General features: G+C 53.4%; 391 protein-coding genes, 10 tRNA genes, 3 other RNA genes, 5 pseudogenes, 1 riboswitch and 1 other annotated feature (2 of these 411 cut by a window edge). Of the genes and pseudogenes, 227 read left to right on the plus strand and 182 right to left on the minus strand.

Going from position 1 to position 461,373, the window contains the following annotated elements; translation table 11 throughout:
• From C1N58_RS03115 to C1N58_RS03125, 3 genes are all read left to right on the plus strand, one after another.
• A protein-coding gene (locus C1N58_RS03115) for an ABC transporter ATP-binding protein (protein ID WP_033740849.1) crosses the window boundary here: on the plus strand, positions 1 to 509 show its 3' portion. 478 nt of this gene lie to the left of the window's left edge; only the last 509 of its 987 coding nucleotides appear in the window; its start codon lies off the left edge, out of view; its stop codon occupies positions 507 to 509.
• A gap of 11 nt (positions 510 to 520) precedes the next feature.
• On the plus strand, positions 521 to 1,351 hold the full coding sequence (locus C1N58_RS03120; RefSeq protein ID WP_054687314.1) for a phosphodiesterase: 831 nt from the start codon (positions 521 to 523) through the stop codon (positions 1,349 to 1,351).
• Positions 1,352 to 1,505: 154 nt separating this feature from the next.
• Positions 1,506 to 3,071, plus strand: a complete 1,566-nt coding sequence (locus tag C1N58_RS03125) for a sensor domain-containing diguanylate cyclase (protein ID WP_394564570.1) — start codon at positions 1,506 to 1,508, stop codon at positions 3,069 to 3,071.
• Between the two features lie 67 nt (positions 3,072 to 3,138).
• Here C1N58_RS03125 and C1N58_RS03130 read toward each other — a convergent pair whose 3' ends face one another.
• Positions 3,139 to 3,960 (minus strand): helix-turn-helix domain-containing protein, encoded by an 822-nt coding sequence (locus C1N58_RS03130; protein WP_394550787.1) that lies wholly within the window; start codon positions 3,958 to 3,960, stop codon positions 3,139 to 3,141.
• A 248-nt stretch (positions 3,961 to 4,208) separates the two neighbouring features.
• Between C1N58_RS03130 and C1N58_RS03135 the strand changes: the two genes are divergently transcribed.
• From C1N58_RS03135 to C1N58_RS03145, 3 genes are all read left to right on the plus strand, one after another.
• The gene (locus tag C1N58_RS03135) at positions 4,209 to 5,609 is read left to right on the plus strand and encodes an MFS transporter (RefSeq protein WP_394550417.1); all 1,401 of its coding nucleotides are present in this window, start codon (positions 4,209 to 4,211) and stop codon (positions 5,607 to 5,609) included.
• A gap of 10 nt (positions 5,610 to 5,619) precedes the next feature.
• Positions 5,620 to 7,575, plus strand: coding sequence for a glycoside hydrolase family 127 protein (locus C1N58_RS03140; protein ID WP_054687318.1), 1,956 nt, complete (start codon positions 5,620 to 5,622; stop codon positions 7,573 to 7,575).
• 197 nt (positions 7,576 to 7,772) lie between these two features.
• Positions 7,773 to 8,843: an AI-2E family transporter gene (locus tag C1N58_RS03145; protein WP_006120437.1), complete on the plus strand. Its 1,071-nt coding sequence runs from the start codon at positions 7,773 to 7,775 to the stop codon at positions 8,841 to 8,843.
• Between the two features lie 37 nt (positions 8,844 to 8,880).
• Here C1N58_RS03145 and bcp read toward each other — a convergent pair whose 3' ends face one another.
• Both bcp and C1N58_RS03155 read right to left on the minus strand, forming a co-directional pair.
• Positions 8,881 to 9,348: a thioredoxin-dependent thiol peroxidase gene (gene bcp, locus C1N58_RS03150; RefSeq protein ID WP_006120436.1), complete on the minus strand. Its 468-nt coding sequence runs from the start codon at positions 9,346 to 9,348 to the stop codon at positions 8,881 to 8,883.
• Between the two features lie 144 nt (positions 9,349 to 9,492).
• Positions 9,493 to 10,107 (minus strand): glycine cleavage system transcriptional repressor, encoded by a 615-nt coding sequence (locus tag C1N58_RS03155; protein WP_369974380.1) that lies wholly within the window; start codon positions 10,105 to 10,107, stop codon positions 9,493 to 9,495.
• Positions 10,108 to 10,217: 110 nt separating this feature from the next.
• Here C1N58_RS03155 and dapA point away from each other — a divergent pair, with 110 nt between their 5' ends.
• The 6 genes from dapA (at position 10,218) to ypfH (ending at position 16,713) form a co-directional block, all read left to right on the plus strand.
• Positions 10,218 to 11,096: a 4-hydroxy-tetrahydrodipicolinate synthase gene (gene dapA / locus C1N58_RS03160; RefSeq protein ID WP_033740842.1), complete on the plus strand. Its 879-nt coding sequence runs from the start codon at positions 10,218 to 10,220 to the stop codon at positions 11,094 to 11,096.
• A gap of 14 nt (positions 11,097 to 11,110) precedes the next feature.
• A complete protein-coding gene (gene bamC / locus C1N58_RS03165) occupies positions 11,111 to 12,142 on the plus strand; it encodes an outer membrane protein assembly factor BamC (RefSeq protein WP_033740841.1) in 1,032 nt (343 codons plus the stop codon).
• Positions 12,143 to 12,285: 143 nt separating this feature from the next.
• Complete coding sequence (gene purC, locus C1N58_RS03170; protein ID WP_033740988.1) at positions 12,286 to 12,999, plus strand: phosphoribosylaminoimidazolesuccinocarboxamide synthase; 714 nt, start codon at positions 12,286 to 12,288, stop codon at positions 12,997 to 12,999.
• A gap of 129 nt (positions 13,000 to 13,128) precedes the next feature.
• Positions 13,129 to 13,995, plus strand: coding sequence for a KPN_02809 family neutral zinc metallopeptidase (locus C1N58_RS03175; RefSeq protein ID WP_394550419.1), 867 nt, complete (start codon positions 13,129 to 13,131; stop codon positions 13,993 to 13,995).
• On the plus strand, positions 13,992 to 15,959 hold the full coding sequence (locus C1N58_RS03180) for a tRNA(Met) cytidine acetyltransferase TmcA (RefSeq protein WP_394564571.1): 1,968 nt from the start codon (positions 13,992 to 13,994) through the stop codon (positions 15,957 to 15,959). Before C1N58_RS03175 ends, C1N58_RS03180 begins: the two co-directional genes overlap by 4 nt.
• Positions 15,960 to 16,032: 73 nt before the next feature.
• Complete coding sequence (ypfH, locus tag C1N58_RS03185) at positions 16,033 to 16,713, plus strand: esterase (protein ID WP_006120422.1); 681 nt, start codon at positions 16,033 to 16,035, stop codon at positions 16,711 to 16,713.
• Between the two features lie 37 nt (positions 16,714 to 16,750).
• Here ypfH and C1N58_RS03190 read toward each other — a convergent pair whose 3' ends face one another.
• Genes C1N58_RS03190 through C1N58_RS03200 form a run of 3 tightly spaced genes read right to left on the minus strand, consistent with a single transcriptional unit; the run spans position 16,751 to position 18,459 of the window.
• On the minus strand, positions 16,751 to 16,939 hold the full coding sequence (locus C1N58_RS03190) for a YpfN family protein (RefSeq protein ID WP_006120420.1): 189 nt from the start codon (positions 16,937 to 16,939) through the stop codon (positions 16,751 to 16,753).
• Positions 16,940 to 16,961: 22 nt separating this feature from the next.
• Positions 16,962 to 18,089 (minus strand): succinyl-diaminopimelate desuccinylase, encoded by a 1,128-nt coding sequence (dapE, locus tag C1N58_RS03195; protein ID WP_006120418.1) that lies wholly within the window; start codon positions 18,087 to 18,089, stop codon positions 16,962 to 16,964.
• Position 18,090: 1 nt separating this feature from the next.
• The gene (locus C1N58_RS03200; RefSeq protein WP_006120416.1) at positions 18,091 to 18,459 is read right to left on the minus strand and encodes an ArsC family reductase; all 369 of its coding nucleotides are present in this window, start codon (positions 18,457 to 18,459) and stop codon (positions 18,091 to 18,093) included.
• Between the two features lie 386 nt (positions 18,460 to 18,845).
• On the opposite strand from C1N58_RS03200, the gene ypfM reads away from it, so the two are divergent.
• Positions 18,846 to 18,908 (plus strand): protein YpfM, encoded by a 63-nt coding sequence (ypfM, locus tag C1N58_RS03205; RefSeq protein WP_139015967.1) that lies wholly within the window; start codon positions 18,846 to 18,848, stop codon positions 18,906 to 18,908.
• Positions 18,909 to 19,034: 126 nt separating this feature from the next.
• On the opposite strand, the gene acrD is transcribed toward ypfM, so the two are convergent.
• From acrD to narQ, 3 genes are all read right to left on the minus strand, one after another.
• Complete coding sequence (gene acrD / locus C1N58_RS03210) at positions 19,035 to 22,151, minus strand: multidrug efflux RND transporter permease AcrD (RefSeq protein WP_172912867.1); 3,117 nt, start codon at positions 22,149 to 22,151, stop codon at positions 19,035 to 19,037.
• Between the two features lie 165 nt (positions 22,152 to 22,316).
• Positions 22,317 to 22,949: a response regulator gene (locus C1N58_RS03215; RefSeq protein ID WP_054633359.1), complete on the minus strand. Its 633-nt coding sequence runs from the start codon at positions 22,947 to 22,949 to the stop codon at positions 22,317 to 22,319.
• A gap of 180 nt (positions 22,950 to 23,129) precedes the next feature.
• Positions 23,130 to 24,818, minus strand: a complete 1,689-nt coding sequence (gene narQ, locus C1N58_RS03220; protein WP_394564572.1) for a nitrate/nitrite two-component system sensor histidine kinase NarQ — start codon at positions 24,816 to 24,818, stop codon at positions 23,130 to 23,132.
• Between the two features lie 250 nt (positions 24,819 to 25,068).
• Here narQ and C1N58_RS03225 point away from each other — a divergent pair, with 250 nt between their 5' ends.
• The 3 genes and pseudogenes from C1N58_RS03225 to nudK all read left to right on the plus strand — a co-directional run bounded on the left by C1N58_RS03225 (position 25,069) and on the right by nudK (position 27,832).
• Positions 25,069 to 25,341 (plus strand): YdgH/BhsA/McbA family protein, encoded by a 273-nt coding sequence (locus C1N58_RS03225; protein ID WP_006118378.1) that lies wholly within the window; start codon positions 25,069 to 25,071, stop codon positions 25,339 to 25,341.
• Positions 25,342 to 25,613: 272 nt separating this feature from the next.
• A pseudogene (ansP, locus tag C1N58_RS03230) lies at positions 25,614 to 27,087 on the plus strand (L-asparagine permease).
• Positions 27,088 to 27,220: 133 nt separating this feature from the next.
• Positions 27,221 to 27,832: a GDP-mannose pyrophosphatase NudK gene (gene nudK, locus C1N58_RS03235; RefSeq protein WP_394564573.1), complete on the plus strand. Its 612-nt coding sequence runs from the start codon at positions 27,221 to 27,223 to the stop codon at positions 27,830 to 27,832.
• 45 nt (positions 27,833 to 27,877) lie between these two features.
• On the opposite strand, the gene C1N58_RS03240 is transcribed toward nudK, so the two are convergent.
• Genes C1N58_RS03240 through C1N58_RS03275 form a run of 8 tightly spaced genes read right to left on the minus strand, consistent with a single transcriptional unit; the run spans position 27,878 to position 35,798 of the window.
• Positions 27,878 to 28,837, minus strand: a complete 960-nt coding sequence (locus tag C1N58_RS03240) for a ribokinase (RefSeq protein ID WP_033740832.1) — start codon at positions 28,835 to 28,837, stop codon at positions 27,878 to 27,880.
• On the minus strand, positions 28,834 to 29,730 hold the full coding sequence (gene alsK, locus C1N58_RS03245; RefSeq protein WP_054633362.1) for an allose kinase: 897 nt from the start codon (positions 29,728 to 29,730) through the stop codon (positions 28,834 to 28,836). The genes C1N58_RS03240 and alsK overlap by 4 nt, the downstream gene beginning before the upstream one ends.
• Positions 29,727 to 30,419, minus strand: a complete 693-nt coding sequence (alsE, locus tag C1N58_RS03250; protein WP_006118382.1) for a D-allulose 6-phosphate 3-epimerase — start codon at positions 30,417 to 30,419, stop codon at positions 29,727 to 29,729. Before alsE ends, alsK begins: the two co-directional genes overlap by 4 nt.
• Positions 30,419 to 31,471 carry an ABC transporter permease gene (locus C1N58_RS03255; protein WP_394564574.1) on the minus strand — a complete coding sequence of 351 codons (1,053 nt, stop codon included), beginning with the start codon at positions 31,469 to 31,471 and terminating at the stop codon, positions 30,419 to 30,421. Before C1N58_RS03255 ends, alsE begins: the two co-directional genes overlap by 1 nt.
• A 14-nt stretch (positions 31,472 to 31,485) precedes the next feature.
• Positions 31,486 to 32,475 carry an ABC transporter permease gene (locus tag C1N58_RS03260; RefSeq protein ID WP_033740829.1) on the minus strand — a complete coding sequence of 330 codons (990 nt, stop codon included), beginning with the start codon at positions 32,473 to 32,475 and terminating at the stop codon, positions 31,486 to 31,488.
• Positions 32,468 to 33,973: a sugar ABC transporter ATP-binding protein gene (locus C1N58_RS03265; RefSeq protein WP_006118385.1), complete on the minus strand. Its 1,506-nt coding sequence runs from the start codon at positions 33,971 to 33,973 to the stop codon at positions 32,468 to 32,470. The genes C1N58_RS03260 and C1N58_RS03265 overlap by 8 nt, the downstream gene beginning before the upstream one ends.
• Positions 33,974 to 33,975: 2 nt before the next feature.
• Complete coding sequence (locus tag C1N58_RS03270) at positions 33,976 to 34,956, minus strand: substrate-binding domain-containing protein (RefSeq protein WP_054633363.1); 981 nt, start codon at positions 34,954 to 34,956, stop codon at positions 33,976 to 33,978.
• An 11-nt stretch (positions 34,957 to 34,967) separates the two neighbouring features.
• A complete protein-coding gene (locus C1N58_RS03275; RefSeq protein ID WP_054633364.1) occupies positions 34,968 to 35,798 on the minus strand; it encodes a DeoR/GlpR family DNA-binding transcription regulator in 831 nt (276 codons plus the stop codon).
• Positions 35,799 to 36,286: 488 nt separating this feature from the next.
• On the opposite strand from C1N58_RS03275, the gene C1N58_RS03280 reads away from it, so the two are divergent.
• Positions 36,287 to 37,354, plus strand: a complete 1,068-nt coding sequence (locus tag C1N58_RS03280) for a DUF1176 domain-containing protein (RefSeq protein WP_006118388.1) — start codon at positions 36,287 to 36,289, stop codon at positions 37,352 to 37,354.
• Here the strand turns inward: C1N58_RS03280 and ampH are convergent.
• The 3 genes from ampH to C1N58_RS03295 form a co-directional block, all read right to left on the minus strand.
• Positions 37,351 to 38,514 (minus strand): D-alanyl-D-alanine-carboxypeptidase/endopeptidase AmpH, encoded by a 1,164-nt coding sequence (gene ampH / locus C1N58_RS03285; protein ID WP_172677644.1) that lies wholly within the window; start codon positions 38,512 to 38,514, stop codon positions 37,351 to 37,353. The two genes, C1N58_RS03280 and ampH, sit on opposite strands and share 4 nt — an antisense overlap.
• 211 nt (positions 38,515 to 38,725) lie before the next feature.
• On the minus strand, positions 38,726 to 39,412 hold the full coding sequence (locus C1N58_RS03290; protein ID WP_054633367.1) for a response regulator: 687 nt from the start codon (positions 39,410 to 39,412) through the stop codon (positions 38,726 to 38,728).
• Positions 39,402 to 41,039 carry an ATP-binding protein gene (locus C1N58_RS03295; protein WP_394564575.1) on the minus strand — a complete coding sequence of 546 codons (1,638 nt, stop codon included), beginning with the start codon at positions 41,037 to 41,039 and terminating at the stop codon, positions 39,402 to 39,404. Before C1N58_RS03295 ends, C1N58_RS03290 begins: the two co-directional genes overlap by 11 nt.
• A gap of 305 nt (positions 41,040 to 41,344) precedes the next feature.
• Between C1N58_RS03295 and C1N58_RS03300 the strand changes: the two genes are divergently transcribed.
• Positions 41,345 to 42,706, plus strand: coding sequence for a 2-hydroxycarboxylate transporter family protein (locus C1N58_RS03300; protein ID WP_033740821.1), 1,362 nt, complete (start codon positions 41,345 to 41,347; stop codon positions 42,704 to 42,706).
• Positions 42,707 to 42,880: 174 nt separating this feature from the next.
• On the opposite strand, the gene tkt is transcribed toward C1N58_RS03300, so the two are convergent.
• Positions 42,881 to 44,881 (minus strand): transketolase, encoded by a 2,001-nt coding sequence (gene tkt, locus C1N58_RS03305; protein ID WP_394564576.1) that lies wholly within the window; start codon positions 44,879 to 44,881, stop codon positions 42,881 to 42,883.
• A gap of 63 nt (positions 44,882 to 44,944) precedes the next feature.
• The gene (gene tal / locus C1N58_RS03310; protein ID WP_033740815.1) at positions 44,945 to 45,895 is read right to left on the minus strand and encodes a transaldolase; all 951 of its coding nucleotides are present in this window, start codon (positions 45,893 to 45,895) and stop codon (positions 44,945 to 44,947) included.
• Positions 45,896 to 46,255: 360 nt separating this feature from the next.
• Here tal and maeB point away from each other — a divergent pair, with 360 nt between their 5' ends.
• Entirely contained in the window at positions 46,256 to 48,535 is a 2,280-nt protein-coding gene (maeB, locus tag C1N58_RS03315) for an NADP-dependent oxaloacetate-decarboxylating malate dehydrogenase (protein WP_033740813.1), read from the plus strand.
• 59 nt (positions 48,536 to 48,594) lie between these two features.
• On the opposite strand, the gene hemF is transcribed toward maeB, so the two are convergent.
• Both hemF and amiA read right to left on the minus strand, forming a co-directional pair.
• Positions 48,595 to 49,509 (minus strand): oxygen-dependent coproporphyrinogen oxidase, encoded by a 915-nt coding sequence (gene hemF, locus C1N58_RS03320; RefSeq protein ID WP_033740812.1) that lies wholly within the window; start codon positions 49,507 to 49,509, stop codon positions 48,595 to 48,597.
• A gap of 48 nt (positions 49,510 to 49,557) precedes the next feature.
• On the minus strand, positions 49,558 to 50,403 hold the full coding sequence (gene amiA / locus C1N58_RS03325) for an N-acetylmuramoyl-L-alanine amidase AmiA (protein WP_033740810.1): 846 nt from the start codon (positions 50,401 to 50,403) through the stop codon (positions 49,558 to 49,560).
• 209 nt (positions 50,404 to 50,612) lie between these two features.
• Here amiA and C1N58_RS03330 point away from each other — a divergent pair, with 209 nt between their 5' ends.
• The 10 genes from C1N58_RS03330 (at position 50,613) to C1N58_RS03375 (ending at position 59,372) form a co-directional block, all read left to right on the plus strand.
• A complete protein-coding gene (locus C1N58_RS03330) occupies positions 50,613 to 51,038 on the plus strand; it encodes a GNAT family acetyltransferase (RefSeq protein ID WP_006117810.1) in 426 nt (141 codons plus the stop codon).
• The gene (locus C1N58_RS03335) at positions 51,028 to 51,489 is read left to right on the plus strand and encodes a DUF2919 domain-containing protein (protein ID WP_033740808.1); all 462 of its coding nucleotides are present in this window, start codon (positions 51,028 to 51,030) and stop codon (positions 51,487 to 51,489) included. Before C1N58_RS03330 ends, C1N58_RS03335 begins: the two co-directional genes overlap by 11 nt.
• 63 nt (positions 51,490 to 51,552) lie before the next feature.
• Complete coding sequence (locus C1N58_RS03340) at positions 51,553 to 52,173, plus strand: RpoE-regulated lipoprotein (RefSeq protein ID WP_033740806.1); 621 nt, start codon at positions 51,553 to 51,555, stop codon at positions 52,171 to 52,173.
• Positions 52,174 to 52,380: 207 nt separating this feature from the next.
• Entirely contained in the window at positions 52,381 to 53,397 is a 1,017-nt protein-coding gene (locus tag C1N58_RS03345) for a sulfate ABC transporter substrate-binding protein (protein WP_164482389.1), read from the plus strand.
• Entirely contained in the window at positions 53,397 to 54,230 is an 834-nt protein-coding gene (gene cysT, locus C1N58_RS03350; RefSeq protein ID WP_006117806.1) for a sulfate/thiosulfate ABC transporter permease CysT, read from the plus strand. The genes C1N58_RS03345 and cysT overlap by 1 nt, the downstream gene beginning before the upstream one ends.
• A complete protein-coding gene (cysW, locus tag C1N58_RS03355; protein WP_006117805.1) occupies positions 54,230 to 55,105 on the plus strand; it encodes a sulfate/thiosulfate ABC transporter permease CysW in 876 nt (291 codons plus the stop codon). The genes cysT and cysW overlap by 1 nt, the downstream gene beginning before the upstream one ends.
• Positions 55,095 to 56,183 carry a sulfate/thiosulfate ABC transporter ATP-binding protein CysA gene (gene cysA / locus C1N58_RS03360; protein WP_006117804.1) on the plus strand — a complete coding sequence of 363 codons (1,089 nt, stop codon included), beginning with the start codon at positions 55,095 to 55,097 and terminating at the stop codon, positions 56,181 to 56,183. Before cysW ends, cysA begins: the two co-directional genes overlap by 11 nt.
• Before the next feature lie 115 nt (positions 56,184 to 56,298).
• The gene (gene cysM / locus C1N58_RS03365; RefSeq protein WP_006117803.1) at positions 56,299 to 57,180 is read left to right on the plus strand and encodes a cysteine synthase CysM; all 882 of its coding nucleotides are present in this window, start codon (positions 56,299 to 56,301) and stop codon (positions 57,178 to 57,180) included.
• A gap of 165 nt (positions 57,181 to 57,345) precedes the next feature.
• Positions 57,346 to 58,026: a response regulator transcription factor gene (locus tag C1N58_RS03370; RefSeq protein WP_006117802.1), complete on the plus strand. Its 681-nt coding sequence runs from the start codon at positions 57,346 to 57,348 to the stop codon at positions 58,024 to 58,026.
• Entirely contained in the window at positions 58,023 to 59,372 is a 1,350-nt protein-coding gene (locus C1N58_RS03375) for an ATP-binding protein (protein ID WP_006117801.1), read from the plus strand. The genes C1N58_RS03370 and C1N58_RS03375 overlap by 4 nt, the downstream gene beginning before the upstream one ends.
• 58 nt (positions 59,373 to 59,430) lie before the next feature.
• Here C1N58_RS03375 and crr read toward each other — a convergent pair whose 3' ends face one another.
• The 5 genes from crr to cysZ form a co-directional block, all read right to left on the minus strand.
• The gene (gene crr, locus C1N58_RS03380; RefSeq protein WP_006117800.1) at positions 59,431 to 59,931 is read right to left on the minus strand and encodes a PTS glucose transporter subunit IIA; all 501 of its coding nucleotides are present in this window, start codon (positions 59,929 to 59,931) and stop codon (positions 59,431 to 59,433) included.
• A 42-nt stretch (positions 59,932 to 59,973) separates the two neighbouring features.
• The gene (ptsI, locus tag C1N58_RS03385; protein ID WP_394564577.1) at positions 59,974 to 61,701 is read right to left on the minus strand and encodes a phosphoenolpyruvate-protein phosphotransferase PtsI; all 1,728 of its coding nucleotides are present in this window, start codon (positions 61,699 to 61,701) and stop codon (positions 59,974 to 59,976) included.
• Between the two features lie 159 nt (positions 61,702 to 61,860).
• Positions 61,861 to 62,118 (minus strand): phosphocarrier protein Hpr, encoded by a 258-nt coding sequence (gene ptsH, locus C1N58_RS03390; RefSeq protein ID WP_003848868.1) that lies wholly within the window; start codon positions 62,116 to 62,118, stop codon positions 61,861 to 61,863.
• Positions 62,119 to 62,508: 390 nt separating this feature from the next.
• On the minus strand, positions 62,509 to 63,477 hold the full coding sequence (gene cysK / locus C1N58_RS03395) for a cysteine synthase A (RefSeq protein WP_033740801.1): 969 nt from the start codon (positions 63,475 to 63,477) through the stop codon (positions 62,509 to 62,511).
• 141 nt (positions 63,478 to 63,618) lie between these two features.
• Positions 63,619 to 64,386 carry a sulfate transporter CysZ gene (gene cysZ / locus C1N58_RS03400; protein ID WP_054687328.1) on the minus strand — a complete coding sequence of 256 codons (768 nt, stop codon included), beginning with the start codon at positions 64,384 to 64,386 and terminating at the stop codon, positions 63,619 to 63,621.
• 218 nt (positions 64,387 to 64,604) lie between these two features.
• Between cysZ and zipA the strand changes: the two genes are divergently transcribed.
• The 3 genes from zipA (at position 64,605) to C1N58_RS03415 (ending at position 67,909) form a co-directional block, all read left to right on the plus strand.
• The gene (gene zipA / locus C1N58_RS03405; protein ID WP_394564578.1) at positions 64,605 to 65,603 is read left to right on the plus strand and encodes a cell division protein ZipA; all 999 of its coding nucleotides are present in this window, start codon (positions 64,605 to 64,607) and stop codon (positions 65,601 to 65,603) included.
• A gap of 67 nt (positions 65,604 to 65,670) precedes the next feature.
• Positions 65,671 to 67,689: an NAD-dependent DNA ligase LigA gene (gene ligA / locus C1N58_RS03410; RefSeq protein WP_394564579.1), complete on the plus strand. Its 2,019-nt coding sequence runs from the start codon at positions 65,671 to 65,673 to the stop codon at positions 67,687 to 67,689.
• 1 nt (position 67,690) lies between these two features.
• A complete protein-coding gene (locus tag C1N58_RS03415) occupies positions 67,691 to 67,909 on the plus strand; it encodes a DUF3820 family protein (RefSeq protein ID WP_039339860.1) in 219 nt (72 codons plus the stop codon).
• A 43-nt stretch (positions 67,910 to 67,952) separates the two neighbouring features.
• Here the strand turns inward: C1N58_RS03415 and C1N58_RS03420 are convergent, their stop codons facing one another.
• A complete protein-coding gene (locus tag C1N58_RS03420; RefSeq protein WP_006117793.1) occupies positions 67,953 to 68,960 on the minus strand; it encodes a bile acid:sodium symporter family protein in 1,008 nt (335 codons plus the stop codon).
• A gap of 95 nt (positions 68,961 to 69,055) precedes the next feature.
• On the opposite strand from C1N58_RS03420, the gene C1N58_RS03425 reads away from it, so the two are divergent.
• Complete coding sequence (locus C1N58_RS03425) at positions 69,056 to 69,976, plus strand: LysR family transcriptional regulator (RefSeq protein WP_033740794.1); 921 nt, start codon at positions 69,056 to 69,058, stop codon at positions 69,974 to 69,976.
• Here C1N58_RS03425 and C1N58_RS03430 read toward each other — a convergent pair.
• The 8 genes from C1N58_RS03430 to C1N58_RS03465 all read right to left on the minus strand — a co-directional run bounded on the left by C1N58_RS03430 (position 69,973) and on the right by C1N58_RS03465 (position 71,499).
• Positions 69,973 to 70,326: a FlxA-like family protein gene (locus C1N58_RS03430; protein ID WP_006117791.1), complete on the minus strand. Its 354-nt coding sequence runs from the start codon at positions 70,324 to 70,326 to the stop codon at positions 69,973 to 69,975. The two genes, C1N58_RS03425 and C1N58_RS03430, sit on opposite strands and share 4 nt — an antisense overlap.
• A gap of 285 nt (positions 70,327 to 70,611) precedes the next feature.
• Positions 70,612 to 70,744: non-coding RNA, RtT sRNA (locus C1N58_RS03435), on the minus strand.
• A gap of 31 nt (positions 70,745 to 70,775) precedes the next feature.
• A non-coding RNA gene (locus C1N58_RS03440) (RtT sRNA) lies at positions 70,776 to 70,908 on the minus strand.
• A gap of 31 nt (positions 70,909 to 70,939) precedes the next feature.
• A non-coding RNA gene (locus C1N58_RS03445) (RtT sRNA) lies at positions 70,940 to 71,072 on the minus strand.
• Positions 71,073 to 71,103: 31 nt separating this feature from the next.
• A tRNA-Lys gene (locus C1N58_RS03450) sits at positions 71,104 to 71,179 on the minus strand.
• 4 nt (positions 71,180 to 71,183) lie between these two features.
• Positions 71,184 to 71,259, minus strand: a tRNA-Val gene (locus C1N58_RS03455).
• A 41-nt stretch (positions 71,260 to 71,300) separates the two neighbouring features.
• Positions 71,301 to 71,376, minus strand: a tRNA-Val gene (locus C1N58_RS03460).
• Positions 71,377 to 71,423: 47 nt separating this feature from the next.
• Positions 71,424 to 71,499 (minus strand) — tRNA-Val (locus C1N58_RS03465).
• Between the two features lie 269 nt (positions 71,500 to 71,768).
• On the opposite strand from C1N58_RS03465, the gene gltX reads away from it, so the two are divergent.
• Positions 71,769 to 73,187: a glutamate--tRNA ligase gene (gene gltX / locus C1N58_RS03470; protein ID WP_033740793.1), complete on the plus strand. Its 1,419-nt coding sequence runs from the start codon at positions 71,769 to 71,771 to the stop codon at positions 73,185 to 73,187.
• A gap of 128 nt (positions 73,188 to 73,315) precedes the next feature.
• Here the strand turns inward: gltX and C1N58_RS03475 are convergent, their stop codons facing one another.
• Both C1N58_RS03475 and C1N58_RS03480 read right to left on the minus strand, forming a co-directional pair.
• Positions 73,316 to 73,669: a YfeC-like transcriptional regulator gene (locus tag C1N58_RS03475; RefSeq protein ID WP_033740792.1), complete on the minus strand. Its 354-nt coding sequence runs from the start codon at positions 73,667 to 73,669 to the stop codon at positions 73,316 to 73,318.
• A gap of 111 nt (positions 73,670 to 73,780) precedes the next feature.
• Entirely contained in the window at positions 73,781 to 74,569 is a 789-nt protein-coding gene (locus tag C1N58_RS03480; protein WP_006120379.1) for a formate/nitrite transporter family protein, read from the minus strand.
• A 361-nt stretch (positions 74,570 to 74,930) separates the two neighbouring features.
• Here C1N58_RS03480 and C1N58_RS03485 point away from each other — a divergent pair.
• The 5 genes from C1N58_RS03485 (at position 74,931) to C1N58_RS03505 (ending at position 76,916) form a co-directional block, all read left to right on the plus strand.
• Positions 74,931 to 75,006: transfer RNA gene (locus C1N58_RS03485), tRNA-Ala, on the plus strand.
• A gap of 45 nt (positions 75,007 to 75,051) precedes the next feature.
• Positions 75,052 to 75,127: transfer RNA gene (locus tag C1N58_RS03490), tRNA-Ala, on the plus strand.
• Positions 75,128 to 75,543: 416 nt separating this feature from the next.
• Positions 75,544 to 75,879 carry a hypothetical protein gene (locus C1N58_RS03495; RefSeq protein WP_054687333.1) on the plus strand — a complete coding sequence of 112 codons (336 nt, stop codon included), beginning with the start codon at positions 75,544 to 75,546 and terminating at the stop codon, positions 75,877 to 75,879.
• Positions 75,880 to 76,156: 277 nt separating this feature from the next.
• Positions 76,157 to 76,663, plus strand: a complete 507-nt coding sequence (locus C1N58_RS03500) for a DUF2778 domain-containing protein (RefSeq protein ID WP_226375727.1) — start codon at positions 76,157 to 76,159, stop codon at positions 76,661 to 76,663.
• On the plus strand, positions 76,641 to 76,916 hold the full coding sequence (locus C1N58_RS03505; RefSeq protein WP_054687335.1) for a hypothetical protein: 276 nt from the start codon (positions 76,641 to 76,643) through the stop codon (positions 76,914 to 76,916). Before C1N58_RS03500 ends, C1N58_RS03505 begins: the two co-directional genes overlap by 23 nt.
• A 220-nt stretch (positions 76,917 to 77,136) precedes the next feature.
• Here the strand turns inward: C1N58_RS03505 and C1N58_RS03510 are convergent, their stop codons facing one another.
• Positions 77,137 to 77,898: a nucleotidyltransferase domain-containing protein gene (locus tag C1N58_RS03510; RefSeq protein ID WP_054687337.1), complete on the minus strand. Its 762-nt coding sequence runs from the start codon at positions 77,896 to 77,898 to the stop codon at positions 77,137 to 77,139.
• Between the two features lie 175 nt (positions 77,899 to 78,073).
• A complete protein-coding gene (locus C1N58_RS03515; RefSeq protein WP_006120376.1) occupies positions 78,074 to 79,264 on the minus strand; it encodes a NupC/NupG family nucleoside CNT transporter in 1,191 nt (396 codons plus the stop codon).
• A gap of 357 nt (positions 79,265 to 79,621) precedes the next feature.
• On the opposite strand from C1N58_RS03515, the pseudogene C1N58_RS03520 reads away from it, so the two are divergent.
• Together C1N58_RS03520 and C1N58_RS03525 are read left to right on the plus strand one after the other, a co-directional pair.
• Positions 79,622 to 80,866: pseudogene (locus tag C1N58_RS03520) on the plus strand (Nramp family divalent metal transporter); the annotation flags it as partial.
• 87 nt (positions 80,867 to 80,953) lie between these two features.
• Positions 80,954 to 81,643, plus strand: coding sequence for an O-methyltransferase (locus C1N58_RS03525; RefSeq protein ID WP_054633382.1), 690 nt, complete (start codon positions 80,954 to 80,956; stop codon positions 81,641 to 81,643).
• Positions 81,644 to 81,683: 40 nt separating this feature from the next.
• On the opposite strand, the gene C1N58_RS03530 is transcribed toward C1N58_RS03525, so the two are convergent.
• Both C1N58_RS03530 and mgrA read right to left on the minus strand, forming a co-directional pair.
• A complete protein-coding gene (locus C1N58_RS03530; protein ID WP_394564580.1) occupies positions 81,684 to 82,037 on the minus strand; it encodes a DUF2502 domain-containing protein in 354 nt (117 codons plus the stop codon).
• 151 nt (positions 82,038 to 82,188) lie between these two features.
• Complete coding sequence (gene mgrA, locus C1N58_RS03535; protein ID WP_006120370.1) at positions 82,189 to 83,178, minus strand: L-glyceraldehyde 3-phosphate reductase; 990 nt, start codon at positions 83,176 to 83,178, stop codon at positions 82,189 to 82,191.
• Between the two features lie 217 nt (positions 83,179 to 83,395).
• On the opposite strand from mgrA, the gene C1N58_RS03540 reads away from it, so the two are divergent.
• Entirely contained in the window at positions 83,396 to 85,048 is a 1,653-nt protein-coding gene (locus tag C1N58_RS03540; RefSeq protein WP_394564581.1) for a thiamine pyrophosphate-binding protein, read from the plus strand.
• A 162-nt stretch (positions 85,049 to 85,210) separates the two neighbouring features.
• Positions 85,211 to 86,176 (plus strand): glucokinase, encoded by a 966-nt coding sequence (gene glk / locus C1N58_RS03545; RefSeq protein WP_039339845.1) that lies wholly within the window; start codon positions 85,211 to 85,213, stop codon positions 86,174 to 86,176.
• Positions 86,177 to 86,225: 49 nt separating this feature from the next.
• On the opposite strand, the gene C1N58_RS03550 is transcribed toward glk, so the two are convergent.
• Together C1N58_RS03550 and C1N58_RS03555 are read right to left on the minus strand one after the other, a co-directional pair.
• Positions 86,226 to 86,954 carry a LytR/AlgR family response regulator transcription factor gene (locus C1N58_RS03550; protein ID WP_033740780.1) on the minus strand — a complete coding sequence of 243 codons (729 nt, stop codon included), beginning with the start codon at positions 86,952 to 86,954 and terminating at the stop codon, positions 86,226 to 86,228.
• Entirely contained in the window at positions 86,951 to 88,621 is a 1,671-nt protein-coding gene (locus C1N58_RS03555) for a sensor histidine kinase (RefSeq protein WP_039340149.1), read from the minus strand. Before C1N58_RS03555 ends, C1N58_RS03550 begins: the two co-directional genes overlap by 4 nt.
• 250 nt (positions 88,622 to 88,871) lie before the next feature.
• Between C1N58_RS03555 and C1N58_RS03560 the strand changes: the two genes are divergently transcribed.
• Both C1N58_RS03560 and alaC read left to right on the plus strand, forming a co-directional pair.
• On the plus strand, positions 88,872 to 89,396 hold the full coding sequence (locus tag C1N58_RS03560; protein WP_039339839.1) for a GNAT family N-acetyltransferase: 525 nt from the start codon (positions 88,872 to 88,874) through the stop codon (positions 89,394 to 89,396).
• Positions 89,397 to 89,512: 116 nt separating this feature from the next.
• Complete coding sequence (alaC, locus tag C1N58_RS03565) at positions 89,513 to 90,748, plus strand: alanine transaminase (protein ID WP_006120363.1); 1,236 nt, start codon at positions 89,513 to 89,515, stop codon at positions 90,746 to 90,748.
• A 49-nt stretch (positions 90,749 to 90,797) separates the two neighbouring features.
• Here alaC and ypdK read toward each other — a convergent pair whose 3' ends face one another.
• The 3 genes from ypdK to C1N58_RS03580 form a co-directional block, all read right to left on the minus strand.
• Entirely contained in the window at positions 90,798 to 90,869 is a 72-nt protein-coding gene (ypdK, locus tag C1N58_RS03570) for a membrane protein YpdK (protein ID WP_006120362.1), read from the minus strand.
• 196 nt (positions 90,870 to 91,065) lie between these two features.
• The gene (locus C1N58_RS03575; RefSeq protein WP_394564582.1) at positions 91,066 to 92,094 is read right to left on the minus strand and encodes an HlyD family secretion protein; all 1,029 of its coding nucleotides are present in this window, start codon (positions 92,092 to 92,094) and stop codon (positions 91,066 to 91,068) included.
• 6 nt (positions 92,095 to 92,100) lie between these two features.
• Positions 92,101 to 93,702: an MFS transporter gene (locus tag C1N58_RS03580; RefSeq protein ID WP_394564583.1), complete on the minus strand. Its 1,602-nt coding sequence runs from the start codon at positions 93,700 to 93,702 to the stop codon at positions 92,101 to 92,103.
• A gap of 154 nt (positions 93,703 to 93,856) precedes the next feature.
• Here C1N58_RS03580 and C1N58_RS03585 point away from each other — a divergent pair, with 154 nt between their 5' ends.
• From C1N58_RS03585 to C1N58_RS03600, 4 genes are all read left to right on the plus strand, one after another.
• The gene (locus C1N58_RS03585; RefSeq protein ID WP_006120359.1) at positions 93,857 to 94,642 is read left to right on the plus strand and encodes an IclR family transcriptional regulator; all 786 of its coding nucleotides are present in this window, start codon (positions 93,857 to 93,859) and stop codon (positions 94,640 to 94,642) included.
• 7 nt (positions 94,643 to 94,649) lie between these two features.
• Positions 94,650 to 95,102, plus strand: a complete 453-nt coding sequence (locus tag C1N58_RS03590; protein ID WP_006120358.1) for a universal stress protein — start codon at positions 94,650 to 94,652, stop codon at positions 95,100 to 95,102.
• A 9-nt stretch (positions 95,103 to 95,111) separates the two neighbouring features.
• Positions 95,112 to 95,921, plus strand: coding sequence for a hypothetical protein (locus C1N58_RS03595; RefSeq protein ID WP_394564584.1), 810 nt, complete (start codon positions 95,112 to 95,114; stop codon positions 95,919 to 95,921).
• Between the two features lie 244 nt (positions 95,922 to 96,165).
• Positions 96,166 to 96,447, plus strand: a complete 282-nt coding sequence (locus C1N58_RS03600) for a hypothetical protein (RefSeq protein ID WP_006120355.1) — start codon at positions 96,166 to 96,168, stop codon at positions 96,445 to 96,447.
• Between the two features lie 36 nt (positions 96,448 to 96,483).
• On the opposite strand, the gene C1N58_RS03605 is transcribed toward C1N58_RS03600, so the two are convergent.
• Positions 96,484 to 96,642 carry a hypothetical protein gene (locus C1N58_RS03605; protein ID WP_394564585.1) on the minus strand — a complete coding sequence of 53 codons (159 nt, stop codon included), beginning with the start codon at positions 96,640 to 96,642 and terminating at the stop codon, positions 96,484 to 96,486.
• A 263-nt stretch (positions 96,643 to 96,905) separates the two neighbouring features.
• On the opposite strand from C1N58_RS03605, the gene C1N58_RS03610 reads away from it, so the two are divergent.
• Entirely contained in the window at positions 96,906 to 97,781 is an 876-nt protein-coding gene (locus tag C1N58_RS03610; protein WP_110268161.1) for an SMP-30/gluconolactonase/LRE family protein, read from the plus strand.
• Positions 97,782 to 97,814: 33 nt separating this feature from the next.
• Here C1N58_RS03610 and C1N58_RS03615 read toward each other — a convergent pair whose 3' ends face one another.
• Positions 97,815 to 99,035: an L-lactate MFS transporter gene (locus C1N58_RS03615; RefSeq protein ID WP_394564586.1), complete on the minus strand. Its 1,221-nt coding sequence runs from the start codon at positions 99,033 to 99,035 to the stop codon at positions 97,815 to 97,817.
• Positions 99,036 to 99,301: 266 nt separating this feature from the next.
• Here C1N58_RS03615 and C1N58_RS03620 point away from each other — a divergent pair, with 266 nt between their 5' ends.
• The 3 genes from C1N58_RS03620 to C1N58_RS03630 all read left to right on the plus strand — a co-directional run bounded on the left by C1N58_RS03620 (position 99,302) and on the right by C1N58_RS03630 (position 101,206).
• Positions 99,302 to 99,541, plus strand: coding sequence for a hypothetical protein (locus tag C1N58_RS03620; protein ID WP_006120349.1), 240 nt, complete (start codon positions 99,302 to 99,304; stop codon positions 99,539 to 99,541).
• 307 nt (positions 99,542 to 99,848) lie between these two features.
• Positions 99,849 to 100,178: an STN domain-containing protein gene (locus C1N58_RS03625; RefSeq protein ID WP_394564587.1), complete on the plus strand. Its 330-nt coding sequence runs from the start codon at positions 99,849 to 99,851 to the stop codon at positions 100,176 to 100,178.
• A gap of 497 nt (positions 100,179 to 100,675) precedes the next feature.
• Entirely contained in the window at positions 100,676 to 101,206 is a 531-nt protein-coding gene (locus C1N58_RS03630) for an RES family NAD+ phosphorylase (RefSeq protein ID WP_205953395.1), read from the plus strand.
• A gap of 170 nt (positions 101,207 to 101,376) precedes the next feature.
• Here the strand turns inward: C1N58_RS03630 and C1N58_RS03635 are convergent, their stop codons facing one another.
• Positions 101,377 to 102,534: an ROK family transcriptional regulator gene (locus tag C1N58_RS03635; protein WP_033740755.1), complete on the minus strand. Its 1,158-nt coding sequence runs from the start codon at positions 102,532 to 102,534 to the stop codon at positions 101,377 to 101,379.
• A gap of 93 nt (positions 102,535 to 102,627) precedes the next feature.
• Here C1N58_RS03635 and C1N58_RS03640 point away from each other — a divergent pair, with 93 nt between their 5' ends.
• From C1N58_RS03640 to C1N58_RS03675, 8 genes are all read left to right on the plus strand, one after another.
• A complete protein-coding gene (locus tag C1N58_RS03640) occupies positions 102,628 to 104,004 on the plus strand; it encodes an ABC transporter substrate-binding protein (protein ID WP_394564588.1) in 1,377 nt (458 codons plus the stop codon).
• 45 nt (positions 104,005 to 104,049) lie between these two features.
• Entirely contained in the window at positions 104,050 to 104,961 is a 912-nt protein-coding gene (locus C1N58_RS03645) for a carbohydrate ABC transporter permease (RefSeq protein WP_033740753.1), read from the plus strand.
• A complete protein-coding gene (locus C1N58_RS03650; protein WP_054633394.1) occupies positions 104,961 to 106,025 on the plus strand; it encodes a carbohydrate ABC transporter permease in 1,065 nt (354 codons plus the stop codon). Before C1N58_RS03645 ends, C1N58_RS03650 begins: the two co-directional genes overlap by 1 nt.
• Before the next feature lie 5 nt (positions 106,026 to 106,030).
• Positions 106,031 to 107,137, plus strand: coding sequence for an ABC transporter ATP-binding protein (locus C1N58_RS03655; RefSeq protein ID WP_054633395.1), 1,107 nt, complete (start codon positions 106,031 to 106,033; stop codon positions 107,135 to 107,137).
• Positions 107,138 to 107,156: 19 nt separating this feature from the next.
• Complete coding sequence (gene ugpQ / locus C1N58_RS03660) at positions 107,157 to 107,858, plus strand: glycerophosphodiester phosphodiesterase (RefSeq protein ID WP_006120339.1); 702 nt, start codon at positions 107,157 to 107,159, stop codon at positions 107,856 to 107,858.
• Positions 107,859 to 108,861: 1,003 nt separating this feature from the next.
• Positions 108,862 to 109,329: a type VI secretion system contractile sheath small subunit gene (gene tssB, locus C1N58_RS03665; protein WP_394564589.1), complete on the plus strand. Its 468-nt coding sequence runs from the start codon at positions 108,862 to 108,864 to the stop codon at positions 109,327 to 109,329.
• 29 nt (positions 109,330 to 109,358) lie between these two features.
• The gene (locus C1N58_RS03670; protein ID WP_375096628.1) at positions 109,359 to 110,714 is read left to right on the plus strand and encodes a VasL domain-containing protein; all 1,356 of its coding nucleotides are present in this window, start codon (positions 109,359 to 109,361) and stop codon (positions 110,712 to 110,714) included.
• 692 nt (positions 110,715 to 111,406) lie between these two features.
• Complete coding sequence (locus C1N58_RS03675) at positions 111,407 to 112,219, plus strand: DUF6387 family protein (protein ID WP_078829266.1); 813 nt, start codon at positions 111,407 to 111,409, stop codon at positions 112,217 to 112,219.
• 164 nt (positions 112,220 to 112,383) lie between these two features.
• On the opposite strand, the gene C1N58_RS03680 is transcribed toward C1N58_RS03675, so the two are convergent.
• Entirely contained in the window at positions 112,384 to 113,331 is a 948-nt protein-coding gene (locus C1N58_RS03680; RefSeq protein ID WP_394564590.1) for a toll/interleukin-1 receptor domain-containing protein, read from the minus strand.
• A gap of 357 nt (positions 113,332 to 113,688) precedes the next feature.
• On the opposite strand from C1N58_RS03680, the gene C1N58_RS03685 reads away from it, so the two are divergent.
• The 8 genes from C1N58_RS03685 (at position 113,689) to C1N58_RS03720 (ending at position 120,414) form a co-directional block, all read left to right on the plus strand.
• Positions 113,689 to 113,901: a helix-turn-helix transcriptional regulator gene (locus C1N58_RS03685; RefSeq protein ID WP_078829268.1), complete on the plus strand. Its 213-nt coding sequence runs from the start codon at positions 113,689 to 113,691 to the stop codon at positions 113,899 to 113,901.
• A 40-nt stretch (positions 113,902 to 113,941) separates the two neighbouring features.
• The gene (locus tag C1N58_RS03690; protein WP_349886258.1) at positions 113,942 to 114,553 is read left to right on the plus strand and encodes a hypothetical protein; all 612 of its coding nucleotides are present in this window, start codon (positions 113,942 to 113,944) and stop codon (positions 114,551 to 114,553) included.
• Positions 114,554 to 114,880: 327 nt separating this feature from the next.
• Positions 114,881 to 116,101: a tyrosine-type recombinase/integrase gene (locus tag C1N58_RS03695; RefSeq protein ID WP_394564591.1), complete on the plus strand. Its 1,221-nt coding sequence runs from the start codon at positions 114,881 to 114,883 to the stop codon at positions 116,099 to 116,101.
• Positions 116,088 to 117,398 (plus strand): tyrosine-type recombinase/integrase, encoded by a 1,311-nt coding sequence (locus C1N58_RS03700; RefSeq protein WP_394564592.1) that lies wholly within the window; start codon positions 116,088 to 116,090, stop codon positions 117,396 to 117,398. The genes C1N58_RS03695 and C1N58_RS03700 overlap by 14 nt, the downstream gene beginning before the upstream one ends.
• Entirely contained in the window at positions 117,398 to 119,029 is a 1,632-nt protein-coding gene (locus C1N58_RS03705) for a DNA-binding protein (protein WP_394564593.1), read from the plus strand. Before C1N58_RS03700 ends, C1N58_RS03705 begins: the two co-directional genes overlap by 1 nt.
• Entirely contained in the window at positions 119,030 to 119,455 is a 426-nt protein-coding gene (locus C1N58_RS03710; protein ID WP_210451991.1) for a hypothetical protein, read from the plus strand. It begins immediately after the preceding gene.
• A 73-nt stretch (positions 119,456 to 119,528) separates the two neighbouring features.
• On the plus strand, positions 119,529 to 119,936 hold the full coding sequence (locus tag C1N58_RS03715) for a hypothetical protein (RefSeq protein ID WP_394564594.1): 408 nt from the start codon (positions 119,529 to 119,531) through the stop codon (positions 119,934 to 119,936).
• A gap of 154 nt (positions 119,937 to 120,090) precedes the next feature.
• Entirely contained in the window at positions 120,091 to 120,414 is a 324-nt protein-coding gene (locus C1N58_RS03720) for a hypothetical protein (protein WP_041455851.1), read from the plus strand.
• Here the strand turns inward: C1N58_RS03720 and C1N58_RS03725 are convergent.
• Positions 120,411 to 121,229 carry a DUF4225 domain-containing protein gene (locus C1N58_RS03725; RefSeq protein ID WP_394564595.1) on the minus strand — a complete coding sequence of 273 codons (819 nt, stop codon included), beginning with the start codon at positions 121,227 to 121,229 and terminating at the stop codon, positions 120,411 to 120,413. The genes C1N58_RS03720 and C1N58_RS03725 overlap by 4 nt on opposite strands.
• A gap of 145 nt (positions 121,230 to 121,374) precedes the next feature.
• Here C1N58_RS03725 and C1N58_RS03730 point away from each other — a divergent pair, with 145 nt between their 5' ends.
• A complete protein-coding gene (locus C1N58_RS03730; protein WP_394564596.1) occupies positions 121,375 to 123,702 on the plus strand; it encodes a tetratricopeptide repeat protein in 2,328 nt (775 codons plus the stop codon).
• Positions 123,703 to 123,771: 69 nt separating this feature from the next.
• Here C1N58_RS03730 and C1N58_RS03735 read toward each other — a convergent pair whose 3' ends face one another.
• The 4 genes from C1N58_RS03735 to C1N58_RS03750 all read right to left on the minus strand — a co-directional run bounded on the left by C1N58_RS03735 (position 123,772) and on the right by C1N58_RS03750 (position 127,279).
• Complete coding sequence (locus tag C1N58_RS03735; RefSeq protein ID WP_394564597.1) at positions 123,772 to 124,353, minus strand: DUF4755 domain-containing protein; 582 nt, start codon at positions 124,351 to 124,353, stop codon at positions 123,772 to 123,774.
• 296 nt (positions 124,354 to 124,649) lie between these two features.
• On the minus strand, positions 124,650 to 125,750 hold the full coding sequence (locus tag C1N58_RS03740; protein WP_394564598.1) for a relaxase/mobilization nuclease domain-containing protein: 1,101 nt from the start codon (positions 125,748 to 125,750) through the stop codon (positions 124,650 to 124,652).
• A 9-nt stretch (positions 125,751 to 125,759) separates the two neighbouring features.
• On the minus strand, positions 125,760 to 126,152 hold the full coding sequence (locus C1N58_RS03745) for a hypothetical protein (protein ID WP_394564599.1): 393 nt from the start codon (positions 126,150 to 126,152) through the stop codon (positions 125,760 to 125,762).
• 380 nt (positions 126,153 to 126,532) lie between these two features.
• Positions 126,533 to 127,279 (minus strand): hypothetical protein, encoded by a 747-nt coding sequence (locus tag C1N58_RS03750; RefSeq protein WP_394564600.1) that lies wholly within the window; start codon positions 127,277 to 127,279, stop codon positions 126,533 to 126,535.
• A 464-nt stretch (positions 127,280 to 127,743) separates the two neighbouring features.
• Between C1N58_RS03750 and hxsD the strand changes: the two genes are divergently transcribed.
• From hxsD to C1N58_RS03775, 5 genes and pseudogenes are all read left to right on the plus strand, one after another.
• Entirely contained in the window at positions 127,744 to 128,016 is a 273-nt protein-coding gene (hxsD, locus tag C1N58_RS03755; RefSeq protein WP_394564601.1) for a His-Xaa-Ser system protein HxsD, read from the plus strand.
• Positions 128,013 to 129,407: a His-Xaa-Ser system radical SAM maturase HxsB gene (hxsB, locus tag C1N58_RS03760; RefSeq protein ID WP_394564602.1), complete on the plus strand. Its 1,395-nt coding sequence runs from the start codon at positions 128,013 to 128,015 to the stop codon at positions 129,405 to 129,407. The genes hxsD and hxsB overlap by 4 nt, the downstream gene beginning before the upstream one ends.
• The gene (gene hxsC / locus C1N58_RS03765) at positions 129,400 to 130,512 is read left to right on the plus strand and encodes a His-Xaa-Ser system radical SAM maturase HxsC (protein ID WP_394564603.1); all 1,113 of its coding nucleotides are present in this window, start codon (positions 129,400 to 129,402) and stop codon (positions 130,510 to 130,512) included. Before hxsB ends, hxsC begins: the two co-directional genes overlap by 8 nt.
• A complete protein-coding gene (hxsA, locus tag C1N58_RS03770; RefSeq protein WP_285088211.1) occupies positions 130,509 to 131,147 on the plus strand; it encodes a His-Xaa-Ser repeat protein HxsA in 639 nt (212 codons plus the stop codon). Before hxsC ends, hxsA begins: the two co-directional genes overlap by 4 nt.
• A gap of 19 nt (positions 131,148 to 131,166) precedes the next feature.
• Positions 131,167 to 132,776, plus strand: a pseudogene (locus tag C1N58_RS03775) (TIGR04141 family sporadically distributed protein).
• Here C1N58_RS03775 and C1N58_RS03780 read toward each other — a convergent pair.
• The 3 genes from C1N58_RS03780 to C1N58_RS03790 are packed head-to-tail and all read right to left on the minus strand — an operon-like array spanning position 132,773 to position 136,058.
• On the minus strand, positions 132,773 to 133,645 hold the full coding sequence (locus C1N58_RS03780; RefSeq protein WP_394564604.1) for a plasmid partitioning protein RepB C-terminal domain-containing protein: 873 nt from the start codon (positions 133,643 to 133,645) through the stop codon (positions 132,773 to 132,775). The pseudogene C1N58_RS03775 and the gene C1N58_RS03780 overlap by 4 nt on opposite strands.
• Positions 133,638 to 134,525: a plasmid partitioning protein RepB C-terminal domain-containing protein gene (locus C1N58_RS03785; protein ID WP_210522562.1), complete on the minus strand. Its 888-nt coding sequence runs from the start codon at positions 134,523 to 134,525 to the stop codon at positions 133,638 to 133,640. The genes C1N58_RS03780 and C1N58_RS03785 overlap by 8 nt, the downstream gene beginning before the upstream one ends.
• A complete protein-coding gene (locus tag C1N58_RS03790; protein ID WP_210522564.1) occupies positions 134,526 to 136,058 on the minus strand; it encodes a recombinase family protein in 1,533 nt (510 codons plus the stop codon).
• A 491-nt stretch (positions 136,059 to 136,549) separates the two neighbouring features.
• Here C1N58_RS03790 and C1N58_RS03795 point away from each other — a divergent pair, with 491 nt between their 5' ends.
• Entirely contained in the window at positions 136,550 to 136,945 is a 396-nt protein-coding gene (locus tag C1N58_RS03795) for a hypothetical protein (RefSeq protein WP_187509824.1), read from the plus strand.
• A 244-nt stretch (positions 136,946 to 137,189) separates the two neighbouring features.
• On the opposite strand, the gene C1N58_RS03800 is transcribed toward C1N58_RS03795, so the two are convergent.
• The 3 genes from C1N58_RS03800 to C1N58_RS03810 form a co-directional block, all read right to left on the minus strand.
• Complete coding sequence (locus C1N58_RS03800) at positions 137,190 to 138,449, minus strand: tyrosine-type recombinase/integrase (protein WP_394564605.1); 1,260 nt, start codon at positions 138,447 to 138,449, stop codon at positions 137,190 to 137,192.
• A gap of 179 nt (positions 138,450 to 138,628) precedes the next feature.
• Positions 138,629 to 138,703: transfer RNA gene (locus C1N58_RS03805), tRNA-Arg, on the minus strand.
• Between the two features lie 73 nt (positions 138,704 to 138,776).
• Positions 138,777 to 139,709, minus strand: coding sequence for a formate/nitrite transporter family protein (locus tag C1N58_RS03810; RefSeq protein ID WP_039339756.1), 933 nt, complete (start codon positions 139,707 to 139,709; stop codon positions 138,777 to 138,779).
• 243 nt (positions 139,710 to 139,952) lie between these two features.
• Between C1N58_RS03810 and ccmA the strand changes: the two genes are divergently transcribed.
• The 10 genes from ccmA to mlaA all read left to right on the plus strand — a co-directional run bounded on the left by ccmA (position 139,953) and on the right by mlaA (position 147,799).
• Positions 139,953 to 140,570, plus strand: a complete 618-nt coding sequence (ccmA, locus tag C1N58_RS03815; RefSeq protein WP_394564606.1) for a cytochrome c biogenesis heme-transporting ATPase CcmA — start codon at positions 139,953 to 139,955, stop codon at positions 140,568 to 140,570.
• Positions 140,570 to 141,229 (plus strand): heme exporter protein CcmB, encoded by a 660-nt coding sequence (gene ccmB / locus C1N58_RS03820; protein WP_054633398.1) that lies wholly within the window; start codon positions 140,570 to 140,572, stop codon positions 141,227 to 141,229. Before ccmA ends, ccmB begins: the two co-directional genes overlap by 1 nt.
• A 54-nt stretch (positions 141,230 to 141,283) precedes the next feature.
• Positions 141,284 to 142,024 (plus strand): heme ABC transporter permease, encoded by a 741-nt coding sequence (locus C1N58_RS03825; protein ID WP_205950595.1) that lies wholly within the window; start codon positions 141,284 to 141,286, stop codon positions 142,022 to 142,024.
• The gene (gene ccmD, locus C1N58_RS03830) at positions 142,021 to 142,254 is read left to right on the plus strand and encodes a heme exporter protein CcmD (RefSeq protein WP_006120099.1); all 234 of its coding nucleotides are present in this window, start codon (positions 142,021 to 142,023) and stop codon (positions 142,252 to 142,254) included. The genes C1N58_RS03825 and ccmD overlap by 4 nt, the downstream gene beginning before the upstream one ends.
• A complete protein-coding gene (gene ccmE, locus C1N58_RS03835; protein WP_394564607.1) occupies positions 142,251 to 142,736 on the plus strand; it encodes a cytochrome c maturation protein CcmE in 486 nt (161 codons plus the stop codon). The genes ccmD and ccmE overlap by 4 nt, the downstream gene beginning before the upstream one ends.
• Positions 142,733 to 144,691 (plus strand): heme lyase CcmF/NrfE family subunit, encoded by a 1,959-nt coding sequence (locus C1N58_RS03840; protein ID WP_394564608.1) that lies wholly within the window; start codon positions 142,733 to 142,735, stop codon positions 144,689 to 144,691. The genes ccmE and C1N58_RS03840 overlap by 4 nt, the downstream gene beginning before the upstream one ends.
• The gene (locus tag C1N58_RS03845) at positions 144,688 to 145,242 is read left to right on the plus strand and encodes a DsbE family thiol:disulfide interchange protein (RefSeq protein ID WP_006120096.1); all 555 of its coding nucleotides are present in this window, start codon (positions 144,688 to 144,690) and stop codon (positions 145,240 to 145,242) included. Before C1N58_RS03840 ends, C1N58_RS03845 begins: the two co-directional genes overlap by 4 nt.
• On the plus strand, positions 145,239 to 145,694 hold the full coding sequence (locus C1N58_RS03850; protein WP_054687405.1) for a cytochrome c-type biogenesis protein: 456 nt from the start codon (positions 145,239 to 145,241) through the stop codon (positions 145,692 to 145,694). Before C1N58_RS03845 ends, C1N58_RS03850 begins: the two co-directional genes overlap by 4 nt.
• A complete protein-coding gene (gene ccmI, locus C1N58_RS03855) occupies positions 145,694 to 146,905 on the plus strand; it encodes a c-type cytochrome biogenesis protein CcmI (RefSeq protein ID WP_054687407.1) in 1,212 nt (403 codons plus the stop codon). Before C1N58_RS03850 ends, ccmI begins: the two co-directional genes overlap by 1 nt.
• Positions 146,906 to 147,034: 129 nt before the next feature.
• On the plus strand, positions 147,035 to 147,799 hold the full coding sequence (gene mlaA / locus C1N58_RS03860) for a phospholipid-binding lipoprotein MlaA (protein ID WP_033740717.1): 765 nt from the start codon (positions 147,035 to 147,037) through the stop codon (positions 147,797 to 147,799).
• Positions 147,800 to 147,924: 125 nt separating this feature from the next.
• On the opposite strand, the gene fadL is transcribed toward mlaA, so the two are convergent.
• Entirely contained in the window at positions 147,925 to 149,199 is a 1,275-nt protein-coding gene (gene fadL, locus C1N58_RS03865; protein WP_054687408.1) for a long-chain fatty acid transporter FadL, read from the minus strand.
• Between the two features lie 358 nt (positions 149,200 to 149,557).
• On the opposite strand from fadL, the gene C1N58_RS03870 reads away from it, so the two are divergent.
• The 4 genes from C1N58_RS03870 to sixA all read left to right on the plus strand — a co-directional run bounded on the left by C1N58_RS03870 (position 149,558) and on the right by sixA (position 154,131).
• Positions 149,558 to 149,854 (plus strand): YfcZ/YiiS family protein, encoded by a 297-nt coding sequence (locus tag C1N58_RS03870; protein WP_006120091.1) that lies wholly within the window; start codon positions 149,558 to 149,560, stop codon positions 149,852 to 149,854.
• Between the two features lie 162 nt (positions 149,855 to 150,016).
• The gene (fadI, locus tag C1N58_RS03875) at positions 150,017 to 151,327 is read left to right on the plus strand and encodes an acetyl-CoA C-acyltransferase FadI (protein ID WP_033740711.1); all 1,311 of its coding nucleotides are present in this window, start codon (positions 150,017 to 150,019) and stop codon (positions 151,325 to 151,327) included.
• Positions 151,327 to 153,447 (plus strand): fatty acid oxidation complex subunit alpha FadJ, encoded by a 2,121-nt coding sequence (gene fadJ / locus C1N58_RS03880; protein ID WP_054687414.1) that lies wholly within the window; start codon positions 151,327 to 151,329, stop codon positions 153,445 to 153,447. The genes fadI and fadJ overlap by 1 nt, the downstream gene beginning before the upstream one ends.
• A 201-nt stretch (positions 153,448 to 153,648) precedes the next feature.
• Positions 153,649 to 154,131, plus strand: coding sequence for a phosphohistidine phosphatase SixA (gene sixA, locus C1N58_RS03885; RefSeq protein ID WP_006120087.1), 483 nt, complete (start codon positions 153,649 to 153,651; stop codon positions 154,129 to 154,131).
• 71 nt (positions 154,132 to 154,202) lie between these two features.
• Here the strand turns inward: sixA and C1N58_RS03890 are convergent, their stop codons facing one another.
• The gene (locus C1N58_RS03890; protein WP_054687416.1) at positions 154,203 to 156,023 is read right to left on the minus strand and encodes a methyl-accepting chemotaxis protein; all 1,821 of its coding nucleotides are present in this window, start codon (positions 156,021 to 156,023) and stop codon (positions 154,203 to 154,205) included.
• 274 nt (positions 156,024 to 156,297) lie between these two features.
• A complete protein-coding gene (smrB, locus tag C1N58_RS03895) occupies positions 156,298 to 156,846 on the minus strand; it encodes an endonuclease SmrB (RefSeq protein ID WP_039339724.1) in 549 nt (182 codons plus the stop codon).
• Between the two features lie 160 nt (positions 156,847 to 157,006).
• On the opposite strand from smrB, the gene prmB reads away from it, so the two are divergent.
• Genes prmB through C1N58_RS03925 form a run of 6 tightly spaced genes read left to right on the plus strand, consistent with a single transcriptional unit; the run spans position 157,007 to position 161,585 of the window.
• Positions 157,007 to 157,939, plus strand: a complete 933-nt coding sequence (prmB, locus tag C1N58_RS03900; RefSeq protein ID WP_006120083.1) for a 50S ribosomal protein L3 N(5)-glutamine methyltransferase — start codon at positions 157,007 to 157,009, stop codon at positions 157,937 to 157,939.
• A gap of 46 nt (positions 157,940 to 157,985) precedes the next feature.
• A complete protein-coding gene (gene aroC / locus C1N58_RS03905) occupies positions 157,986 to 159,071 on the plus strand; it encodes a chorismate synthase (RefSeq protein WP_033740703.1) in 1,086 nt (361 codons plus the stop codon).
• A gap of 4 nt (positions 159,072 to 159,075) precedes the next feature.
• Positions 159,076 to 159,894 carry a penicillin-insensitive murein endopeptidase gene (mepA, locus tag C1N58_RS03910; RefSeq protein ID WP_172677645.1) on the plus strand — a complete coding sequence of 273 codons (819 nt, stop codon included), beginning with the start codon at positions 159,076 to 159,078 and terminating at the stop codon, positions 159,892 to 159,894.
• Positions 159,895 to 159,902: 8 nt separating this feature from the next.
• Entirely contained in the window at positions 159,903 to 160,706 is an 804-nt protein-coding gene (locus tag C1N58_RS03915) for a sulfite exporter TauE/SafE family protein (protein WP_054687418.1), read from the plus strand.
• Between the two features lie 19 nt (positions 160,707 to 160,725).
• Positions 160,726 to 161,268, plus strand: a complete 543-nt coding sequence (locus tag C1N58_RS03920; RefSeq protein WP_039339723.1) for an elongation factor P hydroxylase — start codon at positions 160,726 to 160,728, stop codon at positions 161,266 to 161,268.
• Between the two features lie 32 nt (positions 161,269 to 161,300).
• Entirely contained in the window at positions 161,301 to 161,585 is a 285-nt protein-coding gene (locus C1N58_RS03925; protein ID WP_006120077.1) for a YfcL family protein, read from the plus strand.
• A 28-nt stretch (positions 161,586 to 161,613) separates the two neighbouring features.
• Here the strand turns inward: C1N58_RS03925 and mnmC are convergent, their stop codons facing one another.
• Positions 161,614 to 163,626 carry a bifunctional tRNA (5-methylaminomethyl-2-thiouridine)(34)-methyltransferase MnmD/FAD-dependent 5-carboxymethylaminomethyl-2-thiouridine(34) oxidoreductase MnmC gene (gene mnmC / locus C1N58_RS03930; protein WP_394564609.1) on the minus strand — a complete coding sequence of 671 codons (2,013 nt, stop codon included), beginning with the start codon at positions 163,624 to 163,626 and terminating at the stop codon, positions 161,614 to 161,616.
• Between the two features lie 151 nt (positions 163,627 to 163,777).
• On the opposite strand from mnmC, the gene fabB reads away from it, so the two are divergent.
• Positions 163,778 to 164,998, plus strand: a complete 1,221-nt coding sequence (gene fabB / locus C1N58_RS03935; RefSeq protein ID WP_394564610.1) for a beta-ketoacyl-ACP synthase I — start codon at positions 163,778 to 163,780, stop codon at positions 164,996 to 164,998.
• A gap of 85 nt (positions 164,999 to 165,083) precedes the next feature.
• Here the strand turns inward: fabB and C1N58_RS03940 are convergent, their stop codons facing one another.
• Complete coding sequence (locus C1N58_RS03940) at positions 165,084 to 166,523, minus strand: MocR-like pyridoxine biosynthesis transcription factor PdxR (protein WP_394564611.1); 1,440 nt, start codon at positions 166,521 to 166,523, stop codon at positions 165,084 to 165,086.
• 88 nt (positions 166,524 to 166,611) lie between these two features.
• Here C1N58_RS03940 and C1N58_RS03945 point away from each other — a divergent pair, with 88 nt between their 5' ends.
• Positions 166,612 to 167,055: a rhodanese-like domain-containing protein gene (locus C1N58_RS03945; RefSeq protein WP_006120072.1), complete on the plus strand. Its 444-nt coding sequence runs from the start codon at positions 166,612 to 166,614 to the stop codon at positions 167,053 to 167,055.
• Position 167,056: 1 nt separating this feature from the next.
• Here C1N58_RS03945 and flk read toward each other — a convergent pair whose 3' ends face one another.
• The 4 genes from flk to C1N58_RS03965 all read right to left on the minus strand — a co-directional run bounded on the left by flk (position 167,057) and on the right by C1N58_RS03965 (position 171,149).
• A complete protein-coding gene (gene flk, locus C1N58_RS03950; RefSeq protein WP_033740689.1) occupies positions 167,057 to 168,097 on the minus strand; it encodes a flagella biosynthesis regulator Flk in 1,041 nt (346 codons plus the stop codon).
• Positions 168,098 to 168,211: 114 nt separating this feature from the next.
• Positions 168,212 to 169,714: a tripartite tricarboxylate transporter permease gene (locus C1N58_RS03955; protein WP_033740688.1), complete on the minus strand. Its 1,503-nt coding sequence runs from the start codon at positions 169,712 to 169,714 to the stop codon at positions 168,212 to 168,214.
• A gap of 10 nt (positions 169,715 to 169,724) precedes the next feature.
• Positions 169,725 to 170,156, minus strand: coding sequence for a tripartite tricarboxylate transporter TctB family protein (locus C1N58_RS03960; RefSeq protein ID WP_054687426.1), 432 nt, complete (start codon positions 170,154 to 170,156; stop codon positions 169,725 to 169,727).
• 12 nt (positions 170,157 to 170,168) lie between these two features.
• The gene (locus C1N58_RS03965; protein ID WP_394550443.1) at positions 170,169 to 171,149 is read right to left on the minus strand and encodes a Bug family tripartite tricarboxylate transporter substrate binding protein; all 981 of its coding nucleotides are present in this window, start codon (positions 171,147 to 171,149) and stop codon (positions 170,169 to 170,171) included.
• A gap of 119 nt (positions 171,150 to 171,268) precedes the next feature.
• Here C1N58_RS03965 and tctD point away from each other — a divergent pair, with 119 nt between their 5' ends.
• A complete protein-coding gene (tctD, locus tag C1N58_RS03970) occupies positions 171,269 to 171,940 on the plus strand; it encodes a transcriptional regulator TctD (protein ID WP_033740685.1) in 672 nt (223 codons plus the stop codon).
• Positions 171,931 to 173,319, plus strand: a complete 1,389-nt coding sequence (locus C1N58_RS03975) for a sensor histidine kinase (RefSeq protein WP_394564612.1) — start codon at positions 171,931 to 171,933, stop codon at positions 173,317 to 173,319. Before tctD ends, C1N58_RS03975 begins: the two co-directional genes overlap by 10 nt.
• Here the strand turns inward: C1N58_RS03975 and C1N58_RS03980 are convergent.
• Positions 173,300 to 174,199 (minus strand): DMT family transporter, encoded by a 900-nt coding sequence (locus C1N58_RS03980; protein WP_033740681.1) that lies wholly within the window; start codon positions 174,197 to 174,199, stop codon positions 173,300 to 173,302. The genes C1N58_RS03975 and C1N58_RS03980 overlap by 20 nt on opposite strands.
• Positions 174,200 to 174,347: 148 nt before the next feature.
• On the opposite strand from C1N58_RS03980, the gene pdxB reads away from it, so the two are divergent.
• From pdxB to hisP, 14 genes are all read left to right on the plus strand, one after another.
• A complete protein-coding gene (pdxB, locus tag C1N58_RS03985) occupies positions 174,348 to 175,481 on the plus strand; it encodes a 4-phosphoerythronate dehydrogenase PdxB (RefSeq protein WP_394564613.1) in 1,134 nt (377 codons plus the stop codon).
• 107 nt (positions 175,482 to 175,588) lie between these two features.
• A complete protein-coding gene (locus C1N58_RS03990) occupies positions 175,589 to 176,599 on the plus strand; it encodes an aspartate-semialdehyde dehydrogenase (protein ID WP_039339710.1) in 1,011 nt (336 codons plus the stop codon).
• The gene (truA, locus tag C1N58_RS03995; protein WP_006120062.1) at positions 176,599 to 177,402 is read left to right on the plus strand and encodes a tRNA pseudouridine(38-40) synthase TruA; all 804 of its coding nucleotides are present in this window, start codon (positions 176,599 to 176,601) and stop codon (positions 177,400 to 177,402) included. Before C1N58_RS03990 ends, truA begins: the two co-directional genes overlap by 1 nt.
• Before the next feature lie 24 nt (positions 177,403 to 177,426).
• Entirely contained in the window at positions 177,427 to 178,083 is a 657-nt protein-coding gene (locus C1N58_RS04000; RefSeq protein ID WP_033740676.1) for a DedA family protein, read from the plus strand.
• 155 nt (positions 178,084 to 178,238) lie between these two features.
• Entirely contained in the window at positions 178,239 to 179,153 is a 915-nt protein-coding gene (gene accD, locus C1N58_RS04005; protein ID WP_033740674.1) for an acetyl-CoA carboxylase, carboxyltransferase subunit beta, read from the plus strand.
• Between the two features lie 91 nt (positions 179,154 to 179,244).
• Positions 179,245 to 180,513: a bifunctional tetrahydrofolate synthase/dihydrofolate synthase gene (gene folC / locus C1N58_RS04010; RefSeq protein WP_394564614.1), complete on the plus strand. Its 1,269-nt coding sequence runs from the start codon at positions 179,245 to 179,247 to the stop codon at positions 180,511 to 180,513.
• A complete protein-coding gene (gene dedD, locus C1N58_RS04015) occupies positions 180,503 to 181,282 on the plus strand; it encodes a cell division protein DedD (protein ID WP_033740672.1) in 780 nt (259 codons plus the stop codon). The genes folC and dedD overlap by 11 nt, the downstream gene beginning before the upstream one ends.
• Before the next feature lie 252 nt (positions 181,283 to 181,534).
• Positions 181,535 to 182,020 carry a colicin V production protein gene (gene cvpA / locus C1N58_RS04020; RefSeq protein WP_026021019.1) on the plus strand — a complete coding sequence of 162 codons (486 nt, stop codon included), beginning with the start codon at positions 181,535 to 181,537 and terminating at the stop codon, positions 182,018 to 182,020.
• Between the two features lie 37 nt (positions 182,021 to 182,057).
• The gene (purF, locus tag C1N58_RS04025; protein ID WP_033740671.1) at positions 182,058 to 183,575 is read left to right on the plus strand and encodes an amidophosphoribosyltransferase; all 1,518 of its coding nucleotides are present in this window, start codon (positions 182,058 to 182,060) and stop codon (positions 183,573 to 183,575) included.
• Positions 183,576 to 183,676: 101 nt separating this feature from the next.
• Complete coding sequence (locus C1N58_RS04030; protein WP_006120055.1) at positions 183,677 to 184,246, plus strand: UbiX family flavin prenyltransferase; 570 nt, start codon at positions 183,677 to 183,679, stop codon at positions 184,244 to 184,246.
• Positions 184,247 to 184,513: 267 nt separating this feature from the next.
• On the plus strand, positions 184,514 to 185,296 hold the full coding sequence (gene argT, locus C1N58_RS04035) for a lysine/arginine/ornithine ABC transporter substrate-binding protein ArgT (protein WP_006120054.1): 783 nt from the start codon (positions 184,514 to 184,516) through the stop codon (positions 185,294 to 185,296).
• Positions 185,297 to 185,463: 167 nt separating this feature from the next.
• Positions 185,464 to 186,150, plus strand: a complete 687-nt coding sequence (locus C1N58_RS04040; protein WP_394564615.1) for a histidine ABC transporter permease HisQ — start codon at positions 185,464 to 185,466, stop codon at positions 186,148 to 186,150.
• Positions 186,147 to 186,863 carry an ABC transporter permease gene (locus C1N58_RS04045; RefSeq protein ID WP_394564616.1) on the plus strand — a complete coding sequence of 239 codons (717 nt, stop codon included), beginning with the start codon at positions 186,147 to 186,149 and terminating at the stop codon, positions 186,861 to 186,863. Before C1N58_RS04040 ends, C1N58_RS04045 begins: the two co-directional genes overlap by 4 nt.
• Before the next feature lie 8 nt (positions 186,864 to 186,871).
• Positions 186,872 to 187,645, plus strand: a complete 774-nt coding sequence (hisP, locus tag C1N58_RS04050) for a histidine ABC transporter ATP-binding protein HisP (protein WP_033740666.1) — start codon at positions 186,872 to 186,874, stop codon at positions 187,643 to 187,645.
• Here hisP and C1N58_RS04055 read toward each other — a convergent pair.
• Positions 187,638 to 188,612 carry a sugar-binding transcriptional regulator gene (locus tag C1N58_RS04055; RefSeq protein WP_394564866.1) on the minus strand — a complete coding sequence of 325 codons (975 nt, stop codon included), beginning with the start codon at positions 188,610 to 188,612 and terminating at the stop codon, positions 187,638 to 187,640. The genes hisP and C1N58_RS04055 overlap by 8 nt on opposite strands.
• A gap of 192 nt (positions 188,613 to 188,804) precedes the next feature.
• Here C1N58_RS04055 and dalD point away from each other — a divergent pair, with 192 nt between their 5' ends.
• Genes dalD through C1N58_RS04070 form a run of 3 tightly spaced genes read left to right on the plus strand, consistent with a single transcriptional unit; the run spans position 188,805 to position 192,984 of the window.
• The gene (dalD, locus tag C1N58_RS04060; protein ID WP_394564617.1) at positions 188,805 to 190,196 is read left to right on the plus strand and encodes a D-arabinitol 4-dehydrogenase; all 1,392 of its coding nucleotides are present in this window, start codon (positions 188,805 to 188,807) and stop codon (positions 190,194 to 190,196) included.
• Positions 190,197 to 190,205: 9 nt separating this feature from the next.
• Complete coding sequence (xylB, locus tag C1N58_RS04065; RefSeq protein ID WP_394564618.1) at positions 190,206 to 191,669, plus strand: xylulokinase; 1,464 nt, start codon at positions 190,206 to 190,208, stop codon at positions 191,667 to 191,669.
• Positions 191,670 to 191,703: 34 nt separating this feature from the next.
• Entirely contained in the window at positions 191,704 to 192,984 is a 1,281-nt protein-coding gene (locus C1N58_RS04070) for an MFS transporter (RefSeq protein WP_039339700.1), read from the plus strand.
• Positions 192,985 to 193,013: 29 nt separating this feature from the next.
• On the opposite strand, the gene C1N58_RS04075 is transcribed toward C1N58_RS04070, so the two are convergent.
• Positions 193,014 to 193,913 carry a TIGR01777 family oxidoreductase gene (locus tag C1N58_RS04075; protein ID WP_033740657.1) on the minus strand — a complete coding sequence of 300 codons (900 nt, stop codon included), beginning with the start codon at positions 193,911 to 193,913 and terminating at the stop codon, positions 193,014 to 193,016.
• A 183-nt stretch (positions 193,914 to 194,096) separates the two neighbouring features.
• On the opposite strand from C1N58_RS04075, the gene yfcF reads away from it, so the two are divergent.
• Together yfcF and yfcD are read left to right on the plus strand one after the other, a co-directional pair.
• A complete protein-coding gene (gene yfcF / locus C1N58_RS04080) occupies positions 194,097 to 194,738 on the plus strand; it encodes a glutathione transferase (RefSeq protein WP_033740655.1) in 642 nt (213 codons plus the stop codon).
• Positions 194,739 to 194,848: 110 nt separating this feature from the next.
• Complete coding sequence (gene yfcD, locus C1N58_RS04085) at positions 194,849 to 195,373, plus strand: NUDIX hydrolase YfcD (protein WP_033740653.1); 525 nt, start codon at positions 194,849 to 194,851, stop codon at positions 195,371 to 195,373.
• 317 nt (positions 195,374 to 195,690) lie between these two features.
• Here yfcD and C1N58_RS04090 read toward each other — a convergent pair whose 3' ends face one another.
• The 4 genes from C1N58_RS04090 to C1N58_RS04105 form a co-directional block, all read right to left on the minus strand.
• Positions 195,691 to 196,515 carry an ABC transporter permease gene (locus tag C1N58_RS04090; RefSeq protein ID WP_033740651.1) on the minus strand — a complete coding sequence of 275 codons (825 nt, stop codon included), beginning with the start codon at positions 196,513 to 196,515 and terminating at the stop codon, positions 195,691 to 195,693.
• 10 nt (positions 196,516 to 196,525) lie between these two features.
• Positions 196,526 to 197,791 carry an ABC transporter permease gene (locus C1N58_RS04095; protein WP_205956787.1) on the minus strand — a complete coding sequence of 422 codons (1,266 nt, stop codon included), beginning with the start codon at positions 197,789 to 197,791 and terminating at the stop codon, positions 196,526 to 196,528.
• Between the two features lie 45 nt (positions 197,792 to 197,836).
• Positions 197,837 to 198,862, minus strand: a complete 1,026-nt coding sequence (locus C1N58_RS04100) for an ABC transporter substrate-binding protein (protein WP_394564619.1) — start codon at positions 198,860 to 198,862, stop codon at positions 197,837 to 197,839.
• 113 nt (positions 198,863 to 198,975) lie between these two features.
• Positions 198,976 to 200,238 carry a 4-aminobutyrate--2-oxoglutarate transaminase gene (locus C1N58_RS04105; protein ID WP_164482320.1) on the minus strand — a complete coding sequence of 421 codons (1,263 nt, stop codon included), beginning with the start codon at positions 200,236 to 200,238 and terminating at the stop codon, positions 198,976 to 198,978.
• A gap of 117 nt (positions 200,239 to 200,355) precedes the next feature.
• Here C1N58_RS04105 and C1N58_RS04110 point away from each other — a divergent pair, with 117 nt between their 5' ends.
• Positions 200,356 to 201,849, plus strand: coding sequence for a MocR-like pyridoxine biosynthesis transcription factor PdxR (locus C1N58_RS04110; RefSeq protein WP_110268195.1), 1,494 nt, complete (start codon positions 200,356 to 200,358; stop codon positions 201,847 to 201,849).
• A 265-nt stretch (positions 201,850 to 202,114) separates the two neighbouring features.
• On the plus strand, positions 202,115 to 203,200 hold the full coding sequence (locus C1N58_RS04115; protein WP_394564620.1) for an ABC transporter ATP-binding protein: 1,086 nt from the start codon (positions 202,115 to 202,117) through the stop codon (positions 203,198 to 203,200).
• Between the two features lie 55 nt (positions 203,201 to 203,255).
• Here C1N58_RS04115 and pta read toward each other — a convergent pair whose 3' ends face one another.
• Positions 203,256 to 205,403, minus strand: a complete 2,148-nt coding sequence (pta, locus tag C1N58_RS04120) for a phosphate acetyltransferase (RefSeq protein ID WP_006120035.1) — start codon at positions 205,401 to 205,403, stop codon at positions 203,256 to 203,258.
• 69 nt (positions 205,404 to 205,472) lie between these two features.
• A complete protein-coding gene (gene ackA / locus C1N58_RS04125) occupies positions 205,473 to 206,675 on the minus strand; it encodes an acetate kinase (protein WP_033740641.1) in 1,203 nt (400 codons plus the stop codon).
• Positions 206,676 to 207,008: 333 nt separating this feature from the next.
• On the opposite strand from ackA, the gene yfbV reads away from it, so the two are divergent.
• The 3 genes from yfbV (at position 207,009) to C1N58_RS04140 (ending at position 208,768) form a co-directional block, all read left to right on the plus strand.
• Positions 207,009 to 207,458: a terminus macrodomain insulation protein YfbV gene (gene yfbV, locus C1N58_RS04130; RefSeq protein WP_006120033.1), complete on the plus strand. Its 450-nt coding sequence runs from the start codon at positions 207,009 to 207,011 to the stop codon at positions 207,456 to 207,458.
• A gap of 142 nt (positions 207,459 to 207,600) precedes the next feature.
• Entirely contained in the window at positions 207,601 to 208,095 is a 495-nt protein-coding gene (locus C1N58_RS04135) for a YfbU family protein (RefSeq protein ID WP_006120032.1), read from the plus strand.
• A 13-nt stretch (positions 208,096 to 208,108) separates the two neighbouring features.
• Complete coding sequence (locus C1N58_RS04140; RefSeq protein ID WP_058701322.1) at positions 208,109 to 208,768, plus strand: sugar phosphatase; 660 nt, start codon at positions 208,109 to 208,111, stop codon at positions 208,766 to 208,768.
• A 30-nt stretch (positions 208,769 to 208,798) separates the two neighbouring features.
• On the opposite strand, the gene yfbR is transcribed toward C1N58_RS04140, so the two are convergent.
• A complete protein-coding gene (gene yfbR, locus C1N58_RS04145) occupies positions 208,799 to 209,398 on the minus strand; it encodes a 5'-deoxynucleotidase (protein WP_006120030.1) in 600 nt (199 codons plus the stop codon).
• A 70-nt stretch (positions 209,399 to 209,468) separates the two neighbouring features.
• Positions 209,469 to 210,686: a pyridoxal phosphate-dependent aminotransferase gene (locus C1N58_RS04150; RefSeq protein WP_033740636.1), complete on the minus strand. Its 1,218-nt coding sequence runs from the start codon at positions 210,684 to 210,686 to the stop codon at positions 209,469 to 209,471.
• A 961-nt stretch (positions 210,687 to 211,647) separates the two neighbouring features.
• Here C1N58_RS04150 and lrhA point away from each other — a divergent pair.
• The 16 genes from lrhA (at position 211,648) to C1N58_RS04230 (ending at position 229,972) form a co-directional block, all read left to right on the plus strand.
• A complete protein-coding gene (gene lrhA / locus C1N58_RS04155; protein ID WP_033740635.1) occupies positions 211,648 to 212,571 on the plus strand; it encodes a transcriptional regulator LrhA in 924 nt (307 codons plus the stop codon).
• Between the two features lie 638 nt (positions 212,572 to 213,209).
• On the plus strand, positions 213,210 to 213,653 hold the full coding sequence (locus C1N58_RS04160) for an NADH-quinone oxidoreductase subunit A (protein WP_006120027.1): 444 nt from the start codon (positions 213,210 to 213,212) through the stop codon (positions 213,651 to 213,653).
• 15 nt (positions 213,654 to 213,668) lie between these two features.
• The gene (locus C1N58_RS04165; protein WP_006120026.1) at positions 213,669 to 214,346 is read left to right on the plus strand and encodes a NuoB/complex I 20 kDa subunit family protein; all 678 of its coding nucleotides are present in this window, start codon (positions 213,669 to 213,671) and stop codon (positions 214,344 to 214,346) included.
• A gap of 115 nt (positions 214,347 to 214,461) precedes the next feature.
• The gene (gene nuoC, locus C1N58_RS04170; RefSeq protein ID WP_006120025.1) at positions 214,462 to 216,261 is read left to right on the plus strand and encodes an NADH-quinone oxidoreductase subunit C/D; all 1,800 of its coding nucleotides are present in this window, start codon (positions 214,462 to 214,464) and stop codon (positions 216,259 to 216,261) included.
• 2 nt (positions 216,262 to 216,263) lie between these two features.
• Entirely contained in the window at positions 216,264 to 216,779 is a 516-nt protein-coding gene (gene nuoE, locus C1N58_RS04175) for an NADH-quinone oxidoreductase subunit NuoE (protein ID WP_006120024.1), read from the plus strand.
• Positions 216,780 to 216,781: 2 nt separating this feature from the next.
• Entirely contained in the window at positions 216,782 to 218,122 is a 1,341-nt protein-coding gene (gene nuoF / locus C1N58_RS04180) for an NADH-quinone oxidoreductase subunit NuoF (RefSeq protein WP_170317973.1), read from the plus strand.
• A 111-nt stretch (positions 218,123 to 218,233) separates the two neighbouring features.
• Positions 218,234 to 220,957, plus strand: a complete 2,724-nt coding sequence (gene nuoG / locus C1N58_RS04185; RefSeq protein ID WP_054633420.1) for an NADH-quinone oxidoreductase subunit NuoG — start codon at positions 218,234 to 218,236, stop codon at positions 220,955 to 220,957.
• Positions 220,954 to 221,931, plus strand: coding sequence for an NADH-quinone oxidoreductase subunit NuoH (gene nuoH, locus C1N58_RS04190; RefSeq protein ID WP_033740629.1), 978 nt, complete (start codon positions 220,954 to 220,956; stop codon positions 221,929 to 221,931). The genes nuoG and nuoH overlap by 4 nt, the downstream gene beginning before the upstream one ends.
• Positions 221,932 to 221,941: 10 nt before the next feature.
• A complete protein-coding gene (gene nuoI / locus C1N58_RS04195) occupies positions 221,942 to 222,484 on the plus strand; it encodes an NADH-quinone oxidoreductase subunit NuoI (RefSeq protein WP_006120020.1) in 543 nt (180 codons plus the stop codon).
• Positions 222,485 to 222,494: 10 nt separating this feature from the next.
• Entirely contained in the window at positions 222,495 to 223,046 is a 552-nt protein-coding gene (nuoJ, locus tag C1N58_RS04200; protein ID WP_006120019.1) for an NADH-quinone oxidoreductase subunit J, read from the plus strand.
• Positions 223,043 to 223,345 (plus strand): NADH-quinone oxidoreductase subunit NuoK, encoded by a 303-nt coding sequence (gene nuoK / locus C1N58_RS04205; protein WP_028724970.1) that lies wholly within the window; start codon positions 223,043 to 223,045, stop codon positions 223,343 to 223,345. The genes nuoJ and nuoK overlap by 4 nt, the downstream gene beginning before the upstream one ends.
• Complete coding sequence (gene nuoL / locus C1N58_RS04210; protein WP_394564621.1) at positions 223,342 to 225,177, plus strand: NADH-quinone oxidoreductase subunit L; 1,836 nt, start codon at positions 223,342 to 223,344, stop codon at positions 225,175 to 225,177. Before nuoK ends, nuoL begins: the two co-directional genes overlap by 4 nt.
• Positions 225,178 to 225,386: 209 nt before the next feature.
• Positions 225,387 to 226,907, plus strand: a complete 1,521-nt coding sequence (gene nuoM / locus C1N58_RS04215) for an NADH-quinone oxidoreductase subunit M (protein ID WP_394564622.1) — start codon at positions 225,387 to 225,389, stop codon at positions 226,905 to 226,907.
• A gap of 6 nt (positions 226,908 to 226,913) precedes the next feature.
• Entirely contained in the window at positions 226,914 to 228,371 is a 1,458-nt protein-coding gene (nuoN, locus tag C1N58_RS04220) for an NADH-quinone oxidoreductase subunit NuoN (RefSeq protein WP_006120015.1), read from the plus strand.
• Between the two features lie 192 nt (positions 228,372 to 228,563).
• Positions 228,564 to 229,469 (plus strand): alpha/beta hydrolase, encoded by a 906-nt coding sequence (locus tag C1N58_RS04225; protein WP_394564623.1) that lies wholly within the window; start codon positions 228,564 to 228,566, stop codon positions 229,467 to 229,469.
• Between the two features lie 41 nt (positions 229,470 to 229,510).
• Positions 229,511 to 229,972 (plus strand): GNAT family N-acetyltransferase, encoded by a 462-nt coding sequence (locus C1N58_RS04230; protein WP_054633423.1) that lies wholly within the window; start codon positions 229,511 to 229,513, stop codon positions 229,970 to 229,972.
• Between the two features lie 122 nt (positions 229,973 to 230,094).
• Here C1N58_RS04230 and C1N58_RS04235 read toward each other — a convergent pair whose 3' ends face one another.
• Complete coding sequence (locus C1N58_RS04235) at positions 230,095 to 231,753, minus strand: glucan biosynthesis protein D (RefSeq protein ID WP_006120012.1); 1,659 nt, start codon at positions 231,751 to 231,753, stop codon at positions 230,095 to 230,097.
• Positions 231,754 to 232,085: 332 nt separating this feature from the next.
• Between C1N58_RS04235 and elaB the strand changes: the two genes are divergently transcribed.
• Positions 232,086 to 232,397, plus strand: a complete 312-nt coding sequence (gene elaB, locus C1N58_RS04240; RefSeq protein ID WP_033740963.1) for a stress response protein ElaB — start codon at positions 232,086 to 232,088, stop codon at positions 232,395 to 232,397.
• A gap of 170 nt (positions 232,398 to 232,567) precedes the next feature.
• Entirely contained in the window at positions 232,568 to 233,764 is a 1,197-nt protein-coding gene (locus C1N58_RS04245; protein WP_054687646.1) for a nicotinamide mononucleotide deamidase-related protein YfaY, read from the plus strand.
• Between the two features lie 74 nt (positions 233,765 to 233,838).
• On the opposite strand, the gene C1N58_RS04250 is transcribed toward C1N58_RS04245, so the two are convergent.
• Complete coding sequence (locus tag C1N58_RS04250; RefSeq protein ID WP_006120009.1) at positions 233,839 to 234,426, minus strand: TetR/AcrR family transcriptional regulator; 588 nt, start codon at positions 234,424 to 234,426, stop codon at positions 233,839 to 233,841.
• A gap of 145 nt (positions 234,427 to 234,571) precedes the next feature.
• Here C1N58_RS04250 and C1N58_RS04255 point away from each other — a divergent pair, with 145 nt between their 5' ends.
• On the plus strand, positions 234,572 to 234,961 hold the full coding sequence (locus C1N58_RS04255) for a RidA family protein (protein WP_039339659.1): 390 nt from the start codon (positions 234,572 to 234,574) through the stop codon (positions 234,959 to 234,961).
• A 71-nt stretch (positions 234,962 to 235,032) separates the two neighbouring features.
• On the opposite strand, the gene yfaE is transcribed toward C1N58_RS04255, so the two are convergent.
• The 4 genes from yfaE to ubiG form a co-directional block, all read right to left on the minus strand.
• Positions 235,033 to 235,293 carry a class I ribonucleotide reductase maintenance protein YfaE gene (gene yfaE / locus C1N58_RS04260; protein WP_006120007.1) on the minus strand — a complete coding sequence of 87 codons (261 nt, stop codon included), beginning with the start codon at positions 235,291 to 235,293 and terminating at the stop codon, positions 235,033 to 235,035.
• A gap of 2 nt (positions 235,294 to 235,295) precedes the next feature.
• Positions 235,296 to 236,426 (minus strand): class Ia ribonucleoside-diphosphate reductase subunit beta, encoded by a 1,131-nt coding sequence (nrdB, locus tag C1N58_RS04265; protein WP_006120006.1) that lies wholly within the window; start codon positions 236,424 to 236,426, stop codon positions 235,296 to 235,298.
• 78 nt (positions 236,427 to 236,504) lie between these two features.
• Positions 236,505 to 238,790: a class 1a ribonucleoside-diphosphate reductase subunit alpha gene (gene nrdA / locus C1N58_RS04270; protein ID WP_033740614.1), complete on the minus strand. Its 2,286-nt coding sequence runs from the start codon at positions 238,788 to 238,790 to the stop codon at positions 236,505 to 236,507.
• 456 nt (positions 238,791 to 239,246) lie between these two features.
• Positions 239,247 to 239,975: a bifunctional 2-polyprenyl-6-hydroxyphenol methylase/3-demethylubiquinol 3-O-methyltransferase UbiG gene (gene ubiG / locus C1N58_RS04275; protein ID WP_033740611.1), complete on the minus strand. Its 729-nt coding sequence runs from the start codon at positions 239,973 to 239,975 to the stop codon at positions 239,247 to 239,249.
• 176 nt (positions 239,976 to 240,151) lie between these two features.
• On the opposite strand from ubiG, the gene gyrA reads away from it, so the two are divergent.
• Both gyrA and rcsC read left to right on the plus strand, forming a co-directional pair.
• Positions 240,152 to 242,794 carry a DNA topoisomerase (ATP-hydrolyzing) subunit A gene (gyrA, locus tag C1N58_RS04280; protein ID WP_033740609.1) on the plus strand — a complete coding sequence of 881 codons (2,643 nt, stop codon included), beginning with the start codon at positions 240,152 to 240,154 and terminating at the stop codon, positions 242,792 to 242,794.
• A gap of 221 nt (positions 242,795 to 243,015) precedes the next feature.
• A complete protein-coding gene (rcsC, locus tag C1N58_RS04285) occupies positions 243,016 to 245,862 on the plus strand; it encodes a two-component system sensor histidine kinase RcsC (protein WP_367143834.1) in 2,847 nt (948 codons plus the stop codon).
• A gap of 43 nt (positions 245,863 to 245,905) precedes the next feature.
• On the opposite strand, the gene rcsB is transcribed toward rcsC, so the two are convergent.
• Genes rcsB through C1N58_RS04300 form a run of 3 tightly spaced genes read right to left on the minus strand, consistent with a single transcriptional unit; the run spans position 245,906 to position 250,395 of the window.
• On the minus strand, positions 245,906 to 246,556 hold the full coding sequence (gene rcsB, locus C1N58_RS04290; RefSeq protein ID WP_006120001.1) for a response regulator transcription factor RcsB: 651 nt from the start codon (positions 246,554 to 246,556) through the stop codon (positions 245,906 to 245,908).
• Position 246,557: 1 nt separating this feature from the next.
• Positions 246,558 to 249,221 carry a phosphotransferase RcsD gene (gene rcsD / locus C1N58_RS04295; RefSeq protein ID WP_394564624.1) on the minus strand — a complete coding sequence of 888 codons (2,664 nt, stop codon included), beginning with the start codon at positions 249,219 to 249,221 and terminating at the stop codon, positions 246,558 to 246,560.
• Between the two features lie 19 nt (positions 249,222 to 249,240).
• Complete coding sequence (locus C1N58_RS04300; RefSeq protein WP_033740605.1) at positions 249,241 to 250,395, minus strand: MFS transporter; 1,155 nt, start codon at positions 250,393 to 250,395, stop codon at positions 249,241 to 249,243.
• 680 nt (positions 250,396 to 251,075) lie between these two features.
• On the opposite strand from C1N58_RS04300, the gene C1N58_RS04305 reads away from it, so the two are divergent.
• From C1N58_RS04305 to ompC, 5 genes are all read left to right on the plus strand, one after another.
• Positions 251,076 to 265,475, plus strand: a complete 14,400-nt coding sequence (locus tag C1N58_RS04305) for an Ig-like domain-containing protein (RefSeq protein WP_394564625.1) — start codon at positions 251,076 to 251,078, stop codon at positions 265,473 to 265,475.
• A 502-nt stretch (positions 265,476 to 265,977) separates the two neighbouring features.
• Positions 265,978 to 267,333 (plus strand): TolC family outer membrane protein, encoded by a 1,356-nt coding sequence (locus C1N58_RS04310; protein ID WP_039338185.1) that lies wholly within the window; start codon positions 265,978 to 265,980, stop codon positions 267,331 to 267,333.
• Between the two features lie 26 nt (positions 267,334 to 267,359).
• The gene (locus C1N58_RS04315) at positions 267,360 to 269,498 is read left to right on the plus strand and encodes a type I secretion system permease/ATPase (RefSeq protein WP_039338184.1); all 2,139 of its coding nucleotides are present in this window, start codon (positions 267,360 to 267,362) and stop codon (positions 269,496 to 269,498) included.
• Positions 269,495 to 270,664: an HlyD family efflux transporter periplasmic adaptor subunit gene (locus tag C1N58_RS04320; RefSeq protein ID WP_033740600.1), complete on the plus strand. Its 1,170-nt coding sequence runs from the start codon at positions 269,495 to 269,497 to the stop codon at positions 270,662 to 270,664. The genes C1N58_RS04315 and C1N58_RS04320 overlap by 4 nt, the downstream gene beginning before the upstream one ends.
• Before the next feature lie 583 nt (positions 270,665 to 271,247).
• Positions 271,248 to 272,375 (plus strand): porin OmpC, encoded by a 1,128-nt coding sequence (ompC, locus tag C1N58_RS04325; RefSeq protein WP_006119981.1) that lies wholly within the window; start codon positions 271,248 to 271,250, stop codon positions 272,373 to 272,375.
• A 31-nt stretch (positions 272,376 to 272,406) separates the two neighbouring features.
• Here ompC and C1N58_RS04330 read toward each other — a convergent pair whose 3' ends face one another.
• Positions 272,407 to 272,562: a hypothetical protein gene (locus C1N58_RS04330; protein WP_394564626.1), complete on the minus strand. Its 156-nt coding sequence runs from the start codon at positions 272,560 to 272,562 to the stop codon at positions 272,407 to 272,409.
• A gap of 147 nt (positions 272,563 to 272,709) precedes the next feature.
• On the minus strand, positions 272,710 to 272,823 hold the full coding sequence (locus C1N58_RS04335; protein WP_006119983.1) for a hypothetical protein: 114 nt from the start codon (positions 272,821 to 272,823) through the stop codon (positions 272,710 to 272,712).
• A gap of 145 nt (positions 272,824 to 272,968) precedes the next feature.
• On the opposite strand from C1N58_RS04335, the gene apbE reads away from it, so the two are divergent.
• The 3 genes from apbE to C1N58_RS04350 all read left to right on the plus strand — a co-directional run bounded on the left by apbE (position 272,969) and on the right by C1N58_RS04350 (position 276,402).
• The gene (apbE, locus tag C1N58_RS04340; protein WP_033740598.1) at positions 272,969 to 274,009 is read left to right on the plus strand and encodes an FAD:protein FMN transferase ApbE; all 1,041 of its coding nucleotides are present in this window, start codon (positions 272,969 to 272,971) and stop codon (positions 274,007 to 274,009) included.
• A gap of 13 nt (positions 274,010 to 274,022) precedes the next feature.
• The gene (gene alkB, locus C1N58_RS04345) at positions 274,023 to 274,664 is read left to right on the plus strand and encodes a DNA oxidative demethylase AlkB (RefSeq protein WP_039338180.1); all 642 of its coding nucleotides are present in this window, start codon (positions 274,023 to 274,025) and stop codon (positions 274,662 to 274,664) included.
• Positions 274,665 to 274,749: 85 nt separating this feature from the next.
• On the plus strand, positions 274,750 to 276,402 hold the full coding sequence (locus C1N58_RS04350; protein ID WP_394564627.1) for a multidrug ABC transporter permease/ATP-binding protein: 1,653 nt from the start codon (positions 274,750 to 274,752) through the stop codon (positions 276,400 to 276,402).
• 162 nt (positions 276,403 to 276,564) lie between these two features.
• Here the strand turns inward: C1N58_RS04350 and C1N58_RS04355 are convergent, their stop codons facing one another.
• The gene (locus tag C1N58_RS04355; protein WP_006119987.1) at positions 276,565 to 276,768 is read right to left on the minus strand and encodes a hypothetical protein; all 204 of its coding nucleotides are present in this window, start codon (positions 276,766 to 276,768) and stop codon (positions 276,565 to 276,567) included.
• A 253-nt stretch (positions 276,769 to 277,021) separates the two neighbouring features.
• Complete coding sequence (locus tag C1N58_RS04360) at positions 277,022 to 278,275, minus strand: mechanosensitive ion channel family protein (RefSeq protein WP_262959300.1); 1,254 nt, start codon at positions 278,273 to 278,275, stop codon at positions 277,022 to 277,024.
• Between the two features lie 606 nt (positions 278,276 to 278,881).
• Here C1N58_RS04360 and C1N58_RS04365 point away from each other — a divergent pair.
• Positions 278,882 to 280,285, plus strand: coding sequence for a glycoside-pentoside-hexuronide (GPH):cation symporter (locus C1N58_RS04365; RefSeq protein WP_394564628.1), 1,404 nt, complete (start codon positions 278,882 to 278,884; stop codon positions 280,283 to 280,285).
• A 41-nt stretch (positions 280,286 to 280,326) separates the two neighbouring features.
• Positions 280,327 to 281,841 (plus strand): arabinosylfuranosidase ArfA, encoded by a 1,515-nt coding sequence (locus C1N58_RS04370; RefSeq protein WP_110268205.1) that lies wholly within the window; start codon positions 280,327 to 280,329, stop codon positions 281,839 to 281,841.
• An 84-nt stretch (positions 281,842 to 281,925) separates the two neighbouring features.
• On the opposite strand, the gene C1N58_RS04375 is transcribed toward C1N58_RS04370, so the two are convergent.
• The 3 genes from C1N58_RS04375 to C1N58_RS04385 all read right to left on the minus strand — a co-directional run bounded on the left by C1N58_RS04375 (position 281,926) and on the right by C1N58_RS04385 (position 284,077).
• A tRNA-Pro gene (locus C1N58_RS04375) sits at positions 281,926 to 282,002 on the minus strand.
• 73 nt (positions 282,003 to 282,075) lie between these two features.
• A complete protein-coding gene (yejM, locus tag C1N58_RS04380) occupies positions 282,076 to 283,830 on the minus strand; it encodes an LPS biosynthesis-modulating metalloenzyme YejM (protein WP_394564629.1) in 1,755 nt (584 codons plus the stop codon).
• Positions 283,831 to 283,852: 22 nt separating this feature from the next.
• The gene (locus tag C1N58_RS04385) at positions 283,853 to 284,077 is read right to left on the minus strand and encodes a YejL family protein (protein ID WP_006119976.1); all 225 of its coding nucleotides are present in this window, start codon (positions 284,075 to 284,077) and stop codon (positions 283,853 to 283,855) included.
• 159 nt (positions 284,078 to 284,236) lie between these two features.
• Between C1N58_RS04385 and yejK the strand changes: the two genes are divergently transcribed.
• Positions 284,237 to 285,241 (plus strand): nucleoid-associated protein YejK, encoded by a 1,005-nt coding sequence (gene yejK, locus C1N58_RS04390; protein ID WP_033740589.1) that lies wholly within the window; start codon positions 284,237 to 284,239, stop codon positions 285,239 to 285,241.
• Positions 285,242 to 285,333: 92 nt separating this feature from the next.
• On the opposite strand, the gene rplY is transcribed toward yejK, so the two are convergent.
• On the minus strand, positions 285,334 to 285,618 hold the full coding sequence (gene rplY / locus C1N58_RS04395) for a 50S ribosomal protein L25 (RefSeq protein ID WP_006119974.1): 285 nt from the start codon (positions 285,616 to 285,618) through the stop codon (positions 285,334 to 285,336).
• 131 nt (positions 285,619 to 285,749) lie between these two features.
• Positions 285,750 to 287,504, minus strand: coding sequence for a DEAD/DEAH box helicase (locus C1N58_RS04400; protein ID WP_205950537.1), 1,755 nt, complete (start codon positions 287,502 to 287,504; stop codon positions 285,750 to 285,752).
• Positions 287,505 to 287,659: 155 nt separating this feature from the next.
• On the opposite strand from C1N58_RS04400, the gene rsuA reads away from it, so the two are divergent.
• The 3 genes from rsuA (at position 287,660) to C1N58_RS04415 (ending at position 290,161) form a co-directional block, all read left to right on the plus strand.
• Positions 287,660 to 288,379, plus strand: coding sequence for a 16S rRNA pseudouridine(516) synthase RsuA (gene rsuA / locus C1N58_RS04405; protein WP_033740587.1), 720 nt, complete (start codon positions 287,660 to 287,662; stop codon positions 288,377 to 288,379).
• 11 nt (positions 288,380 to 288,390) lie between these two features.
• The gene (locus C1N58_RS04410; protein WP_006119971.1) at positions 288,391 to 289,587 is read left to right on the plus strand and encodes a Bcr/CflA family multidrug efflux MFS transporter; all 1,197 of its coding nucleotides are present in this window, start codon (positions 288,391 to 288,393) and stop codon (positions 289,585 to 289,587) included.
• A gap of 253 nt (positions 289,588 to 289,840) precedes the next feature.
• Entirely contained in the window at positions 289,841 to 290,161 is a 321-nt protein-coding gene (locus C1N58_RS04415) for a YejG family protein (protein ID WP_054633572.1), read from the plus strand.
• Here the strand turns inward: C1N58_RS04415 and yejF are convergent.
• The 9 genes from yejF to yeiP form a co-directional block, all read right to left on the minus strand.
• The gene (gene yejF / locus C1N58_RS04420; RefSeq protein WP_054633437.1) at positions 290,148 to 291,752 is read right to left on the minus strand and encodes a microcin C ABC transporter ATP-binding protein YejF; all 1,605 of its coding nucleotides are present in this window, start codon (positions 291,750 to 291,752) and stop codon (positions 290,148 to 290,150) included. The two genes, C1N58_RS04415 and yejF, sit on opposite strands and share 14 nt — an antisense overlap.
• Complete coding sequence (locus C1N58_RS04425; protein ID WP_039338172.1) at positions 291,753 to 292,775, minus strand: ABC transporter permease; 1,023 nt, start codon at positions 292,773 to 292,775, stop codon at positions 291,753 to 291,755.
• Positions 292,775 to 293,869, minus strand: coding sequence for a microcin C ABC transporter permease YejB (locus C1N58_RS04430; protein ID WP_033740582.1), 1,095 nt, complete (start codon positions 293,867 to 293,869; stop codon positions 292,775 to 292,777). The genes C1N58_RS04425 and C1N58_RS04430 overlap by 1 nt, the downstream gene beginning before the upstream one ends.
• Positions 293,870 to 293,878: 9 nt before the next feature.
• On the minus strand, positions 293,879 to 295,687 hold the full coding sequence (locus tag C1N58_RS04435; RefSeq protein WP_394564630.1) for an extracellular solute-binding protein: 1,809 nt from the start codon (positions 295,685 to 295,687) through the stop codon (positions 293,879 to 293,881).
• A gap of 41 nt (positions 295,688 to 295,728) precedes the next feature.
• Entirely contained in the window at positions 295,729 to 297,306 is a 1,578-nt protein-coding gene (locus C1N58_RS04440) for a cyclic di-GMP phosphodiesterase (protein ID WP_394564631.1), read from the minus strand.
• 207 nt (positions 297,307 to 297,513) lie between these two features.
• Positions 297,514 to 298,080 (minus strand): bifunctional murein DD-endopeptidase/murein LD-carboxypeptidase, encoded by a 567-nt coding sequence (gene mepS / locus C1N58_RS04445; RefSeq protein ID WP_006119961.1) that lies wholly within the window; start codon positions 298,078 to 298,080, stop codon positions 297,514 to 297,516.
• A gap of 509 nt (positions 298,081 to 298,589) precedes the next feature.
• Positions 298,590 to 299,297: a phosphatase PAP2 family protein gene (locus C1N58_RS04450; protein WP_006119960.1), complete on the minus strand. Its 708-nt coding sequence runs from the start codon at positions 299,295 to 299,297 to the stop codon at positions 298,590 to 298,592.
• 42 nt (positions 299,298 to 299,339) lie between these two features.
• Positions 299,340 to 300,317, minus strand: a complete 978-nt coding sequence (locus C1N58_RS04455; protein ID WP_375093291.1) for a CobW family GTP-binding protein — start codon at positions 300,315 to 300,317, stop codon at positions 299,340 to 299,342.
• Between the two features lie 78 nt (positions 300,318 to 300,395).
• Positions 300,396 to 300,968: an elongation factor P-like protein YeiP gene (gene yeiP / locus C1N58_RS04460; RefSeq protein ID WP_006119958.1), complete on the minus strand. Its 573-nt coding sequence runs from the start codon at positions 300,966 to 300,968 to the stop codon at positions 300,396 to 300,398.
• 271 nt (positions 300,969 to 301,239) lie between these two features.
• Here yeiP and C1N58_RS04465 point away from each other — a divergent pair, with 271 nt between their 5' ends.
• The gene (locus C1N58_RS04465; protein ID WP_072193592.1) at positions 301,240 to 301,494 is read left to right on the plus strand and encodes a YkgJ family cysteine cluster protein; all 255 of its coding nucleotides are present in this window, start codon (positions 301,240 to 301,242) and stop codon (positions 301,492 to 301,494) included.
• Positions 301,495 to 301,662: 168 nt separating this feature from the next.
• Here C1N58_RS04465 and C1N58_RS04470 read toward each other — a convergent pair whose 3' ends face one another.
• Entirely contained in the window at positions 301,663 to 303,060 is a 1,398-nt protein-coding gene (locus C1N58_RS04470; protein WP_394564632.1) for an MFS transporter, read from the minus strand.
• 472 nt (positions 303,061 to 303,532) lie between these two features.
• Between C1N58_RS04470 and C1N58_RS04475 the strand changes: the two genes are divergently transcribed.
• The 6 genes from C1N58_RS04475 (at position 303,533) to fruA (ending at position 311,500) form a co-directional block, all read left to right on the plus strand.
• Positions 303,533 to 304,564, plus strand: coding sequence for a LacI family DNA-binding transcriptional regulator (locus C1N58_RS04475; RefSeq protein WP_054633573.1), 1,032 nt, complete (start codon positions 303,533 to 303,535; stop codon positions 304,562 to 304,564).
• 245 nt (positions 304,565 to 304,809) lie between these two features.
• Positions 304,810 to 305,742, plus strand: a complete 933-nt coding sequence (locus C1N58_RS04480) for a dihydrodipicolinate synthase family protein (protein WP_367143843.1) — start codon at positions 304,810 to 304,812, stop codon at positions 305,740 to 305,742.
• A 303-nt stretch (positions 305,743 to 306,045) separates the two neighbouring features.
• Complete coding sequence (locus C1N58_RS04485; RefSeq protein WP_394550461.1) at positions 306,046 to 307,338, plus strand: anaerobic C4-dicarboxylate transporter family protein; 1,293 nt, start codon at positions 306,046 to 306,048, stop codon at positions 307,336 to 307,338.
• Between the two features lie 382 nt (positions 307,339 to 307,720).
• Positions 307,721 to 308,851 carry a fused PTS fructose transporter subunit IIA/HPr protein gene (gene fruB / locus C1N58_RS04490; protein ID WP_394564633.1) on the plus strand — a complete coding sequence of 377 codons (1,131 nt, stop codon included), beginning with the start codon at positions 307,721 to 307,723 and terminating at the stop codon, positions 308,849 to 308,851.
• Positions 308,848 to 309,786, plus strand: a complete 939-nt coding sequence (fruK, locus tag C1N58_RS04495; RefSeq protein ID WP_006119955.1) for a 1-phosphofructokinase — start codon at positions 308,848 to 308,850, stop codon at positions 309,784 to 309,786. The genes fruB and fruK overlap by 4 nt, the downstream gene beginning before the upstream one ends.
• 16 nt (positions 309,787 to 309,802) lie before the next feature.
• Positions 309,803 to 311,500, plus strand: a complete 1,698-nt coding sequence (fruA, locus tag C1N58_RS04500) for a PTS fructose transporter subunit IIBC (RefSeq protein ID WP_006119954.1) — start codon at positions 309,803 to 309,805, stop codon at positions 311,498 to 311,500.
• Positions 311,501 to 311,536: 36 nt separating this feature from the next.
• Here the strand turns inward: fruA and nfo are convergent, their stop codons facing one another.
• From nfo to C1N58_RS04515, 3 genes are all read right to left on the minus strand, one after another.
• Positions 311,537 to 312,379, minus strand: coding sequence for a deoxyribonuclease IV (gene nfo / locus C1N58_RS04505; protein ID WP_033740573.1), 843 nt, complete (start codon positions 312,377 to 312,379; stop codon positions 311,537 to 311,539).
• Between the two features lie 240 nt (positions 312,380 to 312,619).
• Positions 312,620 to 313,549 (minus strand): Rpn family recombination-promoting nuclease/putative transposase, encoded by a 930-nt coding sequence (locus tag C1N58_RS04510; RefSeq protein ID WP_394550465.1) that lies wholly within the window; start codon positions 313,547 to 313,549, stop codon positions 312,620 to 312,622.
• A 179-nt stretch (positions 313,550 to 313,728) separates the two neighbouring features.
• Positions 313,729 to 314,781 carry a YeiH family protein gene (locus C1N58_RS04515; RefSeq protein ID WP_394550466.1) on the minus strand — a complete coding sequence of 351 codons (1,053 nt, stop codon included), beginning with the start codon at positions 314,779 to 314,781 and terminating at the stop codon, positions 313,729 to 313,731.
• A gap of 102 nt (positions 314,782 to 314,883) precedes the next feature.
• On the opposite strand from C1N58_RS04515, the gene C1N58_RS04520 reads away from it, so the two are divergent.
• The 5 genes from C1N58_RS04520 (at position 314,884) to C1N58_RS04540 (ending at position 319,780) form a co-directional block, all read left to right on the plus strand.
• Complete coding sequence (locus C1N58_RS04520; protein ID WP_006119946.1) at positions 314,884 to 315,249, plus strand: YkvA family protein; 366 nt, start codon at positions 314,884 to 314,886, stop codon at positions 315,247 to 315,249.
• A gap of 17 nt (positions 315,250 to 315,266) precedes the next feature.
• Positions 315,267 to 316,136 carry a DNA-binding transcriptional regulator YeiE gene (gene yieE / locus C1N58_RS04525; protein ID WP_033740566.1) on the plus strand — a complete coding sequence of 290 codons (870 nt, stop codon included), beginning with the start codon at positions 315,267 to 315,269 and terminating at the stop codon, positions 316,134 to 316,136.
• A 181-nt stretch (positions 316,137 to 316,317) separates the two neighbouring features.
• Positions 316,318 to 317,778, plus strand: coding sequence for an amino acid permease (locus C1N58_RS04530; protein ID WP_033740564.1), 1,461 nt, complete (start codon positions 316,318 to 316,320; stop codon positions 317,776 to 317,778).
• A gap of 137 nt (positions 317,779 to 317,915) precedes the next feature.
• A complete protein-coding gene (locus tag C1N58_RS04535; protein ID WP_054633448.1) occupies positions 317,916 to 318,992 on the plus strand; it encodes a FecCD family ABC transporter permease in 1,077 nt (358 codons plus the stop codon).
• Entirely contained in the window at positions 318,992 to 319,780 is a 789-nt protein-coding gene (locus C1N58_RS04540) for an ABC transporter ATP-binding protein (RefSeq protein WP_006119940.1), read from the plus strand. Before C1N58_RS04535 ends, C1N58_RS04540 begins: the two co-directional genes overlap by 1 nt.
• A 35-nt stretch (positions 319,781 to 319,815) precedes the next feature.
• On the opposite strand, the gene fghA is transcribed toward C1N58_RS04540, so the two are convergent.
• The 3 genes from fghA to C1N58_RS04555 all read right to left on the minus strand — a co-directional run bounded on the left by fghA (position 319,816) and on the right by C1N58_RS04555 (position 322,787).
• Positions 319,816 to 320,661, minus strand: coding sequence for an S-formylglutathione hydrolase (fghA, locus tag C1N58_RS04545; RefSeq protein ID WP_394550468.1), 846 nt, complete (start codon positions 320,659 to 320,661; stop codon positions 319,816 to 319,818).
• Between the two features lie 11 nt (positions 320,662 to 320,672).
• Positions 320,673 to 321,797, minus strand: coding sequence for an S-(hydroxymethyl)glutathione dehydrogenase/class III alcohol dehydrogenase (locus C1N58_RS04550; RefSeq protein WP_033740561.1), 1,125 nt, complete (start codon positions 321,795 to 321,797; stop codon positions 320,673 to 320,675).
• Between the two features lie 78 nt (positions 321,798 to 321,875).
• Entirely contained in the window at positions 321,876 to 322,787 is a 912-nt protein-coding gene (locus C1N58_RS04555; protein ID WP_033740559.1) for a putrescine utilization regulator PtrR, read from the minus strand.
• 106 nt (positions 322,788 to 322,893) lie between these two features.
• Between C1N58_RS04555 and C1N58_RS04560 the strand changes: the two genes are divergently transcribed.
• The 7 genes from C1N58_RS04560 (at position 322,894) to mglC (ending at position 331,132) form a co-directional block, all read left to right on the plus strand.
• Positions 322,894 to 324,021: a YbfB/YjiJ family MFS transporter gene (locus C1N58_RS04560; RefSeq protein ID WP_394564634.1), complete on the plus strand. Its 1,128-nt coding sequence runs from the start codon at positions 322,894 to 322,896 to the stop codon at positions 324,019 to 324,021.
• Between the two features lie 125 nt (positions 324,022 to 324,146).
• Positions 324,147 to 324,812 carry a GTP cyclohydrolase I FolE gene (folE, locus tag C1N58_RS04565; protein WP_006119934.1) on the plus strand — a complete coding sequence of 222 codons (666 nt, stop codon included), beginning with the start codon at positions 324,147 to 324,149 and terminating at the stop codon, positions 324,810 to 324,812.
• Positions 324,813 to 324,861: 49 nt separating this feature from the next.
• Positions 324,862 to 326,022, plus strand: a complete 1,161-nt coding sequence (gene yeiB, locus C1N58_RS04570; protein ID WP_394550470.1) for a DUF418 domain-containing protein YeiB — start codon at positions 324,862 to 324,864, stop codon at positions 326,020 to 326,022.
• 140 nt (positions 326,023 to 326,162) lie between these two features.
• On the plus strand, positions 326,163 to 327,203 hold the full coding sequence (gene galS, locus C1N58_RS04575; protein ID WP_054633452.1) for an HTH-type transcriptional regulator GalS: 1,041 nt from the start codon (positions 326,163 to 326,165) through the stop codon (positions 327,201 to 327,203).
• A gap of 312 nt (positions 327,204 to 327,515) precedes the next feature.
• Positions 327,516 to 328,511, plus strand: a complete 996-nt coding sequence (gene mglB, locus C1N58_RS04580; protein WP_033740552.1) for a galactose/glucose ABC transporter substrate-binding protein MglB — start codon at positions 327,516 to 327,518, stop codon at positions 328,509 to 328,511.
• Positions 328,512 to 328,581: 70 nt separating this feature from the next.
• Positions 328,582 to 330,102: a galactose/methyl galactoside ABC transporter ATP-binding protein MglA gene (gene mglA / locus C1N58_RS04585; protein ID WP_006119927.1), complete on the plus strand. Its 1,521-nt coding sequence runs from the start codon at positions 328,582 to 328,584 to the stop codon at positions 330,100 to 330,102.
• A 19-nt stretch (positions 330,103 to 330,121) separates the two neighbouring features.
• Positions 330,122 to 331,132, plus strand: a complete 1,011-nt coding sequence (mglC, locus tag C1N58_RS04590) for a galactose/methyl galactoside ABC transporter permease MglC (protein WP_006119926.1) — start codon at positions 330,122 to 330,124, stop codon at positions 331,130 to 331,132.
• A gap of 493 nt (positions 331,133 to 331,625) precedes the next feature.
• Here mglC and sanA read toward each other — a convergent pair whose 3' ends face one another.
• The 6 genes from sanA to metG form a co-directional block, all read right to left on the minus strand.
• Entirely contained in the window at positions 331,626 to 332,345 is a 720-nt protein-coding gene (gene sanA, locus C1N58_RS04595; protein WP_006119925.1) for an outer membrane permeability protein SanA, read from the minus strand.
• Positions 332,346 to 332,480: 135 nt separating this feature from the next.
• On the minus strand, positions 332,481 to 334,178 hold the full coding sequence (locus tag C1N58_RS04600; protein ID WP_006119924.1) for an NAD-dependent malic enzyme: 1,698 nt from the start codon (positions 334,176 to 334,178) through the stop codon (positions 332,481 to 332,483).
• 170 nt (positions 334,179 to 334,348) lie between these two features.
• Positions 334,349 to 335,233, minus strand: a complete 885-nt coding sequence (gene cdd / locus C1N58_RS04605; RefSeq protein WP_394564635.1) for a cytidine deaminase — start codon at positions 335,231 to 335,233, stop codon at positions 334,349 to 334,351.
• 118 nt (positions 335,234 to 335,351) lie between these two features.
• Positions 335,352 to 336,044 (minus strand): CidB/LrgB family autolysis modulator, encoded by a 693-nt coding sequence (locus tag C1N58_RS04610; protein WP_006119921.1) that lies wholly within the window; start codon positions 336,042 to 336,044, stop codon positions 335,352 to 335,354.
• Positions 336,037 to 336,429 (minus strand): CidA/LrgA family protein, encoded by a 393-nt coding sequence (locus tag C1N58_RS04615; protein ID WP_394564636.1) that lies wholly within the window; start codon positions 336,427 to 336,429, stop codon positions 336,037 to 336,039. The genes C1N58_RS04610 and C1N58_RS04615 overlap by 8 nt, the downstream gene beginning before the upstream one ends.
• A 115-nt stretch (positions 336,430 to 336,544) precedes the next feature.
• Entirely contained in the window at positions 336,545 to 338,578 is a 2,034-nt protein-coding gene (gene metG / locus C1N58_RS04620; protein ID WP_394564637.1) for a methionine--tRNA ligase, read from the minus strand.
• A 173-nt stretch (positions 338,579 to 338,751) separates the two neighbouring features.
• Between metG and apbC the strand changes: the two genes are divergently transcribed.
• Positions 338,752 to 339,864 (plus strand): iron-sulfur cluster carrier protein ApbC, encoded by a 1,113-nt coding sequence (gene apbC, locus C1N58_RS04625; protein WP_033740543.1) that lies wholly within the window; start codon positions 338,752 to 338,754, stop codon positions 339,862 to 339,864.
• Here apbC and C1N58_RS04630 read toward each other — a convergent pair.
• Positions 339,861 to 340,316: a GNAT family N-acetyltransferase gene (locus C1N58_RS04630; protein ID WP_054633457.1), complete on the minus strand. Its 456-nt coding sequence runs from the start codon at positions 340,314 to 340,316 to the stop codon at positions 339,861 to 339,863. The genes apbC and C1N58_RS04630 overlap by 4 nt on opposite strands.
• A gap of 335 nt (positions 340,317 to 340,651) precedes the next feature.
• Between C1N58_RS04630 and ahpC the strand changes: the two genes are divergently transcribed.
• Together ahpC and ahpF are read left to right on the plus strand one after the other, a co-directional pair.
• Positions 340,652 to 341,215, plus strand: coding sequence for an alkyl hydroperoxide reductase subunit C (ahpC, locus tag C1N58_RS04635; protein WP_033740540.1), 564 nt, complete (start codon positions 340,652 to 340,654; stop codon positions 341,213 to 341,215).
• 72 nt (positions 341,216 to 341,287) lie between these two features.
• The gene (gene ahpF / locus C1N58_RS04640; protein ID WP_039338149.1) at positions 341,288 to 342,856 is read left to right on the plus strand and encodes an alkyl hydroperoxide reductase subunit F; all 1,569 of its coding nucleotides are present in this window, start codon (positions 341,288 to 341,290) and stop codon (positions 342,854 to 342,856) included.
• Positions 342,857 to 342,903: 47 nt separating this feature from the next.
• Here the strand turns inward: ahpF and C1N58_RS04645 are convergent, their stop codons facing one another.
• Together C1N58_RS04645 and C1N58_RS04650 are read right to left on the minus strand one after the other, a co-directional pair.
• Positions 342,904 to 343,863, minus strand: coding sequence for an AEC family transporter (locus C1N58_RS04645; RefSeq protein ID WP_033740536.1), 960 nt, complete (start codon positions 343,861 to 343,863; stop codon positions 342,904 to 342,906).
• A gap of 91 nt (positions 343,864 to 343,954) precedes the next feature.
• On the minus strand, positions 343,955 to 344,152 hold the full coding sequence (locus C1N58_RS04650; RefSeq protein WP_006119907.1) for a hypothetical protein: 198 nt from the start codon (positions 344,150 to 344,152) through the stop codon (positions 343,955 to 343,957).
• Between the two features lie 300 nt (positions 344,153 to 344,452).
• Positions 344,453 to 344,549: riboswitch (TPP riboswitch) on the plus strand.
• Between the two features lie 34 nt (positions 344,550 to 344,583).
• Between C1N58_RS04650 and thiM the strand changes: the two genes are divergently transcribed.
• Positions 344,584 to 345,372 (plus strand): hydroxyethylthiazole kinase, encoded by a 789-nt coding sequence (thiM, locus tag C1N58_RS04655; RefSeq protein WP_155489639.1) that lies wholly within the window; start codon positions 344,584 to 344,586, stop codon positions 345,370 to 345,372.
• Entirely contained in the window at positions 345,369 to 346,169 is an 801-nt protein-coding gene (gene thiD, locus C1N58_RS04660) for a bifunctional hydroxymethylpyrimidine kinase/phosphomethylpyrimidine kinase (protein ID WP_054633460.1), read from the plus strand. The genes thiM and thiD overlap by 4 nt, the downstream gene beginning before the upstream one ends.
• Positions 346,170 to 346,197: 28 nt before the next feature.
• Here thiD and C1N58_RS04665 read toward each other — a convergent pair whose 3' ends face one another.
• The 13 genes from C1N58_RS04665 to C1N58_RS04725 form a co-directional block, all read right to left on the minus strand.
• A complete protein-coding gene (locus tag C1N58_RS04665; RefSeq protein WP_039338144.1) occupies positions 346,198 to 346,884 on the minus strand; it encodes a GntR family transcriptional regulator in 687 nt (228 codons plus the stop codon).
• 50 nt (positions 346,885 to 346,934) lie between these two features.
• Positions 346,935 to 348,395, minus strand: a complete 1,461-nt coding sequence (locus C1N58_RS04670) for a mannitol dehydrogenase family protein (RefSeq protein ID WP_054633461.1) — start codon at positions 348,393 to 348,395, stop codon at positions 346,935 to 346,937.
• Between the two features lie 155 nt (positions 348,396 to 348,550).
• Complete coding sequence (yegS, locus tag C1N58_RS04675; protein ID WP_054633462.1) at positions 348,551 to 349,450, minus strand: lipid kinase YegS; 900 nt, start codon at positions 349,448 to 349,450, stop codon at positions 348,551 to 348,553.
• A 230-nt stretch (positions 349,451 to 349,680) separates the two neighbouring features.
• Positions 349,681 to 351,057: a prephenate-dependent tRNA uridine(34) hydroxylase TrhP gene (gene yegQ / locus C1N58_RS04680; RefSeq protein WP_033740520.1), complete on the minus strand. Its 1,377-nt coding sequence runs from the start codon at positions 351,055 to 351,057 to the stop codon at positions 349,681 to 349,683.
• A gap of 116 nt (positions 351,058 to 351,173) precedes the next feature.
• Complete coding sequence (baeR, locus tag C1N58_RS04685) at positions 351,174 to 351,881, minus strand: envelope stress response regulator BaeR (protein ID WP_033740518.1); 708 nt, start codon at positions 351,879 to 351,881, stop codon at positions 351,174 to 351,176.
• Between the two features lie 6 nt (positions 351,882 to 351,887).
• On the minus strand, positions 351,888 to 353,276 hold the full coding sequence (gene baeS / locus C1N58_RS04690; RefSeq protein ID WP_283786124.1) for an envelope stress sensor histidine kinase BaeS: 1,389 nt from the start codon (positions 353,274 to 353,276) through the stop codon (positions 351,888 to 351,890).
• Positions 353,273 to 354,673 (minus strand): multidrug transporter subunit MdtD, encoded by a 1,401-nt coding sequence (mdtD, locus tag C1N58_RS04695; protein WP_054633464.1) that lies wholly within the window; start codon positions 354,671 to 354,673, stop codon positions 353,273 to 353,275. The genes baeS and mdtD overlap by 4 nt, the downstream gene beginning before the upstream one ends.
• A 12-nt stretch (positions 354,674 to 354,685) precedes the next feature.
• Complete coding sequence (gene mdtC / locus C1N58_RS04700) at positions 354,686 to 357,763, minus strand: multidrug efflux RND transporter permease subunit MdtC (RefSeq protein ID WP_054633465.1); 3,078 nt, start codon at positions 357,761 to 357,763, stop codon at positions 354,686 to 354,688.
• Positions 357,760 to 360,882 (minus strand): MdtB/MuxB family multidrug efflux RND transporter permease subunit, encoded by a 3,123-nt coding sequence (locus C1N58_RS04705; RefSeq protein ID WP_110268221.1) that lies wholly within the window; start codon positions 360,880 to 360,882, stop codon positions 357,760 to 357,762. The genes mdtC and C1N58_RS04705 overlap by 4 nt, the downstream gene beginning before the upstream one ends.
• Complete coding sequence (locus C1N58_RS04710; protein WP_039338138.1) at positions 360,882 to 362,111, minus strand: MdtA/MuxA family multidrug efflux RND transporter periplasmic adaptor subunit; 1,230 nt, start codon at positions 362,109 to 362,111, stop codon at positions 360,882 to 360,884. The genes C1N58_RS04705 and C1N58_RS04710 overlap by 1 nt, the downstream gene beginning before the upstream one ends.
• 898 nt (positions 362,112 to 363,009) lie before the next feature.
• On the minus strand, positions 363,010 to 364,362 hold the full coding sequence (gene yegD, locus C1N58_RS04715) for a molecular chaperone (RefSeq protein WP_054633467.1): 1,353 nt from the start codon (positions 364,360 to 364,362) through the stop codon (positions 363,010 to 363,012).
• A gap of 75 nt (positions 364,363 to 364,437) precedes the next feature.
• Positions 364,438 to 367,773, minus strand: coding sequence for a diguanylate cyclase (locus C1N58_RS04720; protein WP_054633468.1), 3,336 nt, complete (start codon positions 367,771 to 367,773; stop codon positions 364,438 to 364,440).
• A gap of 167 nt (positions 367,774 to 367,940) precedes the next feature.
• Entirely contained in the window at positions 367,941 to 368,552 is a 612-nt protein-coding gene (locus C1N58_RS04725) for a phosphatase PAP2 family protein (protein ID WP_006119881.1), read from the minus strand.
• Between the two features lie 278 nt (positions 368,553 to 368,830).
• Here C1N58_RS04725 and udk point away from each other — a divergent pair, with 278 nt between their 5' ends.
• The 3 genes from udk (at position 368,831) to asmA (ending at position 371,961) form a co-directional block, all read left to right on the plus strand.
• Complete coding sequence (gene udk / locus C1N58_RS04730) at positions 368,831 to 369,472, plus strand: uridine kinase (protein ID WP_006119880.1); 642 nt, start codon at positions 368,831 to 368,833, stop codon at positions 369,470 to 369,472.
• A gap of 84 nt (positions 369,473 to 369,556) precedes the next feature.
• The gene (gene dcd / locus C1N58_RS04735; RefSeq protein ID WP_006119878.1) at positions 369,557 to 370,138 is read left to right on the plus strand and encodes a dCTP deaminase; all 582 of its coding nucleotides are present in this window, start codon (positions 369,557 to 369,559) and stop codon (positions 370,136 to 370,138) included.
• A gap of 14 nt (positions 370,139 to 370,152) precedes the next feature.
• Entirely contained in the window at positions 370,153 to 371,961 is a 1,809-nt protein-coding gene (asmA, locus tag C1N58_RS04740; protein WP_394564638.1) for an outer membrane assembly protein AsmA, read from the plus strand.
• A 24-nt stretch (positions 371,962 to 371,985) separates the two neighbouring features.
• Here asmA and C1N58_RS04745 read toward each other — a convergent pair whose 3' ends face one another.
• Entirely contained in the window at positions 371,986 to 373,557 is a 1,572-nt protein-coding gene (locus tag C1N58_RS04745) for a TerC family protein (protein ID WP_058708407.1), read from the minus strand.
• Positions 373,558 to 374,334: 777 nt separating this feature from the next.
• Here C1N58_RS04745 and wbaP point away from each other — a divergent pair.
• The 14 genes from wbaP (at position 374,335) to galE (ending at position 392,665) form a co-directional block, all read left to right on the plus strand.
• Positions 374,335 to 375,768, plus strand: a complete 1,434-nt coding sequence (wbaP, locus tag C1N58_RS04750) for an undecaprenyl-phosphate galactose phosphotransferase WbaP (protein WP_039338133.1) — start codon at positions 374,335 to 374,337, stop codon at positions 375,766 to 375,768.
• A gap of 274 nt (positions 375,769 to 376,042) precedes the next feature.
• Entirely contained in the window at positions 376,043 to 377,182 is a 1,140-nt protein-coding gene (locus tag C1N58_RS04755) for a polysaccharide export protein (protein WP_033740498.1), read from the plus strand.
• 9 nt (positions 377,183 to 377,191) lie between these two features.
• Positions 377,192 to 377,626 (plus strand): arsenate reductase/protein-tyrosine-phosphatase family protein, encoded by a 435-nt coding sequence (locus C1N58_RS04760; protein WP_054633472.1) that lies wholly within the window; start codon positions 377,192 to 377,194, stop codon positions 377,624 to 377,626.
• Positions 377,627 to 377,638: 12 nt separating this feature from the next.
• Positions 377,639 to 379,816 (plus strand): tyrosine-protein kinase Wzc, encoded by a 2,178-nt coding sequence (gene wzc / locus C1N58_RS04765; RefSeq protein WP_033740496.1) that lies wholly within the window; start codon positions 377,639 to 377,641, stop codon positions 379,814 to 379,816.
• 246 nt (positions 379,817 to 380,062) lie between these two features.
• Complete coding sequence (locus C1N58_RS04770) at positions 380,063 to 381,199, plus strand: EpsG family protein (RefSeq protein WP_006119869.1); 1,137 nt, start codon at positions 380,063 to 380,065, stop codon at positions 381,197 to 381,199.
• Between the two features lie 128 nt (positions 381,200 to 381,327).
• Positions 381,328 to 382,245 carry a glycosyltransferase family 2 protein gene (locus tag C1N58_RS04775; protein ID WP_033740494.1) on the plus strand — a complete coding sequence of 306 codons (918 nt, stop codon included), beginning with the start codon at positions 381,328 to 381,330 and terminating at the stop codon, positions 382,243 to 382,245.
• An 81-nt stretch (positions 382,246 to 382,326) separates the two neighbouring features.
• A complete protein-coding gene (locus tag C1N58_RS04780) occupies positions 382,327 to 383,079 on the plus strand; it encodes a glycosyltransferase family 2 protein (RefSeq protein ID WP_006119867.1) in 753 nt (250 codons plus the stop codon).
• A 46-nt stretch (positions 383,080 to 383,125) separates the two neighbouring features.
• On the plus strand, positions 383,126 to 384,160 hold the full coding sequence (locus C1N58_RS04785) for a glycosyltransferase family 4 protein (RefSeq protein WP_394564639.1): 1,035 nt from the start codon (positions 383,126 to 383,128) through the stop codon (positions 384,158 to 384,160).
• Positions 384,161 to 384,248: 88 nt separating this feature from the next.
• A complete protein-coding gene (locus C1N58_RS04790) occupies positions 384,249 to 386,459 on the plus strand; it encodes a phage tailspike protein (protein ID WP_394564640.1) in 2,211 nt (736 codons plus the stop codon).
• 150 nt (positions 386,460 to 386,609) lie between these two features.
• Entirely contained in the window at positions 386,610 to 387,872 is a 1,263-nt protein-coding gene (wcaK, locus tag C1N58_RS04795; RefSeq protein WP_039338130.1) for a colanic acid biosynthesis pyruvyl transferase WcaK, read from the plus strand.
• Between the two features lie 4 nt (positions 387,873 to 387,876).
• Positions 387,877 to 389,100 carry a glycosyltransferase gene (locus tag C1N58_RS04800; RefSeq protein WP_006119862.1) on the plus strand — a complete coding sequence of 408 codons (1,224 nt, stop codon included), beginning with the start codon at positions 387,877 to 387,879 and terminating at the stop codon, positions 389,098 to 389,100.
• A complete protein-coding gene (locus tag C1N58_RS04805; protein ID WP_033740483.1) occupies positions 389,097 to 390,437 on the plus strand; it encodes a lipopolysaccharide biosynthesis protein in 1,341 nt (446 codons plus the stop codon). The genes C1N58_RS04800 and C1N58_RS04805 overlap by 4 nt, the downstream gene beginning before the upstream one ends.
• 268 nt (positions 390,438 to 390,705) lie before the next feature.
• Positions 390,706 to 391,602 (plus strand): UTP--glucose-1-phosphate uridylyltransferase GalF, encoded by an 897-nt coding sequence (galF, locus tag C1N58_RS04810; RefSeq protein WP_006119858.1) that lies wholly within the window; start codon positions 390,706 to 390,708, stop codon positions 391,600 to 391,602.
• 49 nt (positions 391,603 to 391,651) lie between these two features.
• Positions 391,652 to 392,665: a UDP-glucose 4-epimerase GalE gene (gene galE, locus C1N58_RS04815; protein WP_205953342.1), complete on the plus strand. Its 1,014-nt coding sequence runs from the start codon at positions 391,652 to 391,654 to the stop codon at positions 392,663 to 392,665.
• A 201-nt stretch (positions 392,666 to 392,866) separates the two neighbouring features.
• Here the strand turns inward: galE and C1N58_RS04820 are convergent, their stop codons facing one another.
• Complete coding sequence (locus C1N58_RS04820) at positions 392,867 to 393,859, minus strand: hypothetical protein (protein WP_394564641.1); 993 nt, start codon at positions 393,857 to 393,859, stop codon at positions 392,867 to 392,869.
• A 319-nt stretch (positions 393,860 to 394,178) separates the two neighbouring features.
• Between C1N58_RS04820 and C1N58_RS04825 the strand changes: the two genes are divergently transcribed.
• Positions 394,179 to 395,207, plus strand: coding sequence for a WavE lipopolysaccharide synthesis family protein (locus tag C1N58_RS04825; RefSeq protein ID WP_394550492.1), 1,029 nt, complete (start codon positions 394,179 to 394,181; stop codon positions 395,205 to 395,207).
• Here the strand turns inward: C1N58_RS04825 and C1N58_RS04830 are convergent.
• From C1N58_RS04830 to C1N58_RS04860, 7 genes are read right to left on the minus strand one after another with little or no spacing between them, the layout of a single operon-like run.
• A complete protein-coding gene (locus C1N58_RS04830; RefSeq protein ID WP_394564642.1) occupies positions 395,204 to 396,040 on the minus strand; it encodes a glycosyltransferase in 837 nt (278 codons plus the stop codon). The two genes, C1N58_RS04825 and C1N58_RS04830, sit on opposite strands and share 4 nt — an antisense overlap.
• Positions 396,041 to 396,059: 19 nt before the next feature.
• Entirely contained in the window at positions 396,060 to 396,815 is a 756-nt protein-coding gene (locus C1N58_RS04835; protein ID WP_394550494.1) for an ABC transporter ATP-binding protein, read from the minus strand.
• A 2-nt stretch (positions 396,816 to 396,817) separates the two neighbouring features.
• The gene (locus C1N58_RS04840; protein WP_205952050.1) at positions 396,818 to 397,618 is read right to left on the minus strand and encodes an ABC transporter permease; all 801 of its coding nucleotides are present in this window, start codon (positions 397,616 to 397,618) and stop codon (positions 396,818 to 396,820) included.
• Positions 397,611 to 398,315: a glycosyltransferase family 2 protein gene (locus C1N58_RS04845; protein WP_394550495.1), complete on the minus strand. Its 705-nt coding sequence runs from the start codon at positions 398,313 to 398,315 to the stop codon at positions 397,611 to 397,613. Before C1N58_RS04845 ends, C1N58_RS04840 begins: the two co-directional genes overlap by 8 nt.
• Positions 398,312 to 399,853: a protein kinase family protein gene (locus C1N58_RS04850; protein WP_394550496.1), complete on the minus strand. Its 1,542-nt coding sequence runs from the start codon at positions 399,851 to 399,853 to the stop codon at positions 398,312 to 398,314. The genes C1N58_RS04845 and C1N58_RS04850 overlap by 4 nt, the downstream gene beginning before the upstream one ends.
• Positions 399,850 to 400,224, minus strand: a complete 375-nt coding sequence (locus C1N58_RS04855) for an HAD family hydrolase (RefSeq protein WP_205950509.1) — start codon at positions 400,222 to 400,224, stop codon at positions 399,850 to 399,852. Before C1N58_RS04855 ends, C1N58_RS04850 begins: the two co-directional genes overlap by 4 nt.
• Complete coding sequence (locus tag C1N58_RS04860; RefSeq protein ID WP_205952047.1) at positions 400,221 to 401,009, minus strand: hypothetical protein; 789 nt, start codon at positions 401,007 to 401,009, stop codon at positions 400,221 to 400,223. The genes C1N58_RS04855 and C1N58_RS04860 overlap by 4 nt, the downstream gene beginning before the upstream one ends.
• 672 nt (positions 401,010 to 401,681) lie before the next feature.
• Here C1N58_RS04860 and gndA point away from each other — a divergent pair.
• A complete protein-coding gene (gndA, locus tag C1N58_RS04865; protein WP_162286462.1) occupies positions 401,682 to 403,091 on the plus strand; it encodes an NADP-dependent phosphogluconate dehydrogenase in 1,410 nt (469 codons plus the stop codon).
• Positions 403,092 to 403,138: 47 nt separating this feature from the next.
• Here gndA and C1N58_RS04870 read toward each other — a convergent pair whose 3' ends face one another.
• From C1N58_RS04870 to hisL, 12 genes are all read right to left on the minus strand, one after another.
• Positions 403,139 to 404,437 (minus strand): succinylglutamate desuccinylase/aspartoacylase family protein, encoded by a 1,299-nt coding sequence (locus tag C1N58_RS04870; protein WP_394564643.1) that lies wholly within the window; start codon positions 404,435 to 404,437, stop codon positions 403,139 to 403,141.
• Between the two features lie 106 nt (positions 404,438 to 404,543).
• On the minus strand, positions 404,544 to 405,341 hold the full coding sequence (locus C1N58_RS04875) for an ABC transporter substrate-binding protein (RefSeq protein ID WP_033740450.1): 798 nt from the start codon (positions 405,339 to 405,341) through the stop codon (positions 404,544 to 404,546).
• 67 nt (positions 405,342 to 405,408) lie between these two features.
• Positions 405,409 to 405,885, minus strand: coding sequence for a YbaK/prolyl-tRNA synthetase associated domain-containing protein (locus C1N58_RS04880; protein WP_394564644.1), 477 nt, complete (start codon positions 405,883 to 405,885; stop codon positions 405,409 to 405,411).
• 73 nt (positions 405,886 to 405,958) lie between these two features.
• Positions 405,959 to 406,570 (minus strand): bifunctional phosphoribosyl-AMP cyclohydrolase/phosphoribosyl-ATP diphosphatase HisIE, encoded by a 612-nt coding sequence (gene hisIE, locus C1N58_RS04885; protein ID WP_006119834.1) that lies wholly within the window; start codon positions 406,568 to 406,570, stop codon positions 405,959 to 405,961.
• On the minus strand, positions 406,564 to 407,340 hold the full coding sequence (gene hisF, locus C1N58_RS04890; RefSeq protein WP_006119833.1) for an imidazole glycerol phosphate synthase subunit HisF: 777 nt from the start codon (positions 407,338 to 407,340) through the stop codon (positions 406,564 to 406,566). Before hisF ends, hisIE begins: the two co-directional genes overlap by 7 nt.
• Complete coding sequence (gene hisA, locus C1N58_RS04895; protein ID WP_033740446.1) at positions 407,322 to 408,059, minus strand: 1-(5-phosphoribosyl)-5-[(5-phosphoribosylamino)methylideneamino]imidazole-4-carboxamide isomerase; 738 nt, start codon at positions 408,057 to 408,059, stop codon at positions 407,322 to 407,324. Before hisA ends, hisF begins: the two co-directional genes overlap by 19 nt.
• A complete protein-coding gene (hisH, locus tag C1N58_RS04900) occupies positions 408,059 to 408,649 on the minus strand; it encodes an imidazole glycerol phosphate synthase subunit HisH (RefSeq protein WP_006119831.1) in 591 nt (196 codons plus the stop codon). Before hisH ends, hisA begins: the two co-directional genes overlap by 1 nt.
• Complete coding sequence (gene hisB / locus C1N58_RS04905) at positions 408,649 to 409,716, minus strand: bifunctional histidinol-phosphatase/imidazoleglycerol-phosphate dehydratase HisB (protein ID WP_033740444.1); 1,068 nt, start codon at positions 409,714 to 409,716, stop codon at positions 408,649 to 408,651. The genes hisH and hisB overlap by 1 nt, the downstream gene beginning before the upstream one ends.
• A 2-nt stretch (positions 409,717 to 409,718) precedes the next feature.
• Positions 409,719 to 410,789 (minus strand): histidinol-phosphate transaminase, encoded by a 1,071-nt coding sequence (gene hisC, locus C1N58_RS04910; RefSeq protein WP_039338110.1) that lies wholly within the window; start codon positions 410,787 to 410,789, stop codon positions 409,719 to 409,721.
• Positions 410,786 to 412,093 (minus strand): histidinol dehydrogenase, encoded by a 1,308-nt coding sequence (hisD, locus tag C1N58_RS04915; RefSeq protein ID WP_133745356.1) that lies wholly within the window; start codon positions 412,091 to 412,093, stop codon positions 410,786 to 410,788. Before hisD ends, hisC begins: the two co-directional genes overlap by 4 nt.
• 3 nt (positions 412,094 to 412,096) lie before the next feature.
• Entirely contained in the window at positions 412,097 to 412,996 is a 900-nt protein-coding gene (gene hisG, locus C1N58_RS04920; RefSeq protein ID WP_006119827.1) for an ATP phosphoribosyltransferase, read from the minus strand.
• 52 nt (positions 412,997 to 413,048) lie between these two features.
• Positions 413,049 to 413,169, minus strand: a sequence feature (His leader region).
• Positions 413,145 to 413,192: a his operon leader peptide gene (gene hisL, locus C1N58_RS04925; protein ID WP_100396937.1), complete on the minus strand. Its 48-nt coding sequence runs from the start codon at positions 413,190 to 413,192 to the stop codon at positions 413,145 to 413,147. (Overlaps the previous feature by 25 nt.)
• A gap of 178 nt (positions 413,193 to 413,370) precedes the next feature.
• Here hisL and C1N58_RS04930 point away from each other — a divergent pair, with 178 nt between their 5' ends.
• Positions 413,371 to 414,198, plus strand: coding sequence for an SDR family oxidoreductase (locus C1N58_RS04930; RefSeq protein WP_006119826.1), 828 nt, complete (start codon positions 413,371 to 413,373; stop codon positions 414,196 to 414,198).
• Positions 414,199 to 414,244: 46 nt separating this feature from the next.
• Here C1N58_RS04930 and C1N58_RS04935 read toward each other — a convergent pair whose 3' ends face one another.
• Genes C1N58_RS04935 through puuD form a run of 3 tightly spaced genes read right to left on the minus strand, consistent with a single transcriptional unit; the run spans position 414,245 to position 416,865 of the window.
• Positions 414,245 to 415,522: an NAD(P)/FAD-dependent oxidoreductase gene (locus C1N58_RS04935; RefSeq protein WP_039338107.1), complete on the minus strand. Its 1,278-nt coding sequence runs from the start codon at positions 415,520 to 415,522 to the stop codon at positions 414,245 to 414,247.
• A 27-nt stretch (positions 415,523 to 415,549) separates the two neighbouring features.
• Complete coding sequence (gene puuR / locus C1N58_RS04940) at positions 415,550 to 416,107, minus strand: HTH-type transcriptional regulator PuuR (protein WP_054633493.1); 558 nt, start codon at positions 416,105 to 416,107, stop codon at positions 415,550 to 415,552.
• Complete coding sequence (gene puuD, locus C1N58_RS04945; protein WP_394564645.1) at positions 416,104 to 416,865, minus strand: gamma-glutamyl-gamma-aminobutyrate hydrolase; 762 nt, start codon at positions 416,863 to 416,865, stop codon at positions 416,104 to 416,106. The genes puuR and puuD overlap by 4 nt, the downstream gene beginning before the upstream one ends.
• 213 nt (positions 416,866 to 417,078) lie before the next feature.
• Here puuD and C1N58_RS04950 point away from each other — a divergent pair, with 213 nt between their 5' ends.
• The 3 genes from C1N58_RS04950 (at position 417,079) to C1N58_RS04960 (ending at position 420,231) form a co-directional block, all read left to right on the plus strand.
• On the plus strand, positions 417,079 to 418,494 hold the full coding sequence (locus tag C1N58_RS04950) for a glutamine synthetase family protein (protein ID WP_033740953.1): 1,416 nt from the start codon (positions 417,079 to 417,081) through the stop codon (positions 418,492 to 418,494).
• Between the two features lie 224 nt (positions 418,495 to 418,718).
• Positions 418,719 to 418,883, plus strand: a complete 165-nt coding sequence (locus tag C1N58_RS04955) for a hypothetical protein (protein WP_006119821.1) — start codon at positions 418,719 to 418,721, stop codon at positions 418,881 to 418,883.
• The gene (locus C1N58_RS04960) at positions 418,873 to 420,231 is read left to right on the plus strand and encodes an APC family permease (protein ID WP_039338101.1); all 1,359 of its coding nucleotides are present in this window, start codon (positions 418,873 to 418,875) and stop codon (positions 420,229 to 420,231) included. The genes C1N58_RS04955 and C1N58_RS04960 overlap by 11 nt, the downstream gene beginning before the upstream one ends.
• 41 nt (positions 420,232 to 420,272) lie before the next feature.
• Here the strand turns inward: C1N58_RS04960 and ygbI are convergent, their stop codons facing one another.
• Positions 420,273 to 421,040: a DNA-binding transcriptional repressor YgbI gene (ygbI, locus tag C1N58_RS04965; RefSeq protein ID WP_054633496.1), complete on the minus strand. Its 768-nt coding sequence runs from the start codon at positions 421,038 to 421,040 to the stop codon at positions 420,273 to 420,275.
• 264 nt (positions 421,041 to 421,304) lie between these two features.
• On the opposite strand from ygbI, the gene ltnD reads away from it, so the two are divergent.
• The 5 genes from ltnD to C1N58_RS04990 all read left to right on the plus strand — a co-directional run bounded on the left by ltnD (position 421,305) and on the right by C1N58_RS04990 (position 426,360).
• Positions 421,305 to 422,210, plus strand: a complete 906-nt coding sequence (gene ltnD / locus C1N58_RS04970) for an L-threonate dehydrogenase (protein WP_033740433.1) — start codon at positions 421,305 to 421,307, stop codon at positions 422,208 to 422,210.
• The gene (otnK, locus tag C1N58_RS04975) at positions 422,210 to 423,472 is read left to right on the plus strand and encodes a 3-oxo-tetronate kinase (protein WP_054633497.1); all 1,263 of its coding nucleotides are present in this window, start codon (positions 422,210 to 422,212) and stop codon (positions 423,470 to 423,472) included. The genes ltnD and otnK overlap by 1 nt, the downstream gene beginning before the upstream one ends.
• Positions 423,465 to 424,091: a 3-oxo-tetronate 4-phosphate decarboxylase gene (locus C1N58_RS04980; RefSeq protein WP_006119816.1), complete on the plus strand. Its 627-nt coding sequence runs from the start codon at positions 423,465 to 423,467 to the stop codon at positions 424,089 to 424,091. Before otnK ends, C1N58_RS04980 begins: the two co-directional genes overlap by 8 nt.
• Positions 424,091 to 424,876 (plus strand): HPr family phosphocarrier protein, encoded by a 786-nt coding sequence (locus C1N58_RS04985; protein ID WP_054633498.1) that lies wholly within the window; start codon positions 424,091 to 424,093, stop codon positions 424,874 to 424,876. The genes C1N58_RS04980 and C1N58_RS04985 overlap by 1 nt, the downstream gene beginning before the upstream one ends.
• 128 nt (positions 424,877 to 425,004) lie before the next feature.
• Entirely contained in the window at positions 425,005 to 426,360 is a 1,356-nt protein-coding gene (locus C1N58_RS04990) for a GntP family transporter (protein ID WP_054633499.1), read from the plus strand.
• Between the two features lie 45 nt (positions 426,361 to 426,405).
• Here C1N58_RS04990 and sbcB read toward each other — a convergent pair whose 3' ends face one another.
• Positions 426,406 to 427,827: an exodeoxyribonuclease I gene (sbcB, locus tag C1N58_RS04995; RefSeq protein WP_039338093.1), complete on the minus strand. Its 1,422-nt coding sequence runs from the start codon at positions 427,825 to 427,827 to the stop codon at positions 426,406 to 426,408.
• Between the two features lie 197 nt (positions 427,828 to 428,024).
• Between sbcB and dacD the strand changes: the two genes are divergently transcribed.
• The 3 genes from dacD (at position 428,025) to tmaR (ending at position 430,934) form a co-directional block, all read left to right on the plus strand.
• On the plus strand, positions 428,025 to 429,182 hold the full coding sequence (gene dacD / locus C1N58_RS05000) for a serine-type D-Ala-D-Ala carboxypeptidase DacD (RefSeq protein ID WP_172913000.1): 1,158 nt from the start codon (positions 428,025 to 428,027) through the stop codon (positions 429,180 to 429,182).
• 209 nt (positions 429,183 to 429,391) lie between these two features.
• Positions 429,392 to 430,447: an FUSC family protein gene (locus tag C1N58_RS05005; protein WP_033740425.1), complete on the plus strand. Its 1,056-nt coding sequence runs from the start codon at positions 429,392 to 429,394 to the stop codon at positions 430,445 to 430,447.
• A gap of 160 nt (positions 430,448 to 430,607) precedes the next feature.
• Complete coding sequence (tmaR, locus tag C1N58_RS05010) at positions 430,608 to 430,934, plus strand: PTS system regulator TmaR (protein ID WP_033740422.1); 327 nt, start codon at positions 430,608 to 430,610, stop codon at positions 430,932 to 430,934.
• 72 nt (positions 430,935 to 431,006) lie between these two features.
• Here tmaR and C1N58_RS05015 read toward each other — a convergent pair whose 3' ends face one another.
• Together C1N58_RS05015 and C1N58_RS05020 are read right to left on the minus strand one after the other, a co-directional pair.
• The gene (locus C1N58_RS05015; protein WP_033740416.1) at positions 431,007 to 432,065 is read right to left on the minus strand and encodes a LacI family DNA-binding transcriptional regulator; all 1,059 of its coding nucleotides are present in this window, start codon (positions 432,063 to 432,065) and stop codon (positions 431,007 to 431,009) included.
• A 92-nt stretch (positions 432,066 to 432,157) separates the two neighbouring features.
• The gene (locus C1N58_RS05020; protein ID WP_162286472.1) at positions 432,158 to 433,072 is read right to left on the minus strand and encodes a ketopantoate reductase family protein; all 915 of its coding nucleotides are present in this window, start codon (positions 433,070 to 433,072) and stop codon (positions 432,158 to 432,160) included.
• A gap of 269 nt (positions 433,073 to 433,341) precedes the next feature.
• Between C1N58_RS05020 and C1N58_RS05025 the strand changes: the two genes are divergently transcribed.
• The 6 genes from C1N58_RS05025 (at position 433,342) to C1N58_RS05050 (ending at position 437,949) form a co-directional block, all read left to right on the plus strand.
• Entirely contained in the window at positions 433,342 to 434,364 is a 1,023-nt protein-coding gene (locus C1N58_RS05025; RefSeq protein ID WP_054633503.1) for an LLM class flavin-dependent oxidoreductase, read from the plus strand.
• A gap of 462 nt (positions 434,365 to 434,826) precedes the next feature.
• Positions 434,827 to 435,309, plus strand: a complete 483-nt coding sequence (locus C1N58_RS05030; protein ID WP_039338087.1) for an Hcp family type VI secretion system effector — start codon at positions 434,827 to 434,829, stop codon at positions 435,307 to 435,309.
• A gap of 31 nt (positions 435,310 to 435,340) precedes the next feature.
• Entirely contained in the window at positions 435,341 to 435,823 is a 483-nt protein-coding gene (locus C1N58_RS05035) for an Hcp family type VI secretion system effector (RefSeq protein ID WP_394550507.1), read from the plus strand.
• Between the two features lie 36 nt (positions 435,824 to 435,859).
• Positions 435,860 to 436,696 carry a hypothetical protein gene (locus C1N58_RS05040; RefSeq protein WP_033740411.1) on the plus strand — a complete coding sequence of 279 codons (837 nt, stop codon included), beginning with the start codon at positions 435,860 to 435,862 and terminating at the stop codon, positions 436,694 to 436,696.
• Positions 436,697 to 437,362: 666 nt separating this feature from the next.
• On the plus strand, positions 437,363 to 437,614 hold the full coding sequence (locus C1N58_RS05045) for a SymE family type I addiction module toxin (protein ID WP_033740409.1): 252 nt from the start codon (positions 437,363 to 437,365) through the stop codon (positions 437,612 to 437,614).
• A 65-nt stretch (positions 437,615 to 437,679) separates the two neighbouring features.
• Positions 437,680 to 437,949 carry a hypothetical protein gene (locus tag C1N58_RS05050; RefSeq protein WP_394564646.1) on the plus strand — a complete coding sequence of 90 codons (270 nt, stop codon included), beginning with the start codon at positions 437,680 to 437,682 and terminating at the stop codon, positions 437,947 to 437,949.
• A gap of 125 nt (positions 437,950 to 438,074) precedes the next feature.
• Here the strand turns inward: C1N58_RS05050 and C1N58_RS05055 are convergent.
• Positions 438,075 to 438,150, minus strand: a tRNA-Asn gene (locus C1N58_RS05055).
• 306 nt (positions 438,151 to 438,456) lie between these two features.
• Between C1N58_RS05055 and C1N58_RS05060 the strand changes: the two genes are divergently transcribed.
• The gene (locus C1N58_RS05060; protein WP_054687570.1) at positions 438,457 to 439,578 is read left to right on the plus strand and encodes a Gfo/Idh/MocA family protein; all 1,122 of its coding nucleotides are present in this window, start codon (positions 438,457 to 438,459) and stop codon (positions 439,576 to 439,578) included.
• A gap of 72 nt (positions 439,579 to 439,650) precedes the next feature.
• Here the strand turns inward: C1N58_RS05060 and C1N58_RS05065 are convergent.
• From C1N58_RS05065 to C1N58_RS05080, 4 genes and pseudogenes are all read right to left on the minus strand, one after another.
• Positions 439,651 to 440,481: pseudogene (locus C1N58_RS05065) on the minus strand (glycosyltransferase family 8 protein).
• 17 nt (positions 440,482 to 440,498) lie between these two features.
• Positions 440,499 to 441,881, minus strand: coding sequence for a D-arabinono-1,4-lactone oxidase (locus C1N58_RS05070; RefSeq protein ID WP_039338081.1), 1,383 nt, complete (start codon positions 441,879 to 441,881; stop codon positions 440,499 to 440,501).
• A 64-nt stretch (positions 441,882 to 441,945) separates the two neighbouring features.
• Positions 441,946 to 442,593 carry a TetR family transcriptional regulator gene (locus C1N58_RS05075; RefSeq protein WP_039338080.1) on the minus strand — a complete coding sequence of 216 codons (648 nt, stop codon included), beginning with the start codon at positions 442,591 to 442,593 and terminating at the stop codon, positions 441,946 to 441,948.
• Between the two features lie 147 nt (positions 442,594 to 442,740).
• The gene (locus tag C1N58_RS05080) at positions 442,741 to 443,367 is read right to left on the minus strand and encodes a LysE family translocator (protein ID WP_205958617.1); all 627 of its coding nucleotides are present in this window, start codon (positions 443,365 to 443,367) and stop codon (positions 442,741 to 442,743) included.
• Between the two features lie 261 nt (positions 443,368 to 443,628).
• On the opposite strand from C1N58_RS05080, the gene C1N58_RS05085 reads away from it, so the two are divergent.
• Positions 443,629 to 444,099 (plus strand): Lrp/AsnC family transcriptional regulator, encoded by a 471-nt coding sequence (locus C1N58_RS05085; RefSeq protein ID WP_039338077.1) that lies wholly within the window; start codon positions 443,629 to 443,631, stop codon positions 444,097 to 444,099.
• A gap of 270 nt (positions 444,100 to 444,369) precedes the next feature.
• Here the strand turns inward: C1N58_RS05085 and C1N58_RS05090 are convergent, their stop codons facing one another.
• Positions 444,370 to 444,819, minus strand: coding sequence for a hypothetical protein (locus C1N58_RS05090; protein ID WP_325990648.1), 450 nt, complete (start codon positions 444,817 to 444,819; stop codon positions 444,370 to 444,372).
• A 27-nt stretch (positions 444,820 to 444,846) separates the two neighbouring features.
• On the opposite strand from C1N58_RS05090, the pseudogene C1N58_RS05095 reads away from it, so the two are divergent.
• Positions 444,847 to 445,180, plus strand: a pseudogene (locus C1N58_RS05095) (replication protein); the annotation flags it as partial.
• Between the two features lie 89 nt (positions 445,181 to 445,269).
• Here C1N58_RS05095 and C1N58_RS05100 read toward each other — a convergent pair.
• From C1N58_RS05100 to C1N58_RS05115, 4 genes are all read right to left on the minus strand, one after another.
• Positions 445,270 to 445,659, minus strand: a complete 390-nt coding sequence (locus C1N58_RS05100; protein WP_394564647.1) for a hypothetical protein — start codon at positions 445,657 to 445,659, stop codon at positions 445,270 to 445,272.
• A gap of 11 nt (positions 445,660 to 445,670) precedes the next feature.
• The gene (locus tag C1N58_RS05105; RefSeq protein WP_394564648.1) at positions 445,671 to 449,882 is read right to left on the minus strand and encodes an RHS repeat-associated core domain-containing protein; all 4,212 of its coding nucleotides are present in this window, start codon (positions 449,880 to 449,882) and stop codon (positions 445,671 to 445,673) included.
• An 11-nt stretch (positions 449,883 to 449,893) separates the two neighbouring features.
• The gene (locus C1N58_RS05110) at positions 449,894 to 450,337 is read right to left on the minus strand and encodes a DcrB-related protein (protein WP_039338190.1); all 444 of its coding nucleotides are present in this window, start codon (positions 450,335 to 450,337) and stop codon (positions 449,894 to 449,896) included.
• 406 nt (positions 450,338 to 450,743) lie between these two features.
• Positions 450,744 to 450,819: transfer RNA gene (locus tag C1N58_RS05115), tRNA-Asn, on the minus strand.
• Positions 450,820 to 451,022: 203 nt separating this feature from the next.
• Between C1N58_RS05115 and C1N58_RS05120 the strand changes: the two genes are divergently transcribed.
• The 3 genes from C1N58_RS05120 (at position 451,023) to C1N58_RS05130 (ending at position 453,728) form a co-directional block, all read left to right on the plus strand.
• Positions 451,023 to 451,271, plus strand: coding sequence for a hypothetical protein (locus C1N58_RS05120; protein WP_282498003.1), 249 nt, complete (start codon positions 451,023 to 451,025; stop codon positions 451,269 to 451,271).
• Between the two features lie 37 nt (positions 451,272 to 451,308).
• Positions 451,309 to 451,656, plus strand: coding sequence for an HNH nuclease YajD (gene yajD / locus C1N58_RS05125; protein WP_033740398.1), 348 nt, complete (start codon positions 451,309 to 451,311; stop codon positions 451,654 to 451,656).
• Between the two features lie 272 nt (positions 451,657 to 451,928).
• Positions 451,929 to 453,728, plus strand: a complete 1,800-nt coding sequence (locus C1N58_RS05130; RefSeq protein ID WP_394564649.1) for a DNA/RNA non-specific endonuclease — start codon at positions 451,929 to 451,931, stop codon at positions 453,726 to 453,728.
• Positions 453,729 to 454,015: 287 nt separating this feature from the next.
• Here C1N58_RS05130 and fdhA read toward each other — a convergent pair whose 3' ends face one another.
• Complete coding sequence (fdhA, locus tag C1N58_RS05135; protein ID WP_058708382.1) at positions 454,016 to 455,203, minus strand: formaldehyde dehydrogenase, glutathione-independent; 1,188 nt, start codon at positions 455,201 to 455,203, stop codon at positions 454,016 to 454,018.
• A gap of 583 nt (positions 455,204 to 455,786) precedes the next feature.
• Here fdhA and C1N58_RS05140 point away from each other — a divergent pair.
• Positions 455,787 to 457,151 (plus strand): MFS transporter, encoded by a 1,365-nt coding sequence (locus C1N58_RS05140; protein WP_172912963.1) that lies wholly within the window; start codon positions 455,787 to 455,789, stop codon positions 457,149 to 457,151.
• Between the two features lie 205 nt (positions 457,152 to 457,356).
• Here the strand turns inward: C1N58_RS05140 and C1N58_RS05145 are convergent, their stop codons facing one another.
• The 3 genes in view from C1N58_RS05145 to C1N58_RS05155 are tightly spaced (at most 60 nt apart) and all read right to left on the minus strand, a layout consistent with a single transcriptional unit that may run on beyond the window.
• On the minus strand, positions 457,357 to 458,115 hold the full coding sequence (locus C1N58_RS05145; protein WP_394564650.1) for a 3'-5' exonuclease: 759 nt from the start codon (positions 458,113 to 458,115) through the stop codon (positions 457,357 to 457,359).
• Positions 458,115 to 459,998, minus strand: coding sequence for a DUF294 nucleotidyltransferase-like domain-containing protein (locus tag C1N58_RS05150; RefSeq protein ID WP_033740948.1), 1,884 nt, complete (start codon positions 459,996 to 459,998; stop codon positions 458,115 to 458,117). Before C1N58_RS05150 ends, C1N58_RS05145 begins: the two co-directional genes overlap by 1 nt.
• A gap of 60 nt (positions 459,999 to 460,058) precedes the next feature.
• Positions 460,059 to 461,373: the 3' portion of a BCCT family transporter gene (locus tag C1N58_RS05155; RefSeq protein ID WP_039338067.1), read on the minus strand. It continues 344 nt past the right edge of the window; only the last 1,315 of its 1,659 coding nucleotides appear in the window; its start codon lies off the right edge, out of view; it ends in the stop codon at positions 460,059 to 460,061.

Genomic DNA, 461,373 nt, shown 5'->3' on the forward strand with positions numbered 1-461,373 from the left:
TGCTCTTTGATGAGCCGCTGGCGGCGCTGGACGCCAAACTGCGCGAACGCCTGCGCGCAGACATCGGCGATCTGCTGAAAAAGCTGGCGATTACCGCCGTCTATGTGACGCACGATCAGCAGGAAGCCATGGCACTGGGCGACCGCATTGCGGTCATGGAGCAGGGCCGCCTGGTCCAGATTGCGACGCCGCAGGCCATTTATCAGCGTCCGGCTTCGCGCTTTGTGGCGGACTTCGTGGGCGCGATTAACTGCATTGAAACCGATGAGCAGGGGCAGCCGGTGAGATTCTGTCGTCCAGAGGATGTCCTGCTGGCAGAAGCGGGGCGCTATGCCCGACACGGCTGTATCGTCGCCAGCACCTTTCTCGGTGCCTCTCAACGCCTGCAGATCGATATTGGCCTGGATAAGCCCATCCAGGTCGAGCGTCACGCGCGCGAAAACTGGCATGCCGGGCAGCGTATCAGCTGGTCACTGGCCGGGCAGGCCGCGCTGGAATTTACCGCTTAAGGAGTGAAAGAGTGTCCGCTAATCCTACGCTGATCGCACAGATCAGTGACTTACATATTAAAGCGCAGGGGCGTTTGTCTTATAAGAAAGTCGATACGCACACGGCGTTACTGCGGGCCATCGCCACGCTGAATGCACTGCAACCGCGTCCTGACGTGGTCGTGATTACCGGTGACCTGGTGGATTTCGGCACCGCCGCAGAGTACCAGACGCTGCGCCAGGCGCTGGAGGGGCTGGAACGGCCCTTTTACCTGATGGCAGGTAATCATGACGACCGCCAGGCCCTGCGGGCCGCGTTTCCCGATCACACTTATCTGCAACAGGGCCCGACGCTCAACTGGCGGCTTATCGTCAGGGACGTCCAGCTACTGGCGCTGGATTCCAGCGTGCCGCACCAGCCATGGGGTGAACTTGATGATCGGCAGCTTCGCTGGCTGGATGACGCACTCACTGCGTCACCAGACATGCCCACATTGGTGATGCTGCACCATCCGCCGTTTGTCTGCGGTATTGATCATATGGACCGTCAGCGATTACGTCAGCCCGAAGCACTGGCGGCGATTATTGCCCGCCATCCCCAGGTTGAACGGGTGCTGTGTGGGCATGTACATCGGGCTGTTCAGACGCGGTTTGCCGGCACGCTGGCCTGTATTGCGCCCGGCGTTTCTCACCAGGTTGCGCTGGATCTACAACCGGATGGCCCGGCCAATTTTGTGCTGGAACCGGCGGGGTTTTTGCTGCATCGCTGGCAACGGGAGCAGGGCATGACCACCCACCAGTGCGCAATCGGCGACTACGACGGCCCCTGGCCCTTCTATGACGAAAACGGTTTAATCGATTAAATGCGCGTCAGGGCGATTTTTTGAACTGTACTGTGCTTAAGCCTGCTCAAAATGTCCTACAGCGTGTAGACTTACAGGCTGTAGAACCGCGATATGATAAAAACAACAGAGCCAGGCACAGCACAATGAATTTTCGCACTGTGGCGTCAACGCCATGTTAATGAATTTCCGTCCAAGAGCTGACTTACGCACGCTTATTGCGCTGCTGGTCATCATCAGCATCGTTATCACCCTGGCCAATAATTTATATGCCACATGGCGCGTGCAGCGCATGGTGCTGATCGACAGTACGCTGGAAGCCAATCGCGCCTACGCGGCTAAGCTGGCCTCGACCAGTGAGGTTTTTTTTCGTCTGGCGCAGTCACAGTTGCACTTTAGTGCCAATGTACTGGGAAAGGATTTCGATAACGAAGAACTGTTAAAAACGGAAGTGAATCGCCTGCGCGAGCAGACGGACAGTTTTAACTCGGTGGCCGTCGTGGATGAAAACGGTACGGTGCGGGCCATCTCGCCGGAGTCGCTGACCCTGACCGGCATGCATCTGACCAGTGATGCGTCACGTGAAGCGCTGCAAACCCGGCAGCCCATGATCAGCAAGCCCACGGTTTCCGCCGCCAATAACCTGCTTATCTTTGTCTCATGGCCCATCTGGAACAGTCAGGGACACTATCTCGGTTATGTCGGCGGCACCATTTACCTGAAAAAGAAAAGCATTCTGAATGCCCTGCTGGGTGAACAGTTTTACCGGGACGGCACCAGCGTCTTTGTGCTCGACAGCAATAATCAGGTGCTCTATCACCAGAACCGGCAACTGGTTGGCAAAATCATACCGCCGCTGTTGAGCGACCGCGAACGGCAGGAAAAAGACAACGGTTCACTGGTGTTAACGGAAACCGACAAACCCACCCGGCTGGCGGGCTATGCCATCGTTCCGACCACGGGCTGGATGGTCGTGGCGCTAAAACCGGTAGACGCGACGTTGCAACCGCTGTCGGGTCTGATACTTAAAGTCCTGAAACACTCGGTTCCCTTCGCGCTTCTGACCTTGCTGGTGGCGGTGATTCTGGCCCGGATGATCGCTATGCCGCTCTGGCAACTGGCCCGCAAAGCCAGCAAGATTGATGGTCAGAGCGCCACCAACGATATCGGCGGCATTCATGCCTGGTATTTTGAGGCGGCGCAGGTGAAACGTGCCCTGCTGACCGGTATCGGGCTGGTGCAGGATAAGATTGGCCGTCTGAGTTCTGAGGCACAAACCGATCCGCTGACTCAGCTCCTCAACCGACGTGGCCTGAATGCCGTGCTCGATTATTTCCAGACGCTGCAACAGCCTTTTGCCGTGCTGGCACTGGATATCGATCATTTCAAAAACGTTAACGATAACTGGGGCCATGACGTCGGCGACCGGGTGATCCAGCAGGTGGCCAAAACGCTCCAGCAAAGCGCCAGAAAGCAGGATATTGTCAGCCGTAACGGCGGGGAAGAGTTCCTGATGCTGTTACCGGATACCAGTCTGGCCGACGCCGAGGCCATCGCTGAGCGCATACGTCTGAGCATCGCAGGCGAGGCGGTGGAAAATGTCGGCAATATCACGCTCTCAATTGGCGTGGCCGAATGGAGTGCACGCCGCGTGCCGCTGGAAACCAGTCTGAAGCGTGCCGACGATGCGCTCTATCAGGCCAAAAACGCAGGACGTAACTGCACTGTCGTCGCGAAATAGCGCGAAAGCGGCGCACCCTTTTCATCGTCTGAAGGCAGAAACGATGCCCGATGCAGCAGGGCTGCGCTCAGGAATTGATATGTTCCCGGCAGTAGCGTCGCTTCCAGCTGGCGGGCGTTAAGCCCGTTAGCTTGCGAAAAATCTGGCGAAAGTATCCGACATCATTAAAGCCACACTGACGCGCCACATCGGTTAACGAGAGGGAATCCCCAGTCAGCAATTTTTCTGCCATGACGATACGCTGGCGGTGAATGGCTTCCGTCAGCGTTAAGCGGAAAACGCGCCGGTAAACCCGCCCAAGGTAATCTGCATTACAGTGCAGCGTTTTCGCCAGACCCGAGGTGGACAGGGGCAAATGATACTGCGTGCGAATCAGCTGATTCGCCTTCCAGGCCAGATCGGCACCGGGGCTGTCAACAGTGTTCTCTTGCATGGCCGGGACGGTAAGCTGCTGCAGGATAAGCAGTAAAATACACTCCAGCGCCACGCTACGGTGAATATTCTGCTGTTCACTGAGAAACTGCCGGAACAGGGCAATGACATAAGCCGGATCGCCTACGCGCGTATGTTGAGGAAGGTGCAGCAGGCTCTGGTGTAACGTTGTCTGCAGTACAGGATGTTTCAACCAGTCGAAATGCAGCCAGTAAAATTTCAGATCAGGCGGAAATACGCCTTCTCCCACATGCCAGTGCCCGGGCCTGAGCAGTAAACTTTCTCCCGCCGTCACGCGAAACAGCACGTCGTCCTCACGGATAGTGAGTTGCCCACGCTCAACGAAAATAATTTCCCAGGAGGTCAGTCTGCGCGCCGGATGTGACCCTGTCCCGCGCGAAATAAACAGACCGCCGTTTTGCACCCGAACCGGAAACGCGATGGATAAGTCGAACATCATGATGCTTTTTCCCGCTGCTGATAGCGTTTTTTAGACTCTTCTCCCTGATTATTAACTAAAAATAGCCGCCGTATCTGATCAAGCTCACAGTTTAATGCTCAGGTCGGAATCCTCCCTTTTTTATACTTTTTCGTTCTCTTGTGGGTTAGCCGATTCCTGACAGAATACATCGGGTAAGGCGCCAAAACACCGATAAGCCCGTTATAAAGCGGGCAACCCTCTCTGTCCTGCATGAGGAAGACTTTATGACGTCTACGACACTTGAACAGAACACACTGGCGCAGTCGAACACACAGCAGATACTGTCCCTGCGTGAAAAAATCGGCTACGGACTGGGTGACGCCGGTGGCACCGTCATTACCTGCCTGATAACGAATTTTCTAACCTTTTTCTATACCGATGTGTTTGGCTTGACGCCAGCGCTGGTCGGTACGCTGTTTATGGTGCTGCGCATTTTTGATGCGATATCAGATCCGGTGATGGGCGTGATAGCGGACCGCACGCACAGCCGGTGGGGCCGCTTTCGTCCATGGCAACTGTGGATAGCCCTGCCTGTCGGGATTATTGGCACGCTGACTTTCACCGCGCCCGCGCTTAGCATGGACATGAAACTGGTCTGGGCCTTTGCGACCTATCTGCTGCTCTCACTCAGCTATACCGCCATCAATGTGCCCTATTGCGCGCTGATTAACACCATGACGACGCGCCACTCGGAAGTGTTGTCCTGTCAGTCCTGGCGCTTTGTATTGTGTGGTGTGGCTGGCTTTCTGGTCTCAGTAGGGCTGCCGTGGCTGGTCGCTGAACTGGGAAAAGGAAACGCGGTGCTCGGCTATCGCGCAGGGGTCGGGATCCTGTGCGGACTGGCGGTGGTGATGTTTCTGTGCTGTTTCTTTTGGGTGCGGGAGCGCGTACCGCTGGATACGTTGGGCAAGTTCACCCTGCGGGAACATCTGGCCGGGTTACGCAAAAACGATCAGTTGTTACTGATGCTGCTGATGTCCTTTTTGCTGATTAACGTCTTCAACATCCGCGGCGGCGGCTATATGTACTTCATTACCTATGTCCTTCAGGGAAGCACGGCCTATACCTCCCTGTTTTTTACCATGGTGACCTTAGCCTCTATTTTGGGCTCGTTCATCGTGAATCCGCTTTCCAGACGCATTGATACCGTCCGGCTTTACTTCTGGACCAATATCGTGCTGGCGGCGGTGGCGCTGTGCATGTGGTTTCTGCCGGTTGGGTCGGCGTGGCAGAGTCTCTGGCTGGTGGTCATTCTGAGTAATGGTGTCATTCTTGGGTTTACCCTGCCGCTGCACTTCGCCCTGATGGCCTTTGCCGATGACTATGGCGAGTGGAAAAACGGCGTCCGGTCATCGGGGATGAATTTCGCTTTTAACCTGTTCTTTATCAAGCTGGCATGGGCATCCAGTGCCGTCATCATCAGCCTGCTGTTTATTGCGGTGGCCTATAAACCGGGCACAGGCAATCAAACCCCGGCTTCGCTGCATGCGATTACCGCCATGGAAACGCTGTTACCGGCCCTCTTTCACCTGCTGCTGGCCTTTGCCGTCCGTGCCTGCAAGCTGACTAACCCGATGATGGCGCAGATTTCGCATGACCTGCGTATTCGCCATGTCCAGTCTTAAGGAGAGCATGATGTCTGTAAATGAAGTCGATCTGCATAAGCTCCAGATTCACGATCCGTTTCTTGGTCAGTATCAGCACCTGGTGCGGGACGTGGTGATCCCTTATCAATGGGCCGCGCTCAACGATCGTATTGACGACGCCGAACCGAGCCATGCCATAGCTAATTTCCGCATTGCAGCGGGCCAGCAGACGGGCGAATTCTATGGAATGGTGTTCCAGGACAGCGACGTGGCAAAGTGGCTGGAAGCCGTGGCCTGGTCACTGTGCCAGAAGCCGGATGCTGAGCTGGAGAAGACCGCCGATGAGGTCATAGAGCTGGTCGCGGCGGCGCAATGTGAGGATGGCTATCTCAACACCTATTTTACGGTAAAAGCCCCGCAGGATCGCTGGACGAATCTGGCCGAGTGTCATGAGCTCTACTGCGCCGGACATATGATTGAGGCGGGCGTAGCGTTTTTTCAGGCCACCGGCAAACGACGACTGCTGGCGGTGGTGTGCAAACTCGCCGATCACATCGACAGCGTGTTTGGCCCCGGCGAGCAGCAGCTGCACGGTTATCCTGGCCACCCGGAGATCGAACTGGCGCTGATGCGGCTGTATGACGTGACCCAGGAGCCGCGCTACATGGCGCTGGCCGACTATTTTGTCACGCAGCGGGGAACGCAGCCGCACTTCTATGATGATGAGTACCAGAAGCGTGGTCAGACGTCGTACTGGCACACCTATGGGCCCGCGTGGATGATCAAGGACAAGGCTTACAGCCAGGCGCACCAACCTCTTGCGGAACAGCAGCAGGCGGTGGGGCACGCCGTGCGCTTTGTCTATCTGATGACCGGTGTCGCGCACCTCGCACGGCTGAGCCAGGATGAATCGAAACGACAGGACTGTCTGCGTCTGTGGCACAACATGGCGCAGCGACAGCTCTATATTACCGGCGGCATCGGTTCGCAGAGCAGCGGTGAAGCGTTCAGTAGCGATTACGACTTACCGAACGATACGGTTTATGCCGAAAGCTGTGCCTCGATTGGGCTGATGATGTTTGCCCGTCGCATGCTGGAAATGGAGGCGGACAGCCAGTACGCCGATGTCATGGAGCGCGCCCTGTATAACACAGTACTGGGTGGTATGGCGCTGGACGGAAAACATTTCTTTTACGTCAATCCGCTGGAAGTCCATCCGAAAAGCCTGCCTTTTAATCATATTTACGATCATGTGAAACCGGTTCGTCAGCGCTGGTTCGGTTGTGCCTGCTGCCCACCCAATATCGCCCGTTTGCTGACCTCTCTCGGCCACTATATTTATACGCCGCGCGAGGATGCGCTGTTTATCAATCTCTATATTGGTAACCGGGTCGAGATCCCGGTTGGCAATCAAACGTTGGGCCTGCGGATCAGCGGTAATCTTCCCTGGCAGGAAACCGTCACAATCACCATCGATTCCACCCAACCTGTGAACCATGCGCTGGCCTTGCGCCTGCCCGACTGGTGTGCGTCGCCGCAGATTACCTGTAACGGGACGGAAGTGAATGAGGCGGCGCGCAAAGGTTACCTGTATCTGACCCGTCACTGGCAGGAAGGCGATACGGTAACGTTAACCCTGCCCATGCCGGTGCGCCGGGTTTACGGCAATCCGCTGGTGCGCCATGTGGCGGGCAAAGTGGCCGTTCAGCGCGGGCCCTTGATCTATTGCCTGGAACAGGCGGATAACGGCGAGCAGTTACATAATCTGTGGCTGCCTGCGTCGGCGACATTCCGTACCTTTGAAGGGAAGGGGGTTTTTGCGCACAAGGTGCTGATTCAGGCGGAAGGGATCAGAAAAGCGGCGCGTGAACCTGAGCAACAGCTGCTATGGCATTACGATCAGGCACCTGCGCTGGCGCAACCCCAGACCTTAACCTTTATTCCCTGGTTCTGTTGGGCCAATCGCGGAGAAGGGGAGATGCGTATCTGGGTGAATGAGGCCTAACGGCGTCATCTCTGCCAGCAGCTGGGCCCGGTGCCCGGTCTGAATTGCCGCAGGCGCGATCTGATTTGTAGCGTCTGCGGTGTACAACGGTCTGCCGCCAGCGGCGAGGATTTTTCGTCAGCGCGGTTTTCGCGCCTTTTCAGCCCCCAAATATCCGGTACAATCGTGGCCCCTTATGACGTCATGGACCCAACGGCATGCTGGCTTTATTGATTCAATGGTACAAACGCCGTTTTAGCGACCCACAGGCGATTGGCCTGCTGGTGATTCTGCTGGCGGGATTTTGCATTCTGTTCTTCCTGAGTGGCCTGCTGGCACCGTTGCTGGTGGCCGTGGTTCTTGCTTATCTGCTTGAGTGGCCAACCGTGCGCCTGCAACGTATTGGCTGCACGCGCAGCTGGGCCACCAGCATTGTGTTGGTGCTGTTTGCCGGCATCCTGCTGGTGTTAGTGCTGATCGTCGCGCCTGTGGCGTGGCAGCAGGGCATTAACCTGACGCGGGATCTGCCTAACATGCTCAACAAGCTCTATCTCTACGCGGCCGGTTTGCCCCGACGTTTCCCGGCGCTGGTCGATGCCGGCATTATTGATGTGATTGTCGAGAACCTGCGTGGTCGTCTGAGCGGCGTGGGTGACTCACTGGTGAAATACTCACTGGCCTCTCTGGTCGGGTTGATGACGCTGATGATTTATCTGGTGCTAGTGCCCCTGATGGTGTTCTTTCTGCTGAAAGACAAAGACCAGATGCTGAACGCCGTGCGGCGTGTTCTGCCGCGAAACCGTGGTCTGGCCGCCGAGGTGTGGCAGGAAATGAATCAGCAAATCACCAACTATATTCGTGGCAAGGTGCTGGAGATGATCGTCGTCGGCATCGCCAGCTGGCTGGCGTTTCTGTATCTCGGTCTCAACTACTCTCTGCTGCTGGCGGTGCTGGTGGGCATATCGGTCCTGATTCCCTATATTGGGGCCATGCTGGTAACGATACCGGTCATTGGCGTCGCCCTGTTTCAGTGGGGGCTGGGCACGGAATTCTGGACATTGCTGACCGTCTACCTGGTCATCCAGGCGCTGGACGGCAATGTGTTAGTTCCGGTGTTGTTCTCCGAAGCGGTTAATTTGCATCCGCTGGTGATTATATTATCCGTGGTGATCTTTGGTGGGTTATGGGGCTTCTGGGGCGTATTTTTTGCGATTCCGCTCGCCACGCTGGTGAAGGCGGTGGTGCACGCCTGGCCGGATGCCACGCTTGACGAAACGCTGAGTCGGTAAACAATCAGGGCGCGGTTTTCACCGCGCCCTGAGAGGCTCATGCAGACTTAAGATAGTCCATCACGATGTCGTGGTGATTGGACGTTTTGAAATCGTCGAACACTTTTTCAATCTTGCCGTTGGCATCGACCAGGAAACTGATGCGGTGGATGCCGTCGTAGGTTTTACCCATAAAGGTTTTTTCACCCCAGACGCCAAACTGCTGGCATACCTGGTGATCTTCGTCCGACAGCAGCGTGAAGTTAAGCAGCTCTTTTTCTGCAAAACGTGACAGCTTTTCCGGTTTATCCGTACTGATTCCCAGGACTTCAACGCCCGCCTTTTTTAGTTCATCCATGTTGTCACGCAGACCACATGCCTGAACAGTACAGCCTGGCGTCATGGCTTTAGGGTAAAAGTAGACCAGAACGCGCTGACCCTGGAAGTCGGCTAAATTCACTTGTTCGCCATCCTGATCGGGCAAGCTAAATTTCGGTGCGGTATCACCGGCTTTCAGTGGATTCATCACATCTCTCCATTTTTTCGGTTCATGCTGTGGTTAATACACCATGAGGCGAGAAACAGCCAAATGGAAAATTATCAATTTCAGACGGTTTCCTCACCTGACCGTACTTTTAACGTAGCAGAACAGTCTGCGAGGCGCTCGTCTTTACCTGCCGGGTACAACCAGTTCGTGGGTGTCCGCATCGCTCAGACTGTAAAGCCGTAACGAACCCTGTGCATTCAGTTCCTGACATAACGCATTAAACGCCAGTTCAAATGCCGGGCCGTCGCTGCGCGTCGGGCTGTGTGCCGTCATCTGAATATAGAGTGTGGCGGGTTTGCCGTGTTGAGCAGGCTGAATACGTGAAACCAGTTCCGCAATGTTCATCTGGTGCTTATCGGTGAGATCCGTAAAGCGCTCAATGATATGCGGTGAGTCAGCTACCTCGACCTGGATAAAGGCCGTGTCGGGCATCGGAGGGCGTGCGGTAGCGTGCGTACGCTTCATCACGATCAGCAGTTCCAGCTCTGCGCCTTTGAGCGGGAGCGTAGACTCAATCAGCGTGATCGCGTTCCAGCTGCCGGACAGCAGCATAATGAACGTGAATTCATCCCCAAGCATGGCAAGGCGACTGTCTTCGATGTTGCAACCGCAACTGCTGACGTGGCGAGTAATCGTATTAACGATACCCGGACGGTCAACACCCAGAGCGGTGATCACCAAGTGATGGGGTTGAGATTGCGACAAAATAGGATTCCCTGTGCATTTGCTAATAACCATAAGGTAAACATAAAAAAAACTGCTGACAAGCGCGGGAATAGCGGAGCTTGCTTGCTTTTCCCTAAGTGTAAACCGTACCATGAAGCACTTGTTTGTCGAGGGGATCGCCAATGTTTACGGGAAGTATTGTTGCACTCGTTACGCCGATGGATGACAAAGGTAATGTCTGCCGTGCGAGTTTGAAAAAACTGATTGATTACCATGTCGCCAGCGGTACTGCGGCGATCGTTTCCGTCGGCACCACCGGCGAATCAGCCACCCTGAGCCATGAAGAACATGGTGATGTGGTGCTGCAAACCCTGGATCTGGCGGATGGGCGTATTCCCGTGATTGCCGGCACCGGCGCCAATGCCACAGCGGAAGGCATCTCGCTGACCAAACGATTTGAAAATTCAGGCGTTGTTGGCTGCCTGACGGTCACACCTTACTATAATCGTCCTACCCAGGAAGGCTTATACCAGCACTTTAAAGCGATTGCCGAGAGCACCAGCCTGCCGCAGATGCTGTATAACGTCCCTTCCCGTACCGGTTGTGATATGTTGCCGGAAACTGTTGCCCGTCTCGCTGAAATCAAAAATATTATCGGAATCAAAGAGGCAACCGGGAACTTATCGCGTGTCAGCCAGATCCAAGAGCTGGTTGATGATGCGTTCATCCTGGTGAGTGGCGACGACGCCAGCGCACTGGACTTTATGCAACTGGGCGGTAACGGCGTCATTTCGGTGACGGCAAACGTAGCAGCACGCGAAATGGCCGAACTGTGCAAACTGGCACAGCAGGGCAATTTCGTTGAAGCTCGCCGTCTGAATCAGCGTCTGATGCACCTGCATCAGACGCTTTTCTGTGAACCTAATCCAATCCCGGTTAAATGGGCGGCAAAACAGCTAGGATTAATCGCTAATGACACGCTGCGTCTGCCAATGACGCCACTGACGGCGGTTGCACAGCCAAAAGTGGAGCAGGCGCTGGTGAAAGCGGGTTTGCGATAATTTAGGGAGTGTGAATGAATTACTCAGTAAAGCGGTCAACGATTGCAACGGTGGTGGGGCTTTCCACCCTGATGCTGTTGTCGGCCTGTTCGAACGATCAGCGTTATAAGCGCCAGGTCAGCGGTGATGAATCTTACCTGCAGGCCAGCGGGCTGCGTGAGTTAAAAGCGCCGCCGGGCATGATTCTGCCTGTTCAGAACGGCGAATACGATATCCCACCGTCAACCAGTCAGGCACCGGTTGGCAAGCAGCTGGATATCCGTCCACCGGCGCAGCCGCTGGCCTTGATGAACGGCTCACGCGCGCAGTTCAGCAATAACACCGGCGCACTGATTTTCGACAACAACCGTGGATCAATTTGGTCGCAGGTTGTGGGCGTTGTGCAGGCGAAAAACTTCCCGATTGCGTCGCGCAATGACGCCGGACAGCAGCTGACCACCGACTGGGTGCAGTGGAACCGCGCAGATGAAGACAAGCAATATCGCGGGCGTTACCAGATCAGCGTGAAATCACAGAGCTATCAGCAGGTGCTGACCGTGCGTCTGCTGGAACTGCAGCAGGAAGGCACTAACATCACCTCGCCAGAGCAGATCCAACGCTATACCGCGCAGATGCTGAATGAGATTGCGGCGGGCATGGACAAGGTTGCCACGGCGAATGAAAACGCCGCAGCGGGCCGCGTGAACGGTGCGATTGATGTGCAGAGTGCAGCGGATGATACCGGCCTGCCTATGCTGGTATTACGTACGCCGTTCAACGTCGCCTGGCAGCGCCTGCCTGCGGCAATGAAACGCGTCGGCATGGACGTCACGGACACGACCCGTTCAACCGGCAGCATGAAAGTGACCTACAAAGCGCCGGGCAGCAGCACCTGGGACAGCCTTGGCGCCAAAGATCCTGAACTGCCAAACGGCGATTACAAGGTTCAGGTTGGCGATCTCGATAACCGAACCAGTCTGCAATTCATTGATCCTAAAGGCCATGTGCTGACGCAGGCGCAAAATGATGCGCTGGTGTCGGTGTTCCAGGCCGCAATGAACAAATAAAATTACCCCAGGCCGGAGATTCTCCGGCCTTTTTATTTTGTTTTTTGGCATAATAGCGCACGTCGAGGTAATCGATTGCGTCACGGCAATCGACCTGAATATGTTGCCTCAGAACCGGATCTTTCATGTTTGGAGTTAATAAGATGCAAAAGCGAGCTGAGTTGTATCGCGGTAAAGCGAAAACCGTATACAGCACCGATAACCCGGATCTGCTGATACTTGAGTTCCGCAACGATACATCAGCAGGCGATGGTGCCCGCATCGAGCAGTTTGATCGCAAAGGCATGGTCAATAATAAGTTCAACCATTTCATCATGACGAAGCTGCAGGAAGCGGGCATTCCGACGCAGATGGAAGCCCTGCTGTCGGATAACGAAGCGCTGGTGAAAAAGCTTGAGATGGTACCGGTAGAATGCGTCGTTCGTAACCGCGCAGCGGGTTCGCTGGTTAAGCGCCTGGGCGTTGAAGAGGGCATGGTACTGAATCCTCCGCTGTTCGACCTGTTCCTGAAGGATGACGAGAAGCATGACCCGATGGTCAACGAATCCTACTGCGAAACCTTTGGCTGGGTCAGTAAAGAAAACCTGGCGCGGATGCGAGAGCTGACGTACAAGGCGAACGACGTACTGAGCAAACTGTTTGATGATGCCGGGCTGATCCTGGTGGACTTCAAGCTGGAGTTTGGCCTGTTTAAAGGCGAGGTCGTGCTGGGTGATGAATTCTCCCCGGACGGTGCGCGCCTGTGGGACAAAGAAACGCTGGATAAAATGGACAAAGACCGCTTCCGTCAGAGCCTGGGTGGCCTGATTGAAGCTTACGAAGCGGTGGCCCGTCGCCTGGGCGTGAAGCTGGACTGAGTCTGCCCTTCGTCTGCCGGCAAAAGGAGAGCGCGGGCTCTCCTTTTTCATTTTGGTGGAAAGCTGGTGATTGCGGCCTCACACAACTAAAATCATGCCATCTGCATAACAGGCCACAGGGAGCAAAACATGCGCTGGCAAGGACGTCGCGAAAGCGACAATGTTGAAGACCGCCGTAATCAGTCATCAGGCATGGGAGGAGGACGCATTCCTCTGCCACGCGGTAAAGCGGGCATTATCATGCTGATTCTGGTCGCCGTCGCGGGTTATTACGGTTATGACCTGACGCCGTTGCTGACGGGCGGCGAGGCGACGCCGGGCAACCAACAGCAGCAACAGCGCAGCGCCGATCCCCATCAGGATGAAGCGGCCAAATTTACCTCGGTCATTCTGGCGACGACCGAAGATACCTGGGACAAGCTGTTCAGACAAATGCATAAGCAGTACACGCCACCCAAACTGGTAATGTATCGCGGTGCCACGCGCACTGGCTGCGGGACCGGGCAGTCGGTTATGGGACCGTTTTATTGCCCGGCAGACCAGACCGTCTACATCGATCTTTCGTTCTATGACGAAATGAAACACAAACTGGGCGCAGGCGGTGATTTTGCGCAGGGTTATGTGATTGCACACGAAGTCGGCCACCATGTGCAGAAGCTGCTGGGCATTGAGCCCCGTGTACGCCAGATGCAGCAGGGCGCCAGTCAAAGCCAGATCAATCAGCTGTCCGTTAAAATGGAACTTCAGGCCGACTGCTTTGCCGGCGTCTGGGGCCACTATATGGAACAGGAGAAGATCCTTGAGGTGGGCGATTTGCAGGAAGCCCTGAATGCCGCCGAGGCTATTGGCGACGATCGCCTGCAGCAGAAAAGTCAGGGGCGCGTGGTGCCCGACAGCTTTACCCATGGTACATCGCAACAGCGCTATACCTGGTTTAAGCGTGGCTTTGACACCGGCAATCCTGGCCAGTGCGATACCTTCGCCGGTAAAGGATGACGCTGGCGGCCGCCAGCCGCGCGATGGCGTCGGCGGGCATACGGCGCGTAGCCGTTATCAGTGGTGATGCTGACTACAGCCTGACGATGGCTGCGCGCTGGTTCGACGCACTGGCGGGCGACTGGCTGTGTCTGAGTGACGTCCCTCTCGGCCCCGGCCCGCATTGTGTGCCAGCGGCGTTCCGTACCCTACTGGGGCGTGAGTTTCATCATGCCGTTTTCGATGCCCGATCGGGCTTTCATGCCGAGGCATTCGCCGCGCTGGCGGGCACGCTGACGGCTGGCAGTTGGCTGCTGCTGTTAGTGCCGCCGTGGCGACAGTGGCCACAGCAACCCGACGCGGACAGCCTGCGTTGGGCCGACGTCAGCGAACCCATTGCCACACCTCACTTTATCCGCCATCTGCAACGCCTGATCGAACAGGATGCACAGGGACTCTTACTGCGGCAGCCGTCGCCACTTAACGTGCCCGACTGGCCAGCCTTACCGGAATGGCACAGCCAGGCAACCGTCCAGCAGCAGACAATCTTATGTCAGCTGAACGGCCTTTCTGCAGGCGTGGCGGTCCTGACCGCTGCACGCGGCAGAGGCAAATCGGCTCTGGCCGGGATGCTCGCCCGCCAGAACACACGTTGCCTTATTACCGCCCCGGCAAAAGTGGCTACGGGCGTCCTGTCTGCCTTCGCGGGTGAGCACTACCGCTTTATGGCGCCCGATGCCATTCTGGCTCTGGAAACCGTGCCAGACGTTGACTGGCTTATTGTCGATGAGGCGGCGGCGATTCCCGCACCGCTGCTGCATGCGCTGGTAGCGCGTTTTCGTCGCGTGTTGCTGGTAACGACCATTCAGGGTTATGAAGGCAGCGGACGTGGCTTCATGCTGAAGTTTTGTACGGAGCTGGAGCAGGTGCGCCATTTTACGCTGGATGAACCGCTGCGCTGGGCGCGCAACGATCCGCTGGAAAACTGGCTGAATCAGGCGCTACTGTTTGAAGAAACGCCCGATATGCCCCCTGCGAGAGTGGGCGGTCCGCGTCGGGCGGAACGCACGGATATGCCCGCCTTACGGGCGGCTTATCAGCTGCTTACCAGCGCTCATTATCGCACCTCGCCGCTGGATTTACGCCGCCTGCTGGATGCGCCAGGTATGCACCTGTGGCTGGCGGGCACTGTCCCGGCATTGCAGGGCGCGCTCTGGCTGGTGGAAGAGGGCGGATTGAGCGAGGCGTTAGCTCAGGCAGTATGGGCGGGCCACAGACGGCCGCGCGGCAATCTGGTGGCGCAGTCACTGGCGGCCCATGCCGGTTTCACCGACGCCGCCACGCTGCGGGCTTTACGTATCAGCCGGATTGCCGTGGCACCCCGCGGACGCCGTCAGGGAACCGGCAGGCAACTGGTCACGGCGGCCTGCGCGGCGGCGACCGGATACGACTATATCTCGGTGAGTTTCGGCTACACTGAAGCGTTATGGGCGTTTTGGCGCGCCTGTGGCTTTACGTTAGCGCGCATTGGCAGCCAGCGCGAAGCCAGCAGTGGTTGCTATGCCGCGATGGCGCTGCTGGGACTGACGTCGTCCGGCAGGCAGTTGCAGCAGAAAGCGGCGCAGCAGCTGGCGCGGGACTGGTCATTTCTCAGCGCACATATACCACTGGCATTGCCCTTGTCCGCAGCCGATGACTGCGCGTTTACCCCGTTTGATGCCCGGCTCGCAGCCGGGTTCGCCTGGGCACAACGCCCGTTTGAAGCAAGCCTGGCGGTGCTCCAGCGTCTGGTCATTGTCAGCCAGGCTCCGTTACGCCTTCTCAGGCAGGCCGTCAGGGCCGACACCAATCTGTCCCGGCTGGCGCAGACCGCGCAGCTAAACGGACGCAAGGCATTGATCACCGCACTGCGCGCGGAAGCCGCAGAAGCACTTCTGGCGTTGCAAAGCATTGATGGCGAAGGGTTTCGTCAGCAATTGCAATAAATCCACCAACTCGTTCAAATATTCCCAATATGATCCTGCGCCAGGGCGCGTAGAGTAGTAGCAGGAGGTCGATATGACACTGAGATATGTAATTGTTCAGCAACCCCCAAAAGTTGCCCAGCTGTTTTTGCTTTACCATGCCGTGGGTGATAACCCTGACGCCATGGGGGAAATTGGCAGCTGGTTTGCGAAAACCTTCCCTGCGGCGCTGGTCGTGTCGGTGGGATCGCCAGGGCCTGGCGGTCAATGGTTTAGTGAGGCCGGACTTCATGATAAAAGCGAGCAGCAGTGCGTTAACGCCAGTATGCCGCAGTTTGTTGAGTCCGTTCGTCACTGGCAGCAGCAGAGCGGCATAAGTCCGGAAGCCACGGCGCTGGTCGGGTTTTCACAGGGCGGAAGCATGGTGCTGGAGGGCATCAAAGCGCACAACGATCTGGCGGGACGCGCAGTGGTGTTCAGCGGACGTTTTATTACCCTGCCGGAGAGCGCCAGCACCCGCACGACGGTGCATCTGATTCATGGCGATTATGATGACCGCGTGCCACTGGCACATGCTCATCAGGCCGAACAGCGTTTAACCGCACTCGGCGGTGACGTCACGCTGAATGTTGTGGACGATCTGGCCCACGCCATCGACCACCGCAGCATGAATTTTGCCCTGCATCATCTGCAGTACACGGTGCCGAAACGCTACTTTGACGAGGCGTTGGGCGGGGCTAAACCCGGCGATGATGATGTGATTATGACAATGTAACCGGGCACGCCCTCGCGACCGCGAGGGCGCAAACGCGTTATTTCTTCTTCGGCCAGTCTTCGTCGTCATCCCATTTGTCGTTGAAATCACGATGAGGCGGGAGATCGGGCTTGTTATCCATAAACTTTTTGTGATCGATGCGTTTCAAATCCTTATACACATTCATCAGCACACCGACCATCAGCAGGACCACCAGGATCCACCAGTAATCTTTAATAAACTCCACAGGCCCGCTCCTTTCCTCGCTGTCAGGCGATCAATTGTTCCATGATGCGTTGATACATCCGGCTCAGCATCTGCAAATCGGATGCTTTCACGCACTCGTTGATTTTGTGAATCGTGGCATTCACAGGCCCCAGTTCGACCACCTGCGACCCCATGCGGGCAATAAAACGCCCATCAGAGGTGCCACCAGACGTCTGCAACTGCGGCTTAATTTCATTATAGTGCGTAACGGCGTTGACTACGGCATCCACCAGTTTACCGCGTGACGTCAGGAAGGGCTGACCGGACAGCTTCCATTCAATGGTGTAGCGCAACTGATGGCGATCCAGCAGTTCTGCCACACGTTGCTGGATCAGGCTGTCGGTGAGTTCGGTACTGAAGCGGAAATTGAACTGCACGAACAGTTCACCGGGGATCACGTTATTGCTGCCGGTGCCTGCCTGGATATTGGCGATCTGCATACTGGTGGCCGGGAAGAACGCGTTGCCCTGATCCCATTCGGTTGCCACCAGTTCATTCAGCGCGGGCATCGCGCGGTGTACCGGATTATCGGCCAGCTGTGGGTAGGCCACATGGCCCTGTACCCCATGTACCGTCAGGTTAGCCGTAATCGAGCCACGGCGGCCGTTTTTCACGACGTCGCCCACGATTTCGCTGCTGGAGGGTTCGCCGACCAGGCAATAATCCAGACGTTCGTTACGCGCCATCAGCCGCTCGACCACTTTGACCGTGCCGTTGGTGCCGCTGGCTTCTTCGTCAGAAGTAATCAGAAACGCCAGTCGCCCTTTATGGTGAGGATTGACTGCGACAAAACGTTCTGCGGCAACCACCATGGCGGCCAGCGAGCCTTTCATGTCGGCAGCACCACGACCAAACAACATGCCGTCGCGAATGGTCGGCTCAAATGGCGGATTGATCCAGCGGCTGGCGTCACCCGGTGGCACCACATCGGTATGACCAGCAAAGGCCAGGGTTTCCCCTTCACCGCGCGTAGCCCAGAAGTTCAGCGTGTCGTCGATGTTCATGGTTTCGATGTGAAAGCCGATTGCCTGCAGGCGGGCAATCAGCAGCGCCTGGCATCCGGCGTCATCGGGGCTGAGAGAGGGACGACGAATAAGCTGCTGCGTCAGCTCAATGACCGGACAAAACATATTATGACTTCTCCTGAAGAAGATTCTGGTAAAGGGTTTCACTGAAACCCAGCAGCAAGGTGCCATCGGCGGTGCGCAGCACAGGGCGCTTAATGATCGCGGGCTGCGCCAGCATCAACGCTTTGGCGCTGGCGGCATCCGTAATGCTGTCACGCTCGGATTCGGGCAGCTTGCGCCAGGTGGTACCGCGCGTATTCAGCAGGTCCTGATAACCGAGGGCATCGATAAACTGCTGGAGCTGTTCGTCGGTCAGGCCGTCAGCCCGGTAATCATGAAAGCGATAATCCACGCCGGCCGCCTCTAAAAAACGCCGTGCTTTTTTGATTGTGTCGCAATTTTTAATGCCAAACATGACCCATTGCCCGCTCATCGCCTACTCCTGTCCCGTAAAAATGCGCTGAGCAGTTTACCATAGTGTGATCTTATGCAGCATCCGCCAGCGGCGCTCCGCATCGAATAAAATAGGTAAACAGACAGCCCTGAGGTGTACGTAAACGGTTTCAGTTTGAGCGCTAATGATTTCCTGGTTTATCACTTCTCCTTTAAGAATTTCCTTAAATGCCATTTTTAGGCTACGTCCTGGTTAAGCACCCCGCGAAACCTGTCAGGCTAAGGCTTTGCTGAAATGTGCGTCAGCCAGCAAATCAGAAAAGACTCAGCTTTTTTGCGTCTTTGCCGATAGTACTAACAGGTGTAAACGTATTCACCAGGCGAAAAAAAAGGCGTAATATTGCCACTACAATAAGAGAGGGTTCTATGATTGACACCGAAATGGGGAACTGGAAAGAATTTATCGAAGCGATGTTACGTAACAAGTAACACGTGACGAGAAAAGCAGGGCACTTTCCCCTCTGCTGTAGTTCTTACCACACACAGAAATAAAACGGCCGCTGTTTCCAGAGGCCGTTTTTTTTGCCTGTCTGGTTCGCCAGACAGGCGGGCAGGTTAGTCGGGATGTTTCTCTTTCAGCGGGAAACGACGACGCACCAGCACAAAGAACAGCGGCACAAACAGGATGGCTAACAGCGTGGCGGAAATCATTCCCCCCATCACGCCGGTGCCCACGGAGTGCTGACTGCCTGACCCTGCGCCGCTACTGATCGCCATTGGCAGGACGCCGAAGATAAAGGCCAGTGAAGTCATCAGGATCGGGCGCAGACGCTGGCGTGAAGCCGCAAGCGTGGATTCAATCAGCTCGCCGCCCTTGCTGTTAAGCTCGTTGGCGAACTCGACAATCAGGATGGCGTTCTTCGCCGAAAGCCCGACAACGGTCAGCAGGCCTACCTGGAAATAGACGTCGTTTTCCAGCCCGCGCGTCCAGGTGGCGATCAGGGCGCCGACCACACCGAGCGGCACAACCAGCATCACAGAGAACGGAATCGACCAGCTCTCATACAGGGCCGCCAGACAGAGGAACACGACCAGCAGCGAAACGGCGTACAGCGCCGGAGCCTGAGAGCCGGACAACCGCTCCTGATACGACGCACCCGTCCACTGGAAGCCCACACCGAGCGGTAGGGATTCAACCAGCTTCTCCATTTCGTTCATCGCGGTACCGCTACTCACGCCCTCTGCGGCTTCTCCCACGATCTCCAGTGAGGCGTAGCCGTTATAGCGTTCCAGACGCGGCGAGCCCGTTTCCCAGCGGCTGGTGGCAAAGGCCGAGAAGGGCACCATGGTGCCACTGCTGTTACGCACGTACCATTTGTCGATATCATCGGGCAGCATGCGATAGGGCGCATCAGCCTGCACATACACTTTTTTTACCCGCCCCCGATCCAGAAAGTCGTTCACGTAGCTCGAGCCCCAGGCGGTGGCGAGCGTGTCGTTAATGGTATCCAGCGACACGCCCAGCGCCTGCGCTTTACGCTCATCAATATCAATTTGCAACTGTGGGCTGTCATCAAGGCCGTTATGACGGACACGGGACAGAAGCGTATCTTTGCTGGCTTTGTCCAGTAGCATGTCGCGCATGGCCATGAGCTTGTCATGCCCGATGCCGCCATGATCCTGTATCTCCAGGTCGAAGCCCGATGAGCTACCCAACCCGGTAATGGCCGGCGGGCTGCTCGCAATGACCATGGCCTCATTGATGTGTTTAAAGGCTTTACCCGCGCGCTTAATGATGGCGAACGAGGTACGATCGGCACCTGGTCTGTCACCCCAGTCTTTCAAACGGATAAACAGACGCGCGACGTTTTGTCCATTCCCGCCGGGGCCTGAACCGATCGTTGAGAAGACCGACAGCACGTTATCTTTCTCTTTCGTCAGGTAGTATTTTTCCACTTTGGCCACCACCGCCGAGGTCTGATCCATGCTGGAACCGGCGGGCAACTGGACCTGCGTCAAAATCATACCGCGATCTTCCTGTGGCAAAAACGACGAAGGCAGGTGAAGAAACAGAAACGCCATGACGCCAATTATCCCCACATAAAGCAGCAGCCAGCGGCCGCCTGTGTGCAGAATGCGGGCAACGCCACGCTCATAGCGATCGGCATTGCGGTTGAAATGATAGTTAAACCAGCGGAAGAAGCCGCGCTCGCCGTGGTGTTCACCTTTGGCGATGGGTTTGAGCAGCGTGGCACACAGGGCTGGCGTCAGGATCATTGCGACCAGCACGGACAGGATCATGGCGGAGACAATCGTCACCGAAAACTGGCGGTAGATGGCGCCGACGGTGCCGCCAAAAAAGGCCATGGGAATAAAGACGGCGGACAGCACCAGCGCAATCCCCACCAGCGCGCCCTGAATTTGCCCCATTGATTTTCGGGTGGCTGCGCGCGGCGAGATCCCTTCCTCGCTCATGATACGTTCGACGTTCTCGACGACCACAATGGCATCGTCCACCAGCAGGCCTATCGCCAGCACCATGGCGAACATGGTCAGGGTGTTGATACTGTAGCCGAAGGCAAAGATCACACAGAAAGTGCCAAGCAGCACCACCGGCACGGCGATGGTAGGGATTAACGTGGCCCGGAAGTTCTGCATAAACAGATACATCACGCCAAATACCAGCAGAATGGCTTCCAGCAGGGTTTTGACCACATCGGTGATTGAGGCTTTGACAAACGGCGTGGTTTCATAAGCGATCTTCGCTTCCAGCCCATGCGGAAAATAGTGTGATAACTCATCCAGACGTGCCCGCACCAGCTTATCCGTGTTCATCTCGTTGGCACCGGAGGCCAGTTTGATACCCAGTCCGGAGGCGGCCTGGCCATTGTAGCGGCTGAGGGAATCGTATTTTTCAGCGCCGAGTGCCACCGTTGCGACATCGCCCAGCGTGACGACGGAGCCATCGGGATTATTCTTCAGGGTAATCGCTTTAAACTGGTCGGGCGTTTGCAGCATCGACTGCGCGTTCACCGTGGCGTTCAGCGCCTGATTATTGACTGCCGGCAAACCGCCCACCTGGCCGACGGCCACCTGAGTGTTCTGGGATTTGATGGCATTCACCACATCATCGGTGGTCAGGGCATAGGCGGTCAGCTTGTAGGGATCGAGCCAGATGCGCATGGCATATTGGGTGCCGTAGGCATCCACTTCACCGACACCATCAATTCGGCTTATGGGATCCTGAATATTACTGGCGACATAATCAGCAATATCTTGTTTGTTCATGCTGCCGTCAGTGGAGACAAATGCCACCATCAAAATATTGCTGTCACCGGTTTTATTGACGGTCACACCTTGTGACTGCACCGGTTGAGGTAACTGACGCAGGGCTGCCTGTAACTGATTCTGGACCTGCTGACGGGCTTCGTCGGGATTGGTGCCGGCAGTAAAGGTGAGGGTGATTTGCGCCTGGCCGGTATTGCTGCTGTTCGAGGACATATACATCAGATTATCGATACCGGTCATATTCTGTTCGATAACCTGGGTAACGGTATTTTCCAGCGTTTGCGCCGAGGCACCAGGATAGGTCGCGGTTATACGCACGTTGGGCGGCGCTAAGTCGGGATATTGCTCAACGGGAAGCGAAATAATGGCGAGCGTGCCGCAAAGACACAATAAAATTGCCAAAACCCAGGCAAAAATAGGGCGGTCGATAAAGAAATTCGACATGGAATCGGCACTCCTCACTGCTTTTATTATTAATATGACCGATGCAGCGCGTAACGTACGAAAGTATTCCATGACATCACGCACGACCAGGCGACTACTTTACGTGCGGGCAAGGTTTGAAAAGTGGAGAAATTATAAAGAATGTGTAAATTGGCGCGCTTTTTCTCAACGATGTCGACGTTCAAGCCACAGGATGGTCGCCGCAACGCGTGAGCGAACCTCAAGTTTGCGCAGAATATTACGAAGATGTACCTTCACCGTCTCTTCTGAAATCTGCAAGGTATCAGCAACGGCTTTGTTGGACAGGCCTCGCGCCACTTCCTGAAGCACGTCGCGTTCGCGTTCGGTCAGCAAACGGAACGGATCGTCGCTGTTGTGACGCGTCGCGAGCGAATGCCGGACCGCCTCGCTAAAGACATTTTCGCCCTGTGTGGCCTGTACGATCTGGTTTAGCAGGATTTCCGGTTCACTGTCTTTCAGCAAATACCCATCGGCTCCCGCATCCACCATGGCGAAGATATCACTGCGCGCATCCGACACCGTCAGCACCAGAATCCGCGAGTGGACGCCTTCATGACGAAGCGCTTTCAGCGTGTCCAGGCCCGACATCCCTTTCATATTCAGGTCGAGCAGGATGACGTCCGGTGTCAGGCGACGGGCCTCAGCCAGTGCTTCGGTGCCGTTGCTGGCTTCCGCGACGACCTGAAGCGTCGGGTCAAGCGCCAGTAACTGCCGAATACCGCGACGCATAAGCGGATGGTCGTCCACAATCATGATTGTTAAAGTCGGTTGTTCCATGTTTTCTCCCTGTCACCTGACGCTGCAGGTTGTCGCATGGGCAATGCGGTTCGTCAAGCGGCGGCTGCAGCGACCCTCTGTGGTGCTGTCATTGTAATGATTAACCCGATGGCCTGCCGTTGATCTGCCACATGCCCTGTGATGCGAGATGCAATAAAAGTAAAGCCGTGTTACGTGCGGCTAGTCAATCTCTGATGCCGGACGCGGTGGAAAGCGCAACACAATCTGTGTTCCACACGGCTGCGAACGAATGTCTAACTGGCCAGACAAGCATGCTGCGCGCTCGGTCATGGTGATGAAACCATAATGCCCCGGGGGTTCTTCTGTGCTGATCATGCCCGTGCCGTCATCAGTGATTGTCAGTGAATGCTCACCTGTATCCGTGATCCGGTAGTCGACGGTAATCAAACGGGCATTCGCATGGCGAATGGCATTCAGGACGGCTTCCCGGGCAATTTGCATGACGTGGACCTGTTGCCGGGCATCCAGTTGCTGCAGGCCTGGCTGGCAGGTCAACCGGATATCAGCGACAGTCTGAGACTGAAGCGGCGCAATTATCACGTGCAGAGCAGCCTCCAGATCGGCCTTTTCGATCGTCAGACGAAAGGTCGCCAGCAGTTCGCGTAGCTGGCGGTAAGCCTCTGCCAGTTCGCGATCAAAATCTGCAATGATTGCCTGTGCCGACTGATCGGAGGCGGACAGGCTGCGCCGAAGCTGCATCAGCTGTATCCGCAGGTAAGTCAGTGACTGCGCCAGCGAGTCGTGCAGTTCACGTGCAATCGTGGCGCGCTCCTCAATCAGCAGCATTTGCTGGTACTGCTTCTGGGTTTGCCAGATCCAGATCGACCGTCCCAGCATCGCGGCCAGGCTGCCCATTAACGCGGCGGAAGGGGCCGTGCCGTCGGTTTGCCAGCGCAGCGTGCCAACACGTTGATCGTCCTGTTTCAGCGGTAAATGCTGCCAGGCCAGCGCGGGATCGTGCTGGCCCGCCTCACAGGTAAACTGCCCGCCCCGAAGCTGAATGAAGGCAATATTCTCTTTGCCGACGATGCGGTTCAGCACATCATCGAAAAGCGCCGGTTGCAGCGAACGGCTGGTCAGAATTTGTGAGCTTTCATAGAGTAAGGAGAGCGTATGATTCGCCTGGGTTAAGTCCCGGGTTTTGTCGCGGACCCGTTGTTCCAGTTGCTGATAATGGCACTGTAATTGTGCAGCCATGCTGCTGAAAGTCTGTGACAGGACTTTCAGCTCGTTCTGCTGCTGCACATGCAGGGGCGGAAAGGCAAAATTGCCGCTTTCCACATAGCGGCTGGCTCTGACCAGTGCATTGAGGGGTTTAACGACCTGCTGGCGGGTAAAGCGGATCGTCATCAGAGCGAGCGCAACAATGGCGATCACGCCCGTCAGGCTGCTGATGGCCACGACGCGCATTTTCAGTTCGGCGTAGCGCTGTAGCGCCAGTACGAAGCGGTTAATTTCGTCAACGTAGTTGGGCATTTGTTGCCGCCAGGCATCTGACGCGTTCGCCTGCAGATGCTGTGCCAGACCGGGCCAGCCTTCGCGTAAACGCTGATAGTGATTATTAACCTTGCGCGGCACCCAGGGGCGATCGAGTTCCTGTAACACGGCGGCATCAAGCGTTTGTTGATACTGCGCCAGGTGCGCCGTCAGCAGCTGCGGATCTGCTCTGGCATCCCAGGCCAGGCGGTAACTTTGCATCCGCAGCGATCCGGCCAGATTAATGGCTTCCGCATCGCGCAGGCTACTGGAAAGCGTCAGCAGCGCCAGGCCGGTCGTCAGTAACGCCAGCAAGACAATCCACGTTAACGACAGCGCGATACTTCTGGTAACAGAGCGTTTAACAATCACGACAATAACACCTTTACTGACAGGGAATCATAAGAGCGGTGCCAGAGACACCCGACGACTTATTACAAAATGCCCGAAAACAGCGGCGCTGTGTACGCAAACTCACCCCCGTTGACGTTTCCCAGGAATGTCCACTTACGAATGAACATTGCTGCCATAGCTTTACACCTTGCCCATGTTGGCTTTCATTGCCTCGCTAATACTCAACACCATGTTTTACTCAGTGACCCACGCAAGTTCAGGAGGAAGTATGAAACGATTACCTGTGTACCTTAGCGCTGCTCTGTTGGCCACTGCTTCATTCTCTACTCTTGCTGCCACGGCAGTGGACCGGCAGGAAGCCCAGGGGCTGCAACGTATCGGCAGCGTCTCGGTGACAAATGTGAACGGCTCTCTGGATGATGTCACCCGCCAGCTTTCGCAGGAGGCCAAATCAGAAGGTGCCCGCCATTTCCGTGTCATCGGGGTTGATAACCCCGGCGACTCCAGCCTGTGGACCGGCACTGCCGAAATTTACCGCTAAATCCCTCTGTTACCTTCCCTGTAGCCCTTACCGGTCGCCTGTCGGCCGGTTTTTTTGTGATCTCAGAAAAGTTTTTTACAAATCGTCCGGCTTATCTCCTCGGTATATTTTGCTTCGATGTTGCATAACGGTTAGGATTCATCGCCGTAAATTCCCGCGCTGCTTTTCGTTAACTCACAGGCAAACGCACAGAGGAAGAAAACCCATTTCGCACTGCTAAACGCAATCGTTTGGATGCGCGATGACTTATGGTCAGGACAAACAGGAAGGCTATGAAATCTACGAAGAAAACCGCAGCAGACATGCGCGCTGCGAAACGACGCTGGCTCAATTCCCACGACTCCGGCTATAAGAAAGCCATGGGTAATCGTCACGTACAGATGATCGCTATCGGTGGCGCAATTGGTACAGGTCTGTTCCTGGGCGCAGGTGCCCGCTTACAGGCTGCGGGTCCCGCTCTGGCGGTAATCTATCTGGTCTGTGGCATTTTCTCCTTCTTCATTCTGCGCGCGCTGGGCGAACTGGTTTTACACCGTCCCAGCAGTGGAAGCTTTGTTTCCTATGCACGCGAGTTTATGGGTGAAAAAGCCTCCTATGTGGCAGGCTGGATGTATTTTGTTAACTGGGCCATGACCGGGATTGTCGATATCACCGCCGTGGCACTGTATATGCACTACTGGGGCGCGTTTGGCGATGTCCCACAATGGGTGTTTGCCCTGGGCGCGCTGGCGATTGTCGGTACCATGAACATGATCGGCGTAAAGTGGTTTGCCGAAATGGAGTTCTGGTTCGCGTTAGTCAAGGTGCTGGCGATAGTCATATTTCTGGTGGTCGGCGTGGTGTTCCTGGGCAGCGGTAAACCGCTGGACGGCAATGCAACAGGTTTCCACCTGGTCACGGATAACGGCGGCCTGTTCCCGCACGGCCTGTTACCGGCGCTGGTGCTGGTGCAGGGGGTGGTCTTTGCCTTCGCTTCGATCGAACTGGTGGGCACGGCCGCAGGTGAGTGTAAAGATCCGGAAACCATGCTGCCGAAAGCGATCAACAGCGTAATCTGGCGTATCGGTTTGTTCTATGTCGGTTCCGTGGTGCTGCTGGTGCTGTTACTGCCGTGGAATGCCTATCAGGCCGGGCAAAGTCCGTTTGTGACCTTCTTCTCTAAACTGGGCGTGCCGTATATCGGCAGCATCATGAATATCGTGGTCCTCAGCGCCGCGCTGTCCAGTCTGAACTCCGGTCTGTACTCGACAGGCCGTATTCTGCGCTCCATGTCGATGGGCGGCTCAGCACCGAAATTCATGTCAAAAATGAGCAGCCAGCAGGTGCCTTATGCCGGGATTCTGGTTACCGTTTGCGTCTATGTTGTCGGCGTAATACTCAACTACTATGTGCCGTCACAGGTGTTCGAGATTGTCCTGAACGTCGCGTCACTGGGGGATCATTTCGTCCTGGGGCTTTATCGTGCTGTGCCAGCTGCGTCTGCGCAAAGCTATTAAAGAAGGCAAGGCCGACGACGTCAGCTTTAAGCTGCCGGGCGCGCCTTTCACTTCCTGGCTGACGCTGCTGTTCCTGTTCAGCGTGCTGGTCTTAATGGCGTTTGACTATCCAAACGGCACGTACACTATTGCCTCTATTCCGCTGATTGCGGTGATTCTGGTTCTGGGCTGGTTTGGTGTGCGTAAGCGCGTTAACGAAATTGCCGCCACGGAGCACGAGCATCACGAGCACGATGGCAAATCATCCTGACGGTGATCTTGCCTGAGATATCAATGCCAGCCTGCGTGCTGGCATTTTTTTTCGGTGTTTCGGGCGGTCTTGATAATTGCGTGCGCAGACACGTAATTCAGATAGTTTTCTTGCATCCCACGACCTATCATCATTGGCTCCCTTCTCACTTGCGGAGCGCCTATGTCGTCCAGAATCACTATCATCAAACAAAGATAAGCTGCTGTCTGAGAACTGGTTTGTGTTGCGTAACATCACCTATGAGCTAACCGACAGCCATGGCGACGTCGTGCGTCACAAACGCGAGGTGTACGATCGCGGCAACGGGGCGACAATTCTGCTCTATAACCGTGAAAAAAACAGTGTGGTGCTGACGCGCCAGTTTCGCGTGGCGACCTACGTGAACGGTAATGAAGACGGAATGTTAATTGAGGCCTGCGCGGGCTTACTGGATGACGACTCGCCAGAGGATTGCATCCGTAAAGAGGCCATTGAAGAGACCGGCTATGCGGTAGGCGAGGTCGAAAAACTGTATTCGGTCTATATGTCACCGGGCGGCGTCACTGAACTGATTCACTTCTTTGCGGCGGAATATCATGAATCACTGCGCGAGAACGCTGGTGGCGGTGTTGAAGATGAGGCCATTGATGTGCTGGAAATGCCTTTTCCTCAGGCCATGGCGTGGGTGAAAGACGGACGCATTCGTGATGGTAAAACCATCATGTTATTGCAGCACGCCCTGATCGCAGGCTGGCTAACGCTGTAATCCTGCACGAAGCCGATGCGCAAACCATCGCATCGGCTTTCCGCTTTATACGCACGTCATCACGCTGTCGGCGACGCACTCCGGGTGCGCCTGCAGACGCGCCAGTGCCTCGGCATACGAAGGCATCGAATGGGCCGCACCCGGTCGCTCCACACATAATGAGGCAAACGCGGCCGCATACAGCGCCGCCTGATCCAGCGCAACGCCCGCCGCGAGCCTGGCCGCCAGCGCGCCGTTAAACGCATCGCCCGCGCCGGTCGTATCCAGCGGGGTGGCAGGAAACACGGGAATATGCCGTTGCTGCTGGCCGTCAGACAGTAACGCACCCGCCGTCCCCAGTGTAATAATGATCTGGCGCGCCCCTTTGCGATGCAGAATTTCTGCCGCCTGCCGGGCACTGCGGATATCGTTGACGTTGATGCCGGTCAGCAGCCTCGCTTCCGTACTGTTCGGGGTCAGCAGATCGACTTTTGCCAGCAACGTATCGCTGATTTTTTGAAACGGCGCGGGATTAAGAATCACAAAGGTATTGGCGGCCCGCGCATTATCAATCATGCGCTGTATCGCGCTCAGGTTGTTCTCGAGCTGGACCAGCAGAATGTCCGCCGCCGCGACGGTGGGTTTGCAGCGCGTGACTTCCGCCGCCGTCACGGTAAGGTTGGCGCCCGGATAGACGGAAATCATGTTTTCGGCGTCGTTTCCGGCAACGTAGATCAACGCATTGCCGGTGGGTTTCTCCTTACAGGTGAACAGTGTAATCGCATCAAACCCGGTTTTTTCCAGATGGCGGCGGGCAAACACACCAAAGTCGTCCTTGCCCACTTTGCCAATATAGTGCACCCGGGCGCCCGCGCGCAGTGCGGCGGTGGCCTGATTCGCACCTTTACCGCCCGGTCCCATCATGCTGTGCTGAGCAATCAGCGATTCGCCCGGCAGGGGAAAGCGGCGCATACCGGCGACAATATCCAGATTGAATGAACCAAACACACAGACTTTGCCTTTCATTTTCGCTCTCCAAAGTGGCGTTCGGCAGCCAGGCAGGCACCACGGCAGCCTGTGTAATCGGTGGCATGACTGAACACGATCCGTAAACCGTGGCGCGTGACGGGCGGCCGCAAACTGCGCTGAATGTGGTGTTGTAACTGCGCCAGCGGAAAACCGGCCATCGCCAGCACGCCACCGCCCAGAATCAGGTATTCCGGATCGAGGATGTTCATTTCACTGGCGATCAGGTGCGCCAGCCGCTGGACGAAGGCCTGCAGATCGGGATGATCCCCGTGTCGCGTAAACAGTTGTGACAGGGCGGTGTCCGGCTGATGCGTCGCCGCCCACTGGCTCAGCCAGTGACCGGAGATCAGCGTTTCCGCACAGCCGCGATTGCCGCACGGGCAGGGCAGGTCATTGCCGGGCAGGGGAATATGCCCCAGTTCACCCGCGCCGCCATGATGACCATGATAAAAGCGGCCTTCCAGCCACAGGCTATTGCCTAAACCGGTGCCGGGATACAATCCCACCGCGTTGTCGGGCAGGGCATCAAGCTGTAACAGGTCCCATAACATCAGGTGGTTGACGTCTTTATCCATGGCGACCGGCACGCCCAGTCGCTTGCTCAACTGGGCTGCCACAGGTTGCCCATCCAGTGCCTGAATAAAGGGTAACGAGATAACCTGCTGACGATCGCGGCTGAGTATACCGGGGAGCCCGAGCATTACGCCGCTAATCGCTTGTGACGCCAGCGTGTCAATAATCACATCGCCCAGGGCGTGAAGCGCATCCGTTTGCTGTGCCCAACTGGCGGTCGCTATTTTACGGAATCCGCACCAGTGCTGGCCGTCTTCCATCAGTTGCAGTCGGGTGCTGGTGCCACCGATATCCATTCCAAGCCAGCGTTGTTTCATGCAGACTCCTGTGCCAGTCCCTGTGCGGCATCAATGCTGCTGCGCATCATGTCCCAGGCGGTGCTGAGATCGTCATGCACGTTGAACAGGCCCGAGGTGCCGACAATCAGCACGTCTGCGCCCGCCTCCAGTAGCGTGCGGTAGGTTCGTTGATTACAGGAGCCGTCAATTTCGATGAGGAAGTCATAGCCCTGTGCCTGTTTCAGGGCCTTAAGCTGCTGGATCTTCTGCACCATCTCGGGAATAAATGGCTGCCCGGCATAACCCGGATCGACCGTCATTACGGTGATCTTCTCCAGCAGATGAATATAGTGATGAATAAACGACACGGGCGTAGCGGGATTTAAAACCACGCCCGGCTTTTTCCCCAGACTGCGGATCAGGTTGATCACCCGGAAGGCATCGCGGTTGATGGTCTCCGCATGCGGACAGATATAGTCTGCTCCCGCTTTCGCGACGGCCTCGATAAAATCGGTCGGCTGTTCCACCATCAGGTGAACGTCTATCGCTACGGGCGTATGCGGACGAATTTGCTCAATAAAGAACGGCGACAGCGTGATGTTTTTGACGTAATGCCCGTCCATGATATCAACGTGCAGGAAATCAGCGCGGGTGTTCAGGACCGCCAGCTGCTGTTTAATCTCCATCAGATTCATGCACATTAATGACGGCGAGATTTGAATACGCATTATACTTCCTTTTTCTCAGTCAAGGGATTCAGGGCCGCGCTTAAACGTTTGCTGCGCGTTACGGCCCGGCTTTCATTTAGTCGGGCTTTGCCCTGTTTAACGGCCAGCACCACAATCAATACCGCGCCCCACATTGCCAGGCTGACGTGCGGACTGATGTTTATCAGACTGAACCCGGTGGAAAGAATTTGTAGCGCGATCAGCGCCAGCACGACGCCGGTAACCCGGCCAAAGCCGCCATTGGGATCGGTGCCGCCAAGGATGATGGCCAGCACGGTGAGTAAGAGATAGGCATCGCCATAACCCATGCGGGCGGAGTTAAAGCGCGCCATCATCACCAGCCCCGCCAGTACGCACAACAGGCTGGAAAGGATATATACCAGCATCACCATGCGGTGCGTGTTGATGCCGCTAAACCAGGTCGCGTTGATGTTGCTGCCGCCCATATAGATGCACTTACCGGCGCGGGTTTTGCCCAGAAACAGGGCCAGCAGGGCGGCCGCCAGCAGAAAGAGCCACAGCGGCAACGGCACACCCAGTAAGGTATCGGCACCCAGAGCCCTTACAACGGGAGGCATACCGCTTACCGCCGCGCCTTTGGTCAGCCAGATACCGATGCCGTTAATCGTGATCATGGTTGCCAGCGTCACCAGGATGGGATGTGCGCCAATGCGCGTTACCATGACGCCGGTAATCAGGCCAATGAGTGCAGCAATCAGCATCGCACCCAGTACTGCCAGCAGTAACCACACGAGTTGCTGAGCGGTTCCGGCACCGTCCGGCACCCTGTTTAGTAAGACCCAGGCGATAAACAGGCTGGTCAGATTGGCTGTGGTGATAATCGCCAGATTGAGTCCGCCACTCAGGATGGCAATAAACATTGCCAGGGTGAGTAAGCCCAGTTCCGGCAGTTGGAACGCCATGCTGAGGAAAGTGGCGTCGGTAAAAAAGCGGCCGGGTAACAGAATGCCGAACAGCGCCAGCGAGAAGGCAATCAAAAGCAGCAGGCCAACATTGGTGCCATCCGGTTTTAACGCAGCGAATCTTTTCATCTCTGTTTCTCTCCTCAGACAAAGCTGACGTCAGTTTCTTTGCGCTTCTTAAAGTGGGTGACAGCAATGGCGGCCATAATGACGGTACCGACCACGATGTTCATGAAGTAGTTGGATACGCCGATCAGGTTGAGTCCGTTCTTCAGAACCGCGATCAGGAAAACCCCCATCAAGGTGCCACTGACGGTGCCCTTGCCGCCCATCAGACTGGCTCCGCCCAGTACGGTTGCCGCCAGCACATCCAGCTCACCGCCCACCAGGGCGTTGGGGACGACTTCACCCATGCGGTAGACCTGAACCAGTCCGCCAATCGCGGCCATGGCCCCCAGCCAGCCATAGGCAAAGAGGGAGATCAGGCCAACGCGAATCCCGATACGCCGTGCGGATTCCGCATCGCCGCCCACGGCATAGAGTTGACGACCTAAATGTGTTTTGTTGAGGAGCACCGCTGTCAGCGCCGCAATGAGCAACAGGATGAGCAGCGGCAGGCCGAGCTGAAAGGCTTGTCCCTGCCATTCGAACGGCAGCACGTTACGCAGCGTGATCCACCAGTCCGGAAGCTGATACAGGCTGCGTCCACCGGTCACCCACATCAGCAGGCCAAACAGCAGCGACTGCATACTAATGGTGATGATGATGGAGACGACCCGGAGCCAGGTGATCAGCCAGGCGTTAATGACACCAAACAGCGTGCCGCAGGCTATCGCCAGTGCAATACTCAGCGGCGCGTTAGCAAACTGGTAATGCACAAACAGCGAGGCGATCAGGTACTGCACCACAGAGGCGACGGCCGCAAAGGAAATATCAATGCCGCCGGTCACCAGCACGACAAACAGTCCGAGGGCGAAAATGCCGGTAACCGCGTAACTCTCGGCCAGATCCAGCAGGTTTTGCACGGTCAGAAACTGGTCGCTGGCGAAGGAGAAAATCACAATGAACAGCAACAATACCCACGTCAGCCAGCCCTGGCTGGAATGAGGACGTAAACGGGAAAAATCAGGCATTGATCACCTCCGCCAGTTGCTGTTGCGCTATGCGGTCTGGTTGATATTCGGCCTGGATGGTGCCCTCGCGGAAATGCAAAATGCGGTCGCAGTTGTACCAGACCTCGGGGACTTCATCGGAAATCAAAATGATCGACAGGCCTTCGCGTGCCAGTTCGTGAATAAGTTGATAGATACTCGCTTTTGCCCCCACATCCACGCCGACGGTGGGCGAATCGAGGATGAGCAGGCGCGGCTGCGTCAGGACCCATTTCGCCAGCACAATCTTTTGCTGATTGCCGCCGGACAGCGTTGAGATGGCTAACTGTGGATCGGCAACGCGCACGCCCAGTTGCTGAATCCACTGAAGAATCAGCTTGTTCTTGCGGTATTCATCAATCAGGTGGAAGCGGTTTTGCAGCTGGTTAAGAATGGGCAGCACCATATTGTCGGCCACCGATTGTTGCTGAATCAGCCCCAGCGTCAGGCGATCCTCAGATACATAACCAATCCCGGCTTTGATGGCATCTTCATGACTGCGAAAGCGCACGGGTTTACTGTCCAGCCAGATCCTGCCGCGGTCTGGCCGGGTCATGCCGAACAGGGAAAGAGCCAGCTCAGTACGTCCCGATCCCAGCAGACCACACAGCCCCAGCACCTCACCTTCGTACAGCCGAAAATTAACATCGTGGTACTGACCTGCACGGTGCAGGTTTTCCACTTCCAGAATGACCCGATCACCGTTGCGCGTAGGGGTTTTTAACTGATAATCAAGTTTTTGCCCGGTCATCAGCTCGGTGAGATGGTGCGGCGTCATAGCCTGCGCCGGCCAGCAGCCAACCTTGCGGCCGTCGCGAATGACGGTTACGCGATCTGATATTTCCAGCACCTCGTCCAGGCGATGGCTGACAAATACCACACAAATCTTTTTCTGTTTGAGATAGCGTACCGTGCGCAGCAGTTGATTGACTTCGGTACGGGTGAGGGAAGCGGTGGGCTCATCCATGATCACCAGCCGCGCATCCGCCACCAGCGCGCGACAAATGGCGACCTGTTGTCGCTGAGCGATGGAAAGGTGCGCGACACTCTCGTCAAGATTGAGGTCAAACTGCAGTTCCTCAACAATACGCCGGGCACTGTCAACCAGGGTTTTGCGCTGATGCCAGCCAAATAACCCGCGCAGATTGTGTTCAAATGCGATGTTTTCGGCCACGCTCAGGTTCGGGAACAGGGACAGATCCTGATAGATGACCTGAATACCAAAGTCTCTGGCCTGCTGAGTCGAGAGACGGGGCAAGCAGTCTCCGTCACCTAAACGAATTTCGCTGCCACGATCCGGCGCATGTACGCCGGATATCACTTTAATGAGCGTACTTTTGCCACAACCATTGGTACCGGCAAGGCAGTGCACTTCGCCCGCCAGCAAGGTCAGCGAGATATCGCTCAGAGCACGATTCCCCCCAAAGGTTTTCGACAGTTTTTCCAGGGTGATAAGCCTTTGCGGCGCGACCGATTGCATCATTACAGCCCCAGCTTGATCAGGTTAGGCAGGTTAGCTTTATCCAGACTTTCCGTGTTGTTGCCCAGAATGGTGTGCGTTGTCTGATCCACTTTCACCTTGCCCAGGCCGTCAATCGTCATACCGTCCGTAATCGGTTCGTTCTTCTCCACCTTCTCGGCAATACGGATAAACACTTCACCGGCGGTATGTGGATTCCAGATATAGCCGCCCTTGATCGCCCCGCGGTTAACCAGTTGCGCGCCCTGACCCGGACTGAACGCCCCAATGACACAGACCTGATTGGTTTTATTGCGGTTCATAACGGCGCGACCGGCACCAATAGGGCCCTGCGAACCGAAGGCTAAAATGCCTTTCAGGTCGGGATACTTAGACATCAGTTCATTGGTGGTACGGATGGACTCGTCCAGGGATTCGCCTACGCCAAATTTGTCCGTAACCAACTGCATGTTGGGATAGTGCTGCTTTTGATAATCCAGCGCGGCATCGGTCCACTGCTGATGAAGCGGCACCGTCAGGCTCCCCACGTATATGGCGTATTTCCCTTCGTCATGCATACATTGCGCCAGCGCTTTCATATGATTGATGCCGTGCGTTGCGGCATCCACTAATTCAAAGTCCCAGTTTGCAAACTTCTGGCCTGGCGATTCGTGGGTAATGACTTTGATGCCGGCTTCACGGGCGCGCTGCAAGACGGGCTCAAGCACTTTGGGATCGTTGGGGACGACGCCGATAATGTCCACTTTCTGGGCAATCAAATCTTCAATGGCACGCACCTGCAGGGCAGGATCGGCTGCGGTCGGCCCCACCATCCAGGCGTCAATGCCGCGTTTGGCCGCTTCGCTTTTAATTCCGGCTTCCATAGCGTTGAACCACGGAATACCACCGATTTTCACCACGATGCCCATGCGTATTTTGTCCGCCGCATGGGACTGAAAAGCCAGTAATGCGAACAACGAACAGGCGATAAGCTGTTTTTTCATAAAGGCTCCATTTAATTATTTATAAGCTGCACAGACTGGGGGCGCTGCGAGCAGTCAATAATATTGACGCCGTTCCAGGCCAGTTCCTGTTCCAGCTCTTTATCTTTCAACTGGTCAGTAATGAGAAAATCCACATCACGGTAATGGCAAATACGCGCGAATGAGGGCCGAAGAAACTTAGAGCTATCCATTAATAAATGTTTTCGTTCTGCTGCCAGAATCAGCTGTTGTTTTAAATGTGCATGACGTTCATTTCCTTCGCGTAAATAACCGTCATTGCCCAGACTGCTGCATGAAAAAAAGATCTTATTTATTTGAAACTCTTTTAACGGCTGCTCGGTAACAATGCCGTGAAAATCTTCATAACGATCTGAATATTCTCCGCCCAGACAAATGGTGCGAATACTGCCGCGCGCTGCCAGCGTCTGGACAATGCGTAACGAATTGGTTAATACCGTTAATTCAATATCCGGTAATTGCCGTGCCAGATAAAAACACGTGGTACTACTGTCGAGTAATAAGCAGTCGCCCACACTAATAAAATCCAGCGCGCGTTTCGCGATTGCCATTTTGGCGTCAACATGTTCGTTTACGCGTTGACGAAAAGACGATTCAGATTCATTAATCTCGCGATTATTAACCTGTAGCGTTGCACTGTGTCGTTTAGCCGGAACCGCACCACCATGGCTTCGCTGTAAAATACCTTTCTTTTCCAGTTGTGCTAAATCGCGGCGAATCGTTTCCTGAGAAACCCGACATAACGCGGTGAGTTCAGCGACAATAACCCGTCCGTTACACATTAATTCATCGATAATTCTCTGCTGGCGTTCAATCGGCAACATAATGGCCTCCGATGGCTATAAAGTACTGGAAGGCACGCGGCAAAAATGTGGCCTGAGCGTGGGTACGCAGGACCTGTTTTTACAACGCGCATAAAGAGATCAGTGTTGGGTTTTAATGAAACGAAATGAAAGCAATAATATTGTTTAGTGATTTGTCTCACTAAATAAGGGTTATTTAGCGGTCTCAGGATCCGCTGTGAACATTTTATCCTGCATTCTGCAGCGACTCTATCATGCCCGCTTTTGCCCGTTTATGTGTATTTGACCGCTTTGCCTGTCCGGATAGTCCGACGAATCCGATTGAGAGAACGCTGACGAATACGCATGATGACCGCATTGCGCACGACAGGGCGCTACGGCTGTTGCAAAATGGATGTTTTTTAGGCAGTTAGTTGCGCTTGCTGGGCACTTCACAGAATGCGAACGTCGTGACGTGCGCGATTGCGCTATCATCTTCCACTCAGAGAAGTTGGGGCTCGATTTTCTTAATGTGGTACAGGATGAAATCGCTGTTTGCGTTGCCTTTATTCATGGTCGCCGCCGTCCAGGCTGATCCGGTGCAGAAACTGTTTTCTGACTGGCAGTTAACCTGCAATAACGCGGCCTTTTGCGTTGCGCGCAGCACGCAGGGTGACCGTGGTTTGGTGATGACCCTGTCGCGACATGCCGGGGCGGATGACCAGCCCCTGTTACGTATTGATTACGGCAGTGCCTATAGTGGTGCGCTGCCGGGGCCGGCGCTCAAAGATAATCTGCTGGTGGATCAGCGTCGTCTTCGTCCTGATTTCAAGCACTGGGACGTTGAGCCGCATCATCTTGCGACCCGTAACCCGATTGCCATTAACGAATTTCTTGAACTCACCATGGATGCAAAAAATCTGCAGCTGACGTTCAGCGCCAGCCCACAGGTTTCATTGCGTGGTATGAAAGCGGCCCTGTTGTACATGGACGACGTGCAGGGGCGGGTGAATAGCATGAGCGCCTGGGTTCGACGGGGCGAACGCAACGGCGTGCCTGCTGCTCCGGCGATTCCGCAACTGCCACCTCCCATGGCCGCGCCTGTACCGCTGACGCGGGAAGAAACCAGTGGCCTGATCGATTACGGCACCTGGCGGGTTAATTCAGACACCTGTTCGCTCGATCCACTGCGACGCGAAGTCAGCGTCTCGCCGCTGACGGACAAAAAAGCCTTGCTGCTGGTGAGCTGTGAGATGGGGGCGTATAACGTGATCGATCGGGCGTTTGAAGTGACGCGTGCGCCGCCCTATGTGGCACGCGGTGTCAGCCTGACGTTACCCTTTACGCCGCCCGAGGGAGGAGAGCGCCAGCTGGAGCTGATTAATGCGGATTACGATGCGGCAACTGGCCAGCTTTACACCTTTGGTAAAGGGCGGGGACTGGGCGACTGCGGTACAGCGTCCCGCTGGCAGTTTAACGGTGAGCACTTTGTGTTAGCGGAATATGCCGAAGAATCAACCTGCGATGCCTGGCACAGCAGCGATGACTGGCCCACGCTCTGGGTAAGCCAGTCAGCCTCTGCGGATGGCAGCCGTTAAGGAATCGCCTGCACCATCATGGGGGAACCGGTCTGATTGCCCACCAACTCCGCCAGCAGGTTATTTACACCGTCACTCATTGGCGTGAAGCGGGTCAGGGGAGATCGGGTCACCACCACAAAAACGCCCACATTATTCTGCGGCACCATCGCTATATAGGTGATGAACCCCCCGCCACCGCCGGTTTTCTGAATGATCCCCGGACGCCCCTTTGACGGTCCCATATAAACCCAACCCATGCCGAGAGCGTCGGCTTTACCTGGCACGTCCATTCCATCCACCTTGTGAAGCTGATCGCGACGGTAGATTAATGTCTGCAGGCGATCGATCTGTGGCGTGCGGCGATTCACAGAGGAGTTCAGAAACTGCTGCATCCAGCGTCCCATATCATCCGGCGTTGAATAGACGCCACCGCTGCCGATAGCCGCCAGCGTGTTATTACACGGACTGGCTCCTTTTTCCGCCACCATTAAACGGGCGCACTGTTCGGGTGACGGGGTAAACGTGGTGTCCTTCATGCCCAGCGGGCGGGTGATCAGCTGCTGAAACAGGGCCGGATAGGGTTTACCCGCCGCACGTGACAGCGCATCACCCAACAGATCGTAACCCAGGTTGGAATAGGCCGCATTGGTGCCGGGGGCCGCTTTCAGGCTGGCGGTGTTCAGCCAGTTCCAGCGCTCACTTTGCGTAGGCCAGACAAAAACCGGACGATGCGGCTTACCGCCGGGCTGCTCGCGCGGCAGGCCACTGGTGTGAGTGGCGAGGTTAATCAACCGAATCGGTTGACCGTCGAAACCAGGGACCCGTTTTCCCGGAGGCGCATACTTACTCAGCGGATCGTCCAGACGAATCTCGCCGCGCTCGGCCATTTTTACCATCACCTCACTGGTCATTAATTTACTGAGCGAGGCAATACGAATTAACGAATCCTTTTGCGGACGAATATTGTTGCCGGGCCGGGTATCACCAAAGCTGGTAAAGACGCGCTGATTACCGTCTATTGCCACCAGGGCCATGCCGGTGGCACCACTGGCATAAAAGATATGCTCTGCATAGCGATCGACAATCTGGGAGGCCAGTAAGGGATCGGGCGCAACCTGCGCCATGCTTTTAAGGGGAAGCAAAGAAACCAGTAAAGCCAGTAAATAAGGAGTGCGCATTTTCAACGGAGAGGGCTTCGCTATAGGAGTCGGGTGAAAACCTATAGTAATCAGTTTAAGGATGACGGGAAGAGCAAAGCACAGTTTTTTTTATTTCAGATTACAGTCAGCTGGCGATGGCGGCCATGGACATCAGCGGACGGGGGATATGTTTTGCCCCGCAGAGGCCGCCGGACCGAGCCGCTGCACTGGCGGCGTGGCGCGCCGCAGTTCATGGCCGTTTGTACATGCGCCTGGGATGGCCCACTTTGCCATACAGCATTTCTACCGTCAGAAAGCCGGTTTCCACGCAGTGCTCCAGATAGCGACGGGCGGTTGTTTTACTGAGCCCGGTTTCGGCCATCACCTCATCAACCGAAAAAAGCCGCGTGGTGGCTGGCGTAAAAAGTGTCTGGACCCGTGCGAGGGTCGTTTCCTCAATACCTTTGCTGCCGTTATCGTGCGGGTAGTTCTTCGCCTGTAGCTGATAAAGGACATCGACATTTTTCTGATCGACAATCTTCCATGTGCGCTGCTGGTCTGCGAAAGCGATAAAGTTGGCAAGCGAGCGGTTAAGCCGTTTCCAGGACACAGGTTTAAGGACGTAATCGAAGGCACCGTTGCGGATGGCCTGGCTACAGGTATCCATATCACTGGCCGCCGTAATAAAAATAATGGAACAGTTTGCGTGGGCCAGCAACGGATCGCCAATCAGGGTGATGCCTTTGCCATCGGGCAGATAATTATCCAGCAATAGCAGCTGTGGCGCACTGATGGCAAGCTGCTGTCTGGCTTCTGCCAGTGACCCGGCGATACCGATCAGCCTGAGTTCAGGGTGTTTACCAATCAGTTCGGCATGAAGCTGAGCCAGTTCAGGCTCATCTTCCACAATCAGGACAGTCACAGGCTCATGTTGCATCGCGGACCTTCTCCGTTTCCGTTACGGGACAGCGGTGGGTTTGCGCGCAGGGGATAAACAGCGAGAAAATGGCGCCACGTGGCGCATTGTCGCTGACCTCAATGGTGCCCCCTGTGCGGGTAATATAGCTTTCTGTTAAATACAGCCCGATGCCGTGATCGCCCCGGGTTTTCGTGGTGACGCCACGTTCAAACATGTGTTCGCGGATGGCAGGTGCAATGCCCACGCCGTGATCCGCCACTTCGATGATCAGCTCACGGGCGCTGAGCTTAATCAGCACTTCAACAGGTTCATGAGGCATCGGGGCGCGTTGCGTGGCTTCAATCGCGTTGTCCAGCAAATTGCCAATGACCGAGATCAGTTCAGCCTCTGACAGTGGGGGAAAGGGCTTGTCCATCAGGCATGCGGGATCAAAGTGGAGGATAACGCCTTTTTCTCTGGCGCGTGCCGCTTTGCCCAGTAACAAGCCGCACAGCAGTGGCGAGCTGAAGCGTGCGGAGACAAAGTCCAGCCACTCCTGCTCGTGTTCTGACTGCGCCTCAATGTAGTCAATCGCGTCTTCAAAACGCCCCATGTGCAACAGCCCGGAAAGCGTGTTCATACGATTAAGCTGCTCATGCCGCATAATGCGCAGATTATCGACATAACGTTTCACCTGGCTGAGCTGGGCGCTAAGGGAGTCGATGTCGTTAAAATCGCGGAAGGAGATGACCCAGCCCATCAGCGCGTCCTCCAGCATGATACGTACCCGGCTGGCGATGACGGTAAGCGCATTAAACTGACTAATCTCATCGTGGGTATCTTTCTCCAGCATCACGGGCTGCGATAAAAAGGGGACGGGCGAAATGATCTGGCTGACAGACTGCCCTCGCAGCGCCTCGGCGGACTGTGACAGGCCTAACAGCGTTCGGGCGGCCTGGTTGATCACTTCGATCTGCAGGTGTTCATTGATGACAATCACGCCTTCATAGATCGATTCCATCATGGCCTTTTGCTGACGGACCATCAGGCCGATCTCGCGCGGTTCCAGCGAGAAAATCTGTTTTTTAATATTGCAGGTGAAAAACCAGGAGAAAATAAACAGGGCGATAAGCACCAGGGCCGCCACGATCAGCAGGTTGATCATGTTGCTGAACGTGATGGCATCCAGATAGCGGGCGAGATAACCAACGGACACGATACCGACCACCTGCCCGCGATCGTTCAGGATAGGCGATTTGCTGCGCAGGGAGATTCCCAGGCCGCCTGTCCGAATGGTGGTGATACTTTTCCCTGCCAGCACAGCCGCGTTGTCTCCGCCGACCAGGGGTTTGCCAACCCGGTCCGCCGTCACCGAGTGAAAAAGGTGCAGGCCACGGTTATCGCCAATCACCATAAAACTGGCATCGCTTTTCCGGGCAATAGCCCGCATCAGCACGTTAATGGCCGGGATATCCCGATCCGCCACCGCTTTTCTCAGTTCCGGAATCAGCGCGATTTCATCAGCCTGAACTTTGGCGCGCATGCTCATCGCCTGATAAAGCTGCCGGGTGATGCTGACGTAGTAATAGCTTCCCAGTAACACGAACAGGACAGACGAAAAAACAACGAGCGAAAGAAACAGCTTCGTTTGAAATGACAATTTCATGACTGTCACGCGCATTTTGGAATAATAACTTCAATGTATCATCTTTTTGACAACAGACACTACATGCGTTTATCTGTTTGATATTAATGGGGTTAAATCGTTTTCAGAGGGCAGGGAAGCGTCAGCAAAGGACAAACAACGGCTGCGGGGAATAAAAACCATAAACACCACGACGATTACCAGGATGCGGATCACGCTCTGGAAATAACACCATTAAAACTTTATGCCAGATACCTTCTCCTTCACTTAATTCCGCTTTTTTTCACGGCATTCTGAAAAAAAACGATGATGCAAAGAGGTTAATAATGCGCTCACCTGATAATTCTTTTCTGTCTGATACGCTGGCCCGTTCACCGCGCAGGAAAACCCTGAAGGAGCAGTGGTGGCATATTATGGATAACTGGAAAGTCGGGATTATCCCTCTTCCCCTGTTTGTGCTGGCCGGTGTGCTCATTGCACTGGACTGCCTGAGCGGGAAACTGGCCAGCGATATCGTCGTCATGGTCGCCACGCTGGCCTTTTTTGGTTTTGCCTGCGGTGAATTTGGTAAACGTCTGCCGGTGGTGGGCCGTCTGGGCGCCGCAGCTATCTGCGCAACCTTTATTCCCTCTGCGCTGGTCTATTACGGGTTACTTCCCGATATCGTGGTGACCTCAACAACGCAATTCTATAAATCGACCAATATTCTCTATCTGTACATTTGCTGCATCATCGTCGGCAGCATCATGAGCATGAACCGTACGGTGCTGATTCAGGGCTTTCTGCGCATCTTTTTCCCCATGCTGTGCGGTGAAATCGTGGGCATGATTGTCGGCATGGGCGTCGGATTAGCGTTGGGGCTGGAGCCGTTCCAGATTTTCTTTTTTATCATTCTGCCCATTATGGCGGGTGGCGTCGGCGAAGGGGCCATTCCGCTCTCCATCGGCTATGCGGCGTTGCTCCATATGGATCAGGGCGTGGCGCTGGGCCGCATCCTGCCGATGGTGATGCTGGGGGGCGTGACCGCCATTATTATTTCCGGCTGCCTGAACCAACTGGGTAAACGTTATCCGCACCTCACCGGGGAAGGCCAGCTGATGCCGAATGTCACGAACGTTGAGCCCGAGCCGCTGCAGTCCGTTTTTTCCGGTAAAGTTGACGTAACGGCCATTGCCTCCGGGGCGCTGCTTGCGGTGCTGCTCTATATGGTAGGGATGCTGGGGCAGAAGCTGACAGGGTTGCCTGCGCCGGTAGGGATGCTGTTCCTGGCCGTGCTGGTGAAACTGGTCAATGGCGTTTCGCCCCGTATTCTGGCCGGTTCTCAGGTGGTCTATCGCTTTTTCCGCACCGCAGTGACCTATCCCGTCCTGTTCGCTGTCGGTGTGGCCATTACGCCGTGGCATGTGCTGGTCACCGCGTTTACGCTCACCAATCTGCTGGTCATTATCAGCACGGTCAGTGCGCTGGTCGCAACGGGCTTTTTTGTCGGGAAAAAGATTGGCATGCATCCCATTGATGTCGCCATTGTTTCCTGCTGCCAGAGTGGGCAGGGCGGGACGGGCGATGTAGCCATTCTCACCGCCGGTAACCGCATGGGCCTGATGCCGTTTGCTCAGATCGCGACGCGTATCGGTGGAGCCATCAACGTTTCGCTCTCTTTGCTGCTGCTGAGCCACTTTTTAAAGTAACGGTTGTTAAGGTCAGCAAGGCGGCAGGATTAACCACAGCATGCAGGGGCACGGCGAAAAACGTGGTTACCGAAGAAGGTGGGTTTTCAGAAAGCAGCACGCCAGCGTCAGGCTGGCGTGCTGAGAGCAAAACCGCGATCCGGCTGAGGAAGCCGGATCGCGTGAGTGCGAGGATTATGCCGGTTTCAGCAGGGCTTCGGCATGGCTGACGATGTTTTCGATCGTGAAGCCAAACTCCGCGAACAGCTTTTCTGCTGGCGCAGATTCACCGAACGTAGTCATCCCGACAATGGCACCGTCCAGCCCGACATATTTATACCAGTAATCCGTGATGCCTGCTTCCACGGCCACGCGTGCTTTCACAGCGGAAGGCAGCACGGATTCGCGATAAGCCGCATCCTGCGCGTCGAACAGATCCGTTGAAGGCAGTGAAACGACCCGCACCTTATGGCCGCCGGTCGTCAGCTTCGTTGCTGCACCCAGCGTGATCTCCACTTCAGAGCCGGTGGCAATCAGAATGACGTCTGGCGTGCCCTCACAGTCTTTCAGGACGTAACCGCCGCGTTTGATATTCGCCACCTGTTCCGCCGTACGCTCCGGCTGTGCCAGATTCTGACGCGACAGGATCAGGGCGGTAGGCCCATGATGACGCTCAATCGCAGCCTGCCAGGCCACAGCGGTTTCCACCTGGTCGCACGGACGCCAGACGCTCATATTCGGCGTAACGCGCAGGCTGGCAATCTGCTCTACCGGCTGGTGGGTTGGACCATCTTCACCCAGACCGATTGAGTCATGGGTATAAACCAGAATCTGGCGGGCCTTCATCAGGGCCGCCATGCGCGCGGCATTACGGGCGTACTCGACGAACATCAGGAAGGTCGCGGTATAGGGCACAAAACCGCCGTGGTGGGCAATACCGTTACCAATGGCCGTCATACCAAATTCACGCACACCGTAGTGGATATAGTTCCCGGCCGGATCCTCTTTAATGGATTTCGAACCTGACCAGATGGTGAGGTTACTGGGGGCGAGGTCGGCAGAGCCGCCCAGGAATTCAGGCAGCATTTTCCCGTAGGCTTCCAGTGAATTTTGCGAGGCCTTGCGGCTGGCGATTTTTTGCGGATTCGCCTGCAGATCGGCAATGAATCGGGCAGTTTCCGCTTCCCAGTTTGCGGGCATTTCGCCGTTCATACGCCGCGTATATTCTGCGGCCAGTTCAGGATAAGCCTGCTGATACGCGGCAAACTTATCGTTCCAGGCTTTTTCGCGCACCGCGCCAGCTTCTTTGGCATCCCACTGCTGGTAAATCTCTTGCGGAATCTCAAACGCCGGATAATTCCAGCCCAGTTGCTTGCGCGTCAGGGCGACTTCTTCTTCACCCAGCGCGGCCCCGTGTGCCTCTTCTTTACCGGCTTTATTCGGTGAACCAAAGCCAATAACCGTGCGGCAGATAATCAGTGACGGCTTATCGGTGACGCTTTGCGCTTCTTTAATTGCGGCTTTCACGGCCTCGGCATCGTGACCATCAATTTCACCGACCACGTGCCAGTTGTAGGCTTCGAAACGTTTGTGCGTGTCATCCGTAAACCAGCCTTCGGTCTCTCCGTCGATGGAAATGCCGTTGTGGTCATAGAAGCCGATCAGTTTGCCCAGACCAAGCGTTCCGGCCAGTGAGCAGACTTCGTGGGAAATCCCCTCCATCAGACAGCCGTCGCCCATAAACACATAGGTGAAGTGGTCAACGATATCGTGTTGTGGACGGTTAAACTGCGCAGCCAGCGTCCGTTCCGCAATGGCCAGACCCACGGCGTTTGCCAGACCCTGACCCAGCGGACCGGTCGTGGTTTCCACGCCCGGCGTGTAGCCAATTTCCGGGTGGCCCGGTGTTTTGGAGTGCAGCTGGCGGAAGTTTTTCAGCTCTTCAATCGGTAAATCGTACCCGGTCAGGTGCAGCAAACTGTAAAGCAGCATTGAGCCGTGACCGTTAGACAGGATAAAGCGGTCACGATCCAGCCAGGCGGGGTTGGTCGGATTATGCTTGAGGAAATCGCGCCACAGCACTTCGGCGATATCTGCCATGCCCATTGGCGCACCAGGATGACCGGATTTTGCTTTTTGTACCGCATCCATACTTAATGCGCGAATCGCATTCGCCAACTCTCTGCGTGAGGACATAAAGGGTCTCCCTTGTTAAGCATCAGGGCGGGAGTGAGCCCGCCCGGTAAAAGAGGGGAAAAACTACAGGCGCGCCGCCAGCACATCTTCCAGTTTTTGCTGGTCAACGGCGAACTGGCGAATACCGTCTGCCAGTTTTTCGACCGCCATAGGGTCCTGATTATGTTCCCAGCGGAACTCCGCTTCGGACAGCGGCGACGGCTGATGGAAACATTCAGTGGAAGGCTCAAGCTTACGCTCTACGGGCGCCTCGCTGTTCTGTAACTCTTCCAGCAGGTTAGGTGACAGCGTCAGCCGATCACACCCGGCCAGCGCCAGTACCTGTTCGACCTTACGGAAGCTGGCACCCATGATGATGGTGTCATAGCGATGCTTCTTATAATAATCGTAAATACGGCGCACCGATTTCACGCCCGGATCTTCGTCGACGTTATACGGGTCCATGGGCTTGCGGCTGTTGTACCAGTCATAGATACGGCCGACAAACGGCGAAATCAGATAAACCCCGGCTTCGGCGCAGGCGCGCGCCTGGGCAAAGGAGAACAGCAGCGTCAGGTTGCACTGGATACCATTCTTTTCCAGCTCTTCTGCGGCTTTAATGCCTTCCCATGTGGAGGCCAGTTTGATCAGGATGCGAGAGCGATCAATGCCGTGCTCTTCATACATGCGGACCAGCTTTTCTGCTTTCGTGACGCACATGCCACGATCGAAGGAGAGGCGCGCATCCACTTCGGTCGAAACACGGCCTGGTATGCTTTTCAGAATTTCCATACCGAGGTTAATGGCCACTTTATCGCTGGCGTTAATAATCTGCGTTTCTTTGCTGCCACCCTGTTTTTTCGCGTAGTCGATGGCGTCATCAATCAGATGTTTGTAAGGCTGGAGAGCAGATGCTTTCAGAATAAGCGAAGGGTTAGTCGTCGCATCTTGTGGGTGATAATTACGGATGGACTCAATATCGCCACTGTCAGCCACCACGGTCGTGAACTGTTTAAGGGCTTCAAGCTGGTTCATTTCTACACTCCTTGAAAAATACGTTGTAACAAAAGGGAACACCTCTGGCCTCGTGCCCTAATCAGTGCAGACATTACCCGTCGTAGTAACGCCGACTCACCACATTGCAACAGACCGGGTGCAGTGAAAATGCGTTTTCTCTGAATGTTGTGCGATGAGGGTTGCGCGCAACCACCCGAGATGACATTTCTGCGGATAACGACTGTCCAGCCATTAAGGATAGCAGCCATGAAAAATGACGCAGGGTAGACTGTGGCAATCTGTGCGTTAAGAAAGAAGGTTCTTTGAACCGCCTCACCGCTTTGTGATGGTGTGCTTTCTATACTGAACATCCACTTACCTGGCGAAGAAGGATGTCAAATGGATGACCAACTGAAGCAAAGTGCGCTTGATTTTCATCAGTATCCCACACCCGGAAAAATTCAGGTTTCCCCCACCAAACCCCTTGCCACCCAGCGGGATTTGGCGCTGGCCTATTCTCCTGGCGTGGCGGCGCCCTGTTTAGAAATCGCCGCCGATCCGCTGGCGGCGCACAAGTACACCGCGCGCGGCAATCTGGTGGCGGTGATTTCAAACGGCACGGCGGTACTGGGGCTGGGGAACATCGGCGCACTGGCCGGGAAACCGGTGATGGAAGGCAAGGGCGTTCTGTTTAAGAAATTCGCGGGCATTGACGTTTTTGATATTGAGGTCGACGAACAGGATCCCGATAAGCTGATCGAGGTGATTGCCGCGCTGGAACCCACGTTTGGCGGAATCAATCTTGAAGATATTAAAGCGCCCGAGTGTTTTTATATCGAACAGCAACTGCGGCAGCGCATGAAAATTCCGGTGTTTCATGATGACCAGCATGGCACGGCCATCATCTGTACGGCGGCGGTGCTGAACGGACTACGCATCGTCAACAAGGCTATCGCTGATGTACGGCTGGTGGTGTCAGGCGCGGGCGCATCGGCCATTGCCTGTATGAATCTGCTGGTCGCGCTGGGCTTGCAGAAAGACCATATTCAGGTGTGCGATTCGAAAGGGCTGATTTACCGTGACCGCGAACCCAATATGGCGGCCACCAAAGCCGATTATGCCGTGGAGGATCACGGCAAGCGCACGCTGGCCGACGTGATCGAGGGAGCAGATATTTTCCTGGGCTGTTCCGGACCGGATGTCCTGACGCAGGATATGGTGAAAAGCATGGCGAAAGATCCGCTGATTCTGGCGCTGGCAAATCCCCATCCCGAAATTCTGCCGCCGTTGGCGAAAGCCGTACGGCCGGATGCGATTATCTGCACCGGACGTTCTGATTTTCCTAATCAGGTGAACAACGTGCTCTGCTTCCCGTTTATCTTTCGTGGCGCGCTGGATGTGGGGGCCACCGCCATCAATGAAGAGATGAAGCTGGCGGCCGTACACGCCATTGCCGAACTGGCACAGGCGGAACAAAGCGACGTAGTGGCTTCGGCCTATAGCGATCAGGACCTGCGCTTCGGACCGGACTATCTGATTCCCAAACCCTTTGATCCACGTTTAATCGTGCAGATAGCCCCTGCCGTGGCGAAAGCGGCGATGGCGTCCGGCGTGGCAACCCGGCCTGTGGCTGACTTTGATGCCTACCGGGAGCAACTTACGGAGTTTGTGTATAAGACCAACCTGTTTATGAAGCCGATCTTTTCCCAGGCGCGTAAAGCCCCGAAACGGGTGGTGATGGCGGAGGGCGAAGAGGTGCGGGTGCTGCATGCTACGCAGGAGCTGGTCTCGCTGGGGCTGGCGAAACCCATCCTGATAGGTCGCCCCAACGTGATCGCCATGCGGTTAGAAAAACAGGGGCTCAAAATTGAGGCCGGAAAGGATTTTGAAATCGTGAATAACGAATCCGATCCCCGCTTTAAAGCGTACTGGAATGAGTATTACCAGATGATGAAGCGGCGCGGTGTCACCCCCGAGCAGGCGCAGCGCGCCGTTATTGGCAATCCGACCCTCATCGGTGCCATCATGGTCTACCGTGGTGAGGCCGATGCGCTGATCTGCGGCACCATCGGCGATTATAACGAGCACTACGAGATTGTGGAGCGCGTGCTGGGCCTGCGGAGTGATGTGAAGGTGGCCGGGGCCATGAATGCGCTGTTACTGCCGAATGGCAACACGTTTATTGCGGATACTTACGTCAACGCCGATCCCACACCGGAACAGCTGGCGGATATTACGTTGATGGCGGCGGAAACCGTCCGTCGCTTTGGGATTGAGCCGCGCGTGGCGTTGCTGTCGCACTCCAGCTTTGGCACCTCCAGTGCGCCTGGTGCGCAGAAAATGCGCGATGTGCTGGCGCTGGTGCAACAGCGCGCGCCTGAGCTGGAAATCGACGGGGAGATGCACGGCGATGCGGCGCTGGTGGAAAGCATCCGGCGGGAAATCATGCCCGACAGCCCGCTGAAAGGCAGCGCAAACCTGCTGATCATGCCCAACGTGGAAGCGGCGCGCATCAGCTACAATCTGCTGCGCGTGTCCTGTTCGGAAGGCGTAACGGTCGGGCCGGTGCTGATGGGCATGACCCGGCCGGTGCACGTGCTGACGCGCATCGCGTCCGTGCGCCGGATCGTCAATATGGTGGCGCTGGCGGTGGTGGAAGCGCAGACGCAGCCGCTGTAGTCAACCGGGGCGGCGACCCGGATTGCCGCCCCGGCACGTTCCTGAGCCGGCAGCGTGGATTACTCAGGCAGGTTGAGCCAGTTTTTCACCGGCAGGAAGTCACGGTAGAGCGCGGCCTCGGGTGAGTCAGGTTCAGGATGATAGTTATATTCCCAGCGCACCATGGGCGGCAGGGACATCAAAATGGATTCCGTTCTGCCTCCGGTTTGCAGGCCAAACAGCGTGCCCCGATCCCACACCAGATTGAACTCTACATAGCGACCCCGGCGGTAAAGCTGGAACTGCCGTTCGCGGTCGCCATAAGGCATGTGCTTGCGGCGCGCCACAATCGGCTGGTAAGCGTCCAGAAAGCCCCGGCCGACGGCCTGAATAAGGGCAAAACTTTGTTCAAAGCCCGGCTCGTGGATATCGTCAAAAAACAGCCCACCAATACCGCGTTGCTCGTCGCGGTGTTTCAGATAGAAATAGTCGTCGCACCACTTTTTAAACCGGGGATAGACATCCTCGCCAAAAGGCTGGCAGATATCGAAGGCGGTCTGATGCCAGTGCAGCGCATCTTCTTCAAACCCGTAAAACGGCGTCATATCAAAGCCGCCGCCAAACCACCAGATCGGCTCGGCACCGGGTTTTTCGGCAATGAAAAAGCGCACATTCGCATGACTGGTCGGTACATACGGGTTGTTGGGATGGATAACCAGCGAAACGCCCATGGCTTCGAAACTGCATCCGGCCAGTTCAGGACGATGTGCCGTCGCGGAAGCTGGCATCTGGTCGCCATGAACGTGGGAGAAATTCACGCCAGCCTGTTCAAACACGGCACCATTACGCAGCACACGGCTTCGTCCACCGCCACCGCCGGGGCGTTCCCAGCGGTCTTCAGTGAACTGCGCGCCACCGTCTTCGGCAGTCAGCTTGCGACAAATCTCATCCTGCAAATCCAGCAGGAACGTTTTTACGCGGGAGATATCAGGCATGGGATAGGCTTCTCTTAGTAAAAATTGGCCGTGATTATAGCTGATCTACTATGACATTCGACGATCATACTCATCAAAGTAGTTAATGATACCTGTGGCGATAGCCGAGGCAATCTTCTGCCGAAAGGCGGTCGTGCCCAGCAACTGCTCTTCGCGCGGATTGGTAATAAAAGACGTTTCCACCAGCACCGAGGGAATGGACGGCGACTTCAGCACGGCAAAGGCGGCCTGTTCGGTATGCTGACTGTGAAGGTGATGCACCGGGCGAATCTGGTCCAGAACGTGTTTGCCCAGGGTCAGGCTGTTTCTGATGGTGTCCGTTTGCACCAGATCGAACAGAATCTGCTGTAAATACTGGTCCTGCTGTTCCACGTTGGCTCCGCCGACCTTGTCCGCGTCATTTTCACGTTTCGACAGGTAACGCGCCATGCTGCTGCTGGCACCCCGATTAGATAACGCGAACACAGAGGCACCGCTGGCATCCGGGCTGGTATAGCCATCCGCATGGATTGACATAAACAGGTTCGCACCGTGCTGATGCGCAATCTCCACCCGCTGGTAGAGCGGAATGAAATGGTCGCTGTCACGCGTCAGGCGGACCTCGATACGCGGATGTGACTGCAGCAGACTGCGCACATTACTGGCGATGTCTAAAACAATGTGTTTTTCTTCGGAACCCTCTTCGCCGACCGCACCCGAATCGATACCGCCGTGGCCCGGATCGAGCATCACGATGCGCTTGCCGTTGTTAACCCGCGGCCTGGGCGACGAGGGTCGGGTGGAGAGCGAAGCCTGCTGTTCCTTCGCCTGCACCGCGCGCGGGGACAATATGGCGAGCGCCAGCCCGGACAGCAGCAGCTGGCGACGATGAATTAAACGTTTGAGTAAGTGCATGTGCATGTCCCTGAGCAGTCATAATGCACCGTGTTATAGCGTAACATCATGCCCGGTGCGATCTTTCAACCATTTCAGGTTATTACTTTGTTTTTCAGCCTGGTAACAGGCAATTTCTTTTTTTTTAACGTTGCCGTCAGCAGCCAGGGTTGCACCCGCCGAAGAAAGCGTGATAATCAGCAAATTGAGGTGAACTGCAGGTACAGAAGATGGAAATCCGCACCTTCCGCCAGGAAGATTTTGAAGAAGTGATCACGCTCTGGGAACGCTGCGATTTGTTACGGCCATGGAACGATCCGGAGCTGGACATCGAACGCAAAATGCATCATGACGCCGACCTGTTTCTGGTGGCGGAAGTCGGGGGCGAAGTCGTCGGTACCGTAATGGGCGGTTACGATGGTCACCGTGGCGCGGCTTACTATCTGGCGGTGCATCCGGATTATCAGGGCCGCGGCTTTGCCAATGCCCTGATGAATCGCCTGGAGAAAAAACTCATTGCGCGCGGTTGCCCTAAAATTCACCTGATGGTGCGGGAAGAGAACGACCAGGTCGTTGCCTTCTATGAAAAGCTGGATTATGAAACGGTCGATGTGGTGTTGCTGGGCAAACGTTTAATCGAAGATCGTGAATATTAATTCGGTCTGGCCGCCTGAGGAGTACGACGACAAAGGGCAACTGCGCCTGCCGTTTCTTTTCTGGCTGATTCTGCTATTGCAGTCGCGCACCTGGTGGCTCCTGGTGATGGCCGGCGCGTCACGCCAGCAGGGAAACGATCTTCTGGCTCTTTTCTATCCGGATCGCCAGGCGTTCTGGTCAGGACTGGTGCTGGGTCTGCCAGCGCTGTCGGGGCTGTTGCTCACGGGCTACCGGTCGCGTTTACCCCGAGTGTGGCGCAGCTGGCGCCTGGTGCTGGTGGTCTCGTTAGGGGCGAATTTGCTCTGGCAGAGCGTACAACTCGTCCAGACCGATCTGCTCAGCTCACCGTTGCCGCTGCTGTTTACGCTGTTTGATCTGCTGGCACTGCTGTGGTTACTGATCAGTGTCCGGCTTCGCGCCTGCTTTTTGCCGCCACACGATCCCGAATAAACTTTTTGCCGCTTTGCGACTCCAATCCGTTTTGCCCAGGTCTATTTATTAACAGGAGTTTTCATGAAAGCTGTTCGTTACACGATACTGACGGTGGCCATGCTGGTCAGTGGGTGTGCCAGTTCCTCCGGCCCTGACGCCAACAGCAGCCAGCAGGTACGCTGGTGGAATCCATTGAGTTACCACTGGTCTTCTGCGCTGCCATGGAACTGGTTTGGTCCTTCACTGACGATCAGCGATCAGGGCGTTGGTGGGATCAACAGTGCCACGGCGATGAACGAATCGGCCATCAAAGACGGGCTTAAGGGCAACTACGATCTGCGTCAGGGCATGCGTGGCCAGAACGGTCAGGTGGTGTCCTTCTGGCAGGCGATGAAGGACGGTCAGGTTAAGCTGGTCATTTATGGTCAGTCACAGGTTGACCGCATTGAGGTGACGGACAACGACATTGCCAGTGCCGACGGCAGCAAAATTGGCGATGCGTTTAGCGCCAGATATGACAAAGCCTTTAATAACTGCATTGTGGCTGCCGGGTTAGACAATCATGACGTCGAATGCCGTGTGCCTGGCAGCCCGCATCTGCGCTACGTTTACAGCGGGACCTGGCACGGTCCGGAAGGATTACTGCCCGCCGATGACACGCTGAAAAGCTGGAAACTCAGCAAGTTCGTCTGGCAGCGTTAAGCCCCGTAATTTTTGCCTCCCGCAGGGCGTTCAGTGCGCCCTGCCAACCCAATTCTGTTTTTGCGCATTCTTTTCCCGCCGCCTTATGCCTTTTTCGACTTTTAAATCAACAAACGATATATAAAACCGTTACGGGTTTACGCTGAGTTATAAATAAACTGCTGTATCTGCGGATGAGATCTGCATCAAATTTCTTCAGGGTGAACCATGACCTTCAAAGCGATGAAAAAAATCGTGAGCGGAATCGCGCTGTCGCTGGGCCTTGCTGGCGCCGCGCACGCCACAGAGCTGTTAAACAGTTCTTATGACGTGGCACGTGAACTGTTCGTCGCCCTGAACGCGCCTTTTGTCAGCCAGTGGGATGCGCAACATCCGGACGATAAACTCACCATCAAAATGTCGCATGCGGGTTCTTCTAAACAGGCGCTGGCCATCCTGCAAGGGCTGCGTGCCGATGTGGTGACCTATAATCAGGTGACGGATGTACAGGTGCTGCATGACAAAGGCAAACTGATCCCGGCCGACTGGCAAACGCGCCTGCCGAATCACAGTTCACCGTTTTATTCCACCATGGCGTTTCTGGTTCGCAAGGGTAACCCTAAGCAGATTCATGACTGGTCCGATTTAACCCGTGACGACGTGAAGCTGATTTTCCCGAATCCGAAGACCTCGGGTAACGGGCGTTATACCTATCTTGCCGCCTGGGGTGCCGCAGAGAAAGCGGACGGCGGCGACCAGGCAAAAACGCGCGCCTGGATGACACAGTTTCTGAAAAACGTCGAGGTTTTCGACACAGGCGGACGCGGCGCCACCACCACCTTTGCTGAACGCGGTTTAGGGGATGTGCTGATCAGCTTCGAATCGGAGGTCAACACCATTCGTAATCAGTACGGCAAAGAGGATTACGAAGTCGTGGTGCCAAAAACCGATATCCTGGCGGAGTTCCCCGTCGCCTGGGTCGATAAAAACGTTGAACACAATAAAACAGCCGACGCGGCGAAGGCTTATCTGACCTGGCTGTATTCGCCCGAGGCACAGAAAATCATTACGGACTTTTATTATCGCGTGAACAATCCGCAGCTGATGGAGCAGCAAAAAGATCGCTTTCCAGCCACACAGCTGTTTCGGGTTGAAGACGTATTTGGTAGCTGGAATAACGTTATGAAAACCCATTTCGAAAGTGGCGGTGAACTGGACCAACTGTTAGCGGCGGGGCGTGGATAATGTTTGCAGCCAGCCAAAAACGTGTTTTGCCCGGTTTCGGCCTGAGCCTGGGCACCAGTCTGCTGTTTACCTGCCTGATTCTGCTGCTGCCCATCAGCGCCCTCATCATGCAGTTGTCGCAGATGACATTGCAGCAATACTGGGACGTGGTGACCAATCCCCAGCTGATTGCAGCCTATAAAGTGACGCTGCTGTCGGCCGGCGTTGCCTCATTGTTCAATGCCCTGTTTGGCATGCTGATGGCCTGGGTTTTAACGCGTTATCGCTTCCCGGGTCGCACGCTGCTGGATGGTTTAATGGATTTGCCCTTTGCATTGCCAACCGCCGTCGCAGGGTTAACCCTGGCCGGTCTGTTTTCGGTAAACGGCTGGTACGGTCAATGGTTTGCTCATTTCGACATTAAGATTTCCTACACCTGGATTGGTATCGCGCTGGCGATGGCCTTCACCAGTATCCCGTTTGTTGTCCGGACGGTGCAGCCGGTGCTGGAAGAGTTAGGTCCGGAATACGAAGAGGCGGCGCAGACACTGGGCGCAACGCCCTGGCAAAGTTTCCGTCGCGTTGTGCTGCCGGAAGTGGCTCCGGCGTTGCTGGCGGGCACTGCGCTGTCGTTTACCCGCAGCCTGGGCGAGTTTGGCGCGGTGATCTTTATCGCGGGCAATATTGCCTGGAAAACAGAAGTGACCTCACTGATGATTTTCGTCCGTCTGCAGGAGTTTGATTATCCGGCCGCCAGCGCCATCGCGTCGGTCATTCTGGCGGCGTCGTTGCTGCTGCTGTTTGCCATTAATACCTTACAGAGCCGCTTTGGCCGTCGTCTGGGAGGTCACTGATGGCCGATATTTCGCAACTCAATCATGCCGATCGCCAGCCCGTAAACTGGGGTAAATGGCTGCTTATCGGCACGGGTGTGCTGATCTCGGTGCTGCTGCTGGTGGTGCCGATGGTCTCCATCTTCTGGGAAGCGCTGCACAGCGGGCTTGGCCTGACTCTGCGTAACCTGACCGACAGCGATATGCTGCACGCGATTTGGCTGACCGTACTGGTGGCGCTGATTACCGTGCCGGTTAATCTGGTCTTCGGCACCTTGCTGGCCTGGCTGGTCACCCGCTTTACGTTTCCTGGTCGCCAGCTGTTGTTAACCCTGTTTGATATTCCGTTCGCGGTCTCGCCGGTTGTGGCTGGCCTGATGTACCTGCTGTTCTGGGGCATTAACGGTCCGGCAGGTGGCTGGCTGGATGCCCACAATATTCAGGTGATGTTCACCTGGCCGGGCATGGTGCTGGTTACCGTCTTCGTGACCTGTCCGTTCGTGGTTCGCGAACTGGTGCCGGTCATGCTGAGCCAGGGCAGTCATGAAGATGAGGCTGCGGTGCTGTTGGGCGCGTCGGGCTGGCAGATGTTTCGCCGTGTGACGTTACCGAATATTCGCTGGGCAATGCTGTACGGCGTGGTGCTGACCAATGCCCGCGCCATTGGCGAGTTCGGTGCGGTATCTGTGGTATCCGGCTCCATTCGTGGCGAAACCTACACTTTGCCGCTTCAGGTCGAATTGCTGCATCAGGATTACAACACGGTGGGTGCCTTCACTGCCGCCGCGTTGCTGACCGTCATGGCCATCCTGACCCTGTTTTTGAAAAGCATTGTGCAGTGGCGCTTAGAGCAGCAGCACAAACGCCTGCAACTGGAGGAAAATCATGAGCATTGAGATTAAACAAATCAACAAATCCTTTGGTCGCACAGCGGTGCTGAACGATATTTCACTGGATATCCCGTCGGGCCAGATGGTGGCGTTGCTGGGGCCGTCCGGTTCCGGTAAAACGACCCTGCTGCGAATTATCGCCGGGCTGGAGCATCAGAACAGCGGTCAGATTCGTTTTCATGAGCATGACGTCAGTCGCCTGCATGCCCGCGATCGTAAAGTCGGGTTTGTTTTTCAACACTATGCGCTGTTCCGCCATATGACCGTGTTTGACAACATTGCCTTTGGCCTGACCGTGCTGCCGCGTCGTGAGCGGCCATCCAGTGCCGAAATCAAAAATCGTGTAACACGTCTGCTGGAGATGGTGCAGCTGTCGCATCTGGCAAACCGCTTTCCGGCTCAGCTCTCGGGTGGTCAGAAGCAGCGCGTGGCGCTGGCAAGAGCACTGGCCGTCGAGCCGCAAATTCTGCTGCTGGATGAGCCTTTTGGTGCGCTGGATGCCCAGGTGCGTAAAGAGCTGCGCCGCTGGTTACGCCAGCTTCATGAAGAATTAAAATTCACCAGCGTGTTTGTCACGCACGATCAGGAAGAGGCAATGGAAGTTGCCGACCGCGTCGTGGTGATGAGTCAGGGCAGCATCGAGCAGGTGGGCACGCCGGATGAGGTCTGGCGCGATCCGGCGACGCGCTTCGTGCTGGAATTCCTGGGCGAAGTTAACCGCTTTGACGGTGAGGTTCATGGTTCCCAGTTCCATGTCGGGGCGCATCACTGGCCGTTAGGCTATACCTCCGCCCATCAGGGCGCGGTTGATCTGTTTCTGCGTCCCTGGGAGATTGATGTTTCGCGTAAAAGCAGTCTGGAAACCCCTTTACCGGTACAGGTCCTTGAGGTGAGTCCGCGTGGCCATTTCTGGCAGTTGGTCGTGCAGCCTGCGGGCTGGCAGAGCGAACCTTTCTCGCTGGTGTTCGATGGTGATCAGACCGCGCCACTGCGCGGCGAGCGCCTGTTTGTCGGGCTGCAACAGGCCCGGCTCTATCAGGGCGCCACGCCATTGCGGGCAGTTGCCTTTGCGCACAGCGCCTGATATTTTCTTTTTCACGCAGGGCGGGACAATGTCCCGCCCTTTTTTAATGTTTATACCGCCATACCTCAGGCTCTGGCCTGATTCGTAACGGTATCGTTTCGCCAGGATATGCACCGTGACCACTCTGGAACACACAATCGGTAATACACCGCTTATCAGGTTACAGCGCCTGACGCCTGACAATGGCAGTGAGATCTGGCTGAAACTGGAGGGCAACAACCCCGCCGGTTCCGTCAAAGATCGCGCAGCCTGGTCAATGATTCATCAGGCGGAACGGCGAGGCGAGATAACACCGGGCGATCAGCTGATTGAGGCCACCAGTGGCAACACCGGTATCGCGCTGGCGATGATCGCGGCGATGAAAGGCTACCGGTTGCGCTTACTGATGCCGGATAATATGAGCCAGGAGCGGCAGGATGCGATGCGTGCCTATGGGGCCGAGTTAGTCCTGATAGGTCGGGAGCAGGGCATGGAGGGCGCGCGTGATTTAGCCCAGGCGATGGCGGCGCGCGGTGAGGGAACGGTGCTGGACCAGTTTAATAACCCAGACAATCCACTGGGCCACTACCAGACCACGGGACCGGAGCTGTGGGCCCAGTCGAATCAGCGCATGACGCATTTTGTCTCCAGTATGGGCACCACCGGCACGATTACCGGCGTAGGGCGGTTTTTAAAAGAACATAAGACGGGCGTGAAAGTGATTGGGCTGCAGCCTAAAGAAGGCAGTAGCATTCCTGGGATTCGCCGCTGGCCTCAGGCGTATTTGCCCGGCATTTACCGGCCCGAGTTGGTGGATGAGGTAATTGATATGGGGCAGCAGGAAGCCGAAGAGACCATGCGGGCGCTGGCCCGGCGTGAAGGTATTTTCTGCGGCGTCAGCTCAGGCGGATCGGTCGCGGGCGCGCTGCGTATTGCCAGCGCCCATCCTGGAAGCGTCGTGGTGGCCATTGTTTGTGACCGTGGCGATCGCTATCTCTCTACCGGCGTTTATCAGTAACGTCACGCAGCCATTACGCCCGCTGAAGGCTTATGCTGCGCCGTCGGCTGCCTGAGTCTTGTTTATTTGGCTAAGCTTACTGGCATCTGTAAGGATCGCGTAAAACTGGCTGCGCGTTTCGCTGGCCCGGTTCAAAATAGCGCCAGTGACGTAAGAGAGATAACAATGAAAATCCTGCTGGTAGATGACGACGTAGAATTAGGCACGATGCTGAGCCAGTATCTGATCACGGAAGGCTTTGATACGCAACTGGTGTTAACCGGCACTGCCGGTGTGCAGGGGGCGCTGTCCGGTGAATACAGCGCCATGATTCTGGATATTATGCTGCCGGATATGAGCGGCACCGATGTCCTGCGCCAGGTGCGCCAGCAAAGCCGTCTGCCGGTAATTATGCTGACGGCCAAGGGCGACAATATTGATCGGGTTATCGGCCTGGAAATGGGGGCCGATGACTATATGCCCAAGCCGTGTTATCCCCGTGAGTTGGTGGCGCGCTTGCGTGCCGTACTGCGTCGGATTGAAGAGCATGCGCCTTTGCAGGATAAAAAAGAGACGCTGCAATGGGGAGAGTTAACACTCAATGCGGCCAACCGCGTGACGGAATGGCAGGGGAAAGCCTTTGATCTGACCGCCTCTGAATTTAATCTGCTGGATTTGCTGCTGCGTTCACCGGACCGGGTGGTGACGAAAGACGAGCTGTCTGAGAAAGGCCTGGGACGACCGCGTGAAGCGTACGATCGCAGCGTGGATGTGCATATCAGTAATATCCGTCAGAAGCTCAGCGCGCTCACCGCCGACAGCATCACCATCGAAACCGTTCGCAGCATTGGTTATCGCATTCGATGAATCAAACTTACCGTGGGCGCATGTTCTGGAAGATCCTGCTGGGGTTCTGGCTGGTTTTCCTGATTATCAGTCAGCTGATCTGGCTGGGTTTCTCACTTTCCGGTACGCGGCATCATCCCCCTGAATATTTGGTCACCCAGCGGCTGGCTGACGCGCTGATGGCGTCAGCCGTGTCGGTGCTGGAGCGGGGCGGCCCGTCAGCGCTGGATGCGATGATGGCGGAGTGGGCCCCGGAAGATCGGGCGTTTTTGCATGTACGCGCACTGGATAATCTCCGCAACGCAGAGGCACCGCCGCTTGCGCCCGAAACGCCCGAAAAATCCTTTTTTCCCGACCATCTTGTGCGCCAGGCACAGAGCCCGGACGGCAAGAGCTATGAACTGCTGTACGATCTGAAAGGCATACGCACAATGAGCCGGGAGGGGCGGCCACATAATTTCCTGAATATTCCTGAGCCCATGTTCATTTTCGCCGGGTCTGTGGGGTTGCTGTTTAGCCTGCTGCTGGCATGGAACCTGACGCGCCCTATGCGACAACTGCGTGAAGGTTTTTCGCGGGTAGCCAATGGCGACTTAAGCATCAGGCTCTATCCTGCGCTGCGTAAGCGTCATGACGAGCTCTCCAGCGTGGCGCAGGCGTTCGATGCCATGGTTGAACGCCTGGACACGTTGGTGCGTGCCCGTGAAGCCCTGCTTCATGACATCTCTCATGAACTGCGCTCGCCGCTTGCCCGTCTGCAGCTGGCAACGGGCCTGGCGCGACAGCGGCCAGAAAACGTGAATGACTCGCTGGATCGCATCGACGAAGAGGCACAGCGGCTGGATAAGATGATTGGTGAACTGTTAACCCTGGCGCGTGCCGAGCATGAAAGTGTGCCGGGCGAACACTATTTTGATTTGGCCGGCTTATTAGAGGCGGTGGTTACCGATCTCCGTTATGAAGCGCAGATCCCCGGTGTCGAGGTCGTGTTTAACGTTGATGAGCAGGCCGATCATACCGTACGCGGGAATGCTGAGTTATGCCGGCGAGGCATTGAGAACGTGCTGCGTAATGCTTTACGCTTTTCGCTGCCGGGTCAGCGCATTGAGGTCAGCCTGCAGGTTGAGCAACAGTGGCTGGCGATTCAGGTGCGGGATCAGGGGCCAGGCGTCGATGAGAATAAGCTGTCCAGCATCTTTGATCCCTTTGTCCGGGTCAATTCGCCGTTATTGGGTAAAGGCTACGGGCTGGGGCTGGCAATTGTGCGCAAAGTGGTACTGGCGCATCATGGCGAGGTCAGGGCGGTTAACCGGCCTGAAGGCGGACTGGAGCTGACACTGCGTTTGCCCCGCTGGCAGCCGCATTAAGCAGAGACGTGAAGCATAGAAGCATAAGAGAACGGCACCCTGAGGTGCCGTTTGTGTATTACTTTTTGATGCGAATCACCGGGGTTTCACCCACGACGACCTGACCAGACAGTTTTGTCAAATCCTTGATTTCATCCATATTGGAAATGACAACAGGGGTCAGTGTGGATTTTGCTTTCTCTTCCAGCAGCGGCAGATCGAATTCGATCACCACGTCGCCTTTTTTAACCTTCTGACCTTCTTCGGCGATGCGTTTGAAGCCTTCGCCTTTCAGTTCGACGGTATCGATGCCGAAATGCACGAACAGCTCAATGCCATTATCGGATTCGATTGAAAAGGCATGGTTGGTTTCGAAAATCTTGCCGATAGTCCCATCAACCGGCGCAACCATTTTGTTGCCGCTTGGTTTGATCGCAATACCGTCACCCACGATTTTTTCTGCAAACACCACATCTGGTACGTCTTCAATATTCACGATTTCGCCAGACAGAGGCGCTACGATATCAATTGTCCCAGCGCTATCTGTTTTTTCGCCAAAAAGTTTAGAAAACAAACCCATGATCTTCTCCTAAGCAGTAATTTGGGGCCAGCATCTCGTGGATCAGCAGAGCGTTTTTTCTTTAATGAACTTGTTCACCAGGTTCATCAAGTCTTCCGCCGTAGGTTGAGCCAGTGCCTGCTCTGCCAACGCCTTCGCATCTTCGAAATGTGTATTACGAATAATTTTCTTGATGCCAGGGATAGAAATGGCACTCATGCTGAATTCGTCCAGCCCCATTCCCAGTAACAGTAGTGTAGCACGTTCGTCACCTGCCAGCTCACCACACATGCCAGTCCATTTACCTTCAGCATGAGACGCATCAATGACTTGCTTGATGAGGTTCAGTACCGAAGGCGTCATCGGGTTATACAGGTGCGAAATCAAATCATTACCACGATCTACTGCAAGAGTATACTGCGTCAAATCGTTTGTCCCAATGCTAAAGAAGTCGACTTCTTTCGCCAGGTGACGTGCAATCACGGCAGACGCAGGCGTTTCCACCATAATGCCCACTTCGATTGACTCGTCAAACGCTTTACCTTCTTCGCGTAACTGCGCTTTCAGCAGCTCCAGTTCCGCTTTCAGCGTACGCACTTCTTCAACCGAAATGATCATCGGGAACATGATGCGCAGCTTACCGAAAGAAGAGGCACGTAAGATAGCACGCAGCTGTGCATGCAGAATTTCCTTACGATCCATCGCAATACGGATGGCGCGCCAGCCCAGGAACGGGTTTTCTTCTTTAGGCAGGTTCATGTAAGGCAGGTCTTTATCACCGCCAATATCCATGGTACGGACGATCACGGCCTGCGATCCCATGGCTTCTGCGACCGCTTTATACGCCTGGAACTGCTCTTCTTCAGTCGGCAGTGAGTCGCGATCCATAAACAGGAACTCAGTGCGGTACAGGCCAACACCTTCTGCGCCGTTGCGCTCGGCACCGGCGATATCGCGTACCGTACCGATGTTGGCGCAGACTTCAACCTGATGGCCATCCAGCGTAACAGCCGGCAGATCTTTCAGCTTCGCCAGCTCGTGTTTTTCAGACAGATACTGGTTCTGAACCGCTTTAAGCTCTTCCTGAACTGCCTCAGACGGATTAATGTGAATCGCATTGTTCACCCCGTCCAGGATGATGAAATCGCCGTTTTTGATGGTGGCGGTCACGTTACCGGTGCCGACAATCGCCGGGATTTCTAATGAGCGTGCCATGATTGAGGTGTGCGAGGTACGGCCACCCAAATCGGTAATAAAGCCCAGCACCTTTTTCAGATTCAGCTGTGCGGTTTCGGATGGCGTTAAATCTTTCGCCACCAGAATAGATTCTTCCTGGATTGCGCTCAGGTCGACAATGTGCAGACCTAAAATGTTTTGCAGCAGACGCTTACCGATGTCACGCACGTCTGCCGCACGCTCTTTCAGGTATTCGTCGTCCAGCTCTTCCAGGGCTTTTGCCTGGGCGTCGATGACGGAGTTCACAGCAGCATCAGCAGTGGCGTGATCTTTTTTGATCAGGTCTATGATTTCCTGCTCCAGCTCTTCGTCTTCCAGCAACATAATGTGGCCTTCGAAGATGGCTGCTTTTTCTTCACCCAGGGATTCGCTGGCTTTGATACGAATAGCTTCAAGTTGCTCAGCCGCTTTGCTACGCCCTTGCAGAAAGCGCTGAACCTCCTGCTCAACCTGGTCATCTGAAATTTTTTTACGGTTGATGACGATCTCGTCTTCTTTCAGCAGCAGAGCTTTGCCGAAAGCGATACCTGGTGATGCTAAAATGCCTGAAATCATAACCCTACCTTTTTATCACGATGGCTGACTGGACTCGTTGCGTTGCCATAGTCGTGTGACACGTACTCTACGAAAGCAATAACGCGGACAGGTTGTCCGCGATCAAGATGTTGCACACAATGGCGCAGAAGAGTCGTTTTAAGCGGAGCAGAAAGGAGATTACTCCAGTTCCGCCATCAGCTTAACCAGATGCTCTACGGCTTTTTGCTCATCTTCACCTTCCGCAGAAAGTGTGACAACGGTGCCCTGAGTCAGACCCAGAGTCTGCAGCTTAAACAGGCTTTTGGCGCTGGCCGATTTGCCGTTGGAGGTCACGGTGATTTCTGACTGGAAGGCTTTAGCTTCTTTGACAAATTGCGCAGCAGGGCGAGTATGCAGTCCGTTTGGTGCGGTAATGGTAACTTCTTGCTGGAACATTCTATTTCCCCAACGTTTTCAGGATGAGTGTTATGGATCTAAAGTCTAGCCTGGAGCCGTAACTTTAGCCTGTGTAGGTGCGCGGGTATACAACTTACAATCGAACAAATGCGCTTGAATGAGTGTTTCATTCCCGCTGCGTGTCAAAACACGAGTTGAGCACGTCACCGGGTAATTATGCCGTGATTCGCCCTTTCACTAAATCTGAAACTTGATTCAGCTTGATCCACTTCAAAGGAGGATTAATTTCAGGCATCGAAATAATTGGCAGTCTAAATACCAGAGCCACACGACTGAAATCAATTGGCTGCATGGTAAAAGTGAGATCTGCGCCACAAAAAAGCACCCGTCAGGGTGCTTTTTAAGCGTTTGTCCAGGGCGAACTACGGGCTATTGCAGCTCTTTTTCCGTGAAAAGATCGGCGAACAGCGCGGTGCTGAGATAGCGCTCACCGGAAGAAGGAAGAATGACAACGATGTTTTTGTTGGCGTAGGCTTCATCTTCCTGCAACTTCAGCGCGGCGGCAACGGCGGCACCCGAAGAGATACCTGCCAGAATGCCTTCTTCTTCCATCAGGCGACGGGCCGTGGCGATCGCTTCATCATTAGTGATGCCGACAGCTAAATCGATCAGCGCCAAATCCAGGTTACCCGGAATAAAGCCCGCGCCAATCCCCTGAATCTTATGTGGGCCGGGTTTCAGCTCTTCGCCCGCCATCGCCTGCGCAATCACCGGTGAGTCAGTGGGTTCTACGGCCACGGTGATCAAGGATTTCTTACCCTGGGTGTTTTTGATGTAACGGCTTACGCCTGTCAGCGTGCCGCCGGTCCCCACACCGGCAATGAACACATCCACTTCACCATCCGTGTCTTCCCAAATTTCGGGACCGGTGGTTTTCTCGTGAATTTCCGGGTTGGCCGGGTTACTGAACTGCTGCAGCAGCAAATACTTGTCGGGATCGCTGGCCACGATCTCTTCGGCTTTGGCGATCGCGCCTTTCATGCCTTTTGCGCCTTCGGTCAGGACCAGATTTGCGCCCAAGGCTTTAAGCAACTTACGGCGCTCAACAGACATGGTGTCCGGCATGGTCAGCGTCAGTTTGTAACCGCGCGCGGCGGCCACGTAGGCTAATGCAATACCGGTGTTACCGCTGGTCGGTTCAACCAGTTCAATACCTTGCTTAAGAATACCGCGTTTTTCTGCGTCCCAAATCATGTTGGCACCGATACGGCATTTCACACTGAAGCTCGGGTTACGGGACTCAACCTTCGCAAGGATGCGGCCGTTACCGATGCGGTTCAGTCGAACCAGCGGCGTATGACCAATTGTCAAAGAGTTGTCTTCATAGATCTTACTCATAGCCTGTCCTTAACTGTATGAATTATTGGGAACCCTCTGAGCATACCTGTTCTGCCCCGTGGCGGAAGGAAAGAAATCATATATCTATATGTCTCATGGCGATAAGACCTGCCGAAAATTGCATAAGGATAGTTGATATGTTCAGCGCAGGCTTTCACGAGCCAGGTTCGCCCGGTAGCGATCAACCCACATCGCGGTGGCCCCGCACACGGCGACCGGCATAATGGCCAGGTTCACCACGGGAATCATTGTAAAGAGGCTCACCAGCGCGCCAAACTGCATATTGGCTGTCTTGTGCTGGCGTAAGGCATGACGCATCTGCTGAAAACTGACTTTATGGTTATCGAAAGGATAGTCGCAATACTGAACAGACAACATCCAGGCGCTGAACATAAACCACAGCACGGGTGCCACCGTCTGCCCAAAACCCGGAACTAAATAAAGTAATAACAGGCCCAGTGCGCGGGGCAGGTAGTAGCCCAGCTTTTGTAATTCGCGTTTCATGATGCGTGGCACGTCTTTAACCATGCCCAGCCAGCCGCTGTCAGGCAGTGGTTTACCCGTCAGCCGCCCCTCAAGTTGTTCCGCCAGCAGGCCGCAAAACGGCGCGGCAATCAGGTTGGCTATCGTTGAAAAGAAATAGCTAAACACCAGCACCACCGAAATCACCGACAGCGGCCACAGCACATAGCTGAGCCATTGCAGCCAGTCCGGCACATGCGACATCAGTTTGGGGATCCACTCGTCAAGACGGAAAAATAACCAGACAAAGGCGCCGCCTAGCAGCAGGATGTTGACCAGCAAGGGGATGATGACGAAGCGCCGTATGCCCGGTAACCTGATTAGCTTCCAGCCCTGGCTAAAATAGTGCACGCCATTAAAAGAGGAAACGGAATTATTCACAGCCATCGAGCCAGTTCTCCTGAAGATGTTAAGGCGCGCCTACTATAACCTGGCTTTTTCTGCTGACCAGGTGCCGTTTGGGTAAAAAAACAACGAAAAAGTGGCGGTGAGCTATCTTATTTGTGAGAAAATACTGCACAGACTTGCACTTATCTGGCAGGGCAAATACAGTTAGAGAATAAAGTTTGCCGCGGTGGCAAGGTATTGGAACAACAGAGAATACAATGATGCAGGATTTGCGTCTGATATTAATCGTTGTTGGCGCGATCGCCATTATAGCGCTTCTTATTCACGGACTGTGGACCAGCCGTAAAGAACGCTCTTCAGTCTTCCGCGATCGCCCGCACAAACGTTTGAAACAACGTGATGAACATGATGATGAGACGCTGACCGACGACGTTGATGACGGCGTCGGTGAAGTGCGTGTGCGTAATACGCGCGGGCACCAGGAGCCTCATTTTGACGACATCCACGAGCCACAGCCTGAAGTGCGGCGTGAGCCTGTTAAGGAGCGCCCGCGTCAGCCTTCTGCGCCGCAGCCTGAAAGCGATCCTCTTTTTGACCCGGCACCGCAACCGGAACGTGCGCCACAACGGCCTGCACCGACTCGCCAGCCACCAGCCTTCACCGCACCGCCGGTTCAGGCCGATCCGTTGCTGGATAGCGATCCGCTGGACAGCGTTCAGCCTAATCCTGTTTATCAGGCCGAACCTGAGCCTGACTATGAGCCTGAACCTGTGGTGGTCAGTCCGCCGCCGCAGCCGAAACAACCTGAACCTCGTCCGCAGACCAGCAGTAAGCCCAAAGAAGCGGTGCTTGTGCTGCATGTCGCGGCGCACTCAGGCGGTCAGCTGAATGGTGAAGCCTTGCTACAGGGCATTTTGCAGGCCGGTTTTCAGTTTGGTGAAATGAACATTTTCCATCGTCATCTCAGTCCGGCAGGCAGCGGTCCTGTGCTGTTTAGTCTGGCTAACATGGTGAAACCCGGTTCCTTCAATCCTGACGAAATGACCGACTTCACCACGCCTGGCGTCTCCATTTTCATGATGGTGCCGTCGTATGGCGATGCGAATCAGAACTTTAAGCTGATGCTACAGTCCGCGCAGCGTATCGCGGACGATGTGGGCGGTGTGGTACTGGATGACGAACGCCGGATGATGACGCCGCAAAAGCTGGAAACTTACAAAGCGCGTATCCGCGATGTGGTCGAATCCCGCGAGTAATCCACACTTTTTCAAATTATTATGATGAACCCCCGCCTGTCGGGGGTTTTTTATCTGATGGGGTTATATGAAATCCGTCCAGGAACACATCACTGAACTGCGCACCACGTTGCGCCATCACGAATATCTGTATCACGTTATGGACGCGCCGGAAGTGCCGGATGCGGAATACGATCGCCTCATGCGGGAACTGCGGGATCTGGAAGCACAGCATCCTGATCTGATCACGCCTGATTCTCCCACGCAGCGCGTAGGGGCCGCCCCGTTGATGGTATTTGAGCAGGTACGCCATGAAGTGCCGATGCTGTCACTGGATAACGCGTTCGATGAAGCCAGTTTCAGGGCCTTCAATAAGCGCGTCCAGGATCGTCTGAAAAGCACCGACGATCTCACCTATTGCTGTGAACTCAAACTGGATGGCCTGGCGGTCAGCCTGTTGTATGAAGATGGCTTATTAACGCGCGCGGCGACGCGCGGCGATGGCACAACAGGCGAAAATATCACGACGAATGTGCGGACGATTCGTGCCATTCCGCTGCGCCTCAAAGGGGACAATATTCCCGCCAGAGTAGAAGTGCGTGGAGAAGTGTTTATGACGCAAAGCGGCTTTGAAAAACTCAATGCCGAGGCGCGCCGTACAGAGGGCAAAGTCTTTGCCAATCCACGCAATGCGGCAGCGGGCTCGTTGCGCCAGCTGGATCCCCGTATCACCGCGAAACGACCGCTAACGTTCTTCTGCTATGGACTGGGCCTGCTGGAAGGGGGCGAGATGCCCCGCAGCCACATGGCGCGACTACAACAGTTCAAAGCCTGGGGCCTACCGGTCAGCGACCGTATTCGTCTGGTGCAGAACGCCGGTGAAGCGCTGGCGTTTTATCACGAGGTTGAATCAGAGCGGGCCACGCTGGGTTTTGATATCGACGGCGTGGTGATTAAAGTCGATTCGCAGGAATTGCAGGAAAAGCTGGGCTTTGTCGCGCGCGCGCCGCGCTGGGCCGTGGCGTTCAAGTTTCCTGCGCAGGAGCAGATGACGATTGTGCGTGACGTCGAGTTCCAGGTGGGGCGGACGGGCGCTATTACACCTGTTGCCCGGCTGGAACCCGTTCAGGTGGCAGGCGTGATGGTCAGCAATGCCACATTGCATAATGCCGATGAAATTGAACGCCTTGGCCTGCGCATTGGCGACAAAGTCGTGATTCGTCGTGCCGGCGATGTGATTCCTCAGGTGGTCAACGTTGTAACCACCGAACGGCCTGACAATGCCCGTGAGATCGTGTTTCCCTCTCAGTGCCCGGTATGCGGTTCCGATGTTGAACGCGTTGAGGGCGAGGCGGTCACGCGGTGTACCGGTGGCTTAATCTGTGGCGCACAGCGCAAAGAAGCGCTGAAGCATTTTGTGTCGCGGCGCGCCATGGACGTTGACGGCATGGGTGACAAGATTATCGATCAACTGGTCGAGAAAGAGTACGTCAAAACCCCGGCCGATCTGTTCCGGCTCAGCCGTGAAACCCTGACCGGGTTAGATCGTATGGGCGCGAAGTCGGCGCAGAATGTGGTCGACGCGCTGGAAAAAGCCAAATCCACTACGCTGGCGCGTTTCCTCTATGCGCTGGGTATTCGCGAAGTCGGCGAAGCCACGGCGGCAAACCTGGCCAGTCATTTTGGCGATCTGCAAAAGGTCATGGATGCCGATCTGGACGCGCTGATTGCGGTTCAGGATGTGGGCACGGTCGTCGCGAAGCACGTACGTCACTTCATGGAAGAAGAGAGCAACCGCGAGGTGATCCGGCAGCTGGTTGAAGATATTGGTATCCACTGGCCCCAGGTGGTGGCGGTGAACCCCGGCGAGATCGACAGTCCGTTTGCAGGCAAGACCGTAGTGTTAACGGGCTCACTCTCGCAGATGAACCGGGACGATGCCAAAGCGCGACTCATCGAACTCGGTGCCAAAGTCAGCGGCAGCGTATCGAAGAAAACCGATTTGCTGATCGCAGGAGAAGCTGCGGGTTCGAAGCTGGCAAAAGCGCAGGAGCTGGGCATCGAGATCATTGATGAAGCCGAAATGATCCGGCGACTCGGTACCTGAGATGGATAAGCAGGCGCTGATCGAGATTGCGAATACGGCCATGCCGTTTGGCAAATATAAAGGCCGGATGCTGATTGATTTGCCAGAGCCCTATCTGCTGTGGTTCGCCCGTAGCGGCGAGTTTCCGGCTGGTCGTTTGGGGGAGCTGATGCAGCTTACCCTGGCGATAAAAATTGAAGGGCTGGAAGGGTTAGTTAAACCTTTAAAGCGTGGTGACTGAGTTCGCGGCCTCGCATGAGGCCGCTTGTCTGAACGTGTTTCCGTTATTTCTGCGATTCCACGACAGCCGCTTTGCTTTTCTCCGCCTGCAACGCATTGGTTCGCTTGTAACGTCCGGCAATAAACGAGCACACCATCAACTGAACCTGGTGAAAAATCATCAGTGGCAAGACGATGATACCCACCGCGCTGGCGGGGAACAGGATATTGGCCATCGGCACGCCGTTCGCCAGGCTCTTTTTCGAGCCACAGAACAACACCACGATTTCATCGGGACGACTGAAGCCAAACAGGCGCGCAGCTAGATAGTTAATAATCAGCACCAGCGTCAGGAGCAGGATGCAGCCCGCCAGAATCCACAGCAGCGTATCAATCCCGACGCGTTTCCAGATGCCGTTCACCACCGCTTCGCTGAACGCGGAATAAACCACCAACAGAATGGACGTCTGATCGGTGATGCCAATCAGGCTACGGTTCCTTTCCACCCAACCGCTAATCCAGCGGCGTGACAGATGACCTAAAACAAACGGCACCAACAGTTGCAGCATGATTTTACCCACCTGCTCAAGGCCATCGCCTGGTCCGTTACTGTTGACGTCCATCACCAGATTAACCAGCAGCGGGGAGACGAAAACACCTAACAGGCTGGATGCCGATGCGCTGCACACCGCCGCAGCCACATTGCCGCCAGCCATTGAGGTGAACGCGATGGCCGACTGGACGGTGGCAGGCAAAATGCAGAGGTAAAGGAAGCCGGTATAAATTTCTGCGCCGACGTTAACCGGATGCCACCAGACAATCAGCAGCCCCAGCGCCGGGAACATAACAAACGTACTGCACATGATCCAAAGGTGAAGCCGCCAGTGGCTGCTGCCTGCGATGATTTTTTCGCGTGACAGTTTGGCACCGTGCATGAAGAACAGCAGGGCGATGGCGGCGGTGGTCAGGTACGTGAAAAAGTCCACGAAGCCGCCTCTCGCCGGAATGAAAGAGGCCAGAAGTACAGTGATGATCAGCTTGATCATCATCGGGTCAATACGGAGAAATCCCATCGTTAAAATCCGGTTAAATTAAGTCTGGAGTGATTGTGCGCGATGAGGGTTTAGAAATAAAATTGATTTATTAAATGAATCTATGCGAGAAATTAATGAATTACTCCCTACGTCAGTTACGCACCTTTGTGGCCGTTGCGCATTACGGTGGCTTTAGCCAGGCAGGGCAGGCGATTGGGCTGAGTCAGTCTGCGGTCAGCCACAGCATTAAAGAGCTGGAAGCGGAAACGGGCGTCCGCTTGCTGGATCGCACGACGCGCGAGGTGGTGCTGACCGAAGCCGGGCAGCAGCTGGCTTCGCGTATGGAAAGGTTGCTGGAAGAGATAAACACCACGCTGCTGGATATTCGTAGCTATGGCGAACAACGCAGTGGTACGGTACGCATCGCAGCGAGTCAGACGATCTCAGCCCACCTGATGCCGCAATGCCTTGCCGCCAGTCAGCAGAGCTACCCGGAAATAAAGATCATCCTGCACGATCGGGTGCAGCAGGCCGTGCTTCAGAGCGTACGTCACGCCGAAGTCGATTTTGGCATTGTGATTGGCCCGCTGAATGACAGTGAATTCGATTGCTGCGCCATACTGGATGAACCCTTTTTACTGCTGTGCCGGGAGGATGATCCGCTTGCTGAGGTCGGGCAGGCAAGGTGGCCGATGTTGGAGGGACGTACGATGGTGCTTCAGGATTATGCGTCGGGCAGCCGGATATTAATTGACGCGGCGTTACGTCAGCAGAATATCAGTATCAATGTGGTTCAGGAAATCGGTCATCCGGCCACGCTGTTTCCTATGGTTGATGCAGGTATCGGGATCAGCATTTTACCCGCGCTGGCGTTACCGCTTCCTGCGGGGCGCGCGTTAACGGTAAGACGTCTCTATCCTGAGATCAATCGCAGCCTGACATTAATTAAGCGCAAGAATCGCTCGTTAACGCCTGCGGGCGAGGCCATATGGCAGGAGGTGCGTCAGCAGGGAGCTCTGCTGACGCAACAACGTGCTTCCAGTCCTGCGTTTTAAATATAGACGTCGAGCTGATTATTTTGGGTAGGGCGATTGACGCCGTCGGCTGACACGGTTTTACCTTCTTTTTCCGCCTGTTTCGCTTCGGCTTTTTGTTGCTCTTTGCGTTGCAGCTGCTGGATTTGCGCTTCTAAAACCTGAATCTGCGCTTTGATTGTATCCTGCTGCTTCTTCTTTTCTTCGGTGGTCAGTGTTTTATCATCGCCCAGACTTTTTAACTGGTCGTTCAGGCGCGAAATCTGCTTATTCAGACTGGCAATTTGTGCTGCCGTGTCTGATGAGGCGCTTGTCGTATCTGACGTTGAGCCACTGCCGATGCTCGGTGTGCTGGTTGAAATAGTTGTCATGATGATCTCCTTGCAATTAGACGTTTTAGGTTATCGGATGCGCGCGGCAAAAGCTTAATGCCTCAAAATGTTAAATTTACGAAAAGATTTTTACAGATTAACGTTAGTCCTTACCATTCAGTTGAGTAGACGGGTAACGGTGGCGGATACGGCTGTTGGTTTCATTATTTCGGCAGTGGGAAAAAGCAGGGCGGGTAACTGAACCTGCGGCAGACTCTCATTCCGCACATCAGACATCGGAGCGCAGAAACGAAAAAAGCGCCTGAAGGCGCTTTTTCCTGAATTTGGTGGGTCGTGCAGGATTGCCTTCGGCCCTGCGGGCCTCGCCCTTCGGGTGATGCTGGCGCATCAGCCTGAATCGCTGCGCGATTCAGTCGAACCTGCAGCAGGTTCTCATCCTGCACTTTTTGTGCATAGCAAAAAGGCGCCTTTAGGGCGCCTTTCTACATTGGTGGGTCGTGCAGGATTGCCTTCGGCCCTGCGGGCCTCACCCTTCGGGTGATGCTGGCGCATCAGCCTGAATCGCTGCGCGATTCAGTCGAACCTGCAGCAGGTTCTCATCCTGCACTTTTTGTGCATAGCAAAAAGGCGCCTTTAGGGCGCCTTTCTACATTGGTGGGTCGTGCAGGATTGCCTTCGGCCCTGCGGGCCTCACCCTTCGGGTGATGCTGGCGCATCAGCCTGAATCGCTGCGCGATTCAGTCGAACCTGCAGCAGGTTCTCATCCTGCACTTTTTGCGCATAGCAAAAAGGCGCCTTTAGGGCGCCTTTCTACATTGGTGGGTCGTGCAGGATTCGAACCTGCGACCAATTGATTAAAAGTCAACTGCTCTACCAACTGAGCTAACGACCCGAAGTGGTGGGTGATGACGGGTTCGAACCGCCGACCCCCTCCTTGTAAGGGAGATGCTCTACCAACTGAGCTAATCACCCACTTCGGTACTGCTTCACAAGAGTGTCATCTGACTAAGATATGGTGGGTGATGACGGGTTCGAACCGCCGACCCCCTCCTTGTAAGGGAGATGCTCTACCAACTGAGCTAATCACCCATATCTTATCTCTTGTCACTGCGGGCCATCTTAAACCTTCTTAAGAGTGGTGGGTGATGACGGGTTCGAACCGCCGACCCCCTCCTTGTAAGGGAGATGCTCTACCAACTGAGCTAATCACCCCCGCTGTGTGGAGTCGCATTATAGGGATAGTTGATTTTGAGTCAACGCTTTTTAAAACTTAATTGTGCGTTCGGTTTAATTTTAAACATCTCGCAGGGATTTTATCCAATATGCTGGTTTTCTTAGCAGAAATGCGGGCTTTGCTGCCGCTCTGCTACGTTGCATGCATTGAGGATTCATCATCAGGTGCTAGAATATGCGCACTGTTTTCGCGTCTAACCTGTTTTTTGTCATCCAGACAAGAACCCGCGCATTTAAGGCAATACTGAATGAAAATCAAAACTCGCTTCGCGCCAAGCCCTACTGGCTTTTTACATGTAGGCGGTGCTCGTACCGCACTCTATTCATGGCTCTTTGCTCGTCATCATCAGGGCGAGTTTGTGCTGCGCATCGAAGATACCGATCTGGAGCGTTCAACACCGGAAGCCATTGAAGCCATTATGGACGGTATGAACTGGCTGAGTCTGGACTGGGATGAAGGCCCGTATTATCAGACCAAACGCTTTGATCGCTACAACGCCGTCATTGATGAAATGCTGGAAGCAGGCACGGCTTATAAATGCTACTGCTCTAAAGAGCGTCTCGAAACGCTGCGTGAAACCCAAATGGCGAACGGTGAAAAACCGCGTTACGACGGCCGTTGCCGCGACAGCCATGAGCACCATGCCGCAGACGAGCCTCATGTGGTGCGCTTCCGTAACCCGCAGGAAGGCTCGGTCATTTTTGATGACCAGATTCGCGGCCCGATTGAATTCAGTAATCAGGAACTGGACGACCTGATTATTCGCCGTACCGACGGCTCGCCAACCTACAACTTCTGTGTCGTGGTTGATGACTGGGATATGGGCATTACGCATGTTGTGCGCGGTGAAGACCATATCAATAACACACCACGTCAGATCAACATTTTGAAAGCCATCGGGGCTCAGGTACCGGTTTATGCGCATGTTTCCATGATCCTGGGCGATGACGGTAAAAAACTGTCTAAGCGCCATGGTGCAGTCGGTGTTATGCAGTATCGTGATGATGGTTACCTGCCGGAAGCGCTGCTCAACTATCTGGTGCGTCTGGGCTGGTCCCATGGCGATCAGGAAGTGTTCTCCGTTAAAGAAATGACAGAGCTGTTTAGCCTGGACGCGGTGAGCAAATCCGCCAGCGCCTTTAATACGGAAAAACTGCAGTGGTTAAATCATCATTATATTAATGCGCTGCCACCGGAGTACGTTGCCACGCATCTGCAATGGCATATCGAGCAGCAAAACATTGATACGCGTACCGGCCCGGAGCTGGCGAAACTGGTTACGCTGTTGGGGGAACGTTGCAAAACGCTGAAAGAGATGGCGGCATCCTGCCACTATTTCTACCAGGACTTCACAGAGTTCGATGCGGATGCCGCGAAAAAGCATTTACGTCCGGTCGCCCGCCAGCCACTGGAAGTGGTTCGCGATAAACTGGCTGCATTGACTGACTGGAATGCCGAAACGGTGCATGCCGCTATCCAGCAGGCTGCCGATGAGTTAGGCGTCGGTATGGGTAAAGTCGGTATGCCATTGCGTGTAGCCGTTACCGGAGCAGGGCAGTCACCGGGACTGGATGTGACGGTCGAAGCGATTGGCCGCAGCCGTAGCGTTGAGCGTATTGAGAAAGCGCTGGCCTTTATTGCTGAGCGCGAAGCGCAGAGCGAATAATCTTTCTCTTTGACGGCTGGCGGTGATGTTATCAGGACACTTACTGACAACACCCGACTAAAGTCTGAGCCGCGGGACGTGATTGTCAGCGGCGCAAAAAAACCGGAAGCCTCGCGCTTCCGGTTTTCTTATTCTTCACGAATGCCCAGACGCTCAAGCACACCTTTTATCCCTTCCCGCAAAATCAGGGCCATAAGTTGATCCTGTTCATTCTGGCTCATTTGCTGGACAGAACTTATTAATAACGCAGGTAATGAATTAGGTGGAGGAGTATAATTGCCTGTAGGTTCATTGAGATTACGTGTCGACTGAATAAAGCTTTTTACGCGCTCATCAATGTGGATCAGTCTCGCTTTTCCGCCCTGAACGCCGGGTTTTGGCGTCGTCGTCCAGTTCTCGCGTTTGATCCATTTGTTCACCGTCTGCCGACTGTAGCCCGTTTCGATTGCCAGTTCTTCCGGAGTAAGCCATTCCTTTTTCACGATGCTGTCCCTGTTCAATACATTAGCTATACATATTACAGGAAATCGTAACGGGTGAAAGTAACGGAAAACGAAATTGCCTTTTGTCTCTCAACAAAAGGCAATGAGGAATTATTGCGCAGTGTGTGCCTGTTCGGCAGCGGGGCGGAACGCCAGGAAGTAAGCCAGACCCACGAAGACGGCACCGCCTACAGCATTACCTAAAAATACCGCCACAAAATTCGGGAAGTATTCAGCCCAGGTCATCTGACCGGCGAAAATCGCCGCAGGAATAATGAACATGTTGGCGACAACGTGCTGGAAACCAATCGCCACGAACGCCATCACCGGGAACCACATGCCAAAAATTTTACCGACGACATCTTTACTGGCGAATGCCAGCCAGACGGCCAGGCACACCAGCCAGTTACAGCCAATGCCGGAGATAAAGGCATGCAGGAAATCGGCATGCACCTTCGCATTCGCAATCGCCAGCGTTTTTTTCAGGTAATCACCTTCGGTCATGGCCAGCATGTGACCAAAGAACCAGGCAATCGCGATGCTGCCGAGGAAGTTCGCAATCGTTACCCAGAACCAGTTACGTAATACGCTGTAACCGCTAACACGGCGGGCAAACCAGGCAATGGGCAGCGTCATCATGTTACCCGTTAGCAGCTCGCCCCCGGCCAGAATGGTCAGGATCAATCCCACCGGGAACACGGCAGCCCCTAAAAAGCCACCAAATGACCCCCAGTCTGCGGGTAAAGAGTTAATGACGTGAACATCCAGCAGGAACCCTGTAGCAATAAAGGCACCGGCCATGAAACCAAGAATGATAAGGGAGCTAATGGAGGCATGGCTTTTGGCCACCCCTGCCTGAATCGCCAGTTGGGCGATCTCTTTAGGTGTATGCAGCGACATATATTCTCTATTGATTTTAGTGGTGGAGCGAAAACGCCTGGTTGAAGAACGGTGCGCTGGAGAAAACCATGCAGCCGTATTAAATAGCGGGCTAAGTTTTACACGACATTACAGGGAAGACAAGATAATTCCTATAACATATTTAACGATGCATTAACTTAACGCCGATCAAAAAGGTTTAACCCCGACCAGACACCTTACATCATATTAACAAGCTCTTTTTCTGCGCAAACGGACGTCATCGCGTTAAGTTTGCCGTCTTTTTCAGCGATCAAACACAGAATGTGATTTTGCCGTTGACACTCCCTGGGGGGTTTCATATTATGCCGTCCGTCGCGTAACACGACGGTTTTTTCGGTTCGGGGCTATAGCTCAGCTGGGAGAGCGCTTGCATGGCATGCAAGAGGTCAGCGGTTCGATCCCGCTTAGCTCCACCAAACTTCTCCCAAAAGTTTGGCACTGAAAAAACGATTTCCAGATGTGGGGGTATAGCTCAGCTGGGAGAGCGCTTGCATGGCATGCAAGAGGTCAGCGGTTCGATCCCGCTTATCTCCACCAACTTTCTGCTTGTTCATCAAATCAATAAGTCATCAGAACGCAATGTGCTGGTTTTTCTCATCTTATTTCCAATCTTGTTCGTGCTGTCATGTGAAAATCGCCTCTCTTTAGCTTTTGACTTTGCCACTCGACTCAGCAGCGATTAAAGACGTCAGCGAGATTGACGCACATCCACCTTCAACATCTCTTCCAGCACCGTCTGACCGCATTATTCAGGCGCGATGCGTTACCCTGTTTTGCTTCGAGAACATAATCCTAAGCTCTTTGCTCACGCCTCAGATGCACCAGTAGCACGAGAACACGTGTCTCCCTGGACAGCCGCTCACGTCGCTATATTTGTGACTGCTTCAAGGATTGGGGTTTGAAGGAAGGGGGACTGCCCTTTCATTCTGCAAGGATTCAACTCAGGAGAAAGTATGAACCTCAGACCCGTGATTGATTACTTTGAGCAAACAGTTCGGCCAACTGTGGACGAGTTTTATGCAGATGAGATGAACATGCGTCGAGGACGTATAGCAGCAATCGTCCTCTACCATGTTTATGATTACGCAAAATCCAATGGTTTTGGAAAACCAGGTGATAGCTTGCAGGGTAAAAATAAGATGTTATATGAAGTGGTTCATGCTGTGGCGAATGCATCAAAACATTTTCAGTTACATCAGCACGCAATCGCACGGCACGTTGAACAGATTGCATCTGATCATAACGAAGGACTTTTTAGTGCGCCTTTTGGTGACGGTGTATTCACTTAAGCTAATGGCATCTATTTAATTTTGGATGAACCACAGTCGCATGATGGACGAGATTTTGAACGCGTCGAACTCAAATCAGCGATTAAATTTGTTTTTACTTTCTGGGAGAGTGAGATAATGCGATTCAAAGAGGATTATAAACATAATCCATATTAGTCTTTATCTTATGGATTTTAATGAGGGTTTCGGTTCCCCTCCAAACTCGCTTGATTGGAAAATTCAATCTAAGTATGATTTTTTCATCGAAAGGTAGGGGGCACGAATGATCGAGTGCGAGATGGATTACAGCAAGGTAAGTGCTGACGGTAGAACTGTTAAATTACTTTGTTATGGAGTAGGAACCTTTGATGTCTTCTCGGGCGAAAACCCGACGACTAACATTGCCGAATGCGCATATAAGAATAAAGCTGCGCTTCCTCCGGGCACATACTGGATTGTTCCCCGCCCGACAGGCAGTATGAGTAACCGTGTCCTTAGTGCAATTAAAGACTGGCGTAACGGCACCGATCACAGTGAGTGGTTTGGTCTTTATAATGACGCTACTATGAGTGACCATCTCTATGTACATGGCTCTGAGCGTGGTGGTTTCAGGCTGCATCCTTTGAGACCGAATGGAAGTGGGGAGTCATGGGGATGTATAACATTCTATAAAATCCCACAGTTCAACATTCTTCGTAATGCATTACTTAAGACAGAAATGATGCAGGTGAAAGCCGGTGTTAAAGCATATGGACGTGTGACTGTTAAAGGGAGAACAGATTATGACAATTGCAAAATCAACTAATCGCAGGAATTCTGTTTTACTTTTCATTTTGATATACGTGGCTTGCCTTGCCATTGTCTTTTTTGTCCGCCCCGTTTGGCAGTTCACAGAGAAACTGTCCTACTACATTGATGACATATTGAATGCAACAGGTGTTGCGATGGCCGATGGTGAATTTGACCCGGCCGGGTTATGGGTTATTTTTGGTATTCCTCTAATATTATCTATAGCGATTTTTTTTATAATTAGGATAGTGAAAAAAAGATATAAATAAATCGCTAAATGAGTGTGGATGACCACACTCTGTATAAATGCTGTTGAGAACAAGGTCTAATAAGAGTCCGTAACTTCAAAGGTGGTGTAATCTCTCAGTTTCACCTGTAAATTAACTATTCATTTTAAAACACCGCCTGGCTCACACGGACGGGTGAGTTGAGCCTGCATCGCCTTCTCGTTCTATCGGGCGCTTTTCATATTTCCCTCGTACGTTCTCGTTACGATTGTTCTAACTGCTGAACCAGCCATCCCCTGAACGCGTCAAGCTGCGAGATAAATTCCCTGCCCGATGTACTGGGCTGATAACTTTCGGCGAGAAAGAAGGCGATGGCAGCTTCCTGGTCGGGATAACGCAGAACAAAGCGCGATACATGCTCGGCAAGCGTTGCAGGCCAGTCCGCGTCGCTATCCTGACGCAGCATATTCGTTGAGCGAATGACTTTTCTGGCGGCGGCGCGTTGCCACTGCTGGCGGCCGGGCAAGGCGCAGGACAGTTTCGCGACATACTCGTCTAAAACCTTTGTGAAATCGCCATTTAGTGCCCTCGCCAGCGCTTTCGAGGGTCTGAACCGGTTAAAACGCACCGATAAATCTTCACCGTAAAGGCAGCGGCAGTGATGCTTTAGCCAGTATCCCCATGTATTAAGGTTGTTCGGATCCATCACCTCACTTAGCGTGCCTTTATCAACGTCAATTTTACTGACGACAGGATGCCTTGCCGTAAGCCTCTCTTTTACGGCCGCCAGGCTGTCGCGCGTAGCGGGCGCGAGCGGATGACGAAAGACAAGGCAGACATCCAGATCAGACTGCCCTTCGACGGCTGTGCCAAACGCAACGCTGCCATAGAGCCACAGGCTGTGAAGATCATCGCCGACGGTCAGACGGAGTTGATGAAGGGTATCGTCAACGATTGCCTGAAACGCCGGTTGAAAGGCGGTCACAGGTGGAACGGCGATGTAACCCTCGGCATCCAACGCCATAAACGCTCCTTTAAGAAGAGAGAGGACTGTGTGGCAAGGGGCAGACTGCAAACTGCTGTCAATGCAAAGTAGCAGGGTGACTCAGGAAGGGTAAAGCGTAAGCGTCAAACCGTTTCTGGTTAAAAGCAACAAGGCGAGCCAGTTGGCTCGCCTTGTCTGTTGCGTAATCCCGGAATCAGAATGCCAGCACCAGGCCTGCAATGGCTGCGGACAGCACGCTGACCAGCGTTGAACCATACAGCAGTTTCAGACCGAAGCGCGAAACAACGTTGCCTTGCTCTTCATTCAGGCCTTTAATCGCGCCCGCGACGATGCCGATAGACGAGAAGTTAGCAAAAGACACCAGGAAAACCGACAGAATACCTTCGGCATTTGGCGACAGCTGGCTGGCGATTTTCTGCAGATCCATCATCGCCACAAACTCATTGGAAACCAGTTTCGTTGCCATGATGCTGCCAACCTGCAGCGCTTCGCCTGATGGCACGCCCATCACCCAGGCAAAAGGATAGAAGACGTAACCCAGCACGCCCTGGAACGTGATACCGAAAATGAAGTCAAACAGCGCATTCAGGCCAGAAATCAGGGCGATAAAACCAATCAGCATTGCTGCGACGATGATGGCTACACGGAAACCAGCCAGGATATATTCGCCCAGCATTTCAAAGAAGCTCTGACCCTGGTGCAGATCCTGCAACTGCAGGTCTTCTTCGTTATCGACGCGGTAAGGGTTGATCAGCGACAGTACAATAAAGGTACTGAACATGTTCAGCACCAGCGCAGCAACCACATACTTAGGCTGCAGCATGGTCATGTAGGCACCCACAATCGACATGGACACGGTGGACATCGCGGTCGCCGCCATCGTGTACATACGACGCTGTGACATTTTGCCCAGAATGTCTTTATACGCGATAAAGTTCTCAGACTGTCCCAAAATCAGAGAGCTTACGGCGTTAAACGATTCCAGTTTACCCATGCCGTTAATCTTAGACAGCACCGTACCGATGCCGCGAATCACCCATGGCAGAATACGGAAGTGCTGAAGAATCCCGATCAGCGCCGAAATGAACACAATCGGACACAGGACGTTCAGGAAGAAGAAGGCCAGACCTTTATCGTTCATGTTGCCAAAGACAAAGTTGGTGCCCTGAGCCGCATATTTCAGAAGATGGTCGAAGAAACCAGCGAAGCCTTTGACGAATCCCAGACCGGCTTCTGAGTTCAGGAAGAACCAGGCCAGAATGATTTCGATAACCAGAAGCTGAATAATGTAGCGAACCCGAATACTTTTTCTGTCGTGGCTGACCAGCAAGGCCAGCACACTGACTACCACTAGTGCTAAAAGAAACTGCAAAATATGGGACATGTTTGCTCCAAATTTGAGGAGGATTGTATTTTGCTGCGTATTCTATGTAACGGCTTACCGAAAAACGAGATCTCATCCACAATATAAGTATTCACTATCGCCAAATTTCTCAGAAAACTCTCAGCGATCACGTCCTGTAACCAAAATATTCACATGGATTTCACTTAAATCTATTGTCTGTAATTTGCACAACACGTAGAGTGACTAAAATACGTTGTATAAGTAGAGCTTTCTTAGCCCTGATTTATAGCAATGGCTATACTTTATAGCATTATCTATCATAGCGATTAGCGAAACCGAATTTCACTCGTACCTGTGTCGCCTTAAGCTACACAGGTTAACTCAGACAGGGTACCCGATATGCTAGAAAGCCGTGCCGCAGAACGCGCAGCGCGTGGCGCCAGAAAAATCAAACTCGCTTTACTGGGGCCTGCCTTTATCGCCGCGATCGGCTATATCGATCCGGGCAACTTCGCGACCAATATTCAGGCCGGTGCCGCGTATGGCTACCAGTTGCTGTGGGTGGTGGTGTGGGCCAACATTATGGCCATGCTTATCCAGCTGATGTCAGCAAAGCTCGGTATTGCCACGGGCAAGAATCTGGCGGAACACATTCGCGATCGGTTCCCGCGTCCGGCCGTGTGGTTTTACTGGGTGCAGGCAGAGATCATCGCGATGGCGACCGATCTGGCGGAGTTTATTGGCGCGGCTCTGGGATTCAAACTGCTGCTGGGCGTCTCACTGATGCAGGGCGCGGTCCTTACCGGTGTGGCCACCGTTCTGATTTTGATGCTGCAAAACCGCGGGCAAAAGCCGCTGGAGCTGGTGATCGGCGGATTACTCCTGTTTGTTGCGGCCGCTTATATTGTTGAACTGTTTTTTTCCCAGCCAAAAGTCAGCGAACTGGTGACAGGCATGGCGCTGCCTTCACTGCCCAATGCCGATGCGGTTTTCCTGGCGGCCGGTGTGCTGGGTGCAACCATTATGCCGCACGTCATCTACCTGCATTCTGCCTTAACGCAGGGAAAAAGCCGCGACAGCCAGGCGCAACGTTACTCTTCCACTAAGCTGGATGTGGCGATCGCGATGACCATCGCCGGTTTTGTTAATCTGGCGATGATGGCCACGGCCGCTGCGGCTTTTCACTTTAGCGGCCACAGCGGTATTGCGGAACTCGATCAGGCTTACACCACCTTGCAGCCCTTGCTCGGTCATGCTGCCGCGACGGTATTCGGCCTGAGCCTGGTCGCGGCGGGGTTATCCTCCACCGTGGTGGGTACGCTGGCGGGCCAGGTGGTAATGCAGGGCTTTATCAATTTCCATATCCCTCTCTGGGTCCGTCGTGCCGTCACCATGGTGCCGTCATTTATCGTGATCTGGGCGGGCTGGGATCCCACGCGTGTGCTGGTGATGAGCCAGGTCCTGCTGAGCTTTGGTATTGCACTGGCGCTGATCCCTTTGCTGGTCTTTACGGGGAACCGTGAGCTGATGGGCGAAGCCCTGGTAAACAGTCGTCTGATGCAGAACACCGGTCGAATCATTGTGGTGCTGGTGGTCAGCCTGAATATTTACCTGCTCGTCGGACAGGCCATGGGCATGTAGCCTTACCCGGCAGCGATCGGGCACGGCTTTAAGCGCTGAATGCCACAGTTTATAATGTCACTCTCTTCCCGAGTCAGGAGTGACATCATGCGCACGCCAGATTACCCTTCAGACGACCATGTGAAATGGGCCGCCGTTGACGATTATTTTTCACAGTTGTTAGCGCCGCCCGATAACCACCTCAGCGCGGCCCTCCAGGCAAACAGTCAGGCCGGGCTGCCAGCTCATGATGTTTCGGCGATGCAAGGTAAAATGCTGGCGCTGTTAATCAGCATTCAGAATGCCTCACGTGTGCTCGAAATCGGCACACTCGGCGGCTACAGCACGATCTGGATGGCGCAGGCGCTGGGCGAGGGGGGAACTATCACCACGATAGAAGCCGATCCCCGCCATGCGCAGGTTGCCCGCGAAAATATTCATCAGGCTGGCCTGTCCGAACGGGTTACGCTGCATGTGGGGGCGGCGCTGGATGTCCTGCCGCATCTGCAGGCTCCCTTTGATCTCATTTTTATTGATGCGGACAAAAAAAATAATCCCGGCTATCTTCGCTGGGCCATTCAGCTCTCCCGGCCCGGCAGTCTCATTATCGTCGATAACATTGTTCGCGGCGGTGCCGTGATTGATGCCGGTTCTACCGACGGCAACGTGCAGGGCGTACGTGAGTGTCTGCGGCTGCTGGCCAGCGATCCCCGACTGGAGGCGACCGCGATTCAGACCGTGGGCGAAAAAGGCTGGGATGGCTTTGCGCTCGCCCGGGTGAAAAGCCGCGAGGAGTAACCGCAGGTTGTCTGCCGGCACGCAGGCCGGCAGACGACGGTTAGCGGTAGTGATGCGGCGGCTCAGGGGGCGCATGACGCCAGTGGCGTCGTTCATGTTTCCACTGGCGTTGCCGTTCACGCGCGTGCCAGCGACGTTCCCGTTCCGCTTCCTGATGACGTCGCCAGGCATCATGCCGCCACCAGCGTCTTTCCTTATAAGCGTAGCGATCGTTAAACCAGCGCGGTTCACGCCAGCGGTCGCCATCCCAGTAATAACCCCGGCGGTCCCGGTCGCCCAGATGCAGCGTGACGCCTGGAGCCAGGCGTATCTCATTTCCCGAGGCTTGTGCTGTGTGCATCGCCAGCGGCGTTAACACTGCTATGAAAGCAGCAAAGCATACTCCACGTATCATTATCTTCTCCTGCAGCAGCTTATGATTACTGCTGTCACGTCATTCTGACGGTATTGCACAAAGAAGCCTGCACATGTTGTCTGAAAATACGCGAAAAACAGGGCTTTGAGAGTTTTCTGGCACAGCCGCCCGCGTGCGCGGGCAACCCGTATCAGGCCAGTATCGCCTCAATGGCGGCGAGTTCGTCTGTCGAGAGCGGTGACTGGGTCAGCATCTGCACCGCGTCGTCAATTTGTGCCGTTTTACTGGCCCCGATCAGCACGGAGGTAATGCGCGGATCGCGCAGCACCCACGTTAACGCCATTTGCGCCAGTTTCTGCCCACGCTGTTCTGCCAGATCGTTCAGCTTACGCACCCTGGCCATTTTCTCTTCCGTCAGCTGATTTTCATTCAGGAACTTACTGCCGCTGGCGACGCGGGAATCGGAGGGAATACCCTGCAGATAGCGATCGGTCAGCACACCACCCGCGAGGGGCGAAAATGCGATACAGCCTGTGCCATGCTCATCCAGCGTCTGCAATAAGCCCTGTTCCGGTGTGCGTTCAAACAGGGAGTAGCGGGGCTGATGAATCAGGCAGGGTGTCCCCAGATCGCGCAGAATCGTCATCGCTTCAGCAGCCCGCTCTGCCGGATAGTTGGAAATGGCGGCATACAGCGCCTTACCCTGACGGACAACGTGATCCAGCGCCCGCATGGTTTCTTCCAGCGGCGTTTCCGGATCGGGACGGTGATGGTAAAAGATGTCAACGTAATCCAGGCCCATTCGACGCAGGCTCTGGTCCAGACTCGCGACCAGATACTTGCGCGAACCCCAGTCGCCGTAAGGGCCTTCCCACATGGTATAACCGGCCTTGGTCGAAATAATCAGCTCGTCGCGATGCGCCTGAAAATCGTCGCGCATAATGCGACCAAAATTGCTTTCTGCGGAACCGGGCGGCGGACCGTAGTTATTCGCCAGGTCAAAATGGGTGATGCCGCAGTCAAACGCATGGCGCAGCAACTGCCGGCTGGTTGCTAATTGGGTGCTGTCACCAAAGTTATGCCACAGGCCCAGTGAAATCGCAGGAAGCTTCAGTCCACTGCGTCCACTTCGACGCCATTGCATATGCTGATACCTGTCGGGGCGAGGAAAAGCTGTCATAGAAAAGTCCTGAGTGAAAACGATTAAATGTGCCAAAACAGTGGGAGTGTATACGGTTACACTCAGGATTAATCCGTGTCAGATCGCATATCTGCCGAATAATCCACGGTCGTAACGCTTACTTGCCATGTAATCCGTTGGCGAAATGACAGGCACTGTTCGCTAAATTAACGCCATGTCAGATACTTATCAAAACACTCCCCTAAAGGAATTCGCTATGTCCTCTTATACGGTTGGTGATTATCTGTTGGCGCGTTTGCAGGCGTGCGGTATTCGACATCTGTTCGGCGTACCGGGTGACTTTAATCTACAGTTTCTGGATCGGGTGATTGCGCATCCGACAATAAGTTGGGTGGGATGTGCCAATGAGCTGAATGCCGCTTACGCTGCGGATGGCTATGGACGCTGTTCGGGTATGGCGGCGTTGCTCACCACCTTTGGCGTAGGGGAGCTCAGCGCAATCAACGGTCTGGCAGGCAGCTTCGCAGAGTACGTGCCCGTGATTCATATCGTGGGCGCGCCGTCGAGCCAGGCGATGCAGCAGGGAGACTGCGTGCACCACACCTTAGGGGATGGCGATTTTGGCCATTTCATCCGCATGGCAAAAGAGGTTAACGTCGCCACCGCGCAACTGACCGCTGAGAATGCCACCGCCGAAACTGACCGGGTTTTGAGCAGCGTTATCCAGCAACATCGTCCGGGCTATCTGCTGTTGCCTGTCGATGTTGCCCAGGCCGAAACCGCTGCGCCCGTTCATCCCCTGGTATCGTCGGCTTCGTCACCTGAATCCCTGCGCAGCGCGTTTCGCCAGGCCGCCGAGCGGTTACTGGCACCGGCGCAACGCGTCTCACTCCTGGCCGATTTCCTGGCGCAGCGCTGGCAACAGCAACCGGCGCTGGCTGCGTTACGTGCCGGGCGTGCTTTTCCGTGCGCCACACTGCTGATGGGCAAAGGTGTGCTGGATGAGCAGCAGCCGGGGTTTGTGGGCACTTACGCAGGTGAGGGCAGTGAAGGCCGGGTACGCCAGCAAATTGAAGAGGCAGACGTCACGCTCTGCGTCGGCGTGCGCTTTACGGATACGATTACCGCTGGATTCACTCAGCAATTTCGCCCCGATCGGCTGATCGACGTGCACCCACACAGCGCCAGCGTCGCGGGACAGACGTTTGCCCCGTTGTCGATGGCCGATGCGTTGCAGACATTACTGCCGTTGTTCGAACGCTATGGCGCAGGCTGGCAGTCCGCCGGGCCAGTAAAACCGGCGGTGCCTGTCCCTGACGCGGCCATCATCAGCCAGTCTGCCTTTTGGCAGGCCATGCAGTCTTTTATCCAGCCCGGCGATATTATTCTGGCGGATCAAGGCACCGCGGCGTTTGGCGCGGCGGCGCTGCGCCTGCCTGCCGGGGCGCAGCTGCTGGTACAGCCGTTATGGGGATCCATCGGTTATACTCTGCCAGCCGCGTTTGGTGCCCAGACGGCACGCCCGTCACAGCGCGTCATCCTGATCATTGGCGATGGTTCGGCACAGTTGACCATTCAGGAACTCGGCTCGATGCTGCGGGATGATCAGCATCCAATCATTTTTCTGCTCAATAATGAAGGCTATACTGTGGAGCGGGCCATTCATGGCGCAGACCAGCGTTATAATGATATTGCCCAGTGGAACTGGACAGCGCTGCCGCAGGCATTCAGTTTACACTGTCAGGCACAAAGCTGGCGCATCAGTGAAACCGTGCAACTGACCGCACTGATGGCGCAACTGACACAACAACACAGACTGTCGTTTATTGAAGTCGTGATGCAAAAAGATGACCTGCCGCCCCTGTTACGTAAAGTCTCAGCCTGTCTGAGCCAGCGCAACGGCGGATGAGATTCGGAAAGTTGCCTCTGTGCAGGCCAGACTAACGCGGTTAGGCTGTTGCACACACGAGTCAGACGCTCACCTCAAGCTTCGGTGGGCGTTGTTGTTTTATCGGCAGGATTTTATAGTGTCCTCCAACTCTTTAAGACCCCCAAGCGGAGCACCAGAAGAATGACAACTTATGCCTTGGTCGGCGATGTCGGCGGCACCAATGCCCGCCTCGCTTTGTGTGAGGTGGAAAGCGGCAGCATCTCCCAGACCAAAACATTCGCAACATCAGACTACGACAGCCTCGAAGCCGTCATCCGCCATTATCTTGATGAACAAAAGCAGGATATTAAAGACGGCTGTATCGCCATTGCCTGCCCGATTACCGATGACTGGGTTGAAATGACCAACCACGACTGGGCCTTCTCGACTAAAAAGTTGAAGGCGAACATCGGTTTTGAACACCTGGAAATTATTAACGATTTCACCGCCGTCTCCATGGCGATTCCTATGCTCGGCGAAGAGCATGTCATCCAGTTTGGCGGTAAATCGGCGGTGAAGGATAAACCGATCGCGATTTACGGTGCGGGAACCGGCCTCGGCGTCAGCCATCTGGTACACGTCGACCAGCGCTGGGTCAGTTTACCCGGTGAAGGGGGACATGTTGATTTTGCCGCTAACAGCGAAGAAGAAGATCAAATTCTGGAAGTCTTACGGGAAGAATTAGGTCATGTTTCAGCAGAACGTGTGTTGTCAGGCGCTGGTCTGGTCAATCTCTACCGTGCGATTGTAAAAGTCGATAACCGTGAGCCGGAGAATCTGAAGCCACGCGAAGTCAGTGAGCGCGCCCTGGCGGACAGCTGCACCGACTGCCGTCGTGCCTTATCGCTGTTCTGCGTCATCATGGGCCGTTTTGGCGGTAATCTGGCGCTGAACCTCGGGACCTTCGGTGGCGTTTACATCGCGGGCGGGATCGTGCCGCGTTTCCTGGAGTTCTTCAAAGCCTCGGGTTTTCGTGCCGCTTTTGAAGACAAAGGGCGCTTCCGTGACTATGTTGCCGATATCCCGGTTTATATGATCACGCATGACCAACCCGGGCTGTTGGGTGCCGGTGCGCACCTGCGCCAGACGCTGGGTCGTATTCTCTAGTTTGCAGGCTCTGTCCTGCCCGACGCAAGGGCAGAGCCGCCTTTCCCTCTCACAACCGCATCAGTAGCCGAAACGCTTTTACTTTGCTGCGGCTGACCGGTACCTGTACTTCCATATCCCGCAACTTCAGCAGATAGGTATTGTTAAACCAGGGTTCGATTTCCCGGATTTTGTTGAGGTTGACGCAGTAGGACCGGTGGCAGCGAAAGAACAGATGTTCGGGCAGGCGTGAGCAGAATTCCGTCATTGTCATCGACATCACATAGGCTTCACGGCGGGTATAGACGAAGGTTAACTTCTCGTGCGCCTCAACGTAGTAAATGTCATTCACGTCGGTCACGATAATGCGTTCATCTTTGGTCAGATTCACGGTCAGTACGCTCTGCGCCATTGGCGTCTGAGTGGGCGCGTGCTGTTGCTGCCAGGTGGCTTCCAGCTTGTTCAGCATCGTGACGATACGGGATTCATGATACGGTTTCAGAATATAGTCAAACGCTTCCAGTTCAAAGGCTTCCACGGCATGCTCTTTCCAGGCCGTGATAAACACAATCAGGGGCTTATGAACAAACTGATGAATACTCTTTGCCAGTAACATGCCATCCAGAGAGGGAATATTGATGTCGAGAAAGATCACATCAACCCGATGCTGCTGCAGATATTTGAGGACATCCAGACCGTCATCAAAGCAGGCCGCTATCTCAATCTTACTGTGTTGCTGAATCATCCAGCTCAGCTCTTGCTGGGCCAGGAATTCGTCCTCGACGATGATGGCTTTCATGCAAGGTTCCCCACCAGTAACTGCCCGGTTTTGCTCAGTGTGAATGCGATTTCGGTGCCGGGCTGATGACGCGCAATGTGCAGCCCTTCGCCCGAGAGCAACTTCACCCGGTGATGGACATTTAACAGGCCAATTTTATTGCCGGGCATTTCGTTGCGAGCCACACGATCAATCACCTCGTCACTGATCCCTTTACCGGTATCACGCACGGCGATGCGCACGCGGTCGCCCAGATCTCGCACACTTAACGTCACCACACCTTTACCTTTACAGGGCTGAATGCCATGAACAATAGCATTCTCCACCAACGGCTGAATCAGCAGGCTGGGCAGGGAAAAATGCAAATCCTCGTCAATGTCATAAATCATGGTTAACTTATCGCCAAAGCGCGCCTGCTCAATCGCTATATAATCTTTTACCTGCCAGAGTTCTTTCTTGATATCGATAAGCTCATCGTCATTCAGTTCGAGGTTGTAGCGCAGATAGCGCGATAAGTTGATGACCAACTGGCGCGCCGTATCGGGATTGAGCCGGATAGATGACGAAATGGCATTCAGCGCATTGAACAGGAAATGCGGATTAATTTTGCTCTGCAGGGCACGCAGTTCCGCTTTATTGGCCATTTCGCGCAGTTGCTCCGTACGCGAGACTTCCAGCTGCGTCGAAATAATCTGGGACAGGCCTACCGCCATCTCTTTCAGCGAGCCGGTGATGCGGTGCGCACGACGGTAATAAATCTTCAGCGTGCCGGTCACCTTGCCTTTTTCCCACAAGGGGATGACGATCATGGAGTGAATATCTTTCGTCCGGTGGGCTTCGTCATTGTTTTTGATGATGATCTTCCCACTGTGCATCGCCTGCGCCGTCGTCGGGCTGATCCCGTCGTCACCATGCTGGTAATTGTGTTCACCGTAGCCAACATAGGCCAAAATCTTCTGCTTATTGGTCATCGCGACGGCATCGGCCTTGATTTCCCGTCGAATGATGTCACAGACACGGCGCAGGGAATCGCTGTTGACCTGACGGAACAGCGGCAGGGTCTGGTTAGCGATATCCAGCGCCAGTTTTGCCTGACGTGCCGCAATAGCCTCTTTTTCACCTTCCACGCTCTGCACCAGCAACACGATTAAGCCAATGCTGGCGGCGCCCAGAATCATCGGCAGGGCAATTTCAGAAACAATGGTCAGCCCGAGCGCGGTGGGCGTGGCCCACAACACGATAAGCAGCATGGTCAGACTTTCGCAAAACATGCCGCCCAGAATCCCTACCAGCCAGCGCCGTTCGCGCTGCACCCGGCGATGAATGGCACCGGCGACAATGCCGGCGATGATGCTGGTCATCAGGCAGGGCACTGACGTCACACCATGAATATCTATCAGGAAGCGGTGCAGACCGGCAATCACACCGGTGGTAATGCCAACCCAGGGACCAAACAAAATACCGCCAGCCATCACGGCGATCACCCGTACGTTGAGCAATGAACCGTCGACATTGACCCCTGACCAGGTACTGAAAAGTGCAAACAGTGAAAAAATGGCAATCACGGCCGCTTTTTCCAGCGCCGTATGCTCATCTTTCTGCAGGATCTGACGAAAAGGTGGGGTTCGCGTCAGAAAAAACAGGCAAATCAGCATCAGCGCCGCACGGTCAAAGACGGCCAGAAGCATAGTAAAGTGTGAAGTCACAGGCGACTCTTCAGCGAGGTCAAAGAAGGTTATGATAAAAAATGTGATGATGTTGTGCCAGCGTGCCTGACAGCCAGCCGGGCAGTTCATGTTTTAGATCAATTTATTCAAAAGCTGAAAAAGAGGAAATGTTGAGCTCATTTAAGAGGAACGTTTTTCCGCTGCCAGTGCGGCCCGGTCCACTGTGGTCAGGCCCGGTGACTTTATTACGTGTTATCGCCCGGAGTGATGTATGCATCTGACTACCTCGCGTTTGACGTTAACCTCTTTGCAGCCTGAAGACTGGCAGCTGTTTCGTGCGGTACATGAAGATCGCGATACTATGCGCTGGGTAAGTGACATTCCCGATGAAGATGATATCCGTGAGCGGTTTCGTCAGCGTCTGGCACCCTGGCAACCCGGCAGTTTTCACATGTTATGCCTGGTCATCAGGCGGCGCGACAGCGGGGAAGCCATCGGGTTATTGGGTTGTACGCCGGAATGGCAGCCCGCCCGTCAGGCGGAGGTGGGATATATGCTGCTGCATCGCCACTGTGGTCAGGGGTTTGGCAGTGAAGCGCTGGAAGCGCTGTGTGCGTGTTTGTTCGACGCCGATTTTCTCAAACTCCGGGCGCTGGTGGTGGAAGGAAACTGGGCTTCCCGGCGAATTCTGGAAAAAAACGGCTTTCTGCTGAAACGGACGCTGCAAAATAATTATCTGCTGAATGACCGCTGGGTGAATGACTGGCTGCTCGAGCGGCTCAATCCGGGAAAATAAAAAATTTTCTGCTCATCTCGACAAAGTTGTTATTAGCGCGTTATGTTCTTGTTGAGGTCACCGCAGTGACCAGCGTCGCTCGGACGGTCCGGGCGCTAACGTTTCCAGAGGATACCATGGCTGATAACAGCACCACTCGTCGTTTCTCGCGTATTGAACGCCTGCCCCCTTACGTCTTTAACATTACCGCTGAACTGAAGATGGCTGCGCGTCGGCGCGGCGAAGATATCATCGACCTTTCAATGGGTAATCCCGATGGCGCGACGCCGCCGCACATTGTCGAAAAACTGTGCCAGGTGGCTCAACGTGAAGATACGCACGGCTATTCCACATCGCGCGGTATTCCTCGCCTGCGGCGTGCTATTTCACGCTGGTATCAGGAGCGTTATCAGGTAGATATTGATCCCGAATCGGAAGCGATAGTCACCATTGGTTCCAAAGAAGGTCTGGCTCACCTGATGCTGGCCACGCTTGACCATGGCGACACGGTGCTGGTGCCGAATCCCAGCTATCCCATTCATATCTATGGGGCCGTTATCGCAGGCGCTCAGGTGCGCTCCGTCCCGCTGGTGGAGGGCATTGATTTCTTCAATGAGCTGGAGCGTGCTATTCGCGAGAGCTATCCCAAACCTAAAATGATGGTGCTGGGTTTCCCGTCGAATCCCACTTCTCAGTGCGTAGAGCTGGACTTTTTTGAGCGCGTCATCGCGCTGGCCAAACAGTACAACGTGCTGGTCATTCACGATTTGGCCTATGCCGATATCGTCTATGATGGCTGGAAAGCGCCGTCCATTATGCAGGTGCCTGGCGCACGGGATGTGGCCGTCGAATTTTTCACCCTGTCAAAAAGCTATAACATGGCCGGCTGGCGCATAGGTTTTATGGTGGGCAACAAAGAGCTGGTCGCCGCCTTAGCCCGAATCAAGAGCTATCACGATTACGGCACCTTTACGCCCTTACAGGTCGCGGCGATTGCGGCCCTGGAAGGGGATCAGCAGTGCGTGCGCGATATTGCCGAACAGTATAAACGTCGCCGCGACGTGCTGGTGAAAGGGCTGCATGAAGCGGGCTGGATGGTGGATATTCCCAAAGCATCGATGTACGTCTGGGCAAAGATTCCGGATCATTATGCGCATCTGGGCTCGCTGGAATTTGCCAAGCACATGCTGCAGGAAGCGAAAGTATGCGTTTCACCCGGCGTGGGCTTCGGTGATTATGGCGATACGCACGTCCGTTTTGCACTGATTGAAAACAGCGATCGTATCCGACAGGCGGTAAGAGGCATTAAGGCGATGTTTCGCGCCGACGGCATTTTGCCGGGCAGCGTGAAAAGTATGGAAGAACAGATTTAACATCCCATTGGGGCGACCACCTGTCGCCCCTGTGGAATGCCTGCAGAGACTACAGCATCAGCACAAAGGTGCCGACCCAAAGTAGTACAAAGAAAGAAATTCCCATCAGCGCATATTTCACAAGCGAACTCCTCTGAGCGGTTACGATATTGGCGATCCCATCCAGCGCAACGCGGACAGAAAGGATAAGGTCGCCGTTCAGATTTACGGTCAACGATCTCCCGTACGAACTGAATAACTCAGAACAGGATCGGGGCTAATCTACGCGTATTCAGACCGAAAATAAATAGTTTGGTTCTGAGAGTTTGTTCACATTTTTATCGAACGTCAATGTCCGGCACTGCCGACATGCCTACGCGGAGTTGCGCCAGGTTTTTCTGGTCCTGGTCCAGAACAATTTTAACCGGTAATCGCTGAACCACTTTCGTGTAGTTGCCGGTCGCATTATCGGGAGCAATCGCCGCAAATGTCGCGCCTGTCGCGGGGGCAAGACTGTCGACGTGACCGGTAAAAATCTGGTCAGGCAAAGCATCTACCCTGATGCGGACGGGTTGACCCGGACGCACATCCTGCAACTGCGTTTCCAGATAATTCGCGGTGATATAGGTTTGTTGTAACGGCACCACCGCCAGCAAACGGGTACCGGCAGAAACATAGGCGCCCAGGCGCACTGCGCGCTGTCCCACCATGCCGGCCACCGGGGCCACAATGCGGGTGTAAGACAGATTAAGACGTGCCTGATCGACGCTGGCCCTGGCGGCAGTAACATCCGCTTCGGCGGATCGTACGGCTGCCTGCAGCACGCCAACCTGCTTAATCGCAGAAGCGAGCGCGGCTTCACTCTGACGCACCGCGGCGCTGGCAGAGCGCTGCGCCGAGCTGGCTTTTTGCTGCTCGTCAGCGGCAACGGTGCCGCGCTGATAGAGACGGTTATAGCGTTCGGCACTCTGTCCGGCATACTGCGCCGAAGCCTGACTGGCGGAAACGCTGGCCTTCTGTTCATCAATGACCGACTGCTGCTGCTCCAGCTGTGCTTTGCTGCTCAACAGTTTGGCTTCACTGACCTGCAATGCGGCCTCCGCGCTTTCCAGTGCCACTTTGTAATCGCGATCGTCCAGCGTCGCCAGGAGTTCACCGGCGGCAACCTGCTGGTTATCTTTCACCCTGACGCTGGCGATGTACCCCGACACTTTGGGCGCAACAAGGGTGTAATCGGCATTGACCCAGGCATCATTGGTACGGTGATCGTTACGGGTCATCACGGACCAAACAATCAGCGCCATCGCCAGCAAAACCAGCAGCAGCAGGGAAAGCAGCACGGTTTTTCTCATTACTAAAGCACGCATATACAGTTATCTCGACGTGGAGGTTGCAGGTTGAATCAAGGTTTGGGGCGGCCAGACGCGTTTGGGCAGCCAGGCGGTGACGACCAGCAGCAGCAGCGCAAAACCGATCAGCAGCAGCCAGGTATCACTCAGGCCGAGCACCAGCGCCTGGTGCTTTATCTGGGTAGCAAAGCCGCGCAGATTCTCGACGGAACTCACGCTGCCATCGGGCAACAGCGGAAACTGACTGCTGGCCTGACTGCTGTTGGGGGCGGTCATCAGCCACGGCCTGCTGCCCGCCTGGTTGACGAGGATACTGGAGTGAAACTGTTCACGATGGCTGACAAACCATGACACCAGGGTAGAGGCCGCAATGCTGGAAAACCCGCGTACCGTGTTGAACATCGCCGAGGCAAAAGGTCCTTCAGGCGGTGCTACCACGCTGGTCGCGCTCATCAGCACGGGCAGAATCACCATCGGCTGGCCTACGGCCTGCAACGCCTGAATCAGCCAGAAGTTATCCCGCGCCCAGTCCGTTGTGATCTGCATACCGAGCAGGCAGGAGGCAATCAGGAAGCACAAGCCCACTGCAAGCATCCAGCGACAGTCAATCCAGCGGATATTCAGCAGGGCGGCAAGCAACGGCGCCACAATGAGCTGGGGCAACCCAATGGTCAACGCCAGCGGCGCGAACTGGGCGATGCGAAAGCCATCGACCTGGGCAAAATAGCTGGAAGGCAGGGTAGAGCCGGACAGCGACACGATCAGGACGCCGGCCAGTACCAGCAGGCCGTGCAGCAGGTTAGGTCGCCGCAGCATCTGCAACTTAAACAGCGGCAGGGGATGGAACCACTCATTGATTAAAAAGACGATGAGTAACGGCACGGCGGCCAGCAGCATAGCGGCAATCAGCGGAGAATCCAGCCAGTCAAGCCGTTCGCCCTGGCTGAGTACCAGAATGATTAACGCCATCCCGCTACAGCCTGTGATCATCCCGAACAGATCGATCTGCTGAAAACGTTCTGTGCGCAACGGATCCTGAGGCAATCCCCAGCCGGTTAATACGAGGGCTATCAGCATACCGGGCACAACCTGCCAGAAGACAAACATCCAGCTGACCTGATCGGTCCAGAAGGCGGCCAGCGACGCGGCCATATTCGGCCCGAAGGTGGCAGTAAGGGCATAGGCGCCTAATCCATAGAGCTTGAACGGCGGTGGCAGAAAACGCAGGGCGACGGTCATCAGCATCGGCGGCAGCGCGCCGCCAAAGAGCCCCTGGATCACGCGTAATACCATAAAGAGCACAGGATCGGTCATCAGCGGTAACAGTATTCCGGACAGCATAAAGCCGACCGAAACAAATAACGTAAAGCGGCGCAGGGAAAACGTCACCGCGAACCACGGCGCAATCATCATGGCGGCCACTTCGGCAGCCTGATAAGCCGAAACAATCCAGCTTCCGTCGTCGTAGCCCATACCGAGGGCAGCACGAATATCGGCCAGCGCAATATCACTGACGCGATCGTTGAGCCCGGAGGTCAGCGCCGCGATCCAGACGCCAAGCAGGCCCAGGGCGAGACGTAAGGTAAAGGGATGCAGCGGCGGCGCAGTGCCAGGCTGGGTCGTCATATCAGGTGTCTCATTGTTTTTTTTGGTTCGATGTATTGCGATGCGATACAGGCGGGGCGATATTACATGGCAATATGCTGTATTGCAATGTGGTACACGCTGTAAAACGTGCGCTTTTCGGGTTACAGTAAGCCAGCTCAAAAAGGACGACGCTATGACTCAACAATCATCCAGCCGCGAAGATGAAAAAACGGGCGGTATTCAGGTTATTGCGCGCGCGGCTAAAATTCTTAATGCTCTGGGCGAGCATCCCGGTGGCATGAGTCTGGGCGAAATTGCGCATGCGGTCGATCTGCCGCGTTCTACCGTACAGCGCATTGTGGCCGCGCTGGACAGCGCCGAACTGGTTCGAAGCAGTGGGGCGGGCGGATTGCGTCTCGGGCCAGCTTTACTGAAGCTGCTCGCCAGCGTGAACACGGATGTGGTCGATTTGGTCAAGCCACTGCTGGAAAAACTGTCGGCGGATACCAATGAAACGGTCTCCCTGTCCCGCGCCAGTGGTGCGCAGCTTGCCGTCATTCATTATGTTGTGGCGTCGCGCGAGCTGCGGGTGGTTCCCCGTATCGGACTGGAGCTGCCGCTCTACAGCACCTCGGGTGGCCGCGCCTTGCTGGCGCTGGAAAGCGATGAAGACGTCCGGACGCTGGTGGGGGATGCCTGGCGCGAACTGACGGACAAGACGGTTAAGACGCAGGCAGCACTGTTAGAGATGCTTCGGGAAGTGCGTGAAACCAGCATTTCCTACGACCGTGGTGAAACTCTTGAAGGCGTTTCAACCATGGCCTTTGCGCTCGATACGCTGTTTGGCCGCTTTGCGGTCTCCTTACTGGTGCCCACGGCGCGGTTTAAGAAGCATGAATCACGCTATCGTGAAGAAATGTTGCTGTGCAAACAGGCTCTGATTCGTGAAATTGGCAAAATTGCCGCTGTTGAAGGATGAGTGCTCAATGAAAACAGTATTAATGGCTATCGATAATTCACCGGTCGCGAAGAAAGTGGTGTCGTTAACGATCGAAGAAGCACAGGCGCATGATGCACAAGTGATTGTGCTGTGTTGTATCGATCCCGCCTATTCATCCTGTAGCCAGCCCATTGATATTGATGCCGGTGAAGATCCGGCAGATTTTGTGGCCGCGCAGGATGAGCAAAATACCGCTGAAATGGTGGTACGTCATGCCCTGGCACCCTTGCTCCAGGCCGGCATTAAGGCGCGAGGTATGATTCTGGCCGGCGAAGCGGCGGAGACAATCGTGGCCCAGTCCCAGCAGCTCAATGCCAGCATGATTATTATGGGGCGACGTCATTTATCGCCCTTTAACCGGTTATTAAAAGGATCTGTGAGTGCCGCTGTGGTTGAACGCGCGCATTGCCCGGTACTGATCGATGTGCGTAAGGATTAACAACGTAGTATGACTCTCCTGCTTTTTCTTACGCTGGCCGCCTTTGTGCTGCTGGCGATTATCATCGTTATGTTAGTCAGAACCACCCGGCTTAAAGCGTGGCAGGGCGTGGTTCTTTTTATCCTGCCGCTGTTGTTGTCGAATGTTTTATGGTTCAGCTGGATCCAGCCTCAGCAGCAGCAGGAGAAACGCTACGAGCGCGCGGCAGATTATATGGCACAGGCTACGGTGTATCGGGTGCTACGCACTCAGGAACCCGCGCTGTGGCAAATACTGACGCGCGATCTGGCGCGCAAACTGCGTGAAGGCGAACCCATGTTGCAGGCAACGGGCGAACTGCGCGGGTTGTTGACGGATGTGATCAATCAGCGCCTTATGCGGGGTACTGACGCGGCCGTATTGAAATATATTGGCGTCTCGGTGGAAGAAATGCAGACGCTCAATAAAATTGACCCGGGCCTCTGTTTTCAGTTCCTTTATCCGCAGGTAAAGGGCGGTATCAATCTGGTTGAAACTCTGCCCGCCAGCCTGAACCAAAAAGATGCCGATGCCACCGAGTATTTGCTGCTTAACAGTCTGGGGGACGAACAACCGCTGGACCGCAAGCAGGCGCAGCACGATCTCAAAACCATCGTCGACCATCTCTACCTGAAGTGGGGCAATAAGCTGCAACAGCTGAATATGCCTGCCGATGCCGCCGTTGATCGGTCTTCCATGTGTGCCATGTCTGTCGATCTTTATAGTGCCATCCTCGCACTCCCGAACAAGCAAGCCGCCAATCTGCTTCGTAGAATGATTGCGCTTTCAGGCGAAGGTTAAAAAGAAAAAAGCCCGCCAGTGGCGGGCTAAATGCTGAGAGAGGCTTTTTTTAGAGTAATTCCTGGTGTTGTTCGTGAGGCTTTTCACTGGAATCAGTGTCGCAGTTTATTGGCATAACCTGCCAGTTGTTTAACCGTATTGAATCAATTGGTAAAACTTCGTAAATACGCAGTTGTTCGCGTACTAATCCTATAGATGCGCATTTTGCAGCGCCTTACACTGCGTCAAAATGTGAGGAAATAAAATGAAAATGGCAATCATGGGTGCATTTGCACTTATTTTTCTGAGCGGTTGTACCGCCAGTAAACCCGGGGCGTTTGAACGTGTTGATGAAGATCCCAGTTCAAATACCGTACAATATCGTTTCGACCCGCTGAAAGTGAATCGTGATGCAATGGAAATTGATATCGCGAATTACTGCAGCAATAAAGGTTTTGATAAAGTAGAGTCACTCCCTGTTCAGGACAGCACAATACCAGGTTTAAAGAAAACCTGGTATCAGTGTAATTACGCAGTGAAAAGTTAATGAATAAATGAGGTGGGATTATATCCCACCTTCTTTTTATATTATGCTGTGTGAAATCTTTGCCCTTCTGAGAATATCATTTTGTTTTATGTCTCCTTTCTGCTGCGCTGGAACGTCTGCGGATAACGCCTCCTGTCCAGGAGAAATAAAGGCTACCGACTGAGGGAACAGCGCGGCGGTAACGATGTCTGGCATACGGCACCTCCTCTTTTTCAATACTCAGGATAATACGCCGAAAAAGTGCAGCAAAAATGCAGCCTGTGTAGAGTTATTTCGATAAATATGTCGCGATATTTCAAAAAAGAACGCGAAAAAGAGGGTGAGCGCATATTCCAATCGGAATAGACCGAATAGGTATTAATATGCGTGAGACCTGTCTTAAAAACAAGGCTGACGTGAATGTGTGAAGATGGAAATTAGCGCTACAGTAATATCAGGACAATTAAAGGGAGACAAACATGACGCATAGGGTAAAAAACGTTCTGCCGCTTCAGGCAGAGCTAGCAGAATGTCCGCTCTGGGCTGTGCAGGAACAGGTGCTGTGGTGTGTGGATATTCTGGCACCGGCCATCCATCGTTTCGATCCGGCGAGTGGTGAGCTCTCTACATTTCCTCAGGCAGAAGAAGTCGGATGCATCGGCCTGCGGGAACAGGGCGGTATCATTGCCGCACTGCGTAGCGGCGTCTGGCTGCTGGACGAGCAGGGGAAACCGCAAAAAAAAGTGGCGGATAATCCCGGTATCGCCGGGAAAAGCCGCTTCAATGATGGCCGCGTGGATCCCTGGGGTAATTTCTGGTGCGGCAGTTTATGGGAGCCACAGGATAAAAACGGCGGCTTGCTTTGTCGCGTAACGCCTGATTTGACGCTTGAGGTGAAGGCACGCGACATCAAAATTTCCAATGGCGTTGCCTTTTCTCCTGACCGTCAGTGGATGTATCACAGCGATACGCCGAATGAAGTGCTCTATCGCTATCCGCTTGATGCTCAGGGCGAGCCGGGGCAGCGTGAAATCTTCCGGCGGTTTGATGCCCGTGGTGGCTTGCCCGATGGGGCGGCTGTCGACAGTGAGGGCTATTATTGGTCAGCCCTGTTTGACGGCGGACGCGTCGTGCGTATTGATCCGCACGACGGTGAAATCGTCGATGAGATTACACTGCCGGTGAAATGGCCCACCATGGTGACGTTTGGCGGCAGCGATCTCAAGACGCTGTTCATCACCAGCTCACGCGAAAACCTCAGCGAAGAGGATCTCGCCCGCTATCCGCAGTCGGGCGATATTTTTGCGGTGGATGTCGACGTGGCCGGTATGGAAGAGCCGCGTTTTCGCGGCTGATGATGAGGGCCAGGCTTATCTGGCCCTGTAACATTACTGACGCTGCAACAGCGGTTCATGGGCTGGCTGGCTCTGCGGCAGGCGGATTGTCAGTGACAGCACCAGTGATATAACCAGCAGGGTCATAATGAGGCTGAAAGTGACCGTAAAGCCGCCAAACATTGAGGCCACCAGCGAACCCATTACGCTGCCAATGCCAAAGCCGAGATAAATCAGGCCATAATTTTTGGTCAGATTATTCAAGCCGAAAAAGTCACTGACCAGCGAAGGGAAGACGGTAATGGTGCCGCCGAAGCTAAACGCAATGCAGGCCAGGGACAGGAAAAACGTGGTTTGATTCATCTGTGTAAACAGCATCAGGCTCATACCGATCAGTGAAACCAGTTGGGCCAGTGAGATCACGCGAATACGCACCATTTTATCGGACAGCACGCCCAGTACTAACCGACCACTCAGGTTTGCTACCGCGATGACCGTGACGGCGTTAGCGGCGGTCTGGGTGCTGAGGTGAACCAAACCTTCCCCGATGTCTTTTGCAACGCCAATCACATACAGCCCGCTCATACAGGCAGTCAGAAACATCAACGCCAGCATCCAGTACTGTGGCAGACGCACCGATTCGGCCAACGTATACTGACGCGTCGCTTCTGCCTGAGTAGCTGACGCAGATTGCAGCTGCGCATCGCGCATCATCAGTCCGCCAGCAATAATCATCGCCATTGCCAGCAGGCCCCAGAGCACAAAGGTCTGTTCAAGCCCAAATCGTGCCAACAGTGCCCCGCAAATGAATTTAAATCCCAGACTACCCAGACCGTAAGCGCCAATGGCGCAGGCCGATATCATGCCTTTACGTTCAGGAAACCATTTCACACAGTTGGATAGCGTCATCAGATACCCTGCGCCATCGGCCAGACCTAACAACACGCCCGCGCTCAGGTACAGCATGATCAGATTATCTGCATGGGCGGTCAGCCCTAATCCCAGCGCCATCAATATACCTGCGCCGATAGTGACCTTACGGACGCCAAAACGCTCCTGCAGCTTGCCAGCCAGTGAAGAAGAGATGGCCAGCCCCAGGCTCAGTAAACCAAATGAAAATGCGATCTGGCTTACGGGCGCATCCAGTTTTTGCGCGAGCTGACCATTGAATAAGCTCCAGGTATAAACGGACCCCAGCGCTAACTGGGTTATCACCGTACCGATAAGTGTGAGCCAGCGTGTACGCTGGTGGGCAGTCTGTTGAGTCGCGTTCATTATGTTACTCCCAGGGGGAAACTGAATACTGGCGTCAGAATAACCAAAACCCCTACGCGCGAGGGCGGAAAGCGCATGAACGGAATGCAACGCGGAATGAAATGCTGTCAGGGCGGAATGAATGGCCGCGTGGGGTAAGTGTAACGAGGTGAGTCAAGGTAATGAAGGCAGGTAAACAGCAGTAAGGGAATATTACGGCCAACCTCTTTTCCCGGCAGGCTTAGCATTTTTTTGCCAGGCTTAAAGTCCATTCAACAGGAGGAAATATGAAAGACCGGACATATGAATCCATCACCAGTGAGGATGAAGTTTGCTGCATTATCGGTCAGGCAGTGATCGAACTGAGCGCAGAACAGCAGCCTGTCACGAAATCTACCCTGGCACTGAAATTATTGTCAATGGCGGACCGCGACAGTGACGACGAGCGGGTTCTGCTCTACTGGATTGCGCGCAAAGCGATCAATCAACCCCAGCATCTTGTCAATGCGCAGCAAAAACGGGCATGACGCCCAGACAGGAAAGGGCGCCATGCCCGCTACGGTTCCGTTTTGTTTACACAGGACACATCACCGTAAAATCATGGTAGCGCCAGGGACGGCGAAGACGCGTTCCGTCGCGCCCGGTGAGCACGACACCGTAAAACGTGACTTTCTCTGCTAAGAGAGGTCATTACCGCCAGTGCGAAGCGGCACGATAGCGAACCGAACATTTCCCACCTCCTCGCCTGCGATCACACTCAGACATACTCTGCACGCTGACAGAAACAGTTGACTATGGGACAAAGACACAAGTTTTCCTGTGCCCGGAGGCGTTATGCATTTCACATCCTTCAACTCAGCCTGCTTGCTGCTGGCGCTGACGTGTACGTCGTGCAGCCAGTCATCTTCTGGTCACATCCCTGCGGGTAAATGTTATGCGGAAGCGACCTACAATCTTCATTTGTCGCGCTTTGACGAAACGGCGCAACAGTTGGCGCACGGTACCGGGTGTTTTATCCAGACGGATTTGTCGCGCACTGGGGCTGTTCAGGTGAATCCTGTAGATGGCACCATGACGCTTCGTGAAGCGCTCGGGCAGGCTATAAAAGGCACGCCGTTGAAGATTGTGGCGCAAACGCCGGATGTCATTACTGTCGAAAAATAATCGCGAATCACGGAGGTCACACCATGCGCAGAGGCGCTGCTTTGCTTATTTTGTTGTTAACCGCATCAGTCTGCTATGCCGCGCCAGGGGGGAACGGTGGGGAAGGTGGAAATGGCGGAGCGGGCGGTAACGGCGGAAGTATGGACAATCAACCTGGCGGTGCTGGGCTGCCTGGCCACAATGGTCAGCGCGGCATGAATGGTTGTCCCGGCGGTACTGCGCCCTCTCAGGACGGCAGATTTTATCTGCCCGGCACACATGAGCAATGTAATCCGGCGCATCCAAAGTCGCATCCTAAACGGCATCACATCGTGTCGTCCGGGCAGATGGAACGAATCTGATGATCGGCTGGCCCCGCGCCTGTGTATCACCGGCTTGTGCGCAGGCAAGGCAGACATGCGCCGACAGCTCGGGCTGGTTCGTGGCTACGCACTAAGCGATTAACTGGCGCGTTCAGCAATCGCAGGGATGGGGTTGTTGCGGGAGAAAAGACAAACATGCATCACGCACTATTGCCCGTGGGCGGCCTTTTTTATCGCGCTGTGTTAACCGCGAAGGCGCAGGCGGTGCTTGCCGCACCCGGCCCGCAAAGCGCGGGGCGTTATCATCGCCACGGGCAACCGGCCTTGTATATGAGTCCGCTGCCGGAATGGTCCATCATGGCGGTATCGGGCTATATGCGTGAGGATGGCCTTTCACGCGTCCTGATTCCACTACGCCTGTCAGGGGCCTGGCTGGTAGATCAGCGCGATAAGGCAAAATGTGAGCAACTGGGAATCCTGCCAGAAGCCGCTGACGGCAGTTGGCGAACGGCGCTGCAGCAGGGGCGAATCCCGGATTCATGGCACAACGCAGATAAAGCCAGAGTAACAGGCGCGGATGGGATTATTGACCGTTCGCGTCTTATTCCCGGCGGCTGGCATATCTGTCTTTTTCAGTGGAACACGCCTTCTGCACCACGCGTGGCGGTATGCGGCAAGCCCATCCCGATCACGCTTTCACCGGCTGGCTCCAAATGGGGATTATAGTGTGGGCAAATTAAGCCAAACCTGTCCCACGCTGCGGCCGCAAATAAACCGACGCTCGCTGCGGACTGGCTCTCATTTCACAGAGACCTGTTTATCCGCGGCCAACTCAGAGAACCGTCGCCGATGTTTGCCGCGTCGGTTTCCTTCATTCCGTCACCGCCGCTGAGCGGTCAGTTGACCCCGTCGCGATGCCCGTTATCCTGCTGAGCAACATTATGCAGGACCATGGCGGCGGCTCCGAATGCGACCGTATCCGTGGCCGCGACGTCCGGCAGACAGATTTCAGGCTGCACGACAGGTGTGCCGTTTAACGTATCCACAGTGGAAAAGTCGAGCCAGGCCGCAAGCCGTTCACGCACCATCTGCGGAAGTGTCCCACCCAGATAGATCGCCGCTGGCGCGAGGACCGCATTCAGCATAAAGCCCAGCCGGGCGATCTCCGGGCCAGTACGTGCGATCCATTCGTCGAGAACCGCTGTGTTTTCGCTAAGAAAATGGTGCCAGACAGCCTCAGCGCGGCCTTCAGGTATCTGGCCAAGGCGATGCTTACACCACGCCGCAAGGTCAGTAAAAGAGGGGCGGGGCCTGTCGAGTGGCAGCAGCAGCCCAATTTCGCCCGCATTGCCCAGATGACCGCGATAACGTTGTTTGCCCAGGATAAGGCCACTGCCGACGCCCTCTGACAGATAGAGATAGATAAAATCGTCATGATTAGCCGCATTACCCAGCGTCATTTCGCCCATGGCGGCAGCATTGGCATCATTTTCGATTAACACCGGACAGCCCAGCGCCTGCTGAATGGCTTCGAACAGCCCGGGTTCATCCCAGGAAAGCACTTCGGGAGCCAGATGAAGCGGAGCCTGACCGCGCTGGAAGCGCGTCGGCATGGCAATGCCTGCGCCAATCAGTAAATGATCCGGTATGTGGTTTCTCTCAAGCAACGTTTTGTGGCCCTTCTGTATCTCTGAGCGGGCGCGGGCAAAGGTATCATAGTGGCCGGTCAGTTCAATTTCGTCGACCCGTTTCCCTTTGAAATCAAGCAGCATCAGCGTAACAGAGAAGCGGCTGGCATGAATCCCAACGGCATAGCCGATGGAGGAATTAAGCATCAGATCAATGTGGGGCGCGCCCCGGCCAGATGAACGCCGGGCTCCTTCGATGATGATACCTCGCTTGATGAGATCGCGGGTCATCATGCTGACGGCCGCCGCTGTCACCCCGCAACAATCGGCGATCTCAGCACGTGATGCGGCGTCGTTGCGACGCAGATAACGTAGTACGGCCGACTGGGTCGAACCGATTCCTTCCCAATGTTTTGATGAAGTCAACGCACCTTCTCCCTGTCGTTTTCACATGGTCATGAACCTGTCATTTAAATAAATTAACTTACTTAAATAATAGGCACAACGGGAATAAACACCATGTCAAAAAAACTCACAGTCCTCGCCACCCTCGTGATGTCCGCGTTGTGTGTTGGCATGACTCACGCAGAAGAGATAACGATTAAACTCGCCACGCTCGCCGAGCGTAGCGCACCGAACCGCATTACCAACATTGAAGATGCAGCCGACATCATGAACAAGCAATTTAAGGCTGCGGGCGTCGACAAACATATTGTGATTCAGGCCAATAGCAGTGCTGTCAAAGGCTGGGACGACTTCGCCATGGATATGCTGAAGGCGATGTCCGTCGGACAAGGGCCGGATATTTATGTGCTGCCCCATGAATGGATTGGTCAGTTTGCGAAGGACGGCTATGCCATGCAAATGAACGATAAGATCGCGGCGGCACCGTGGGTCTATGGCGACATCCTGCCCGTCCTGTGGGCGTCGGCAAAGGCAAACGATGGAAAGATCTATGGCATACCGCAGGATGCTGAAATACGCATGTTTTTTTACAACAAAGATATGTTGAGAAAAATCGGCAAGGATGAAGCCTTTATCAACGCCATACCGGCCAGGGGGGAGTCCGGTGATTTTACACTGGACGATCTGACGGCCCTTGCCAAAGAGGTCGTGGACGGTAAAGCGGCTCAGTACGGCATGTTGCACCGGCCGAATGTCGGTATTGATTATCTGATGGTTTTTCAGTCTTACGGCGTGAAATTTATGGATGACAAGACCGGCAAGCTCATCTTCCCTAAAGCAGAAATGGCGGATGCGCTTGGCTGGTATGAGCGCAATGCGAAGCAGGGAGTGACGCCGGTCGATAACACGGCGATGAGCTGGGATGCCATTCAGAACGCGTTCAAGCAGGAGAAGGCCTTTATCTTTCACCAGGGCGTCTGGGCGGTTGCCTGGCAACTGGGCGACAAAAATGGCGCGGTCTGGCCGACAGACAAAGAAGGGTATTTTCATAAGATAGGCTGGATCCCGGCGCCTGCGGCCAAAAAGGGCGGTCAGCCCTCAAACCTGTCGCATCCGCTTCTCTATACGGTGAACGCCAAAAGCAAAAATGCTGACATTGCTGCCGAACTGGTGGCACTGGCGACGTTGCCTTATTTCAACAACGAACATGCTGTGACGTCCTATCACACGGCCATCAGCAACGCGCAAACGGCGATGCCGAAATACCGCGATAACTGGGTGCTGTCAGCCGCTTCGCCCATGATGGTACATGCGAAGTTCGTGCCTAATCATATCCAGTTTGGCAGCTATAACAAGGTGCTGTTCAGCGGTCTCCAGGCGGTTGAAACAGGAAAAATGACGGCAAAACAGGCCGTTGATTTTATCGCCGAAGAGCTCGAACTGCAGTTTGGCGACGATATAGAAATCCGGTCGTCTGTCGCCAAAAAATAGTGCTTAGCCTGTAAAGCGTCGCTTACTCTCCAGGGAGATGTGGTCATGTCTCAGTTTCAGCCTCGGGCGCACCGGCCGGCCCGACCTGTGTTCTATCTCGCGCCTGCTATCGCGCTGTTGGCCGTCTTTTTCCTGGCGCCCATTATCGTCAATACCGTCATCGCCTTTACCGATATGGGCGCTGATCTGCGGGTCGGTCACTTCACGCTGCAAAACGTCGAGCGGATTGTCTTACGCGATGCGCGCATGCCTGCGGTGCTGCTGACGACGCTGATTTATGTCACGGCGACGCTGTTTATTTTTAACGTCGGGCTGGGTGTCCTGTTGGCGATAACAACGACGGCCATTCCCGACAGGCTGGGTAATCTTTTTCGCGGTCTCTGGCTTTTGCCACGCATGTCGCCGGCCGTCCTCTACAGTATTCTGTGGATATGGGTTGCCGATCCCACGCCGTCTGGTTTGCTCAATCAGGTAACCGGATCCTTCGGTCTGCCGCTCATGAATCTGCGTAATGATTTCCCCTTGTTTCTCATCATTGTGGCAAATGGCCTGGTCGGGGCATCGTTTGCCATGGTCATTCTGACTTCATCCATTCGTTCCATCCCTGCACATCTTGCCAATGCGGCGCGAGTGGATGGGGCGAGCGAATGGGGCGTGCTGCGCTATGTAGTGGCCCCCGCACTGTCTCAGCCCATTCGGTTTATCACCATCTATCAGGGGCTCTCCTTGCTGACGACCTACGAGTACATTCTGCTCATCACCGGTGGCGGTCCCGTCTACGATTCGACGCCTTATGCGCTCTATATCTACCGTCGCGCCTTTGAAAATGGGGCTTACGCCTATGGCGCGGCGCTGGCGCTTGGCCTGATGGTGATCGGCGTAGGCGTGACCTTAATGCAATGGCGGGTCAGTAATATGCGCGCGACGTTTGCCGCGCCGAAAATCGAGGTATTGTGATGTCACTCGTTCCAAACCCGGCAGTGGCCAAATCGAAATGGGCGCGTCTTGAACGCAGAGGCACAATCAACCGTGTCGGCTTCCTTTCTGCGCTCATTCTCTTCCTGACGGTGATGTCAGTGCCGATTCTGCTGCCTTACCTCTGGCTTCTGGCCAAATCGCTGACCACGTCTGATGCGTCCGTCAGCCGGCTTGTTCTGTGGCGCACCAGCGCAATTGCGGGTGTCGCATATATCGGGGCGATCGCACTTGCTTTCCTGGCAGAGCGTTTACGCAGACCGGTATTGTCCTGGGCTGCGCTGGGGATCGTTGTGCTGCTGCTTGTGATGATTTTTCTGATGCCACACATGACGTTGCACAACTACCGTTTTCTCTGGATGCGCGACATCGCGAATACGGGCACCACGCGCGTGGACCTGATGCCATCGGCCTGGACGGCACTTGGAAGCTCGCTGATCTTTGGCGTTTCACAAACGCTGATTGTCACGATCGTCGCTACCCCAGCCGCCTACGCGTTATCGCGCTTTGCCTTTGCCGGGCGGCAAAATTTTCTGCGTGGCTTGCTGCTGTTACATGCTTTCCCCGCGCTGGCGCTCACCATCGCCATCTTTATCCAGCTTCACTTTATGGGCCTGCTCAACCATCTTTTCGGTGTGGTGATGGTGATGAGTGCGCTGGAGCTGCCTTATGCGATCTTCGTCCTGAAGGGCTTTTTCGACGCAGTGCCCTGGGATATTGAAATGAGCGCGGTGACCGACGGTGCGACCCGTTTTCAGGCTTTTCGTATGGTGGTATTGCCCCAGGTGCGTAGCGGACTGATTGCGATTGCCACCTTCACCTTTTTACGTGGTTGGGAGGAGTACGTTTTTGTCCAGACGCTACTTATCGACAAAAGCCAGATGACGATGAGCCTCTACCTGTTCTTTGTCGCACAGGATAATACGGGTGCGGATTACGGCATGATCGCCGCTGTGGGCATCATTTATTTACTCCCTGTGCTCGTTCTCTACACCTTTACGCAGAAATACATCACTCAAATGAGTTTTGGCGGTATCAAGGGATAATTGTCATGGCCTCGATCACTCTTAACAATGTCAGCAAAAACTGGGGCGAGACTCAGGTCCTGAAACCGATGAATCTTACCATTGAGAACGGCGAATTCGTCGCCATTCTCGGCCCCTCAGGATGCGGTAAATCGACAACGCTGTTTCTGCTGGCAGGGCTTTATGCGCCGACCAGCGGTGAGATCGCGTTTGACGGGCACAACGTCAATCGCATCGATGCCCGCGATCGCAACGTCGGTATCGTCTTCCAGTCTTATGCGCTTTACCCAAACCTGACGGTACGCGAAAACATCGCTTTTCCGTTACGTTTTAAAAAAACAGGTAAGGAGCACATTGCCAGGCGCGTGGAAGAGGCGGCTAATCTGGTGCAAATAAGCGCACTGCTTGATCGACGCCCGTCGCAGCTTTCAGGGGGGCAGCAACAGCGCGTGGCGCTGGCGCGGGCACTGGTCAAGGAACCGAATATTCTGTTACTCGACGAACCGCTTTCTAACCTCGACGCGACGCTCCGTATCACCATGCGGACGGAACTCAAGAATCTCCAGAAACGTCTCGGCTTCACCACCTTGATCGTCACCCATGACCAGCTGGAAGCCATTACCATGGCCGATCGGATCATCTGTATGAATCATGGCGAGATAGTGCAGATTGGGACACCTGATGACCTGTACAGACGTCCGGTCGATCGCTTTGTTGCAGGGTTTATCGGCTCGCCGCCGATGAATCTTGTGGAAGGACAGGCCGTCGGCGGGTTTCTGCACCTGGGGCAAACGACACTCGAACTGAACCACGAATACGACGGCCCCGTTTGTTTTGGTCTGCGTCCGGAAGATATCAACCTTATTGCCGCTGACGAGGCTCCCTTGTGTGGGGAGATCATGACCGTTGAGCCGATGGGACGTGAAGTTTTCTACACGATTGACACGCCGGCCGGCACGCTTCGCGCGCTGGAATATGGTGAAGCGGTGCGTCATGCGCTTGGTTCCCGGGTAGGAATAGCGTGCCAACCCGAACTGACTCTGATCTTCAATGCTGTCGGTAAACGCATCGTCGATCTTCATGCCAACCTCGCCGTAACCGGCCACCCCAGCAGACAGGTTCACGCTGGCTAGCTTACAGGACAAGATTTCCATGACCCGAATCGTATCACACCGTGGCGCCAACCATTTTGCGCCAGAGAACACCTTCTTTGCCGCCGATCTGGCGCTTGAACAGGGGGCTGATTACATTGAGCTGGATGTACGGGAGAGCGCCGATGGTGTGCTCTACGTTATCCATGACGAGACGCTGGATCGCACCACGAACGGGACGGGCCCTGTTGGGCATGCTCTGTCGCGCGATATTGATGCACTGGATGCGGGAAGCTGGTTCGATGAGCGTTTTAAAGACGCCAGGGTGCCGCGACTTGATGCCTATCTCGAACATCTGCGCGGCCGCGCGGGCGTTTATATTGAGCTGAAATACTGCGATCCGGTCAAAGTGGCTGCACTGGTACGCGATCTCGGTATGGTCCGTGATACGTTTTTCTTTTCGTTTTCCGAAACGATGCGCGCTGGCCTTCAGGCCGTTGCGCCGGACTTTCGCAAAATGATGACCCTCAATATCGCGATGTCTCCCTCTCTCGTTGCCACCGTGCATCATGCATCGATCATTGAGGTAAACGTAGAGCAGATGCGTCATCCCGGTATTCTTGAAGCAAGCCGTAAGACCGGGCTTGAGATTATGGTTTATTACGGTGATGACGATATAGCGATTCATCAGGAAATTGCGGCGGCGGGCGTCGATTATATTAACCTCAATCGCCCGGATCTCTTTAGCCACACACGGCGATAGGTTTACAGAACGACTGAACGATAAGGTTCTGCGTCGCTACCCGTGTTTACGGGTATGACGGGTAAACAGAGAAGGGCAGCTGCGGTACTGCCCTTCGACATTATCTGGCAGGCCCCGGCCCTGGAGGGCGCCTGACAATGATGTTATATCGACGCGTTTTGATCGCGTAAATATGCCCTGCACCGTTCCCTTCCGTTTAATTGTAAACCTCTCGTTCCCAACGCAAACAACATCGTGACACCAGCTGATTTCATCATCTTCGATAGCTGCAGGTGAGTGCATCGGCCGGATTTATTCTGGCTGACGTAAGTGATGGCATCGCATAACTCGCGGTCAGATGCGGTGACAGGTGACAGGTGACAAGCACGCAGATAACGATAATCTTTCCTCTCTCCGATGTCTGAAATACGTTTATACAGACAGGTGACATACATTGATTTCAGTTTTTTTTAAGCGAAAATAACCAGAATTGATTTACGTCAATAAAAGAAATTATGCTGACATGACGGTCTCGTCATATTCCCCCCTTTTCACACTCGCTTCCTGAAAGTTATTTTTTTAACAATGAAAAATTAACGTTCTCATGTGACTGGTGGGATTTTGCACATGTCATACTCTGAAATACATTGATCACTTACTGAATATCCTTATTCCATAAGCTCTGAAGTGTTTTTAAATAAAAATCATATAAATCATAAAGATGATAAAATATTGTTAAAGCATATCTCTGTAACTTTTAGTTACATATTTTTATTTAATGTCATGCATGAAACGTTCATAAACTCCGTCTCCAGGTGCTTGCTGGACGTTTTTTTATTTCTGAAAAGTACCTGAAAAATACCGTGTCGACGTGCTGGTGAATGGAATGCGCCCGCTTTACATCCCGGGGTTTTGATTCCTGTCAGATGACGGGAACCGGGATAGTGCTAATAAAGGGTTTGCTTTTCTTTTAATTTCTCGCTGGCAGTGACCGCTTCTATAACTTCATAGAACAGGGACAGCTATGTCTAATTCTTCCTTTCAGTCCGAAATACCCAAAGCACGTATTAATCTGAAACTTGATCTGCATACCGGCGGCGCGAGCAAGAAAACCGAGCTCCCTCTGAAATTGCTGGTTGCGGGCGATTTCAGCCATGGGCAGGAGACAGCACCGTTATCTGAGCGAAAAAAAGTTAATCTGAACAAAAATAATTTCGACGCTGTGCTTTCCGAATATTCCCCGAAAGTCAGTCTTACCGTTAAAAACACGCTTGCTGGTGACGGTAGCGAAGAAAATATCCGTCTGACCTTTCAGAGCATGAAGGATTTCTCGCCGGAGCAGGTCTCCCGACAAATACCTCAGCTCAAAGCCATGCTTTCCATGCGCAATTTACTTCGTGATTTAAAGGCCAGCCTGCTGGATGGCGCTACAGTATCTGCAGAGTCTCGAATGTGCAGAAAACGAAGCCGCATAAGCAATAACTTTCAATAGCTCCTTATTCGTCAAATGGACAACTGGTCATGAATGACATCACCCCGCGTAAAATCAAAACCGGCGGCGACCCGCGCACGCTACCGGATTATGCCGCTCTGCGCGATGAGCTAAGTAAGCTGAAGCATCCTGCGCGCCCGGATGTGAACTGGCCGTATGTCGAAAAACGCTGTCTCTCACTGTTTGAGCAGAATGGTGTGGAACTGCAGACGGCGGCCTGGTATACGCTTGCCCGAACGCAGCTGGCCGGCTTGTTCGGCCTCAATGAAGGTCTGGCGATACTGGATGCGCTGATAAGCCATCAGTGGGGCACGCTCTGGCCGCAGCCGGTACATGCCCGCATGGAAATCCTCAGCAGTCTGAGCCAGCGTCTGCAGCAACGGATGCGCGCGCTCCCGCTGAATTACAGCGACCTTGGTCAGCTGTACAAGGCAGAGCAACGTCTTGCCGCTATGGGCGAGGTGCTGCAGCGCCTGGAGCTTAAACATCTGAGCCAGCTCGATACGTTACGTATACTGATGCATAACAGCGCTGTCCGGCTGGAAAACAGTGACGACACAACCCGGGCAGGGGCAGCTGTGCTGCCAGCTAGTGTGATCAACGATGCAGCCGCCTTCGCAGCCGACGGTGCAGAAGAAACCGCCAGCGCGATGAAATGGGTGTATGTTGCCCGCCCTGAATATCAGGCGAATGTGGAAGTACTGGCGACTCTTCCCGCGCCGGTAAAAAAGTGGAAATCTTTCGTTGCCGGTATGGGTGCCATGCTGGCGATAAGCGTGGCCGCAGCGGGAAGCTGGCAATATGTAAACCGGCCAAATCCGCTGCAGGCTCAGTTGGCGGCATCTCTGGCACCTTTACCTGCAACGCTCACGCCAGAACAGGTGGATCTATTGCGTCAGCAGACTGCTTTGCCGCAGAACGTGATCGCCCAGACACAGCAACAGCTGAACCGTCTGGATAAGCTTCCGCCGGGCTGGAGCATTGACTACAGTCGACAACTTGTAGAGCAGGCTCAGGCGCTCTGGCCGGAGCAGGCAAAGTCTCTGGCACAGCAATGGCAACAACAACGCAGTGCTGCCGCATTACCGGCAGAGCAGCTTAATGGCTGGTCTCAGGGAATGATGACACTACAAAAACTGAGCGACAGATTAAATGGCCTCGATGAACAGAAGGGTAAATACATAACGGTCAGTGAGCTGAAATCAGTGGTTTTTGCCACGATGCAGTTCTTTAATCAGTCCATACCGGCTGAAGAACAGCTGCGCGTACTGTCGCAACATCCAGCGGGCAAACCGTTACCTGCAGCTGCCCAATCTCAGCTGGAAATGCACCTGAAACAACTGACAGCCCGCTATGCCGAACTGAAACAGCAGGCAGAAAAATAAAACCTCTCGTCTGGCAAAGCGAGCACGCCGTTTTCTGTCGGGTTTTCTGATTTACGCAGGGCGCTTAAGAAGCGAGTGGGTAGCGATCCACATAAAGGCGCTTCATTTTCTTTCTGATTCTGAGAATGTCCCCGACTTGATTATTTAGGAAGATTGCGTGTTATCGGCCAGGCGTTACACTTTTCTTCAGTCTGTCGACAGGGGCAAGCTGGTCGCAAAAAACACGATGAGATGTTGACCGCTTGCCTAAAAGTGCCGGCCGTTCTGAGCCTTAATAAAGCGTGAATGCTTAAACAGGAAATGTGTATGTGTAATCGTTCATGTTGAAATGCGCAGAAACTGGCCGTCGTCACCCAGGCAGAGCAGAGGCGGTATTAAAGATAAGAAGGATGAGTGAATTTGGTGAATGTCAGAAGGCTGTACGTGGTGTCCCCTGCAGAAATCGAACTGGTGTTTAAGATGCTGATTTGAAAGGTTTTTACTGGAGTTAAGGTTTTTATACCATCATAGATACCAACACTCAAAAATAACCTTAAAAACTATTGTGAGACACTGAAAAAAGCGTCTTAATTATACTCAATTTTATCAGCCGTTGTTACTGTTTCACAGCTTGTTGATTGAAGAGCTGGTTCAAGGTGATGATGAGCTGACTTCTACATTGAGCTATAAAAACACAAATGTAAGGCCTCGGTATGGATACTGTTCAGATCTACAAAGAGCTACAAGCTTGGTTTGACTACGACAACTATGTTGATGTTGAGTCTTGCACTTTGAAAGGTTTGCATAAAGAGTTACTGGTAAGAAAAAACATCCTCGATTCAATTGAGTTTTTTGGGGAAGGAAATGATTATTTTAACCAAATACTTGCGGGTAACCCCTTAATAAGTAAAACAATTGACCTCGACACTCATCTGGCAGAAAGCCAAACGCACATACGACAAGTCACTTTTGGTCATATTGAAAGCCTCAGAAGATCTCTTGAAATGTTCTCTCAAGAATCATTTGTCAAAGGTAGTGATCAACTTAAGAAAGAGGTCAGGGAGAAGCCACTTACTCAAAGTATGAAAGCCGTTGTTCTGGGAACAAACGAAAGCCGTGTGTATACCTACTTTGACCTCGAAAGCTCATCGGATGACGAAATCATAGGCTCGCTTCGTGCACTACTTCCTATGTGGAGGAAAGAGTATGGAATCAAGGGCAGGAAGCAAGAGGCTTTCGGGCTGGGAAAGATTCTAAAGTTGGCAGACTACCGTATCCTTCCAATGATGGATCTGCTTATGTGGGCTAAGTTGAAAGATATTTCTCTGTCAAACACCATCCTTTCCAGAGTGCTTTATCCTAAGCTCACAGATGAGGTTCGAGGAGATGAGCAACTCAAAGACACTGATCGTCCAATAGCTGAGAAAGCTATGTCAGGTGAGACCAGTAAAAACATTGAGAGTTTTATTAACAAGAATCGCCATCTGATGGATATGAGCGTGTCAGAGTTAAGGAAAATTAGCTGATCAATTTTTAAAATTTTCAAAATAGCAAAGCTGTGAATATGATAGTTAAAATTGATTTTTCAGAGCTGAGCAGTTAAAGCTGGAAGGGAGTTAAGGTAATGTTAACTCCTGTATCCAACCAGCTTCCAAAAGCTATCTTATATTAAATATTATAAATAATATATTCACGAATAATGCTTCAATAGATGTTTCAAAGCCCGGCTTCCATGTTCATCATTGATTATATACATTATGATTTCTTTGGCTTCAAGTATAAAAGGTTCATCTTTACGAACCATAGAAATGAATTTGACTGCCAAAACTACTCCAATTGATTCCAAAGCCCACTGTACTTCTTCACAAGCGTTCTCTGGAAAAAACTGGGAGATCATGACTGTTCCAAGAGTTTTCATGGCAGTCCCTGGTGAGAAATGATCCCAGTGCCATCGTCCTTTTGTCGGACAAAATATGTCATTATCATCATTCAACATATAATTCCAGTTAGGACTATCCCACATCCATTTAGGCGCAAGCAATATCTGAGTATAATTCATACAAATTTGATGTGTAATAGCATTACCAGAAAAACGTAAAGGTTTACGGTAAAAATAATCTAAAGCCGCTCTATGTAAATCATCTTTTTCAATAGTTAATTTTATCCACGTAAGCATTCTGGCTTGAGTTATGTTTTCAGCCAGATGCCATATCGCATTACCAAGGTAAAGTCCACGCTCATGTAAATTAGTTAAATCTAAATAAGCTCTCCCTGCAAGAGGAGGGGGGAGTTCTGTAATACATTTTCTATCAAGAATGATGGGGATGATTTTAACTTCATTGTCGGAACCGAGATTAGCTAACATTTGCAACTCTCGATGCAGACCTGAGCCTACTTTTTTTGCAGAAACAATATAATCTTCATCACAGATACAGAAAACTTTTAGAGGGAAGGAAGAAAGAGCATTTTTTATCATCGAATCTATTGACTCGCCAAATCCAATGCTATCTCTATCCCAGAAAACATTGTATTTAAAATCGATGCTGTTGACTACATGATCTCTTATCCATTCTTTTTTCTCTGCTGAACCACCCCAAGCATATGAAATGAAAATTGTAGTATCACTTTTGCTATCCATAACGGATCACCATCTGATTTGAATACATTTGCTAAACATTAGAGGATCATTCTAATGATTGTATATTAGAATGTTAAGCATATTAATTTGTTTCGGAGAGAGATTTTATCAAAATGGTTAAATCAACTTTGAACTCAATCAGGATTCAATAAAAAGTTAAAGGTCTGCATGGTGCTGCGCAAAAGAGACTGCCCTTACCATTTTTTCCGTATTCATTCAAGGTGCGTAAGAAAATTTATTTTATACCAAAGAAAATTTTGACTGCTTTCTAGACTAAGAAGCAATTTCCATACAATCCCTTCAAAGCCCACTCCCGTCTCTTTAGTATCACCTCATCAACAACGAGGAGATATAGCAATGACTACAGTAACTACAAACACCACACGTCTTATCCGTTTACCCGAAGTGCTCCACAAAACAGGCTATAAAAAGTCATGGATTTATCGATTGATTTCTGAAAATAGATTCCCTAAACCTATCAAACTGGGAGCAAGGTCTGTAGCTTTCATTGAGATTGAAGTCGATAAGTGGATTTCTGACACCATTAGCAATTCGAGAACAGCTTCATAGTTAGGCTCCAGACCAACAACATCGACAATGTGAGGACAATGTGGAAATCAAAGAATTCCTAGATATTGGGAATCTTTCAAGGCTGGTGAGTCAAAAAAGCTTTGATAAGATTTTTAATGCTGAAGCTATCAGGTTATTACCTGTTGATACATTGAGTAAAAAATCCGTGGCCTGTTTAAGCTATTACCTCAAAGATAGCGAATACAATCCATTCCAATTTTTACCTGAGTTAAATGAAGATAGTCGAAACTATATCTATGAAACCATAATGTCAGTGGTCAAATGTAATGAACTACTCAGAGGGTTATCAAAGAAAATCACGCAGAATGAAATTAATATCGCTGTAGAAAAAACTGAAAAAGGCGAAGATCATGTATTGCTCTGTAGCTTAAGTGTGCCAAAAGGGATGCTGGACCATTATGTGAAAACAATGCCGTGTCTTCTCCCAGATGAAGATTCATTTATGACAGATGACATTAATCTTCTCAAGCTAAGCACTGTAGATATAAGTAAAATTTTACTACGTGACATGTTGGAAAGAGGAGCATTGGTAATTCATATGGGAGATGAACTCCGAAGTAAAGCTAAATTTTTTCAAGAGGAATACTGGAATCAGGTGGAAGATATTTACTATGGGAGAGCGGCAAGATGAATATTTATTTGAAGTCTCATTATTTAAAAAATGTAAAGTTTTAAGATAAAAAAATATAAAAAATTAACAGAATACTTTCCAGATTAGTTTTTGGCGGCGCTGTATTACTTATCCAATAAGGCTTTATTAGTTTTTCTTCTTAAATCGGGTATGACTACAAAACACTAGCCGTACTGGTTTCTTTCACGTGAAAGAAATTTTTTTAAGTATCTAAATGGATTATAAATAAATCCAAAAATAACAAAATAAAATTGCAAAGTTTAAATCGATAAAATAATGATAAGCCGTAGTGATTACTAAATGTAAAGTTTTCGGAGGGTTATTATAATGTCATTCAAAATAAAAAAATTTGTTATGAGCAATGGAGAACGCGGTTGCTTAATTCTCAACAAAGAAACACTGCTACCAGTTTACTATCAGAACCTATATCTCACAACTAATGTCAGGAACAGAAGTGCGACTGCATCTACGATGGAGATAGTCGCAACGAATCTACTTATCCTTAGCAATTTTATGGAAAGTAGGAAAATCAACATCATTGATAGGATTGAAACCAAGCGGTTCCTAAGTGTAGCCGAAGTCGATGACCTGATACGGTATGCAAAGCAAAGATTCGATCAACAAAAAATTACGAATGTAAGATTACTAAAAGGAAAGCAGATTGCTACAAGAACTTTTAGTTACAGGATACACGTTTTTTCAAGCTATCTAAATTGGTTGTGCGGATTGATCCGTTCTATGAAGGGAATCCATGCCAGATATGAAGTCGAAAGTTTTATTGAAAGCATAAAGGCGCACATCCCGCGAAATCGCTCACTCAGCATCAATGACAGAACTGACAAATCGATAAGTGAAGAACAAATAAAAACTCTGTTTAAGCTGTTGGAAGTCGGAGGGAGTCAAAACCCTTTTCAGAAGGAGGTTCAAGTCAGGAACCGGCTCATTTTTACCTTGCTACTGAATTGTGGGTTGAGAGCAGGTGAATTACTAAACCTTAAAGTAAATGATCTAAATCTTAGAAAAAACACACTGAGTATCTTCAGAAGACATGACTGCATTGAAGACCGGAGGCTGAATCAGCCATTAGTTAAAACTGGCGAAAGGATAATCCCATTATCAGATGAGTTAGCGATGGAAATTTTCGATTACATACAAACTTGTAGAAGTAAAACCACTAAAAAGAAAAAACATGACTTCCTGTTTGTAACTCACAGCGCAGGTAAAACGGCAGGAGAACCATTATCTGTTTCAGCATATGAGAAAATAATTTCAACTATTAAAAAAGCAGGCCCGGAATTAAAGAGTTTATCGGGGCATAGATTGAGGCATTCATGGAACTATTTCTATTCAAATGAAATTGATAGTTCAAATTTGGATATCAGTCGAAAATCAGGATTGAGATGCTATCTCATGGGGTGGTCAAAAGATTCTAAAATGTCAGAAAACTATAATTCCAAACATATATCAGAAAAAGAAAAGGAAATTATTGGAAGAGTTTATGAATCTTTGAAAAAGATAACTGAGGGTCAATATAATGGAAACATGTAATCTAAGAAAAGAGAATCTGATTTTTGCAACGATGCAAGGGTATAGCTTCAAGCTTTCTGATATCAAATGGCAATTAGATAAAGAGACTTGTATTTTTCCACATAAGATTGCCGACAAAATGCCAGAGTCGATGCGTATTGGTTACCTTACTACCTTGGCATACTTTTCGGCTGAATACAGTGCAGGTTACACAAAAAACATAAACCAGATTTTTAGTCAATGGTTAGGGATGATAGACCTTAAGACGATAGATGCTAATGCGGTTTATCAATTTAATGTTAGTTTAGGCCCTGAGAAAAACTACAAGCTAAATTCTATAAAGAAATTTCTAACGAAGTGGAAAAAGCTCGGTTATGTAGGAGTTGAAGCTTCAGCTTTAACAATGCTGGGAAAAATAAAAATCAAAACTAATTTGACAGGAGAAGCCGTCAAACGAAGAGATCCAAATAGTGGACCGCTAACTGGAGAAGAACTGGAAGTCGTTCTTAAGAGTATCAGCAATTTGTTAAAAGAAGATAAAATTCCCATGTATCTTTATTGCTATGTCATTCTTTTAGCAACAACGGGAAGGAGGCCTTTACAGTTAACCTCATTAAAAGCAAAAGATCTCATCAGAACGGGAGAAGGTTGCTTTCTAAATATACCGAAAGTTAAACAAAGAAAGGACTTTAGAAGTGAGTTTAGCTTGGTAAGTATCGATGACTGCCTTTATGAAAAACTAACAACCTTGGTTGATGTGAATCAAAAACATATCGAAGATAGTATTAATCAGGGCATTGGTTATATAAGAAATGAATTACCTATATTCATGGACTCCAAAAAATCCATATCAATTCAGTCTGGTCAAAGTTTGGCCACCATTATGGCAACTGATTTTTTACATATGAAGAATTCATTTATCTCTAAAGAATTAGATAAAATTACCACTAAATTTAATATCCAGTCATCAAGAACCCATAATCCTATAAGGCTGAATGCCAGACGATTCAGGTATACCCTTGGTTCTCGTTTAGCAAAGGAAGGAGCCTCAGTTGAAGTGATCGCTAAAGCATTAGACCATAAATCTATTAACTCATCAGGGATATACGTAAAAAATAGCCCAGATAATGTTCACTATATTGATATGAAACTTCATTCATTTTTTGAACCTCTATCGAAGATATTTCAGGGTGTCGATAGCATACAGAACAAGAAGCTCTTTACAGAATATGTTTTAAATTCTTTTGGATTCACTGATTGTAAACACGAACACATAGAGTGTTTTACCTGCAAAAACTTTAGAGCCTGGAGTTCTTAATGACCAATGTGATTTTATTCGAGCCAATCAATGCTAACAACCCAAATTTAAATGTTGAGGATTTTATTAAATTTTGCAAGGGTAATATTTTCAACTCTAACTTAGCCAGTTCATGGGAAAGCAATATATGGAAGGGATGTTACAGATTCAATAAATTTGATATCAACAATAATCGAAATAGCAAAGATAGATTAGATGATGGTTTTATTGATTTTGCTAAGGCTTATATGTTTCATATTCACTCGTTTAACAAGGCAAAGTTAAACCAGAATGCTTTGGCAATGTTGAAGATCGTTGAGTTTATTTTATTGAAATCATACGGTGAAGCTAATGTAGCCAAATGTAATAATAACATTTTTGATGAGTGTGTAAGAGTAGCATCCGCTAAATATACGAAATCAACAGCAGTTGGAATTGGTAAGGAACTTGAAAAACTACGTTTGTTTTTGAGTGAAAACAGAATGACAAGCTCATCATATTTTTTTTGGGTAAATCCGTTAAGGCATAAAATAACTCAAAGTTGGCAAGGTTATGAACCTTCTCTGGAAGGGCACTCAAAATTACCAGATATAAAGTCCGTCATAGCCATTGCGGAGATTTTCTCAAAAGATGAAAGCCAACTGTCTGTGAGGGATATTTTCACAACGTCTGTTCTTGCACTGCTGATGTGTGCACCAGGACGAATCTCGGAAATATTAAGCCTTCCTGCGGATTGTGAGATTACAGAGCATGATGAGAACGGCATTGAACGATATGGTCTAAGGTTTTTTTCAGCGAAGGGGTATGCTGGAGACATCAAATGGATTCCTTCAGTAATGGTCCCTGTAGCTAAAAAGGCCATAGCCCGGTTGAGAAAGTTGTCCACCCATCCAAGGTTTGTTGCAAAAACGATGGAAGGGAAGGTCCCTGAGTCATACAGACATGAACTCTTTACTAAAAAGCCTCAAAATTTTCCCTGGTATGATGAAGAGAAGAAAATCAAATATTCAAATGCTTTGTGTCTGTTATTTGAGGGACAATTATGTAAGAAAACGAGCAATCATTTGGCACCTTTGTTCAGACCCACTGCTCAGTTTTTTAGATCGGATATTGATGCCTTTGCAAGTATCAAAGGCACTACAAACTTGTTTAAAAGACACGGTTATATTAACGAAGATGGTAGCCCGTATTCGCTTAGGACCCATCAATTAAGACATCTACTTAATACGTTTTCTCAAATCAATGGCATGGACGAGTTTAGCATCGCCAGATGGTCTGGAAGGAAGTTGGTCTCACAAAATGTTTCCTACGATCACCGATCACACTTACAAATGATCAATCTCATGAAAGATAAAACTTCAATCGGAGCTGGTAATAGCCATAGGAAAAAAGAAATAGCTGTTATGGACATAACTGATTTCGATTTATTGAATGATGGAGCTGTGCTCGTCACTAAGCATGGCTACTGCAAGCACTCATATGTTTTTGAGCCTTGCAGTTATTATCCCTTACAAGACTCTGGAACGGATGATGGCCAACTAATGATGATACACACTAAAATTCTTGAAAAAACCAATTATGATAAAAATGATGGGAATGTTCATGCTGATAAATGGTATAAATTTCAAACTAAAATAATAAAAGGAGAATAAATGGCTAAACACATTACTGGTTATGATGAAAAATTGATAATGAAAGTTATTAATACCTGGAATGACGATGAGAAGCTGACATGGGAGGCTTTATGTGACGAGTTGATAAACATTATTGGGAAGAGACCTTCAAGGCAATCTTTAAGTTGTCATGTTAAAATTGCGGATTGTTTTAATTCAAAAAAGAAGCTTCTCAAGTCTGGTGTGAAAGAAACATGTGCGGTTAAACCTGCTAATTTGAAGATTGCTTGTCAGAGAATAAAAAGGCTCGAAACTGAAAACGAAGCTTTGATAGCATTGAATAACAAATATTTAGAGCAGTTTAAAATATGGCTGTATAACTCTCATTTAAAACAAATAACAATCGATGAGCTTAATCGTCCTTTACCTAAAAAAGATATTCAAATAGAAATTGATAGGTTTTAACTATTGACATGATTAAATATTGTGATATTTCTTTAAATGTCAGGATGACATTCACAACAGCAAGGATGCTACTATGAATAAATTAAACAGATATTTGCCAGATCAGAAATTTTTGATACTTCTCAATCGCTTCATTCTTAGATACGATGAATCAGACTGCAATAAAGAAAAAATCGTAAAAGATGCCTACCTGTTCTGCGTAGGATACTTCTTGAAGTATCAGCAAGACTATCAGAATCCCTATCTGAAGGGACCAAGCAACATTATTGCAGTTTTGAGTTCGGCTTTGCTAAGTCCAAACTTCTATACAATACCTTCAACTGTCAGTCTCGAACGAGTGCTGTATTTCTACAAGTTTATTATCGAATACATTATCTGGAATGAGTATGAAGTAGAAAGAATATTTGCTACTCAAAAACAGAGCGTTACGCCTTCACCAGAGCTTAAATCAGATGGTTTCAAAATGAAGAAAAGGGTTTAGGATATACTTTTTATTCAGTATGGCGATACAATAACTATGCCATATGATCTTTACACTTAACTTAGGGCGAGTGTTCTGCAAATGGATCATATGGCATCTCAGCTTCAATGTATGATATATTTTCTTTTATCTTATGATTTTTCAGGATGATGAAATGAACGATTTTGAGCAAAAGCTCCTTCAGAACGGATTTTCGGCAAAGGATATCCGCAAGCTTAATGAAATTCTTACCCGAGATGAGAACAAATCAGATACACTTCAGTCTCTCATTCAGGAGCTGAGCAAGCGCTTTTGGGCTGGTATAATTTCCATGCTCATTATTTTATCAGTTTTCATTTATGGTATAGCGAAAGGGCATAAAGAAAGCCTGATTTCATATGCTATCGTCCTTATTATCGGTGCCATAATCGTTTACTTTGTCATACCAATGAATCTGGCCTGGAAAGCACACAGGTTTGCTAGTAATAGCAAAAGTTAGTTTCCATTTTGGTTGTGATTCATCTGATAGAGGTTCACACCTATAGCGCTACCTTTCCAGACTGCTGTTGCACCTTTTAGAGCCAAGTCTTGTTTGCTCATCATCTGCACCTGGCGATAGTAATCAGTAGGGAGATACTTGAATATTCTCCAAGCCTCGGGTTTCAAAGTCAGTTTGAAAATTCCGTAGTAAGATGTAGTGAGATCAACTACTTGGTAAGCAAGCAGACCCAGGCGTTTATCAAATCCAAAAAATTCAGCTACATCCTGATAAGCTTCAATCACCGGATTGGAAGGATTCGAAGCTCCTCTTAACTTGTCTATGCTTTCCGCCATTGAACCTGCACCATTAGCAATCAATGCAGAACCAGCAACAACACCGATAACATTTCCACTGAACAGTGATCCAGCAAACAAGCCTACCCCAGCCAACAACTGAACAGTCCCAAGAACAACGCCGATGCCGTCGATGACATAGCCAATGATCTTTTCATTGTCATGGTAAAACTTCACAGAAGACGAAACTACGGCTTCTCCTGTTCTGAGCATCCTGTCCTGAATCTTTAGGTTTTGGGCTTCTTGCTTGAGATTTTGGATACACTCCTGGCACTTATCATCCGTGGTAGAAGTTCGGATAGTCTGAATCTGCAAGCGGGTGAACTCCCTTATTTCATCCTGGAACCTTACACGGACGAGCGCATCCTTGAGATGGAACTGTGAGAGGGAAGTGGCAACATTGACCAAGTGATTAGCCTCAAGAATTGCCATACTTAAAAAGTAGTTTGATTGTCTGTTCCTGTCCCAGTAGTTGTCCATTTTTCAGCCTCTGAAATTGACGTGATCTGCGTATTATATAAATAAAATTGAAGTAATGGTTATAAAATCTTCAAAAATGTTATTAGTAAAACTCACTAAATTGTCATAGTGTTTTCTTAATATTTCAAAATGTAAGGAAAGACTTATGGCGTTTAACCTAACTCGAATGTCCGTTTATGCGCTTTTATGTGCTTTAGAGGAGGACCTGAGGCTAATAGTTAAAAACTATATCTTAGACTTAGAAGGCAGTGAAAGTAAGTTGCCTATAGATCTTTTAGATAAAGCAAAAAGAAGGTTGGATAAGGATTTTGGAACAGTTACAGATGATATGGATGTTTCTGATTTAATTGAATATTTTGATCTTGGAGATACTTACCAAGTCATAAATTCTAATGGGAGTAGTATACCTGAACATATATTCAAATTCATTAAATCCATAACAAAAGATTTAGACGCATTGGTTTTAATAAGAAATAGAGTTATGCATATCCGGCCATTAGATGTTGAGGATTATCCAAAACTTATCGCGATTTGTGATAAAATAATTAAATCAAATACAAATGTTTGGGAAAATCTTAAAGAAGTTAACGACAAGATTAATAACAACCCAAGCTTCTTACTCTCAATGGAAATAAAGAATTTCGATGAGGAGAACATAAACCATAACTTACCATTACCTGATTTTGATGAAACAGGTCTTATAGGAAGACAGGAAATTGTCAATAAAGTAAAACAACTATGCTATGGTGCTTTCCCTGTAATTTCAATTGTAGGAGAAGGGGGGGTAGGTAAAACTGCCTTAGCTTTGAAAGTTGCTTACGAAATAATTGAAGATAGTAAAAACCCATTCGATGCAATCGTTTGGGTGTCATCCAAAACTACTCAGATTACAGTTAATGAAATTAAAGAGATAAAAGATGCTATCACTGATTCAATTGGTGTTATCCAAGAAATTTCAAATCAAATAATAGGTGTCGATAGTAACCAATCAAATTTTGACGAAATAATAGATTATTTAACTACATTCAAAATTGCACTTTTTATAGATAACCTTGAAACAATTTTAGATGATAATATCAGAGAATTTGTCGGTGCTTTACCTCAAGGAAGTAAGATAATTATAACTTCAAGAATTGGCTTGGGGGCATTTGAATACCCTGTAAAATTGCAGGGTATTGATGAGTCTTATGCATCACAATTGATGCGTATATTGGCTAAAATTAGAGGCGTTGAGTCTCTGCAAAAAATTGAAGAAAAGGTAATGAGAACATATGTAAACCGTATGTCTCGTAATCCAAGTTACATAAAGTGGTTTGTAAGTTCTGTTCAAACTGGTCTCAGTCCTGAAGCTGTATTACAAAACTCACATATGTTCCTTGATTTTTGCATGTCCAATGTTTATGAGTATTTATCAGCAGATGCGAGAACTTTGACCGCGGCCTTACAATGCGCTCCTGGTTTAAAAGATGTTCCTGAATTATCCTATCTAACGGGCTTCGATTCATTACAAACACATCAATCTATTCAGGAGCTTATGTCTACAAATATGCTTTCTCAGTCTTCTAAAACTAAGGGAGCCAGTGTAAAAACTACATATCAATTATCTGAACTTGCAAGGTTATATTTAGGAAAAAATCATAAACCTTCTCAGACATACCAAAAAAGCATTCACGATAAAAGAAATAAATTAAATGCCCTTTTTGAAAAGCAGCTAATGTCAAGAAGTGAGGATAAATATAATCCATTAAATATAAAATTTAGAGATAAATCAGATAGGGTTATTGTAAAAATGCTACGAGATGCCCAATCATTTATAAGAAATGGTCATCATGATAAAGCTTTTGAATTGCTAACAGAAGCACATAAACTCTCCCCGGATTATTTTGAGGTAGCAAGGGTAATGGCCTACCTCCATCAGCAGAATGGAGCAGTTAGCGATGCTCGTGAACAGTATGAATTGTCGATAGTGTTATCTCCTAACACCCCTCAGTTGCATTATTGGTTTGCTAAGTTTTTACTTCATGAAGAAGATAACGTTGATGATGCTTTGACTCAAGTTCAACTTGCTTATGACTTAGATCCAACTTCTATTGAGGTTTCATTAACTCTGTCGAGAGTTCTAATGTTTCAGCATAGGTTTGATGAGGCAGAAGTTATCCTTAATTCAATCGAGCCTATAATTAACGATTCAAATGAGCATAATATTAAAGTTTATAAAGATACTGAAATACAAATTTCTTACAGAAGAGCCGATGATTTTTCTCAAAAAAGTGAATATGCAGATGCTATGTTTTTTTTAGAGAAAATGTCAAACCAGTTTGATAACCTTCCCGATTTCTTTAAAGATGCATATTTAAGGAAAAAACTATCAAAATGTGATTTTTTAATAAAAGTTATATCTCGTAGTGCCGATCAATCAATTCAAAGAAGGGTTGAGGATTTTAGAGATTGGTTTCAGCGAGAATGTGCTTAAATAGCATATTTGAAAATGATAAAGCCAGCTTAATCGCTGGCTTTGAATGTTAAACTGGATTTGAATTTTTTATCGATTAATTATTTTATCAAAGATATGCATCCAGCGCTTAAGTTGCAGTTCCGTATCCCGGATGCCTTCTTGTGAGTTAAAGTCACCCTTTTGGGGAAAGAACATTACTCTCCATTCTGGAAACTGAACATCATCCACTGCGATGTAAAAGCCCGATTCTCTGAAATCATGAGTGCGGTCGAGTTCTTTGTTGATACCAGCCCGTTCTCTCGTAGTAGACAAATTGTATCGCCACTCTTTGATTGCTGAGAACGGATAGGTCTTTTGTTTGTTCTCTTCCTTGAGATGGATAAGTCCTCTTTGCTGGTCGAGCTTCATAAAAGTGGAACCAAACTCATGACTCCACATACCGTCTTGCTCGCCAAAATGGTCTCTGGTGCTGGCATTCCACTTTTTGATGCGGAATTTTTTATAAGCAAACATCATGAGCATGATGCTTGCGAAAACCCATACGATTGCAAGTTGGACCAACCCCTGAATTCCAGAGAAATAGAAAATGACAATCGGCAGTGCAATAGCAATCCACACCCTTTTCATCATAAGGAAGTTGGGCTGTTTTACTTCAGTTGTTGCTGTCATAGATTCTTCCAAGGTTAGTTTCACTGAATCGAAGGCGCACGTATACATCAGCTTATTCTGCTGATAAATCAGTGTGCTATGTGGTTTCGTTTGAAGTTACATTACGGCTTGGAAATGGGGTCTAGCAAATCATTTGTACCGATCGATCGCTTTCTTTTGATAGTTTTTATCTATCATGTGTATTTAATTGATCAGTAATAACGATCGATCGTTTTTACCTATCGATTTGAAAAAGAATAAAAATATTTATGAAGTTTGACTTAGTGAGTGGTTTTAACTGACTGAAAACTAGCTCTTTAAGGTCGTTTGAAAACGTTTTTAAACGCTGAACTTTGAAAACTTACTTCAGAAATCTCTGATGCTTCGGGGTTGCCGGTTCGTATTGAGTCATAGATGACATTTCTTTTGAGAGGATTGAGAATCGTTGAGCCAACAGCTTTTAAACTGGCAACAAACTCCTCAAGGTAAGGTATCCACTGCAACCAGCGAGACCGGATATGTTCTCTGGGATTTGCCGTTAGGGGAGGAACTGTGGGATGAACTTCAATGGGATTCAAAACGTTTTCTTTGTCGGAAAGTGATTCAGGAGCAACAGCCTCTATAGGTTGAGTCACGATGATTTGCTTACTCATGTTTGACCAACTGTATGCTTTACCGAGCTGTGATGCCTTAAAAGCGACTCCTTGATGCTCAAATGAAAAACCGTTTATCTTGCCAGTAGATGTGATGTTTGCTGTGGCTGATATATTTTGCTTTTGCATTTCATGTATGAAGTCTTCGATGGTGATGGTATTGAAGAAGGTAAGGATCGCATCTATAGCTTCTTGTATCACTTTTTTAGAAGCTTTCTCTCCGGTCCTTTCCTGCATCATCTTTTCGTTACGAGTGAGCTTCCTTTGCTCTTTGGGCTTTTTAGCAGGAGAGGGACCTTTCGTTTGAGTGAGTTTGTGGTCTCGCTCAAGATCTTGGATTACACGGGTGCTTATCAGGTTTTCGTTCTTACCTAAGTAAAGCTGGCCATCTACTATAACGTTTATGCGAGAAGCAATAATATGTATGTGTTTTCCAGCTTCATCGTCGTGGAGGACATAACAACGAAGGTGAGTGTCACAGAAGCCCATCCGTTTCATGTAGTCGTCAGCAATGTTCCTCCATTGTTCATTTGTAAGGGATTCACCGACAGGGAGACGAAGAGAGTTATGCCAAACTGGTTTCGTAACATCCTCTCTTAGCTTCTGAGTCTTTACGAACTCGGCGGTCAGCTCTTCTACAGTAAAGCCTACAAGATTGCCACCAATCACCACTGGTGTAGTCATGTGATGAGGAGCAGGGGCAAGCGCATACGAGATGACTCCTCGGAAGTTTTTACCCCTTTTTATTTTATTCATACCCTTCATCTTGGATGATCACTTTTCAAGAGTCAGCAGAGCATCTCTTACATGCAACAGTTTCAATTTTAAAGCGCTTACTTCCTGCGATAGTGGCTGAGCATCTTCGCCTCTGCGAAGCAGGAATGAAGTAAGATCATTCAGTTTCTGTAGGGAACCAGTAAGCTCCTGCCAGGCTTCTTTGTTGATTTCGGGAACAGAAGGGGGAAGTTGCTTGAGAGCTGAGGATCTCAGCCAACAGCTTTTGCTGAGCTGGCCTCTGGACTGGTTTACTTTGCTCAGCTCAACCTCATTCAATCTGACTGTCACTGAATATCTGCGAAGACGGTTAGGGGGTAATTTTTTGATAGAAGGATTATTGGTAAATGAAGAAGGGAACTCATCGTCGAATATAGCATTGTTTTTTTTCATATCAACTCCTTTTGATATTTTTATTAATAGCATATCCATATGCTAACTATAACAAATACCATAAAGATCAATTGCGTCAATGGGTGGGGTTGTTGTTTTTTGCTTTGATCTTTCTTTTTCAACCGAAGGGCGGAAAAAGCAAGGCAACTGAGCATCGCTCAGTTAGCCCTTGCTAAATACTAAAGAGTTGACAAGTTAAAAATTAGTGTTATTAATGATCTAGAATTTTCTTATTTATAGGTGATTTATGTCAAAGATATTTTTATTAGTAGTGGTTTTATCATTAAATATGTTCACATTTTATTTTGCACCAAGTATGAAGGAGCCATTGGTGTTAATCGATTTATGTTTTTTTATAGTGATATTTTCTATGATTTTAGTTAGTGGTGAAAAAAATGATTTATGAAGATAGGAAAGTAATAATAAATAAAAGGGAAGCAAGTTAACAATGAGCATGCAATTATCGTGATTATGACTGTCAATCGATGGTTATTATTATTTTCCTTTTTAGGAACATCAACTTTCATGTCCTTGTTTACTTCAGCAACTTCAGCAACTTCAGCAACTTCAGGTATAGTTTTGATATCTCTACTATCATCTGAAGGTTTTTTGTCATGAACTTCCTGATTATCTAATTTGTTTATTACTGATTGTTTTTCCAGAACAATTTCCCGCCAGAACTCTATGAATGTAATCATCGTTTTAGCTAGGGAACTTACCAATAAAACAACTCTTATAACAAGGTGTGTTTTATTTTCTGCAATGTATTCTATTTTATTAAGTTCTTGACTGGTTTGATAGTCATATATGAAGAGGTAAATGGCATAGCTAGCAAAAAAAAACAATATGAAATCATTTAGATTTTTGATGGATTTACCACGAATAACAAACCATAAAGCTATTAACAAACCACCTGCAAGCGCAGGCGAAGCACTAACCAGGTTAGGTAGGTCAATATATTTTTCACTGAGGCTAAAAAAATAGCTTGCTGGAAAAAAATAAAAGCTACAGTAAGCAATTATACCTAAGATACCGATAATGAACCAAGCGTCACTTGTTTTAAATGTTTTTCTAAATATATTATTACGAACGGTTTTTATTCCATCAACCAATTTTTTATCAGTCATTTTATTTCCTTGTCAGCAATGAACGCCTTTTAGTTAAAATTTATCTAATAATTTACTAGTATTTGAAAGATTGATCTGACAAATTTAAATTTATAAATTCAATTTACCAATGGGTTTAATTTAGATACTGCTACCTTTATATACTGAAGAACTTTATATTAAATTTAATTTCGCATATATAAAAATTTGCAAGCTCCAACATCGGATATACTTATAAAAATATAAGTAAAGATTATGTTTTTTTTCTTCCTGGTGAAGAAAGATAAACCAGTTTAACTTTAAGTGCAATAGACACTACGATGAAAAATAAGAACAATCTGTTAACATTAAAATTTAATTCATTAAAAAACAGTCGCTTATGCTGTATCTCTCAATTTTGTTAACTTTGGCAATAGTTTTCATTGCCGCTAAAAGGTAATTTATTTTTGTTAATTTTCAATTCCCATATCAGGGTGGGTAATGTTATGAAAGGAACTTTAAGAAAAACAGAAGCTTCTGAGTGGGTGTTGAGAAACAGCCTTTATTGGATGAGCACTTTCACTCGCTGGAAGCTTGATGAAGACGAAGAGCATTGGCTTGTTTCATTCGAACATTGGAGCGACGATATTGAGTTCGAGTTCGAACGACTGCTGAATGACTACAAGCTCAGGGAGAAGCTTCAGGCTCATACCGGACAGGTCAGGACTTCTATCATCGACAATGTTCTGAGGAGTATTGATTCGAGACTCTCTCAATGAATACGATGCCATTCAACTTTGACCGCCTTAGCAATGGCAAAGTCTTTATCAGCAACCTTGCTGGCTTTCACAGCTTTGTCGATAGCGAAGAACTCAACCTTCTTGCCGATAACGACTTTCCTCCAGAGCAAACCACCTCTCGACTGCTTGAAAGCCGATTGTTCATTGCTGACGATGCAACTCAGGCAGTTTCAAAAGCCTCCCTAAGTTCTGCCTTTGCCAAACGACTGATGAACGAGCTGGCCGTAAGACCCATCTTTATGATTGTGCCGACTCTCAGGTGCGATCACACATGCAAGTATTGTCAGGTTAGCAGAGCATCGGTTACCGCTGACGGTTATGACCTGAATCCAGAACTGATACCGCAAATCGTTAGCACCATTAAAAAGCTTGGCACTCCCCCCTACAAAATAGAAGTGCAGGGCGGAGAACCGCTTCTCAGGTTCGATCTCGTCCAGTCAATTTATGAAGAGTGTGTGAGTTCGTTAGGTAGCGATGCTTTCGAAATGGTTATTGCCACGAGTCTCTCCATACTCGATGAAAGCATCCTCTCTTGGGTTAAAGAACGGAATATCACCTTTTCTGTCTCTCTTGATGGTAACGAAGCCGTCCACAATAAAAACCGTATCCTCACCGACTCTCAGGCTCACAACAAAGCCGTTACAGGCATTCAGAAAATCACAGAAGAGCTGGGAGCAAACCGTGTAGCAACGGTCACCACAGTTACTAAGGAGCTGACAAAAGAACCAGCCTCCATAGTGGATGCTCATCTGTCTCTTGGCCTCACTGACATGTTTATCCGGCCTGTAAGTCCCTATGGGTTTGCTCAGAAGCAAAGCTTCACTTTTTCTATGCCGGAATATTTTGATTTTTATAAAGAGCTGATGCAGGAAGTGTTGCTTCAAAATCAGAAAGGCATACCTGTCGTTGAGCACTCAGCCTCTATTCACTTAAAGCGGATTTTCAATCCGGGCTTTAGTGGTTATGCAGATCTGAAATCACCAAGCGGAGTCGTGCTGAACTGCATCCTGTTTAACTATGACGGCAAGGTCTACGGTAGCGACGAAAGCCGTATGCTTCAGAAAGTAAATCCCGAAGCAGATTTCAGTGCAGGAGAGTTTGCTTCACTATCATTCAGTAGCAACGAATACTACCGTTCCGCTCTCTCATCTTCATTTAATTTTGCCATGCCTGGTTGTGATACCTGTGCTTACCAACCTTTCTGTGGAGCAGATCCTTGTCAGAACATCAGTGTTCATGGCGAGCCTGTTGGTGACAAGAGTCGGTCAACCTTCTGCCAGTATCATAAAGGGATGTTCCGCTTCTTGCTGAATGAAATCTCTCAGGATGGACCAATGGCTGAGATGCTCAAAAGGTGGGCTTATGTCTGAGGTGCTGAGAAACGATATTTTCCGGTTTTCATCAGACCTACCAGTTCAGCAAGGCTTCTATTGCCTGTGTAAAACCAAGCCCGAGAATCCTCAATTCTATCTGCCAAATTTGCTTGTCACTGCAACACAACTCGATTCCAGACTGCCTGCATATTTTGCAGACTCGATTGTGAGCCGGGAACTTTTCGATTCCATTGAAGATGGTGACATTGGGATCGTCAACAACGGCAACATGCTCCGGGTAATTCTGTCCCGTAGAGCAAACCATAACACTGTCCTGGTCACTGAAAGGTGCAACAACAGTTGCCTGTTTTGTTCTCAGCCTCCCAAGACAGGTAATGATGACTGGCTTCTTAACCAGTCAGCTTTGGCTATAGCTTCTTTCTCTCTGAATGGAGTAGTGGGAGTGAGCGGGGGAGAGCCTTTGCTCTATGGCGAAGACTTCCTGCATTTTCTGGACTTCATAATCGAAAATTCCCCTGACACAGCACTGCATGTTCTAACCAATGGACGGAAGTTTGCGGATGTCAGCTTTACCCAGCAGATGAAGGAAAGAAGCGATAAGCTCAAAATCACGTTTGGGATACCGCTTTATTCTTCAAGAGCATCAGTGCACGACTATCTGGTCGGAAGCGAGGGAGCTTTTGATGAAACAGTCAGGGGACTGATAAATGCTGGTAACTCAGGGATCAACATAGAACTGAGAGTCATCCCTACTCAGGTTAACTATAAAGAGCTTGATGACATTGTAGAGTTTGCTGGCCGTGTGTTCTCGAACATTAACCAGATCTCCCTTATGGGACTTGAGTCGATTGGGTGGGCCCGTAAGAACTGGTCATCAATCTTCATAGAGCACGACAACTACAGCGAACAAATCCTTTCGGCTGTAGATACTGCACACAGGTCAGGTATCCCTCTTACCATCTTCAATTACCCACTGTGTCACCTTCCTGAAAAGGCATGGGATTTTGCCACACAGTCCATCTCAGACTGGAAAAATTACTATCCCAAAGAATGTGATGAATGCACTCAGAAGTCTTCCTGTGCTGGTTATTTCAGTTCATCAAAAGGCCGTTTTCATCAACCTCCGAGACCAATAATATGAAAAAGTTTAATTTCGCGGCTCTGCTTCCTGGATTTTTGGTTCTTAATAACTCTGTATGGGCAAGTGATTCATCTACCGGTGCCAGTGACTTACCTGGTATGACTCTGAACGAACATGATTTAGTGATAGCACCGCTCAACACCGAAGTGCCGTTCTACATTGCAGGGCACAGGAGTCACAGTTCTCACCGTAGTCACAGCTCACATCGTTCCTCATCAGGCGGTGGCTACTATGGTGGAAGCACTCCTTACTATCCTAAAACATACAGCTCCCCTGGCACCTCAGACTCATCCAGTTCAGGAACTCGTTCGTCGTCGTCGTCCTCCTCCTCTGTCCGTTCACTTCGCTCTAATGACACAGACAGCACAACCACAACAAACTCAGCAGGGACCACAGGTGCCAATCGAGCGAGTAGCGGGCTAACTTCGGATACTGAAAAACGTAAGCGGTTAATCATGCGAGTGCAGTTTGCCTTACTCGATAAAGGTTTCTATAACGGCAACATTGACGGAAGTATGGGGCCTGCGACACGAACTGCCATCAAGAATTATAGAGTTGCAAATGGATTGCCGACTCCAGTAAGAGAAACATTAGACACTCAGTTATTGAACTCTTTAAATATACTGGCTCGATAAGACATTGGGAGTAAATATAATGAAGATAAAACTTTCAATTTATAAAACAAAAAGAATTACTGATGACATTGATCAGGTTTTGAATTTGGAAAAAGTCCAAAAACCTATTGAATTTGATATGGATGATGCAAGAGCATACCTTTATGCAAAGCAGATTTCTGACCCAGTGCTACCTGAATGGACAAGTTTATTTACAAGCCAAAAGAAAGACATAAAACCCGATTTTTTTGGTATGAATAGTAGCACTGGAGCAGTACTGGTAGTTGAGGTTGATAACTCAAGGTATCTTATTCCGTTTGGAACTGGTCATCACTTAATTAATGATAGTGGCATTGTCAAAGGTTTTGGACTGAAAATAACCCTTAAATGTATTGAGCATAAAAAAATCCGTAGCCTGGATAAAGGTAGTCATAACGAAACCAATCTTCTAACTCGTAGTCAGAGTAGTAAAGAAGTCGATATATATAATCTTAAAATTGATTCTGAGATGGATATTCTCACGACCCTCACGGGCACTTCCACTGAAGATGTTTTGGGGAATAAAATAACAGGGAAAGATTCTTTTGTAATTGTGCCAGACATTGACTTGAAAACCATTCCTGAATTATTAATAAAAATAGACTCTATTTATAAATTACCTCTTCCTGAAGAATTCGAATGGGTTAACAATATCAAAGAAGCTGATGAAGCTGAAGTTGAAATATTGGATTCGCTTTTGATCGATTTGATAAAGCAAAGAGACTTCAGTGACATATGGATAGGTGAGCCAGAAATTGTGGATTGGGAAAATCAAATAGGATATTGTTTCGAGAGAAAGCAAAGAAGCATTATTTATGAAAGCTTGTCAATCGATCACATATGTGAATATTTTGATGGCAAAAATGCGGATGTTACTGTTGATGAACTTAAAAGAAGTTGCTTGCATGTTTTAAATGCCGATTATGAAACGATAAAGAAATGGTCTTTGTATAGATGCATTTATGCTGAAATAAAAGAAGGCGATCAAAACTACATTCTGCGAGACTCCATATGGTATGTGGCCGATAGAAAATTCGTAACAACCATTGATGATGAGATGAAAAAGATTCTACATTATGAGGAGTCTGATAAGTTTCCGGTATACTCCTATAAAAGAGAAGAAGATTACAATAAAAATGTTTGTCTTGGTGACAAATCATTTACACACATGGACAAAAATTTATTCATCATGGTGGTGGGAAAAGTAAAATTGAATTTTGCGACCTTATAAAAGGTGCATCAGATTTTATTCATGTGAAGTATTATAGTGGCTCACAAAGTATGAGCCATCTTTTCTCACAAGGATTTGTCGGTTCTGAACTTTTCATAAGCGATTCAGAGTTTCGAGGAAAACTTAATGAGAAACTTCCCGTTCATATAAAATTAGCTGATCATATAATACGGCCTGATGCTAAAAACTATAAATTAGTATTCGCTATAGCTACGAACAAAAAAATCCCTGAAGATCTGCCTCTGTTTTCAAAAATAAATTTAAAAAACTTTCATAAGAGCATTAGCAACTTTGGATACGAAGTTAGGATTTGCAAAATAGCAGTAGATCCCAATATTTACAAAAAAAAGTTATGTAAGCCACAAAAGAACAAGACCTAAGATAATTTATCAATGTCAGATATCTTGGTAAGTTCACTAAGATAATCTTGTTTATTCCTAAGAAGCCAATGGAAAACCTTGGGGTTTTCGAGTATTTTTTTAATGTGAGATATAACAATCGTTAGCTTCAAACTATTGGAACCGTAGTTTTCTTTTATCTTTTGTGTATCGAAATGGACCTGAGCCATCTCTTTTTCAAGTCTTTCAATTGCTTTTCTATTACCAGATTTCTCATCAATGTTAGGTTTACCTTTGTCGTTTAAAAGTTCAGGTGATGAACTGTGATAAAGCGATTGAGCAAAAATCTTTGAATAATTATCAAATTTTATCATTAGGTTTGCACATTCAATTTGCCTAAAAGGGATCATTCTTTTTAAGATCATAAATGTGTTTTTAGGTATATCTCTATCATTAAATAATTCTATAACCTCAGGGCATATGCCTTTAAGAACGGATAGATTACTTTTTAATGAATCGGAGCTTATATTCAAGGCTGAACACAGCATGTCTTCAGGAACCCCTACTCGAACAGCTTCTTTTAACATTTTCTGAATTTGAATGATTGTTATTCTATTAACTTTTTTATTCGGAGTATAAGTGTCGTAAACAGTTGAAACGAGACAAGCAACTCTTTCTTCTCCAATATCATTTAATGCCTCAACTCTCAGATGACCATCAAGGATTTTTGCAGTGCCATCAGCCCCATCAATGTAAATAAGTATAGGTTCGACTAATCCAAGTGCAGATATCGTGCTCTTTATTTGTATGTATTTTTGGCTGCTTTTGTAGTTGGTAGGAAGTTTCTTAGTATAAATAAGATCACATAATCTAAAGCTGATTGTTTTTTCACTAAAGCAGTATTTAATCATTTTGACCTCCGTAAGAAGTATTTTTCATTATAACTTTTACTACTTCATTTAAATGCTCTTCGTCTAAGATTTTACTGAACTCTTCGTTATCAGATAACTCTTTGAATATTTGACTGGCTATAAGTAAGTTTCTCTCGACATATTCAGCTTTGTTTTTAATTTTTCTATGCTGCGAAATATTATCTTGATATATCTGTTTTAGCTCATCAGTAGTGAGTTTTTTCTTTTTCTTTGCAACTCCGAAACTATTGTTCAGAAATCCTTTCAAACCTTCATCTCTGGAGTCCAATATATCTCTGATTTTACCAACATCTTTATGTTTTATTAAACCTTCATCAAAAGCTTTAATTAGTAATTCTTGCCCACCTTCGAAGTCTACTCTGGCAATTTCAACTGCAAGCGAGATTGGAATGCTTCCTGATTCTACAGCAGATAATAGTTTGTTTTCTCCTTTGTTAATTAGCATAGTCAGGCTGGTAATCCAGTGCAATGATAGGCCAGTAGAATAGGATATTTCTTTGTTAGATAAACCTTGCTCATTCATTTCTTTTATTCGTTGGAACTGCTCGCCCGCTCTTGGTATTACGCGAGCCATATTTTCAACTAAACTCATTATGTATGCTTTGTTTTCATCAATGTCCAGTATGAAAGCAGGTATTAGCTTTTCTCCCAAAGCTGTGAGTGATTCAAGTCTACCCTGACCACAAATTAAGGCGAATTCATATTTTCTATCCGAAATTCTTCTTACTGTTATTGGCTTTCTTAATCCACTGGTGTCGATACTATCTGTTATCTCAGCATGTTTGAATTTGTTCCGAGAACGAGGGATTACAACTTTTATTTTTGATATTTCAAGCATATGAATTTGATCGTCGTTCATTTAGGCTACCTCTATTTCCGCAGTTGAAAGCATATCAAAGAATGTCCTGATGTTATCAAATCTATACATTTCGAATAGAAGGTTATTATTCTCTTTTAGACACAGCTCATTTTCAAAACTTTCAATTGAAGGTAGGATGTAATAATCTACAGGTTCGGTATTAAGGCTGTTCATTCTTGCAATTACACTAACTTCGGGATTTAAGCTCCTGTCTAATCTAACTATCCATCTACATTTTCCAGAACCCATTTTTCGACATCGAGACAGTATTATGGAAAAGGTTAAACTTTTGTTTATGGTGATTAGTTTGTTATCTAATATAGATACATCGCTATTATTAATTTCTTGGTGTATTTTATTCACAATGTTGTCATGTTTAATTCGTAAGTCTGAGTTTATTTCTAAATAGCGGTAATCCCGTTCGGGTGTGTAATTTATCAGCTTATATGCTGGAAGAAGTCCTCCAAAGCGGCTTGCTACTACACTGCTTGATGGACCATAATCCTCTTCATCAATGATAAAGCCTGATATTTTTCCATGAGTCGAAAGGATCTTTTTTAAAAAATCAAGAATCTCTTCATTGCTCATTTTTATTGAGCGGTTATCGATAATATCTTTCGCTAACCTGAATTTTTCTTCTGAAATTATTGGTTTGAAAAAGGAATTATACTCAATCCAATCCTCTTCAGGATTGTGAACTCTTTTAGTTTTAAGTTTCTGAGATGTTCGATTATATGTATACTTACCAGTATAGCGATTATTTATAAGCACAGAATGTATCCGGCTTCGTGTCCAATCCGACCTGTCGCTGTATTTATATCCTTCTTGGTTTAATTTTGAAGCGATGAGATACTCATTTAATCCTTCAAAGATGAACATGTTAAATATTTTCTTTACTAAGTCTGTTTCCTTTTTACTGCCTGGCACTAAAACTATCCTATCTGTTTGCAGACTCTTTCTCTCACCATTGTTGAGTATCATTTTTGCTTTGTTATTATTATCAAGTAGTTTTCTTTTAAGTCCGTATCCAGGCACTCCACCTTGATAGTATCCTCGCTTAACAAGATTTACATGTCCGGCAAATACTTTTATTGAAAGGTTTTTACTAAATGCTCCCGCAGCATACATAAGTGATGAGAGTATGAATGTCTCAGTATCACTATTCGCAGGAAGATTTTCAGCACAGTAGATAACATCTACCTTATTCATTTTTAATAGATATTTATAGTAAATGCCTTCTTGTGGATCTTTAAAGCGACCAAAACGACTAACATCATATACAAGTACAGCTTCGATATTAATTTCCTTGGTGAGTATGTCATTGATTAACTTGTTAAAATCATGCCTCCCTGACGTTGATACACCGCTTTTTCCTGCATCATCGTAAGTATGCAAGATTTCCATATTGTGGTCGTCAGCATACTTTTTTATGAACTGAGCTTGGTTATCTAACGAAAACTCCTGAAGATTTGTAGACATCCGTAGATACTGTGCTACTTTAACTTTCTGTTTTTGCTCTATTTTATTATCCATTGCAGTGCCTTGGTGCAACTGTGGAATACAGATTTGTATAAAAATTGATCAATTTTTTGTCAGTTGCAACTCTTTTTTCTTTTCTCATGGCATAATTTCAAATGGTCCATCTATCAACTTGTCTGTGAGAGTAAGCGCTTAAGTTTGCGGGGATTTAGGACAGTATGAAACAAGAGGAATTCATAGAAATTCACCTCTAAAGTGTGAATTAATGCTAGGGCGATTTAAAAATGAGAGAGCCATATTGTGAAAGAGTCTGGAGAAACATATTTTTTGGATAATATTGCCTGGTTGATATTGAGGGTAAAACTTATTGAATAAATCAAAAACAAATACATCAATCTTTTTCTTCAATGATTTTGTCTATAAGAATTAAGCAAAAATATCAGAAATTGATTTCTCTTTGGTTATAAATTAATTGATTTGGTTTGACTTTTATAAAAAATAAGATTAATAGTTTATATGATTTTCGATTAAAGAGGAAATTTACTATGGATAAGGAAGAAATAACAGATGATGATATAAAAGAAGTCGTGGTTAGGCTTGGAGAGACTACATCACAATTACTTATTGAAAGAGGAGTATATGACCACTTCACAAAATTCCCAGGGGGGAATATAGTATTCGATATTTTTTGGAAATATTTTGAACTTGAGTTTGCTGAAAAAGCACTGTTCATAATAAATAACTTTGATTTATCAGGTCATTATACCGAAGAAAATGGTGAGGTTGAGCATTGGATCGTAGAAGAATTGTTTGATAATAATTTTGAGAACAGCCTTGAGGACATGCTGGTCAGAAGAAGGGTTAAAGAAGAAAAAGTTAAGGTAAATAGTATATTAAGTCCTGATAATGATGAGTATGATGACTTTAGAAAAAGATTATAAACTATATGTAAATTTTTTTTCTTTAAAATATAAAAGCCAGGTATTGATTGCTGGCTTTTATTCGGTTTGAATTTATTGGTCTAAATCGCTAAGTTACTTACCACAAACATCACATTTATTTCGATATGCTCATGATTAACCTCTTTGAATTAACTTACAAAGGGAAGCTTTAAATTCTTAATAGATATTCGCAGCCCACATTGAGTTATCAATTATAAATTATTAAATACGTATCGTTTGCTATTCACTGTTCTGAATGCTGAATAGAGAAGGAAAAAGGTGTCTGTGCTTCTTCTTTACAAGCTTCCACGTAGTCAGCCCACCATTGCAACATGAGTCTCCGTTCTTCCAAATGCTCAGCTTTATGTATGTAAGCAGCCCGGACACTGTTGCGTTCCTGGTGGCTCATTTGTCTTTCCACAGCATCTCTCGACCATAATCCCGATTCGATTAATGCACTACATGCCATAGTCCTGAAACCATGCCCGCAGACTTCAGCTTTAGTATCGTAGCCCATCGCCCTAAGTGCTTTGTTGACAGTGTTTTCACTGATAGGTTTGTCGTCCCCGGTAAAACCAATGAACATAAGTTCTTTGTTACCACTGATCGTATGAAGCTCTTCCATAAGTGCTTTGGCTTGCGAGCTTAATGGAACCAGATGTGGGGTTTTCATCTTTGCCCCTCTTGCAGAATATTTTACCCCTTTCATCGGTTGTCGCTTTCCAGGGATAGTCCACAGTGAATTTTTGAGATCGACTTCTGACCAGCGAGCAAATCGCAGTTCACTCGAACGGACAAAGGTCAGGAGTGTTAATTGCACTGCAATTTGGGTAATGCCTCTTCCTTTATATGCTTCCAAACGGTTCATAAGCTCTGGCAATCGTTCCAGAGAAAGGGCAGGGCGATGAACACTTTTAGTGGAAACAACAGCACCAGCGAGGTCGTTTGCAGGATTCTGTTCAATCAAAGCATTGTGAACGGCATACCTCATTACCGCCGTAATGCGCTGTTGTAAGCGGGAAGCCAGTTCATTGTGTCCTGAAGCTTCTGCTTTTTTCAAAGGAACCAATAAATCACGAGTTTTTAGCTCGCTGATATTACGTTTTCCGATGACAGGGAACACATGGGAAACAAGGCTGTTCAAAACAGTTGTTCTATGACTGTCTGACCAGGTTCTGTTACTGGTATGCCATTGTCGTGCAACTTGCTCAAATGTTAGCAAGCCCTTGCTCTCAATCTTTTGCGTTTTTCGCTTCTCACTTGGGTCTACATGGTTTGCAACAAGCTGACGGGCTTCATCTCTTCTTCGTCTGGCTTCTGACAATGAAACCTCTGGATAAACACCCAGTGCGAGAATTTTCTGTTTGCCAGCGAAGCGATACTGGAAACGCCAGTATTTGGAACCACTTGTGGTGATCAAAAGATGCATACCATTACCGTCTGTCAATTTGACAGGTTTATCAGAAGGCTTTGTATTTCTTACTGTTAACTCAGTGAGCGCCATACTAAAAACCCTCTTCTGATGGTATCTGCATTATCGAACTTAAAATACCAACATATGTACCAACAAAACAGCGTGGATATTGAAATATGACGGTGTACGTTAGTGGGCTAAGAAAAGAAGGTAAGCGTTTGAAATTGAAGAGTTGACTAGACTTTAAGATACTTAGATGGGCTAACATATGGTGTCCCCTGCAGGAATCGAACCTGCAACTAGCCCTTAGGAGGGGCTCGTTATATCCATTTAACTAAGGAGACGCCAGCGCAGTATACCGCAGTTAAGCGGCAGGATTCACTACACTGCCGCGCGTTTGCTCATTCTGTCAGCAATTTAGCGTTCTTCTTGCTGCTGCTGACGTTTTTTCTCCGCTTTGCGCCGTTCTGCCTTCGCCTTTGCCTGAGCAGCTTCGCCCATATCATTGCGAATCTGGGCGTGACTTATCAGGGCGAAAATCAGCGTACCGCCCGTCAGGTTACCCAACAGGGTTGGAACAGCAAAAGGCCAGAGAAACGCGGTCCAGGGCACGCTGCCGTTAAACACCAGGTAAAGCACCTCAACGGAACCCACCACGATATGTGCCAGATCGCCCAGTGCGACCAGCCAGGTCATCATCACAATGACAAACAGTTTGGCCGCTCCCGCATAAGGGAACATCCAGACCATTGTGGCAATGATCCAGCCGGAGATCACCGCGTTAGCAAACATCTCGCCCGGCGTATGTTCCATCACCTTCATGCTGATATCCGTAAAGGCCTGGCGAGTGGCTTCATCAAAAATGGGCATTTCGTTAAACGCTAAGGCGGCGAACGCGGTACCAATAAGGTTGCCCAGTAGCACAATGCCCCACAGGCGAAGCAATAAACCAAGATTGCTTGTGGTGGGTTTGTGCATAACGGGCAGAACGGCCGTCACGGTGTTTTCAGTGAAAAGCTGCTGCCGTGCCATAATCACAATCACAAAGCCAAAGGTGTAGCCAAGATTTTCCAGTAAATAGGCGCCGGGGACGCCGTCCAGATGAACCTGAAAAATGCCCTTGGCCATCAGTGAAGCCCCCATTGACAGCCCGGCCGCAATCGCTGACCACAGCAGCGCCATGCCATCCCGCTCCAGCTCTTTTTCCCCGTCCTGTCGAATCTCTTCGTGGATAGCGGCGGCACGCGAGGGCAGGGCGTCTTCATCTACTTCAATATCCTCCTTTCCCTGTTCTTTTTCTTCGCTGTCTACATCGTTAGGTCCCTGACTTATGCTTGATGAAGGCTTCATGTTTTCTCCTGGTAACAGTACAAATGCGTTATAAGCGTAGTCGTTTTTTGGCTAACGAAACTGTTTCTGCGACAGCGAACAAACGTGATAACCTTCTGCCGTGGTGCGCTTTTTATCCACCAGACGCGCTGAAAAGCACGAATATCTAAGCCCTGCGCAAAAGGGGAGCGCGCACAGCCTTCGGCACGCTGTAACATTGTGCTATCATTTGCGCCTTATTTGGCTGGCGCGATTTACCCCTCCATGTTGGAAATCATTAATCTGCTTTGTGTGCGTGATGAGCGCGCGCTCTTTGAGGCGCTTACGTTTCGCGTGTCGCCAGGTGACATCGTACAAATTGAAGGGCCAAACGGGGCCGGGAAAACGTCGCTGCTGCGTATCCTGGCCGGACTGAGCACGCCTGAACATGGTGAGGTGCGCTGGCAGTCGCAGCCGATTCACCGGCAACGCGACACCTGGCATCAGGCCATGCTTTACCTGGGGCATCTGCCGGGGATCTCATCGGCGTTATCGGCGCTGGAAAATCTGCGCTTTTATCATCCAGACTGCCGTGATGAACACCTTTTTACTGCACTGGCCAGCGTCGGCCTGGCAGGTTATGAAGAGGTCGCGGCCGCGCAGCTCTCTGCCGGACAACAGCGGCGCATCGCCCTGGCCCGGCTGTGGCTGACCCGGGCAACCTTATGGATCCTGGACGAACCTTTAACCGCCCTCGATCACACGGGGGTGGAGACGTTAATGAGCCGCTTTGTGGCGCACACGCAGCAGGGGGGGGCTGTCATCGTGACCAGCCATCAGGCGCTGTCAGGGCTGACGGGGCAGATCAATACTATCCGCCTGCATGCCGTGGAGTGGCAGTAATGTTGTGTCGTCTTATTCAGCGCGAATTACGTATCGCCTGTCGTCGCGGCGCCGAAGTGATGAATCCACTGTGGTTTTTCCTGATTGTCATCACGCTCTTCCCGTTGGGTATCGGTCCCGATCCTCATCAGCTGGCACGGATCGCACCCGGCATTGTCTGGGTTGCGGCATTGCTCTCTTCGCTGCTCGCGCTGGAAAGGCTGTTTCGTGATGACCTTAACGACGGCACGCTGGAGCAACTTTTATTGTCGCCTGTACCGCTGCCGGTCACGGTGCTGGGGAAAGTCATCGCCCACTGGCTGGTCACGGGCTTGCCGTTAATTCTGCTTTCGCCCCTGGCGGCCCTGTTGCTGTCCCTGGATATGCCGGGCTGGCGGGCGGTGGCACTGACGCTGCTGTTAGGAACACCGACGCTGAGTTTTCTCGGCGCGATTGGCGTGGGGCTGACCGTTGGGTTGCGTCGCGGCGGCGTGCTGCTCAGCCTGTTGGTTCTGCCACTGGCTATTCCGGTACTGATTTTTGCCAGCGCGGCCATCGACGCCGCAGGTCAGGGGTTAGCCATTGGCGGTTACCTGGCGTTGCTGGGGGCGATGCTGGTCGCGAGTGCGACGCTGGCCCCGTTTGCCACCGCCGCGGCGTTGCGGATTACGCTGCACTAAATCAGCACGCATCAGACGTGTTATTCGCGTTTATTTAAAAGTGAGCAAGTAAACATGTGGAAAGGATTACATCAGCTGGCGAAGCCCGAACGGCTGTATCAGTTGTGCGGTCGGCTGGTGCCGGGGTTCGCCCTGGCCAGTGCGGCGGTACTGCTGCTGGCCTGGATATGGGGATTTGGCTATGCACCGGCAGACTACCAGCAGGGTGACAGTTTTCGCATTATGTATATTCATGTTCCGGCGGCCATGTGGTCGATGGGGATATACAGCGCGATGGCCGTTGCGGCGTTTACTGGTCTGGTCTGGCAGATGAAAATGGCCGATTTAGTCTCAGCGGCGATGGCACCGATCGGTGCGGTGTTTACCTTTATTGCGCTGGTTACCGGTTCTGCCTGGGGCAAGCCGATGTGGGGAACCTGGTGGATATGGGACGCCAGACTCACATCAGAACTGGTGCTGCTGTTTTTATATCTGGGCGTCATTGCGCTGTATCAGGCGTTCGACGACCGTCGCATGGCCGGGCGCGCCGCAGGCGTGCTCATTCTGGTCGGCGTGATCAATCTGCCCATCATTCATTTCTCTGTGCAGTGGTGGAATACCTTGCATCAGGGATCGTCCGGCTTACTGCAACAGGCTATCGCGCCGCCGATGCGCACGCCGCTGCGCTGGGCCATCCTGGGTGACCTGCTGTTGTTTATCACGTTAACGCTGATGCGCTTACGCAACCTGATTCTGCTGACGGAACGTAAACGTCCCTGGGCGATTGCCCTGGCAAAGACAAGGAGCAAAGAATGACGCCCGCTTTTGCCTCATGGCATGACTTCATTGCCATGGGCGGTTACGCTTTTTACGTCTGGCTGGCGGTGGCAGGGGCGCTGGTGCCTCTTTGTGGCCTGATTGTACACAGCTGGTGGTCACACAGACGTTTGCTGGCGGACATTCGCCAGCGTGATGCCCGGGAGCGCCGTCTGCGCGCGGCCAGTGTTAAACGTGCCGGGACTAAAACGGCAGGAGAAGCGAAGTGAATACCCGCCGTCGTAATCGCCTGTATGTCGTCGTGGCGATACTTACCGGACTTGGACTGGCTACCGCGCTGGTAATGTATGCGCTGCGGTCCAATATCGATCTGTTTTATACGCCAGGTGAAATCCTGGAGGGGAAAGGTGATTCACACATCAGGCCGGAACCCGGACAGCGTCTGCGCGTGGGCGGCGTGGTGATGCCCGGCAGCGTCACGCGAGATCCCCGAACGCTGGCCGTCTCTTTTCAGCTTTACGATGGCCGTGGTGTGGTCAGTGTAAACTTTGTGGGCATTTTGCCCGATCTGTTTCGCGAGGGACAGGGCGTCGTTGCACAGGGCGTCCTTGAACCCGGCAACCTGATCAACGCCAAAGAAGTGCTGGCGAAACATGATGAAAACTACACGCCACCTGAAATCACCGCCGCGATGAAGCCCGCACCACCCGTACAACAGGCCGCGACTCACCCGGCAGGACAGACAACATGATGCCAGAACTGGGCAGTTTTTTACTCTGTCTCGGCGTCGCGTTGGCGCTGCTGCTCAGCGTGTATCCGCTCTGGGGGGCCTGGCGCCAGGATGCGCGCCTGATGGGCTTAGCGCGTCCCCTGGCCGTTGGCCTGTTCGGCTGTGTGGCGGGGGCTTTCGGGTTGCTGGTCTGGGCGTTTATCGTTAACGACTTTACCGTAAGCTATGTCGTTAACAACTCGAATTCCCTGCTGCCGGTCTATTACCGCATTGCGGCCACCTGGGGGGCGCACGAAGGCTCCCTGCTGCTGTGGGTGCTGCTGCTGAGTGGCTGGACGCTGGCCGTGGCGATCTTCAGCCGCGGCATGCCGCAGGACGCACTGGCGCGTGTGCTGGCGGTGATGGGCATGATTACGCTGGGCTTTTTGTTATTTATCATCCTCACCTCTAATCCGTTCAGCCGTACCCTGCCGGACTTTCCCGTCGATGGCCGCGACCTCAATCCCATGCTGCAGGATATTGGCCTGATCTTCCATCCGCCTTTGTTATACATGGGCTATGTCGGTTTCTCGGTGGCCTTTGCTTTTGCCATTGCCTCCCTGATGGCCGGAAGACTGGATACCGCCTGGGCGCGCTGGTCGCGTCCCTGGACCACCGCAGCCTGGCTGTTCCTGACCATAGGTATTGTGTTGGGCTCTGCGTGGGCCTATTACGAGCTGGGCTGGGGCGGCTGGTGGTTCTGGGATCCGGTTGAAAATGCGTCCTTTATGCCCTGGCTGGCTGGCACGGCGTTAATGCACTCACTAGCGGTGACCGAAAAGCGCGGCACCTTTAAAGCCTGGACCGTATTGCTGGCGATTACCGCGTTCTCCCTGAGTCTGCTCGGGACCTTCCTGGTGCGATCCGGCGTGCTGGTCTCGGTGCACGCGTTTGCCTCCGATCCGGCGCGGGGCATGTTTATTCTGGCCTTTTTGGTGATTGTTATTGGCAGCTCGCTGCTGCTCTATGCCCTCAAAGGAGGGCAGGTCCGCAGCCGGGTACAAAACGCCTTGTGGTCGCGCGAATCCTTTCTGCTGGGCAATAACGTCCTGTTGATTGCGGCCATGCTGGTGGTGCTGCTCGGTACGCTGTTACCGCTGGTCCATAAACAACTCGGTCTGGGCAGCATCTCCGTGGGCCAGCCCTTTTTTAATACGCTGTTCAGCTGGCTGATGGCACCGCTGGCCTTAATGTTGGGGATTGGGCCGTTAGTGCGCTGGCGCCGTGATGAACCCCAGAAGCTGGTACGGCGTTTGCTGTTAGCACTGGTCGTCACGCTGCTGGCCTCCGTGCTGTTGCCCTGGTGGCTACAGGATCGGGTAGAGGCAATGACGGTAGTGGGCCTGCTGATGGCGGTATGGATCATCGTGTTAACCCTGATGGAACTGCATGAACGTGCGACGCATCGTCATTCTTTTTTCACCGGACTGCGCCACTTGTCACGCAGCCACTGGGGCATGGTGCTCGGCCATTTAGGTGTCGGCGTCACCGTGATTGGGATAGCGTTTAGCACGCAATACAGCGTTGAACGGGATGTGCGCATGAAAGCGGGCGACAGTGTTGATATCCATCACTACCACTTTGTCTTCCGCGATGTTCAGGATCTGCAAGGGCCCAACTACAGCGGCGGCGTGGCGGTGATTGATGTGACGCGGGACGGGCAGCCTGAAGCGATGTTGTATGCGGAAAAACGCTTTTATTCAGCGGCGCGCACCATGATGACCGAGGCGGCAATTGATGGTGGCTTTACCCGCGATCTCTATGCGGCGCTGGGTGAGGAACTCGATGACGGCAGTTGGGCGGTGCGCATTTACTATAAACCCTTTGTGCGCTGGATTTGGTTCGGTGGACTGTTTATGGCTGCGGGCGGTCTGCTCTGTTTACTGGATCCGCGTTATCGTGCGCGTAAAAAAGGCGAGCGCGAGGTGCGGGCATGAAAAAGATTCTGTTTATTCCCCTGATCCTGTTTTTACTGCTGGCCGCCGCGCTGCTTTGGCAACTGTCACGCAATGCGGCGGGCGACGATCCTACGCGGCTGGAGTCGGCGTTAATTGGTAAACCGTTGCCGGTGTTCCGGCTCGAAGCCCTGGAAACGCCAGGTAAAACCTACAACCAGCAAACGCTTATCACCGGCAAACCGCTTTTACTCAACGTCTGGGCAACATGGTGCCCGACCTGTCGGGCAGAACATCACTATCTGAATACGCTGGCAGAGCAGGGCGTGCGGGTAGTCGGGCTCAATTATAAAGACGATCGGCAAAAGGCGGTGACCTGGTTAAACACGCTGGGTAATCCTTATGCGCTCAGCCTGTATGATGGCGACGGTATGCTGGGCCTGGATCTTGGCGTATATGGCGCACCGGAAACCTTTCTGATCGATGGCAACGGCATTATTCGCTATCGCCATGCCGGAGATCTGAATCCACGTGTCTGGCAGCAGGAAGTAAAGCCTTTATGGGATAAATACAACACGGAGAGCGGCTCATGAAAGCGCTGGTGATGATGCTTTGCGGCTTGCTGTTTAGCGCCAGCCTGTGGGCGGCCATTGATACCTATGCATTTGACTCCGTCGCGCAGGAAGAACAGTACCGTGATATCACCGCCTCCCTGCGATGCCCCAAATGTCAGAACAACAGCATTGCGGATTCCAACGCCATGATTGCGGCGGATATGCGGTTGAAAGTTTATCAGCTGATGAAACAGGGACAAACGCGTCAGCAGATCCTCGACTATATGGTGGCGCGCTACGGCAATTTCGTCAGCTACCAACCGCCCGTAACGCCGCCCACCGTGATTCTGTGGCTGGGACCTGCGCTGTTTGTCGCAGGCGGCGCGGGCGTAATCGTCTGGCGCAGTCGCCAGCGTAAGACCTGTAGCGAACTGAGTGATGAAGAGCAACAGCGGCTTGAAGCCATTTTGAAATCGGACAGGGAAGCATAATGGCAGCCTTTTTAATCGCGATATTGGTACTGCTGTTCGCGGCCTGTGTGCTGTTCCTGGCCGCAGGCTGGCGTCCGCGCGCGTCCCACATAGTCACGCGTGACAGCCTTAATAAAGATTTTTATCACCAACGGCTGGCCGAACTGACGCAGGATGAGGATCAGGGCGTGATCGCCGAGCGGGACGTGATGGCGCGCGAGCTACAGCAGTCACTGTTGAGTGATATTCCGCCCGCACCGGATGCACAGTCGCGCAGCAGTCGCCGTTGGGTATTGTTACCGGGCATTATTGTCTTACTGGTCGTGCCGCTGGTGTGCTATCTCAACACCGGCGGTTTTGTGCCGTTCAGCGGCTGGCTGCAGGTGCAGAAAGCGTATCCTGCGCTGCGTGCGCAGGTGCTGGATCCTCACGCGAAGCCGCTGACGCCGGAACAGCTTTCACGCTTACAGCTCGGTTTGCGCAGCCATCTGCAAACCGAGCCTGATAACCTTAGCGACTGGGCAATGCTTGGCCGTCTTGGTATGGTGCTGAATAACGCGACGACCGCCCGTCAGGCGTTCGAGCACGCGCTGCAGTTGGCACCGAATAATCAGGTATTAAAACAGGATTACGCCGAGGTTCTGGCCCGGTCGGGCGATCCACAGGAAAACCGTCAGGCAGAACTTGTGTTGCAGGATCTGCGTAAACAGGATCCGCACAATGCCCGGACGCTGAGCCTGCTGGCTTACGCTGCCTTTGAACAGCAACACTATGCTCAGGCGATTGCGGCCTGGCAAACCTTACTGAACGCGCTGCCGGCGGACGATCCCCGGCGCGACAACATTGCGCGCAGTATTGAGCAAGCCAGAACGGACGCCGGACAACAAGCGAGCCAGTTGACGGTAGATGTGACGCTTTCTTCCCAGGCAGAAAACATGTTACCGCCGGGCGGAGTCATGTATATTTCGGTTACTGACGGTATGTCACCCGTGCCGGTGGCCGTGAAGCGTCTTGCTGCCGGGCATTTTCCCGTGTCGCTGACGCTGGATGACAGTAATGCCATGATGCAGGGGCGCCGTCTTTCGGCGCAGAAACAGATTCAGGTTCGCGTCAGGATTTCACGTAATGGCCGCGCGAACCCTGAGCCGGGTGACTGGTTCGGTGTCAGCGCCGTCGTGCCCTGGGACGGTCATCAGCATGTGACCGTTGAGATTAATGCGCAGCAGCCTTAGACCGATATTCTCTGGCTCTGTCTGAATCTGTAAACCGCACCGTGGATATCAGCTATGCTTGCTTAACGCGCTGATCTACCCGAGAAAGGCGGCAGGGTATACATCACTTATATGCACAGGGAGAAAAAAATGGATCACCGCCTGACCAGCCTGGCCTTGGCCAGTGTGCTTCTGGTGGGTTGTGCCAGTTCAAAGCCGGAGACCGATGCGCCAGCCGGGCGTAGCGATCCGTTTGAAGGCTTTAACCGCACAATGTTTAACTTTAACTACAATGTGCTGGACCCGTATGTGGTGCGTCCGGTGGCTGTGGCCTGGCGCGACTATGTGCCCGTCCCGGCACGTGCTGGCCTGAGCAACTTCCTGGGCAACCTGAGCGAACCCGCCAGTATGGTGAACGCTATTCTGGTCGGTGAGCCGCGCAATGCCGGTATTCACTTCACGCGTTTCTTCCTGAATACCGTGCTGGGCCTGGGCGGCTTTATCGACGTTGCAGGCAAAGCGAACCCTGAGCTGGCGCGCCAGGGGCCGCAACGCTTCGGTACCACGCTGGGGCACTATGGCGTGGGCTACGGTCCTTACGTGCAGTTGCCTGGCTATGGCAGCTTTACGGTGCGTCAGGACGGCGGCGATTATGTGGATACGCTTTATCCGGTGCTGGGCTGGTTGACCTGGCCGATGTCCGTGGGTAAATGGGCACTTGAAGGGGTGGAAACGCGTGCGCAACTACTGGACTCCGATGCCATCCTGAAACAGCAGCGCGATCCTTACGCCTTTATGCGTAACGCCTATTTTGAGCGCTATGACTTCCTGGCGCGTGGTGGCAAGCTGAAGCCCGAAGATAATCCGAACGCAGCGGCAATTCAGGACGATCTCAAAGATATCGATTCTCAGTAATGTGAGGTCGCCCGGAAAAGGGCGGCTTCAGGCTGAAGTGATTTATACGAATGTTCTGTCAGAGCTCGCCAGGCGGAGCAAAAAAAAGCGACACAGTGTGTCGCTTTTTTTATGCGGTCAACATATCAGAATTTGTAGTTGAAGCTCGCGCCGTACAGCCAGGCTTTACCACTGGAATTAAAGGTATAAGGGCCTTCCTGAATGGTAACTTTCTGACCATGCATATAAGAGACGCCGACATCGACGGAAGCATCGTCATTGAATGCATAGGAGGCACCCGCACTCAGCCACAAGCGATCCTGATCCGGGATGGAGATGGAACGCTTGTCAGCCGGAACCGGGCTGTCATCAAAGGCGATACCGCTGCGGAAGGTCCAGTTTTTATCGTACTGGTAAGTGGTACCCAGGGCGATACGGTAGGCATCATGGAAGCCTTCATCTTTATAGAACAGCGTCTGACCATTCGAACCGGTCGCTTTCAGCTCCTGGAACTGGCTCCAGCTGGTATAGGCCAGGCTATAGTGAACGGCCCATTGTGGCGCGACTTTATGCCAGCCTGAAACTTCCCACATTTCTGGCAGATTCAGGGTTAATGAACCCGGAATCGTGTTTCCGCTTGTGCCAAAAGGTGCGCCGGGAATGTTAAATGCGTTGATGGCCGCAGGAAGATTACTTTTGTAATCCCCATCAAAGTCAACTTTCACCTCAGAGCGGTAGGTGAAACCAAAACGGTTATTATCATCAACCTCATAAAGTACACCGGCGTTCCAGCCATAACCCCATTCGTTCCCCTTTAGTCGGGTAATTTGGGTATCCGCAGGAATGCCCAGCGCGGAGAACGCCTCTCCGGCATAACGCTCAATTTTCGCTTTAGCATAAACGGCATCAAAACCCACACCAAAGCTGAAGTGTTCATTCAGGCGGTAGGCGGTGCTGAGGTTAAGATTAACGGTCGTCAGGTCTGTTTTACCGCCGAATCCGCCTGCGGTATAACCGTTATTAAATTCTGTCGCCAGACCGTAGTTTGAGGTGGCAGAGGCACCTACCCACCATTGGTCATTAATCGGCTGGACATAGTGCAGATCAGGGATCCACTGATTAGGCGCGATGTTTTTCGCATCCAGGCTCCGTCCTGTTGGACTCTGGCCGCTGATATCCACTTGAGGATCGATATAAACCGCACCGAGTGAAAATTCAGGGCGATCCATCAGCGCCATGGTCGCCGGGTTACGGCTGGCTGAGGCCGCCGTATCACCCATTGCGCCTTCGCCTGAATAAGCACGACCTAAACCAATGGAAGAAAATTCATTTAACTGAAATCCGGCTGCGTAAACGTTAGAGGAAATAAGCGCTACCGCAGCTGCCACGGCTGACTTTGCGAACAGGTTTTTATGGTTCATGACCACAACCTCATGTGAATTATTATTTAACGTTGTGACGTCGTGTAACAAGGAACGGCGGATTGTATGGACTGATGACGGTCGGACATATCAGACCAGTGCGGAGAGTATAGGTCCGACCTGTACACATGTTGCAATATTGTTTTTAAATTATTTCCAATTTGATAGATGAAAATTCGATCTGCTTAACACTTCTCTGCGGGAAACGAGGCAGGCAGCAGGCGCAAAACTGATTCAGATCAGATTATATTGTGATATTCGTCACTTAGCGTCGCGTGCATAGCGGGGGAGAAATCCAAAGCGTAGAATTTTTCGCAGCGAAGGCTTTTCCCTTTAGTTGTGAAACCAGGAGATTACCATGACGGATGCTCTGAAAAAATGTCGCGCGACCGAAACGGCGGCATGCTGTTGTGTGGATGTCGGTACCGTAATGGACAACACCGATTGTACCGCCAGTTGGTCAGCGTGGTTTGGCCAGCGCGCGGAAGCCGACAGCAAACTGGCTGAACTGAGCGAAAGGGCGCGTCAGGTCGAGTCCGATCCCTGTGTCATAGATGCGCGATTCACAGAAGAGACGGGCGGCGTGCGGCTTGATGTTGCTTTTACTTTTAGCTGTCAGGCAGAAACCCTGATTTTTCAGTTAGGTTTACGCTGAACCGCTTAACGCCGCTGCCCGGCGGCGTTTGTCATTTTCGTGTTTCTCATCTCACTTTTCTCTTCCTGATGTTGGCGGCGTAGCCGCTTGTGGTTAACACTGTGGATCAGGTCAGACCTCTTTTGGCAATGATGCCCCGGTCACGATGCACAGGTGGATACAATGAGCAAAGCGCAGTCACTGTTGACGCGTACGGGCGAGCGCATCGCTATCACTCACGGATTACGTACGCCTTTTCTCCGTCAGGCGACAGGATTTCATGGCATTCCCGCCGTAGAGCTGGGCCGGATGGTGGTCAGCGAAATGGTGGCCCGGAGTGAGTTACCGGTCGGGATGATTGAGCAACTGGTGTTTGGTCAGGTGGTGCAGATGCCAGAGGCTCCCAACATCGCGCGGGAAATTGTGCTGAGCAGTGGTCTCAGCGTCAGTACCGATGCGTACAGCGTCAGCCGAGCCTGTGCGACCAGCTTCCAGGCGGTGGCTAACGTCACGGAAAGCCTGCTGGCAGGCACGATTTCGGTCGGTATTGCGGGCGGCGCGGATTCCTCTTCCGTCCTGCCGATTGGCGTCAGTAAAACGCTGGCTCGTGCGCTAGTGGATATGAACAAAGCAAAAAGCCTTTCCCAAAAGTTTCAGATTCTGCGCCGCCTGCGTCCCGGCGATCTGTTACCGGTGCCGCCTGCCGTGGCCGAATACTCCACAGGATTACGCATGGGCGATACCGCAGAACAGATGGCGAAAACGCACGGCATCAGCCGGGAAGAACAGGATGCGCTGGCTCTGCGTTCGCATCAGCGCGCAGCGCAGGCCTGGCAGTCGGGCGTGCTGAATCAGGAAGTCATGGCCGCCTTCGTCCCGCCCTTTAAGGCCCCCATAGACCAGGATAATAACGTACGAATGGATGCGAAAGCGGCTGACTATGCCCGTTTACGTCCGGCGTTTGATCGCCAGCACGGCACGGTAACGGCAGCCAACAGCACGCCGTTAACGGACGGGGCGGCGGCGGTGATATTGATGCGTGAAGGCCAGGCCAAAGCGCTGGGATTACAGCCGCTGGGCTATCTGCGCAGCTACGCCTTTACCGCCATTGATGTCTGGCAGGACATGCTGCTCGGGCCCGCTTACGCCTCGCCGCTGGCGCTTGATCGTGCTGGCATCACGCTGGCTGATCTGACGCTTATTGATATGCATGAAGCGTTCGCGGCGCAGACCTTGAGTAATATCAAGCTGTTTCGTGACGAACGTTTTGCCCGCGAGGTATTAAACCGCTCGCACGCGCTGGGTGAAATCGACGATGCACGTTTTAACGTCCTGGGCGGCTCCATCGCCTATGGTCATCCTTTTGCGGCGACCGGCGCGCGCATGATCACGCAGACCTTAAATGAATTGCGTCGGCGCGGAGGCGGGCTGGGACTGGTCACGGCCTGTGCCGCCGGAGGATTAGGTGCAGCCATGGTTCTGGAGGCCGAATAATGGAACAGCGCGCGTTTACGTTGCAGATGCGGGACGATCATGTTGGCGTGATCACCATTGATGTGCCCAATGAAAAAATGAATACGCTGAAGGCGGAATTTGCGGTCCAGATTGCCAGCCTGATTAGCGAGGCACGCCAGCATCCGCAACTGCTCGGGCTGGTACTGATTTCCGGCAAGCCTGACAACTTTGTAGCAGGTGCCGATATCAGCATGATTGATCGCTGTCAGCGTGCGGATGAAGCCGAAGCTCTGGCAAGGCAAGGGCAGGAGGTAATGGCCGCGATTGCCACCTTACCGTTTCCCGTGGTGGCCGCCATTCACGGGGCCTGCTTAGGCGGCGGTCTTGAGCTGGCGCTGGCCTGTCATTCACGCATCTGTACGCTGGATGATAAAACCCGTCTGGGACTGCCGGAAGTGCAACTGGGATTACTGCCCGGTTCGGGTGGCACGCAGCGTCTGCCGCATCTGATTGGCGTGCAAAAGGCTTTACCTATCATCCTGACGGGGAAAAGCCTGCGCGCGAAACAGGCGAAGAAGCTGGGGATTGTCGATGACGCGGTGCCGCAGGCGATCCTGCTGGATACCGCTATCGAAAGCGTTAAAAAAGGCAAACGCCGCCGCGCACCGCTTCCGCTACGCGACCGTCTGCTGCAGGGGCCGATCGCCCGCCAGGCCTTATTTGCGCTGGTCAGGCGGGAAACGGAACGCAAAACCCAGGGGAACTATCCGGCCGCGCAACGTATCATCGATGTGGTGCGCATTGGGCTTGAGCAAAGCAGTCAGGCAGGTTATGCCGCCGAGGCGCGCGCCTTTGGCGAGCTGGCCATGACGCCGGAATCGGCGGCGCTACGCAGCCTGTTTTTTGCCTCCACCGCGCTGAAAAAAGAGAACGGAACTGAGGCGCAGCCCCGGCCAGTCGAACGTGTTGGTGTGCTGGGCGGCGGGTTGATGGGCGGCGGCATTGCCTGCGTCAGCGCAATTCATGCCGGTCTGCCCGTGCGCATCAAAGACATCAGCCTGAACGGCATTAATCATGCGCTGCAGACCAGTTGGGCGCTGCTGAGTAAAAAAGTGCAGCGTCGTCAGCTCACCCCGGCGCAGCGCCAGCAGCAGATGGCGCGCATCAGCGGCGGTACCTACTATCAGGGGTTTACCCAACGTGACATCGTCATCGAGGCGGTGTTTGAAGATCTGGCGCTGAAACAGCAAATGGTGGCAGAGGTGGAAACGCACTGTCAGCCCCAGACGATTTTTGCGTCCAATACCTCTTCCCTCCCGATTGCCGACATTGCGGCGAAGGCCGCGCGTCCTGAGAATATTATTGGCCTGCACTACTTCAGTCCGGTGGAGAAAATGCCGCTGGTTGAAGTTATCCCGCATGCGGCGACCTCGCCTGAAACGCTCGCCAGCACCGTCACGCTGGCACGTAAACAGGGCAAAACGCCGATTGTGGTCGCTGACAGACCGGGCTTTTACGTCAACCGTATTCTGACGCCCTACATCAACGAAGCGATGCGCTGTCTGCTGGAGGGCGAACCTGTTGAACATATTGACCGCGCACTGGTGACGTTTGGCTTTCCGGTTGGGCCGGTTCAACTGCTGGATGAGGTGGGCATCGATGTCGGCAGTAAAATCTCGCCCGGGTTGCAGCAGGCTTACGGCGAACGGTTTGCGGCACCGCCTGCTCTGGCGGCCGTGATCAACGACGGACGCAAAGGGCGAAAAAATCATAAAGGGTTCTATCTGTATGAATCGTCACGTTTGCAACGTAAAAAGCCGGATCCCACCGTGTACGACGTATTGCAGATTAAACCCGCAAGCGTGCAGAGTGGGGCACACATCGCAGAGCGCTGCGTGATGATGATGTTAAATGAGGCGGTGCGCTGTCTGGATGAGCAGGTTATCCGCTCGCCCCGTGACGGTGATATTGGTGCGGTGTTTGGTATTGGCTTTCCCCCGTTTCTGGGTGGGCCATTTTACTATATTGATCGCCTTGGTGCTGGGGAAATCGTCAACAGATTAACGCGGCTTGAGCAGCAATATGGTGACCGCTTTGCACCCTGTGAAAGACTGCAGCGGGCAGCGCAACAGCAGACAAAGTTTTACACTTCTTCATAAATATGAATATCCATCCTGATTCAGGGGGTTAGTCGTGTGTCGCACCATCATGATGCGACGCCGTAATCGGGCAGGTGCTTATTTAATAAACAACCGGTTGACTATACTGAAGCCATTAGGGTAAAACACGACGTTCATTCGCAGAATGAAGCGCCTGACGCGAAGGTGTCAGGCGATGTCGACAAACAACAGCGGTGCTTTATGCAAGTTTTTATCATGCGTCACGGCGATGCGGCGCTCGACGCTGCCAGTGATTCAGTCCGGCCCTTAACGCTTTGTGGATGTGATGAATCACGCCAGATGGCGAACTGGTTAAAAGATCAGGCTGTTGACATTGAACGTGTCCTGGTCAGCCCTTATCTGCGTGCGCAACAAACGCTCGCGACAGTTCGTGAGGCGCTGCCCTTACCAGACGGGGCGGATATCCTGCCGGAGTTAACGCCTGGCGGCGATCCGGGGCTGGTGGGCTGCTATTTGCAGACGCTGGCAAACGAAGGGGTGAAATCGGTGCTGGTGATCTCTCACCTGCCGCTGGTCGGTTATCTGGTGTCGGAGCTGTGCCCTCAGGAAACGCCACCGATGTTCGCTACTTCGGCCATTGCCTGCGTGGATTTTGACCCGGCGGAAAGCCAGGGCAAGCTGCTCTGGCAGGTCAGTCCTAAAAAACTGGCAAAAGCGATGTAAACGCTGTCGGGCCATCCTCTGGCCCGACACTGAAAACGTTTGACTCACTTCACCCGTTTTCTTTCCACACGTTACGCAATCACAAAACGCGACACCGATCCTGCCAGCGTTTGCGCCTGATCGTGCAGCGCACTGGCGGCAGCGGACGACTGCTCCACCAGCGCGGCGTTCTGCTGCGTCACGTTATCCATCTCAACAATCGCGACGCCTACCTGCGCAATGCCGCGATTCTGCTCTTCCGACGCATGAGAAATTTCGTTCAACAGATCCGTCACGTTACTGACCGAGTTGACGATCTCCCCCATGGTGTTCCCCGTCTGACTCACCAGTTGCGAACCGGCATTAATACGCGCCACAGAATCATGAATCAGCGCTTCAATCTCCTTCGCCGCCTGCGCACTGCGTTGTGCCAGATTACGCACTTCGCTGGCTACCACGGCAAAGCCCCGACCTTGTTCTCCGGCCCGTGCCGCTTCTACGGCGGCATTGAGTGCCAGGATGTTGGTCTGAAACGCGATACTGTTTATCACGGAGGTGATTTCTGAGATTTTGCCAGAGCTGGTGGTGATCTCATTCATGGTGCTGACCACATCCGTAACCAGCTGCCCACCGCGGCTGGCGGTGTCGAAGGTTTGCTGCGCCAGTCGACTGGAATGATGAATGTTGTCTGCGTTCTGCTTAACCGTTGCGGTCAGTTGCTCCATGCTGGCTGCGGTCTGCGCAAGGGCGGCGGCCTGGCTTTCTGTGCGGGCTGACAGATCATTATTGCCGGAGGCAATCTCCGCTGAAGCCTGACTGACGCTGGTCACGCCACTGCGGATACCGCTGATAATGCGACGCAGCTCATCGCTCATTTCACCGACTGCATGCATCAGTTCGCCCAGCTCATCCCGACGGGACGATTTCAGCACGGTGCTGAGGTTGCCACGCGCCATCTGATTAGCGACGTGCAGCAGTTCAGCGAGAGGACGCGTCAACTGGCGGGTAATAAACAGGGCGATAAGAATGCCTGCTACGATAGCGGCGATGATAATCACCGTCATCAGCCAGACGGCCTGATTCGCGTCGTGATTGGTCGCATCTAACTGCTGGGTAAACAAGGCGTTGCTCATGTCGGTCAGGATTTTGCCCGCAGCCGCCAGTTGCACAGTGGCTGCGTCACCAGCCGCCACCGACGCCATTAGCGCATTGATATCGCCCTGTTTGGTCTCAAGCTGTGCGCTGACTTTTTCAAGCGCAGCACTGTCTGCGGCGTTAAGGCGCGGTTTGGCCTGAGCCATCAGCTGCACGGTTTCCGACAGGAAGTTGCTCAGGGCGTTGCGATCTTCTTCTTTGTGCTCAAGGCCAAAGAGTTTGACACGTACCGCCACGCCGCCCAGGTGTTTATTGATTTCCTGTAACGCCGCGCTCGTCTGCGGGTCACTGCTGTTGCTTGCGGCCAGTTGGCTGATAGCCCGCATCTCATCCGCCACGGACAGGTTCTGAAGCGCCTGTGCCCCGTTACGGACAGCCTGTACCGTATCGGCGCGTTTCTGCCGGTAAGTGGCAATAGCGGACGGCATCGCCGTAATCATCGCCTGCTGACTGTCATCCCAGTGAAAAACGCCCAGGTTTTTCAGATTCTGATCCACCTCTTTCAGCAGATTTTCGTTAACGTCGATGAATTTTTCATCATGCGTTTTCACGAACTGCAGTCGGGCATCTTTGGCCTGTGAAAACCGGTCATTAACGCTTTTCAGCTCCCTGAGCTTTTCGGCCCGGACGCTGATGTCGTTCAGATTTTTAATCCCGCATATCGCTACGGCCAGACTCAAAAGTAAAATCAGTCCAAAACCGAGCATCAGCTTTTTGCCCACTTTCAAATTCTCAAAAAAATGACTTAACCCGCTCATTCAAAAAGTTCCCTTGGTCAATGTGCCGAAATAATCAAACGTAATGTGCCTAAATGCTTAGACGTTATCGGCAGCGAGTAAATTGTATTCAGTATAAATAATTACATAAGCAAATAGTCTGCGTCAGTCTGAACAAAAACGGGCAGAACAGAGGACCAAAAACAGGCGCAAAAGTGAAAGAAAGCGGGCGTCGGTTAAACCGGTTTCCCCCGGCAAAGGGGGGAAGAAACGGGGCGAAACGGCGGGGTGGAAAAGACGTTTCAGGGCAGGAATATCAAGGCAGCTCTGGCGGTTGCCACTCTTCGACTTCAATCAGGACCAGCAGCGCGGCGTCGCCACCAAACATTTTGGGTGCCTGATGAAACGCCATTACCCAGGGATGCTGAGCCAGCCACAGCGGCGTTTGTTGCTTTAAAATATGTTTACCATGTCCGGTCATCACGCTGGCACAAAAAAGGTGTTCGCGACGGCAGGCGGCAATCAACGCGCCCAGTTCCTGTTTGGCCTGCATCTGTGTGAGTCCATGCAGATCGAGAAAAATTTCTGGCGTGTAATCGCCCCGACGCAGCTTTTTCAGCTCGAAATGGCTCACGTCCGCACGGACATAGCGCGTCGCCCCTTCTGTGGACAGCAGCGGCTGGAACTCATCGGAAAAATAATGGCTGTTATCCGCTTGCTCAGACAGCAGGCGTTTAACCGGCACGTCGCGGGTTTTGACCACCGGCTTATGCACGATAGTATCTTGTTTCAGTTCTCGCGTGCCGGTCATTAACTGACGGAACAGCGCTTGATCATCCTGGCTCAGGGTCGGTTTTTTACGCATGGGTCGTGAATCATGTCTGAGGTGGCTGATTAACAGCAGAAGCCATTACCTTACCGTTTACTGTCATTAATTGTCAGCTTTTTCACCTTGCTGCGCTGAATTCTGCTCGGCTTCGTGGCAAACTATCGGCCGATTTAGTTAAAGGCCTGCGGAGGGCTATGTGGACAAAATTTTCGTCGATGAGGCAGTGAACGAACTGCACACCATTCAGGATATGCTGCGCTGGTCGGTCAGCCGCTTTACCGCGGCTGGCATCTGGTACGGACACGGCACAGATAATCCCTGGGACGAAGCCGTCCAGCTGGTTCTGCCCACGCTTTGGTTACCGCTTGATATTCCGGAAGACATGCGCAATGCCCGCCTGACCGCCAGTGAACGTCATCGCATTGTCGAACGCGTCATTCGTCGCGTTAACGAACGCATCCCGGTTGCCTATCTGACTAATAAAGCCTGGTTCTGCGGCCATGAATTCTATGTCGATGAACGCGTTCTGGTTCCCCGTTCGCCGATTGGGGAGCTGATTGAAAACCGTTTTGCCGGCTTAATTCCTGAAAAGCCGCGTCATATTCTGGACATGTGCACCGGAAGCGGCTGTATTGCCATCGCCTGTGCTTACGCCTTCCCGGACGCCGAAGTTGACGCGGTGGATATCTCCCACGATGCGCTGGCAGTGGCGGAACAAAATATCGAAGAGCATGGTTTGATCCACCATGTCACGCCGATTCGCGCCGATCTGTTCCGCGAATTGCCGCCTGTGCAATACGATCTGATCGTGACCAATCCGCCCTATGTGGATGCCGAAGATATGGACGATCTGCCGGGCGAATACCACCATGAGCCTGAGCTGGGTCTGGCGGCCGGAAGCGATGGCCTGAAGCTGGTCCGCCGTATTCTGGCCTGTGCGCCGGGTTACCTGAGCGAAAACGGCGTGCTGATTTGCGAAGTCGGCAACAGTATGGTGCACATGATGGAGCAGTATCCCGATGTGCCTTTCACCTGGCTGGAATTTAACAACGGTGGTGACGGTGTCTTTATGCTCACCCGTCAGCAAATCGTTGATGCACAGCACCATTTCTCATTCTATAAAGACTAAAAAGAGGGGCGAGCGTTCGCCCGTCAAACCGTAACAAGGAATCTCAATGGCCGGAAACAGCATCGGACAGTTCTTTCGCGTCACCACCTTTGGCGAATCTCACGGCATTGCTCTGGGATGTATTGTTGATGGCGTGCCGCCCGGCATTCCGTTGACCGAAGCCGATATCCAGCACGATCTGGACCGCCGCCGTCCGGGCACTTCGCGTTATACGACGCAGCGCCGTGAACCGGATCAGGTCAAAATTCTGTCAGGTGTGTTTGAAGGTGTCACCACAGGGACCTCGATTGGCTTGCTGATTGAGAACACCGATCAACGTTCGCAGGATTACGGCGCCATTAAAGATCTGTTCCGACCCGGCCATGCGGATTACACCTACGAACAAAAATACGGTACGCGCGACTATCGCGGCGGTGGCCGTTCATCGGCACGTGAGACGGCGATGCGCGTGGCGGCGGGCGCCATCGCCAAAAAATACCTGCACATGCAGCACGGGATCGTGGTGCGGGGCTATCTGGCGCAGATCGGCGACGTGGCCTGTGAACTTAAAGACTGGACCATCGTTGAAGAGAATCCGTTCTTCTGCCCGGACGCCGATAAGCTTGAGGCGCTGGATGAACTGATGCGCGCGCTGAAAAAAGAGGGCGATTCTGTCGGTGCCAAAGTCACGGTCATGGCGGAAAATGTTCCGCCGGGCCTGGGCGAACCGGTCTTTGATCGCCTGGATGCGGATCTCGCGCATGCGCTGATGAGCATTAACGCCGTGAAGGGCGTTGAAATTGGCGACGGCTTTGCCGTGGTGAATCAGCGCGGCAGTCAGCATCGCGATGAAATTCGGGCTAACGGTTTTCAGAGTAACCACGCAGGCGGCATTCTCGGCGGTATCAGCAGCGGTCAGACTATCAGCGCCAATCTGGCGATGAAGCCGACCTCCAGCATTACCGTGCCAGGCAAAACCATCACCCGCGACGGGGAAGAAGTGGAGATGATCACGAAAGGCCGTCACGATCCCTGCGTGGGCATTCGTGCGGTGCCGATTGCCGAAGCCATGATGGCAATTGTGCTGATGGACCATCTGCTGCGCCAGCGTGCGCAGTGTGGCGATGTCAATTCCACCGTCCCACGTTGGTAACCTGATGAAAGTGATGCTGATGCTCAGCGCGCTGTTACTCAGCGCGGCAAGCCTGGCGGCGACGCCGTGGCAGCGTATTCAGCACCCTGTCGCGGGTGCACCGAATGCGATTGGCGGCTTTGCCAACGGCTGTATTGTCGGCGCGCAGGCTCTGCCGCTTAACTCACCGGATTATCAGGTCATGCGTCAGGATCAGCGCCGCTATTTCGGTCATCCCGACCTGATTCTGTTTATCCAGCGCCTGGCCATGCAGGCGCACAATCTGCAACTGGGCAATGTGCTGATTGGCGATATGGGCATGGCTGCCGGCGGACGCTTCAGCAGCGGCCATGCCAGCCACCAGACCGGACTCGACGTGGATATCTGGCTACAACTGCCGAAAACCCGCTGGAGCGCACAGCAGTTACTGAAACCTCAGCCGCTGGATCTGGTGGCCGCCGATGGCAGGAACGTCGTTGCGCGTCACTGGCAGCCTGAAATCGCCAGTCTGATTAAACTGGCGGCGAAAGATGAAGATGTCACGCGCATCTTCGTCAATCCGGCGATTAAAAAGCAGCTTTGCGCGGAAGCGGGTACAGATCGAAGCTGGTTACATAAAGTACGGCCCTGGTTCGCGCACCGCGCCCATATGCACGTCCGTTTGCGCTGTCCACAGGGCAGCCCGGATTGTGAGGAGCAGGCTCCCCCGCCTCCCGGGGATGGCTGCGGGGCAGAGTTGCAGAGCTGGTTCCTGCCAAAGCAGCCGGGTTCTGCGCCTGTGAAGCGTGAACCCCCGCCGCTGCCGCCTGCCTGTCAGGCGCTGCTGGATAAACATTTACTGTAAGGGTTCCCATGGAGTGGTTCATTGCCAGCCCGCTGGCGGTTGTCCTGCTGTTTTTTATTGCGCTACTGGCTGGATTTATTGATTCGATTGCGGGCGGCGGTGGCCTGCTCACGCTTCCTTCTCTTCTGGCGGCAGGGCTGTCGCCGGCGCAGGCGCTGGCGACCAACAAACTCCAGTCGGTCGGCGGCTCTTTCTCTGCCAGCCTGTATTTTGTACGGCGGGGAGCCATTACGTTGCGTGAGCAACGGCTGAATATCGCCATGACCTTTCTGGGCGCGGTAGGCGGCGCGGTGCTGATTCAGCATCTTCAGGCCGATTTCCTGCGGCAAATCCTGCCGCTGCTGCTGATCGCCATCGGTATGTGGTTTTTGTTAATGCCGCGCATTGGCGAGGAAGACCGGGTGCATCGTCTCAGGGGGCTGCCTTTTGCCCTTATCGGCGGTGGCTGTATCGGTTTTTATGATGGTTTTTTTGGCCCGGGAGCTGGCTCGTTTTATGCGCTGGGCTTTGTGACGCTGTGTGGCTTTAACCTGGCGAAAGCGACTGCGCATGCCAAACTGCTTAACTTCACCTCAAATTTTGGTAGCCTGCTGTTCTTTATCTTTGGCGGGAAAGTGGTGTGGGGCACCGGCCTGATCATGATGCTGGGCGCGGTCTGTGGCGCACGACTGGGCGCAAGGCTGGTTCTGGCGCGTGGGCAAAAGCTGATTCGTCCGATGGTGGTGATCGTTTCGGCGGTCATGAGCATGAAATTGCTCTGGGATAGCCACGGCAGTGAGGTTCTGGCCTGGCTGACGGCGCTGAATCTGTAATACTTTACGTGAACATTGAATGACAACACATGACTACCCGCAGCTCATTACGCTGTTTGACCGCTGCTTTAGCGAAGACTTTCAGACCCGTCTAATTAAAGGCGATGATGAACCGATTTATCTTCCTGCAGACAGCGAATCACCATGGAACCGGGTGGTGTTCGCCCATGGTTTTTACGCGAGTGCGCTGCATGAAATTTCGCACTGGTGCATTGCCGGTGAAGCCCGGCGCAAGTTAGTCGATTTTGGCTACTGGTATTGCCCGGACGGGCGGGATGCGCAAACGCAAAGCCAGTTTGAATCGGTTGAGGTGAAGCCGCAGGCCCTGGAGTGGATGTTTTGCGTTGCCGCAGGCTTTCCCTTCAATGTCAGTTGTGACAATCTCGATGGCGATTGTGAGCCCGATCGCATTGCTTTTCAGCGTAAAGTTCATGCCCAGGTCATGAGCTACCTGGCGTCGGGCATTCCTGCCCGACCCGCACGCTTTATTTCAGCCCTGGCTGAATTTTATGGCAGGCCTTCTCTGACCGCATCACAGTTTCCATGGCCGGAAGATGTGTAATGCAGAAGGGATTATTTAACAGAGGAATTGAGATGATCGCAGAATTTGAAGCGCGTATTCTGGCCCTGATTGACGATATGGTTGAGCACGCCAGTGACGATGAGCTGTTTGCCAGCGGTTATCTGCGTGGCCATTTAACCCTTGCAGTCGCGGAAGTGGAGCAACTGGATGACCACACGCCGCAGGCGCTGCAGATTCAGGTCACCCGCAGCCTGCAAAATGCCATTGCCGCCGGAGAGTTATCGCCACGGGATCAGGCGCTGGTCATTGGCATGTGGGATAATCTGTTTTTACAGGCGCGTCAGCAGACTGCCTGAGTGAGCAGGGCGGCATGCCGCCCTGGTGCTATTTCCCCGCTTTTTTGCCCTTCAGCAGCTTTCTGACCCAGTAACGATTAGGATTCAGCGCCGCCAGCGTGCTGGCATCCAACGGCTGAGGTTCGCCGCTCAGCTGTGCCGCCAGGACTTCTGCCGCCAGCGGTGCACTGCACAGCCCGCGCGAGCCAAGTGCGCCGAACAGATAAAGGCCGGGAAAGTACGGCGCCGCTGGGATCGCCGCTCCGCGGGCATTCTGCTGCGCCAGATCGGCATAAAGCGCAAGCGTCGCTGCGTAATCCGGCGCACAGCCCACCATAGGTAAGTGATCCCGCGTGGCACAACGTACGCCGCTGCGCGCTGCGTTCTGACTGACATCCACCGCATTAACCCAGTCGCTGTGCGGCAGGCAATGCTGCAGGCGGCGGTGATTCTCCTGCTGATCCGCTTCACGAAAGGCGGTGGAGGTCTCGCCCCGGTGATAGCTGGCCCCGATACAGTGCGTCGCAAACTGGGGACTGGCGGGCGTGAGATAGCCATCGTAGCAGAGCACCGTCCTGAGCGCCGACAGCGCAGGCGATACGGGAACATGGCTGACCTGACCGGCCACCGGATACACGGGCAGCGCGTCGGTCTGGGGCAGGTCGGTGAGGTGATGGCCGTTCGCCAGCACCACGGCAGCGTGATGCACATCGGGCTGTTCGCTAAAGGTTAACGTCCAGCCCTGCGCATTCTGACTGAGCGCGGTGACGCGATGCAGCCAGTGTACACGCAATCCCAGTTGCTCGCCCCTGGACAGCAGGGAAGAGGTCAGTTCGGCCGGGGCTAACCAGCCGCCCATCGGGTAATAGATGCCGCCGCAGTGCAGCGCAACCTTCGCCAGCGCCTCGGCTTCCTGTTGCGTCACGCCATGGGCAATCTCTTCAGGTAATCCCATCGCCAGCATCTGTTCAATCTTGCTGGCACTTTTATCGTCCCAGCCGATCTGCAGGACGCCGCTCCAGTCGTGTTCGAACGGCAGATCCAGCGCGTCATACAGGCGATGGGCAAACGTGAAGGCGGCGGGGAAAAAGGTGGCAAGCGCCGGATCGTGCTGATTAAGCAAAGGGTACAGTGCGCCCTGACGATTGCTGGATGCGCCCAGCGCGGGGGCTTCGTCGGCGCAATACAGCGTAACGCGCCAGCCGCGGCGCAGTAAAGCCAGGGCCAGCGTCGCACTGGCGATACCGCCGCCCACCAGAGCAACCTCTTTTTCAGACGGCGCAGGCCGGGCATACCAGGGTTGGCGCGGGTACTGTGCTGGTGCCTGTTCAAGCGAGCCGCACAGCATTTCCCGTTTTGGACCAAATCCTTTACGGCGCGTGACCGCAAAGCCCGCTTCCTGCAAGCCACGACGTACGAAACCGGCGGCCGTAAAGGTGGCAAATGTGCCCCCTGGCCGGGCCAGCGCCGCCATCGACTGAAACAGTTCCGGCGTCCACATATCGGGATTTTTCGACGGCGCAAAGCCATCTAAAAACCACGCGTCGACCTGACGATGCAGACTGTCATCAAAATTATTAATTAGCGCATTAATATCGCCTAACCACAGATCCAGCGTGATGCGACCGGCATCGAATAACAGCCGCTGGCAGCCGGGCAAGGCCTGTGGCCACTGACGCTGAAGTTGGTCGGCCCAGGGCGCAAGTTCAGGCCAGTGCTGATGGGCCGCCATCAGATCGGCCTGGGTCAACGGAAATTTTTCAAAGCTGATGAAATGCAGTCGCTTCAGCGCCGCATCGGGATGATGACGCTGGAACTGGTCAAACGCCTGCCAGAGCGTAAGAAAGTTAAGGCCGGTGCCGAAGCCGCTCTCGGCCACAATCAGCAGGTCGCGTGGGTGGTGGTGAAATCGTTGGGGGAAATCATTGCCACCCAGAAACACGTAGCGCGTCTCTTCCAGACCATTGTCGTTGGAAAAGTAGACGTCGCCGAAGGCTCGGGAAACAGGTGTACCCTGTTCATTCCAGCTCAGTTGGGCATGTTCAACCGGAGACAGTTTCACAGTAAAGGCTCATTTTTCAGGGAATGGCAGGAGTTTATCGGCCGGGGGAAGATGACGCAAATTTACAAAGGAATTGGCTGATCGGACTTGTTCGGCGTACAAGTGTAAGCTAGAGTGCTCGTCAAATAACAGAAGTGTTGAGGAAGATTGAATGAAACGTGCTGTGATTACTGGCTTAGGGATCGTTTCCAGTATTGGTAATAACCAGCAAGAGGTGCTGGCATCTCTGCGTGAAGGCCGCTCAGGCATCACTTTTTCCCAGGAGATGAAAGATTCCGGCATGCGTAGTCACGTCTGGGGTAACGTTAAACTCGATACCACCGGCCTCATTGATCGCAAAATTGTGCGGTTCATGAGTGATGCGTCCATCTATGCTTACCTGTCAATGGAAGAAGCTATCAAAGATTCTGGCCTGAGCAACGAAGCCTACCAGAACAACCCTCGCGTAGGTTTGATTGCAGGTTCCGGCGGCGGTTCTCCACGTTTTCAGGTTTTTGGCGCGGATGCGATGCGCAGCCCACGCGGCCTGAAAGCCGTTGGCCCTTATGTGGTGACCAAGGCGATGGCATCCGGTGTTTCTGCCTGCCTGGCCACACCGTTTAAAATCCACGGCGTAAACTACTCTATCAGTTCAGCCTGTGCGACCTCTGCACACTGTATTGGTAACGCGGTTGAGCAGATTCAACTGGGCAAGCAGGATATCGTTTTTGCCGGCGGCGGCGAAGAGCTGTGCTGGGAAATGGCCTGTGAGTTCGATGCGATGGGCGCCCTGTCGACCCGTTACAACGACACGCCAGAAAAAGCGTCACGTACCTATGACAACGAGCGCGACGGCTTCGTTATCGCAGGCGGCGGCGGTATGGTCGTGGTGGAAGAGCTGGAACATGCGCTGGCTCGTGGCGCGCACATCTATGCTGAAATCGTGGGCTACGGTGCCACCTCTGATGGTGCTGATATGGTCGCACCGTCAGGTGAAGGCGCTGTACGCTGCATGAAGATGGCGATGCAGGGCGTGGACACGCCAATCGACTATCTGAACAGCCATGGTACCTCTACGCCAGTGGGCGATGTCAAAGAGCTGGGTGCTATTCGTGAAGTGTTTGGCGAAAACACACCGTACATCTCTGCGACCAAAGCCATGACCGGCCACTCCTTAGGAGCGGCGGGTGTGCAGGAAGCGATTTACTCACTGCTGATGCTGGAGCACGGCTTTATCGCCCCAAGCATTAACATCAGCTCGCTGGACGCCGCGGCAGAAGGCATGAACATCGTGACAGAGCCGATGGAAAAAGCCCTTACCACCGTGATGTCTAACAGCTTTGGTTTCGGCGGCACCAACGCCACCCTGACCCTGCGTAAATACCAGGCATAAGTGTGGCGAAGCGTCATGTTGCGCGCAGCATGACGCACACACATCCAAAAGGTCGGCTATTGCCGGCCTTTTTTGTTTCGGTCCATTAGTCACGTTGACGGGATGCGCTGCGTGACAGCAGCCTGACCAGACTGTCACATCCCGCCACAATTTCATCCGGCGTGAGCGCCGCAAAACCTAATAGCCAGCCTTGCCGGTTTGTTTTTTCGCTATACAGCGGGCTGAGCCGGGGTAACAGTAAGCCCGCGTTTGCCGCCTGTACGGTCAAAGCGCCTTCATCCCCCTGTAACAGGTTAACAGCCAGCTGCAGTCCTCCCGGACAGGGAAAGGGGGTGAGCCACGGCGTCAGACGCTGTTCAATCTGTTCCAGTAAGCGATCGCGACGGCTCTGGTAAAGCTGACGCATCAGGCGCAGATGACTGGCGAAGTGCCCCTGCTGCATAAACGCGGCGGTCACCGCCTGGGGAAGCAGGGCGCTGTGACCATCCAGAATGCTGCGTAAGCGACCCGAGGGTTCCACCAGCGCCTCGGGCACGACCATCCATGCCAGGCGCAGGGACGGGTACAGGGATTTTGAAAACGTGCCTAAGGTTATCACCCGCTGATCCCTGTCGAGTGCGTGCAGCGCGGGAGCGGGGCGCTCATCATAGTGAAACTCACTGTCATAATCGTCTTCGATGAGCCAGCTACCGTTGCGGCGAGCCCAGTCGAGCCAGGCGAGACGACGTGGCAGACTCAAAGCAACACCTGTCGGATACTGATGGGAGGGCGTCAGGTACATCAGCTTTGCCGCGCCAGGCTGAGGGACGGCGCCCTGGCCATCCACACTTATTCCGCTCACGCGGGCACCCGCAGCCAGAAAGGCGTTGCGTGCGCCCGCATAACCCGGCTCCTCCATCCACACGTTATCGCCAGGGTCGACCAGCATCAGCGCCAGTAGCTGAAGGGCCTGCTGCGAGCTGGTCAGAATCACGACCTGCTCAGGCTGGCAGTGAATGCCGCGCGACAACGCAAGGTAATCAGCCAGCGCGTGGCGCAGTGGCATATAGCCTGACGGATCGCCATAGCCCATCACGCTCTGGCCTTCGCTGTGCTGGATACGTGCGGTTAACCGCCGCCAGACCGCATGAGGAAACGCCCGCAACTCCGGAGAACCCGCTGCAAACGCACAGGGATACGGCGCGTCCTGGCAGCCGCCTGTCGCCAGGACCTGCTGGCCGCGTCGTGACAACCGGGCCATGCGGCTGGCGCGAATGCGGGGAGCTTTGTCAGGGAGAGTGATGGCAACAAAACTGCCCCGGCCTGTTTCCCGCCGCAGATAACCCTCGCTTTCGAGCTGGGCGTAAGCCGCTTCCACCGTCACGCGTGACAGCGTTAAATCCGTGGCCAGCTGACGTGTAGAGGGCAGTTTCTGTCCGGCCTGAAGGTGCGCGGTTTCTATCCACTGACGCAGCGTGGCGCACAGGCGGTCACGCAGACCGCCCGTGGTCTGATGATGAAACAGTTGCAGAAGCGGTGACGACATAATGGTCTTATCAACAGGTTCAGATGGGTCTTAGTCAGGCATCCACTTTGCCGTACACTGCCGTCATCACACAACAGGAGAAATGCCGATGTCATCCGTTTTACGTTTCCCTCCCGCCTCACCGTCGCAAAGCGTGGCGTATCTGCAGGCTAAACTGGCGTATTACACCGATGCCTGGGATCTGGCTGAGGATCTTTCCCGTCAGGTTCAGGGGATTGTGGTCGTGGATGCGCGCCAGGCAGAGGCATATCGCGGTGGTCATATCTGTGGCGCGATCTCTTTCCCACACCGGGAAATGAACGAAGCCAGCACGGCCCGCCTGGATCGCAATAAAGTGTACGTCACCTACTGCGATGGGATTGGCTGCAATGGCTCAACCAAAGCGGCGCATCAGTTAGCCTTGTTGGGCTTTCAGGTGAAAGAGCTGACTGGGGGGCTGGATTTCTGGAAGCGGGATGGTCACCCCATGGCATGGGGCGATGAGGCGGGCGAATGGCCGCAGACAACGGCTGCGGCATCCTGTGGTTGCTGACTTACAGCACCAGCCAGAGCAGAAAGGCCAGTACGATCAGCCCGACGACCGCGGCCAGTAAGGGGCGCTCAGCCAGCGGTTTCAGCGCGGGCGGCAGCGAGGCGGAAATCGGTGCCCAGATGGGGTGCGGATTCAACTCACTGTCGGCCAGCGCCTGCTCATGGGCTCGCTCTGCGCGCCGTGAAAACAGGAAGTTAAGCAGGTCCTGCGTCTGGGTCGGCGTCAACACCGTTTGCGGGGTAGCCTGGAACCGTTGCTGGCTGTAATCCTCCAGCATCTGCTGCTCACGCTTGTCCAGAGGATGTTTCAGTGAGCTTTCAATCAGCTGCAGCGTTGGCGCGCTGTGCTGGCTCAGCGTCTGACGCACCTGGAGATACTGAGTCAGTAACGGGTAATGGCGTGAAGGAATCGGATCGCCACTGGTCAGGTTCACCAGCTTCAGCGCCGCCGTCCAGATTTTGCCGCTGGATTCGCCGGTGGCGGCCGCCAGGCGGACGATCTGCTGATTCAGCGCCTGGTGTTCGGCGGGCAGCAGAGAGCGATCGCTGGTGCGACTCTGTTGCGGCTGGGGGATTGCCATCTGACCATTTTGCAGCATGGTTAACACCTGACGCAGCTGGTCCTGCGTCAGGGCACTCAGCACCGTCTGACCAAACTGCTGACGGATAAAATCACTGACAGCCTGACGATTGTTTCCTTTCGGCAGCAATTCGGTCAGTTGCGTCATCAGCTGACGTGTGGCATGGCCATTTTGCACCTGCGCCAGGCGGGCGTTGAGAAACTGCTCGGCAGCCGGGAAGTGGCGCGACTGCAGTTCCGCTTCACTCTTCACACCCACTTCATGGCGCAGCCCAGCCCAGAGCTCCGGCGCTTTTAACGTGCTGAGAGACATGATGCGCACAATCAAACGCTCAAGCGTCGTACGCTGGGCAGGCGACAGCGGTTGTTCACCGGCAACGCTGCCCGGACGTGAAGTGTCAGTTTGGGGATTAACAGATGAACGATCGCCGACCGGCACACCGGGGCCGCTGACAGGTTGCATGGCGGATTCCTTGGAAAACAGACTAGCGTGGGGTGCGCCGGAAACAGAATACGCTATGATAACAAAAGCCCCCTGGAAATCCACGGGGCTGATGTGTTTCAACCAAAGATTTACTTACTGATGCGCAGGCGTCGCTTTACGGCGCAGACGTTTCCATACAAACGGAACAATCAATACCGCCACGGCCAGGATCAGCAGCACTTTGGCAATCGGGCTCTCCCACAAAATCGCCATTTCACCATTGCTGATAGACAGCGCACGGCGCAGGTTCTGCTCCAGCATTTCGCCCAACACGAAACCTAAGATCAGCGGTGACATCGGGAAGTCCATTTTTCGCAGGATATAGCCAAAAACACCAAGCCCGACCATCAACAGCAGGTCAAAGGTGGTGCTGTGTACGGCGTAAACGCCAACCGCAGAAATGGCGGCAATGGCCGGTACCAGAAACCACAGCGGAATGGTCAGCATACGCGCGAACACGTTGATCATCGGGATGTTCATAATCAGCAGCATCACGTTGCCAATTAACAGCGCCGCAATGAGCCCCCAGACGATATCCGGCTGTTCGGTAAACATCGCCGGACCGGGCGTGATGTTATATAGCGTCAACGCGCCGACCATCACCGCGGTGGTGCCAGAGCCCGGAATGCCCAGCGTCAGCATCGGAATAAACGATCCGCACGCCGAAGCGTTGTTGGCGGCTTCCGGCGCAGCAACACCACGAATATCGCCCTTACCAAACTGGTCGCTGCCGCTGATTTTTTTCTCTGTCATGTAGGCGATTGCGCTGGCGATGGTGGCACCGGCTCCGGGCAAGACACCGACAAAGAAACCAATAAACGATGATCGCAGCGTCGCCCCGGTCGACTGGGCGGCTTCTTTCATGTTGAACATCATGCGGCCACTGGCGCGCACCACCTTTTGTCCCGTATGGGTGGATTCCAGCATCAGCAAAATTTCGCTCACCGAGAACAGGCCAATGACCACCACGACAAACTGAATGCCGTCGGAGAGGTGAACGCTGTCAAAGGTAAAGCGGTAAACGCCGGTGTTGGCATCCACGCCAACGGTCGCCATGCTTAAGCCAATCAGGGCGGACAGAAATGACTTGAGCGGATTCTGGCTCATCATGCTGCCCAGGCAGGCAATGGCAAACACCATCAGCGCAAAATACTCCGCCGGGCCAAACGCCAGCGACCAGCGCGCCAGCAGCGGGGCGAACAGGATGATGCCGATAATCGCAATGGTGGAGCCGACAAACGAACTCACGGCAGAGACAGACAGCGCTACGCCCGCTTTTCCCTGCTGTGCCATGGGGTAGCCATCCAGCGCGGTCATAATCGCGCCAGCGTCGCCCGGCACATTGAGCAGTATCGACGAGATGCGTCCGCCGTATTCACAGCCCAGATACACCGTTGCCAGTAAAATCAGGGCAGACTCCGCAGGCAGGTGCAGCGCAAAGGCCAGCGGCATCAGAATGGCCACGCCGTTGATCGGACCCAAACCGGGCAGCAGGCCAACAATCGTTCCGATAAAGCAGCCAGTTAAGGCAATCAGCAGGTTTTGCGGTGTCATGGCAACGGCAAAACCCTGCATGAGAAAAGACCAGATATCCATTTTTCTCTCCTTAGCTCATCAGGCTGCCAGCCGGCAGGGTGACATCCAGCAGATGGTCAAAGGCGTAAAACAGCGCCCACCCCATAACCGCGCCGGACAGGACGGCGGCCCACCAGCGCGCGCCAAACAGCATGCCGATGCCGAAGGTCAGGAGCGCGGTGGATAACGGGAACCCCAGACGTTCAAACAGCCAGCCATACACGAACAGCATGACGGCCAGCGCCACCAGACGTTTCATCGTCTGCGGTGCGGGCCACTGGATAGCATCGGGCTTTCTCAGCAGCAGCATGACGGCACACAGCGCCATCAGGGTGAGTAGCACCAGCGGAAAAGGCCGCGGGCCGACGGGTTCATAACTGTATTCACTCTGGATTTGCCAGGCGACGACTAACCCTGCCAGACATAACACCAGCCACAGCATGGCAAAAATACGATCGCTCATGATGCGCTCCGGTTACTTAGCCAGACCAAATGATTTCGCCTGCTCACGGTAAGCGGCCACCTGATTCTTCACGTATTTATCCAGTTCTGCGCCAAAGAGATTGAACTCAAACAGGCCACGCAGTTCGCGCTGTTGCCTGAATTCGGGCGTTTGCACCATTTTTTCGAACGCGTTCTGCCACCACTGGTAATCCGCGTCGCTGACCTTCGGCCCCAGATAGAAGCCACGAATAATGGGCCATTCCACGTTAAACCCTTGCTCTTTCGCCGTCGGAATCGTCGCCAGCTGATTGGGCAGACGCTTGTCGGCCATCACCGCCAGGACGCGCAGTTTACCGCCTTGCAGGTGCGGCACCATTTCGCTGAGATCGCCCGACATCACCTGAATATGATTGCCCAACAACGCGGTGACGACTTCGCCCCCGCCTTCAAAGGCGACATAGCGCATCTTACGCGGATCGATACCGGCTTCTTTCGCCACCAGCGCGGTTTTCATCCAGTCCTGACTGCCGATGGAGGCACCCGCACCGACCACCACCTTGGTCGGATCTGCCTTCATGGCCGCCATTAATTCGCCCAGATTTTTCCACGGCGCGTCTTCCCGCACGGCGATCATGCCGTAATCTGTGCCGATGGCCGCTAACCACTTCACATCATCGACCGAGTAACGACCAAATTTTCCCTGCGACAGATTCAGCAGTGAGCCGCCCGAAAAGGCGACCACAGTGCCTGCTTCAGCCGGGCGCTGAGCCACAATAGCGTTATAGGCCACAGCACCCACGCCGCCAGGCATGTAGGTAATGCGCATCGGTTTTTCGATCTGTTTGGTTTCCATGAGTGAAACCTGAATCAGCTTACAGGTCAGGTCGAAACCGCCACCCGGTTTGGCGGGGGCAATGCATTCGGTCCTGTCGGGGGCAGCGGCATTACCTGGCGACGGCAACATGAGAGCCAACAGGGCAGAGGCGAGGGCGGTGTGGATTATTTTTTTCATCGTGCGCTCCATCTTTCTTTCAGAGTGTGATTACTACCGACAATTCGGCGTTATTGAATTGTTAAATCGGTAACCTTTCATTTACCTTTCAGCCATCAGGTTTAGTGAAAGGATGTGATATGCGTCTCTTACTGGTGGAAGACACGGCCGAGCTGGCGCGATGGTTACAGAAGGCGTTAACGCAAAAAGGGTTTGCTGTGGACTGGGTCGCGGACGGCGTTTCGGCGGATCACAGCCTGCAAAGTGAAGATTATGCGCTGGTCGTACTGGATGTTTCCCTGCCGCGTCTGGACGGCATTGAGGTGTTAACCCGGTTACGTCGGCGTGGACAAAATGTCCCGGTGTTGCTGCTGACCGCACGCACAACGCTGGACGACCGCGTGCGCGGCCTGAATACCGGCGCGGATGACTATCTGACCAAACCCTTCGAACTGGATGAGCTGGATGCGCGCCTGCGTGCGTTGCTGCGTCGTGCGCAGGGACACTCGGCCCGGCACCAGACCCTGGGCCAGTTGGTGCTGAACGGCGAAGGCTACTTTTTGCTGGCAGAGAAACCGCTGGCGCTGACACCGCGTGAATCCAGCGTACTGACCACGCTGATGCAGCGTCGGGGCCGCCCGGTCTCGCGGCAGCATTTGTATGAACAAACCTTCACCCTGGCGGATGACGCCAGCCCGGAAAGCATCGAGCTGTATGTACACCGGGTACGCAAAAAGCTGGCGGGCAGTAACGTGGGCATTGTGACGCTGCGCGGACTGGGCTACAGCCTGGAAACCCTGGCATGCGACTGATCACCTCGCTACGGGGCGAGTTACTGGCCTGGCTGGGGCTGCCGCTTTCCCTGCTGTGGGTGCTTTCTGTTTACACGCACTATCAGAGCGGACTTGCGGCGGCGAATCAGGCCTACGATCGCTCTCTGCTGGCCTCTGCGCGCACAGTCGCTGAACGGCTGGTGGTGCGTAACCAACACCTGGAGGTCGACGTGCCCTGGGTGGTGCTCGACAGCTTTGAGCGCAACATGAATGATCGCCTGTTTTATCAGGTGATTTCGCCGCAGGGGAAAACGCTGTCCGGCTATGACGGGCTTCCCCCGATCCCCGTCACCAGCGCGATGTCAGAGACCTATCCCGCGCTGGTCCATTTCTATGACGGCTATTATCAAAAGCAGCGCATCCGGGTAGCGGCCTTGTGGCAGCCCGTCAGCGAGACGGGCGCGGAAGGTATGGCGCTGGTGCTGGTCGCGGAAACCATCCATTCCCGTGAGGCTTTCGCGAAAGGGCTGATGCGCACGGCTTTGCTCAGCCAGAGCGCGCTGGTGTTAATTGCCGTGTTGCTGGCAAGCCTGATGCTACGCCGGGTGTTGCGGCCTTTACGCCGTCTGTCCCGCATTGTGCTGCGTCGCGATGGTGCTGAACTGACGCCGCTGCCGTCCCTGCCGTGGTCGGAGCTACAGCCGCTTATCGTGGCATTTAACCGCTATCTGGAACGGCTGCGGGGATTGCTGGCGCGTCAGGATCGGTTCAGCGCCGACGCCGCTCATCAGCTTCGCACGCCGCTCACCATTCTGAAAACCCAGATCGGCACGGCGCTGGACAGCCATCAACCCGAACAGTGGCGGGAAAGCCTGCAGAGCATGCGCTACACGCTGGATGACACCATCCTGCTTACCGACCGGCTGCTGCAACTGGCGCGTATCAAAGCCCGACACGGCGAAGATAAACCCATGGTGAAAGTGGATCTGGCGACGGTGGTGCGCGAGGCGTGCCTGAGCCGCTATGCGGCTGCGCGTGCGAAACAGATTGACCTGGGTTACGAAGGTGATGCGCACGGCGACGTCAAAGGCGATGCGCTGCTGCTGGGCGAGCTGTGCGCCAACCTGCTGGATAACGCTCTTACCTATACGCCGGTGCAGGGTACGGTGACGGCGCGCCTGGAGAGCGGCAGATTATACATTGAGGATTCAGGGCCGGGCATTCGCCCGGAAGAGCAGCAAAGCGCGTTACGGCCATTTATCCGGCTGGATAACGCCGCGATGCTGACGGGAGCAGGTATCGGGCTGGCGCTGGTGCACGATATTTGCGCCTGGCATGGCGCAACCGTCACGCTGGATAGCAGCCCGTCACTCGGTGGGCTGCGTGTCACTATCCGGTTTAATGCGGATCGGCCTTAAGCGATTCCCGTCGCGTTAACGGCCTGCGCAGACGCTGTGCCAGCAGAACGCCTGCCAGCGTCAGACCGCCGCCAATCCAGTGATAGCTGTGCAGATGTTCATGCAAAAACAGCACCGCAATCAGGGCGGTAAAGAGCGGTGTCAGATTCATAAAAATACTGGTGATGCTGGCCCCCAACTTTTGTACGCCATGAATCCACAGCCACGGGGCCAGAATGGAGGCGAACAGGCCGGCAAAGGCCACCAGGGGAAGATTCCGTGGCGTGAGCGAGACATCCGGTGTCATCAGAAAACCGGGCAGCAACAGCATCACGCCAGCGGCAATTTGCACATACAGACTCTGCCAGACGGGCAGGGGAATCGACCAGCGTTTTGTCATCACGCCGTAAAGCGCATAGCAGGCTGAGGCCGCCAGCATCAGAGCTTCGCCCGTACCGATGCCGTGATGCAGCAGCTGGTCAGGATTGCCTTCACTGACCAGCCAGATTAAGCCACAGAAGGAGATCAGACTGCCGGCCAGAATCCCCACGGTCGGGGCAATCCGCAGAATAAGGACACTGAGCAGCACGGTGAGTAGCGGGATCAGCGCGGCGATAATACCCATAAACAGGGCGCTCACGCTATGGGCGGCGTAATAGGCCAGACTCTGATACAGCGCCATGCCCAGTAGGCCCAGAATCATCAGTCGTCCCAGATGCGGCCGGATCGTCTGCCATTGCCGCAGCACGCCCGGCAGGACAAAAGGCGTCAGCACCAGCAACGCCAGCAGCCAGCGATAGAACGAAATTGCGGCAGGCTCAATGGCACCTGCCGATAATTTATTCACGATAGCGTTAACCGACCAAATCAACACCGCAAACAGCGGAAATAAAAAGACCATAACAAGGCTCCCGTCTCAGACCCGCGGCAGTGTACGCCTGTGATGCCCCTTTCTGCCAGCCTTACCCGCCCCTGCACTGCGTGGTTAGGCGAATGTCAGGCTTTTGTGCCAGAATAGCGGCCTTCAATACACAGACAGGAAAGCCGTGGTGAAAATTCTCGTCGATGAAAATATGCCGTATGCCCGTGAACTCTTTAGTCGTACGGGCGATGTGGTCGCCGTACCTGGCCGACCGCTTCCTGAAGCCGAGCTGGCGGATGCCGATGGTCTGATGGTGCGTTCCGTCACCCAGGTCAACGCCGCGTTGTTGCAGGACAAACCCGTTAAGTTTGTCGGCACTGCCACGGCGGGCACGGATCATATTGACGAAGCGTGGCTGCAGCAGGCGGGCATCGCCTTCTCTGCGGCCCCCGGCTGTAACGCGATTGCGGTGGTTGAATACGTGTTTTCTGCCTTGCTGCTGCTGGCAGAGCGGGACGGTTTCCAGTTGCGCGATCGTACTGTTGGCATCGTGGGCGTGGGAAATGTGGGCGGACGCCTGCAGAAGCGGCTGGAAGCCTGGGGCGTAAAAACCCTGTTATGCGATCCCCCGCGCGCCGATCGGGGTGATGACGGCGAGTTTCTCTCGCTTGATGCGCTGGTGCAGCAGGCCGATATTCTGACCTTTCACACGCCGCTGTTTAAATCGGGCCCCTTTAAAAGCTGGCATCTGGCCGATGCCGCGCTGCTGATGGCTCTGAAACCGAAGACGATTTTGATTAACGCCTGCCGTGGCCCGGTGGTCGACAATGCCGCACTGCTTGAGGTGCTGAACCTGCGTCACGATCTGAGCGTGGTGCTGGACGTCTGGGAACCGGAGCCGGATCTCTCCCTCGCGTTGCTGGATCGGGTTGATATTGCCACGGCGCACATTGCCGGTTACACCCTTGAGGGCAAGGCGCGCGGCACCACCCAGGTGTTCGAAGCCTGGTGCGACTTTATTGGTCAGCCGCAGCAGGTGCCCCTGAGCAGCCTGTTGCCTACGCCAGAGTTCAGCCAGATCAGCCTGAATGGGCCGCTCGATCAGCCAACGCTGAAACGTCTGGTGCATCTGGTGTATGATGTGCGCCGCGATGATGCGCCCCTGCGAAAAGTGGCGGCAAAACCGGGTGAATTTGACCGCCTGCGCAAGCAGTATGAAGAGCGTCGCGAGTGGTCATCATTGCAGGTGAACTGCGATGAGGCCGCGACCGCAGAATTGCTCACTCAGTTGGGCTTTAACGCCGTATTATCCTCCACCTGATTGTCAGCCTGCGTAAAACGCGGGCACAGGTGCAGGGATAAATCTGAATCCCTGGGCGGTGACATCACCGCCTTCTGTTTTTATGTCATTGTCTGAGGTAAACCAACATGTCTGACGGCTGGAATATTGCGCTTCTTGGCGCAACAGGCGCAGTAGGGAACGCTGTACTGGAACTGCTGGCTCAACGCCAGTTCCCGGTTGGTGAATTGTATTTGCTGGCAAGCGATAACAGCGCCGGTGAAAGTAAACGTTTTGAAGGCCGCTCTTTACGGGTTGAAAACGCCGCGGAGTTTGACTGGTCACAGGCGCAGCTGGCCTTCTTTGTTGCCGGTCGTGACGCCTCGGCCCGTTATGCGGAAGAGGCGGCGAGTGCGGGTTGCCTGGTTATCGACAGCAGTGAGCTGTTTGCCCTGTCGCCGGATGTGCCACTGGTGGTGCCGGATGTGAATCCGCAGGTGCTGGCCGATTACCGTAATCGCAATATCATCAGCGTGGCCGATAATCTGGTGAGCCAACTGCTGACGGCTATCAAACCGTTGGTCGATGCCGCCGGTTTAGGCCGTTTACAGGTCACCAATCTGATCTCCGTCTCCACGCACGGCAAAGTGGCTGTGGATGCGCTGGCCGGGGAGAGCGCCCGCCTGCTGAACGGCGTACCGGCGGATGACCACCATTTTGGTCGTCAACTGGCCTTTAACCTGCTGCCACAACAGGCCGATGCAGAGGGCAGTGTGGAGAGTGAGCGTCGCCTGGTTGATCAGGTGCGTAAAGTGTTGCAGGACGACGGTTTGCCCGTGGCGGTCAGCAGCGTTCAGGCACCAGTGTTTTATGGCAATGCCCAGATCGTCCACATTGAAAATCTGCGCCCGCTGTCGGCAGACGAAGCCAGAGCAGAGCTGGCCCTGGCCGCCGATATTCGCCTGAGCGACGAAGAGGACGTTCCCACGCCGGTAACGGATGCCTCAGGTAGCGATGCGCTGAGTATCGGCAGTGTACGTAATGACTACGGTATTCCGGAGCTGTTGCAGTTCTGGTCCGTGGCGGACAACGTTCGTTTCGGTGGCGCGCTGATGGCGGTGAAAACCGCAGAGAAGCTGGTGCAGGAGTATATGTACTGATGTCGGAAGGTCAGACAAGAAAGCTGGCACTGGGCATTGAGTACGACGGCAGCCGATACTACGGCTGGCAACGGCAGCAGGAAGTGCGCAGCGTGCAGGAAAAGCTGGAGCGGGCGCTGTCGAAGGTCGCGGACCATCCGGTGAGCGTATTTTGCGCCGGGCGTACCGATGCTGGCGTGCACGGCACCGGACAGGTGGTGCATTTTGAGACCGTGGCGCAGCGAGCGGATGCCGCCTGGACATTGGGTGTCAATGCCAATCTGCCGGACGATATCGCTGTACGTTGGGTGAAAGCCGTGCCGGACGAGTTTCATGCACGTTTCAGCGCCACAGCCCGGCGTTACCGTTACCTGATTTACAACCAGCGCTTACGTCCGGCTATCCTGGGCAAGGGCGTGACGCACTTTTACTATCCGCTGGATGTGGAAAAGATGCAGCGCGCCGGGCAGAGCCTGCTGGGCGAGAACGATTTCACCTCGTTTCGCGCCGTACAGTGCCAGTCGCGTACGCCATGGCGCAACGTGATGCACCTGAACGTCAGTCGTCACGGGCCCTATGTCATTGTGGACATTAAAGCCAACGCTTTTGTGCACCATATGGTGCGCAACATTGTCGGTAGTCTGATGGAAATTGGCTGTGGTAATCAGCCAGAATCCTGGATGGCAGAACTGCTGGCCGCCAAAGATCGCACGCTGGCGGCGGCCACGGCAAAAGCCGAAGGGCTTTACCTGGTGGCGGTGGATTATCCCGCGCACTTTGCTTTACCTCAGCCGCCGATGGGGCCGTTGTTCCTCGCGGATTAATCAACCTTAGCTAAAGGGATCGTTATGGAGTTCATCCATTTTGTGGTCGATTTTATTTTGCACATTGATGTGCATCTGGCCGAATTAGTCGCGCAGTATGGCATCTGGATTTACGCCATTTTGTTCCTGATTTTATTCTGCGAAACCGGCTTAGTGGTCACGCCGTTTTTGCCAGGCGACTCGCTGCTGTTTGTCGCGGGGGCACTGGCGGCATTGCCCGGTAACGATCTGAACGTCCACCTGATGGTCGCGCTGCTGGTTATCGCGGCGATCCTGGGTGATGCGGTGAACTACACCATCGGTAAACTGTTCGGTGAACGCCTGTTCAGCAACCCGAATTCGAAAATTTTCCGCCGCAGCTATCTGGATAAAACCCATGCGTTTTATGCCCGTCATGGTGGAAAAACCATTATTCTTGCCCGTTTCGTGCCGATTGTGCGTACCTTTGCCCCTTTTGTCGCCGGCATGGGCCACATGTCCTATCGGCATTTTGCCCTGTTTAACGTTACCGGTGCGCTGGCATGGGTGCTGCTGTTTTCCTATGCAGGCTATCTGTTTGGCGATTTGCCAGTGGTGCAGGAAAATCTTAAGCTGCTCATCCTGGGCATTATCGTGGTATCGGTTCTGCCGGGCATTATCGAAATCTGGCGTCATCGCCGCCAGGCTAAGCAGCAAAATTAACCCTGAGCAGGCTTACCGCTCAGGGGTAAGACCAGATTTTTATCCACAGTCTTAACTGGTTGTGGTTTAATGAGCGACATTTACCGTCTGCTGAAGCGGTTTTCAGCAGCATCAAGACGACTGGACCAGGTCAGTTTTTAACAGAAAGGTCATCAATGAGCTGGATTGAACGCATTCTTAATAAAAGCAATATTACGCCTGCACGTCGCGCCAACATTCCGGAAGGAGTGTGGACGAAATGCGACAGCTGTGGCCAGGTACTTTACCGTGCCGAGCTGGAGCGTAATCTTGAGGTCTGCCCGAAGTGCGACCACCACATGCGCATGCACGCCCGTGAGCGTCTGGCGAGCCTGCTCGATCAGGGCACGCTGGTTGAACTGGGCAGTGAGCTGGAACCCAAAGATCTGCTGAAGTTCAGGGATTCCAAAAAGTACAAAGATCGTCTGGTTGCGGCACAAAAAGCGACAGATGAAAAAGATGCGCTGATCGTCATGAAAGGCCAACTGCACGGTATGCCGGTTGTCGCGGCAGCCTTTGAGTTCGCGTTTATGGGCGGTTCAATGGGCTCTGTTGTCGGGGCGCGTTTTGTTCGCGCGGTCGAGCAGGCGCTGGAAGACAACTGTCCGCTTATCTGCTTCTCCGCCAGCGGCGGTGCCCGTATGCAGGAAGCGTTAATGTCACTGATGCAGATGGCGAAAACTTCTGCGGCGCTGGCGAAAATGCAGGAACGCGGTCTGCCGTATATTTCGGTGCTGACTGACCCAACCATGGGCGGTGTTTCCGCCAGCTTCGCGATGCTGGGCGATCTGAACGTGGCCGAACCGAAAGCGCTGATTGGCTTTGCGGGTCCACGCGTTATTGAGCAGACCGTGCGTGAAAAACTGCCACCGGGCTTCCAGCGAAGTGAATTTCTGATTGAAAAAGGCGCGATTGACATGATCATTCGTCGTCCGGAAATGCGCTTTAAACTGGCAAGTCTGCTGGCAAAAATGATGAACCTGCCGGCACCGTTGCACGATGGTGAAGAGTTCGCACCTGCGACGTCCCACCCGGAGAGTAACGAGGCCTGACAGGAGACAGAAGGCGCGCCGGTCGCGCCTTCCACCCATGCACCCTATACCTTGTTGCTTTCACCAGGTATAAATTTGCAAAACGGGACATATGGACAATCTTCACCTCCCTCAAGCCACGTCGCCTTTGGCCACGTGGCTTTATTATCTTGAGCACCTCCACACTCAGGCAATTGAACTGGGCCTGGACCGTATTCGCCAGGTGGCGCAACGTCTGGACCTGCTGAAGCCTGCCCCTTTTGTTTTCACCGTTGCCGGTACCAATGGTAAAGGCACTACCTGTCGGACGCTTGAAACGCTGTTGATGGCCGCGGGCTATCGCGTGGGCGTTTACAGCTCGCCGCATCTCGTGCGTTATACGGAGCGTGTCCGGGTGCAGGGACAGGAGCTGAGTGAAGCGCAACACAGCGCCAGTTTCGCTGATATTGAAGCGGGACGCGGTACTATCTCCCTGACCTATTTTGAATTCGGCACGCTGTCGGCGCTTAACCTGTTCCAGCAGGCGAAGCTTGACGTGGTCATTCTGGAAGTCGGGCTGGGTGGGCGGCTGGACGCAACGAATATTGTGGATGCCGATGTCGCGGTGGTGACCAGTATTGCGCTGGACCATACCGACTGGCTTGGCCCGGATCGCGACAGCATTGGTCGGGAAAAAGCGGGCGTATTCCGTCAGGGTAAACCTGCGGTGGTGGGTGAGCCTGCTATGCCGGTGACGATTGCCGATGTCGCCAGGGAAAAGGGCGCTCAGCTCATTCAGCTTGGCCGTAACTGGCACTATCATGCGCAGGCAGAAAGCTGGTCTCTGCGCGATGCGCACGGTGAACTGAGCGATCTACCGCTGCCGCAGGTGCCCCTGCCGAATGCGGCAACGGCGCTGGTGGCGCTGCGTGCCTCGGGCCTCAACGTCAGCGACGCACATATCCGAGCCAGCCTGCCGCTGGCGGTGCTACCCGGGCGCTTTCAGACCGTCAGTGAGTCGCCTCGCGTGATTCTGGATGTGGCGCATAACCCGCATGCAGCAGGCTACCTGGCATCGCGCCTGGCTGCCTTGCCGACGCGGGGGCACGTTCACGCCGTGGTCGGGATGCTGCATGATAAAGATATCGCCGGGACGCTGTCCGCGCTGGCTCCGCAGGTCGACTTCTGGTACTGCGCGCCGCTGTCCGGCCCGCGCGGTGCCAGTGCAGAACAACTCATGGCACACGTAACGTCTGCCCGGGCATTCGCAGATGTCGAACAGGCCTGGCAACAGGCGCGGCAGCAGGCTGAACCGCAGGACATCATCCTGGTATGCGGCTCTTTCCTGACCGTCGCGCAGGTGATGGAATCGATTGAAACGGAGAGAGGACGTGGCGAGTAAGTTTCAAAACCGTTTAGTCGGTACCGTTATTCTGGTGGCCATCGGCGTGATTGTGTTGCCGGGGCTGCTGGATGGTAAGAAAAAACACTATAAAGAAGAGTTTGCGGCGATTCCACTGGTCCCGAAACCGGACGACCAGCAGGACAGCGAAATGGTGCCGCCGGTCACCCAGTCGCTGCCAGCCCATCCGCCTGCCGGCGCGGGCAGTGCGGTAAGTCATCCTGACGGGGGTAACTCACAGGCGCAAGAGGGCAGCACGCAGCCCGAGCAAAACAGTGCGCCGAGTGTCGTATCACCGCCGCCTGTACATTCGACGACAGCGAAAGAAAAACCAGCTGAGACGACAAAACCGAAACATACTGAGCAGGCTAAACCGAAGCCGGTAGAACAGACGCAGAGCAAACCGGTCGAGAAAACCAAACCGGTTGAGCAAGCGAAGCCCGTTGAAAAAACCAGGCCGGCCGAGCAGGCAGCGCGCACCGAGGAAGCGGCCCCGGCAGAGCAACCGAAAGAGACGCAACCCTCGGGACAGGCGTATGTTGTCCAGTTGGGCGCATTGAAGAACGCCAGCAAGGTCAACGAGATTGTCGCGAAGCTGCGCCTGTCGGGTTACCGGGCCTATACGGTGCCGTCAACGCCGGTGCAGGGACAAATCACCCGCATTTATGTGGGACCGGATGCGTCTAAAGCGAAAATGCAGGCGGCAGTGGGCGAGCTGAAAAACGTCTCGGGCTTAAGCGGCGTGGTTAAGCCCTACAGCGCGCGTTAAACCCGCGATTGGCGCTGCCGATAAGAATAACAGGCAGCGACAATCAGCTCTGGCTAAACGGGGCGGGCAACGGTTAGCCTGGCTTTTCAAGGGGTTAACCGGATAACAATCTCACAGGCGAAGTTCGTTTTTTTCTTCGCCTTTTTTATGGATGCAGAACCTGAAAACCCCTACGCAAACGTTTTCTTTTTCTGTTAGAATGCGCCCCGAACTGGATGCAGGGGTGCAATGGCACTGGCGCTGGAAGAGTTCATGATCTGGATTGATTACGTCATTATTGCGGTAGTTGGTTTTTCGGCTTTGGTCAGCCTGGTTCGAGGGTTTGTCCGCGAAGCCTTATCTCTTGTTACCTGGGGATGCGCGTTTTTTGTCGCCAGTCATTACTATGCCTACCTTGCTGTCTGGTTTACAGGTTTTGACGACGAACTGGTTCGGAACGGAATCGCCATTGCGGTGCTGTTCATTGCGACCCTGATTGTGGGGGCGATAGTGAACTACGTTATCGGCTCGCTGGTAGAAAAAACCGGCCTGTCGGGAACCGATCGGGTATTAGGCGTTTGTTTCGGGGCCTTGCGTGGTGTGCTTATTGTAGCCGCTTTGCTGTTCTTCCTGGATACATTCACGGGTTTTTCAAAAAGCCCGGACTGGCAGCAGTCTCAACTTATTCCCGAGTTCAGTTCTATAATCAGGTGGTTTTTTGACTACCTGAAAAGCACGTCGAGTTTTTTGCCCCGGTGAGACCATCGGGCGTACGGCTTAATGAGGAAATGACAACATGTGCGGTATTGTCGGTATCACCGGTTTCATGCCGGTAAACCAGTCGATCTATGACGCGTTAACGGTGCTCCAGCATCGTGGGCAGGATGCCGCAGGCATTTGTACGATTGATGCGCTCAACTGCTTTCGCCTGCGCAAGGCCAACGGCCTGGTCAGCGATGTTTTCGAAGCCCGTCATATGCAGCGTTTACAAGGCAACATGGGGATTGGTCATGCACGCTATCCTACAGCGGGCAGCTCCAGCGCTTCTGAAGCGCAACCGTTCTACGTCAACTCGCCGTACGGGATTTCTCTTGCACACAACGGTAACCTGACCAACGCACATGAACTGCGTAAGCAGCTGTTCGAAAAAGGCCGCCGTCATGTGAACACCACGTCAGACTCAGAGATCCTGCTGAATATCTTCGCGCAGGAACTGGATCGTTTTCAGCACTATCCGCTGGAAGCCGACAACATTTTTGCCGCTATCGCCGCCGTGCATCAGCAGGTTCGCGGCGCGTATGCGGTGGTCTCGATGATTATCGGTCACGGCATGGTCGCCTTCCGCGATCCTAACGGTATTCGTCCGCTGGTGCTGGGCAAACGCGTCATTGCGGATGGCCGTACCGAGTATATGGTGGCCTCAGAGAGCGTCGCGCTGGATACACTGGGTTTTGAATTCATCCGTGACGTCGCGCCGGGTGAAGCGGTGTACATCACGGAGCAGGGCCAGCTTTCGACCCGCCAGTGTGCCGAGAACCCCAAGAACAATCCGTGCCTGTTCGAATACGTCTATTTTGCCCGACCGGACTCCTTCCTGGACAAAATTTCGGTCTACAGCGCGCGCGTCCGCATGGGCACTAAGCTGGGCCAGAAGATTGCCCGTGAATGGGAAGATCTGGATATCGATGTGGTGATCCCCATTCCGGAAACTTCCATGGATACGGCACTGGAAATCGCCCGCATCCTTGATAAGCCTTACCGCCAGGGATTTGTGAAAAACCGCTATGTCGGTCGTACCTTTATCATGCCGGGTCAGCAGCTGCGCCGCAGCGCCGTGCGCCGCAAACTCAATGCTAACCGCGCCGAATTCCGCGATAAAAACGTCTTGCTGATCGATGACTCTATCGTGCGTGGCACCACGTCTGAGCAGATTATTGAAATGGCACGCGAAGCAGGGGCTAAAAAGGTTTATCTCGCCTCTGCGGCTCCGGAAGTGCGCTTCCCTAACGTCTACGGCATTGATATGCCGAGCGCCACTGAGCTGATTGCCCATGGCCGCGAAGTCGAAGAGATTCGTCAGATTATCAAAGCAGATGCGCTGATTTTCCAGGATCTCAATGACCTCATCGAAGCCGTACGCGAAGAGAATCCCGATATCGTTCAGTTCGAGTGCTCCGTTTTTAACGGGGTTTACGTTACTAAAGATGTGGATCAGGGCTACCTTGAATATCTGGAATCCCTGCGTAACGACGACGCGAAAGCCATTGCGCGGCAGAACGAAGTCGAAAATCTTGAACTGCATAACGAAGGCTAATCAGGCCTGATGCAAAAAAAGAGGGCGGGACTTATCCCGCCCTCTGTGTTTTTTGTCGCGCTGCGCTATTATGGTGCACTTTGCCACTGCAAGGTTGAACGATGAAACGACTCATTATTGGTATTTCCGGCGCAAGCGGTGTGATTTACGGCGTGCGGTTACTGCAGGTCTTGCAGCAGGTCAGCGACGTGGAAACCCATCTGGTCATCAGTCACGCGGCGCGTCAGACGCTGAGCCTGGAAAGTGACTACAGTCTGCGCGATGTTCAGGCGCTGGCCGATGTGGTTCATGATGTGCGCGACATTGCCGCCAGCATTTCCTCCGGGTCGTTTAAAACCCTGGGCATGGTGATTTTACCGTGTTCAATGAAAACCCTGTCGGGCATTGTGCACAGCTACAGCGATTCCCTGCTGACGCGCGCGGCGGACGTGGTGCTTAAAGAGCAGCGCAAGCTGGTACTCTGCGTACGTGAAACGCCGCTGCATATTGGCCACCTGCGGATGATGACGACTGCCGCTGAATTAGGGGCGATTATCATGCCGCCGGTACCGGCGTTTTATCATCGTCCGACAACCATTGACGAACTGGTCGATCAAACAATTAACCGGGTTATCGATCAGTTCGACATTGAACTGCCTCAAGATTTGTTTGTGCGCTGGCAAGGTGCATAAGGTTCAGCTTGTGCACTTATTTAGTGCAAAAGCGCGGGAGCGATCACTGTTCCTGCATTTGGTGAACTAAAAGTTCACAACATCGCTTTTTCTCTGTGACTTCACTGATATATTCCTTTCACAAACCCAGCCTTTATGTGGCAAAAACGGCGGGCTGGGTGCGCGGCAGACCTGCATAACTGGCACGAAACGTGCACAGGTTACTGGCAGTGTTCGTTGCAAACACACATCATGCATCACATAACAATAATTTGCTGAGGGTAATCTATGAAGAAGCGTGTTCTGGCTCTTTCTTTAATGTTGGGCCTGTCCAGTGTGGCCAGCGTATTTGCAGCCGTACCGGCCTCGATTCGTGTCGGCACTGACCCAACATACCCGCCGTTTGAGTCAAAAAACGCGCAAGGACAGTTAGTCGGTTTTGATATCGATCTGGCTAACGAAATCTGTAAACGTATTCAGACCAAATGTACCTATGTGGAAAGCGACTTTGACGCGCTGATTCCGTCGCTTAAAGCTAAAAAAATCGACGCTATCATCTCCTCGCTCTCTATCACCGCGAAACGTCAGGAAGAGATTGCTTTCTCTGACAAACTCTATGCGGCCAATGCCCGTTTAGTCGCGCCTAAAGGTTCGAAAATTCTGCCGACGGTTGAATCGCTGAAAGGCAAAAACGTCGGTGTGCTGCAAGGCACCACGCAGGAAACCTATGCTAACCAGTACTGGCGTCCAAAAGGTGTGACCGTCACGCCTTATGCGAACCAGGATCTGGTGTACCAGGATCTGACTGCGGGCCGTATTGATGCCGCATTCCAGGATGAAGTGCAGGCGGCTGAAGGCTTCCTGAAGCAGCCTGTCGGTAAAGACTACGCTTTTGCCGGTCCGGCCGTGAAAGATGACAAGATTTTTGGCGTCGGTACCGGTATAGGATTACGTAAAGATGACACCGAGCTGAAAGCGGCCATTGATAAAGCGTTTGAATCCATGCGCAAAGACGGTACGTACGACAAAATTGCGAAGAAATACTTTAATTTCAACGTGTACGGTGACTAACCTGTCGACTTTGCCTCTGGTAATCGCCTGACCGGATAACGCCTGGTTGCCCTGGCCGCACTGGCCCCGGCAACCTCTGCGTTGTGGTTGATGCCTTACCAGAAGCAACGCTGCCCGCCCACGTGGCGGGTTCAGCGCCGTTTCCACCCCACGACAGGATCTTTTCCATGTTGTATGGCTATTCTGATGTCATTTTAAAAGGCACGTTGGTCACGCTGGAGCTGGCACTGAGTTCCGTGCTGCTGGCGGTGATTCTCGGGCTGATTGGCGCAGGCGCGAAGCTGTCACGTCATCGCCTGCTGTCGATTATTTTTGAGGGCTACACGACGCTGATTCGTGGCGTGCCCGATCTCGTCCTGATGCTCCTGATCTTCTACGGTCTGCAGATAGTGCTGAACCACATCACCGATGCGCTGGGTCTGGCGCAGTTCGATATCGATCCTATGGTCGCGGGCATTATCACCCTGGGCTTCATCTACGGGGCCTATTTTACCGAGACGTTTCGCGGGGCCTTCATGGCCGTGCCCAAAGGGCAAATCGAAGCCGCGACCGCGTTTGGTTTTACCGGTTCCCAGGTTTTCCGTCGCATCCTCTTTCCGGCGATGATGCGTTATGCGCTGCCCGGGATTGGTAATAACTGGCAGGTGATCCTGAAAGCGACCGCGCTGGTCTCGCTGCTGGGGCTGGAAGATGTGGTTAAAGCCACGCAGCTGGCGGGCAAGAGCACCTGGCAGCCGTTTTATTTCGCCATCGTCGCGGGTGTGATCTATCTGGTGTTTACCACGCTGTCTAACGGCGTGCTGTGGTGGCTCAATCGCCGCTACACGGTTGGCGTGAAGAGGGCAGAGCTATGATTGAGATTATCCACGAGTGCTGGAAATCACTGCTCTGGACTGACGGTTACCGCTTCACCGGCGTGGCGATTACGCTATGGCTGCTGATTGTTTCGGTGGTGCTGGGCGGCTGTATGGCGGTACTGCTGGCGATTGCACGCGTGTCGCCGAATCGCTTTATCAGCCTGCCGGTCTGGCTCTTTACCTATGTTTTTCGCGGTACGCCGCTGTATGTTCAACTGCTGGTATTCTATTCCGGCATGTATACGCTGGAGATCGTGAAAGGCACCGAGTTGCTGAATGCGTTTTTCCGCAGCGGACTGAACTGTACCTTACTGGCGTTTACCCTGAATACCTGCGCCTATACGACGGAGATTTTCGCCGGTGCGATTCGTGCTGTGCCTCACGGGGAAATTGAAGCCGCGCGCGCGTATGGTTTCTCAACGTTTAAACTGTATCGCTGTATTATTTTGCCTTCTGCGCTGCGCACCGCCTTGCCGGTTTACAGCAATGAGGTGATATTGATGCTGCACTCGACCGCGCTGGCCTTTACGGCAACCGTGCCTGATTTGCTCAAAATCGCCCGGGACATCAACGCGGCAACGTATCAGCCCTTTACCGCGTTTGGCATTGCGGCCGTCCTGTACCTGATTATTTCCTACACACTGATTAGCCTGTTCCGCCTGGCGGAGCGTCGCTGGCTGGCCCATGTGAAACCTTCTTCATCGCATTGAGTAAGACTATGGCTGATAACAAATTAAGCGTCACCGAACTGCATAAACGTTACGGTGAACATGAAGTATTAAAAGGCGTGTCTTTACATGCTAATGCGGGCGATGTCATCAGTATTATTGGATCGTCCGGCTCAGGGAAAAGTACCTTTTTGCGCTGTATTAACTTCCTCGAAAAACCGAGCGAAGGCACCATTACGGTCAATAACACCGCCATTTCGCTGGTCCGTGATACCGACGGTCAGCTAAAGGTGGCCGACAAAGAGCAGTTGCGCCTGCTGCGCACCCGCCTGACGATGGTGTTTCAGCACTTTAATTTATGGAGCCACATGACGGTGCTGGAAAATGTCATGGAAGCACCGATTCAGGTGCTGGGCCTGAGCAAAGCCCAGGCGCGCGAACGCGCTGTCACCTATCTGAATAAAGTCGGCATTGATGAGCGGGCGCAATCAAAGTATCCGGTGCACCTGTCAGGCGGCCAGCAGCAACGTGTGTCGATTGCCCGCGCGCTGGCGATGGAGCCCGAGGTGCTGTTGTTTGATGAGCCAACTTCTGCCCTTGACCCGGAACTGGTCGGGGAAGTGCTGCGCATCATGCAGAAGCTGGCCGAAGAGGGTAAAACCATGGTGGTGGTGACGCATGAAATGGAGTTTGCCCGTCACGTTTCCAGCCATGTGATTTTCCTGCATCAGGGTAAGATTGAAGAGCAGGGGCCGCCGACAGAGTTGTTCGGCAATCCCAAAAGCCCGCGCCTTCAGCAGTTCCTGAAAGGTTCTCTTAAGTAAGCCGATCCGCGCCTGTTGAGCCATTGCTTAACAGGCGCGTGGCGGTAGATTCGTCCGTGACCAGACCCGAGATCCAGCCGCCTGTTAATGCCGCCCGAATGGCGGCAAATTTGCGCTCGCCGCCTGCAAAACCGATGATCGGACGCGTTGTCCGGCTTTCCAGCGTGACGCTGGTGAGCAGCGCATCGGTCTCGCCCATCACACGTTCACCCTGTTGATTGAAAAAGTGGCCAAGCATTTCGCCAACGACGCCGCGCGCGTTGAGTGCCTGAACCTGGCTGTCGGTGATAAACCCTTCAGCATGGAGCGGACAGCCGGGTGTGACTTCGCCGATGCCGAGAAAGGTCATACTGGCCTGTAAGGCCCGACTGACCACGCGTTGATAGACCTGATGCTGGCACCACATCTGTTTATCTTCCGGGCTGTCGGCATACAGCGGCGCAGGAATAAAGAAATACTTGCCCTGCATTTTTTCAGACAGCTTGAGCGGCACGTCATAGCGGGTGCCGGAGTCGTCTCGCGCAATAGCACCAATCATGGAAACACACTGGTGCTGGGGCCGCTCCACCCAGGGCAGGGCATCAATAATCGCCCGCAGAGTTTTACCCGAACCGATACCAAACACCTGCGGCTGGTCATCGTTGATAAACTGCGACATAACCTCTGCGCCTTCGACCGCCAGCATTTGCTGAATAGCGTGGTCATCCAGCCCGGCAGAAGGGACGACACGACAGTGCTGCAGGCCAAAGGCTTCCTGCACCGCGTGTGCCAGGCGCAGGCAGTGCGTGACAGGATGGTCAATCTTGACGCTGACCATACCCATTTCGCGTGCGCCTGAAATCAGGCGCTGGGCAACCTGCCTGGAGAGTCCCAGCGCCCGGGCAATCTCTTGCTGTGTTAACCCGGCCACGTAATACATCCAGGCGGCGCGTGCAGCCAGTTCCTGCTTTTTCTCTTCTTTGTTCATCACGGCATTCCCTTCTCAGCGAATCGCTAGTTTATCGCGTATAGCCGGCAAAAACCTATCAGGGCAAAAGCTCATGTGTTGGGCAATTGCTTTTATCGTGAGATCTGTCACAGATAATACTCGTAACCTCTGATTAACATACAGCGTTCGGGCAATTGCCCTCTGTTATGACAAATGCTTATTGAGGTGACTATGACAACATCCGTGTGGATGCATATTGGGGCAGGCTCTTTTCATCGCGCTCATCAGGCATGGTATCTGCACCGGCTGATGCAGCAAGGGGACAGTCGGTGGCACATTGCGCTGGGGAACATCCGTGAGGATGCGTCACCGCTGTTGACCCAGTTGGCTGCGCAGCACGGCGAGTATGTGCTGGAAACGGTCACGCCGCAGGGCGAACGCGACTATGAAACGATTACCTCGATTCGCAAGATTCTGCCCTGGGATAACGCGCTTCGCGCCCTGGTGCATCAGGGTGCCGATCCTGCCACCCGGATCCTTTCTTTTACCGTGACGGAAGCCGGTTACTACCTGACGACGGAACATGCGCTGGATCTACAGCAGCCCGATATTCGCGCGGATCTGCAGGGCGAGGCGCGCACCCTTTACGGTGCGCTGGCGCGGATACTGGCGGCGCGCGTCGCGAACGGCGGCGGCCCCGTTACCTTGCTGAACTGCGATAATCTGCGCCATAACGGTGAGCGTTTCCGCCAGGGCTTTTTGGCGTTTCTTAACGCACAAGGGAACGAGGCGCTGGCTGACTGGGTGCGGACTTACACCACCTCGCCGAATACCATGGTGGACAGGATCACACCGCGTCCTACGGCGGATATCGCCGGACGTGTGCTGGCGGCCACGGGTAAAGATGACGCGGTGCCGGTGATGGCGGAATCCTTTATCCAGTGGGTGATTGAGGATGACTTTATTGCCGGGCGTCCGGCGCTGGAGCAGGTCGGCGTTGAGCTGGTGGCGTCGGTGTTGCCCTGGGAAGAAGCCAAGATCCGCATCCTCAACGCCACCCATAGCGCGATTGCCTGGGCGGGCACGCTGATCGGCTTGCGCTACATCGACGAAAGTACCCGGCAGAAAGCGATTCATCAGATGGCCCGGGAGTATGTCTCGCAGGATGTCATCCCGTCGTTGTCTCCCAGTCCCTTAAATCTGGCTGAATACCGCGATGTCGTACTGTCGCGCTTCAGTAACCCCTGGATCAAAGACACCAACCAGCGTGTGGCGGCGGATGGTCTGTCGAAAATCCCGGCGATGGTCACGCCCACTTTGCAGGCGTGCTATCAGCGCGGAACGCCACCCGCGGCCAGCGTGGTGTTACCGGCCCTGTTTTATCTGTTTTTGCAGCGCTGGGCGCAGGGCGAACTGCCTTACGACTATCAGGATGGTGTTCTGCAACCCGACGTGATTCAGCAGTGGTTCACCCAGCCCGATCCGTTGCGGACCTATATGACGCAGCCTTCCCTGTTTGGGGCGCTGGCGACTTCCGCCGATTTTCATGCACGCCTCACCGCTACCGTAGCCGGGCTCACCACATGGCTGGCCCAGCCGGAACAGAAACTGGCTGTGGCATAGGGGAACGACATGTACCTGGGTATCGATATTGGCACATCCGAGCTGAAAGCGCTGATTCTGAATGCGCAGGGCGACATTGTGGCATCTGAACATGTCATCTTGCAGGTGCAGCGGCCGCATCCGCACTGGGCAGAGCAGCATCCGCATGACTGGTGGCACGCCTGCCAACAGGTGATGGCGCGTCTGCGTCAGCAGGCGCCTCAGGCCTGGTCGGCTGTCACGGCGATAGGCCTGTCCGGCCAGATGCACGGTGCGGTGCTGCTGGATGAACAGGGCGACATTTTGCGGCCCTGTATTTTGTGGAACGACACGCGCAGCGCGGCGGAATGTAACTGGCTACATCAGCACCATCCCGAGATGATGCAAATCAGCGGCAACATGATCATGCCGGGCTTTACGGCACCCAAACTGCGCTGGGTTGCGCAGCACGAGCCCGCCTGCTTTAGCCGCATCAGCAAAGTGTTGTTGCCGAAAGATTACCTGCGCTGGCGGTTAACCGGACGGTGGGTGACGGATCCCTCCGATGCCGCCGGGACATTATGGCTGGACGTGGCGACGCGCGACTGGTCAGACGCGCTACTGGCCGCGACAGGGCTGCGTCGCGAGCAACTGCCTGAAATCGTGGAGGGCAATGCGGTCAGCGGCACGTTGCGACCTGACCTTGCCCGCGAATGGGGCCTGTCGACAGCGGTGATCGTTGCCGGCGGCGGTGGCGATAACGCTACGTCAGCGGTCGGCGTCGGTGCCATCCACCCTGGCGATGCGTTTATTTCCCTTGGGACCTCCGGCGTGATTTTTGTGGTCAACGATCGGCTACGGGCCGATCCGCAGTCCGGTGTGCATGCGTTCTGCCATGCGCTGCCTGGTCGCTGGCACCAGATGAGCGTCATGCTCAGTGCTGCAAGCTGCCTGCGCTGGGTATGTCAGCTGCTGTCGGTCAGTGAAAATCAACTGCTTGAGGACGTGGCTGAGCTGAGCCCAACACAGAAACAGCGGGCCCCACTTTTCCTGCCCTATCTCTCTGGCGAGCGCACGCCGCATAACGACCCTGATGCCACGGGCGCGTTTTATGACCTGCGCCACGAAACTCAGCGCGCCCTCTTGGGGTACGCGGTGCTGGAAGGTGTCGCGTTTGGCCTGGCCGACGGTCTGGCCGTTCTGGGCGACGGACGGCAGGACATCACGCAGTTCAGCCTGACCGGTGGTGGCGCGCGCAGCAGCCTGTGGGCGCAACTGATTGCCGATGTGCTGGACTCTCCTGTGGTGACGCATCCGGCCAGCGCGTCCGGCGCGCTGGGCGCGGCGCGACTGGCCTGGCTGGCGACGGGCGGGGATGAAGCGATCGTGTGCCGCAAACCCTCCGTGCAGGCGCGCTATCTGCCGGACCCCGAAGTTCGAGCGGTGCTGCAACAACGTCTGGCACGATTCCGCGCGCTATATCACCAACAAGTTCAGACCCGTTCACTGGCCTGATTAACCTGTAACCGAACAGAGAAGGACCATCGTTATGCATGCAACTGCGTACTGGTTTGGCTTGCCCAAACAGCTGATCTGGGGATTCGTCGCCATTGCGATTTTTATGGCAGGAGACGGTTTCGAAATGGCATTTCTGTCACGCCATATCACCGATATGGGCTTCACGCCGGGCCAGTCGGCGCTGGTGTTTACCTGTTACGGTTTAGCGGTCGCGCTGGCCGCCTGGGCCTCCGGCGTGGTGGCGGAACTGATTACGCCTCAGCGCGCCATGTTAATCGGTTTTGTCTTGTGGATTGTCATGCATGCCCTGTTCATGAGCCTGGGGCTGGGACTGCGTAATTATCCCCTTATGCTGCTGTTCTACGGCATTCGCGGCCTGGCTTATCCGCTGTTTATCTATTCTTTTATGATGCTGCTGGTCCAGGTGTTACCGCGTGAACGCCTCGCGGCGGCGACGGGCTGGTTCTGGGCAATGTATTCGGTAGGGATTGGTGTGGTAGGGAGCTATCTGCCCAGCCTGATTATTCCCTCTCTTGGTGAAACCGGGACATTATGGCTGGCGATTGCCTGGGTGGCCTGCGGTGGCGTACTGGCGTTTTTTAGCCTGCGCCATGTGCCGGTCGACCGCTCACGCGTGCACTTACCGATGCGCGAGAAAATGACGGAAATGTCCCGGGCGGTGACCATCCTGTTTACTAATCAGCATGTGTTTTACGCCTGCCTGATCCGCATTATTAATACGCTGTCGCTGTTTGGTTTTGCCATCATCATGCCGCTGCTGTTTGTGGATCGGCTGGGTTTCACCTTGTCGGAGTGGTTACAAATCTGGGCGGTGTTTTTCTTTGTCACCATCTTCACCAATATCTTCTGGGGCATCATGGGCGAGCGGATTGGCTGGATCCGTCAGGTGCGCTGGTTTGGCTGTCTGGGCATGGCGCTCTCCAGTCTGGCATTCTACTATCTGCCCGTTTATGCCGGTCATAACTTCATGGTCGCCCTTATTCCGGCCGTCATGTTGGGGATTTTCGTCGCGGCGTTTGTGCCGATGACGGCCGTCTTTCCCACGCTGGAGCCGCATCATCAGGGCGCGGCGGTCTCGGTTTATAACCTGTCAGCGGGGATGAGCAATTTTGTCGCGCCGGCCATCGCCTCTATGCTGTTGCCGTTTTTTGATATCGTCGGGGTGGTGTGGGCTTATACCGGCTTGTATCTGTTTGCCGGGGTGCTGACGTTTATTATCCGTGTGCCGCAGCCTCATCATGGCGCGCAACGTACAGCGCGCAAGTCAGGGTCCGCAGTAACATCGCAATAGAAGAAGGGGAGCCACAGGCTCCCCCGGCATTACCCCTTAACCACGTCCTTTAAGGCATCATGCAGGTCATACCAGCGGAAGCGAAACCCTGCGGCCTCCAGCCGTTTAGGCAGCACATGTTGTCCACCGAGCACCAGCACTGAGGATTCGCCCATCATCAGCTTAATGGCGCTGGCGGGCGTGCGCATGAAAGCCGGGCGGTGCATGACCTCGCCCAGCGTGGCGGCAAACTGCTCGTTGCGCACCGCATAGGGCGCGACCATGTTATACGGACCCTGGCAGTCGTCATGATCCAGAAGCCACAGGATGCCGTTGACCATGTCATCGATGTGGATCCACGGCATATACTGTTTACCGCTGCCGAGCGGGCCACCGACGCCGAGCCTGAACGGCAGTTTCATTTTGCTCAGGGCGCCGCCCTCACGCGCCAGCACCACGCCGGTGCGCAGCAGGCAGACGCGCGTCCGGTCACTTTGTGCCGTCAGTGCCAGCTGTTCCCAACGGGCACAGAGCGTATGCGTAAATTCATTCTGGCCGGGATCCTCTTCGGTCAGGACCACTTCACCACTGTTGCCGTAAAAGCCGGTCGCCGACCCCGAAATCAACACGCGCGGCGGCGTGGTGCTGGCATTGATGAGTGAGGCAATACGTTCTGTGATTTGCCAGCGGCTCTCGCACAGTTGCTGCTTATGCGGCTCGGTCCAGCGTTTATCGGCAATCGGTTCACCGGCCAGGTTGATCACGGCATCCACCCCATCCAGCGAATGCTGCTGTGCGAGGCCAGACCAGAAGGCGATATTTTCGCCCAGCGTTTCCCGTGCGGCTACGACATCGCGGGTCACCACGCTGATCGTGTGACCACGCGCCTGTAACTGCGGAATAAGATGGCGGCCAATAAGCCCGGTTCCACCGGTCATTAAGATATGCATAGTGCGGCTCCGTCTGATTTTTTATTTTTTGCTTACTTCATCATAGAAGAGTCGTTACCGGCTGGCGTGAGCCGCTTCGTAATTTCGTGCGGTGGCGGCAAACATCGGACCAGCACCGGGTTGTTTTCAGAAATAAAAATCGGTAAACATGATGCACCCCTGTCAGCGATATCGAGGTAGCAGATGAATTACCCCTCCATTACCCTGTGGTCAGATTCATCGTTTTTCAGTCCTTATGTGATGTCGGTTTACGTTGCGCTGACGGAAAAGGGGATCCCTTTTAGCGTCAGGCGCATTGATTTATCCCAAAACCAGCAGCTTGACGACACCTACCGTAGCCTGTCACTGACCTGCCGTGTGCCAACGTTACAGGTTGATGAGTTTATGCTGAGTGAGTCCTCAGCCATTTGTGAATACCTTGAAGAGCGCTTTGCCGCGCCAGAATTTGAACGGCTCTATCCTAAAGATCGCGAGAAACGCGCGCGCGCGCGGGAGATTCAGGCCTGGCTACGCAGTGATTTGCTGCCGATCAGACAGGAGCGTCCCACAGAAGTGCTGTTCGCCGCAGAGCGCTTTGCGCCGCTTTCGCCCGCTGCGCTTCAGGCGGCCGATAAGCTGATAAGTGCCGTACAGCGGCTGTTACCGGAAGGGCAGCAAAACCTTTTTGGTGAGTGGTCGATTGCAGATACCGATTTGGCTGTCATGCTTAATCGACTGGCGCTTCACGGTGATCCCCTGCCAACCCGTTTACAGCATTATGCTGAGTTTCAGTGGCAGCGTGCATCGGTGCAGTTGTGGTTGACGGAGAGCGGTAAACATCGCTAGCGATCGGCGCTTGCTCAAGTTGTCATAAGTGATTACCTTACGACACACTATGATATAGATGTGGCAAACAGCGCGTGCATGAAGACACGCTAAACAGGAAAGGGTTACGGATGGTGGATCAAACTGCTGGTGGCGAGATCGAGTGGGTCGATATCGTAAGCGAAGAGAATGAAGTCGTTGCGCAGGCTACGCGCGCGCAGATGCGTGCACAATGCTTACGTCACCGCGCGACCTATATCGTGGTTCACGATGGTATGGGGAAAATACTGGTTCAGCGCCGTACTGAAATCAAAGATTTTATGCCGGGTAAACTGGATGCGACGGCAGGCGGCGTGGTGCAGAGCGGTGAGGATATGCTGGAATCTGCCCGACGTGAAGCGGAAGAAGAGCTGGGTATTGCCGACGTGCCCTTTGCGGAGCATGGCAAGTTCTATTTCGAAGATGAGCACTGCCGCGTCTGGGGCGGATTGTTCAGTTGCGTCTCTCACGGCCCGTTTGCGATGCAGGAAGAAGAGGTCGATGAAATCTTCTGGATGACGCCGGATGAAATCACTGCCCGTTGCGACGAGTTTACCGATGATTCACTCAAAGCGCTGTCGTTGTGGCTGAGCCGCAATAACGAAAACAGCAACTGAGTTTTCTGCTTTGCGAACGCCTTGCCGTTCGCAAAGCATCCTTCCTTCTTTTGCGGCAACGCGCTCCACAATACGATTGACGGCAGCCTTTTCCTGGCGGGCAGCGTCATTCTTCCTCGGGCGTCGGCTTTCGCTTTTCCGCCACCGCGCCAGTCTGTCTTGACGATGTCTCAGCCGGGTATTGCATTAAGGCGTTTGATCGTTAACCCATTGTGAGGATCGTGGCTGACATCACGCGCCTGTGCCCGGGATCAATAAAAAATCGCCCTCTCAGCAGAAAGGGCGGTGTGGTGCGTACGCAAAGCAAGTCACGAGGATCAGACCGGCTGCGGCTGACGCATTTTTTCGCCACGGCGGCGCAGTACTTCCATCACGATCAGGAGCAACAGAGAGGCCGCAATCATAATGGTGGCTGCCGCTGCAATGGTGGGATCGAGGTTCTCGCGGATACCGGCAAACATCTGAATCGGTAGCGTCCGCTGCGTAGGGCTGGCAAGAAACAGCGTGACGACTACTTCATCAAAGGAGGTCGCGAAGGCAAATAACGCCCCGGAAAACACGCCCGGTGCAATCAGCGGCAGGGTGACTTTACAAAACGCCAGCAGTGGTGAGGCGCCGAGACTGACGGCGGCGCGCGTCAGGTTGGTGTCATAACTTTTCAGGACGGCCACGACCGTGATCACCACAAACGGGACGCCCAGCAGCGCATGAGCCAGAACCAGCCCGAGATAGCTGTTTAGCAGGGACAGTTTGGCAAAGAAGAAAAACATGCCCACCGCGATGATCACCACCGGTGCCACCATCGGTGAAATGATGACTGCCATCACCAGCGCTTTACCGCGAAAGTCACCCCGTACCAGGCCCATCGCGGCCAGTACGCCCAGCACGGTGGCCAGCAGGGTGGCCAGCGGAGCCACCAGCAGGCTGTTCATCAGCGCGCCCAGCCATTCGTTAGAATGGAAAAACGCGTCGTACCAGCGCAATGAAAAGCCACTGAGGGGATAGCTTAAAAACGAACTGGCGTTAAACGACAACGGCACGATCACCAGCACCGGCACTATTAAAAACAGCAGGGCGGCGGCACCGTAAAAATTAAACAGGTAACGCCAGACCCGCAGCAGCGTGGAACCTTGTTGTCTCATCATTTGCTCCTTAACGCACCGCAGCTTCAGAAGAAGTGCGGGTAACGCGCGAATAGACCACATACAGTAACGTGACAATGATCAGTAACTGGCTGCCCAGGGCGGCGGCCATGCCCCAGTTCATCGTGCTGTTAGTAAAGAAGGCGACAAAGTAGCTGACCATCTGGTCGTCCGGGCCGCCCAGCAGGGCTGGCGTCACGTAGTAGCCAATCGCCATCATAAACACCAGCAACGCACCTGCGGTGATCCCGGCAAAGGTCTGCGGCACATAGACGCGCCAGAAGGCGACAAACGGATGCGCGCCCAGCGACACCGCTGCGCGGACGTAGCTGGGGGATATGCCTTTCATTACGGCATACAGCGGCAGCACGATAAAAGGCAGCAATATATGTGTCATGGAGATGTAAACCCCCACCCGGTTAAACACCAGGGTGAGCGGGCTGTCGATAAGCCCGGTGCCCATCAGCGTGCGGTTGATTAATCCGCCGGACTGTAACAGCACAATCCAGCTGGCCGTCCGCACAATCAGTGAGGTCCAGAAGGGCAGCAGCACCATAATCATCAACAGATTGGCCCGGTTAGAAGGCTGTTTCGCCAGCCAGTAGGCCAGCGGATAACCCAGCCCCACGCACAATAACGTCACGACGGTGGCCATCCATAAGGTGCGCAGCAGGACGTTGACATACAGCGCCTGATCCGGCGACTGTGCGGTGATTTCACCCGTTCTGGCATCGACTTTATGGTCAAACACCGACAGCAGGTAATAGCTGGTATAAGGCTTTGCTACGCGCTTCAGGGTTTGCCAGGTGGATAACTCGCCCCACAGGGGCTGTTTGTCGATAAGGGTGGCTTTGACGTTAAGGCCATCCTCGGGCGCCTGGCGCGGTACGGCCAGGATCAGGCGGCGAAACGCGTTATCTTCATAACTTAACCGCTTCGCAATCCCCGAAATCTGGCCCTGTTCGCGTGCCGCGCTGACTTCTTTTGCAAGCAGTGCATACAGGCTCTCATCCGGTAGCGCTTTACCGTCCCATTTCGCCAGGGCCTGGCTGGTTTGGGGTAAGGCGTCATTAAGCTCAGGATTGCTCACGCTCATGCTGAGGATAGAGCCGATAGGGAATAAAAAGCACACCACGACGAAAATCAGTAACGGGGCCACTAAAAACAGAGAGCGTTGTGTTTTTAACCAACCTGCCCGGTTGAACGAGTGGCGCAGGCTGAACGCGCGTTCTCTACGTCTGACGGGCGCTGAATCCATCACGGGGTTTTGACTCATGCCGACCTCCTGAAAAGGGGCTGCCGGATCGCGTCCGGCAGCAGGTTATTTCGCGGCCCAGGCGTTAAAACGCTGTTCCAGTTCTTCACCATGCTCCAGCCAGAACGTGGCGTTAACCTGTACGGCTTTGGCCATGTTTTCGGGCGCTGTTGGCAGTTGAGCCAGACGGTCCGCCGCCAGCAGTTTGCCTGCTTTGATATTGGCGGGGCCATAAGGAATATTTTCGGCATAGACCTTTTGGTTCTCAGGCTGCAGCGAGAAGGCGATGAATTTCTCTGCCAGCGCTTTATGTTTTGAGCCTTTCACAATCGCCCAGTTATCGAAGTCATACAGGTTGCCATCCCAGACGATTTTAAAGTTATGGCCTTCTGCCTGGGCGGTGCCGATACGGCCGTTATAGGCCGAGGCCAGCGTCACGTCGCCTGATACCAGCCACTGCAGCGGCTGTGCCCCGGATTCCCACCACTGAATATGGGGCTTGAGTACATCAAGCTTCTTAAAGGCGCGATCCACGCCCGCAGGTGTGGCCAGCACCTTATAGACATCTTCACGCTTCACGCCATCCGCCATCAGCGCGATTTCCAGGGTATATTTTGCGCTCTTACGCAGCGCACGTTTGCCCGGGAATTTTTCTACATCCCAAAAATCGGCCCAACTCGTGGGGGCGGTTTTCAGTTTGTTGCCATCGTAGGTCAGTACCGTTGACCAGACGAAGAAACCGGCCCCACATTCGCTGACGCTGCCTTTGGCAAAGTCCGCTTTATTGCCAATTTTGCTCCAGTCCAGGGTTTCAAACAGACCTTCTTCACAACCGCGCTCCAGTTCCGGAGTTTCCAGTTCGACGACATCCCAGCCGATCTGTTTGGTTTCGACCATGGCGCGGATGCGGGCCATCTCACCGTTGTATTCGCCTGCTTCGATGCTGTCTTTTCCCACGGCCATGAACGGCTTATAGAACGCTTTATCCTGTGCGTCTTTATTCGTCCCGCCGAAGGACACTACCGTGAGGGTTTCCGCTTGTGCCTGCAGCGCCACGGCTGCCAGCACCATTGCCGCTATTTTTTTCATCATCCCCGAACTCCTGAATTATTCTTGTCAGGCAGAACTCACTGCCTGGTGTTTGCGTTGCAATCCTGATGCCATCAGCTCAGCTGACTGCGGAACGGGCAGCCAGCCAGCTCAACTTAGTGTTGACCGAGAATGCGGTTCAGCAGATTTAATGCCGTGCGGAACTGTGCATCCGGGATGGTCAGCGGATAAAGGAAGCGAATCACGTTACCGTGGACACCGCAGGTGAGCAGAAGTAAGCCTTCGTCCAGTGCCGCCTGCTGGATGGCTTTGGCGATGTCCGCGCGCGGTTTTCCTGTGCTGTCGCAGAACTCAGCCGCAATCATCGAACCCCGCCCACGCACGTCCGCCAGCGCGTTACAACCCGCGCCTTTCAGCGTTTCGGCCAGCTGCCCGCCCAGTTGCAGGGCGCGCTCGCACAGGTTCTCCTCACGAATCACCTCCAGTACGGCCAGTGCGGCTGCAATGGCAGGAGGACTTCCCGCATAGGTGCCACCCAGCCCGCCGGGTAACGGGGCATCCATAATCTCAGCCCGTCCGGACACGGCCGACAACGGCATCCCGCCGGCCAGGCTTTTCGCCATGGTGATCAGGTCAGGCTGTACATCGGAATAGTACTCACTGGCAAACAGTTTCCCTGTGCGGGCAAAACCACTTTGAATCTCATCGGCAATCAGCAGGATGCCGTGTTCATCGCACAGCTTACGCAGCGCGGTGACGAAGGCCGCCGGTGCGACATTGAAACCGCCTTCACCCTGAATCGGCTCATAAATGATCGCTGCGACCTGCTGCGGGCTGATATCGCAGCGAAAAATCGTTTGTACACTCTCCAGCGCGTCCTCGACGCTACAGCCATGCAGTGCATTCGGGTAGCGGGCATGAAATACTGAGCCAGCAAAAGGGCCGAAACCGGTTTTGTACGGGGTCACTTTGCCGGTCAGCGACATCGTCATGTTGGTGCGCCCGTGAAACGCGCCGGTAAACGCGATGATGCCGGGACGGCCGGTCGCCGCGCGGGCAATTTTTACCGCGTTCTCAACCGCTTCCGCGCCGGTGGAGAAAAAGGTGGTTTTAGCAGGGCCGTTGACGGGCACCCGCGCATTCAGTTTTTCCGCAAGTGCGATGTAATTTTCATAGGGCACGATCTGAAATGCAGTATGGGTAAAACAGTCGAGCTGTTCCTTGATGGCGGCGATGACCTTAGGATGACGGTGTCCGGTGTTCAGTACGGCAATGCCGGCACTGAAATCGATGATTTCGCGGCCCTGGTGATCCCACAGCGTGGCGTTTTCAGCTTTCACCGCATAGAAATCGCACATGACGCCCACGCCGCGTGGCGTGGCATTGAGACGACGGACCTGCACTTCACTGTTACTCATAACGCGACCTCGTGGTGTTTGTTTCCATATTGTTACAGTGGAATTTGCCTTCTTGGTTTTAGCGTTTTCAGGGTTTTATAATCCAGAGCCAGTTTTTTTTATTTTGAGGTACCAATTTTGCGAAGCTTACTCGGTGACCTGCTTGCACAACGGCTGGCCGCGCTGTCCGGCGGTACGCTGAATAAGCGACTGTATGACGCGCTGCAGGCGGCGATTCAGGATGGATCCATTGCCACCGCAACACGGCTGCCCGCCAGCCGCGACCTTGCTCGCGAACTCGCGGTCTCACGCAATACCGTACTGGCCGTGTATGAACAGTTGCAGTCAGAGGGGTACTTACAAACCCGCACAGGCAGCGGCACGTTTGTCAGTGCGGTGCTGCCTGAAGAGGTGCCAGGCGGGCCGCTGGTCAGGCCGGTTTCGGCGCCAATGAAGCCCGTCAGGCTGTCCCGTCGGGGATCGCGATTACTGGCAAACAGCGGTGCCGGAAGTCATCAGTGGGGGGCGTTTATGCCCGGCGTACCGGATGTCAGTCACATGCCGCACGACATCTGGCGCAAAATCCAGCTTCGTCTGAGCCGACGCCTGCCCGTTGAGAACCTGAGCTATGCCAGCCACGGCGGCTGCACCGAGCTGCAACAGGCGCTGGCCGATTACCTGCGGGTGATTCGTTCCGTCAACTGCAGCCCCGAGCAGGTACTGGTGACCGCAGGCACGCATCAGTCGCTGGATCTGCTGGCAAAGATGCTGTGCGATCCGGGTGACCGGGCGCTGGTAGAGGAACCTGGCTACTGGGGCATTCGTAACGTGCTGGCGGTGAACGGCGTTACGCTTATCCCTACGCCGGTTGACGAGCAGGGGCTGGTGCTGCCCCCGGAGCAGCCTGACAGCCCTGCGCCGCGTTTAATCTGCGTGACGCCTTCCCATCAGTATCCACTGGGTGCGGTGATGAGCCTGCAACGGCGGCATGAGTTACTGGAGCGTGCGAAGCGCAGCGGCAGTTGGGTGGTGGAAGATGACTACGATGGCGAGTTCCGTTTTTCCGGCAGCCCGATACCCGCGCTGCAAGGGCTGGCGGCGGATGCGCCTGTCATATACCTGGGGACGTTCAGCAAAACGTTGTATCCCGGCATTCGACTCAGTTACATGGTGGTGCCTAAATCCATGGCTACGCGTATGAAAATGGCGCACTCCGAGCTCTATCGCGGCGGTTATGGGCTGGTGCAGCTCACGCTGGCCGCGTTTATCCGCGAAGGGCACTATGCGGCTCATGTACGGCGGATGCGGCAGATCTACAGTCGTCGCCGCGCGGCGCTGGTCGCCGTGATCAGCCAGTCGCTGGGGGCCGACTGGATTGTGCATCACAGCAATGCGGGGCTGCATCTGGTGCTCAGACTGCCCGACAGCATCGACGATGTGGCGTTCAGCGCTGAGCTTGAACAGTGCGGTGTGCTGACGCGCCCGCTGTCTTCCTACTACCTGCAAGGCACGCCGCAGCGTGGGTTACTTTTGGGCTATGCCTGCGTTGACGAAGCGGATATCCCCAATGCGTTCGCGCCTGTCCTTGCCCGTCTGGAACATCACCTGCAAATCGCCTCAGTTTCTCCCTGAGGCACCACAAGTGTGCAACCTCTTATCTTGCCTGATTCTGTGATCTCATTCACGTTAAGGTAATGTTAAATTTAAAAAGACAATAGAATACAATGGCCTGCAAGAAGGCTTTGCAAGCCCGTTCGTTTTATTTTGTCAAATTCTGCTTGTGCGAATCAGCGGCGTTATGGTAGTGCTAAAAAAAGGCCCGCCAGGATTCGCATGTCAAACGGATGATGCATGAATCGTGCCGAAACCCTTTCCATCCTGTTTTCGAGAGTACGCCATGAGAAATTTTGTCAGTTTCAGGAATATCAAAAAGAGCTACGACGGCGACAAGCTGGTGGTGCGCAACCTTAATCTGGACGTGGCAGAAGGGGAGTTTTTGACGCTGTTAGGGCCCTCAGGATCGGGGAAAACCACCAGCCTGATGATGCTGGCGGGCTTTGAAACGCCCACCGATGGCGAGATTCTGCTGCGTGATAAACCCCTGCACACGCTGCCGCCCCATCAGCGTGATATCGGCATGGTGTTTCAGAATTATGCGCTGTTTCCCCATATGACCGTGGCGGAGAATCTGGCATTTCCCCTATCCATACGTCGCCTGAGCAAAGCGGATATCAAAGTGCGGGTTAAGCGCGTGCTGGATATGATTAAACTGACCTCGCTGGCCGATCGCTATCCTGCCCAGATGTCGGGTGGCCAGCAGCAACGTGTAGCGCTGGCGCGGGCACTGGTTTTTGAACCCAGGCTGATCCTGATGGATGAACCGTTAGGGGCACTGGATAAACAGCTGCGTGAGCATATGCAGATGGAAATCAAGCAACTGCACAACCTGCTTGGGCTGACCATCGTTTACGTCACGCATGACCAGAGCGAAGCAATGACCATGTCAGACCGGGTCGCGGTGTTTAATGATGGCATGATTCAGCAGATGGACAGCCCGAGTAAGCTTTATGAGCAGCCAGATAATGCCTTTGTTGCACAGTTTATCGGCGAAAATAACTGCCTGTTAGCCACACAATCGGGTCAAAAGGGCGAGTATTATCAGGTGGCACTGGATAATGGCGTTCATCTGGACGCGCTGAAAGTCCGACCCAGTTCGCCTGGCAAACGTATCCAGCTCAGCATCCGGCCCGAACGCATCAACGTGAACGCACCAAAACCGGGCGACCAGTCTGTGCAGGCTACCATTCAACAGTTTATCTATCTGGGTGATCATGTCCGCATGCTGACCGACGTGGCCGGGCAGGGGAATTTTATGGTGAAACTGGTCTCATCCGATGTCGCGCCTGAGTGGAAACCGGGGAGCGAGGTTATGCTTTCCTGGCAGCCACAGCATTTACGTGCGCTGGATGTGACATTGCAATAAAAAAAGAGCATGCGGGCTGCATGCTCTTTGTTCTCACTACCGGTCAGGCGGTTTGTTACTGGCCTTCCGCCTGGAGTGACTGAATTGCTGTCAGGGCAATGGTATAGACGATGTCGTCCACCAGCGCACCGCGCGACAAGTCGTTAACGGGTTTACGCATCCCTTGCAGCATCGGCCCGATAGAAATCAGATCGGCTGAGCGCTGCACCGCTTTATAGGTGGTGTTACCGGTATTCAGATCCGGGAAGATAAATACCGTTGCGCGACCCGCGACCTGCGAGTTTGGCGCTTTCGATTTCGCGACGTCTTCCATAATCGCCGCGTCATACTGCAGCGGACCGTCAATGACCAAATCCGGGCGTTTTTCCTGTGCCAGACGGGTAGCTTCGCGCACTTTTTCGACGTCGCTTCCTGCCCCGGAGTTACCGGTCGAGTAGGAGATCATCGCCACGCGCGGATCAATACCGAAGGCTTTGGCGGAATCGGCAGACTGGATAGCAATTTCAGCCAGCTGTTCAGCGGTAGGATCCGGGTTAATCGCGCAGTCGCCATAGACCAGCACCTGCTCCGGCAGCAGCATAAAGAATACCGACGAGACCAGAGAGCTGTTCGGGGCGGTTTTAATCAGCTGTAACGGCGGACGAATGGTATTGGCCGTGGTATGCACCGCACCTGAAACCAGGCCGTCTACCTCGCCACGCTCCAGCATCATGGTACCGAGCACCACGTTGTCTTCCAGCTGTTCCTGCGCCACCACTTCGGTCATACCTTTGTTTTTACGCAGTTCAACCAGACGCGGAACGTAGTTCTGGCGAACCACTTCAGGGTCAACAATCTCAATGCCTTTACCCAGCTCAACGCCCTGTACTGCGGCCACGCGCTGAATTTCATCCGGGTTACCTAACAGCACGCAGGTCGCAATGCCGCGATCGGCACAGATCGCGGCCGCTTTCACGGTGCGAGGCTCATCACCTTCTGGCAGGACGATGCGTTTACCGGCTTTACGTGCCAGCTCGGTCAACTGATAACGGAATGCCGGCGGGGACAGACGACGGCTGCGTTCAGAGGTGGCGGTCAGCGACTCAATCCAGTCTGCATTGATGTAGCCTGCGACATATTCCTGCACTTTCTCAATGCGCTGTGTGTCGTCTACCGGCACTTCCAGATTGAAGCTTTGCAGACTCAGTGATGTCTGCCAGGTATTGGTTTTGACCATAAAGACCGGCAGACCGGTCTGGAACGCGCGTTCGCACAGTTTGGCGATCCGCTCGTCGATCTCGTAGTTACCGGTTAACAGAATAGCCCCAATCTCTACGCCGTTCATGGCGGCCAGACAGGCGGCAACCAGTACATCCGGACGGTCTGCGGAGGTGACCAGCAGCGAGCCTGGACGGAAGTGCTCAAGCATATGAGGAATGCTGCGGGCACAGAAGGTTACCGACTTCACGCGGCGCGTCTGAATTTCACCTTCATTAATGATGCGCGCGTTCAGGTGGCGGCACATATCAATCGCGCGGGTCGCGATCAGATCAAAGCTCCACGGCACGCAACCCAGGATGGGCAACGGGCTGTTGGCAAACAATTGGTCGGGATTGATATTGGCAATGCTGGCCTTCGTGGAATCATCGAAGATTTCAGACAGGTCGGGACGCGTCCGGCCCTGTTCGTCGACCGGCGCGTTCAGCTTGTTAATAATGACGCCGGTGATGTTTTTATTCTTCGCACCGCCAAAGCTGCTTTGCGTCAGTTCGATACGTTCTTTAAGCTGGGCCGGCGAGTCATTACCCAGCGCGGTCACAAACACAATTTCAGCGTTCAGCGTTTTAGCAATTTCGTAGTTAAGGGCGCTGGCAAACTGATGTTTGCGCGTGGGCACCAGGCCCTCCACCAGCACCACTTCTGCATCCTGCGTATTTGCATGATAGCGGGCAATGATTTCTTCCATCAGCACGTCCTGCTGATTGGATCCCAGCAAGGATTCAACGCGTGACATGGGCAGCGGTTCTGCCGCAGGAATACCGGAATTTTTGCGTACGATGCTGGTGGTTTGGTCGGGCGCATTGCCACCGGCGCGTGGTTGAGCAATGGGTTTGAAAACGCTCAGTCGAACGCCTTTACGTTCCATGGCGCGAATAACGCCAAGGCTAACGCTGGTCAAGCCGACGCTGGTGCCGGTCGGAATGAGCATAATTGTACGTGACACGATTGCACCTCTCAGAGTTCACTGGGTGTCAAAATAACACCGTCAGCCTGAGCTGACGGAGAAAGGATATCAGGCGGTAAGACGCGCGGCGTCCCTGGCGATGACTAACTCTTCATTCGTTGGGATAACCAGTGCCGGACGCGTGCCCTCTTTGTTGATGAAGCCCGCTTTACCAAAACGCGCGGCCAGGTTGCGGTCATGATCGAGTTCAAAGCCCAGCAGAGCCAGTTTCTTCAGCGTTAACTCGCGGACCATCGCCGCATTTTCACCGATACCACCGGTGAAGATCACGCCATCAAGACGGCCGTCCATCAGCGCAGTATAGCTGCCGATGTATTTGGCGAGGCGATGGCAGAATACGTCCATTGCGCGTTTGGCATCGTCTTTCGTGGCGTAATTATCTTCAACGTAGCGGCAGTCGCTGGTGACTTCGGTCAGCCCTAACAGACCGGACTCTTTGGTCAGCATCTTGTTGATAGCATCCACGTTCATGCCCAATGTATCGTGCAGGAAGAAGATGATGGCCGGATCAATATCACCGCTGCGGGTGCCCATCACCAGGCCTTCCAGCGGCGTCAGCCCCATGGAGGTATCCACACATTCGCCGTTACGGATGGCAGAAACCGATCCACCGTTACCGAGGTGACAGGTGATGATATTCAGGGTTTCCAGCGGCTTATTCAGCATTTTTGCCGCTTCGTGGGTCACATAGTAGTGGCTGGTACCGTGCGCACCGTAGCGACGCACGCCGTGATCTTTGTAGAGCGCATAGGGCAGCGCATAGAGATAGGATTCTTCCGGCATTGTCTGATGGAAAGCGGTGTCAAAAACCGCCACATTCTTGTCAGACAAATGGGGGAAGTTTTTCATCGCTTCATCAATGCCGATCAGGCCAGCAGGATTATGCAGCGGTGCAAAAGAAGCGGCATCTTTGATACCCTGAACGACAGCGTCAGAGATCACGACCGATTGCGTCAATTTTTCACCGCCGTGGACGATGCGATGACCTATTGCAGCGATTTGTGCCGAAAGCTCTGGTTTTTGTGCCAGAATTGTTTTAACAATGAAATTCAGTGCTTCGCTGTGGGCAGCGCCAGCACCTAAAGGTGCTTCCTGTTTTTGGCCGTCAAGCTTCCACTTGATCCGCGCTTCGGGCAGGTGAAAACATTCAGCCAGACCTGACAGAAATTCGTCTCCGGTGGTGGGATTCAGAATGGCAAACTTAAGGGATGAGCTGCCGCAGTTCAGGACCAGTACTAACTTACTCGACATGGAAGTACCTATTTGTTAAAAGTGGCTAAAAAAAACGCAATCAGACATACAGCGTAGCCTATTGAAGCTGCCAGATTAATGACAAAAGTCATACCCGGGTCAAAATAATGCGTTATACGCAAAAAAAGTTGAGTTTTTACGCATAAATTTTAAATCACGCTTAAAACGGGTCTTATCGCCTCTGTGACAAAGAAGGTTGCGACACTGACGCGACTAAAACGGCGTCAGAATAGCCGGAGTCACCTTTAAAGACAAAAAGATTTGAAGGATGTTGCGTAAAGTTGTGTCGTTATAGTTATTTTTCAAAAAATACAGCATTAGTTGAGGCGAGCCATGGCGAATCAATCTAACACGGGCTGGTTCCGGATGTTTCAGCGCGGACAGCATTATATGAAGACGTGGCCCAATGATAAACGTCTGGCACCGGTCTTTCCCGAAAACCGGGTATCAACGGCCACGCGCTTTGCCATTCGCTTTATGCCCCCGCTGGCGGTGTTTACACTGACCTGGCAGATCGCGATGGGTGGGCAACTGGGCCCTGCCGTCGCGACAGCGCTTTTCGCCTGCAGTTTACCGATGCAGGGATTGTGGTGGCTGGGCAAACGTTCGGTCACGCCGCTGCCGCCGACGCTTCTGCGCTGGTTTCATGACGTGCGCACCAAACTGGAAGCCGCAGGGCAGGCGATTGCGCCGGTTGAAGGCACGCCAACCTATCAGGCGCTTGCCGATCTGCTGAAGCGCGCCTTTAAGCAACTGGACCGGACTTTTCTGGACGATCTCTAACCTGCAGCGTGCCGAAATATTGCATGTGAATCTGTGGTTAAATCAATGAAAAGCGATGTGGCAACCTCCGCATCGCTCCCCCTGTGTCATCATCCTTCCATCGTATAAAACCTGAACAGCCTCTGGGCTGAGGGAGAGAAAGATGGAAATGACCCACGCACAACGCTTAATTCTGGCGAACCAGTACAAAATGATGGCGATGCTGGAGCCTGAGAATGCGGAGCGCTTTCGGCGTTATCAGACCATTATTGAGCGCGGCTACAGCCTGCAGATGCGTGAACTGGATAAAGAGTTCGGCGAACTCTCTGAAGCCACCTGCCGTACGCTCATCGACATCATGGAAATGCACCATGCGCTACAGATTTCCTGGTCTAATCTGAAAACCGAAGGAGAGATCGATACCCGGCGCCTGGCGTTTCTGGGATTTGATGCGGCTACGGAATCCCGCTACCTTGGCTATGTGCGCTTTATGGTGAATACGGAAGGGCGCTACACGCATTTTGATTCCGGCACGCACGGCTTCAATGCACAAACACCGATGTGGGAAAAGTATCAACGCATGCTGGCTTTATGGCAGACTTGTCCCCGCCAGTACCATTTAAGCGTAAACGAGATTGCGCAAATCATTAACGCCTGATGAGGAGTGACGTGTGGAGTACAGTGGTTTTTTGTTTGATTTAGACGGCACCTTAGTGGATTCATTACCGGCGGTTGAACGTGCCTGGTCTAACTGGGGCGCACGTCATGGCATTGCGGCTGATGAAATTCTGGACTTCATTCACGGTAAACAGGCAATCACCTCACTGCGTCATTTTATGGCCGGTCAGTCAGAGGCCGCGATTCAGGCCGAGTTCCTGGCACTGGAAAAAACGGAAGCGGAAGATACGGACGGTGTGAAGGCGTTACCAGGTGCCCTGGCGCTGCTCACTCAGCTTAATGAACTGCAGATCCCCTGGGCGATTGTTACTTCAGGTTCTGTGCCAGTGGCTCATGCCCGCCACAAAGCGGCGGGCCTGCCTCTGCCTGCGGTCTTCATTACGGCTGAGCAGGTAGCAAAGGGTAAGCCTGAACCCGATCCCTACCTGCTGGGTGCCGAAAGGCTGAAACTGTCTCCAGCCGACTGTGTTGTGGTTGAAGATGCGCCTGCTGGCGTGATCGCCGGGCTGTCGGCGGGCTGTGCCGTCATTGCTGTCAATGCGCCAGACGAGACACCGCGACTGGATGACGTGGCGCTGCGCCTGACTTCACTGACGTCACTAATCATTACCAGACAGCCAGCGGGTAAGTTTGCCTTTCACAGCCAGCCTTAAGTGCAGAGTGGCGGCATCGGGCCGCCCGAATCAGAGCGGTGTATCTTGCGAGATTTCGTCCAGAGACAGGCTAAAGCTTGGGATAAACACCTCAACAAAATAGCTCATTTCAGGCGAGCGACGCTGAGTCAGGGTTTTTTCCAGCCGCGCCTTGGCGAGTAAGAATTCATTGTTGCCTGCCGACAACTCTTCCAGGCATTTAACGTAGGCGCAGAGTGCGTCGGCCTGCTTCACTACCGCTTTCTCATCTTCACTGTGCAGATGTTCATCAATCAGCGGGCGATAAACGTCCTGCAACTCGTCGGGCAGCATCTCAATCAACTTCTGCTGCGCGATTTTCTCAATCTTTTTGTATTCATGGGCAATTTGCGCGTTGTAATACTTCACCGGGGTAGGCAAATCGCCCGTGAGCACTTCACTGGCATCATGGTACAGCGCCATCATCGCGATGCGCTCGGCATTCAGGTTACCGTTAAACTTTTTGTTCTTGATGATGGCCAGCGCATGGGCGACCATCGCCACCTGTAAACTGTGTTCAGAGACGTTTTCGGTCCGCACGTTACGCATCAGTGGCCAGCGGTTAATCAGTTTGAGGCGTGAGAGGTGGGCGAAGAAATGGCTTTGAGTCATGGTCATTCCTGTTTACGACAGGGGAGAGGTTAACTCTCCCCAAAATGACATCAGTATAGATGCAACAGGACTACTGGCGGTAGCCTTGCAGGAAACGGCCAAACTTATTGATGGCCATTTCCAGGTCATCGACGCGCGGCAGGGTTACGATACGCAGATGATCGGGCCACGGCCAGTTAAACGCGGTGCCCTGCACCAGCAGCACTTTTTCCTGTAACAGGAAGTCCAGCACCATCTTCTGGTCGTCCTGAATATTGAATTTTTTGGCATCAATTTTCGGGAACATGTACAGCGCTCCCTCCGGCTTCACACAGCTGACGCCGGGAATATCGTTGATCAGTTCCCAGGCACGCTGACGCTGTTCGTAGAGACGACCACCCGGTGCGATGAACTCACTGATGCTCTGATATCCCCCCAGGGCGGTCTGAATTGCGTGCTGCGCCGGAACGTTGGCGCACAGGCGCATGGAAGCCAGCATTTCCAGCCCTTCTATATAGCCTTTTGCGTGCTTTTTCGGACCATTCAGCACCATCCAGCCCTGACGGAAGCCCGCCACGCGGTAGGTTTTTGACAGGCCGTTAAACGTGACCGTTAACAAGTCCGGTGCCAGTGCGGCAATAGAGTGGTGCTGTGCGGCATCGTAGAGGATCTTATCGTAGATCTCGTCAGCAAATATAATCAGGTTATGCTGACGGGCTATCTCAACCACGTCCATCAGCAGCTCTTTGCTGTAAACCGCGCCGGTGGGGTTATTGGGGTTGATGATAACAATGCCGCGAGTGCGTGGCGTAATTTTGCTACGAATATCATCCAGATCCGGGAACCAGCCGGCGGACTCATCACATAAATAGTGCACGGCTTTTCCGCTCGACAGCGACACGGCTGCCGTCCAGAGCGGATAGTCCGGTGCCGGAACCAGCATTTCATCCCCGCTGTTCAGCAGCGCCTGCATCGCCTGAACGATCAGTTCTGAGACACCGTTTCCAATGTAGATATCTTCTACTGTGACATCGCGCATATCCCGCGCCTGATAATGCTGCATGATGGCCTTTCGGGCGGAATAGAGCCCTTTGGAATCGCAATAACCTTGTGCACTGGGCAGGTTACGGATCACATCCACCAGAATTTCATCGGGCGCTTCAAAGCCAAACGGCGCGGGGTTACCGATGTTCAACTTGAGAACTTTATTACCTTCTTCTTCCAGGCGCTTGGCCTCTTTTAAAACCGGCCCACGAATGTCATAACACACATTGTCCAGTTTGCCGGATTTATCAATTTGAAAAGTCATTTTTGGCCGCCTTAATATGCAGAATCCTTTTGCCTGCCGCTGAAAACAAACCTGCACAATGTACTCTCCTCACGAACACAAAAGAAGGGCGCGAGGTGGTTTTGGCGTCTTCAGCATCTTTGTCTCCGTCCAGACGACGTAATGCATATTGCTTATGACCCTGTATGGTTTAAAAGTCTGCTTTAGTCATCATTAATGGTTTTTTATGCTGCCTGATAAAAAGGCTTTGTTTGGCGCGTTGCTGTTTTTTTTATGCCGACAGGGAACGTAATCGACATAGTGAAATCAGAACAGGCCTAATGCGTCATAAATGAAATAGTTTAATTATGCTTTATTGATGCATAAATTTTGCACGATAGTGCATAGCGTAAGTAGGGTGTGACAGCCGTGCATTAATCGTTAATACGGTTAACTATTTTATCTCTAAGGACTTTTTTTCGTTTTTTGAAGCCAGTCTAAAAAACAGAGAGCATCTTTAGTACAGGTTTACCTGTCTAAAAGTCTTATTCACTGTTTTTGGGCGGGTTGAATGCGCACAGGACGTGCGGGATGTGTTGGAAAATGCGATCCGATCAAAATTTGCAATGCTTTTCATAAAAACATTTCCATTTTGCGGTCAAAAATGATTAAGTATAATTTACTATTTGATGTGATTAAACGCGATACAGCGTGTGTGTATGACAGACCCATTTACCCCGGCGTAATGACTTTTTTGGGGTTGAAAAAGACAACTACACAGCTTCCCGCAATTTTGCATCCAGTGCCTTCGGTACAGAAGTTGTCTCTGTCTTCAGGTCACGGCTTCCGTGTTTTACAGGAACGTGCCGTGCGCCTTCGTAAGTAAATTTTATGTCGGCCCTGTGTTGGGACGGCATGAAGCATCATTACCGCTTATCGCTTTGATAAGCTTGTAATAACACCAGGATAGTAGTTCTTAAAACTCTAATAAGTGAAGAAAAACATGACTAATGCAAATCGTCCGATACTTAATCTCGATCTCGATCTGCTTCGAACTTTTGTTGCTGTTGCGGATTTAAACACCTTTGCAGCCGCGGCTGCTGCGGTATGCAGAACGCAATCGGCAGTAAGTCAGCAGATGCAGCGTCTGGAACAACTGGTCGGTAAAGAGTTGTTTGCCAGGCATGGCCGCAACAAATTATTAACAGAACATGGCATTCAGCTTCTGGGTTATGCCAGAAAAATTCTGCGTTTTAACGATGAAGCCTGCACATCGCTGATGTACAGCAATATTCAGGGCGTTCTGACAATCGGGGCGTCAGACGATACGTCCGATACCATTCTGCCGTTCCTGTTAAACCGCGTTACCTCTGTTTATCCCAAACTGGCCATTGACGTTCGTGTGAAACGCAATCCATTTATGATGGAAATGCTGAATCAGGGCGAAGTCGATCTGGTTGTTACCACCTCCAGTCCGGGTAACTTTACACATCAGGTACTGCGGACATCGCCAACCCTGTGGTATTGCGCAGCGGACTATGTGTTCCAGCGTGGGGAAGCGATCCCACTGGTATTGCTGGATGAACCCAGCCCTTACCGTGATATGGCGATTGACCATCTGAACGAAGCAGGCATTCCCTGGCGCATCTCTTACGTCGCTTCAACGCTGGCAGCGGTGCGTGCTGCCGTTAAAGCTGGTTTAGGCGTGACCGCGCGTCCGGTGGAGATGATGAGCCCGGAACTGCGCGTAATGGGTGCAGCAGAAGGATTACCGGTGCTGCCAGATACTCAGTATCTGCTGTGCCGCAACGCGGACAACGACAACGAACTGGCGCTGGCCATTTTCAATGCCATGCAGTCTACCCACGATCCCTACAACATGATCGGCAATGCCGATGGTGCCTTACTGCTGGACGACGAAGAGTAAATCCCGTCTTCTTTCGCAAAAAATGCGAAATCTGCTGGCACGTTAATCTGAGTAAATGCGCCTTTTGTTCTGTAACCGGAACAAGAGGCTTTTTTTTGCTGCTTTTCTGACCCGTGGTTTTCTTTTTCAGTCCTGTTCTGTCAATTACCTGTTCATACTCTGGTCAACAGGGCGAGTGGGGAAGGGAAAGCACGAAGTGGAGATTTGTTGATGCGAATCAGGCTGATAACTGATTAAATTTAACACAAAAATGATAATTCTGTGTTCTGGATCAACAAAATAGCCCTTCTAAAAGCAAGGCAATCCCGCCGAATCCTGTCAAACTATGCGCGTTGATAACGCGATCCACACATTGAAATACCCGCTACACTGAAATTACCCCTACAGACTGAAGCGATTTAGCTGGAAACACGCGCGTCATATGTTAATAATATGATGCAGGTGTAAAATAATGTTTGGATACTTTTGTCAAAGTTGACAAAAGGTTATAGAAAGGAGTAAAAAACCACATAAAATTGCTGCTTATTGCACAGTAACAGCAAAATTTGTAAGGTTTTTATCCTTCCCTTTGAATCGATGTGGTGAGTTTGCTGCCAGAACCAGAGCAGGATGCCAGCGCCACTTTTGATGAGTAAGCAATGAGTATGTCAACTACCACCGAAATCATCGCTCAGCATTGGGCATTCATCGTTTTTATCGTCATCGCATTTGGCCTCTGTGCGTTTATGTTGACCGGAGGATGGCTGTTAGGCGGCAGAGCACGTGCCCGTCATAAAGACACGCCTTTCGAATCCGGTATTGAATCCGTGGGTGATACTCACATCCGCTTATCCGCCAAATTCTACCTGGTGGCGATGTTCTTCGTTATCTTCGACGTCGAAGCTCTCTTTTTATACGCATGGGCGACTTCAATCCGTGAAAGTGGATGGGTCGGCTTTGTGGAAGCCGCAATTTTCATTTTGGTGCTCCTGGCGGGCCTGGTTTATCTGGTGCGCATTGGCGCGTTGGACTGGACTCCTGCACGCCGCCGAATCGTGGTTAAAACTCCCACGGTAAGTCACACCAATCCTCACAAGCAGTAAAAGAGAGGCAATAAGATGGACTATACGCTCACCCGCATAGACCCGAACGGTGGTGAGAACGACCGTTACCCTCTGCAAAAGCAGGAAATCGTCAGCGATCCGCTGGAGCAGCACGTTCATCGCAGCGTTTACATGGGCAAGCTCGAACATGCCCTGCACGACATGGTGAACTGGGGACGTAAGAATTCCCTGTGGCCCTACAACTTTGGTCTTTCCTGCTGCTACGTTGAGATGACCACCTCCTTCACCGCCGTGCACGATGTGGCGCGTTTTGGTGCTGAGGTTATGCGTGCCTCACCGCGTCAGGCCGACTTCATGGTTATTGCCGGTACGCCGTTTACTAAAATGGCCCCGGTGATTCAGCGTTTGTACGATCAGATGCTGGAGCCGAAATGGGTCATTTCCATGGGGGCCTGTGCTAACTCAGGCGGCATGTACGATATCTATTCTGTCGTGCAGGGCGTGGATAAATTCCTGCCGGTTGACGTTTACATTCCAGGTTGCCCACCGCGTCCTGAAGCCTACATGCAGGCTCTGCTGTTACTGCAGGAGTCGATTGGTAAAGAGCGTCGTCCTCTGTCCTGGGTGGTCGGCGATCAGGGCGTTTACCGTGCCAATATGCAGTCTGAGCGTGAACGTAAGCGTGGCGAGCGTATTGCAGTAACCAACCTGCGTACACCAGACGAAGTTTAAGTTAACCGTATGGATGGAATCAGTGCCTGCAGCGACAATACACAAATTAATGCATGGCACCATCCTGACGCCTTCATTTGAGCGCCTGTTAGCAGGCCGGAATGGTGAGTAACGTATGACAGATTTGACCACGCAAGATCTCGCTCAGCCGCTATGGCAAACCCGGGATCATCTGGATGACCCGGTAATTGGCGAATTGCGTAATCGTTTTGGGCCGGATGCCTTTACTGTTCAGGCAACACGTACCGGGATTCCGGTGGTATGGGTTAAGCGTGAACAGCTACTGGAAATCATCACTTTCCTGCGTAAATTACCCAAGCCTTACGTCATGCTCTATGACCTGCATGGTATGGACGAACGTTTACGCACCCACCGCGCCGGATTACCTGCCGCGGATTTTTCCGTTTTCTACCACCTGCTTTCGATTGAACGCAATCGCGACATCATGCTCAAGGTGGCATTGTCTGAAAACGATATGCACGTGCCGACCATCACGAAAATTTTCGCCAATGCGAACTGGTATGAGCGCGAAACCTGGGAGATGTTCGGCATCACTTTTGACGGTCACCCGCACCTGACCCGCATCATGATGCCGCAGACGTGGGAAGGGCACCCGCTGCGTAAGGATTACCCTGCGCGCGCCACCGAATTCGATCCTTTCACGCTGACCAAACAGAAAGAAGATCTGGAAATGGAAGCGCTGACGTTCAAGCCAGAAGACTGGGGCATGAAACGCAGTACTGCCAGTGAAGACTTCATGTTCCTTAACCTGGGTCCTAACCACCCCTCCGCGCACGGTGCGTTCCGCATCATTTTGCAGCTGGATGGTGAAGAGATTGTCGACTGCGTTCCGGATATTGGTTATCACCACCGTGGTGCCGAGAAGATGGGCGAGCGTCAGTCCTGGCACAGCTATATTCCCTACACTGACCGCATCGAATACCTCGGTGGCTGCGTCAACGAAATGCCTTATGTGCTGGCGGTAGAGAAACTGGCCGGCATCGTGGTGCCCGATCGCGTTAACGTAATCCGCGTGATGCTTTCAGAGCTGTTCCGCATCAACAGTCACCTGCTGTACATCTCCACCTTTATTCAGGACGTCGGGGCCATGACGCCGGTGTTCTTTGCCTTTACCGACCGTCAGAAAATTTATGACGTGGTGGAGGCGATTACTGGTTTCCGTATGCATCCGGCCTGGTTCCGTATTGGCGGCGTCGCACATGACCTGCCGAAAGGCTGGGAACGCCTGCTGCGTGACTTCCTGGACTGGATGCCAAAACGTCTGAAAGAGTATGACAAAGCGGCGCTGCGCAACACCGTACTGATGGGCCGTTCGCAGGGCGTAGCTGCCTATAACATGGAAGAAGCGCTGGCCTGGGGCACAACCGGTGCCGCACTACGTGCAACGGGTCTCGATTTTGACGTGCGTAAATGGCGCCCCTACTCAGGCTATGAAAACTTCGATTTTGAGGTTCCTGTGGGCGCGGGCATCAGTGATGCCTATACGCGCGTACAACTGAAAATGGAAGAGATGTGGCAGTCGCTGCGTATCCTGGAGCAGTGCCTGAACAACATGCCGGAAGGGCCGTTTAAGGCGGATCATCCGTTAACCACGCCGCCACCGAAAGAGCGTACGCTGCAGCACATTGAAACCCTGATCACCCACTTCCTGCAGGTTTCCTGGGGCCCGGTCATGCCGGCCAACGAATCTTTCCAGATGATTGAGGCGACCAAAGGGATCAACAGTTACTACCTGACCAGCGACGGCAGCACGATGAGTTACCGCACGCGTGTGCGTACACCGAGCTTCCCGCACCTGCAGCAGATTCCATCGGTAATCCGTGGCAGCCTGGTATCCGACCTGATCGTATACCTCGGTAGTATCGACTTTGTTATGTCAGACGTGGACCGCTAATTATGCACGATCAACACATTGCTATTAAAACGATCGACCCTAACGAGGTCTTCGTGCTGAGTGCGGAAGAGCACCATGCGATTGAGCACGAAAAACACCATTACGAAGATGCGCGCGCTGCCTCCATTGAAGCACTGAAAATTGTGCAGAAGCAGCGCGGCTGGGTGCCTGACGGTGCGATCCATGCGATTGCAGAAGTGTTAGGAATTCCTGCCAGCGACGTAGAAGGCGTGGCAACGTTCTATAGTCAGATTTTCCGTCAGCCTGTTGGCCGTCACGTGATTCGCTACTGCGACAGCGTGGTGTGCCACATCACCGGTTTTCAGGGGATTCAGGCGGCACTGGAAGAAAACCTGAATATTAAGCCTGGCCAGACGACAACCGACGGTCGCTTTACCTTACTGCCGACCTGTTGCCTGGGTAACTGTGATAAAGGTCCAACCATGATGGTGGATGAAGATACCCACGTTCATCTGACGCCGGAAGGCATCGCCTCTTTGCTGGAGCAGTATCAATGACAATCAAACAGATCATTCGTACTGCTGAAACCCATCCCCTGACCTGGCGCATGCGCGAGGATCAGCAGCCGGTATGGCTTGATGAGTATCGCAGCAAAAACGGCTATGCCGGTGCGGAAAAAGCTCTGAAAGGGATGGCACCTGACGAAATCGTCTCACTGGTAAAAGATTCCGGCCTGAAAGGGCGCGGCGGTGCCGGGTTCTCGACGGGCCTGAAGTGGAGCCTGATGCCGAAAGATGAATCCATGAACATCCGTTACCTGCTGTGTAACGCCGATGAAATGGAGCCTGGCACGTATAAAGACCGCCTGCTGATGGAACAGATGCCGCATCAGCTGGTGGAAGGCATGCTAATCAGTGCGTTTGCCCTGAAAGCTTACCGGGGCTACATCTTTCTGCGCGGCGAATACATTGAAGCCGCAGTGCATCTGCGTCGTGCGATTGCGGAAGCCACTGAAGCAGGCCTGTTGGGCAAAAACATTCTGGGTACCGGTTTTGATTTTGAACTGTTCGTCCACACCGGTGCGGGACGTTATATCTGCGGTGAAGAAACGGCACTGATTAACTCCCTGGAAGGTCGCCGTGCCAACCCACGTTCCAAGCCACCTTTCCCGGCAAGCGCGGGCGTGTGGGGCAAGCCGACCTGCGTGAACAACGTTGAAACGCTGTCGAACGTGCCGGCTATTCTGGCCAACGGCGTCGAGTGGTACAAAGGTCTGTCAAAAAGCGACGACGCCGGTACGAAACTGATGGGCTTCTCCGGCCGGGTGAAAAACCCTGGCGTGTGGGAACTGCCATTTGGTATCACCGCACGCGAAATCCTTGAGGATTATGCCGGCGGTATGCGCGACGGCCTGCGTTTTAAAGCCTGGCAGCCGGGTGGCGCGGGGACCGACTTTTTAACGGAGCAGCACCTCGATCTGCCCATGGAATTTGCCAGCATTGGTAAAGCCGGCAGCCGTCTGGGTACCGCTCTGGCAATGGCCGTGGACCATGAAATCAACATGGTTTCACTGGTGCGTAACCTGGAAGAGTTCTTTGCCCGCGAATCCTGCGGTTGGTGTACGCCATGCCGTGATGGCCTGCCGTGGAGCGTGAAGATTCTGCGCGCGCTGGAGCAGAAAAAAGGCCAGCCGGGGGACATTGAGACCCTGGAGCAGCTTTGCCGCCAGCTTGGCCCGGGCAAAACCTTCTGTGCCCACGCGCCGGGTGCGGTCGAGCCGCTGCAGAGCGCCATTAAATATTTCCGTGAAGAGTTTGAAGCCGGCATTGCGCCGCAGGTGTTTGGCAATACCCGATCTATCGGCGGTATTCAGCCAAACCTGCTGAAAGCGCGCTGGTAATTCGCCGTTATCCACGGGAGCTGGCCCTGTGCCGCCGTCCCTGTTGCAGTGTGCAGGGGCAAGAATTTGATTAACGCTCGTTTCTGACGAGCCTGACGGAAGCATGTCACTATGGCTACAATCCATGTAGACGGTAAAGAATATGATGTGAACGGAGCGGACAACCTGCTACAGGCATGTCTGTCTCTGGGCCTTGATATTCCTTATTTTTGCTGGCATCCGGCGCTGGGAAGCGTGGGTGCCTGCCGCCAGTGTGCGGTGAAGCAATTCCAGAACGCTGAAGACACCCGCGGCCGCCTTGTCATGTCCTGTATGACACCGGCGTCCGATGGCACCTTCATCTCAATTGATGATGGCGAAGCGAAAGAGTTCCGTGAAAGCGTGGTGGAGTGGTTAATGACTAACCACCCGCATGACTGTCCGGTATGTGAAGAGGGCGGTAACTGTCATCTTCAGGATATGACGGTCATGACAGGCCACAGCTTCCGCCGCTATCGCTTCACCAAACGTACTCACCGCAATCAGGATCTCGGTCCGTTCATCTCGCACGAAATGAACCGCTGTATCGCCTGCTACCGCTGCGTGCGTTACTACAAAGATTATGCCGACGGAAAAGATCTGGGCGTGTATGGTGCGCACGACAACGTGTATTTTGGTCGTCCGGAAGACGGCACGCTGGAAAGCGAGTTTTCCGGTAACCTGGTCGAAATCTGCCCGACCGGCGTGTTCACCGATAAAACCCACTCCGAACGCTATAACCGTAAATGGGATATGCAGTTCGCGCCAAGCATCTGTCAGCAGTGCAGCGTAGGCTGTAACACCAGCCCCGGTGAGCGCTACGGCGAACTGCGTCGTATCGAAAACCGCTATAACGGCAGCGTTAACCACTACTTCCTGTGCGATCGTGGTCGCTTTGGCTACGGTTATGTCAATCTGAAAGATCGTCCTCGCCATCCGGTCCAGTTGCGTGGCAACGACAGCGTGAAGCTGAATGCCGAGCAGGCCGTTAACGCCGGAGCCGATGTCCTGCGTCAGGCGAAGCGCGTCATTGGTATTGGTTCGCCGCGTGCCAGCATCGAAAGTAACTTTGCTCTGCGCGAACTGGTCGGTGCGGAAAACTTCTCTACCGGTATGCCCGCGGGCGAACAGGCGCGTCTTGAACTGCTGCTGAAAGTGCTGCGTGAAGGCGGCATTTATACGCCTTCACTGCGCGAGATCGAGAGCTACGACGCGGTGCTGGTGTTAGGCGAAGACCTGACACAGGTTGGCGCACGCGTGGCCCTGTCAGTGCGTCAGGCAGTAAAAGGCAAAGCCCGCGAAATGGCCGCTGCGCAGAAAGTCGCAGACTGGCAGATCGCCGCGATCCTCAATATCGGTCAGCACGCTAAGCATCCGTTATTTGTCACCAACGTCGATGAAACCCGTCTGGACGACATCGCGGCGTGGAGCTACCGTGCCCCGGTTGAAGAACAGGCGCGTCTTGGCTTTGCGATTGCCCACGCGCTGGACGACAGTGCGCCAGCCGTCAGCGATTTCGACAGTGCGCTGAACGGTAAGCTGGATGTGGTGGTACAGGCGCTGGCCGGTGCCAAAAAACCGCTAATCATTTCCGGTGTGCATTCAGGCAGTAGTGCCATGATCGAAGCGGCCGCGAACGTGGCCAAAGCCCTGAAAGCGCGCGGTGCAGACGTCGGTATCACCCTGCTGGCTGGTCATGCTAACAGCATGGGCCTGGGCCTGATGGGTGGCAATACGCTGGATCAGGCACTGGAACAACTGCAGAACGGCGAAGCCGATGCGGTCGTGGTGCTGGAAAACGATTTGTATCGCCATGCGCCAAAAGCGCAGGTCGATGCGGCGCTGAACCATGCGGCTAACGTGATTGTGGTCGATCATCAGCGCACCGCCACGGTGGAAAAAGCCGGACTGGTGCTTTCCGCCGCCAGTTTTGCCGAAAGCGACGGTACGTCAATTAACCATGAGGGCCGCGCACAGCGCTTCTTCCAGGTGTACGATCCTGCCTACTACGATAACAGCATTGTGATGCTGGAAAGCTGGCGCTGGTTGCACTCGCTGCACAGCGCGCTGGAAAGCCGTCACGTTGACTGGACGCAACTGGACCATGTCATTGATGCCGTTGTGGCAAGTCTGCCACAGCTGAAAGGGATCAAGGATGCGGCGCCGGATGCCAGCTTCCGTATTCGTGGTCAGAAGCTGGCGCGTTCTCCGCACCGTGCCAGTGGGCGTACTGCTGCGCGCGCGAATATCAGCGTGCACGAGCCGCGTCAGCCGCAGGATCAGGACACCATGTTTGCCTTCTCGATGGAAGGAAACAACCAGCCGAGCGCCCCGCGTTCGCAAATTCCGTTTGCGTGGGCACCAGGCTGGAACTCACCGCAGGCGTGGAACAAATTCCAGGATGAAGTGGGCGGGAAACTGCGTCATGGCGATCCCGGTGTGCGTTTGTTCGAAGCCAGCGATGCGCAGCTTGCCTGGTTTAGTAGCGTACCAGAAGCCTATGCCACGCAAGGTCAGTTCCGCGTCGCGCCTTACTACCAGTTATTCGGAAGTGAAGAAATGACGCAGCGTGCGCCGGTTATCCAGCAGCGCATGTCGGCACCAACCCTGGTTCTGAACCCGGAAGATGCCGCGAAGCTGGGCGTGAATAACGGTGCAGCGGTGGAATTAACCTGTGCAGGTGAAACCGTACGTTTGCCAGTGCGTTTCTCGGCTTCTTTGCAGGCAGGGCAGGTTGGGCTTCCACTCGGTATGCCGGGTGTCCCGCCCTTCCTGGCGAATGCAAAAATTGATTCTCTGCAGGAGGCGGCGCAATGAGCTGGTTAACACCGGATGTTATCGACATTCTGATCGCCATTGGTAAAGCGTTGGTGATTTTGCTGGTCGTGGTGGCCTGCGGTGCGTTTATGAGCTTCGCCGAGCGTCGTTTGCTCGGCCTGTTTCAGAACCGCTATGGGCCAAACCGTGTGGGCTGGGGCGGATCGTTGCAGCTGGTTGCTGACATGATCAAGATGTTCTTTAAAGAGGACTGGGTTCCCCCGTTCACCGATCGCTTTATCTTTACGCTGGCGCCGGTCATCGCGTTTGTTTCCCTGCTGCTGGCCTTTGCTATCGTCCCGGTTTCACCGACCTGGGTGGTGACCGATCTCAATATCGGGTTGCTGTTCTTCCTGATGATGGCGGGCCTGGCTGTGTATGCCGTGCTGTTTGCGGGCTGGTCGAGTAATAACAAATACTCGCTGTTAGGTGCGATGCGTGCCTCTGCGCAGACCTTGAGTTACGAAGTGTTCCTGGGTCTGTCACTGATGGGCGTGGTAGCGCAGGCGGGTTCGTTCAACATGACCGATATCGTCAACAGTCAGACGCATCTATGGAACATCATCCCGCAGTTCTTTGGGTTTGTGACCTTCTGTATCGCGGGCGTGGCCGTTTGTCACCGCCATCCGTTTGACCAGCCCGAAGCCGAGCAGGAACTGGCTGACGGTTACCACATTGAATATGCCGGTATGAAATTTGGTCTGTTCTTTGTCGGCGAATATGTCGCGATTACCACCGTTTCAGCGCTGATTGTGACGCTGTTCTTTGGTGGCTGGCACGGGCCTTTCCTGCCGCCGTTCATCTGGTTCGCCCTGAAAACGGCGTTCTTTATGATGATGTTCATCCTGATTCGTGCTGCGCTTCCGCGTCCACGCTATGACCAGGTGCTGTCGTTCGGCTGGAAAGTGTGTCTGCCGTTGACGCTGTTGAACCTGCTGGCGACCGCCGCAGTGATTCTTTATACAGCGCAGTAAGGGGTAACAAATGACGTTAAAAGATATTGTCGTAGGCTTCGGCACGACAGTGCGCAGTATCTGGATGATTGGCATGCACGCCTTCGCGAAACGCGAAACCCAGATGTATCCAGAAGAGCCGGTCTACCTGCCACCGCGTTACCGTGGCCGTATTGTGTTGACCCGCGATCCTGATGGTGCAGAGCGTTGTGTTGCCTGTAACCTGTGTGCGGTAGCCTGTCCGGTAGGCTGTATTTCGCTGCAAAAAGCGGAAACCAAAGACGGCCGCTGGTATCCAGAGTTCTTCCGTATCAACTTCTCACGCTGCATTTTCTGCGGCCTGTGCGAAGAGGCCTGCCCAACTACCGCTATCCAGCTGACGCCGGATTTCGAACTGGGCGAGTTCAAGCGTCAGGATCTGGTATACGAAAAAGAAGACCTGTTGATCTCGGGGCCGGGTAAATATCCGGAGTACAACTTCTACCGTATGGCAGGTATGGCAATTGACGGTAAAGATAAGGGTGACGCAGAGAACGAAGCGAAACCTATCGACGTCAAAGGCTTACTACCTTAAGGAGCAGGGCATGGAATTTGCGTTTTATCTTTGCGGACTGGTGGCGGTGGTGACGACGTTGCGCGTGATCACCCACACTAATCCGGTACATGCGTTGCTGTACCTGATCGTTTCGCTGTTATCGGTGGCTGGCGTCTTCTTCTCTCTGGGTGCCTACTTTGCAGGTGCGCTGGAAATTATTGTGTATGCCGGCGCCATCATGGTGCTGTTCGTGTTCGTTGTGATGATGCTTAACCTGGGCAAAGCCACACAGAAACAGGAGCGTGAATGGTTAAGTCCGTCGTTGTGGATTGGTCCGGGCCTGGTTTCGTTGCTGCTGCTGGCAGTGATGATCTACGCCATCATGACGGCACATGACCAGGGCATTGACGGCAAAATTATCGATGCGAAAGCGGTGGGCATCAGTCTGTTTGGCCCGTATGTGCTGGCGGTTGAACTGGCATCAATGCTGCTGCTGGCCGGCCTGGTTGTGGCTTTCCACCTGGGCCGCGAAGAGCGCCAGGGCGAAGTCCTGAGCAACCGTTCAAACGATGCCGCGCAGGCGAATAAGGAGCAAGCATGATTCCCTTACAACATGGATTGATTCTGGCGGCAGTGCTGTTTGTGCTGGGACTGACCTCGCTGGTGTTGCGCCGTAATCTGCTGTTTATGCTGATAAGCCTGGAAATCATGATTAATGCCGCGGCGCTGGCGCTGGTTGTTGCAGGCAGCTACTGGGGACAGGCTGACGGTCAGGTGATGTATATTCTGGCTATCAGTCTCGCCGCAGCGGAAGCCAGTATTGGGCTGGCCCTGCTGCTTCAGCTCTATCGTCGTCGTCAGACGCTGAACATTGATACTGTGAGCGAGATGCGCGGATGAACCTTCTCTATTTAACTGTCTTATTTCCGCTAATCGGCTTTCTGCTGTTAGCGTTCTCCCGTGGCCGCTGGTCAGAAAACCTGTCCGCGACCGTGGGCATGGGATCGGTCGGGCTGGCTGCGCTCACCACGGTGTTTGTGGGTTTCGACTTCTTTGCTCACGGGCAGCAGGTCTTCACTCATGCGCTGTGGACCTGGATTCATGTCGGCAATTTTAATATTCAGGTCAATCTGACGCTGGATGGCCTGTCGCTCACCATGCTGTCGGTGGTGACCGGTGTCGGCTTCCTGATCCATATGTTCGCCTCGTGGTATATGCGTGGAGAAGAGGGATATTCACGCTTCTTCGCTTATACCAACCTGTTTATCGCCAGCATGGTTGTTCTGGTCCTGGCGGATAACCTGATGCTGATGTATCTGGGTTGGGAAGGGGTAGGGCTGTGCTCCTATCTTCTGATCGGCTTCTATTACAGCAATCCGGAAAACGGCAAGGCGGCGATGAAGGCATTCATCATCACGCGCGTCGGTGATGTCTTCCTGGCATTTGCGTTGTTCATCCTTTACAACGAACTGGGTACGCTCAACTTCCGCGAAATGGCGGAACTGGCTCCGGCACACTTTGCGGCGGACAACCATATGCTGCAATGGGCCACGCTGATGCTGTTGGGTGGCGCAGTAGGTAAGTCTGCGCAGCTGCCGCTTCAGACCTGGCTGGCCGATGCGATGGCAGGTCCAACGCCGGTTTCCGCGCTGATTCACGCCGCCACCATGGTGACGGCAGGGGTTTACCTGATTGCCCGCACCCACGGCCTGTTCCTGTTGACGCCTGAAGTGCTGCATCTGGTCGGCATTATCGGTGCGATTACGCTGGTACTGGCGGGTTTTGCTGCTCTGGTCCAGACGGATATCAAACGTGTACTGGCTTACTCCACCATGAGTCAGATCGGCTACATGTTCCTGGCGCTGGGCGTGCAGGCGTGGGATGCCGCCATTTTCCACCTGATGACCCATGCCTTCTTTAAAGCCTTGCTGTTCCTGTCCTCAGGTTCGGTTATCCTGGCCTGCCACCACGAGCAGAACATCTTTAAGATGGGCGGACTGCGTAAAAGCATCCCACTGGTGTACACCTGCTTCCTGGTCGGCGGTGCTGCCCTGGCCGCATTGCCGCTGATTACCGCCGGTTTCTACAGTAAAGATGAAATCCTGTTTGGTGCACTGGCGAACGGCCATCTGAACCTGATGGTCGCGGGTCTGGTAGGGGCGTTCCTGACCTCAATCTACACCTTCCGCATGATCTTTATCGTCTTCCACGGCGAAGAGAAAATCCATGCACACGCGGGCAAAGGCATTACCCATCATCTGCCACTGATTGTGTTGCTGGTGCTCTCAACGTTTGTGGGTGCATTAATTACCCCACCGCTGGCGGGCGTTTTACCGGCCAATGAGTTTGGTGAGAACGGTAAAGTCACGCTGGAGATCGCGTCCGGCCTGGTCGCGGTTGCGGGCATCGTTATCGCCGCTGCCCTCTGGCTGGGCAAGCGTCAGCTGGTCAGCAGCGTGGCCAACAGTGCGCCGGGCCGTTTCTTCGGCACCTGGTGGTTCGCCGCCTGGGGCTTTGACTGGCTCTACGACAAAGTCTTTGTCAAACCGTATCTGGGCATTGCGTGGTTGTTAAAACGCGATCCTTTTAACGGCCTGATGAACCTGCCTGCGTTGATTTCACGTATCGCCAATAAAGGTCTGGTGGTCAGTGAAAACGGGTATTTGCGCTGGTATGTCGCGTCGATGAGCGTTGGTGCCGTCGTTGTGCTGGCGCTGCTGCTGGTAATTTAAAGATTGATGAGCGGGTAGGTGTGAAAACTTACCCATTAAGAATGTCAAAGATTGTCTGATGTAAGGGCGTAATCGGCGCAGTCCGTTTTGCCACCGCCAGCGCACAGCAACCGGAGCGTACTGAAGTACGTGAGGATTGCGAGCACTGCCGGGGGCGAAACGGGTAAGTGAGATAGCCCGAGCCAGGACAAAAAAAAGGGAAGTATGCCGTGTTATTACCTTGGCTAATTTTCATACCCTTCTTCGGTGGTTTCGTCTGCTGGCTCACCGAGCGCTTCGGCGCGAAGGTGCCTCGCTGGATCGCACTGATCACCATGGGGCTGACGTTGGCGCTCTCGCTGCAACTCTGGTTGCAGGGGGGCTATTCACTGACGCAGGCAGCGGGTATTCCGCAGTGGCAATCGAGCTTCTCAGTACCCTGGATTCCCCGTTTCGGCATTAATTTCCATTTAGCGCTTGATGGCCTTTCGCTGTTAATGGTGGTGCTGACCGGACTGCTCGGCCTGATGGCAGTGCTGTGTTCCTGGAACGAAATTGAAAAGTATCAGGGCTTCTTTCATCTGAACCTGATGTGGATCCTGGGCGGCGTTATCGGCGTGTTCCTCGCCATTGACATGTTCCTGTTCTTCTTCTTCTGGGAAATGATGCTGGTGCCGATGTACTTCCTCATCGCGCTGTGGGGACATAAAGCATCGGACGGTAAAACCCGTATTACCGCCGCGACCAAATTCTTTATTTATACTCAGGCATCCGGTCTGGTGATGTTGATTGCTATTCTGGCGCTGGTGTTTGTTCACTACAACGCCACGGGCGTCTGGACGTTCAACTACGAGCAGTTGCTGAAGACGCCAATGTCGCACACCGTGGAGTACCTGCTGATGCTGGGCTTCTTCATCGCGTTTGCGGTGAAAATGCCGGTTGTCCCGCTTCATGGCTGGCTGCCTGATGCGCACAGTCAGGCTCCGACCGCAGGTTCAGTTGACCTGGCGGGTATCCTGCTGAAAACCGCCGCCTACGGCTTACTGCGCTTCAGCCTGCCGCTGTTTCCAAACGCCTCGGCAGAGTTTGCACCGATCGCGATGTGGTTAGGGATTATCGGGATTTTCTACGGTGCCTGGATGGCGTTCTCGCAGACGGATATCAAACGCCTGATTGCTTACACCTCGATTTCGCACATGGGCTTTGTCCTGATTGCGATTTACACCGGTAGCCAGTTGGCCTTCCAGGGCGCGGTTGTACAGATGATCGCGCACGGCCTGTCAGCAGCGGCGCTGTTTATCCTGTGCGGACAGCTTTACGAACGTCTGCATACCCGTGATATGCGTCAGATGGGCGGTTTGTGGTCGCGCATCAAATGGATTCCAGGGTTATCCCTGTTCTTTGCTGTCGCCAATCTGGGTATGCCAGGTACGGGTAACTTCGTCGGGGAATTCATGATCCTGACCGGCAGTTTCCAGATCGTTCCGGTCATTATCGTGATTGCGACCTTTGGCCTGGTTTTCGCCTCGGTCTATTCGCTGGTGATGATGCAACGTGCCTACTACGGTGAAGCGAAATCGAAAGATCTGCTGCCGGGCATGTCGGCGCGTGAATTCCTGACCATTGGGGTGCTCGTGGTCCTGCTGGTGCTGCTGGGTGTTTATCCTCAGCCGATTCTGGATACCTCACATGCTGCAATGAGCAATATTCAGCAGTGGTTTACCGCTTCAATTTCAACTACAAGGCCGTAATTCGCCATGACAATAACTCCTCAACAATTGATCGCGTTGCTGCCGCTGTTAATCGTCGGATTGACGGTGGTGGTTGTGATGCTGTCCATTGCCTGGCGACGCAACCACTTTGTTAACGCCACGCTAACAGTGGTTGGCCTGAACCTGGCGCTGCTGTCACTGTATTTTGTCGGTCAGGTTGGCGCGATGGATGTCACGCCGCTGCTGCGTGTAGACGCGTATTCGATGTTCTATACCGCCCTGGTGATGCTCGCCAGCCTGGCAACCTGTACTTTTGCCTATCCGTGGCTGGCCACGTTCCCGGACAACAAGGACGAGTTTTATCTGCTGGTTCTGATTGCTGCACTGGGCGGTATCGTGTTGTCAGCGTCTAACCACCTTGCATCACTGTTTATCGGGATTGAACTGCTGTCACTGCCGTTGTTTGGTTTGATTGGTTACGCCTTCCGTCAGAAACGTTCGCTGGAAGCGGCCCTGAAATACACCATCCTGTCGGCGGCGGCATCGTCTTTCCTGCTGTTTGGTATCGCGCTGATTTACGCTGACTCGGGCAACCTGGGCTTCGTCAGCCTGGGTAAAAGTCTGACGGACAGCATGATTCAGGAGCCGCTGCTGCTGGTCGGTCTGGGCATGTTGATTATCGGTCTGGGCTTTAAACTGTCACTGGTGCCATTCCATCTGTGGACGCCGGACGTTTATCAGGGCGCACCCGCACCGGTTTCTACTTTCCTTGCTACCGCCAGCAAAATTGCGATCTTCGGTGTTATCATGCGCCTGTTTATGTACGCGCCGGTGACCGACAGCGAAGCCGTACGGACGGTACTGGCCGTGATTGCCTTTGTCTCCATCCTGTTCGGTAACCTGATGGCGATTTCGCAAAGCAATATCAAGCGCCTGCTGGGTTACTCTTCCATTGCGCATCTGGGGTATCTGCTGGTCGCGCTGATTGCGGTGAAAGATCATCAGCTGTCGCTGGAAACCGCAGGGGTTTACCTGGCCGGTTACCTGTTCAGCAGCCTCGGCGCGTTTGGTGTGGTAAGCCTGATGTCCAGTCCTTATCGTGGCCCGGATGCCGATTCGCTTTACTCCTATCGCGGGCTGTTCTGGCACCGTCCGATTCTGTCGGCCGTAATGACCGTGATGATGCTGTCGCTGGCGGGTATCCCCATGACGCTGGGCTTTATCGGTAAATTCTACGTGATTGCCTCTGGCGTGAGCGCCAACCTGTGGTGGTTGACCGGTGCGGTGGTGGTCGGCAGTGCGATTGGTCTTTACTACTATCTGCGCGTTACCGTCAGTCTTTATCTCAGCCCGCCTGAATTGCTGAGCCGCGATACGCCAGCCAACTGGGCCTTCACCGCCGGTGGCGTGGTTGTCTTGATCTCCGCGATTCTGGTGTTGGTGCTGGGCGTTTATCCGCAGCCGTTAATCAGACTGGTGCAGATGGCCCAGCCGCTGATGTAATGTCACGCTGTTGCGATCAATCAGGCCTTCGGGCCTGATTTTTTTGTCTGAAAATCGACACAGGTGATTTTTGCATAGCCTTCGCAATATCACGTCGCGTCCGCTTTTCTCTTCGTTTTCATTCTGCATCTTCATTCTGTTTCCACAGTTTCGTGCTGAAATGGGGCGAACAGATAAGGGGGAGCATTGCTTATGGATCGCCGACATTTTCTGCTGGGGTGTACCGCAACGCTGCTGACGGCAAAAAGCACACTGTCATTCGCCGCGCAGGCCGCTGTCGCCCAAACCGTTATTCCCCTCTGGCCCGGCACGCCACCCGGCGGTGGCGGGCCAGAGGGGCCGGTTGAGACATCGCCTTCAGGCGCAGAGCGTCATATCGCCGTACCCACCTTAACCGTCTTACGACCGGGCATGGGGAACGGTCATGTTGTCCTGATCGCCGGCGGTGGCGGCTATAAACGGATAGAAATGGCAAAAGAAGCCTGGCCCGCGGCTCGCTGGTTAACGGCGCGCGGCTACACTGCGGCGATATTACGTTATCGTCTGCCGTCCGAACACTGGGGCGATGGTAACCGGGTTGCCCTGCAGGATGCGCTGCGTGCCCTGCAACTGGTCAAAGCACAGGCAACAGGGTTAACGGTGCTGGGGTTTTCGGCCGGTGCGCATTTGCTCGGGATGGCCATCAGCCCGATGGGTGCGCGCATGGGGGCGGTGACAGAGGCACAGGACAGCGCACCTGTTCAGGTTGACGGTGCCGCGCTGATTTATCCCGTCATTACGCTGGAAGCGCCTTATACGCACACATCCACTCACCGCGTTTTGCTGGGGGCGCATCCTACGGCGGCAGAAGAAGCCGCCTGGTCGGTGCAGAATACGGTGACAGCAGCATCACCGCCTTTTTTTCTGGTGCAGGCCGAAGATGACCCGATATCCGATCCCCACAACACGCTGATCATGGCGCGAGCCTGTCAGCAACATCACGTAAATGTGGAGATGATCCGCTACCCAACCGGCGGGCACGGTTTTGGTATGGGGAAACCCGGCACACCCACCATGGCCTGGCCTGCGCGTTATCAACACTGGCTGCAAAGCCGCTAGCAGGCTACAGTGAGGGGTCGGTTATTGAATGAGGATGAGACATGCATATCAGTTGGCTGGATCTGCACCAGCAGGCATTAAGCGTCCCGCAGCTTTATGCAGTACTGGCGTTGCGCTGTGAAGTCTTCGTAGTGGAGCAGCAGTGCGCCTATCTGGATGTGGATGGTCAGGATTTGCAGGGCGAGAATCGTCACCTCCTCGGCATGGCGCAGGATGACCTGCTGGCCTATGCGCGCATCCTGTCGCCCCGGCGCGCCGAGACAGAGGTAAAAATTGGGCGCGTCATCATCTCCAGCAAAGCCCGTGGCCTGAATTTAGGTAACCAGTTGATGATGCAGGCGATAGCCAGCTGTGAACAGCACTGGCCAGGGCATGCACAGTTTCTTTCTGCCCAGGCGCATCTTGCGGGGTTTTATCAGCGTCACGGTTTTGTCGCGGTCAGCGACAGCTACCTTGAGGACGGTATTCCCCATATTGATATGCGCAGAGCAGGGGGGAAATAAACCGCGCTAACGGCCTGACGGTTTTATTCCTCCCTCAGCCTGTCGCGTGTTCTTTTCACGTACGCAAAAAAAATGCATCCCGGCGCCAGGCATGAGATGCATTATGCCGTGAGATGGCCGTGTTAGCTGACGGTCATCTGGCGATCGTCAACGTATTTACGCTGGTCTGGCGGGGGCGGCACATACTGATAGAGCCACGTTTCGCTCAGCGTTTCGTCTTTGGTGCGCAGGAACAGACGCATCTCAACGGGTTGTACGCTGTCGCTGTCAGGATACCAGTCAAAGAGGATACGGTACCCTTTGATCGGCTCAACATACAGAATCTCAACCTGCTTAAAGGTGCCGGAGGACACGGTAATCACCGGTTCAATGCCCTTTGGTGCGGCGGCCTGCAAATCGCCGCCGATAAAGTCGACAGCAAAACGGCGGCACCACACATCCGGGAAGTGCTCGCCTGGCGCCCAGCCTTCGGGGAAGCCGCCGATGCCGGTGCGGGTTGCATCCACACGCGCCAGTTGGCTCTGTACGGGCGGCAGTGCGCTCCAGTAGAGTTTGTACGAAAAGCTGAACGCGTTGCCCGCTTTGATCGGTTCGGCGGGCTGCCAGAAGCAGACGATGTTATCGAGCGTTTCACCGGTCGTGGGGATTTCCATCAGGTTGATGGCACCTTTACCCCACTTACCAACCGGTTCCACCCACAGGCTTGGCCGTTTGTTATACCAGCCAATCACGTCCTGATAATTCTCAAAGTCATGATCAAGCTGAAGCAGACCAAAACCACGCGGGTTTTCATCTTCGTAGGCGTTGAACTGCAGACGCTGAGGGTTATTCAGCGGACGGGCAATCCATTCCCCTTTCCCGCTCCACATTGCCAGACGATCGGAGTCGTGAATCTGGGGATGGTAGGTGTTACACATCCGACGCTCGTTGGTGCCGCAGCTGAACATACTGGTCATCGGCGAAATGCCTAACTGACGAATATCCTTGCGGGCAAAGAGATGATTCTCAATGTCCATCACCACGCGTTCGGCTTCGCAGTGAATCACAAACTTGTATGCGCCGGTGATGCTGGCCCCATCCAGTAAGGCATAGCAGGTGAAGGTTGTGTCTTCGGCTTTCGGCGTTTCAAACCAGAACGCTGTAAAGTCCGGAAACTCTTCCTGGCCATTACTGAAAGTGTTAATGGCGACGCCACGCGCGGACAGGCCGTACTGGTAAGTATCATCGACAGCACGGAAGTAGCTGGCACCGAGAAAGGAGACGATATCGCGGCGGGCCAGTTCAGGTTTTTTAAAGGCACGGAAGCCCGCAAACCCCAGATCGGTTTTGCCTTCCAGCTGCTTAGTGTCGACTTTCGCATCGTTGTAGTTAAACAGCTCGGTGCGGAAGTGGATTTCGCGTGCCTCACGGCTGGCACTGTCGACGGAAAACATGCGGATGCGGCGTTTAAAGCCCATGCCGACGTGGAAAAACTGCACATCAAGCTCGCGATTCGGAATGTTGTTCCACAGCGAGTGATTAGCATCGTACTGAATATCGTTGTAAGCCTGCGGCGTCAGGTTAGCCAGCGTTTGCGGCAGCGGGCCCGGTGGACCACCCCACGGCTTTTTGGCCAGTGCGGCCGCGTTCTTTTTTAACTCGTCGAAATCGAAGCGCACTGCGATTCCGTCAGCAATGCCATCATCTGCCCAGGCGGATTGCGCGAATAGCGTTGATAAGCCTGTCATACCGCTCACCGCGGAGAAGGCCATTGACGCTTTCATAAACATTCTTCGATTCATGCCGGAGATCATTCCTTAGCTTTTCGAGTTTGTTGTGACTGTCGTGTCGAAGCACAGAGCCTGATTATTACAGGCAACAGCAGGGTACGACAGACGGCTTAGAGAAAAATTCAGTTCGCTGAAAATTTATCAGATAAATCAAATAAACGAAGCGAAATTGCTTTAAGCAAGTTATCTCTTACACTTCTTTGCGTAATCACAGCCTGCCATAAGTTGACGCGCGTGCGCTTTCCTTGCGCCGATTTTCAGGTGATTCCTGGTAAGGGGCCGCGCAAAGCCCTCATTTATGGCTATAGTTAACCAGGTGCATTGCAATTCACATGGAGGAAATGATGGTAAAACAGACTGAATCTTTCGACACGGGCTATGACGACGATATCGCACTGCTGACTGAAACGCTGGAAGAAGTGCTGAAGTCATCAGGTGATCCGGCCGATCAGAAATATATCGAACTGAAAACCAAAGCTGAACGCGCGCTGGAAGATGTTAAATCACGTGTCAGCCAGGCCTCGGATAGCTATTACTACCGTGCCAAACAGGCCGCGTACCGTGCTGATGATTACGTCCATGAAAAACCGTGGCAGGGCATTGGCATCGGTGCTACTGCAGGGCTGGTATTAGGCCTGCTGCTGGCGCGTCGCTAATCTCAATCGCCTAAAACGGGCAGGCGCTGTCCTGTCCGTTCTCCCTTTCTGGTTCTTCCGCACTTCTGTCACCTGCCTGAAAATGCCGTTACCCGGTTAATTCCTGCCCGCAGATTGTGTTTTGTTCAGGGGCTTTCTAAAGTAAAGCGACAGGCACAAGGAGAATGAATGTGATAAGAGTTGAAATGCTGTCCACGGGCGATGAAGTGTTACATGGACAAATCGTCGATACCAACGCCGCCTGGCTGGCTGATGTGTTATTTCAACACGGGCTGCCGATGACCAGCCGGACTACGGTGGGTGACGCAATGTCGTCGCTGGTGGAAACGCTAAAGGCCCGCAGTCTTGAGGCGGACGTGCTCATCGTGAATGGTGGACTGGGGCCAACCACTGACGACCTTAGCGCCCAGGCCGCGGCCAAAGCGAGCGGGGTAGGGCTGGTGATGCAGGAAGCCTGGCTGGAAACGATGGAAGCCTGGTTCGCCAGCCGCGGACGGGTTATGGCTGAGAGCAACCGTAAACAGGCAGAAATTCCCGCTAACGCCGAAATGCTGGATAACCCGGTCGGCACCGCCTGTGGCTTTGCACTGCAACTCAATCGCTGCTGGATGTTCTTTACGCCAGGCGTTCCCTCTGAATTCAAGGTGATGGTCGAACAACAAATCATTCCGCGTCTGAAAGCGAAGTTCGACCTGCCTGAACCGCCCGTTTGCCTGCGGCTGACCACCTTTGGCCGGGGAGAAAGCGACATTGCGAATGAACTTGAACCCTTGCCGCTGCCGGAGAACGTGCTGATGGGCTACCGTTCTTCCATGCCGATTATCGAAATCAAACTTACGGGGCCAGCCGAACAGCGCGTCGCGATGGAGCAGGTCTGGCAGCAGGTACGTTTGTTGCTGGCCGAGTGTACGATATTTGAAGGCACTGAGGGGCTGCCTGCACTGCTGGCGCGGGAACTGCATCAACGTCACTGGCGGCTGGCGATCAGCGAACAGTACACCGCAGGGTTACTTTACTGGCAACTGGCTTCGGCTGACGTGCCCCTGAGCGCCAGCGAAATTCTGCCGCAGCAGGACGAGAGTCTGGATGTTCAGGTCATGCGCACCCAGGCACTGGCGACGCGCTTGCAGACTCAGCTTGCCCTGTCCGTCGGCAGCCTGAGCGAAGACGCGATCTCTGTGGCGCTCCATACACCGGAAGCGACCTGGGGACAACGTGTTAAATTCAATAGTGGTCGTCACAACCTGGAAACCCGTCAGAAAGTGGTGGCGATGATGGCAATGAACATGCTGCGGCGCTGGTTACACGGCAGCGAGGTCAGCACAGGGCACGGCTGGATTGATGTGCTTGAAACTATTAAGCATTAAAAATACGGACCGGTGCCAAACGGCACCGACCGCCTTCTTTTCTGTTCCCCGCCTTTCCTCAACTAACACGCTGTTTAGCGCCGTAGCCCCGTCGCCAGCACGGTAAAGGTCGCCGTGACTTTAGCCAGCGTGGCCTGGGGCTCGGCGCTGGCGGCCACCCACAAGGCGGCAGTAAACGCCGCACCATTCAGCAAGCGGGCAGCGGCTTCAACATCCACGGGCTTCAGCACGCCGCTCGTGACCATCTCCTCCAGTGCATGCTGGGTTGCGGTCAGGCAGGCGTTCTGGCTGGGCCACAGGGAGGGATCGCCAAGAAAGGCCGGGCCATCCAGTAATACAATACGCTGCACTTCGGGGTCCAGCGCCATCTCGATATAGGCGATACCTTCCGCCAGCAACTGGTTCCAGCTGTCGCCCGCACTGGCCGCGCGCGCTTTTGCACGCTGGGCGATTTCACTGTCGACTTCCGCGACCACAGCGGCGAGAAGGCCACGTTTATCACCAAAATTGTGATAAAGCGCACCGCGCGTTAGACCAACGCTCGCCGTCAGCTCATCCATGGACGCGGCAGCAAACCCCTTTTCGGCAAAGGCTTTACGTGCGGCGGCAATCAGTTTAAGGCGATTTTCTTCCATTGTGACCGCACGAGGTCGTCCTGCCATGGTTCTCTCCTTTTCGTATACGTTGCGTATCTGAAATTGACATACGGGGCGTATGTGTGTTTTATTTCACATACGGGAAGTATATTAAATCATGTCGTCATGAGGCGCATGATTTCCTGATAACAACTCACCAGAGGGTAAAACAATGAGCAATCGTGAAGCAATTTTCCCGGCGGGCCGTCATGCGCTGTATGAAAGGCATGGCTATTCCGCTGCGATCCGCTCGGGCGACCTGCTGTTCGTCTCGGGTCAGGTTGGCAGTCGCACGGACGGATCGCCTGAACCGGATTTTGCTGCTCAGGTGCAACTGGCCTTTGAGAATCTGCGCCAGACACTGGCGGCGGCAGGCTGTTCGTTCGATGATCTTATTGATGTCACCACGTTTCATACCGACCCTGAAACGCAGTTCGCTACCATTATGGAAGTGAAAAAAGCGATATTTCCGCAGCCACCTTATCCTAACTGGACGGCGGTCGGCGTTAACTGGCTGGCAGGATTCGATTTTGAAATCAAAGTCATTGCCCGTATCCCCTGAGTCAGCACCCGGCGAAAAAAAACCGTCATTCGGTTGGGATGACGGTTTTTTTAAACGCTTTGGCTCAGCCACTAGAGTTCAAGCTCGATTTCACCTTTCGCCTTACAGCAGCAGGGCAGGATCTCCCCCTGTTCAATAAAGGCCAGCGGGGTTTCCGCGTAGTCGACCTCGCCGCGCAGTAACCGCATACGGCAGGAGCCGCAGTAACCTTCCCGGCACTGAAACTCCACGCACAGGTTGTTGGCTTCCAGCATGGTCAACAGATTAGGATGATCGTCTGCGCACTCCAGTCGGGTGCCGGAACTGCGCAGAATAACAACAGAACGGCTCATCGTTATAACTGGAAGTCGTCGAAGTCGTTTTCGCCCACTTCTGAATCAATCTGACCCACCAGGTAAGAACTGACTTCCACTTCCTGCGGGGCAACCTGAACGTTATCGGACACCAGCCAGGCGTTGATCCAGGGTATCGGGTTCGAGCGCGTTTCGAACGGCAGATCGAGGCCAACCGCCTGCATACGAATGTTGGTGATGTATTCGATATACTGGCACAGGATATCTTTGTTCAGACCGATCATGGAGCCGCCGCTGAACAGGTAATCTGCCCACTCTTTCTCCTGTAAGGCCGCTTTCTTAAACAGCTCGAAGCACTCTTCACGGCATTCGGCGGCAATTTCTTTCATTTCAGGATCGTCTTCACCGGTGCGCAGCAGATTCAGCATGTGCTGGGTGCCGGTCAGATGCAGAGCTTCGTCGCGTGCAATCAGCTTGATGATTTTGGCGTTGCCTTCCATCAGTTCTCGCTCAGCAAACGCAAAAGAGCAGGCAAAGCTGACGTAGAAGCGGATCGCTTCCAGCGCATTGACGCTCATCAGGCAAATATACAGCTGCTTTTTCAGCGCGCGCACATTAACCGTAATGGACTTACCATTGACCTGATGCGTACCTTCACCCAGCAAATGCCAGTAGTTAGTCATCTCAATCAGGTCATCGTAGTATTTAGAGATGTCCTGCGCACGCGCCAGAATCTGCTGGTTGGTGACGATATCGTCAAATACCACAGACGGATCGTTCACGATGTTGCGAATGATGTGGGTGTACGAGCGAGAGTGGATCGTTTCGGAGAACGCCCAGGTTTCGATCCAGGTTTCCAGTTCCGGAATCGAGATCAGCGGCAGCAGTGCCACGTTCGGGCTGCGTCCCTGAATCGAGTCCAGCAACGTCTGGTATTTCAGGTTGCTGATGAAGATATGCTTTTCATGATCGGGCAGGGCCTGGTAGTCGATGCGATCGCGTGAGACATCGACTTCTTCAGGACGCCAGAAGAACGAAAGCTGCTTTTCGATCAGTTTTTCAAAGATATCGTATTTCTGCTGGTCAAAGCGCGCCACGTTAACGGACTGACCGAAAAACATAGGCTCTTTCAGCTGGTCATTTTTGTTTTGTGAAAAAGTGGAGTAAGCCATAAAAAACTGTCCATGGTAGACGAGGCTCAGCACCGGCCTCGCGGAAAAATGTGGGCGGGAAAGGCTCCCGCCCGACCGTCAGATCTTACAGGCGCCGCTTTCGCAGCCATCATCCTGAATAGAAGGTGCCAGATCGTCCTGCGCATCTTCTGCACCATCACGGGTGTTTTGGTAGTAGAGCGTTTTCACGCCGAACTTGTAGGCGGTCAGCAGATCTTTCAGCAGTTGCTTCATCGGCACTTTGCCATTCGGGAAGCGCGACGGATCGTAGTTTGTATTTGACGAAATCGCCTGATCGATGAATTTCTGCATTACGCCAACCAGTTGCAGGTAGCCATCATTGGACGGCATATCCCACAGCAGTTCGTACTGATCTTTAAGACGCTCATATTCCGGCACCACCTGACGCAGGATACCGTCTTTAGATGCTTTAATACTGATATGGCCGCGCGGCGGTTCGATACCGTTGGTGGCGTTTGAAATCTGCGACGAGGTTTCAGACGGCATCAGGGCAGAAAGCGTCGAGTTGCGCAGGCCGTGGGTTTTAATCTGCTCGCGCAGGGTTTCCCAGTCCAGGTGCAGCGGCTCGTTGCAAATCGCATCCAGATCTTTCTTGTAGGTATCAATCGGCAGCACGCCCTGTGCATAGGTGGTTTCATTGAACCACGGGCAGGCGCCTTGCTCTTTAGCCAGCTCATTTGAGGCTTTCAGCAGGTAGTACTGAATGGCTTCAAAGGTTTTGTGCGTCAGGCCATTCGCGCTGCCGTCGGAGTAGCGCACGCCGTGCTTCGCCAGGTAGTAAGCAAAGTTAATGACGCCAATGCCCAGCGTACGACGACCCATCGCACCCCGTTGCGCGGCCGGAATCGGGTAATCCTGATAATCCAGCAGTGCATCCAGCGCGCGTACAGCCAGCGTGGCCAGCTCTTCCAGATCGTCCAGGCTGTCAATCGCACCAAGGTTAAATGCTGACAGCGTACAGAGCGCAATCTCACCGTTTTCGTCGTTGACGTCATTGAGCGGTTTAGTTGGCAGCGCAATTTCCAGACACAGGTTCGACTGGCGCACTGGCGCAATACTGGCGTCAAACGGGCTGTGTGTGTTGCAGTGGTCAACGTTCTGGATGTAGATACGGCCGGTAGAGGCGCGTTCCTGCATCATCAGCGAGAACAGATCCACCGCTTTCACACGCTGCTTACGAATGCTGCTGTCTTGTTCGTATTTGGTGTAAAGACGTTCAAATTCGTCCTGATCGGCAAAGAACGCATCGTACAGGCCAGGTACGTCTGACGGGCTAAACAGCGTGATGTCCTCGCCCTTCAGCAGGCGCTGGTACATCATTTTGTTGAGCTGCACACCGTAGTCCATGTGACGCACGCGGTTACCTTCCACACCACGGTTGTTTTTCAGGACTAACAGGCTTTCCACTTCCAGATGCCACATCGGATAGAACAGCGTTGCTGCGCCGCCACGGACGCCGCCCTGCGAACAGGATTTCACCGCCGTCTGGAAGTGCTTGTAGAACGGGATACAACCGGTATGGAAAGCTTCACCGCCGCGAATCGGGCTGCCCAGCGCGCGGATACGACCCGCGTTAATACCAATACCTGCGCGTTGTGAAACGTATTTCACAATAGCGCTGGAGGTCGCGTTGATGGAATCCAGGCTGTCGCCACATTCAATCAGGACACAGGAGCTGAACTGACGGGTTGGCGTTCGCACTCCCGACATGATTGGCGTCGGCAGGGAGATTTTAAACGTGGAAATCGCATCGTAGAAACGCTTGATGTAATCCATCCGGGTCGCACGCGGATAGCCTGAGAACAGGCAGGCCGCCACCAGAATGTACAGGAACTGGGCGCTTTCGTAGATCTCACCGGAGACGCGGTTCTGAACCAGATATTTGCCTTCCAGCTGTTTCACGGCCGCGTAGGAGAAATTCATGTCGCGCCAGTGGTCGATGAAGCCGTCCATCTGCTCGAACTCTTCACGGCTGTAGTCTTCCAGCAGATGGCGATCGTATTTACCCAGGTCAACCATCTTAACGACCTGATCGTACAGCGCGGGCGGCTCAAACTGGCCGTACGCTTTTTTACGCAGGTGGAAGATCGCCAGACGGGCGGCAAGGTACTGATAGTCAGGAGCATCGCGAGAAATAAGGTCTGCAGCGGCCTTGATGATCGTTTCATGGATGTCAGAGGTTTTGATGCCATCATAAAACTGAATGTGGGAACGCAGCTCTACCTGTGAAACCGACACATTGTTCAGCCCTTCAGCTGCCCAGTCGAGGACACGGTGAATTTTGTCGAGATCAATGCGCTCCTGGCGGCCATCGCGTTTAGTAACGAGCAGACTTTGGTTCATGTCGCGTTTTTACCTTTGCGTGAGTATCCAATAATTAAAAGAAATCCCGATTTATACACAGCATATTCATTGTGAATAATGTTGTGGATAAACACTACATCTTGGGGTTGTCGAAGATAAGTATAACAATATGGAGGCTTATTCTAGTATTTTGCTGGCGCTTAACAAGAGGAAAAAATGATGTCTGCGGGGGTTGTATTTTCTGCGGGTTTTCTTAGGCCGCGTCTCGTAAGGCCGCAGGTCTTGTCAACCAGTCTGAGAAAATATTGCGATTTATGATCGACCGCTGATTTTTCAAACATTGCGCGACTTTTTCCAGCATTGGTCTATGCGAAAGCCTGTTTTGAGCCATAGCCGTCGTGCCACAGGGCTTAATGCGTAGCGGCAGGGAGGATAGCGTTTTGTGATGACAGTGGGATGACAGCAGCGTGGGCAAAGCCGCACGCTGCACAGGAATTACGCCTCGCCGTGATGCGTGTGGATCATGTAGTTCACGTCCACACCTTTGCCCAGACGGAACCGATCGGTAAGCGGGTTGTAGTGCAGGCCCGTCATGTTGCGTTCACGCAGTGGGGTTTCATCCACCCAACCCAGCAGCTCAGAGGGACGGATAAATTTCTTCACATCATGCGTCCCACGCGGCACCATGCGCAGGACATATTCCGCACCGAAAATCGCCATCAGCCAGGCTTTGGGATTACGGTTAATGGTCGAGAAGAACACCTCGCCACCGGGTTTAACCAGCTGCGCGCAGGCGTGCACCACTGAACGTGGATCCGGCACGTGCTCAAGCATCTCCATGCAGGTCACCACATCGTACTGGCCTGCATGCTGGCTGGCATGCTCCTCGACCGTTTGTTGCACATAGTCGAGCGTCACGCCGCTCTCCAGCGCATGCAGTCGTGCCACCTCAAGTGGCTCCGCGCCCATATCCAGCCCGGTGACGATTGCACCTTCCCGGGCCATGCTTTCCGCCAGGATACCGCCACCACAGCCGACATCGAGCACTTTTTTACCGAACAGCCCGTGACTGTGTTGCGCAATGTAGCCCAGCCGCAGGGGATTAATACGGTGCAGCGGTTTAAATTCGCCCTCCAGATCCCACCAGCGCGAGGCAACGGCCTCGAACTTGGCAATTTCCTGTGCATCGACATTGTGCTGAGGGTTCTGTGGTTGTGCATTCATTGAATCGTGACTCCTGACAAAATGTGACATCAGTATAAACGCTTAACTTATCATGGCGCACCTTATCAACATGAGTAAAAGCACCTTAATAAGGTGGTTAACGTTCACCAGTGAATTGCGGTGTGATATACTTTCGCACCTTTAAAATCCGGGATTAGTAGAGGGATAGCGGCTCCATGAGCGACCTTGCGAGAGAAATTACACCGGTTAATATCGAAGAAGAGTTAAAAAATTCTTACCTCGATTACGCCATGTCGGTCATTGTTGGCCGAGCTTTACCCGATGTGCGTGATGGCCTGAAGCCAGTACATCGCCGCGTACTCTACGCGATGAGCGAACTGGGTAATGACTGGAACAAACCCTATAAAAAATCTGCCCGCGTCGTCGGTGACGTTATCGGTAAATATCACCCGCATGGTGATTCTGCCGTTTACGACACCATCGTACGTATGGCCCAGCCTTTCTCCCTGCGTTACATGCTGGTGGACGGTCAAGGCAACTTCGGATCCATCGACGGCGACTCCGCTGCGGCGATGCGTTATACCGAAGTGCGCATGTCTAAAATCGCCCACGACCTGTTAGCTGATCTGGAAAAAGAGACCGTTGACTTCGTACCGAACTACGACGGTACCGAGCAGATCCCTGAAGTTCTGCCCACCAAAATCCCTAACCTGCTGGTCAACGGATCGTCCGGTATTGCCGTCGGTATGGCCACCAACATTCCGCCGCATAACCTGCGCGAAGTGATTAACGGCTGCCTGGCTTATATTGAAGATGAAAACATCAGCGTTGAAGGGCTGATGGAACACATTCCGGGGCCTGATTTCCCGACGGCGGCCATTATCAACGGGCGTCGCGGCATTGAAGAAGCCTATCGCACCGGTCGCGGTAAAGTTTACATCCGTGCCCGTGGTGAAGTGGAAGTGGATGCCAAAACCGGACGTGAAACCATCGTCATTCACGAGCTGCCCTATCAGGTGAACAAAGCGCGCCTGATAGAGAAGATTGCCGAGCTGGTGAAAGAAAAGCGCGTCGAAGGAATCAGTGCGCTGCGCGATGAGTCTGATAAAGACGGCATGCGTATCGTCATTGAAATCAAGCGTGACGCCGTTGGTGAAGTGGTTCTCAATAACCTCTATTCCCTGACTCAGTTGCAGACCTCTTTCGGTATCAACATGGTCGCTCTCCATCAGGGCCAGCCGAAGATTATGGCGCTGAAGGAGATTCTCGAAGCCTTCGTTCGCCATCGCCGTGAAGTGGTGACACGCCGTACTATTTTCGAACTGCGCAAGGCGCGCGATCGGGCACATATCCTTGAAGGTCTGGCGATTGCGCTGGCTAACATCGATCCGATTATCGAACTGATTCGCCGCGCACCAACGCCAGCGGAAGCAAAAGCGGGTCTGATCTCGCAATCGTGGGCGCTGGGCAATGTGGCCGCGATGCTGGAACGTGCAGGCGACGATGCGGCCCGTCCAGAGTGGCTGGAAGCGCAGTTCGGTATCCGTGATGGTCAGTATTACCTGACAGAACAACAGGCGCAGGCCATTCTGGACTTACGTCTGCAGAAGCTGACCGGCCTTGAGCATGAGAAGCTGCTGGACGAGTACAAACAGCTGCTGGATCAGATTGCAGAATTACTGCACATCCTGTCCAGCTCAGAACGTCTGATGGAAGTCATTCGCGAAGAGCTTGAGCTGATGCGCGATCAGTTCGGCGACGACCGCCGCACTGAAATTACGGCTAACAGCGCCGACATCAACATCGAAGACCTGATCAATCAGGAAGATGTTGTGGTGACATTGTCGCATCAGGGCTATGTGAAATATCAGCCGCTGAGCGACTATGAAGCCCAGCGCCGTGGCGGTAAAGGCAAGTCTGCCGCCCGAATCAAAGAAGAAGACTTTATCGATCGTCTGCTGGTGGCGAATACCCACGACACGATCCTGTGCTTCTCCAGCCGTGGCCGGCTCTACTGGATGAAAGTCTACCAGTTGCCTGAAGCCAGCCGTGGTGCACGCGGGCGTCCTATCGTTAACCTGTTGCCGCTGGAAGCCAACGAACGTATTACGGCGATTCTGCCGGTACGTGAATACACCGAAGGCTTTAACATCTTCATGGCTACCGCCAGCGGGACCGTGAAGAAAACGGGTCTGCAGGAGTTTAGCCGCCCACGTAGCGCAGGCATTATCGCGATTAACCTGCGTGATGACGATGAGCTGATCGGTGTGGCGCTGACGAACGGTAACGATGAGGCGATGTTGTTCTCTGCGGCCGGTAAGGTGGTGCGCTTTGCAGAATCCGCGGTACGTGCCATGGGCCGAACGGCTTCGGGCGTACGGGGCATTAAGCTGGCGCAAAACGATCGCGTAGTTTCGCTGATCGTGCCGCGTGAAGAGGGCGCTATTCTTACGGTTACGCAGAACGGCTACGGTAAGCGTACCGCGAACAGTGAGTACCCGACCAAATCCCGTGCAACGCAGGGCGTGATTTCCATCAAAGTAACTGAGCGTAATGGCCCGGTTATTGGTGCGGTACAGGTTGTCGACAGCGATCAGATCATGATGATCACCGATGCCGGCACACTGGTAAGAACCCGTGTCTCCGAAGTCAGCATCGTGGGCCGTAATACTCAGGGTGTGATCCTGATTCGTACAGCCGAAGACGAGAATGTTGTCGGTCTGCAGCGCGTAGCGGAACCGGTGGAAGAAGAAGAGCTGGATGCTATCGATGGCAGCGTGGCGGAAGGGGACGATGATATCGTACCTGAAGTCGACAATGACGACGATGATGAACCGGCAGTGGACGACGACGAGTAAGTTACCCGTCGTACGTTAAACCGCAACGGCAGGTCAGGGGTAACCCGGCCTGCCGTTTTTTTTGGCTGTAAAGACAGCGAGAGGAGAGGTGGGCGGCAGGTCAAACATTCTCAAACTGCGCCCTGAGCCCGGAGTCGACTGGCTTTTTCGCTGCGATAAAGCTAGTGTATGAACATCAAAAATCCAACAATGCGACTAACCTTGCCACCTGCGAGTCACCTTTGAAATATCTAGTTTCTTTCCGCACGACGCTGCGCATTTCGCGCTATCTGTTTCGCGCGCTGGCACTGCTCATCTGGTTGCTGGGCGCTGTTCTGACGACGTTCTATATTATCAGCGTCCTGCATGACAAAGAGAACAAGGTACGTCAGGAGTTTGCCAGTAACTACGGCACCATTGACTGGTACGTCCGTCATTCTGCGGGCATGATGCGTGAACTCAAATATATTGCTGAAAACCGGCTCGCCAGACCTGCACCCATCGGTCAGTCCCAGGCGGACAATCTGATTCAGCCGCAGTTTATGCCGTTATATTCCGGTGACGACTGTGCCTCCATGAGCACCACCTGGCGCAACTCGCTTGATTCCTTAGGCAACTACATTAACTACTGGAAAAGCAATTTCGCCTCCTCCTACGAGCTGAACCGGGTCTTCCTGATTGGCGGCGATAACAGGTGCCTGGCTGACTTTACCGTCAGCAATAACAATAATAATGTCAGTCGCGATCGCAGTCTGAAGCTTCTGCGGGAAAACCTGCAGCGTTACCGTAACAGCCCGGAAGAGGACCAGCGTAATCCGGCTTACTGGGTGAGCAGCTCCGCTCAGCCTGGTGTAGGCAGCTTCTCTGTGGTGATGCCGGTCTATGTGGCCGATAAACTGCAGGCTTTGCTGGGCGTAGAGCAAAATATCCGCCTTGATGAATTTATCCAGCCCGGCAGCCTGCCGGTGACCGCGACCATAACCGACGAAAATTATACGCCGTTGCTGACGTCACGCCGGGGAGGCGTAGGTTTCTCGCTAAACGAATTACCCGACGATAAAACCTGGTTTGGTTATCTGGACGGTTATCGCCAGCTGGTGCTCAAGAAACCCTTACCGCCATCAGAACTCAATGTGATCTGGTCGGTGTCAACTGATGTCCTGGTCGATCAGCTCAGGCTCATGATGATTAACGCGGTGCTGCTCAATATCATGAGTGCGGTACTGCTGTTTACGCTGGCCTGGTTATTTGAGCGGCGCATGTTTTTGCCTGCGGAAGAGAATGCACACAGGCTGGAAGAGCATGAGCAGTTTAACCGTAAGATCGTGGCGTCAGCACCGGTCGGGATCTGTATTCTGCGCACCAGCGATGGCACCAACATTCTGAGCAATGAGCTGGCGCATAACTATCTTACGTTGCTGACGCAGGAAGACCGCAAGCGGTTAAATGAAATTATCGGCGGCCAACAGGTCAACTTTGTGGATGTCCTGACGGGCAGCAACACCAATCTGCAAATCAGCTTTGTGCATTCCCGATATCGCAATGAAAACGTCGCCATCTGCGTGCTGGTTGACGTGTCCGCGCGCGTTCGTATGGAGCAGTCATTGCAGGAGATGGCGCATGCCGCTGAACAGGCCAGCCAGTCGAAATCGATGTTTCTGGCCACGGTCAGCCATGAACTGCGCACGCCGTTATACGGCATTATTGGTAATCTGGATTTATTACAGACACGACAGTTGCCCAGCGGTATCGACTCGCTGGTCACCGCCATGAACAACTCCTCCAGTCTGCTGTTAAAAATCATCAGCGATATTCTCGATTTCTCGAAAATCGAGTCGGAACAGTTAAAGATTGAACCGCGTCCTTTCTCCCCGCGTGAAGTGATTACCCATATTGTCGGTAACTATCTGTCGCTGGTGGTGAAAAAACGCCTGACACTGTACTGCTATATTGAACACGATGTTCCGCAGTTCCTCGATGGCGATCCCCTGCGTCTGCAACAGGTGATTTCTAACCTGCTCAATAATGCGATCAAATTTACGCATACCGGCTGCATTATCCTGCATGCATACGTCACCCAGGGCTATCTGGCCTTTCGTATGCGTGATACCGGCGTCGGGATTCCCGCAAAAGAGCTCACCCGGTTATTCGATCCGTTCTTCCAGGTCGGAAATGGCGTCCAGCGCAATTTCCAGGGCACCGGGCTGGGCCTGGCGATTTGTGAAAAGCTGATCAACATGATGGACGGTGATATTGAGGTGGAGTCAGAGCCGGGAATGGGAAGCCAGTTTATCGTGCGTATTCCCATCTACAATGGTAAGCAGCCGTCCATTCCACTGCTTGACGGGCTTCAGGATAAGAAAATCTGGCTGGCAATGCGCAATGAGTACCTGGCCCAGTATCTGGACAGGCTGTTGAAGCAACATGGCTTCCAGGTCGCCGATATGCTGGCAAACCCTGGCAGTGATGATGTGGTGTTAACCGACTATGCAATGGAGACATTCCCCCAGGTGCGTGCGGTTATCTCGTTTGACGGCGCGCATGTGGATATGCCGCGTGAGCCGCAGGCAGGGCGCTGGATCCACAGCACGGCAACCCTGCATGAACTGCCGACTTTACTGGCGCGTATTTACCGCATTGCCGTGGAAACCGAGAGCACGGACGCGCTTTCTCTGAGCGGGCCGGTCGAAGAGAAAATCCATAATGACGACATTATGGTGCTGATCGTTGACGATCATCCTATCAACCGCATGCTGCTGTCAGAGCAGCTTGGCACGCTGGGTTATCAGGTGAAAACCGCCCAGGACGGTGTTGACGCCTTAAATGTCTTAAGCCGTAATACAATTGATATTGTGCTGACCGACGTGAACATGCCCAATATGGACGGTTACCGTCTGACTCAGCGCCTGCGTCAGTTAGGGCATGTGTTCCCGGTGATAGGCGTCACGGCGAACGCGCTGGCCGAAGAAAAGCAGCGTTGTATGGACGCAGGGATGGACAACTGCTTGTCGAAGCCCGTGACGCTGGATGTGCTGAAATCAACGCTGGGTCTCTATGCGGAGCGGGTACGTAAAGCCCGGCAGGGATAAAAGAGAAGCGGAAGGAGGCGGTGCGAGTGCACCGCCTGAAAACTTACTCTTTGTCGATCTGGGTTGCGCTGACCGATGAAAGATAGTTGAGCAGGGCAATATCGTTATCCACACCCAACTTCATCATGGCCGATTTTTTCTGGCTACTGATGGTCTTAATACTGCGGTTCAGCTTCTTCGCAATTTCCGTTACCAGGAAGCCTTCAGCGAAGAGACGTAATACTTCGCTCTCTTTAGGCGAAAGACGCTTATCGCCATAACCGCCGGCACTGATTTTCTCCAGCAGTTTCGCCACGCTTTCCGGCGTATATTTCTTGCCTTTCTGCAGCGCAGCCAGCGCTTTAGGCAGATCGGTTGGCGCACCTTGCTTCAGAACGATACCTTCGATATCCAGATCCAGCACGGAGCTGAGGATGGCCGGGTTGTTGTTCATGGTCAGAACAATGATCGACAGATCAGGATAATGGCGTTTGATATATTTGATCAGCGTAATACCGTCACCATACTTTTCACCCGGCATAGAGAGGTCGGTGATCAGCACATTGGCATCAAGCTTGGACAGGTTGTTAATCAGTGCTGTTGAGTCTTCAAACTCACCCACAACGTTAACCCACTCAATTTGTTCCAGAGATTTTCGGATACCGAAAAGAACAATTGGGTGATCATCGGCAATAATTACATTCAGGTTATTCATCTTATTGGTTACCTTGCTGCAGCAGTTGATTGACATAAGCGTCAATATTACTGGTGGTATTTTTAATGTTTGAATCGTCACACACTTTGATGTGGTGTTCTAATTCTTCACAAAGCTGTTTGCCCGGTGTCAAATTAAGCATAGCAAACACGCCTTTAAGGCGATGGGCAGTCTGAGCAAGCGAGGCATAATCGTTTATCGCTGACTCAGTATACAATCTCTTTACATCATCCGGTACTGTCTCAGTAAACAGCTGGAAATAGCCTCCACTTAGCAGTGGCGTGCTGGCGTCATCTTCTTCAGTGTTATCCTCCATTACATCGTGGGACAATTGCTTCTCAATCAGTGCCAGTAATGCATCCAGTAGTGCATTACTGAGATTGAAATTGACGCGATACTGTTGATCGTTCAGCGCATGATGGCCCGGTTCGTCTTCTGCCAGTAACAATGCCCAGCCACTCAGTTTGCCCGGATCGTCGGTGATCTGTACGTCGTGATCCTGACCCGAAATACGTTCATCAGGCGTCAGGCAGCGCGCGCCCCAGTTTTCCAGATGGCGACAAACAATTTTGTGGACATCTTCAACGGCGATCTCCACCAGCGCGGTTACGCCTTCCAGGATTTTCTCTTCCTCCTCATCACGCTGTTCCTCTAGCGTGAGGGGCAGTTGAATGTTATAGCGTGTGCCGATATCGGCTTTCGCCACAATCTCCAGGCTACCGCCCATTTGTTTACACAACTGCTTGCACAGGAAAAACGCCATACCGGACGCCTGACCATAACGATCCTGACTGGTATCGCCCAGGAACGGGAAGTCCACGTTGGCCAGTTCATCCACGGTCAGTCCGGCACCGGTATCCACCAGTTCAATATAGACCCGGTCAGGCTGGTTCTCTGCCGTCTTCACCGCCAGGGTAATCTTGCCCCAGCGGGTGGTAATCAGCGCATAATGCATCAGCGTGGTGAGGATTTTGCGCAATGCACGTCGATCGCCAAAGCGCATCTCGTCATTTGCCAGATGATTATTCACCACCAGGGACAGGCCTTTGCGGCGCAGCAGCGGCAGGCTCTCCAGCGTAATTTCGTCCAGTAACTCTTGCAGGTTAAATACCGACGCATCAGGTGACCAGTCATGCGCTTCAAGACGATTGAGCAGCACGATATCGTCCACCAGACGAGCCAGTGACTGGCTCTCGTCCAGAATATCCAGCACGCTTTCGTCGTTATCACGCTGACTCAACTGCACCAACTGCGAGACGATTTTTTCCAGCGGCTGGTTTAACGCATGGCCAAGGTGATGCAGCAACTGCTGACGCATCTGGTGGTTGCGATCCAGCACCTGCTGTGCTTTTTGCAGTTTCTTGTTGACCAGTAATTCCCGATCCTGATCGCGCATCATAAACAGCTGTGTATGCGGCGATAAAACGCTACGCGCATGGCGTATTTCGTACACTTCGTTGTTGATCGTAGCCTGTAATACACCCTGATGCTGATCGGACATATTGATGATCTTTTGCAGGTTCAGGTGAGGCAAAAGATGCTCGGCGATCTTATTACTTAACAAGGTACGGTTACTCGCAAAGTCGTACACCAACAGGCCCACAGGTAAGCTGGCCACAATCTCCTGATTAAGTACGCGAAGGGAGTCCAGTTCAGCACTCTGGTTTTCACTGGGACGAAGCGATTGTTTGCGGAGCAACAATACGCCACTCAGGGAGAGTAAAAACAGCACCAGGTTAATCAGTAGTGGCCACATCAGGTTATGCGCACTGTCGAGCAGCAGGCGAACAAGGGGAACCCGGTAAACCAGCTGCAGCGAGGTGCTGGGCAGGGCTGCGGCTATCTCAATGTCGTGGCTGACCAGCGAAACCTGGGTTGTCTCAAGGCCTTCCTGGTTTGTACTGGTGTTATTGGTAAAGCTGGCATCCTGACGCAACTGGAAGTTCTCTACCGGCATATTAAGCGGGATTAAGTCATTCACAGGTAAATCAAACGCGACGACAGTAGCCAGATGGCCGGGCTGATTAAACGTCGTACGCAGGGTAAAGTAGTGATCGTTCTGGAAAGCAAGATGACGCAGAGGCGAAAAGCTTTCGCGCTCATCCAGCGCATTCGCCTGCTGCAGCATTTCAGCACGGCGCGCATCCACTAATGAACTTAACGCATTCTCTTTATAGCGAGTGGCCAAATCTTTCAGCGGCAGGGTCGATATCATAATCAGGCTGTTGTCCTGACCATTTAAGAAATACATCGACCAGGTCGGCGATTCGGCACCCCACAGCGTATCAAGATAACTGGACATCCGCATCGTCATATCCAGCGTGCTGCTGTCATGCGAACCAAAGATCAGCGCTTCGGTTTTACGTCGGGTTTTTTCGAGGTAATAGACATCAGGACGCAGACGCGTCTCTTGTAAATTGCTGGCAGGGACGGAACCTGCCGCACTGGCCGAGAGGTTTTCATAAATTTGCCAGGTCACAAAACGATAGGTATCAATACGTTTTTGTACGTCGTGCGCCACATCGGCCATGGCATAGCGTTTATCGGTTAGCCAGGCATTAATTGAATTTTGCACCATACAACCCAGCGCCAGTAACAGTACCAGGTTAAATACGATAAAAAAGCGGGTGACATTGCTGGATGTCAGAGGAAACTTATACAACATAGCGTCTCAGATACCTGATTTATCGCGCAACGTTGCGCGCACTGACAGCCACAGCCAACAAGAGCAGTGCAATCAGTAAAAATGCACCGCTAAGGCTAATCCATTGAGAGATGAACCCGATCAACGCCGGACCAGAAAGAATACCTGCATATCCCAACGTTGTCATGGCTGAAATCGCCAGGTTAGCGGGCATTGCATGCTGATTACCCGCCGCGTTAAATAACATAGGCACGGTATTGGATAAACCAAATCCCACCAGTAAGAAAGCCAGTAATGACGCTTCCGGCCAGGGCAGCAGGACGGCGAGCGCCAGGCCCGACGCCGCGGCCAGCGCGCCCATGACCATCACCGGATAGCGGCCAAAACGTTGAATAATCTTATCGCCAGTAAAGCGTCCTGCCGTCATCGCTACAGAGAATACGGCATAGCCCAGGCCCGCATGTGCCGTCGACATTGACGGATTTTGCAGCAGCAACAGGGCACCCCAGTCCAGTACTGCGCCTTCTGCCAGAAACAGGATAAAGCACAGTACGCCCAGAAAGGCGACACGCCCGCGCGGAATCACCAGCCAGGGCTGATCAGGCTGATGTAAGCGCTGGTTCATATAGCCGGACAGCCGCCACAGCAGCAATGCGACCATCACCGCCATAACGATCAGAACCGATAAGAGAGGGGTCAATGTCAGACCTAACAGCAGACTTACCGCACCGGCACCTAAAATGCCTCCCAGGCTGAAAAACGCGTGAAAGCCTGACATCATGGGGCGTCCTGCGGCTTTTTCTACTTCCACCGCCTGATAATTCATTGCAACGTCCAGCATCCCCAACCCGGCACCAAACAGCATGAGTGCTGCGGCCATCACCAGATGGGAAGGCGCGGTTGCCAGCACGGGTAGCATCAACAGGACCAGCAGCGTCGAACTCATCATCACCCGCCGGCAGCCAAAGCGGGCGACCAGCGTGCCTGTGACTGGCATCGCAAGCAGTGAACCAATCCCCAGGCAGAGCAGCAGGGCACCGAGGGATGCTCCTTCTAACTGCAAGCGATCGCGCGCATAAGGTACCAGTGGTGCCCAGGCTGACATGCCCAGTCCATTAATTAAAAAAATGGTACGCGTACCGGCGCTAAGGCGGCGTTCAGAACAGGTTGATTTTGCGGCATCCAGTGCTGTCATGGCTCTTATTTCATCTGTATCGAAGCAAAAAAGTGTAGCATCAAATTGCTGCAAAATGCTGTTAGAACACAGGCTTAACAGTTCATCATTTTACGTAGATGATTTTCGCGCAGCGCCAGTGTACCGACTTTTAGCGGTGCCAATGATTTTTCCAGAACTTTCCTGGCTTACTTTCCCTCCTGCCGCGACGTTGTATGACCGTGGTCACATTTTCGCTACGTGTATTGCTTAGTTAAATTTGAGTATGCCTTCAGCCTGTCAAGGCCAAAAAAAAACAGGTTAATCCGTAACTTTGCGCATTTTTTAGAAACATTTAGCAACATCTGAAAGCGATGCGCGGCACATTTTTGCCACTTTTTTACTGACAAAACCAAAATTTGGCTAATGTTATCTTGGTTAAATCATAAATAAAACTGCATATTGCGATTGATTTTTGCCCTGACTGTGATGAATATTATTTTCATGATGTTGCCAAAAGTAAGTTCGGATTAATTAAAATTTAAACAATTATTACGCTTCGCTTAGATTTTTTGCCATCGCTCTTGATTTTTTTACCTATTGTCGTGCCAGGTTGAAACGTTTTCAGATTCGCAGCAAGTAAAACGTGGAAAGGTTACCCATAAATTATTTTTATGGTTTTCATTTCAGTTAATTAGCTTCTCTGGTGGAGTAAGGTCAAGATGGCAGAAATCACTCAAACTCGGGTGGATATCATTTCCCGTGCAAATGGTACGCTCATTTCACAGGTCGATGGCGTCTCAGCACAAACGATTACCCTCAGTGAACCCAGCGTTGTCCGTATTAACGGCACACGTGAAGTGGTGACGCAATTTCAACGGCAGGGTGATGACCTTATCGTTCAGATGCGTGACGGCAGCACGGTTCGCTATAAAAACTTCTTTCTGGATGATGCTGCCGGCGATCACAGTGAACTGGTGTTTGACGATGGTGTGAATCCCCCAGAGCATGCGCTTTTCCCCACGGCGGTTGACGCAACAGATTACGCCGCCACAACCATGACGCCCACCTATGAATCTCTCGACAGTGTCGATCCCCTTCTCCTGGCTGATAACAGCAATATTTCTACCGGACTAATGACCGCCAGCGGTGTGGGCCTGCTTGGTCTGGCGGGCGTTGCACTGGGTACCAGTCGGGGCGGAGGAGGAGGTGGTGGTGGTGACAATCCGGCCGCACCGGGAACGCCCGGTGCGCCAACGCTCACCGTCAACCCTTTCGCCGGGGATAACGTGCTGGACAACACCGAGAAGGCGTCAGATCAAACGCTTTCGGGCACCACAACCAATGTGGAGGCAGGCCAGACCGTCACCGTGACGCTGGGTGGACAGACCTACACCACCACGGTAGGAACAGACGGCAGCTGGAGCGTGACGGTGCCTGCGGCGGCGCTGCAGGCGCTGGCGGCGGGCACGGCGACCATCGCGGTCACGGTGAGCAACGCGGCGGGCACCGCAGCCACGACTACCGAAACCATCACCGTGGAGGCGCCGGTGACCTCGCCGGGCGATCCGACGGTAACCCTTGCGCCCTTTGCCGGGGACAACATTCTGGACAACGCGGAGAAGGCCACGGATCAGACCGTCTCGGGCATCACCGCCAACGTGGAGCCGGGCCAGACCGTGACCGTGACCCTGGGCGGACAGACCTACACCGCCACGGTGGGCCAGGACGGCAGCTGGAGCGTGACGGTGCCGGCGGCGGCGCTGCAGGCGCTGGCGGCGGGCACGGCGACCATTGAGGCGACGGTGAGCAACGCGGCGGGCACCGCAGCCACCCAGACCCAGGCCATCACCGTGGAAGCGCCGGTGACCTCGCCGGGCGATCCGACGGTGACCCTCGCGCCCTTTGCCGGGGACAACATTCTGGACAACGCGGAGAAGGCCACGGATCAGACCGTCTCGGGCATCACCGCCAACGTGGAGCCGGGCCAGACCGTGACCGTGACCCTGGGCGGACAGACCTACACCGCCACGGTGGGCCAGGACGGCAGCTGGAGCGTGACGGTGCCGGCGGCGGCGCTGCAGGCGCTGGCGGCAGGCACAACGACCATTGAGGCGACGGTGAGCAACGCGGCGGGCACCGCGACCACCCAGACCCAGGCCATCACCGTGGAAGCGCCGGTGACCTCGCCGGGCGATCCGACGGTGACCCTCGCGCCCTTTGCCGGGGACAACATTCTGGACAACGCGGAGAAGGCCACGGATCAGACCGTTTCGGGCATCACCGCCAACGTGGAGCCGGGCCAGACCGTGACCGTGACGCTGGGCGGACAGACCTACACCGCCACGGTGGGCCAGGACGGCAGCTGGAGCGTGACGGTGCCGGCGGCGGCGCTGCAGGCGCTGGCGGCGGGCACAACGACCATCGCGGTCACGGTGAGCAACGCGGCGGGCACCGCGACCACCCAGACCCAGGCCATCACCGTGGAAGCGCCGGTGACCTCGCCGGGCGATCCGACGGTGACCCTCGCGCCCTTTGCCGGGGACAACATTCTGGACAACGCGGAGAAGGCCACGGATCAGACCGTCTCGGGCATCACCGCCAACGTCGAGCCGGGCCAGACCGTGACCGTGACGCTGGGCGGACAGACCTACACCGCCACGGTGGGCCAGGACGGCAGCTGGAGCGTGACGGTGCCGGCGGCGGCGCTGCAGGCACTGGCGGCGGGCACAACGACCATTGAGGCGACGGTGAGCAACGCGGCGGGCACCGCGGCCACCCAGACCCAGGCCATCACCGTGGAGGCGCCGGTGACCTCGCCGGGCGATCCGACGGTGACCCTTGCGCCCTTTGCCGGGGACAACGTACTGGATAACGACGAAAAAACGTCGGATCAGCTCATTTCAGGCGTTACCAGCAACGTGGAGCCGGGCCAGACCGTGACCGTGACGCTGGGCGGGCAGACCTACACCGCCACGGTGGGTCAGGACGGCAGCTGGAGCGTGACGGTGCCGGCGGCGGCGCTGCAGGCGCTGGCGGCGGGCACAGCAACCATCGAGGCGACGGTGAGCAACGCGGCGGGCACCGCGGCCACGACTGCCGAAACCATCACCGTGGAGGCACCGGCAACACAGCCCGGCGATCCGACGGTGGCTCTTGCGCCGTTTGCCGGGGACAACGTACTGGATAACGACGAAAAAACGTCGGATCAGCTCATTTCAGGCGTTACCAGCAACGTGGAGCCGGGCCAGACCGTGACCGTGACGCTGGGCGGGCAGACCTACACCGCCACGGTGGGTCAGGACGGCAGCTGGAGCGTGACGGTGCCGGCGGCGGCGCTGCAGGCGCTGGCGGCGGGCACGGCAACCATCGAGGCGACGGTGAGCAACGCGGCGGGCACCGCGGCCACGACTGCCGAAACCATCACCGTGGAGGCACCGGCAACACAGCCCGGCGATCCGACGTTGACCGTCGATCCTTTCGCCGGAGACAACGTGCTGGATAATGCAGAAAAAGCAACGGATCAGATTCTGTCCGGCACCACCGTCAATGTGGAGCCGGGCCAGACCGTGACCGTGACCCTGGGCGGGCAGACCTATACCACCACGGTGGGCCAGGACGGCGGCTGGAGCGTGACGGTGCCGTCGTCAGCGCTGGGCGCATTAGCGGCGGGCACGACGACAATTGCCGTCAGCGTGGCTAACAATGCCGGAGACATCGCGACGGGCAACCAGGACATTATCGTTGAACCCGCAGCGGGGACGCCGGGATCGCTGACGATTACCCAACCGCTGGGCGGAGATGGTTTTATTAATGCGCTGGAAGCCAGCCAGGGCGTTATCGTTAAGGGTGCGTTCCTTGGTGGGACACCGGGTCAGCAGATTGCGGTTAACTTTAACGGTGTCAATTACAACGGTACCGTAGATGGCGACGGATTATGGTCGGTCACGATGCCTGCAGCCGCTTTTGACGGCGTAGCAGACGGGCTGAAATCGATTACCGTCAGCACCGTGGATGCTAACGGTAACCTCGTGACCGGCACAGCTGACGTGATCCTGCAGGCCACAACATTGCCTGCTGTTAACCTCGACAGCGGCGCGATCAGCGATGGTGTCCTTAATAATCTGGACGCCGCCAGCGATCAGGTACTGAGCGGGAATACCGGCATTACCGGTGACGGACAACAGGTACAGATTCAACTCGGCGGCAACACCTACAACGTTCCGGTTAATACGGACGGCAGCTGGAGTACGACGATTCCTGCCACCGATCTGTCTGCCTTACCGCAGGGGAATAACCCACTGGTTGTCAGTGTGGTTGATCAGGCTGGCAACGTGGTTACCCAGACAAATAACCTCACGGTGGATACCCAGTCACCTGTGCTGGGCGTTGATCCCGTGGGCGGCGATAACACGCTAAGCGTCAGCGATCTGACACAGCCACTGATCCTGAATGGTACCGGCCAGAATGGCGATCAGGTCACACTCTCGCTCAACGGCAGATTTTACCGGACGCTGGTGGCCTCCAATGGCCGCTGGTCTTTGAGAGTTGACCAGTCTGATCTCGCTGCATTACCGTCAGGCAGCAATCCGTTTACGGTCACGGTGACGAATGCCAATGGCAGCCAGACGACGTTCACCAGCGATCTGAATGTCGCGACGGCACCAGAAGTCCAGCCTACGATTACGGTTAATTCGGGTAGTTTTGCTGGCGATGGCATTCTGGATGGTGCCGAACAGCAGCAGCCACAAACCCTTACCGGCACCACAACCAATGTTGAGGCGGGACAACAGGTTAGCGTCACCCTGAATGGCGTGACCTACACGGGGACAGTAGAGCCCAACGGTAACTGGCAAATCACGCTGCCGTCCACCGCATTGTCCGGCTTGCCGAATGGTGCGCAGACGCTGACCGTTGAGGTCGTAAACGCCGTCGGGAACACCAGCAGTGCCGAGCTGGCCTTTACGGTGGACAATACGGGCAGCAGCGTTGCGCTGTCGCCTGTAGGGACAAATAACTACCTCAATGTTGAGGATGTGGCCAGCGATGTCGTGTTGAGTGGCACCACAATCAACATTCCTGCGGGCAGTCAGGTAACCGTTAGTGTTAATGGCACCAGCTATACCGGCACGGTCGATGCGCAGGGCAACTGGACGGTGACGCTGCCTGCCGGTTCACTGGCTGAACTGCCAAACGGTGCTCTGCCGGTCATTACCACTATCACCGATGCCGGTGGTAACACGCTTGCCACCAATACAACGAATATTAACGTCTTTGCTACCGATCTGCCGATCGCAACGGCTGGCGTCGCCTTTGGTGATGGCGTGCTGAATGGCGCTGAAGCCACGGCCAACGGCACGATTACGGGCAACAGCGGTGTGACCGGTGCCGGGCAAGGCGTTGTCGTCAACTTCAATGGGGTTGACTATAACGGCACGGTAGATGGTGCAGGTAACTGGCAGGTGAGCATTCCGTCAGGCATCCTCGCTGCGCTGGATCAGGGAACGGTACCTTATACCGTCACGCTCACCGATATTGCCGGCAACACCAGTACGGCCTCTGGCTCCGTCACGGTGGATACCGTGCCGCCGGTGCTGCAGGTTGCCACGCCTTCTGGCGATGGCGTACTCAACGCCACGGAAATTCAGCAGCCTCTTGTGCTGACCGGCACCAGTGAAAACGGTGCGACCATCGTCGCCTCGTTTAATGGTACAACCGTCACAACAACGGCTAATACAGATGGCACCTGGACGCTGAATGTACCGGATGCTGCGTTGAGTGGATTGTCTGACGGTAGCTATACCTTAACGGTGACGGCGACAGACAGTGCCGGTAACGTCTCTACCAATACCAGTAACCTGACGGTAAAAGCGGATGCGGCTTCGCTGCCAACGTTAACCCTGAATCCCTTCGCAGGCGATAATGTCGTCGATGGCGCAGAGCGTCAGGTCAGTCAGGTGCTGTCCGGCACCACTACGAATGTCGAGCAGGGTCAGACCGTCACCCTCACTGTAGGCAGCGATGTTTTCAGCGGCACAGTATTGGGGGATGGCACCTGGCAACTGACTGTTCCGGCAGAGGTCCTCGCTTCGCTGGCTGACGGCAGCGCCAGTTACACCGTGGCCGTCAGTGATGCCGCAGGCAATACCGCCACTGGCAGTCTGGATCTGACGCTCAACAGCAATGCCTCAGGCATCGCGCTGGCCCCCCTGAGCGACGATAACTATCTGAATGCCGGTGAGGCAACCGACCCGCTGATTGTTAGCGGAACCACGGTCAATGTCGCGCCCGACAGCACGGTTACGCTGGTGTTCAATGGCGTCACGTATACCGGCACGGTTTCAGCCACCGGAACCTGGAACATTGTGATCCCACCTGCCGATCTGGCAAGCCTGACGGATGGGCCGACCACGTTGACCGTATCGGCTACGGATACCACGGGGGCCGTACTCAGCAGCTCAGGTACGCTGAACGTGGCCATTAACAATGTACCCAACCCTGTCGTTATTAATGCTTTTGATGGCGGCGTGATTAATGCAGACGATGTCACCAGTGCGCAGGCGCTGAACGGCACAACTGGCGTGAGTGGCGTTGGGCAAACCGTTAACGTCACCTTTAACGGTAATATCTACAGCGGAACCGTGGACGCAAACGGCAACTGGCGCGTTACGCTGCCTGCTGATGCGCTTACCGCTCTGACTGAGGGCAGCACCGGCTATACGGTGACGGTCACGGATGCGGCCGGTAACAGCCGTTCCGTTGCGGGCACTGTCGAGGTGGATCTCACCCCGCCAGGCCTGACGCTGGATCCGGTGACAGGTGATGATGTTGTCGACCCGACCGAGAGCACCGGACCGATTGTGCTCAGCGGCAGCAGTGATGCCGGGGAAGGTCAGGTGGTAACGATCGCCTTAAACAATCAGGTATGGACCACGGCAGTTGACGCCGAAGGCAACTGGAGCTTTACATTGCCCGCTGGCGCACTGGAAGGTATTCCCGCAGGCAGCTATGCACTGGCCGTGACCGTCAGCGATCTGGCCGGAAACAGCGTGACAGAAACCCGCGAGATTACCGTATCAACGAACAGTCTGCCGATCAGTATCGTTACACCTTTCACAGACGGCTATCTGAACCAGATCGAGTCCACGACTGACCAGACACTCAGCGGCACCACCGGCGCTTCTGGCGCAGGTCAGACCGTCACGGTGACCGTGGGGGGAAATGATTACAGCGCGACAGTGGATGCACAGGGTAACTGGTCTCTGACTCTGGGTAGTGATGTCCTTCAGGCACTGACAGAAGGTGTCAATCCCATTGTCGTCAATGTGACTGACGCGGCGGGTAACACGGGCAGCCTGGACAGTAACATCACGGTGGATTTCACGCCGCCTGAACTGACTCTGACGCCGGTTACCGGAGATAATCAAATCAATGCAGTGGAGGTGCTGCAGACCATCCCGGTTTCCGGCACGGCATCGCTGGCTGATGAAGGGCAAACGGTTACCGTGACCTTACAAGGCCAGACTTATCAGACGCTGGTGCTTCAGGATGGAAGCTGGCAGGTCAATATTCCTGCCAGCGTCATGCAGGGCTTACCGGATGGCACGTATGCGTTGGATATTACCCTGACAGATGCGGCGGGTAACCAGACCACGCTGACGCAAAATCTGACCCGCGTCGCCGACAGCGCGTCATTGCCCGTGCTGACAGTCGATACCGTCAGCGGCGATAACTTACTGAACCGGGCAGAAGCCGCTGCGGATTTCACCATCAGCGGTGGCAGCACGAACCTGACGGCGGGGCAGGTTGTGACTGTCACCCTGAACGGTCAGAGCTACACCGGTGCCGTTCAGGCAGACGGCAGCTGGAACGTGACCGTTCCTGCGGGTGATGCTGGCGCGCTGCCAGATGGTGCGTTGTCTGTGGTGGTGGTGGCGAGCGATACGGCGGGCAATCCTGCCAGCAGCACTGCCAGCCTCACTGTCATCGCCAGCGAGGCGGCGCAGCCAACGCTTAGCGTAGATGTAGTGGCAGCGGACGACATCATCAACGCAACCGAAGCCGGAACGGCGCTGGAGGTGACGGGCAGCAGCAGGCTACTGGCAGAAGGGACGCCTGTTACGCTGACCGTTAACGGTATTGCGTACCCGACCACCATTGATGCCAACGGCAACTGGCGCGTAACCGTGCCCGCCGATGCCCTTGCTGATCTGCCGTCCGGGACAGAACAGGCCTTTGTGGTGACGGCGAATGATGCTGCGGGCAATCCTGCGGAGGCCAGCCATAATGTCGCCATCGAAACGACCCTGCCATCGCTGGTCGATATTACCCTGAGCGCAGGCACGTCGCTGAATCAGGCCGAATCGCTCCAGGATCTGACGGTCACCGGTAACAGTGCGCCTGGCGCACAGATTAGCGTGACGCTAAATCAAATCAGTTACACCGCCCTGGCCGACGGAAACGGTGCCTGGACGCTGGCCATCCCGGCAGCGGATCTGCAAGCGCTGACTGATGGTGTTCAGACTGTCACCGTGACGGCAACGGACACCAGCGGTAACGTCGCGACCGACAGCAGCACGACGCTGGATGTGGCGATCAGAAACGTACCTGTCCTGACGCTGGACGTCCCGTTTGGCGATGGCCTGCTGAGTCAGGCAGAGGCTGCGGGTGCGTTGACGCTGACGGGCACAGCCACCAATCTGGCCGAAGGCAGCGAAATCACCGTCACAATTGGGGATCAACCCTTTACCACGACGGTCGCTGCCAACGGTATCTGGACGCTCAATCTGGCACCGGACGCGCTCAGCGGTTTACCCGATGGCGTGACGCAGGTGCAGGTGACGGCCAGTGATGTGGCGGGCAATCCGGCAGAAGCATCCGTCGGCGTTGAGATCATACTGACGCCACCAGCGACGCCAACGGTTGCGGAAACGCTGTTTGGCGACAACGTCATCAATGCCAGTGAAGCTGCGTCAGTACAGCTGATTAACGGCACCACACCACTGAGCGACGGGCAAACCGTGAACGTGACTGTGGACGGCACACCGCTGACGGTATCCGTTGACGCCCAGGGTAACTGGACAGCCAGCCTGACGCCGGAAGTCATGGCGGGGCTGGCCGATGGCAGCCATACCCTGAGTATCGTGACGACCGATCGGGCAGGCAATACCTCGGTGACGACCACACAGGATTTCACGACGGCAACCGCACCGATTGCCGCGCCTACGCTTGATACGCCGTTTGGCGATGGACGCATTAACGCGGCCGAGGCGCAGGCTGGCGGTAGCCTGAGTGGCGATCTGAATAATGATAACGCCGCCGCCGTGACCGTTACGGTCAACGGGACGCTCTATGCGGCTGCCATTAACGGCGACGGCACCTGGTCACTGGATCTGCCCGCGAGCGTCCTGCAAACGCTGCCGGATGGGACCTGGCCGGTGACGATCACCGTCACCGACGTCAATGGCAATACGGCCAGCACCGTTGACAACATCATTGTCGCTGTGCAAACGCTGCCGAATGTGAGTCTCAATCTGCCGTTTGGCGATGGTGCGCTGAATGCCACTGAGGCGACACAGGACCAGACCCTGACCGGTACCACCGGCATCAGTGGCGCGGGGCAAACCGTTACGGTGGTGATCAGCGGCTTCAACAATGACGAACCGCTGAATGCGGTCGTGCAGAATGACGGAAGCTGGTCGCTCACGCTGACCCCGGATCAGATGGCGCAAATTCCTAACGGTAGCCATGTCATTACGGTGAGTGCAGCCGATAGTGCGGGGAACACCGACAACACCACATTAAACGTGGTGACCGCGGTGACGGCGCCCGTGCCGACTTTTGCGGCCACGCAGTTTGGTGGCGACAATGTGCTGAGCATCAGTGAGGCCGCCGCTGGCGTCACGCTGACGGGAACGACGGGCAGCAGCGGCGCAAATCAGGCCGTCAGCATTATCGTGAATCTGGACGGCATCAGCTATCCCGGCACGGTCGATAACGATGGCAACTGGAGCGTGACGATTCCGCCGAATGCGTTAAATTCGTTAGGGAGCGGTCCGTATACCGTCACCGTTAACGTCGTTGATGCTACCGGCAACCCGGGTACTGCCCAGTTTAACTTCACGGCCGATCTGACGACACCGGTGCCAACCGTGGCCCCGCTCGCACGTGACGGTTTTATTAATTCAGCGGATGTCGCGAATGGCGTCACCCTGACCGGTAGCACAGGGGAACCCGGTGAAGGGCAGACGGTTGTGGTCACCTTAGGAGGGACAAGCTTCGATGCGGTGGTACAGGCAGATGGCAGTTGGACATTAGCCCTGAGCACAGCCGATCTGCAAGGTTATACCGACGGAAATTACAGTCTTTCTGTGGTCGCGACGGATGCGGCTGGCAACAGTGCCATCCTTACAGAGACGCTGACCATTGATACTACCGCACCTGTGATCACCACGGTGGCCTTTGCAGGGGATGACGGGCTGGATTACGCCGAAAGTGTTCAGCCGCAGGTGCTGAGTGGCGTAGTAACAGGGGCTGAAATCGGGACTTCGTTGACCGTTTCCCTTGCGGGCACGGTGCTGGGCACGGGCATCGTTGGGGCAGACGGAAGCTGGAGCCTCACACTGACGCCTGAACAAATGCGTGACTTTACGCAGCCGACTACCACACTGACGCTGACCGTCAGCGATCAGGCCGGTAACCCGGTGACGCAGGAACTGTCAGTTCCGGTTGATCTGACGCCACCGCCGGGACCGCTGGTCACGCTGGGCACCGTATCGGGTGACAACATCATCAGTACGGTCGATCAGGCAAATGGTGTCGTGCTGAGCGGAACATCGCAAAACCTGGGTGCTACCGGCGAGGTCAGCATTGTCATCAACGGGACCCCTTACGCCACCACGCTGGATGCGAACGGCAACTGGACGACGGGAGCGCTGTCCGTCGCCGATTTCGGCACCACCGACGGGCCGGTCACCATTACGGTCAACGCGACCAATGGTTCGGAAACCGTCACGGCCACTGGCACCGTGCAGTTGGATCTGACACCGCCGTCACTCACTATCAATGACTTTGCGGGTGACAATGTCATTAACGACGGCGAAACTCAGGTACGCCAGACCATTAGCGGTACCTCGGACACCAGTGAGGCGGGCCGCGCAGTAACGGTGACGCTCAACGGCAAAACCTACACCGCCGTCGTGCAGACTGACGGCACCTGGTCAACCAGCGTACCGGCCAGTGATATGCAGGCACTCGCCGAGGGTCAAACGGTCATCAATGCCCAGCTCAGCGATGCTGCGGGCAACGTGACTTCCGTCGACCGCACCGTGACTGTAGATACGACCGCACCATTGATTCAGACTGACGCCTTCCTGGGCGACAACCTGATTAATGCAGCCGATATCACAACCAGTCAGGTCCTGACCGGTCGCACAACGGGCGCAGAAGAGGGCCAAACCATTTCCCTGTTCGTGGGTGATGGTGCGCCGATCGCTACGGCGGTTATCGGTGCTGACGGTGCCTGGAGCATTGACTTAACGCCTGACGTGCTGGCCAGCCTTAACGATGGTCCGCTGGTCTTTGGTCTTCGCGTCAGCGATGTTGCAGGCAACCAAACCGATGCGACGATCACCGTCAACAAGCTGGTGAACGCGGCGTTAAATCTGGTGGTCGACTCTGTGTTTGGTGACGGCACACTCAGTGCGATCAATACCACGATTGCACAGACCATTACCGGCACGGCCACATCGGCCGGCGTGGGCGCGACTGTCGCGGTCACGATTGGTGGCACAACGCTGACCAGCGCGGTCGGACAGGATGGCAAATGGGCCATTGTGGTTCCACCGAATGTACTGGGTTTGATCAGTGATGGTCAGCTGGCGCTGGACGTCACCCTGACAGATGCTGCGGGCAACGTCCGTACCGTGGGGGAAACCGTGACGGCCATTGTCGATGCCGTACCCGTTGTGGGAACCCTGACCGGCTTGTTTGGTGGCGACAACTTGCTGAATATTGCCGAAGCGGCCGTCAACCAACAGATTGGCGGTACGATCGAAAATGCGGCGGCGGGATCGCAGGTGACGGTGACGTTAGGCACCCGCACCTACACCACCGCAGTGGGCACCAATGGAAGCTGGAGTCTGACGCTGCCTGCTGCCGACCTGACGGCGCTGACGGCGGGTAACCAGACACTGGGCGTCAGCGTGATTGATGCTGTCGGCAACGTGGCCAGCAACAGTACCACCATTGGCATTTTCACCCAGACGCCGACTATCAGTCTGACCTCACTGTTCGGTGATGGTGTGCTTAACCTGGCCGACATTGCGACCAGTCAGACGCTCAGCGGCGTGGTCAACAACGTCGCAGCAGGTTCGACAGTCACGCTTACGGTAGGCGCCTCGCAGATTAACGCAGTGGTGGGAGCGAACGGCACCTTCTCCGCAACGGTGACGCCAGATATCCTCGGCACGCTGGCGCAGGGCAACCTCACCATCGGGGCAACGGTTACCGATGCTGCCGGGAATACGGCCTCGACCAGCGCGGGCATTCGCGTCGATACCGTGGTACCAACCATCACCCTCAATCCGCTGTTTGGGGATACGTTGCTGAATGTAGCTGATGCCCTGGCGGGGCAGACGATTAGCGGCGCGGTAACCGGGGCGGAAGCCGGATCTCGCGTGGTTGTGACGATTGCGGGCCAGCAGCTCGTGACCGTCACCGATGCCAGCGGCAACTTCAGCCTCGGCTTAACGCCGACTTTGCTGAAAGGCTTGTCCGACGGCACGCTCACTGTAGGCGTCAGCGTCACCGATGCCGCAGGCAATACCAGCAGCAGCTCGGCCACGGCGACCGTAGGCATTAACAATCTGCCGAAAGTGACGCTGAACCCGCTGTTTGGCGACGGTGTGCTTAATATTGCCGAGTCGCTCGTGACGCAGACCATTACGGGGACCGCAACCGGCGTGGCGGCGGGCAGCACCGTGCGCCTGGCGATTGGCAACACCACGGCGACGGCGGTGGTGAATGCGGACGGCACGTTCTCTGCTTCGTTAAGCCCGGCAGTTCTTTCGACACTGCTTGGCGGCAACTTTACGGTCAGTGCATCGGTAACGGATGCGGTCGGTAACACCACCTCCACCAGCGCAGGCGTGCAGCTGGCCGTGACGCAGCCAACTCTGACGGTCAATACGGTGTTTGGCGACGGTGTCCTGAGCGCCGCAGACCTTTCAACTAATCAGACCATCAGTGGGTCGTCGTCACTGTCAGCGGGCGCAACCGTCAGCGCCACGTTAAACGGCGTGACCTACTCCACCAAAGTGGTGAGCGGCGGTGGGTGGACGATCAGCGTACCGAAGGCCGATCTGCTGAGCATCAGCGATGGTGCGAAAACTGTTGCCGTGACAGGGACCGACCTTAACGGTAATACCGTGTCCGGTTCGGGCAACCTGAGCGTCATCAGTAACAGTGCGCCGGCGTTAACCATTACCTCCCTGTTTGGTGACAACGCGCTGAGCGTCGCAGATGTGAAAACCACGCAGACGATTAGCGGGACGGCCACTAACGCGGAAGGATCGCTGGTGCAGGTCACCATCGGTACCCAGACCTTTACTACGTCGGTAAACAGTAACGGGACCTGGAGCCTGCCGATCTCCGCAACAAACCTGGCGGCGATTGCGGACGGACTCTATACCGTTACCGCCAGCGTCACCAATGGTATCGGCAACAGCGGCAGCGCGTCTGCTTCGCTGGGCGTCGCCAGCCGCAGTACGCCGACCGTTGGGGTGAACAGCTACTTTGGCGGTGATGGTTATCTGAACATCTCTGAATCCAATATTGCTGAAACCATCAGCGGCACCAGCAGTAATGCTGTCGGCGGGAGCGTGACCGTTAACGTGGCAGGTAATATTCTGACCACCACTGTAGGCGCAAACGGCACCTGGAGCGTTAGCGTACCGTCAGCCACACTGAAAGGCATTTCGGACGGCAGCCATTCGGTCGCGGTCACTGTCACGGATATCGGCGGTAACAGCACCACGACGACCAGTGCCTTTACCGCGTTGTCGCACAACCAGCCTGTCGTCGGGGTGGATCCGGTGCTCAGCGTCGTGACCGCACTGTTGACGGGTTTGACGGTGCAGGGCGGATCGCTGAACGCAGCCCAGGGTTCCAGAGTCAGCGTGACGCTGCTGCTGGCGAACGGCAGTAACGGGCCAACCATCAATACGACTACCGATGCTCTGGGACGTTACTCGGCTAATTTTGCCTCGTCACTGCTTTCTGTAGGGGGACTCTTGCTGTCAGTGAATACGCTGGCGAAAGTGACCATTACGGATGTGGCCGGTAACAGCTTTACCACCACAAACACGCTGTTGCTGGGGGCATTGTTGCCTGCCACGACCACGCTGTCGGCGGAGTCGTTTGCCACCTTCGCGGTGTCGGACGAAAGTGTTACGGCGGCCAGTCTGGAAACGCAGCATCACAGTCAGTCTGGCGAGGAAACAGCACCGGCGCTCCATGCCGTCTCTACACTGACCACGGAAGCCGATACGGTGGTGCCGACCAGCAGTACCGAGTCGGTGAATGTCGCGGAGCAAGCCGTTGTCGTGCCTGAAACCCCCATAACGGAGGAGGCTTACAGTATTGGTGGGGTGGTGATTACGCTGGAAGATGGCAGACAGATTGAAGGGGCGACGGTAAGCGGCAGCAGTGGTGCCGATACCGTGACCGTCAACGATCTGAATTTCAGCCATATTGATGGCGGTGCCGGTACCGATACCCTGGTGCTGGGCGGTGATCACATCACGCTGGATCTGACTGCGCTTGGCCTGAAAGTCGAAAACATTGAAATTCTCGATCTGGGTAAAAGTGGCACCAATTCGGTCAAACTTGATCTGAATGAGGCGCTTACGCTTACAGACAACCAGAGCGATGATTTGATGATTAAAGGCGCAGACGGCAGTCAGGTCACGCTGGTCAATAGCGATGGTGGCGTTTGGGAAATCAGTGGTGAGCGTATGCTGAATGGCCAGGCCTATGAGGTCTACCATAATTCGGCGCTTGCCAATGACAACACGCTGGGTGATGTGCTGGTCCAGCATAACCTGCAGGTCGCCATCGTCTAAACGGTGCAGTTTGATGGTTACACGCAGAACACAGCGGGTGCGCAAGCACCCGCTTTTTTAATCCGTTTTAACTGACCGTACCGCAGTTAATGCGCCGCATTCGATAGTGCGTGTCGGTCATCCTTCCCCCTGGCGGAGGACTGGCACGGGAGAAAGCGGTATATAACGTCACGCCCTGTCCTGACGCCTCGTCCATCAACGGATAGAGTAATTCCTTAACTTTATTAACTGGCAGGTTGTTTACTTATGCTAATGACTTTTTGGGATTGAATTTGGCTAAAAAAACAGCTTTCAGAAGAGATATTTGATAACTGGCGATTTTTATCATGAACCTCTCGCCGATTTATACTATTAATATTAACGCGCGCTTAGCGGTAGGCTTTCAAAAACATAAATTAAATTAACAATAAAGTGCGTGTTCTGCTGTCGCATTGCTGTTTTTTACGCCCCAAATCACCAGGTAATCCTCTAACGATGATAAACAGCCCTGTTGGTATGAAGAATGAAGAACGCGCGTCTGGTCCTGATCTGTTGTGCCTTAAATGGCATGGTACTCCCTGCAGCCCTGGCTGCGCCTTTACCCGAAGCCGAATTTAACTGGCGTGCCGCGCCCAGTGAAGAACAGGTGGCAACCTTAACCCTGCGTGAGGCGATTCTGCGCGCGTTTGCCCGCAATCCGAAGATTTCGGAAGCGGCCGCTCAGATTTACGTAGGGGAAGGGGATCTCAGTGCGGCCCAGAGCGCCTGGTATCCCCAGATATCGCTTCAGGGCGCAGCGGGGCGCTCACATCAGACGGATTCCTCCGGCAGTCTGAACAACAACGGCTCTGGCGGCATTATGCTCAGTCAGCTCCTGTACGATTTTGGCCGCACCAACGGTGCCATTGATGAACAGCATGCCCTTTCAGAGGCATATCGCTTTGGCCTGTTCGATGCCATGACGCAGGCCGCGAAAGATACGTTACAGGCCTATCTTGAGGTCAAACGCTATCAGTCACTTGCCATAACGGCCCAGACAAACATCGCGTCGCTTGAGCATGTTCGCGAAATTGCCAAAATGCGGGCGGATGCCGGTCTCAATTCTCAGTCCGATGTATTGCAGGCGGAAACCCGCATTGCTGCGATGCAGGCGACTCGTGAACAGTATCTGGCACAGCTTCGCTCGGCCAAAGCCCAGCTTACGGTCTTGACCGGCGTGGTACCGGCGACGCTGCCTGAACTTCCTCAGGCGCTGCTCAGGCAGCAGGTCACTCTTGATCGTATTGCCTATGAAAACAGCGCCTCGGTGCGCAGCGCGCAGTCTAAGCAGGAAGCCGCGCGTGAGCGGGTAAGGCAGGCCCAGTCTGGCCACTGGCCCAGTATCAAAGTGCAGGCGGGCCGGACGCGTTATGAAAACGATCAACGCTCATACTGGGACGACGAAGTGCAGCTCCAGGTTGAGGCGCCGCTCTATCAGGGCGGGCTGGTCAATGCCAAAACGCAGGCCGCCGAGGGTGAGCGTCTGGCCGCACAGGCGGCGGTGCAGCAAGCCAAACTGGCCATTAATCAAAGCGCCTCCACGGCTTACGCCGATATGATTGGCGCCCAGCAACGCCAGCAGGCGGGGGAAGTGCAACTGGCCAGCGCGGAGCACACGCGCAATGTTTACGCCGATGAATACCGGCTCAGCAAACGTAGCCTGAACGATCTGCTCAGCGTTGAGCAGGATGTCTTTCAGGCCGACAGTTCCCGCATCATCGCCCTCTACGACGGCTGGGATGCCACCGTCCGCTATGCGGCCGCCGTTGACAACCTGCTCGATATCATGGGCATCGACCGCCAGAAAAACAGTGGCGATCTTCTTCCTTCGCTGCAATAGCCAGTCTGCACTAAAAGGCGTGAATAATGAGTGTACAAAACCTGAAGACGGAAAACTGGATTGCCGCGATGTTGCGTGTGGCGGCGCGTTTCGGCAAGCCTGCCGATGGCAAAACGCTGCGTCAGCAGATGCGCTGGTTCGAACATCTCCCTGCTGAACAGCAACTTGAACGGCTTTGCGGTTTGCTCGGCCTGCACCTGACCATGGTGTCCCCCAACAAACTGCGCTGGCGCCAGGACATCACGCCTGTCGTGCTGGTTATGGAAAACCATAGCGTGGCGGTGCTGGAAGGCATTGATGGGGAGGGAAGCGCACGTTACTGGCTCAGCGAAGGCGGTGACGTGATTCGCGAAGGTGAGCTGGCGGGCCTGCTTTCGCGTACACAAGGAGATGTGGGCGTTATTGGCGTTGCCGCTCGTGGGCGGGATGCCCGCATTGATGAGTTTGTTCAGCCCTATGAGCCGCACTGGTTCTGGAAAAACTTTCGGGGCATGGGCCGCCGTATTGCTGAGATTTCCCTGGCATCGATCATCAGTAATGTTCTGGCGCTGGCCGGGATTCTGTTTTCCATGCAGGTCTACGACAGGGTCATTCCTGCGCAGTCCGAAGCTACGTTGTGGGTGCTGTTTGTGGGCGTGCTGATTGCCGCCGCCATTGAATATTTGATTCGTCTGATGCGCACGCAGGTATCCGATCTGATGGGGAAACGCATTGACCTGAAAGTCTCTGCCATGCTGTTTGCCCGGGCGATGAATATTCGTAACGAATCCCGACCTAAATCAACCGGCTCTTTTATCTCGCAACTGCGCGAGATCGATCAGGTGCGCGAGTTACTGACCTCCACGACCGTCGGCGCGGCGGCAGATTTACCTTTTGTCATTCTCTTCCTGTTTATTATGTCGTTTATTGGCGGCTGGCTGGTCCTGATTCCGCTGGCCGCCATTCCCCTCATTATTATCCCAGGCCTGCTGGTACAGTTTCCTATGGCCCGGCTGGCGAAAGCCGGCTTACGTGAAGGGGCACTGCGTAATGCGGTGCTGGTCGAGACCATCGAAGGCATTGAAGACATCAAGGCATTGCAGGCAGAGCCGTATTTTCAACGCCAGTGGGAGCAAACGCATGAGGTCAGTGCGTCAATCGGTAATCAGCAACGCCTGTGGGGGGCCAGACTCACGGGCTGGGCATCGACCGTGCAGCAGCTGACCTATGCGGGCATGCTGGTCTTTGGGGTCTATTTGGTGCTGGACGCACAAATCACGACCGGGACGCTGGTCGCCTGTAGCCTGCTTTCCTCGCGCACCATCGCGCCACTGATGCAACTCACCATGGTCTTTTCCCGCTGGCAGCATGCGAAAACCGCAATGAAAGGGCTGGATGAGCTACTGAAAAAACCACTCGATAAACCTGAGACCGCGACATTGGCCCACTGTCCGACGCTGACCGGGCACTATGAATTGCGCAACGTGCATTACACCTATGATGAAGAGAACGAAAAGAACGTACTCAACGTGCAGCAGTTAACCATCAGGCCCGGTGAAAAAATCGCCATTCTGGGCAAGGTCGGTGCAGGTAAATCCACCCTGCTGAAAATTCTGGCCGGTCAGGCACAGGCCACGCAGGGGAAAGTGCTGGTCGATGGCGTGGATATGGCGCAAATCGACCCCACGGATCTCCGCCGTCAGCTCGGCTGGCTTTCTCATGATTCGCGACTGTTCTTCGGCACGTTACGCCAGAATCTGCTGCTGGGGAATCCACACGCCAGTGAACAGGAGATGCTGCAGGCGCTGCGTATCAGCGGTGCGTTGTCGCTGGTTCAGCAGGATGCGGCCAGTCTGGATCGCATTATTAATGAAGGTGGCCGTGGGCTGTCGGGCGGACAGCGCCAGATGATTATGCTCAGCCGGATGATTCTGCGCCAGCCACAGGTTGTGCTGCTGGATGAACCCACCGCCTCAATGGATGAGCAACTTGAAGATCATGTGATCCGCCAGATGCAGAGCTGGATTAGTGGACGAACGTTAATCCTGGTCACGCACCGTCCCGCACTGTTGAAGATGGTTGATCGTATCGTGGTGATGGAAAACGGCCGCATCATTGCGGACGGGACAAAAGAGCAGATTCTGCGGCGCGCGACCGCGGATGCCGGTCAGGGAGGGGCAGCATGAGCATCGTCATGTTAGATAAAGATTTGGCCAAACATGAGCGACGCACATCCACCATCATCTGGTTGTGCACCGCCGCGCTGGTGCTTTTTCTGATCTGGGCGCATTTCGCCATTCTTGATGAAGTCACGGTCGGCACCGGAAAAGTGACGCCGTCAACCCGTGCGCAGGTAATTGACAGTCTGGACGGCGGCATTGTGAAGCAGCTTAACGTGCATGAGGGCGATATCGTCGAAAAAGGCCAGATTCTGGCCACTCTGGATCCCACCCGTTTTCAGTCTAACTTTGGTGAAGTGCAGGCACGGGTGAGGACGCTGCGCGCTTCGTCTGAGCGACTGAGCGCAGAGCTGTCTGGTACACCACTCACCTTCAGCGCAGAGACGCTAAAAGAGCCGCAACTGGTGGCGCGTGAGAAGCAGTTGTACGAATCACGTCGCCGTAACCTGACAGAGACGATCAGCAACCTGCAACAGTCTTTACGGCTGGTTCAGGATGAGCTGCGTTTAACGGAACCGCTGGTGGCGAAGGGCGCCGCAGGGCAGGTGGAAGTCATTCGCCTGCGCCGTCAGGTCAGCGATCTGCGCGGTAAAATTGATGAGGCACGTAACGATTATCTGGTCCGTGCCCATGAAGAGCAGGTAAAAAACAATGCGGAACTGGATGCCCAACTGCAGGTTGCCGCAGGCAAAGAAGACCTGCTGACGCGTGCCACGCTCACTTCACCCGTTCGGGGTATCGTGAAGGATATCCAGGTCACCACGGTCGGTGGTGTGCTCGAACCGGGCGGTAAGATGATGGAAATCGTGCCGCTGGAAGATCAACTGCTAATCGAAACCCGTATCAATCCTCGTGATATCGCCTATATTCGGCCCGGCCTGCCAGCCGTGGTGAAAGTGACCGCCTATGACTCTTCCATCTACGGTGACCTGCCGGGCGTGGTGGAAACGGTCTCGCCAGATACCTTGCAGGATGAGGTTAAGCGCGATCAGTTTTATTACCGTGTTTATGTCCGCACACAAAAAGCGGAGCTGACAAACCGGGCCGGACGACGCTTTCCCATTGTGCCGGGCATGGTGGCGAATGTAGAGATCAAGACAGGGCAGAAATCTGTCATGGATTATTTGCTTAAGCCGTTGAATAAGGTCAAAGAATCGATGCGTGAACGTTAATAAGGCGTGGAACCGGACCGGTAACCTAGCTGGTTTCGGTCCGTGATAAAATACAGGGGAAACTTTGTAAGAGGCGCGGGTTAATTTGGCGAGGGCGAAGCGGCATAAGTGACGAATAATTCAGCACTTAGCGGTGCTATTTTCTGCACAGCTGACCAGACACTGAACAGCAGGCAAAAAAAAGCCGGGCAATATGCCCGGCGCTTAATTAGCATTTAAGAAATCATTCGGGGGTGAATGAAGATAAGAAATAAATGATGATAGCGGGTGTAATTATAGGGATTATGGGAAAGATGTTTTATCATTGAGTGCTTAGGAATATTCCCAATAAAATCATAGGAATAACTATTATAAAGTAAGGGATTATCAATTTGTGCTTTATTTTTTATCACTCCGTGCGGCTAATTAGTTCCGTAATATTCATATCCTGAAATAAATTTTACAGTTAAAGAAACACTTTCTGAAATTTCGTATCATTTTAGCGATGGATTATTACGCTTGTTGAAATAACAATGGGCCTTCAACCGATTTATCATCGGTCAGCAGTGGCAAATATAAAAGGCACATAACAGAGGGTAATAAAATGAAGCGTCACATTCTCTCCCTGGCGATCCCTGCTTTACTCGCAGCGGCAGGATCGGCAAATGCGGCTGAAATCTATAATAAAGACGGCAATAAATTAGATTTATTTGGCAAGGTAGACGGCCTGCACTATTTCTCGGACAACGACAGTAGCAATGGCGATCAGTCGTATGTGCGTTTTGGCTTCAAGGGTGAAACCCAGGTTACCGATCAACTGAGCGGCTACGGCCAGTGGGAATACCAGGCCGCGCTCAACAATTCAGAAGCCCAGGGAACAGCTGACAGCTATACCCGTGTTGGCTTTGCCGGGTTAAAATTCGGCGATGCGGGCTCATTCGACTATGGCCGTAACTACGGTGTCGCTTACGACATTGGCGCGTGGACAGACGTGCTGCCTGAATTCGGTGGCGATACCTATGGCGCGGATAACTTTATGTTCCAGCGCGGTAACGGCATGGCAACCTACCGTAACAACGGCTTCTTCGGACTGGTCGATGGCTGGAACTTTGCGGTTCAGTATCAAGGCAAGAACGATAACCCCACTGAAACGTCAGGCGGTCGTGATGTGTTGGGTGAGAACGGCGACGGCTGGGGCCTGAGCACCACGTACGATCTGGGATCGGGCTTCGGCATCGGTGCCGCGACCTTCCAGTCCGATCGTACTAATAACCAAAATGGTAATGCGCCAGGCATTCTGGGACGCGGTGATAAAGCTGCAGCCTATACCGGTGGCCTGAAATACGATGCCAACAATATTTACCTGGCCGCGATGTACACGCGCGCCTATAACGCCATCAGCTTTGGCGACAGCACCAGCGGCAACCAGGCGAACACCGCTTACGGATACGCCGATAAAGCCGACAACTGGGAACTGGTGGCGCAGTACCAGTTTGATTTCGGTCTGCGTCCGTCTCTGGCGTACATCAACTCACGCGGTACTGATGTCCAGAACTGGGGCAAACAAAATCTGAAGAAATACGTCGACGTAGGGGCGACTTACTACTTCAACAAAAACATGTCGACCTATGTTGATTATAAAATCAACCTGCTGGACGATAATGACTTTACCAAAGCGGCCGGTATCAATACCGACGATGTGGTGGGCGTAGGACTGGTTTACCAGTTCTGATAAAAGCAGGGAGCGCTATGCGCTCCCTGCGTTATTCCTCACCCACCGAGGCTGGCGGATGGTTTTCGTCTGACGGCACAAGAACGCTGCCGTATCTCGCCCCTTCAAACGCCACACCTGACAAGGTAAACGCGGCGTAACTCAACCAGCGTTGTAACGCCGTCATTCCGATTTCTGGCTTTTCCATCCTCTCTCTCCCGGTAATGCAGATAGCATTACACGTGCAGGATTCATGCCAGTCCGACCGCTCTCATAGCCACGGACATCTCGCCCGTTTTGCTACAATGGCCGGCGATTCAGGGGAAGAGAATGACCTTTGATGGTGCAGACGTGATCAACGACGGCGCAGATAAGTCGTAACCATGTGGCGGTGACGGCGTTGTTGCCAGGTTTTATAACTGCCAATAACGAACAGGCCCAGCGCAACGGCAAGGATTATATAAATCATCTGTTGCTCCTTATGCTTACGCCCTCAGTATTGAGGAGAACGATCCAGTCTGTGCGACTCACTCAGCTTTATCAACCAGTTTTAATTTAATTTACTTAATGTTTATGCTTTGAAGCAGGCATAAAACGCCCGTTATGGATGAATAATGATGAGAAGTAAGATTAATCTGCTGTTAGTGGCGGCGGTCCTGCTGGTAGCAGGATGTGATCATCCCGCATCAAAAACCAAAGACGGAATGGTGCTGGAAGGGAAAACGATGGGAACGGTGTGGCGGGTGAGCCTGGCGGGCGTGGATGAAACGCGTAAAGCCGATCTGCAGCAGCGCATTCAGCAACAACTGGATGCCGACGATGCCGAACTTTCAACCTGGAAGGCTACCTCCGTGCTCTCTCGCTTTAATCAGAGCCGCGCCACCACGCCGCAGCCGGTGAGTGAAAACATGGCTGATATTGTGACGATGGCTTTACGTATCGGTAAAAAAACAGCAGGCGCCATGGATATTACGGTGGGACCGCTGGTTAATTTATGGGGGTTTGGGCCGGATAAACAGCCCGTGCATATTCCCGATGATCAACAGATTGCTGCGGCCAGAGCGTTGACCGGCTTACAGCATTTGCGCGTCATACAGGGCAGCAACGGACAATGGCTGCAGAAAGATCTGCCAGGCTTGTATGTCGACCTCTCCACTATGGGCGAAGGATTTGCCACCGATCATCTGGCTCGCCTGATGGAGCAGGAAGGCATCAATAACTATCTGGTGTCGGTCGGGGGAGCCGTTTTATCCCGCGGAATGAACGCGCAGAACCAGCCGTGGCGGGTTGCGATTCAAAAACCGACCGACAGAGAAAATGCGGTTCAGGCCAGAGTCGATCTGCAGGGCCATGGGATCAGTACGTCGGGGAGCTATCGCAACTATTATGAACTGGACGGCAAACGCCTCTCCCACATTATTGATCCGGCCACAGGCCGGCCTGTCGATCACAAGCTGGTTTCGGCAACCGTGATTGCCACGACCGCGATGGAAGCCGACGGCTGGGATACCGGGCTTATGGTGCTAGGCACAGAAAAAGCCAAAGCGCTGGCTCTGAAAGAGAAGCTGGCGGTGTACCTGATTACGAAGGAAGGGGACAAATTTGTGAGCTGGATGTCGCCACAATTTACCGCTTTCATTATTCCATCTGACTGACAGAGAGAAACGCATGCTGGATCTGTTTAGTGACGCTTCACCCTGGCAGGAACCGCTGGCGGACGGCGCCGTGATATTGCGGCGACGTGCCCGCGATCAGGCCGACGCACTGTATGAGGCGATCATGACGATTGCGAAGAGCAATCCGTTTGAACACCGTATTACGCCGGGAGGACACCGCATGTCCGTCGCCATGACCAACTGTGGTGATTTTGGCTGGTCCACGGATGCGCGCGGCTACCGTTACAGTGAGCAGGACAGCACACATCAACGCCAGTGGCCTGCGATGCCGGAGACGTTCCGGCTACTGGCCCGTCAGGCGGCAGAAGAGGCGGGCTTTCCGGCGTTTAACCCGGATGCCTGCCTCATCAACCGCTATGAACCTGGGGCAAAACTGACTTTGCATCAGGATAAAGACGAGAAAGATCTGCGTCAGCCGATCGTTTCTGTGTCGCTGGGGTTGCCTGCTGTATTTCAGTTTGGTGGTTTTGAACGCAGCGATCAGGCGCAGCGGGTGCTACTTGAACACGGCGATGTGGTGGTCTGGGGCGGCCCGTCTCGCCTGCGTTACCATGGAATATTGCCGCTGAAAGCCGGTATTCATCCGCTGACTGGCGCGTTCCGCTATAACCTGACATTTCGCCGGGCGTTTTAACGTGCGCAAGTTAGTGCGAATAACTATTGCTATCATTTGCCATCACTTTACACTGCAGGCTCAGTGGATTGCCGGGTAAGGTTTTATGGCGTTGTTACAGGTTGTTTTTAATCAGTATCGCTGGCCGTTTATTGGTGTGATTTTGCTCACCCTGCTGAGTGCGGCATTGGGATTAGGCATGATTGCGTTTATTAACAGCCAGATGATTGTTGCGGTGAATACCTCGCTAAGCGTGTTGCCGGCTTTTCTGGCTCAGGTCGCGCTGCTGATGGCGGTGACCCTGGCCTCACAGCTGTCGCTGACCTGGCTGGGGCATCAGTTTGTCTGGCGGCTGCGCGGCGAATTTATCAAACGTATTCTGGATACGCGCGTGGAGCGCATTGAGCAAACAGGCAGTGCGCAACTGCTGGCAGGATTAACCAGCGATATCCGGGCCATTACCCTTGCGTTTGTGCGTCTGCCGGAGCTGATTCAGGGCATCATTATCACGCTGGGTTCAGCGCTCTATCTTGCCTGGCTGTCGCCGAAAATGTTGCTGGTGACCAGCGGCTGGCTGGCTGTGACGTTGGTGGGCGGCTGGATGCTAGTTTCCCGGGTTTATCAGCACATGGCGAAACTGCGTGAAGTTGAAGACAACCTTTACCGTGACTACCAGACGGTGATTGAAGGACGTAAAGAGCTGCAGCTTAACCGCGCGCGTGCCCGACTGATTTATGACACGGTTTATCAGCAGGATGCCCGCGCTTACCGGCACCACATTGTGCGCGCCGATACTTTCCACCTCAGTGCCGTCAACTGGTCCAATATCATGACGCTGGGTGCTATCGGCATGGTCTTTTTCATGGCAAACAGTCTGGGCTGGGCGAATACGGCTGTCGCAGCAACGTTTTCCCTGACGCTGCTGTTTCTGCGCACGCCGCTGCTGTCGGCGGTAGGGGCCTTGCCGACATTGCTCAGCGCGCAGGTGGCCTTTCGCAAACTCGCGCTGTTTGAACTTGCACCTTATCAACCTGATTTTCCTGTCCCCGCAGCAACAACTCCGTGGCAAACGCTTGAGTTGCGCGACGTCACCTTTCATTACGGTGAAAACGGGTTTCGGGTGGGGCCGGTCAACCTGACGCTTCGTCGTGGCGAACTGGTGTTTTTGATTGGCGGTAACGGCAGCGGTAAGTCGACGCTGGCGATGCTGCTGACAGGTCTGTATCAGCCCCAGTCCGGTTGTCTGGTGATCGACGGTCAGCCGGTCGATGCTGGCGACCGGGATGCCTGGCGGCAGCATTTTTCAGCCGTTTTTACCGATGTGCACCTGTTTGATCGCCTGATTAACAGTCAGGGCGAACCGGCTTCGCCTGCCCGCGTCCAGCTATGGCTTGAAAAGCTAAAAATGCAGGACAAGCTGAAGGTTGAGGGGAATAAGATACTTAATCTGCAACTGTCGAAAGGGCAGAGCAAAAGGCTGGCGTTACTGTTGGCGGTGGCGGAACAACGCGACGTCTTGCTGCTGGATGAGTGGGCCGCCGATCAGGACCCGCATTTCCGCCGGGTGTTTTACCGCGAACTGCTGCCTGCGTTGCAGGCGGCGGGCAAGACCGTCTTTGCAATAAGCCATGATGATCACTACTTCATTCATGCCGATCGTCTGCTGGAGATGCGCGATGGCAGGCTGTATGAGTTAACCGACAGTGAGCGCGAGCGGGCCACGCAGGATGCGATAAAGCTTACCGATACCGGCTTGTAGACGCGTGGCAGCCGTTGCCGGCGCATCGACGATTAACGGAAATAAGACAAAAGATAAAGCCGCTCAAATCAGCGGCTTTTCAATGTTGGGTTGGCGTTTTCAGCTTCCACTCAGGCCTGACAGTGCCAGAGCCAACAACGGTGGGTTGGTCGCTTGAGATAATCAATCATTGGGTGGGATGGCAAAGTTTTTCAGTGACACGACAAAGTGGTGTTGGCCTTTACTGATGCGCGCACCGCGATCGCACCACTGACTTGCCAGACGGAAGAAATCGTCACAACCGATGTCGTATGCCAGCTCCACCTTACTGATGCCTGAATGCAGTAAGTCTTCTGCATCCTTCAGGTTCTTAGCTTTGATGACCATATCTGTATCCTCGATTTCAGGAAGAAACAGAATAAGTTATTTTTATTACAAAATTGTTTCAATTTCATGAATGGCTGTCATATTTGCCCGTTTTGTGAAGCCACAAACACTTTGCATGTCACGTTAACCCAATGACTTTTTTCCTGAATCTCCCTTTCAGGCCTTTTTCTGGCAATCCAGAGGGAAACCGCCTCAGCGTGGCCCGACTCACTATCCGCTCACTGCCATGCTATCTGTTCTGCGTTTTCCGCTTTCACGGTTGGGGTTCACTTTCTGCTGCTTGCCGGACAGGCCCCTGCGACAGAAAACTGAGATCGCTGCCGGACGGGCGCTGATAAATACGTAATGAAAAAACGTTAGCGATGGCATAAATATATTCAAAGATTGCCGACTGCGTATTTTCATAGTCCACCCAGAGTACGGAGGAGGTAAAGCAGTAGATCTCAATCGGTAACCCTTCGGCTGACGGTTTCAGCGATCTCACCACGATATACATGTCTTTGTGGATATCCTCCCGCTGTGTCAGCCAGGCAGTAAGATAGTGACGAAAGACCATCAGGTTAGTCATGCCGTTTTCAACAAACCAACGGTCACCGACCGCGCTCAGTTCCCGACCATCCATCAGCTTTGACAGTTGTTCGCTGATGCCGCGGACCTGGACCATCGGCTCCAGCATGGCATGATCTACAAAGCGTATTGACGTTTGATCAAGGTAAAAACTCCGCATAATGCGTCGTGCCCCGGAGGAAAACATTGCCTGCCAGTTGGTGTACGTTTCGGTCAGAAAGGTTTTTGTGGGCACACGCGAAAGTGTATTGTCCCAGTTACGAATGGTGATGGTGTGCAGCGCGATATCAATGACCTCGCCACTGATATTATTCGCGGGCAGCTCAATCCAGTCGCCAAGCTGTAGCACGTCATTCGATGAGAGCTGAATATTCGCCACCAGTGATAACAAGGTGTGCTGAAAGACCAGCATCAGAACCGCTGCCACGGCACCCAGACTGGAGATGATAATGGCTGGCGACTTATTCGACATAATGGCCAGGATCATTATCGCAGAGATAATGTGGACCAGAATCTTACCGACCTGAATATAGCCCTTGATTGAATGATTTTTACGTTTTGATTTTTTGACATAGGAGATGTTCACAATCTCCAGTACTTCATTAAAAAACAGCGACAGATAAACCATAAATAAAATGCCGCAAATGGTTTTTATGGCGATTAACAGGTGCTCGGGCAGGTCCGGCATAAACTGCAACAGGAAGTAGACCGTGATGACCGGAATAAAATTGGATAGTTTTTCAGACAATCTGACATCTTTATCCAGCGGCACCTGATTCTTGTGACTGCTGAAGAACACTTTACGCACCACTCTGACCACAAAAAATTTGCATATCAGATGGGCTACCAGGCCCGCGACAATCAACACCAGGAGGTTAACAGCAATAGAAAGGGCGGGTTTATTCTCGATAAAGTGTTGTATGTCGTTCAAATAATTCATGTTAATCGTAAGCCTGGAAATGTTGCTGGTATTCAACCACAAACCTGTTGATGGCGATAAGCGTAGCGTGCGCCTGCTCTTCGCGCGACCGCGGTTAAATAAATGTTGTTTGTACCTGAATGTAAGCCGCGCGGCACGGGCCGTCAGCCCGGAGGTGGTGACCGTGCTGTTGTTGACGTGCGTGGCTATCTGTTCCAGCGCGGGTCGTTAACCGCGATGTTTTGTCGATGCATCGCATTGTCTCATGAAGGTGAGTGCGGGTAACGCGCGGAGGTCTCCATCGCAGCAAACCGCATTGCAGATAAAGCCAGGGGAGAGGCGAATCAGAGAAGGAATAATATCGTCGGCGTTTTTCTCCTTTGCACAGGGAAGGTGATTAGCGTCGGGTTTTATACTTGCAGAAAATTAAATTTTTGATGGTGACTGACGCGTATTAACCAGGCTGCTGTCGGTTTTATCCCAGGCGAGATGATGGCTGAATATATGCCCATATACGCTGAATACATGGAATATATGGTTATTATTTTGCTTATGAGAGCGTTATCGTAGGTTAAAAACACCTCTAAAACATATGCTTATCGCCACCTCTTTTCAGGAAGGTGGAAAATGAAAACGCACATAACGTCAACCATTCATGCCGATTACACTGTTCAGTCAGACCGCTCGGGTCGTGTAGGCTTTATTGAGAAGGCCGGATTTGGGGCCGGTGATGCAGCCTGTAATATGTTGTTCAACCCGATAACCCTGTTCCTCTCATTTTTTTATACGGATATATTTGGTCTGGCACCGGGCGTGGTGGCGACCATCTTTCTTGTTGTCCGTTTTGCAGATGCGATTTTTGATCCTTTTTATGGCGCCTGGATTGATAAAACCACCACACGCTGGGGGCGCTTTCGTCCATGGATCATTGGCTTCGCCGTACCGTTTGCGATGAGTTGTATGGTGATGTTTTACACGCCCGATTTGCAGGGCAATGCAAAGATCCTGTATGCGTTTATTACCTATCTGATTTTGTCACTGCTGTATTCCGGTGTGAATATTCCGTACTGCTCGCTAGGTGGTGTTATCACCACCAATGCGCAGGAGCGGGTGTCCTGTCAGCAGTTTCGTTTTATGGGCGCTGGCTTTGCCAGCTTATTCTGTACTCTGACATTGTTGCCGATGGTGGCTTTCTTCGGTAACGGCAACCGGCAAATGGGCTTCTTTTGGGTCATTACGATTTTTGCCGTGATTTCCCTGTTCCTGTTTGTCTTTTGCGTGGCTACGACACGGGAGCGCGTTATCCCCAAAAGCAACGCTGGGGATTCCATCTTTAACATTATCCGGCAAATCATGAAAAACGATCAGTGGGTCGTCTGTGTCTTTGCCATGTTCCTGGATTGTATTCCGTCGTTTGTGCGCGGGGCCGCGTGTATTTATTTTGCCAAATACGTGATGGGGCTAAACGATTATTATGCCACGCTATTTCTGAGCACCGGGATTGTCGCCGGGATTCTGGGTTCCTATATCACACCGTATTTCACCAACCGCTGGTGCAAAGTCACCGTTTACCAGGCATGCAAAGCTATCGCGCTGATGATGTCTGTCGGGTTCTTTTTTCTGCCCGCGCAGAGTGTGCTGGTGGTCTTTGTCTGGTTCTTTGTTCTGTCAGTGATTCATCAAATTGGCGCGCCCATTCTGTGGTCGTTTATCGGCGATGTGGATGACTATGGCGACTGGAAAACGGGTAAACGTCTGTCCGGCATCTGTGCCTCCGGTAACCTTTTTTCACTCAAAATTGCGCTGGCCGTCAGTGGCGCGATGGTGGGGGCAGTGCTGTCGGTTACCGGTTATCAGGCCAATGTCGCCATTCAAAAAGCTAGCGCGATTGCGGGTATTTATACGCTGATGGTCTGGATTCCGGTCGTGGGTTATCTGCTTTCTGTGTGGCTGGTCCGCACGCGCTACATACTGACCACGGCCAAAATGAAAACCATCGAAGACGACCTGTTATCGACGCATCCTGAGTGAGCCTCTGCGCGTTGGCCACAGAGAAGACAGAAGGGGAGAAAATGATTAAGTACTTTTTTCAAAAACAAAACTACATCGGCCAGGTCAATGACGCGCTGTACGGTTCTTTTGTGGAACATCTTGGACGTGCGGTCTACAGCGGTATTTATGAACCCGGTCATGTCACGGCGGATCGGCACGGTTTTCGTCAGGATGTGGGGGCCCTGGTGCAGGATCTGGGGATTAACACCGTACGCTATCCTGGCGGCAACTTTGTCTCTGGTTACAACTGGCGAGACGGTATTGGGCCGCAAGCTGAGCGTCCGGTGCGGCTGGATTACGCATGGCTTACCAAAGAGAGCAATCAGTTTGGCATTGATGAGTTCGCGACCTGGTGTGAAAGCTATGGGCTGACGCCCATGATTGCCGTAAATCTTGGCACCGGCACGCCGCAGGAGGCCGGTTACTTTATTGAGTACTGTAATGTGGCATCGGGGACCGCGCTGAGCGACTTGCGTATCCAGCATGGTCGGGCAGCGCCGTACAATTTTAAACTCTGGTGCCTGGGTAACGAGATGGACGGTGACTGGCAAACCGGGCAACTGAGTGCAGAAGATTACGTGAAAAAAGCCCGAGAAACGGCAAAAATCATGCGCTGGGTCGATCAGGATATCAGGCTGGTCGCCTGTGGCAGTTCAAACTCGTTACAGGCCAGTTATCCGGAATGGGATCGCATCGTTCTGGAAGGGCTTTATCATCAGATCGATTACCTTTCCTGCCACCACTATTTTGAAAACAGCACCGGCAATCCGCAGGACTTCCTGGCGTCTTTCCAGCGAATGGATGATTTTATTCATACCATCACGGCCACAGCCGACTATGTGAAAGCCAAACTGCGTAGCGATAAAAAAATGATGCTGTCGTTTGATGAATGGAATATCTGGTCCATTGAAGGCGAGCCCTGGCAGGATTACTTTACCGATCCCGCTAATCGCTATCAGGAAGCACCGCCGTTACTTGAACAGTCTTACACCTTCCTTGACGCGCTGACGTTTGGCGGGCTGATGTGCTCGTTACTCAATCACTGTGACCGCGTAAAAATGGCTTCTCTGGCCCAGTTAGTTAATGTGATTGCCCCCATCTTTACCCGTCCGGGAGGGGAGGCCATTCGCCAGACAATCTACTGGCCTTTCCAGATGGTGAGCCATTGCGGGCGAGGGCATGCCTTACGCTATTTTGCCAATGTTCCCACCCTGAATACGGTGCACGGCGAAACCCGGCAGATACAGAGCGCGGCGGTGTACAACGAAGAGAAACAGCAAATTGCCTTCTTCGCGCTCAATATGCACGCGCATGAGGCAGCGGATGTGGCCTTTATGCTCGATGACTTTGGTGAAGGGACGATAGCCGAACACAGCATACTGGCAGGTCATGCGCTGGACGCAAAAAACACTTTTGCTCAGCCCGACAACGTGGTGCCAACGTCACGCACGCTCACTGAGGCTGAACGTCGTCAGATGCAGGTGACGTTGCCGCCGCTGAGCTGGAACCGGGTGCTGATTGATCTGCGGGGTTGAATACAGGTCGGGCCGGCCAGGTTGGCGGGCCCGGAGACAGACATAAAAAAACCAACCGTAAAGGTTGGTTTTTTCGGGATAATTTGGTCGGCACGAGAGGATTTGAACCTCCGACCCCTGACACCCCATGACAGTGCGCTACCAGGCTGCGCTACGTGCCGAACTTTGGAGAGCTAGTCTACTGATTATCAGCACGAATGCAAGCGTTCCAACGCCTAACTGCCTTATTATTAATCAGTTAGCGATAAAACGCTTCTCTTCTGTGAGCACCTGCAACAACAGCGCCAGCTCGGGTTTATGATCCTTCAACGTATTGCCGTCTGCGTCGTAAGCGCGATAGCTACCGTTATTGTTGAGCACCAGCGTGACTTTCGGCGTGGTGATGACCAGCTTATTGTCTTCGCTACTGGTCACCCAGTCATGACGGCGCTGTGCCGCAAACAGATCTTCACCCTGCGCATAATTCACCGGATTCGTTCGCACATGCAGCAAGCGCTGCATCAGCGTCACCATCACGTCCTGATGATCAGAAAGGCGCGTCACCGTCTGTGCGGGCGTGTCCGGCCAGTGAATCACCAGCGGCACCTGCAGGTTTTGGCGATTTCCCTCGTTATCCGGATCGCCCTCCAGCGCAATACCGTGCTGTGCAGTAATCACGACCACAGTGTTTTTCAGCAAATCACGCTGCTGTAGCGTGGTGAGGATCGCCTGAATCTGTTCATTTAGTGCCGGTGCCTGGCGCAGATAGCTGCGCTGGCGGGTTTTGTCATTGTTGCCGCTGATATCCGGTCCGTTCAGGGCCAGCCAGGAGAACCATGGCGTGCCGTCAACTTTTTGCGTGCTCAGCCAGTTTTGCCATTGCGATACGGTGCTGGCATTGGGCTGATCGCCGCTGGCAGGCAGCGAGTAATCTGACAACAGCGCCTGACGGTACAACGGCTGGTTGAAGCCGTCAGAAGAGAACAAACCAAACTGATAGCCCTGCGTGCTCAGCGCCGTCAGCAGGGCAGAAGGCGTACGTTGCGCCAGCACGCCGTTCATATAGCTGGGTGAAATACCGTAGAACAGGCCAAACAGCCCTCTTTCAGCGTTATCGCCTGCGCTGAAGTGCTGCGTGAAACGCACGTTCTGACGGGCAAATGCGCCTAGCGCGGGCAGCGCCGTGTCGGTGTTGGCGCTGTTCAGGCCATCCACCGTGATCACTAACAGGTTATCGCGCGTACCTTTATCTGCAAAGGTGATATCGCTCAGCGGATACTGCACGGCCGCCGCTTCGGGATCGCCTTGCTGTACCAGGCGGTGTTGATATTCCTGCGCATCCAGTAAGCCGTGGCGCTCCAGGAAACGTCGCGCGGTCATCGGATAGGAGAGCGGCAGATTGGCGCGTTGCATAGTAATAGGGCGGTAGAAGTTGGCGTCCGCCCAGATATACATCAGGTGGCTGGCAAAGAAGGCGCAGATAAACAGGGCCGCCAGCGGTTTGCCAAAAGAGCGGCGGTTCAGGCTACGTAGCTTCTGCCAGCTCCAGGTGGCAAACAAAATCTCCACCAGAAAAATCAGCGGCACGCCGATAAACATCAACTGCCAGTCGCGCGCCATTTCACTTTGATCAGGATTGATCACCAGTTCCCATACCACCGGATTAAGGTGAAGATGGAAACGGTTAAATACCGCGCTGTCGACCATCAGCAGTGTCAGCCCTGCCGTGGCCACCACCGACGACAGGACCCGCATCAGACGTTGCGACATAACGACGAACGTTAGCGGAAAAATAATCAGTAAATAGGCGGCAAAGACAATAAAGCTGAAGTGGCCAATCCAACTGCTGTACGCATAGATACGTCCCGCCAGGGAGGCAGGCCAGTCGGCAACCAACAAATAGCGGCTACCCAAAATGAGCGCGAAAAAGATATTAAACAGAGCAAACCAGTGTCCCCAGCTAATCATCTGGGAGACTTTTTCGCGGTAGCGCTGTCGGTTGGTTACCATAGTTTTACGTCAGACCGGCAAATTAATGAGTACTGTCGTCTACCGACGCCTGTAGCGCATCAGCAAAAGAACGAGCCAGAGCGCGGCGTTGCGCAGGCGCAACATCGCTGTTAATCAGGTTGGTTACCATGTTCCCCAGAACCATCAGGGAGAGATCGGTGGGAGCCTGGTCTTTTTGCAAAACCTGCGCCATTTCCGCGAGGAGTTGTTCAACGCGTTGGTCGCTGTAACGGGATGATTGTGGCATAGCGAAAACTTATCTCGTCTCAAAAGGCGATATAGTACCGGAACAACGCACTTTTTTCCGCAAATTTATCGAAAGCATCCGGTCTGCGTTATGCAGAGAGTTGAAAGCTGCTGCTGGCGGTGTTTGAATACGCGCCTGTGCTACCAGGAGGAGTTTACCATGAGTCTGGATATCGACCAGATTGCCTTGCATCAGTTAATTAAACGTGATGAAAATCAGCTAGAGCTGGTGTTGCGTGATTCGTTACTGCCGGCCACCAGCACGGTCGAAGCAATGGCGGAAGAGTTGCACCGTGTTTACAGTGCGAAGAGTAAAGCTTACGGGCTGTTTAATGCGGAAAGCGAACTGGCCGAGGCGCTGCGTAACTGCCGCAAAGGACATGATGATTTCCTCGCCTTTAGCCGGGCGGCGACCGGACGCCTGCGTGATGAACTGGCAAAATATCCCTTTGCAGAAGGCGGCGTGGTGCTGTTTATTCAGTATCGTTACCTGGCGGTAGAGTATTTACTGGTGGCGGTATTGAACAGCCAGTCCAGTATGCGCGTCAACGAACAAATGGATATCAGTAGCACGCACTATCTGGATATCAATCATGCGGATATCGTGGCACGTATCGATCTCACCGAATGGGAAACCAATCCGGAATCCACCCGTTACCTGACTTTTTTGCGCGGCCGGGTCGGGCGCAAAGTGGCCGATTTCTTTATGGATTTCCTGGGCGCGGAAGTCGGCCTGGATACCAAAGCACAAAACCGTGGCCTGTTACAGGCGGTAGATGATTACTGTGACGAGTCGAATCTGGATAAAAATGAGCGGCAAAATTATCGCCAGCAGGTTTACAGCTACTGTAATGAGCAACTTCAGGCAGGCGAAGAGATTGCGCTGAAGGCGCTGTCTGGCGAACTGCCACCGCTGGGGGATAAAACGTTTGAAGCGTTTACCCAGGAGCAGGGCTATGAACTGGAAGAACATTTCCCGGCCGACCGCAGCACCTTACGTCAGTTAACCAAATTTGCCGGGAGCGGCGGGGGGCTGACGCTAAATTTTGATGCCATGCTGCTTGGCGAGCGCATTTTCTGGGACCCGGTGACGGATACCCTGACCATCAAGGGCACGCCGCCCAACCTGCGCGAACAGCTACAGCGCCGTACCAGCAGTAAATAATGGCGAGCCGGACACGGCGTTCCGGCTGACCGCAGACAAAATAAAAGGGCCGGTTTCGCCACCGGCCCTTCTACTTTCAACTCACCCGGCGATTAAGCGCGAACGAAGTCGATGTGGTGCAGTTTTGGCTTGAACGGGTGACGCTGAACAGCCTGCACTTTAACTTTGGTTTCTTTACCATCAACAACCAGCGTCAGAACTTCTTCGTAGAAGCCTGGCTTCGCTTGCAGGTTCATTACCTGGTCGTGGTCAAGGTCGATAGAAACAGCCGCTTCTGAACCACCATAGATGATGGCCGGGAAACGGTTTGCTGCGCGCAGGCGGCGGCTCGCACCCTTACCCTGCTCTTTACGTTCTACTGCATTGATAGTGAACATTAATACGTCTCTTTATAATTTCTGCTACAGGCGACCCAGTAACAGAAGGGTTATTCAACACCGCTGATGCACATGCAAAAGCGGGCGGCATTATAGCCGTAATCCCCCACCGGGGCAAACGCTAATACGACCTAGCGGAGTTCATTGGCCCGGCGGAAACGGCCCTGATAGTCAAACAGCTTCTCGCGAATCTGCCAGAAGCGGCCTTTGGCGCGCGCCACAACAAAATCGGGATGACGCAGCAGCGGCTGTAAGGCCAGCACATCGGCGGCGGTTTGCCAGCCCAGCGGCACGCCGGGTGCGCGCTGGTGCGGGCGCATAAAGAGCTGTTCGAAGGCCTTGCGCTGTGCAGGGGTTTGCAGGCGAAAGCGCTCGCTGACGCTGGTGCCGTCTTCATCAAAGTAGGTGGCGTTGAGCCATTCGCCTTTTTCATCGCGGCCCTGTTCCAGGGTCATGCCACCGCAGCGCAGAACCCGGGCATCTTTCAGTTTCAGGGCGGCTTTGAGCATATCGTCAGGATCGACCAGAATCTTGTCGCATTCGCGGCAGCGACGCGCAGCAATGTCGTTCTCTGCGTTGCACTCCGGGCAGTTTTTAAAGCGGAAACGGTAGTCGCACTGTTCACGCTCGCCCTCGTCGTCCTCTAAAACGCCCTGGCATCGCCGGCCGAAGTGCTCAATCACCATGCCATCGCTTGTGGCTTTGCCCCAGAAGGTGTTGGCGAAACCGCAGGCAGGGCAAAACACCTGCACGGGCTGATTGTCGCTTTTCCCTTTTGGCGTCCCCACTTCGGGCGTAAACAAATCGTGGGGATTACCGGCATAGTCCAGAATCAGGCAGTCCTTCTTGCCGGGAGACAAGCGCAGACCACGCCCCACAATCTGTTGATACAGGCTGACCGATTCCGTGGGACGCAGGATGGCAATCAGGTCCACATGCGGCGCATCGAAGCCGGTCGTTAACACGGCGACGTTCACCAGAAATTTAAGCTGCTGGGCTTTAAAGGCGGCGATCAGGGCGTCGCGGTCTTTGGCATGGGTTTCCGCCGAGACCAGCGCGCTGTTTTCCGGCAGCAGGCTCAGAATTTCCCGTGCGTGTTCGACCGTGGAAGCAAAAATCATCACGCCCTGGCGATCGTCGGCAAATTCCACAACCTGACGAATGATCTGTGGGGTAATACGCTGCTGCTGTTTAAGTTCCCGGTTCAGATCGGCTTCGCTAAACAGGCCATTCGCCTGCGCGGTCAGGCGGCTGAAATCATACTGCACGACCGGCATATCCAGCCGTTCAGGGGGCACCAGAAACTGGTGCTTAATCATATAGCGCAGGGGCAGTTCATAGATGCAGTCGCGGAACAGGGCTTTTTCGTCGCCACGCACCATTCCGTGATAATGAAAACGGTAGATCCAGCCCTTGCCCAGACGGAACGGTGTGGCCGTTAAGCCCAGTAAACGCAGGTTGGGATTGTGCTGACGCAGATGCGTAAAAATCTGTTGATACTGGCTCTCTTTGTCGTCACCAATGCGGTGACACTCATCCACGATCACCAGCGAAAAGGCGCTGTCAAACAGGCTGAGGTTTCGCGCAACGGACTGCACGCTGCCAAACACGACTTTTCGCTGACTCTCTTTACGCTGTAAGCCTGCCGCAAAGATATCAGCCTCCAGGCCGTAAGCCTGATACTTGCTGTGATTTTGCGCCACCAGCTCTTTGACATGCGCCAGCACCAGCACCCGGCCGCGGGCCAGGCGTGCCAGTTCCGCGATCACCAGGCTTTTTCCGGCCCCGGTGGGCAGCACTATCACGGCAGGTTCATGATGACGCCGGAAGTGGGCGACGGTGGCATCTACCGCTTCCTGTTGATAGGGACGTAAAGTAAAAGACATGCTGCTCACTTTTGGAAAACCTGCTGCAATTATGCCACGAATCGTCTATAAACGCGCTGTCAGAGAGACGCCGTTCAGGCTATACTTCCCAGACTTTTTCAACGGTTAATAACGCCGTTTTAGTTTCCCTCCGCAGTAACAGGCAAAACACATTCATGCGACTCGACAAATTCATTTCTCAGCAACTGGAAATCAGCCGTGCTATCGCCGGACGCGAAATCCGTGGTCAACGTGTCACCGTTAATGGTGAGGTGGTGCGCGATACCGCGTTCAAACTCCAGCCCGATCACGAGGTCGAGTATGACGGCAACGTGCTTCAGATGCAGACCGGGCCGCGCTATTTCATGCTGAATAAACCGCAGGGCTATGTCTGCTCCACGGACGATCCCGATCATCCTACCATCGTCTATTTCATCGAAGAACCGATGGCATTCAAACTGCACGCCGCAGGCCGGTTGGATATTGATACGACCGGATTAGTGCTGCTGACGGACGACGGACAGTGGTCGCACCGTATCACTTCACCGCGTCACCATTGTGAGAAAACCTACCGTGTGACGCTTGAAGCGCCGGTAAGCGACGATACCGCTGCGCAGTTCAGCGCAGGTGTACAACTGCATAACGAAAAGAGCCTGACCAAACCCGCACAGCTTGAGATCATCACACCGACGGAAGTCCTGCTGACGATCAGCGAAGGGCGCTATCACCAGGTCAAACGCATGTTCGCCGCCGTGGGGAATCGGGTGGTGGAGTTACACCGTGAGCGCATTGGCGCCATCGTCCTGGACGAGGACCTGGAACCGGGAGAATACCGCCCGTTAACAGAAGAAGAGATAGCCAGCATTGGCTTGCCTGACGAACTGAAACAGAAATAGCGAGAAAGCCGGTGCGCAAGGAAAAAAATTCGCCAATGGGGTTGGTGATCATTCTCGGCCTGTTAGCGATGTTGATGCCATTGTCGATAGATATGTATCTGCCTGCCATGCCACAAATTGCGCGTCAGTTTGCGGTATCCGCAGGCAGCGTACAGATGACGCTCAATCTTTATATTCTGGGGTTCGCCATTGGGCAGTTGATCTACGGTCCGCTGGCCGACAGCTATGGTCGCAAACCGGTGATAACGCTGGGCACCCTGATATTTGCCTGTGCGGCGGCAGCCTGCGCGCTTTCTCAGTCAATAGAACAGCTTATCGCGATGCGTTTTTTGCACGGCCTGTCCGCTGCGGCTGCCAGTGTCGTGATAAATGCCCTGATGCGCGACAGCTACTCGAAAGAGGAGTTTTCGCGCATGATGTCCTTCGTGATGTTAATCACCACCATTGCGCCGCTGCTGGCCCCCATTATCGGTGGCTGGCTGCTGTTGCTCTGGAGCTGGCACGCCATTTTCTGGACACTCTCGATAGCCGCGCTGATTACCACCGTTCTGGTCGCGACCCAGATTCGGGAGACGCTGAAGCCTGCGCAGCGCCAGCGTTTTCATCTGCGCACGACGCTAGGGAATTTTGTGGCTTTATTTCGCCATAAACGGGCGTTCAGCTATATGCTGTCGAGCGGGTTCTCCTTTGCGGGACTGTTTACCTTTCTCAATGCGGGCCCGTTTGTTTACATCGAGCTCAATCATATTTCGCCGCAAAGCTTTGGCTATTATTTTGGCCTGAATATCGTGTTTTTGTTCATCATGACCCTGATTAACAGCCGCGCGGTGCGCCGTTTTGGCCCTGTCACCCTGTTCCGTTTTGGGTTACTGGTGCAGTTTGCGATGGGCATCTGGTTGCTGGTGGTCAGCGCGTTTGATCTGGGGTTCTTGCCGCTGGTCTTCGGTATCGCCATGTTTATCGGCTGTGTGTCCATGGTGTCATCAAATGCCATGGCGGTAATTCTGGATGAATTTCCGCACATGGCCGGTACGGCGTCTTCACTGGCGGGCACGCTACGTTTCGGCGTAGGCGCACTGGCCGGTGCGCTGCTCTCCCTGTTCAGCTTTAACAGTGCCTGGCCTATGGTGGGCACCATTGCGCTCTGTGCAACGCTCTCCGTTGCGCTCTTTCTCTACGCGTCACGTCCGCATTCTGCCGCCCGCTAAGCAGGCGGCAGCCTTCGCTGTCGCCTGTCCTGACCTGCAAAGACAATAATGTTTCTTATTTGTGAAAAAAAATAGCAAATAAAGTAATCACATTGGGTCTAAAATGATTGTTAGTTATCATTAAACGCGGTACATATAGCCCAAAATGAGATTCAACTCGCAATTTGGCTGATAACGCGCATGACAGGTTCGGCGCGCGATGCTGATACCGTTGGTGGTGAATTGGCTGCATTCTCTGGAGATACTGATCACTATGTTGCAACTTTCGGTGGTGCATCGTTTACCCCAGCGGTTTCGCTGGTTGAGCGATCGTCATAGCGTGATTGAGACTGACGATACGGATTCAGAAGAGCACGATGTTATCGCGCTTCGTCTGATAAGCCATGATGGCGTGCCCGCCTGGGAGATTTTGCATGAACTGAAAGACATGCTGGCCGCCATTCAGGTCGATGGCAAAATTGCCGAGTGCGAAGGGCAACCCTGTCTTTTTATCCGCCGTTGTGATGAAAGCGCCACTAACTGCTGTCTGAAAAACCAGGGCGTTGCGATTGCGGAGACCTTTATTGGTCGCTGAGCGCCACTGACCTGAGCAGCTCGCGAGTATAGGCTTGCTGTGGGGCGGCGAATAACGTTTCACAGTCACCTTGTTCCACCACCTCTCCCTGTCGCAGGACGATCAGCTGATGGCAGAGCGAGCGAACTACTTCCAGATCGTGGCTGATAAACACATAGCTGAGCTGACGTTGCTGTTGCAGCCCACGCAGCAGATCCAGAATCTGTTTTTGGACCGAGCGATCCAGCGATGATGTGGGTTCATCCAGCAACAGCAGTTCAGGCTCCAGAATCAGTGCGCGTGCAATAGCGATTCGCTGCCGCTGTCCGCCCGAAAACTCTGCCGGATAACGATGGCGGCTCTCCGTGTCCAGCCCGACTTCTGCCATCACCGCGATAACCCGCTCTTCCTGCTGTGCCGCACTCAACTGCGGAAAATGCACCGCCAGCCCTTCGGCGATAATTTGCAGGACGGTCATGCGTGGATTAAGCGCAGAGTCAGGATCCTGAAACACTACCTGAATACGGCGGCGAAGCGGCAACAGCTGTTTACGTGACAGTTGATGCAGCGGCTGATGATCAAACCAGACTTCGCCCTGAGCGGCTATCAGTCGCAGCAGGGCCAGCCCGGTGGTGCTTTTCCCCGAACCGGATTCGCCCACCAGCCCCAGGCTTTCCCCGCGTTTCAGGCGAAAACTGATCGAGTTGACGGCAATCTTTTCGCCCGTTTTACGCTTAAACAGCCCCTGATGCAGAGGGAAAGTGACGCGCAAATGCGCCACGTTCAGCATCACAGGAGATTCGGCCGCGAGCGGCACGGCGCGGCCTTCCGGATTGGCCGCAAGGAGTTGCTGAGTGTAAGCGTGCTGCGGCTGACGAAGCAGAACCGCGCTGCGGTTGTGCTCCACCACCTGACCGGCGCGCATGACGCTCACGTTATCCGCCAGCTGACGAACGATGTTCAGGTTATGCGTAATAAACAGCATCCCCATATTCAGTTCCTGTTGCAGTTCACGCAGCAGGGTAAGGATTTGCGCCTGTACCGTGACATCCAGTGCGGTCGTCGGTTCATCGGCAATCAACAGCTTCGGTTGTGTGAGCAGCGCCATGGCGATCATGACGCGCTGGCGTTCACCGCCGGAGAGCTGGTGCGGAAAATCATTGAGTCGCGAGGCGGGCTGGCGAATACCGACGCGATCCAGACAGCGAATAATCTCTGCCCGTGCCGCTTCCCGCCGCAGCCCGCGATGCAAAGACAGAACTTCGTACAGCTGTTTTTCGATGCTGTGCAGCGGATTGAGAGAAACCATGGGTTCCTGAAAAATCATCGCCATTTGATTGCCACGCAGTCCGCGAAGGCGCTGCTCTGATGCCGTTAACAGGTTCTCACCGGTGAACAGAATCTCTCCCTGCGGATAGACGACGGCGGCCTCATGCAGGAGCCGCATGACTGACAGGGCCGTGACGCTTTTCCCTGAGCCGGATTCGCCTACCAGCGCCAGCGTTTCTCCCGCCTCAACGCACAGTGAAACATCCTTCACGACCTGATGCAGCTGTTTGCCCTGACGAAAGGCGATGGAAAGGTGATTAACGGCAAGCAGTGGCGCGTCCATTCAGACTCCTTTACTGGGATCGAAGGCGTCGCGTACGGCTTCACCAATGAAAATCAGCAGCGACAGCAGTATCGCCAGCGTAAAAAAGCCAGATAAACCCAGCCACGGTGCCTGCAAATTATTTTTTCCCTGCAGCAGCAGTTCACCCAGCGAAGGCGAACCGATGGGCAAGCCAAAACCTAGAAAATCGAGGGACGTCAGCGTGGTAATCGAACCGCACAGAATAAAAGGCAGAAAGGTCAGCGTAGCGACCATCGCATTCGGCAGCATATGCCGCAGCATGATGCGTGCGTCGTTGACGCCCAGCGCCTGCGCCGCGCGAATATAGTCAAAGTTGCGGGTACGCAAAAATTCGGCTCGGACCACGCTGACCAGGCTCATCCAGCCAAACAGCACGGTCACCAACAGCAGCCACCAGAAGCTGGGCTGAACCACGCTGGACAGCAGAATCAGTAAAAACAGCGAAGGCATACCGGACCAGACTTCTGTAAGTCGTTGTCCTATCAGATCTGTTCTGCCGCCAAAGTAGCCCTGTATTGCGCCAATGACGATACCGATGACGCTGGAAAACAGCGTAAGCAGCAGACCGAACAGAAGCGAAATACGCAGACCGTACAGCAACCGCGCCAGCACGTCGCCACCGTTGGCGTCAGTACCCAGCCAGTTTTGTCGCGAGGGAGGTGAAGGGAAAGGCACCTGTGACGCAAAATTGAGGGTATTGGCTCCAAAGCGAATGGGTGCCCAGAGCGCCCAACCCGCTTTTTCCAGCCGCTGTTGCAGCCAGGGATCCTGATAATCGGCTGCCGTCGCAAAGTCGCCGCCGAAGTCAGTTTCGCTGTAGTTAAAAAACAGAGGCGCGTACCAGCGGTGCTGATAGTGCACCAGCAGCGGCTTGTCGTTGGCAACCAGCTCGGCACACAGGGAAAGAACGAAGATAAACAGGAAAATCCACAGCGACCAGTAGCCGCGTCGATGATGCCGGAAGCGCTGCCAGCGTTGCTGGTTTAAACGCGAAATCTGCATTATCGCCTCTCAAAATCGATACGAGGATCAACCAGCGTGTAGGTCAAATCACTCAGGATATTCATCAGCAACCCAATCAGGGTGAAAATATACAGGGTACCAAACATCACCGGATAATCCCGCTGGACGGTGGCATCAAATCCCAGCAGACCTAAACCATTCAGCGAGAACATCACCTCAATCAGGACCGAGCTGGTAAAAAACATACTGATAAAGGTGGCGGGGAAGCTGGCTATCACCAGCAGCATCGCATTGCGGAACACGTGGTGGTACAGGATACGGCGCTCGGAAACTCCCTTAGCCCGGGCGGTGACGACGTAATGTTTGCGAATCTCATCAAGAAACGCATTTTTGGTCAGCATGGTTAAAGTAGCAAAACCGCCAATGACCGTAGCCAGCACCGGAAGCGCAATATGCCAGAGATAATCCCCCACCTTGCCGTACCAGGGCAGGGTGGCAAACTGCGGCGAGGTCAGCCCGCGCAGGGGAAACCAGTCGAAATAGCTGCCGCCGGCAAACAGGACTATCAGCATAATACCGAACAGAAAAGCAGGCACCGAGTAGCCAATGATGATGAACGTGCTGCTCCAGATATCAAACGGGCTACCATTCCGCACGGCCTTTTTTATCCCTAACGGAATCGACACCAGATAGATAATCAGTGTGCTCCACAGGCCGAGGCTGATGGATACCGGTAAACTCTCTTTAATCAGTTGCAACACAGACGCACTGCGAAACAGGCTGTCACCAAAGTCAAAGCGCAGGTAGTTCCACAGCATCGAAAGATAGCGCTGCCCGATGGGTTTGTCGAAACCATAACGCTTTTCAATTTCGGCGATCACTTCCGGGTCCAGACCACGTGCGCCGCGATACTGATTATCGCCAGGCGTTGAGCGATTCAGGCTGGCCCGCGTTCCGCTGCTGTCAGCGCCGCCTGCGCCGGGCATGCCGCTGGTCTGGCCAAACTGAATGTTTGCCAGCGCCTGATCAACCGGGCCGCCGGGCGCGATCTGCACAATGAAAAAGTTGAGTGTGATAATGGCCCACAAGGTCGGAATGATCAGTAACAGTCTGCGAAAAAAGTACATTGCCACAGGATGTCCTCAGCGTCGGTTAGCGGGCAGGCGGCCGGCTTTACTGACGTCATACCACCAGTTATCCAGTCCCGTACTGTAATCAGGTTTCCTCGCAGGATGGGAAAATTTATTCCAAAAGGCAAGGCGCTGGTCGGCGCTGTACCACATCGGGATCATGTACGCATTCCACAGCAAAATGCGGTCCAGCGCCTGCCCCAGTGGCAGCAAGGCGTCGGCGTCACCCTGATGGTCGACAATCGCTTTAACGAAGTGATCAACGACGGGATCCTGAACCCTGGCGTGGTTCCACGAGGACTGAATATAGTCCGACTGCCAGCTAGCCTGCAGGTTACGTGAGGGCGTTGGCATCGCGAGATACACCGTGCTGACCATATCATAGTCGCCGCTGCGCAGGCGACGCAGATACTGAGAGCTGTCAATCTGACGCAGCGTTAAGGTGATCCCCAGGCGGGAAAGGTTATGCTGGTAGGGAAGGGCCCATTCGCTGTTGGTGCCACCGGGCAACAGCAGCTCTGCCGTAAAGGGTTTTCCGTTCTTATCGTTCACCAGGCGTTGGTTTTTAACATGCCAGCCAGCCTGGTTCAGCAGGGACATGGCTTTAAGCAGGTTCGTGCGATCGTAACCGCTGCCATGGGTTGTCGGGGGTGCCCAGGCGTCGGTAAAGATGTCCGGCGGTAACTGCGCACGGAAAGGGGTGAGTAGCCGTTGCTGTGCGGCATCAGGTTGGCCCTTTGCAGCATATTTTGTATTCTGGAAATAGCTGCTGGTACGTTTAAAAGCATGATAGAACAGCGTTTTATTCATCCATTCAAAATCAAAGGCCAGCGCCATCGCCTGGCGTACCCGTCGATCCTGAAACAGGGGTTTTTGATTATTGAGCGCCAGCCAGCGCGTATCAATTGACGCGGTATTGGGCATAGATTCTTTCACAATCTGCTGATCGTCAAAGTGACGGCCACGGTACTGCGTTGCCCATTTTTTCGCGGACGTCTCTTCTCGCAGGTCGAAAGCGCCGGCCTTAAACGCCTCAAACGCCACGTTGTCATCCAGGTAATAGTCGTAACGCATGACGTCAAAATTAAAGCGACCGCGGTTGACCGGCAAATCAGCTGCCCAGTAGTCCTTCACGCGACTGTACTCAATAAACTGGCCCAGCTTCCAGCGGCTGATGCGGTAAGGTCCGCTCGACAGAGGAGGCTGACTGAGCGGTTCGTTAAACTTTTTATTCTGCCAGAAGGTATGCGATATCACCGGCAGCGATAGTAAGCTCAGCATCAAATCTTTGTCGGGTGCCGGTAACGTAATACGCACCGTCAGACGATTAACCGCCTCCATCGTCACGCCGCGATAATAGAGACGAAACTGGGGCACGCCTTCGGTCATGAATGTGTGAAACGTAAACGCGACATCCTCAGCGGTAATGGCAGAGCCATCGTGAAATCGCGCACGCGGGTTAAGGGTGATCTCCATCCAGCGAAAATCAGCGGGATGACGGGCGGATTCGGCAATCAGCGGATAGTAACTGCCGGGTTCATCATCCGACGTGGTAAATAAGCTGTCATACAGTGTGCCGGTGCCCGCCGCCGGATTGCCGCGCGATGCGTAGCGGTTGAAATTGTCGTAGGTGCCGGGCACAGCCTGAACAATTTTGCCGCCCTTCGGCGCGTCAGGGTTCACATAGTCGTAATGATGAAAGTCCACGGCATACTTCGGCGTGCCCAACTGAGCAAACGTGTAACTGACCTGCACCGGGCTGGCGTGCAGCGGGCTGGTCAACCAGCAGCACAGCAGCAAAACAACATAGCGGAACGGCATAAAGAGGGCGGTCTCCTGAACGTTTTGACACCGCAGCGGTGTTACAGGCTGATGGACTGGCTGGTCTGGCGCAGAAAGAACGCCTTGACCTGTTCGGGCGGTAGCGGGCGGCTAAACAGATAGCCCTGCAAATGTGTCACGCCACGGTTGATCAGCCAGCTTGCCTGCTCATCCGTCTCAACGCCTTCCGCCACGCTCATCAGATTCAGTTTCTTTGACAGCTGTAAGACTGTATCCAGTACGGGCGAGGTAATTGTTTCGGTGCCAATACTTTGAACAAACCCACGGTCAATCTTCAGATAATCAAACGCATACTTTTCAAGATAGATTAATGCACTGTGCCCGGTACCGAAATCATCTACCGCAATTTTAATTCCGCGCTGATGAAGCCAGTTAAACAGTGCGGCCGCGTTACTGTTTTCCACCACAGCACGTTCAGTAATCTCAAAAACGTACTGAAAGTGATCGTGCGGCATGCTGTCTTGCCAGTACAGCACATCATCGCGAAAGCTGCAGGCACCCAGATGCAGCGGCGAAATATTCAGACTGATGCAGGTTCCTTTCGGCAGCGTGTGGCGCAGTAGATGTGCATCACGTGCAACCAGCTCAAAAAGGTGCCGGGTCAGGGGAATGATTTGGTTTTGCGCTTCGGCATAACTGATAAAAATGTCGGGTGAGATTGCTTCGCCTGATGGGTGCGTCCAGCGAAGTAGCGCCTCAATGCCGTAAGATTGCCTGTCTGCTGCTGTGATGATGGGCTGATATTCAACATGAAACTCGCCACGTCGAATGCCCATCGTGATTTCTTTACCGGGACGGCGCACCCGGGACAGTAGCACCCAGCTCATCCCGCTGACAATTAACGCAAACAACAGGCTAATCAGCATGATCGTTTGGTAGTCGCTCGCCGATAAGGTTGAACCATAAAGTGCAAACTGAAACGGCAATCCGTCCATTGGCGTCTGCATAAGGGGTGAGGGGATCAGGTGATTTCGCACCAGCGTGGGCTGCCAGCTTGTCAGGGCAGTATTATGCGCAAGTAACGCGATACCGGTAATTTCGGGGTGAGATGACGCTTTGAGTTGATAAGGTGACAGGCTGACATTCAGCGTGACAAACAGGCCTGACTGCTGGGTACCGGGTTGTTTGATCCAGATCGCCAGCGCCGGTTTTGTTGGCTGCATTGGCGTTCCGGGCAGTAAACGAATATCCCGTTCACGTGTAGGATCGGTGCGCGGTGAGAGCGCGCTGAGCGGCTGAAAGAAACTGCCCGTCGCCGAGGAGCAAAAGGCATTACCGTCTTTAACCAGGATAATGGCGCGTATGTCACCCGCAAAGGCTGCACGCGCGGTTAATTCGTGATTAACGATGTAGCATTCAGACTTAACTAAGGGAAGCAGCGGAATGAGGGTATCTGAAATAAGGGCGTTCACGCTGTGCTGAAAATCGGTGCTGCTGTCGATGAGCAACTGCTTGTGTTGTTGCTTGCGATGGTGCTGGGTCTGAATAAGCAAAAAAGACGTTAACAACAAGAAAAACAAACTACCAACAATCGCGCTCTTCCACGCGATGCGACGAGGATAAGTTGCCTGGCGTATCAGCGCCCGCGACAATGGCATGAAGTGCTTCCCCTGATCAAAATACAAAACTAAATGATGCACAATCGCACACATTTTCGCGTTTGAGAATATAACGAGTCAGTTAGTAATGTCTCGTTATTATTTTGATAAACAAGTATTTTTTACGTTGATTCGCTGGATTCAGAAAAAAAAACGCTGCATAGGCAGCGTTCTTTTTTCTCTGGCTGAGAGGACGTTCGTTCTACACTAGCTCGGATTGCGACTTAATACCCGACGTGCTTCGCGATAACGTTTTTTCCAGTAATCTTCATTAAGGCTGGAGATCATCACGCCGTTGCTGGTCGAGGCATGAACAAAGTTGTCGTTGCCAAGATAGATACCAACATGACGGCCGGTGGAACCTGCACGGAAGAGGACTAAGTCACCCGGGCGCAGTCTGCTGCGTGCGATTTCTTTCCCTGTTCCCTGCTGTTCGGAGGTCGAACGAGGAAGATCTAATCCAAATTGTTCACGAAAAGTACGCTGTACGAAAGCGGAACAATCAATGCCGCGTTTAGTATCACCGCCAAGACGGTAACGTACACCTTTCCAGCTCGCGTATTGATCCATGATGCGTGTCTTAACATCGACATTACGCACCATCTCTTCGAACTCATCCTGAGACGCTTGAAGTAAAAAACCATTCTGGTTGTTAACTTCATGATTCTCGATTTTTGCGTTATGGGTACTGCTACAAGCTGAGAGGAGTGTTGCCAGCGCCAGAGCGGGCGCTATCCGCCAGATATATCTCAGTATTGGTTGAGACTTGACCATTATTCGGGTTTTCCTTCGAAGTCCTTACGACAAGATTGTCGCCAGCCAGATGACAAAACGGAATGAGATTAATAAGCCAGCCAGAACAAGACAACGCTTTAATTATAAAAATGTGTAAATCACCACAATTTATCTGTTAAAGAATGCTTAATACCGCGACTTCTTTCTCACTGCGACCGAGATTAACCGATTCCCGAGGCCGTGGCGAGTGCTTTTAATCAAATTCTGATAGGTTTTTTTGATACTTATCAAACTTAAATGACTTGTTCACTTTATCAACAGGAATGCAAGTGTAATAACAGGATGAAAGGGGAAAACAGACGCTAATTCCAGGCATAGTGCGGGTTACGGGGAGGGCGGCGGCGCGGCTGGCTTTCATCAGACAGGATAAATCCTGTAATATCATCGGCTTCAGTGTGATTTTTTGTTAGCGTGCTAATTGTTACTTTAAGTTTTTTATAAGTAAGGGCGGTTTAAAATTTAATCATTAACCCGCCCTCGCTAATTAATTACCCTTGGGGTTTATTTTTGCCCGGTAATTTGTGATAAAACCAATTAACTAGATAATCACTTGCCGGTGTTAATAACCACCAGCTCAATCCCACCAGAACAACAGAAAGCGAACCCACCGTAATATCCGTAAACCAGTGCGCGCCAGCCATCACGCGCGGCAAAGCGAATAAAACGACAATAACCACGCCGACTAAAAACGGGCGAAAGCCAAAATAACGCCACATAAATGCCGCAAAGATCATCAGCATCATGCCATGATCGCCGGGAAAACTGTCCTTTGACGCATCTTTAGCGGGAATGCCGGTCAGCTCACTGACACGATGCACGCCGTCAAAAAACAGCGTCGGGCTGGCGTGTTTGACCGGCAACAGATGGCCGGCCTGATTCAGAACGACCGCAGTCACAAGCATGGTAATGCCAATGGCCAGCATACGACGTCGACCGGTGGGCGTTTCGCGGTACCACAGCCACAAATAGAGCAAGCCCATTGCCAGCAAGGACACGGCATCAAAGCCGCGAAAATTAGTGATGGCAACCAGCAGGGCAAACGCCGGGTGAGCAACCATCTCATTATTGAAGGCGAAAAAAATCCCTTTATCAATTTCAAACCAAAACCCGTGATGAGGCGGTAAGTACCAAGAAAAAAACAGCATCATCCCCAGTGCATTAAGCAGGAGGATGGTGACAAGACGTGTTGCGTGCATAAATCTGCCCCAGTAAAAAAATAACCGCCGACCATAACCATGTCAGCTTAAACGAATCTTCAACAAGGCGGATTGTAAACTATTCCAGTCGGCAGGTGCGGAATGAATCATCTCAACACGGCTGTCTGGCGGCGTTGTGTCCAGCAATGCATAATGAAAATCCTCCCCCTGACGATTGATACTGACTGAGCCTTCCTTTATTCGCAGGAAGCCTTTGACCCGATCTACAGGGGCAAGCCGCGCCCATTCAAGCAGGGGCTGAGCGTCAAACACCGTTTCATTGTCAAAAAGCCAGCCGCAGGCGACATAACCCTGGCCCTGATTGAGCGCCCGACGCCACGCGCTCTGCCCGTCAAGACGCATTGCCGCAATACCACTGCCCGGGGGCGTTGAATGAGAGTGATGTGCAGGATGCGGAATGTCGCGCGGCGCGCCTCGCGGTTTGTCCAGCAAGGCTGGAGGGATACGGCCAAATTCCGTAGCCACAAACGGGCGATCGGCCTGATGCGCTGTCCGCCATTGTGCCAGGCGCTGCTTATCATGGTCACTCCAGCGATCGCGTTTATTGCCAATGATGATGTCGGCGGCGAGGAGTTGATCGCGAAAGTTTTCATTATTGAGGATACGTGGGTCGGCAAGCTGGCGCGCATCCAGCAGCGTCAGCGTCGCCTGAAGCGTGAGCCAGGGCTCATAGGCAGGCGAGGTCAGCATGGTCAGGAGCTGGCGGGGATGGCCGAGTCCAGTGGGTTCGATTAATAAACGGTCGGGTTTAGTCTGCTTTAACAGCCTGTTCAACCCAATCTGCATGGGCAGTCCGTTAACGCAACACATACAGCCGCCGGGAATCTCTTTTAGCGTGGCGCCGCGGTTGGCAAGTAATGCGCCATCAATACCTATCTCACCGAATTCATTGACCAGTACAGCCCAGTTTTCCCCGGCGGGCTTATGCGCTAACAGGTGAAGCAGCGTAGTGGTCTTTCCGCTGCCTAAAAATCCGGTAAGGAGGTTAACACGTGTCATGCCTGAAGCTCCTGCAAAGCATTATGCGAATATTGTTATAGTATAACAATATTCGTCTGCCGCACGCGCCAGTCTGGATCAGTCGGCGCGTCCCATATAGCGGCGCTCTGCCACATGGATGCGAATGCGCTCACCGTTACTGAGATATTCGGGCACCTGCACGACCAGGCCTGTACTCATCCCGGCAGGCTTAGTGCGTGCGCTGGCAGACGCGCCTTTAATTCCGGGCGAGGTGTCCACAATTTCCATGTCAACCGTCTGAGGCAGTTCAAGCGCCAGCACCTGTCCGTCCATGGTGAGCACCTGGATACCGGGAATGCCCCCTTCAGGGATAAACAGCAGTTCTTCTTCTATTTGCTCTTTTTTGAAGGCGTAAGGCGTGTAATCTTCATCGTCCATAAAGACGTATTCATCACCATCAATATAAGAGAAGGTGACGCTGCGGCGGCTCAGCGAAATGGCATCAATAATTTCATCGCCTTTGAAGCGTTCTTCTACTTTCATGCCGGTGCGCACATCGGTAAAGCGCATTTTATACAGCGTTGCCGCGCCCCGGGCGCTTGGGCTCTGGACATCAATGTCTTTCACCAGCAGCAGTTTGCCGTTATGGGTGACGGCCATTCCTTTTTTGATTTCGTTCGCTTTTGGCATTGCGGTTCTCGCTGTCAAAGTGATAGTGCGCGCAACGTTACTCGCGCGGACGTGAACAGGCAAGACAGCGCGAAAAATTTTGTGCCTGATGGCGACTAACAGGATAAAGCCATCTCAGTATACATCATGGATCATGACGTCATTGGCGTTGCAAAGGCGACATCACAGCATGCCCGGCGATCGGCGCCTGGCCTGTTTCTCTGTAAAGGTGATGTCAGGGTAAGGCACGTTCTGTTATCGTGCGCGCTTTAGCGGTTCGAGGAGGTAAAAGATGGAATGTCGTACAGACTGTGGCGCATGTTGTATTGCCCCGAGCATTTCCTCGCCCATTCCGGGAATGCCACTGGGCAAACCCGCCAATACCCGGTGCGTTCAGCTTGCGGATAATAACCTTTGTAAAATTTTTGGATCGCCTCTGCGTCCGAAAGTGTGTGCCGGACTACAGCCATCAGTTGAGATGTGCGGTAGTAACCGTCATTATGCGATGGATTATCTAATTCATCTTGAGCAAAGCACTGCACCTTAGTCTCTACAGATGATCATCCACGTTTATGGCGTTATAACCCGGAAAGTTTGTTGTCCCCGGTTACACAGTGGCCGCCTGAATTCATACACGCACTCCACGTCCATAAACTTAATGGTTCTGGCAGTAACCCCACTGTTTTCCCGTCCGGTAAACACCGCGATAAGCAGCTCAGGGCGAGAGTTCTTCCAGCGATTTTCCTTTTGTTTCAACAGCAAACAGCAGTGTTACCACACCGCCAATGAGTGCAATGACAGCAAACATGATGAAAACAAATCTGATGCCGAAACCGGACACGATAAATCCTACCATCAGGGGACCCAGTGACGATCCGGCGCGCAGCCAGGCGCTGGAAAAGGCGGTGCCAATCGCCCGTAGTCGGGTTGGATACAGTTCCGCCGAATAGAGATACAGCGAGAAAGCGATAGTTTGCAATATTGCATAGGTGATACTGCCAAAGATTAGTACCTGCAAAGGGGCTGTTGCGCCCGATACCCAGAGCGCGGCTAACGGAATAATCGCCAGCATGAACGCCCAACTATACCAGCGCTTTCTTCCTACTTTATCGATATTGAACGCACAGACAACAGAAGCGATGACGCCGCACGCAGATGTGATCCATCCATAGGCCAGGCTGGTTTCCAGCGGCAGATGGAATAAGGTCCGGTACAGGGTTGGAAACCACGTAATCATCCCGTTGTTAATGGTGTAAACCGTAAGCCACAGGCCCCAGAGCATATAGGTACGCGACTTATAGATTCCCGAAAAAAGCGCTTTGACACCACCTGATGATACGGCAGCAGGGACAACGGGTGTTATGACGGGTTCAGGCAACACCATGCCGCGGCGAAGGGCTTCTGCTTCAAACGAACTCACCACGTTTTCGGCTTCCTGGTGACGTCCTTTCACCACTAACCAGCGCGGTGATTCTGGCATCAGCCAACGTAATGGCGCAGCCAGTGCCGAGGGAATCAGGCCAATAAGAAACATGATTTTCCAGCCATAAACCGGTACCAGGAAAAAACCGATCAACCCGGCACACATCATACCGACAGGAAAAATTACTTCGTACAGCAAAAAGAAGCGACCGCGCTTTTTGGCTCCGACAAATTCATTGATATAGGCACTGGCGACAGGCACTTCCGCACCAATACCCAGCCCCTGTAAAAAGCGAATAATCAGTATTGACCAACCATTCCAGGCAAACAGGCAGGCGGCATCCATGATAACGAACAGGATAATGGTGATTCGTAATACGCCGATTCTGCCTATCTTCTCCGCCAGGGTGCCGAAAAATAATGCGCCAAACAGCTGCCCGACGTAGCTTGCCGCAATGATCAGTCCGACAAATGTTGGCGTCAGTCCCCATTCCTGGGTCAATTGCGGCAGGGCAAATGCAATAGCAATAATCGTGTAAGCGTCGAAAAACGTTGATAATCCAACAACGATACGGATGAGCTTTAAGCGTCGCGTAATAGGTAAGCGCTCGAGTCGTGCCAGTAACGCAGTAGAGTGCGCCGCAGAATGACTCTCGCTAGCCGTACGTGACGCGATAACCTGAATAATCATAGTTATACCCTGTAACATGGGGCATAAACGTAAGAAAGCGAAAGGACAGACATCAAATTTCAGGCCCTTTACTTACGGTTATTGCACATCTTTAAAGAGAGAAAATAAGCTGTGATAACGTTAATGCAATCGTTTTCACATAGGTTTATCCTTTGTCCTGTATGCGTTTGCGTCAATTGAGCGGTGCAATTAATTGCGAGTGACTTCACACTCCAGAGGCATGTCATTAAAAAAGCGTGAACGGACGCATAATATCAGGCAGCGTTTGGTTGAGATTTCCTCCAAATGCATAACGTAAGCTTTACCGGTGCGGGGCTAGCCGGGAACGCAATCAAAAGCCAGTCGCATAATGTGAATCATGATTACGCTGAGGTGCGCTTGCGGCAAGCGAACAGGCTATTTCGTCCCGACAGGCAGCAGCTACAGTTTGTAGACAGTTATTTGCTACTCAGATTATTACTTGGAGTCAATTGTGGATCAGGAAAGCCAGGAAAAGGACCCGTCAGATAAGCGACTTATCACGATGCGCGATGTTGCTAATGCGGCAGGCGTCAGCATTTCGACCGTATCACGGATTTTGGATGAAAGGCTGCCACAGTCAAAAAGCGCCTCAGCTGAAAAAGTTCGCCAGGTTGCACGTGAGCTGGGTTACAGGCGAGATTACGTTGCATCAAGTTTACGCAGAGGGGACACCGGGACGCTGGGTGTGCTGGTTCCCCGAATGACCGATGCCGTCACCGCGATGCTCTACGAGGAAATCGCCACCGCAGCCGCACGACGCGGCTATTTTGCGATTGTCGCGACCTGTGGTGATGACTCCAGTCAGGAAAGCGCCGCGGTAGAATCTTTGCTGGACCGACGCGTAGATGGCTTGATTCTCTCGACCTGCCGTTTGGGTGACCCGCTTCCTCTTACGTTACGTGAGCGTGATATTCCCCATGTGCTGGTATTACGCACCGATGAAATCAGCCCTTCTTCCGTAGGCGATGATGAAATGGGAGGGTACCTGGCCACGCGCCATCTCATTGATTTGGGTCATAAAAAAATAGGCATGATTGGGGGGCCTGACTTTGCTTCTAATGCCTTGAATCGTCGCAAAGGCTTTGAACGCGCGATGAACGAGGCAGGCTTAACGGTGCGACCTGAATGGTGCCGTTCGTCAGACTTTAATATCCAGTCTGGCGAAGACGTGGGAAAAGCCATATTGAACAGTCGCTCACGGCCCAGTGCCATTTTTGCTGTGAACGATGAGATTGCTATCGGCGTCATGGCCGCCGCACACCAACTGAATATTACGATAGGTAAGGCATTGTCACTTGTCGGCTACAACGATATCCCTTTGGTAAGCCGGTTGCCTGTGGCATTAACCTCTGTAAGAACGCCGCTGGAACATATTGCCAGTAATGCAGTTGATATGCTGATAAATGGCAAAAATGCGTCGACCCTCCGCACTGTTATTCCCACACTTATACCGCGTAAATCGACGGCTTCGCCCGATACCTGAGATAGCCTGTATCAGGTATCGTCATGACAACAAATCCTGAAAGCGAATCCGAGATCCAGATCGCAGCAGTTATTCTCCTCGCTGTTTTTTTGTGATGATTGCTGCATTTTTACCCGCATGAATATTGACGGCGCACCGGGGACGGTTCAGATTTACCCTTGAGTGAAAACGATTGCACAAACGATTTCATGCGATCTTAATTTCTATGTTACAGATTTAATTATCTAAATATTAAGGAGTTTAAGATGATCAATATCGATCTCAGGGGATTAACACCGGCGCCCGTTACGCCTTTTACACGTGAAGGCCATATTGATTTTCCAGCCATCCAGCGCCTTGGAAGCTGGCTGGGCAGTATCGACGGTGTGAAAGGGCTTGTCGTATTGGGCCATGCGGGTGAGGGGACTTTCCTGACTCAGGATGAGCAGGCCGCTGTAATTCGAGCTTTTGTTAAATCTGTTGAGGGCAAAATACCGGTGATTGCGGGCATCACGGGGGAGGGCACAGAGGTTGCAGCACGGGAAGCAAAACGGGCTGTCGAAGCGGGTGCAACTGCCGGATTGCTTTATCCTTCACATGGCTGGTTGCGCTTTGGATACCAGGAGGGCGCGCCTCAGGATCGTTATCGCGTAGTCTATGAGGAGAGTGGATTACCGCTCATTCTCTTCCAGTATCCTGATGTCACTAAAGCCACCTATAACCTGAAGACGTTACTTGATATCGCTGCGCAACCCGGCGTGTTTGCAATGAAGAACGGGGTGCGTAACATGCGGCGCTGGGATACTGAGATCCCAGTGATCAGACGGGAACGCCCTGATCTGCAAGTATTAACCTGCCACGATGAATATCTGCTTCATACCATCTTTGACGTCGACGGCTTTTTAGTCGGATACGGCAATATCGCGCCTGAGCCGCTAATTGAGATGATTAATGCAGGTAAAGCACAGGACTATAAAAAGGCACGTGCGATTCACGATCGCCTCATGCCGGTGACTAAGGCGGTGTACCATCGCGGTTCACATATGGAAGGAACTGTTGCGCTTAAACATGCACTGGTCGCGCGTGGGATTCTGGAACATGCGACGGTTCGCTCACCTTTACTGCCCTTAGGCGAAGGGGCGGCAGAAGAAATTCATGCTGCAATGCGTTCGGCTGAACTGGGTAAGGTTAACGGCTGACTGGCGCGCAAACAGGCGGTGCTCATCCTTCGGGCGCTGCCTGGCCACCGAAGGCTCTCAGCGGTTACGTATCTCGCAACAACGCTTTCAATGAAATACTTCCTCAGTCAGCAGGGAACGCGCACTTTTACGGGCAATAACAGCGTTGTTCAACCCTCACAGGAAACCCTCGACTTAATCTGACGGGTGGCCTGGTAAAATCTGTTTCCACAACGTCTTCCCGTTTGTCGCGAAAGCATATTCGTGAAGACCTGCAGGGCAGGTGAGCAGGTAAGGGGCCGCACGTAAAAAAGGAAAGACTACATGCTCTTACTCCAGTTTATTACCGTACTTTTTTTCCTGTTTTTAGGGATGCGAATCGGTGGCATTGGCGTGGGGTTCGCAGGCGGAGCCGGTGTCGTTGTGCTGTGCGCATTAGGGGCGACGCCCGGAGAGCTGCCAATGCTGGTTATGGTGTTTATCATGGTCGTCATCGTTGCGATATCGGCCATGCAGCAAGCCGGAGGCATTGATTATCTGGTGCAGCTTACCGAGCGAGTTCTTCGTCGTTATCCTCGTCTGCTGGTCGTGACGGCACCTCTGTCAACCTGGCTATTGACGATGATGGCCAGCACAGGCCAGGTTTCCTTTGCCTGTATGCCCGTTATTGTGGGTGTGGCGAAAGATCATCACCTTCGACCAACGCGAGCACTGGCTCTGTCGGTGGTGGCGTCATTGCTGGGGATCGTCGCCTCGCCCATTTCAGCGGCGGTGATTTTTTTCTCGGGTATTCTGGAACAAACCCAACTGGGATGGGGTTATATTGACCTGATTACCGTTATGATTCCTGCCACCTTCATGGCACTCATGTGCACGTCACTTTTCTATCTGTGCTGGGATCGCCTACGTAACAGAGATAAACTGGACACCCGGACTCTCTGTAATAAAAAAATATCCCATCATGAATCGTCCCCTTTTGCTAAACGTTCAGTCCTGATCTTTGTTACCGGGCTTATTGTCATCCTGTGTTATGCCATTTTTAGCAGCCCCAGGGTGGGGATCATTTCAGAGCCAGTTTTAAATAGCGGCGAGGCCCGAATTACCGTAATGCTCGCTGTCGCCATGGCCATTGTGATGTTATGCCGGGTCAATGTGCACACCATTCCTGATTCCTCCGTCTTTAAAACCGGCATGACTTCCTGTATTTGCATACTGGGTGTGGCCTGGCTGGGCACGACTTTTATGAACAGCAATCGCATCTTTATACAGGACATCGTCGCCAGCTATTTTACGGACTCTGTTGTGCTACTGGCACTCATCATTATGCTCGTCTCCTGTTTTCTCTATTCTCAGGCCGCCTCAACCAAAATTTTGTTTCCAATGGCGCTAAGCATGGGTATTGCACCCGCAGCGCTCATCGCCTGCTTTCCGGCCACTGCTTCTCTGTTTATCCTGCCCAATTACCCCACGCTACTGGCTGCCGTCACGCTGGACGACACCGGATCGACACAGCTAGGACGCCGGATAATTGATCATCCTTTTTTTGTTCCCGGATTACTGGCAACGTTATTATCGATGCTGTTTTCCCTTTGGCTGGCTGTTCTTATTCATCCCTGAATGCCAACGTAAGGGTGTTAGCAACAGTCTGTGCAGATTTGCCAGCGCTTAAACGGGCAGGACGCGCTGGCGCATCGTTTCCGTTGTTCGTCAATCGCACTTCTCTATCTGAAAAGCTGACGTTGCTGAAATTCCCTACTGTAAATCGACCTGATGTCGTCCAGACTTCAGCACGCTTTTTTAAGATTCTCCTGCGACCTCACTGAATTGTGCGTAATGTCAAAGATCTGTTACGTCGTTAACGCATTTTCTTGCCTGCGGCACGTCACTCCATCACAATTCTTGAAACGTTTCAGCGTTGCTCTGGCAACCTTCGTTGCCGCTAACAGCATTTTTAAACACCAGTTAGCTGAAACGATTCAATCAGCAAGCGAGGAGAATTATGTTCCAGCTCGAATTGCAGGCCATCCATACCGGAGCCAGCGCCCAAAATAAAGAAGATGCGATTCGTCAGGTTGCGGCGGCACTTACTGCTGCAGGTAATGTGGCGGAAGGTTATGTCAACGGTATGCTGGCACGTGAGCAGCAGACCTCTACCTTTCTGGGGAGTGGTATTGCCATTCCTCATGGCACCACCGACACGCGCGATCTGGTACTCAAAACCGGCGTTCAGGTCTTTCAGTTCCCGCAGGGCATTGCCTGGGGCGACGATCAGACCGCCTATGTCGCGATTGGTATTGCGGCCAAATCCGATGAACACCTGGCCTTGTTACGTCAGCTTACGCATGTGCTGAGTGATGACGCTGTTGCCGAACAGCTTAAAACGGCCTCAGCGGAAGATCTGCGTGCGCTGCTGATGGGTGAGAAGCAGCCCGCGGCGTTCAGCTTTGACACCTCACTGATTACCCTCGACGTCAACGCACGTGATTTGATGACGTTGCAGGCCTTAAATGCCGGGCGTTTACAGGCGGCGGGCGTGGTTGATGCCAGCTATGTCGCGGATGTGGTGTCCCGTCATCCTCTGAGTCTGGGACAGGGCATCTGGCTCAGTGACAGCGGTAAAGGCAATCTGCAAAGCGGCGTAGCCGTTAGCCGTACAGCGAGCGCGTTTGAGCACCAGGGCGAACCGGTCAACATGCTGATAAGCGTGGCAGCCGTTGATGAGCGTCCACTGGACGTGCTGGGCTACCTCAGCGCGTTGCTGCAGAGTAATAAGGCCGATCGTTTATTAAAAGCGGATGCGGCAGGTGTTTATGCTCTGCTGACCAGCGAAGTCGACGAGCAGGCGGACCAACTGACTGCAGAATTCAAGATCCGCAATGAGCATGGCTTACATGCGCGTCCGGGTACGGCACTGGTGAGCGTTATCAAGCAGTTTAACAGTGAGATCACGATTACGAACCTCGACGGCAGCGGCAAACCGGCAAACGGACGCAGCCTGATGAAAGTGGTCGCGCTGGGCGTGAAAAAAGGCCATCGCCTGCGTTTCACCGCCAGTGGTGATGATGCACAGCAGGCATTAGATGCCATCGAAGAAGCAATCAATAGCGGATTAGGTGAGGGGGCAGCATGACCAGACGTGTGGCAACTATCACGTTGAATCCTGCGTACGACCTGGTCGGCTATACGCCTGAAATTGAGCGCGGTGAAGTGAACCTGGTGAAGACCACCGGATTGCATGCTGCCGGTAAAGGCATCAATGTTGCCAAAGTGCTGAAAGATCTGGGGATTGATGTCACCGTAGGGGGCTTTCTGGGGAAAGATAACCAGGATGGTTTCCAACAGCTGTTCAGTGAACTGGGGATTGCTAACCGCTTTCAGGTGGTCAATGGCCGTACCCGCATCAACGTCAAGCTCACCGAGCAAAACGGGGACGTCACCGATCTCAACTTTTCCGGCTTCAGGGTGACCGCGCAGGACTGGGATCGTTTTACCAGCGATTCATTAACCTGGCTGGGTCAGTTCGACATGGTTTGCGTCAGCGGCAGCCTGCCGGAAGGTGTCGATCCTGACGCCTTTACCCGCTGGATGACTGAACTGCGCACCCATTGCCCTTGCATTATCTTCGACAGCAGCCGTGAAGCGCTGGTCGCAGGCCTGAAGGCCGCACCATGGCTGGTCAAACCCAACCGTCGCGAGCTGGAAATCTGGGCGGGACGTAAACTCCCTACGTTGCAGGATGTGATTAACGCAGCGCACGAGTTGCGTGAGCAGGGCATTGCACATGTGGTGATTTCTCTGGGTGCAGAAGGCGCACTTTGGGTCAATGCCTCAGGTGAATGGATTGCTAAACCGCCGGTGTGCGAGGTTGTCAGCACCGTTGGGGCAGGTGACTCCATGGTAGGTGGCCTGATTTATGGCCTGTTAATGCGTGAATCCAGTGAACATACGTTACGTCTGGCTACTGCGGTAGCCGCGATGGCCGTGAGCCAGAGCAACGTTGGCGTTACCGATCGTACCCAGTTGGCCGCAATGATGGCGCGCGTCGACTTACAACCCGTTAACTAACAGCAGGAGAGCGATAGTGAAAACGCTGCTGATAAAAGATCCTTCAACAGGACTGGCCTCTGCCTACATGGCAAAACAACGTCTGGCTGCTGCGGCTGCGCAGGCGGGTTTGACGCTGACAGAAAACCCGGCGGAAGCCGAACTGGTGATTGTCACCGGTCAACATGTGCCTGACGATGCTGCGCTGAACGGAAAATCCGTCTGGCTGGGCGATGTTCAACAGGCGGTCAGTGAGCCAGAACAGTTCCTGAACCGTGCGAAAGCCGAAGCGAAACCCTGGCAGGCCCGCGCAGCCGCTCCGGCTGCAACCCCTGCAACAGCGTCAGCTAACGGACCAAAACGCGTGGTTGCCGTAACGGCCTGTCCAACGGGCGTAGCACATACGTTTATGGCGGCTGAAGCTATTCAGGCTGAAGCGACCAAACGCGGCTGGTGGGTAAAAGTTGAAACCCGTGGCTCTGTTGGTGCAGGTAACGCGATTACGCCAGAAGAAGTGGCGGCGGCCGATCTGGTGATCGTGGCGGCGGATATCGAAGTGGACCTGGCGAAGTTTGCGGGTAAGCCGATGTACCGTACCTCAACCGGCCTGGCGCTGAAGAAGACCGCTCAGGAACTGGATAAAGCCGTTGCTGAAGCGAAGCCGTTTAAACCGTCCGGCGCGCAAAACAGCAATCAGGAAGAGAAAAAAGAGGGCGGTGCAGGCGCTTACCGTCATCTGTTAACAGGCGTGTCTTACATGCTGCCGATGGTGGTGGCTGGTGGTCTGAGTATCGCGCTGTCGTTTGCGTTTGGTATTACGGCGTTTAAAGAGCCGGGTACGCTGGCGGCTGCGCTGATGCAAATCGGTGGCGGTAGCGCGTTTGCCCTGATGGTGCCGGTACTGGCGGGTTTTATCGCGTTCTCTATCGCGGACCGTCCGGGCCTGACGCCGGGCCTGATTGGCGGGATGATCGCCACCAGCATCAACGCGGGCTTCCTTGGCGGCATCATCGCGGGCTTTATTGCGGGGTATGCAGCCAAACTCATTAGCGGCAAAGTGAAGCTGCCACAAAGTATGGAAGCGTTAAAACCTATCCTGATTATTCCGCTGTTTGCCAGCCTGATCACCGGCTTGCTGATGATCTATGTGGTCGGTAAACCCGTCGCGGGCATCATGAGCGGTTTGACCAGCTGGCTGGCTCACATGGGAACGGCTAACGCTATCCTGCTGGGTGCTATTCTCGGCGGTATGATGTGTACCGACATGGGTGGTCCTGTTAACAAAGTTGCCTACGCTTTCGGTGTCGGTCTGCTGAGTTCACAAACCTATGCACCGATGGCCGCCATTATGGCTGCGGGTATGGTGCCACCCCTGGCAATGGGGCTGGCGACGCTGGTTGCCCGTCGTAAATTCAATAAAGGTCAGCAGGAAGGAGGTAAAGCCGCGCTGGTTCTGGGCCTGTGCTTTATCTCAGAAGGTGCGATTCCGTTTGCCGCTCGTGACCCCATGCGTGTCCTACCATGCTGTATCGTCGGCGGTGCGGTGACCGGTGCCACTTCTATGGCGATTGGTGCCAAACTGATGGCACCGCACGGCGGCCTGTTCGTGCTGTTGATTCCAGGTGCAATTACCCCGGTACTGGGTTACCTGCTGTCGATTGTTATCGGCACAGCCATTGCCGGATTAGGATATGCGGTGCTGAAACGCCCGGAAGAAGAACTGGCGAAGGCCTGATCTTAAAAGGAAAAAGGAGCCGCCAGGCTCCTTTTTTTAACGTTGCTCTGATTTGAGCCAGGCTATTTCATCTTTCCAGATATCCGGATTGATGGTCTCCAGAATCAGCGGAATACCATCGAAGCGCGAATCCTTCATTATCCAGCTAAACACGGTTTTACCGATATTACCTTCTCCCAGGCTGTGGTGACGGTCAACCCGGCTGCCCAGCGTACTTTTGGCATCATTCAGGTGCATGCCACGCAGATAATTAAATCCGACTATGCGATCAAACTCGGCAAAGGTTTCAGTACAGGCTGCTTCGCTGCACAGGTCATATCCGCCAGCGAAAGCATGGCAGGTATCAATACAAACACCTACGCGAGATTTATCTTCAACGTGTTCGATAATGGTCGCGAGATGCTCAAAGCGAAAGCCCAGATTACTGCCCTGTCCGGCGGTGTTTTCAATCACGGCGGTGACGTTGCGGGTCTGATCCAGTGCGATATTGATGGACTCAGCGATACGTTTTAAACAGGTCAGCTCGTCAATCTGCTGTAAATGGCTACCCGGATGAAAATTCAACAGTGTCAGGCCCAGTTGCTCTGCACGCTGCATTTCATCCACGAAGGCATCGCGGGATTTCTGCAGGGCTTCCATAACCGGATGCCCCAGATTAATCAGATAGCTGTCATGAGGCAGAATCTGATCTGATGAAAAGTGGTATTTCTCGCAGGCAGCGCGAAAGGCAGCAATGGTCTCATCCGAGAGCGGGGCGGCTTTCCACTGGCGCTGATTTTTGGTGAACAGCGCAAACGCCGTGGCTTCCAGTTCATGCGCGCGGATCACTGCCTGATCCACACCACCCGATGCGCTGACGTGCGCGCCAATATACTTCATGCCGTTCTCCTGAAGGGTTCAACTCAGTCTGAACGGCATGATACACGATGACACTGGGGCAAAACGCAGCGCGGCGGAAATTTTTACACCCGGATTAGGCAGGCAAACAGCAGCGCGACAGGATAATATCTGCTGCCCCGCAGAACAGAGCGGCGTCAGAAAGTACAGGCTGCCAGCATGGCGAGCTGGCAAGCGTCTGCAACAGAATGATGCGGGGACTAAAAAGGTTGGGCAAACCTGTCAGTGGCGGAGTTGCGCGACATCTTTTTCGCTCAGGCCGGTCATTTTGATGACGGTAGGGCGGTCAAAGCCGTTAGTTAACATGACCCGGGCAATCTTCAGCGCTTCTTCCTTTCTGCCTTTCTCAAGACCACGCTGTTCGCCCAAACGGATACCTTTCTCAATCCCTTTTTGTTCCAGCTGTTCTGCAATGGTCATCAGTGCGTCTCCGTGTTGCGGCACCCGCTGTGCCAGCTTATGGATTAAGGCGTGCGCATCCGACACCTCGCCCGCCTGCACCATGTAGTTTACCAGCGAGATAACCTGTGATGAAGAGAGATATTCATTTGTGAGAATAGCCACCAGCCTGTCAAGCATCACGGTCAGATTACGCTGATGGATGTGCTTCTGAAGTAACGTTAAGGCGGCCATACGGCGGTGGTGCAGGATCTCGTCGTCAGGGATACGCGTTACGTCAACCAAAGGGAAAGCCGCCGTGTAAAGTTTGCCCGCCTGATCCGGTAACGCAAAGCCATCCAGCCAGCAGAGAGAATAGGGATAGGGGCTACGTTTACCGGTGTAGAACAAGACGGGAATGACTAACGGCAGCGTTTGATGTCCGGCTTGCAGATGGCGATGCATGGCGGCCACCGCATAGCGCATTAACCTGAAGGCCATGTGTTTATCCGGACCAGACTGGTGTTCAATAAGGACGTGGATATAGCCTTCGCCGGACGCGGTTTTCACGCTGTACAGCACATCGCTATAGTACTGCCGCAGGTCGTCCTCGACAAAGGAACCCGATTCCAGCTTAAGCGTGGTCAGATCGCACAGGGCGCGCAACGCTTGTGGCAGGTGGATCGCCATAAAATCCCGCGCCACGTCCGGCTCGGTCAGAAACTGTCGGAACAGCGCGTCGTGAGGTGTCGGTGTTGGGGACGTTCTCTTCATCAGTTCCGGCTCGTAAAAATCACCGGTCTACAATAGAGCTACGGGAGGATCTTACCTAATAACAATGGCTTAATTTACGGCGCTTCTCGCAACGCTTGATGAGATGAACACCTTCAGCACGCGAGCAAACGGGCTAACCGGCCTGCATGCGGCCGGTTTAATAAAGACATGAACGTGCCTTACGCGATAAAACGCTGAACCAGCAGGTTAATCGTGCCGCCGCCCAGCACCAGCCAGCCAAAGACCAGTGCCCCCAACAGCACAGGTTTATAGCCCGCTGCACGCAGGGCAGTGAAACGGGTGGTCAGACCCAGTGCCGCCATTGCCATGGTCAGCAATATTCCTCCCAGCGTGTTGAACATATTCACCCATCCGGCCGGCAGCCAGTGCAGCGAGTTGAACAAGGCGACAACGACAAACATCAGGGCAAACCATGGAAACGTCACCGGCTTTGCGCTCTGCTGTTCTGCCTGCTCACGTCGCAGGGCGCCGCTCAGCAACAGTAAAAACGGCGCCAGCAGCATGACGCGCAGCATTTTCGCGATGACGGCGCTGCTTTCGGTTTCGGGCGCAATGCTGTGTCCGGCAGCAACGACCTGCGCCACCTCATGAATGGTTGAACCGGTAAAAATGCCAAACTGCGTCAGCGTGACACGGGGAAAAAAGTCATGCACCAGGGGCCACAAAACGGGATAAATAAAAATCGCCAGGGTACCAAACAGCACCACCGTAGCGACGGCAACGGCCACTTTTGACGGCGCCGCTTTGACCACCGGTTCCGTGGCCAGCACCGCCGCGGCGCCACAGATGCTGCTGCCTGCACCAATTAACCATACAGTTTCGCGGTCAAGCTTCAGCAGACGTCGGCCCAGCAGGCAGGTCACAAAGAACGTACTGCTCAGGGTCAGCACATCAATCAGCAGACCGCTTAATCCCACGTCGGTGATTTGCTGCAAGGTGATGCGAAAGCCAAACAGAATCACACCGAGCCTGAGCAGTTTTTGTTTTGCCAGCTGTACGCCCGCGTCACACTGGCCGGCAAGAGGCGAGTAAACGCTGTTACCGACGATGATGCCCAGCACAATCGCCAGAGTTAATGATCCCAGACCCAGACGAGCGATGCCTGGCACCTGGGCCACAGCGGCAGTCACGCTGGCGATCAGGCCGCATAACAACAGGCCGGGTAGCCACTGCTGAACGAAAGGATTTTTTGAGAGGGTGATGTCTGCCATGATTACGCTCCTGGTTGAGCGCTCATCATCATGCGGGGCTTGTTAAAAGTGAAATTGATTATATATTTATAATCTACCGCTATAAGTGATAAGGCAGGAACTATGCTGTTTGCACGACTGAAACGCTTAATCACGCTCATCAAACGCGATGTGCTGACGCTCGCCTTTGCCTGTCGCGATCCTCAAACACCGCTGTGGTGTAAAGGCCTGGCCGCCGGGTTGCTGGCGTACGGCATAAGTCCGATCGATTTGATTCCGGATGTTATCCCGGTTGTGGGATTAGTAGACGATGCCGTCATTATCCCTGCCGGTGTCATGTTACTGCTGAAAATGCTGCCGCGCGAGGTTCGGGCCCGCAGCGTCGCGCGTGCGCAGCAACAGCGTGCACGCGGTAAAAAAGTATTGGGTGTACTGGGTGTGATTTTTCTGCTGTGGATCGCCCTGATCGTTTACCTTGTCGCGCGCTAAGTGATTCCGGAGTTTTCATGCATATTACCCTGCGACAAATTGAAGTGTTTACCGAGGTGCTTAAAAGCGGCTCTACCACCCAGGCTTCTCAGGTGCTGGCACTCTCCCAGTCTGCTGTCAGTGCCGCCCTGGCTGATCTGGAAAACCAGTTAGGTGTGCAGCTTTTCGATCGGGTAGGAAAGCGGTTAGTGCTCAACGAACATGGCCGGTTACTTTATCCCCGTGCCGTTGGCCTGCTCGAACAGGCCACAGAAATCGAACAGTTATTTAAAGAAGATAACGGGGCTATTCGTATTTATGCCAGCAGCACCATCGGGAATTATCTGCTGCCGGGGATGATTGCCGGTTACCGCCGTGATTTCCCCACGTTGCCTTTAGAGCTGAGCGTGGGAAACAGTCAGGACGTGATCACAGCCGTTTCCGATTTTCGCGTCGATGTGGGATTAATTGAGGGGCCGTGCCATATGACAGAACTGGTCAGCGAGCCCTGGCTGGAAGATGAACTGGTGGTCTTTGCCGCACCGGACGCCGCCATTTTGCAGCAGCCCGTCACGCTGACCTCGCTGGCTGAGGCCACCTGGATTCTCCGCGAGCGCGGCTCAGGTACGCGCGAGATTGTCGATTATCTGCTGTTGTCCCATTTGCCGACATTTCAGTTGGGCATGGAGCTGGGCAACTCCGAAGCGATAAAGCATGCCGTGCGGCACGGGATGGGCATCAGTTGCTTATCACGTCGGGTGATTGCCGAGCAGTTGAGCGCCGGGACGCTGATTGAGCTGAAAACGCCTTTGCCGAATCTGACGCGCACGCTTTATCGCATCCACCATCGACAAAAACACATCTCAAAGGCCCTGTCGCGGTTTTTATCGTACTGCCGGGAAACGTAAACGCCCGATGAATGGTGGTTTAATCAGCGGTTCAACCCCTTGAATTTCAGGGAAACAGGCGGCGCCGCTAATAATTTCGCGCCAATCATGAAGGTAACTAATAACAGCGTAGCATTCGCTATACAGCGTGGCCTTTGCTGCTACAATCGCGCCTTATTTTTACCCAGCGTAATGTTTACACATGCATAATGACACAAATACAACACAACAACCTGCGTTACGACGCGATCTAAAAGCACGCCACCTCACCATGATCGCTATTGGCGGATCAATCGGTACAGGTCTGTTTGTGGCATCCGGTGCCACCATCTCTCAAGCTGGCCCCGGCGGGGCATTACTCTCATATGCCTTAATTGGCTTAATGGTCTATTTCCTGATGACCAGCCTCGGCGAACTGGCCGCCTTTATGCCGGTTTCCGGCTCCTTCGCCACCTACGGTGCCAAATATGTGGAAGAGGGCTTTGGTTTCGCCCTGGGCTGGAATTACTGGTACAACTGGGCGGTCACCATTGCTGTCGACCTGGTGGCATCGCAACTGGTTATGAATTACTGGTTCCCCGACACGCCGGGCTGGATCTGGAGCGCACTGTTCCTGAGCCTGATGTTCCTGATCAATTACATTTCAGTCAAAGGCTTTGGCGAGACCGAATACTGGTTCTCCTTGATCAAAGTCGCCACCGTCGTGATCTTTATCGTGGTGGGCGTGTTGATGATTGTGGGTATTATGCGTGGCGCGGAAAATGCAGGCTGGCATAACTGGCAGGTAGGCGATGCGCCGTTTGCCGGAGGCTTCGCGGCGATGATCGGTGTTGCAATGATTGTCGGCTTTTCTTTCCAGGGGACTGAACTCATCGGCATAGCGGCGGGTGAATCTGAAGATCCGGCGAAAAACATTCCGCGCGCCGTGCGTCAGGTGTTCTGGCGCATCCTGCTGTTTTATGTGCTGGCCATTCTGATTATCAGTCTGATTCTGCCCTATACCGATCCGCAACTGCTGCACAATGATATTAAAGATATCAGCGTGAGTCCGTTTACCCTGGTGTTCCAGAATGCCGGCCTGCTGTCTGCGGCGGCGGTCATGAACGCGGTGATTTTAACGGCGGTACTGTCGGCGGGTAACTCCGGGATGTATGCCTCAACGCGCATGTTGTATAACCTGGCGTGTGAAGGTAAAGCGCCGCGCATTTTTGCCCGGCTGTCAAAAGGCGGCGTACCGCGTAATGCGTTATGGGCCACCACCGTCGTCGCGGGTTTGTGCTTTTTAACCTCAAAATTTGGTAATCAGGAAGTCTATCTCTGGCTGCTGAATACCTCCGGTATGACAGGCTTTATCGCCTGGTTAGGGATTGCCATCAGTCATTATCGTTTCCGTCGCGGTTATGTGGCTCAGGGGCGCGATCTGAGCGACTTGCCGTACCGCTCAGGCTTCTTCCCACTGGGGCCCATTTTTGCCTTTGTACTCTGTCTGATTATTACGCTCGGTCAGAATTACCAGGCCTTCCTGCAGGACACCATTGACTGGTACAGCGTTGCAGCGACCTATATTGGCCTGCCCTTGTTCCTGCTGATCTGGCTGGGTTACAGGCTGGTGCGGGGCGGACGCATTGTGAAATACAGTGAGATGGAATTTCCCCGCTCATAACGGGTTAAAAGCGCACGGTAAACGCCGTGCGCTTTTACGTTACGTCATCACTATTAACATTCCATGAATTGATAATTATTATCACCTGCACTATTGTGGCTGCGTTTTTAATTTTGGAGCCATTACTGGATTGAACCATGACAACGGAATCCTCGTTGATTGGTGCTGAAGCAGGCCATCAGCCCATACTGAAAAATTATCATCAGGTTTTGCGCCGCCGCCTGTTCTGGATAGGGGCGTTGCTGGTGGCGATCCTTGCGTCACTGGTTCTGGACTTTACGCTCGGCCCGGCCGGACTTTCGCTATCGACGTTGTGGCACACGCTGCTCTCACCCGAGAGCGTTGATGCAGGCACGCGCGTCATTGTCTGGGATATCCGCCTGCCTTATGCGCTCATGGCCATCGTGGTCGGCCTTGCACTGGGCCTTGCCGGCGCAGAAATGCAAACCATCCTTAATAACCCGCTTGCCAGTCCGTTTACGCTGGGCGTTTCCTCGGCGGCGGCGTTCGGTGCCGCACTGGCCATTATTTTAGGCGTGGGGATTCCGGGGATCTCCGGTCAGTGGTTTATCTCAGCCAATGCGTTTATCTTTGCTCTGCTGGCCGCCTTAATGCTGGACGGCATTACGCGCTGGACACAGGTCTCGTCATCTGGCGTGGTGTTATTTGGTATTGCCCTGGTGTTTACCTTTAATGCGCTGGTGTCGATGATGCAGTTTATCGCCAGTGAAGATACGTTACAGGGGCTGGTGTTCTGGACCATGGGCAGCCTGGCGCGTGCGTCCTGGGAAAAACTGGGCGTACTGAGCGCGGCTTTTGTGCTGTTGGTGCCGTTTTCCCTGCTCAGTAGCTGGAAACTGACCGCACTGCGCCTGGGGGAAGACCGGGCAGTGAGCTTTGGTATCGATGTGCGCCGTCTGCGCCTGGCGACTTTGCTGCGTATTAGTGTGCTATCCGCCTTAGCGGTTGCCTTTGTCGGCCCGATTGGTTTTATTGGCCTGGTCGCACCGCACATCGCCCGTATGATGTTTGGCGAAGATCATCGCTTCTATCTACCTGCCAGTGCGCTGACCGGTGCCCTTGTGCTGTCGCTGGCCTCAGTGGCTTCCAAAAACCTGATTCCCGGAGCCATCATCCCGGTCGGGATTGTGACCTCGCTCATTGGGGTGCCATTTTTCCTGAGTATCATTTTGCGTCACCGAGGGCATGTGTAATGGAACAGGGATTACGCCTGCGCGGCTTCACCACCGGTTATCCTAAACGTCAGGTCATTGATAACCTTCACGTCGAGCCGTTACCGCGTGGCGAAATCACGGTCCTGCTGGGACCGAACGGCTGCGGTAAATCCACCTTACTGCGTGCGCTGGCCGGGCTGAATAAAGGGCAGGGCGAACTGTGGTTAAACGGCGAAGATCTGATGACTCAGCCCTTTGCCCGCCGGGCCAGACAGGTTGTGTACCTGCCGCAATCGTTGCCCGCGGGGGTGCATCTGCATGTGCTGGAGTCCATTATCGTCGCGCAGCGTGCGTCATCGGGCCTGCACAGTCCCGCCAGTGAAGCCGATGTCATGAGACTGCTGGATCAACTGGGCATTGCCCATCTGGCGATGCGGTATCTGGATCAGCTCTCGGGTGGACAAAAGCAGCTTGTTGGCCTGGCCCAGTCGTTGATTCGCCGGCCTGCGCTGTTACTGCTGGATGAACCGCTGAGTGCGCTGGATTTAAACTACCAGTTCCACGTTATGGATTTAGTGCGGCGTGAGACGGCGCTACGCAATATGGTGACGGTGGTCGTGGTCCACGATATCAATATCGCTTTACGTCACGCGCAGCATGCGCTGATGCTCAAAGCGGGACGGTTAATCGCAGAAGGCGCACCGGATAGCGTGATCACGCCCACTACGCTGGCGCAGGTTTATGGCGTGCAGGGCCGCATTGAGCACTGTTCCCGCGGAATGCCGCAGGTCATGATTGACGGATTAGTCCGGGAAGGGCTGATGTAAAAAAACGGGGATGGCGCACGCCATCCCCGGTTGTGTTATCCCACCAACAAGTGCTGCGCATGAAAGCGCAGATGATCTTCCACGAAGCTGGCGATAAAGAAGTAACTGTGATCGTAGCCTGGCTGAATACGCAGAGTTAACGGGAAATCCATCTCCTGCGCCACTGCCTCTAATCGCTCCGGCTGAAGCTGATCCGCCAAAAACTGATCGCTGTCGCCCTGATCGATCAATAACGGCAGGCGATGCTGAACCTCGCGCATCAGCTGACAGCTGTCGTATGCCCACCAGGCCTGGCGATCCTCTCCCAGATAAGCGGTGAACGCCTTTTGTCCCCAGGGCACATCGGCGGGATTCACAATCGGCGCAAAGGCGGAGGCGGAGGCAAAGCGGTTTGCCAGGCGTAACGCCAGCATCAGCGCGCCGTGTCCGCCCATAGAGTGCCCCATGATCGACTGACGTTCACTGACCTTAAAGTTATCGGCAATCAGCGCAGGCAGCTCCTCACTAAGGTAGTCGAACATCCGATAGTGGCTCGCCCAGGGCTGCTGCGTCGCATTGAGATAAAAGCCCGCGCCCTGGCCCAGATCATAGCCCTCGTCATTGGCCACCGCCTCACCGCGCGGGCTGGTATCGGGCATGATCAGCACCAGCCCCAGTTCAGCGGCGACGCGCTGCGCACCCGCTTTGGTGGTAAAGTTTTCATCATTGCAGGTCAGGCCTGCCAGAAACCACACCACCGGTGGGGGCGAATCCCCGCGCGGACGGGGCAAATAGATGCTGAACGTCATCGGGCAGTTCAGCACCTGGGAGGGATGACGCCAGCGCTGCTGCCAGCCGCCAAAAATACGGTGTTCTTCCAGTAACTCAAGAGAAGATGTCATAGCGCCCCCGATTACTTATTGAAGTGAACGACGGAGCGGATCGACTTCCCTTCGTGCATCAAATCAAAGGCGTCATTTATCTCTTCCAGCGGCATGGTATGCGTAATGAAGTCGTTCAACGCAAATTTACCATCGAGGTAATCCTGCACAATCCCAGGCAGCTGCGAGCGACCTTTTACGCCACCAAACGCAGAGCCACGCCAGACGCGCCCTGTGACTAACTGGAACGGACGCGTAGAGATTTCCTGGCCTGCACCGGCGACGCCAATGATCACCGACTCGCCCCAGCCTTTATGGCAGCACTCCAGGGCAGAACGCATCACGTTGACGTTACCGATACATTCAAAGGAGAAATCCACGCCGCCGTCGGTGAGTTCAACAATCACGTCCTGGATAGGTTTATCGTAATCCTTAGGGTTGATCAGATCGGTCGCACCAAGTTTACGGGCCAGGTCGAATTTGCTGGTATTGATATCAATACCAATGATGCGGCCGGCCTTCGCCATTTTCGCGCCGATAATCGCTGACAAACCAATGCCGCCCAGACCAAAGATGGCAACGGTATCGCCTTCTTTAACTTTAGCGGTGTTCATCACTGCGCCCATACCGGTGGTTACGCCGCAGCCCAGCAGGCACACTTCTTCCAGTGGCGCTTCTTTACTGATTTTCGCCAGAGAGATTTCCGGGACGACGGTGTATTCGGAGAAGGTTGACGTGCCCATATAGTGAAAAATGGGTTTACCGTCTTTAAAGAAGCGCGTCGTGCCGTCAGGCATCAGGCCTTTACCTTGTGTGGTGCGGATGGCCTGGCACAGATTGGTTTTGCCTGACAGACAGAACTTACATTTACCACATTCCGGCGTGTAAAGCGGGATAACATGATCGCCCACTTCCACGCTGGTGACGCCTTCGCCGACCGCTTCAACGATACCGCCGCCTTCGTGACCCAGAATCGCCGGGAACACGCCTTCCGGATCGCTACCTGACAGCGTATAAGCATCCGTATGACAAACGCCAGTGGCAACGATACGGACCAGCACTTCCCCTTTTTGCGGCGGCATTAAATCCACTTCTTCAATTTTCAGTGGTTCGCCAGCGGCCCAGGCGACAGCGGCACGGGTTTTGATCATGTTCATGCAATCCCTCTTCCAGTCAGATTGTGACGCGTTATGGCGTCTGGATGGTCGTGATTCATTAAAAATAGCGCGGAAATCTTATTCCGCCGCCTGTAAAGGATGCATCAGCTCATCGTTGAGCGGACGATCGTGAAACTGTTCGATAATGAGGTACTTGAGTGCCTCAACATTGGGCGTGAAGGCGTCCCGTCGCCACATCAGCCAGGTCGCAGTATCACGATACTTCGCCGGCAGGCTGTGTACCTGAACCCGTGCGCGCTCTGGCATCTGTTTCAGGACCGACGCCGGAATCATCGCCACGCCTGCACCGCCTGCGACACAGGCCAGCATGGCATGATAAGACTGAATCTCCATGACGCTGTTTGGCGCGGCCTGGCTGTCGCGATACCAGGCTTCCAGTTTCACCCGGTAAGAGCAGCTGTTGCGGAACGCAAACAACGTATCTTCCTGAGTATCGCGTGCGCTCGTCACCGGGATGTGGTCAAGGTCAGTGATGAGCACCATCTCTTCACGGAACGCAATACAGCCATTCAGATCGTCATGCTGAACCGGCCCGTCGACCAACGCCGCGGCCAGTGTTCCTTCGCGAACCCGATCGATAATTTCACCGGAGGTGCCAGTGATCAGCGATAAGGCGACCGCCGGAAAACGCTGATGATAGGCAGCCAGCAGGCCAGGCAGGCGCGTTGCCGCCGTACTTTCCATCGAGCCCAGCGCAAAATTCCCGCCAGGCTTACCGGTGCGCGCCATACTTAAGGCTTCATCGCTCAGGGCCAGAATGCGCTGCGCATAGTTAAGAAAGTTATGGCCCATCGGGGATAAGCGAATACGCTGTTTTTCCCGAATGAACAGATCGGCACCCAGTTCCTCTTCCAACTGGCGCAGGCGCGTGGTGAGGTTAGAAGGCACCCGATGCAGTTGTTCCGCAGCACGGGCAAGAGAACCGCTCTCTGCCACGGAACAGAACATACGTAGCTGGACTAAATCCATGTGTTCTCTTCCTGTAAACAAGTTGGTTAATATTATTCACTTTTCGTGATTCTAAGCATCGTTCATGCTGTACGCAAGTTTCAATTTAAAAAAACTGAGGTGCCCAATGGCATTTCGCGTCGCGATAAGTGCGTTTTTGACCTTGTTTGTCGTCATGGGCATCGGCCGTTTTGCGTTTACGCCCCAGGTGCCTTTACTGATTCAGGCTGATCAGTTAACCCTGACCAGTGCCAGTGTGGTCGCAGCATTAAACTATCTGGGTTACCTGTGCGGTTCCTTTGACGCGATGCGCGCGCAGCAGCGTGTGGAGTGGCGCCTGCATCTGGGGGTTTGGGGCGCGGTGGTGTTAACCGCGTTGTCAGCCTGTGCCGGGGGCCCCTGGCTGCACGGGATCATTCGCTTTGTGATTGGCTGGGCCAGCGGCTGGGCCATGGTGCTGGTGGCCGCGTGGAGCAATGAGCAACTGCATCACTACGGTCGTCCTGGTCTGTCGGCGGCGGTCTTTGCCGGTCCCGGCGCTGGCATTTTCATCAGCGGCCTGCTGGCGGTCATCTTACACAGTTTACAGGTCTCTGTGACGCTGGCGTGGGGCATTTACGCTGTGCTGGCCGCCGTGCTGGTGGCGGCCATCTGCCGCAACCTGCCGCGTACGGGGGCGCTGCACCGGGCAGGGCAGGTACCAGCGCCGCTGACGCTGACGCCCAACCTGCGGCGGCTGGTCCTGAGCTACAGCCTGGCGGGGTTTGGCTATATTTTGCCTGCCACCTTTTTGTCGCAAATGGCGGCAGCCCGTTTTCCGGGCAGTGCGCTGGCGCAGCTGGTCTGGCCGGTATTTGGCGGGGCGGCGATGCTGGGCATCGTCATCGGTATTGTGACGCGTCGAATGGGGCAGGCGCATGCCCGCCTGGCCATCACGCTCTGGGCCCAGGCGCTGGGCGTGCTGGCGGCCGCCTTGTTGCCGGGGTTCGGTGGTTTGTTACTTGGTGCGCTGCTGGTGGGCGGGGGCTTTTTGAGTGTCGTGCAGTTGTCGCTGCTTTGCGCGTGTGAACTGGCTCCGCAGCATACGCGCTATATGGCGGGCTTACTGACCACCGGCTATGCGATTGGGCAACTGGCTGGCCCCTTACTTTCCTCACTTTCAACCCTGTTTCTGCACCACCTTGAGCCTGCGTTATGGGTAGCAGGCGCCAGTCTGGTCTGGGCGGGCCTGTTAGTGTGGCGGCGGGTCGCGTGAAAAGCTTTCATCTCCAATCAGATTGATTGCTGGATTCCCTGCACAGAAAGTCTCACAATACGCGCTCAGTAATATGACCCGCAGGTAACAGACTGCGGGCGCAACACCTGCCGGAGAAGAGTAAGATGAGTACCTTAAGTCAGGAAGCTGCACTGGTTCACGAAGCGCTGCTGGCGCGTGGGCTGGAAACGCCGCTGCGTGCACCTACGCGTGAAATGGACGATGAAACGCGCAAAAGCCTGATTGCAGGCCATATGACGGAAATTATGCAGCTGCTGAATCTGGATCTTGAAGATGACAGCCTGATGGAAACCCCGCACCGCATTGCCAAAATGTATGTCGATGAGGTCTTTTCCGGTCTCGATTACGCCAATTTCCCCAAAATCACCCTTATCGAAAACAAGATGAAGGTGGACGAGATGGTCACGGTACGCGACATTACGCTGACCAGCACCTGTGAACACCACTTTGTGATTATCGATGGCAAAGCCACCGTCGCCTATATTCCCAAAGACAAAGTGATTGGTTTGTCCAAAATTAACCGCATCGTGCAGTTTTTTGCCCAGCGACCTCAGGTGCAGGAGCGTCTGACTCAGCAGGTGCTGCTGGCGCTGCAAACATTGTTAGGCACCAATAACGTTGCTGTTTCCATTGATGCCGTCCACTACTGTGTAAAAGCACGCGGTGTGAAAGATGCCACCAGTGCCACCACGACCACTTCCCTGGGCGGTCTGTTTAAATCCAGCCAGAATACCCGTCAGGAATTTCTGCGCGCGGTGCGTCACAGTTAATATCGACAGGTGGGCGCAGATGCGCCTGCCGGGTCCGTCAGGAGCCGCTATGCAACGCTACCTTGCGCTGGATTTTATTCGCGGCTGTGCCATTCTCGGCATCCTGTTGCTGAATATTATTGGTTTTGGCTTACCTTCTGCGGCCTATCTCAATCCTGCCTGGCAGGGCAGCGTCACCTTGTCTGATGCCTGGACATGGGCGCTGTCCGATATCTTCGCGCAGCTTAAATTTCTGACGCTCTTTGCGCTGCTGTTTGGCGCGGGGTTGCAACTGCAGCTGCCGCGCGGAAGTCGCTGGCTGTCCGCCCGTCTGTCATTACTGGTGCTGCTGGGGTTTCTTCACAGCATTTTTATCTGGGAAGGCGATATCCTGCTGGATTACGGCATTATCGGCCTGATCGTCTGGCGGATGCTGCGCGATGCGCCGTCCACGCGTGGGCTAATCAATACCGGGATTTTACTTTATCTGGTGGGCTGTGCGCTGTTGCTGATCTTTGCCCTGATTAGCAGCGCCGAGCCGTCACGCTCGTGGTTGCCCGGCGCCGCAGACATTCAGTATGAACAGTTCTGGAAGGTCAACGGCGGGCTGGCGGCGGTACGCATCCGCCTGGATAACCTCTCCTCCGGTTTAATGGCGCTGGTGGCGCAGTATGGCTGGCAACTGGCCGGACTGATGCTGCTGGGCGCTGCCTTGTTACGTAGCGGCTGGCTGAAAGGAACGTTTCCCGTGTCCCATTACCGGCGCGTTGCGCGGATGTTACTGCCGATTGGGCTGGGGATAGCGACGGCAGGTGTAGCTGCGCAATGGTTTGTGGACTGGGATGCACGCTGGAGTGCGTTCTATTTACAACTGCCGCGTGATCTTGCCAGCCCGTTAATCAGTATCGGCTATGCCGCACTGTGCTTTGGATTTTGGCCAGCCATTCAGCGCTGGCGGATGAGTTATGCTATTCAGTGTGTGGGCCGCATGGCGCTCAGTAACTATCTGCTGCAGTCCCTGATCGGCACTACGCTGTTCTACCGCTTCGGGCTTTTTATGCACTTTACGCGCTGGCAACTGGTCATGATGGTGCCAGGCATATGGTGTATTAACCTGCTGTTTTCCGTGCTGTGGCTACGCTATTTCCCGCAGGGGCCGGTGGAATGGATCTGGCGTCGTCTGACACGCTTTCTTGCCACGCCGTACCCCACGTCATCCTCAGAAAGATAATGACGGTCATCACAAAGGTTGCAGAATTGTATGTAACCGTTTTCATTGGTGTGACGCAATTCACGCTGTCCCGTGCACTTCCCTGACAGAATAGCGCCGGTGCCATAACCGGCGTAATGCCTTTTCTCTGGAAGTGCTGCATGATAACCATTCGAGATGTTGCGCGTCAGGCGGGCGTGTCCGTAGCGACTGTCTCGCGCGTACTAAATAACAGCAGCGCGGTCACCGCTGAAACACGTGACGTCGTGTTACAGGCGGTTGACGCTCTGGGCTATCGCCCAAATGCCAATGCTCAGGCGCTGGCAACCCAGGTGAGCGATACGATCGGCGTCGTCGTCATGGATGTCTCCGATCCCTTTTTTGGCGCGCTGGTTAAAGCGGTGGATACCGTGGCACAGCGCGTCCAGAAACATGTACTGATCAGCAACTCCTGGCATCAGGAAGAAAAAGAGCGTCACGCTATCGAAGTGTTGATACGGCAACGGTGCAATGCGCTGGTGGTCCATGCGAAAACGCTTTCAGACGCAGAGCTGGCGGGCTTTATGAGTCAGGTGCCAGGTATGGTGGTTATCAACCGCAGCATACCGGGTTATGAGGCCCGTTGCGTCAGTCTGGATAATGTGACCGGGGCCTTAATGGCCTCACGCATGCTGCTGCAACAGGGGCATTCCCGCATCGGCTATCTCTGTTCAAGTCATCCCATTGAAGATGTGGATCAACGGCGTGAAGGCTGGTTACAGGCGCTGGCAGAGCAGGGAATCCGTCCACAGGAAAGCTGGATAGCCAGCGCAGAGCCGGATATGCAAGGGGGCGAAGCCGCAATGGTGGAACTGCTGGGACGCAATCTGAATCTCAGCGCCATTTTCGCCTATAACGATGGTATGGCGGCCGGTGCCCTTACCGCTCTGAAAGACAATGGCATTCAGGTACCGCACCATTTTTCTGTCGTCGGCTTCGATGATATTCCGGTTTCGCGGTACACCGATCCTCAACTTACCACAGTCCGTTATCCTATTGTTTCTATGGCAAAACTTGCCACTGAACTGGCCCTGCAGGGCGCGGCAGGCTGTCTTGACACTACGGCGAAACATATCTTTATGCCCACCCTCGTTCGCCGCCATTCCGTCGCGCAAAAGCAAAGTGTGGAGTCCGTCACTAATTCAGGCGATTCCACGATGTAACCGTTTTCAATCTGTGATTGTATTCACAGTTAATTAACATTGCTATCACTATGATGGCAACGTCTTACAGTACTGAAACATTATGTAACGCCACTCTCCCGTTGAGGGCACCGACAGCATCGTTGGTTCAGGCTTATAACACACGCTTTACGGACGCATTGACCTACATGGAAGTCGAGTTTGGCACGGCACAGCAGTGGCTCAGTCTGATTTAGAGCGCATCTTGCCTCGCCGGATAATTCTTACCCGATGTTCTTCCGCGGCTTGACGCAGCAGAACATAAAAAGACCCTACAGAAAAACCGGAGATACCATGAATAAGAAGGTTTTCACGCTCACAGCACTGGTTGCCAGCATGATGTTTGGTGCAGTAGCCCACGCCGCTGATACCCGTATCGGCGTGACTATTTATAAGTACGACGACAACTTTATGTCGATGGTACGTAAAGACATCGAGAAAGAAGCCAAAACGCTGGGCGGCATCCAACTGCTGATGAATGACTCGCAGAACGATCAGTCAAAACAAAACGATCAAATTGACGTGCTGATGGCAAAAGGCGTGAAAGCGTTAGCCATCAACCTGGTCGACCCGGCTGCAGCGGCCGTCGTGGTACAGAAAGCCCGTGCGAACGATATCCCGGTTGTGTTCTTCAACAAAGAACCTAACGCCAAAGTGCTGGCCAGCTACGATAAAGCCTACTATGTCGGTACCGATTCGAAAGAGTCTGGCGTGATTCAGGGTAAACTGATTGAGAAACACTGGAAAGCGACCCCGGCCTGGGATCTGAACAAAGACGGTGTGATCCAGTATGTGCTGCTGAAAGGCGAACCAGGCCATCCTGATGCCGAAGCGCGTACTAAATATGTTATCGATACGCTGAACAAAGATGGCGTGAAAACCCAGCAGTTAGCGATGGATACGGCGATGTGGGATACCGCACAGGCTAAAGACAAAATGGACGCCTGGCTGTCAGGCCCTAACGCCAAGAAAATCGAAGTGGTAATCGCGAACAACGATGCGATGGCGATGGGGGCTGTTGAAGCGCTAAAGGCACACAACATGTCTTCTATCCCGGTATTTGGTGTGGATGCCTTACCTGAGGCGCTGGCGCTGGTTAAATCTGGCGCGATGGCCGGTACGGTGCTGAACGATGCGGAAAACCAGGCGAAAGCCACCATCGATATGGCGAAGAACCTTGCCGATGGTAAACCGGCCACCGAAGGCACCAACTTCAAGATGGTCGATAAGATCGTACGCGTACCCTACGTACCGGTTGATCAGGAAAACCTGTCTCAGTTCCAGAAATAATTATGTGCAAACGGGCGCGGCGGCGGCTGCGCCTTTTTTATGTCATCACCGTTTTTTAGCCAGGTAAATTATGGCCAGTGATAATACGACCGCGCAGCGCGAATATCTGCTGGAAATGACCAACGTCAGTAAATCATTTCCCGGCGTTAAAGCTCTCGACAACGTAAATTTAAAAGTGCGGCCTCACTCCGTTCATGCACTGATGGGTGAGAACGGCGCTGGTAAATCAACGTTGTTAAAATGTTTATTTGGTATCTACAAAAAAGATACCGGAAGTATTCTTTTTCAAGGGCAGGAAATAGATTTTAAAAGCTCCAAAGAGGCGCTGGAAAATGGCGTGTCAATGGTTCACCAGGAATTAAACCTGGTATTACAGCGTACCGTGATGGACAACATGTGGCTTGGGCGTTATCCACGCAAAGGCTTCTTTGTCGATCAGGAAAAAATGTACCGTGATACCAAAGCGATTTTTGACGAGCTGGATATTAACATCGATCCCCGTGACAAAGTCGCGCATCTCTCCGTCTCGCAAATGCAGATGATTGAGATTGCCAAAGCGTTTTCTTATGACGCCAAAATCGTGATCATGGATGAACCGACATCCTCGTTGACGGAAAAAGAAGTTAATCATCTGTTCACGATTATCCGTAAGCTGAAAGATCGCGGCTGCGGCATTGTTTATATTTCACATAAAATGGAAGAGATCTTCCAGTTGTGTGATGAAATTACGGTTCTGCGTGACGGTCAGTGGATTGCAACCCAGCCGCTCGAAGGGCTGGACATGGATAAGATTATCGCCATGATGGTGGGGCGTTCATTAAGCCAGCGCTTCCCGGATCGCGTAAATGTGCCGGGCGAGACCATTCTTGAGGTGCGCAATTTAACCTCTCTGCGTCAGCCTTCTATTCGTGATATTTCGTTTGATTTGCGTAAAGGGGAGATACTCGGTATTGCCGGGTTGGTCGGTGCAAAACGTACGGATATCGTCGAAACGCTGTTTGGCATTCGCGAAAAATCGGGCGGCACAATTAAACTGCACGGTAAAACGATTAATAATCACACGGCGAACGAAGCCATCAATCATGGCTTTGCTCTTGTGACGGAAGAACGTCGCTCTACCGGTATTTATGCGTTTCTGGATATTGGTTTTAATTCTCTCATCTCCAATATCAAAAAATATAAGAACAACATTGGTCTGCTGGATAATAAGCGTATGAAGAGTGATACCCAATGGGTTATCGACTCCATGCGGGTAAAAACGCCAGGCCACCATACCCAAATTGGTTCGCTTTCAGGTGGTAACCAACAGAAGGTGATTATTGGACGCTGGTTGCTGACGCAGCCCGAAATATTGATGCTCGATGAACCCACTCGCGGTATTGATGTGGGGGCCAAATTCGAGATTTACCAGCTGATGGCTGAGCTGGCAAAAAAAGAAAAGGGCATCATTATTATCTCTTCCGAAATGCCAGAGCTGTTAGGCATCACCGATCGTATTCTGGTCATGAGTAACGGTCTGGTCGCTGGCATTGTTGATACAAAAACGACTACGCAGAACGAAATATTGCGTTTAGCGTCATTACACCTTTAATGAAGTAAGGGCTGTTAACATGAAAGCGACTACAAAAAAGAATGCGCTAACCTGGCTGAAAGAGGGTGGCATTTATGTCGTGCTACTGGTACTGCTGGCGATTATTATTTTCCAGGATCCGACGTTCTTAAGTTTAATGAATCTGAGTAACATTCTGACCCAATCCTCGGTGCGTATTATCATCGCGCTGGGCGTTGCGGGACTGATTGTGACCCAGGGGACAGACCTGTCAGCCGGTCGTCAGGTTGGCCTCGCCGCTATCGTGGCCGCTTCGCTGCTGCAGGCTATGGATAACCCAAACAAAGTGTTTCCCCATCTGGAAACCGTACCGATTCCTGTGGTGATCCTGATTGTTTGTGCGATTGGTGCCGTTATTGGCCTGGTGAACGGCGTGATTATTGCTTACCTGAAAGTGACGCCGTTTATCACTACGTTGGGTACCATGATTATCGTTTACGGTATCAACTCGCTGTATTACGACTTCGTAGGCGCATCACCGATTGCAGGCTTCTATGACGGCTTCTCAACCTTTACGCAAGGCTTCCTGCGTTTCGGGGATTTTAAGCTGTCCTACATCACCTTCTATGCGGTGATTGCGATCGTGTTCGTCTGGATTCTGTGGAACAAAACGCGTTTCGGTAAAAACATTTTTGCCATCGGCGGTAACCCGGAAGCGGCAAAAGTCTCCGGCGTAAACGTTAACCTGAACCTGATTCTGATTTATGCGCTTTCAGGCGTGTTCTATGCTTTCGGCGGCATGCTGGAAGCGGGCCGTATCGGCTCGGCAACGAACAACCTTGGCTTTATGTACGAGCTGGATGCTATCGCGGCCTGCGTCGTCGGTGGTGTGTCTTTTGCCGGTGGTGTGGGGACGGTGGCCGGTGTCGTGACCGGTGTGTTGATCTTCACCGTCATCAACTACGGCTTGACCTATATCGGCATTAACCCTTACTGGCAGTATATCATCAAGGGCGGCATCATTATTTTTGCTGTGGCGCTCGACTCGCTGAAGTACGCACGTAAAAAATAACGGCAGAAGTCATCATGTAAGCTAAGCGGCCTGCGGGCCGCTTTTTTTATGGCACGGAAGCCGCCAGCGTGCGCCCGGAAGCAGGAAAGAACGCGGATTCACGGCGAGCCAGCAGGGTGCCCGCTATAAGAAAGCGCGTTCTAATTGACTTTAATCAGGAACGGAAAGCTGTCCTGTGGACGCAAAATCCTGAGTCAGCAGATCAGCAGATCAGCAGATCAGCAGATCAGCAGGTCAGCAGGTCAGTAAGGTAAAGAAGCAGCAAATCCGCCGCGCTGGACTGACCGTCATCCTTGGTAACGATGCGTGATAAGCCCTGTCGCCATCGCAAAGTCCCGCGCTAAGCCTTGTTTCGCCATAGCAAGGATGCTACGTATCGGCGATGCACTCCTGTCAGAAAGGCATAGCCTGCCGCGCCGGCGTTATCATCCGTTCTCACAGTCTATCTTCACGCCAGGGTGAGCGGGCTGGCTGGCAGCCAGACAAAGGCGGCTTACTGATGGCGCTTTTGTTCCAGTTCCAGCAGTTGCTCAGGGGTGACAGCAGGATAGCTTTGCGCATCCTCCGGCACATCATGTACGGCGGGAATGGGCACCAGAGGCCCGAGAAAGCGCGGTTCACGCTTGAGGAGGTACAAATCTACCAGCGCGCCAAGACGTGCACCGACCTCACGCATGCGCACTGTCAGCATATTTTTCGGCGAGGGCACAGCGTAGCACTGAGCCTGAATGCCAAGGTGCAGGGCGATAAACAGCGCCCGCTCACAGTGGAAGCGTTGGGTGATGATAATAAAATCGTTGGTATCGAATACCTTGCGCGTGCGGACAATGGAGTCCAGCGTCCGAAAGCCCGCGTAATCCAGTACGATATCCGCCGGATCAACGCCACCTTTGATTAAATCGCGCCGCATGGTCATGGGTTCGTTATAGCTCTGCTGCGCATTGTCTCCGCTCAGCAGTAAATAGTTAATCTTGCCGCTGTTATAGGCGTTAAGCGCGCCCTGCATCCGGTACAGGTAGTACTGATTAATCACCCCGGTGCGGTAATATTTTGCCGTGCCCAGCACAACACCGACCTGACGATGGGGCAGTGAGGCCAGATTGTCGTAAATATAGGGGGCGGTTTTCCAGCTTATCCAGCGATCCAGGCCAAGCGCCGTCGCCACCATCGTTAAGATGATGAAAAGCAGAGCAATGAAAACGCGTTTCAACATGCGCCTGAGCACTCGAGATGAGAGGTTTTGGTGGGACAAGGCTACTTGAGCAACCCTCGCGAAGCAAGTTTACCCCGTCTGGCTGGTGCTATTTTAAGCAGCGCTGGATCGGAGGATGATCCAGCGCAGACCTTTTTAGATCGAGGTACGGCGGTAATGACGGTATTGCGGCAGCCAGAAGTTATTCGAAATAGACTGTGACAGCACGTCTTCCGAGGTCACCACGGCAACGCCCGCCAGTTGCGCGGCTTTGCCTACTTCCATTGCGATCACTTTCGACACGCCCTGAATATCTTTGATTTCAGGCAGTACCGGCCCTTCACCATCGTTGACCAGCGGCGAGCAGTCTGCCAGTGCGCGGCTGGCTGTCATCAGCATGGTATCGGTTACGCGTGATGCACCCGAGGCAATCACCCCTAAACCGATGCCCGGGAAGATATAGGAGTTGTTACACTGCGCGATCGGATAGGTTTTACCGTTCCATGAAACCGGTGAGAACGGGCTCCCGGTCGCGACCAGTGCAGCACCATCGGTCCAGGCGATAATATCCGCTGGCGTGGCTTCAACGCGCGAGGTGGGGTTAGAGAGCGGCATCACAATAGGACGTTTGCAGTGCTTGTGCATCTCGCGGATGATCTCTTCGGTGAACAGTCCGGGCTGGCCTGAAACCCCAATCAGAATATCGGGTTTGGCGTTGCGCACTACGTCCAGCAGCGAAATCGCATCACTGGCCGTATCCCAGTCTTTGAGGTTGTCGCTTTTCTGCACCAGCTTGCTCTGGAAATCGAGCAGGTTAGGCAACTTATCAGTGAGCAGGCCAAAGCGGTCGACCATCATTACGCGGCTACGCGCCTCTTCATCGCTCAGACCTTCCGACTTCATCTGTGCAATGATTTGCTCTGCGATACCGCAGCCGGCTGAACCTGCCCCCAGGAACACCACTTTTTGTTCGCACAAACGGCTTCCGGCAGCACGACTGGCGGCAATCAGAGTGCCCACGGTGACAGCAGCGGTGCCCTGAATATCATCGTTGAAGCAGCACACTTCATCGCGATAGCGCTCCAGCAACGGCATTGCGTTTTTCTGCGCAAAGTCTTCAAACTGCAGCAGCACTTTCGGCCAGCGGCGTTTCACGGCCTGGATAAATTCATTAACGAATTCATCGTACTCCTCACCGGTGATACGTGGGTGACGCCAGCCCATATAAAGCGGATCGTTCAGCAGTTGCTGGTTATTGGTACCGACATCCAGCACCACCGGTAAGGTGTAAGCCGGACTGATGCCGCCGCACGCGGTATACAGCGACAGTTTACCAATCGGAATACCCATGCCGCCGATGCCCTGGTCACCCAGGCCCAGAATACGCTCACCGTCGGTCACCACGATGACTTTAACGTTCTGTTTGGTGGCGTTTTGCAGCATGTCTTCGATGTGTTCACGGTTGGGATATGAGATGAACACACCGCGGGCGCGGCGATAAATTTCAGAGAAGTGTTCGCAGGCTGCGCCGACGGTTGGCGTATAAATAATTGGCATCATCTCTTCAAGATGATTGTCAAGCAGACGGTAGAACAGGGTTTCGTTAGTGTCCTGAATATTGCGCAGGTAGACGTGCTTGTCGTTATTATTTTTGAAGTCCTGAAACTGACGCCATGCGCGTTTCGCCTGCTCTTCAATGGTTTCGACCGCTTCGGGCAGTAAGCCGTTGAGATTGAATTCGTTACGCTCTTCGATGCTGAAGGCGCTGCCCTTATTCAGCAGGGGAAATTCCAGCAGAATAGGGCCAGCGTAGGGAATATAGAGCGGGCGTTTACTTTCGTATTCGAGTTCCATGCAGTAATGCTCCGGTTGCGAGTGTTCCTGGCGCAATAAGAGGGTAGAGGACGCCAGTTTATTTTGATAAAGAAGGCCTGGCGTCAGATCCTATGAAATTTCTCGCGGATGTACAGCTTTTGTAAATAAAAGATTTAGAAACTGTTTAAAACCGTGCCCCGCATTACGCTTTACGCCAGCTCGATAACGTTAAGGTTGTCGCAGCCCAGCGCGCGCAGTGTTGCCTGCGTCGCTGAATACTGATCTAACGCAGGCTGTCGGGGCTGGGCCAGCGCCGCTGCCTGAATCGCCTCGCAGGATTCGCCGGCCATATTCAGCAAAATCAGTGCGGCCTGAAGCGGAGGCAGGCTGGGATTGAAGGCCGCATTTTCCGCATAGCGACCGCTAAAAATACGGCCTGAGGCGGTTTGCACTGCAACGCCACTGAACGCGCGGCTGTAAGGGGCATGACTCTGGTTGGCCGCGTCAATGGCCGCCTGCGACAGCGCATCGCCCGTGACAACAAAGCCATGATCCACCTTATCCATCAGCCGTTCGGTGATGTGCAGGTCGCCAGGACCGAAAGCGTCAGGCAGATAGTGCGCTAACGTCTGCACCGGGCGCTGGGGCAGGCTGATACGAATCGCCGTGCCGCTGTTAAGCTCATTCATGAACTGGCGGCAATGCCCGCACGGCGTGTAGTTGACGGTGATGGTTTCCAGGCGCACTTCGCCGCGCAGCCAGGCGTGCGTAACAGCGCTTTGTTCTGCATGCACGGTTTGCTGCATGGTGGCACCGGCAAACTCCATATTGGCACCGAAATACCAGTTACCGCTTATCCCGCGTGCAATGGCACCGACGTTAAAATGGGACAGCGAGGCGACCGCGCAGGCCGCCGCGACCGGAAGCAGCGCCAGGGCGAGGGCGTCCGCATCCAGTTGGGTTTGCTGTTGCAGGAGGGTGACCTGATCGGCCCGCAGCATCGCGTCAAATCCCGGCTCACTCAGCACCGGACGAAGCGCGGTTTGCAGGGGAGCCGGCAGTAATTCAAAGGCAGAGTGGAAACGTGGATGCATGGAAGCCTCATTCAATCTTCAGGCAATGTGCCAGACATCGGTTTATATGTGATCTCTGTCGCTCTGACAATGCAACGTGTCTTAGAGTTTTCAACTTTGCGAGATCTCTCCCAAAGTTTTAGCCAAACCAGTGCAGTAGCAGCGGAAAAACAAAGGGTGCCAGTAACGACGTTACGATGCCGCAGATCACCAGTGCCAGCGAACTAAATGCCCCTTCCTGGAAGTCCAGTTCCGCCGCCCGGGCGGTTCCCAGCGCATGGGACGCATTACCAATCGCCAGACCGCGTGCTGCTTTACTTTTCACGCCCAACAGATTCAGCACCATATGGCCAAATACCGCACCGAGCACACCGGCTATCAGCACACAAATCGCACTGATAGCGGGAATGCCGTGCAGAGAGCCGGACACCGCCATCGCGATCGGTGTGGTGACGGATTTAGGTAAAATCGTGGCGGCGATTTCCGGCGTTGCCCCCATCCACAGGGCGATCGCCGTGCCGGAGGTCATTGCCGTCAGGCTGCCGATCAGGCATACGCCGATAATGGATTTCCAGCGGGCGCGAATCTGATGCATCTGCTCATACAGCGGCAGCGCCAGTGCGACCACGGCGGGCTGTAGCAGGGCATTAAGCACCTGGCTTCCGGCAAAGTAACGTGTATAGGGCAGTTGCAGTAACAGCAGGATGGGAATGATGATCGCCATTGAAACCAGCAAGGGGTTCAGCAGGGCAATCTTCAGCGCGGCAGCCAGTCTGCGCGCCAGGAAAAATGCGCCCAGCGTCAGGGGCAATGACCACCAGATATCACTCATCCTTCACCTCTTTCGTCGGCGCGTGCGAATGCAGCTTGTGGGCGCTTAACCCCACGATGCTCAGGACAGCGAAGGTACTGACAAGACACGAGACCACGATAGGGCCAAACTGCGCGGTCAGCAGATCGGTGTAATTCATGACGCCCACACTGATGGGAACGAACAGCAGCGCCATATAGCGAATGATAAGATGACAACCGGGCTTAACCCAGTGGACCGGCACGATTTGAGACGCGAGCAGGGTAAACAAAATCAGCATGCCAATAATGCTGCCGGGCAGCGTGATGGGCAGCAACCTTGCTACGCCGTTTCCGGCATATAAACAGAGATAGAGAAGGGTAAAAGCGCGCAGATAACGCCAACTTATCGCTAGCACGGTGTGCATGACAGGCTCCTGTTTCCAACGAGCGTAATCCTACGCACTGACGGTCTGGCGTGCCAGCTGTCAGCGTAAGGCAGAACGGCCCTCCCTGCCATCAGATGCAGGAAGGGCGAACGCCTTATTTAACGGGCATACCCGGCACTGCGCCACTGTCGACAGACAACACGAACAGGTCTTTGCCGCCCGGCCCCGCAGACAGCACCATGCCTTCCGAGATGCCAAAGCGCATTTTACGTGGTGCCAGGTTCGCCACGATAATGGTCATTTTGCCGACAAGTACGGCCGGGTCAGGATAGGCTGCACGGATACCAGAGAAAATCTGGCGCTTCTCGCCGCCCAGATCCAACTCCAGACGCAGCAGTTTGTCTGAGCCGTCCACCAGTTCCGCTTTCTCAATCAGTGCCACGCGCATATCAACTTTGGCAAAGTCATCAATCGTGATGGTATCGCCAATCGGCGCATCCGCCAGTGGGCCGCTGACCGTCGGTTTACTGGCTTCAGCCGCGTCGGCTTTCGACGCTTCAATCAGGCCCTCGACTTTCGCCATCTCAATGCGACCATACAGGGCTTTAAACGGCGCAACCTGATGGTCGAGCAGCGGCTGCTGAATGGCGTCCCAGCTGAGTTCGCTGTTCAGGAAAGCTTCGGCTCGCTCGCTCAGCGACGGCAGCACAGGCTTCAGCCAGGTCATCAGCACACGGAACAGGTTAATGCCCATGGAGCAAATAGCCTGCAGATCGGCATCACGGCCTTCCTGCTTCGCCACCACCCACGGTGCCTGCTCGTCAACATAACGGTTGGCCAGATCGGCCAGCGCCATAATTTCACGAATCGCCCGGCCAAATTCACGGCTTGCCCAGGCTTCGCCAATTTTTTCGGATGCGTCCAGGAAGGTTTGATAAAGCGCCGGGTCGGCCAGTTCTGCGGACAGCTTGCCGTCAAAGCGTTTGGTGATAAAACCGGCATTACGTGACGCCAGGTTGACCACTTTGTTCACAATGTCGGCGTTGACGCGCTGAACAAAATCTTCCAGATTCAGGTCGATGTCATCAATACGCGAAGAAAGCTTGGCCGCATAGTAATAGCGCAGGCTGTCGGCATCCAGATGCTGTAACCAGGTACTGGCTTTGATAAAGGTTCCGCGCGACTTCGACATTTTTGCGCCATTTACGGTCACATAGCCATGCACAAACAGGTTGTTGGGTTTGCGGAAGCCGCTGCCTTCCAGCATGGCAGGCCAGAACAGGCTGTGGAAGTAGACGATGTCTTTACCAATGAAGTGGTACAGCTCTGTGGTGGAATCCTGCTGCCAGAATTCGTCAAAACTGATGTCGCCGCGTTTGTCACACAGGTTTTTAAACGCGCCCATATAGCCGATCGGCGCATCCAGCCAGACGTAGAAGTACTTGCCCGGCGCGCCAGGAATTTCGAAGCCAAAGTACGGCGCATCACGGGAGATATCCCACTGTTGCAGACCGGATTCGAACCACTCCTGCATTTTATTTGCGACCTGCTCCTGCAGTGCGCCAGAACGCGTCCAGGCGCGCAGCATTTCGCTGAACGACGGCAGGTCAAAGAAGAAGTGCTCGGAATCACGCAGCACAGGGGTTGCACCGGACACCACTGATTTCGGATCGATCAGTTCGGTCGGGCTGTAGGTCGCGCTGCACACCTCGCAATTGTCGCCGTACTGGTCAGGCGCTTTACATTTCGGGCAGGTGCCTTTCACGAAACGGTCAGGCAGGAACATACCTTTTTCCGGATCGTACAGCTGAGAAATCGTGCGGTTCTTAATGAAACCGTTCTCTTTCAGGCGACCATAGATGAGCCCGGCCAGCTCACGGTTCTCGTCGCCATGCGTTGAGTGATAGTTATCATAGCTGATGTTAAAACCGGCAAAATCTGTTTCGTGCTCGTGTTTCATTTCAGCAATCATCTGTTCCGGCGCAATGCCCAACTGCTGAGCCTTCAGCATGATCGGCGTGCCGTGGGCGTCATCGGCGCAGATGAAGTAAACCTGATTGCCACGCATTCGCTGATAACGCACCCAAATGTCCGCCTGGATATGCTCGAGCATGTGGCCGAGATGAATTGAGCCGTTAGCGTAAGGCAGGGCGCAGGTTACCAGAATTTTTTTTGCGACTTGAGTCATAGTTTGCGTAGCTTTCAGTTAAGTAAAAAAACGGGCTTAGATGGTAACCGATGGGCACAGCCGCGTAAACATAAGGGATTTCCCGCCGCGCGGCCCGTGAAACGATCGGCATCTGATAGTATTGTTACTACATCGTTGAAAAACAGCATAAGCACAGCAGAAAAGGAGTGGGGATGACAGCGCAATCCCGGGAACCACATACACCAGAAGCCTTACGCGCCGTTGTGGCCGGCGTTCTGAACAGCTTTGAGCATCCGACGCTGCAACGTAACCTTATTACCCTGAAGGCGCTGCATCATGTGGCGCTGCTGGATGGGACGTTGCATATTGAACTGCGGATGCCTTTTGCCTGGCACAGCGCGTTTGAGACCTTAAAAGCAGACACCAGCGCTGAGCTACTGCGTCTGAGCGGCGCGCAGGCCATCGACTGGCGGTTAAGTCACGAGATTGCTACGTTGAAACGCGTGAAAAATCACCCTGGTGTTAACGGCGTGAAGAACATTATCGCGGTCAGCTCCGGTAAAGGCGGCGTGGGCAAATCGAGTACCGCAGTTAATATGGCGCTGGCGTTGCTGGCTGAAGGCGCACGTGTGGGCATTCTGGATGCCGATATTTATGGCCCGTCCGTGCCTAACATGCTGGGCTGTGAAAAAGAGCGCCCGACCTCGCCTGACGGCACCCATATGGCGCCGATCATGTCCCATGGTCTGGCAACCAATTCCATCGGCTATCTGGTGACCGACGATAACGCGATGGTGTGGCGCGGCCCTATGGCCAGCAAAGCGCTGATGCAGTTACTTACCGAAACCCAGTGGCCCGACCTGGATTATCTGGTGCTGGATATGCCGCCAGGAACCGGAGATATCCAGTTAACGCTGGCGCAGAGTGTGCCCGTCACCGGTGCGCTGGTGGTCACTACGCCACAGGACATCGCGCTCATCGATGCACGCAAAGGCATGGTCATGTTCGAAAAGGTTAACGTCCCGGTGCTGGGCGTGGTGGAGAACATGAGTATCCACGTCTGCAGCCAGTGCGGTCACCATGAGCCTATTTTTGGTACCGGCGGAGCGCAACGGCTGGTGGACGACTATGGCACGCGGCTGCTGGCACAGCTTCCCCTGCATATTCATTTGCGTGAAGATCTGGATGATGGCGAGCCAACGGTGATTCGTCGGCCGGACAGTGAATTTGCGATGCTGTACCGTCAGCTCGCCGGACGTGTGGCCGCCCAGCTTTACTGGCAGGGCGAGGTGATTCCCGGCGATATCGCCTTCCGCGCGCTTTAACCCTTCTGCGCGTCGCTCTCATAGTGCGACGCCTGGGGATAATGCATTAACAGATAGCCGCCTTGCTCGCTTTCACCCTGGGAAATCACTTTCCAGCCATGTTGCAGGTAAAACGTCTGGGCGGCCTTGTTCATTTGCAGACACTTCAGCGCGCCGGTTGATGTAAAGCGTGACTGGACGGCCTCAAGCAGTGCACTGCCCACGCCGCGCCCCTGATAATCAGGATCCACATACAGGCTGTGTAAGAAATTATCGTTTTCCATCAGACCCGCGAATCCTGCCCGATGCCCGTCCAGCTCAGCCACTAAAACGGTTTCGCCGAGTATCACCTGATCGAAGTCTTCCAGCTGCCAGTCATCGTTGGCGATCCAGTCCCAGTTATGCCGACGGGCCGCCAGAAACAACGTCCGCAGGAAAGGACGGTCGGCCTCTGCAAATAATCGAATATGCACATCAAGCTCCGTTAAACATCTTTTAACAACCCTGGCAGGGATTCTCAAAAAAGTAAAAGCAGAACAAATGTCATCACTTTCCTTGTACACTGCCCGACGGTGCCTTATGGGAAAACAGCAAACGGCCTTCAGTTAACGCACAGGGGTTATTGCCTGGAAGCACGCAATATATCTTTTTGCGGGTAAATGAAGGTAAGAAAAGCGGTTTTTTCCCTTAACGATCAACGCGATCGGCGTTTGATAGCTTTCGTTTATTTTATTGATAACGAGGGCTTATTAGATGTTGGCCCGGAAAATTTGTAAGCTGCATCACATATTTTAAAGGAGGCCATCACATGTCCATTATCAACACCAAAATTAAGCCGTTCAAAAACAGTGCATTTAAAGACGGCCAGTTTATCGAAGTAACCGAGAAAGACGTTGAAGGTAAATGGAGTGTTTTCTTCTTTTATCCGGCTGACTTCACCTTTGTTTGCCCAACCGAACTGGGCGACGTCGCGGATCACTATGAAGAGTTCCAGAAACTGGGCGTGGACATCTACTCAGTGTCTACTGATACCCACTTTACCCACAAAGCCTGGCACGGATCTTCTGACACCATCGCAAAAATCAAATATGCGATGATCGGTGACCCAACTGGCGCGCTGACCCGCAACTTCGACATCATGCGCGAAGATGAAGGTCTGGCTGACCGTGGTACATTCATCGTTGATCCACAGGGTGTTATCCAGGCTGTAGAAATCACTGCTGAAGGTATTGGCCGTGATGCGTCTGACCTGCTGCGCAAAGTGAAAGCGGCGCAGTACGTGGCTTCTCACCCTGGTGAAGTGTGCCCGGCCAAATGGAAAGAAGGTGATGCGACTCTGGCGCCTTCGCTGGACCTGGTTGGCAAAATCTAATTTCCGCATCGCAACGTCGATCATTTTCTCATCGGGTGCTTCGGCACCCGATTTTTTGACCAGGAACTCACTATGCTTGATACCAATTTAAAAACGCAGCTCAAAGCTTATCTTGAGAAACTCACCAAGCCTGTGGAGTTGATTGCAACGCTGGATGATGGCGCAAAATCAACCGAGATTCGCAATCTGTTGGTCGATATCGCGAGCCTGTCTGACAAGGTCAGCTTTCGTGAAGAGAACGATCGTCAGGTGCGTAAACCCTCATTTTTAATCACTAACCCTGGTGCGGATCACGGCCCACGTTTTGCGGGTTCGCCGCTGGGTCATGAATTTACCTCACTGGTGCTGGCGCTGTTACAGACCGGTGGGCACCCGTCCAAAGAAGCACAAAATCTGCTTGATCAGATTGCGGCGCTGGATGGGGATTTCCATTTCGAAACCTATTATTCGCTGTCCTGCCACAACTGTCCGGATGTGGTACAGGCTCTGAACCTGATGGCGGTCCTGAACCCGCGCATCAGCCACACCGCGATTGACGGTGGCCTGTTCCAGAACGAAATTCAGGAACGGAATGTCATGGGCGTGCCGGCGGTTTTCCTGAACGGCAAAGAGTTTGGTCAGGGCCGCATGAGCCTGGCGGAGATCGTCAGTAAAGTCGACACCAATGCTGACAAGCGCGCAGCAGAAGCGCTGAATAAACGCGAAGCCTATGATGTGCTGATTATTGGCAGCGGTCCCGCTGGCGCAGCGGCCGCCATCTATTCTGCCCGTAAAGGCATCCGCACCGCCCTGATGGGTGAGCGTTTCGGCGGACAGGTACTGGATACCGTTGATATCGAAAACTACATTTCCGTGCAGAAAACGGAAGGGGCCAAACTGGCTGGCGCATTGCGTGCCCACGTTGACGATTACAGTGTTGATGTGATTGACAGTCAGAGCGCGATTAAACTGATTCCGTCTGCGGCGAAAGGCGGCCTGCACGCCATTGAAACGGCGTCAGGTGCCGTACTGAAATCCCGTAGCATCATCCTGGCGACCGGCGCGCGCTGGCGCAACATGGGCGTACCGGGGGAAGAGCAGTACCGTACTAAAGGTGTGACCTATTGCCCGCACTGTGACGGTCCGCTGTTCAAAGGTAAACGCACTGCCGTCATCGGTGGCGGTAACTCCGGCGTGGAAGCGGCTATCGATCTGGCTGGTATTGTTGAACACGTCACATTGCTGGAATTCGCCAGCGAAATGCGTGCAGACAAAGTGCTGCAGGACAAACTGCGCAGCCTGAAAAACGTGGATGTGATCCTGAATGCACAAACCACCGAAGTGAAAGGCGACGGCAGCAAAGTTACCGGCCTGCAATATCTGGATCGCACCAACCAGACAACCCATGAACTGGCGCTGTCAGGCATTTTTGTTCAGATTGGCCTGCTCCCTAACACCACCTGGCTGGAAGGGGCGGTTGAGCGCAACAAGATGGGTGAAATCATCATCGATGCAAAATGCGAAACCAGCCTGAAAGGCGTTTTCGCAGCAGGCGACTGCACCACGGTGCCTTACAAGCAAATCATCATTGCCAGCGGTGAAGGGGCAAAAGCCTCGCTGAGCGCTTTTGATTACCTGATTCGCACCCAACCTGCACACTAAGTTTTTCGGTGCAAAAGCCAGCCCTGTAACCTGTGTTACAGGGCTTTTTAATATCCGGCCAGCGTCATTAACATCATCCACAGCGGCGTGGTTATCGCGGCAAAAAGGGTGGAAAGCAGCATACTGGCGGCCGTGGGGCCGGTAATCACGTTAAATTTCTGCGACATCAGGTAGACATTCACACCGACCGCCATCGACCCCAGCAGCACTACCACTTTACTTTCCAGCGCAGGCAGACCCGTCAGCCAGGCGATCGCCCAGACACACAGCGGCTGCAGAATCAGTTTCAACGCACAAATCGTGTAACTCTCTTTCAAGCCTTCCCGCACCCGATAGTGCGCCAGGCTCATGCCGAGAGTGACCAACGATAAGGGTGCGGCGATGGACGCCAGCATGCGCAGCGGTTCAGCGGCGATGGCGGGAAGCGGCCGCTGCAACAGGCTCCAGGCGGTGCCTGATAAGATGCCAATAATTAACGGATTCCTGAGCACGCTAATCAAGGTGCGCTTAAAGCCCTGAAGGGAAAAACTGCCCTGTTTCGACCATTCCACCGAGACGGTGAGTAATGTCCAGAGGATCAGACTGTTAAACACCAGCACCAGCGCAACCGATGGCAAGGCACCGGGGCCCAGCAGGACGGTAGCGACCGGAATACCCAGCATAACGTTATTTGAAAAGACCCCGCCCAGGGCAAAGACCGAACCGGCCACGCCATCCAGATGAAACAGACGCGAGGCAAGGATTCGGCCCACGATAAACACCAGCAGACAACTGCCAAAGAATGCCAGAAGCAGGCGCACATCGACTGCGGGACTGTTGTAAAAGTCACTCATGATGCGAAACAGCATGCAGGGCAGGGCAACGTTAAAGACAAACCGGTTCATGCCTTCGCTGATGCTCAGCGGCCATTTGCCCCATTTCGTCAGGCAATAACCCAGGAAAATAAGAATAAACAGCGGGGCTGACAGGTAAATCTGGTGTCCTAATGTATCCAGCAGGAAGGGCATAAGCGTAAGCAGTCCAGTGACTCAGTAAGGGCAAGACTACCAAATTGCGTCGGCCGCGTAACCTGGCAAAACGTGTACCCGACCCGCGAATTTACCCTAGCCAGCGGCGCGCCTGGTCATCACTGATATCGCGATAATACACCCGATGGATAACCGCATCGCAACGCTGACAACGGGCAGAAAGATAAGTGGAATAATAGTGTCGGCCAGAAGGAGAAAGGGCACCCTGACGGGTAATGGTGATGTCAGTCCATCGGTGACGATGAGGGATAAGCGCTAAAAATCGCATCATGCTTCCTGTCAAGTATGAAGTGTTCTGGTAATTTTTAACTACGTGATATGAAGATTTATTGTTGCGATGTTGTAGGCAGGTGTTTGTTATTGCTGGGCATTCTGATAATGGTGAAGGATATAATTTACTCGCGTAAATACCTTTACTGCTCTGACGTGCAAATTTTAAGCCCGCAGCATTAAGCCTTTTTTCGTGCGGTGGGGAGTTGATCGGGATCATGTAAAAGTCTCGCCCGCCAGGTTGAAAAAAGAATAAGCACCTTGCTTAAATTTAGGGGCTTACTTATTCTTCTTTGCGTAACACGACTCGGGGTGCCCTTCTTTGTGAAGGCTGAGAAAAACCCGTATTACCTGATCTGGATAATGCCAGCGTAGGGAAGTCTGATGCCTGACCGCATTCGCCTTCTTGTCCGCCGGTTGGGAGTTCTGATGACACATCAACCGCACCATCTTTCTGATGCGCAATGCGCGCCCCTCCTGCAACAGTTTCGCCGTCAGTCACCGCTCGTGCACTGCATGACCAATGATGTGGTGCAAATGCTCACGGCTAATGTCCTGCTTGCTCTGAACGCGTCACCTGCCATGGTCATCGATCGCGAGGAAGCGCCGCAGTTCAGCGGTATCGCGGATGCACTGTTAATCAATGTCGGCACATTAACGCACGAACGCCAGCTGGCCATGGCCGCGGCAATCGAGGCGGCTAATCTGGCAGGCACGCCCTGGACGCTGGACCCGGTAGCGGTGGGCGCACTGACGTTGCGTACCCGGTTTTGCCAGCAGGTGCTGATGCAGTCGCCTGCCGTGATTCGCGGCAATGCTTCCGAGATTCTGGCGCTGGCCCAGCAGGCTGACGGCGGACGTGGCGTGGACAGTCTGCACGCCGCCGAAAGCGCCCTGCTGGCCGCCCAACAACTGGCGCGGGAGTATCAGACCTGTGTGGTGGTCACTGGCGAGGTGGATTATGCCACCGACGGGATGCGTACCCTGTCGATCGTCGGCGGATCGCCCTTAATGACGCGGGTGGTCGGTACCGGCTGTGCACTGTCTGCGGTCGTCGCCGCCTTTGCCAGCCTGCCGGGTGACAGACTGGTGAATATCGCCAGCGCCTGTCGGGTGATGGCACTGGCCGGAGAGAAAGCCGCACAGGCATCAACCGGGCCGGGCAGCTTTGCACCGGCGTTTCTGGACGCGCTCTGGACACTGGAGGCCGCCTTGTGAAACGCATCAATGCTTTAACGATTGCCGGTACCGATCCCAGCGGCGGTGCCGGGATTCAGGCCGACCTGAAAACCTTCTCCGCACTGGGCGCTTACGGCACCAGCGTGATTACGGCCCTGGTGGCGCAAAATACCTGTGGCGTACAGTCGGTGTACCGTATTGATCCTGATTTTGTCAGCGCACAGCTGGATTCCGTTCTTGATGACGTGCGCATCGACAGTGCAAAAATTGGCATGCTGTCCGACGCGGCGATCGTGGAGCGGGTGGCGGTTGGCTTGCAGCGCCGGGCAATCCCGTTTGTGGTGCTGGACACGGTGATGGTGGCCAAGAGCGGCGATGCCTTACTGAGTCCTGATGCCATTGCCTGTGTCCGCGAGCGCCTGTTGCCACAGGTGTCACTGATCACACCTAATCTGCCCGAAGCCGCCGCGCTGCTCGAATGCCGTATGGCCAGCAATGAGAACGAGATGCTGACGCAGGGCGATGCCCTTCTGGCGCTGGGTTGTCAGGCCGTGCTGATGAAGGGCGGACATCTGGATCATGGCGAAAGTCCTGACTGGCTGATCACGCCAGCGGGGCGGCAACGGTTCAGCACGCCTCGGGTGAAGACGCGCCATACGCACGGTACCGGTTGTACGCTGTCTGCTGCGCTGGCGGCCCTGCGCCCACGGCACAGTGACTGGGCGGAGACGGTTAATGAAGCCAAAACCTGGCTACAACAGGCCCTGCTGACAGCCGATTCGCTGGAGGTGGGCCACGGGACTGGACCTGTGCATCATTTTCATCAGTGGTGGTAACGGCTTCGCTCAGCGATTGTACGGCGCGCTACTCAGCCTCGAACCAGTCACGGTTTTGCCTGATCACGGGCGCGAGCGAAAACATCATTGCCTGCAGATGGTGACGCAGGGCGGTTTCTGCCTGGTCCGCATCGCGCGCTTTCAGGGCGGCAAAAACGGCTTCATGTTGTTCGATCAGTGTTTCAGCGGGCGCGACCTGATTCAGGGTGAGATATCGCACCCGGTCCATCGTCGCCTTGATGTTTTCAATGGTTTCCCATGCCAGCATACAGTCGATGCTCTCGGCAATCAGACGATGGAATTCATCGTCCAGGCTGAGAAACATCTGGCTGTCGCCCCGGGCGGCAGTGATGCGCTGGAGCTGCAGATTATGCTCCAGCGCCATCAGTCCGCGCTGGCTTGTTTCCCGCGCTGCGCGGCGTATTACGGCCAGTTCTACCGCTTCCCGGATAAAGCGTCCATCTTCAACCTGCTTCGCTGAAATCTTACGCACAAAGGTGCCGCGCTGTGGAAGGATTTGTACCAGACCGGCTTCTGCCAGCTTAATGAACGCCTCACGTACCGGCTGGCGAGAGAGATGAAAACGGGCGGAAACCTCTTTTTCCGACAGCAAAGCGCCCGGCTGAATGACGCAGGTGACGATATCTTTGCGTAGATAACGGTAAATCTGCTGATTGACCGGTTCACTTGTCGTGATGGTGTAGGAAAGTGTCATGTTCTGTCCCTGTTAACATTAACCCGATTTCGCCCGCGCGTTAAAACGCCTTAGCCCTGTGCGATGGCCTGTTGCACGGCCGCCCGTGCCCCCACTTTCGTCAACTGTATATAGCAGGCGGAGAGCGCGTCAACAAAGGCTGTATTATCCGCCAGATCCTCGCCGAAAACGGTTTTCAGGCCCAGTAAGGCCCGCACCCGCTCCTGACCTTCCGCGCTTTCTGCCACACAGGTGGCCAGCTGCGCTTTAAGTGGGTCGCGGATCGCTATAGGTTCGCCTTTTTCATCGACCGCAGCGACATAGCGCATCCAGGCGGCAATGCCCAGTAACAGCAGCGGGCAGGGTGTGCCGTTAGCGAGATGCCAGCGCACGCTGTCGAGAAAGCGTTGTGGCAGTTTCTGGGTGCCATCGGTCGCAATCTGGTAGGTGCGGTGTCTGATAGCGCGGTTGGCAAAGCGAGCGATTAAGGCGTCGGCGTAAGCCGGTAAATCCACGCCCTGCGTGGTTAACGTCGGTGCCTGTTCGTTAACCATCAGCGCACGTGCAGCCGCCCGGAACGCGTCGTCAGCCATACAATCGCTGATGTGTTCATAACCCGCAAGGTAACCAAGGTACGCCAGAAAGGAGTGGCTGCCATTGAGCATGCGCAACTTCATTTGCTCAAACGGCAGCACATCCTCCACCAGTTCGGCACCGGCCTTGTCCCAGTCAGGTCGGCCACTGACAAAATGGTCTTCAATCACCCACTGAAAGAAGGGTTCAGCCTCAACGGCCACCGGATCGGACGAACCAATACGGGCACGTAACGCGTCAAAGGCGGCCTCATTCATCGCCGGAACAATGCGATCTACCATGGTGGAGGGAAAGGTGATGTTGTGCTGAATATAGTCCGCCAGCGACGCATCATGCTGCCGGGCGAGCTGCGTCACCACATTCCGTGTGACGTGGCCATTTTCAGGCATGTTATCGCAGGACATCACGCTGAAAGGCGCTAAACCCAGATCGCGTCGACGGCGGATGGCGGCGACAATCAATCCGGGCAGCGAGCGGGTCTGTGCGGGGTGCGCCAGGTCATGCACGATATCCGCATGTTGCAGATCGAGATTGCCGCTGGCGGGCAGGTGACAATAGCCTTTTTCCGTCACGGTCATCGACACAATCGCCACGTCCGGCTGGCACAGGGCCGTAATCACGGCATCAATGCCGTCCGTTTTGCCGTGCAGTGCCGCGGTAACCACCCCAATGACCCGGGTTTTCACGGCGTCGTCACTTTTTTCGGTCAACGTATAGAGAAAGTCCTGCTGGCGGAGTGCCTGAATCAGCTCGCCGCTGTTAAGGTTAACCTCGCAGATTCCCCAGTCGCTACCCTGTTCGGCCAGTTTATCCGTGCACAAGGCCTGGTGGGCGCGATGAAAGGCACCAAAGCCGATATGCACTATACGGGTTTTAAGCTGGCGACGGTCATAGGCGGGCAGATGAACATCCGCAGGAAGGTGATCGATGTGTAGCATAAAGCATCCTTGTGGCAGACGGACGGCAGGCCATGCTGGCATTAAGGATGAAAAATTACGCGTCTCGCTACTACCATACAAGTTGAAGTAGCGGAATTGTGAATGTAATCACGAACTGTTTACATTAAGGCCGGGAGCCGGGGCTCCCGTGAGAATTAACTCAGCAGGGCACACTGCGGCGGCAGGCGGCAGCTTAACGCGCCCGGCATGATATCGATGGTAAATGACTGGCCTGTCAGCGGTTCGCCATCCAGGTTAAAGGTCATTTCATGCGGTGAGCGAATCGTCAGGGACGATAAGCGCGTGGAAATAATGCCGGGATTCTCTTCATCGCCGGTCAGGGAATGCAGCAGGGTAGGCAGCAACTCCTGCGCGGTAACAATGCTGACGTCCAGCAGGCCATCGTTAATCAACGCCGACGGGCATAAACGCTGACCGCCTCCGGCCTGACGACCGTTGCCGATGCCGATGACCAGCGCATCGCCCTGCCAGTTAAAACCGGGCCCGGTAATTTCACAACTGTCCGGTTTTAGCGTGTCCATGCGCATCAACCCATGAATAAAATAGGACACGCCGCCCAGCGCGGATTTGAGTTTTTCCGGCGTCTCGGTCGTAATGCGCGTGCCAAATCCTCCGGTCGCCATATTAATAAAATAGTGATGCTGGTTAACGCGGGCGAGGTCGATATCACAGGCTTTACCCTGGATAGCCAGGCGCAAGGCGTGCTCAATCTCTTCAGGAATGCCGACGCTGGTGGCAAAATCGTTCGCTGTGCCCAGCGGCAGAATCCCCAGAACCGGGCGCTCATCCGCGTTGACCGACGCCAGTGCGGTAGCGATTTCGTTGACGGTGCCGTCACCGCCGCCCGCCACCACGGTTTCCGCCTGCAGTTCAAGGGCTTCTTCCACGTAACGCTCACCGTCTCCTTTTTCATACGTCACGCGCACGGCTATGTTAAAGCCCTCGGCGCGCAGCTTCGTGATCGCTTCACGGAGATCGTCATTACCTGCGCCTTTACCATTCAGGATTAGCAGCGTAAGCGATTGTTTGTCCATTATCTGTTCCTTGGAGATCGAAAGCGTAGTTAGTGGTTATAGCATAGCCGGAAGAGAAAAATGATTGGCGAAAGGGAGAAAAAAGAAAACCCGCACGGGGGAGCCGGGCGGGTGAATGAGGTGGATCCAGTTACTGCTGCTGATAATTGTTACTCATTGGTAGCAGGCAGCACTATAGTTCAGTAAAACCGAGCCGTCTGTGATCCTGTTCTTGCTTTTGTCAAATTTTGTCAGGCCGTGGCGTGAGCGGCATGCGGATCCTGAGTGTTCTGGCCTGGCGCAAAGTTACGCAGCAGCAAGGCAAACCGCAGATCTACCTCCGGCGGCACTTTCATCCAGACGCGATGCCCGTCTCCCGGGGCCACCTCTGTCGGTTCTCCACGGCTGTTTTGCAGGGCATCAAGGGTGCAGATCAGGTTACCGGACGGCGTCATGATCTCCAGGCTGTCATGCAGAACAAATTTATTCTTTACCCGTACTTCCGCCCAGCCCTCGCGCTGTTCACCGCTAAACTCCCCGACGAACTGCTGGCGCTCTGAGACAGAGTAGCCGGTCTGGTAATTCTGGTAGCTGTCGTGGGTGTGACGACGCAAAAAACCTTCGGTATAGCCGCGATGCGCCAGGCCTTCCAGGGTTTCCAGCAGGGCAGAATCAAACGGTTTACCTGCCGCCGCATCGTCAATGGCTTTGCGATAAACCTGTGCGGTGCGGGCGCAGTAATAATAGGATTTGGTGCGACCTTCGATTTTCAGCGAGTGAACGCCCATCTGGCTCAGGCGCTCGACGTGCGCCACGGCACGCAGATCTTTCGAGTTCATGATGTAGGTGCCGTGTTCATCTTCAAAGGCGCTCATCATTTCGCCGGGTTTCATTTTCTCCTCCAGCAAAAACACCTTGTCGCTGGGTTGCCCAATGCCCAATGTGGGCGTCACGTCCTGCACGCTGACTGGCTGATGAATTTCAACAATGTTGCCGACGTCATCTTGTCTGGCTTCCTGCAACTGATATTCCCAGCGGCAGGCGTTGGTGCAGGTTCCCTGGTTAGGATCGCGTTTATTCATGTAGCCCGACAGCAGACAGCGCCCGGAGTACGCCATACACAGTGCGCCGTGCACAAACACTTCCAGCTCCATGTCCGGCACCTGCTCGCGAATATCGGCGATCTCCTCCAGCGACAGCTCGCGGGATAAAATCACCCGGCTTAAGCCCATTTGCTGCCAGAATTTCACCGTTGCCCAGTTTACGGCGTTAGCCTGCACAGATAAGTGGATGGGCATGGCCGGAAACGCCTCGCGCACCAGCATGATCAGCCCAGGATCGGACATGATTAACGCGTCGGGCTGCATCTCAATTACCGGCGTTAAGTCGCGGATAAAGGTTTTCAGCTTGGCGTTATGCGGGGCGATGTTCACCACCACATAAAATTTTTTACCCAGCGCGTGGGCTTCGTTAATGCCTTTCGCCAGGTTTTCATGGCTGAATTCGTTATTGCGTACCCGCAGGCTGTAGCGCGGCTGGCCGGCATAGACGGCATCGGCCCCATAGGCAAACGCGTAACGCATGTTTTTCAGCGTTCCGGCGGGGGAAAGTAATTCGGGTTTCATGATGTGCTCACTGATGTCAGGTCAGCATGTCGCCTGGGCGACATGTGCAGGGGGAAACCCTGCAAAAGGTGCGGAATTGTAGGCAGGGTGAAAACGGAAGTAAATTGATCTGGGTCAATCTAAATCAACTGGCAGACATCGGCTTCCCAGCGATAGCCCATGCCATATACCGCGCGGATAAAGGGTTGTTCGCTGTCCAGGCTTTCCAGTTTCCTGCGCAGGTTCTTGATATGGCTGTCAATGGTTCGGTCGGTGACAACCCGGTAATCGTCGTAGAGATGGTTTAACAACTGTTCACGTGAGAAGACTTTTCCCGGTTCAAGGGACAGCGTTTTCAGCAGACGAAATTCAGCGGGCGTTAAATCCAGCGGCTCATCACGCCAGCTGGCCTGAAAGCGGCTTTCATGAACTTTCAGCAAAGACGCGACGGGCGCTTCTTCGGGAGATCGCTTCACCCGGCGCAAAATGGTTTTGACCCGCGCTACCACTTCGCGTGGGCTGAATGGCTTGCAGATATAGTCATCCGCACCAATCTCCAGGCCCAGCAGGCGATCGATTTCTTCTGTGCGCGCGGTCACCATAATAATCGGCAAGTCGGAATCACGACGAATCTCACGGCACAGCGTCAGGCCATCTTTACCCGGCAGCATCAAATCCAGCAGGATAAGATCGGGCGGCGTCTGTTTAACGTAGTCCAGTACCGCGTTGCCGTGCGCCAGATGATGCGTGCGATAGTTAGAAGCCTCAAGGTAATCAATCATCAGCTGTGCCAGCTTGGGTTCATCTTCAACCACAAGGATTAGCGGGTAAGTGTTTTCCTGGTTCATAATCTTCTAAACGGGAGGAACATAACGCAATTGTAGCGCGATTTTCAGCCCACCTAAATCCGCATGCGAGGCGCTGATGCTGCCACCGTGGGCATCAACAATGTTTTTACAGATGGCCAGCCCCAGGCCAGAGCCGCCGCTGGCGCGATTGCGCGAACCTTCTGTGCGGAAAAAACGCTCAAATATTTGTGCCTGTTGATCGCCTTCCACGCCGGGCGCGCTGTCCTCTACGGTGACGTGCCAGTAGGGCGCGTCATACCAGAGCCGCACCCGGACGTCGCCGCCGGCATCGGTGTAACGCAGGCTGTTTTCCAGCAGGTTAATAAACAACTGCATCAGCCGGTCAGGATCGCCAAAAAACGGCGCGTCATCCGGCAGGTCGAGCTTCAGGGTTAAATCATGGCTGCGGTAGCGCTCGGTAAAATTGCCTGCGCTGATCTCAATAAGCTGCACCAAATCGGTGGCCTGCTTGCGATAGGCCAGGGCGCCGACGTCAGAGAGCGAAAGCTGGTGCAGATCATCCACCAGCTTGGTCAGCAGCGCCACTTCGCTTTGCAGAGAGGTAATCGCGTCTGGCGTGAGTTTACGTACACCATCCTGCATGGCTTCCAGCTCACCGCGCAAAATCGCCAGTGGCGTGCGCAGTTCATGCGAGATGTCGGCCATAAAGGCCCGACGCATACTTTCATTTTTCTCCAGCGAACTGGCCAGCAGGTTAAAGTCATGGGCCAACTGGCCCAGTTCGTCCTGGCTGTCAACCTTAACCCGTGTGGCTAAATTCCCCGCCGCCAGATGATGCGTACCGTCTACCAGTCTTTTCACCGGTGCCAGCAAGCCCCGCGCCATCAGCCAGGTGACCAGGGCGGCAAGCAGAGTAGAGAGGCCCACGATATACCAGCTGGTTCGTCGCTGCTGCTGATCAAAATTGATATCTGTGCTGCGCGTCAGGCGCTCTGGCGGCGAGCTGATGATCCAGCCCACGACTTTACCGTTACTGAGCGTAATATCGTGACGTATCCCTTCCGGGGGAACCTGTGAGCGCGGGCCGACCATCACTTTGTAGTGCTGATCGAGTACCCAGAACTGGGTGCGCCAGCCGTGAGGCGGTAACTGGTTACTGCTGTCCGGGTTTTGCTCCAGCGAGCGCAGCATCGAGAAGATCAGCCGGTCGTTATTACGCAGAAAATCCCAGTCGCCATGCTGTTCATACTGATCGGCCAGCGCCGCACCCAGCAAATTCAGCCGCTGTTCATTCCCGCGTTTAATATAGTCGACAAAGCCATGTTCAAAGCTGAGCCGGACGCCCCAGTGCATGGTAATCAGGACCAGCATGCAGGTGGAGAATATGGCCATGAATAATTTGGCACCGATGCCAAAATGCAGGAACGATCTCATTCACTTCTCCGACGTCGCAGATCGACGCTTTTACTCATCTCTTTCGGAACCCGCCAGAACACCAGCGCAGGCAGAATAATGATCAGCGCCATACAGAGATAAACACAGATAAACGCCTGATGGCTTAAACCCTGTTCCCCGAACGTTGCATGACCAAACGCGCCCAGCAGCAGGCCCGCCACGGTTACGCCAATACTCATTGAGAGCTGCATGATCATCGATAACAGGCTGTTGCCGCTGGAGGCCAGGTCATCGGGTAGATCCTTGAGCGTCAGCGTGTTCATCGAAGAGAAGCGAATCGCATTCACCATGCCTTGCAGAAACAGCACCAGCGGCAGCATGACTATCCAGCCGAGCATCGCCACCAGTGGAAACAGCAAGACCACCAGCGCCAGGCCTATGGTTGAACCCACCAGCACGTTGCGATAGCCAAACAGGTTAACAATGCTGACAACCACACGCTTCATGCCCATATTGCCCAGCACCATGGCAATCATCATTAAGCCGGCATGAAACGGGCTGAAGCCCATGCCGATTTGCAAGAACAGCGGCGTCATAAAGGGCAACATGCCGCTGCCGATGCGGCCAGTCAGACTACCGAGTAAGCCAATGGAGAAAATGCGGTTGTCGAACAGCTTCAGGCTGAACAGCGCACTGTCGTTTTGGCGCGCATGCAGCAGATAAAACAGAAGAGAGCCGGTGCCGATGAGGATCATCCCGGCCAGTAACAAGGCAGAGCCGCCGCTACTGCGTTGACCGTCAAGCGCCAGCGTTAACGTAGCCATTCCGGCGGCCAGCAGGACAAACCCGACAAAATCAAAGCGTCGCGGCGGCATCGCGTAGTTCGGCAGTAACTTCAACGTGGCGACGGCACCGATGATGCCGACCGGGATGTTAATCAGGAAAATCCAGTGCCAGCTGGCATATTCCACCAGCACACCGCCCAGTGCGGGCCCCAGTAGCGGCCCAATCTGGCCGGGCAGGGTGACAAAGGTCATCGCAGACATATACTGGTCACGCGGTACAATACGCATTACCGTCAGTCGTCCTACCGGCACCATCATGGCCCCGCCAATCCCCTGAATCACACGCGCCATGATAAGCTGATTCAGCGTGCCTGACAGGCCGCACAACAGCGATCCCACGCTGAACAGCACAATCGCGCTAAAAAAGATATTTCTCACGCCAAACCGGTCCGCCAGCCAGCCGCTCAGCGGCAGCGTCACCGCCACCGTGAGCACATAGGCCACAATCACCGAATGCATATGCAGTGGGCTCACGCCCAGATCGTGCGCCATGGACGGGATCGCCGTGTTGACGATGGTGGTGTCCAGCGTCTGCATAAAAAAACCAAAGGCAACAATCCACAACTGCCAGCGGACCGTGACGCTCTGCATGATATTTACCCCTTAATGCTGAGTGGCATTCATCCTCTGGGTGCGCGTTTTACGTCGCAGTTTGTCCATCATTAAGTACACCACCGGCGTGGTATACAGCGTGAGGAGCTGGCTCATGATCAAGCCGCCGGCAATGGTGATGCCCAACGGCTGACGCAGCTCGGCGCCGTCTCCGCTGGTCAGCACCAGCGGTAACGCGCCAAACAGGGCCGCCAGCGTGGTCATCAGGATAGGGCGGAAGCGTAACAGGCAGGCCTGGAAAATCGCCTCGCGGGCACTCAGGTTGCCGTTGCGTTCTGCGTCAAGCGCAAAGTCGACCATCATGATGGCGTTCTTTTTTACTATCCCGATCAACAACAGAATCCCGATCAAGGCAATCAGGCTGAACGGCGTATCAAACAGCTCCAGCGCCAGCAGGGCACCGACGCCCGCAGACGGCAGCGTCGAAAGAATGGTCAACGGGTGCACATAGCTTTCGTAGAGAATCCCCAGCACGATATAAACTGCCGCAACCGCAGCCATCATCAACCAGAGTTGACTGCTTTGCGATTGCTGGAACGCCTGTGCGGTGCCGGCAAAGCTGCCGCGCACGCTGGACGGTACGCCAAGCGCCGTCATAGTGCGATCGATCGCCTCGGATGCCTGGGAAAGCGACACACCTTCTGGCAGGTTAAAGGAGAGGGTTGACGCGGCAGACAAGCCCTGATGATTAACCGACAGCGGCGCGTTGGCCGGTTGCCATTTGGCGAACCAGGAAAGCGGGATGGGTTTGCCGTCGCTGTTAATCACAAACATCTGATCCAGTGAACTGATGTCCTGGGTATAGCGCGGATCCACTTCCATGACGACCTTGTACTGGTTCAGCGGCTGATAGATGGTGGAAATCTGACGCTGACCAAACGCATCGTTGAGCAACGCATTCGCTTCGGAAACATTAATGCCCAGCCGCGCCATGCTGGCCCGGTCATACGTCAGGGCCATTTCGCTGCCCTGATCCTGCTGATCGGAGTTAACGTCGGCCAGTTCCGGCAGGGCGCTAAAGGCCTGACGAATTTTCGGTTCCCAGGTGCGCAGCGCAGCCAGATCGTCTGTTAACAGAGAATACTGATAGCTGGCGTTGGCTTCGCGACCGCCCACCCGGATATCCTGCACCGCATTAAGATACAGGTTGGCACCGGGCTCCTTTGCCAGCTTGGTACGCAGGCGGGCAATCACCGCCTGTGCATTATCTTTGCGTTCGGACAAGGGTTTCAGGGAGATAAACATCAGGCCCATATTGGTGCGCATGCCGCCGGTAAAGCCCACCACGCTTGAGACATCCGGATCGGCCCCCACGATTTTCATGAAGTCCTGCAACTTACCGCGCATCGCCTGAAACGAAATGCTTTGGTCGGCAGAAATAAAGCCGGACAGGCGGCCGGTATCCTGCTCGGGCAAAAAGGTTTTAGGAATACTGATGAACAGCCACACCGTCAGGGCGACAGTGCCCACGAGCAACAGGATGACCCAGCGCGCATGGTTCAGCACGACGTTCAGAGAGCGGGCATAACCCTGTTGTACCGCCAGCAGCAGGCGGCCAATGCCCCGTCGCCGCGGCTGACTGCGCGGCGCATGGGGTTTCAGCAGGTAAGCACACATCATGGGCGTCAGCGTGATGGACACAAACAGCGAGATCAGAATAGCAACCGACAGGGTGATGGAAAACTCTGCGAAGAAGCGGCCAATCAATCCGCCTGTCATCAGCAGCGGCAGGAAGACCGCGATCAGCGACAGGCTCATCGACAGCACCGTAAAGCCCACTTCACGCACGCCTTTGAGCGCGGCGGCCAGCGGTTTCATGCCCGATTCAACATGACGGGCAATGTTTTCCAGCACCACAATGGCATCGTCCACGACAAAGCCGGTGGCGATGGTCAGCGCCATCAACGACAGATTGTTCAGGCTAAAGCCGCACAAATACATGGCGGCAAAGGTGCCAATCAGCGAGACCGGCACGGCCGCCGCCGGAATCAGCGTGGCGCGACCTGAGCGCAGGAAAACAAACACCACCAGAATGACCAGGCCAACGGCGATAATTAGCGACTGTTCAACTTCTTCGAGCGACGCGCGGATGGTGGGTGAGCGATCCTGGGCAATCTGCAGATCGATCGCCGTCGGGATGATTTCGTGCAGTTCGGGCAGTTCAGCGCGAATACGATCAACCGTCTCAATCACGTTCGCATCCGCCGTTTTGCGAATCACCAGCAAAACGGCCGGTTTGCCCCGCGACATACCGGCGTTGCGCACATCCTGCACGGAGTCCTCAACGGTGGCGACATCGGACAACCGTACTGCCGCGCCGTTGTTGTATTGCACGATCAGCGGCTGGTATTCCCGGGCAGTTTGTAATGCATCGTTGGTCCGTAACTGCCAGCGCTGTTGCCCGTCTTCCAGCGCGCCCTGCGGACGGCGCTGGTTAGCGTTAGCGATGGTCTGACGCACCGCATCCAGCGACACGCCCTGATTAAATAACGCCTGCGGATTGAGCGCCACGCGCACTGCGGGCAGCGAGCTGCCGCCCACGGTGACATCGCCCACGCCATTAATCTGCGACAGCTTCTGTGCCAGCTGTGTCGACGCATAATCATAAAGCTGGGCTGGCGTGTACAGATCTGACGTCAGCGTCATAATCATGATCGGCGCGTCAGACGGGTTGGCTTTGCGGTAGGTCGGACGCGACGGCATGCCGGTAGGGAGCAGGCTCTGCGCCGCGTTAATGGCCGCCTGTACATCACGTGCCGCGCCGTTAATATCACGATTAAAATCGAACACCATAATAATGCGGGTCGATCCCAGCGAACTGGTCGAGGTCATTTCACTGACGCCTGCAATTCGGCCCAGCGAGCGCTCCAGCGGCGTGGCGACCGAAGACGCCATCGTTTCGGGCGAGGCTCCTGGCAGGGACGCTGACACCATAATGACCGGAAAATCCACCTGCGGCAGCGGCGCCACCGGCAGCAGGCGGAAGCCCAGAATGCCCGCCAGCGCAATGGCCAGCGTCAGTAGCGTCGTGGCGACCGGACGATGGATAAACAAAGCAAAAAACTTCACGGCTGCGCCTCCGTCTGACCCAGGCGACGACGCAGGTTATGCGCCAGGCGGTCAAACAGCAGGTAGATTACCGGCGTGGTAAACAGCGTCAGAATCTGGCTCAGAATCAGGCCGCCGACCATGGCGATCCCCAGCGGCTGCCTCAGCTCTGCACCTACGCCAGTGCTGAGCATCAGCGGTAATGCACCCAGCAGGGCGGCCAGCGTCGTCATCAGAATCGGTCGGAAACGCAGCAGGCAGGCCTGATAAATCGCATCATAGGGCTTCATGCCCTGTTCACGTTCCGCCGCTAACGCGAAGTCGATCATCATAATGGCGTTCTTTTTCACAATACCAATGAGCAGAATGATGCCGATGATGGCAACAATATCCAGCTCATTCCCACTTATCATCAGCGCCAGCAGCGCACCGACGCCCGCCGTGGGCAACGTGGAGAGAATGGTGATGGGATGGATAAAGCTCTCATACAGCACGCCGAGCACGATATACATCGCCACGACTGCCGCCACAATCAGCCAGACGGTACTGGTCAGGGCAGCCTCGAAAGCCAGCGTGCTGCCCTGGAACTGCGTCATCACCTCTGACGGCATCCCCAGTTCCGTCTCTGCCTGGTTGATCGCTTTGGTCGCATCTTCCAGCGAATAGCCCTTCGCCACATTGAAAGAGAAGGTGGCGGAGGGGAACTGACTCAGATGGTTAATCGTTAAAGGCGCATGGCGCTGGGCAATGCTGGCGATCGCGCTCAACGGCACGCTGCCACCGTCAGTGCTGTTCAGACGAATACCGTCCAGGCTTTGCAGGCCCGGCATGGTGCTGTTGTCCTGTTCCAGCACCACGCGGTACTGATTCGCCTGGGTATAAATCGTGGAGATCAGCCGCTGACCAAAGGCGTCATACAGCGCGTTATCTACGTCCGCCATGCTGATGCCCAGCCGGCTGGCACTGTCACGGTCCACTTTGATATAGGCTTCCAGCCCCTGGTCCTGCCAGTCACTGCTGACGTCACGTAGCGCAGGGTGTTTCTGCAGGGCGTTAAGCAGGGCAGGGACCCAGGTGCTGAGCGAATCCAGCGAACCGGACTGCAGAGTAAACTGATACGGCGTACGGCTGGCCTGGGTATCAATTGTCAGGTCCTGCACCGCCTGCAACCACAAGGTGACGCCAGGAATTTTGCTGATCTGCGCTTGCAGCCGCTGCTGAATCTCCGGAATACGCTCGCTGCGCATATCCAGCGGTTTGAGGTTAATCTGCAACCGGGCGCTGTTGAGTGACGGATTGGTGCCGTCCACGCCCACGAACGAGGTCAGACTCTGCACAGCCGGATCTTTCATAATCACAGAGGCAACATCGCGTGTCCGCTCCGCCATACTGGCGTAGGATACCGACTGCGGTGCCTCCAGCGTTCCCTGGATAATGCCGTTGTCCTGCTGCGGAAAGAAACCTTTAGGAATGGCCATCCACAGCAAAACCGTCAGCAGCAACGTGCCGAGCGCCACGGACAGCGTCAGCCAGGGGTGATTCAGCACCCGGCGCAGCCCACGACCATAAACGGCAATGATGCGATCGAACATCGCTTCGCTGGCACGGGAAAAGCGGTTCTGCTTACGCAGTGACTCGGCGCTCAGCATGCGGGCACACATCATCGGCGTCAGGGTGAGCGAGACCACCGCTGAGATCAGAATTGCCACCGCCAGCGTCACCGCAAATTCGCGAAACAGGCGACCAATCACGTCGCCCATGAACAGCAGCGGAATCAATACCGCAATCAGTGAAAACGTTAACGAAATAATGGTAAAGCCAATTTCGCCTGCCCCTTTCAGGGCCGCTGTCATCGGCTTTTCCCCTTTTTCGATATAGCGCGAGATATTCTCAATCACCACGATGGCATCGTCCACCACAAAGCCTGTGGCGATGGTCAGCGCCATCAGCGTCAGATTATTGATGGAAAAGCCCAGGAAATACATTGCCGCAAAGGTGCCAATAAGCGACAGCGGAACAGCCACGGCCGGAATGATGGTCGCGGGCACATTACGCAAGAACAGGTAGATGATCATCACCACGAGCGCCATTGCTAGCATCAGCTCATGCTGCGTATCGGTGACGGACGCGCGGATATTGGTGGTGCGATCGGTGACCAGTTTGACATCGACGGATTTGGGCAGGCTGGCAATCAGCCCGGGCAGCATGGCGCGAATATTGTCGGCGGTTGCAATAATATTGGCACCCGGCTGGCGCTGCACATTCAGTACGATGGCGGGTTCACGGTTAGACCAGGCACCCAGCCAGCTGTTTTCGGCACCCTGTTCAATCGTAGCCACATCGGCCAGCCGCACTGGCGCGCCATTTTTATAACTGACGATCAGCTGGCGGTAATCCTCGACCGATTTCATCTGATCGTTGGCTGACAGCGTAACCGAGCGGGTCGGACCATCAAGACTGCCTTTCGCGGAATTTACGTTGGCGTTGGTGATCGCCGTACGCACCATTTCGCTGGTCAGGCCCATAGAGGCTAATGCCTGGGTGTTCATCTTAACGCGCACAGCGGGACGCTGGCCGCCGGTCAACGTGACCAGGCCGACGCCGGTCACCTGGGAAATTTTCTGCGCGACGCGTGTTTCCACCATGTCCTGTACCTGGGTTAAGGGCATGCTGGTGGTGGTGACGGCGAGCGTCATGATGGGCGGATCCGCCGGGTTAACTTTGCTGTAAACCGGCGGATTCGGCAAATCGCTGGGCAGCAGGTTAGAGGCAGAGTTAATCGCTGCCTGCACTTCCTGTTCTGCGACATCGAGCGGCAGCGAGAGCTGGAACTGCAGTGTCACCACCGAGGCGCCGCCAGAACTTTGCGAGGCCATCTGTTTAAGACCGGACATCTGACCGAACTGACGTTCAAGAGGCGCTGTAATCGACGACGTCACCACATCCGGACTGGCACCGGGATACAGGGTAACAACCTGAATGGTCGGATAGTCCACTTCGGGTAACGCTGACACCGGCAAAAAGCGGTAACCCAGAATCCCCGCCAGCAGAATAGCAATCATCAGTAACGTCGTCGCGACCGGGCGCAGAATAAACTGGCGTGACGGTCCTCCGCTGTGGTCAGGAGGCATAACCTGCATTACTCTGACTCTCCCTTGGATGGCAAGCTGGCGCGGCTCTGTTTAGTTGCACTGCTCTGTGCTGCAACCACTTCCACTTTTGCCCCCTCTGTCAGGCGGTCAAGGCCATCCGTTACCACGCGGTCGCCCGCGCTCAGTCCGGCATTGATGACCACTTTCTGACTGTCCTGGAAACCGGCGGTCACGGTTTTCTTACTCACCTTATTTTCGCTGTTAATCACCCAGACAAAGTGGCCTTCGTTGCCCATCTGTAACGCGGCTACCGGAATCACGACGGCATCCTGCAACGTATTCACCTTCAGCCGGGCGTTGACGAACTGATTAGGGAAAAGCAGGTCATCCTGATTATCAAAACGCGCTTTGATTTTAATGGTGCCTGTCGTGACGTCGATCTGGTTATCCAGACTGAGCAGTTTTCCGCGCGCAATCAGGTGTTGATTGCTGCGGTCCCAGGCTTCCACCAGCAACGGTTCGCCACTTTTCTGCGCCTGCATGATCTGGCTGATATTGTTTTCGGCGACGCTAAAGACGACATCCACCGGATGCGTCTGAGTAATCACCACCAGACCATTGGTATCACCGCTGGTGATGTAGTTGCCAATATCAACCTGCTTCAGGCCGACGCGACCCGCAATCGGGGACGTAATTCGGCTGTAAGTCAGGTTCAGCTGTGCGCTGGCAACGCTGCCTTCGTCGGCCTTAATCGTGCCCAGGGTTTCACTGACCAGCGCGTTTTGCGTATCCAGATCCTGCTGGGATACCAGCGAGGTTTTCGCCAGCTTCTGGTAACGGGCTAAATCACGGCGGGCGTTCGCAAGCGTAGCCTGATCGCGCGCCAGCTGGCCTTGAGCCTGCATCAGGGCGACCTGATAGGGACGCGGATCGATCTCTGCCAGCAGATCGCCGGCTTTGACCTGCTGGCCTTCCGTGAAATGGATGGCCACCAGGTTACCATCTACCCGGCTGCGTACCGTTACGGTATTGGCTGCGGTCACCGTACCCAAACCGCTAAGGTATTGCGGCACACTTTCTGTCACGGCGCTGGCAGCCTGCACGGGCGCAAGCGGTTTATGTCCACCGTTGCCTCTTTTGCCGTGTTCTGACTGGCTGGATGTTTCGTTGCCTGCGGGTTGGGCTGGATGCTTCCACCAGTAGTAACCGCCTGCAGCAGCGGCAATAACCACCGCTAAAATCAGGCCTTTTTTCATTCCAGGATGTCGGTTGTTCATTGTTATTGTTGCTCTCCAGCGATATCGTTCCAGGACGCGGGCGTAAACGTTAGCCTGCAAACCACGAATTGTAGTCGTCCCTGCGGGTAAAAATTTGAAGGAATTAAGGATATCTGTCAGCGCACCGTAAGTATGTCGGTTTTTTGAAAAAACGGCGTTGGCAAAGAGTCAGATTTGATGTGAAACAAGGCGGACTACGCTGACAACAGCGCGCCGGATCATATCCTGCCTGATCAGGAAATACAGGATTAAAAACAACTTATCCTTCAGGAAGATGACACATTCATCACCCAGCGCTTTACGCAGCCGTGCGCAGCATGAAGAAGGTCAGCGTTTAACCTTACGTTATGCCTGCTGAGACATTGAGCGCTGAGCAAGGGGACGCGGTGCGAAGAGGAATAAGCATCATCTTCGATACCGCCGGGTCCGTCAGTAACGTGCATTGCCGGACCGGGCGCTATCCTTAACGCGGCAGAACCGGCTGACGCATGGTGCCGCTTTAACCCCGCTCAGGATTAAAGGGCAGAAGGGCTTTTTTCTGAGGACAGGCACTGCACTCGTTTTGCCTTCACCGCAAAAGAAAGCACGGGCTCACATACTGTGTCGCTTTACCCGCGCACAAACTGACAAAGCCAGAAGGGGCATTTTCCGCGAGGCATTACGCAGCGCTGAGCGACCTGAAGGCACCGCATGAGCGGCGCGAGGACCGCCGAAGCCAAAGTGCCTCTTCTGGCGATCTCACCCGCCGACATCATAACAATGGGTTAGCATCCCAAAACAGCTCAGGCTGACGTCTTTGCGGTAAAGGGAAACGAAGGAAAGGGAGCCGAAGCCAAAATGCCCCTTCAGGCGATTTCACCCGCCGCCAGTGCTGCACTTTACTCGACTCCCCCCGCTGTCAGGCAAACATCACCTCAGCCCAGCGCGCCAGACCAGCGGTCACTGAGGCAAAGTCATCTCCGCCAGCAATCGGTGTACCCGGCAGGGCCTGCTGCAGCGCAGCGCGCAGCAGAGGCGAACGTGCACTACCGCCCGTCAGATAGATCACTTCCGGCTTAATATGGCTGGTCGCCAGCGCCAGATATACCTGTTCCAGGATCTTCTCCAGCGGCTGGCTGATCGCGTCCTGCAGGGTTGCCACGCTGATATCGGCCTGTAAATCCGCGCTGATAAAATCCAGTGCGGCGGCGAAGTCAGGGCGGTCGGAGAGGGCGATTTTGCTCTCTTCCGCAGTACGCACCAGACGATAGCTCAGCTTTTGTTGCCAGACTTTTAACAGGTGTGCCACGGCGGCAGGATTTTCGGCATCCCGTACCAGATCGCGCAACAGTTTGCCGCAGGCGGTACTGTAAAAATCGCTTTGTGCAGGCACATCGTTGATGGCGACGGCATTCCACCAGGGCAGGGCAGGTAAGGCCGTGCCTTTTTGTGTCTTCCCGCCCGCGCCCAGCAACGGCATCAACGCTTTAAACGCCAGCATAATATCCAGGTCATTACCGCCCACGCGGCAGCCACTATGGCCCAGCAGGCTTTCCCGCCGGTCTGACAGATGACGCCACTGCGGCCCCATCAACAGCATCGAACAGTCGGTGGTTCCCCCACCGATGTCCACGACCAGCACGCGGGTTTCTTTTTCGAGTGTGGCTTCAAAGTCCAGCCCCGCCGCGACCGGCTCAAACTGAAACTCCACCTCCCGAAAGCCCGCGCGTTTAGCGGCACGCAATAAGATGCCCTGCGCCTGCGCGTTGGCCTCTTCGCTGCCCAGTCCCTGAAAGTTCACCGGGCGGCCAATTACCGCCTGTTCAATTGACTGGTCAAGCTGTGCTTCGCCCTGCTGACGAATATGCAGCATCATGGCGCACACTAAATCTTCAAAGAAGGCGATCTGCTGGGGTTTTAACCCACTCGCGCCCAGGAAGGACTTCGGCGACTTCACGAACCAGACATCTTCCGGATCGACCATATAGTGCTGAAGCGCGGTCAGACCGAACTGCACGCTATCGGAGAGAACATCGATATCTTCTTCACGGTTATAGCGCAGCGCCCGTTGCAACAGCGCCGTGCTTTCCTGGTCCGGCGTGGCAACCTGATGATGGCGATAAAGCCATTCCGTAACGGCTTCACGTGTCGGGGAGCAGATCATCGATGGCAGCAGGCGTTGACCGTTCTCCAGCGTTAACAGTCGTGGTGTGCCTTTTTCACTGACCGCAATCGAGCAGTTAGCCGTACCGTAATCGAATCCAATGAACATTTTTCGCCCCCAGGCAGGAAAAAGGGGGCGACTTTAGCGCAGCTGTAAAGGTGAGGCAAGCGGCGAGCGGCAGAATTAGCGAATCGCAAAAAGGTGATCTTCACTCAGTTTGCTGAGCGGCTGGCGCTCGGCAACCGCACTGCCCCAGACTCCGTCAACATCCAGGCTGGTAAGCGTGGTCAGAACGGCCGGCACGGAGACTGGGCCCGCAAGCAATATAATATTACGTTCATTGGTCTGGCTTTGAATAATGGAAATCAGCATTTCATCCATCAGATTATTATGCAGGTTCGCCACCAGCTCGGGGGCCAGAATCAGGCAGTCCACCACTTTACCGGTTAACTGATTAAACGCATCCAGGTTACGGCCAAACTGTTGCAGCACGATGCGACAGCCTGCCTGACGCAGTTTCATCAGTGTGCCCAAAAGCTGCTCGCCGCCCGATAACACGCTGGCGGCATGCAGCGCGATACCGCTGTTACTGTTCGCCAGACCGGATTCTGCAAAACGGACACAAAGTTTCTCAACGAAAACCGGATTATAAAGCGCGTTAACATCCACGGGCAAAATTAAAGCAATGCCTTTTTGGCTCATAGCCGCAATGCGATGACGGAAAAAAGCCTCAACGATATTGTCTTCCAGCCGCTGTTTCAGCGCCGCGTCAGTCAGGTTGTTACGCAGCAGATGTTCATCCACCAGCAGTCCTTCCCGGGTAAACAACTGCACTTCAATCAACCAGACGCTGGCTGAGTGCGGCTTACCTGGCGGTGCGACAGCCCAGACCTGGAGTTCCACCTGCAAGGCATCCAGGGTTGCCTGATCCAGCGAATGGTGGCTGCCGGTCAGGGCCAGCGGATGCTGTTCGTACACCATGTAGCGCCCGCGGCCGCTGCGTTTAGCGTTGTAACAGGCAATATCGGCCTGGGACAACACATCACTGCTTTGACAATTATTTGGTGAAATTTGTGTCATGCCTGCGCTGGCCCCAACCTGATAGGCCCGGCCCAGCCATTCAAAACAATAGTCGTTGACTGCACGCACGATACGCTGCACCACATCACGGGCCTGGTCCACCAGACATTCAGGCATGAGCACGGCAAATTCATCCCCGCCAAGACGGGCGAGAAAGTCGGTGCTGCGCAGGTGGTGACGCATTAAATCGGAAAGTTCGCTCAGCAGTGCATCCCCGGCGGCGTGCCCGGCGCTGTCGTTAACCGCTTTGAATTTATCCAGGTCAATAAACACCAGTACATGCTGATGTTGATGTTCAGCGGCATCGGACAGCAGTCGCTTCAGTTGCAACTCAAAACTGGCGCGATTGGGCAGGCGGGTTAACGTATCGTGCAGCGCGCTGTAGCTCAATCGTTTCATGACTTTACGTGATTCACTCACATCCTGAATGACCATCACCGCGCCGCGTTCGGTTCCCGATTCCGATTTCAGCGGTGTTATCGTGTAATGGATATCAATATGCTCACCATTCAGGGTGTGAAGCACCCACTCTTCCGACAGATAGGGCGCAGTCTTTTCAGAATGCGTGGGGTTGATCATCAGATTTTCCACGGGCGCGCCGTGACGGCCATGGGTGATGTGAAGCAGTTCACTTACCGGTCTGCCGACCGCGGCTTCCTGTGACCAGCCAGTCATTTTTTCAGCCACCGGATTCATGAAGGTGACGCGCATGGCCTGATCCGTACTGATGACGGCCTCGCCGATGGAATCGAGCGTAATCATCATGCGCTCTTTTTCCTGAAACAGGGCTTCGTTCAGGTTACGCAGCGGCGTAATGTCCTGTGCAACGCCCAGTATGCGCTCGATCCGGCCTTCCTGACTGAGTAAACGATTCGCCTGAGAACGTATCCAGTAATGTCCTTCTTCGCGCATCACGCGATACTCCATTTGAAACGCGCTGCTTTCTTCAATGGCCTGCTGTATGGTCTGCACACAAAATGCGCGATCGTCGGGATGCACCAGTTTGATCCACAAGTCGAAGCTGGGCACTTCATCCGACTGCAAACCGAACAATGTGTACATGCGTTTATCCCACAGCATTTCTCCACTGTTCATGTTCCATTCCCACACGCCAATGCCGCCCGCTTCGTTGGCCAGCGTGATACGTTCCATTAACCGCTGGTTGACCAACTCGCTCTGTTTTAATTCAGAAATATTCACAATCTGCGCAATGAAATAGAGCGGTTGTTGTTCGCTGTCCCGTACCAGCGAAACCGTCAGCCGCACCCAGACGATTTCATGGTCCTTACGGAAGTAACGCTTCTCCAGCGTGAACGACAAAATCTCGCCAGCCAGCAGCTTATCCATTTTGCCATCGTCAATACCCAGGTCGTCAGGATGCGTAATCTGCTGGAAAGTCAGGTTCTTTAATTCGTACTCGGGATAACCCAGCGTGTCGCATAATGATTTATTCACCTGAAGCCAGCGGCCTTCGGGTGAAACCAGCGCCATGCCAATAGCGGAATACTCCATGGCGTTACGAAAACGCGTTTCGCTTTCACTGATATGGCGCGTTTCATGGCGGAACGCATCCATGACCAGCGACATAATATGGCAGGGGATTAAGACCATCAGAAACGGCAGCCAACTGACAATCATGGCGTAATTCGTCGTCGTAGGCGTGACGATTATCCAGTCTAAAGAAAGCAGCAGCGCCATAAAGCTGGCGTTGAGAAAGAACAAGACAAACGCCTCCACCTTGGGCAGCCGAACAGCGCACCAGAACAGCACGACCAAAATGAAGGTAAACGGCCAGGGCAAAAAACGCAGCGACAAATAGCTGGCAATCAGCGTCAGAACGAGGCTGAAAAGTGTTTCAAACAGCGAGGTGCGCCTGAGGTAACCCTTAGGCAAGGGCCAGGAGAGCAGCAGCAGAACCGGCCCAAGCGCGAGCATGCCGATGATTTCCGAAATCACCCATGTATAAAAGAAGGCGAAAGAGGCCTGTTGTCCAACCTGTAAAACCCACAGCGCCAGTACGCCACCAATCAGTGGCGAAATCACACCGGTGGCAAAAACAAAGCGCAGCCAGTCACGCAGCGACACCAGCGGTGCCTCGCGGTTAAGCAACGCGCGCAGCAGCATGCCACCGATGCCCGCCTGCAAAAGGTTCAACAGGGCAAATTTTAAATTTGAAAGCGCAGGACCGATGACAAACGCATTGGCTGCAGCGGTGCCAATCAGGCAGGCCGCAAGGAACAACGGCAACTGACGTGATGTGCAGCGAAACACCACCACGGTCATTAAGGCGGTGGAAAACCATAAAGGCGAAATCTTGCCGCTCACTACGATCAGTTCAAGGCAGAACAAGGTCAGGACGAACGAAACCAGGCCAAGCCCGCAGGCATGAAGCCACGAATTAGGTGATTTATCTGACGAAGCCAGCGCATCAACGATCATTTATCGATCCAGCAGGGTACAAGGTATTGACATGGCAGGTGACGAGATAGCCATCCTGATTGAAGAATGCTAGCACATTTGTTGGAGAAAAAAGGGGGGAAATCATTAAATTGCGTTATTTGACCGATTGACGGGCTCGTCTGTGAGGCGAGCCCGTCTCGCCTTATTCAACGAAAAAGGTCGGCACGGGTATAGGGTTTTTCCAGGCCCGCGAGGCGGGCTGAAAAGTGCTCAAGAAACTGCTGCGTGGTGGCGATGCGTCCATGTCCCAGCAGCAGCACCGGCACCAGCAACGCGGCGGCAATCTGCGGCCAGCTAAACCCTTTTAATGCGGTTTCGCGTTGTGAAAGCAAAAAAGCGGTGCTCAGTGTAAAGCCTAACAGCAGTCCGGTCAGGACTTCGCTGAGGGAATGAGCATGGATGACGAGGCGGGAAAACCCCACCATTAAGGGGATCATATAGCCCACGCCAATGGCGAAACCGCGCCACAGGCTCGGCCAGCGTCCGGATATCAGCCAGAGCATCACGGGCCACAGGGTGGCAGACATGGCGCTGTGGCCGCTAAATCCGGTGAAGTTAAAACGGGCACTGCCAATGCCAAAGCCCAGAAAGAGAATTTTTGACAGGCTGACAACCAGCCCCGCCAGGCCAAAGGCAAAAAGCCAGTACCATACGGTGCGCCGGTTATCACTTTTCCACGGCAAAATCAGTGCAATAATCACCGCCGTGGGAATTAACAACATACTGTCACCAAAATAGGTGAGGGTCTTCCAGAGCATAGTTTTCCTTTATTTTTTTCGGGCCCCAGGCCCTTTTTGTTCAGGTTTGTAAGACCTGATACGTGCTGTGCATCGTCATGCTGTCTGAGAGGGCTAGTTTATCGATGAAATCATTCGAGTTAAAAGGGGAAAGTCTGAAAACCGGCCATGCCATTTCTCTGGCATCAAAAGACCGAAATCCCTATACTTAGCGCCAAATCACCCTCTCCGTTCAGCCCCATTAACTGGGTGCGCAGTTTGCGTACAGTTTCTGGCTCCAGTATCAGGTTTTTAAAAGTATGACTGACAAGTCCCATCAGTGCGTGATCGTTGGCATTGCAGGTGCATCCGCATCCGGTAAAAGTTTAATCGCCAGTACCCTGTATCGTGAAATTCGCGATCAGGTGGGTGATGAACACATCGGTGTTATTCCCGAAGATGCCTATTACAAAGATCAAAGTCACCTCACCATGGAAGAGAGGGTTAAGACCAATTATGACCATCCCAGCGCGATGGATCATGATTTGCTGTTACAGCATCTGCGCGCTGTCAAAGCAGGACAGGACATTGAACTGCCGGTTTACAGCTACGTTGAGCACACCCGCACGCAAGAGACGCTGCATCTCAAGCCCAAAAAAGTCATTATTCTTGAAGGCATTCTGTTGTTAACGGATGCGCGGTTACGCCAGGAACTGAATTTTTCCATTTTCGTCGATACGCCGCTGGATATTTGTCTGATGCGCCGAATGAAGCGCGACGTCAATGAACGCGGTCGCTCAATGGATTCCGTCATGAGTCAGTATCAGAAAACGGTACGCCCGATGTTTCTGCAGTTCATTGAACCGTCAAAACAGTACGCGGATATCATCGTGCCGCGCGGTGGTAAAAACCGCATCGCGATTGATATTCTGAAGGCCAAGATTAATCAGTTTTTCGAGTAGTTTACGTCTCAAAAGGCGTGACGCGAACAGGTTAAAAGCACAGATGCGCCCTGTTCGCTACACTTACTTCATGGAGTTACCGTAATGAGATTATGCGACCGCGATATTGAAGCCTGGCTCGACACCGGAAAACTGGCGATTACCCCACGGCCAACCGTGGAACATATCAATGGTGCAACAGTGGACGTGCGTTTGGGCAATCAGTTCCGGACGTTCAGCGGACATACCGCGCCGTTTATTGATTTAAGCGGCCCGAAGCACGAGGTCAGTGCTGCGCTGGATCGCGTCATGAGCGATGAGATCGTGTTGCCGGAAGGTGAGGCGTTCTTTTTGCATCCGGGCGAACTGGCGCTGGCGGTAACGCTGGAATCTGTCACGATTCCCGACGATCTGGTGGGCTGGCTCGACGGGCGTTCTTCACTTGCCCGCCTCGGGCTAATGGTTCACGTCACTGCGCACCGTATCGATCCGGGCTGGCAGGGCCGTATCGTGCTGGAGTTCTATAATTCAGGCAAACTGCCTCTGGCGTTGCGCCCTGGCATGTTGATTGGTGCGCTAAGCTTTGAACCGCTTTCCGGTCCGGCAGCGCGTCCCTATAATCGCCGTGAGAATGCAAAATATCGTGGCCAGCAGGGTGCTGATGCCAGTCGTATCGACAAAGATTAATTCATGAGGATGTGATGAGAAGAGTGATAACCACGCTGGCCATTCTACTGGTGGTGGTCGTAGCGGGATTAACGGCGTTGGTCATGCTGGTGAACCCTAACGACTTCCGTAGCTACATGGTGCAACAAGTCCAACAGCGTAGCGGTTATCAACTCACTATCGATGGCGACCTGCGCTGGCATGTGTGGCCGAAACTCAGCATTCTCGCCGGACGGATGAGCCTGACGTCACCCGGAGCGGCGCAACCGGTTGTTTCTGCCGATAACATGCGTCTGGATGTTAATCTTCTGCCGTTACTTTCCCATCAGCTCAGCGTAAGCCAGGTGATGTTAAAAAATGCCATCGTGCGGGTCACGCCAGACAGCGCCGCGCGGGCACCTGAGAACGCGCCGCGCGCGCCCCACAACAGCGAACCCACCTCGTCTGCCGGCTGGTCGTTTGACATCGACAATCTGCAGCTGTCCGACAGCCTGCTTATCTGGCAGCAGCCGGGCGGGGACGCCTTTACCTTCCGTAATCTTAATCTGGATATGGAGCAGGATCAGTCCAGAATCGCCACGATCGGCCTGACGACCCGTCTGACCCGTAACCAGCGCACCGCTGTCCTGACGCTGAAAGGGCAACTGGACAAATCACGCTATCCGCATCAGTTGAGCGGCCAGGTGGCGCAGGTCGACTATAACCTGACCGGAGCGAGCCTGCCGCCAGAGGGCATTAAAGGCACGCTGAGCTTTCAGGGCAGCTGGGACCTGGATAAAAACCGTTTTGACGTGAGCAATCTTAAGCTGACCGCCAACGACAGCGTGCTCAGCGGGCGCGCTGAAGGTGAACTTACGCCGCCGCAAAAGCTGGCGCTGGATCTTCATGCCAGCGCACTCAATATGGACAATCTGTTGTTTATCTCGACCCTGACCCAGCAGATGAGTGGACAAAACAGTCAGATTGCCCCGGCACCGGTCATCGCGGACCAGCCTGAACCGACCAATGCAGACTCCCCGCTTAACGACATTGATCTCGATTTGTCGCTGCAGGCCGATAGCGCGGTCTGGCGTGGCCTGAACCTGACCAAACTCTCCCTCAAAGCGGTTAATCAACGGGGGCTGGTAACCTTCAGTACATTATCAGGCAATGTGGGGCAGGGGAGCTTCTCTGTACCGGGCAGTATCGACATTCGTCAGCCTGTTACGCAGGTCGCTTTTACGCCGGTGCTGAACCAGATAGCTATCCAGCCTTTATTAAAAGCGCTGGCCTTGCCGCCGTCGCTGCAGGGAACCCTGAGCCTTAAAGGTGAATTGTCGGGTGAAAATCTGACGCTTGCGGATGCAAAACGCAGCTGGCAGGGCAAGGCCGATATCCAGGGGCATGATCTGAAACTGGCCCAGCTCGACTTACAGCAAATGGTGCGCAGTGCCGTGGCACGTGTCAGCGACCGTGTCAGCAGTGATTCTCAGGCGTCCGGACAGGGCATTGAGCAGGTGAGCGGACAACTGGCCATGAAAAATGGGCTGCTGACGTTAAGTCATCTCGACGGTGGAGGGAAGGCGCTGACGCTGCGCGGCGAGGGGCGTATCAATCTGGTGCAGCAACAGCTGGATGTGACGCTGGGACTGACACTGAGCGACTGGCGCGGCGACGAAAAACTGGTGGCCGCGCTGTCCGACCAGGTGATTCCGTTCCGTATTTATGGCAGTTGGGCTAATCCGCAATATACGCTGCCGGTAGATGATGTCATGCGTGACAGGCTACAGAATGAGGCAAAATCACGCCTCAATCAGTGGCTCGATCGTCAACAGGCAAAAGACAAGAACAGTACGCACCCGTAATCACCGTCGGCAGCCGGCGCTGAATTACGCTTTCAGCGCCGCACCGTCGACGTGAGGTACAATCCCTACCTTCTGAATCCGGTGCTGGTCGACCTGTAAAGTCCGTAGCCGGTATTCACCAAGCTGAATCTCTTCGCCTTCCTGCGGCACATGTTGCAGGCGATCCATCATTAAACCTGCGATCGTGTGGTAATGCTGTGTGTTTTCTCGCGGCAGCGTGACGTAAAGGGCCAAATCGTCCAGTGGCATATGGCCATTGGCAATCCAGCCGCCTGCGCCGTCAGGCTGAATGTCGTGGCGCGCCTCTGAATCGGCTTCGTTCGGCAGATTGCCCGCAATCGCCTCCATTAAATCGCTCAGCGTCACCACGCCTTCTACCGACCCGAACTCATCGACCACAAACGCAAAATGCGTCTGTGCCTGGCGGAACTGCTCCAGCGCCTGTAACACCGTTATGCGCTCGTGGAAGACCAGCGGCTGACGGATCAGGCTACGCAGATCCAGGGCATGCTGATGCAGCGACTGATGCAGCAGATCGTTAACATGGACAACACCAAGCGGTTCGTTACCGTTTTCGGTGATAACGATGCGCGTATGCTGATTGCGGTCAAGATCGGCCATAATGACGTCGGGATCGTCGCTTAAATCAATGTGCTGAACATCATGGCGCGTGGTCATAATTGTGTCGATACGACGTTGCCCCAGTCCCATCACGCTGGCAATCATCACACGTTCCTGCCGGTTAAACAGGGCAACAGACTCACCGTCAGCCAGCATAGAAGCGGTTTGCGTATCCAGCTCGGCCTGTTCCGCTTCACCACGCAGCAGCCGCAGCACGGCTTCAGCTGTGCGCTGGCGAAGGGGCCGTCCGGCTGACAACACTTTACGGCGGTTAAACTGTGCCAGCTGATTCAGGGCTTCAATGACGACGGAGAAACCGATCGCGGCATACAGATAGCCCTTGGGAATCGCAAAACCAAACCCTTCCGCCACCAGACTGAAACCAATCATCAGCAAAAAGCTCAGACACAGAATCACAATGGTCGGATGGTTGTTAACAAAGCGCGTCAGCGGTTTACTGGCTAACAACATCAGTAAAATGGCGATAGTGACCGCCGCCATCATGATCGGCAGATCGTTGACCATCCCGACGGCGGTAATCACCGCATCCAGAGAAAAAATGGCATCCAGCACGACAATTTGTGCCACGACGGGCCAGAATTTAGCGCCGCCCTTTTGTTGAGTGTCCTCCGCATCGCTGCCTTCAAGTCGTGTGTTAAGTTCGGTGGTCGCTTTGAACAGCAAAAACAGCCCCCCGCACAACAACAACAGATCACGCGCACTAAAGGCATGATGCGCGAAGGTGAATAAAGGTTGAGTCAGCGTTACCAGCCAGGAAAGCGAGGCTAACAGCAGCAGGCGACAAACCAGCGCCATGAGCAGACCAATAATGCGCGCGCGGTCGCGCAACGCCGCAGGCAGTTTCTCCACCAGGATAGCGATAAACACAAGGTTATCAATACCCAGCACCAGCTCCAGAACGATTAGCGTTACTAAACCTGCCCACAATGAGGGATCGGTCATTACCTCCAGCATGCGTTATTCACCTGAATGTCTAAAAATAAGCTTTGTCTGATGATAGTGGACAGACGGCGTCGGGACAAATAGCGGAATGACAGGCGCTTTACGCTTTATTTAGACACAGGCCACTTTAATTACAGGCGAATTAATGGACGAAATGATTAATGCGGGAAGGACTGTAAGGGATAAAGGTTGCAGATTAATGTCACTACACTCGCCATTCAGAGGAATTTCTTATGCGATTAATCCTGGTGCCAACATGGAATAATTCTGATTTTTTTCTTCCCTGGCACCCAAAATGAGCGGCTTCAATACTTATTACTGGTAGTCTTTTTCCTAAAATAGTCCGGTGATGGCGGGGTCCACTTGTAAACAGGCCAGTAATAACTAGTATAGCAACGAGTTAGTTAACGCCTGCGTCTGAACCTGTAATTTGCGCAATCATCCGTCAGGGTAAGCAGCGGAATGTAAACGCATTCGGCAAGGGATGCGTTGTGCGCCTTCATTTGTGGCGCAGGGAGAACCCGAGGCTATCAAGGCGGTATTGGCACCGACAGCCAAGGGCGGTAGCGTGCCTGACTTGCCGCTGTGGTTTGATATTTAATCAGTCCTGTGTGGGTAAAGTCAGAGTAATCTGTTGGTATTGAGTACGGGATTATTGTTTTCATAGTCAATGACAATGGCGTAAATGCCGCAGGAGCTCCCCTCAGAAACGCTTCAGGCTCAACATCATTACTGTTCTCTTCAGGGTCTGGTCGTGGTGGGTTAAGGAAATAAAATAAAGAGTTAAATATGCGCGATAACCATTTTACGTTTAAAAGTCTTATCACCAAATTATTATTGGCTTGTTCTGATTTAATATGTTTCAACGCGGCATTATTTATCGCGATGATGCTAATTAATTTGACATCTCCGTCTCTTTTATCGGATATGTCTGACCGGGAATTAAATTTAAAAATTGCTACCCACATTTGCCTGTCAGTAATTTGCGTGGGCTGGTTCTGGGTCAGACTGCGTCATTACACCTATCGCAAACCTTTCTGGTTCGAATTAAAAGAAATTTTTCGTACCATTCTTATTTTTTCCGTTATTGAACTGTCAATCACGGCACTGTCTCAGTGGCAGATGTCCCGTTTTGTCTGGCTGCTGACCTGGCTTATCACGCTGGTGATTATTCCTGTCTGTCGCTCCGTTTTTAAACGCGTCTTAAATAATTATGGCCTGTGGAAAAAACAGACCATCATTATCGGCAGCAGTAAAAATGCCCAGGAAGCGTGGGAAGCGCTGCAAAGTGAAGAAGTCATGGGATTCGATGTCATTGCCTTCTACGACGTTGATGGGACCTGCCCTCAGGACGTCATGTCGGGCGTTCCTGTTCTGCGCGACGAACAGGACGTATGGAAGCTGACCAATGCGGACACCCAGTTCATCGTGGCGGTGGAATTCGAGCAAAGCCAGTACCGTGATATGTGGCTGAAATCACTGGCTATGCACAACTGTCGCTCCGTTTCTGTCATTCCGACGCTGCGCGGCGTACCGCTGTACGGTACCGATATGGCCTACATCTTCAGCCATGAAGTCATGATCCTGCGCGTGCAGAATAACCTGGCTAAGCGTACGTCACGCTTCCTGAAGCGCGTGTTCGATATTGTCGGCGCACTGTCTATCATCGTCATGCTGCTCCCCGCGCTGCTGGTGCTGGGTTTTCTGGTCGGCCGGGATGGCGGTCCACCGATTTATGGTCATGAGCGCGTGGGCATGAATGGCCGTAAATTCAAATGCCTGAAATTCCGTTCGATGGTGATCAACTCCAAAGAAGTGCTTGAGGAAGTGCTGCGTACCGATCCGGTCGCCCGTGCTGAGTGGGATAAAGATTTCAAACTTAAAAACGATCCACGCATTACCAAAGTCGGCCACTTCATTCGTAAAACCAGCCTGGATGAGCTGCCGCAACTGTGGAACGTCGTTCGGGGTGATATGAGTCTGGTAGGACCGCGTCCTGTCATCGAAGACGAGCTGGCACGCTACGCCGGTGACGTGGATTACTACCTGATGGCCAAACCCGGCATGACCGGACTGTGGCAGGTCAGTGGTCGTAACGACGTAGATTATGAAACGCGCGTCTATTTCGATTCCTGGTACGTGAAAAACTGGTCGTTGTGGAACGATATCGCCATTTTGTTCAAAACCGTCGGTGTCGTGCTTAAGCGTGATGGTGCTTATTAACCGCAGGAAAAAGGTGCCAGCCTCTCTCTGACAGCACACGACAGGGGAGCGGGTTGGTACATTTTTCTAAAAAAAAGCGGTACGGCATTGATAAACAGCAATGTTCTGCTTTGCTTTATTTCTTTCTGGGTAAAGCGCGTGATCGGTAAAAGACAGGAGCTAAGAATAATGAACGACATGTTCAGTGCCTGAGTCAGGATAGTTTACTTTTTTTGAGCGCTTACACAGCGGCGTACTTGCCTCTATCAAACATTAACTGATAGCGAAGATCTAAATGATTACAATGAAAATGAAGATGATACCTGTTTTGGTATCTGCCACGTTTATGGCCGGCTGTACCGTCGTGCCGGGGCAAAATTTATCCACTTCGGGAAAAGATGTCATTGAGCAGCAGGACAACAACTTTGACATCGACAAGTACGTTAACGTGTATCCGTTAACGCCGAGCCTGGTGGAAAGAATGCGTCCTAAGCCACTGGTAGCACAAGCCAACCCGTCACTGCAAAATGAGATTCAGAACTATGAATACCGTATCGGCATTGGTGATGTGCTCACCGTGACCGTATGGGATCACCCTGAACTCACCACGCCCGCTGGTCAGTACCGCAGTGCAAGCGACACCGGTAACTGGGTCCATTCAGATGGCACCATTTTCTACCCTTATATTGGTCGGGTCCGTGTCGCAGGCCGGACCGTAGGGGAAGTGCGTAATGAGATCGCGCGTCGCCTGGCACAGTACATCGAAAGTCCTCAGGTTGACGTCAGCATTGCTTCCTTTAAGTCACAGAAAACTTACGTAACCGGTGCGGTGACCACCTCAGGTCAACAGCCTATTACCAACGTTCCGCTTACTATCCTGGACGCAATTAACGCCGCGGGCGGACTGGCTGCGGACGCCGACTGGCGCAACGTGGTTCTGACGCATAATGGCCGCGAACAGCGCGTGTCATTGCAGGCGTTGATGCAGAATGGCGATCTGAGCCAAAACCATCTGCTTTATCCGGGCGACATTCTGTATGTGCCGCGCAACGACGATCTGAAAGTCTTCGTTATGGGTGAAGTGAAACAGCAGGCCACCCTGAAGATGGATCGCAGTGGCATGACGCTGGCGGAAGCGCTGGGCAATGCGGCGGGCATGGATCAGACCACGTCGGATGCGACCGGTGTCTTTGTTATCCGTCCGACACGCGGCACAGACCGCAACAAGATCGCCAATATTTACCAGTTGAACACCAAAGATGCTGCATCGATGGTGATGGGTACCGAATTCCAACTCGAACCTTACGATATCGTCTACGTGACCTCGACGCCGCTGACGCGTTGGAACCGCGTGATATCGCAGTTGATACCAACCATAGCCGGTGTTAACGATGCGACGCAGGCCGCACAACGCATCCGCAACTGGTCGAACTAAGGTTTCGCCATGATTAAGTCTGTGTTAGTCGTCTGCGTAGGCAACATCTGCCGCTCTCCTACCGGAGAGCGCCTGTTCAAACGTGCGCTGCCGCAACTCTCTGTCGCCTCAGCTGGTCTGGGTGCCCTCGTCGGGCACGCGGCGGATAAAACCGCCTCTGAAGTCGCGGCCGATAACGGGTTGTCACTGGAAGGGCACGAGGCCCAACAGTTAACGGCCAACCTGTGTCGGGAATATGACCTGATTCTGGTGATGGAAAAGCGCCACATTGAACAGGTTAACCGCATTGACCCGGCAGCGCGTGGCAAAACGATGCTGCTTGGGCACTGGCTCGATCAGAAGGAAATTGCGGATCCGTACAGAAAAAGCCGTGAGGCCTTTGAAGAGGTTTACGGGTTACTGGAACACGCCACTCAGAAATGGGTCAGCGTTTTAAGCCGATAGTTGGGATTATCCATGAATAGTAAAAATAAAGTCATGACCGCGCCACGCGAGGAATCGAATGGATGGGATCTGGCACACCTTGTGGGACAGCTGATTGATCACCGGTGGGTGATCGTCGCTGTGACCGCTTTTTTCATGCTGGTGGCAACCCTTTACACCCTGTTTGCAACACCCATTTACAGCGCCGATGCGATGGTTCAGGTTGAGCAAAAGAACACCAGCACCGTTCTGAATGAACTGCAAACGCTGATGCCGACCACGCCTGCTTCTGACACTGAGATTCAGATTCTGGAATCACGCATGGTGCTGGGCAAAACCGTTCAGGACCTCGGTCTGGACGCGGTGGTCTCACAGAACTATTTCCCGGTTATCGGTAAAGGTCTGTCGCGCCTGATGGGCAATAAACCGGGCGAGGTCGCGGTTTCCCGTCTGGAGATCCCACGCACTATCGACAAACGCAGCGTTAAGCTGGAAGTGACCGGAAAAGACAGCTACACCGTTTCGGCTGACGGGGATGAGCTGTTTAAAGGAAAAGTCGGGCAGTTTGAAAAACACGGTGATGTCAGCATGCTGGTCAGCGATATCAATGCTGAACCCGGCACCACATTTACCGTCACCAAACTGAATGAGTTGCAGGCGATTAACAGCATCCTGTCTAACCTGACCGTCGCGGATAAAGGAAAAGATACTGGCGTGCTGGGCCTGCAGTATGTGGGTGAAGACCCGGATCAGATCAGTAAGGTGCTGAACCAGATCGTCAACAACTACCTGTTGCAGAACGTTCAGCGTAAATCTGAGCAGGCGGAGAAAAGCCTGGAGTTCCTGAAAACGCAACTGCCTGAAGTCCGTGCCAAACTGGATCAGGCTGAAGATAAGCTGAACGCCTTCCGCCGCGCGAATGAATCCGTTGACCTCTCACTGGAAGCGAAATCGGCACTGGATTCTTCCGTCAGCGTACAGAGCCAGCTTAACGAGCTGACCTTCCGTGAAGCCGAAGTGTCGCAGCTGTTTACCAAAGATCACCCGACCTATCGTGCGCTGCTTGAGAAGCGTAAAACGCTGGAAGATGAGCAGGCTGAGTTAAACAAGAAAATTGCGCAGATGCCGAAAACCCAGCAAGAGATTCTGCGTCTGACCCGCGATGTGCAGTCAGGCCAGGAAATCTACATGCAGCTGCTTAACCGTCAGCAAGAGCTGAGCATCAGCAAGGCCAGTACCGTGGGTGATGTTCGCATCATCGACCAGGCGGCCACCGCTAACGCACCGGTAGCACCGAAGAAGCTGTTGATTATCGCCGCCAGCTTTATCCTGGGCCTGATGGTTTCCGTGGGCGTGGTTCTGCTTAAAGCCCTGTTGCATCACGGCATCGAAAATCCAGAACAGCTGGAAGAGCTGGGCATGAACGTCTATGCCAGCGTACCGCTCTCCGACTGGCAGCGTAAGAAAGACACCGAGGCGCTGGCACGTCGTGGTCACAAGGTGAAAACCGATCCGCATGACACGCTGCTGGCGCTGGGTAATCCGACCGATCTGTCCATTGAAGCGATTCGTAGCCTGCGTACCAGCCTGCACTTCGCCATGATGGAGGCGAAAAACAACATCCTGATGATTACCGGAGCCAGCCCGGGCATTGGTAAAACCTTTATCTGTGTCAACCTGGCGACGCTGGTGGCTAAAGCCGGTCAGAAAGTGCTGTTTATCGACGGTGATATGCGCCGGGGTTATACCCACGAACTGCTGGGTGCCGATAACAAATCCGGGCTGTCAAACGTCCTGTCCGGCAAAACGGAGTTTAGCCCGGCCATGATTCAGCAGGGCGCGTACGGGTTTGATTTCCTGCCACGTGGTCAGGTGCCGCCGAACCCGTCGGAGCTGTTAATGCATCGCCGTATGAGTGAACTGCTGGACTGGGCAAGCAAAAACTACGATCTGGTCCTGATTGATACACCGCCGATTCTGGCCGTTACCGACGCGTCCATTATCGGCAAACTGGCCGGTACGTCGCTGATGGTGGCGCGTTTCGAAACTAACACCACGAAAGAAGTGGATGTCAGCTTCAAACGCTTTGCCCAGAACGGTATCGAAATTAAAGGGGTGATTCTGAACGCCGTGGTACGCAAAGCCGCTAACTCTTATGGTTACGGCTACGACTACTACGACTACGAATACGGTAAACCCACGAAAAGCTAAGCGCTAAGTGAGAAGGGGCGGGTTTCACCGCCCCTTTTGATCGCTGGCTTGCGATGACGACACGCAACGATTTGCACAGATGATTCTGGATAGAACGCACAATAAGCGACGATCTCACGTCAATCATCAGAATTCATCATCAACATGCCCTGGTCTTTCACGCAGACCCGCTGAGACAGCCGCCTGGAAGGGCTTCAGCGCTGGCCACTGTTGGCATGTGAACTTGTGGATTTAAGGAATCACACCATGGCTCCATATTGGTCAATATCAGGTTTTTTGCTGCTGCTTTCGCTGTTCGAAATCCTGGTTAAAAAAGACGAACGCACAAATTACGCTTTAACCTGGCTGCTCTGTATTGCTGCCATGATTTTGATTGTTTTCGGCGGTATTCGCGGTCTGGGCACCGGCATGGATGACTTTCAGTACCGGAGTTTCTTCGAGGACTTCGTACGACGCATTCAGATTAACGGCTTTTTTAATACCGTCGCTTTTTTCCGTTACGAACCGCTGATTTTCGCCATGGCCTGGCTGACCAGCCTGTTTTCGCACAATGCCAGCGTCTTTCTGTTTGTGTTTTGTGCCATTGCAGTTTCCATAAATACCTACTTCTTTAAGAAGATGTCACCCTATCCGGTGCTGGCGCTGGCGCTGTATTCCGCGCACATCTTTATTAACAAAGACATAAACCAGATTCGCTTTGGCCTGAGCTCCGCGCTGTTCCTGGGTGTGCTGTGGTCCATTTACCTCAAGCGTTACTGGTGGGCATTTACCTTTTTTATTCTGTCCTTTATGAGCCACAACACCGCCGTTATGGTGGTGACGCTGGTGCCGTTCCTGTTTATTCGTGACTGGCGCTGGTGGCCGGTAGTTATCATTCTCTTCAGTCTGCCGCTCTCCGTTGTCGGCGGTTCCAGCTTTATCGCGCTGATTGCCGGTCATTTGGGGTCACTGGGTGAAAGGGCATCGGGCTATAACAACGACCCGTCCTACGCAATGGATGGCAGTATCCTGTCAGTCTCGAACCTGAAAAACATTATGCTGGTGTTTATCTTTTTCTATTTCATGCTGACGGAAGAGCTGAAGCGCGAAAATTACGCCCAGTACCGTCTTAACTATCTGCTGATTTTAAGTTTTGCTATCGGCGGGGCGATCAGGATCTTCCTGTACAACTTCCCGTCGGGTTCACGTCTGTCCAACTATTTGCAACAGGTCGAGCCGATTATTCTGACCTCGCTCATCTTTCAGGCCAGGCGCGTCTGGAAGCCCGCACTGTTTGGCATGCTGGTTTTCTTCCTGCTCTATTACCTCTACTACAACACCATCTCCACCAAACAGGCGGTTGTCGGCTACGAAGTGGCGCAGGAGTTTTGGTTGACTCGCTAATCAACCCGGCGATCGTCCTGCCGTGAAAGGCGTCACGCAGGGGCGGTTGCCAGTCAGAACACAGGTTTTTCTTCGACCTTTGTCGATTGAATTGTTTATTTTTGAACTATTTTAATGAGGTGCTGGCAATGAAGGACATTCGTTTCTCCATCGTAATTCCGGCTTATAACGCGTCAGAATCGATTGTCACGACGCTGGATTGCGTTAAAGCACAGACGTATCGTCATTTCGAGGTCATCATCGTTGATGACAAATCGGCGGATGCCGCCGCGCTCGCCGAGGTGGTTCGCAGCGAGCGTTACCAGGACCTGGACATCAACCTGGTGTTGTCAGAGGTCAAGCTGAATGGCGCAGGTGCGCGTAACAAAGGCATTGAACTGGCCACGGGCGACTATGTCAGCTTCCTGGATGCCGACGATGAATGGCACGCCGATAAGCTACTGCAGGTCACAAAAAAAATTGCCGAACTTGAGGCGCAGGGCAAAGACAAGACCATTATCTTCAGCCAGGTGAATATCTATCAGGACGGCGCGTTCCTGAAAGTCATGCCAATGCAGCCGCCTGCTGAAAATGAAACGGTGGCGGAATATCTGTTCGGTTGTTATGGCTTCATTCAAACCAGCACGATTGTGCTGAAGCGTGAAGATGCCGCCAAAATTCAGTTCGATGCGCGCTTTATTCGCCATCAGGATTATGACTTCTGTATCCGTGCCGATCGGATGGGTTACCGGTTCGAGATGATTGACGCGCCGCTGGCGAACTATCATCTGGTGACCTCGTTCGGTTCAAAGCACAAAGGGGAATCGGTCAAGTACTCCCTGTTCTGGCTGGATACCATGAAGCCGCACCTTACCGCGCGTGATATTCACACCTATAAAGCCTTTAAGCTGCCGCTGCGCTACAAAATGGATGGCAACGCCCTGATGGCGAGCGTGAGTTTTGCCCGCTATTTCTTGCTCACTAATAAAGACAATCGCACCTACTTTCTCAACCGCGTGAAAGACAAGCTGAAAGCGCGTTTTGGCGGTGAAAAGGCACTTTCCTGATTCTCTTAAATGTTGTGACGTTTCTGTGCTGCCGGAAGCCTCTCCCGGTTGCTCCGTCTTTTTATTTATTCAGGTATGAAAATGACTAATCACTCTGGTACCGTTGGCATCGTGATGCCTATGTATAATGCCCGCCAGACGGTATTACGCGCCGTGCAGTCCGTGTTAAATCAAACCTATCAGGACTGGCACCTCTATCTGATCAACGATAAATCCACCGATGACTCCCTCGCCTGGGTAACAGAACAGTGCCAGGATCCGCGTATTACGATTCTGGACAATGCCGTGAACATGGGCGCAGCCGAAACCCGCAATGTCGGCTTGCGCGCGGCCAAAGAAGAGATCATTGCTTTTCTGGACAGCGATGATGAATGGCACAGTGATAAACTGCGTCAGCAGATGCAGGCGATAGCCGATGGGGATAATCTGGTTATTACCGAATATCATTATAAAACCCGCAAAGCTGACCACGATATCCGCTACTCGAAGCCGTATTTACAGCAGGACAACTTCGTAAAAAAACAGTACCGTGTCTGCTTCTCTTCCGTGTGCTTTCGCCGTCCACCAGGCGGTATTTTTTTCCAGCGCAAAGGTCATGAAGACTTCCTTTTCCTCTACGAACTGTTTAGCCGTTATAAACAGGCCAGGATAATTCAGACAATTCTGGTGAATTATTATGAGCTGGGCGATTCTCTGTCGCGTAATAAAAATAAAGCCGCGAAATGGCACCTCGAACTATTAAGAATTATCTATAAAAACAATCCGTTAAAAATCTATTACTATTACGCCTGGTATATGGTGAACGGTGTGCTTTTTAGCCTGAAACACCGTTAAGCCGATCGGCAGGATTGTCTGTAAACTTTGAGGTAGATAACGTTTCATGAAAAAAATCGTCCTGGTGATCAAAGACGCTTACTCGTATGCCGGCACCGAGAATATCTGTAACTTTATGTCGGAATGCCTCGGTGATGAGCACGACGTCACCATTTACTCGCTGGAAGGGCTCGGTCAGCCGTTTTACCCGTTTGAAAAGGTTAAGCGCATCGTCAGCTTTGAAGGGGAAAGTAACCCGATTAAAAGTGCGGTGGCACGTATCCAGCAGGAAGGCTTTGATACCGTGTTTTTGATCAGCATGGGCCGCCTGAGCGTGATGTTTGCGTTCTGGAATCTGATGACGTTTAAAAAGAAACGTTTCAAAGCCTATGCCTGTGAGCACGTGGCCATCAACTCCTTTAGCAAGCCCATTAAATTCCTCAAATTCCTGCTTCTGCGCTACTACGACCGCGTGATTGTGTTGACGGATAAAGATCATCAGGTCTTTCAGCGCTGGCACATTCCCAGCCAGACCATCCCCAACCCGGTCGTATACAAAGCCTGGCAACGCACCTCGCGTCATCGCCAGGCGCTGGCAGTCGGCCGTCTGGACAATCAAAAGGGTTTTGACCTGCTACTGGATATCTGGCGCGACTTTGCCAAAGCCCATCCAGACTGGACCCTGGTCATTGCCGGTGACGGCGAGCTGCGCCAGCAGTTGCACGATCAGGCTGCTGTGCTGGGCATCACCTCCAGCGTGAAGTTCGTCGGCAAAGTCAGCAACATCAACGACTACTATCGCGACAGCGATATGGCGCTGATGACCTCGCGTTATGAAGGTTTACCGCTGGTTTTGCTGGAAGCCAAATCGTGGTCGTTGCCGGTGGTGGCGTATGACTGCCCGACGGGTCCTCAGGAGATCATCAATCACGGTGAAGACGGCTTCCTGGTGCCAATGAACAAGAAAAGCGAATTTCTGGCGCGGATGGAGCAACTGGCGAGCGATGATGCCTTGTTCTACGCCATGAGCGAAAAAACCCAACACACTGCGCTGAGATTTGACGGCAAGCAGATTAAACAAAGCTGGCTGGCGCTGGTGTAAACGGGCTGGAGATGCTCATTTTTGCTGTGCCTCATGGGACACCTTTTATGGCTGAGTTTACGGCCTTCATGACGACGGGATTTACTGCATGAAAAGAAGAGAAGTCTTGCAAACCGCAGCCTCCGCCCTTGTCGGTGCGCTTTCCGTGAGCACGTTTTCCAGTTATGCCGCCAAAAATACGGGCCTGGCGCTGAAATCGGTTGATGCAACGGCGATCCCGAAAGGGGATGTTCCCATTCTTACCCCTGAAAATGTGTACGCCATGCCACCGCAGTTTTGGCAAAATTTTCAGGGGAAGCTGTGGATTGGCAAAGCAGGCAGCGATGCCCGCCAGCCCGGTAACCAGATTCCGGTCTTTTTGCGCGATGCCAACGGCAATCTGGCGCAAATCACCCAGCCGATTACGCTGAACAAAGGCAATTTTGATCAGTTCGTCAAAGACAATGCGGCGCTTATCGCTAATCCGTCGCACGCCATGGCGCTGGAGGACAGCAACGGACAGACCGTATTCAACATTCCGGATGTCAGTCAGCCGGGTCAGGCCGCTTTTAGTCAGCGTCTGGCGCAGCCTGCCGGTTATCAGCTCATCGGGGAAATTCCTTCTGTCGATGATCTGCGTAAAACGCGGCCGCTGTTTGAAGGGGCAAAGATTAAGCTGAAGAGCTGGCATCCCGGCCTGGAAGTAGGCGGGGGCGAGTTTGTTGGCAGTTTTCAACCCGCTCAGGACGATCAGGGCGTGATTTTCAGCGGCGACGGCTTTCACTGGCGCCGCGTGGTGGATGACTTTAACCGGCTGTCGCTGTTTGACTTCGGCGCGATCGCCGACGGCAAAACCGACAGCGCGCCCGCCATTAAAGCCATGTATCAGTGGTCGCAACAGAGCGATCAGCCTATCTGTGTCCAGTTCCCGGCAGGCACCTTCTTCGTGACAGGCTGTGACTTTGGCGAAGAACAGCGTCGCTTTTTCCGTATCTCCGGGGCCATGGTCAACTTCGGCTACTTCCCGGCGACCACCATCGTTTCTGATGGTCAATCCCCGTTTGTGTTTGAGGTCAGCGCCCGCTGGGTGGAAATCTCCAACCTGATTTTCAATGGCAATACCGATACGAAGCCGAACAGGCAGGGCCTGTTCCGCAATACCTGTCCGGGAGGGCAATTCTTCCGGGGGGCCTGTCTGCGTTTCAACAACGTTGGTGGCACCGCGCTGAGCCTGCTGGATACGCTGGACTGTAAAATTGACCAGTGGTACGCCTCGGCCTGTACCGGTGATGTCATTCAGGCCGGCTGGTCAGGACAGAAGAAGGGCAACTGGGATCACAGCACGGCGATTGAGCTTTCCAACTTCAATGCGCAGCACTGTAAAGGTGGCAAGGTCCTGAATCTGCCGCGCTGCAGTCAGTCGCTGATTCATAACGGCTGGATTGAACACTGCGACAATCCCGGCGATATCTCCAATGGTCAGTGGATTATTGATGCGCTCAGCCTGGAAGATTGCAAAAACCCGCTTATCGCCTGGCACTCGCGCCTGAATACGCGCCAGACCAACCTGCAGTCGGGGAGCTGGATTGATAACTCAGAGCAGGGCGATCGCTGGTTAAGCGCCTGGGAGATGGGATCGACCCGCGTTGAATCCTACGGCGTCGCGATTGATGGCAGCCTGAAATACAACTATCTCACTTCGCGCTGGTCGCTGGAAAACAACACCAGTCAGCCCGTGTGGTACGAACTGGCTAACCTTTATTCTCCTACTGTCGGTGACTCGTGGGAAATCGAGGTCTTCGGCCAGTCGCAGTTTAACAACGGCACGGACAGCGAACCGCTGATGAATCTGATCGACGGCAGAAACACCGGTGGTCGCGCGGTGATTCATGTACAGCGTAAGAAAGATCATGCTGAAGCCAGCTGGTCAGCGGAAGGCAGCAGCCCGGTGCTGGACGTGCGTTACGTGGCGAAAACCGACACCGATACACAGGTCTTTATCAGGCTGGCAGGCTGGACGCCTTCTGCTGCCATCATGATTAAAAGCACCGCGAAGGACCGTTTTGTGACCGGCCGCTGCGCGCGGGTCGATGCCAAAATGGCTAAAGCCACGCCCGACAGTAGCAGCCATGCTGCACCGCAGCGCTTTAGTCTGCACAACGGCAAAGCGGGCGTCGGCGCAAATGAGCAAGGCGATCTCCTGCTGGCTTCCCGCGCGCTGTCGGCTGACAACGTGGACACCCGTAAACCAGAAGGTTTCGTGTCGGTGGTCATTAACGGTAAAACCGTTGCCTTGCCCTATTTTGCCATTAAAGCGTAATTGAGAGAGGGCTGCCCTTAGCGGCAGCCAGGGCCAACAGGATCTGGGCTGTTGGCGTGCACGTTATTGCTGTTTTTTATCAGTGTTCATTTTGCCCGTTTCGGAACTGGGCGGTTGTCAGAATTAGAAAAAATTTAATTCGGAGTTTTTATGAAAATTTTATTGGTGGGTAACCATACCTGTGGGAATCGTGGGGATGGCGCGATTCTGCGTGGACTGATTGATTCAATTCAGGCCGCACGCAACGATGTCGATATTGATGTGATTAGCCGTTATCCAACCAGCTCCGGTTATCTGCTTCAGCAACATATTCAGCAGGACAAGCTGTTCCTGCATAACAACTCCTCGGGGAAGGGCCTGATTGGCTCGGTCAAACGTAAGGTAGCGAACCGTCTGATGCCGAACATCATGATGGCACACCTGGGTAAGGGCGGTCCTTACAAGTCATTTTCCGTGCCGCCGCACCTTAAAGCCTTTACGGAAAGCCTGAAGGATTATGATGCCATCATTCAGGTAGGTGGCTCATTCTTTGTCGACCTCTATGGCGTAACGCAGTTTGACCATGCGCTTTGTGCTCTGTTAGCCAAAAAACCTATTTACCTGATTGGTCACTCGGTCGGTCCGTTCCAGAATGCGCGCACCAACCAACTGGCAAATTTTGTGTTTGATCGGGTGGACAAGCTTATTCTGCGTGAATCGGTCAGTCTGGATCTGATGAAGCGGGATGGCGTTACCAGCTCGAAAGTGGTGGCCGGTGTGGATACAGCGTTTCTGGTTCGTGCCCGTGAAGTGGAAAACCCCAGCCACAGCCTGCAACACTGGCAGAGCGTGATCCGCGCGCGTAAAACCATTGCCATCACGGTACGCGAACTGGCCCCCTTTGATAAGCGTTTGGGCGTCACGCAGCAAGACTATGAAGCCGCATTTGGCCGGGTGATTAACGCGATGATCGCGAGCGGTTATCAGGTCGTCGCCCTGTCTACCTGCACCGGTATCGACAGCTACGCCAAAGATGACCGCATGGTCGCGCTGACCCTGCGTGACCACGTACAACAGTCTGAGCATTATCACGTCGTGATGGACGAGTTTAATGACCTGGAACTGGGTGTGCTGCTCAGCGAGTGTCATCTCACCATTGGTACCCGTCTGCACTCTGCCATTATCTCGATGAACTTCGGCACGCCTGCCGTAGCGATTAACTATGAGCACAAATCCATGGGCGTCATGAATCAGTTAGGCCTGCCGCAGATGGCGACCGATGTGCAGAGCCTGATGGACGGTTCCCTGATCGACAAGGTGCAGAGCGTCCTCGCCGACTACGACGCGATCAAGCAAAACGTTGCTGCTGCCGTGGCGCACGAAAGGGAAGTGGGTAACCGAATCACTGAAGAGATTCTAAACGTAATAGGATGATGTGATGAAACTGACTTTTTTCACGATGCGTTTCCCGGTTGCCTCTGAAACATTTGTTCTGAACCAGGTCACTCATTTTATTGATGCGGGCTATGACGTTGAGATCATCTCGGTATTTCCGGGGGATCTGGTCAACCGGCATGGCGCGTTTGATGAGTACGGCCTGGCAGCAAAAACGCACTACCTGCTGCCAGAAGAAAAAGTGTCGCTGACGGACAAGCTGGGACAACGCCTGAAACTGGTTTTGCCTAAAATCACCCGGGCATCCTTATTACGTTCGCTTAACGTGCGCCGCTATGGCGCACAGTCAAGCAAACTGCTGCTTCCCGCCATTGTCGCCAATGCGCGTCAGACCTATGAAGCGGATGTGTTCCTGGTGCACTTCGGCTATGCCGGTGCGCTGGCAAATAAACTTCGCGAACTGGGTATTCTGAAGGGCAAACAGGCCACCGTTTTCCACGGCGCGGATATTTCGCGTCGTCACATTCTTGACGAGCATAAGCAGGATTACCGCAACCTGTTTCAGCAGAGCGAGCTGATGCTACCGATCAGCCATCTGTGGCAAAACAAGTTGATCGAAATGGGCTGCCCGCCCGAAAAGATTCACGTGACCCGTATGGGCATCGAGCCTGAGAAATTCAACTTCCAGCCGCGCGACGGTTTTCACACGCCGCTGCGTATCGTGTCCGTCGCCCGCCTGACAGAGAAGAAAGGCCTGGATGTCGCGGTCAAAGCCAGCGCCATGCTTAAGCAGCGCGGCGGTCAGTTCCAGTACACGATTATTGGTAACGGCGATCAGGATAAGATGATGCGTGACTTCATTGCGAACGAAGCGATGCAGGATTGCGTCACCATGCCAGGTTTTAAACCGCAGGAGGAGATTCGTAAGGCGCTGAGTGATGCCGATATCTTCCTGCTGCCGTCGAAAACCGCCGCCGATGGCGACATGGAAGGTATTCCTGTCGCGCTGATGGAGGCGATGGCGGTCGGGCTGCCGGTGGTCTCCACCTTCCACAGCGGTATTCCTGAACTTATCGAAAACAACGTTTCTGGCTGGCTGGTCAAAGAAGATGACGCTGACGCGCTGGCCGACACCTTACTGAAACTGTCCCAGGGCGAGGTAGACGTTGCCCCCGTTGTTGCGGCCGCCAGACAGAAAGTGGAAACCGAGTTTAATCAGCATATCGCCTACCGCGAGCTGGCACAGATTCTGGAGCGAATGGTTTGAGTGGAATAAAGTCACAGGCGATTTGGTTGTTTGGCAGCACCTGTTTTTCAGCCGTACTGCAGGTCGCGCAACTGAGTTTTCTCGCCCGTAAACTCGAAACCCATGAACTGGGGCTGCTGGCCATTATCAACGCCATTCTGGCGGTGGCGGGCGTCCTGCAGGACATGGGAATGAGCAGCTATCTGGTACACCGCCAGGACATCACGCGCCGTGAGCAGAGCACGATCTATTGGGTTAACGTCGGCATTAGTTTCTGTACCGGCCTGGTTATGCTGGGCATTGCTTTCCCGGTTGCCTGGTTCTATCACCTGCCGGCGTTAACCGGACTGATTATGCTGACCAGTCTCAACTTCCTGGTGCTCGGTCATCTGTCTCAGTATCAGGCGCACTATATCAAAACCAAACGCATGGTTTCGCTGGCGAAAATTGAGATGGGCACGAAGCTGTTCGCCTTTCTGTGTGTTGTCGCCATGCTGGAGTTTACGTCGCTCACCGTCGCGGCAGCGATTCTGGGCCTGTTTATCAATGCGTTCACCCGTATTTTGTGCATGATTGCGCTTGGAGAGAAGTCCTGGCGGCCTACGCTGGAGTTCGACAAACAGACCTTTTTTAACGCGGTACGCTACGGAATTTACCAGCTCGGTTCGCAAACCATTAATCAGTTACGCACCCAGGCCGATGCGCTGGTGGTGGGGAAAGTGATGGGCGCTGACATGCTCGGTGTTTACTCACTGGCGAAAGAGCTGGTGCTGCAACCGCTCAAGCTGGTGTCGCCCGTGATTAACCGCCTGGCGCTGCCGCGCTTTGCCGAGAAGCAGCACGATCCGGAGCAGTTGAAGAAACTGTTCCTCAAGGGCACGCTGGTGATTATGTTGTTCAGCAGCGCGATGTATCTGGCTATTGGTATTTTGTCACCCGTCATTGTTCGCGTGCTGTATGGTGCCTCACATGAGCAGGTTTACCATCTCATTCCGTTGATGCTGCTGTTTGGCATGCTGCGCCCGATGGGCGGTCTGACTGGTGCTATTTCCCAGGCTAACGGTCGCACCAACGTGGAGTTCTACTGGAACATCGTCGCGAGTCTGGTGGTGGTGGCGGTGCTGGCCACGACCTTTATCTGGCCGAACGTCCTCTATGTCGCGCTGACGTTGTCGATTTCGCAGGTGTTAATTTCCGCCCTGGCGCATCCGTTCTTTATTAAACCGGTCATTGGCATTCGTTTTATACCCTATGCCCGACAGTGGGTGTCGGTCTCCGTACTGTTTGCGGGACTGATGCTGCTGGTCAATCACTTCAACCTTTTCGTGATGCCGGAATGGTTTGAACAGTGGCTGTAAGTGTCATTATCACGGGCGACTTCGGGTCGCCCGAGTCGTTTTATGGCTGGCCTTAAAAAAGGCAAAGGGCGTTGCATTCAGACCGCCAGAGACTCGCTTGTCTGCGGGATTGCACTTTATTTCCAAACGGCGAAAACCCAGGGAAAATCCCGAATTTGTAAGATTTCACAGCGAGTTAGTGTGGGCTTTTCAGATAAAGATTATACTTCCTTTTCCGGTCCATCCGGCATAATTGACGCATGTCTTCACTTCATTAGATGGAATAAATATGACCAAGCTTAAAGCAGTAATCCCGGTTGCGGGTCTCGGCATGCATATGCTTCCGGCGACCAAAGCCATTCCGAAAGAGATGCTGCCTGTTGTGGACAAGCCAATGATTCAGTACATCGTTGACGAGTGCGTAGCTGCAGGTATTAAAGAGATTGTGCTGGTCACCCATGCGTCCAAAAATGCGGTGGAAAACCACTTCGATACAACGTACGAACTTGAAGCGTTGCTTGAAGCGCGCGTGAAGCGCCAGTTGTTGAGTGAAGTACAGTCAATTTGTCCGCCAGGCGTGACCATCATGAACGTACGTCAGGCGCAGCCACTGGGTCTGGGACACTCCATCCTCTGTGCCCGCCCGATGATCGGCGATAACCCGTTCGTTGTCGTCCTGCCTGATGTCCTGCTGGACGATTCTACCGCTGACCATTTACGTTATAATCTGGCGGCCATGGTGGCGCGTTTTGAAGAGACCGGTCATAGCCAGGTTCTGGCGAAGCATCTGACCGATTATGACCTGTCAGAATACTCGGTGATCACGACGGAACAACCGCTGGAAAACCCGGGCGACGTCAGCACCATCAGTAACTTCGTTGAGAAACCAGAGCATCCGGCTGAGTTAAACTCAGACCTGGCGGCGGTAGGGCGCTACGTCCTCTCTGCCGATATCTGGCCAGAACTGGAACGCACCGAACCGGGCGCATGGGGACGTATTCAGTTAACGGATGCGATTGCCAGCCTGAGCAAGAAAAAAACGGTCGATGTGTCCCTGATGACCGGGCACAGCTTTGACTGTGGACGCAAGTTGGGTTACATGCAGGCATTTGTCTCGTACGGTTTACGAAACAATGCGCAGGGCCGTGATTTCCGCGAAGCGATCAAGCATATTCTGGCGAAGTAATCACTGTATAATTCGCCGCGGTTAACGCGGCAGAAAGGGAGAAGTTGAGATGGCAATTTTGGTTACAGGCGGCGCGGGTTACATCGGCTCTCATACCGTACTGGCGCTGCTGGAGCGCGGTGACGACGTCGTCGTCCTGGATAATCTGTGCAATGCCTCGCGTGAGGCGATTAACCGTGTTGAGAAACTCGCCGGCAAGAAAGCCACCTTTATTGAAGGTGATGTCCTTGACCGCGCCTGCCTGCGCGACCTGTTTGCCTCTCACCGTATTTCTGCCGTGATTCACTTCGCCGCACTTAAAGCGGTGGGTGAATCCACGCGTATGCCGCTGGAATATTACGAAAATAACGTTGCCGGTACCGTTGTTCTGCTGGAAGAAATGCGTAACGCTGGCGTCTGGAACTTCATTTTCAGTTCCTCTGCCACCGTTTACGGCGCTAACGCGCCGGTACCTTACGTTGAAACTACCCCAATTGGGGGGACGACCAGCCCGTACGGCACCTCCAAGCTGATGGTCGAATTCATTATCCGTGATTTTGCCAAAGCCGAGCCGAAGTTCAAAACCATTGCGCTTCGCTACTTCAATCCGGTTGGCGCGCATGAATCGGGTGAGATCGGTGAAGATCCGTCAGGCATTCCAAACAACCTGCTGCCCTACATTGCCCAGGTCGCTATCGGTCGTCTGGATAAGCTCGGTGTGTTTGGCGGTGACTATGATACGCCAGACGGCACCTGCCTGCGTGACTACATTCATGTCGTTGACCTTGCGGAAGGCCACCTTAAAGCGCTGGATCATCTGGACAAAATTGAAGGTTATAAAGCCTACAACCTGGGTGGTGGCAAAGGCTTCTCCGTACTGGAGATGATCAAAGCCTTCGAAAAAGCCTCGGGCAAACCGATTCCGTATGAAATCAAACCACGTCGCGATGGCGATCTGCCGGCGTTCTGGGCGGATGCGTCGCTGGCGAACCGTGAACTGGACTGGCGGGTGACGCGGGGGATTGACGCGATGATGCGCGATACGTGGAACTGGCAGTCGAAGAACCCGGAAGGGTTTAAGTGATTTTTAAAAAAACCCGCAAAAATGCGGGTTTTTTAAATTTCTGGGGTTGTTTACATTAAATCCTATTTTAATGCTTTCATTCATTATTCTATATAAAATTTTATTTTTAGAACATAGATCACGATTGAGGAAGAATAAGTAAGACAGTCTTAAAATAAAACAAGTAGAAGGGGTTATTATTACTAATAATAAATGTATAGATTAGTTAAAATATTTGTTTTTTAGTGCTCTTATTCGCATGCGACCGAACTTTAAAAAATACTTTATTGGTCTTTTCTTGATGCGAGCCTGAACTATGGGATGATAACGGTCTATGATATCAAGAATCATTAGATCAGTTACAGTAGTAATAGTTTCTGCATCAGATCTTACAATTTCGTAAGGCCAGTCATCGGTATATTTGACCTTAAGTCCTCCACATGCAACTAAATGAAAATACAGAAGCGTTTCGGGTGTCAGCGGAACTTTCTGAGTTATATAATCTTTCAAGTTTGGCAAAAAAGATTCAATAAGTTCTGATGAATTTCTGGAAAATACAAGTAACTGATCATTGAAACCTACGTTTGTAGGAATCATTTTTCCAGTAGAACGATTTCTGTATGCAAGAACTTTCGCCAATCCATAATTTCTGTTGCCAGTATGCTGACAAAAGTCAACTCCTGAGGGGATATATACAAAACCTTCGCGAATGTTTCTAAGATTAAATTTAGAGTAAAATGAAAGATCAGGGCGAGTGATTATGACTTTATCGTATTTAAAATTATTCTGGGATTCAAACTCTTTCATTAACTTGAAAACGCCGTGAATATTGTAAAACATACTAAAAAATCTTGCAGGGTTTAAACTAAAAAGCCATTGGTTTTTGTCGATGAATGATGCTTCATTATTAAAATGTTCAAAATTCTTGTCATGAAGTTTATAAGAAGTCAAGTAACTACCGTAAATATTTTCTAATCGTGTCGCAACTCCTCCAGCGATCTCATGAGCATCATTTTTAGGATTGATTTTAAGGAAGCCAGTCTTATCCAAAATACCTTGATGTATTTTTAAGGGGCTGTCAGATGAGTCAGGGCCAAAATAGAAAATGTCAGCATTATTAGGGACTACTATATTGTTAAGTAATGATCCTGCAGTTATTTCAGCAGTCCTTAAGAAGCCATATAATAATACTGCGACCTTTTGATCTTTGTCCATTTTATTTCCTGTCTATAAAGTTAAAAATCTAATCTTATCTCAGGGTTTAAATTATTAAACACTTTGTTTGAAATGGTTCAGTTATTTAATAAGGGTTGCACCTAAATTTTCCAGTAAAAAATTATTTTAAACTTGTTTATTTCCTTAGCATCCAAAAGATGCTTGAAATAGCTATGCGTGGTATGTTTTCAATTATCTAATGTGCAGTGGGTTAGTATTCATATGACAACTAAATATAAAAAGTGTAAGATAAGCTAATTATATACATAGTTAAGCATGAGATAGCGAGTTTTATAATTAAAGTTTATAGGCAAATCGTATGAATTTAACACCAAAAATAAGTGTAGTTATTGCTGGTACACAATATAGTGAATTTGATATTAAATATACAGTTAGCATGCTGAGGGGCTGTTTTGACAATCCAGAAATCATTTTATCTACGAATGATACTTCATTAGCAGAGTCTTGCAATAAAAGTAACTACTTTGACAAGGTCATATTATGTAAAAATGAGGGTGAGTTGCCATCACTAAAATTTCCTCAGACGTTAAATTCAGCTATTATTAATAATAATATTAATAAGCAAATTGCTTGCTCCTATTCTGGTATTAAAGCTGCATCCAACTCATTAGTAATGAAATTACGCACCGATCAAATTATTGTCAATGACAATATACTATCACTTTGGTCTTTGATAAATAAAATCCCTCAAATTTCTGGAGTTAATAATAAAAGGATTATAACTTCGAGTGTGTTTTCAATAAATCCAAGATACAGCGAAAGGATGCCTTTTCATATTGGTGATATGTTTCAGTTCGGATATAAAAAAGATATTTTAGATTATTATTCTGCTCCAGAATATCCTTTCTTGTATTCGGTTTGGTATGAAAATCATTTTCATAGTGTAGGAAGTAATAAAAATGAAAAGGCTTTTAGGTCAAAATACGCTGTTGAGCAATGGTTGGCACTACACTATATATATAGGAAAGAAGATAAATTCCCTATAAGGTATCATAATGACTGTTCAAAAGAAATTATTGATGAATTCGAACGTGTTTTTCCGGAGCATTTTATTATTGCACATCCAGATGATATCGGTCTTCGTGTATCTAAATTTGAAAGCGCAAGAAGTTACTTTAACACGCAATGCTACTCTACATATGAGTCTATAGAGTTACTTAAAAAATTACATTCTAACATTACAATTCACAATCATTATGAATCTAAAGGGATAAGTAAAAATAAATTTATTTATCTCATGACTTTATTAAACAATAACATTGTGCAAATTTTAATTAGAAACATGCCATTAAGGTTTAAAGAATGGCTAAAAAAATTGATTTCCTAACGGAGTATTCTGTAAATTATTTTAGATAAAGCGACTGGCATTATCCTTATTGCGAAATGCGCAAGACTATATGTGATATTTCGCAATATGCTATTTTTTGTGTGTCTTATATAATGAATTCGGTACAACATTTCCGAATACGCCTTCTTTATCCCCGTTCTGCGGTGCAATGTTGCGTTGTTTAGTCTGTAAAATAAAACAATGTCAGGTATATTGTGAAAAATATAACCTGAAATAGCAAGGTTAAGCCAAAATGCTAAATCCTCCGAAAGGTGTGTCTGAACCGGATAGCGTTCACCTTTTACAAAAACTCTTTTTCTAAAAACGACTGTAGGATGAATAAAGGGAGTAATTTTTATAATGTTATGCTTTATTTTAAAATCGGAACCAAACTTTTTTATAGTCTTATAATAAATACCAAATTCTTTGCAGCTCCCACCTAAAACATCAATATTCTCATTCTTGATGAGAAAAGATCTTTGTAAATCAATTCTTTCTAATACGCAAATGTCATCAGCATCCATCCTAAAAAAAAATTCTATATTAGGATGGTTGTGAAGCAAGAAATCAATTGATTCATTGAGTGAGATTGCCAATCCTCTGTTAATATCAGAATTAATGACTTTAATAAAATTATGATTTTCTGAAAATAAATTCACCACTAGTTTTAATTCTTTAGATATATTGCCGTCAATAAAAATCAGGACAACAAAGCGGTCAGCTGTTTGATTTACTAAACTCCAGAGGCTGCAATAAAGCTGAAAAGGTTTATCTTTATAGTAAACTGATATTATTACAGCAGCATCTGCCTCAACAAAATTACGATGTATCATTAAATTGCGCTTATCTTAATTAGCTTATTACACGCGATTGTGCATAAAAAGTGTAAGCATCATCAACTGAGCCGCTGAATACAATCTTTCCAGCATCTAAGACGACCCCTTTTGTACAAAAGGATTTAACATCAGCTTCAGAGTGTGAAGAAAACACTAATATACCGACGGATTCAATCAGATTTAAGATGCGTTTACGTGCTTTATCCATGAAATTAGCATCGCCTGCTCCGATGACTTCGTCTAGTAACAAAATATCTGGTTTCACAGCTGTCGATATGGCAAATGCAAGACGTACTGACATACCCGATGAATAAGTTCTTACTGGGAGATCAATAAAGTCTGCTAAATCTGTAAAATCAATTATCTCATCGATTGTTTCATTTATTTGGCGTTTGGACATGCCTAAAAGCATTCCACGGGAATATATGTTTTCACGTCCTGAAGACTCGGGATTAACACCCAAATTAATATCGAGTAAGCTAGCAATGCTCCCCTTGCTTTCTATTGCACCCTGCGTAGGCTCATAAATTCCTGCCATTGTTTTAAGTAGAGTCGATTTTCCTGCACCATTGTGGCCTATCAAGGCTAATCGGTCACCATGTTCTAATGTCAAATTGATATTTTTTAAAGCGTCAACGGTGACTTGTCTGGAGTTTGATGAAATAACGCCTCCAGTGGTCAGTCTTACAAAGTTTGCTTTAAGAGAACGTGATTTGACGTCAAAGATTGGATAGCTGACGGCAACATTGTCAAGTTTCAAATAAGAGGACATAATTAAACCCAGTAAGAAATTTTCTTGCGAGAACAGCTGAAAGTATAAAGGCTGACAATCACATTAATTATTGTAAAAACCAATATATATTTGATGCTAGGGTGCATAACTGCCGGAGGAAAATTAGCAGGTAGCAATGAGTACCTTATAAAATCAATGAAATGATAAATAGGATTCCATTCTAAAAGATATGCTTTAGTTCGCATTGACTCAGTCGGTATCCACATAACAGGAGTAACTAAAAAACCAATTTGCAGGATAGATGCAACTATTTGGCGTAGGTCCATGAATCGTGTGCAAATACATGCCAGTGTTAAAGACATAAAGAAAATATTAAACGTTAGAATACATAATCCAAACAATGCCTTACCAACAGTATAAAAAGTCAGTGTACTATCAAAAAAAATTAAGCATATGACCAGTATAATGGCATTATGAAGGAAGAAGTAGAAGTTTCGCGCAACAGATTGATATATAAAGACGCTTCTTTCAATTTTGATTTGCTTTATAAATCCGGCGCAGGCAATAAAAGAATCTGCTGATTCAATAATGGTTTGGTTAATGTAATTCCAAACCAGAATACCAAGTGACATATAAAGCAAATAATGCTTTATATCTTGATTAAATAGTGTTGAAAATACTGTTGATATTGAAACAACATATATGGCTGTACTTGCAGTGATCCAGAATGGACCCAAAATACTTCTGCGATAACGGATGACAATTTCTTGCCAAGCCATATAGCTCCAAAACTGATATTTCTTAAATCCATCAAATATATCTTTTAACGCCAGTTTAAACATTATCTGTGCCCAAAAAATCAGTGTATTCTGCCGGTGTACCCATAAAGATATGTTTCTCAATGGACGTTAATTTATAATGAACGCTCATTTTTTTATCAATAATAAAGTTAAACATCGGCGCTATATACAGTTCACCTCTACTTTCTCGTTGCATTTCGATGTAAGCATTGATGTAAATCTCTTTATTCTTAAATCCATATACTCCATTTGAACACAAATCTGAAATACGCACTTTTTCTGTTGTTTTCACAACTTTTGATGTGTTGCCATCTGGTAGGGCAAAAGACCAATGTTCACCTTCACCTTTAAAAACTTCCAAATAAGCATCGTTTTGAGTCTCAAAAAATTTAAACTCTTTTTCGTAAGTATCAATGTTGAAAACGACAAATGGGACATCATTAGGGACTTTATCTAAGCTTAAAAAAACCGTTTCAGCCTGGCCGCGAGTTTCGGAACTCAGAACCACGATTTCAAAATCTTTGATGCCTATTTTATCAATTTCAGAAGCCACAAAGGAGGGGGTGTCGTAAACATCGCGACAAATAAATATAAATTTTTCGGAATCGTAATAATCTTCAAATGTTTTGACTGACCATTCGAAAAGAGTTTTTCCATGAGCTTCAAGCTTGTACTTAGGTTGAGTATAGCCTGCTTTAAAAAAACGGCTGCTGAGGCCAGCCATAGGAATAATAATCATTTTTTTACTTCCTTATAAAGATTTATAGCCGTTGCTACAAACGCTGACTGCCGATCCGGCCTGTCATAGTGTAAAGGTAACATTGATAGAAACAATGTTGTCGTAATTGCGAGAATCTCTTTATAAGAAAAAGCTGATTTTTCGAATTGTTTTCTTACTAAATCGCTAAGATCGGCGCTGCTATCAGGAATGGTCAATTTAAGTGTTAAACCATCATCATTAACGATAAACCTGTCAGAAATTATATAATCGTATTTACCAATTGCTGAGTGTAATATTTTAGCAAGGTCATAACGAATGTCACCATAGATACTTAATAGTCCATTAAAGTCTATTCCTCTGGGATCGATGACTTTAATATCGTTTTTCTTGAAATCATACAGAATGTTACTGAAACAAAAATCGCCATGGATGAAAGTACTTTTTGATTCTTTACTAATTAGATCATGCATCTCATGAAGCATCTGTTTAAGCTCAAACTTATTTCCTTCAGCGTCTTGTATTATTTTGTTGTAGCGAGGATTATCTTTGGTAAATTCTTCAAGACGACTCTCATTCTTTGATACTAATGATGTATAGAAATCGTCATCAACAGAACTTGCGGGGATTTCATAACATTTTTCTATGAAAGTAAAACAGGACGTTATAATGTGCGCCCAGATAGCTTTTGGATGATTACCATAAACAAATAATTCGGTGAGAGTAGGAGAATAAAGATATTCAAGCTTATATTTATAAACTTCATCTTCATCCCCATGACTTATCAGCATTGGAGCATAATAAGCCATTTCTTCTGGGATATTACTAAACCAGTTCGCTTCTGCTTGAAGCTTTTCTTTCTTAACCGAGCGTTTTTCTACATAATACTTGTTTATAGTTAATTCATTGAACGCTCTTGCTGTTGAAACAATTGTCTTAGAATCATAAAAAGTATTGAGATGGCCGAAGTCGAGCCAATCTTCTCGATATTGTTGGCTAAAAGGTGTTGTCTCGTGATATTTCACCAAACTTTCGGCGAGTTCAAATTTTGAACTTATTAAGTTGCGGATTAGCAGTTGCGGTTTAGATATTGCTAAAATACCGCAAAATACGGATTCATTACTTTCAAACGCATTATTCATGACCATCCATGAATAATTGAAGTCTGAGTGTGCAGTAAATATAACATCTTTGTTATTTTCATCGATGTTTAAAGGTGAACGTAATAAAGTATCACCGTAATAAATAACAACGTGCTCATCTTCGGCACTACAACTCGAAGCCAGGCTAAAAGCGATGCTTTGGCCAAGAGAAAAAGTTTCATCAATACGAATTATTTCCACAGATAATTCTGATAGAACCTTTTCATCCCATGAAGACATATTAAAACTTTTAGGTAGTGTTAAAAATATCTTCTCATTTTTATTTTCATCACGAATGTGTTTTATTTGGTAAGTGTAAAGTCTTTTATTCCCTACAGGTAGAAATGCAGGGGGTAGCTGTCCAAACTCGGCACGTAAATCCTGATCAACGTACTGAGCTGACAATATGATAATCATTTTTCTTTCCTTAACAGCTCAATAATCTCATCATAAGACATATTAATGAATTCACTTGGGCGAATAGCCTTGTCATCTATGTAAAAGCCTTCATGGCCGCACCATGGTTTTCCGACATAGATTTCGTCGTATGGTATCTCATTTTCTTCTAACCATTTAATAATAACCGGTAAGGTGTTCTTATTGATGAGCCCCACATTATTGTTAAACGAATTCATATTTCTACTTGTGTTTAACACTATAGTAAAACCCAGCTCTTTGTATTCTTTTATTTTTTCCAGCAAGTCTCGGTTAACAATGGCATCTTCATATCCATTTTCACCTTTACCTTTGGTCAGGGTCATATCAATGTCAACAATCAGTTTTTTCATGGTATGTGTTTCTTTAAGTTGTCAATTATGCAGAATTTAACAATGGTCCTGAGTATAATCATTGGAATACCAATATAGCATTTTATTTTTCTATATAAGTATACTTGCTGCTTGATGATCTCAAATACACTGAGTGTGTTTAAGTATGCTCTTTTTGTTTCATTCAATTTATAAAAGGGGGATTTGATGAATTTAATTGTAAAACCCAACTCCAATAAGCTATAAATCATTAGTTGATCACTTACATAACCGTACTTTTCTTTGAAATATATCTTATGGATGGTTTTTTTAGAAAATATTATTTTTTGTAGAGGCGCAAGGAGTGGTTTTCCTTTTATAAAATTAGTTTTTATAACCTGCTCAGCGGCTTTAATGTTTAATTCTTTAGCTGAAGCATTTTCTTTTAAACTCTCCCAACTATTGATGAAATAGTCATTTATATATAAATCACTATCCATTTCCAGCGAAGGGAAGTTTTCAAGTAACAAATCATCCCCACAGAAGTAAAACGAAAATGTTTTGAAGTTAAAGTTTCTTGTTGCGTTATCGACCAAAAACTTCCAGTGAGCAGTTCTGTTAAGTTGCGTCTCTGGATGAATAATGAGCACGTTTTCTTTTTTGTCAAAAAAAGATCTGCAAAAATCAGCACTTTTTTTGTTAGGTAAACTAATAAGAAAGCTTAATCTTCTTGACTTTTCACAATATTCATCACTCACTTTATTTATCAATTCAATATCTACGTCTTTCATTGGAATGAGAAAGAGATGATCATACGTATCAGGCATTAGGGTGACCGTTTGATTTGGTGTCGCTGTAGCTCACTGATTTTAATGGTTTTTTTAAGCCACGCTACCGCCCCAGGCTTTACAGCTACCAGTGCACTACATTGAAGTCTTCAAGTTTTTTCATAAGCTTAACTACAACAAAAGCTTTGGCTGCAGTTTCAGGGCTTTTTTACAAACAGCGCATGCCATTTGTGTTTAAATTCATTTAAAAACAATGTGTTGAAACGCTTGCTAAGCAATCATAAAGCAATTTATACGCATAAATCTGAATGAAAAGTAGTAAGAAATTTCTGTAATGCAGGCATCATTCTCACGGTTCGCTATGTTTCACGTTTTATGCTAAATCTCCATAACTATACGCTTTTCCGCATAAATTCACCAACTCCACCAACGCTAGTTGGTTTTTTTATATACTATTTATATGGTTATTTTTACATACTCTCATATTCGTGCAACTGTCAGTACCTGAGTGATGAACAATCTTATCCTTGTTCGGACTCTTAAGCGCTTAACTGACTCTTAAGTCCATAAATTTATGGATTTTTAATAGCCTTCGCTGTTTTCCTAATAGCATCAATCACTACCTCTTTTGATCCAGAGTGAGTTAACATGTCTCTCACTTTTGTTCATACACAGTTGTGTGTGATGTGACCCTTCAGACAGGAGTAAAAAATGTCCAAGCAACAAATCGGTGTTGTCGGTATGGCAGTCATGGGCCGCAACCTGGCTTTAAACATTGAGAGCCGCGGTTACACCGTTTCTGTCTTCAACCGCTCACGCGAGAAGACCGATGAAGTGATCGCTGAGAATCCGGGTAAGAAGCTTGCGCCGTTCTACACCGTTGAAGAGTTTGTCGATTCGCTGGAAAAACCACGCCGCATTCTGCTGATGGTTCAGGCAGGTGAAGCGACTGACAAGACTATCGCCTCACTCACCCCGCATCTTGATAAAGGCGATATCCTGATCGATGGTGGTAATACCTTCTACAAAGATACCATTCGTCGCAACAAAGAACTTTCTGATCAGGGCTTTAACTTTATCGGTACCGGCGTTTCCGGTGGTGAGGAGGGCGCTCTGAAAGGTCCATCTATCATGCCTGGTGGCCAGAAAGAAGCCTATGAGCTGGTTGCACCTATCCTGGATAAAATTGCCGCTCGTGCTGAAGATGGCGAGGCTTGCGTGACATACATCGGTCCGGACGGTGCGGGTCACTATGTTAAGATGGTCCACAACGGTATCGAATATGGCGACATGCAGCTTATTGCCGAAGCTTATGCGCTGCTGAAAGGTGCACTGGGTCTGAATAACGAAGAGTTGGCCGCAACTTTTACTGACTGGAACAATGGTGAACTGAGCAGCTATCTCATCGATATCACCAAAGATATCTTCACCAAAAAAGATGAAGACGGACATTACCTGGTTGATGTCATCCTTGATGAAGCCGCTAACAAAGGCACCGGTAAATGGACCAGCCAGAGCTCTCTGGACCTGGGCGAGCCGTTATCCCTTATCACCGAATCGGTGTTTGCCCGCTATCTGTCATCGCTGAAATCACAACGTGTTGCCGCGTCAAAAGTGCTGAGTGGCCCGCAGGCAAAAGCCTTTACCGGCGATAAAGCTGAATTCGTTGAGAAAGTACGCCGCGCGCTCTATCTGGGCAAGATTGTTTCTTACGCGCAGGGGTTCTCACAACTGCGTGCTGCGTCCGAAGAGAATAACTGGGATCTGCATTACGGAGAAATCGCTAAGATTTTCCGTGCCGGCTGTATCATCCGTGCCCAGTTCCTGCAGAAAATTACTGATGCTTACGCAGCAGATGCGGGTATTGCTAACCTGCTGCTGGCACCGTACTTCAAAGATATCGCGGATCAGTATCAGCAGGCACTGCGTGATGTGGTGTCTTATGCGATTCAGAACGGTATTCCTACACCGACATTCTCTGCGGCGATCGCTTACTACGATAGCTATCGTTCAGAAGTGCTGCCCGCTAACCTGATTCAGGCACAGCGTGACTACTTCGGCGCACATACTTACAAGCGTATTGATAAAGACGGTGTGTTCCATACTGAGTGGTTAGACTAATCACCCGATTTTAAAATGTTTAAAGGCTTCCCAAGGGAAGCCTTTTTTTAACCGACTAACAACTCCCCACTCCTCACCGCCTTATCGCCCGCCAGCCTTAACACCAGCATGCCTGCCGTCGCAAATCTGGCCCAGTGCCGCGCGTATAGCACGCCTCCAAATTCTGCGACCAGCGGCGTGATGTGGTCGGTGACAGGATCAACAATCTCCGCAACCACTTCTCCTGGACGGATTCGCGCGCCTAGCGGTTTGCGATACAGGATTAGGCCCGATACCGGTGAGTGAACATATTCACAACCCGCCAGCGGCGTCGGGGGATTTTTAAGCGGCGGCATTAAAGCCGACGTGCCTTCAGTGTGTCGCTGCTTGATAATATTGCCTTCTTCTGCGGCCTGCGCTACACCAGGCGCACCCAGTCCGGTGCCGCTCTCATCCACACCGACCACATCCTCGCCGCCGCTCACCACCGACACCAGCTCATCACCGCCAATCACCGGCGCAGCGACTTCAACGGACACGGACGTATCGGCCGCGGAGATATAGCCGGATTCCTGCAACGCGTTAATGATCGCATCTGCGTCCTGTTCAGCCTGTTCAGGCGAGACATCACGTACGCCACGTAGCTCCAGCGTTACCGGTAGCAGGCCGCGCGGCATCGGGAATGTTTTACCAAATTTTTCAGCCAGCGTCAGCCAGGGTTCACAGCAGGCTTCGTCAAAGGGCTCCCCCCCCGAGATCTGTGCCAGTAGCTGCACTTCACTGCCCAGCCAGCGTGCTAAGGGTTCGATATCCGGCCATGCATGTGGCGTGGTGTAAAGGTGTGGAACCGCCTCCCAGTCACAATGCAAATCAATCATCAGATCGGCCTGACTGGCCATGCGCATCAGCGTATAACGCTGGGCTTCCAGTTCAGTTTTGGCGATTGTGTCACGGTAGTAACGGTCAATCGCATCACGAATCAGCTGCCGGTTCTGACTCTCATTCTGGGTCAGCGTCTCGGCCAGTTCCCCCGCCAGAAGCGCCCCCAGAGACGGGAATTTGCGGTTAAAATCCTGGCCGGACTGTGCGTGGAAGCGTCCCAGATGTGTACCGTGCCAGTGTTGGCTCAGGGCCAGCGGATTGGATACCGGTATCAGGGAGAAAAAAGCTTTGAGTCGTCCGGCAGATTCCAGCGCCTGTAAACGCGGCTTAAGATACCAGGCCACCGCCATCCCCGGGATCTCGTCGCCATGTAAGGAAGCCTGAATATAGACCTGGCGACTGTGATCATCGCCAAAATGAAAACTGATAATTTCACGCTGGGTGCCGAGAGAGGCGCTTAACAAAGGGTGATGTTGTTGGTACATACCGTGTTAATGTCCTTTTGTCGGTTCAGGGGCGGACAAATGCCGCCCATAAAATCATTGAGTATAGTCATGCAGGCGGAGGAGGGGGAAAAAGCCTGCCCTGACGTTACGGTTGAATGGAAATATCCGTGGCGAAATATTTCTTTTGCAGTTTGTCAAAGGTGCCATTTTTCTTAATGGCAGCGAAGGCATCATCCAGCGCAGTTTTCAGTTCGGTATCGCCTTTACGCAGGCCAATCGCCGTGCCCGGCCCGATGATCGGGTCTTTCACAATCGGCCCGGCCAGTTCAAACGCGCTGCCCTGAGGTTGTTTGAGAAAACCGTTTGCCGCCTGAGCCGCATCGGTAAAGACCGCATCAAGGCGCCCGGCCACCAGATCACTTTCAACCTGCGCCTGATCGCCATAGGGCACGACCGTCACGCCAAAAGGTTGCCATTTTGCCCGGGCATAACGCTCCTGCACAGTGCCTTGTTCTACGCCTACGGTTTTGCCTTTCAGCGATTCCGGGGTGGGCAACAGGCCCGACCCCTTACGCGCGATAAGCTGGGTGTGCGTATCGTACAGCGGCACGGTAAAGTCGATTTGCTTCAGTCGCTCTTCGGTGATGCCCATATCAGACAGAATGGCGTCGAATTTACGCGCTTTAAGCGCCGGAATCATCCCGTCGAACTGGCTCTCCACCCAGACACATTTGGCCTGCATCTGCGCGCACAGCGCGTTACCTAAATCGATATCAAAGCCGACCAGCTTCCCCTGCGGCGTTTTGGATTCAAAAGGGGGATAGGTGGGATCAACAGCGAAGCGAACCTGCTCAATTTTCGCCTGGGCGCCAAACGCGCAGCCAGCCAGGAGGGCCAGCGCTAACGCTTTGTGTAAACGGGTTTTCAGAGAAGTGATTGCCATCGTTTTCGGTCTTCTGTTGTCGTAATAGTGTATTACGCAGAGTACCTTTCACCCGGGATGATGGCAATTAGAGGATGATTTTCACAATGTTAGCCTGGCAAAGGCCACGGTAATCCTGGGTATTCAGTACGACAGACTGGTCGAGTACGCCGGCGTTAAAGGCAATCTCGTCATAGCGCTCAAACAGCAGCGGGTCGACCACCACAGTTAAATCAGGATGAAAGCTGAACGGGGGAATCGCACCAAATACGCAGCCGGTCAGCACATCGACCTCTGCGGGCGAGGCAAGGGATGCCCGGCGTCCGCCTACGGCTGAGGCGACTTTACTGAGATCGGCCTGCTGATCCGCAGGCAGTACCACCAGAACATGTTGTTTGACGCCATTGCCTTTCACATGACACACCAGCGCCTTTGCGCCCTGTCCGACTGCCGTGCCGCGAATTTTGGCAACGGCTTCACATTTGCCGGTTGCCTCATGCTGCATCAGGCGGTAACGCGCGCGATGCTGGTCGAGCAGAGCAATGAGTTTTTCATGCGTAGTCACGGTAAAATCCTTACAGGTCAAATGGACGGGAAAGGCTGCTCAGCAAACCGTCGAGCAGCCGTAACGCAGTCTGTCACTTATGACGGGCGCGCAGATTATTGATGATGGTGCTGAGATCCAGATCCTGATCCTGCAGCAGTACCAGCAGGTGATAGATCAGATCGGATGCTTCGTTCGTCAGTTCCTCACGATCGTTCACCGTGGCAGCCAGCGCGGTTTCCACGCCTTCTTCACCGACCTTCTGCGCAATCCGTTTGGTGCCGCTGGCATAGAGTCTGGCGGTGTAAGAGCTTTCCGGGTCGGCCTGCTTACGAGACGCCAGCAGTTGTTCCAACTGATAGAGGAACGTCCAGTCAGGCGCAGCAGGGGAGAAGCAGCTGGAGGTGCCCAGATGGCAGGTGGGGCCAATCGGGTTGGCCAGCACCAGCAACGTGTCGTTGTCGCAGTCAGGTGTGATGCTCACGACCTGTAGAAAGTGTCCTGAGGTCTCGCCTTTGGTCCACAGACGGTTTTTGGTGCGTGAAAAGAACGTCACGTTGCCGTCCTGCAGCGTTTTTTCCAGCGCCGCCTGATTCATATAACCGTGCATCAGAACTTCACCAGAAACAGAGTGCTGGACGATGACCGGCATCATGCCTTGGGTTTTTTCCCAGTCTAACCGGGCCAGTTGTTGTTCAGTTAACACGCACGAATCTCCACACCGTTGTCGATCAGAAAGCGTTTCAGCTCGCCGATATTAATAATTTGTTTGTGAAAAACCGACGCCGCCAGCGCGCCATCGACATTGGCCTGCTCAAAGGCTTCAAGGAAGTGAGTCATGGTACCCGCACCGCCAGAGGCGATCAGCGGTACCTTGCAGACATCACGTACCTTCTTCAACTGCACCAGGTCATAACCGTTGCGCACGCCGTCCTGGTTCATCATGTTGAGGACAATCTCGCCTGCGCCCCGTTTCTGCACTTCCTGCACCCAGTCCAGCGTTTCCCACTGGGTCACGCGGGTGCGGGATTCGTCGCCGGTATACTGATTAACATGGTACTTCCCGCTGGCGTCATCAAACCAGGTATCAATACCGACCACGATGCACTGGACGCCAAAGCGGTCGGCCAGGCGGGTGATCAATGAAGGATCGGCCAGCGCAGGGGAGTTAATGGAAATTTTGTCCGCACCAAACTCCAGAATCCGCGCGGCGTCTTCCGGGGTTTTGATGCCGCCTGCCACGCAGAACGGAATGTCGATGACTTCGGCAACGCGCGCAACCCAGCTTTTATCCACTACGCGGTCGTCCGATGAAGCGGTGATATCGTAAAACACCAGCTCGTCCGCACCTTCTTGCGCATAGCGCTGCGCCAGCGGCACGATGTCGCCAATAATTTCGTGGTTACGAAACTGAACGCCTTTTACCACCTGACCGTCACGCACATCGAGACAAGGAATTATCCGTTTTGCCAGCATGCTATGGCCTCCGAAACTGTAAATTTGCCTTCCAGTAGCGCACGTCCGACGATCACGCCCTGAACACCGCTGCCGCGAAGGGCGGCAACGTCACTGAGTTCACCAATACCGCCTGAGGACTGAAACGCAATCTGCGGAAAGCGTGCGGTCACTTCTTTATACAGATCCACGTTCGACCCGCTGAGCGTACCATCACGGGAAATGTCGGTGCACAGAACATGCTTCAGCCCGACAGGCTGGAACTGTTCAATGACCTCTTCGAGCGTAACGCCCGCAGCTTCCTGCCAGCCGCTAATCGCCACCTCTTTGCGGTTGGTCGCATCAATACGAACGTCCAGCGCCAGCACAATCGCGTCCGGGCCAAACTCGGTAAACCAGGCTTTCACTTCCTCGGGCTGTTTGACGGCGGTCGACCCTACCACCACACGGCTGGCACCCGCGTCCAGTAACGCTTTAACGTCTTCCCGACTGCGAATGCCGCCGCCAACCTGGACCACCGCATCCACGCCGTTAAGCAGGCTTTTCAGTAAGGTAATCTGGCGTTTCGCCGGATCTTTAGCACCGGTTAAATCCACAAGGTGCAGTACCGTTGCGCCCTGGCGTGCGTAATCCTGTAAGCGGGGTAACGGATCGCTGCCGTAATCGCGCTGACGGGCATAATCACCCTGATGCAGGCGCACAACCTTGCCATCAATTAAATCTAATGCGGGGATAATCATTACATCTCCAGGAAGTTTTTCAGCAACTGCGCGCCGACTTTGCCAGAGCGTTCCGGGTGGAACTGCACGCCAAAGAAGTTATCTTTCTGTACCGCGGCCGTGAACGCCTGACCATAGTGACACTGCGCAATGGTGCTGGCATTTACGGGCATCGCAAAGCTGTGTACGAAGTAGAAGTAGCTGCCTTCATCAATGCCGCGGAACAGATGATTACCGGCCTGAGCGGTGATCTGGTTCCAGCCCATGTGCGGTAACGGCAAACCCTGTGTATCCATCAGTGACACGGGCTGGTCGATAATGCCCAGCGTGGGCACACCGCCATTCTCCTCGCTGTGGCTGCCCAGCAGCTGCATGCCCAGGCAAATACCCAGCACCGGCTGCGTACAGGCCTTGACCAGCTCAATCAGCTCACGCTCCTGCAGTTGGTTCATGGCCGCCTGCGCGGTGCCAACGCCGGGCAGAAACAACTTATCGGCGCGCAGGACGACATCCGGATGGCGACTGACCTCTGGCGTATAGCCCAGACGTTCAACGGCCCACTTTACCGACGACAGGTTGGCACAGCCTGTATCCAGGATCACCACGTTCATTACAGCACTCCTTTAGAGCTCGGCAGGGTATTTCCCTCAACGCGAATCGCCTGACGTAAGGTCCGGCCAAAGGCTTTGAATAAACTTTCCACACGGTGATGATCGTTTTTCCCTTTGGTTTTCAGGTGCAGGGTGCTCATCATGGCGTAGGACAGGGAACGGAAGAAGTGCTCGACCATCTCGGTGCTCAGATCGCCAACGCGCTGATAGCTGAATTCCGCTTTAAATTCGATATGTGGACGACCAGAGATATCCAGCGCACAGCGCGCCAGGCACTCATCCATCGGCAGCACAAAGCCAAAACGGCCAATGCCGCGCTTATCGCCCAACGCTTTCAGCAGCGCTTCGCCCAATGCCAGACCGGTATCTTCTACCGTGTGGTGATCGTCAATATACAGGTCACCGTTGACGTCGATGTTCATACGGAAGCCGCCGTGCACGGCAATCTGGTCCAGCATATGATCAAAGAAGCCGACGCCAGTGTTGATCTTACTGCCGCCTTCGCGGTCCAGCCACAGTTCCACGCGGACCTGGGTTTCTTTGGTGTTGCGTTGGACCAGCGCGTAGCGGTCGCGCTGCGTCAGCTGCTGCTGAATCGCTTTCCAGTCCTGACCTTCTGCGCCATAGCGAATGCCCTGAATCCCCATATTTTCCGCCAGCTGAATATCGGTCTGGCGATCGCCAATCACATAGCTGTTGGCCGTATCAAGGGCGCCTTCAGCCAGCCAGGCCTCAACCATCTGGGTTTTCGGCTTACGGCACGCGCAGTGGTCTTCAGGCTTATGGGGACAAATCAGCACATCGCTAAAACGAATGCCCTGCGATGACAAAATCTGCATCATCAGCGTGTGTGGGCCATCGAAGTCCGCCTGTGGAAAACTGTCCGTGCCCAGACCGTCCTGATTGGTAATCATCACCAGCTGATAGCCTGCGTCCTGCAGCGCCAGCAGTGCAGGCACGACGTCCGGTTCAAACGCCAGCTTGTCCATCCGATCCACCTGAAAGTCCTGCGGCGGTTCGGAGATAATCGTGCCATCGCGGTCAATAAAAAGGGTCTTCTGACTCATGCTTACTCCAGAGATAAGGCTTGCAGCGCGGCGATCAGGCGTTCGCACTCGGTGCGGGTTCCCACCGAGATGCGCAGACAACCTGCGAGGCCGGGGTTCTTGTTTTGGTCACGCAAAATAATGCCCTGATCCCACAAGGTTTTAAACACCTTTGGTGAATCGGTAAAGCGCACCAAAATATAGTTGGTTTCGCTGGGGAAGACCTGCTCCACGACGCGAATTTGCGGCAACTGTTCAAACAACCAGCTACGGTTGGCATTCAGCTCATCGACGTGCTGGCGCATTAAGGCAATCCCTTCGTCGCTCAGTGCCTGGCCCGCCACGTCGGCCACCGGTGTCGCCAGCGGATAGGGCGCAATCACCTTCATCAGCAGGTCGATAACCGGTTTATTCGCCAGCGTAAATCCGCAGCGCAGACCGGCCAGCGCGAAGGCTTTCGACAGGGTGCGCAGAATGACCAGGTGCGGATATTCGCGCAACCAGCCCGCCAGCGTCGCCTGTGGACAAAATTCAATATAGGCTTCATCCGCGACGACCAGCGCTTTGCCGGCGGTCATCGCCAGTAGCTGACGGATAGCGTCCTGATCAATCAGGTTGCCCGTGGGGTTGTTCGGGCTGCACATATAAACGACTTTCACACCGTCGAGCTGTTCGGCAATCGCGGGCAGGTTCAACTGCCAGTCTTCACGTGCCGGCACGGTACGGTACTCAATGCCGATGGTTTCCGCGCTGACGCTGTACATACCGTACGTCGGTGGGCAGAACAGAATCGCGTCTTTGCCGGGCTCACAGAACGCCCGCATCAATAGCTCAATGCCTTCATCTGCGCCGCGGCTGACCAGCACCTGCTCAGGAGACAGGCCCGCGTAAGCCGCATAGCGGGTGATTACCTGCTTCGGCTGGCACTCCGGGTAGCGGTTCAGGGTTTGCTGCGACAGCTCAAAGGGCACCGGCAGCGGAAACTCGTTAGCATTCAGCCAGACATCACCGTTGCCGCCCAGACGACGCGCCGACTGATAAGGCGTCAGCGCACGCACATTGGCGCGGGCCAGTTTTTCAATATCCTGACTCATGCTTGCTCCTTGAGCGCGGTGACGCGCAACGTGACGGCATTTTTGTGGGCATCCAGTTGCTCCGCGGCGGCCAGGGTTTCAATGGTGGCGGCGAGATCCATAAAGCCCTGCGGCGTCAGTTCCTGTACCGTCATACGTTTCTGGAAGTCGGCCAGCCCCAGGCTGGAGCAGGTCGCGGTATAACCATAGGTCGGCAGCACATGGTTCGTGCCGGAGGCATAATCGCCTGCAGACTCGGGCGACCAGTCGCCCAGGAACACGGAGCCTGCGCTGGTGATTTGCTCAACCAGGTCGCGCGGCGTGCGGGTTTGCAGAATCAGGTGCTCCGGACCATAGCGGTTGGAAATCGCCACACACTGTTGCAAATCGCGGGCCACGATCAGGCGGCTGCTTTCCAGCGCCTTACGGGCCGTGGCGGCACGCGGCAGCTGCGCCAGCTGTTGTTCGACAGCGTCAGCCACGCGCTCAGCCAGTCCCTGTGAAGGCGTCAGCAGAATCACCTGAGAATCCGGCCCGTGTTCCGCCTGAGACAACAGGTCGGACGCCACGAACGCGGGCGTGGCACCGTCGTCGGCGATCACCAGCACTTCTGACGGGCCCGCGGGCATATCGATAGCCGCGCCATCGAGGCACTGGCTGACCTGACGTTTGGCTTCGGTGACCCAGGCGTTGCCCGGTCCGAAAATTTTAGCCACTTTCGGCACGGTCTCGGTGCCGAAGGCCAGGGCGGCAATGGCCTGCGCACCGCCCACCTGAAATACTTCTTCTACGCCACACAGCTGGGCCGCATAGAGAATCTCGTCGGCAATCGGCGGCGGTGAGCACAGCACCACGCGGCCGCATCCGGCAATACGTGCCGGTGTCGCCAGCATCAATACGGTGGAAAACAGCGGGGCGGACCCCCCGGGAATATAGAGGCCGACCGATTGCATCGGGCGCGTCACCTGCTGGCAACGCACGCCCGGCTGGGTTTCGATATCCACAGCTGGCAGAATCTGCGCACGGTGGAAAGTCTCGATATTGGCGACCGCCACCGCCATTGCCTGTTTGAGTTCATCACTGAGACGATCGCTGGCAGCCTGCATCTGCTCAGCGGTCACGCGAAAATCCGTCAGCTCAACCTTGTCAAAGCGCGCGCTAAAATCGCGCAGAGCTGCGTCGCCTTCGCTTTTCACGCGCGCCAGAACGTCACGCACAATCTGACTGATGCTGTCAGAGGCAGACAGCGCCGGGCGTGCCAGCAGCGCCTGTTGCGCCTCTGCGCTGCACGCCTGCCAGTTCACGGGTGTCATGATTTTGCTCATCGTTTACTCCAGCATTTTTTCGATTGGCAGCACCAGAATCGAACTGGCACCCAGCGCTTTGAGTTTTTCCATGGTTTCCCAGAACAGCGTTTCGCTGCTCACCATGTGCATTGCCACACGGCTCACATCGCCCGCCAGCGGTAACACGGTTGGACGCTCGGCACCCGGCAGCAGGCTGATGACTTCTTCCAGACGCTCGCTCGGTGCATGCAACATGATGTATTTGGATTCACGTGCTTTAATCACGCCCTGAATACGGGTCATCATTTTATCGATCAGCTCCTGCTTGGCCGCGGGCATGTCGCCGTCGCGCTGAATCAGCACGGCTTTAGAACGATAGATGACTTCCACTTCACGCAGACCGTTCGCTTCCAGCGTGGCACCGGTGGAGACCAGATCGCAGATCGCATCGGCCAGGCCGGCACGCGGCGCCACTTCGACCGAGCCGTTCAGCAGACAGGATTTAAAGGCGATACCTTGCTTGTCGAGATACTGTTTTAACAGGTGAGGATAGGAGGTGGCGATGCGGGCATTGTTCAGGCACTGCGGGCCGGTGTACGCGTCATCGACCGGCATGGCCAGTGACAGACGACAGCCGCCAAAGTCGAGGCGACGCAGCGTGAAGTAGCGAGGATCTTCCCCCTGTGCGCGGCGCGTCAGTAACTCTTCTTCCAGCACGTTTTCGCCGATAATGCCCAGGTCGACTACGCCGTCCATCACCAGGCCCGGAATATCGTCATCGCGCACGCGCAGAATATCAATAGGCATATTTTCAGCGAAGGCGATCAGACGCTGTTGCTGAAGATTGATTTTGATCCCGCAGCGCGCCAGCAGCTCGCGTGAATCATCGCTCAACCGACCTGATTTCTGCATAGCTATGCGTAAACGGCTATTGTCTAACATTGTTCCTGTCCCCTTAATTAACCTGTCCTGAATGCGTATTTTGCGTCAGCCCATAAAAAAACCCCCGGAAGACGATCTTCCGGGGGTTCTCTTGCGTTCGCACCACTGGAAGATCCTAGACGTCTTCCAGCACACATCGCCTGAAAGACTAGTCAGGGTGATGGTGGTGATGATGGTTGAACTGAACGCGTGTCATAAAATTCTCGATAATGAAAAGTTATTCATTTGTGTGGAATTAACCTAACGAAGATAGTTGAAATTGGCAACTCTTTTTTAATGTTGTTCTTCGCAAAGCACAGAAACACTTTGCACTGGTTTGCAACTCAGGGGCAGCTTAAGATGGCTGAATCTTGACGTTCGCAGCAGGAGACAATATGAAAAAGGTCGCAATTGTAGGACTCGGCTGGCTGGGCATGCCGCTTGCGATGGCGCTGACCGCGCGAGGCTGGCAGGTGACCGGCAGTAAAACCACGCCGGATGGCGTAGAGGCGGCCCGTCGCTGTGGCATCGATGCGTTTCAACTTGAACTGACGCCCGAACTGGTCTGTGAGGCCGAGGACCTGGAGGCGCTGTTTGACGTGAATGCGCTGGTTGTCACCCTGCCCGCCAGCCGCACGGCAGAGGGCGGCGACGCCTATGTGCAGGCAGTACAAAACGTGGTGGATACCGCGCTGGCGCGCAATGTCCCACGGATCATCTTTACCAGTTCCACCTCCGTCTATGGCGGCAGCGCCGGTATCAAAACGGAGAAAAGCCCGCTTCAACCAGAAACCACGGCAGGCAAAACGCTGGTGGACCTGGAAAACTGGCTGCACGACTTACCCGGCACCAGCGTCGATGTATTGCGTCTGGCCGGGCTGGTGGGCCCGAAACGGCATCCCGGTCGCTTCCTGGCCGGCAAACAGGATTTACCCAATGGATCGCACGGGGTGAATCTGGTGCATCTGGATGATGTGGTGGAGGCGATTATGCTGCTGCTGCAAACGCCAAAAGGCGGCAGGACGTTCAACCTGTGTGCGTTGAAACATCCGTCCCGCGCCCATTTCTATCCCTGTGTGTCGCGCCAGCTGGGCATGACGCCGCCCACCTTTGAACCGCAGACGCACGACGACAGCGGTAAGTTGATTGACGGCGCGCGTATCTGTCACGAGCTGGGCTTTGAATACCGCTACGACGATCCGCAGAAAATGCCGCTGGAGTGAGTGTGGCTTTCCCCTTAGCGGGGAAAGCGTCGTGTTCTGTTCCTGATCACACGCCGAGTCGGTCGCGTAAGGCATACCAGGCGGCACCCATGGCCGTCAGCGGCACTTTAAATCGCCGTCCGCCAGGGAAGGGCAGATGCGGAAGCTTCGCGAAGGCATCAAAGCGCTCAGCATCCCCACGTAACACTTCGCTTATCAGCTTGCCGGAAAGGTGCGTGCAGGTCACGCCGTGGCCGCTGTCGCCCTGCATAAAGTAGACGTTGTTTTCCAGCCGACCAAACTGTGGCATGCGCGACAGCGTCAGCAGAAAATTTCCGCTCCAGGCGAAATCAATCTTCACGTCCTGCAACTGCGGAAAGGTGCGTAGCATTTTAGGCCGGATCATCGTGATCACATCGCCAGGCTCGCGCGCCCCATAAACCACACCGCCACCATAGAGCAGCCGGTTGTCGGCGGTCAGGCGGAAATAGTCCAGCAGATAATTGGAATCTTCTACCGAATAGTTGTTGGGTAACAGCGCTAATGCCCGGTCACGGGACAGCGGTTCGGTGGCAATGATTTGCGAGCCGCACGGCATGCTTTTGCGACTCAGGCGCGGTTCGAGTTCGGAAGGCAGATAAGCATTGCCGGCAAAAATCAGAAACGTGGCGCTGACTTCTCCCTGTGCCGTTTTTACCCGATTAGGTGAACCGTAGCTGACGCTTAACGCGGCGGACTGTTCATAGATACGACCGCCGTGGCGACGAATGGCTTCGGCTTCTCCAAGCGCCAGATTCAGCGGATGCAGATGTGCGCCGCGTTTGTCGAGCAGCCCACCTACATAGCGCTCTGAGCCGATCTCGCGACGAATGCCGCGCTCATCTAGCAGTTCAAGCTGGTCGTTACCGTAACGCTGCCAGGCGGCTTTTTGACTGGCCAGGTGCGCCATCTGACGGCGGTTAAACGCGGCGAAGATACCGCCCGGGCGGTAATCGCAGGCGATCGCGTAACGGTCGATACGATCACGAATAATATCACCGCCTTCAAACATCATACTGCCCAGCATTTTTGCGCTGTCTTTGCCGTAGCGTTGTTCAATCACATCCACGTCGCGGCTGTAGGAGTTCACGGCCTGGCCGCCATTGCGGCCACTGGCACCATAACCAACACGAGCCGCTTCAAGCAGCACCACATCGTAACCCGCTTCGGTTAAAAACAGGCCGGCCGATAAGCCCGTAAAACCGGCACCAATAATGCAAACGTCACACTGGATGCTTTCCTGCAGCACCGGCCAGGGCGCATGGGGGTTCCGTGTGGAGGTGTAGTAGTTTTCTACGTAATTCATATCAAGCTCCTTGGCGAACGTCCCTGATTAAAAATTGGCGGGCGTATGGGCGCTGACGATGCGACAGGGCACATCGGCCTGGTTGGTAAAACTGTGCGGCAAACCCGTATCGATCACGTAACTTTCGCCGGCCGTCAGATGAAATTGCTGACCGTTAACTTCCAGTACGATGCGCCCTTCCAGCAGGGTGCCGGTCTCTTCGCCCGCATGGCGTAACTTTTCGCCGGTGCTGGCACCTGGCTGGTAAGTTTCCAGTAACATGCCTAACGCCCGGGTTTTCGTGCCGTTATCAACCAGTTTAAGCGAAACGCCCTGACTGCCGATTTCCAGCAGATCTTCAGGCCGGACCACCACTTTGGGCGCGTCCTCAGCATGCGGCTCCGAAAAAAACGCAGACAAAGACAGGCCATAAACCTTCAGCAACTTTTGCAGCGTGCTGACCGCCGGGCTGACCTTATCCTGTTCGATAGTACTGATGGCGCTGTGGGTCAGTCCGGCCAGTTCCGCGACGCGCCGTTGTGACAGTCCCATGGCCTGACGGATCTGCGCCAGGCGGCGTCCCGGAGCCTGAGCCGCATCATTCATACCTTTTTCCTCTGGTGATAGTGCAGGGCGGCCTGAATAAAGCCGTCAAACAGCGCAAAGGACGGCGTGGCGGGTTTCAGCTGCCATTCAGGATGCCACTGTACGGCAAGGGCGAAAGGATGCGCTGGCAGGCTGACCGCCTCAATCAGACCATCGGGCGCACGGGCCTCAACGCGCACCTGCGGTCCCGCTTCACGAATGCCCTGGTGATGAACGGAGTTGACGGTGATCGGCGCACGCCCCAGCAGCCTGTCCAGCAATCCTCCCGGTGCAATCTGGATGGCATGAGCGGGTGCGTAAGTTTGTTCAGGTAAGGCATCCTCGTCTGCATGGTGGCGCTGAAACTGCGGATGGTGGTCAAGGTGGCGATACAGGGCACCACCGTTGGCCACGACCAGCTCCTGCATGCCCCGACATATGCCCAGCAGCGGCATATGTTTGCCGACAGCATGCGTAATAAGGTTAAACGCCAGGCGATCGCGGCCGGCATCTGCCTCCGGCTCTTCGCCTTCTTCGCCATACAGCCAGGGCTCCAGGTGGCTGGGGCTCCCGGTCAGCAGAATGCCGTCCAGCACAGCCATAGCGTTTTCTGATAGATGCGGGGCAGCCATAAGGTGATGGGGCAGGGCAAGCGGCACGCCGCCCGCCAGGACGATGGCATCAAGATATTTGTTGTGGACAGACTGAACCGGGTGGCCCTGATTGTGCGTCTGGCACATCACTACGCCAATCAAAGGCTTGTCAAAAATAATGCCCATCTTTCCCCCTTAACTGCTGTTCGAAATATTTGACGAAAAGGGCATGTCTGATGGTTAAGTGTGCAATATTTTGTCAATCTAGCAATCCATTGGTCGATCTTCAAACAGATTTGTTACATTTGCACACTTTTTACGTTAGAGCTATGTTAGATGAGTGGCGGTTTTTTTGAGCATTACGCACTCCCATTTTTGTGGTCAAAGGCGGATGAAATCATGACTAACCTGGTAGAAGTAGAAGACTTCACGCTTCACAGTGAAGAGAGACGAACCAGCGCGTTCCAGCAAGAAGTGAAAAACTGGCTGGAGCGCCACCCTGAAACGCAGTATGTCGATATCTTGCTCAACGATTTAAATGGTGTTTTTCGCGGTAAGCGCATCCCGGTTTCGGCCTTAGCCAGGCTGGAAAAAGGTTGCTACTTTCCCGCCTCGGTTTTTGCCATGGATATTCTCGGCAATACCGTCGAAGAGGCCGGTCTGGGCCAGTCGCTTGGTGAACCCGATAACCTCTGCCTTCCCGTCCATGGCACGCTCGTCCCCTCCGCCGCCGATCCGCAACACATTGCACAACTGCTGTTAACCATGTGCAACCAAGATGGCACTCCCTTTGACGTTGAACCCCGAAATGTTCTGAACCGGCTGTGGCAACAGCTGCGTAATCGTGGACTGTTTCCGGTGGTAGCGGTAGAGCTGGAGTTCTATCTGGTCGATAAAAAGCGCGATGCAGAAGGCTATATTCAACCGCCCTGTGCGCCAGGCAGTGACGATCGCAACAGACAAAGCCAGGTTTACTCGCTGGATAATCTCGATCACTTCGCCGATGTCCTGCGTGATATCGATGCGCTGGCCCGTCTGCAGGGCATTCCTGCGGATGGCGCGCTGGCGGAAGCCTCGCCGGGGCAATTCGAAATCAATCTCCATCATACCCGTGATGTGCTGAGCGCCTGCGACCATGCTATCCAGCTCAAGCGCCTTATCCGCCAGGTGGCAGAGAACCACGGCATGACGGCAACATTTATGGCAAAACCCTATGAGGACTACGCCGGAAGCGGGATGCACGTCCATATCAGCATGCTTGATGCCGCTGACCATAATGCCTTTGCCTGTGATGACGGAAGCGATTCCCCGCTGCTGAAACGCACGCTGGCGGGCATGATTGACCTTATGCCTGCTTCCATGGCGCTGCTGGCCCCCAACGTCAATGCCTTCCGTCGTTTTGTGCCTGATGCCTACGTTCCTTTGCAGGCGTCGTGGGGCCACAATAACCGTACGGTAGCGTTGCGTATTCCCTGTGGCGATCTGGAAAGTCGCCGCATCGAGTACCGGGTAGCCGGGGCGGATGCGAATCCTTATCTCGTCATGGCTACCATTCTGGCGGGCATGTTGCACGGCCTCGATACGCAGCTGCCGCTGCCACAGCCGGTTAAAGGAAATGGCCATGAAGCGGAAGGGCTGGCGCTGCCGATTCGGCAGAGCGATGCACTCTATGCCTTCGAAAGCAGCTATCCTTTACAAAAATTACTGGGTGAGAAATTTGCCAAAGTGTGGTTTAGCTGCAAAAATTATGAGCTTATGCAGTTCGAAAGATTAATCACTGCCACCGAAATTGACTGGATGCTGAAAAACGCCTGATTAAAATTTTGCATTCTATGCGACAACGTCTTGAAATAATGCGTTGGGTTAGGGCAAAATACGCCCCCTGCAAATTCAGAACATAACCGACGCTCACCGCGCCGGTTATTTTTTTGCATATTGTTTTTAACGCGTAGCATTTAGCTGACACCAACGAGGCCGGGCACGCACCCGGATAGATAAACACTGAAAACACGCAGCCGCGTGAGATTGAGGATGTAAAGATGGGGATGTTTAACACTCTGCCAGCCCAGGCTGGTACACGTTTCCGTGATGACTACGGCGCCGCGCTGGCCGCCAGCCTTACTCCCTGTCGCTTAATGCGCAGTTTCCTTGTGAATCAACCCAGCCAGGTTGCTGCGCAAGGAGGACTGAAGCATGTCGCTTAATACCTCTGCCGCACCACAACGTGCCCAACTGAAAAAAACGCTGACGTTACTTCCTGTTGTCATGATGGGCTTAGCCTACATGCAGCCGATGACCCTGTTTGATACCTTTGGTATCGTATCGGGCCTGACGGACGGTCACGTTGCCACCGCTTATGCTTTCGCCCTGATTGCGATTCTGTTTACCGCCGTGAGTTACGGTAAGCTGGTACGCCGCTTCCCATCTGCGGGCTCCGCTTATACCTATGCTCAGAAGGCCATCAGTCCGCACGTCGGCTTTATGGTGGGCTGGTCATCGCTGCTGGACTATCTGTTCATGCCGATGATCAACATTCTGTTGGCTAAAAACTATTTTGAAACCCTGGTGCCAGGGATCCCGTCGTGGATTTTCGTGGTGCTGCTGGTGGGCTTTATGACGCTCTCCAACCTTAAGGGCATCAAAACGGTCGCTAACTTCAACAGCGTGATTGTCATCCTTCAGGTGGTGGTCATGGTCGGTATCACCGCGATGGTGATTTACGGCGTGGCGCACGGCGAAGGTGCGGGAACAGTGGTAAGCAGTAAACCGTTCTGGTCTGAAAACGCCCATGTGGTGCCGATGATCACCGGTGCGACGATTCTGTGTTTCTCATTCCTCGGTTTTGACGGCATCAGTTCGCTGTCAGAAGAAACGAAAGATGCAGAACGTACCATTCCGCGTGCGATTTTCCTGACCGCGCTGATTGGTGGCCTGATGTTTATTGTCGCGTCGTACTTCCTGCAACTGTATTTCCCGGACATCTCGCGCTTTAAAGAGCCGGATTCGTCGCAGCCTGAAATCATGCTGTATGTGGCCGGTAAAGCGTTGCAGATCGGTATCCTGATCTTCTCTGTGGTCACGGTACTGGCGTCCGGTATGGCAGCGCACGCAGGCGTTTCACGTCTGATGTACGTGATGGGCCGTGATGGTGTGTTCCCGGAGCGTTTCTTCGGCTATATCCATCCAAAATGGCGCACGCCGTCCCTGAACGTGATTCTGGTGGGTGCCGTAGCGTTGATGGCGATCAACTTCGATCTGGTCACCGCGACTGCGCTGATTAACTTTGGTGCGCTGGTTGCGTTTACCTTCGTTAACCTGTCAGTGATTGCGCAGTACTGGGTACGTGAAAAACGGAATAAGACCCTGAAAGATCACGTCCAGTATCTGGTTCTGCCGATGATGGGTGCCCTGACCGTGGGTGCACTGTGGGTTAACCTGGAGCAAAGTTCTATGGTGCTGGGACTGATCTGGGCCGCGATTGGTATTGTTTACCTGGCCTTTGTGACGCGCAGCTTCCGCAATCCCGTTCCACAGTTTAGCGAAGAAGTGTAATCCCCCGGCCCTGCTCATTCACAGAGCAGGGCCGTTTTCTGTCAGCTTTTACTTGCCAGCATCAGTTCCCAGCTTCCTGCCTGTAACGCGTTCCGTCCTGCGGCATTTAACTGATCATCTGTCACAATCACATCAAACTTTTCCAGCGGTAAGGCCAGCCACGTCGCGATTTTATCGTATTTCGAGCTGTCGCTGAGCAGCACGCGTTTGCTGCTGACGTCACACACGGCCTGTTTAACCGCTACCTTGTCTTCATCCGGCGTAAACAAACCGCGCAATCCCCAACTGGAAGTGGAGACAAAGGCAATGTCAATTGCCAGTTGCCGCAGGTGGCGTGCGGCTGCATCGCCAATGCAGGAACGGTTATCCCGACAGACGGTGCCACCGGTATGAATCACCCGGCAGCGGCTCGCCTCCATCAGCAAATTGGTCACCATAAAATCATTGGTGACCACTAACAGGTCCTCCCTGTCGGCGATTTCCCGCGCCAGCGCCAGTGTGGTCGTACCGGCATCCAGATAAATACAGCTGTCAGGCGGAATCAGCTGAGCGGCCAATTTGCCGATGGCGTTTTTTTCTTCATTACACAGCGCGGTCTTGGTCAGGTGCGAGGGTTCGCTCGCCAGGCGGTTAACGGAGCGCACGCCACCGGAAACCGACAGCACCGCGCCCTGTTCCTCCAGCTTCTGCACGTCCCGACGAATCGTCATGTGTGACACGTCAAAACGCTCGGTCAGTTCGGCGATGCTCATTACGCCGCGCTCGGCCACCAGTGCCAGAATCTGTTGATGACGCTCAACGGGGATCATATACACCTCGGTTTATCATTTTTTCACATTGTAGGGGATGCCTTCACAAAGACGCACGGAAATTTTGCACCAGATCCCCTTTGCTGGTGGCGGTTTGACCGTGATATCTGGCAATAACAGTCACATGACCGATGTGAATAAATGTTCAACTGTGGCCTCATGAAGTTAATTTATGTGAAATACGGCACGTTTTTGCCCGCACTTTCCTGCCACTATTAACAGCAGAGACCAAAAATTCACTTAATTTAACAAGGGAGGCCACCGATGCCCGCTTCAAAGATCTGTGTCATAGGTTTAGGCTCAATGGGAATGGGCGCGGCGCAGTCCTGCATCCGGGCTGGGCTGGCGACATGGGGCGTTGATCTGAATCCGCAGGCCTGCGAAACGCTGCGTCAGGCAGGCGCGCGTGACGCGCAGTCGTCGGCTCATGCCTTTGCCGAACACCTGGATGCTGTCCTGTTGCTGGTCGTGAATGCCCGGCAGGTTAATGCAATTCTGTTTGGCGAGCAGGGGCTGGCGGCCAGACTGAAGCCGGGCACGGCGGTGATGGTATCCTCCACCTTGTCCGCGCAGGATGCGCAGCAGATCGCCGCCAGACTGGCGGACTGTCAGTTGCTGATGCTGGATGCGCCAGTGTCCGGCGGGGCCGCCAAAGCCGCCAGTGGCGAGATGACCGTGATGGCATCCGGGAGCGATGCGGCCTTTGCGGCTTTGCAACCGGTACTGGATGCGGTCGCCGCAAAGGTTTACCGCGTCGGCACGGAAATCGGTCAGGGATCGACAGTCAAAATCATTCATCAGCTGCTGGCGGGCGTGCACATTGCCGCCGGGGCCGAAGCCATGGCGCTGGCCGCCCGCGCCGGGATTCCGCTCGATACGATGTATGAGGTGGTCACTAACGCAGCGGGCAACTCATGGATGTTTGAAAACCGTATGCGCCATGTCGTCGACGGCGACTATCGACCGAAATCCGCAGTGGACATCTTTGTCAAAGACCTGAATCTGGTCGCCGATACGGCGAAAGCCCTGCATTTCCCGCTACCGCTGGCCTCTACCGCGCTGAATATGTTCACTGAGGCCAGCAATGCCGGTTTTGGCCGCGAGGATGACAGTGCGGTGATTAAAATCTTCAGCGGCATTACGCTGCCCCAGCGCGAGGAGGCAATGTGATGCGCTTAGGGGTGATTGCCGACGATTTTACCGGCGCAACCGACATTGCCAGCTTTCTGGTGCAGAACGGGCTTTCTACCATTCAGTTTAACGGCATCCCAGAACAGACAACGGTCCCGGATGCCCAGGCCATTGTGGTTAGTCTGAAATCGCGATCCTGTGCGCCGGCGCTGGCCGTCAGTCAGTCGCTTGCGGCGCTGCGCTGGCTGCAGGCGCAAGGCTGTGAGCGCTTTTATTTCAAATACTGCTCCACGTTCGACAGCACCGCTGCGGGTAACATCGGTCCGGTGACGGATGCGCTCATGGCCGCGCTGAATGAGACGCTGACGGTGATCTGCCCGGCATTGCCGGTCAACGGACGTACCGTTTATCAGGGCTACCTGTTTGTGGGGGAACACCTGCTATCGGAGTCCGGCATGCGCCATCATCCTGTCACGCCGATGACCGACAGTAACCTGCTAAGGCTGATGGCGTGTCAGAGCACGGGAAAAGCCGGGCTTATTCCGTTAGCCACGGTCGAGCAGGGCGCAGGCGCGATAACAGAGCAACTTGAACATCTGCGTGCTCAGGGCGTGAACTATGCCGTAATCGACACGCTTACTGAGCAGCATCTGCTGAATCAGGGCGAAGCGCTGACGTCGATGCGGCTGGTCACGGGCGGCTCCGGGCTGGCCATTGGCCTGGCGCGCCAGTGGTCAACATCTGGCTGCGACGATGGTCAGGCGCAGCGCGCGGGCTATCCGCAGGGGCAGCGGGCCGTGGTGCTTTCGGGTTCCTGTTCACCAATGACCAACCGCCAGGTCAACGCGTATCGCCAGCAGGCACCCGCCCGGGAAATTCACGTTGAGCGCTGCCTCAACGATGAACAGTACGCCGGGGCGCTGTGCGACTGGGTCGTTGAGCATGCCGACGGGCCGCTGGCCCCGATGCTCTTTGCCACTGCGGATGCGCAACAGCTGCAGTCGATCCAGCAGCATTTCGGTGCACAGCGCAGCAGTGAGGCGGTAGAGCAACTGTTTGCTCAGGTGGCGAGAGATCTGCAATCCCGCGGCTGGCAGCGCTTTATCGTGGCGGGCGGCGAAACCTCGGGCGTGGTCGCCCAAAGCCTGGGCGTGACCGCCTTCCATATTGGTCCGGTGATTTCGCCCGGTGTGCCCTGGGTCAGAGATATCCAGCAGCCGCTGTCACTGGCGCTGAAGTCTGGCAATTTTGGCGATGAGCAGTTCTTCCGCCGCGCACAAACGGAGTTTTCACATGACTGAACAACAGGCCCGCGAAGAGATGGTCAGACTGGGTGCCTCGTTCTTCCAGCGTGGTTACGCCACCGGCTCGGCCGGTAATCTGTCGCTGCTGCTGGACGACGGCACCTTACTGGCAACGCCCACGGGGTCCTGCCTGGGCGAACTGGATGCGGAGCGTCTGTCTAACGTGACGTTACAGGGGGAGTGGATAGCCGGGGATAAACCGTCGAAAGAGATCGCCTTTCACCGGGCGCTCTACCTGAATAATCCGGACTGCCGGGCAGTGGTTCACCTGCACAGTCACTACCTGACCGCGCTTTCCTGCCTGCAACATCTGGACAGCCAGAACTGCATCCGCCCGTTCACGCCCTATGTGGTGATGCGGGTCGGCGATGTACCGGTGGTGCCTTATTATAAACCGGGTGATGCGCGGCTGGCGGAGGATCTGGCGCTGCTTGCCCCGCGTTACCGCGCCTTCCTGCTGGCAAACCATGGTCCGGTGGTGGTCGGCAAAACCTTGCGCGAAGCGGCGGATAATACCGAGGAGCTGGAAGAAACGGCGCGTCTGATGTTTACCCTGGGCGATCGCGCCATTCGTTATTTAACCGCCGACGACGTCGCTGAACTCAGGAGCCGGTAATGCCAAAGTTTGCAGCTAACTTATCTACCCAGTTCAACGAAATGCCTTTTCTGCAACGCTTTGCCGCGGCGGCACAGGCGGGCTTCAGCGCGGTCGAGTTTCTGTTTCCCTACGAATATCCGGCTGAGCAACTGAAAGCGCTGCTGGCGGATAACGGGCTTAAACTGGTGCTGTTTAACACCGCACCGGGCAACGTTGACGCGGGGGAATGGGGCGTTTCGGCTATTCCCGGACGGGAAGCCGACGCGCGCGCAGATATCGACCGGGCGCTGGCATATGCACGGGCGCTGGATTGCCCACAGGTGCATATCATGGCCGCAACGGTGCCGCCGGGTGCCGATCGCCAGCGCTATGTCGAGACATTCATCCGCAACATGCGCTACGCGGCAGAACGATTTGCCCCGTATAACATCCGCTTGTTGATCGAAGCCCTTAATCCCACGACCAAACCGCACTATCTCTATGTCAGCCAGTATCAGACGCTGGAGATGGTCGACCTTATCGACCGGCCCAACGTATTCACCCAACTGGATCTGTTTCATGCCCAGATCGTGGACGGCAATCTCAGCCATCTGATTCGCCATTACGCCGGACGTTATCGCCATGTGCAAATCGCCGCCGCGCCCAGTCGACATGAACCTGACGAGGGCGAGATCAACTATCCCTGGCTGTTCAGCCTGCTAGATGAGGTGGGCTACGACGGTTGGGTCGGCTGCGAATATTTCCCGCGCGGCGACACCGTAGAGGGGCTGAGCTGGCTGGCGCCCTGGATGAAAAACCGCTGAGTTAACGTGAAAAAATCACACCGGTGCTGCGGTACCGGTGCCATTCTGCTCGTCTCTGAAACGGAGCGGCACCAGGTTGAGCTTTAACGAAAAAACGCGAAAAAAGATAACTATTCCAGAGGTTTACTATGACGACTGCGTTGCTGTTAGCCATTGCGACCGCCAGCATTGTGATATTGCTGTTGCTGGTCATTAAAGCCAAAGTCCATCCCTTTGTTGCCCTGTTAATTGTCAGTCTGCTGGTGGCCATCGCGACCGGTATTCCGGCTGAAAAAATCATGGAAACCATTATCAGCGGGATGGGCGGACTGCTGGGGCATATCACTATCATTATCGTGCTGGGGGCGATGCTGGGGGCCATTATCGAAGCCTCTGGTGGCGCAGAGTCGCTGGCCCAGCGTTTCAGCAAAACGCTGGGTCTGAAACGTACCGTTGCCGCCCTGACGATGGCTGCCTTTATTTTAGGCATCCCGGTATTTTTTGAAGTGGGCTTTATCATTGTCATTCCGCTGATCTACGGCTTTACCAAAGTGGCGCGGGTATCCCCGCTGAAGTTTGGCTTACCGATGGCGGGCGTCATGCTGACTGTGCATGTGGCGCTGCCGACGCACCCTGGCGCCGCCGCCGCCGCGGCCATTTTGCATACTGATATGGGCTGGCTGATGATGCTGGGAATTCTGGTCTCGGTGCCGGTCGGTATCCTCGGCTATTACGTGGCAAAGGCAATGAACCGTCGGCAGTACCACCTGTCGGTTGAGGTACTGGAACAGTTGCAGATGGCGAAGCCGGAAGGGGTACAGAAGAAAAATGAACCCGCACCGCCGGGCGCGCTGACCATCAGCGGTTTGATCGTCGTCCCGATTGTGCTGATCGTGGCAGGCACGCTGTCGCACTCGCTGCTGACGGAAGACAGCCTGCTGCGCAAGGTGATGACGGTTATTGGCACCCCGCCGATTGCGCTGCTGATCGCCCTGGGACTGGCCGCCTGGCTACTGGGCCTGCGTCGTGGCTGGAGCAAGGACAAGCTTGAGGACCTGACCGGTCGCGCCATTCCGGGATCGGCCAGCGTGATTCTGGTGGCGGGCGCGGGCGGGGCGTTTGGTAAGGTACTGGTGGAGTCCGGTGTCGGCAACGCGCTGGCGCGGGCGCTGGAAACGCTGCATTTGCCCCTGATTCCTGCCGCGTTTATTCTGTCGCTGGCGCTACGCGCCTCGCAGGGCTCGGCAACCGTGGCGATCCTCACGACCAGCGGATTACTGACCCAGGCCGTGACTGGCATAGATGATATGCACCGTGTACTGGTCACACTGGCGGCGTGCTTCGGCGGTCTGGGCCTGTCGCACGTGAATGATGCAGGTTTCTGGGTGGTAACGCGCTATCTGGGCCTGTCGGTGGCGGACGGTTTAAAAACCTGGACGGTACTGACGACCCTGATGGGGCTGAGCGGCTTTGCCCTGACCTGGGCGCTGTGGTGGGTAATCTGATATACAAACCGGGAGGGCGACAGGCCTTCCCGATCTGCCGGGACGTCAGGACACCAGTTCCTGCGCGTACCGGTACAACGCTTTAAGCTGAGACAGTTTTTCCGCGTCCCCTTCGTGCAGGCTGGCCAGCGATTCCAGCTCCATCAGAAAAGCCTGCACTTTTTCTGGATTCAGAACCTCACGGCGATGCTGAAGCCAGCGCTGCTGTTCGGCATCATCCAGCGTACCGGGGAAATTACGGGCGCGATAACGAAACAGCAGTTTTTCCACCCGCGGGCTGTCAAATGTCAGATTGAGCGCAGGCAGATTGGCAGGCGCGGTCTGGCGGATGATGTTCATTCCGGCGCGGTCGGCATCGCTAAAGAAACCGTCATAGAGCTGCGTGTCGACATCCTCTGACGGCGCAAAAGGTTCCGCCTCAGCAAAAATAGCCACCAGTTTTTCACGTACGTCAGGATGCTGACGCAGCGTGGCCAGATTATCCAGGCAGAACTGACGATCAATACCCAGCCGCCCGGCATCTTCCGGACGCAAGGTATTAGCGGGTGCCAGCACCGGACACTTATTGATGTGCACCAGTTTCACCGGCACGGCAGGCTGATCGCCCAGCTCGCTTTTAGGTGTGTACAGGCGCTCGCGCAAACTGTCCGCATCCAGCGTCAGCAGGGGCGCAATATCCCCGGCCAAATCCACCACGATCAACGCATTGCGGTTGTCCGGATGCCAGGCAAGCGGCACCACCCAGCTGGTATTGCCGCGCGCCGCGCCAAACATGCCAGAAACATGGACCAGCGGCTTCATCTGCGGGATGTCGATCAGGGTCATCAGTTTGTTTTTGTTGCGATGCGTAAACAAAAACTCAAACAGTTTTGGCTGTTTTTCTTTCACCAGTTTCGCCATTGCCAGCGTGGCATAGACATCCGACATCGCATCATGGGCGTTTTCGTGCGCCACGCCGTTGGCTTTGGTCAGATGCTCCAGCCGGAAGCTGGGAAAGCCGTCATCATTCTCTGGCCAGTTAATACCTTCCGGGCGCAGCGCATAACAGGCGCGCATCACGTCCAGCAAATCCCAGCGGGAATTACCGTTTTGCCAGCTCCAGCCGTACGGATCGTAGAAGTTGCGGTAAAAGATATTGCGCGTCACTTCATCGTCAAAGCGCACGTTGTTATAACCCACGACGCAGGTTTGTTCGGTGGTAAACAGCGCATGAATACGGGCAGCAAACTCGGCCTCGTTCACGCCCCGGGATGCGGCTAATTGCGGCGTAATACCGGTGATCATGACCGCTTCAGGCTGGGGCAGGTAATCATCCGGTGGGCGGCAGTAGAATACCTCTGGCTCGCCAATCGGATTGAACTCGCTGTCGGTGCGCAAACCGGCAAACTGTGCCGGACGATCCCGTTGCGGGCTGGTGCCGAAGGTTTCGTAATCGTGAAACAAAAAAGTGAATTCAGAGGCGGGCACGTCGCTGTCCTGTCTGCAAAAAATCAACGTTCAGGATAGTCGTCTGCGTGCCTGAGTACAACTGCCAGGGCGCAGGCTGTTGAATGGTGCGCAGCAGTTCATACTTTTTTTCAATTTATTTAAACCTTATTAAGGGTTTTGCCGTAAAACGTCCCGCTGTTCATGTCCGTTTTACTTGCTCAACTAAGGATGAAGTGTTGAAAAGGCGTCTGTTAATTACCGTAACTGTTTTTTGGGCTTCGCTGGCACAGGCCGACGATATGCCATTTCCTGTGACGCCACCGGCGATTGATGCAGCCTCCTGGGTGCTGATGGACGCCACCACGGGGCAGGTGCTGACCGCGGGCAATCCCGACGAGCGCCGGAATCCCGCCAGTCTGACCAAGCTGATGACCGGCTATGTGGTCGACCGCGCTATCGACCAAAAGAAAATTACCCGCGACGACATGGTGACGGTGGGAAAAGATGCCTGGGCAGCAGGCAATCCGGTCTTTAAAGGCTCCTCACTGATGTTTCTCAAGCCCGGTGATAAGTTAAGCGTGCGTGATCTCAGCCGCGGCGTGATCATTGATTCAGGCAATGACGCCTGCGTTGCGCTGGCGGATTACGTGGCCGGTAGCCAGGACAACTTTGTTAAGTTAATGAACCACTACGTGGAGAAACTGGGGCTGACGAATACCCATTTCGAAACTGTACACGGTCTGGATGCGCCGGGGCAATATTCCAGCGCACTGGATATGGCAAAACTGTCGCGCGCCATTATTGATGGCGAGCCCGATTTCTATGCCATGTACCGTGAAAAAACCCTCACCTGGAACGGCATTACCCAGAACAACCGTAACGGCCTGCTGTGGGACAACAACCTGCACGTCGATGGCCTGAAAACGGGCCATACTGAAACGGCGGGCTTCAACATTATTGCCTCCAACATTGTGGGGCAGCACCGCCTGATTGCCGTCATCATGGGCGGGAAAAGTGCGAAAGGGCGTGAAGAGCAGGCGCGCAAGCTGCTGGTCTGGGGCCAGAATACGTTTGATACCGTACAACTGTTCCATGCCGGTAAGAAAATTGGCAGTGAACATGTCTGGTACGGTAATCCGCACCAGGTTGACGTGGGCACGGCAAACGATGTTTATCTTTCACTGCCGCGCAGCGAAATCCCGAACGTCAAAGCCAAATACGTGATCAACCGCACCGACCTGGAAGCGCCACTTAAAGCCAATGAGAACATTGGTGAAATCCAGGTGATGGACAAGGACAAGCAGATCGCCAGCTATCCGCTGGTGGCACTCACCGCCGTTAACGAGGCGGGCGTAGTGAGCCGCATCACGGACTACCTGAAACGCAAGTTCTAGTCGTTACGTCCCTGCTTCGCCTTCGCGGGGCAGGGATGAACCCGCTATCGTGCGCCATGTGTTGTCGTCATGGTGAATTTTGCTGATTTCCGGGGCAGGGTTGTTGATAATGGTCCGCTCAACGCTGTACAAGCGTAAACATTGACGGCGCGCCAGGATCGGCAGGGCGCGGCGCGTAGAATCATTTTTTTACCAGCGGACAAGCGACTTTGCGCTCTGATAAACCCATCTCAAATCTGGAATTCTGGTTATATCGTCATTACCGCAGCGTGCACGGGTTACGCATCGCGGTGGCGTTTCTGTGTGCGTTTCTGCTTGTCCGCGTCACGGGCATTCCCGAAGGCACCTGGCCTTTGATTACCCTGGTTGTGGTGATGGGGCCGATCTCAACCTGGGGAAACGTCTTCCCGCGCGCCATTCAACGCATTGGCGGAACGATTGCCGGGTCAATCTCTGGTCTTATCGCCCTCAGGCTGGAGATGATTTCGCTGCCCGGCATGCTGGCATGGTGCGCAGTGATCATGTTTATCAGCGGCTATCTGACGCTGGGGAAACACCCTTACATGGCATTGCTGATTGGCATCACGCTGTGCGTGGTTGTAGGCGCGCCAATGGGGGATTTCACCGTGGCGATGTGGCGCGGTGGCGATGTCATTTTAGGATCGTTACTGGCGCTGTTATTTACGGCCATCTGGGCGCAGCGTGCGTATATTCACTGGCGTATTCAGCTTTCAGATACGCTGGCAGAAATGGCCAAAATCTACCATGCGGGGTTTTCCGCCAACCTCGTGGAAAAGCCCCGGCTGAACAAACCGCTGGGCAAACTGCTCACCAGCGTGGTGAAAATGCGTGCCCTGCTGGAGCCGTCCAGTAAAGAAACCCGCATCCCCAAATCGGTGTTTGAAGCGATACAGACGTTGAACCGTAATATGGTGTACACCATTGAGATGCAAATTAATGCCTGGTGGGCATCACGCGAAAGTCATCTGATCATGCTGAATGCTCCGACGTTACGCCGCACGCAGGAGATGACCGAAAACGCGCTGCGAACCTTATCGGTCATGGCTGTGAAGGGGGAAACCTACGACATCATCGCGGCCAATCATGAGTTAACGGAAATCGTCAAAGAGCTTAAGCAGTTGATCGCTGACGGGAGTGACCGTCTGGAAGAAGCGCCGATTTATGGCTATGTCTGGCTGAGTCTGGAGCTGGCGAAGCAGCTGGAACGCATGACGGATTTGATGCGCCTGGCGCTGCGTAAATAATCACCTCAGACAATGACTTAATGCGAAACCCGGTTTTTTTGCGCTAAGATAAGAGCCAGTCCGAATTTAGCTGTGAGAATTGCCCACAAGGCTGGCTGGCCGCTAAGCTGATCGTTTTGACTCTCTCCCTGCTTTAGCAGGCTTAAAGAAAGGTGCCATCATGGAAAATGCCAAGCAATCATTTCAGGACGTACTTGAGTTTGTCCGTACGTTCCGCCGCAAGAACAAACTGCAGCGTGAAATCGTCGATAATGAGAAGAAAATTCGTGACAACCAAAAGCGTGTGCTGCTGCTGGATAACCTGAGCGAATACATCAAACCCGGCATGAGCGTTGAGGCGATTCAGGAAATCATCGCCAGCATGCGTGCTGACTATGAAGATCGCGTGGATGAGTACATCATCAAAAACGCTGACCTGTCTAAAGAGCGCCGCGAGCTGTCTAAAAAGCTCAAGACCATGGGCGTGGGCGAGACGAAAACGCCATAAGGCAACGCGTATTATCGCGGATAACCAGCCCGCTCCAGCCATCCGGTTGGGCGGGTTTTTTTGCGTCCGCGATCAGCGGGACAGCTTGCGGGCAATCTGCTGTAACTGACGGGCCAGCGCGGATAAGTCTGCGTCTTTGCTGGCCGGCGCGGCGGTGGTTTCCCGCACGACCAGTACCGGCTCCAGCGTCCGTGATGCGACCGCTTCCCCCTGCAGCGCGGCCAGCGCCTGCTCCACGCTCGTGGCACCCAGTTGCTGGAGATCCTGACGAATCGTGGTCAGCGGCGGCTGGTACCAGGCGCTTTCTGCCGTGTCATCGTAGCCGACAATGGAGATTTCAGCCGGAATCGCCACGCCATGCTGATGCAATGCCCGCATGGCACCCAGCGCCATTTCATCATTCGCTACCAGCAGCGCCTGGGGCAGCGCGTCCGGTAACTGAGACAGCATAGCCTGGTAGCCCGACTGGGCACTCCAGTCGCCGCGCAGCACACAACAGGGAGACAGACCGTGCCCGGCCAGCGCCTGGCGCCAGACCGCTTCACGCTGACGGGCCGATACCGAGCGAACCGGACCATTCAGCAGGCCGATGTGCGTATGTCCGAGCGCGACGAGATGCTCAACCGCAGCCCGCGCCCCTTTTTCATTGGAGTACTGGCAATGAGACACAACGGCGTGCGGTTCAGCATCCAGAAACAGCACCGGTTTTTTGCCACACAGACGACGGATTTTTTCCGCGTCGGCGGCCTCAAGCGGCATATTAATCAGTACGGCATCAACGCGCTGCGCCATCAGTTCATTCACCGTGGCTTCGGCATCGTCCGCGCTGTCCATGGCAATGACTAAATGGTAGCCGGCTCTGGCGGCGCGCTGCTGTATTGCCGAGGCAATCTGCGCTGGGGCCATTAACGCCAGATTGCTGGTGGCCAGGCCAAGGGTCCGCGTGGCTTTACCCGCTAACTGCTGCGCAACCCGATTGGGAACGTAGTTGAGCTGTTGCATCGCCGCTTCCACTTTTTCGCGGGTACGGGGAGAAACCTGCTCAGAGCGATTAAGCACACGAGAAACGGTTTGATAGGAAACGCCCGCCAGTTGGGCAACATCATCAAGGGTCACAGAGCGGGACGTCATTCTTCCTCCAAAAGATGAGGCAGCGAGTGTAACAAATTTCCGTTACCCACGCGTCGTGCAACGGCGTGGCTGCGTGCTCATCACATCCGTGTTTAACGGTTCTGTTGATAGATCTGCAGGTTGACATTGACCGCGTTCAACAGCGGTGCAGTGATGCCATGACGGCTGGCACGTAAAAGCAGGTCGCCAATGATCGGGTCGGCTTCAATCGCAAAGCCCTGAGTCAAATCACGATACATTGAGGAGGTCATCGGCGTCGACGGGTCGTTCAGCAGCGCGTAGATTTTGGCGGTCACGGCCGGGCGCGGTTGGTAGCCCTCAGCACAGATAATCTGCAGCACTTCGCTATAAATGCCCTGAAGCAACATCTCGCCGCCTGGCTGGTTCAGCACCTGTTGCGTATTCCCCCGCGCCAGGCAGCACACGGCGCCGAGTGTGCTCAGCAGCAGCCATTTTTCCCATAATTCACCGATAATATTGTCGGTAAAAACTGTGTCGACCACACTGCTGCGAAGGGCAACATCAACCTGCTGAAGCCGGGCATCATTATTACCATCCAGCGCGCCGTAACAGATCTGGTGCAGAGGCGTTAACTGCACCACATGGCCCTGGTCGTTCAGCGTGGCGTTAATTTTGCACAGCCCACCGATCACCCTGTCGGCACCAAAGTGGGTGACCAGCGTATCGATATGCCGCATGCCATTCAGGATCGGCATGATCAGCGTATGCGGACCGACAGCCCGCGCAATGTCCTGGATGGCCTGATCCAGACCGGTGCTTTTGACCGTGATGATGATTAAGTCGTAATGCGTATCCAGCCTGTCGGCAGTGATCAGCGTCGGATGCAGCGTTTCCTGCCCTGATGGGGTCTGCAGCACCAGGCCCGTTTGTTGTAACTGACGGAAACGGCCTTCACGGACCAGAAAGGTCACATCTTGCCCGGCCTGCATCAGCCGCGCACCAAAATAACCGCCGGTTGCACCCGCACCTACCAGTAAAATACGCATCCCTTCTCCCTCTGTTAAACGCACCTGTCCAGATGCAGGACAGAAAGTTTAGTTATGCGTTAAAACCCATTCTGCCCGCAAGCATTATTACATTCCGCATGGGCACAGAATCGCGCATTGATCGTGTTCCATTGAGCGCGACCTATGTCAAAAATCTTGAATATAGTGCTTAAGTATATTCACTATCCCTCATGACATGGCTGGCGTAACCTTATTTCATCGATGTTTATCATGCGAAAGCACCCGTCTTTCGCCAGGAGATGTTACAGATGAAAAAGATTGGTTTTCTCTCATTTGGCCACTGGACGCCCTCGCCGCAGTCCGCCACGCGTTCTGCCCAGGATGTGTTGCTGCAATCTATCGACCTGGCCGTCGCAGCGGAAGAACTGGGCGCGGATGGGGCCTATTTTCGTGTGCACCACTTCGCCCGTCAGCTCAGCTCGCCGTTCCCGCTGCTGGCTGCGGTCGGTGCACGCACCAAAAAAATTGAAATAGGGACTGGCGTGATCGACATGCGCTATGAAAATCCGCTTTATATGGTGGAGGATGCCAGCGCTGCGGATCTGATTTCCAACGGTCGCTTACAGTTGGGACTGAGCCGTGGTTCACCCGAGCAGGTGATTGATGGCTGGCGTTACTTCGGCTACGTGCCGCAGGAAGGCGAGACGGATGCGGACATGGGCCGTCGCCATACGGAAGTGTTCCTGGATGCGCTGCGTGGCGAAGGCTTTGCTAAACCGAATCCCCAGCCAATGTTCCCCAATCCACCGGGCTTGCTACGTCTTGAACCGCTGTCGGAAGGCTTACGTGAGCGTATCTGGTGGGGCTCGGGTTCCAACGCCACCGCAGTATGGGCAGCGAAAATGGGCATGAATCTGCAAAGCTCGACGCTGAAAGATGATGAAACCGGCGAGCCGTTCCACATCCAGCAGGCCAAACAGATTCGCGCCTACCGTGACGCCTGGAAAGCGGCAGGGCATCAACGTGAACCGCGGGTTTCCGTCAGCCGCAGTATCTTCGCGCTGGTAAATGATATGGACCGTGCCTACTTTGGTCGCAGTGGTCAGGATCAGGATTCCGTCGGTTTTCTGGATGAGAAAACCCGCGCCATTTTCGGTCGCAGTTACGCGGCTGAACCCGAAAAGCTGATCAAACTGCTGGCAGAAGATCAGGCGATTGCCGAAGCGGACACCTTGCTGCTCACCGTGCCGAATCAGTTAGGCGTGGAATATAATGCCCATGTGATTGAAGCGATTCTGAAGTATGTCGCTCCTGAATTAGGCTGGCGTTAAACGCTAACTGATTCTGTGAGAATAATCGCCCCGCGCAGTCCGGATTGCGCGGGGTTTTTCATTCTTTTTCCATCCTGATGTCCTGTCTTCTCTCCCGGTTACGTAGCAGTGAATGCCGTTTTTTTATTTTTAAAAAACTATTTCTTCGCGACACAATTTCTTATTAAGAATAATTCTTTCGGATTTATCTCAATAAAATCATGCGCGTTGTAAATTAATTGACATGAACTCATGTTAATTTTATTAATGAGTAAAGGGCGTAGAAAGAATCGTTGCCTGATTAACTATCCCTAATTGCTGCGTGAATAACGCAGTCATCTTTTTATTTCCACTTTATAGCGAACAGAAATGACAGGCCGGTGCTTATCCTGAATTTAAGATGGCACTGATGCTGACGAAATGTCTCAGCCTGGCGATGTGCATCGTGCTTTTTGTCCCACCCCAAACTAACCGGAAAAAAGAATGGCGATCGATATTTATTTGAAAGTTGAAGGCACCACAGGTGAATCACAGGACAGTAAACATAAAGGATGGACCGACGTACTCTCATTTGAGTGGGGGGCTTCACAACCCGGCAATATGGCTGTTGGCGGCGGTGGTGGCGCGGGGAAAGTGAGTTTTAACGATCTGCGGATCAAAGCCTTAATCGATAAATCCACGCCAGCCATTCTTAAATACTGTTCCAGCGGAAAGCATGTTTCAAAAGTTGAACTGTCGGTTTGCAAAGCTGGCGGTAGTCAGATTGAGTACACAAAAATTGTGCTGGAAGATGTTCTGGTCACCGCAACAAATTTCAACGGTATCGGGCAAAGTGACACTATTGTTGTGGACTATGCCTTTCAGGCATCTAAAGTTTCTACCAGCTATTGGGAGCAAAGCGCCAGCGGGACTAAAGGTGCGGAAAGCAAAGCCGGTTGGGATATTAAACAAAATAAAGAGAGCTGAGTTAATCTGCCCGTAAATATAAAGGTGAAAAATGGCTATTGATATATTTTTGAAGATAGACGGGATTGAAGGTGAGTCGCAAAATGCGAATCATAAAAAATGGATTGATGTACTTTCATTTGACTGGGGCGCGCAGCAGCCAGGGAATACGGCCGTTGGCGGCGGTGGGGGAGCAGGTAAAGTAAATTACCGCGATTTAACCGTTGAGGCCTTAATTGATAAGGCCACGCCTGCATTAGTGAAATATTGCGCCAGTGGTAAACATCTGCCGAAAGTTCAGCTGTCCGTTTGCAAGGCGGGTGGACAGGAAGTGGAGTATACCCGCATCACACTTGAGGATGTCCTGGTGACACAGACTGACTTCACCGGCGTCGGGCACGCGTCAACGCTGGGTATGCAATATTCCTTTCAGGCCAGCAAAGTGGCACTGGAATACTGGGAACAGGCTTCTCAGGGAACGAAAGCCGCTTCCGTACAGATGGGCTGGGATATTAAACAAAATAAAGAAAACTAATGACTTCGTCGGGCGGCAGCAAAAAGTGAGGGCGTTATGGCATTTCCAAAAGTGAGTCTTATTGAGGGCCTGACTACGGACCCTCGTTTTAATCCTGCGGGTTCCGCTAACTTTCTGTCCAAAGAGGTGCTTGATGAAGCGCTGATTTTAGTCAGATCGTTTGAACCAGCGGAAATCGCCCGGCTGAGTAAAACCGATACCAGCCAGATTGCTTATGCGATGTCGAATTATAAAGAAGATAATAACCGTCGTTATAAAACCTGGAACGAAGAGTCGGCTTCAGTCAGGAGGCCTGGCGGAGAAATTCGGCACCTTGACAATCGTATTGGCGGCGTCAGAGTTCAGCAGGCAAGTTCGATTGCGACAGGTGCGATATCAAGCTCTACTGGCGCTACAGGTGTGGTTTTATGGTCCGCTTACCAGGGGCTTGGAAGTATTATTGGACGGGGCTCTCTTCCTGTACTGGCGGCACTCTTTTCTGCGGTAGGCGTCTACTTCGTCAACAAAAAAACCGTTGCCGTTAATCAGATGGCTGCCCATATCAAAGCACTCGCGGATCTCTTTAATACTGCACATGAAGCCTTTGAAGACTTCAAAACAGAAGCGGAGCGTAAACGCGCTAATTTTAAACCCGACGATCAAATGCGTACGCCCCTCACCTTTGAGCAAACCGTGGCATCCCATAACGCCTGGCCCCAGGATCATGCGCGGGACATGACGCCCATCCTTCAGCAATTTATCCGCCATGAATATCAGCGTGTGGAGCTGTATGGCACGAGTGCCGAGTTTGTGAAGGTTTTTTTTAAAAACCAGGCACCCCTTTCTCTTTCACGCACGCAGTACAGTAATCTGATTAACTTAAAATTCCCGTAAGGAATGGCGAAAAGCTGTCTGAAGGCAACGCTATTCAGACGGCAAGCCCGCTTAGCGTATCGGACGGTGAATTCACGTCTTGATAAAGGTAAGCAGACTGACCACCTTACCGGTTAAAGCATACGCCCTGGATTTTGCGTTTACCGACTCACTTCTCAGATAAGTTACCCTGCGCGGATAAAGGTTATCCCACGCTTTTCCGCCCGGGTAAACGGTATTGCTTTGCGCCAGCCAAAAGTCAGGCTTCAGGTCCCACCATTCACATCAACCATTCGCGCATACGGCGTGTCAGTTGGCGCGCCGTATGCGTTGGAGGCGCATTAACAGTCGGCCGCAGGGCCGGACGGGACAGACAGCAGAATATTGTCAACGTTATGCGAGTTAGCTTCCAGGTCCTGACTTGTTGTCATCCGCTAAAATCGTTATGGTTTACAAGCGTTTGTCAGACCCGATAGCGGGACCAGCCCAGTAAGAAAACCTCCCGATATCAGCGCGTCGGCACTCTTTTAACTCATTGATGTCTTGCAGATATAAACAGTAAGCGGGCTGTCTGAAGGCGCAAACCCGGTGCTGGTGCACCAGAAGCAGATACAGCCTCATCCGGCCTGTATCGCGTCAAATGGCCTCGCGAATGATGGACTCACCTTATTGACCAGGAGCTTGCAAATGACGATGAATGCCCGATCTTCTGACGCTGCACTTACGGCGGCCTCATTTAAAACCCAGCGACATTATACAGTTGGATATGTACCTAAATTCGGGGACACCAGCACACCTGCGCTGAACATTAGTGGCAAATGGTTACGTGAGTTGGGATTCGAGACGGGGACGAAGGTAAGGGCAGAGATCAGCAAGGGCTGTATCGTGTTGCAGGTCGAGACACCGGAGTCAGAAGAGAACCTTTCCCGAGCGCGTTGAGGGTTGTGTTGCTCTCACCACCGTTTATAGTTACAGAATCAACCGCCCCGTTTAAGGAGCCTGACATGCCACATTACTGTTTTTTCCAAAAGGGTAAGCAGATTGTCGTGCTGGAAAAATCGTCTACAGACAACGCTACCCAGCTCATTGCGCAGGGCTATGAAAAGCAATTTGAGGAGGTGAGTGCGTCCAGTGAGAAAAAGGCACTCGCTCGCTTTGCGGATATTCGCCGACGTAACCAGGCGGATTACGAGGACTTCCTGGCGGGGGCGGCAACGATGCCGATCATCAATGGCTTACGCGCGGTAGCGGGTTTTATCGTAGGTAAGAAGTAGCGCAGCCGGAGCAGCGCCTGCGTTAAGTTCCCTGCGCGGTAACGCGACCTGGATTGTTGCGTATTTCACGCCATTCCCAAAACAAAAAGCCCGCTCAGGTTTCCCTGAGCGGGCTTCTCTAAATCTGGCTCCTCTGACTGGACTCGAACCAGTGACATACGGATTAACAGTCCGCCGTTCTACCGACTGAACTACAGAGGAATCGTTTGAACGGGGCGCATATTATCGACGTCGTGCAGGCTTGTCAAAGCTCTTTTTCATAAAAGTGTCTGATTGCTGAAATACTCGCCAACTCTGTGCGCTGTGCCGTATCGCTAACCCTAACAAGCGGCTTCACAGGGTTTCTTATTGCGTAAACAGAAACCCCACTCCGCGTAAAATTTCGCCTTGGACTGGGCAGTGACGATTGTTCTTTATGTTCGTCACATTTATTTCATTTTTAGTTTGAAATGCTCATAAATGGAATTTAAATTTCATTTCAACTTTCGCTGTCCGCCCGGAGTCCAAATGAACAAAGTCAGAATCGGCATGATCGGCAGTGGCTACATTGGCCGCTGTCATGCGATTGCTTATGCCCAGGCCCCTGCGGTGTTTGCGTTAAAAGGGGAGATTATCCGTGAGATGCTGGCAGAGGTGAATCCGGAACTGGCGGCAAAGCAGGCCGCCACCTTTGGGTTTGCCCGCTCAACCGCTGACTGGCGTGAGCTGGTGTGCGATCCCAATATTGATGTGGTGGATATCTGTGCGCCCAATTTTCTGCATAAAGAGATGGCGCTGGCTGCGATTGCTAACGGTAAACATGTCTATTCCGAAAAGCCGCTTTCCCTGACCGTGGCGGATGCCCGGGAAATGGTGGAAGCCGCGGCAAAGGCCGGCGTGAAAACGCTGGTGGGCTTCAATTACATGAAAAACCCCACCAGTCAGCTGGCGAAAGAGATTATTGCCCGAGGCGAAATCGGTGAAGTGGTGCACTTTTATGGCACGCACAATGAGGACTATCTGGCAAAACCTGACACTCCGCTCGACTGGCACTGCCAAAAAGCACTGGCCGGACTGGGCGCCCTGGGCGATCTGGCTGCGCATATCGTCAATATGGCGCATTATCTGGTCGGCAATATTGTGGAAGTCAGCGGCGATATGATGACGGTCATCAGGTCGCGTCCTGACCCGAAAGATCTCAGTCGTCAGTTACCGGTTGAAAACGAAGATCAGGCCAGCGCATTGCTGCGTTTCCAGAACGGGGCGCACGGCGTGATTGAAACCTCGCGCATTGCCTGCGGAGCCAAGATGGGCCTGACCTATGTGGTGACGGGCACTAAAGGCACGCTGCGCTATACGCAGGAACGGATGGCAGAGCTTGAACTCTATCTTCATGATGAACCCGCAGGGCGTCAGGGCTTCAAAACGATTCTGACCGGGCCTGCTCATCCGGATTACGCCAGTTTCTGTGTGTCAGCAGGCCACGGTATCGGCTTTAACGATCAAAAGACCGTGGAAATACGCGATCTGATTAATGGCGTCGCCGCAGGCGATCGTATGTGGCCGGATTTTGCCGAAGGTTTGCAGGTACAAAAGGTGCTGGAGGCGATTGCGCGGTCCGCCACAGAACGGTGCTGGCAGAAAGTCTGATAGTAGTTACAGCATACTTTAACGCACAGACTGAAACCTGTGCGCCTGCGGACAGGCAGGCGCACGTTGTTATCAGCAGTCAGATGCTTTGTCCCACCACAGCTTGTCCATCGCGTAATAGCGGTCACGCTGGCTCACCGGCTGTGACAAATCCCGCTCCCAGGGCTTCGCCAGAATGTAGTGCAGGTTCTTCACCTCTTTACATTCCCACAACGTATCGTGCTGAAAACGAAGCGTTTTTAGCGCGTTATAAATATAGGAAAGGGGCAGCCATTTATCTTTAAAAGCTTCGTTGAGCAAGTCCTGTTCTGAGAAGGCATAGGCGCGCAGGTCATCAATGGCGGCAATACGCGCTTCAAGATCGTTAAAGACAGCCTCATCCGGTTCCAGTACCAGGAATCCACCGTTCAGGTAATAATCCACATGGGCCGGCGGCGTCTGCTCGCGCTCCTGCCAGGTATAGTGGCAGAACTCGGGCTCCCAACTGTCAGGATAGGACTCAATCTGGTTGGGATTACAGCGGCAGGCGTGGCAGGCGGCCAGCACGAAGTCACCCAGGTCCAGTGTAAACAGTTCATCCATATTCTTTAAGATGAGCATGTCAGCATCCAGGAATACCACGCGCCGATACTCGGTCAACTGCCAGGCGCGCAGCTTAGTCCAGACCTCGCCAAAGCGTTCAGAGGCATAGTGCTGATTCAAATCATTGTCCGGATAAAGCGGATCAACCCGGCGGATAATACAGCCCTCATCCCTGAGGGCTTAACACTCGCTGTCACTGATAGCATTGGTGGCCATCACAAGCAGTGGCCAGCGTGTTTTCGTCTGTTGCAGTGATCGGTGCAGCGCTTTCACGCCCACCAGATAATCCGGTTGTGTCAGTAACGTTACCCAGGCAAACATAACATCCCTTTTTTAAATTATTCAAACAGTGCAGCGGTATAGTCGTTGCTGAAGCGGTGGTGCGGATCAAGTTGTTCACGCAGGGCGCGAAAGCGGTCCCAGTGCGGATAGAGATCCCGCCAGTGGTAGAGCGAGGCATCGTAATATTTACCCCAGTGCGGGCGCCCACCTTCTTCGGCCAGCAGTTTCTCCACCTCGCTTAAAAAGTGCAGGCCGGCCTCAGAAAGCGATCCATCATCCGCGTAATAAACGACAAAGCCAAAGAAGCAGGTGGGCTGGTCGAAGGCGGGGCTCAGCCAGGCGGATGAGGCACCGGTGCAGCGCAGGATAATCGGATAGTGCATGTGCGGACGATTTTCGGCATACCAGCGTTTGATCTTGCTGATGATCGCCGGCGTGCGCGCCAGCGGAACGCCAATCTCAACGTTGATCTGCGGCACGGCGATACCGCGACAGAACAGTTGGTAGATGTCGCCTGTGACATCGGTAAAGTCGCGAAAGCGAGTCACAGTGCGGAACTGTTTGCCGCCTTTACCGTGAATCTGCGTATCGCGATGCATGTGTTCCAGCGTCTGTTCGATAGTATCGTTCAGGCTGTCATCACCTTCATCGGCATGTTCTACTACTTCGCGTCCCGACTGCTCGTAACGCTGGATCTCATCGTAGCTGGCCTGATGTGCATTCCAGACGTGCATGATGTTATCGTCAACAAACCACCAGGCCTTACTGAGTGCATAATCCTCATTCCAGCGCAGCAGATCGCTTTCCAGGTTGTCCGCCGAAACCGCATTCTTGTGGCAGGTGAAGATGCGGAACGGTTGGGTGCGCAACGTCACTTCGGTCACGATGCCCAGGGTGCCGAGCGACACCAGCGCCGCCGCAAAATCGTCGTCACCGCGCGACAGCTCCCGTATGGAGCCGTCGCTCAGCACCAGACGGATCTGCTCGGCTTCATCCGCAATGGAGCTTTGCTGCAGACCCTGACCGTGCGTACCGGTTGCCATCGCACCGGCCAGCGTCTGCACGGAGATCACGCCCGGCGAAGAGGCCAGCATGCGGTCCATGTCTGTCAGGGTGCTGTAGATCTGTTCGAGCGGTGTGGCGCCTGCAAACGTAACGCTGTGAGCATCGCTGCGGAGCAGGCCGGTAAAGGCGCTCAGATCCAGCAGCAGATCGTCGGGATGCACAGCCAGCATTCTGCCGGGTGAGTAGGTTTTGCCAATAACGCGCACTGTGTTGTGAGTGTCACGCAGTAACTGCTGCAAAGCCGCCTCATTGGCAGGGCGTTTTACCTGCTGTTGTGTACCAATCGGCGCGTTTTGCGCCCAGTTCCAGAGTGTATTGTCATGAGGTTCACGCTGCGTCTGGCGAAGCGGATAAAGGCTGGCGTCTCTGCTCAAGCTGCTTTCCTTACTTAAGTGATATTGTTATTACCACTTAAGCATAGACTATCCTTTTCAGCGCTCAGGACGCGTGGCGTGAGCAACCGATGTAGCGCAGCGTTGCCGTGACGGCGAGCTGGCGATTACGACGGATGATCTCGTCTTCATTTTTGTCCCGACTAAACAGCGTATTGAAGGTGAAGCGGTTGGAGACCTGATGCACACAAATACTGCTGATCAGGCGATGCACGTCCAGTGTCTCGATCTCTTTGATGAACAGTCCCTGCTGCTGTCCCCGGCTCAGAATATCGTCCAGTAAGTCCAGCGCACTGCGGTTCAGCTGGCTCAGACGGGCAGACTGCGAGATGTAGCGGCCGCGAGACAGGTTCTCCATACAGATCAGACGCACAAAATCCGGGTGGGAAACATGGTAATCGAAGCTGGCTTCAACCAGTTTTATGATGGCCTGCTCAGGGGCGAGTGAGGCCAGATTCAGGCCAGTTTCATGCTCCCTGATCTGCTGGTAAACCTGTTCCAGCGCGTCGATATAGAGCTGTTCCTTATTGCCAAAATGGTAAACCACCATTCGTTTAGTCGTCTGGGCATTTTCAGCAATTTGCTCAAGACGGGCGCCTTGCATACCAAACTCAGCAAAGGTCGTCAGTGCGCTCGCAAGAATGCGCTTTTTAAGTCCTTCAGGATCATTTTTGCGTTTCGTAGTGTCTGACATAGTGCTCAACAGGGTGCCCGGTAACGAGAAGGTGAGGGCAAGATGTTACCACAGCGGATCAGGGCTGTTACTTATACCGAGAGCAAATGAAGATTAATCAGTCTGTTCTGACGTCGCACGGGAAGCCGTGTCACCTCGGTCACGGCATTAAAGCGTTTTCAGGATCATACCGATGGCGGCCAGCAGCATGATAACGCCGACCGATTTAAACATGATGCGCTGTGCACGTTGGCTGGTCAGTAATGCGCGAACGCTTACTGCCGCCAGAATAAACATGGCTCCGACCATCAGCAGCACCGCTGCGGTAACGGGCACCAGTATGGCTGCCCAGAATGTAAAGGATATGCTCTCCAGCGATATCACAAGCGGTAATATGGCCAGATAAAACGCGATTGTTTTCGGGTTGCCCAGTGTGATGGTCAGGCCTGACAGCCAGGCAGAAGTCAGTTGCTTGTGCGTCACTTTTTGGTCCAGCGTGATGGAATGCGGCTGATAAGACCAGAACTGCCAGGCCAGAAAAGCTAGATAGAGCGCCGCAGCCCAGTTAATCAGTGTAAACAGTCCGGTATAGGTATGAGCGACAACGGCCAGGCCAAACACGGCGAGCGTCAAATAAAATAAATCGCCCATTATCACGCCTGCAAGCGCAGCAAAACCCGCCAGAGAGCCCCCGTTAAGGGTACGGGCCACGATCGCTGTCATGCCCGGGCCGGGAATGGCCGCGGCCAGACCCAGCGCCAGTATATAAGGCAGTAATTCTGTTATCGCAGGCATCGTCTTTCCTTCATAAATGTTATTTCGGGATAAAATCCAGACAGGCTGGCCATGAAAAGCGGCACGACGAGGACAACCCGGACTCGTCTGCCGCCTTAATCTGCCCTGTCCGGCCATTTCTTTTGATCTGCACCTTGTACAGCACCTGAAAACAGTATGTCCTGGCGAGACAGAAATAGGCTGTCTCAATCACATTCATTTATCGTATTCTTTGCAAGAATTAACCTCATAAACGAAATGTAGCGAAAGGAATTGACCGGTATGCTGCTTGATAAGACAGAAATGAAAATCCTGCGTGTTTTACAGGACGATGCCCGTATTACTAATCAGGAACTGGCTGACAAGATTGGTATGTCTGCCTCACCGTGCTGGCGTAAAGTGCGCAGGCTGGAAGAGCAGGGCGTCATTCAGGGGTACCGGGCTGTACTGGACCGCAAAAAAATCGGCGCCGGGGTCATGGTGTTTATTCGTGTGGTTATTGATTGCCACAGCGAGGATGAGGCAAAAAAATTCGAGCAACAGGTCACGGCGCTGGATGATGTGGTGGCCTGCTACAGTATCGGTGGTGATGCCGATTTCCTGCTACAGGTTGTGGCGAGCGATCTCGAAACTTATGCGGAGTTCGCCATGTCTGTAGTACGCAGATTGCCGCGCATTAAAGAGATGCAAAGTATGTTTGTGCTTAAAGAGATCAAACCGCTGACCGCTTATCCGGTTAAAAATTCACACTGATATGACCGGCTGAATCTTATGCAGCATCTGTGATGCAGCCGGACTCAGCCGCGTTTAACGTAGCGTTGACGCGACAGTTATAAAGAACAGGAAATGACGGAAAAGCCGGGATGCCATAAAAGGCATTTTGATGTCTCTGGCGTGGGCAGAGGTAATATGAGGCGACACAATGGGCATTCATTCCGCGAAACTCTGCGCCTTTATCGCTGTGATTTGAAAAACACGCCATTGACCATGGCGTGTTAATGGTTCAGAAAACAAAATGCTGTTTTAAGGAGCCCGCCCGATTTTTTTCGTGCCTTTCGTGTAGTAAAGATTGTGGTATTGACCATTTGAATAAATCACCACAAACCTGCGCGCGCCGACATAAGCGCCAAAACTGTTTTTTGCATTAATCACGCCGGGGATGACCCAGCCAAACATCAATTCTTCGTTATCTTCGGGCACATTCATTACACAGGTATATCCTTTAAAAGGTTTAAAAAAACGATAATGCGCGCTATAAGGATCTTTCAGATGATAATAAAACGTATTTTTGACATCCGTTTTATAAGTGTCTGGCAGCGTACCGTAACTGGCAAGCTGCACTTGTAGTGGATCGGGTTCATGAGAACGGGCTACACATCCTGTCAACATCATCGTAAAGCAAAATACAGCACACGCTTTCTTATTAATCGCCTCAAGGGTTAATATTTTTGTTATAAGGCGAAACACTAGCACCCGACGTATATTTCTGTCTATAAAACGTTATATGTTAATGATGTCACAGAGATCACTGAGTTATCTTCGGCAGGGGAAAAAGTTTTTGAAATACTATACAGAGCAATGCAGGAGCATAAGACCACCGACACAATTTTAATGTCGTATAATATTGTAGAAAAAACGATTGTTAAAATATCCAGAAAGACTTTTTTAAAGGTATGAAAGAGTTGGTGGGAAAATATTTTATTGCTGAAACTATGATACAAAACTACTACTTCATTACTCCTGTTTTAAATTCAATGGTCATAGTCTGTCCTTTGTTAAATATTATATTGAATGCGAATCGAAAAATTTCAACCTAAACAAAAGCCGTTGTTAATGTAAAAACTGCACCTTAATATATTGTCTATATTAAGGTACAGTTCAATTTACTACGGTAGTTTATTTTTTAATGAATATGGAGGTGTTTTACAAAAATGCCGTTTCACTACTGCCAATTTTTTCTATATTTCCATTTGTCATTTTTACACCAATTCCATGTTCACTATCAATTTTTGTTGAGAACATAAAACCATATTCATTTTCTTTATCTGGGAAAATGTACAGTTTAATAAGTTTAAGGTCAGGCGGTTCTTGATTGTAAATTTTTATACAATACTCATGAACTGCTTTTTGAATTTTTTGTAAAAACTCATTTTGGTGATTAATTAAATAAAGTATATCATCTTTCATCTTTTTATCTGATAATTCAGATTCAAGATTAACACATTGTACTTCATCCGGACCGAATGCTTTCAACTTCAAATCGACAGCAATACCTTCATCATCTTCATAAAATTTTAAGTCTTCTGATTGCATAATGTACCTCACTATTTACAATTCAATGATTTTGCAGTTTTCTTCGCTTCAAGTGATTCATATTTAACACCATGATACTGTTCGTATTGGCTCACTGAGCCGGAGTGAGGGAAAGTGGCTTCATGAGCGCTTGTCTCTACAAGTTGCATGGTAGAAGTATTCGTTATGGGATCATAATCATTTAAATGGTGCCAGGTATAGCCATCTGGATGTGATTTACCTGTGATATTCCCAACTGAGTTTTTGTAATTTGCCAATTCGTTTGCTGCCTTAAAGTCGCCATAACGACTGCCTGTCATTGGTATTTTTACAATATTTTCACCATGAGGATAAAGTGCATCACTTCCTGAGAAATCGACCCCAGGATATCTTGACAGTCCCCACGGATCAATCCAACCCAGCGGATTCGGTGCATACTGATAAAGATTCCAGCCTCCCAGCAATCCTATGGGGTCCTGTACCGTAAAGCGTCCAATCTGCGGATCGTAATACCTGAAAAGATTATAGTGCAGACCCGTTTCACTGTCCGCGTACTGCCCGGCATAGCGCAGTGGCTGATGAACAAGGGCAGTTTGTTGCGTGAATCTGTGGAAGCCTTCCGTCTGTCGTGCAACCTCACCAAAACTCCCGTAATGACCGCTCCACCGGAGTTGTCCCTGTTCATCAGTGATATCCAGCGGTGCACCGTTCAGATCGGTGCTGAACCAGAGAATCTCTACGCTGTTTTCTTCACGCAAATGGTCAACACGTGCCAGCGGGCTGTATGTTTCGTTCGGGTCGTAAACATATGTCTGACACTGACCGTTATGTTGCTGCTCCTGCAACAGTCGCAAGCCCTGCCACAGAAAGCGGGTCTCCCTGGTGCCGTGTGGCGTGGTGACCGTTTTGCGTGTGCGGCGGCCCAGGGCGTCATAATGGTAGTGCGCGGTAAAATTGCCTTCTGGTCCATTGCCCTCGGCCCGTATCAGCCGGTTTTCCGCGTCATATTCATAATGCTGTTCATGCAGGCCGCTGCGACGGCTGACAAGGTTTCCCCACCAGTCGTATTTCATAAACAGGTTCTGCCAGTGCGTCAGGCGGTTATCCCTCAGAGGCAGGGCAGGGTGGTCATTATCCGGCAGCAGGTTATCCGCAGCGTCGTAGCGGAACGTTCGGGTGCTGTGGTCCGGGCGGGCTTCGTAGTGCCTGAGAAAACGGCCTTCCTCATCATAGCCGTAAATTGTGTTGCCACGCAGGGTGTCACTGACGTCTGACAGTTCTCCCCGCCCGGTGTAGTTGAAGGCGCGTTCGAAGATTGTCTGTTCCGGCAGGTCGGGTGTGAAACTGCGCTGCCGGGTACGTCTGCCCAGACTGTCATACTGGCGGGTCTGCTCACGGGTTCCCTGAGTGCGGGCCACCTCCCTGTGAAGGCGGTCGCGTGTAAATTCAGAGATGATTTGCTGACCGAAGCGGATGGCGCTGACGTGGCCGGAACCGTAATGCAGCCAGCTTACCTGCTGGCCGCCGGGCAGGGTCAGCGCAGTGAGATTACCCAGAACGTCATACGCAGAATGCAGTTCACCGTTGACTCCCTGTTCAGCAACCAGGTTTCCTGCCGCGTCAAAGGTAAACTGAATTTCATCTTCTTGAATTCCCAGCGCCATGCCATCGGCGGTTGGCTTGCGGGTCAGGCCGGTAAGCTGCCCGCTGTTTTTACGCTGGTAATGGTACTGAGCATCGCGGGTAGTGCGTATGGTCAGAAGGCCGCTGCTGTCATAGCTGAACTGCTGAGCGCGTCGCGGAATGCCGCCATCGTCGTCCGGCCTGCCGCTTTCCATAAGCGTGGTGAGCAGTCCACGTTCATTCCATTCCATCTGCCGGGATGTATCGTCCGGGCGGGTTTCGCTCAGTAGATGGCCTGTCGGGTCATAAGTAAAACGGTACTCGCCACCGTTGCCGTTTTCCAGACGCAGCAGATTGCCTCTCGGGTCATAGTGCCAGCGGCGGGTTCGTCCCGTGCGGTCGGTAACGCTTTCTGGCAGTCCAAGCGCGGAATACTGCCAGCGAACCTCACTTTCCAGCGGGTCTCGCCAGGCCGCAAGTTGCCCGTGCTCGTTCCATCGTAACGTTTCATGACTGCCATCGGCCCGAATTAAGGCGGTAAGCTGGCCTGCATCGTTCCATTCGCGGCGTGTGAGGTTGCCTTCTGCGTCCTCACTGGTGATAAGCTGACCGAAGCGGTCATAGGTAAAGCGGGTCACGCTGCCGGAGCAGTCGGTGCGTTGAGTCAGCAGTCCCTGGTGGTTCCACACCAGCAGCACGTCACCACCACTGGCATCGGTGATGCGGTCAGGCAGCGTTTCTTCTTCATCAGGGTAGTGATACGTGGTGGTGTGATTCAGTGCATCGGTTTCCGACAGCAGGCGACCGTTCAGGTCATACACAGACTGAGTGGCTGTTGAATCCGGGAAAACCGTGCGGGCGATTCGGTCAGTATTACGGAACCAGTAATACGCTATGGTGCGGCCTGCCGGGTCGGTCTCTGACGTCAGGCGACCGTAACGGTCCCACTGGCTGCGCCGCATGGCTCCGTCAGGCAGGATAACATCGCACAACTCCCCATCACGACAGACGAAGCCGGTCTGGCGACCGTCATAATCGGTGAAACGTGCAACATTATCATCGTCGTCAACCAGCCAGTGTGCCTGTGCGCCATCCTCGCGGATGGCGCGGCGGGTGCCGTTTTCAAAATCGTAATCAAAAGTAAGCTGCTCACCCGCGCTGTTGCGGTAAGCCAGCACGCGGGGCAGCCCGTCAAGGCTCTGCCAGAGATACTCGTTCAGCAGACCGTTGCTGTCCTCATGGCTGCGCAGTAAATCCGTGCCGTCTCCGTCATCATACCAGCCAAAGCGGCGGCGTACCTGACCGCCGCGTCCGGTGATGCTAATCAGCCGGGCCTTAGCATCGTAATCGTAGCTGACCAGACAAATCTCATCATCCAGCCAGGCTCCGCCCAGGCGAACCTGTCCGCTGACGGTCTGATAACGGCAGACCACGCGCTGTCCGGCGCTGTCGGTGAGTGCATGCAGCGTATGGTCGTCGTTCCAGTCAAAAAGAATATCGTTACCACAAGGTTCGGTGAGTCGCAGCGGCAGGGAAGGGGAATCACCCTGCAGAGATGCGTAACACCAGCGTTCGCCGCCGATGTCATACACTGACCAGGTATCATCCTGATGGTGTTCCAGCCAGCGTTTTTCGGTTTCGCAGAAGGTACGCTTCCCTTTCGGCACGAGAGGAAATGACACGTAATCGCCGGACGGTGCACGCCACACCAGCCCGTCCTGATATTTTTCCAGTCGCGTTTCCCAGAAAAGTGACCAGCCACGGCCCAGTACGCTGTCGCCGGGATTGCCACTGCGCCAGTAACGCTGCCAGACAACCGGCAGACGGGAGGGTAATACAAAGTCCAGCTCGTCATCACCGGAGAGGAATTTCTGCCCACTGACGATATCAACCGGGCGGGCGATAATGCCCACGGCGGCGGCGCTGGTCATCAGCACGCCAGCGCGGCAGGCGACGCGGGCCAGTTTGTTGATACCCGGAATTTTACTGAACAGCCTTCCCAGCGCACCGACTTTACCTGCCGCTCCGCCCGCTCCACCGAGCAGTCCGGCAAATAACAGCGTCAGGTCAGAGGCTTTATAGAGCCATTCCGGGACTTCTGACTGTATGGGCAGTGTCTGTTCCGGCTCACCACCAATAATCACATCTGAGGAACCGGTCATGACCTTTCCACCACAGGTGGTCTGATCGCTGAGACGGGCAGCAGGCAGGCCATTGATGTACACGCGTGAGGAGCCTTCGGCCATCTGCTGTGAGCCAGCATCTTTGGCGCATTCCACCATGCTGTCGGTGGCAAGGGCGGCAGGTCTGCCATTAATGAACACGTTATGAGAGCCGGTGGCGATAACGCCTTCCTTCTCCATGCTGGCGGCCCCGGCATCCGCAATGCTGTCCCTGGCCTTCGTTGCCAGTTCGCCCGTAAAATACCCAACCGCCAGACTGGCCCCGACCAGAAGCACACCAATACCCAGACATGACGCACCGATACCGGCAATCATCAATGCCCCGGCGGCGATACCTCCCGCTGCGGCAATCAGTCCACCAACAATCGTTCCGGCAATCATCCCTGCCAGCGCATGAGAATGGCCGATATCATCACCCACGCGCGCCGCTTCGAACATAACAACGTTCCTTAATTGTTAGTGTTAGACGTAAAACTGGCCAGGAGTGTCTGAAAGCACTGGCTGTCCGTATCCCTGATTTTTTCCGCACGTGTCATGGTGAATACCAGGATATGGTTATCCGTAAGATTAAAGACAGCCTGCTGCTGAAAAACGCGCTGGCTATCCCGAAGATAGCTGGCATGAATACATTCACCTTTTGCAACATTCCCCCCCAGTACAGTGGCTTCGCGTAGAGACAGTTTCCATCCTTTAAGATGCTTATCCATGAGCGCTAACTGGCGGTCAATATAGTCTTGCAGTACCTCTCCAGCACTGAGGGTATCGCGTGAAATGTTAAATGCGGGGGCATTCTCGCCGGAGAGTGTAAAAACATTCACCGTGCGGTCCTGATACTGGTCAGGAAGCGTTACCTTACCTTCGGTGAACAGACAGGTAGCTTGGCTTTCGGACATTGAGCAGATTCCCTGTGCCTGAAAAAACATAAGTTTGCCACAGGGTATGCTCACTGGCTATATATGCAGCCCGGTTTTCACTAACCCAACGCGGGGCTCAAAGCGAACAGGGTTAAGCAAACTCAGTTGCCCGTATTTTGAACCGCCATAGGGAATTCACAGACAGAGGCCAAAGACTCAGGGAGCTTAACCCTCTTTTCTGGCGTCCTGCACCTTTATTTAGGTCTCCGTAAATGCCATAGCGGTTTCCACTGATTGCTGGCAAAAGAAAATCGAATCAGCGTTACCCGCAAAGGCATGGAGCTTCGCGTGATTATTAACAGACGTGAGTAGACAAACGGGAAGAGGGCACCAATCGACAGAAAGCAAAAAACCAGACGTCAGTAGACATCTGGTTTCTTTAATCTGGCTCCTCTGACTGGACTCGAACCAGTGACATACGGATTAACAGTCCGCCGTTCTACCGACTGAACTACAGAGGAATCGTGCTACAGGGCGCATAGTAATGGACTGATCTTACTGAGTCAAAGCGGTTTTCGCGCCGGACAGTCTGTTTGCTGAAGGATTCAGCATTCTGGTTGTTTCAAGCGCAACTTTGCGCATTCCCGATCTTCTTCATCCATAAAATGGTTTTATCACAGCACCCATGCCGGACAGGTGAGTGCGACCCGCATCATCGATGCCTATGCAACAAAGGAAACGGATTAGCCTGACCATCCTGTTCCAGGCGGCCCATGATGGCAAAGCCCAGCTTTTGATAAACGTGCATAGCCTGCTTTTGTTCATTCACGTCGAGTGCATTCGCGCCACAGGTTTCCACAGCATATCGGTAAGCGATAGCGTGCTACGTCTTCCTTACCACAGCCACAAACGCACCGCACAAGGCTGGCGTTGCGCCATCCACGGACGTAGTATGCAGCATTCGTCCCTGTAGCTTGTCTCAAACACTCTTTATCACAGGTAATATCGTCATGGCGTTGATTCCAAAAAACTACTCACGGCTTGAAAGTGGCTACCGTGAGAAAGCCCTGAAAATCTATCCATGGGTTTGTGGGCGCTGTTCGCGCGAGTTTGTCTATTCCAACCTGCGTGAATTAACGGTTCATCATATTGATCACGACCACACCAATAACCCGGAAGATGGCAGTAACTGGGAATTGCTGTGCCTGTACTGCCACGATCACGAACACTCGAAGTATACGGAAGCTGACCAGTATGGCACCCGGGTTGTGGCGGGTGAGGACGCGCAAAAAGACGTGGGCGAAGCCACCTATAATCCCTTTGCGGATTTAAAGGCAATGCTGGATAAGAAAAAGTAAGACTGAAGGCCCGGACGTGACCTTTGCGTTCGCGCCTGACAGCGGCCAGACGCGCATCCGTTTTTATGCGCCTGCTATTCACTCCCTCTCTGACTGTCCGCAGCTTATCCCCCAGGGGCAAAGCCCTTCAGCACGAGGCTGAATCAACAGCCTGGTGATGTCGTTCGCCTCTCAGTGCAAAAGTGCAGTATGCCCGTTGACGTGCTCACCTGCCGCGTACTCCGTTTTAAACAGCTATGGTTAAAGGGGCACCGTCGACCATGGAGAAGTGAATGAACGAGCAACTGCAAGCACAGATTGCCGCAAGGCTGGCGTTGACAGCCGGACAGCGGCAACAGACGCGCACGGCGCTGAGTCAGGGTCTGCCAGCGGAACCTGATTCACGACGCGCACAGCGTTATGCCTTTCAGCAACGCGCCAGACAACAGGTCATCATCGGCACGAATGATTTGCTGCCCGTCTCTTTTTTGCAGCAGGGGCTGAGCGCCGCCAGGGCGGTGGCACTGGTCAGGGAAGATGGCGTACCCAAAGGCAGTGGGTTTTTAACCTGGGGCAACCTGTTTGTCACGAATCACCATTTGTTACCTGAACCGCCTGAAAAAGGCCGTATTACGCTTCAGTTTGGCTACCGCCAGGGAGAAGCGGGTGAGATGATTCAGGGACGTCTTTTCAGTGTGGATGCGGAACGCTTCTGGCTCACCAGCCCGACCGAAGCATTGGACTGCACGCTGATCGCGTTAGGCGACGCGCTTGACGACAGTGGCGAGCAACCGCTGCCGCTGGCGCTCAATGACCGCAACGATAAACATGCGTTGGGCATCCACCTTAATCTTATCCACCATCCCGGCGGTGCGCCGCAGCAGGTCTCGCTGCGCAATAATGCACTGTTAGCCCGTCATGAAGAGTTTTTGCACTACGAAGCCGACAGCGAAGGTGGCTCGTCGGGCGCACCCGTTTTCAATGACAGCTGGCAGCTGGTGGCGCTTCATCACGGCGGCGTGGAAGAGAACGGAAAATGGGTCAATGAAGGCATCCGCATCAGCGCGCTTACCGACTGGCTTAAAGGCGCGCTGCCGACGTTACCTGAAGCCTGGCAATCGTCGCTGATGCAGGCGCTCAAGGCTGAGCCTGCAGCGGAACAGGTGTTGCCCAGTGCCGCTGCACCCGATGAAAATTACGCTAATCGCGACGGTTATCAGGCGGGCTTTCTGTCGGGCACGCATGTTGATGTCGCCGGCATTATCGCGCCACGCGCCATTGAAGTCGCACCGCTGCGTAATGGGCGCAGCGGTGCAGAAGCCACGCTGGATTATGAGCACTTCTCGCTGATCATGAGCGCAGGGCGGAAGCTGGCCTTTTTCACAGCCACCAATATTGATGGTGCGCGCTACATCAATATTGACCGCGGCAGTGGACAACCTTCGCTGCTTCCTGAAGGCGACCGCTGGTATGAAGACAGCCGTATCGACAGTCGCTATATCACCGGCCAGGCGTTCTATAGTGAATTCAGCCGCTGGTTTGATCGGGGCCATCTCACCCGCCGTAGCGATCCTACCTGGGGCACCGCGGCCGAAGCAGTGCGCGCCAATAAAGACACGTTTCACTTTACCAACTGTTCACCGCAGCATTTTCGCTTTAACCAGAGTGTGCAGTACTGGCAAGGTGTTGAGCGCTACATCCTGGAATATGGTGTGTTAAAAACCAAACAGCAGATTAGCGTGCTGACCGGACCGGTACTTAACGATCAACACCGGCAATACGGGAACTTACAGGTGCCGCTGATGTTCTGGAAAGTGGTACTGCGCATCGGGCCGCAGGGCACGCCGCAGGCCACTGCACTGCTGGTCAGTCAGGATAAGTTGCTGGACGAACCGCGCCGCGTACTGCCGCTTCAGCAGCCGGAAGCGGTTCCGCAGGTGGACGAATACCGCGTTTCGATTCGTTCACTGGAAACACTCACCGGGCTTGATTTCAGCGCGTTCCGCGACTGGGACAGCTGGCAACCCGATCCCAGCCTGCTGGCCGATCCTGTGCAGGCAAAGCTGATTATGAGCTGGTCTGAGGTGTTATAAAGGGACGGCGGCAATCGGCTGAATGCAAAGGACATCATACTGCCCGTTCTGGTGTTCCGAACGGGCAGCATTCGTAGATTGTCACCACTGACGTGTCGGCCGACTTGCCCGCCAGCAACGCCCTGAGCAGTATGCCAGCCTGAGATTCAGCCGAACGATCGCTGCATGTGTTCGCGGCTCGCCCTGTCTAAACCATGACATTAACCCGACGGGTTAAATGCGCCACTGGCGGCAAGAAGACAGTAAGCCGATGCCGAGACCTGTCCCGGCATCGGGGCAGACAAGGCCTACGCCAGCAAACCGTGTGGATCCAGGACATATTTGGCGGCCACACCGGCATCAAAGCTGGCATAACCCTCGGCCGCCTGTTCAAGGGGCAGCACTTTGGCGTTCACAATTTTCGCGATGGGTAACCGGTCATGCAAAATTGCATTCATGAGCTGGCGGTTATATCGCAGCACTGGCGTTTGTCCGGTGTGCAGGGTTTGCGCCTTTGACCAGCCCAGGCCAAACTTCAGGCTCAGGGATCCTTCACGGGCTGCCTGCTCCTGAGCGCCCGGATCGTCTGTTACATACAGTCCCGGAATACCAATCTTACCGGCCACCCGGGTGACAGCCATCATGCTGTTCAGGACAATAGCCGGCTGCTCTTTACCCGAATGGCCCCGCGCTTCAAAGCCGACCGCATCAATCGCCGAGTCGACTTCCGGCACGCCGATGATATCCGCGATCATTTCACCCAGGCGATCGTGTTTGCTCAGGTCGACGGGCACAAAGCCCATTTTTTCTGCATGCGCCAGGCGATCCTGATTGAAGTCACCCACCATAACTACCGCTGAACCCAGAATTTGCGCTGAGGCTGCCGCGGCCAGGCCAACCGGGCCCGCACCCGCGACATAGGTCATCGAACCGACGCCCACGCCCGCCGTGACCGCACCATGAAAGCCAGTCGGCAGAATGTCTGACAGCATGGTCAGATCCAGAATTTTTGCCAGCGCCTGATCCCGGTCAGGAAACTTCAACAGGTTAAAATCGGCATACGGCACCATGACATATTTTGCCTGTCCGCCAACCCAGCCGCCCATATCGACATAGCCGAATGCGCCGCCAGCGCGTGCCGGATTAACCGTCAGGCACACGCCGGTATCCAGTTCCCGGCAGCAGCGACAACGTCCGCAGGCCACGTTGAAGGGGACAGAGACAATATCTCCCACGTTAAGCATTTCAACGTCGGTGCCTTTTTCAATGATTTCGCCGGTAATTTCATGCCCCAGCACCATGCCCGCCGGTGCGGTGGTGCGTCCACGTACCATGTGCTGATCGGAGCCACAGATATTGGTCGACAGCACTTTGATGATGACCGCGTGATCGATTTTTTTACCCGCGGGGCTGACGAATTTCGGATCGGCAATATCCATCACTTCAACCTTACCGGGCCCCTGATATACCACACCTTTATTGGAAGCGTTTCCCATAGTAATGTCCTGTCTGGCTGATTAAGAGGTCTGTCTGGCAGCGCGGTATCATGCATGTAGGGTGAGGTACTTACCGGTCTGCAAAGGCAGTGTAAGCAAGTCAGTGGTGCTTAAATGATCTGACAACGACATCGGGACGGGAAAAAACGCAGAATGGCGACATCGACAGAAATAATAAAAACAGATCGCCATTGTGCAATAAAGCCTGTCCGGACATCCTGTCGAAAATAAATAAAATGATTTTAATAAAAACGACCTGTAATTATCTGTCGGCGACAACGTCGCTTATTATTACATAGGCTTTTCCTATGCCGTTATTTCACGTCAGACAGTGCTATGATAAAAATGAATTAGCTCACGCGTGTTGACTTCATTTTTTTCAGGCGGTCAGGTTTTAATTAAGGGTTGCAATAACCCGGCAGTTACGAAATAACGCGTCAGAATATCGTGCCTGAATACCCTGCGATCGTTATCGCCAGAGGATTACCGTATCGCTGACGGTTATTTCTGGCATATCGACCGCAATATATCATCAACCGCAATGGTCGCTGAGTGTTAATCATTACGTAGAAGGAACAGGACAATGAATATTGTTACGCCCGCGTCGCCCGCTACGCTCAGAAAGGTAACCGCCGCTGCCGCTATAGGTAATTTTGTCGAGTGGTTTGATTTTGCCGTTTATGGTTTCCTGGCCACGATTATTGCCCAAAACTTTTTTTCACAGGCACTTCCGCAGACCGCCTTATTACAGACGTTCCTGGTGTTTGCCGTGGCGTTTGCCTTGCGGCCATTAGGTGGGGTGATATTCGGTATGCTGGGGGATAAATATGGGCGTAAACGTATCTTATCGTTGACGGTACTCATGATGGCGGGCGCGACCACGCTGATTGGCCTGCTTCCGACCGACAGGCATCTGGGGATCATGGCCCCGATTCTGCTGACGCTGGCCCGCTGTATTCAGGGATTTTCGGCAGGAGGGGAATATGCCGGAGCCTGCGCCTATGTGATGGAGCATTCACCGCCACGCAAACGCGCCTGGTACGGAAGCTTTATCACGGTCTCGACGTTTTCTGCTTTCGCGGCTGCGGCAGTTATCACTTTTCTGTCAGATGCCGCGCTGGGCCAGGATCAGATGCGCGCGTGGGGCTGGCGTATTCCTTTTCTGATTGCGGCCCCGCTGGGGCTGGTGGGGATTTATCTGCGCATTCGTATGGAAGAGACGCCTGCTTTCCGGGCTGCACGTCGCGAAGAGGCGGGAACACATGCGGCACTTGCTGACACGTTACGCCAGCAGACAGGAAACATCCTGCGGCTGGGGGCCTTTATCGCTTTAACCGCGCTGACGTTTTATATGTTTACCACCTACTTCTCGACCTTTCTCCAGTTGCAGGGCCACTTCAGTCGGGCCTCGGCCTTGCTGGTCTCCTTCCTCGCGCTGCTGTTTGCGGCGGGGCTCTGTCCGGTAGCGGGAGCGCTTTGTGACGGGATAGGCAGAAGAAAGACGGTGGCTGTCACGGGCGGATGGGTGATCGTAAGTGTCTTACCGGCCTGGTGGCTGGCCAGTTCGGGCCTGCTCTGGGCCGCCATCCTCGGGGATATGCTGTTAGCGACGGGGGCGGTGTTTTCGGGCGTCGTGACGGCCGCGTTACTCTCCGAAGTCTTCCCCACGCGGGCACGGTATACCGCCTCTGCCATTACCTACAATCTGGCCTATACGCTTTTCGGCGGCACCGCACCGCTGGTGGCAACCTGGCTCATTGACTACACAGGCAATACGCTGTCACCGGCCTTTTATCTTGTTGCGGTCGCGGTGCTGGCGCTGGCGGGCGGGCTGAGCTTGCCCGAAACCTCACGTATTTCTTTGCAGGATGACGCCGCACATCCGCATTCGCGGCAACAGGGTGCGGTAAAGCACGTGGGGACGGTCGCCCGCAAGGAGCCGGTGTGAGGCATAAGGGTCACCAACCGGGCACCCGCCCGGGTTATCTTCTGATGGCCTCGCTGGCAGTGCATAAAACTGCGACATAAACATTCCTCCGCATAGCGAGGGGCGGCATCGGCGCGAAGCAGGCCAGGGACTGTGCAGCATCGCAGGGCAGGTGCTTATCACCCATTGCGGTGTCAACACGTCAGAGAAAGCGTGACCCGACGAGTCACCCAAGATCGCCAAGCAACGTGCTGGCTGAGAAATGATGCGCAATTTGCGCCTGCAACAGTTCGGCGCAGCCCAGCGCATCGGTCAGCGCGTTGTGGGCCGGATAGTGCGGCAGATGATAACGGGCCCGACAGTCAGACAGGCGCAACGACAGTCGGGGGCGCGGTCGCCACCATTTCTGTCGCCAGCCGTTTTGCCGCTGTGCCGCAATAACGCGCGCCTCCAGCGCCAGCGTATCGATACAGGGGAACACAATGCCTTCGCCAATGCGCTTTTTAAATGCTGCATCCAGTAAAGGCTGTTCAATCCCTTTGTGATGGACCACCATCACGTTTCCCGCCATCATTGCCAGCAGCCTGAGCAGCACAGCATTCAGGTCCGGGGCGCGGGCAATAGCGGAATGTGTGATGCCGTGAATAACCACCGACTCTGTTCGCAGGTCGGCACGCGGATTCAGTATCCAGTGCTGGCTGCCCTGGATACGGATGCGCGACAGGCTCATCGGCAGTAAACCGATACTGACAATATCATCATGCTGAGGATTCAGGCCGGTGGTTTCAAAATCCATCGCCAGTAAGGGAACGTCGGACAACGGTGTATCGGGTGACGGCATGCCAGACAAGTAGTAGTTTTTCAGCGCGGCATGGCGCGTTTCCCTGGCCCGTCTGGCGAGGACGGCGGGCCAGTCCTGCGGCAGCACGCTGTCCTGGCGGGCGCGGACACAGGGCGACAGCAATGCTTTATTGATATGCAGCATTAAACGCTCCGCCCTGGCTGATAGCGATATTTTAAAAATTTTTGCGCATTGCTGAGGATCTGAAAGGCATCCTTCAGATTCTTGCGCTCAAAGTCAGACAGATTAAGCGGTTCAATCCGGTTGTCCGGTTCCTGGCCGTTCTCCACATCCTGCGCCTGGTGGCGGATGCGCACCATCGAAATAAACTCCAGCGCATCCCGCAGATCCTGACCGCGTCCGTGGGGCAAAATATCGGCCTGCATAATCGTCTGCAGCCGATCAAAGGAGTTATGCGCCGTTGCGCCCGCCGCCAGCGCATGCACACGAATCAGATCGGCCAGCGGGGCCGTTCCGCGCCGTTTCATATCGATGGATTGCGTATGCTGGCCGGAGGGCTCCATCACAAAGTTTTTAAAGAACCCCAGCGGCGGCTTTCGCAGCAAGGCATTGCGCGCCAGACAGGCGAGAAAACGGGCGTTGTGCCGCGCTTTGTGTCTGATACGCTGGTTAAGCTGTTCTCCCCATTCCACCTGGCCCCAGACGGCGTCCAGGTCGAAGAAAATCGCGCTGTCCAGCAGTGATTGCGGTGAGGGCGAATCGATCCACTCATCAAAATAGCGTTCCCAGACGGAGAGCGGCTGGCACCAGCGGCTGTTTGTCGCCATGATATTTCCCTTGCAGTAGCGATAGCCGCAGGCGTCCAGCCCGTCACTCACGCGTCGGGTCAGCGCCATAAAATAGGGCGCATGGCGCAGCGGGTCATAACGGTTATCCAGGATCAGGGCATTATCCTGATCGGTGACGAGCAGTTGCTCCTGGCGGGCCATCGAACCCAGGGTAATAAAGCAGTAGGGGACCGGCGGCGGCCCCAGTTCCGCCTCGGCCAGCGCCAGCAGGCGCTGCGTGAAACTGCGACCAATGACCGCCATGGCGCGGCCAGTCATCTGTGAGTTGGCATCTTCACGTACGATGCGGCTGAAACAGGCACGCACCTCGTTTTTCAGGGCGCTTAGTTCGTCCGGGCGCTGGCAGTGAAAAATACGGCTGACGATAAACAGGCTGTTTTGCGATTCGTAGCGGATAATGTCCGATTGTGAAATCACGCCGACAGGACAGCCGTTTTTCATCACCGGCAGATGATGAATATTGTGCTGCATCATGGTCAGCATCGCTTCAGACACCAGCTGATAATGTTCCACGTGGTTCAGCGGTGCGGTCATGATCGCCTTCACCGGTGTCTCAAACCCGAGTCCACCCGCGATGACCCGCTCACGCAGGTCTTTATCCGTCACGATGCCGGTCAGCGCCGGCCTGACGGCGGGGTTAACTTCTGCCATCGGCGTCACGATCAACAGCGAGGAGACATCCTCTTTACTCATTTTCACCGCGGCGTCGCGCACCGTGGCACGGCTGTCGAGGGTAACGGGCGGTCGGCTAATCAGGGCCTCAATGCGTGAGGCCATCAGGCCGTTAGCCTCTTCTGTGCGCGCCACGGTTTGCCGGAGACGGGTGCGGTCCTCCACTTCCACTAAATCGGCAAATTCCTCGTATTTGCGAAACAGCGCATTAAAAATCGGGGCCGGGATCAGGTAAGTCAGCGTATCTTCCAGCGCGGTCACCGGAAAGCGTACGCTGTTTTCGCGCAACAAACCAAATTCGCCAAAATAGCCCCCGGCCGTCAGTCGGTTATACAGATCGCCATTGCGTCGGTAGATTTCCACCGCGCCGCTGCGAATCACATACCAGGCATCGACAGGCTGGCCAAAGGTGAGAACAGGCGTTCCGGCTTTGAAATAGCTGACCTCAATGTGCGCGGCGATGCGCGCCAGCGCCGTGAGCGGTAAGGTGTCAAACGGCGGATAGCGCTGAATGAAGTCGATAATTTCCTGATGGGCTGACTGCACGGTGACCTCCTTTTCTGCCACAGCGGACAGCCTGACCTGCGCGGTCCGCTCAACGCTGACTTATTGATTACGCACCGCAGGGGCAGAACGTGCCAGCCGCGGTTCTGACATCAGTCCTTTCACCACCGCGACTGAGGCGATCAGCAAGACCAGTGCGAACGGCAGCCCGGTCGAGACCACCATCGCCTGTAGCGCATCCAGCCCACCGCCGAGGATCAACGTTATCGCAACCAGCCCTTCAAACACGCACCAGAACACGCGCTGTGAAGTGGGAGAGTCGATCTTGCCACCGGAAGCAATAATATCGATGACCAGCGTGCCCGAATCCGCCGACGTCACAAAAAACACCACCACCAGAATAATCGCCACCACGCAGGTGATTTTTGCCAGCGGCAACGTATCCAGCATGGTGAACAACTGCAGCGGCAGAACAGCATCGGCAATGCTCTGATAGCCTTCGGTGAAATACTGATGAATGGTGGTGCCGCCCAGCACCGTCATCCACAGCACGCAGGCCAGTGACGGCACCAGCAGTACCGAGATCATGAATTCACGCACCGTGCGACCACGCGAGATGCGTGCAATGAACATCCCGACAAAGGGCGACCATGAGATCCACCATGCCCAGTAAAACGAGGTCCAACCTGCGGCAAAATTGCTGTCAGGGCGGGCAACCGGATTCGACAGGGCGGGCAAAAACGCAAGATAGGAAGCCAGGTTTGAGAAAAAACCGCTAAACAAAATCAGGGTAGGGCCGACCACAATGATAAACAGCAGCAGTAACCCAGCCAGAATCATGTTGGCTTCAGATAACCGCCGTACGCCGACATCCAGCCCGGCCACCACCGAAAAGGTGGCAATCGCGGTGATGACGATCACCAGGACAATCTGCGTAGTTTGTCCTAATGGCACATCAAACAGAAAATTCAGGCCGGACGCCGCCTGGGAAGCGCCCAGCCCCAGCGAGGTTGCCAGACCAAACAGCGTCGCCAGTACAGCCAGGATATCAATGATGTGTCCCGGCCAGCCCCACACCGCGTCGCCCAACAGCGGATAAAACAGCGAGCGGATCGTCAGCGGTAAACCTTTATTGAAAGAGAACAGCGCCAGACCTAATGCCAGAAAGGCGTAAATGGCCCAGGGATGCAGCGCCCAGTGAAAAATCGTGGCGGCCATCGCCAGCTGCTGCGCATTGTCGGCCGCGCCAACTGCGCCATTCAGGGGAGCCCAGTCGGTACGTACACCGTTTTCCACAACGGTGCCACCCATTGAGCTGGAGAAGTGCGACAAAGGCTCGGAAACGCCATAAAACATCAGGCCAATGCCCATTCCGGCGGCAAACAGCATGGAGAACCAGGTCACGTAGTTGTAGTCA

It is taken from the genome of Pantoea sp. SGAir0180 (assembly GCF_043546245.1).

Bases quoted from the DNA above. Each gene is read 5' to 3' on its own strand.
- C1N58_RS03125 (WP_394564570.1), top strand. From the start codon at position 1,506: ATGTTAATGAATTTCCGTCCAAGAGCTGACTTACGCACGCTTATTGCG.
- C1N58_RS03130 (WP_394550787.1), bottom strand. From the start codon at position 3,960: ATGTTCGACTTATCCATCGCGTTTCCGGTTCGGGTGCAAAACGGCGGT.
- C1N58_RS03135 (WP_394550417.1), top strand. From the start codon at position 4,209: ATGACGTCTACGACACTTGAACAGAACACACTGGCGCAGTCGAACACA.
- C1N58_RS03140 (WP_054687318.1), top strand. From the start codon at position 5,620: ATGTCTGTAAATGAAGTCGATCTGCATAAGCTCCAGATTCACGATCCG.
- C1N58_RS03145 (WP_006120437.1), top strand. From the start codon at position 7,773: ATGCTGGCTTTATTGATTCAATGGTACAAACGCCGTTTTAGCGACCCA.
- bcp (WP_006120436.1), bottom strand. From the start codon at position 9,348: ATGAATCCACTGAAAGCCGGTGATACCGCACCGAAATTTAGCTTGCCC.
- C1N58_RS03155 (WP_369974380.1), bottom strand. From the start codon at position 10,107: ATGGTTATTAGCAAATGCACAGGGAATCCTATTTTGTCGCAATCTCAA.
- dapA (WP_033740842.1), top strand. From the start codon at position 10,218: ATGTTTACGGGAAGTATTGTTGCACTCGTTACGCCGATGGATGACAAA.
- bamC (WP_033740841.1), top strand. From the start codon at position 11,111: ATGAATTACTCAGTAAAGCGGTCAACGATTGCAACGGTGGTGGGGCTT.
- purC (WP_033740988.1), top strand. From the start codon at position 12,286: ATGCAAAAGCGAGCTGAGTTGTATCGCGGTAAAGCGAAAACCGTATAC.
- C1N58_RS03175 (WP_394550419.1), top strand. From the start codon at position 13,129: ATGCGCTGGCAAGGACGTCGCGAAAGCGACAATGTTGAAGACCGCCGT.
- C1N58_RS03180 (WP_394564571.1), top strand. From the start codon at position 13,992: ATGACGCTGGCGGCCGCCAGCCGCGCGATGGCGTCGGCGGGCATACGG.
- ypfH (WP_006120422.1), top strand. From the start codon at position 16,033: ATGACACTGAGATATGTAATTGTTCAGCAACCCCCAAAAGTTGCCCAG.
- dapE (WP_006120418.1), bottom strand. From the start codon at position 18,089: ATGTTTTGTCCGGTCATTGAGCTGACGCAGCAGCTTATTCGTCGTCCC.
- C1N58_RS03200 (WP_006120416.1), bottom strand. From the start codon at position 18,459: ATGAGCGGGCAATGGGTCATGTTTGGCATTAAAAATTGCGACACAATC.
- acrD (WP_172912867.1), bottom strand. From the start codon at position 22,151: ATGTCGAATTTCTTTATCGACCGCCCTATTTTTGCCTGGGTTTTGGCA.
- C1N58_RS03215 (WP_054633359.1), bottom strand. From the start codon at position 22,949: ATGGAACAACCGACTTTAACAATCATGATTGTGGACGACCATCCGCTT.
- C1N58_RS03225 (WP_006118378.1), top strand. From the start codon at position 25,069: ATGAAACGATTACCTGTGTACCTTAGCGCTGCTCTGTTGGCCACTGCT.
- C1N58_RS03240 (WP_033740832.1), bottom strand. From the start codon at position 28,837: ATGAAAGGCAAAGTCTGTGTGTTTGGTTCATTCAATCTGGATATTGTC.
- alsK (WP_054633362.1), bottom strand. From the start codon at position 29,730: ATGAAACAACGCTGGCTTGGAATGGATATCGGTGGCACCAGCACCCGA.
- alsE (WP_006118382.1), bottom strand. From the start codon at position 30,419: ATGCGTATTCAAATCTCGCCGTCATTAATGTGCATGAATCTGATGGAG.
- C1N58_RS03255 (WP_394564574.1), bottom strand. From the start codon at position 31,471: ATGAAAAGATTCGCTGCGTTAAAACCGGATGGCACCAATGTTGGCCTG.
- C1N58_RS03260 (WP_033740829.1), bottom strand. From the start codon at position 32,475: ATGCCTGATTTTTCCCGTTTACGTCCTCATTCCAGCCAGGGCTGGCTG.
- C1N58_RS03265 (WP_006118385.1), bottom strand. From the start codon at position 33,973: ATGCAATCGGTCGCGCCGCAAAGGCTTATCACCCTGGAAAAACTGTCG.
- C1N58_RS03270 (WP_054633363.1), bottom strand. From the start codon at position 34,956: ATGAAAAAACAGCTTATCGCCTGTTCGTTGTTCGCATTACTGGCTTTT.
- C1N58_RS03275 (WP_054633364.1), bottom strand. From the start codon at position 35,798: ATGTTGCCGATTGAACGCCAGCAGAGAATTATCGATGAATTAATGTGT.
- C1N58_RS03280 (WP_006118388.1), top strand. From the start codon at position 36,287: ATGTGGTACAGGATGAAATCGCTGTTTGCGTTGCCTTTATTCATGGTC.
- ampH (WP_172677644.1), bottom strand. From the start codon at position 38,514: ATGCGCACTCCTTATTTACTGGCTTTACTGGTTTCTTTGCTTCCCCTT.
- C1N58_RS03290 (WP_054633367.1), bottom strand. From the start codon at position 39,412: ATGCAACATGAGCCTGTGACTGTCCTGATTGTGGAAGATGAGCCTGAA.
- C1N58_RS03295 (WP_394564575.1), bottom strand. From the start codon at position 41,039: ATGAAATTGTCATTTCAAACGAAGCTGTTTCTTTCGCTCGTTGTTTTT.
- C1N58_RS03300 (WP_033740821.1), top strand. From the start codon at position 41,345: ATGCGCTCACCTGATAATTCTTTTCTGTCTGATACGCTGGCCCGTTCA.
- tkt (WP_394564576.1), bottom strand. From the start codon at position 44,881: ATGTCCTCACGCAGAGAGTTGGCGAATGCGATTCGCGCATTAAGTATG.
- tal (WP_033740815.1), bottom strand. From the start codon at position 45,895: ATGAACCAGCTTGAAGCCCTTAAACAGTTCACGACCGTGGTGGCTGAC.
- maeB (WP_033740813.1), top strand. From the start codon at position 46,256: ATGGATGACCAACTGAAGCAAAGTGCGCTTGATTTTCATCAGTATCCC.
- hemF (WP_033740812.1), bottom strand. From the start codon at position 49,509: ATGCCTGATATCTCCCGCGTAAAAACGTTCCTGCTGGATTTGCAGGAT.
- amiA (WP_033740810.1), bottom strand. From the start codon at position 50,403: ATGCACTTACTCAAACGTTTAATTCATCGTCGCCAGCTGCTGCTGTCC.
- C1N58_RS03330 (WP_006117810.1), top strand. From the start codon at position 50,613: ATGGAAATCCGCACCTTCCGCCAGGAAGATTTTGAAGAAGTGATCACG.
- C1N58_RS03340 (WP_033740806.1), top strand. From the start codon at position 51,553: ATGAAAGCTGTTCGTTACACGATACTGACGGTGGCCATGCTGGTCAGT.
- C1N58_RS03345 (WP_164482389.1), top strand. From the start codon at position 52,381: ATGACCTTCAAAGCGATGAAAAAAATCGTGAGCGGAATCGCGCTGTCG.
- cysT (WP_006117806.1), top strand. From the start codon at position 53,397: ATGTTTGCAGCCAGCCAAAAACGTGTTTTGCCCGGTTTCGGCCTGAGC.
- cysW (WP_006117805.1), top strand. From the start codon at position 54,230: ATGGCCGATATTTCGCAACTCAATCATGCCGATCGCCAGCCCGTAAAC.
- cysA (WP_006117804.1), top strand. From the start codon at position 55,095: ATGAGCATTGAGATTAAACAAATCAACAAATCCTTTGGTCGCACAGCG.
- C1N58_RS03370 (WP_006117802.1), top strand. From the start codon at position 57,346: ATGAAAATCCTGCTGGTAGATGACGACGTAGAATTAGGCACGATGCTG.
- C1N58_RS03375 (WP_006117801.1), top strand. From the start codon at position 58,023: ATGAATCAAACTTACCGTGGGCGCATGTTCTGGAAGATCCTGCTGGGG.
- crr (WP_006117800.1), bottom strand. From the start codon at position 59,931: ATGGGTTTGTTTTCTAAACTTTTTGGCGAAAAAACAGATAGCGCTGGG.
- ptsI (WP_394564577.1), bottom strand. From the start codon at position 61,701: ATGATTTCAGGCATTTTAGCATCACCAGGTATCGCTTTCGGCAAAGCT.
- ptsH (WP_003848868.1), bottom strand. From the start codon at position 62,118: ATGTTCCAGCAAGAAGTTACCATTACCGCACCAAACGGACTGCATACT.
- cysK (WP_033740801.1), bottom strand. From the start codon at position 63,477: ATGAGTAAGATCTATGAAGACAACTCTTTGACAATTGGTCATACGCCG.
- cysZ (WP_054687328.1), bottom strand. From the start codon at position 64,386: ATGGCTGTGAATAATTCCGTTTCCTCTTTTAATGGCGTGCACTATTTT.
- zipA (WP_394564578.1), top strand. From the start codon at position 64,605: ATGATGCAGGATTTGCGTCTGATATTAATCGTTGTTGGCGCGATCGCC.
- ligA (WP_394564579.1), top strand. From the start codon at position 65,671: ATGAAATCCGTCCAGGAACACATCACTGAACTGCGCACCACGTTGCGC.
- C1N58_RS03415 (WP_039339860.1), top strand. From the start codon at position 67,691: ATGGATAAGCAGGCGCTGATCGAGATTGCGAATACGGCCATGCCGTTT.
- C1N58_RS03420 (WP_006117793.1), bottom strand. From the start codon at position 68,960: ATGGGATTTCTCCGTATTGACCCGATGATGATCAAGCTGATCATCACT.
- C1N58_RS03425 (WP_033740794.1), top strand. From the start codon at position 69,056: ATGAATTACTCCCTACGTCAGTTACGCACCTTTGTGGCCGTTGCGCAT.
- C1N58_RS03430 (WP_006117791.1), bottom strand. From the start codon at position 70,326: ATGACAACTATTTCAACCAGCACACCGAGCATCGGCAGTGGCTCAACG.
- gltX (WP_033740793.1), top strand. From the start codon at position 71,769: ATGAAAATCAAAACTCGCTTCGCGCCAAGCCCTACTGGCTTTTTACAT.
- C1N58_RS03480 (WP_006120379.1), bottom strand. From the start codon at position 74,569: ATGTCGCTGCATACACCTAAAGAGATCGCCCAACTGGCGATTCAGGCA.
- C1N58_RS03495 (WP_054687333.1), top strand. From the start codon at position 75,544: ATGAACCTCAGACCCGTGATTGATTACTTTGAGCAAACAGTTCGGCCA.
- C1N58_RS03500 (WP_226375727.1), top strand. From the start codon at position 76,157: ATGGATTACAGCAAGGTAAGTGCTGACGGTAGAACTGTTAAATTACTT.
- C1N58_RS03505 (WP_054687335.1), top strand. From the start codon at position 76,641: ATGACAATTGCAAAATCAACTAATCGCAGGAATTCTGTTTTACTTTTC.
- C1N58_RS03510 (WP_054687337.1), bottom strand. From the start codon at position 77,898: ATGGCGTTGGATGCCGAGGGTTACATCGCCGTTCCACCTGTGACCGCC.
- C1N58_RS03515 (WP_006120376.1), bottom strand. From the start codon at position 79,264: ATGTCCCATATTTTGCAGTTTCTTTTAGCACTAGTGGTAGTCAGTGTG.
- C1N58_RS03525 (WP_054633382.1), top strand. From the start codon at position 80,954: ATGCGCACGCCAGATTACCCTTCAGACGACCATGTGAAATGGGCCGCC.
- C1N58_RS03530 (WP_394564580.1), bottom strand. From the start codon at position 82,037: ATGATACGTGGAGTATGCTTTGCTGCTTTCATAGCAGTGTTAACGCCG.
- mgrA (WP_006120370.1), bottom strand. From the start codon at position 83,178: ATGACAGCTTTTCCTCGCCCCGACAGGTATCAGCATATGCAATGGCGT.
- C1N58_RS03540 (WP_394564581.1), top strand. From the start codon at position 83,396: ATGTCCTCTTATACGGTTGGTGATTATCTGTTGGCGCGTTTGCAGGCG.
- glk (WP_039339845.1), top strand. From the start codon at position 85,211: ATGACAACTTATGCCTTGGTCGGCGATGTCGGCGGCACCAATGCCCGC.
- C1N58_RS03550 (WP_033740780.1), bottom strand. From the start codon at position 86,954: ATGAAAGCCATCATCGTCGAGGACGAATTCCTGGCCCAGCAAGAGCTG.
- C1N58_RS03555 (WP_039340149.1), bottom strand. From the start codon at position 88,621: ATGCTTCTGGCCGTCTTTGACCGTGCGGCGCTGATGCTGATTTGCCTG.
- C1N58_RS03560 (WP_039339839.1), top strand. From the start codon at position 88,872: ATGCATCTGACTACCTCGCGTTTGACGTTAACCTCTTTGCAGCCTGAA.
- alaC (WP_006120363.1), top strand. From the start codon at position 89,513: ATGGCTGATAACAGCACCACTCGTCGTTTCTCGCGTATTGAACGCCTG.
- C1N58_RS03575 (WP_394564582.1), bottom strand. From the start codon at position 92,094: ATGCGTGCTTTAGTAATGAGAAAAACCGTGCTGCTTTCCCTGCTGCTG.
- C1N58_RS03580 (WP_394564583.1), bottom strand. From the start codon at position 93,702: ATGACGACCCAGCCTGGCACTGCGCCGCCGCTGCATCCCTTTACCTTA.
- C1N58_RS03585 (WP_006120359.1), top strand. From the start codon at position 93,857: ATGACTCAACAATCATCCAGCCGCGAAGATGAAAAAACGGGCGGTATT.
- C1N58_RS03590 (WP_006120358.1), top strand. From the start codon at position 94,650: ATGAAAACAGTATTAATGGCTATCGATAATTCACCGGTCGCGAAGAAA.
- C1N58_RS03595 (WP_394564584.1), top strand. From the start codon at position 95,112: ATGACTCTCCTGCTTTTTCTTACGCTGGCCGCCTTTGTGCTGCTGGCG.
- C1N58_RS03600 (WP_006120355.1), top strand. From the start codon at position 96,166: ATGAAAATGGCAATCATGGGTGCATTTGCACTTATTTTTCTGAGCGGT.
- C1N58_RS03605 (WP_394564585.1), bottom strand. From the start codon at position 96,642: ATGCCAGACATCGTTACCGCCGCGCTGTTCCCTCAGTCGGTAGCCTTT.
- C1N58_RS03610 (WP_110268161.1), top strand. From the start codon at position 96,906: ATGACGCATAGGGTAAAAAACGTTCTGCCGCTTCAGGCAGAGCTAGCA.
- C1N58_RS03615 (WP_394564586.1), bottom strand. From the start codon at position 99,035: ATGAACGCGACTCAACAGACTGCCCACCAGCGTACACGCTGGCTCACA.
- C1N58_RS03620 (WP_006120349.1), top strand. From the start codon at position 99,302: ATGAAAGACCGGACATATGAATCCATCACCAGTGAGGATGAAGTTTGC.
- C1N58_RS03625 (WP_394564587.1), top strand. From the start codon at position 99,849: ATGCATTTCACATCCTTCAACTCAGCCTGCTTGCTGCTGGCGCTGACG.
- C1N58_RS03630 (WP_205953395.1), top strand. From the start codon at position 100,676: ATGCATCACGCACTATTGCCCGTGGGCGGCCTTTTTTATCGCGCTGTG.
- C1N58_RS03640 (WP_394564588.1), top strand. From the start codon at position 102,628: ATGTCAAAAAAACTCACAGTCCTCGCCACCCTCGTGATGTCCGCGTTG.
- C1N58_RS03645 (WP_033740753.1), top strand. From the start codon at position 104,050: ATGTCTCAGTTTCAGCCTCGGGCGCACCGGCCGGCCCGACCTGTGTTC.
- C1N58_RS03650 (WP_054633394.1), top strand. From the start codon at position 104,961: ATGTCACTCGTTCCAAACCCGGCAGTGGCCAAATCGAAATGGGCGCGT.
- C1N58_RS03655 (WP_054633395.1), top strand. From the start codon at position 106,031: ATGGCCTCGATCACTCTTAACAATGTCAGCAAAAACTGGGGCGAGACT.
- ugpQ (WP_006120339.1), top strand. From the start codon at position 107,157: ATGACCCGAATCGTATCACACCGTGGCGCCAACCATTTTGCGCCAGAG.
- tssB (WP_394564589.1), top strand. From the start codon at position 108,862: ATGTCTAATTCTTCCTTTCAGTCCGAAATACCCAAAGCACGTATTAAT.
- C1N58_RS03670 (WP_375096628.1), top strand. From the start codon at position 109,359: ATGAATGACATCACCCCGCGTAAAATCAAAACCGGCGGCGACCCGCGC.
- C1N58_RS03675 (WP_078829266.1), top strand. From the start codon at position 111,407: ATGGATACTGTTCAGATCTACAAAGAGCTACAAGCTTGGTTTGACTAC.
- C1N58_RS03680 (WP_394564590.1), bottom strand. From the start codon at position 113,331: ATGGATAGCAAAAGTGATACTACAATTTTCATTTCATATGCTTGGGGT.
- C1N58_RS03685 (WP_078829268.1), top strand. From the start codon at position 113,689: ATGACTACAGTAACTACAAACACCACACGTCTTATCCGTTTACCCGAA.
- C1N58_RS03695 (WP_394564591.1), top strand. From the start codon at position 114,881: ATGTCATTCAAAATAAAAAAATTTGTTATGAGCAATGGAGAACGCGGT.
- C1N58_RS03700 (WP_394564592.1), top strand. From the start codon at position 116,088: ATGGAAACATGTAATCTAAGAAAAGAGAATCTGATTTTTGCAACGATG.
- C1N58_RS03705 (WP_394564593.1), top strand. From the start codon at position 117,398: ATGACCAATGTGATTTTATTCGAGCCAATCAATGCTAACAACCCAAAT.
- C1N58_RS03710 (WP_210451991.1), top strand. From the start codon at position 119,030: ATGGCTAAACACATTACTGGTTATGATGAAAAATTGATAATGAAAGTT.
- C1N58_RS03715 (WP_394564594.1), top strand. From the start codon at position 119,529: ATGAATAAATTAAACAGATATTTGCCAGATCAGAAATTTTTGATACTT.
- C1N58_RS03720 (WP_041455851.1), top strand. From the start codon at position 120,091: ATGAACGATTTTGAGCAAAAGCTCCTTCAGAACGGATTTTCGGCAAAG.
- C1N58_RS03725 (WP_394564595.1), bottom strand. From the start codon at position 121,229: ATGGACAACTACTGGGACAGGAACAGACAATCAAACTACTTTTTAAGT.
- C1N58_RS03730 (WP_394564596.1), top strand. From the start codon at position 121,375: ATGGCGTTTAACCTAACTCGAATGTCCGTTTATGCGCTTTTATGTGCT.
- C1N58_RS03735 (WP_394564597.1), bottom strand. From the start codon at position 124,353: ATGACAGCAACAACTGAAGTAAAACAGCCCAACTTCCTTATGATGAAA.
- C1N58_RS03740 (WP_394564598.1), bottom strand. From the start codon at position 125,750: ATGAAGGGTATGAATAAAATAAAAAGGGGTAAAAACTTCCGAGGAGTC.
- C1N58_RS03745 (WP_394564599.1), bottom strand. From the start codon at position 126,152: ATGAAAAAAAACAATGCTATATTCGACGATGAGTTCCCTTCTTCATTT.
- C1N58_RS03750 (WP_394564600.1), bottom strand. From the start codon at position 127,279: ATGACTGATAAAAAATTGGTTGATGGAATAAAAACCGTTCGTAATAAT.
- hxsD (WP_394564601.1), top strand. From the start codon at position 127,744: ATGAAAGGAACTTTAAGAAAAACAGAAGCTTCTGAGTGGGTGTTGAGA.
- hxsB (WP_394564602.1), top strand. From the start codon at position 128,013: ATGAATACGATGCCATTCAACTTTGACCGCCTTAGCAATGGCAAAGTC.
- hxsC (WP_394564603.1), top strand. From the start codon at position 129,400: ATGTCTGAGGTGCTGAGAAACGATATTTTCCGGTTTTCATCAGACCTA.
- hxsA (WP_285088211.1), top strand. From the start codon at position 130,509: ATGAAAAAGTTTAATTTCGCGGCTCTGCTTCCTGGATTTTTGGTTCTT.
- C1N58_RS03780 (WP_394564604.1), bottom strand. From the start codon at position 133,645: ATGATTAAATACTGCTTTAGTGAAAAAACAATCAGCTTTAGATTATGT.
- C1N58_RS03785 (WP_210522562.1), bottom strand. From the start codon at position 134,525: ATGAACGACGATCAAATTCATATGCTTGAAATATCAAAAATAAAAGTT.
- C1N58_RS03790 (WP_210522564.1), bottom strand. From the start codon at position 136,058: ATGGATAATAAAATAGAGCAAAAACAGAAAGTTAAAGTAGCACAGTAT.
- C1N58_RS03795 (WP_187509824.1), top strand. From the start codon at position 136,550: ATGGATAAGGAAGAAATAACAGATGATGATATAAAAGAAGTCGTGGTT.
- C1N58_RS03800 (WP_394564605.1), bottom strand. From the start codon at position 138,449: ATGGCGCTCACTGAGTTAACAGTAAGAAATACAAAGCCTTCTGATAAA.
- C1N58_RS03810 (WP_039339756.1), bottom strand. From the start codon at position 139,709: ATGAAGCCTTCATCAAGCATAAGTCAGGGACCTAACGATGTAGACAGC.
- ccmA (WP_394564606.1), top strand. From the start codon at position 139,953: ATGTTGGAAATCATTAATCTGCTTTGTGTGCGTGATGAGCGCGCGCTC.
- ccmB (WP_054633398.1), top strand. From the start codon at position 140,570: ATGTTGTGTCGTCTTATTCAGCGCGAATTACGTATCGCCTGTCGTCGC.
- C1N58_RS03825 (WP_205950595.1), top strand. From the start codon at position 141,284: ATGTGGAAAGGATTACATCAGCTGGCGAAGCCCGAACGGCTGTATCAG.
- ccmD (WP_006120099.1), top strand. From the start codon at position 142,021: ATGACGCCCGCTTTTGCCTCATGGCATGACTTCATTGCCATGGGCGGT.
- C1N58_RS03840 (WP_394564608.1), top strand. From the start codon at position 142,733: ATGATGCCAGAACTGGGCAGTTTTTTACTCTGTCTCGGCGTCGCGTTG.
- C1N58_RS03845 (WP_006120096.1), top strand. From the start codon at position 144,688: ATGAAAAAGATTCTGTTTATTCCCCTGATCCTGTTTTTACTGCTGGCC.
- C1N58_RS03850 (WP_054687405.1), top strand. From the start codon at position 145,239: ATGAAAGCGCTGGTGATGATGCTTTGCGGCTTGCTGTTTAGCGCCAGC.
- ccmI (WP_054687407.1), top strand. From the start codon at position 145,694: ATGGCAGCCTTTTTAATCGCGATATTGGTACTGCTGTTCGCGGCCTGT.
- mlaA (WP_033740717.1), top strand. From the start codon at position 147,035: ATGGATCACCGCCTGACCAGCCTGGCCTTGGCCAGTGTGCTTCTGGTG.
- fadL (WP_054687408.1), bottom strand. From the start codon at position 149,199: ATGAACCATAAAAACCTGTTCGCAAAGTCAGCCGTGGCAGCTGCGGTA.
- C1N58_RS03870 (WP_006120091.1), top strand. From the start codon at position 149,558: ATGACGGATGCTCTGAAAAAATGTCGCGCGACCGAAACGGCGGCATGC.
- fadI (WP_033740711.1), top strand. From the start codon at position 150,017: ATGAGCAAAGCGCAGTCACTGTTGACGCGTACGGGCGAGCGCATCGCT.
- fadJ (WP_054687414.1), top strand. From the start codon at position 151,327: ATGGAACAGCGCGCGTTTACGTTGCAGATGCGGGACGATCATGTTGGC.
- sixA (WP_006120087.1), top strand. From the start codon at position 153,649: ATGCAAGTTTTTATCATGCGTCACGGCGATGCGGCGCTCGACGCTGCC.
- C1N58_RS03890 (WP_054687416.1), bottom strand. From the start codon at position 156,023: ATGAGCGGGTTAAGTCATTTTTTTGAGAATTTGAAAGTGGGCAAAAAG.
- smrB (WP_039339724.1), bottom strand. From the start codon at position 156,846: ATGCGTAAAAAACCGACCCTGAGCCAGGATGATCAAGCGCTGTTCCGT.
- aroC (WP_033740703.1), top strand. From the start codon at position 157,986: ATGGCCGGAAACAGCATCGGACAGTTCTTTCGCGTCACCACCTTTGGC.
- mepA (WP_172677645.1), top strand. From the start codon at position 159,076: ATGAAAGTGATGCTGATGCTCAGCGCGCTGTTACTCAGCGCGGCAAGC.
- C1N58_RS03915 (WP_054687418.1), top strand. From the start codon at position 159,903: ATGGAGTGGTTCATTGCCAGCCCGCTGGCGGTTGTCCTGCTGTTTTTT.
- C1N58_RS03920 (WP_039339723.1), top strand. From the start codon at position 160,726: ATGACAACACATGACTACCCGCAGCTCATTACGCTGTTTGACCGCTGC.
- C1N58_RS03925 (WP_006120077.1), top strand. From the start codon at position 161,301: ATGATCGCAGAATTTGAAGCGCGTATTCTGGCCCTGATTGACGATATG.
- fabB (WP_394564610.1), top strand. From the start codon at position 163,778: ATGAAACGTGCTGTGATTACTGGCTTAGGGATCGTTTCCAGTATTGGT.
- C1N58_RS03940 (WP_394564611.1), bottom strand. From the start codon at position 166,523: ATGTCGTCACCGCTTCTGCAACTGTTTCATCATCAGACCACGGGCGGT.
- C1N58_RS03945 (WP_006120072.1), top strand. From the start codon at position 166,612: ATGTCATCCGTTTTACGTTTCCCTCCCGCCTCACCGTCGCAAAGCGTG.
- flk (WP_033740689.1), bottom strand. From the start codon at position 168,097: ATGCAACCTGTCAGCGGCCCCGGTGTGCCGGTCGGCGATCGTTCATCT.
- C1N58_RS03955 (WP_033740688.1), bottom strand. From the start codon at position 169,714: ATGGATATCTGGTCTTTTCTCATGCAGGGTTTTGCCGTTGCCATGACA.
- C1N58_RS03960 (WP_054687426.1), bottom strand. From the start codon at position 170,156: ATGAGCGATCGTATTTTTGCCATGCTGTGGCTGGTGTTATGTCTGGCA.
- C1N58_RS03965 (WP_394550443.1), bottom strand. From the start codon at position 171,149: ATGAAAAAAATAATCCACACCGCCCTCGCCTCTGCCCTGTTGGCTCTC.
- tctD (WP_033740685.1), top strand. From the start codon at position 171,269: ATGCGTCTCTTACTGGTGGAAGACACGGCCGAGCTGGCGCGATGGTTA.
- C1N58_RS03975 (WP_394564612.1), top strand. From the start codon at position 171,931: ATGCGACTGATCACCTCGCTACGGGGCGAGTTACTGGCCTGGCTGGGG.
- C1N58_RS03980 (WP_033740681.1), bottom strand. From the start codon at position 174,199: ATGGTCTTTTTATTTCCGCTGTTTGCGGTGTTGATTTGGTCGGTTAAC.
- C1N58_RS03990 (WP_039339710.1), top strand. From the start codon at position 175,589: ATGTCTGACGGCTGGAATATTGCGCTTCTTGGCGCAACAGGCGCAGTA.
- truA (WP_006120062.1), top strand. From the start codon at position 176,599: ATGTCGGAAGGTCAGACAAGAAAGCTGGCACTGGGCATTGAGTACGAC.
- C1N58_RS04000 (WP_033740676.1), top strand. From the start codon at position 177,427: ATGGAGTTCATCCATTTTGTGGTCGATTTTATTTTGCACATTGATGTG.
- accD (WP_033740674.1), top strand. From the start codon at position 178,239: ATGAGCTGGATTGAACGCATTCTTAATAAAAGCAATATTACGCCTGCA.
- folC (WP_394564614.1), top strand. From the start codon at position 179,245: ATGGACAATCTTCACCTCCCTCAAGCCACGTCGCCTTTGGCCACGTGG.
- cvpA (WP_026021019.1), top strand. From the start codon at position 181,535: ATGATCTGGATTGATTACGTCATTATTGCGGTAGTTGGTTTTTCGGCT.
- purF (WP_033740671.1), top strand. From the start codon at position 182,058: ATGTGCGGTATTGTCGGTATCACCGGTTTCATGCCGGTAAACCAGTCG.
- C1N58_RS04030 (WP_006120055.1), top strand. From the start codon at position 183,677: ATGAAACGACTCATTATTGGTATTTCCGGCGCAAGCGGTGTGATTTAC.
- argT (WP_006120054.1), top strand. From the start codon at position 184,514: ATGAAGAAGCGTGTTCTGGCTCTTTCTTTAATGTTGGGCCTGTCCAGT.
- C1N58_RS04040 (WP_394564615.1), top strand. From the start codon at position 185,464: ATGTTGTATGGCTATTCTGATGTCATTTTAAAAGGCACGTTGGTCACG.
- C1N58_RS04045 (WP_394564616.1), top strand. From the start codon at position 186,147: ATGATTGAGATTATCCACGAGTGCTGGAAATCACTGCTCTGGACTGAC.
- hisP (WP_033740666.1), top strand. From the start codon at position 186,872: ATGGCTGATAACAAATTAAGCGTCACCGAACTGCATAAACGTTACGGT.
- C1N58_RS04055 (WP_394564866.1), bottom strand. From the start codon at position 188,612: ATGAACAAAGAAGAGAAAAAGCAGGAACTGGCTGCACGCGCCGCCTGG.
- dalD (WP_394564617.1), top strand. From the start codon at position 188,805: ATGACAACATCCGTGTGGATGCATATTGGGGCAGGCTCTTTTCATCGC.
- xylB (WP_394564618.1), top strand. From the start codon at position 190,206: ATGTACCTGGGTATCGATATTGGCACATCCGAGCTGAAAGCGCTGATT.
- C1N58_RS04070 (WP_039339700.1), top strand. From the start codon at position 191,704: ATGCATGCAACTGCGTACTGGTTTGGCTTGCCCAAACAGCTGATCTGG.
- C1N58_RS04075 (WP_033740657.1), bottom strand. From the start codon at position 193,913: ATGCATATCTTAATGACCGGTGGAACCGGGCTTATTGGCCGCCATCTT.
- yfcF (WP_033740655.1), top strand. From the start codon at position 194,097: ATGAATTACCCCTCCATTACCCTGTGGTCAGATTCATCGTTTTTCAGT.
- yfcD (WP_033740653.1), top strand. From the start codon at position 194,849: ATGGTGGATCAAACTGCTGGTGGCGAGATCGAGTGGGTCGATATCGTA.
- C1N58_RS04090 (WP_033740651.1), bottom strand. From the start codon at position 196,515: ATGAGACAACAAGGTTCCACGCTGCTGCGGGTCTGGCGTTACCTGTTT.
- C1N58_RS04095 (WP_205956787.1), bottom strand. From the start codon at position 197,791: ATGAGTCAAAACCCCGTGATGGATTCAGCGCCCGTCAGACGTAGAGAA.
- C1N58_RS04100 (WP_394564619.1), bottom strand. From the start codon at position 198,862: ATGATGAAAAAAATAGCGGCAATGGTGCTGGCAGCCGTGGCGCTGCAG.
- C1N58_RS04105 (WP_164482320.1), bottom strand. From the start codon at position 200,238: ATGAGTAACAGTGAAGTGCAGGTCCGTCGTCTCAATGCCACGCCACGC.
- C1N58_RS04115 (WP_394564620.1), top strand. From the start codon at position 202,115: ATGAGAAATTTTGTCAGTTTCAGGAATATCAAAAAGAGCTACGACGGC.
- ackA (WP_033740641.1), bottom strand. From the start codon at position 206,675: ATGTCGAGTAAGTTAGTACTGGTCCTGAACTGCGGCAGCTCATCCCTT.
- yfbV (WP_006120033.1), top strand. From the start codon at position 207,009: ATGGCGAATCAATCTAACACGGGCTGGTTCCGGATGTTTCAGCGCGGA.
- C1N58_RS04135 (WP_006120032.1), top strand. From the start codon at position 207,601: ATGGAAATGACCCACGCACAACGCTTAATTCTGGCGAACCAGTACAAA.
- yfbR (WP_006120030.1), bottom strand. From the start codon at position 209,398: ATGACTCAAAGCCATTTCTTCGCCCACCTCTCACGCCTCAAACTGATT.
- C1N58_RS04150 (WP_033740636.1), bottom strand. From the start codon at position 210,686: ATGACTTTTCAAATTGATAAATCCGGCAAACTGGACAATGTGTGTTAT.
- lrhA (WP_033740635.1), top strand. From the start codon at position 211,648: ATGACTAATGCAAATCGTCCGATACTTAATCTCGATCTCGATCTGCTT.
- C1N58_RS04160 (WP_006120027.1), top strand. From the start codon at position 213,210: ATGAGTATGTCAACTACCACCGAAATCATCGCTCAGCATTGGGCATTC.
- C1N58_RS04165 (WP_006120026.1), top strand. From the start codon at position 213,669: ATGGACTATACGCTCACCCGCATAGACCCGAACGGTGGTGAGAACGAC.
- nuoC (WP_006120025.1), top strand. From the start codon at position 214,462: ATGACAGATTTGACCACGCAAGATCTCGCTCAGCCGCTATGGCAAACC.
- nuoE (WP_006120024.1), top strand. From the start codon at position 216,264: ATGCACGATCAACACATTGCTATTAAAACGATCGACCCTAACGAGGTC.
- nuoG (WP_054633420.1), top strand. From the start codon at position 218,234: ATGGCTACAATCCATGTAGACGGTAAAGAATATGATGTGAACGGAGCG.
- nuoH (WP_033740629.1), top strand. From the start codon at position 220,954: ATGAGCTGGTTAACACCGGATGTTATCGACATTCTGATCGCCATTGGT.
- nuoI (WP_006120020.1), top strand. From the start codon at position 221,942: ATGACGTTAAAAGATATTGTCGTAGGCTTCGGCACGACAGTGCGCAGT.
- nuoJ (WP_006120019.1), top strand. From the start codon at position 222,495: ATGGAATTTGCGTTTTATCTTTGCGGACTGGTGGCGGTGGTGACGACG.
- nuoK (WP_028724970.1), top strand. From the start codon at position 223,043: ATGATTCCCTTACAACATGGATTGATTCTGGCGGCAGTGCTGTTTGTG.
- nuoL (WP_394564621.1), top strand. From the start codon at position 223,342: ATGAACCTTCTCTATTTAACTGTCTTATTTCCGCTAATCGGCTTTCTG.
- nuoN (WP_006120015.1), top strand. From the start codon at position 226,914: ATGACAATAACTCCTCAACAATTGATCGCGTTGCTGCCGCTGTTAATC.
- C1N58_RS04225 (WP_394564623.1), top strand. From the start codon at position 228,564: ATGGATCGCCGACATTTTCTGCTGGGGTGTACCGCAACGCTGCTGACG.
- C1N58_RS04230 (WP_054633423.1), top strand. From the start codon at position 229,511: ATGCATATCAGTTGGCTGGATCTGCACCAGCAGGCATTAAGCGTCCCG.
- C1N58_RS04235 (WP_006120012.1), bottom strand. From the start codon at position 231,753: ATGAATCGAAGAATGTTTATGAAAGCGTCAATGGCCTTCTCCGCGGTG.
- elaB (WP_033740963.1), top strand. From the start codon at position 232,086: ATGGTAAAACAGACTGAATCTTTCGACACGGGCTATGACGACGATATC.
- C1N58_RS04250 (WP_006120009.1), bottom strand. From the start codon at position 234,426: ATGGCAGGACGACCTCGTGCGGTCACAATGGAAGAAAATCGCCTTAAA.
- C1N58_RS04255 (WP_039339659.1), top strand. From the start codon at position 234,572: ATGAGCAATCGTGAAGCAATTTTCCCGGCGGGCCGTCATGCGCTGTAT.
- yfaE (WP_006120007.1), bottom strand. From the start codon at position 235,293: ATGAGCCGTTCTGTTGTTATTCTGCGCAGTTCCGGCACCCGACTGGAG.
- nrdB (WP_006120006.1), bottom strand. From the start codon at position 236,426: ATGGCTTACTCCACTTTTTCACAAAACAAAAATGACCAGCTGAAAGAG.
- nrdA (WP_033740614.1), bottom strand. From the start codon at position 238,790: ATGAACCAAAGTCTGCTCGTTACTAAACGCGATGGCCGCCAGGAGCGC.
- ubiG (WP_033740611.1), bottom strand. From the start codon at position 239,975: ATGAATGCACAACCACAGAACCCTCAGCACAATGTCGATGCACAGGAA.
- gyrA (WP_033740609.1), top strand. From the start codon at position 240,152: ATGAGCGACCTTGCGAGAGAAATTACACCGGTTAATATCGAAGAAGAG.
- rcsB (WP_006120001.1), bottom strand. From the start codon at position 246,556: ATGAATAACCTGAATGTAATTATTGCCGATGATCACCCAATTGTTCTT.
- rcsD (WP_394564624.1), bottom strand. From the start codon at position 249,221: ATGTTGTATAAGTTTCCTCTGACATCCAGCAATGTCACCCGCTTTTTT.
- C1N58_RS04300 (WP_033740605.1), bottom strand. From the start codon at position 250,395: ATGACAGCACTGGATGCCGCAAAATCAACCTGTTCTGAACGCCGCCTT.
- C1N58_RS04305 (WP_394564625.1), top strand. From the start codon at position 251,076: ATGGCAGAAATCACTCAAACTCGGGTGGATATCATTTCCCGTGCAAAT.
- C1N58_RS04310 (WP_039338185.1), top strand. From the start codon at position 265,978: ATGAAGAACGCGCGTCTGGTCCTGATCTGTTGTGCCTTAAATGGCATG.
- C1N58_RS04315 (WP_039338184.1), top strand. From the start codon at position 267,360: ATGAGTGTACAAAACCTGAAGACGGAAAACTGGATTGCCGCGATGTTG.
- C1N58_RS04320 (WP_033740600.1), top strand. From the start codon at position 269,495: ATGAGCATCGTCATGTTAGATAAAGATTTGGCCAAACATGAGCGACGC.
- ompC (WP_006119981.1), top strand. From the start codon at position 271,248: ATGAAGCGTCACATTCTCTCCCTGGCGATCCCTGCTTTACTCGCAGCG.
- C1N58_RS04330 (WP_394564626.1), bottom strand. From the start codon at position 272,562: ATGGAAAAGCCAGAAATCGGAATGACGGCGTTACAACGCTGGTTGAGT.
- C1N58_RS04335 (WP_006119983.1), bottom strand. From the start codon at position 272,823: ATGATTTATATAATCCTTGCCGTTGCGCTGGGCCTGTTCGTTATTGGC.
- apbE (WP_033740598.1), top strand. From the start codon at position 272,969: ATGATGAGAAGTAAGATTAATCTGCTGTTAGTGGCGGCGGTCCTGCTG.
- alkB (WP_039338180.1), top strand. From the start codon at position 274,023: ATGCTGGATCTGTTTAGTGACGCTTCACCCTGGCAGGAACCGCTGGCG.
- C1N58_RS04350 (WP_394564627.1), top strand. From the start codon at position 274,750: ATGGCGTTGTTACAGGTTGTTTTTAATCAGTATCGCTGGCCGTTTATT.
- C1N58_RS04355 (WP_006119987.1), bottom strand. From the start codon at position 276,768: ATGGTCATCAAAGCTAAGAACCTGAAGGATGCAGAAGACTTACTGCAT.
- C1N58_RS04360 (WP_262959300.1), bottom strand. From the start codon at position 278,275: ATGAATTATTTGAACGACATACAACACTTTATCGAGAATAAACCCGCC.
- C1N58_RS04365 (WP_394564628.1), top strand. From the start codon at position 278,882: ATGAAAACGCACATAACGTCAACCATTCATGCCGATTACACTGTTCAG.
- C1N58_RS04370 (WP_110268205.1), top strand. From the start codon at position 280,327: ATGATTAAGTACTTTTTTCAAAAACAAAACTACATCGGCCAGGTCAAT.
- yejM (WP_394564629.1), bottom strand. From the start codon at position 283,830: ATGGTAACCAACCGACAGCGCTACCGCGAAAAAGTCTCCCAGATGATT.
- C1N58_RS04385 (WP_006119976.1), bottom strand. From the start codon at position 284,077: ATGCCACAATCATCCCGTTACAGCGACCAACGCGTTGAACAACTCCTC.
- yejK (WP_033740589.1), top strand. From the start codon at position 284,237: ATGAGTCTGGATATCGACCAGATTGCCTTGCATCAGTTAATTAAACGT.
- rplY (WP_006119974.1), bottom strand. From the start codon at position 285,618: ATGTTCACTATCAATGCAGTAGAACGTAAAGAGCAGGGTAAGGGTGCG.
- C1N58_RS04400 (WP_205950537.1), bottom strand. From the start codon at position 287,504: ATGTCTTTTACTTTACGTCCCTATCAACAGGAAGCGGTAGATGCCACC.
- rsuA (WP_033740587.1), top strand. From the start codon at position 287,660: ATGCGACTCGACAAATTCATTTCTCAGCAACTGGAAATCAGCCGTGCT.
- C1N58_RS04415 (WP_054633572.1), top strand. From the start codon at position 289,841: ATGTTGCAACTTTCGGTGGTGCATCGTTTACCCCAGCGGTTTCGCTGG.
- yejF (WP_054633437.1), bottom strand. From the start codon at position 291,752: ATGGACGCGCCACTGCTTGCCGTTAATCACCTTTCCATCGCCTTTCGT.
- C1N58_RS04425 (WP_039338172.1), bottom strand. From the start codon at position 292,775: ATGCAGATTTCGCGTTTAAACCAGCAACGCTGGCAGCGCTTCCGGCAT.
- C1N58_RS04435 (WP_394564630.1), bottom strand. From the start codon at position 295,687: ATGCCGTTCCGCTATGTTGTTTTGCTGCTGTGCTGCTGGTTGACCAGC.
- C1N58_RS04440 (WP_394564631.1), bottom strand. From the start codon at position 297,306: ATGCCATTGTCGCGGGCGCTGATACGCCAGGCAACTTATCCTCGTCGC.
- mepS (WP_006119961.1), bottom strand. From the start codon at position 298,080: ATGGTCAAGTCTCAACCAATACTGAGATATATCTGGCGGATAGCGCCC.
- C1N58_RS04450 (WP_006119960.1), bottom strand. From the start codon at position 299,297: ATGCACGCAACACGTCTTGTCACCATCCTCCTGCTTAATGCACTGGGG.
- C1N58_RS04455 (WP_375093291.1), bottom strand. From the start codon at position 300,317: ATGACACGTGTTAACCTCCTTACCGGATTTTTAGGCAGCGGAAAGACC.
- yeiP (WP_006119958.1), bottom strand. From the start codon at position 300,968: ATGCCAAAAGCGAACGAAATCAAAAAAGGAATGGCCGTCACCCATAAC.
- C1N58_RS04465 (WP_072193592.1), top strand. From the start codon at position 301,240: ATGGAATGTCGTACAGACTGTGGCGCATGTTGTATTGCCCCGAGCATT.
- C1N58_RS04470 (WP_394564632.1), bottom strand. From the start codon at position 303,060: ATGATTATTCAGGTTATCGCGTCACGTACGGCTAGCGAGAGTCATTCT.
- C1N58_RS04480 (WP_367143843.1), top strand. From the start codon at position 304,810: ATGATCAATATCGATCTCAGGGGATTAACACCGGCGCCCGTTACGCCT.
- C1N58_RS04485 (WP_394550461.1), top strand. From the start codon at position 306,046: ATGCTCTTACTCCAGTTTATTACCGTACTTTTTTTCCTGTTTTTAGGG.
- fruB (WP_394564633.1), top strand. From the start codon at position 307,721: ATGTTCCAGCTCGAATTGCAGGCCATCCATACCGGAGCCAGCGCCCAA.
- fruK (WP_006119955.1), top strand. From the start codon at position 308,848: ATGACCAGACGTGTGGCAACTATCACGTTGAATCCTGCGTACGACCTG.
- nfo (WP_033740573.1), bottom strand. From the start codon at position 312,379: ATGAAGTATATTGGCGCGCACGTCAGCGCATCGGGTGGTGTGGATCAG.
- C1N58_RS04510 (WP_394550465.1), bottom strand. From the start codon at position 313,549: ATGAAGAGAACGTCCCCAACACCGACACCTCACGACGCGCTGTTCCGA.
- C1N58_RS04515 (WP_394550466.1), bottom strand. From the start codon at position 314,781: ATGGCAGACATCACCCTCTCAAAAAATCCTTTCGTTCAGCAGTGGCTA.
- C1N58_RS04520 (WP_006119946.1), top strand. From the start codon at position 314,884: ATGCTGTTTGCACGACTGAAACGCTTAATCACGCTCATCAAACGCGAT.
- yieE (WP_033740566.1), top strand. From the start codon at position 315,267: ATGCATATTACCCTGCGACAAATTGAAGTGTTTACCGAGGTGCTTAAA.
- C1N58_RS04530 (WP_033740564.1), top strand. From the start codon at position 316,318: ATGCATAATGACACAAATACAACACAACAACCTGCGTTACGACGCGAT.
- C1N58_RS04535 (WP_054633448.1), top strand. From the start codon at position 317,916: ATGACAACGGAATCCTCGTTGATTGGTGCTGAAGCAGGCCATCAGCCC.
- C1N58_RS04540 (WP_006119940.1), top strand. From the start codon at position 318,992: ATGGAACAGGGATTACGCCTGCGCGGCTTCACCACCGGTTATCCTAAA.
- fghA (WP_394550468.1), bottom strand. From the start codon at position 320,661: ATGACATCTTCTCTTGAGTTACTGGAAGAACACCGTATTTTTGGCGGC.
- C1N58_RS04550 (WP_033740561.1), bottom strand. From the start codon at position 321,797: ATGAACATGATCAAAACCCGTGCCGCTGTCGCCTGGGCCGCTGGCGAA.
- C1N58_RS04555 (WP_033740559.1), bottom strand. From the start codon at position 322,787: ATGGATTTAGTCCAGCTACGTATGTTCTGTTCCGTGGCAGAGAGCGGT.
- C1N58_RS04560 (WP_394564634.1), top strand. From the start codon at position 322,894: ATGGCATTTCGCGTCGCGATAAGTGCGTTTTTGACCTTGTTTGTCGTC.
- folE (WP_006119934.1), top strand. From the start codon at position 324,147: ATGAGTACCTTAAGTCAGGAAGCTGCACTGGTTCACGAAGCGCTGCTG.
- yeiB (WP_394550470.1), top strand. From the start codon at position 324,862: ATGCAACGCTACCTTGCGCTGGATTTTATTCGCGGCTGTGCCATTCTC.
- galS (WP_054633452.1), top strand. From the start codon at position 326,163: ATGATAACCATTCGAGATGTTGCGCGTCAGGCGGGCGTGTCCGTAGCG.
- mglB (WP_033740552.1), top strand. From the start codon at position 327,516: ATGAATAAGAAGGTTTTCACGCTCACAGCACTGGTTGCCAGCATGATG.
- mglA (WP_006119927.1), top strand. From the start codon at position 328,582: ATGGCCAGTGATAATACGACCGCGCAGCGCGAATATCTGCTGGAAATG.
- mglC (WP_006119926.1), top strand. From the start codon at position 330,122: ATGAAAGCGACTACAAAAAAGAATGCGCTAACCTGGCTGAAAGAGGGT.
- sanA (WP_006119925.1), bottom strand. From the start codon at position 332,345: ATGTTGAAACGCGTTTTCATTGCTCTGCTTTTCATCATCTTAACGATG.
- C1N58_RS04600 (WP_006119924.1), bottom strand. From the start codon at position 334,178: ATGGAACTCGAATACGAAAGTAAACGCCCGCTCTATATTCCCTACGCT.
- cdd (WP_394564635.1), bottom strand. From the start codon at position 335,233: ATGCATCCACGTTTCCACTCTGCCTTTGAATTACTGCCGGCTCCCCTG.
- C1N58_RS04610 (WP_006119921.1), bottom strand. From the start codon at position 336,044: ATGAGTGATATCTGGTGGTCATTGCCCCTGACGCTGGGCGCATTTTTC.
- C1N58_RS04615 (WP_394564636.1), bottom strand. From the start codon at position 336,429: ATGCACACCGTGCTAGCGATAAGTTGGCGTTATCTGCGCGCTTTTACC.
- metG (WP_394564637.1), bottom strand. From the start codon at position 338,578: ATGACTCAAGTCGCAAAAAAAATTCTGGTAACCTGCGCCCTGCCTTAC.
- apbC (WP_033740543.1), top strand. From the start codon at position 338,752: ATGACAGCGCAATCCCGGGAACCACATACACCAGAAGCCTTACGCGCC.
- ahpC (WP_033740540.1), top strand. From the start codon at position 340,652: ATGTCCATTATCAACACCAAAATTAAGCCGTTCAAAAACAGTGCATTT.
- ahpF (WP_039338149.1), top strand. From the start codon at position 341,288: ATGCTTGATACCAATTTAAAAACGCAGCTCAAAGCTTATCTTGAGAAA.
- C1N58_RS04645 (WP_033740536.1), bottom strand. From the start codon at position 343,863: ATGCCCTTCCTGCTGGATACATTAGGACACCAGATTTACCTGTCAGCC.
- C1N58_RS04650 (WP_006119907.1), bottom strand. From the start codon at position 344,152: ATGCGATTTTTAGCGCTTATCCCTCATCGTCACCGATGGACTGACATC.
- thiM (WP_155489639.1), top strand. From the start codon at position 344,584: ATGACACATCAACCGCACCATCTTTCTGATGCGCAATGCGCGCCCCTC.
- C1N58_RS04665 (WP_039338144.1), bottom strand. From the start codon at position 346,884: ATGACACTTTCCTACACCATCACGACAAGTGAACCGGTCAATCAGCAG.
- C1N58_RS04670 (WP_054633461.1), bottom strand. From the start codon at position 348,395: ATGCTACACATCGATCACCTTCCTGCGGATGTTCATCTGCCCGCCTAT.
- yegS (WP_054633462.1), bottom strand. From the start codon at position 349,450: ATGGACAAACAATCGCTTACGCTGCTAATCCTGAATGGTAAAGGCGCA.
- baeR (WP_033740518.1), bottom strand. From the start codon at position 351,881: ATGAACCAGGAAAACACTTACCCGCTAATCCTTGTGGTTGAAGATGAA.
- baeS (WP_283786124.1), bottom strand. From the start codon at position 353,276: ATGAGATCGTTCCTGCATTTTGGCATCGGTGCCAAATTATTCATGGCC.
- mdtD (WP_054633464.1), bottom strand. From the start codon at position 354,673: ATGCAGAGCGTCACGGTCCGCTGGCAGTTGTGGATTGTTGCCTTTGGT.
- C1N58_RS04705 (WP_110268221.1), bottom strand. From the start codon at position 360,882: ATGCAGGTTATGCCTCCTGACCACAGCGGAGGACCGTCACGCCAGTTT.
- C1N58_RS04710 (WP_039338138.1), bottom strand. From the start codon at position 362,111: ATGAACAACCGACATCCTGGAATGAAAAAAGGCCTGATTTTAGCGGTG.
- yegD (WP_054633467.1), bottom strand. From the start codon at position 364,362: ATGTTCATTGGATTCGATTACGGTACGGCTAACTGCTCGATTGCGGTC.
- C1N58_RS04720 (WP_054633468.1), bottom strand. From the start codon at position 367,773: ATGATCGTTGATGCGCTGGCTTCGTCAGATAAATCACCTAATTCGTGG.
- C1N58_RS04725 (WP_006119881.1), bottom strand. From the start codon at position 368,552: ATGCTCTGGAAGACCCTCACCTATTTTGGTGACAGTATGTTGTTAATT.
- udk (WP_006119880.1), top strand. From the start codon at position 368,831: ATGACTGACAAGTCCCATCAGTGCGTGATCGTTGGCATTGCAGGTGCA.
- dcd (WP_006119878.1), top strand. From the start codon at position 369,557: ATGAGATTATGCGACCGCGATATTGAAGCCTGGCTCGACACCGGAAAA.
- asmA (WP_394564638.1), top strand. From the start codon at position 370,153: ATGAGAAGAGTGATAACCACGCTGGCCATTCTACTGGTGGTGGTCGTA.
- C1N58_RS04745 (WP_058708407.1), bottom strand. From the start codon at position 373,557: ATGCTGGAGGTAATGACCGATCCCTCATTGTGGGCAGGTTTAGTAACG.
- wbaP (WP_039338133.1), top strand. From the start codon at position 374,335: ATGCGCGATAACCATTTTACGTTTAAAAGTCTTATCACCAAATTATTA.
- C1N58_RS04755 (WP_033740498.1), top strand. From the start codon at position 376,043: ATGATTACAATGAAAATGAAGATGATACCTGTTTTGGTATCTGCCACG.
- C1N58_RS04760 (WP_054633472.1), top strand. From the start codon at position 377,192: ATGATTAAGTCTGTGTTAGTCGTCTGCGTAGGCAACATCTGCCGCTCT.
- wzc (WP_033740496.1), top strand. From the start codon at position 377,639: ATGAATAGTAAAAATAAAGTCATGACCGCGCCACGCGAGGAATCGAAT.
- C1N58_RS04770 (WP_006119869.1), top strand. From the start codon at position 380,063: ATGGCTCCATATTGGTCAATATCAGGTTTTTTGCTGCTGCTTTCGCTG.
- C1N58_RS04775 (WP_033740494.1), top strand. From the start codon at position 381,328: ATGAAGGACATTCGTTTCTCCATCGTAATTCCGGCTTATAACGCGTCA.
- C1N58_RS04780 (WP_006119867.1), top strand. From the start codon at position 382,327: ATGACTAATCACTCTGGTACCGTTGGCATCGTGATGCCTATGTATAAT.
- C1N58_RS04785 (WP_394564639.1), top strand. From the start codon at position 383,126: ATGAAAAAAATCGTCCTGGTGATCAAAGACGCTTACTCGTATGCCGGC.
- C1N58_RS04790 (WP_394564640.1), top strand. From the start codon at position 384,249: ATGAAAAGAAGAGAAGTCTTGCAAACCGCAGCCTCCGCCCTTGTCGGT.
- wcaK (WP_039338130.1), top strand. From the start codon at position 386,610: ATGAAAATTTTATTGGTGGGTAACCATACCTGTGGGAATCGTGGGGAT.
- C1N58_RS04800 (WP_006119862.1), top strand. From the start codon at position 387,877: ATGAAACTGACTTTTTTCACGATGCGTTTCCCGGTTGCCTCTGAAACA.
- galF (WP_006119858.1), top strand. From the start codon at position 390,706: ATGACCAAGCTTAAAGCAGTAATCCCGGTTGCGGGTCTCGGCATGCAT.
- galE (WP_205953342.1), top strand. From the start codon at position 391,652: ATGGCAATTTTGGTTACAGGCGGCGCGGGTTACATCGGCTCTCATACC.
- C1N58_RS04820 (WP_394564641.1), bottom strand. From the start codon at position 393,859: ATGGACAAAGATCAAAAGGTCGCAGTATTATTATATGGCTTCTTAAGG.
- C1N58_RS04825 (WP_394550492.1), top strand. From the start codon at position 394,179: ATGAATTTAACACCAAAAATAAGTGTAGTTATTGCTGGTACACAATAT.
- C1N58_RS04830 (WP_394564642.1), bottom strand. From the start codon at position 396,040: ATGATACATCGTAATTTTGTTGAGGCAGATGCTGCTGTAATAATATCA.
- C1N58_RS04835 (WP_394550494.1), bottom strand. From the start codon at position 396,815: ATGTCCTCTTATTTGAAACTTGACAATGTTGCCGTCAGCTATCCAATC.
- C1N58_RS04840 (WP_205952050.1), bottom strand. From the start codon at position 397,618: ATGTTTAAACTGGCGTTAAAAGATATATTTGATGGATTTAAGAAATAT.
- C1N58_RS04845 (WP_394550495.1), bottom strand. From the start codon at position 398,315: ATGATTATTATTCCTATGGCTGGCCTCAGCAGCCGTTTTTTTAAAGCA.
- C1N58_RS04850 (WP_394550496.1), bottom strand. From the start codon at position 399,853: ATGATTATCATATTGTCAGCTCAGTACGTTGATCAGGATTTACGTGCC.
- C1N58_RS04855 (WP_205950509.1), bottom strand. From the start codon at position 400,224: ATGAAAAAACTGATTGTTGACATTGATATGACCCTGACCAAAGGTAAA.
- C1N58_RS04860 (WP_205952047.1), bottom strand. From the start codon at position 401,009: ATGCCTGATACGTATGATCATCTCTTTCTCATTCCAATGAAAGACGTA.
- gndA (WP_162286462.1), top strand. From the start codon at position 401,682: ATGTCCAAGCAACAAATCGGTGTTGTCGGTATGGCAGTCATGGGCCGC.
- C1N58_RS04870 (WP_394564643.1), bottom strand. From the start codon at position 404,437: ATGTACCAACAACATCACCCTTTGTTAAGCGCCTCTCTCGGCACCCAG.
- C1N58_RS04875 (WP_033740450.1), bottom strand. From the start codon at position 405,341: ATGGCAATCACTTCTCTGAAAACCCGTTTACACAAAGCGTTAGCGCTG.
- hisF (WP_006119833.1), bottom strand. From the start codon at position 407,340: ATGCTGGCAAAACGGATAATTCCTTGTCTCGATGTGCGTGACGGTCAG.
- hisA (WP_033740446.1), bottom strand. From the start codon at position 408,059: ATGATTATCCCCGCATTAGATTTAATTGATGGCAAGGTTGTGCGCCTG.
- hisH (WP_006119831.1), bottom strand. From the start codon at position 408,649: ATGAACGTGGTGATCCTGGATACAGGCTGTGCCAACCTGTCGTCGGTA.
- hisB (WP_033740444.1), bottom strand. From the start codon at position 409,716: ATGAGTCAGAAGACCCTTTTTATTGACCGCGATGGCACGATTATCTCC.
- hisC (WP_039338110.1), bottom strand. From the start codon at position 410,789: ATGAGTCAGGATATTGAAAAACTGGCCCGCGCCAATGTGCGTGCGCTG.
- hisD (WP_133745356.1), bottom strand. From the start codon at position 412,093: ATGAGCAAAATCATGACACCCGTGAACTGGCAGGCGTGCAGCGCAGAG.
- hisG (WP_006119827.1), bottom strand. From the start codon at position 412,996: ATGTTAGACAATAGCCGTTTACGCATAGCTATGCAGAAATCAGGTCGG.
- C1N58_RS04930 (WP_006119826.1), top strand. From the start codon at position 413,371: ATGAAAAAGGTCGCAATTGTAGGACTCGGCTGGCTGGGCATGCCGCTT.
- C1N58_RS04935 (WP_039338107.1), bottom strand. From the start codon at position 415,522: ATGAATTACGTAGAAAACTACTACACCTCCACACGGAACCCCCATGCG.
- puuR (WP_054633493.1), bottom strand. From the start codon at position 416,107: ATGAATGATGCGGCTCAGGCTCCGGGACGCCGCCTGGCGCAGATCCGT.
- puuD (WP_394564645.1), bottom strand. From the start codon at position 416,865: ATGGGCATTATTTTTGACAAGCCTTTGATTGGCGTAGTGATGTGCCAG.
- C1N58_RS04950 (WP_033740953.1), top strand. From the start codon at position 417,079: ATGACTAACCTGGTAGAAGTAGAAGACTTCACGCTTCACAGTGAAGAG.
- C1N58_RS04955 (WP_006119821.1), top strand. From the start codon at position 418,719: ATGGGGATGTTTAACACTCTGCCAGCCCAGGCTGGTACACGTTTCCGT.
- C1N58_RS04960 (WP_039338101.1), top strand. From the start codon at position 418,873: ATGTCGCTTAATACCTCTGCCGCACCACAACGTGCCCAACTGAAAAAA.
- ygbI (WP_054633496.1), bottom strand. From the start codon at position 421,040: ATGATCCCCGTTGAGCGTCATCAACAGATTCTGGCACTGGTGGCCGAG.
- ltnD (WP_033740433.1), top strand. From the start codon at position 421,305: ATGCCCGCTTCAAAGATCTGTGTCATAGGTTTAGGCTCAATGGGAATG.
- otnK (WP_054633497.1), top strand. From the start codon at position 422,210: ATGCGCTTAGGGGTGATTGCCGACGATTTTACCGGCGCAACCGACATT.
- C1N58_RS04980 (WP_006119816.1), top strand. From the start codon at position 423,465: ATGACTGAACAACAGGCCCGCGAAGAGATGGTCAGACTGGGTGCCTCG.
- C1N58_RS04985 (WP_054633498.1), top strand. From the start codon at position 424,091: ATGCCAAAGTTTGCAGCTAACTTATCTACCCAGTTCAACGAAATGCCT.
- C1N58_RS04990 (WP_054633499.1), top strand. From the start codon at position 425,005: ATGACGACTGCGTTGCTGTTAGCCATTGCGACCGCCAGCATTGTGATA.
- tmaR (WP_033740422.1), top strand. From the start codon at position 430,608: ATGGAAAATGCCAAGCAATCATTTCAGGACGTACTTGAGTTTGTCCGT.
- C1N58_RS05015 (WP_033740416.1), bottom strand. From the start codon at position 432,065: ATGACGTCCCGCTCTGTGACCCTTGATGATGTTGCCCAACTGGCGGGC.
- C1N58_RS05020 (WP_162286472.1), bottom strand. From the start codon at position 433,072: ATGCGTATTTTACTGGTAGGTGCGGGTGCAACCGGCGGTTATTTTGGT.
- C1N58_RS05025 (WP_054633503.1), top strand. From the start codon at position 433,342: ATGAAAAAGATTGGTTTTCTCTCATTTGGCCACTGGACGCCCTCGCCG.
- C1N58_RS05030 (WP_039338087.1), top strand. From the start codon at position 434,827: ATGGCGATCGATATTTATTTGAAAGTTGAAGGCACCACAGGTGAATCA.
- C1N58_RS05035 (WP_394550507.1), top strand. From the start codon at position 435,341: ATGGCTATTGATATATTTTTGAAGATAGACGGGATTGAAGGTGAGTCG.
- C1N58_RS05040 (WP_033740411.1), top strand. From the start codon at position 435,860: ATGGCATTTCCAAAAGTGAGTCTTATTGAGGGCCTGACTACGGACCCT.
- C1N58_RS05045 (WP_033740409.1), top strand. From the start codon at position 437,363: ATGACGATGAATGCCCGATCTTCTGACGCTGCACTTACGGCGGCCTCA.
- C1N58_RS05050 (WP_394564646.1), top strand. From the start codon at position 437,680: ATGCCACATTACTGTTTTTTCCAAAAGGGTAAGCAGATTGTCGTGCTG.
- C1N58_RS05060 (WP_054687570.1), top strand. From the start codon at position 438,457: ATGAACAAAGTCAGAATCGGCATGATCGGCAGTGGCTACATTGGCCGC.
- C1N58_RS05075 (WP_039338080.1), bottom strand. From the start codon at position 442,593: ATGTCAGACACTACGAAACGCAAAAATGATCCTGAAGGACTTAAAAAG.
- C1N58_RS05080 (WP_205958617.1), bottom strand. From the start codon at position 443,367: ATGCCTGCGATAACAGAATTACTGCCTTATATACTGGCGCTGGGTCTG.
- C1N58_RS05085 (WP_039338077.1), top strand. From the start codon at position 443,629: ATGCTGCTTGATAAGACAGAAATGAAAATCCTGCGTGTTTTACAGGAC.
- C1N58_RS05100 (WP_394564647.1), bottom strand. From the start codon at position 445,659: ATGCAATCAGAAGACTTAAAATTTTATGAAGATGATGAAGGTATTGCT.
- C1N58_RS05105 (WP_394564648.1), bottom strand. From the start codon at position 449,882: ATGTTCGAAGCGGCGCGCGTGGGTGATGATATCGGCCATTCTCATGCG.
- C1N58_RS05110 (WP_039338190.1), bottom strand. From the start codon at position 450,337: ATGTCCGAAAGCCAAGCTACCTGTCTGTTCACCGAAGGTAAGGTAACG.
- C1N58_RS05120 (WP_282498003.1), top strand. From the start codon at position 451,023: ATGCAACAAAGGAAACGGATTAGCCTGACCATCCTGTTCCAGGCGGCC.
- yajD (WP_033740398.1), top strand. From the start codon at position 451,309: ATGGCGTTGATTCCAAAAAACTACTCACGGCTTGAAAGTGGCTACCGT.
- C1N58_RS05130 (WP_394564649.1), top strand. From the start codon at position 451,929: ATGAACGAGCAACTGCAAGCACAGATTGCCGCAAGGCTGGCGTTGACA.
- fdhA (WP_058708382.1), bottom strand. From the start codon at position 455,203: ATGGGAAACGCTTCCAATAAAGGTGTGGTATATCAGGGGCCCGGTAAG.
- C1N58_RS05140 (WP_172912963.1), top strand. From the start codon at position 455,787: ATGAATATTGTTACGCCCGCGTCGCCCGCTACGCTCAGAAAGGTAACC.
- C1N58_RS05145 (WP_394564650.1), bottom strand. From the start codon at position 458,115: ATGCTGCATATCAATAAAGCATTGCTGTCGCCCTGTGTCCGCGCCCGC.